This window comes from Niallia tiangongensis, from assembly GCF_044704065.1.
GTDB lineage: Bacteria > Bacillota > Bacilli > Bacillales > Cytobacillaceae > Niallia > Niallia tiangongensis.
In genome coordinates, this window is record NZ_CP162613.1 from 2,360,656 (window position 1) to 2,822,028 (window position 461,373).

463 protein-coding genes, 13 pseudogenes, 6 riboswitches and 3 other annotated features (2 of these 485 cut by a window edge) are annotated in these 461,373 nt (G+C 34.9%); of the genes and pseudogenes, 262 read left to right on the forward strand and 214 right to left on the reverse strand.

Translation table 11 applies throughout. The features are described 5' to 3' along the window. From AB3U99_RS11110 to AB3U99_RS11120, 3 genes are all read left to right on the forward strand, one after another. Positions 1-196, forward strand: partial view of a DUF2309 domain-containing protein gene (locus tag AB3U99_RS11110; protein WP_400247588.1) — the 3' end only. It extends 2,435 nt beyond the left edge of the window; the window shows 196 of its 2,631 coding nt (coding positions 2,436-2,631); its start codon lies off the left edge, out of view; its stop codon occupies positions 194-196. 32 nt (positions 197-228) lie between these two features. Beyond that, positions 229-726 carry a carbonic anhydrase gene (locus tag AB3U99_RS11115; RefSeq protein ID WP_400247591.1) on the forward strand — a complete coding sequence of 166 codons (498 nt, stop codon included), beginning with the start codon at positions 229-231 and terminating at the stop codon, positions 724-726. A 183-nt stretch (positions 727-909) separates the two neighbouring features. Beyond that, entirely contained in the window at positions 910-1,275 is a 366-nt protein-coding gene (locus AB3U99_RS11120) for a DUF2294 domain-containing protein (RefSeq protein WP_400247593.1), read from the forward strand. 312 nt (positions 1,276-1,587) lie between these two features. On the opposite strand, the pseudogene AB3U99_RS11125 reads toward AB3U99_RS11120, so the two are convergent. Continuing rightward, positions 1,588-2,458 (reverse strand): annotated as a pseudogene (locus AB3U99_RS11125) (DMT family transporter). A gap of 408 nt (positions 2,459-2,866) precedes the next feature. Between AB3U99_RS11125 and AB3U99_RS11130 the strand changes: the two are divergent. The 6 genes and pseudogenes from AB3U99_RS11130 (at position 2,867) to AB3U99_RS11155 (ending at position 6,862) form a co-directional block, all read left to right on the forward strand. Beyond that, positions 2,867-3,040: a hypothetical protein gene (locus AB3U99_RS11130; protein WP_400247595.1), complete on the forward strand. Its 174-nt coding sequence runs from the start codon at positions 2,867-2,869 to the stop codon at positions 3,038-3,040. 23 nt (positions 3,041-3,063) lie between these two features. Beyond that, positions 3,064-3,360: pseudogene (locus AB3U99_RS11135) on the forward strand (NUDIX hydrolase); the annotation flags it as partial. Positions 3,361-3,462: 102 nt separating this feature from the next. After that, positions 3,463-4,149, forward strand: coding sequence for an acyltransferase (locus AB3U99_RS11140; protein WP_400247598.1), 687 nt, complete (start codon positions 3,463-3,465; stop codon positions 4,147-4,149). 171 nt (positions 4,150-4,320) lie between these two features. Continuing rightward, a complete protein-coding gene (locus AB3U99_RS11145; RefSeq protein ID WP_400247601.1) occupies positions 4,321-4,818 on the forward strand; it encodes a GNAT family N-acetyltransferase in 498 nt (165 codons plus the stop codon). Positions 4,819-5,328: 510 nt separating this feature from the next. After that, complete coding sequence (locus AB3U99_RS11150; RefSeq protein WP_400247603.1) at positions 5,329-5,823, forward strand: RNA polymerase sigma factor; 495 nt, start codon at positions 5,329-5,331, stop codon at positions 5,821-5,823. Further along, a complete protein-coding gene (locus AB3U99_RS11155) occupies positions 5,816-6,862 on the forward strand; it encodes a DUF4179 domain-containing protein (protein ID WP_400247606.1) in 1,047 nt (348 codons plus the stop codon). Before AB3U99_RS11150 ends, AB3U99_RS11155 begins: the two co-directional genes overlap by 8 nt. Positions 6,863-7,231: 369 nt before the next feature. Here the strand turns inward: AB3U99_RS11155 and AB3U99_RS11160 are convergent, their stop codons facing one another. After that, positions 7,232-7,909 (reverse strand): lysozyme inhibitor LprI family protein, encoded by a 678-nt coding sequence (locus AB3U99_RS11160; RefSeq protein ID WP_400247608.1) that lies wholly within the window; start codon positions 7,907-7,909, stop codon positions 7,232-7,234. A 219-nt stretch (positions 7,910-8,128) separates the two neighbouring features. On the opposite strand from AB3U99_RS11160, the gene AB3U99_RS11165 reads away from it, so the two are divergent. The 4 genes from AB3U99_RS11165 to AB3U99_RS11180 are packed head-to-tail and all read left to right on the forward strand — an operon-like array spanning position 8,129 to position 9,851. Further along, positions 8,129-8,467: a DMT family transporter gene (locus AB3U99_RS11165; RefSeq protein WP_400247610.1), complete on the forward strand. Its 339-nt coding sequence runs from the start codon at positions 8,129-8,131 to the stop codon at positions 8,465-8,467. A gap of 4 nt (positions 8,468-8,471) precedes the next feature. Continuing rightward, a complete protein-coding gene (locus tag AB3U99_RS11170; RefSeq protein WP_400247612.1) occupies positions 8,472-8,783 on the forward strand; it encodes a DMT family transporter in 312 nt (103 codons plus the stop codon). A 13-nt stretch (positions 8,784-8,796) separates the two neighbouring features. Next, entirely contained in the window at positions 8,797-9,375 is a 579-nt protein-coding gene (locus AB3U99_RS11175; protein ID WP_400247615.1) for a TetR/AcrR family transcriptional regulator, read from the forward strand. Between the two features lie 20 nt (positions 9,376-9,395). Beyond that, positions 9,396-9,851: a hypothetical protein gene (locus AB3U99_RS11180; RefSeq protein ID WP_400247618.1), complete on the forward strand. Its 456-nt coding sequence runs from the start codon at positions 9,396-9,398 to the stop codon at positions 9,849-9,851. A 12-nt stretch (positions 9,852-9,863) separates the two neighbouring features. Here AB3U99_RS11180 and AB3U99_RS11185 read toward each other — a convergent pair whose 3' ends face one another. Next, on the reverse strand, positions 9,864-10,106 hold the full coding sequence (locus tag AB3U99_RS11185; RefSeq protein WP_400247620.1) for a hypothetical protein: 243 nt from the start codon (positions 10,104-10,106) through the stop codon (positions 9,864-9,866). Between the two features lie 124 nt (positions 10,107-10,230). After that, positions 10,231-10,692, reverse strand: a complete 462-nt coding sequence (locus AB3U99_RS11190; RefSeq protein ID WP_400247622.1) for a VanZ family protein — start codon at positions 10,690-10,692, stop codon at positions 10,231-10,233. A 140-nt stretch (positions 10,693-10,832) separates the two neighbouring features. On the opposite strand from AB3U99_RS11190, the gene AB3U99_RS11195 reads away from it, so the two are divergent. After that, a complete protein-coding gene (locus tag AB3U99_RS11195) occupies positions 10,833-11,555 on the forward strand; it encodes a hypothetical protein (protein WP_400247625.1) in 723 nt (240 codons plus the stop codon). Positions 11,556-12,288: 733 nt separating this feature from the next. Here AB3U99_RS11195 and AB3U99_RS11200 read toward each other — a convergent pair. The 4 genes and pseudogenes from AB3U99_RS11200 to AB3U99_RS11215 all read right to left on the reverse strand — a co-directional run bounded on the left by AB3U99_RS11200 (position 12,289) and on the right by AB3U99_RS11215 (position 13,587). Further along, positions 12,289-12,453: a hypothetical protein gene (locus AB3U99_RS11200; RefSeq protein ID WP_400247627.1), complete on the reverse strand. Its 165-nt coding sequence runs from the start codon at positions 12,451-12,453 to the stop codon at positions 12,289-12,291. Then, positions 12,453-12,698 carry a hypothetical protein gene (locus AB3U99_RS11205; RefSeq protein ID WP_400247630.1) on the reverse strand — a complete coding sequence of 82 codons (246 nt, stop codon included), beginning with the start codon at positions 12,696-12,698 and terminating at the stop codon, positions 12,453-12,455. The genes AB3U99_RS11200 and AB3U99_RS11205 overlap by 1 nt, the downstream gene beginning before the upstream one ends. Before the next feature lie 138 nt (positions 12,699-12,836). Further along, positions 12,837-13,031, reverse strand: a pseudogene (locus tag AB3U99_RS11210) (TetR/AcrR family transcriptional regulator C-terminal domain-containing protein); the annotation flags it as partial. A gap of 253 nt (positions 13,032-13,284) precedes the next feature. Continuing rightward, a complete protein-coding gene (locus tag AB3U99_RS11215; RefSeq protein ID WP_400247632.1) occupies positions 13,285-13,587 on the reverse strand; it encodes a GNAT family N-acetyltransferase in 303 nt (100 codons plus the stop codon). Positions 13,588-13,797: 210 nt separating this feature from the next. Between AB3U99_RS11215 and AB3U99_RS11220 the strand changes: the two genes are divergently transcribed. Continuing rightward, positions 13,798-14,373: a DUF6241 domain-containing protein gene (locus tag AB3U99_RS11220; protein ID WP_400247635.1), complete on the forward strand. Its 576-nt coding sequence runs from the start codon at positions 13,798-13,800 to the stop codon at positions 14,371-14,373. Positions 14,374-14,474: 101 nt separating this feature from the next. Here AB3U99_RS11220 and AB3U99_RS11225 read toward each other — a convergent pair whose 3' ends face one another. Both AB3U99_RS11225 and AB3U99_RS11230 read right to left on the reverse strand, forming a co-directional pair. Further along, entirely contained in the window at positions 14,475-14,861 is a 387-nt protein-coding gene (locus AB3U99_RS11225) for a hypothetical protein (protein WP_400247636.1), read from the reverse strand. Positions 14,862-15,434: 573 nt separating this feature from the next. Beyond that, the gene (locus AB3U99_RS11230; protein WP_400247639.1) at positions 15,435-15,656 is read right to left on the reverse strand and encodes a hypothetical protein; all 222 of its coding nucleotides are present in this window, start codon (positions 15,654-15,656) and stop codon (positions 15,435-15,437) included. A gap of 113 nt (positions 15,657-15,769) precedes the next feature. Between AB3U99_RS11230 and AB3U99_RS11235 the strand changes: the two are divergent. The 4 genes and pseudogenes from AB3U99_RS11235 to AB3U99_RS11250 all read left to right on the forward strand — a co-directional run. Then, positions 15,770-15,844: pseudogene (locus tag AB3U99_RS11235) on the forward strand (SAM-dependent methyltransferase); the annotation flags it as partial. Positions 15,845-15,941: 97 nt separating this feature from the next. Next, positions 15,942-16,172 carry a hypothetical protein gene (locus AB3U99_RS11240; protein WP_400247640.1) on the forward strand — a complete coding sequence of 77 codons (231 nt, stop codon included), beginning with the start codon at positions 15,942-15,944 and terminating at the stop codon, positions 16,170-16,172. Positions 16,173-16,174: 2 nt separating this feature from the next. After that, a complete protein-coding gene (locus tag AB3U99_RS11245) occupies positions 16,175-16,480 on the forward strand; it encodes a hypothetical protein (RefSeq protein ID WP_400247642.1) in 306 nt (101 codons plus the stop codon). Between the two features lie 651 nt (positions 16,481-17,131). Further along, on the forward strand, positions 17,132-17,266 hold the full coding sequence (locus tag AB3U99_RS11250) for a hypothetical protein (RefSeq protein ID WP_400247644.1): 135 nt from the start codon (positions 17,132-17,134) through the stop codon (positions 17,264-17,266). A 392-nt stretch (positions 17,267-17,658) separates the two neighbouring features. Here AB3U99_RS11250 and AB3U99_RS11255 read toward each other — a convergent pair whose 3' ends face one another. Beyond that, positions 17,659-18,480 carry a sugar nucleotide-binding protein gene (locus AB3U99_RS11255; protein WP_400248036.1) on the reverse strand — a complete coding sequence of 274 codons (822 nt, stop codon included), beginning with the start codon at positions 18,478-18,480 and terminating at the stop codon, positions 17,659-17,661. A gap of 130 nt (positions 18,481-18,610) precedes the next feature. On the opposite strand from AB3U99_RS11255, the gene AB3U99_RS11260 reads away from it, so the two are divergent. From AB3U99_RS11260 to AB3U99_RS11275, 4 genes are all read left to right on the forward strand, one after another. Continuing rightward, positions 18,611-19,078, forward strand: a complete 468-nt coding sequence (locus AB3U99_RS11260) for an NUDIX hydrolase (RefSeq protein ID WP_400247645.1) — start codon at positions 18,611-18,613, stop codon at positions 19,076-19,078. 115 nt (positions 19,079-19,193) lie between these two features. Continuing rightward, a complete protein-coding gene (locus AB3U99_RS11265) occupies positions 19,194-19,538 on the forward strand; it encodes a DUF6176 family protein (RefSeq protein WP_400247648.1) in 345 nt (114 codons plus the stop codon). Between the two features lie 226 nt (positions 19,539-19,764). Next, positions 19,765-20,100 (forward strand): ArsR/SmtB family transcription factor, encoded by a 336-nt coding sequence (locus AB3U99_RS11270; protein ID WP_341192988.1) that lies wholly within the window; start codon positions 19,765-19,767, stop codon positions 20,098-20,100. Positions 20,101-20,133: 33 nt separating this feature from the next. After that, positions 20,134-21,132 (forward strand): NADP-dependent oxidoreductase, encoded by a 999-nt coding sequence (locus tag AB3U99_RS11275; RefSeq protein WP_400247651.1) that lies wholly within the window; start codon positions 20,134-20,136, stop codon positions 21,130-21,132. A gap of 86 nt (positions 21,133-21,218) precedes the next feature. Here AB3U99_RS11275 and AB3U99_RS11280 read toward each other — a convergent pair whose 3' ends face one another. From AB3U99_RS11280 to AB3U99_RS11310, 7 genes are all read right to left on the reverse strand, one after another. Next, positions 21,219-21,602: a VOC family protein gene (locus tag AB3U99_RS11280; protein WP_400247654.1), complete on the reverse strand. Its 384-nt coding sequence runs from the start codon at positions 21,600-21,602 to the stop codon at positions 21,219-21,221. 126 nt (positions 21,603-21,728) lie between these two features. Beyond that, entirely contained in the window at positions 21,729-22,004 is a 276-nt protein-coding gene (locus tag AB3U99_RS11285; RefSeq protein WP_400248037.1) for an ArsR/SmtB family transcription factor, read from the reverse strand. Between the two features lie 262 nt (positions 22,005-22,266). Next, a complete protein-coding gene (locus tag AB3U99_RS11290) occupies positions 22,267-23,856 on the reverse strand; it encodes a polysaccharide biosynthesis C-terminal domain-containing protein (RefSeq protein ID WP_400248039.1) in 1,590 nt (529 codons plus the stop codon). Positions 23,857-23,979: 123 nt separating this feature from the next. After that, positions 23,980-24,237 (reverse strand): DUF5348 domain-containing protein, encoded by a 258-nt coding sequence (locus AB3U99_RS11295; RefSeq protein WP_400242245.1) that lies wholly within the window; start codon positions 24,235-24,237, stop codon positions 23,980-23,982. Next, positions 24,234-25,037: an ExeA family protein gene (locus tag AB3U99_RS11300; protein ID WP_400243044.1), complete on the reverse strand. Its 804-nt coding sequence runs from the start codon at positions 25,035-25,037 to the stop codon at positions 24,234-24,236. The genes AB3U99_RS11295 and AB3U99_RS11300 overlap by 4 nt, the downstream gene beginning before the upstream one ends. After that, positions 25,030-26,292, reverse strand: a complete 1,263-nt coding sequence (locus AB3U99_RS11305) for a DDE-type integrase/transposase/recombinase (protein ID WP_400242241.1) — start codon at positions 26,290-26,292, stop codon at positions 25,030-25,032. The genes AB3U99_RS11300 and AB3U99_RS11305 overlap by 8 nt, the downstream gene beginning before the upstream one ends. 134 nt (positions 26,293-26,426) lie before the next feature. Continuing rightward, positions 26,427-26,957, reverse strand: coding sequence for a DUF6431 domain-containing protein (locus tag AB3U99_RS11310; RefSeq protein WP_400242239.1), 531 nt, complete (start codon positions 26,955-26,957; stop codon positions 26,427-26,429). Positions 26,958-28,145: 1,188 nt separating this feature from the next. Here AB3U99_RS11310 and AB3U99_RS11315 point away from each other — a divergent pair. Beyond that, the gene (locus AB3U99_RS11315; protein WP_400247656.1) at positions 28,146-28,748 is read left to right on the forward strand and encodes a hypothetical protein; all 603 of its coding nucleotides are present in this window, start codon (positions 28,146-28,148) and stop codon (positions 28,746-28,748) included. A gap of 465 nt (positions 28,749-29,213) precedes the next feature. On the opposite strand, the gene arr is transcribed toward AB3U99_RS11315, so the two are convergent. Continuing rightward, entirely contained in the window at positions 29,214-29,630 is a 417-nt protein-coding gene (gene arr / locus AB3U99_RS11320) for an NAD(+)--rifampin ADP-ribosyltransferase (protein ID WP_400247657.1), read from the reverse strand. A gap of 402 nt (positions 29,631-30,032) precedes the next feature. On the opposite strand from arr, the gene AB3U99_RS11325 reads away from it, so the two are divergent. Beyond that, a complete protein-coding gene (locus AB3U99_RS11325; RefSeq protein WP_400247659.1) occupies positions 30,033-30,512 on the forward strand; it encodes an Lrp/AsnC family transcriptional regulator in 480 nt (159 codons plus the stop codon). Continuing rightward, positions 30,513-31,127, forward strand: coding sequence for a LysE family translocator (locus tag AB3U99_RS11330; protein WP_400247661.1), 615 nt, complete (start codon positions 30,513-30,515; stop codon positions 31,125-31,127). A gap of 214 nt (positions 31,128-31,341) precedes the next feature. Here AB3U99_RS11330 and AB3U99_RS11335 read toward each other — a convergent pair whose 3' ends face one another. After that, positions 31,342-31,653 (reverse strand): hypothetical protein, encoded by a 312-nt coding sequence (locus AB3U99_RS11335; RefSeq protein ID WP_400247663.1) that lies wholly within the window; start codon positions 31,651-31,653, stop codon positions 31,342-31,344. Between the two features lie 133 nt (positions 31,654-31,786). Between AB3U99_RS11335 and AB3U99_RS11340 the strand changes: the two genes are divergently transcribed. Further along, positions 31,787-32,446 carry an HAD family hydrolase gene (locus tag AB3U99_RS11340; protein WP_400247664.1) on the forward strand — a complete coding sequence of 220 codons (660 nt, stop codon included), beginning with the start codon at positions 31,787-31,789 and terminating at the stop codon, positions 32,444-32,446. A 73-nt stretch (positions 32,447-32,519) separates the two neighbouring features. Then, positions 32,520-32,753, forward strand: coding sequence for a hypothetical protein (locus tag AB3U99_RS11345; RefSeq protein WP_400247666.1), 234 nt, complete (start codon positions 32,520-32,522; stop codon positions 32,751-32,753). A 42-nt stretch (positions 32,754-32,795) separates the two neighbouring features. On the opposite strand, the gene AB3U99_RS11350 is transcribed toward AB3U99_RS11345, so the two are convergent. Then, entirely contained in the window at positions 32,796-33,374 is a 579-nt protein-coding gene (locus AB3U99_RS11350; RefSeq protein WP_400247668.1) for a hypothetical protein, read from the reverse strand. A gap of 332 nt (positions 33,375-33,706) precedes the next feature. Between AB3U99_RS11350 and AB3U99_RS11355 the strand changes: the two genes are divergently transcribed. From AB3U99_RS11355 to AB3U99_RS11425, 15 genes and pseudogenes are all read left to right on the forward strand, one after another. Next, entirely contained in the window at positions 33,707-34,252 is a 546-nt protein-coding gene (locus AB3U99_RS11355) for a sigma-70 family RNA polymerase sigma factor (RefSeq protein WP_400247670.1), read from the forward strand. Then, positions 34,245-35,435: a hypothetical protein gene (locus tag AB3U99_RS11360; protein ID WP_400247671.1), complete on the forward strand. Its 1,191-nt coding sequence runs from the start codon at positions 34,245-34,247 to the stop codon at positions 35,433-35,435. The genes AB3U99_RS11355 and AB3U99_RS11360 overlap by 8 nt, the downstream gene beginning before the upstream one ends. A gap of 1,113 nt (positions 35,436-36,548) precedes the next feature. Beyond that, positions 36,549-37,052, forward strand: a complete 504-nt coding sequence (locus AB3U99_RS11365) for a hypothetical protein (RefSeq protein ID WP_400247673.1) — start codon at positions 36,549-36,551, stop codon at positions 37,050-37,052. Further along, positions 37,045-37,896 carry a hypothetical protein gene (locus AB3U99_RS11370; protein ID WP_400247674.1) on the forward strand — a complete coding sequence of 284 codons (852 nt, stop codon included), beginning with the start codon at positions 37,045-37,047 and terminating at the stop codon, positions 37,894-37,896. The genes AB3U99_RS11365 and AB3U99_RS11370 overlap by 8 nt, the downstream gene beginning before the upstream one ends. After that, a pseudogene (locus AB3U99_RS11375) lies at positions 37,871-38,239 on the forward strand (GH25 family lysozyme); the annotation flags it as partial. The gene AB3U99_RS11370 and the pseudogene AB3U99_RS11375, both read left to right, overlap by 26 nt. A 46-nt stretch (positions 38,240-38,285) precedes the next feature. Next, a complete protein-coding gene (locus tag AB3U99_RS11380; protein ID WP_400247676.1) occupies positions 38,286-39,008 on the forward strand; it encodes a class I SAM-dependent methyltransferase in 723 nt (240 codons plus the stop codon). Positions 39,009-39,155: 147 nt separating this feature from the next. Next, positions 39,156-39,452 carry a hypothetical protein gene (locus tag AB3U99_RS11385; protein ID WP_400247678.1) on the forward strand — a complete coding sequence of 99 codons (297 nt, stop codon included), beginning with the start codon at positions 39,156-39,158 and terminating at the stop codon, positions 39,450-39,452. Positions 39,453-39,639: 187 nt separating this feature from the next. Next, on the forward strand, positions 39,640-39,858 hold the full coding sequence (locus AB3U99_RS11390) for a hypothetical protein (RefSeq protein ID WP_400247679.1): 219 nt from the start codon (positions 39,640-39,642) through the stop codon (positions 39,856-39,858). Positions 39,859-40,036: 178 nt separating this feature from the next. Further along, positions 40,037-40,312 (forward strand): annotated as a pseudogene (locus AB3U99_RS11395) (GNAT family N-acetyltransferase); the annotation flags it as partial. A gap of 38 nt (positions 40,313-40,350) precedes the next feature. Beyond that, on the forward strand, positions 40,351-41,199 hold the full coding sequence (locus AB3U99_RS11400; protein WP_400247680.1) for an aminoglycoside phosphotransferase family protein: 849 nt from the start codon (positions 40,351-40,353) through the stop codon (positions 41,197-41,199). 75 nt (positions 41,200-41,274) lie between these two features. Continuing rightward, a pseudogene (locus AB3U99_RS11405) lies at positions 41,275-42,304 on the forward strand (DUF2332 domain-containing protein). A 193-nt stretch (positions 42,305-42,497) separates the two neighbouring features. After that, positions 42,498-42,812: a hypothetical protein gene (locus AB3U99_RS11410; RefSeq protein WP_400247682.1), complete on the forward strand. Its 315-nt coding sequence runs from the start codon at positions 42,498-42,500 to the stop codon at positions 42,810-42,812. A 336-nt stretch (positions 42,813-43,148) separates the two neighbouring features. Continuing rightward, positions 43,149-43,611: pseudogene (locus AB3U99_RS11415) on the forward strand (N-acetyltransferase family protein). Positions 43,612-43,631: 20 nt separating this feature from the next. Next, a complete protein-coding gene (locus AB3U99_RS11420; protein ID WP_400247684.1) occupies positions 43,632-44,135 on the forward strand; it encodes a GNAT family N-acetyltransferase in 504 nt (167 codons plus the stop codon). 54 nt (positions 44,136-44,189) lie between these two features. Next, the gene (locus tag AB3U99_RS11425) at positions 44,190-44,405 is read left to right on the forward strand and encodes a hypothetical protein (protein ID WP_400247686.1); all 216 of its coding nucleotides are present in this window, start codon (positions 44,190-44,192) and stop codon (positions 44,403-44,405) included. 48 nt (positions 44,406-44,453) lie between these two features. On the opposite strand, the gene AB3U99_RS11430 is transcribed toward AB3U99_RS11425, so the two are convergent. Next, complete coding sequence (locus tag AB3U99_RS11430; RefSeq protein ID WP_400247688.1) at positions 44,454-44,912, reverse strand: hypothetical protein; 459 nt, start codon at positions 44,910-44,912, stop codon at positions 44,454-44,456. A gap of 10 nt (positions 44,913-44,922) precedes the next feature. Then, positions 44,923-45,936 (reverse strand): DUF3231 family protein, encoded by a 1,014-nt coding sequence (locus AB3U99_RS11435; protein WP_400247690.1) that lies wholly within the window; start codon positions 45,934-45,936, stop codon positions 44,923-44,925. Between the two features lie 408 nt (positions 45,937-46,344). Between AB3U99_RS11435 and AB3U99_RS11440 the strand changes: the two genes are divergently transcribed. Then, entirely contained in the window at positions 46,345-46,797 is a 453-nt protein-coding gene (locus AB3U99_RS11440; protein ID WP_400247692.1) for a MarR family winged helix-turn-helix transcriptional regulator, read from the forward strand. A 23-nt stretch (positions 46,798-46,820) separates the two neighbouring features. Beyond that, positions 46,821-47,339 carry a GNAT family N-acetyltransferase gene (locus tag AB3U99_RS11445; RefSeq protein WP_400247693.1) on the forward strand — a complete coding sequence of 173 codons (519 nt, stop codon included), beginning with the start codon at positions 46,821-46,823 and terminating at the stop codon, positions 47,337-47,339. 116 nt (positions 47,340-47,455) lie between these two features. On the opposite strand, the gene AB3U99_RS11450 is transcribed toward AB3U99_RS11445, so the two are convergent. Beyond that, complete coding sequence (locus AB3U99_RS11450) at positions 47,456-48,565, reverse strand: IscS subfamily cysteine desulfurase (RefSeq protein ID WP_400247695.1); 1,110 nt, start codon at positions 48,563-48,565, stop codon at positions 47,456-47,458. 183 nt (positions 48,566-48,748) lie between these two features. Between AB3U99_RS11450 and nadB the strand changes: the two genes are divergently transcribed. The 7 genes from nadB to hfq all read left to right on the forward strand — a co-directional run bounded on the left by nadB (position 48,749) and on the right by hfq (position 56,691). Continuing rightward, positions 48,749-50,344 (forward strand): L-aspartate oxidase, encoded by a 1,596-nt coding sequence (gene nadB / locus AB3U99_RS11455; RefSeq protein WP_400247697.1) that lies wholly within the window; start codon positions 48,749-48,751, stop codon positions 50,342-50,344. Then, positions 50,298-51,134, forward strand: coding sequence for a carboxylating nicotinate-nucleotide diphosphorylase (nadC, locus tag AB3U99_RS11460; protein ID WP_400247699.1), 837 nt, complete (start codon positions 50,298-50,300; stop codon positions 51,132-51,134). The genes nadB and nadC overlap by 47 nt, the downstream gene beginning before the upstream one ends. 21 nt (positions 51,135-51,155) lie before the next feature. Beyond that, positions 51,156-52,259, forward strand: coding sequence for a quinolinate synthase NadA (nadA, locus tag AB3U99_RS11465; RefSeq protein WP_400247700.1), 1,104 nt, complete (start codon positions 51,156-51,158; stop codon positions 52,257-52,259). A 475-nt stretch (positions 52,260-52,734) separates the two neighbouring features. Then, positions 52,735-53,952, forward strand: coding sequence for a sigma factor-like helix-turn-helix DNA-binding protein (locus AB3U99_RS11470; RefSeq protein ID WP_400247702.1), 1,218 nt, complete (start codon positions 52,735-52,737; stop codon positions 53,950-53,952). 26 nt (positions 53,953-53,978) lie between these two features. Further along, entirely contained in the window at positions 53,979-55,367 is a 1,389-nt protein-coding gene (locus AB3U99_RS11475) for a DUF4030 domain-containing protein (RefSeq protein ID WP_400247704.1), read from the forward strand. Between the two features lie 94 nt (positions 55,368-55,461). Then, positions 55,462-56,424, forward strand: coding sequence for a tRNA (adenosine(37)-N6)-dimethylallyltransferase MiaA (gene miaA, locus AB3U99_RS11480; RefSeq protein ID WP_400247706.1), 963 nt, complete (start codon positions 55,462-55,464; stop codon positions 56,422-56,424). 27 nt (positions 56,425-56,451) lie between these two features. Continuing rightward, positions 56,452-56,691 carry an RNA chaperone Hfq gene (gene hfq / locus AB3U99_RS11485; protein ID WP_341193020.1) on the forward strand — a complete coding sequence of 80 codons (240 nt, stop codon included), beginning with the start codon at positions 56,452-56,454 and terminating at the stop codon, positions 56,689-56,691. A gap of 219 nt (positions 56,692-56,910) precedes the next feature. Here hfq and AB3U99_RS11490 read toward each other — a convergent pair whose 3' ends face one another. Next, positions 56,911-57,519 carry a Type 1 glutamine amidotransferase-like domain-containing protein gene (locus tag AB3U99_RS11490; RefSeq protein ID WP_400247708.1) on the reverse strand — a complete coding sequence of 203 codons (609 nt, stop codon included), beginning with the start codon at positions 57,517-57,519 and terminating at the stop codon, positions 56,911-56,913. A gap of 346 nt (positions 57,520-57,865) precedes the next feature. Here AB3U99_RS11490 and spoVK point away from each other — a divergent pair, with 346 nt between their 5' ends. From spoVK to AB3U99_RS11520, 6 genes are all read left to right on the forward strand, one after another. After that, complete coding sequence (gene spoVK / locus AB3U99_RS11495; RefSeq protein ID WP_400247710.1) at positions 57,866-58,819, forward strand: stage V sporulation protein K; 954 nt, start codon at positions 57,866-57,868, stop codon at positions 58,817-58,819. 179 nt (positions 58,820-58,998) lie between these two features. Then, on the forward strand, positions 58,999-60,273 hold the full coding sequence (hflX, locus tag AB3U99_RS11500; RefSeq protein ID WP_400247711.1) for a GTPase HflX: 1,275 nt from the start codon (positions 58,999-59,001) through the stop codon (positions 60,271-60,273). Next, positions 60,274-61,542 (forward strand): aminotransferase class I/II-fold pyridoxal phosphate-dependent enzyme, encoded by a 1,269-nt coding sequence (locus AB3U99_RS11505; protein WP_400247713.1) that lies wholly within the window; start codon positions 60,274-60,276, stop codon positions 61,540-61,542. Between the two features lie 112 nt (positions 61,543-61,654). Next, positions 61,655-62,074, forward strand: coding sequence for a MerR family transcriptional regulator (locus AB3U99_RS11510; protein ID WP_400247714.1), 420 nt, complete (start codon positions 61,655-61,657; stop codon positions 62,072-62,074). Positions 62,075-62,107: 33 nt separating this feature from the next. After that, positions 62,108-63,445 (forward strand): type I glutamate--ammonia ligase, encoded by a 1,338-nt coding sequence (glnA, locus tag AB3U99_RS11515; protein WP_400247715.1) that lies wholly within the window; start codon positions 62,108-62,110, stop codon positions 63,443-63,445. Between the two features lie 285 nt (positions 63,446-63,730). Next, positions 63,731-63,853, forward strand: a complete 123-nt coding sequence (locus tag AB3U99_RS11520) for a hypothetical protein (RefSeq protein WP_400247717.1) — start codon at positions 63,731-63,733, stop codon at positions 63,851-63,853. A gap of 126 nt (positions 63,854-63,979) precedes the next feature. On the opposite strand, the gene AB3U99_RS11525 is transcribed toward AB3U99_RS11520, so the two are convergent. Next, positions 63,980-64,570 (reverse strand): hypothetical protein, encoded by a 591-nt coding sequence (locus tag AB3U99_RS11525; RefSeq protein ID WP_400247718.1) that lies wholly within the window; start codon positions 64,568-64,570, stop codon positions 63,980-63,982. 489 nt (positions 64,571-65,059) lie between these two features. Further along, positions 65,060-65,455 (reverse strand): ferritin-like domain-containing protein, encoded by a 396-nt coding sequence (locus AB3U99_RS11530; protein WP_400248040.1) that lies wholly within the window; start codon positions 65,453-65,455, stop codon positions 65,060-65,062. A 339-nt stretch (positions 65,456-65,794) separates the two neighbouring features. Here AB3U99_RS11530 and AB3U99_RS11535 point away from each other — a divergent pair, with 339 nt between their 5' ends. From AB3U99_RS11535 to AB3U99_RS11545, 3 genes are all read left to right on the forward strand, one after another. Continuing rightward, positions 65,795-66,064 carry a hypothetical protein gene (locus tag AB3U99_RS11535; RefSeq protein WP_400247720.1) on the forward strand — a complete coding sequence of 90 codons (270 nt, stop codon included), beginning with the start codon at positions 65,795-65,797 and terminating at the stop codon, positions 66,062-66,064. Positions 66,065-66,079: 15 nt separating this feature from the next. Next, positions 66,080-66,301, forward strand: a complete 222-nt coding sequence (locus AB3U99_RS11540; protein ID WP_400247722.1) for a WYL domain-containing protein — start codon at positions 66,080-66,082, stop codon at positions 66,299-66,301. A 163-nt stretch (positions 66,302-66,464) separates the two neighbouring features. Next, positions 66,465-66,998, forward strand: a complete 534-nt coding sequence (locus tag AB3U99_RS11545; RefSeq protein WP_400247723.1) for a hypothetical protein — start codon at positions 66,465-66,467, stop codon at positions 66,996-66,998. A gap of 305 nt (positions 66,999-67,303) precedes the next feature. Here the strand turns inward: AB3U99_RS11545 and AB3U99_RS11550 are convergent, their stop codons facing one another. Further along, positions 67,304-67,627 carry a hypothetical protein gene (locus AB3U99_RS11550; protein ID WP_400247724.1) on the reverse strand — a complete coding sequence of 108 codons (324 nt, stop codon included), beginning with the start codon at positions 67,625-67,627 and terminating at the stop codon, positions 67,304-67,306. Between the two features lie 211 nt (positions 67,628-67,838). On the opposite strand from AB3U99_RS11550, the gene AB3U99_RS11555 reads away from it, so the two are divergent. Beyond that, entirely contained in the window at positions 67,839-68,162 is a 324-nt protein-coding gene (locus AB3U99_RS11555) for a CotD family spore coat protein (RefSeq protein ID WP_400247725.1), read from the forward strand. A 538-nt stretch (positions 68,163-68,700) separates the two neighbouring features. Here the strand turns inward: AB3U99_RS11555 and AB3U99_RS11560 are convergent. The 3 genes from AB3U99_RS11560 to AB3U99_RS11570 all read right to left on the reverse strand — a co-directional run bounded on the left by AB3U99_RS11560 (position 68,701) and on the right by AB3U99_RS11570 (position 69,590). Continuing rightward, positions 68,701-68,808 (reverse strand): YjcZ family sporulation protein, encoded by a 108-nt coding sequence (locus AB3U99_RS11560; RefSeq protein WP_081836718.1) that lies wholly within the window; start codon positions 68,806-68,808, stop codon positions 68,701-68,703. A 284-nt stretch (positions 68,809-69,092) separates the two neighbouring features. Next, positions 69,093-69,194 carry a YjcZ family sporulation protein gene (locus AB3U99_RS11565; RefSeq protein ID WP_251629896.1) on the reverse strand — a complete coding sequence of 34 codons (102 nt, stop codon included), beginning with the start codon at positions 69,192-69,194 and terminating at the stop codon, positions 69,093-69,095. 240 nt (positions 69,195-69,434) lie between these two features. Then, positions 69,435-69,590 (reverse strand): hypothetical protein, encoded by a 156-nt coding sequence (locus tag AB3U99_RS11570; RefSeq protein ID WP_400247727.1) that lies wholly within the window; start codon positions 69,588-69,590, stop codon positions 69,435-69,437. Between the two features lie 337 nt (positions 69,591-69,927). On the opposite strand from AB3U99_RS11570, the gene AB3U99_RS11575 reads away from it, so the two are divergent. The 6 genes from AB3U99_RS11575 (at position 69,928) to AB3U99_RS11600 (ending at position 76,094) form a co-directional block, all read left to right on the forward strand. Further along, complete coding sequence (locus tag AB3U99_RS11575) at positions 69,928-70,509, forward strand: TIGR00730 family Rossman fold protein (protein WP_400247728.1); 582 nt, start codon at positions 69,928-69,930, stop codon at positions 70,507-70,509. A 47-nt stretch (positions 70,510-70,556) separates the two neighbouring features. Continuing rightward, positions 70,557-71,399 (forward strand): GNAT family N-acetyltransferase, encoded by an 843-nt coding sequence (locus AB3U99_RS11580; RefSeq protein WP_400247729.1) that lies wholly within the window; start codon positions 70,557-70,559, stop codon positions 71,397-71,399. Positions 71,400-71,445: 46 nt separating this feature from the next. After that, positions 71,446-71,976, forward strand: a complete 531-nt coding sequence (locus AB3U99_RS11585; protein ID WP_400247730.1) for a YfiT family bacillithiol transferase — start codon at positions 71,446-71,448, stop codon at positions 71,974-71,976. A 499-nt stretch (positions 71,977-72,475) separates the two neighbouring features. After that, positions 72,476-74,803 carry a xanthine dehydrogenase family protein molybdopterin-binding subunit gene (locus tag AB3U99_RS11590; protein ID WP_400247732.1) on the forward strand — a complete coding sequence of 776 codons (2,328 nt, stop codon included), beginning with the start codon at positions 72,476-72,478 and terminating at the stop codon, positions 74,801-74,803. Positions 74,804-74,834: 31 nt separating this feature from the next. Then, a complete protein-coding gene (locus tag AB3U99_RS11595) occupies positions 74,835-75,617 on the forward strand; it encodes an FAD binding domain-containing protein (RefSeq protein WP_400248042.1) in 783 nt (260 codons plus the stop codon). Then, the gene (locus AB3U99_RS11600) at positions 75,618-76,094 is read left to right on the forward strand and encodes a (2Fe-2S)-binding protein (protein ID WP_400247733.1); all 477 of its coding nucleotides are present in this window, start codon (positions 75,618-75,620) and stop codon (positions 76,092-76,094) included. A gap of 43 nt (positions 76,095-76,137) precedes the next feature. Here the strand turns inward: AB3U99_RS11600 and AB3U99_RS11605 are convergent, their stop codons facing one another. Together AB3U99_RS11605 and AB3U99_RS11610 are read right to left on the reverse strand one after the other, a co-directional pair. Next, positions 76,138-76,284 carry a DUF4021 domain-containing protein gene (locus tag AB3U99_RS11605; protein ID WP_400247734.1) on the reverse strand — a complete coding sequence of 49 codons (147 nt, stop codon included), beginning with the start codon at positions 76,282-76,284 and terminating at the stop codon, positions 76,138-76,140. Positions 76,285-76,363: 79 nt separating this feature from the next. Further along, a complete protein-coding gene (locus tag AB3U99_RS11610; RefSeq protein WP_400247735.1) occupies positions 76,364-76,927 on the reverse strand; it encodes a CBO0543 family protein in 564 nt (187 codons plus the stop codon). Positions 76,928-77,084: 157 nt separating this feature from the next. Here AB3U99_RS11610 and AB3U99_RS11615 point away from each other — a divergent pair, with 157 nt between their 5' ends. The 3 genes from AB3U99_RS11615 (at position 77,085) to AB3U99_RS11625 (ending at position 78,361) form a co-directional block, all read left to right on the forward strand. Next, entirely contained in the window at positions 77,085-77,213 is a 129-nt protein-coding gene (locus AB3U99_RS11615; protein WP_400247736.1) for a hypothetical protein, read from the forward strand. A gap of 83 nt (positions 77,214-77,296) precedes the next feature. After that, complete coding sequence (locus AB3U99_RS11620; protein WP_400247737.1) at positions 77,297-77,725, forward strand: cell wall hydrolase; 429 nt, start codon at positions 77,297-77,299, stop codon at positions 77,723-77,725. A gap of 165 nt (positions 77,726-77,890) precedes the next feature. Continuing rightward, positions 77,891-78,361, forward strand: coding sequence for a YbaK/EbsC family protein (locus AB3U99_RS11625; RefSeq protein WP_400247738.1), 471 nt, complete (start codon positions 77,891-77,893; stop codon positions 78,359-78,361). Between the two features lie 74 nt (positions 78,362-78,435). Here AB3U99_RS11625 and lexA read toward each other — a convergent pair whose 3' ends face one another. Then, positions 78,436-79,056, reverse strand: coding sequence for a transcriptional repressor LexA (gene lexA / locus AB3U99_RS11630; protein ID WP_312093866.1), 621 nt, complete (start codon positions 79,054-79,056; stop codon positions 78,436-78,438). 155 nt (positions 79,057-79,211) lie between these two features. Here lexA and AB3U99_RS11635 point away from each other — a divergent pair, with 155 nt between their 5' ends. From AB3U99_RS11635 to AB3U99_RS11680, 10 genes are all read left to right on the forward strand, one after another. After that, positions 79,212-79,523 (forward strand): cell division suppressor protein YneA, encoded by a 312-nt coding sequence (locus AB3U99_RS11635; protein WP_400247739.1) that lies wholly within the window; start codon positions 79,212-79,214, stop codon positions 79,521-79,523. A gap of 22 nt (positions 79,524-79,545) precedes the next feature. Further along, entirely contained in the window at positions 79,546-80,211 is a 666-nt protein-coding gene (locus AB3U99_RS11640; RefSeq protein WP_400247740.1) for a YneB family resolvase-like protein, read from the forward strand. Positions 80,212-80,417: 206 nt separating this feature from the next. Next, complete coding sequence (locus AB3U99_RS11645; protein WP_341193046.1) at positions 80,418-80,651, forward strand: DUF896 domain-containing protein; 234 nt, start codon at positions 80,418-80,420, stop codon at positions 80,649-80,651. Between the two features lie 243 nt (positions 80,652-80,894). After that, on the forward strand, positions 80,895-82,901 hold the full coding sequence (tkt, locus tag AB3U99_RS11650) for a transketolase (protein WP_400247741.1): 2,007 nt from the start codon (positions 80,895-80,897) through the stop codon (positions 82,899-82,901). Between the two features lie 153 nt (positions 82,902-83,054). Then, entirely contained in the window at positions 83,055-83,495 is a 441-nt protein-coding gene (gene sirA, locus AB3U99_RS11655) for a sporulation inhibitor of replication protein SirA (RefSeq protein ID WP_400247742.1), read from the forward strand. Between the two features lie 86 nt (positions 83,496-83,581). Continuing rightward, on the forward strand, positions 83,582-83,800 hold the full coding sequence (locus tag AB3U99_RS11660) for a YneF family protein (protein WP_016205025.1): 219 nt from the start codon (positions 83,582-83,584) through the stop codon (positions 83,798-83,800). A 257-nt stretch (positions 83,801-84,057) separates the two neighbouring features. Beyond that, positions 84,058-84,249 carry a hypothetical protein gene (locus AB3U99_RS11665; RefSeq protein ID WP_400247743.1) on the forward strand — a complete coding sequence of 64 codons (192 nt, stop codon included), beginning with the start codon at positions 84,058-84,060 and terminating at the stop codon, positions 84,247-84,249. 195 nt (positions 84,250-84,444) lie between these two features. Further along, complete coding sequence (locus tag AB3U99_RS11670) at positions 84,445-84,756, forward strand: hypothetical protein (RefSeq protein ID WP_400247744.1); 312 nt, start codon at positions 84,445-84,447, stop codon at positions 84,754-84,756. Positions 84,757-84,973: 217 nt separating this feature from the next. Continuing rightward, a complete protein-coding gene (locus tag AB3U99_RS11675) occupies positions 84,974-85,111 on the forward strand; it encodes a hypothetical protein (protein WP_400247745.1) in 138 nt (45 codons plus the stop codon). Then, positions 85,108-85,551: a putative toxin-antitoxin system toxin component, PIN family gene (locus tag AB3U99_RS11680; RefSeq protein WP_400247746.1), complete on the forward strand. Its 444-nt coding sequence runs from the start codon at positions 85,108-85,110 to the stop codon at positions 85,549-85,551. The genes AB3U99_RS11675 and AB3U99_RS11680 overlap by 4 nt, the downstream gene beginning before the upstream one ends. Positions 85,552-86,399: 848 nt before the next feature. Here AB3U99_RS11680 and AB3U99_RS11685 read toward each other — a convergent pair. Next, positions 86,400-86,852 carry a GNAT family N-acetyltransferase gene (locus AB3U99_RS11685; protein WP_400247748.1) on the reverse strand — a complete coding sequence of 151 codons (453 nt, stop codon included), beginning with the start codon at positions 86,850-86,852 and terminating at the stop codon, positions 86,400-86,402. 525 nt (positions 86,853-87,377) lie between these two features. Here AB3U99_RS11685 and AB3U99_RS11690 point away from each other — a divergent pair. Continuing rightward, positions 87,378-89,132, forward strand: a complete 1,755-nt coding sequence (locus AB3U99_RS11690) for an ABC transporter transmembrane domain-containing protein (protein WP_400247749.1) — start codon at positions 87,378-87,380, stop codon at positions 89,130-89,132. Continuing rightward, positions 89,125-90,936 carry an ABC transporter ATP-binding protein gene (locus tag AB3U99_RS11695; protein ID WP_400247750.1) on the forward strand — a complete coding sequence of 604 codons (1,812 nt, stop codon included), beginning with the start codon at positions 89,125-89,127 and terminating at the stop codon, positions 90,934-90,936. Before AB3U99_RS11690 ends, AB3U99_RS11695 begins: the two co-directional genes overlap by 8 nt. Positions 90,937-91,014: 78 nt before the next feature. Here the strand turns inward: AB3U99_RS11695 and AB3U99_RS11700 are convergent, their stop codons facing one another. Continuing rightward, on the reverse strand, positions 91,015-91,215 hold the full coding sequence (locus tag AB3U99_RS11700) for a Spo0E family sporulation regulatory protein-aspartic acid phosphatase (protein ID WP_400247751.1): 201 nt from the start codon (positions 91,213-91,215) through the stop codon (positions 91,015-91,017). Between the two features lie 208 nt (positions 91,216-91,423). Here AB3U99_RS11700 and AB3U99_RS11705 point away from each other — a divergent pair, with 208 nt between their 5' ends. The 4 genes from AB3U99_RS11705 (at position 91,424) to AB3U99_RS11720 (ending at position 95,265) form a co-directional block, all read left to right on the forward strand. After that, complete coding sequence (locus tag AB3U99_RS11705) at positions 91,424-92,128, forward strand: cytochrome c biogenesis CcdA family protein (protein ID WP_400247752.1); 705 nt, start codon at positions 91,424-91,426, stop codon at positions 92,126-92,128. Between the two features lie 210 nt (positions 92,129-92,338). Continuing rightward, entirely contained in the window at positions 92,339-92,698 is a 360-nt protein-coding gene (locus tag AB3U99_RS11710) for a response regulator (protein ID WP_400247753.1), read from the forward strand. Between the two features lie 160 nt (positions 92,699-92,858). Continuing rightward, entirely contained in the window at positions 92,859-93,332 is a 474-nt protein-coding gene (locus AB3U99_RS11715) for a CcdC family protein (protein ID WP_400247755.1), read from the forward strand. Between the two features lie 244 nt (positions 93,333-93,576). After that, complete coding sequence (locus tag AB3U99_RS11720; protein ID WP_400247756.1) at positions 93,577-95,265, forward strand: methyl-accepting chemotaxis protein; 1,689 nt, start codon at positions 93,577-93,579, stop codon at positions 95,263-95,265. 120 nt (positions 95,266-95,385) lie between these two features. Here the strand turns inward: AB3U99_RS11720 and AB3U99_RS11725 are convergent, their stop codons facing one another. Further along, on the reverse strand, positions 95,386-95,640 hold the full coding sequence (locus tag AB3U99_RS11725; RefSeq protein ID WP_400247758.1) for a phage holin family protein: 255 nt from the start codon (positions 95,638-95,640) through the stop codon (positions 95,386-95,388). Between the two features lie 175 nt (positions 95,641-95,815). On the opposite strand from AB3U99_RS11725, the gene AB3U99_RS11730 reads away from it, so the two are divergent. The 7 genes from AB3U99_RS11730 to AB3U99_RS11760 all read left to right on the forward strand — a co-directional run bounded on the left by AB3U99_RS11730 (position 95,816) and on the right by AB3U99_RS11760 (position 102,357). Further along, positions 95,816-96,037: a DUF1659 domain-containing protein gene (locus AB3U99_RS11730; protein WP_400247759.1), complete on the forward strand. Its 222-nt coding sequence runs from the start codon at positions 95,816-95,818 to the stop codon at positions 96,035-96,037. A gap of 36 nt (positions 96,038-96,073) precedes the next feature. After that, positions 96,074-96,289 carry a DUF2922 domain-containing protein gene (locus tag AB3U99_RS11735; protein ID WP_400247761.1) on the forward strand — a complete coding sequence of 72 codons (216 nt, stop codon included), beginning with the start codon at positions 96,074-96,076 and terminating at the stop codon, positions 96,287-96,289. A 101-nt stretch (positions 96,290-96,390) separates the two neighbouring features. After that, positions 96,391-96,528: a YvrJ family protein gene (locus AB3U99_RS11740; protein ID WP_400247763.1), complete on the forward strand. Its 138-nt coding sequence runs from the start codon at positions 96,391-96,393 to the stop codon at positions 96,526-96,528. A gap of 227 nt (positions 96,529-96,755) precedes the next feature. Continuing rightward, a complete protein-coding gene (locus AB3U99_RS11745) occupies positions 96,756-96,956 on the forward strand; it encodes a cold-shock protein (protein ID WP_031537602.1) in 201 nt (66 codons plus the stop codon). A 384-nt stretch (positions 96,957-97,340) separates the two neighbouring features. Beyond that, positions 97,341-98,486 carry an exonuclease SbcCD subunit D gene (locus AB3U99_RS11750; RefSeq protein ID WP_400247765.1) on the forward strand — a complete coding sequence of 382 codons (1,146 nt, stop codon included), beginning with the start codon at positions 97,341-97,343 and terminating at the stop codon, positions 98,484-98,486. After that, entirely contained in the window at positions 98,483-101,623 is a 3,141-nt protein-coding gene (locus AB3U99_RS11755) for an AAA family ATPase (RefSeq protein WP_400247766.1), read from the forward strand. Before AB3U99_RS11750 ends, AB3U99_RS11755 begins: the two co-directional genes overlap by 4 nt. A gap of 194 nt (positions 101,624-101,817) precedes the next feature. Further along, the gene (locus AB3U99_RS11760; protein WP_400247768.1) at positions 101,818-102,357 is read left to right on the forward strand and encodes a M15 family metallopeptidase; all 540 of its coding nucleotides are present in this window, start codon (positions 101,818-101,820) and stop codon (positions 102,355-102,357) included. A gap of 50 nt (positions 102,358-102,407) precedes the next feature. Here AB3U99_RS11760 and AB3U99_RS11765 read toward each other — a convergent pair whose 3' ends face one another. Next, positions 102,408-103,454 carry a M42 family metallopeptidase gene (locus tag AB3U99_RS11765; RefSeq protein ID WP_400247770.1) on the reverse strand — a complete coding sequence of 349 codons (1,047 nt, stop codon included), beginning with the start codon at positions 103,452-103,454 and terminating at the stop codon, positions 102,408-102,410. A gap of 511 nt (positions 103,455-103,965) precedes the next feature. On the opposite strand from AB3U99_RS11765, the gene AB3U99_RS11770 reads away from it, so the two are divergent. The 3 genes from AB3U99_RS11770 to helD all read left to right on the forward strand — a co-directional run bounded on the left by AB3U99_RS11770 (position 103,966) and on the right by helD (position 110,160). Further along, the gene (locus AB3U99_RS11770) at positions 103,966-105,894 is read left to right on the forward strand and encodes an LTA synthase family protein (protein WP_400248044.1); all 1,929 of its coding nucleotides are present in this window, start codon (positions 103,966-103,968) and stop codon (positions 105,892-105,894) included. Positions 105,895-106,404: 510 nt separating this feature from the next. Further along, positions 106,405-107,655 (forward strand): MFS transporter, encoded by a 1,251-nt coding sequence (locus tag AB3U99_RS11775; protein WP_400247771.1) that lies wholly within the window; start codon positions 106,405-106,407, stop codon positions 107,653-107,655. 198 nt (positions 107,656-107,853) lie between these two features. After that, positions 107,854-110,160 (forward strand): RNA polymerase recycling motor HelD, encoded by a 2,307-nt coding sequence (gene helD / locus AB3U99_RS11780; protein WP_400247773.1) that lies wholly within the window; start codon positions 107,854-107,856, stop codon positions 110,158-110,160. 180 nt (positions 110,161-110,340) lie between these two features. On the opposite strand, the gene AB3U99_RS11785 is transcribed toward helD, so the two are convergent. Continuing rightward, positions 110,341-111,711, reverse strand: a complete 1,371-nt coding sequence (locus AB3U99_RS11785) for a dipeptidase (RefSeq protein WP_400247774.1) — start codon at positions 111,709-111,711, stop codon at positions 110,341-110,343. A gap of 172 nt (positions 111,712-111,883) precedes the next feature. Between AB3U99_RS11785 and AB3U99_RS11790 the strand changes: the two genes are divergently transcribed. Then, positions 111,884-115,237, forward strand: coding sequence for a hypothetical protein (locus AB3U99_RS11790; RefSeq protein WP_400247776.1), 3,354 nt, complete (start codon positions 111,884-111,886; stop codon positions 115,235-115,237). Positions 115,238-115,269: 32 nt separating this feature from the next. On the opposite strand, the gene AB3U99_RS11795 is transcribed toward AB3U99_RS11790, so the two are convergent. The 3 genes from AB3U99_RS11795 to AB3U99_RS11805 form a co-directional block, all read right to left on the reverse strand. Beyond that, entirely contained in the window at positions 115,270-115,845 is a 576-nt protein-coding gene (locus tag AB3U99_RS11795; RefSeq protein WP_400247777.1) for a sortase, read from the reverse strand. Next, positions 115,835-116,776: a processed acidic surface protein gene (locus AB3U99_RS11800; RefSeq protein ID WP_400247778.1), complete on the reverse strand. Its 942-nt coding sequence runs from the start codon at positions 116,774-116,776 to the stop codon at positions 115,835-115,837. The genes AB3U99_RS11795 and AB3U99_RS11800 overlap by 11 nt, the downstream gene beginning before the upstream one ends. A 375-nt stretch (positions 116,777-117,151) precedes the next feature. Then, entirely contained in the window at positions 117,152-117,697 is a 546-nt protein-coding gene (locus AB3U99_RS11805; protein WP_400247780.1) for a pyridoxamine 5'-phosphate oxidase family protein, read from the reverse strand. Positions 117,698-117,823: 126 nt separating this feature from the next. Between AB3U99_RS11805 and AB3U99_RS11810 the strand changes: the two genes are divergently transcribed. Next, on the forward strand, positions 117,824-119,218 hold the full coding sequence (locus AB3U99_RS11810) for a PLP-dependent aminotransferase family protein (RefSeq protein WP_400247782.1): 1,395 nt from the start codon (positions 117,824-117,826) through the stop codon (positions 119,216-119,218). A 13-nt stretch (positions 119,219-119,231) separates the two neighbouring features. Continuing rightward, complete coding sequence (locus AB3U99_RS11815; protein ID WP_400247784.1) at positions 119,232-119,867, forward strand: hypothetical protein; 636 nt, start codon at positions 119,232-119,234, stop codon at positions 119,865-119,867. On the opposite strand, the gene AB3U99_RS11820 is transcribed toward AB3U99_RS11815, so the two are convergent. Further along, positions 119,862-120,245 carry an Hsp20/alpha crystallin family protein gene (locus AB3U99_RS11820; RefSeq protein ID WP_400247785.1) on the reverse strand — a complete coding sequence of 128 codons (384 nt, stop codon included), beginning with the start codon at positions 120,243-120,245 and terminating at the stop codon, positions 119,862-119,864. The two genes, AB3U99_RS11815 and AB3U99_RS11820, sit on opposite strands and share 6 nt — an antisense overlap. A gap of 121 nt (positions 120,246-120,366) precedes the next feature. On the opposite strand from AB3U99_RS11820, the gene AB3U99_RS11825 reads away from it, so the two are divergent. From AB3U99_RS11825 to AB3U99_RS11875, 11 genes are all read left to right on the forward strand, one after another. Further along, on the forward strand, positions 120,367-120,636 hold the full coding sequence (locus AB3U99_RS11825) for a CPCC family cysteine-rich protein (RefSeq protein WP_400247787.1): 270 nt from the start codon (positions 120,367-120,369) through the stop codon (positions 120,634-120,636). A gap of 154 nt (positions 120,637-120,790) precedes the next feature. After that, a complete protein-coding gene (locus AB3U99_RS11830) occupies positions 120,791-121,063 on the forward strand; it encodes a spore gernimation protein GerQ (protein WP_400247788.1) in 273 nt (90 codons plus the stop codon). Continuing rightward, on the forward strand, positions 121,053-121,421 hold the full coding sequence (locus tag AB3U99_RS11835; protein WP_400247789.1) for a spore coat protein: 369 nt from the start codon (positions 121,053-121,055) through the stop codon (positions 121,419-121,421). Before AB3U99_RS11830 ends, AB3U99_RS11835 begins: the two co-directional genes overlap by 11 nt. A gap of 18 nt (positions 121,422-121,439) precedes the next feature. Continuing rightward, positions 121,440-122,576, forward strand: a complete 1,137-nt coding sequence (locus AB3U99_RS11840; protein ID WP_400247790.1) for a zinc-dependent alcohol dehydrogenase — start codon at positions 121,440-121,442, stop codon at positions 122,574-122,576. A gap of 18 nt (positions 122,577-122,594) precedes the next feature. Further along, on the forward strand, positions 122,595-122,816 hold the full coding sequence (locus AB3U99_RS11845) for a hypothetical protein (protein WP_400247792.1): 222 nt from the start codon (positions 122,595-122,597) through the stop codon (positions 122,814-122,816). Then, the gene (locus AB3U99_RS11850) at positions 122,813-123,112 is read left to right on the forward strand and encodes a spore coat protein (protein WP_400247793.1); all 300 of its coding nucleotides are present in this window, start codon (positions 122,813-122,815) and stop codon (positions 123,110-123,112) included. Before AB3U99_RS11845 ends, AB3U99_RS11850 begins: the two co-directional genes overlap by 4 nt. Positions 123,113-123,438: 326 nt before the next feature. Beyond that, the gene (locus AB3U99_RS11855; RefSeq protein WP_400247795.1) at positions 123,439-124,458 is read left to right on the forward strand and encodes a LacI family DNA-binding transcriptional regulator; all 1,020 of its coding nucleotides are present in this window, start codon (positions 123,439-123,441) and stop codon (positions 124,456-124,458) included. A gap of 260 nt (positions 124,459-124,718) precedes the next feature. Then, entirely contained in the window at positions 124,719-125,984 is a 1,266-nt protein-coding gene (locus tag AB3U99_RS11860) for an ABC transporter substrate-binding protein (RefSeq protein WP_400247796.1), read from the forward strand. Positions 125,985-126,147: 163 nt separating this feature from the next. Continuing rightward, the gene (locus AB3U99_RS11865) at positions 126,148-126,987 is read left to right on the forward strand and encodes a carbohydrate ABC transporter permease (protein ID WP_400248045.1); all 840 of its coding nucleotides are present in this window, start codon (positions 126,148-126,150) and stop codon (positions 126,985-126,987) included. Beyond that, positions 126,987-127,817: a carbohydrate ABC transporter permease gene (locus AB3U99_RS11870; protein WP_400247798.1), complete on the forward strand. Its 831-nt coding sequence runs from the start codon at positions 126,987-126,989 to the stop codon at positions 127,815-127,817. The genes AB3U99_RS11865 and AB3U99_RS11870 overlap by 1 nt, the downstream gene beginning before the upstream one ends. Positions 127,818-127,844: 27 nt before the next feature. Then, positions 127,845-129,173, forward strand: coding sequence for an alpha-glucosidase/alpha-galactosidase (locus tag AB3U99_RS11875; RefSeq protein ID WP_400247799.1), 1,329 nt, complete (start codon positions 127,845-127,847; stop codon positions 129,171-129,173). 93 nt (positions 129,174-129,266) lie between these two features. Here AB3U99_RS11875 and AB3U99_RS11880 read toward each other — a convergent pair whose 3' ends face one another. Both AB3U99_RS11880 and AB3U99_RS11885 read right to left on the reverse strand, forming a co-directional pair. After that, the gene (locus AB3U99_RS11880; RefSeq protein WP_400247800.1) at positions 129,267-129,704 is read right to left on the reverse strand and encodes a hypothetical protein; all 438 of its coding nucleotides are present in this window, start codon (positions 129,702-129,704) and stop codon (positions 129,267-129,269) included. A gap of 206 nt (positions 129,705-129,910) precedes the next feature. Continuing rightward, positions 129,911-130,267, reverse strand: a complete 357-nt coding sequence (locus AB3U99_RS11885) for a FlxA-like family protein (RefSeq protein WP_400247801.1) — start codon at positions 130,265-130,267, stop codon at positions 129,911-129,913. Positions 130,268-130,472: 205 nt separating this feature from the next. Between AB3U99_RS11885 and AB3U99_RS11890 the strand changes: the two genes are divergently transcribed. Further along, complete coding sequence (locus AB3U99_RS11890) at positions 130,473-131,030, forward strand: hypothetical protein (RefSeq protein ID WP_400247803.1); 558 nt, start codon at positions 130,473-130,475, stop codon at positions 131,028-131,030. 92 nt (positions 131,031-131,122) lie between these two features. On the opposite strand, the gene AB3U99_RS11895 is transcribed toward AB3U99_RS11890, so the two are convergent. Continuing rightward, positions 131,123-131,269, reverse strand: a complete 147-nt coding sequence (locus AB3U99_RS11895) for a small acid-soluble spore protein P (protein WP_400248047.1) — start codon at positions 131,267-131,269, stop codon at positions 131,123-131,125. 152 nt (positions 131,270-131,421) lie between these two features. Between AB3U99_RS11895 and AB3U99_RS11900 the strand changes: the two genes are divergently transcribed. The 4 genes from AB3U99_RS11900 (at position 131,422) to AB3U99_RS11915 (ending at position 135,906) form a co-directional block, all read left to right on the forward strand. Next, positions 131,422-131,679 (forward strand): hypothetical protein, encoded by a 258-nt coding sequence (locus AB3U99_RS11900; protein WP_400247805.1) that lies wholly within the window; start codon positions 131,422-131,424, stop codon positions 131,677-131,679. Positions 131,680-131,899: 220 nt separating this feature from the next. Then, positions 131,900-134,605 carry an aconitate hydratase AcnA gene (gene acnA, locus AB3U99_RS11905; RefSeq protein WP_400247806.1) on the forward strand — a complete coding sequence of 902 codons (2,706 nt, stop codon included), beginning with the start codon at positions 131,900-131,902 and terminating at the stop codon, positions 134,603-134,605. A gap of 279 nt (positions 134,606-134,884) precedes the next feature. Then, the gene (locus AB3U99_RS11910; RefSeq protein WP_400247808.1) at positions 134,885-135,436 is read left to right on the forward strand and encodes a GNAT family N-acetyltransferase; all 552 of its coding nucleotides are present in this window, start codon (positions 134,885-134,887) and stop codon (positions 135,434-135,436) included. A gap of 80 nt (positions 135,437-135,516) precedes the next feature. Then, positions 135,517-135,906: a rhodanese-like domain-containing protein gene (locus tag AB3U99_RS11915; protein WP_400247809.1), complete on the forward strand. Its 390-nt coding sequence runs from the start codon at positions 135,517-135,519 to the stop codon at positions 135,904-135,906. Positions 135,907-135,963: 57 nt separating this feature from the next. Here the strand turns inward: AB3U99_RS11915 and AB3U99_RS11920 are convergent, their stop codons facing one another. Together AB3U99_RS11920 and AB3U99_RS11925 are read right to left on the reverse strand one after the other, a co-directional pair. After that, positions 135,964-136,947 carry a D-2-hydroxyacid dehydrogenase gene (locus AB3U99_RS11920; RefSeq protein ID WP_400247811.1) on the reverse strand — a complete coding sequence of 328 codons (984 nt, stop codon included), beginning with the start codon at positions 136,945-136,947 and terminating at the stop codon, positions 135,964-135,966. Further along, entirely contained in the window at positions 136,947-138,167 is a 1,221-nt protein-coding gene (locus tag AB3U99_RS11925) for a PLP-dependent aminotransferase family protein (protein ID WP_400247813.1), read from the reverse strand. Before AB3U99_RS11925 ends, AB3U99_RS11920 begins: the two co-directional genes overlap by 1 nt. Positions 138,168-138,818: 651 nt before the next feature. Here AB3U99_RS11925 and AB3U99_RS11930 point away from each other — a divergent pair. The 9 genes from AB3U99_RS11930 (at position 138,819) to AB3U99_RS11970 (ending at position 147,011) form a co-directional block, all read left to right on the forward strand. Continuing rightward, the gene (locus AB3U99_RS11930) at positions 138,819-140,153 is read left to right on the forward strand and encodes a glutamine synthetase family protein (protein WP_400247815.1); all 1,335 of its coding nucleotides are present in this window, start codon (positions 138,819-138,821) and stop codon (positions 140,151-140,153) included. Between the two features lie 298 nt (positions 140,154-140,451). Further along, complete coding sequence (locus tag AB3U99_RS11935; RefSeq protein WP_400247817.1) at positions 140,452-141,384, forward strand: manganese-dependent inorganic pyrophosphatase; 933 nt, start codon at positions 140,452-140,454, stop codon at positions 141,382-141,384. A gap of 188 nt (positions 141,385-141,572) precedes the next feature. Beyond that, positions 141,573-142,040, forward strand: a complete 468-nt coding sequence (gene tnpA, locus AB3U99_RS11940; protein WP_100525941.1) for an IS200/IS605 family transposase — start codon at positions 141,573-141,575, stop codon at positions 142,038-142,040. Between the two features lie 549 nt (positions 142,041-142,589). Next, a complete protein-coding gene (locus tag AB3U99_RS11945; protein ID WP_400247818.1) occupies positions 142,590-143,096 on the forward strand; it encodes a TlpA disulfide reductase family protein in 507 nt (168 codons plus the stop codon). Positions 143,097-143,310: 214 nt separating this feature from the next. Continuing rightward, the gene (locus AB3U99_RS11950) at positions 143,311-143,442 is read left to right on the forward strand and encodes an FbpB family small basic protein (protein WP_400247820.1); all 132 of its coding nucleotides are present in this window, start codon (positions 143,311-143,313) and stop codon (positions 143,440-143,442) included. Positions 143,443-143,515: 73 nt separating this feature from the next. After that, complete coding sequence (locus tag AB3U99_RS11955) at positions 143,516-143,659, forward strand: acid-soluble spore protein N (RefSeq protein WP_016205356.1); 144 nt, start codon at positions 143,516-143,518, stop codon at positions 143,657-143,659. Positions 143,660-143,904: 245 nt separating this feature from the next. Beyond that, positions 143,905-146,247 (forward strand): AAA family ATPase, encoded by a 2,343-nt coding sequence (locus AB3U99_RS11960; protein WP_400247822.1) that lies wholly within the window; start codon positions 143,905-143,907, stop codon positions 146,245-146,247. Between the two features lie 17 nt (positions 146,248-146,264). Continuing rightward, entirely contained in the window at positions 146,265-146,705 is a 441-nt protein-coding gene (locus tag AB3U99_RS11965) for an acyl-CoA thioesterase (protein WP_400248049.1), read from the forward strand. Positions 146,706-146,720: 15 nt separating this feature from the next. Beyond that, positions 146,721-147,011, forward strand: coding sequence for a hypothetical protein (locus AB3U99_RS11970; RefSeq protein WP_400247823.1), 291 nt, complete (start codon positions 146,721-146,723; stop codon positions 147,009-147,011). A gap of 171 nt (positions 147,012-147,182) precedes the next feature. On the opposite strand, the gene AB3U99_RS11975 is transcribed toward AB3U99_RS11970, so the two are convergent. From AB3U99_RS11975 to plsY, 4 genes are all read right to left on the reverse strand, one after another. Continuing rightward, positions 147,183-147,473, reverse strand: a complete 291-nt coding sequence (locus tag AB3U99_RS11975; RefSeq protein WP_400247825.1) for a HesB/YadR/YfhF family protein — start codon at positions 147,471-147,473, stop codon at positions 147,183-147,185. Between the two features lie 116 nt (positions 147,474-147,589). Further along, the gene (locus tag AB3U99_RS11980; protein WP_400247827.1) at positions 147,590-148,669 is read right to left on the reverse strand and encodes a CapA family protein; all 1,080 of its coding nucleotides are present in this window, start codon (positions 148,667-148,669) and stop codon (positions 147,590-147,592) included. 204 nt (positions 148,670-148,873) lie between these two features. Next, positions 148,874-149,698 (reverse strand): sensor histidine kinase, encoded by an 825-nt coding sequence (locus AB3U99_RS11985; RefSeq protein ID WP_400247828.1) that lies wholly within the window; start codon positions 149,696-149,698, stop codon positions 148,874-148,876. A 104-nt stretch (positions 149,699-149,802) separates the two neighbouring features. Further along, positions 149,803-150,405 (reverse strand): glycerol-3-phosphate 1-O-acyltransferase PlsY, encoded by a 603-nt coding sequence (plsY, locus tag AB3U99_RS11990; RefSeq protein ID WP_400247829.1) that lies wholly within the window; start codon positions 150,403-150,405, stop codon positions 149,803-149,805. A 200-nt stretch (positions 150,406-150,605) separates the two neighbouring features. On the opposite strand from plsY, the gene AB3U99_RS11995 reads away from it, so the two are divergent. Further along, positions 150,606-152,024, forward strand: a complete 1,419-nt coding sequence (locus AB3U99_RS11995) for a phospholipase D-like domain-containing protein (RefSeq protein ID WP_400247831.1) — start codon at positions 150,606-150,608, stop codon at positions 152,022-152,024. A gap of 252 nt (positions 152,025-152,276) precedes the next feature. After that, a complete protein-coding gene (locus AB3U99_RS12000; RefSeq protein ID WP_400248050.1) occupies positions 152,277-153,368 on the forward strand; it encodes an acyl-CoA dehydrogenase family protein in 1,092 nt (363 codons plus the stop codon). A 195-nt stretch (positions 153,369-153,563) separates the two neighbouring features. Here AB3U99_RS12000 and AB3U99_RS12005 read toward each other — a convergent pair whose 3' ends face one another. After that, positions 153,564-153,725 (reverse strand): hypothetical protein, encoded by a 162-nt coding sequence (locus AB3U99_RS12005; protein WP_400247833.1) that lies wholly within the window; start codon positions 153,723-153,725, stop codon positions 153,564-153,566. Between the two features lie 514 nt (positions 153,726-154,239). Here AB3U99_RS12005 and AB3U99_RS12010 point away from each other — a divergent pair. The 7 genes from AB3U99_RS12010 (at position 154,240) to ltrA (ending at position 161,515) form a co-directional block, all read left to right on the forward strand. Continuing rightward, entirely contained in the window at positions 154,240-155,109 is an 870-nt protein-coding gene (locus tag AB3U99_RS12010; protein WP_400247834.1) for a carbon-nitrogen hydrolase family protein, read from the forward strand. Positions 155,110-155,111: 2 nt separating this feature from the next. Beyond that, on the forward strand, positions 155,112-155,783 hold the full coding sequence (locus tag AB3U99_RS12015) for a GNAT family N-acetyltransferase (protein ID WP_400247836.1): 672 nt from the start codon (positions 155,112-155,114) through the stop codon (positions 155,781-155,783). Between the two features lie 308 nt (positions 155,784-156,091). Then, positions 156,092-156,511 (forward strand): MarR family winged helix-turn-helix transcriptional regulator, encoded by a 420-nt coding sequence (locus AB3U99_RS12020; protein WP_031538699.1) that lies wholly within the window; start codon positions 156,092-156,094, stop codon positions 156,509-156,511. A gap of 28 nt (positions 156,512-156,539) precedes the next feature. Then, positions 156,540-158,159 (forward strand): MDR family MFS transporter, encoded by a 1,620-nt coding sequence (locus AB3U99_RS12025; RefSeq protein WP_400247837.1) that lies wholly within the window; start codon positions 156,540-156,542, stop codon positions 158,157-158,159. A gap of 160 nt (positions 158,160-158,319) precedes the next feature. Beyond that, positions 158,320-159,027 carry an SGNH/GDSL hydrolase family protein gene (locus AB3U99_RS12030; RefSeq protein ID WP_400247838.1) on the forward strand — a complete coding sequence of 236 codons (708 nt, stop codon included), beginning with the start codon at positions 158,320-158,322 and terminating at the stop codon, positions 159,025-159,027. Positions 159,028-159,155: 128 nt separating this feature from the next. Then, positions 159,156-159,722: a hypothetical protein gene (locus AB3U99_RS12035; protein WP_400247840.1), complete on the forward strand. Its 567-nt coding sequence runs from the start codon at positions 159,156-159,158 to the stop codon at positions 159,720-159,722. Positions 159,723-160,258: 536 nt separating this feature from the next. After that, entirely contained in the window at positions 160,259-161,515 is a 1,257-nt protein-coding gene (ltrA, locus tag AB3U99_RS12040) for a group II intron reverse transcriptase/maturase (RefSeq protein ID WP_400247842.1), read from the forward strand. A 222-nt stretch (positions 161,516-161,737) separates the two neighbouring features. Here ltrA and AB3U99_RS12045 read toward each other — a convergent pair whose 3' ends face one another. The 6 genes from AB3U99_RS12045 to AB3U99_RS12070 form a co-directional block, all read right to left on the reverse strand. After that, the gene (locus tag AB3U99_RS12045; RefSeq protein ID WP_400247843.1) at positions 161,738-162,523 is read right to left on the reverse strand and encodes a GNAT family N-acetyltransferase; all 786 of its coding nucleotides are present in this window, start codon (positions 162,521-162,523) and stop codon (positions 161,738-161,740) included. A gap of 457 nt (positions 162,524-162,980) precedes the next feature. Then, positions 162,981-166,436, reverse strand: a complete 3,456-nt coding sequence (gene metH / locus AB3U99_RS12050; RefSeq protein WP_400247845.1) for a methionine synthase — start codon at positions 166,434-166,436, stop codon at positions 162,981-162,983. Beyond that, positions 166,414-168,285: a bifunctional homocysteine S-methyltransferase/methylenetetrahydrofolate reductase gene (locus AB3U99_RS12055; protein ID WP_400247847.1), complete on the reverse strand. Its 1,872-nt coding sequence runs from the start codon at positions 168,283-168,285 to the stop codon at positions 166,414-166,416. Before AB3U99_RS12055 ends, metH begins: the two co-directional genes overlap by 23 nt. A 12-nt stretch (positions 168,286-168,297) precedes the next feature. After that, positions 168,298-169,467: a cystathionine beta-lyase gene (gene metC / locus AB3U99_RS12060; RefSeq protein ID WP_400247849.1), complete on the reverse strand. Its 1,170-nt coding sequence runs from the start codon at positions 169,465-169,467 to the stop codon at positions 168,298-168,300. Beyond that, positions 169,464-170,585 (reverse strand): methionine biosynthesis PLP-dependent protein, encoded by a 1,122-nt coding sequence (locus tag AB3U99_RS12065; RefSeq protein ID WP_400247850.1) that lies wholly within the window; start codon positions 170,583-170,585, stop codon positions 169,464-169,466. The genes metC and AB3U99_RS12065 overlap by 4 nt, the downstream gene beginning before the upstream one ends. A gap of 136 nt (positions 170,586-170,721) precedes the next feature. Beyond that, positions 170,722-170,837, reverse strand: a riboswitch (SAM riboswitch). A gap of 114 nt (positions 170,838-170,951) precedes the next feature. Next, positions 170,952-171,134 carry an H-type small acid-soluble spore protein gene (locus AB3U99_RS12070; protein WP_400247851.1) on the reverse strand — a complete coding sequence of 61 codons (183 nt, stop codon included), beginning with the start codon at positions 171,132-171,134 and terminating at the stop codon, positions 170,952-170,954. A 621-nt stretch (positions 171,135-171,755) separates the two neighbouring features. Between AB3U99_RS12070 and AB3U99_RS12075 the strand changes: the two genes are divergently transcribed. From AB3U99_RS12075 to AB3U99_RS12120, 10 genes are all read left to right on the forward strand, one after another. Then, positions 171,756-171,878 (forward strand): hypothetical protein, encoded by a 123-nt coding sequence (locus AB3U99_RS12075; protein ID WP_400247852.1) that lies wholly within the window; start codon positions 171,756-171,758, stop codon positions 171,876-171,878. Positions 171,879-172,033: 155 nt separating this feature from the next. Beyond that, positions 172,034-172,717: a response regulator transcription factor gene (locus AB3U99_RS12080; protein ID WP_400247854.1), complete on the forward strand. Its 684-nt coding sequence runs from the start codon at positions 172,034-172,036 to the stop codon at positions 172,715-172,717. After that, complete coding sequence (locus AB3U99_RS12085) at positions 172,714-174,105, forward strand: ATP-binding protein (RefSeq protein ID WP_400247855.1); 1,392 nt, start codon at positions 172,714-172,716, stop codon at positions 174,103-174,105. The genes AB3U99_RS12080 and AB3U99_RS12085 overlap by 4 nt, the downstream gene beginning before the upstream one ends. A 300-nt stretch (positions 174,106-174,405) precedes the next feature. Continuing rightward, on the forward strand, positions 174,406-177,228 hold the full coding sequence (sucA, locus tag AB3U99_RS12090; RefSeq protein ID WP_400247856.1) for a 2-oxoglutarate dehydrogenase E1 component: 2,823 nt from the start codon (positions 174,406-174,408) through the stop codon (positions 177,226-177,228). Between the two features lie 19 nt (positions 177,229-177,247). Next, the gene (odhB, locus tag AB3U99_RS12095; RefSeq protein ID WP_400247857.1) at positions 177,248-178,507 is read left to right on the forward strand and encodes a 2-oxoglutarate dehydrogenase complex dihydrolipoyllysine-residue succinyltransferase; all 1,260 of its coding nucleotides are present in this window, start codon (positions 177,248-177,250) and stop codon (positions 178,505-178,507) included. Positions 178,508-178,613: 106 nt separating this feature from the next. After that, positions 178,614-179,009, forward strand: coding sequence for a gamma-glutamylcyclotransferase (locus AB3U99_RS12100; protein WP_400247859.1), 396 nt, complete (start codon positions 178,614-178,616; stop codon positions 179,007-179,009). 92 nt (positions 179,010-179,101) lie between these two features. Continuing rightward, positions 179,102-179,302 (forward strand): hypothetical protein, encoded by a 201-nt coding sequence (locus tag AB3U99_RS12105; protein WP_400247861.1) that lies wholly within the window; start codon positions 179,102-179,104, stop codon positions 179,300-179,302. A 71-nt stretch (positions 179,303-179,373) separates the two neighbouring features. After that, entirely contained in the window at positions 179,374-179,577 is a 204-nt protein-coding gene (locus AB3U99_RS12110) for a DUF6501 family protein (RefSeq protein WP_400247862.1), read from the forward strand. Positions 179,578-179,751: 174 nt separating this feature from the next. Next, on the forward strand, positions 179,752-180,132 hold the full coding sequence (locus tag AB3U99_RS12115) for a fluoride efflux transporter FluC (protein WP_400247863.1): 381 nt from the start codon (positions 179,752-179,754) through the stop codon (positions 180,130-180,132). Next, positions 180,125-180,487: a fluoride efflux transporter FluC gene (locus AB3U99_RS12120; RefSeq protein ID WP_400247864.1), complete on the forward strand. Its 363-nt coding sequence runs from the start codon at positions 180,125-180,127 to the stop codon at positions 180,485-180,487. Before AB3U99_RS12115 ends, AB3U99_RS12120 begins: the two co-directional genes overlap by 8 nt. 78 nt (positions 180,488-180,565) lie before the next feature. Here AB3U99_RS12120 and yidC read toward each other — a convergent pair whose 3' ends face one another. Beyond that, a complete protein-coding gene (gene yidC / locus AB3U99_RS12125) occupies positions 180,566-181,354 on the reverse strand; it encodes a membrane protein insertase YidC (RefSeq protein ID WP_400247866.1) in 789 nt (262 codons plus the stop codon). Between the two features lie 30 nt (positions 181,355-181,384). Next, the gene (locus tag AB3U99_RS12130; RefSeq protein WP_031538735.1) at positions 181,385-181,681 is read right to left on the reverse strand and encodes a hypothetical protein; all 297 of its coding nucleotides are present in this window, start codon (positions 181,679-181,681) and stop codon (positions 181,385-181,387) included. Positions 181,682-182,131: 450 nt separating this feature from the next. Here AB3U99_RS12130 and AB3U99_RS12135 point away from each other — a divergent pair, with 450 nt between their 5' ends. The 4 genes from AB3U99_RS12135 to AB3U99_RS12150 all read left to right on the forward strand — a co-directional run bounded on the left by AB3U99_RS12135 (position 182,132) and on the right by AB3U99_RS12150 (position 185,429). Next, a complete protein-coding gene (locus AB3U99_RS12135; protein WP_400247867.1) occupies positions 182,132-182,671 on the forward strand; it encodes a cysteine hydrolase family protein in 540 nt (179 codons plus the stop codon). Positions 182,672-182,698: 27 nt separating this feature from the next. Continuing rightward, positions 182,699-184,159 (forward strand): nicotinate phosphoribosyltransferase, encoded by a 1,461-nt coding sequence (locus tag AB3U99_RS12140; RefSeq protein WP_400247869.1) that lies wholly within the window; start codon positions 182,699-182,701, stop codon positions 184,157-184,159. Between the two features lie 37 nt (positions 184,160-184,196). Then, positions 184,197-184,997, forward strand: a complete 801-nt coding sequence (gene nadE, locus AB3U99_RS12145) for an ammonia-dependent NAD(+) synthetase (RefSeq protein WP_400248051.1) — start codon at positions 184,197-184,199, stop codon at positions 184,995-184,997. A 294-nt stretch (positions 184,998-185,291) separates the two neighbouring features. After that, positions 185,292-185,429, forward strand: a complete 138-nt coding sequence (locus AB3U99_RS12150; protein WP_400247870.1) for a hypothetical protein — start codon at positions 185,292-185,294, stop codon at positions 185,427-185,429. Between the two features lie 423 nt (positions 185,430-185,852). Here the strand turns inward: AB3U99_RS12150 and pflA are convergent, their stop codons facing one another. Then, the gene (pflA, locus tag AB3U99_RS12155; RefSeq protein WP_400247871.1) at positions 185,853-186,584 is read right to left on the reverse strand and encodes a pyruvate formate-lyase-activating protein; all 732 of its coding nucleotides are present in this window, start codon (positions 186,582-186,584) and stop codon (positions 185,853-185,855) included. 98 nt (positions 186,585-186,682) lie between these two features. Next, positions 186,683-188,926, reverse strand: coding sequence for a formate C-acetyltransferase (pflB, locus tag AB3U99_RS12160; protein ID WP_400247873.1), 2,244 nt, complete (start codon positions 188,924-188,926; stop codon positions 186,683-186,685). A 487-nt stretch (positions 188,927-189,413) separates the two neighbouring features. Here pflB and AB3U99_RS12165 point away from each other — a divergent pair, with 487 nt between their 5' ends. Continuing rightward, entirely contained in the window at positions 189,414-190,367 is a 954-nt protein-coding gene (locus tag AB3U99_RS12165) for a lysylphosphatidylglycerol synthase domain-containing protein (RefSeq protein ID WP_400247875.1), read from the forward strand. Between the two features lie 157 nt (positions 190,368-190,524). Then, positions 190,525-191,676 (forward strand): D-alanyl-D-alanine carboxypeptidase family protein, encoded by a 1,152-nt coding sequence (locus tag AB3U99_RS12170; protein ID WP_400247876.1) that lies wholly within the window; start codon positions 190,525-190,527, stop codon positions 191,674-191,676. 136 nt (positions 191,677-191,812) lie between these two features. On the opposite strand, the gene AB3U99_RS12175 is transcribed toward AB3U99_RS12170, so the two are convergent. Further along, positions 191,813-193,432 (reverse strand): ABC-F family ATP-binding cassette domain-containing protein, encoded by a 1,620-nt coding sequence (locus AB3U99_RS12175; protein WP_400247878.1) that lies wholly within the window; start codon positions 193,430-193,432, stop codon positions 191,813-191,815. Positions 193,433-193,625: 193 nt separating this feature from the next. Beyond that, positions 193,626-194,963, reverse strand: a complete 1,338-nt coding sequence (locus AB3U99_RS12180) for an ISLre2 family transposase (protein WP_400247880.1) — start codon at positions 194,961-194,963, stop codon at positions 193,626-193,628. Between the two features lie 596 nt (positions 194,964-195,559). Here AB3U99_RS12180 and AB3U99_RS12185 point away from each other — a divergent pair. Continuing rightward, on the forward strand, positions 195,560-195,694 hold the full coding sequence (locus AB3U99_RS12185; RefSeq protein ID WP_312095735.1) for a hypothetical protein: 135 nt from the start codon (positions 195,560-195,562) through the stop codon (positions 195,692-195,694). Between the two features lie 185 nt (positions 195,695-195,879). After that, complete coding sequence (locus tag AB3U99_RS12190) at positions 195,880-196,707, forward strand: formate/nitrite transporter family protein (RefSeq protein ID WP_400247882.1); 828 nt, start codon at positions 195,880-195,882, stop codon at positions 196,705-196,707. Positions 196,708-196,778: 71 nt separating this feature from the next. Here AB3U99_RS12190 and AB3U99_RS12195 read toward each other — a convergent pair whose 3' ends face one another. Beyond that, positions 196,779-197,507, reverse strand: coding sequence for a ZIP family metal transporter (locus AB3U99_RS12195; RefSeq protein ID WP_400247884.1), 729 nt, complete (start codon positions 197,505-197,507; stop codon positions 196,779-196,781). A gap of 271 nt (positions 197,508-197,778) precedes the next feature. Here AB3U99_RS12195 and AB3U99_RS12200 point away from each other — a divergent pair, with 271 nt between their 5' ends. The 4 genes and pseudogenes from AB3U99_RS12200 (at position 197,779) to recQ (ending at position 200,897) form a co-directional block, all read left to right on the forward strand. Further along, positions 197,779-198,063, forward strand: coding sequence for a hypothetical protein (locus tag AB3U99_RS12200; RefSeq protein WP_400247886.1), 285 nt, complete (start codon positions 197,779-197,781; stop codon positions 198,061-198,063). 138 nt (positions 198,064-198,201) lie between these two features. Next, positions 198,202-198,309 (forward strand): YjcZ family sporulation protein, encoded by a 108-nt coding sequence (locus AB3U99_RS12205; RefSeq protein ID WP_084668742.1) that lies wholly within the window; start codon positions 198,202-198,204, stop codon positions 198,307-198,309. Between the two features lie 112 nt (positions 198,310-198,421). After that, a pseudogene (locus tag AB3U99_RS12210) lies at positions 198,422-198,499 on the forward strand (YjcZ family sporulation protein); the annotation flags it as partial. Positions 198,500-198,743: 244 nt separating this feature from the next. Beyond that, positions 198,744-200,897, forward strand: coding sequence for a DNA helicase RecQ (recQ, locus tag AB3U99_RS12215; protein ID WP_400248053.1), 2,154 nt, complete (start codon positions 198,744-198,746; stop codon positions 200,895-200,897). Positions 200,898-200,945: 48 nt separating this feature from the next. On the opposite strand, the gene AB3U99_RS12220 is transcribed toward recQ, so the two are convergent. Further along, on the reverse strand, positions 200,946-202,124 hold the full coding sequence (locus tag AB3U99_RS12220; protein ID WP_400247887.1) for a DHHA1 domain-containing protein: 1,179 nt from the start codon (positions 202,122-202,124) through the stop codon (positions 200,946-200,948). A 407-nt stretch (positions 202,125-202,531) separates the two neighbouring features. Here AB3U99_RS12220 and AB3U99_RS12225 point away from each other — a divergent pair, with 407 nt between their 5' ends. The 3 genes from AB3U99_RS12225 to AB3U99_RS12235 all read left to right on the forward strand — a co-directional run bounded on the left by AB3U99_RS12225 (position 202,532) and on the right by AB3U99_RS12235 (position 206,265). Further along, positions 202,532-202,717 (forward strand): cold-inducible protein YdjO-related protein, encoded by a 186-nt coding sequence (locus AB3U99_RS12225; RefSeq protein ID WP_031536551.1) that lies wholly within the window; start codon positions 202,532-202,534, stop codon positions 202,715-202,717. A gap of 333 nt (positions 202,718-203,050) precedes the next feature. Further along, complete coding sequence (locus AB3U99_RS12230; protein WP_400247889.1) at positions 203,051-205,183, forward strand: PAS domain S-box protein; 2,133 nt, start codon at positions 203,051-203,053, stop codon at positions 205,181-205,183. A 317-nt stretch (positions 205,184-205,500) separates the two neighbouring features. Further along, the gene (locus AB3U99_RS12235) at positions 205,501-206,265 is read left to right on the forward strand and encodes a LysM peptidoglycan-binding domain-containing protein (protein WP_400247891.1); all 765 of its coding nucleotides are present in this window, start codon (positions 205,501-205,503) and stop codon (positions 206,263-206,265) included. Between the two features lie 450 nt (positions 206,266-206,715). On the opposite strand, the gene AB3U99_RS12240 is transcribed toward AB3U99_RS12235, so the two are convergent. Further along, positions 206,716-207,459 carry a hypothetical protein gene (locus tag AB3U99_RS12240; RefSeq protein WP_400247892.1) on the reverse strand — a complete coding sequence of 248 codons (744 nt, stop codon included), beginning with the start codon at positions 207,457-207,459 and terminating at the stop codon, positions 206,716-206,718. Between the two features lie 151 nt (positions 207,460-207,610). Then, positions 207,611-207,847: a helix-turn-helix transcriptional regulator gene (locus AB3U99_RS12245; RefSeq protein WP_016203798.1), complete on the reverse strand. Its 237-nt coding sequence runs from the start codon at positions 207,845-207,847 to the stop codon at positions 207,611-207,613. Positions 207,848-208,176: 329 nt separating this feature from the next. Here AB3U99_RS12245 and AB3U99_RS12250 point away from each other — a divergent pair, with 329 nt between their 5' ends. The 11 genes from AB3U99_RS12250 to AB3U99_RS12300 all read left to right on the forward strand — a co-directional run bounded on the left by AB3U99_RS12250 (position 208,177) and on the right by AB3U99_RS12300 (position 219,556). Continuing rightward, positions 208,177-209,169: an XdhC family protein gene (locus tag AB3U99_RS12250; RefSeq protein ID WP_400247894.1), complete on the forward strand. Its 993-nt coding sequence runs from the start codon at positions 208,177-208,179 to the stop codon at positions 209,167-209,169. Beyond that, positions 209,166-209,795 (forward strand): NTP transferase domain-containing protein, encoded by a 630-nt coding sequence (locus AB3U99_RS12255; RefSeq protein ID WP_400247896.1) that lies wholly within the window; start codon positions 209,166-209,168, stop codon positions 209,793-209,795. Before AB3U99_RS12250 ends, AB3U99_RS12255 begins: the two co-directional genes overlap by 4 nt. After that, positions 209,779-210,648 (forward strand): FAD binding domain-containing protein, encoded by an 870-nt coding sequence (locus tag AB3U99_RS12260; protein ID WP_400247897.1) that lies wholly within the window; start codon positions 209,779-209,781, stop codon positions 210,646-210,648. The genes AB3U99_RS12255 and AB3U99_RS12260 overlap by 17 nt, the downstream gene beginning before the upstream one ends. 4 nt (positions 210,649-210,652) lie before the next feature. Beyond that, positions 210,653-212,932 carry a xanthine dehydrogenase subunit D gene (pucD, locus tag AB3U99_RS12265; protein ID WP_400247899.1) on the forward strand — a complete coding sequence of 760 codons (2,280 nt, stop codon included), beginning with the start codon at positions 210,653-210,655 and terminating at the stop codon, positions 212,930-212,932. A gap of 10 nt (positions 212,933-212,942) precedes the next feature. Next, entirely contained in the window at positions 212,943-213,422 is a 480-nt protein-coding gene (locus AB3U99_RS12270) for a (2Fe-2S)-binding protein (protein ID WP_400247900.1), read from the forward strand. Between the two features lie 27 nt (positions 213,423-213,449). Next, on the forward strand, positions 213,450-213,968 hold the full coding sequence (gene uraD, locus AB3U99_RS12275) for a 2-oxo-4-hydroxy-4-carboxy-5-ureidoimidazoline decarboxylase (RefSeq protein WP_400247902.1): 519 nt from the start codon (positions 213,450-213,452) through the stop codon (positions 213,966-213,968). 1 nt (position 213,969) lies between these two features. After that, complete coding sequence (uraH, locus tag AB3U99_RS12280) at positions 213,970-214,311, forward strand: hydroxyisourate hydrolase (protein ID WP_400247904.1); 342 nt, start codon at positions 213,970-213,972, stop codon at positions 214,309-214,311. A 5-nt stretch (positions 214,312-214,316) separates the two neighbouring features. Then, positions 214,317-215,624: an allantoinase gene (locus tag AB3U99_RS12285; protein WP_400247906.1), complete on the forward strand. Its 1,308-nt coding sequence runs from the start codon at positions 214,317-214,319 to the stop codon at positions 215,622-215,624. Between the two features lie 366 nt (positions 215,625-215,990). Beyond that, the gene (gene purT / locus AB3U99_RS12290) at positions 215,991-217,172 is read left to right on the forward strand and encodes a formate-dependent phosphoribosylglycinamide formyltransferase (RefSeq protein WP_400247908.1); all 1,182 of its coding nucleotides are present in this window, start codon (positions 215,991-215,993) and stop codon (positions 217,170-217,172) included. A gap of 57 nt (positions 217,173-217,229) precedes the next feature. Beyond that, entirely contained in the window at positions 217,230-218,486 is a 1,257-nt protein-coding gene (locus AB3U99_RS12295; protein WP_400247910.1) for an OFA family MFS transporter, read from the forward strand. Between the two features lie 158 nt (positions 218,487-218,644). Continuing rightward, positions 218,645-219,556 (forward strand): AEC family transporter, encoded by a 912-nt coding sequence (locus tag AB3U99_RS12300; protein ID WP_400247912.1) that lies wholly within the window; start codon positions 218,645-218,647, stop codon positions 219,554-219,556. Between the two features lie 585 nt (positions 219,557-220,141). Here the strand turns inward: AB3U99_RS12300 and AB3U99_RS12305 are convergent. Further along, complete coding sequence (locus tag AB3U99_RS12305; protein WP_400247913.1) at positions 220,142-221,272, reverse strand: CAP domain-containing protein; 1,131 nt, start codon at positions 221,270-221,272, stop codon at positions 220,142-220,144. Positions 221,273-221,649: 377 nt separating this feature from the next. Here AB3U99_RS12305 and AB3U99_RS12310 point away from each other — a divergent pair, with 377 nt between their 5' ends. The 3 genes from AB3U99_RS12310 (at position 221,650) to AB3U99_RS12320 (ending at position 223,345) form a co-directional block, all read left to right on the forward strand. Beyond that, positions 221,650-221,781, forward strand: a complete 132-nt coding sequence (locus tag AB3U99_RS12310; protein ID WP_400247915.1) for a hypothetical protein — start codon at positions 221,650-221,652, stop codon at positions 221,779-221,781. Positions 221,782-221,999: 218 nt separating this feature from the next. Continuing rightward, on the forward strand, positions 222,000-223,073 hold the full coding sequence (locus AB3U99_RS12315) for a branched-chain amino acid aminotransferase (RefSeq protein ID WP_400247916.1): 1,074 nt from the start codon (positions 222,000-222,002) through the stop codon (positions 223,071-223,073). A 32-nt stretch (positions 223,074-223,105) separates the two neighbouring features. Further along, positions 223,106-223,345, forward strand: coding sequence for a hypothetical protein (locus AB3U99_RS12320; protein ID WP_400241399.1), 240 nt, complete (start codon positions 223,106-223,108; stop codon positions 223,343-223,345). A 433-nt stretch (positions 223,346-223,778) separates the two neighbouring features. Here AB3U99_RS12320 and AB3U99_RS12325 read toward each other — a convergent pair whose 3' ends face one another. After that, positions 223,779-224,606 carry a Cof-type HAD-IIB family hydrolase gene (locus tag AB3U99_RS12325; protein ID WP_400241401.1) on the reverse strand — a complete coding sequence of 276 codons (828 nt, stop codon included), beginning with the start codon at positions 224,604-224,606 and terminating at the stop codon, positions 223,779-223,781. A 174-nt stretch (positions 224,607-224,780) separates the two neighbouring features. Here AB3U99_RS12325 and AB3U99_RS12330 point away from each other — a divergent pair, with 174 nt between their 5' ends. Continuing rightward, a complete protein-coding gene (locus tag AB3U99_RS12330) occupies positions 224,781-224,981 on the forward strand; it encodes an IDEAL domain-containing protein (protein ID WP_400241402.1) in 201 nt (66 codons plus the stop codon). Between the two features lie 566 nt (positions 224,982-225,547). Next, a complete protein-coding gene (pepF, locus tag AB3U99_RS12335; protein ID WP_400241404.1) occupies positions 225,548-227,338 on the forward strand; it encodes an oligoendopeptidase F in 1,791 nt (596 codons plus the stop codon). Between the two features lie 62 nt (positions 227,339-227,400). On the opposite strand, the gene AB3U99_RS12340 is transcribed toward pepF, so the two are convergent. Next, positions 227,401-228,303 (reverse strand): LysR family transcriptional regulator, encoded by a 903-nt coding sequence (locus AB3U99_RS12340; protein WP_400241405.1) that lies wholly within the window; start codon positions 228,301-228,303, stop codon positions 227,401-227,403. A 139-nt stretch (positions 228,304-228,442) separates the two neighbouring features. Here AB3U99_RS12340 and gltB point away from each other — a divergent pair, with 139 nt between their 5' ends. The 8 genes from gltB to AB3U99_RS12380 all read left to right on the forward strand — a co-directional run bounded on the left by gltB (position 228,443) and on the right by AB3U99_RS12380 (position 240,902). Next, complete coding sequence (gene gltB / locus AB3U99_RS12345) at positions 228,443-232,996, forward strand: glutamate synthase large subunit (RefSeq protein ID WP_400241406.1); 4,554 nt, start codon at positions 228,443-228,445, stop codon at positions 232,994-232,996. Positions 232,997-233,011: 15 nt separating this feature from the next. Continuing rightward, positions 233,012-234,505 carry a glutamate synthase small subunit gene (gene gltD, locus AB3U99_RS12350; RefSeq protein ID WP_400241408.1) on the forward strand — a complete coding sequence of 498 codons (1,494 nt, stop codon included), beginning with the start codon at positions 233,012-233,014 and terminating at the stop codon, positions 234,503-234,505. Positions 234,506-235,088: 583 nt separating this feature from the next. Then, positions 235,089-235,619, forward strand: a complete 531-nt coding sequence (locus tag AB3U99_RS12355) for an HD domain-containing protein (protein ID WP_400241409.1) — start codon at positions 235,089-235,091, stop codon at positions 235,617-235,619. Between the two features lie 84 nt (positions 235,620-235,703). After that, positions 235,704-237,887 (forward strand): DEAD/DEAH box helicase, encoded by a 2,184-nt coding sequence (locus tag AB3U99_RS12360; protein ID WP_400241411.1) that lies wholly within the window; start codon positions 235,704-235,706, stop codon positions 237,885-237,887. A gap of 155 nt (positions 237,888-238,042) precedes the next feature. Continuing rightward, positions 238,043-238,675 carry a peptidylprolyl isomerase gene (locus tag AB3U99_RS12365; protein WP_400248054.1) on the forward strand — a complete coding sequence of 211 codons (633 nt, stop codon included), beginning with the start codon at positions 238,043-238,045 and terminating at the stop codon, positions 238,673-238,675. A gap of 83 nt (positions 238,676-238,758) precedes the next feature. Then, entirely contained in the window at positions 238,759-239,193 is a 435-nt protein-coding gene (locus AB3U99_RS12370) for a peptidylprolyl isomerase (RefSeq protein WP_312095772.1), read from the forward strand. A gap of 95 nt (positions 239,194-239,288) precedes the next feature. Further along, positions 239,289-240,032 (forward strand): SDR family NAD(P)-dependent oxidoreductase, encoded by a 744-nt coding sequence (locus AB3U99_RS12375; RefSeq protein WP_400241413.1) that lies wholly within the window; start codon positions 239,289-239,291, stop codon positions 240,030-240,032. Positions 240,033-240,128: 96 nt separating this feature from the next. Beyond that, entirely contained in the window at positions 240,129-240,902 is a 774-nt protein-coding gene (locus tag AB3U99_RS12380; RefSeq protein WP_400241414.1) for a TerC family protein, read from the forward strand. Between the two features lie 55 nt (positions 240,903-240,957). Here AB3U99_RS12380 and AB3U99_RS12385 read toward each other — a convergent pair whose 3' ends face one another. Beyond that, the gene (locus AB3U99_RS12385) at positions 240,958-241,476 is read right to left on the reverse strand and encodes a ribonuclease H-like YkuK family protein (protein ID WP_400248056.1); all 519 of its coding nucleotides are present in this window, start codon (positions 241,474-241,476) and stop codon (positions 240,958-240,960) included. A 323-nt stretch (positions 241,477-241,799) separates the two neighbouring features. Between AB3U99_RS12385 and AB3U99_RS12390 the strand changes: the two genes are divergently transcribed. The 3 genes from AB3U99_RS12390 to lepB all read left to right on the forward strand — a co-directional run bounded on the left by AB3U99_RS12390 (position 241,800) and on the right by lepB (position 243,925). Continuing rightward, positions 241,800-242,702: a DUF4349 domain-containing protein gene (locus AB3U99_RS12390; protein ID WP_400241415.1), complete on the forward strand. Its 903-nt coding sequence runs from the start codon at positions 241,800-241,802 to the stop codon at positions 242,700-242,702. 139 nt (positions 242,703-242,841) lie between these two features. Further along, positions 242,842-243,399: a GNAT family N-acetyltransferase gene (locus tag AB3U99_RS12395; protein ID WP_400241417.1), complete on the forward strand. Its 558-nt coding sequence runs from the start codon at positions 242,842-242,844 to the stop codon at positions 243,397-243,399. 43 nt (positions 243,400-243,442) lie between these two features. Continuing rightward, positions 243,443-243,925 carry a signal peptidase I gene (gene lepB, locus AB3U99_RS12400; protein WP_400248058.1) on the forward strand — a complete coding sequence of 161 codons (483 nt, stop codon included), beginning with the start codon at positions 243,443-243,445 and terminating at the stop codon, positions 243,923-243,925. Between the two features lie 459 nt (positions 243,926-244,384). Here lepB and AB3U99_RS12405 read toward each other — a convergent pair whose 3' ends face one another. Continuing rightward, positions 244,385-244,642 (reverse strand): DUF2533 family protein, encoded by a 258-nt coding sequence (locus AB3U99_RS12405; protein WP_400241419.1) that lies wholly within the window; start codon positions 244,640-244,642, stop codon positions 244,385-244,387. A 174-nt stretch (positions 244,643-244,816) separates the two neighbouring features. Next, positions 244,817-245,095, reverse strand: coding sequence for a DUF5658 family protein (locus tag AB3U99_RS12410; protein WP_400248059.1), 279 nt, complete (start codon positions 245,093-245,095; stop codon positions 244,817-244,819). Positions 245,096-245,228: 133 nt separating this feature from the next. Here AB3U99_RS12410 and AB3U99_RS12415 point away from each other — a divergent pair, with 133 nt between their 5' ends. The 3 genes from AB3U99_RS12415 (at position 245,229) to AB3U99_RS12425 (ending at position 248,173) form a co-directional block, all read left to right on the forward strand. Next, positions 245,229-246,182: a tyrosine-type recombinase/integrase gene (locus AB3U99_RS12415; protein ID WP_400241420.1), complete on the forward strand. Its 954-nt coding sequence runs from the start codon at positions 245,229-245,231 to the stop codon at positions 246,180-246,182. Between the two features lie 185 nt (positions 246,183-246,367). After that, positions 246,368-246,808 carry a CoxG family protein gene (locus AB3U99_RS12420; RefSeq protein WP_400241421.1) on the forward strand — a complete coding sequence of 147 codons (441 nt, stop codon included), beginning with the start codon at positions 246,368-246,370 and terminating at the stop codon, positions 246,806-246,808. Positions 246,809-246,970: 162 nt separating this feature from the next. Beyond that, positions 246,971-248,173, forward strand: coding sequence for a chromate transporter (locus AB3U99_RS12425; RefSeq protein WP_400241422.1), 1,203 nt, complete (start codon positions 246,971-246,973; stop codon positions 248,171-248,173). A gap of 56 nt (positions 248,174-248,229) precedes the next feature. Here AB3U99_RS12425 and ribE (AB3U99_RS12430) read toward each other — a convergent pair whose 3' ends face one another. From ribE (AB3U99_RS12430) to ribE (AB3U99_RS12440), 3 genes and pseudogenes are all read right to left on the reverse strand, one after another. After that, entirely contained in the window at positions 248,230-248,703 is a 474-nt protein-coding gene (gene ribE, locus AB3U99_RS12430; protein WP_400241424.1) for a 6,7-dimethyl-8-ribityllumazine synthase, read from the reverse strand. Positions 248,704-248,733: 30 nt separating this feature from the next. Then, positions 248,734-249,324: pseudogene (gene ribB / locus AB3U99_RS12435) on the reverse strand (3,4-dihydroxy-2-butanone-4-phosphate synthase); the annotation flags it as partial. A 177-nt stretch (positions 249,325-249,501) separates the two neighbouring features. Beyond that, the gene (gene ribE / locus AB3U99_RS12440; RefSeq protein ID WP_400241426.1) at positions 249,502-250,155 is read right to left on the reverse strand and encodes a riboflavin synthase; all 654 of its coding nucleotides are present in this window, start codon (positions 250,153-250,155) and stop codon (positions 249,502-249,504) included. A 421-nt stretch (positions 250,156-250,576) separates the two neighbouring features. Beyond that, positions 250,577-250,785, reverse strand: a riboswitch (FMN riboswitch). 181 nt (positions 250,786-250,966) lie between these two features. Here ribE (AB3U99_RS12440) and AB3U99_RS12445 point away from each other — a divergent pair. From AB3U99_RS12445 to AB3U99_RS12510, 14 genes and pseudogenes are all read left to right on the forward strand, one after another. Beyond that, positions 250,967-251,731: an MBL fold metallo-hydrolase gene (locus AB3U99_RS12445; RefSeq protein WP_400241427.1), complete on the forward strand. Its 765-nt coding sequence runs from the start codon at positions 250,967-250,969 to the stop codon at positions 251,729-251,731. 168 nt (positions 251,732-251,899) lie between these two features. Continuing rightward, positions 251,900-252,319, forward strand: a complete 420-nt coding sequence (locus tag AB3U99_RS12450) for a nucleoside 2-deoxyribosyltransferase (protein WP_400241428.1) — start codon at positions 251,900-251,902, stop codon at positions 252,317-252,319. Between the two features lie 69 nt (positions 252,320-252,388). Beyond that, positions 252,389-253,144, forward strand: coding sequence for an exodeoxyribonuclease III (locus tag AB3U99_RS12455; protein ID WP_400241429.1), 756 nt, complete (start codon positions 252,389-252,391; stop codon positions 253,142-253,144). Between the two features lie 200 nt (positions 253,145-253,344). Then, on the forward strand, positions 253,345-254,319 hold the full coding sequence (locus AB3U99_RS12460) for a ring-cleaving dioxygenase (protein WP_400241430.1): 975 nt from the start codon (positions 253,345-253,347) through the stop codon (positions 254,317-254,319). Between the two features lie 73 nt (positions 254,320-254,392). Beyond that, positions 254,393-255,193 carry an HAD family hydrolase gene (locus AB3U99_RS12465; protein ID WP_400241431.1) on the forward strand — a complete coding sequence of 267 codons (801 nt, stop codon included), beginning with the start codon at positions 254,393-254,395 and terminating at the stop codon, positions 255,191-255,193. Positions 255,194-255,290: 97 nt separating this feature from the next. Continuing rightward, complete coding sequence (locus AB3U99_RS12470; RefSeq protein ID WP_400241432.1) at positions 255,291-256,349, forward strand: undecaprenyldiphospho-muramoylpentapeptide beta-N-acetylglucosaminyltransferase; 1,059 nt, start codon at positions 255,291-255,293, stop codon at positions 256,347-256,349. Between the two features lie 160 nt (positions 256,350-256,509). Then, entirely contained in the window at positions 256,510-257,844 is a 1,335-nt protein-coding gene (locus AB3U99_RS12475; protein ID WP_400241434.1) for a DEAD/DEAH box helicase, read from the forward strand. Between the two features lie 50 nt (positions 257,845-257,894). Continuing rightward, positions 257,895-258,479: a branched-chain amino acid aminotransferase gene (locus AB3U99_RS12480; protein WP_400241435.1), complete on the forward strand. Its 585-nt coding sequence runs from the start codon at positions 257,895-257,897 to the stop codon at positions 258,477-258,479. A 64-nt stretch (positions 258,480-258,543) separates the two neighbouring features. Continuing rightward, positions 258,544-258,900 (forward strand): STAS domain-containing protein, encoded by a 357-nt coding sequence (locus AB3U99_RS12485; protein ID WP_400241437.1) that lies wholly within the window; start codon positions 258,544-258,546, stop codon positions 258,898-258,900. A gap of 165 nt (positions 258,901-259,065) precedes the next feature. Beyond that, the gene (locus tag AB3U99_RS12490; RefSeq protein WP_400241438.1) at positions 259,066-259,875 is read left to right on the forward strand and encodes an Fpg/Nei family DNA glycosylase; all 810 of its coding nucleotides are present in this window, start codon (positions 259,066-259,068) and stop codon (positions 259,873-259,875) included. A gap of 117 nt (positions 259,876-259,992) precedes the next feature. Then, a complete protein-coding gene (gene dacB / locus AB3U99_RS12495) occupies positions 259,993-261,483 on the forward strand; it encodes a D-alanyl-D-alanine carboxypeptidase/D-alanyl-D-alanine-endopeptidase (RefSeq protein WP_400241439.1) in 1,491 nt (496 codons plus the stop codon). Between the two features lie 827 nt (positions 261,484-262,310). Further along, the gene (locus tag AB3U99_RS12500) at positions 262,311-262,655 is read left to right on the forward strand and encodes a TraX family protein (protein WP_400241441.1); all 345 of its coding nucleotides are present in this window, start codon (positions 262,311-262,313) and stop codon (positions 262,653-262,655) included. Positions 262,656-262,768: 113 nt separating this feature from the next. Further along, entirely contained in the window at positions 262,769-263,893 is a 1,125-nt protein-coding gene (locus tag AB3U99_RS12505; RefSeq protein WP_400241442.1) for an IS4 family transposase, read from the forward strand. Between the two features lie 681 nt (positions 263,894-264,574). Continuing rightward, a pseudogene (locus AB3U99_RS12510) lies at positions 264,575-264,772 on the forward strand (diguanylate cyclase domain-containing protein); the annotation flags it as partial. A 66-nt stretch (positions 264,773-264,838) separates the two neighbouring features. Here AB3U99_RS12510 and AB3U99_RS12515 read toward each other — a convergent pair. The 4 genes from AB3U99_RS12515 to AB3U99_RS12530 form a co-directional block, all read right to left on the reverse strand. Then, positions 264,839-265,789, reverse strand: a complete 951-nt coding sequence (locus tag AB3U99_RS12515; RefSeq protein ID WP_400241443.1) for a nucleoside hydrolase — start codon at positions 265,787-265,789, stop codon at positions 264,839-264,841. Positions 265,790-266,071: 282 nt separating this feature from the next. Beyond that, positions 266,072-266,698 carry a viroplasmin family protein gene (locus AB3U99_RS12520; protein ID WP_400241444.1) on the reverse strand — a complete coding sequence of 209 codons (627 nt, stop codon included), beginning with the start codon at positions 266,696-266,698 and terminating at the stop codon, positions 266,072-266,074. 199 nt (positions 266,699-266,897) lie between these two features. Then, positions 266,898-267,116 carry a hypothetical protein gene (locus tag AB3U99_RS12525; protein WP_400241445.1) on the reverse strand — a complete coding sequence of 73 codons (219 nt, stop codon included), beginning with the start codon at positions 267,114-267,116 and terminating at the stop codon, positions 266,898-266,900. Beyond that, positions 267,085-268,239: an ISLre2 family transposase gene (locus AB3U99_RS12530; RefSeq protein ID WP_400241447.1), complete on the reverse strand. Its 1,155-nt coding sequence runs from the start codon at positions 268,237-268,239 to the stop codon at positions 267,085-267,087. The genes AB3U99_RS12525 and AB3U99_RS12530 overlap by 32 nt, the downstream gene beginning before the upstream one ends. A 272-nt stretch (positions 268,240-268,511) precedes the next feature. Between AB3U99_RS12530 and AB3U99_RS12535 the strand changes: the two genes are divergently transcribed. The 9 genes from AB3U99_RS12535 (at position 268,512) to AB3U99_RS12575 (ending at position 282,683) form a co-directional block, all read left to right on the forward strand. Beyond that, positions 268,512-270,272 carry a LytS/YhcK type 5TM receptor domain-containing protein gene (locus AB3U99_RS12535; protein WP_400241448.1) on the forward strand — a complete coding sequence of 587 codons (1,761 nt, stop codon included), beginning with the start codon at positions 268,512-268,514 and terminating at the stop codon, positions 270,270-270,272. After that, positions 270,265-271,005: a LytR/AlgR family response regulator transcription factor gene (locus AB3U99_RS12540; RefSeq protein WP_400241449.1), complete on the forward strand. Its 741-nt coding sequence runs from the start codon at positions 270,265-270,267 to the stop codon at positions 271,003-271,005. The genes AB3U99_RS12535 and AB3U99_RS12540 overlap by 8 nt, the downstream gene beginning before the upstream one ends. Positions 271,006-271,162: 157 nt before the next feature. Then, on the forward strand, positions 271,163-272,959 hold the full coding sequence (gene cstA / locus AB3U99_RS12545; protein ID WP_400241451.1) for a carbon starvation protein CstA: 1,797 nt from the start codon (positions 271,163-271,165) through the stop codon (positions 272,957-272,959). A 329-nt stretch (positions 272,960-273,288) separates the two neighbouring features. After that, positions 273,289-275,493, forward strand: a complete 2,205-nt coding sequence (locus tag AB3U99_RS12550) for an EAL domain-containing protein (RefSeq protein ID WP_400241452.1) — start codon at positions 273,289-273,291, stop codon at positions 275,491-275,493. A gap of 125 nt (positions 275,494-275,618) precedes the next feature. Further along, positions 275,619-276,548: a glutaminase A gene (glsA, locus tag AB3U99_RS12555; protein ID WP_400241454.1), complete on the forward strand. Its 930-nt coding sequence runs from the start codon at positions 275,619-275,621 to the stop codon at positions 276,546-276,548. 132 nt (positions 276,549-276,680) lie between these two features. Beyond that, a complete protein-coding gene (speD, locus tag AB3U99_RS12560) occupies positions 276,681-277,499 on the forward strand; it encodes an adenosylmethionine decarboxylase (protein ID WP_400241456.1) in 819 nt (272 codons plus the stop codon). A 187-nt stretch (positions 277,500-277,686) separates the two neighbouring features. Next, entirely contained in the window at positions 277,687-278,856 is a 1,170-nt protein-coding gene (locus AB3U99_RS12565) for a M20 family metallopeptidase (RefSeq protein WP_400241457.1), read from the forward strand. 173 nt (positions 278,857-279,029) lie between these two features. Further along, positions 279,030-281,003: a methyl-accepting chemotaxis protein gene (locus AB3U99_RS12570; RefSeq protein WP_400241458.1), complete on the forward strand. Its 1,974-nt coding sequence runs from the start codon at positions 279,030-279,032 to the stop codon at positions 281,001-281,003. A 231-nt stretch (positions 281,004-281,234) separates the two neighbouring features. Continuing rightward, positions 281,235-282,683 (forward strand): alpha-amylase, encoded by a 1,449-nt coding sequence (locus tag AB3U99_RS12575; RefSeq protein WP_400241459.1) that lies wholly within the window; start codon positions 281,235-281,237, stop codon positions 282,681-282,683. A gap of 131 nt (positions 282,684-282,814) precedes the next feature. Here AB3U99_RS12575 and AB3U99_RS12580 read toward each other — a convergent pair whose 3' ends face one another. Continuing rightward, the gene (locus AB3U99_RS12580; protein WP_400241460.1) at positions 282,815-283,456 is read right to left on the reverse strand and encodes a LysE family transporter; all 642 of its coding nucleotides are present in this window, start codon (positions 283,454-283,456) and stop codon (positions 282,815-282,817) included. Positions 283,457-283,591: 135 nt separating this feature from the next. Here AB3U99_RS12580 and AB3U99_RS12585 point away from each other — a divergent pair, with 135 nt between their 5' ends. The 4 genes from AB3U99_RS12585 (at position 283,592) to AB3U99_RS12600 (ending at position 287,193) form a co-directional block, all read left to right on the forward strand. Beyond that, positions 283,592-284,026 carry a DUF1801 domain-containing protein gene (locus tag AB3U99_RS12585; RefSeq protein ID WP_400241461.1) on the forward strand — a complete coding sequence of 145 codons (435 nt, stop codon included), beginning with the start codon at positions 283,592-283,594 and terminating at the stop codon, positions 284,024-284,026. 57 nt (positions 284,027-284,083) lie between these two features. Then, on the forward strand, positions 284,084-284,260 hold the full coding sequence (locus tag AB3U99_RS12590) for a hypothetical protein (protein ID WP_400241462.1): 177 nt from the start codon (positions 284,084-284,086) through the stop codon (positions 284,258-284,260). Between the two features lie 173 nt (positions 284,261-284,433). Beyond that, entirely contained in the window at positions 284,434-285,177 is a 744-nt protein-coding gene (gene map / locus AB3U99_RS12595) for a type I methionyl aminopeptidase (protein WP_400241463.1), read from the forward strand. A gap of 272 nt (positions 285,178-285,449) precedes the next feature. Next, positions 285,450-285,628, forward strand: a riboswitch (Lysine riboswitch). A 155-nt stretch (positions 285,629-285,783) separates the two neighbouring features. Further along, complete coding sequence (locus tag AB3U99_RS12600) at positions 285,784-287,193, forward strand: amino acid permease (RefSeq protein ID WP_400241464.1); 1,410 nt, start codon at positions 285,784-285,786, stop codon at positions 287,191-287,193. Between the two features lie 87 nt (positions 287,194-287,280). On the opposite strand, the gene AB3U99_RS12605 is transcribed toward AB3U99_RS12600, so the two are convergent. Beyond that, positions 287,281-287,784, reverse strand: a complete 504-nt coding sequence (locus AB3U99_RS12605) for a hypothetical protein (protein ID WP_400241465.1) — start codon at positions 287,782-287,784, stop codon at positions 287,281-287,283. A 202-nt stretch (positions 287,785-287,986) separates the two neighbouring features. Here AB3U99_RS12605 and AB3U99_RS12610 point away from each other — a divergent pair, with 202 nt between their 5' ends. The 5 genes from AB3U99_RS12610 (at position 287,987) to AB3U99_RS12630 (ending at position 294,511) form a co-directional block, all read left to right on the forward strand. After that, positions 287,987-288,322 carry a PadR family transcriptional regulator gene (locus tag AB3U99_RS12610; protein WP_400241466.1) on the forward strand — a complete coding sequence of 112 codons (336 nt, stop codon included), beginning with the start codon at positions 287,987-287,989 and terminating at the stop codon, positions 288,320-288,322. Positions 288,323-288,794: 472 nt separating this feature from the next. Beyond that, positions 288,795-289,211, forward strand: a complete 417-nt coding sequence (locus AB3U99_RS12615) for a GNAT family N-acetyltransferase (RefSeq protein WP_400241467.1) — start codon at positions 288,795-288,797, stop codon at positions 289,209-289,211. Positions 289,212-289,309: 98 nt separating this feature from the next. Then, positions 289,310-290,875: a catalase gene (locus tag AB3U99_RS12620; RefSeq protein WP_400241468.1), complete on the forward strand. Its 1,566-nt coding sequence runs from the start codon at positions 289,310-289,312 to the stop codon at positions 290,873-290,875. 331 nt (positions 290,876-291,206) lie between these two features. Beyond that, entirely contained in the window at positions 291,207-293,084 is a 1,878-nt protein-coding gene (htpG, locus tag AB3U99_RS12625; protein ID WP_400248061.1) for a molecular chaperone HtpG, read from the forward strand. A gap of 701 nt (positions 293,085-293,785) precedes the next feature. Continuing rightward, positions 293,786-294,511, forward strand: coding sequence for an MBL fold metallo-hydrolase (locus AB3U99_RS12630; RefSeq protein WP_400241469.1), 726 nt, complete (start codon positions 293,786-293,788; stop codon positions 294,509-294,511). A 66-nt stretch (positions 294,512-294,577) separates the two neighbouring features. Here the strand turns inward: AB3U99_RS12630 and AB3U99_RS12635 are convergent, their stop codons facing one another. Further along, complete coding sequence (locus tag AB3U99_RS12635) at positions 294,578-295,201, reverse strand: LysE family translocator (protein WP_400241471.1); 624 nt, start codon at positions 295,199-295,201, stop codon at positions 294,578-294,580. Between the two features lie 256 nt (positions 295,202-295,457). Here AB3U99_RS12635 and AB3U99_RS12640 point away from each other — a divergent pair, with 256 nt between their 5' ends. From AB3U99_RS12640 to AB3U99_RS12660, 5 genes are all read left to right on the forward strand, one after another. Then, positions 295,458-296,732: a diguanylate cyclase domain-containing protein gene (locus tag AB3U99_RS12640; RefSeq protein WP_400241472.1), complete on the forward strand. Its 1,275-nt coding sequence runs from the start codon at positions 295,458-295,460 to the stop codon at positions 296,730-296,732. A gap of 264 nt (positions 296,733-296,996) precedes the next feature. After that, a complete protein-coding gene (locus tag AB3U99_RS12645; RefSeq protein WP_400241473.1) occupies positions 296,997-297,371 on the forward strand; it encodes a hypothetical protein in 375 nt (124 codons plus the stop codon). Then, the gene (locus AB3U99_RS12650) at positions 297,368-297,904 is read left to right on the forward strand and encodes an aminodeoxychorismate lyase (protein ID WP_400241475.1); all 537 of its coding nucleotides are present in this window, start codon (positions 297,368-297,370) and stop codon (positions 297,902-297,904) included. The genes AB3U99_RS12645 and AB3U99_RS12650 overlap by 4 nt, the downstream gene beginning before the upstream one ends. Positions 297,905-298,059: 155 nt before the next feature. Then, positions 298,060-298,359 carry a Parvovirus coat protein VP1-like protein gene (locus AB3U99_RS12655; RefSeq protein WP_400241476.1) on the forward strand — a complete coding sequence of 100 codons (300 nt, stop codon included), beginning with the start codon at positions 298,060-298,062 and terminating at the stop codon, positions 298,357-298,359. 61 nt (positions 298,360-298,420) lie between these two features. After that, positions 298,421-299,638, forward strand: a complete 1,218-nt coding sequence (locus AB3U99_RS12660; RefSeq protein ID WP_400241478.1) for an MFS transporter — start codon at positions 298,421-298,423, stop codon at positions 299,636-299,638. A gap of 92 nt (positions 299,639-299,730) precedes the next feature. Here AB3U99_RS12660 and AB3U99_RS12665 read toward each other — a convergent pair whose 3' ends face one another. The 5 genes from AB3U99_RS12665 to tnpB form a co-directional block, all read right to left on the reverse strand. Next, the gene (locus AB3U99_RS12665) at positions 299,731-300,642 is read right to left on the reverse strand and encodes a glycoside hydrolase domain-containing protein (RefSeq protein WP_400241479.1); all 912 of its coding nucleotides are present in this window, start codon (positions 300,640-300,642) and stop codon (positions 299,731-299,733) included. Between the two features lie 5 nt (positions 300,643-300,647). After that, complete coding sequence (locus AB3U99_RS12670; RefSeq protein WP_400241481.1) at positions 300,648-300,995, reverse strand: hypothetical protein; 348 nt, start codon at positions 300,993-300,995, stop codon at positions 300,648-300,650. Positions 300,996-301,110: 115 nt separating this feature from the next. Continuing rightward, a complete protein-coding gene (locus AB3U99_RS12675) occupies positions 301,111-302,064 on the reverse strand; it encodes an L-lactate dehydrogenase (RefSeq protein WP_400241482.1) in 954 nt (317 codons plus the stop codon). A gap of 237 nt (positions 302,065-302,301) precedes the next feature. Then, positions 302,302-303,894 (reverse strand): IS66 family transposase, encoded by a 1,593-nt coding sequence (gene tnpC, locus AB3U99_RS12680; protein ID WP_400241484.1) that lies wholly within the window; start codon positions 303,892-303,894, stop codon positions 302,302-302,304. A gap of 103 nt (positions 303,895-303,997) precedes the next feature. After that, the gene (gene tnpB, locus AB3U99_RS12685) at positions 303,998-304,351 is read right to left on the reverse strand and encodes an IS66 family insertion sequence element accessory protein TnpB (protein ID WP_400241485.1); all 354 of its coding nucleotides are present in this window, start codon (positions 304,349-304,351) and stop codon (positions 303,998-304,000) included. 69 nt (positions 304,352-304,420) lie between these two features. On the opposite strand from tnpB, the gene AB3U99_RS12690 reads away from it, so the two are divergent. Beyond that, positions 304,421-304,546: a hypothetical protein gene (locus AB3U99_RS12690; RefSeq protein ID WP_400241486.1), complete on the forward strand. Its 126-nt coding sequence runs from the start codon at positions 304,421-304,423 to the stop codon at positions 304,544-304,546. Positions 304,547-304,642: 96 nt separating this feature from the next. On the opposite strand, the gene AB3U99_RS12695 is transcribed toward AB3U99_RS12690, so the two are convergent. After that, positions 304,643-304,861 (reverse strand): hypothetical protein, encoded by a 219-nt coding sequence (locus tag AB3U99_RS12695; protein WP_400241487.1) that lies wholly within the window; start codon positions 304,859-304,861, stop codon positions 304,643-304,645. A 190-nt stretch (positions 304,862-305,051) separates the two neighbouring features. Here AB3U99_RS12695 and AB3U99_RS12700 point away from each other — a divergent pair, with 190 nt between their 5' ends. Continuing rightward, complete coding sequence (locus AB3U99_RS12700) at positions 305,052-305,573, forward strand: GNAT family N-acetyltransferase (protein WP_400241488.1); 522 nt, start codon at positions 305,052-305,054, stop codon at positions 305,571-305,573. Between the two features lie 43 nt (positions 305,574-305,616). Here the strand turns inward: AB3U99_RS12700 and AB3U99_RS12705 are convergent, their stop codons facing one another. Beyond that, positions 305,617-306,324 carry a TIGR03943 family putative permease subunit gene (locus tag AB3U99_RS12705; protein ID WP_400241489.1) on the reverse strand — a complete coding sequence of 236 codons (708 nt, stop codon included), beginning with the start codon at positions 306,322-306,324 and terminating at the stop codon, positions 305,617-305,619. A gap of 171 nt (positions 306,325-306,495) precedes the next feature. On the opposite strand from AB3U99_RS12705, the gene AB3U99_RS12710 reads away from it, so the two are divergent. From AB3U99_RS12710 to AB3U99_RS12740, 7 genes are all read left to right on the forward strand, one after another. After that, a complete protein-coding gene (locus AB3U99_RS12710) occupies positions 306,496-307,743 on the forward strand; it encodes a polysaccharide deacetylase family protein (protein ID WP_400241490.1) in 1,248 nt (415 codons plus the stop codon). A gap of 127 nt (positions 307,744-307,870) precedes the next feature. Continuing rightward, positions 307,871-308,074, forward strand: a complete 204-nt coding sequence (locus tag AB3U99_RS12715; RefSeq protein ID WP_400241491.1) for a hypothetical protein — start codon at positions 307,871-307,873, stop codon at positions 308,072-308,074. Between the two features lie 51 nt (positions 308,075-308,125). Continuing rightward, positions 308,126-308,398, forward strand: coding sequence for a hypothetical protein (locus AB3U99_RS12720; RefSeq protein ID WP_400241493.1), 273 nt, complete (start codon positions 308,126-308,128; stop codon positions 308,396-308,398). A gap of 324 nt (positions 308,399-308,722) precedes the next feature. Then, complete coding sequence (locus AB3U99_RS12725; RefSeq protein WP_400241494.1) at positions 308,723-308,896, forward strand: phosphotransferase; 174 nt, start codon at positions 308,723-308,725, stop codon at positions 308,894-308,896. Positions 308,897-309,089: 193 nt separating this feature from the next. Further along, a complete protein-coding gene (locus AB3U99_RS12730; protein WP_400241495.1) occupies positions 309,090-309,443 on the forward strand; it encodes a hypothetical protein in 354 nt (117 codons plus the stop codon). A gap of 62 nt (positions 309,444-309,505) precedes the next feature. Beyond that, positions 309,506-309,808: a hypothetical protein gene (locus AB3U99_RS12735; RefSeq protein WP_400241496.1), complete on the forward strand. Its 303-nt coding sequence runs from the start codon at positions 309,506-309,508 to the stop codon at positions 309,806-309,808. Between the two features lie 302 nt (positions 309,809-310,110). Then, positions 310,111-310,488 carry an rRNA methyltransferase gene (locus AB3U99_RS12740; protein WP_400241497.1) on the forward strand — a complete coding sequence of 126 codons (378 nt, stop codon included), beginning with the start codon at positions 310,111-310,113 and terminating at the stop codon, positions 310,486-310,488. Between the two features lie 581 nt (positions 310,489-311,069). Here the strand turns inward: AB3U99_RS12740 and AB3U99_RS12745 are convergent. Further along, positions 311,070-311,726 carry a DUF975 family protein gene (locus AB3U99_RS12745; protein WP_400241499.1) on the reverse strand — a complete coding sequence of 219 codons (657 nt, stop codon included), beginning with the start codon at positions 311,724-311,726 and terminating at the stop codon, positions 311,070-311,072. A gap of 501 nt (positions 311,727-312,227) precedes the next feature. Here AB3U99_RS12745 and AB3U99_RS12750 point away from each other — a divergent pair. Both AB3U99_RS12750 and AB3U99_RS12755 read left to right on the forward strand, forming a co-directional pair. Beyond that, positions 312,228-312,464 (forward strand): indolepyruvate ferredoxin oxidoreductase subunit alpha, encoded by a 237-nt coding sequence (locus tag AB3U99_RS12750; protein WP_400241500.1) that lies wholly within the window; start codon positions 312,228-312,230, stop codon positions 312,462-312,464. Between the two features lie 110 nt (positions 312,465-312,574). Beyond that, positions 312,575-312,871, forward strand: a complete 297-nt coding sequence (locus tag AB3U99_RS12755; protein ID WP_400241502.1) for a HesB/YadR/YfhF family protein — start codon at positions 312,575-312,577, stop codon at positions 312,869-312,871. Positions 312,872-313,471: 600 nt separating this feature from the next. On the opposite strand, the gene murA is transcribed toward AB3U99_RS12755, so the two are convergent. The 3 genes from murA to AB3U99_RS12770 all read right to left on the reverse strand — a co-directional run bounded on the left by murA (position 313,472) and on the right by AB3U99_RS12770 (position 316,643). Beyond that, positions 313,472-314,782 carry a UDP-N-acetylglucosamine 1-carboxyvinyltransferase gene (murA, locus tag AB3U99_RS12760; protein ID WP_400241503.1) on the reverse strand — a complete coding sequence of 437 codons (1,311 nt, stop codon included), beginning with the start codon at positions 314,780-314,782 and terminating at the stop codon, positions 313,472-313,474. Between the two features lie 28 nt (positions 314,783-314,810). After that, entirely contained in the window at positions 314,811-315,593 is a 783-nt protein-coding gene (locus AB3U99_RS12765) for a DeoR/GlpR family DNA-binding transcription regulator (protein WP_400241504.1), read from the reverse strand. Positions 315,594-316,046: 453 nt separating this feature from the next. Continuing rightward, on the reverse strand, positions 316,047-316,643 hold the full coding sequence (locus AB3U99_RS12770) for a DJ-1/PfpI family protein (RefSeq protein WP_400241505.1): 597 nt from the start codon (positions 316,641-316,643) through the stop codon (positions 316,047-316,049). 163 nt (positions 316,644-316,806) lie between these two features. Here AB3U99_RS12770 and AB3U99_RS12775 point away from each other — a divergent pair, with 163 nt between their 5' ends. Further along, a complete protein-coding gene (locus AB3U99_RS12775) occupies positions 316,807-317,871 on the forward strand; it encodes a P1 family peptidase (protein WP_400248062.1) in 1,065 nt (354 codons plus the stop codon). A 44-nt stretch (positions 317,872-317,915) separates the two neighbouring features. Here AB3U99_RS12775 and AB3U99_RS12780 read toward each other — a convergent pair whose 3' ends face one another. The 22 genes from AB3U99_RS12780 to AB3U99_RS12885 form a co-directional block, all read right to left on the reverse strand. Next, complete coding sequence (locus tag AB3U99_RS12780) at positions 317,916-318,482, reverse strand: nitroreductase family protein (protein WP_400241506.1); 567 nt, start codon at positions 318,480-318,482, stop codon at positions 317,916-317,918. A gap of 113 nt (positions 318,483-318,595) precedes the next feature. Then, on the reverse strand, positions 318,596-319,213 hold the full coding sequence (locus tag AB3U99_RS12785; RefSeq protein ID WP_400241508.1) for an NUDIX hydrolase: 618 nt from the start codon (positions 319,211-319,213) through the stop codon (positions 318,596-318,598). Positions 319,214-319,234: 21 nt separating this feature from the next. Beyond that, positions 319,235-319,516, reverse strand: a complete 282-nt coding sequence (locus AB3U99_RS12790; protein ID WP_400241510.1) for a hypothetical protein — start codon at positions 319,514-319,516, stop codon at positions 319,235-319,237. Further along, positions 319,516-320,406 carry an ABC transporter permease gene (locus AB3U99_RS12795; RefSeq protein ID WP_400241511.1) on the reverse strand — a complete coding sequence of 297 codons (891 nt, stop codon included), beginning with the start codon at positions 320,404-320,406 and terminating at the stop codon, positions 319,516-319,518. Before AB3U99_RS12795 ends, AB3U99_RS12790 begins: the two co-directional genes overlap by 1 nt. A gap of 1 nt (position 320,407) precedes the next feature. Beyond that, entirely contained in the window at positions 320,408-321,112 is a 705-nt protein-coding gene (locus tag AB3U99_RS12800; protein WP_400241513.1) for an ABC transporter ATP-binding protein, read from the reverse strand. Between the two features lie 200 nt (positions 321,113-321,312). Continuing rightward, positions 321,313-321,975 (reverse strand): DUF975 family protein, encoded by a 663-nt coding sequence (locus AB3U99_RS12805; RefSeq protein WP_400241514.1) that lies wholly within the window; start codon positions 321,973-321,975, stop codon positions 321,313-321,315. Between the two features lie 180 nt (positions 321,976-322,155). Further along, positions 322,156-323,187, reverse strand: coding sequence for a glyceraldehyde-3-phosphate dehydrogenase (locus AB3U99_RS12810; RefSeq protein WP_400241515.1), 1,032 nt, complete (start codon positions 323,185-323,187; stop codon positions 322,156-322,158). A 153-nt stretch (positions 323,188-323,340) separates the two neighbouring features. Then, on the reverse strand, positions 323,341-324,138 hold the full coding sequence (locus tag AB3U99_RS12815) for a protein phosphatase 2C domain-containing protein (protein WP_400241516.1): 798 nt from the start codon (positions 324,136-324,138) through the stop codon (positions 323,341-323,343). 93 nt (positions 324,139-324,231) lie between these two features. After that, complete coding sequence (locus tag AB3U99_RS12820) at positions 324,232-324,756, reverse strand: DNA topology modulation protein FlaR (protein ID WP_400241518.1); 525 nt, start codon at positions 324,754-324,756, stop codon at positions 324,232-324,234. 30 nt (positions 324,757-324,786) lie between these two features. Then, positions 324,787-325,680: a GNAT family N-acetyltransferase gene (locus tag AB3U99_RS12825; RefSeq protein ID WP_400241519.1), complete on the reverse strand. Its 894-nt coding sequence runs from the start codon at positions 325,678-325,680 to the stop codon at positions 324,787-324,789. 18 nt (positions 325,681-325,698) lie between these two features. Continuing rightward, the gene (locus tag AB3U99_RS12830; protein WP_400241521.1) at positions 325,699-326,340 is read right to left on the reverse strand and encodes a histidine phosphatase family protein; all 642 of its coding nucleotides are present in this window, start codon (positions 326,338-326,340) and stop codon (positions 325,699-325,701) included. A 22-nt stretch (positions 326,341-326,362) separates the two neighbouring features. Continuing rightward, positions 326,363-327,094 carry a class I SAM-dependent DNA methyltransferase gene (locus tag AB3U99_RS12835; RefSeq protein ID WP_400241522.1) on the reverse strand — a complete coding sequence of 244 codons (732 nt, stop codon included), beginning with the start codon at positions 327,092-327,094 and terminating at the stop codon, positions 326,363-326,365. Positions 327,095-327,101: 7 nt separating this feature from the next. After that, positions 327,102-327,665, reverse strand: coding sequence for an SGNH/GDSL hydrolase family protein (locus tag AB3U99_RS12840; RefSeq protein ID WP_400241523.1), 564 nt, complete (start codon positions 327,663-327,665; stop codon positions 327,102-327,104). A 154-nt stretch (positions 327,666-327,819) separates the two neighbouring features. Next, entirely contained in the window at positions 327,820-328,521 is a 702-nt protein-coding gene (locus tag AB3U99_RS12845) for an HAD family hydrolase (RefSeq protein ID WP_400241524.1), read from the reverse strand. 144 nt (positions 328,522-328,665) lie between these two features. Further along, positions 328,666-329,010, reverse strand: a complete 345-nt coding sequence (locus AB3U99_RS12850) for a GNAT family N-acetyltransferase (RefSeq protein ID WP_400241525.1) — start codon at positions 329,008-329,010, stop codon at positions 328,666-328,668. A gap of 246 nt (positions 329,011-329,256) precedes the next feature. Beyond that, the gene (locus AB3U99_RS12855) at positions 329,257-330,321 is read right to left on the reverse strand and encodes an AbrB family transcriptional regulator (RefSeq protein ID WP_400241526.1); all 1,065 of its coding nucleotides are present in this window, start codon (positions 330,319-330,321) and stop codon (positions 329,257-329,259) included. An 89-nt stretch (positions 330,322-330,410) separates the two neighbouring features. After that, positions 330,411-331,178, reverse strand: a complete 768-nt coding sequence (locus AB3U99_RS12860; RefSeq protein WP_400241527.1) for a hypothetical protein — start codon at positions 331,176-331,178, stop codon at positions 330,411-330,413. Between the two features lie 430 nt (positions 331,179-331,608). After that, a complete protein-coding gene (gene parC, locus AB3U99_RS12865; RefSeq protein WP_400241528.1) occupies positions 331,609-334,044 on the reverse strand; it encodes a DNA topoisomerase IV subunit A in 2,436 nt (811 codons plus the stop codon). Beyond that, complete coding sequence (gene parE / locus AB3U99_RS12870) at positions 334,041-336,020, reverse strand: DNA topoisomerase IV subunit B (RefSeq protein ID WP_400241530.1); 1,980 nt, start codon at positions 336,018-336,020, stop codon at positions 334,041-334,043. Before parE ends, parC begins: the two co-directional genes overlap by 4 nt. Before the next feature lie 914 nt (positions 336,021-336,934). Beyond that, complete coding sequence (locus AB3U99_RS12875) at positions 336,935-337,348, reverse strand: CoA-binding protein (RefSeq protein ID WP_400241532.1); 414 nt, start codon at positions 337,346-337,348, stop codon at positions 336,935-336,937. 136 nt (positions 337,349-337,484) lie between these two features. Further along, positions 337,485-337,958, reverse strand: coding sequence for a DNA alkylation repair protein (locus tag AB3U99_RS12880; protein WP_400241533.1), 474 nt, complete (start codon positions 337,956-337,958; stop codon positions 337,485-337,487). Then, positions 337,897-338,175 carry a DNA alkylation repair protein gene (locus tag AB3U99_RS12885; protein ID WP_400241535.1) on the reverse strand — a complete coding sequence of 93 codons (279 nt, stop codon included), beginning with the start codon at positions 338,173-338,175 and terminating at the stop codon, positions 337,897-337,899. The genes AB3U99_RS12880 and AB3U99_RS12885 overlap by 62 nt, the downstream gene beginning before the upstream one ends. Before the next feature lie 175 nt (positions 338,176-338,350). On the opposite strand from AB3U99_RS12885, the gene AB3U99_RS12890 reads away from it, so the two are divergent. Both AB3U99_RS12890 and AB3U99_RS12895 read left to right on the forward strand, forming a co-directional pair. Further along, complete coding sequence (locus AB3U99_RS12890) at positions 338,351-338,683, forward strand: MCP four helix bundle domain-containing protein (RefSeq protein WP_400241536.1); 333 nt, start codon at positions 338,351-338,353, stop codon at positions 338,681-338,683. After that, positions 338,680-339,627: a methyl-accepting chemotaxis protein gene (locus AB3U99_RS12895; protein ID WP_400241538.1), complete on the forward strand. Its 948-nt coding sequence runs from the start codon at positions 338,680-338,682 to the stop codon at positions 339,625-339,627. The genes AB3U99_RS12890 and AB3U99_RS12895 overlap by 4 nt, the downstream gene beginning before the upstream one ends. Positions 339,628-339,674: 47 nt before the next feature. On the opposite strand, the gene AB3U99_RS12900 is transcribed toward AB3U99_RS12895, so the two are convergent. From AB3U99_RS12900 to AB3U99_RS12940, 9 genes and pseudogenes are all read right to left on the reverse strand, one after another. Further along, a complete protein-coding gene (locus AB3U99_RS12900) occupies positions 339,675-341,387 on the reverse strand; it encodes a glycosyl hydrolase family 18 protein (RefSeq protein ID WP_400241539.1) in 1,713 nt (570 codons plus the stop codon). A gap of 436 nt (positions 341,388-341,823) precedes the next feature. After that, entirely contained in the window at positions 341,824-342,246 is a 423-nt protein-coding gene (locus AB3U99_RS12905) for a GNAT family N-acetyltransferase (protein ID WP_400241541.1), read from the reverse strand. Positions 342,247-342,540: 294 nt separating this feature from the next. Beyond that, entirely contained in the window at positions 342,541-343,125 is a 585-nt protein-coding gene (gene thiT / locus AB3U99_RS12910; RefSeq protein WP_400241542.1) for an energy-coupled thiamine transporter ThiT, read from the reverse strand. Positions 343,126-343,193: 68 nt separating this feature from the next. Continuing rightward, positions 343,194-343,292, reverse strand: a riboswitch (TPP riboswitch). A 113-nt stretch (positions 343,293-343,405) separates the two neighbouring features. Further along, the gene (locus AB3U99_RS12915; RefSeq protein ID WP_400241543.1) at positions 343,406-343,921 is read right to left on the reverse strand and encodes an MFS transporter; all 516 of its coding nucleotides are present in this window, start codon (positions 343,919-343,921) and stop codon (positions 343,406-343,408) included. 32 nt (positions 343,922-343,953) lie between these two features. Then, on the reverse strand, positions 343,954-344,409 hold the full coding sequence (locus AB3U99_RS12920) for an MFS transporter (RefSeq protein WP_400248064.1): 456 nt from the start codon (positions 344,407-344,409) through the stop codon (positions 343,954-343,956). A gap of 14 nt (positions 344,410-344,423) precedes the next feature. After that, complete coding sequence (locus tag AB3U99_RS12925; RefSeq protein ID WP_400248066.1) at positions 344,424-344,522, reverse strand: hypothetical protein; 99 nt, start codon at positions 344,520-344,522, stop codon at positions 344,424-344,426. Between the two features lie 168 nt (positions 344,523-344,690). Next, entirely contained in the window at positions 344,691-345,134 is a 444-nt protein-coding gene (locus AB3U99_RS12930; protein WP_400241547.1) for a hypothetical protein, read from the reverse strand. A gap of 27 nt (positions 345,135-345,161) precedes the next feature. Further along, positions 345,162-345,206, reverse strand: a pseudogene (locus AB3U99_RS12935) (hypothetical protein); the annotation flags it as partial. Between the two features lie 253 nt (positions 345,207-345,459). Beyond that, on the reverse strand, positions 345,460-346,941 hold the full coding sequence (locus AB3U99_RS12940; RefSeq protein WP_400241549.1) for an aminotransferase class V-fold PLP-dependent enzyme: 1,482 nt from the start codon (positions 346,939-346,941) through the stop codon (positions 345,460-345,462). Between the two features lie 111 nt (positions 346,942-347,052). On the opposite strand from AB3U99_RS12940, the gene AB3U99_RS12945 reads away from it, so the two are divergent. Continuing rightward, positions 347,053-347,997 carry a tyrosine-type recombinase/integrase gene (locus AB3U99_RS12945; RefSeq protein ID WP_400241550.1) on the forward strand — a complete coding sequence of 315 codons (945 nt, stop codon included), beginning with the start codon at positions 347,053-347,055 and terminating at the stop codon, positions 347,995-347,997. Between the two features lie 56 nt (positions 347,998-348,053). Here the strand turns inward: AB3U99_RS12945 and spoIIP are convergent, their stop codons facing one another. The 6 genes from spoIIP to AB3U99_RS12975 all read right to left on the reverse strand — a co-directional run bounded on the left by spoIIP (position 348,054) and on the right by AB3U99_RS12975 (position 353,947). Then, positions 348,054-349,193: a stage II sporulation protein P gene (gene spoIIP, locus AB3U99_RS12950; RefSeq protein WP_400241552.1), complete on the reverse strand. Its 1,140-nt coding sequence runs from the start codon at positions 349,191-349,193 to the stop codon at positions 348,054-348,056. A 605-nt stretch (positions 349,194-349,798) separates the two neighbouring features. Continuing rightward, the gene (gene fabZ / locus AB3U99_RS12955; RefSeq protein WP_400241554.1) at positions 349,799-350,218 is read right to left on the reverse strand and encodes a 3-hydroxyacyl-ACP dehydratase FabZ; all 420 of its coding nucleotides are present in this window, start codon (positions 350,216-350,218) and stop codon (positions 349,799-349,801) included. Further along, entirely contained in the window at positions 350,215-350,820 is a 606-nt protein-coding gene (locus AB3U99_RS12960; protein ID WP_400241555.1) for a lysophospholipid acyltransferase family protein, read from the reverse strand. Before AB3U99_RS12960 ends, fabZ begins: the two co-directional genes overlap by 4 nt. Positions 350,821-351,389: 569 nt before the next feature. Continuing rightward, entirely contained in the window at positions 351,390-352,262 is an 873-nt protein-coding gene (locus AB3U99_RS12965; protein ID WP_400241557.1) for a Cof-type HAD-IIB family hydrolase, read from the reverse strand. Between the two features lie 14 nt (positions 352,263-352,276). Next, positions 352,277-353,032: a DeoR/GlpR family DNA-binding transcription regulator gene (locus AB3U99_RS12970; protein WP_400241558.1), complete on the reverse strand. Its 756-nt coding sequence runs from the start codon at positions 353,030-353,032 to the stop codon at positions 352,277-352,279. Between the two features lie 147 nt (positions 353,033-353,179). Then, positions 353,180-353,947 (reverse strand): alpha/beta hydrolase family protein, encoded by a 768-nt coding sequence (locus AB3U99_RS12975; protein ID WP_400241559.1) that lies wholly within the window; start codon positions 353,945-353,947, stop codon positions 353,180-353,182. A gap of 220 nt (positions 353,948-354,167) precedes the next feature. On the opposite strand from AB3U99_RS12975, the gene AB3U99_RS12980 reads away from it, so the two are divergent. Continuing rightward, positions 354,168-354,959 (forward strand): histidinol-phosphatase HisJ family protein, encoded by a 792-nt coding sequence (locus tag AB3U99_RS12980; protein ID WP_400241561.1) that lies wholly within the window; start codon positions 354,168-354,170, stop codon positions 354,957-354,959. Positions 354,960-355,569: 610 nt separating this feature from the next. On the opposite strand, the gene manA is transcribed toward AB3U99_RS12980, so the two are convergent. From manA to AB3U99_RS13005, 5 genes are all read right to left on the reverse strand, one after another. Next, positions 355,570-356,514, reverse strand: coding sequence for a mannose-6-phosphate isomerase, class I (gene manA, locus AB3U99_RS12985; protein ID WP_400241562.1), 945 nt, complete (start codon positions 356,512-356,514; stop codon positions 355,570-355,572). A gap of 213 nt (positions 356,515-356,727) precedes the next feature. Further along, a complete protein-coding gene (locus AB3U99_RS12990) occupies positions 356,728-357,951 on the reverse strand; it encodes an MFS transporter (protein ID WP_400241563.1) in 1,224 nt (407 codons plus the stop codon). Continuing rightward, the gene (locus tag AB3U99_RS12995; RefSeq protein ID WP_400241565.1) at positions 357,948-358,382 is read right to left on the reverse strand and encodes a MarR family winged helix-turn-helix transcriptional regulator; all 435 of its coding nucleotides are present in this window, start codon (positions 358,380-358,382) and stop codon (positions 357,948-357,950) included. Before AB3U99_RS12995 ends, AB3U99_RS12990 begins: the two co-directional genes overlap by 4 nt. Before the next feature lie 236 nt (positions 358,383-358,618). Then, on the reverse strand, positions 358,619-359,338 hold the full coding sequence (locus AB3U99_RS13000; protein WP_400241566.1) for an MOSC domain-containing protein: 720 nt from the start codon (positions 359,336-359,338) through the stop codon (positions 358,619-358,621). An 81-nt stretch (positions 359,339-359,419) separates the two neighbouring features. Continuing rightward, positions 359,420-359,752: a DUF3889 domain-containing protein gene (locus AB3U99_RS13005; RefSeq protein WP_400241567.1), complete on the reverse strand. Its 333-nt coding sequence runs from the start codon at positions 359,750-359,752 to the stop codon at positions 359,420-359,422. Positions 359,753-359,901: 149 nt separating this feature from the next. On the opposite strand from AB3U99_RS13005, the gene AB3U99_RS13010 reads away from it, so the two are divergent. Beyond that, complete coding sequence (locus AB3U99_RS13010) at positions 359,902-360,495, forward strand: biotin transporter BioY (protein ID WP_400241569.1); 594 nt, start codon at positions 359,902-359,904, stop codon at positions 360,493-360,495. A gap of 159 nt (positions 360,496-360,654) precedes the next feature. On the opposite strand, the gene AB3U99_RS13015 is transcribed toward AB3U99_RS13010, so the two are convergent. Then, the gene (locus tag AB3U99_RS13015; RefSeq protein WP_400241570.1) at positions 360,655-362,316 is read right to left on the reverse strand and encodes a copper resistance CopC/CopD family protein; all 1,662 of its coding nucleotides are present in this window, start codon (positions 362,314-362,316) and stop codon (positions 360,655-360,657) included. A 393-nt stretch (positions 362,317-362,709) separates the two neighbouring features. Here AB3U99_RS13015 and AB3U99_RS13020 point away from each other — a divergent pair, with 393 nt between their 5' ends. Both AB3U99_RS13020 and AB3U99_RS13025 read left to right on the forward strand, forming a co-directional pair. Then, positions 362,710-362,883: a hypothetical protein gene (locus tag AB3U99_RS13020; RefSeq protein ID WP_400241571.1), complete on the forward strand. Its 174-nt coding sequence runs from the start codon at positions 362,710-362,712 to the stop codon at positions 362,881-362,883. A 249-nt stretch (positions 362,884-363,132) separates the two neighbouring features. Continuing rightward, positions 363,133-364,152: a cation diffusion facilitator family transporter gene (locus AB3U99_RS13025; protein ID WP_400241572.1), complete on the forward strand. Its 1,020-nt coding sequence runs from the start codon at positions 363,133-363,135 to the stop codon at positions 364,150-364,152. 161 nt (positions 364,153-364,313) lie between these two features. On the opposite strand, the gene AB3U99_RS13030 is transcribed toward AB3U99_RS13025, so the two are convergent. From AB3U99_RS13030 to AB3U99_RS13040, 3 genes are all read right to left on the reverse strand, one after another. Beyond that, positions 364,314-364,721 carry a hypothetical protein gene (locus AB3U99_RS13030; RefSeq protein WP_400241574.1) on the reverse strand — a complete coding sequence of 136 codons (408 nt, stop codon included), beginning with the start codon at positions 364,719-364,721 and terminating at the stop codon, positions 364,314-364,316. A 111-nt stretch (positions 364,722-364,832) separates the two neighbouring features. Continuing rightward, entirely contained in the window at positions 364,833-365,834 is a 1,002-nt protein-coding gene (locus tag AB3U99_RS13035; RefSeq protein ID WP_400241575.1) for an LLM class flavin-dependent oxidoreductase, read from the reverse strand. A 96-nt stretch (positions 365,835-365,930) separates the two neighbouring features. Continuing rightward, the gene (locus tag AB3U99_RS13040) at positions 365,931-367,091 is read right to left on the reverse strand and encodes a metallophosphoesterase (RefSeq protein WP_400241576.1); all 1,161 of its coding nucleotides are present in this window, start codon (positions 367,089-367,091) and stop codon (positions 365,931-365,933) included. Between the two features lie 249 nt (positions 367,092-367,340). Between AB3U99_RS13040 and AB3U99_RS13045 the strand changes: the two genes are divergently transcribed. Together AB3U99_RS13045 and AB3U99_RS13050 are read left to right on the forward strand one after the other, a co-directional pair. Beyond that, positions 367,341-368,276, forward strand: coding sequence for a MerR family transcriptional regulator (locus AB3U99_RS13045; RefSeq protein WP_400241577.1), 936 nt, complete (start codon positions 367,341-367,343; stop codon positions 368,274-368,276). A gap of 164 nt (positions 368,277-368,440) precedes the next feature. Continuing rightward, positions 368,441-369,232, forward strand: a complete 792-nt coding sequence (locus AB3U99_RS13050) for a Cof-type HAD-IIB family hydrolase (RefSeq protein ID WP_400241578.1) — start codon at positions 368,441-368,443, stop codon at positions 369,230-369,232. A gap of 93 nt (positions 369,233-369,325) precedes the next feature. On the opposite strand, the gene AB3U99_RS13055 is transcribed toward AB3U99_RS13050, so the two are convergent. Continuing rightward, positions 369,326-369,763 (reverse strand): hypothetical protein, encoded by a 438-nt coding sequence (locus AB3U99_RS13055; RefSeq protein WP_400241580.1) that lies wholly within the window; start codon positions 369,761-369,763, stop codon positions 369,326-369,328. A gap of 344 nt (positions 369,764-370,107) precedes the next feature. On the opposite strand from AB3U99_RS13055, the gene AB3U99_RS13060 reads away from it, so the two are divergent. Continuing rightward, positions 370,108-370,425, forward strand: a complete 318-nt coding sequence (locus tag AB3U99_RS13060) for a thioredoxin family protein (RefSeq protein ID WP_400241581.1) — start codon at positions 370,108-370,110, stop codon at positions 370,423-370,425. 503 nt (positions 370,426-370,928) lie between these two features. On the opposite strand, the gene ppc is transcribed toward AB3U99_RS13060, so the two are convergent. From ppc to AB3U99_RS13080, 4 genes are all read right to left on the reverse strand, one after another. Then, positions 370,929-373,691 carry a phosphoenolpyruvate carboxylase gene (ppc, locus tag AB3U99_RS13065; protein WP_400241582.1) on the reverse strand — a complete coding sequence of 921 codons (2,763 nt, stop codon included), beginning with the start codon at positions 373,689-373,691 and terminating at the stop codon, positions 370,929-370,931. A 615-nt stretch (positions 373,692-374,306) separates the two neighbouring features. Continuing rightward, entirely contained in the window at positions 374,307-374,606 is a 300-nt protein-coding gene (locus AB3U99_RS13070) for an iron-sulfur cluster assembly accessory protein (protein ID WP_400241583.1), read from the reverse strand. Between the two features lie 399 nt (positions 374,607-375,005). Beyond that, positions 375,006-375,386 carry a hypothetical protein gene (locus tag AB3U99_RS13075; protein ID WP_400241584.1) on the reverse strand — a complete coding sequence of 127 codons (381 nt, stop codon included), beginning with the start codon at positions 375,384-375,386 and terminating at the stop codon, positions 375,006-375,008. A gap of 201 nt (positions 375,387-375,587) precedes the next feature. After that, positions 375,588-376,205, reverse strand: a complete 618-nt coding sequence (locus tag AB3U99_RS13080; RefSeq protein ID WP_400248067.1) for a YitT family protein — start codon at positions 376,203-376,205, stop codon at positions 375,588-375,590. Positions 376,206-376,444: 239 nt separating this feature from the next. Between AB3U99_RS13080 and AB3U99_RS13085 the strand changes: the two genes are divergently transcribed. Beyond that, the gene (locus AB3U99_RS13085) at positions 376,445-376,894 is read left to right on the forward strand and encodes an Lrp/AsnC family transcriptional regulator (RefSeq protein WP_400241586.1); all 450 of its coding nucleotides are present in this window, start codon (positions 376,445-376,447) and stop codon (positions 376,892-376,894) included. A gap of 56 nt (positions 376,895-376,950) precedes the next feature. On the opposite strand, the gene AB3U99_RS13090 is transcribed toward AB3U99_RS13085, so the two are convergent. From AB3U99_RS13090 to AB3U99_RS13120, 7 genes are all read right to left on the reverse strand, one after another. Then, complete coding sequence (locus tag AB3U99_RS13090; protein ID WP_400241587.1) at positions 376,951-377,739, reverse strand: HAD family hydrolase; 789 nt, start codon at positions 377,737-377,739, stop codon at positions 376,951-376,953. A 208-nt stretch (positions 377,740-377,947) separates the two neighbouring features. Continuing rightward, complete coding sequence (locus tag AB3U99_RS13095) at positions 377,948-379,138, reverse strand: class I SAM-dependent rRNA methyltransferase (protein WP_400241588.1); 1,191 nt, start codon at positions 379,136-379,138, stop codon at positions 377,948-377,950. A gap of 412 nt (positions 379,139-379,550) precedes the next feature. Continuing rightward, positions 379,551-380,132, reverse strand: coding sequence for an ATP-dependent Clp endopeptidase proteolytic subunit ClpP (clpP, locus tag AB3U99_RS13100; protein ID WP_400241590.1), 582 nt, complete (start codon positions 380,130-380,132; stop codon positions 379,551-379,553). A gap of 30 nt (positions 380,133-380,162) precedes the next feature. Beyond that, positions 380,163-380,777, reverse strand: coding sequence for a sigma factor (locus AB3U99_RS13105; RefSeq protein ID WP_400241592.1), 615 nt, complete (start codon positions 380,775-380,777; stop codon positions 380,163-380,165). A gap of 81 nt (positions 380,778-380,858) precedes the next feature. Further along, entirely contained in the window at positions 380,859-382,349 is a 1,491-nt protein-coding gene (locus tag AB3U99_RS13110; RefSeq protein ID WP_400241593.1) for a DUF4153 domain-containing protein, read from the reverse strand. 98 nt (positions 382,350-382,447) lie between these two features. Continuing rightward, complete coding sequence (locus AB3U99_RS13115; RefSeq protein ID WP_400241594.1) at positions 382,448-383,092, reverse strand: HAAS signaling domain-containing protein; 645 nt, start codon at positions 383,090-383,092, stop codon at positions 382,448-382,450. Continuing rightward, positions 383,089-383,421 (reverse strand): PadR family transcriptional regulator, encoded by a 333-nt coding sequence (locus tag AB3U99_RS13120; protein WP_400241596.1) that lies wholly within the window; start codon positions 383,419-383,421, stop codon positions 383,089-383,091. Before AB3U99_RS13120 ends, AB3U99_RS13115 begins: the two co-directional genes overlap by 4 nt. 176 nt (positions 383,422-383,597) lie before the next feature. Here AB3U99_RS13120 and AB3U99_RS13125 point away from each other — a divergent pair, with 176 nt between their 5' ends. The 3 genes from AB3U99_RS13125 to AB3U99_RS13135 all read left to right on the forward strand — a co-directional run bounded on the left by AB3U99_RS13125 (position 383,598) and on the right by AB3U99_RS13135 (position 386,713). After that, positions 383,598-384,464, forward strand: a complete 867-nt coding sequence (locus tag AB3U99_RS13125; protein ID WP_400241598.1) for a YitT family protein — start codon at positions 383,598-383,600, stop codon at positions 384,462-384,464. Between the two features lie 201 nt (positions 384,465-384,665). Next, positions 384,666-386,039: a sensor histidine kinase gene (locus AB3U99_RS13130; protein WP_400241599.1), complete on the forward strand. Its 1,374-nt coding sequence runs from the start codon at positions 384,666-384,668 to the stop codon at positions 386,037-386,039. Further along, positions 386,036-386,713, forward strand: a complete 678-nt coding sequence (locus AB3U99_RS13135; RefSeq protein ID WP_400241601.1) for a response regulator transcription factor — start codon at positions 386,036-386,038, stop codon at positions 386,711-386,713. The genes AB3U99_RS13130 and AB3U99_RS13135 overlap by 4 nt, the downstream gene beginning before the upstream one ends. 505 nt (positions 386,714-387,218) lie before the next feature. Here the strand turns inward: AB3U99_RS13135 and AB3U99_RS13140 are convergent. The 8 genes from AB3U99_RS13140 to AB3U99_RS13175 all read right to left on the reverse strand — a co-directional run bounded on the left by AB3U99_RS13140 (position 387,219) and on the right by AB3U99_RS13175 (position 396,961). Then, positions 387,219-387,797 (reverse strand): YdhK family protein, encoded by a 579-nt coding sequence (locus AB3U99_RS13140; protein ID WP_400241603.1) that lies wholly within the window; start codon positions 387,795-387,797, stop codon positions 387,219-387,221. 567 nt (positions 387,798-388,364) lie between these two features. After that, complete coding sequence (locus tag AB3U99_RS13145; RefSeq protein ID WP_400241604.1) at positions 388,365-388,568, reverse strand: DUF2933 domain-containing protein; 204 nt, start codon at positions 388,566-388,568, stop codon at positions 388,365-388,367. Between the two features lie 67 nt (positions 388,569-388,635). Continuing rightward, the gene (locus AB3U99_RS13150) at positions 388,636-389,535 is read right to left on the reverse strand and encodes an AEC family transporter (RefSeq protein WP_400241605.1); all 900 of its coding nucleotides are present in this window, start codon (positions 389,533-389,535) and stop codon (positions 388,636-388,638) included. 81 nt (positions 389,536-389,616) lie between these two features. After that, positions 389,617-390,864 (reverse strand): glutamate-5-semialdehyde dehydrogenase, encoded by a 1,248-nt coding sequence (locus AB3U99_RS13155; protein ID WP_400241607.1) that lies wholly within the window; start codon positions 390,862-390,864, stop codon positions 389,617-389,619. A gap of 16 nt (positions 390,865-390,880) precedes the next feature. Beyond that, positions 390,881-391,978, reverse strand: a complete 1,098-nt coding sequence (gene proB, locus AB3U99_RS13160; protein ID WP_400241609.1) for a glutamate 5-kinase — start codon at positions 391,976-391,978, stop codon at positions 390,881-390,883. A 76-nt stretch (positions 391,979-392,054) separates the two neighbouring features. Beyond that, positions 392,055-392,267 (reverse strand) — a binding site (T-box leader). Between the two features lie 102 nt (positions 392,268-392,369). Next, the gene (locus tag AB3U99_RS13165; RefSeq protein WP_400241610.1) at positions 392,370-393,146 is read right to left on the reverse strand and encodes a Cof-type HAD-IIB family hydrolase; all 777 of its coding nucleotides are present in this window, start codon (positions 393,144-393,146) and stop codon (positions 392,370-392,372) included. 383 nt (positions 393,147-393,529) lie between these two features. Beyond that, positions 393,530-394,498, reverse strand: coding sequence for a multidrug resistance efflux transporter family protein (locus AB3U99_RS13170; protein ID WP_400241611.1), 969 nt, complete (start codon positions 394,496-394,498; stop codon positions 393,530-393,532). 750 nt (positions 394,499-395,248) lie between these two features. Continuing rightward, positions 395,249-396,961: an ABC transporter ATP-binding protein gene (locus tag AB3U99_RS13175; protein ID WP_400241612.1), complete on the reverse strand. Its 1,713-nt coding sequence runs from the start codon at positions 396,959-396,961 to the stop codon at positions 395,249-395,251. Between the two features lie 641 nt (positions 396,962-397,602). Here AB3U99_RS13175 and AB3U99_RS13180 point away from each other — a divergent pair. Then, positions 397,603-398,517 carry a LysR family transcriptional regulator gene (locus AB3U99_RS13180; RefSeq protein ID WP_400241613.1) on the forward strand — a complete coding sequence of 305 codons (915 nt, stop codon included), beginning with the start codon at positions 397,603-397,605 and terminating at the stop codon, positions 398,515-398,517. Between the two features lie 352 nt (positions 398,518-398,869). Here the strand turns inward: AB3U99_RS13180 and trpA are convergent, their stop codons facing one another. The 8 genes from trpA to AB3U99_RS13220 form a co-directional block, all read right to left on the reverse strand. After that, positions 398,870-399,661 (reverse strand): tryptophan synthase subunit alpha, encoded by a 792-nt coding sequence (gene trpA, locus AB3U99_RS13185; RefSeq protein ID WP_400241614.1) that lies wholly within the window; start codon positions 399,659-399,661, stop codon positions 398,870-398,872. Positions 399,662-399,663: 2 nt separating this feature from the next. Continuing rightward, positions 399,664-400,860 (reverse strand): tryptophan synthase subunit beta, encoded by a 1,197-nt coding sequence (gene trpB / locus AB3U99_RS13190; RefSeq protein ID WP_400241615.1) that lies wholly within the window; start codon positions 400,858-400,860, stop codon positions 399,664-399,666. A 17-nt stretch (positions 400,861-400,877) separates the two neighbouring features. Next, positions 400,878-401,489: an N-(5'-phosphoribosyl)anthranilate isomerase gene (locus tag AB3U99_RS13195; protein WP_400241616.1), complete on the reverse strand. Its 612-nt coding sequence runs from the start codon at positions 401,487-401,489 to the stop codon at positions 400,878-400,880. Further along, complete coding sequence (trpC, locus tag AB3U99_RS13200; protein WP_400241617.1) at positions 401,486-402,280, reverse strand: indole-3-glycerol phosphate synthase TrpC; 795 nt, start codon at positions 402,278-402,280, stop codon at positions 401,486-401,488. Before trpC ends, AB3U99_RS13195 begins: the two co-directional genes overlap by 4 nt. A gap of 1 nt (position 402,281) precedes the next feature. Continuing rightward, complete coding sequence (trpD, locus tag AB3U99_RS13205) at positions 402,282-403,307, reverse strand: anthranilate phosphoribosyltransferase (protein ID WP_400241618.1); 1,026 nt, start codon at positions 403,305-403,307, stop codon at positions 402,282-402,284. Continuing rightward, positions 403,304-403,888, reverse strand: coding sequence for an anthranilate synthase component II (locus AB3U99_RS13210; RefSeq protein WP_400241619.1), 585 nt, complete (start codon positions 403,886-403,888; stop codon positions 403,304-403,306). The genes trpD and AB3U99_RS13210 overlap by 4 nt, the downstream gene beginning before the upstream one ends. Further along, positions 403,869-405,266: an anthranilate synthase component I gene (gene trpE / locus AB3U99_RS13215; RefSeq protein ID WP_400248068.1), complete on the reverse strand. Its 1,398-nt coding sequence runs from the start codon at positions 405,264-405,266 to the stop codon at positions 403,869-403,871. The genes AB3U99_RS13210 and trpE overlap by 20 nt, the downstream gene beginning before the upstream one ends. Positions 405,267-405,364: 98 nt before the next feature. Next, positions 405,365-405,600 (reverse strand) — a binding site (T-box leader). Positions 405,601-405,644: 44 nt separating this feature from the next. Beyond that, positions 405,645-405,895, reverse strand: a binding site (T-box leader). Between the two features lie 60 nt (positions 405,896-405,955). Then, positions 405,956-406,597: an MOSC domain-containing protein gene (locus tag AB3U99_RS13220; RefSeq protein ID WP_400241620.1), complete on the reverse strand. Its 642-nt coding sequence runs from the start codon at positions 406,595-406,597 to the stop codon at positions 405,956-405,958. Between the two features lie 170 nt (positions 406,598-406,767). Between AB3U99_RS13220 and AB3U99_RS13225 the strand changes: the two genes are divergently transcribed. Continuing rightward, positions 406,768-408,045: an MFS transporter gene (locus tag AB3U99_RS13225; protein WP_400241621.1), complete on the forward strand. Its 1,278-nt coding sequence runs from the start codon at positions 406,768-406,770 to the stop codon at positions 408,043-408,045. Between the two features lie 311 nt (positions 408,046-408,356). On the opposite strand, the gene AB3U99_RS13230 is transcribed toward AB3U99_RS13225, so the two are convergent. The 3 genes from AB3U99_RS13230 to AB3U99_RS13240 form a co-directional block, all read right to left on the reverse strand. After that, positions 408,357-410,234 carry a fructose-specific PTS transporter subunit EIIC gene (locus tag AB3U99_RS13230; protein WP_400241622.1) on the reverse strand — a complete coding sequence of 626 codons (1,878 nt, stop codon included), beginning with the start codon at positions 410,232-410,234 and terminating at the stop codon, positions 408,357-408,359. Positions 410,235-410,298: 64 nt separating this feature from the next. Next, entirely contained in the window at positions 410,299-411,207 is a 909-nt protein-coding gene (gene pfkB / locus AB3U99_RS13235; protein ID WP_400241623.1) for a 1-phosphofructokinase, read from the reverse strand. After that, complete coding sequence (locus AB3U99_RS13240) at positions 411,204-411,956, reverse strand: DeoR/GlpR family DNA-binding transcription regulator (RefSeq protein ID WP_400241624.1); 753 nt, start codon at positions 411,954-411,956, stop codon at positions 411,204-411,206. Before AB3U99_RS13240 ends, pfkB begins: the two co-directional genes overlap by 4 nt. A gap of 284 nt (positions 411,957-412,240) precedes the next feature. On the opposite strand from AB3U99_RS13240, the gene AB3U99_RS13245 reads away from it, so the two are divergent. The 3 genes from AB3U99_RS13245 to AB3U99_RS13255 all read left to right on the forward strand — a co-directional run bounded on the left by AB3U99_RS13245 (position 412,241) and on the right by AB3U99_RS13255 (position 416,539). Next, positions 412,241-412,591: a hypothetical protein gene (locus tag AB3U99_RS13245; protein ID WP_400241625.1), complete on the forward strand. Its 351-nt coding sequence runs from the start codon at positions 412,241-412,243 to the stop codon at positions 412,589-412,591. A 217-nt stretch (positions 412,592-412,808) separates the two neighbouring features. After that, a riboswitch (cobalamin riboswitch) is annotated at positions 412,809-412,992 on the forward strand. Between the two features lie 236 nt (positions 412,993-413,228). Then, entirely contained in the window at positions 413,229-415,466 is a 2,238-nt protein-coding gene (locus AB3U99_RS13250) for a ribonucleoside-diphosphate reductase subunit alpha (protein ID WP_400241626.1), read from the forward strand. A gap of 29 nt (positions 415,467-415,495) precedes the next feature. After that, entirely contained in the window at positions 415,496-416,539 is a 1,044-nt protein-coding gene (locus AB3U99_RS13255; protein WP_400241627.1) for a ribonucleotide-diphosphate reductase subunit beta, read from the forward strand. Between the two features lie 112 nt (positions 416,540-416,651). Here the strand turns inward: AB3U99_RS13255 and AB3U99_RS13260 are convergent. The 13 genes and pseudogenes from AB3U99_RS13260 to AB3U99_RS13320 form a co-directional block, all read right to left on the reverse strand. Continuing rightward, positions 416,652-418,219, reverse strand: a protein-coding gene (locus AB3U99_RS13260) for an IS3 family transposase (protein WP_400241628.1) whose coding sequence is annotated in 2 segments (ribosomal slippage) — positions 416,652-417,568 and positions 417,568-418,219 — 1,569 coding nt in all. Because the reading frame shifts where the segments join, the coding sequence is not laid out codon by codon here. Positions 418,220-418,730: 511 nt separating this feature from the next. After that, entirely contained in the window at positions 418,731-419,315 is a 585-nt protein-coding gene (locus AB3U99_RS13265) for a GNAT family N-acetyltransferase (protein ID WP_400241629.1), read from the reverse strand. A gap of 45 nt (positions 419,316-419,360) precedes the next feature. Continuing rightward, positions 419,361-420,089: an exonuclease domain-containing protein gene (locus tag AB3U99_RS13270; protein ID WP_400241630.1), complete on the reverse strand. Its 729-nt coding sequence runs from the start codon at positions 420,087-420,089 to the stop codon at positions 419,361-419,363. A 1-nt stretch (position 420,090) separates the two neighbouring features. Next, positions 420,091-421,074, reverse strand: coding sequence for a DUF294 nucleotidyltransferase-like domain-containing protein (locus tag AB3U99_RS13275; protein WP_400241631.1), 984 nt, complete (start codon positions 421,072-421,074; stop codon positions 420,091-420,093). 495 nt (positions 421,075-421,569) lie between these two features. Beyond that, the gene (locus AB3U99_RS13280; protein WP_400241632.1) at positions 421,570-422,844 is read right to left on the reverse strand and encodes an ammonium transporter; all 1,275 of its coding nucleotides are present in this window, start codon (positions 422,842-422,844) and stop codon (positions 421,570-421,572) included. A 335-nt stretch (positions 422,845-423,179) separates the two neighbouring features. Continuing rightward, positions 423,180-423,260: pseudogene (locus AB3U99_RS13285) on the reverse strand (YjcZ family sporulation protein); the annotation flags it as partial. A 256-nt stretch (positions 423,261-423,516) separates the two neighbouring features. Then, on the reverse strand, positions 423,517-424,176 hold the full coding sequence (gene thiE / locus AB3U99_RS13290) for a thiamine phosphate synthase (RefSeq protein WP_400241633.1): 660 nt from the start codon (positions 424,174-424,176) through the stop codon (positions 423,517-423,519). Between the two features lie 24 nt (positions 424,177-424,200). Further along, positions 424,201-425,001, reverse strand: coding sequence for a bifunctional hydroxymethylpyrimidine kinase/phosphomethylpyrimidine kinase (gene thiD, locus AB3U99_RS13295; protein ID WP_400241634.1), 801 nt, complete (start codon positions 424,999-425,001; stop codon positions 424,201-424,203). Continuing rightward, a complete protein-coding gene (thiM, locus tag AB3U99_RS13300; RefSeq protein ID WP_400241635.1) occupies positions 424,998-425,822 on the reverse strand; it encodes a hydroxyethylthiazole kinase in 825 nt (274 codons plus the stop codon). Before thiM ends, thiD begins: the two co-directional genes overlap by 4 nt. A gap of 196 nt (positions 425,823-426,018) precedes the next feature. Further along, positions 426,019-426,129: riboswitch (TPP riboswitch) on the reverse strand. A gap of 54 nt (positions 426,130-426,183) precedes the next feature. After that, on the reverse strand, positions 426,184-426,960 hold the full coding sequence (locus tag AB3U99_RS13305; protein ID WP_400241636.1) for a TIGR03943 family putative permease subunit: 777 nt from the start codon (positions 426,958-426,960) through the stop codon (positions 426,184-426,186). A gap of 157 nt (positions 426,961-427,117) precedes the next feature. Further along, entirely contained in the window at positions 427,118-428,131 is a 1,014-nt protein-coding gene (locus tag AB3U99_RS13310; protein WP_400241637.1) for a permease, read from the reverse strand. Between the two features lie 132 nt (positions 428,132-428,263). Continuing rightward, positions 428,264-429,190, reverse strand: a complete 927-nt coding sequence (locus tag AB3U99_RS13315) for a GTP-binding protein (RefSeq protein ID WP_400241638.1) — start codon at positions 429,188-429,190, stop codon at positions 428,264-428,266. 217 nt (positions 429,191-429,407) lie between these two features. Further along, positions 429,408-431,390, reverse strand: coding sequence for a methyl-accepting chemotaxis protein (locus tag AB3U99_RS13320; protein WP_400241639.1), 1,983 nt, complete (start codon positions 431,388-431,390; stop codon positions 429,408-429,410). 215 nt (positions 431,391-431,605) lie between these two features. Here AB3U99_RS13320 and AB3U99_RS13325 point away from each other — a divergent pair, with 215 nt between their 5' ends. Beyond that, positions 431,606-432,157 carry a class I SAM-dependent methyltransferase gene (locus AB3U99_RS13325; protein WP_400241640.1) on the forward strand — a complete coding sequence of 184 codons (552 nt, stop codon included), beginning with the start codon at positions 431,606-431,608 and terminating at the stop codon, positions 432,155-432,157. 217 nt (positions 432,158-432,374) lie between these two features. Here AB3U99_RS13325 and AB3U99_RS13330 read toward each other — a convergent pair whose 3' ends face one another. The 4 genes from AB3U99_RS13330 to AB3U99_RS13345 form a co-directional block, all read right to left on the reverse strand. Beyond that, a complete protein-coding gene (locus tag AB3U99_RS13330) occupies positions 432,375-432,554 on the reverse strand; it encodes an H-type small acid-soluble spore protein (RefSeq protein WP_400241641.1) in 180 nt (59 codons plus the stop codon). A gap of 158 nt (positions 432,555-432,712) precedes the next feature. Next, entirely contained in the window at positions 432,713-432,946 is a 234-nt protein-coding gene (locus AB3U99_RS13335) for a hypothetical protein (protein WP_400241642.1), read from the reverse strand. Positions 432,947-433,197: 251 nt separating this feature from the next. Further along, complete coding sequence (locus AB3U99_RS13340) at positions 433,198-435,012, reverse strand: YhgE/Pip domain-containing protein (RefSeq protein ID WP_400241643.1); 1,815 nt, start codon at positions 435,010-435,012, stop codon at positions 433,198-433,200. A gap of 2 nt (positions 435,013-435,014) precedes the next feature. Next, a complete protein-coding gene (locus AB3U99_RS13345; RefSeq protein WP_400241644.1) occupies positions 435,015-437,015 on the reverse strand; it encodes an RND family transporter in 2,001 nt (666 codons plus the stop codon). A 208-nt stretch (positions 437,016-437,223) separates the two neighbouring features. On the opposite strand from AB3U99_RS13345, the gene AB3U99_RS13350 reads away from it, so the two are divergent. Continuing rightward, the gene (locus AB3U99_RS13350; protein WP_400241645.1) at positions 437,224-437,790 is read left to right on the forward strand and encodes a TetR/AcrR family transcriptional regulator; all 567 of its coding nucleotides are present in this window, start codon (positions 437,224-437,226) and stop codon (positions 437,788-437,790) included. Positions 437,791-438,197: 407 nt separating this feature from the next. Here AB3U99_RS13350 and AB3U99_RS13355 read toward each other — a convergent pair whose 3' ends face one another. The 12 genes from AB3U99_RS13355 to AB3U99_RS13410 all read right to left on the reverse strand — a co-directional run bounded on the left by AB3U99_RS13355 (position 438,198) and on the right by AB3U99_RS13410 (position 447,878). Beyond that, entirely contained in the window at positions 438,198-438,614 is a 417-nt protein-coding gene (locus AB3U99_RS13355) for a DUF1284 domain-containing protein (RefSeq protein ID WP_400241646.1), read from the reverse strand. A gap of 592 nt (positions 438,615-439,206) precedes the next feature. After that, on the reverse strand, positions 439,207-439,536 hold the full coding sequence (locus AB3U99_RS13360; protein WP_400241647.1) for an alpha/beta fold hydrolase: 330 nt from the start codon (positions 439,534-439,536) through the stop codon (positions 439,207-439,209). A gap of 357 nt (positions 439,537-439,893) precedes the next feature. Beyond that, positions 439,894-440,853, reverse strand: a complete 960-nt coding sequence (locus AB3U99_RS13365; RefSeq protein ID WP_400241648.1) for a LacI family DNA-binding transcriptional regulator — start codon at positions 440,851-440,853, stop codon at positions 439,894-439,896. Positions 440,854-440,908: 55 nt separating this feature from the next. Further along, a complete protein-coding gene (locus AB3U99_RS13370) occupies positions 440,909-441,049 on the reverse strand; it encodes a hypothetical protein (RefSeq protein WP_400241649.1) in 141 nt (46 codons plus the stop codon). 604 nt (positions 441,050-441,653) lie between these two features. Beyond that, positions 441,654-442,307: a hypothetical protein gene (locus AB3U99_RS13375; RefSeq protein WP_400241650.1), complete on the reverse strand. Its 654-nt coding sequence runs from the start codon at positions 442,305-442,307 to the stop codon at positions 441,654-441,656. A 400-nt stretch (positions 442,308-442,707) separates the two neighbouring features. Then, positions 442,708-443,484 carry a DUF817 domain-containing protein gene (locus AB3U99_RS13380; protein ID WP_400248070.1) on the reverse strand — a complete coding sequence of 259 codons (777 nt, stop codon included), beginning with the start codon at positions 443,482-443,484 and terminating at the stop codon, positions 442,708-442,710. A gap of 2 nt (positions 443,485-443,486) precedes the next feature. Continuing rightward, the gene (locus AB3U99_RS13385) at positions 443,487-443,702 is read right to left on the reverse strand and encodes a helix-turn-helix domain-containing protein (RefSeq protein WP_341193340.1); all 216 of its coding nucleotides are present in this window, start codon (positions 443,700-443,702) and stop codon (positions 443,487-443,489) included. A gap of 10 nt (positions 443,703-443,712) precedes the next feature. Further along, the gene (locus tag AB3U99_RS13390) at positions 443,713-444,195 is read right to left on the reverse strand and encodes a DUF2975 domain-containing protein (RefSeq protein ID WP_400241651.1); all 483 of its coding nucleotides are present in this window, start codon (positions 444,193-444,195) and stop codon (positions 443,713-443,715) included. A gap of 187 nt (positions 444,196-444,382) precedes the next feature. Further along, complete coding sequence (locus tag AB3U99_RS13395; RefSeq protein WP_400241652.1) at positions 444,383-444,613, reverse strand: hypothetical protein; 231 nt, start codon at positions 444,611-444,613, stop codon at positions 444,383-444,385. A 575-nt stretch (positions 444,614-445,188) separates the two neighbouring features. Further along, entirely contained in the window at positions 445,189-445,851 is a 663-nt protein-coding gene (locus AB3U99_RS13400) for a DUF1801 domain-containing protein (protein WP_400241653.1), read from the reverse strand. 21 nt (positions 445,852-445,872) lie between these two features. After that, on the reverse strand, positions 445,873-446,247 hold the full coding sequence (locus AB3U99_RS13405; protein ID WP_400241654.1) for an iron chaperone: 375 nt from the start codon (positions 446,245-446,247) through the stop codon (positions 445,873-445,875). A 293-nt stretch (positions 446,248-446,540) separates the two neighbouring features. Continuing rightward, a complete protein-coding gene (locus tag AB3U99_RS13410) occupies positions 446,541-447,878 on the reverse strand; it encodes an ISLre2 family transposase (RefSeq protein ID WP_400241655.1) in 1,338 nt (445 codons plus the stop codon). Positions 447,879-448,250: 372 nt separating this feature from the next. Here AB3U99_RS13410 and AB3U99_RS13415 point away from each other — a divergent pair, with 372 nt between their 5' ends. Next, complete coding sequence (locus AB3U99_RS13415) at positions 448,251-448,457, forward strand: hypothetical protein (protein WP_400241656.1); 207 nt, start codon at positions 448,251-448,253, stop codon at positions 448,455-448,457. A 65-nt stretch (positions 448,458-448,522) separates the two neighbouring features. On the opposite strand, the gene AB3U99_RS13420 is transcribed toward AB3U99_RS13415, so the two are convergent. After that, positions 448,523-448,999, reverse strand: a complete 477-nt coding sequence (locus AB3U99_RS13420) for a tetratricopeptide repeat protein (protein WP_400241657.1) — start codon at positions 448,997-448,999, stop codon at positions 448,523-448,525. Positions 449,000-449,411: 412 nt separating this feature from the next. On the opposite strand from AB3U99_RS13420, the gene AB3U99_RS13425 reads away from it, so the two are divergent. Further along, positions 449,412-449,978: a non-canonical purine NTP pyrophosphatase gene (locus AB3U99_RS13425; RefSeq protein WP_400241658.1), complete on the forward strand. Its 567-nt coding sequence runs from the start codon at positions 449,412-449,414 to the stop codon at positions 449,976-449,978. Between the two features lie 511 nt (positions 449,979-450,489). On the opposite strand, the gene AB3U99_RS13430 is transcribed toward AB3U99_RS13425, so the two are convergent. From AB3U99_RS13430 to AB3U99_RS13465, 8 genes are all read right to left on the reverse strand, one after another. Further along, a complete protein-coding gene (locus AB3U99_RS13430; protein WP_400241659.1) occupies positions 450,490-451,845 on the reverse strand; it encodes a DUF4179 domain-containing protein in 1,356 nt (451 codons plus the stop codon). Continuing rightward, positions 451,842-452,402 carry a sigma-70 family RNA polymerase sigma factor gene (locus AB3U99_RS13435; protein WP_400241660.1) on the reverse strand — a complete coding sequence of 187 codons (561 nt, stop codon included), beginning with the start codon at positions 452,400-452,402 and terminating at the stop codon, positions 451,842-451,844. The genes AB3U99_RS13430 and AB3U99_RS13435 overlap by 4 nt, the downstream gene beginning before the upstream one ends. 443 nt (positions 452,403-452,845) lie before the next feature. After that, the gene (locus AB3U99_RS13440) at positions 452,846-453,130 is read right to left on the reverse strand and encodes a hypothetical protein (protein WP_400241661.1); all 285 of its coding nucleotides are present in this window, start codon (positions 453,128-453,130) and stop codon (positions 452,846-452,848) included. Positions 453,131-453,280: 150 nt separating this feature from the next. Next, positions 453,281-453,463: a hypothetical protein gene (locus tag AB3U99_RS13445; protein ID WP_400241662.1), complete on the reverse strand. Its 183-nt coding sequence runs from the start codon at positions 453,461-453,463 to the stop codon at positions 453,281-453,283. 210 nt (positions 453,464-453,673) lie between these two features. Then, a complete protein-coding gene (locus tag AB3U99_RS13450; RefSeq protein WP_400241664.1) occupies positions 453,674-453,859 on the reverse strand; it encodes a PspC domain-containing protein in 186 nt (61 codons plus the stop codon). 622 nt (positions 453,860-454,481) lie between these two features. Beyond that, positions 454,482-455,228, reverse strand: coding sequence for a class I SAM-dependent methyltransferase (locus tag AB3U99_RS13455; protein ID WP_400241666.1), 747 nt, complete (start codon positions 455,226-455,228; stop codon positions 454,482-454,484). Positions 455,229-455,259: 31 nt separating this feature from the next. Then, entirely contained in the window at positions 455,260-455,790 is a 531-nt protein-coding gene (locus AB3U99_RS13460) for an NUDIX pyrophosphatase (protein WP_400241668.1), read from the reverse strand. Between the two features lie 663 nt (positions 455,791-456,453). Continuing rightward, positions 456,454-457,704, reverse strand: coding sequence for a DUF445 domain-containing protein (locus AB3U99_RS13465; protein WP_400241670.1), 1,251 nt, complete (start codon positions 457,702-457,704; stop codon positions 456,454-456,456). Positions 457,705-457,975: 271 nt separating this feature from the next. Between AB3U99_RS13465 and AB3U99_RS13470 the strand changes: the two genes are divergently transcribed. Beyond that, positions 457,976-459,306 (forward strand): IS3 family transposase gene (locus AB3U99_RS13470; protein ID WP_400241672.1). Its coding sequence is split into 2 segments (ribosomal slippage): positions 457,976-458,357 and positions 458,357-459,306, totalling 1,332 coding nucleotides; the frame shifts between segments, so codons are not numbered across the junction. A gap of 69 nt (positions 459,307-459,375) precedes the next feature. Here the strand turns inward: AB3U99_RS13470 and AB3U99_RS13475 are convergent. The 3 genes from AB3U99_RS13475 to AB3U99_RS13485 form a co-directional block, all read right to left on the reverse strand. Then, entirely contained in the window at positions 459,376-460,242 is an 867-nt protein-coding gene (locus tag AB3U99_RS13475) for a proline iminopeptidase-family hydrolase (protein WP_400241674.1), read from the reverse strand. A 70-nt stretch (positions 460,243-460,312) separates the two neighbouring features. Further along, positions 460,313-460,687: a VOC family protein gene (locus tag AB3U99_RS13480; protein WP_400241676.1), complete on the reverse strand. Its 375-nt coding sequence runs from the start codon at positions 460,685-460,687 to the stop codon at positions 460,313-460,315. 343 nt (positions 460,688-461,030) lie between these two features. Further along, positions 461,031-461,373, reverse strand: the 3' portion of a protein-coding gene (locus AB3U99_RS13485; RefSeq protein ID WP_400241678.1) for a nucleotidyltransferase domain-containing protein. The gene runs 383 nt beyond the window's last position; 343 of the gene's 726 nt are visible here — the last part of the coding sequence; the start codon falls outside the window, past its right edge; its stop codon occupies positions 461,031-461,033.

Consider the following 461,373-nt stretch of genomic DNA (forward strand, 5'->3'; position numbering starts at 1 on the left):
CCTTCCTTGGCAATCTGTTATGCAATCAGACAATGAAGCATATCATTCTCCAATTCGTCTGCTGATTGTCATTCAGGCACCTAAAGAATATGTGGAGAGATTATTAAAAAATAATGCGGCATTTCAACAAAAAGTAAAAAATGGTTGGCTCCGACTAGCGAGTGTCAGTCCAGAAGGTCATTGGGAAAACTGGTAGCAGTTGGTTTTTATAACAAAGGAGTGTACGATATGAATTTAGAAAAGACGAAAAAAGTGTTATTTCTGATGGATGTTAGAGAAGGCTTGGAGTCTATTTTAAAAGAAGAAACGAATATTCAACCAGAAAATATGCTGACTATCCAATGCTTTGGACCTGTTATTTCCAATCCTTTTGGGGATATTATGAGATCGATTATTCTTGCTATTTATCAGGAAGAAGTAGAAGAGATTTTTGTTGTAGGAACAAGAGACGAAGGAAATAGTGCTATTTCTATAGAAAATCAATCTATTGCCAAAATCCAAACATTGGATTATCTTTTTCAAAATAGCATGCCTGAATTTTCCGGTGAAACAATTAATGAATGGCTAAATGGTAAACAAAATACTGGTGACAATATCAAAAATTGTGTTAATATGATTTGTCACCATCCATTAGTGCCTGCAAATGTTAAAGTCCGAGGTTTAATGATTAATAATCAGCATGGAAAGTCTTCCATTGTGGAGATTGCTGCAAATAAAACTGCTTAAAAATGATAAATCACGTTATTTGTTATTGAGTCACCAATTGGATTGGTATATATTCATATATATTACAGAGATTTTTTAAATGAAGTGCTTTTCGATGATTTGCTTCTATAAGAGGTGTATCATCTTAAAAGGAAAAACAGATAGAAAACTAGTATTTATTGTTCAATAGGGGATGCATAATAAATGAAAATATCAAAAGGCTCTTGTGAAGCCGAGATAAGTAAGGCAATTACTCAATGGGAAAAGGACTTTCTTGGTCGTGGATCTTTATCTGTCAAAACAGATATATTACGGGATATGATAATAGTGAGTTTACAAGGTATTTTAACTCCAGCTGAATATACGGTGTGTGAAACAAAAGAAGGACTATTAACCATTAAGAAAACTCGTTCCGAATTAGTGGAATCAGGAGTAGAAGAACTAAAACAATGTATTTTAACCATTACTGGTGAAGAAGTAAAAAGTTTTCATACCGATTTAAGTTCTCGTACAGGTGAACGGGTGATGGTATTTAAATTATTTAATAATGTGGAAAATCATTTTATGTAATGGGTCAGGCAAGGCATATAGAGGATTATTGTATTTTTTAGACAGATAAAAGATTTAGATGAAGAGAACAAGGTTGAGACATAAGTATTCCAGCCATAGATAATAGGCTGTTTCAGTAAAGTGGTGGTATTAGCCGCAGCCTGAATACACTTCGCTTTCCATGGGGCGAGCGGTGAGCCTCCTCAGCTTTCGCCTCCGGGGTCTCACCTTTCTCGCAGCTCCCATAGGAGTCTACGTGTATTCAGGCTGCTCCGTTTTTCTTATTAATATAGTTTGTCCCGACCTTATTTTTTGGGGTAATGGGGAACTTGTTCATTTCTCCGATATAATAAATAAAACACCAACAAGAATTAGGATGGAGCCAATCCAAAAGGTTAATCCGATATTTTCTCCAAGAATAATCCATCCAAGTACTGCTCCGACCACAGGCTGGAAGAAGAAAAAGATTCCTCCATGAGGCGTTAAGCATTTGTAGCCCACGATTCCAAAGGAGAAATCCTCCGGCTGTTGAAACAATTCCTAAATATAATAGACCTCCAAAAATAGAAGGGTGTCCCCATTCAGAAATATTGATTCCTTGTAGCCTTGGCATAACAAAAGGTGTCAACACGATTAAAGCGACCGCGATAGAATAAGTAGTGACAACAATTTGTGAATAGTCACTTGGCAAAAGCTTTACAAGTACAGACATAAACGCCCACGTTAATGCGGCGGTTAAAAGTGCTATCCCACCTAATTTGCTTGTTAAATCAAGATTACCGATTCCGACAATAAGAAAAACGCCAATTGTAGCGAGAGAAACGGAAAGACCCTTTTTCATTGTCAAACGTTCTTTAAGCAGCAATCGTGCAAAAATAACCATAAATGCAGGGGTGGATGAAGTGATAATCGCACCCATTTGAGCTGTGGACAACATGGTACCTGTTTCTTGCGCCACAATAGAAATGGCATTTCCAATAATGCCAATTCCTATGATAATAAGGAAATAACGTTTTTCCATTCGCCATTTTTGCCGAGTTACAAACCCTATGATAACTAAAGCGACAATTGCGATTAGATAACGAATCCATACAAGTTCAAGTGGAGGAATGACCGCAACAACCACTTTCACAACAACGTACATACCACCCCAAATACTGGAAGCTAAGGTTAAATAAATAGATCCTAATATACTTTTTTTCATTTTTATCCTCCGTTTTTTTAGTAGGTCTAAAAGCCCCTAACGGAGAGATGCAGTCACCTTTCTCATTAAGAGCAGAAAGATGCTACTGGTACATCATTTTCAAATAACGGAGTCCAATACATTCAATTCACCTCTTTGTTGGAAAAATATTTCTTTCATTATAGCAGATTCTGAACATTCTTTGTTTTTAAATTTCAAGATATTAGAAACTGTGTTAAATTATTCATAATTTAGAACGAACGACGATATTTAAAGAACAAAGGAGGATATTGTTGTCTAAGGAACAATGAGAAAAGCTATTATAAATGAAACCAATTTGTTCCATATACGTATGAATAAATATAGGGAAAATTAGTACCAAATGGTATTATCTACGGAAATTTTTTTTTAGATGAATGGGAGGAGAAAATGAAAAAAGTTCCAATCTTCATAGCGGTTGGCGTATTTTTATTTATGTCAGGAATATATTTATCCACGAAATGGGTTATCGTCGGAACAGCGCTTTCCATTATTGGAGGATACATGGTGGGAGGAAGCTCATACTTCTTGATTCACACAAAAAATAAGCAGACTCCTAAGTAAGTGGAAGATAAGAAACGGGAGAATCATTAGAAGAAGCCGTTATTCGGGAAGTAGAAGAGGAAACAGGCTTGATTATAAAACCAGGTAAAATAGTCGCGATTAATGAAGGGAAGTTTTTAAAAAGAAATAATCACGCTATCTTTTTTACGTTTGAAGGAGAAATTGTTGGTGGGATGGAAGGAATTAGAATGCCAGGGGAAATACTGCAGCTTCAGTGGTTCCATATAGAAGAAGCGGATAAATTGGTTTCTTATTATGCAGATGGTATTAGTGAACTTTTGCTGGGAAAGGTGCCTTATTATAATCAAGGTACGATATAAGTTTACAAGAAATACATATAGAATTAATAAAAGCTTTGCACTTTCCTCATTACACCTTTGGTAATATGGGTATATAACAATGAATAGTTCAGGAGAGTGCAAATGAGAAAAGTAATGTTATTGATCAAGCTATTATTTTCAATGCCTAAAACACTATATTTTAACTTTAAAGCGTTTCCGTTTAAACAAGCAATAAAACTACCTATCTTAATTTCTTATAATACAAAAATTGCGGATGTTAGTAAGGGTACCTGTGTGATCAATGGTAAAATAACGCGATTTATGATTAAAGTTAATTTTACAAATGGGTCAGATGGAGTCAATCAATCATTAAAGAACAGCGGATTTATTTGCGTAAAAAAAGAAGGAAAATTAATTTTCAATGGGAAAGCTAATTTTGCGAGCGGAGTTTCCATTCGAGTGGACAAGGGGACTTTAGTCTTCGGGGAAAACTTTGACTGTAATCGAAACTGCTTTTTTGCATGCCGCGAAAGGATTGAAATAGGCGATAATGTCTTATTTGGATGGAGTGTTAGTGTAAGAGATTCCAATGGACATACGATTTATAATATCTTGGATAATAGCAAAGACAAAAACACAGAGCCTGTCACAATAGGTAATCATATTTGGGTAGGAGCAAATGTAGATATCCTAAAAGGCACCGAAATAGCAGATGATTGCATCGTCGGCTATAATAGCTGTGTGACGAAAAAATTCATAGAGAAGAATTGCACAATAGCAGGGTATCCAGCTAAAATTGTGAGAGAAAATGTAGGGTGGGCTAGATAATACATATCAGGTTAGAATTATATAGTTTAAGCATAAAGAGGTGATCATCTTTGATCGCTTTTTTTGTAGATTAGTGGTGGAATAGTCTGATAATTGCGTTATTATTGGTGGGAATAGTCCACTATTGATGGGGAGTAAAGGAATAGTTAAATACCAAGGGGGATTTTAATAATGGCCGTTGGAAACAAGGAGAATAGGATTGAATTTAAGCGAATCCTTGATGATGGAATGATGGAAGAAGTGAAAAAACTTTTTTTAGAATATGCTCATTCTCTAAATATAGACCTTGATTTCCAAGGTTTTGATACAGAACTAAATACATTGCCAGGAAAGTATGCACCCCCTGAGGGAATAATAATTGTCGCAATGGTTAATGAGAAGGGTGCAGGATGTGTGGCACTTCGCAATATTAAGGACGGTATAGCTGAAATGAAAAGATTATATGTTCGTGATGAATTTAAGGGATATAGAATTGGAAAAGGTCTTATTGAAGTGATTATTGATGAAGCTAAACGGCTGAAATATGAATATATAAGATTAGATACCCTTTCAACGATGAAGAAAGCACAAAGTTTATATGAATCAATGGGATTTTATGATATTGAGCCATATGTATATATTCCGATTAAAGAGGCGAGATTTATGGAATTAGATTTAAAATCTTATTAAATTATAGGTATCATGAAATGTTGTAAAAGAAGATATATATTTTAATACTGGATAGGCTATAGGGGAAATTCAGGTAATCGATAGAAGGAAGCAAACTACCGAGGTGGCACTCGGTTTATTTATTGGAAAAGGCTTTACTATAATTGATAATTGAACTGTGTTTGAAAAATAAACGGAATAATTCCGATTAAATTGAGAAATACACATATTTTCTTAAAAATAAAGGAGGTCTTTCCGTTTATCGTAGCCATATCTTTGGATTTTGTCTTATTTTCAACAGTTAATCGGAATATCTCCGTTTATATCCGCTAGTTATGCTCATTCTTGTACATTAGCCGGATATTCTCCGCTTATTGCTTATTTGTTCTCATGCTACTAGAAAATCAACATGGAATAATAACAGAGCCATGGAAAAAATAAAAAAGCTTCGGCCAAATTACAACTTAAGTCGTCTAATAGATAGAAGTAAGAAAGTAGGTGAGTCCCATAAGTACCGAAATGGAGCAACAAATGGAAAAAGAAACAGCCTTTTTAAAGCTTTTTCAACAATATGAGCATGATATTTATCGAATGGCTTATGTTTATGTCAAAAATAAAGAAGATGCACTAGATATTGTACAAGAAACAGCCTTTCGTTCTTTTCAAAAATTTAGTAGTGTGAAGGACTTTACCTTATTTAAAACGTGGGTAATAAGAATTGCTATTAACTGTGCCATTGATTTATTAAGAAAAAACAAGAAATTGGTCTATTTACAGGTGGAAGGAATAATAGAATCTCCAAGTTCTAAAAAGGAAGATATTCCACTATCCATTTCCTTGCAAGATTTATTGGATATATTGAATGAAGAGGAAAAGACAGTAGTGTTGCTGAAGTTCTACCAAGGCTACACATTTCATCAGATTTCCGACCTTCTAAATTCGCCATTAAGCACAGTCAAGTCAGTATTATATCGAGCACTTGAGAAACTGCGGAAAAAAGTAAGGAGGGAAGATATGTATGGATAATAAAATCAGAAAAGAATTAGATAAGATTGAAATACCTGAGGATTTACATAATAGAGTCATTTTAGGGATGCAAAAAGCAAAGAAAGAAAATTCAAACCCTGGTCTAAATAACTCATCAAGTAATAAAAAAACTTGGTCAAAGCGTAAGAAAAGGATTGTGTCTTGGGGTACGGTAGCTGTTTTAATGATTATATTTTTCAGTTCTGCTCTTGTTTCCCCAACGATGGCAAAAGTAATTTCTTCTATCCCTTATTTAGGGTCTGTTTTTCAATCGAAATCGATTATGACAGTCATTTATGAGGAATTAGTAGATAAAGGGTATGAAATTGAAGGGATAGGAATTGGATATGATCCTCAAAAAAAGATTATGATAACTATTAAAGGTTCGGATTATTATAAAGAAGTGAAAAATGAAGTGAAAAAGATTGCTGTAAACAAACTGAACGAAAAAGGGTATGATGCTTATACAGTGAAGGTAGATGAATTTAAAGAACGAACAGATTATGTTCTTAATGAAGAGGAAAATGCAGAAAAGCAATTACTAGAGCAAAAAGTAGAAGAAAAAATGATGCAATTAGATTATAAATTTGATATGGTCCAGGTTGATCCTACGGAAAACGCTATTTTTATCAATATTGTCGGGGATAAAAAATATTTCCAATCTATTGAGAAAAAGGTGGAAAAGGCTGGACTAGAGGTGACAAATGCAAATCATTATAAAGATTACCGGATTATTCCGACGAATACAAGGGTTGAATTCAGAGTTGCTGATAATATGGCACCCGTCAAATCAGCCATTGCAGAAGGTCTATTATCCAAAAAAGAATACAAGGTAACAGGTGTAAGCTATAAAAGGGTACCATTGACATTCATTATTAGTACGTCGGAGTTAAGTTCCAATCCTGCCGCTAAACAACTCGGAGCTGAAATTGAAGGAGTAATAGTAGAGTTCTTGGAATCCGATGAGATAGCGGACATACTTGCTAATGAAGAGTATAGCATTATTGTAAACAGTAAAGATAATAAGAAAATAAACTAAAAATATTAGGACAAAACTAAATTGCCAATCTGTAAAGACGAACAATCTTTAATTTAGTTTTTAAATATAGTCAAGTGTAAAAACTAATATTGAAATAGAAAAAAATTAATTAATAGGAAAAACAGAGCAGCCTGAATACACGTAGACTCCTATGGGAGCTGCGAGAAAGGTGAGACCCCGGAGGCGAAGCTGAGGAGGCTCACCGCTCGCCCCATGGAAAGCGAAGTGTATTCAGGCTGCGGGCAATACCACCGAATTTACTGAAACAGCCTTTTACAAAATTAACAACAAATGCGAATAATCATATGTAACTTTCGTGTGATTATTCGTTTTTATCTATAACTGGAATACTTATGTCCCAGCCTTCCTTTAATCCGTCATATACTCATTCACTAATACATAACATCTTTCTTTTGTTGATTCGTATAAAGAGATATATAATGCGACATATTCAAAGGTGCCTCCATTATATTTTAGTCTTTCTTCCTCCGCTTTTGCTTCTTTTTGATCAATCCATTTCAGCTGTTTAGTTTGTAAATCCTGCATCGTCTCTGATGACAAGTCTTTTTTTAATGTTGCATAAATAGCATTCAGTGCTTCGTCATACTTTTCATAAGAAATCCCGTAGTAATTTTTCATTGCGTTTGTAGCACCTGAATCGGAACCCTCTTTATCTGGTAATGTATCCAGCTCTTTCTGGAGATTATCTAATCTTTCTAGAAAAACTTGTTTGTTTCCCGCAATCTTATCTGGCAATGCATCAAGCTCTTTTTGAATAGAAGCTAAGCTTTCTTGCCTTTTTTCCTCTATATTATTCTCTAGTTTCGAATCATTATTATTATTAGCGGCTTCATCTGATTCATTTTGATCACTAGGAGTGGGATCCGCAATATTCTCAGATGCATTGTCTGTACTTTCTTCTATATTCTCTGGTTCCGTTTGATTATTGCTTGAGGTAGTTTCATTAGATGAATTACTGCAAGCAGACATTCCCATTAGTAAAATAACCAATAGGATTGCTGCCATACAAGTTTTACATGTCTTCATTTTTACAACTCCGATCTCTTTTTTAAAGATATAAATAGCTTCCTATTTATTCTCCTTTTTTTCATTATTGCAATCTCCAAATTATGGTAAGTTCCTTATTTATTATTCTATCATACTTAAAAAAATGAACCAAATTAGCTTGTTTCTTGACGCAGTACTAATTATGTGACACAATAACTACCGAACGGTCGGTAGTTTATATAAAAGGAGGATTTGAGTGTGAATAAGTATTGGCTAATGGTTTTTAGTGCGGGATTTGTGGAGGTTGCTTGGGTTTCAGGCCTAAAACATGCATCCACTTTTTTAGAATGGACTGGAACCATTCTCGCAATCATTATTAGTTTTTATCTATTAATCTATACAACCAAATATTTGCCTATTGGTACGGTTTACGCAGTGTTTACTGGGTTGGGGACAGCTGGAACAGTGATTGCGGAAATCATTCTGTTTAAGGAACCAATTAATCTAGTGAAAATAGTATTGATTCTCGTTTTACTAATAGGGGTAATTGGCTTAAAAATGGTAACAGATGAAGCGACAAATAAAGAGGAGGCTTAAAACAATGGCATGGCTAGCTTTAATTGCAGCAGGGTGTTGTGAGATAATAGGTGTCATCAATATAAAACGGTTAACGATGAAAAAATGGGATGCGCTCCTTTATTTGACTATTGGTTTTATGTGTAGCTTTGCATTATTAACCTATGCAATGAAAACTATTTCAATGGGAACAGCATATGGCGTGTGGACAGGAATAGGAACAGTAGGATCCGCCATCTTAGGGATGTTTGTATACGGAGAGCCAAAGGATTGGAAAAGAATCTTATTTATTGCAATGATTCTTTGTGCTGCAGTCGGTTTGAAACTAATCTCATAAAGGAGAGACTTTCGTGAAAAAAGAAGAAATAAAAAAAGCGGCAATTAAGTTTTTTTTACAAAATGGATTTGAAGGAGCATCTCTTTCCGAAATTGCAGAAGAAGCGGGCATTAAAAAAGCGTCGATTTATTCCCATTTCAAAGGAAAAGATGACCTTTTTCTCGAAGTATTAAAAGAAGCAAAGGCAGAGGAAATCGAGCGTAAACAGCAATTCTTTGAAAAAGAAGATAGTAGCAATCCAGAAACGTTTCTCTATCATTACTTACTTTACGTAAAAGGAATGTTTCAGGAAAATGAAATGCTGAAATTTTGGCTAAGAATGGGCTTTTTCCCGCCGATGCATTTGTATGATGTCATTCAAACAGAAGTAACAGAAGCAGAGAATTTCCAGGAGCATTTAATTGGCCAAAAGTGTGTGAAATGGATAGAAAAAGGGCAGCTTTCTATAAAAGATGCAAACACTTTCAACTCCGCTTTTACAGGAATAATCATCGCAATCATGGTGGAAATTGTTTATTTTAATTCGGGAAAAAGAGTGGATGATAAATTAGAAGCATTGTGGGAGGTTTTCTGGAAGGGTGTTTCGAGATAAAAAAAGGGGGGAAGGGAATTTTGCAAAAGAATATTATTATATATATTCCGGTGTATACGGAAGAAAATTCTAGCTTCCCAAAGACTGTAATAGGAAACTATAATTATTGGCTTCATGTAGTGGATTACTTTTTACGAAAATCGGATTGTGTTGAAATTCATTGCTGGAATGAAGAAAAGAATATTATAGAAGAAATCAAATCACAGTTTTATCCTGAAATTGAAATACGGAAAGAGGATAATTTAACGATATTTCATGGGAAGACAACAGCTGCATTTTCCCATTATTTATGCAACAGCAAAACAAATAAAGATGGAGAGTTAAAGTGGTTTACGGTGAATTTACTAAAGGAAGAGAGTATTGTATTTCATTCCAGTCATTGGGGAACAGAGATCTTTGTTCCCGATGTTATTGAAAAGGAAATCTCCTTTATCAAAAGTGTAAGCCCAAAAGATGCTCAAATGGAAATATATTAATTAGAATAGTAGTTAAGCCTCACCAAATCCCATTGCAAATGCTAATAATGTAAAAATAAGACCTGATGCAACATTTAAAAGGACCCCAAGAATAATATTGCTCCATTTCTTAGACAAGATAGCACATACCATTCCATTTAAAGATAAAATACCAAATAATAAGAAGAAAATGCCTGCATTTTTGGCGCTGAGAAAAAAGGATAATAGAATACAAATACCAACCATAAGTAGGGACACCCATCCATTTTTAGTCATTTGTAGCCCTCCATTATTTTGTAGTAAGTGTATTATACAATATTTCGAAATGGAATGGAGGTTATTTCCAATTTTTTATGAAAGTATTTATAGAAAATCCCCATAGTAAGCTGGCAAATCTTCTTCAACCTCGCATGGCGTTCCGTTTAAATAATTTTTTCCAAATAGTGAAACCGATTAAAGCACCAATCGTATTAAGGATAAAATCATCGATATCGAAGCTTCCTCTTCGTATTAGTAACTGGCTGAATTCAATTAGAAATAAAATAGACAAAAATACAATTGAAAAGACACTGACTTGTTTTGTTCTTTTTATGAAATAAGGGAGATACAAACCCATTGGTAAAAACATAAATAAATTGCCGAAAAGATTTTTAATAGGAATGTCTAAGTTCATATTGCCATGAAAAATAGCTTGTATGTACATACTTATCGTTTTAAAAGGGACGATATTAGAGGAGAACATAATATAATCTATTAAAGTCATTTCTGTCCATCCCGTTCTGTTAAAGAATAATAGAATGGCTAATACGTATAAATAAATAATAAGACTGAGGCTTATGATAATCTTTAAAAATTTTTTCATTCATTTCTCCTGATACATTTTAGTTTAGATAAACTTTTTCGTAAATAAAGGAATTTTCGAAAAATGCAAGATGTCATTTATGGAAATATTATACTATAATTAGAGAGAATAGTGAAAAGTAATGGAAAAGGAGAACTCAAATGTTTAAAAACAGGTTTGTTCTATATGGATTTATTTTTATTATCCTTGTTACTGGTTTCGTTGTTTATCAAAAAGTAACGGATGACACATATAAGGGAATGACTATTATTCCTGAACAAGAGAAAGATATCCCTCTATACGCTGGACTTAAACCAACTGAACACCGTTATATTATGAATGGAAATAGATGGGAGGATATTTATGAATACTACGATCAAGAACTTCCGAAGCACGGATGGAAAGTAGAGGTTAAAGGCTCAGCGCTTGAGGATAATGATTCAGCAAATGATTGGTCTGGATTTTATTCAACTTGGAGGAAAGAAGGATTTGACGGTGAACTGTCTCTATCTGCCTCGTATAATAAGGCAGAAAAGCAAACAGAAGTAATGTTTGATAAGCGGGACATTCTAGATAGTACAGTATGGTTGAAGAAAAAACCAGAGAAGATTCGTATATATCAAAATGACTCTGAACACTATGCTGTAGAAATAACAGATAAAGCAGCCATTAGCGAAATAGTCCAGTTTATAAATAACGAAGCATATGATTCAAAAGAAACGACTATTAGTAGAAAGCATACAAAATTAATGGATTTAGAAAATTTGAAAATAACGGTATATTATGAAAAGGAGAAGACTATTTTTCTTCAATCTGCAAAAGGAATAAAGGAAGCTAAACCAGATCCTAGTTTTATGGCGTTTATATTAGCTAAAGGGAATTGAAGGTTATTTTGATAAATACGAAGGTAGAGAATAATAGCCTTGTAAAGTGAGGAGATGAAAGTTGATGGTCTTTTGGTTTGAGGCTATGGTGGAATTTTAGCGTTTGGTGCCGTTGTTTTTTATTATGCTTCTTTAGGTAGGATGATCACTGCCGAAGAAAAGATAGCTGGCAGATATTTAACGTACGAGATTAATCCATTTACAGGTTCTGCAAAAAGCATAGACGAGAGTACTAAATAAACAAATGAGAGAAGGTTGTTTCTACAGCCTTCTCTTTTATATCTATCGATACAATTCAATCATCTGATAAGCTATATATTCAGAGATAAAATGAACTCCGTTTTTCAAAACTAGGCGATATAGATTCTGAAATTATTAGAACTATTATAGTAATGAACTGAATAATCGAATAAGCAATTAAGTATGAAAGCAAGTCTTTCTCATATGTGTTCTATTTATAACATGAGTTTGAGATGAATGAGAAGTGTATATTCGTGGAAAGAGTAGATTTTTCTATTAAACTTCATTCTATTTCTTTGAGGGGGGATAATTCTAACTTGTTCATATCTATTATAAAATTGTAGGTCAATAAACTATCTAACCCTAGAAGTCCTTTATGATTTTTGGGGAGAATTCCTACATCAACTTCAATGTCCTTTACTATAAACATATCAATTTGAATTTCATCCATTATTTTAGATGAAAAGGCACTGAGCCAACTATGCCATAGGCTTCATAAATTTTCATATAATACCCCTATCTCTTCTAAAATATCTGGGCTAATAACTGTGTGAGATGAGCCTGTATCAATAATAATATCATTCACTTGTAGTATTCTTCCGCGAAAAGTAATAATGAGAGATGTTGTTAGGAGTTGTCCATCAGATGAAATTTGCATTAAATTCGTCTCGCTCTTAATAACGGGTCTTTACGAATATGGACAATACATCTCTCGTTCGATGTATGGTAAACAATGTTGCCTGGTTTTACTTTAAAGAACTCTTTGTTAGCGTTTTCACTTGAAATAGAGAGAATGGGTGCTACTTCATCGATTATTTTTTTTCCATTTTCCTCATGATAGTCGAGTACTGATAGTAATACAAATTGATTAGGAAATAATTCCCTAACTTCTTGCCACTTCATAATAAATCCCTCCTTTTTATCTTATTATAAACGATTAAACTACGAAATTAATACTCAATTATGTTCTTTAAAAACATAGATAAAAAATGAAGTAGGGGAGGTATTGTTTTACTGCCTTCCCTATTTGATTCTAAAGGTCTATCGATACAATTCAATCATTTGATCTGCAATATATTCAGAACTAAAATGAACCCCGTCTTTAAGCCACCACATAATGATTCCCAAGGTAGAGGAAGCAAGTATATCCATTGATAAAACGATTTCCTTACTGTCGGAATTTTCTCTAACACGTTGGAGGACAATCGAATCCTTTAAAATCATTTGTAATTTTTTCTTAAAGCCGTTGTGTTCGAAGAGAACAGCTCAAGTGATGCGTATTATTTCATAACCATTTTAGCTGTTGTGGCATTGATATTAACTTTCTTTGTATCATCAAAAGCAAAGACGAAAGTACAGCCTAAAGAACAAGCTCAACCATTAACTAGAAAACCAACAATGAATAAAGTATGACCATGCTATTAAGGAAATGTCCCAAGTTTATTTACCACTTGGGACAGTTTTTTTTCATCTTACAGGTACTAATCCCTTATTTTAAATCTTTAGCCATCATATTGTATACCATCGGATGTCCATAGAAATCACCGGTATTTTCCTTAACAACCTTAAATCCTTCTTTTTCATAGAATACTATATTCGGATTTCCCTTATAAACCGTTAACGAGAGAGTACTTGGATTCCTGTAATAATTAATTCCTGTGTTTAATAATTGTTTGCCAATTCCTTGTCCTTGGAAACTTGAATGAATATAGATGAACTCTAAGTAGATATCTTTCTTCGATAAGTCGCCTGAAAAAAGGCGTATCCTGTTATTTGTCCTTGTATTCTGCAACTAACGTTAAAGAGGAGTTCAATCGATTATCCATTTCCTCATTAGCAATATTCCATGCTAAACTAGTATTATCAGAATTTTCCATATGGGATTAATCGCATTAGGAATGGGAACAATTTTTAGTCAGATTTAACAAATACATAATAGAACCGGTCAAATTACAAAGAAAGAAACTCTCCATATAAAACAAATAGGGTTAGGTGAAGGTAAATGGATGAATCAAAAAGAAGTAAAAGGAAAAGCTGGACTAAATATTCTATATGGAGTATTGCTCTACTATTACTAATCGGCTTTGGTACATACGGACTATATCTTCATTTTTCCACCGATACAATTGAGGGATCCGTTGTATCGGTAGAGGGAGAGGCAATCGATAAAAGTATTGAAGCAAGTAAAAGTACAGAAAAGGAAGCAGAAGTGGACATTAGCAAAATTGATTATGAATATTGGCATGAGTATCGGGTTATATCGACCATGCACGAAATGACTCATCAAAAAGTACGAGCCGATGAAAAATGGGGAGCGGTTCAAATGACAGATGAGAGAATAGACATGCTATATAACATCGTAAAATATAGCACTTACGAAAATAAAGATACTTTATTGGAAATTTTGTTAAAATGGAAAGCAGGAGATTTTCAGACAGCAGATGAGGATCACAATACCTTGTGGAGGCTCCAAGATGGAACAATCGGGAAAGCAACTGGAATATTGAGTGAAGAAGAGGAGCGAGAGTTTATCGAGAAAACGTTCAAAAATAAAAAAGATGAAGATGAAAATGAATGATTTCAATTTTCTTATGGAGAAAAAAGATTAGTCGCTTTGATGATGGTCCTATCTTAGAAGCACTTTAAATTAAAACGATAGGTTTATAAAAAGTCTAAATACTATTTTACTTTATCAGGTAAATGATTCTTATAGGAAATGACATCATAGTAACCCGTGTTATTTTCCCTACCAGGAATACGAATGACCATTCGAATGAAATTATAAGGTTGATCATGGGCTCCTTCGAAACCGATTACATGTAATGTCACATCATACGAATCTTCTTGTTCGTTAAAAGTAATCGATTCTATTTTTTCATCCATATAAAGCTGGTTATCACCATGCTTCTCCATGATTTCAAGAATAGTTGGTCCGAGAAATCTTAAAAAGGCAGACTCTGTTAATGTAGGCTTTGCATTTGGAGGAAGGTTTTCTGTTATGGTGGTTGCAGCTGTGACAGTATGAAATGATGTGAAAAGTAGTAATAATAAAAAAAGTGTTCTCATAATAAAAATCTCCTAGGGATGTTTTATGATGATTATTATTTGTTCAAAAACGGGATATATACGGATCTGTATGAAGAATGTACGGAGCTTTGATTCCAGCGAAAAAAGCAGTGAAAATTAATTTGTATCAAGCAGTATTAGAGAATAGGAAGGGAAAAGGAGGAAATGGAGTGGATTTCTACTGGTTCGGTCTACAATTCTGGTTGTTAATTGGTATAGGATTCTTATTATTTCCTTTAGGATTATGGCGGAGATCTTGGAAAATTCTTTTAATCAGTGGGATCCTCTTTTTAGTCCCAAGCTTTATTTTATAGGGGCGGAAAATTGGCTCAGATTATTAGTGATTATACCGATACTCCCATTTTTATTTGCCTATCGTGTAAAAAAGAATATGTAACCATGAAATAAATGTCTAATTATTAGCCAAAGATGAATTGTAAATCTAATTTCAGAAGAACCAGACAAGACTAATAAACTGCTCAAAACCTTCTATGAAGCAAGATTGCTTCTGGTATAGCTTGTGTTTATTGCGATGTATGAGTGCATAAAAAGATACCTCCGATAAAGGTATCTTTAGGCAGTCTTTAACTTCTTCGCTAGATATGCAATGCCCATAGCGATTGGAGGTATAAATGCAACAAAATGCTTTAACCACGGAACAGTATAGAAAATAGGTACCATTAAAAATATTAATCCAAAGAACATGGTAAGAATAGACTTTTTATTGCAGCCGATAAGAGTCAATCCCAAGCCTATTACTACAAAAAGAATAAATACTACGATCCACAAGTTCATAACATCACCTCTTACTATATTGTAATCTAAATATTATAAAAATTCACTTCGAATGCAATTAAAGGACGAATTAATTGGAAGGATGGTTACTTGTGAACAAAACGATTTATAAGATGCTAGATTCCTTATTAAGAGAGTCTACTCAGTTTTGGAATGATTTTTATGGTAATCGGGAGAAAGGGATTCCTTTATTAATGAGACATTTTTACAAATTTGATTAAGCATTTTATTTCATTGAATAAATCATGTATAATAAAACTAAATAAATTAAAGTTGGTGATGTTAATGGAGCCTATAAGAATTGAACATGATGACATAAAAAAAGCAATTCAAACTGGTCATTCATACATCCAAGTTGGGAAGAAAAAATTTTTGTTGATGGAAGTAGAAGACGTTGGTAACGATGATTGCTATGAAGTTACTGATCCAGAAGAAGAAAAGCAATTAAGAGCGGCTTTGAATCAAGATAATCCAATACTATCAGATGAAGAAATCAATAGAATGTTAAAGAGCTAAACATGAAAATAGTTTGGAGAAGGTCAGCAATTACTTCATTATTAGCATTAGATCGTTGGAGAGGTAGTATAGAACTGCCACCAATTGCACCCTACTTAAAAGACACCATTCAAAAGTTTTTTGCAAAACAAGATTTATCAATATATATTCCTGGTCGTCATGTTCTCATTCAAAAAATGCCTGTAGACCTACGAATGGTTCTAGTTTCTGTTGGAAAATCAGATCCTTACAAAGTTTTTTACAGAATAACAACAAATGAAATTGAGATTTTTTTAATACGCCACCCTCATCAAAAGTCTTTAGCATGACACATACTTGAAAGCAATTGTTATAAGCTTTGTAAAGAAAAAGAGAAGTGAACGACCAACTTTTCCTATAGCCTCTACCGTCAGTGTGTTGTTGTCAATTAAATATTATATTCATTGAGAACCAGCCTTTTGCTTGCGACGGAATAGGTTGGTTTTCTCGTTTTCAAATGTTTAAATATTCCGTGAACCATTTCAGAGAAACAAGATTTTCCGGGGAGTCGTGTGACCTATAGTTTATATTACTTCAAAATCAAAAAACCATTGAAGAACATCAAAAGAAACACGAAGTTTAAAATTATCGCAGTAATACATTTGAGAAAAGGTTCTTTAAGTACAATAGCGCCTATACCAAGAAGTATTCCAATAAAGGAGACAATTGGAGTAGCACCGATCATTAGTAAGATTAAGATACCAAACAAATCAGCTAAGAAATGGAAAGTAGAAGCAATGTAGAAACACAGAATTCCTATAATATTTATAGCTACACAAATATAGGACAATTTATTTGCCGGCATGATAAAACCTCTTTGTGTCACATTCTATAACACTTCAATTATTATAAGTGATAATATAATTTATTAATTACTGTAATATTCTTGAAATTATCATTTTATATTTAGAATTATAAAACAATAAACAGGAGAAAGTCGATTGATTTTCCAATTAAATGAAATCGATCATAAGACGATGATAGTATTTTGCTTCAAACAAAGTAGCTTAATAGGAGGAATCATTATGGAATTGTTTTGGTTCGGATTGCTATGCTGGTTATTAGTCAGTGTCTAATGCCTATTACGCATAATTGGTTTTTGGAAGGTATCCTGGAAAGCCTTTATTCATTAGTGGGATACTTCTTTTAATCCCATCACTCTATTTTCTTGGAGCAGAAAATTGGTTGAAAATAGTGGTAGTACTGCCGTTAATTCCGTTTTTGTTTGCATATCGAATGAAAAAGAGGATTTAATGATTGTAAAATATTTGATTTAGTAATAGATAACGAGGTATGACTTTCTGTTGCATTGAGAAAAATGCCTAATAACATTAGATAAATATAATTAGGCTTGAATTATTATCTCGAGGAATTTATTAGATAGCATATCAAGTGACCCGCAAACTTTCTAAACATACTCTCGAAATCCCTTCCACATGACTTTCGTTTACTTTCATAATATGTATCATTATAATTCATCTTTTTTTATACCGTTTGGTTCATCCATATTCCGAAAGTGGGTTGACAGTAGGCTGGTAGCTTTTTGTGTGTTTAATGATGTATCAAAAGAATGATAAGGGTTTTCAAACTTGCTAATGTTAAAGGGAAAAAGATTGGTAGAATCAAATCCAATCTGCGAAAGTCTTTTTAAATAAAAAGAATAATAGCTTTCCTTCTGTTTTGGACCAACGTGTATAATTCCTGTGAAATCCATTTCTATCATTTCGATTATTGCTTTTGCCAAATCATCAATATGAACAAAGGATTTGAACGTGTCGGCAGCAGCATTCGCATATCCATTTGTGTTTATCTCATGAATGATGCGCTGTGTTCTGGTTTCAATCATGTGATTGGCATCTTCGCCATATAGGGGACCAGTACGAATAAGGACATGGTTTGCATGATTTGCAAGGATTAAGTCTTCCCCAAAGTGTTTGGCATTTACATATGTAGATAAAGGAGCTTCACTAGGAAGAAATCCTGGTTGATCTGTTTCAGCATAGTTACCTTTACCATCTACAAAAATGGCGTCTGTTGATAAATATATTAATTTAGTTTCTTTTGAAATGGCAGATAATAAATGGTTGAGACCAACTTCTATAAGATGATTTTCCTTTTCCCCATCCATTAAAGACCAGATAACTACATCTGGATCAATATGATTGACTAGTTGTGTTACCTGATGTTTGTTCCTTATATCTAGTTGTAAAATATTTGTACATGCATTATTGGAGCGAGAAGTGCTGCAAACGTAATAATTAGGATTTAAAGGACGAACCGAAAAATCCAGTGGAACCTAATATCATTATTTTCATAAAGAATACTCCTGTTTCGTATATTTAGAAAAATCTGTTAAAATGATTTTATCATAAAAAATTCATACTAGCATATAAAAGAGAAAGTTTGAGAGGATATGTAAAATGGCAAAAACAACAGGTTGCTTTACGATTGTACTGAATGAAAAAGGACAAATCTTATTGACAAAACGAAAGGATTTTCCGATTTGGGATTTGCCAGGAGGTAAATGGGAAAAGGGAGAGACCTTAGAAGACTGTGCCGTTCGTGAAACAGAAGAGGAAACTGGATACTTTATTCGAATTAAAAGGAAAATCGGGGAGTATTTTCAACCACAATTCGAAGATATGCAATATTTATTCTTGGGAGAATTGAAGGGGGGAATACCAATAGAAGAAGGACCCGAAACAGAAAAAGTCGAATGGTTTAGTCCAAATAATTTACCTTTCCATATGGTACCTAATAGAAGAAAACAAATTAAAAACTTTTTAAAGAATAAAAATCGAATAGTAAAACAATCAATAACAGTGTCTCCTATTCAAATATCCTTATTAAAAAGCTATTTGAAAGTATTTAGGCCATTATTAGAATAGGAAGCAAAGGGATGATACTAGAAAAGTGTTAGCTTTATGAGTTCAGTGGTTTTATTGTTCGTTCTAAGCTGAAATTTGTTCACATACATAAAAAGTAACAAACAGGAGGAGAAACATGAACATTGAATTAACAAGAATTAAAGTGAAAAAAGGGAAATCGGAAAGAGTGGATGAATGGTTAAGTTTCTTAAATGATAATAAGAAAGAGGTTCTTGTCACATTAGAAGGGGAAAAAATGTTTGTCGAGACTATATTTAGAGAAACGCTGAATGGGGAAGAATATCTCTATTGGTATTCGGTACAAGGCGAAGGGGGACAAGAAGTAGAACAATCGGAGCACTGGATTGATAAAAAGCATATTGAGTTTTGGAACGAATGCATAGACGCAACGTTTAAGCCGGTTGATTTAAAGACAGAAGTTGTTATGATACCTCAAAAGGTGAAAGATAGTATGAAGTAAAGGATCTCTTTTTGGAGGTCCTTTATTTCATACTCTGGAGAAAAAAGGTACTTTATGATTTTTTTATCGTATTTGTTATGGAAATAATCATTGCCGACTAGATTTTCATTCGTCTCGATTTGCTTTCTCAATATTGCAGCAAGGAAAACAATAGTATATTCTTGGATTAGGTTATATGGTTCATCAACTTAAACCATTAAACTGATTATTGGAGGTATTTTACTAAATGAATAAACAGGGCCAACTAAATATAATCAAAGAGGATTTTATAAATTGTCAAAAGGTACTATTGGCAATTGGAGATGAAACAAGGCAATCGATCTTGTTAGTGTTAATGGGGACTGATTGTCAAACAGGATTACGCGTCGGAGAAATCACGGAGCAAACACATCTTTCTCGCCCTGCTGTATCCCATCATCTTAAGGTTTTACGAGATGCTGGTGTTATTTTAATGCGTAAAGAAGGGACAAAAAACTTTTATTATATCAATGTACGTTCAGAATTAGGTTTATTACGAACGCTTGTGTCGGATATAGATACATTCATGGAGAACTTTTATTGAATTTAATATAGAGATTATTTGGAGGTATAGAAAATGAGAGCAATGGTTATTGATAGATACGGAAAAGTTCCAATGCGTCTGGCAGAAATGCCGACACCTGAAATTGGGGAATATGAGGTGCTAGCAGAGATTCATGCAGCTAGTATAAATCCTGTTGATTTTAAGATTCGTGATGGGAAAGTGAAATTATTAGTGAAATATAAAATGCCGCTTATCTTAGGAAATGATTTTTCTGGAGTAGTTGCAAAGGTCGGCGCAAAAGTGACTCGCTTTAAAGTTGGTGATGAAATATATGCACGTCCACGAAAAAGTAAAATCGGTACTTTTGCTGAATATATCGCCATTCATGAAGAGGATATCGCGTTAAAACCTAAAAATTTGAGCTTTGAAGAAGCAGCATCAATCCCGCTTGTTGGACTAACCACCTACCAAGCACTTGCAGACATTATGCAATTACAAAAAGGACAAAAAATATTAATTCAAGCAGGTGCTGGGGGTGTAGGTACTTTTGCTATTCAACTGGCAAAAATAATGGGAGCTTTTGTTGCAACGACCGCAAGTGAAGCTGGTGCGAATTTAGTGAAATCTCTTGGCGCAGATGAGATTATAAATTACAAGACAGAAAAATTTGAAGAGAAACTGAAAAACTATGATGCCGTATTTGATACACTTGGGGGCGAGACATTGGAAAAATCATTCGGGGTGTTAAAAAGCGGAGGGAAAATTGTTTCCGTTTCGGGATTACCGAATGCGCGCTTTGGGAGAGAATATGGTTCAGGATTTTTTAAAACAATGTTGTTTTCAGCAGTAAGTCATAAACTTACTGCCCTTGAAAAAAAGCATCATGTCCAATATTCGTTTTTGTTTATGAAGCCAAGTGGTGAGCAATTACGTACCATCGCAAACTATATCGAGGCTGGTAAGATCAAACCTATCATTGATAGAGTTTATCCTTTTGAAAATGCTCAAGAAGCGATGGAATACGCAGAGACAGGAAGAGCGAAAGGGAAAATAATAGTGAAAATTAGATAGTAGTCGCATAGGAATGATGTTCTTGTGATAGTAGAAAATGATGAAGTAAAGGACCTCTATTAGGAGGTCCTTTACTAATATAAACGTTACTGCTGTATGATCTGAATAAGGTTACCACAAGTATCATCAAATACAGCGATTGTGATATCACCCATTTTTGTCGGCTCCATTGTAAAATGAACGCCCTTATCCGATAATCGTTTGTATTCTTCCTGAACATCAGCAACCCCAAACATAGTAGCTGGGATACCCTGTTCAAATAATTTCTTTTGGTAATCGTTGGCGATTGGGTTCTCATTCGGTTCGAGAACAAGCTCGGTACCACCTTGATCTTCGGAAGAAACAACGGTAATCCATCGGAATTTTCCACTAGGTACGTCGTGCTTCTTTACAAAACCTAGTGTTTCAGAATAAAACTTTAGTGCTTTGTCTTGATCTACTACGAATAAACTGGTAACAATGATTTTCATCCTTTTTGGCTCCTTTGATATTTGAGTAGATTTGTACTGTGATAATAATCAAGCTGTAAGCAAATAACTTATACAGTTTCCAAAATTCTTATTCTTAACCTTTTGTCACCGAGATAGTTTCTAAAATTACTCTAACCATCCTTTCAACAAATCTTTAAGTGGTTCATTGTTAAAAAGGAGTACTCGATATTTTCCCTTTCGTTTTGATTGTACAAGTCCTGCATCTTCTAATAAGGAAAGATGTTTCGCTATTCCTTGTCGTGAAATGGTAAGATTATGCTTCATAATGAGACGAGCCGTGAGTTCATATAATGTCATCTCATTCCGTTCGGATAGTTCATCTAGTATCAGTCTCCGATTTGAATCGGCAAGTGCTTTAAATATAGCGTCTTGGTCCCACATATATTGATTATAAGCAACTATTTGGTTGCTTGTCAATAAAGGTAACTAAAAGGTTGCATTATTATACTGTATATTTTACTTAGCCAAACATCAATGATATATTAATAATCGCTTTTTTTGTTAAAACAATGTTAAATTTTTAGAATTTTGAACATAGCTTAACAATTTATTACATGGATGAATGAACTTAGACTGAATAGGAAAATACCTCAAATAAGGTAGGATTATTTATTAGATAATCCTACCTTAAAAAGGAAATTTACTAACTAGCGGAATTTTTATATCTTCCTAGCATATTTTTTACGAAATGAAGTCTTAAACCGATTCCTAAATAAACTAAAACCCCTGTTAAAATAGAGATGATAGAAGTAATTAAAGCGTGGGAATATATCCCTAAATTTTCTGTTAACCATAACTCTGTTAACCATTTTACACCCCAAACAGAAAGAGACATGATGAATACTAACAAGAAAACTTCCTGTAATTGCTTAAATAATGGCAAGAACTTATACTGTAGTGCCTTTTTAATAACGTAAATGTTAGAAAGAATAGAAATGAAAAACCCAAAATAGGTAGCTAGAATAGGGCCGAGTTCCTTTATATATGGGACTAGTACTAAGTTTAAGGCTATTTTTACAATGATCCCTATTAAGATTCCTATAATTAATTTCTTTTGTTCATTAATACCTTGTAAAATGGCTGCTGTTACGGTAAATAAGGCAAAGAATATGGCAGCAAGGGAATACCATTGTAAAATAACTCCTCCTAGTTCAGGATTTTTATTTAATCCAAAAACCATTGTATAAACTGGTTTTCCAAGAATGCATAAACCCATTGCAGCTGGAAGAGTAAAGAACATGATCGCTTGAATGGTTTGCGATATTTTATGTTGAACTTCTTCCATTTTCCCGCCAATAAAAGCAGAGGTAATCCCAGGAATTAAAGACATACTAAACGCTGTGGCTAACGACACAGGCACCAAAACAAGCACTTGAGCTAACCCGATTACGGCATTAATTAGCTCTGCATCTTTATTATTGTAGCCTATAGAATGAAATAAAGTGTTAATCGTATAAATATCAATGTTCTGATATATTGGAATCGCAAGACCGGTAATGACGAAGGGAATTGCATATCCAATCAATTCCTTGAACATAGAATTAATATTAATTTCCTTGTTATTTGGGCTACTATCTATTTCTTTTTTTATTAATTCTCTCCGCTTTAAGAAAACAATTAATAACACGATAAATCCTGCTATACCACCGATAAACGCAGCAATGGTTGCAATTCCTACAGCATTTCTAGTAGAACTGTTAAAAATATGAATTACGGTATATGCGCCAACTAAGATTACAACAATTCTGACTACCTGTTCGATTACGGTACTTAAAGCGGAAGGTCCCATCGATTTGCTTCCTTGAAAATATCCCCTGAAAATACTCATGGAAGGGATAATTAACAAAGCAAAGCTAACGAGCCTAATGACATACTCGGTATCTTCAACGGAATTTCCTCCTGAATCATCATTTCTTACCACTATTTCTGCTAAAATAGGAGCTGAAAAATATAATGCGATAAAGGAGATAAAACCAGTTAGAACCATTAAATACATTCCGTATTTTAAGAGAGTTAATCCGATTTTATAGTTGCCTAACTCATTATATTTTGAAACGAATTTAGAAACGGCAAGGGGAAGGCCTACTGTTGATAAGCTTAACAGGATTGTATACGGACCATAGGCATATCTATATAATGCATATCCTTGTTCACCAACAAGAGCCATAAAGGGAATAATATAAATGAATCCCAAAACCTTGGAGATAAGATGTAAACGAGCATAATATTCCAGATACTCTTTTCCACTTTAATCCGGGAGAAAATCTGAAATAATGTGCTATTTTTTTCACTATATTTCGGAATGTGCAAAATCTTTTTCAACTAATTTCAGCTTAAATTTGGTAAAAGAAAACCCCTAAAAAGGGGCATGAACTGGCATATAATCCTGTCTTTTTATCCGGATTTTATACACCTCGTGAGTGTGGAGAACGAACCTTACTTCACTTTCAAGAGTTATGAACCAATCAAAGTCCTTTTCCAAGGTTGCCTTTAAATATCTGGTTTGGATTCTCAGTTCAAATGACTGGCCTTGCTCTACCCAAAAGGACTGTTGTCCTAACCACGCTCTCCATTCTTGCTGATAATGGTCAAATACTAATATCCCACGCTTCATGACAAGCCATTATCCTCTATAGCTAACCTAACAATTTCCTCATCAATCTGTTCCTTATTAAGCTGAGATCCAAATAATAAACTATTAATCGTTAATGTATTAATAACACGCGGCCAACCCTGAGAACGTAAAGCAATAGCTTCTATAGCGGTTTCTGTAAAGATAGGCATTTTCGATCCTGCTAGCTTCATATGATGATGTATATAATTGGATACTTCCTCTTTCGATAATGGTTGAATCTCATATTTCATAATCATTCTCTGTGATAGTGGCCGATGATGATTTAACGCTAAGCGAGTCTTTAAGTGCGGTAGGCCAGCTAAAACCAGGATAAACGGATTAGTTGAGTCCATTTGAAAGTTAAATAATAGTGCGATATCCTGCAAAAAGGCATCTTTGGCCATATGCATTTCATCTAAAATGAAAACGGGTGTGATCTTCCGTTCCCCAGCCATTCGCTCGATTCCATGTTGAATTTGCCTAAAAAGATCAACTTTACGGAACTTCGGTTCCTCCCCTAAGCCGTATACTAACCCCCGGTAAAAATCCATGACACCACCAGTTGAAAGGGGAAAATAGATTAGATGATATAAAGAAGGGTTTAATGACTCCTTGAAGGACCGCAAGGTAAAGGTTTTGCCTGCGCCTGGATCCCCAATAAGGAGACCCATTCCCTTTGATTTTTGTAAATAATTTAATGCATTTAAAGCCCCTTGATAATCAGTGGAGGGAAACGCATCCGCTGGCCGTATATCCTTCGAAAATGGTGCTTGAGCTAAAGAGTAAAAAGATTTATACATGATCTTGTTCCCCTTTCAATTCAGCTGTTTGAGATAATGAAAATGGAGAGCGAGCCCGTTTTACATGCGCATTATCCTTCATGGATACCGGAACTGCTTCAGCCACTTTCTTATCATTCTCAAAGATATAGACACCTTTTTCGTCTAGCCTCACATCGATGGAATAACCGATAAAACGTGAAGGTACCTCGTAGAGTTGCTTATTTAAGGTTATCGTACTATCAGCCTTTACCTTCCGTTGCTCTCTTTTCAAAAAGATTGTTTCAAGAATAGACAAATCCTCCAAAAATGTTATATCCTTTAGTTGAGAGTGGAACACCTCATGAGGCGTTTTACCCTCTAAAGAGGCATGAACTCTTCGATGATAATTTTCCTCAAGCCATCGCCAAAACCTCTCATTCAGCTCTTCTAATGACTTGGCTGGCTCCGCTTGTAATAATGGATAAAACCGTGTTTGAATCGTTTTAAATAGCCTTTCTATTTTCCCTTTCGCACGGGGATCATACGGCTGCGTATGAGCTAAGGTAATCCCAAGCTGAGCACAAGCATATTGAAGCGTTTCAGATCTATAAATCTTGCCATTATCCGCATAAATGATGGTCGGCTTTCCCCTTCGAATTAAAGCTTCTTTCGTGACTTCTCTTAATCCATCAAACTTCTCTGACGAAAAGAATTGCGCGTACGGCACAAGGCGAGAACAATCGTCAATGTAGGCAATTAAAAAGGTCTTTGTCTTTTTTCCATTGATGGGCACAAATGGCCCATGAGATAAATCGGCCTGCCACAATACGTTCACCTTGTCGTGAGCGAAACGTTTTCTTTCTGGAGTCGCTAAAATTTGCTTTCCTACAAGGTTGTGTTTTTTTAATAATCGAATTATAGTAGAGTAAGATATTTGATTTTTTTGTATCTCTCCACGCTCGATTAGTTGTTCGTAGAAAACACTAACCGGCATATGGGGAGATTTTTTTCGTATTTCAAGAACAAGATCTTGGTCATCAGGGGACAGCCGTCGAGAATTCCCTCTATCCATGCGCTTTTTCGGCTTTAGTGCCTCAAACCCATTTCTTCGATAATGAAGCAGCCACTCTTTCATTGTTTTCTCTGCAATTTTCCTTTCTCCATAATGAGGGACAGAATGAACCTTACCCTCTAATCCTTTTAAATATTCTTTCGGGTCAACTTGTCCATTCAAGAGGGGGGCTATTAAGCCATACCGAAATAAGGCCACTTTTTCACGCTCTTTTTCATTCATGGAATCTTCCTCCTTTTTCATAGAAGGATGACCGGTCATCCATGGTTATTATTCTACTTTTTTCGATATTTTCTGACTATGAAAAAGGTATGTGGGACAAAGAACATTTTTAAATTCACCCAAATATGATAGAATTAATTTGCCATAAAGTATTTTGATAAGTGACCCCGTGACCTTCGTAAGAAGGGTGATTCGCCAAAATCAAGGATCATTTTCATATATTTTGTGGCTTCTCTATTTATATCCTCTGACATGCCACTTTTCTTCCCCAAGCTGATAAAGAAGCTGTGAATCCAATTAATACATTTTAAGTAACGATTAAGATGGAACCTCAATAATTGTCGGCTGCCTTTCGCTTTTTTCCTTTGAAGAATTTTCATCACTCTTTCTATAATTGTATGAATAGTATGTTGAAAATAAGGGATAAGAAAGTCTGGAAGGATAGAGATATTCACTCCACACTGTAAACATCTTAGGCGACAAATTGGGATACGTACGGTTGTCTCATCAGTTATTCCATATCGCCAGTAATAGCCGTTACGATGAAGATTCCCATGGGCATGACATTTGCAGTTTGGACATACATCAAACAAAGGAAATTCATTCTTTTTTCCTCTTTTTTCATACTCCACTAAGCTGATACCAAAATCATGAAATTTGATCATAAAAAAACTCCCCCTTCTAATATGCAAAAAATTTAGCACATTATTCTAGAGAAGTATATAAACAATTCCGGAGGAATTTGAAAATTCCAACGGTATTTGAGAGGATATAAAGTGACTGTTTACAATAAGACTTGCAGCTGTTAAAAAGAAAGTTCCTCTAATAAATTTGTTTTCCACAGAAACACCTCAATTAATGATCACGAACATATGCTATTCTTTTCACTGTTACACACAAGTAATTGTTATATAAAATTATAGAAAAATAGTAAAATGAATATAACAAACTCTTATTGCTATAACTAGCATTATAATCCAGGTGTTGGTAAAAAGGAACTAGACATCTGTAAATCTATTATGATAGGTGGTTAATTTTTGTTCACATCATAAGAAATCGTGGGAATTGTTACAGGACTAGAAAAGATGATAGCTTATTCTATGAGTTAAAAAGTTTCTAGGCTTTTGTTAATAAGTCAACAACCCATGACTGAAGTCACGAGGGTTCTCGGCTAAAGCCTAAATCATTTCATCCTTTTTGATTATAATAGAGGAATTATTGATTTGAGTATAGAAATGAAAGTGTTAGATATAGGAAGTAATGGAGCAGTAGAGTTGAAGCTAGATAGTGGTGATAGGGGGGAATTAAATGAAATATTTTTTTAAGTTAAATGTTGTTAGTACAATATACGCACTTATGGTGTTTGTTCCTCTTGAACTTATATTCAATGTATATAGGATTACCAGAATAACAAATTGGAATATTAGCACGGTAATTATTGTGACCTGTGTAACGCTTATTATTGTAATTATTGGTGTTACAATAATACTCCATTTCTTAACAAAAAAGTGGTTGGATGGACGAAAGGCAAAATTTTGGACAGTTATTCTTTGGGTCCCGTATTTTGTACTGTTTATTTATGTATTCGCATCACTATTTCCAATGACTGATGGAGGAGACTCCCCGAATCCTGTTACTGGTCTTTTGGCGCTAGTAGTTTTGATAGCGTATCCATTTTATATACTCATCCTTAATTTTGTATCTATGACAGGTGAAGACAATAGAATGTAGAGCGGTCTAAAGTAAAATATTGTGGCCAGTTTTACGGGGGAAGTTAGTGGGAGAAGGAATAACTAGAAATTCCTATATATATTATATTGGTGATAAAATACTTTAGAATTGGAGGATGAAAAATGACACATGAATCAAATATTAACGATTATGATAAACGAGTTGAGTCAATTGATGAAAAAATATGTGAATTAATAAGTCAAAGAAAATTAATCTCAAGTGATCCTGGTGACCCAACTTCGCAGCATATTGCTACATGGTCTAAAAAATATAATTTGAATGAAGACTTTTTAAATGATGTTTTTAGCCATTTACCAAGGGAGGATAGGTATAAACCAATAGAAGAACCAAAAGGATTCCTTAAAAATATACCAGTTTTAAAGTCATTTGAAGATAATAATGTATTCTATTCAGTTACATTCATTCGTCAATATGAGAATGCCAGTTTAGTTCACCTGAATATTGATAAGGACATCTCAGAAGAGAAGCCTAGTGATATGCAGCAATTTACATTTATAGAACTTTCAATCGAGGAAAGCAGAATGGAATATGACTGTCGAAACAATCAAGGTGGAGGTTCTGGTGGACATATATCATTCAATTACATTGTGACGCCTCCCTTACCTGAAGATACGGCAAGCATTAAATTAAAGTTTAAGGAATATAATGAGCCTTTCAATAGAAAGCCAACTGGTCTTGAATTTGTTTTTACTTTGGACAAATAGTATCTAGCAGCTAATGGTAGGATATTCATTTTTGAGATGAAAAGGCGAGTACTCTTTAATAGAAGGAATGCTTAATTCAAGTGATATCTCTTTTTATTGTGTTGTCATAGAAAAGTGCGCAGGCGAATTTATTGTGAAGTTACTGATTTAGAGCATGTTATATCAATTATATCTCTAGACTTTATGACCTTGAGACCTACGAATGATTCTGTTTTTTATTGGAAAATTAGATCCTTACAAAGTTCTTTCAGAATATCAATAAATGAAATTATTTGCCGCTAAAAAAGAAGATTTTCATATTCGATTTTTATATAAATGGACCATATTTTTGGAAGTTTCCCCTCAAATAATGAGAGGAAAGATTTCCAATTAATTTATCCAGATTATGAAAGCTTGACGGTTCAGACAATGTGCAAAAGTGAATTGATTCTCGTTCTTACATCATGAACTTCTAGAAATTTTGGATTAATCGTAAATTACATTTTTACCTTGTTCACTTAACTCTTTTAAAGATGTAAGCATATGATTAATTTCTTCGTCAGAATGTCTTTCCCATGAGCCTAATTCAGCTATTATTTTCAAAGGAGATTTAGATCGATAAGAACGTGTTGGGTTTCCTGGAAATCTCTTGTCCGTCACGTTCGGATCATTTTCAAAATCTCCTAATGGTTCAACAATATATATTCGTTCTTTTGAATGAGACCTTGCTAATTCAGCACCCCATTTCGCAGCATTTAATGTTGCAGTAAAATATATATAGTTCGATTTTTTATCTTGGTAATTGGATAAGTGTTGTGGTTCTAATAAATCCCCAATTTTCAGTTCTGCTTTTGTACCATGAAAAAAAGGACCGTTATCTAGGACATTTGTTTTGTTATTCATACGGATACACTCCTTATATTTTAAATTTGGCTATAACAAACAGTATAGTATGGAATTAGAAAAAGAGTAGTCTATAAATAACCTATGTGTAATGGTATAATATAACTAGAGAGAAATGATAACGAACGAAAATCACCTTTTTTTACGTTTAATTAGCAATCACCTTTTTGTGAAAAATTATATATAAATTAAGACGTGCTTTCCTAAAATAAAGGGAAGCTTTTTTTGTGATAGAGGGGAAGGCTAATTGAATAAATAATTACGAGTGGCGTTCTAATTAATATTAATTAGGGCGTTATTTATTTAACAAAAATATCTGTTATTTAATTTTTAAAAAAAGTTTGAAATTTTCCTTTGTGAATAATATAATGATAAAAACTTAATAAAGAAAGGAAGATTAGGTTGGATTCTTTCGATTATAAAATAATCAAGGCGATAATGACTAACGGAAGGGTTACTTGGGCTGAATTAGCTTCTCAAATTGGATTATCTGCTCCAGCAATCGCAGATCGTGTTAATCGTTTGTTTAACAATAATGTAATTAAAGAGCTTGGGGCAATGGTAAATGGTGAAAGCGTAGGAACAGAGTGCACTGCATTTGTAACAGTTTCATTAGAAAGACCAAGATACAGGAAAGATTTTCTACAACTTGTCACAGATTTAGAAGAAGTGCAAGAATGTCATCATATTGCAGGGGAAGACGATTATTTATTGAAAATTCGTTGCCGAAATACAAAGGATTTAGATAGAGTAATAAGTTATGAAATTAAAAGTCTTGCTGGCGTACTGAGAACAAGAACTACGATTGTAATGGATACAACGAAAGAAACTTTTCAAATCCCACTGCAAAAAGATAAATTTAATAAAACAGGTGAAAATTAAATGTTCGGGGAAATGTTAATAAAGGGACTTATTATTGGGTTCAGTATTGCTGCTCCAGTTGGACCAATTGGAATTTTATGTATTCGTCGAACAATTGAGCATGGTAGGTTCGTTGGATTTGTCTCTGGTTTAGGAGCTGCAACAGCAGATGGTTTATATGGGCTAATTGCTGGTCTCGGTTTGACACTTATTACAAATTTTTTAATTGGACAGCAGCTGTGGCTTCATTTTATTGGTAGTAGTTTCTTATGTTACTTAGGCATAAAAATATTCTTTTCAAGACCTTCTAATGAATCAGCTGAAGCAAAGGGTAATAAACCTTTCACAGCTTACATATCTACCTTTTTATTAACAATAACTAACCCAGTAACAATTTTGTCATTCATTGCCATTTTTTCAGGTCTTGGAATGACAAATAATAATACAATAGCACTCGGCTTTATTTTAGTGTTAGGAGTATTTTTAGGTTCAGCGTTATGGTGGCTATTGCTAAGTAGCATAGCAGGAATAGTTGCAAACCGAATGAAAATTTTTTCATTAATTTTTGTTAATCGTATTTCGGGATTAATATTATTATTGTTTGGGTTATATGGTTTGATTGCTGGAATTGGTTAACGAGTAAGTACTGTTCAATGAGATGTGCTTCTATTAAGTGAAACACGTTTTTTTCCTTATTCACAAGAAAGATTGTACGAACGGGTGCCTTTGCACAACAACCTTATATTTTTAACGGCAAGGAAAAGTCAGCGAACTTCCGCTATTTTTTCATTTTTACCTTTTCTTAACAGCATTATTATTTCATCAATAATAAAGAACATAATAGAAATGCTTAAGGAGTAAATAGTGAAAATCCACAGGAAAAAGAAAGGAAGAAATCCAAAGAAAACATATAAAAAAAGGCAAATGACCGTCTTCCTTCAGGTAGTTTCCTCGTTATTTTTTCTATAAGGATGGAAATTGGAAAGCCATATAGAAATAATCCTAAGCTAAAATAAAAAGAATAAGCTAAAAGATCCTCTGAAAAATCCCCTTTTCTATTTACTGCGTCGGAAAAAAATGAGTCTAGTGGAAGAAATAAAGTAAATACCAAAACAGATAAGACAAAAGTAAGGATAGCTGCAACCATTTTCCTTTTAAGCATATTATCGCCCTCCAATTCTAATATCTATTTTTACAAATTAATCGAAATAATATAGAAAAATTTGGTATAATTTGAATGCAGAGTAAGCTAAAATTTAAAAAATCTATCTAGTTAGGGGGATTGAAAACAAACCATGATTAAAGCGATTATATTTGATTTAGATGGAACGCTATTAAACAGAGATGCATCGGTAAAAGTGTTTGTTGACAGGCAACACGAAAGGCTAAATAAAAAGCTTGACCATATTCCAAAAGACACATATATGACAAGATTTATAGAATTGGATAAGCGCGGTTATGTTTGGAAAGATAAAGTGTACCAACAATTAGTAGATGAATTTGATATAAAGCAAATAACGTGGGAAGAGCTTTTACAAGATTATATTAGTCAATTTAAAGATAGTTGTGTTCCATTTCCTAACCTTATTAAGATGTTGGAAGAATTAAAGAGTAATAATTTATCATTAGGAATGATTACAAATGGATATGGGCAGTTTCAAATGGACAATATCAAGTCTTTGGGCATAGAAAAATATTTTGATGTCATTTTAGTATCTGAATGGGAGGGAATAAAAAAGCCGGATCCAACGATATTTAACAAGGCATTAGAAATACTGAATGTTCCGCCAAATGAAGCTATATTTGTAGGAGATCATCCAGAGAATGATGTACTGGCTGCTAAAAAAGTGGGGATGAAAGGCATTTGGAAGAAAGATGTTCAATGGAATAATGTCGAGGCAGATTATATTGTGGACGATTTAGGTGAATTGCCTTTCAAATTAAGAAGAAAATAGTGGCAAGACAAATGGAATTCTATTTAATGACGAGAAAATTCGTATAGATGGAAAGATTTTTTGAAGGAAGGATTTGAAAAAGGAGTGGAATAAAGGGATGAATCAAAACAAAGAAGAGAAATTACAAAAGCAAAAAATGGTTCAAGAACTCTATAGAGAAAGAGTGCAACAGAACAGAGAAGATAAAAATGATAACCGAATTGGTAAAGCATTTGTAAACCTTTGCATTGTTATATTTTTTGTTTTTACAGTAATGGGGATCTTATTTGACTGGGGAGTTCATGTGCCGCGGATTTTTGGGATTTAGAGATAAAAAGAAAGCAAACTTAAGGAATGCTTTCCCATGAAATTAATCAACACACATCCTTAATCCAGTAACTACATTTTTATAATTGATCATACACTCTTTTATAGATAAAACAGCAAAATAGGAAAAAGGGGGTAAATCTTCGACTATAGAATCATCATAAATAAAGGTAATATTCAACGGCTTTTTTGGGATGATTTTTTCTTCCAATAGTATATTTGCTACATCGTGATAGATGTTTTCTATTCGGCCGTCCATAGCCCTTTCAATGGAAAATCCTCCCGCAAGACTTGTCCACCAGGTGAAAAAGGAAGCATATATTTGATCAAATGCCGTTAAATTATCGTCATTTACAACGAACAACTCTTGATAAAAGAAGTGTTTTTCATTATAGAAAATATCCTGGTCAATTTCTCTACTTTCGGAAATACTTTTTGTTACTGTAGTCCATAAGTCTCGATATCGTAATAAAAAATCATTTCGAAACTGGCAAGTTATTGGAAGATAGGGAAATTTCCAATCATCCTTATTTTCATTCTGGTTAAGAAAGATATTTTGAACATAAACCAAAAAGTTTAATGAATAAGATGCTTCAGCTATTAATTGAAATGAGTTCTCCATCGTGTTCCCCCTAATTCCACAAACGTATTTTTGTATATTCATCTTTTTTGAAGTAAAACGGAATCAACTATCCAAAAAAGGAATGCGCACATAATAAATAGGAAATAAAATTCTGAAGAATATTTTAGCATGTAGAGGAATGTTTATAAATAGCTTTCAATTAGACAATCGGAAAATTAATGTTGGCGGATACCCACTAATGGTTAATCTGCAATGGCTAGATTTTAGCATTGTAAAAAATTCCTATTATAGAATTTTAAAAAAATCGAAACATTTTATTAAGATGAGTCGTCTATAGGCAAATCAACATGAAGGAGAGGATTAAAGTTGCCATGTCATTAGGGAAAATGGAAGTAAGTCCGCCAAGTAATGAGGACCTATTAAAAGAACTTATTGAGTTATATGCGGAGAGTATTAAAAGGTTAGCTTATACATATGTAATAAACTGGTCAGCTGCAGAAGATATCACCCAAGAAGTATTCATTAAATGCTATGAGAAAATGGAGGATTTTAGAGGAGATAGCTCCTATAAGACATGGCTTTATAAGATTACGAGAAATAAATGCAAGGATTATTTGAAAAGTAAATGGTATCGCTCATTTTATCCTACTGACTTTATGCAAGAAAGGCTAGGGAACAACGAATTTTCTATAGAGGACCATGTGATAAACAAACTAGACGACCTGGAATTATCTCAAAAGGTATTAGCGCTCCCAACTAAATATCGCGAAATTATTATTTTATTCTATTATGAACAATTAAAAATGAAAGAAATAGAAGCATTAACCCATTTGAATGTTGATACTATTAAAACTAGATTGAGACGAGGAAAGAAAATGCTTCAAAAGAAATTGGAAAGGAGCGGTGGGAATGAGTGATGATCTGAAATCTTTAAGAGAAAGTATGAATAAGACTGTTTTAAAGCATGGGAAAATGAGTGTTGCTGACAAAGAAAAACTCTATAGAGCTGTGATTCAGGATAAAAAAACGAAAAATCGTTTTTTCTTTGCACCGGCACTATCTTTTGTTGCGATTGCTTGTTTTATTGTTTTTCTCGGTGGATACGTATTCAAGCAATCAGGAAACTTTGATAATCAGCGGAATCAAATAGCGCAAGACAACGATAAAGTACAAAAAAAAGATGAAACTACTAGTATTAGCAAACAAGAAAACCAACAGGTTCCTAATTTAGCGAGTTTTTTATATGAATTAAATTTGAAGCTGAGAAATCCAGATATGTGGTATCAAAATGGAAAAGCATATGCACAAGAGGTGGGAGAATATGCTGAGAGCAATTCCACACAATTCGCTGCTATTCAACAAGAAAAAACAATTGTAGATAAATTAGAGGAAATAGGCAAACTATCGAAAAATTTACAACAAGCAGCTCAAAATGAAATAGAAGAAGACACTTTAAATTTAGAGCGAGCAGTCAATCAATTGATAATGATAGCTGAAGACTATGGAATTGTGGATGAAAGAAATGACATTATTGAAAAACTGGAATTTTCGGATATGAAAAGTTGGTTAGTTAGCACAAAAGATAGTATGCATGCTGAGACCTATGAACCCTATAGTGACCTGGGAGCATACGAAAAACATATAGGTTATGCAACAAAGGCTTATGCTAAACATTATGCTGCATTAGAAGGAGAATCGGTAATAAAAGAACAGTTAAAAGAAATAGCTGAAGTGGCTGAACAAATTGAGAATGAAAAGGAAAAAGAGAAGAGAACAGAATGGTTGAATCAGTTAGACGGAATGGTAGATATTTTGTTACAGGATGAGAAGGTTAAAAAAAAGGGAGATGCCCGAGAAATGGTTTGGAAGCAATTGTCAGTAGAACAAAAATTATGGATCAATGGTACTTGGGAAGATGGAAAAATTTCGAAAATTACTCTTACTGAGAATATGATGTCTCAAATTGATGATAAATCTTATGAAGGAAAAGAAGTATATTTACTTGATTTTCCAACGAAAAGTAAATCCATTCCAAACAATATGATTGTTTATGCAGATATAAATACATTTGCTTATATAGGCGATGGTCTTGTTGATTAGGATAGCATTAAAGCAAAAGGGCGATTTAATCCTACATTTTTGAAACTGGCATTTTTGACTATACACCGCTCAAGAAAGATTAGATAGCTAAAGTGGAGATGGCAATATAATGTTCCGTATACTTATAAGGATACTGAATCGGATGAAGAAGTATCATTCGAGATGAAACTTTGAAAAATTAATATGGGCATTTTAGAAACCATTATTCGATAATAGGACTGCTAAAAAGAATAAAATGAATTGTAAAGGATAATAAAAAATAGACAATATTAAAGAAATGATGGCTATTGTTTTATAAGTTTTTGAGTTGAATATGAACAGAAATAGAAAGGGAAATGATAGATAAACAAAAGCTTAAGATAATTAAAAAATAATATATGTATCGCTGAGTATCTGTAAATTCAGGGAAAAACATATAGTTTGTATGATTAATCTTTGCAATCACTAAAGGGAATAAAGCAACTAATATACTAATATACTAAAATACAGGATAACAAATAGGAAAAAGGAGAGAAAACTATTATCTGATTTCTTATTTTTCATACACTCGACCTCCGATGAACTTAAAAATAATTACTTTATCATTATATTATTAACTTATAAATTTAGTAAAAGTAACATCCAGAATTATAGAATCAGTTAGACGGAATGGTAGATATTTTGTTAAGAGACAAGCAAAATGGAAAAGAATAGAAGTATAATTAAATTAAACGGGAAGTAGACCTAGATTTAATCAGTATACCTATTATAGAACCAATTTGAGGAGATATGGAAAGTAGTTTTAACTTTTCTATTAGGAGAACAGATGGTAGTAATGTTGTAAGAACTTGGAATCTTTTAGAATGGTCAGGAACTTTATTATCTTTTTTTGAAAGAACCCCAACGCTAGTTTCTGATTATTCCACTTGTCTAAGGGAGATAGCGTTTTTACTATTATAATATCCTTTCTCAGTTTTCCAGATAAGTGTAGAAGCTTATTTTCTACTCGAAGTTAAAATACAGTCTAACTAGCTGTAACAGCAAGGCATTAAAGGGTAAGTGAGAAATCTTTTTAGCATTAAGTGACATAATTCCCTTTCTTACAAAAAAATTTCCTTTATTTGGAATTTCTTCTTGAAATATTTCGGAAAATTTAATAAAATTAAAAATGTTAGGAGTTGGTTAACAATTCAGAATTTAATTTTATATTTCATTTCATATATTTTAGTTACTATTATTCATGAACTTGGTCATGCTTTTTTCGTTAGAATCTATGGAGGAGAGGTTAAAGGAATTGGATTTGGAAAAGGAGATATACTGATAAAAATAGGGAAATTTTACATTAAAAGAAATTCTCTTATAATGGGAAGTATTGAATGGAAACTACCTATTATTCAAATGAAATATAAGTACATTATGATATATCTGGGTGGAATTATATTTAATCTACTTACTGGAACGCTCATATGGATATTTGGTAATGAACAATATGCTGATTATTATCGAAATGTTATTGTATTCTCATATTTAATAGCATTATTCTCGTTAATTCCATTTAAGTTCCCAGATAATAGTGAAAGTGACGGTCTTAAAGTTCTTCATATTTTAATGAATAAAGGAGAGATACAAAATGATTGATGAAAAACAACTATTAATTAGGAACGATGTGCTGATTGATTACTTAAAAGGTAAAGAAGAACTTAATATTGCAACCATAGATAGAGAATTTAGTATATCAGGTAAGTCAGCTAGGGATATCTCTATAGTAATAAACACTTGTAATGGTATAAATACTGTAGAAGATATTAGAAAAGAAACGGGATTTTCTTTAGAATATCTTGAGCAAATTATTAATTTTTTAAAAGAAAAGAACATTATAAATGGTAATTTTTTACAAAATGAAACTAAAGGCGATAATCTGGAAAATCTATTGTTAATTACAAAAAAAGGTAGTGATATAACAAAAGACATTAATAGAATTAGAAAAAGTAAAGTTGGAGTTATTGGTCAACATAGTCTAGTCTCAGAACAAAAAAATCAATTAGAGAGCATATTTGAAATAATTGATGTGGATGAATTAATTAGTTTAAATAGTGAAAAAATAGATCTCTTGATAGTATTAAACCAATATGAGAGCTTTAATCAACTAAAGTTTGTTAATGAAATAGCGCAAGAAAACAGAATAAAATACCTAAGAGTAAATTTAAACAAAGAGATATTAGAAATAGGTCCCTTATTTATACCGAAGCAAACAGCTTGCTATAACTGCTTCCTGAATAGAACTATATCCAATCTTAACTACCCCGAAATTTATTTAAATTTTATTAAAAAAATAAATAATTTAGATAGTCAAATAAAAAACTACCCTGATCTTCAATCCATGTCTGTTTATATAATTAAAAATTATCTAGTTAATTACTTTGCCTATAATTCTTATAGTGTGGTATGTCAACACAAAACAAGCATTGCCGCCAGTAATTGATGTGGAGTTCTATGGAGATAAAGATAAAAATCCACCGAAACGGAGTAAGGTACAGGAAGAGCTTCAAACAATGGTGGGAATGCTTGAGAAGCATTACGGAAAGCGTGTCATACTATATACCACAAAAGAAGTCTATGAATTGTATATGAAGAATAGCTTTGCACAATGTGATATTTGGATACGAGATGTTTTTACAAAACCAACTTTGTCAGATAATAGAAACTGGACATTTTGGCAATACACTGATCGAGAAAGATTAGAAGGCTATAGTGGCGATGAGAAGTTTATTGATGTCAATGTCTTCTATGGTGATGAAAAGGAATTTGCTGAATATGGCAATTGATTTAATACTGGGATCTTAACCTAAAAAATCTTAAAGGAGAGAAGAGATGAGTAAAGACTTAAAAATATATTTTGAAAATATGGAGAAACCGTGGGGGAATTTATTTTATCAAATAGTTTGGGAGCAGTTACCTTCTGTTAATAACGCGAAGATTCTTGATTTTGGCAGTGGATTCGGCATAACAGCCAATCATTTAGCGAAAAACAATCATGTAGTTGCAATAGAACCAAATAGCGAGATGGTAGAAATGAGCGTTCAGGAAAATACGTATCAACAGATTATCGGTAGTCTTGCTCAATTAAAACAACAAAAGGATCGGTCTTTTGATTTAATAATCTGCCATAACGTATTGGAGTATACACTCGAACGTAAAGAAATAGTGAAAGAATTCTACAGGGTTCTTAAACCAAATGAAGTTATCTCTATTGTAAAACATAATCATATTGGAAGAATCATGCAAAAGGTAGTCTTTGAAAATAATATAGACGAAGCTCTATCTTTACTCGATGGTGCAAGCATTCAAGCTTTGAATTTTGGCCAAGTACATTATTATGAGTGGAAGGACATAAATGGATGGATCAAGGACTTACATATTAAGAAGGAGAATGTATTTGGAGTTAGAACTTTTTGGGGCTTACAACAAAATAATGAAGTGAAATATGATCCGACTTGGCAAGAAAAGATGTTTCAAATGGAAATGAGAGTTTCTAATACAGAGGAATTTAAAAAGATCTCTTTTTATCATCACTATTTATTAAAGAAGGTATAAAGTTGATTTAAATCCTAAACTGAATAAGAGATTAATAGTGCTTTGATGAAACTTATCACGTAGTTAAATCGTAAAAAAATCATTACCATTTATTAGTTGATTTAAACTGGAATTAAGTCTTATTCCAATATGAAAGTAGGGTATATCTTGTCTCAAAAACAAAAAAATAAGAAAGAGTTTATATCCATTAGCCTAACCTTAGTCTTATTCTTAGCCGCAATAGCAGTCTTTCTATTCGTAAGAGGTCCTAATTTGAATCTATGGATACCAATAAGCTTGTATTTACTAATTGATATTGGCCTACTAGTTTCACTCCTTATAGGAGTACAATCTAATAATAAAAGTATAAAGTTATTTAGTATTTTATCGAATATAACTGTTATGATTCCGATATCTGTTTGGGTGTATTTTTTGCTGTTGGCAAATGGAATATCGGAAAAATAAATAGACTATTAAAACTCAATTTCTGTTCCAATTTTTATTTGGAGAAAAGAATGATTTAGTTCAAAATTGTTGTGGACAAAACTATATTAATAAATATTTTGCAGCTTTTAAATTCAGAAATATGGAATAATTAAATCAAGGGTGACAGTAATTAAAAAATCCCCTAAATATAAAAGAGACATTTACCATGTACCAATATTTTAACGGCTTCGTAATAAGAGAAGGTACGGAGGATGTTCCAGCTGACTATGTGGAAGCATTATTTGAAGATGCTGGTTGGACAAGAAATACTCCAGCTTGGCAGCAAGAGAAGTTTACACGCATATTCCCAAACTCTACTTGGGTATTTACGGTTTGGAATCAAAATAAAAGGCTGTTTTCTAAAAGATTGTTGCTTTCTCAATAGAAAAAATCAATTAATGAGGAAATCTGAGCAGCCTGAATACACGTAGACTCCTGTGGGATTAGCGAGACAGCCTGAGACCCTGCAGGCGAAGCCGAAGCGGCTCAGCGCGAGCCCCACGGAAAGCGGAGTGTATTCAGGCTGCGGGTCATAGCAACAAACTTTACGAAAACAGCCAAATAAAATGACTAGAATGGTTAGGGTTATCTCAGATAAGATCATGGCTGCAAATATAATGGATTTAGTTGTTTTATCAGAATATCACGGGAAAGGCATTGGCAAAAAGTTAGTGGAACTATGTGTTCAAAAGCTTCCCCATGGTGATTGGTTTGCGCATACATCTGCGAATAATTACAGCTTTTATGAGAAATGTGGCTTTGAAGTAAAAGACCTAAGTCAAAATGGAACATGTGCGTATTACGGGTACATTCAGGCACGAATAGATGGACATAGATAAAACTGGCTAAGAAGAAATAAGTGAAGTAGAGGGGAAGTATGAACATAGAAAAGATAATAAAAGAGCTAATACATAATAAAATAATACCTTCCAACCAAACAGATTATGAACAATTAAATGGCGGTACGGTCAGTCAAGTGTTTCTTCTGCATAATGATGGAAGAAAATATGTTGTGAAAGCAAATGATTCGCAAATTATTAAAGCGGAGTCGCATTTTCTTCATACATACAAGGAATTAAACTTACTGCCTAAACTGCTTTTCGTTGAGCATACAAATAGGTATATCCTATATTCCTACATAGATGGTTCTACTCAATATCTTAGAAAAAATAAAAAGGAAATGCTCCAAGAACTTGTGAAAGAGCTTATAAATAATTATAAGCTTACAGATCAAGAATTTGGGTGGGGCTGGGCAGATGAACCGACAGATTCTTGGAAAGTTTTTCTTAATGCTGAAATAGCAGAAGCTTATAAATTGATAGGTTCACGATTAAGCAAGGATGACTATCATTTAATACATAATCTAGTTAAAGAGATTAACAATGATCGTAAACCATTTTTAATTCATGGAGATTGTGGCGTGCATAATTTCATTTTTAACAATGGAAAGTTAACGGGTGTAATTGACCCAACGCCGATTATCGGAGATCCGATGTATGATTTAATTTACGCCTTTTGCTCGTCCCCGGAGGATTTAACTAGGGAAACATTTGATGCAGCAGCAAATCTAATGGTTGTAAATAATTATGAAAATACATATGATTTGGTGTTAATTGGTTTATACCTAAGAATAGGAATCTGTATCAAACACCATCCCGAAGATATGGGGGCATATTTAAAAGCTTGGGAATATTGGAAGAGTGTCACAATGAAATTAGAGAGATAATTTCACAAAATGAATACTTAGTGGAACGATAAAAGTTATTTAAGATATAAATTCTTTTTAATAAGTTTAAAGGAGATGATTAGTTTGATAAGTACAAATAAATCTCTGTCTCAAACCTTTTTAACCTTTGCAGAAAAGGAATGTAAGGGATCAAGCTTAATCTATGAATATTTGTCAAAACAAATTGCTATGGATAATTCTCTTCTTAAAATAGCTAGTAGGGCTAGAGAGGGGCAGCCTGTCCCTAATCTATTATTTGGCGCGGTTCACTAAGGGGACCGAACACCCATTAAAGGATTATTACCCGAGTATCGTAGAGACACCAAAGTCATTTAAAGATTCATTTTCTATTTTTAAAGATTTTTGCTTGAATTATCAAAAGGAGATCGAAGTAATTCTCCAAACGAAGCTGGTGCAAACGAATGAGGTGCGAAGATGTTCTTATCTTTATCCACCATTTTGAATGATTTATGAGCAAGCAAAGAAGCCTTTAGCACTAATTGAAATAGGCACTAGCGCAGGATTACAGCTTAACTGGGATAAGTATTCCTATTCATACGGAAAAGATGAATGGTATGGAAAGATAGATTCTGAGCTTCCTATTAAAGCAGAAATAAAAGGAGCTAATAGGCCATTCCTTCTTAAAACAGCTCCACCCGTTACAACAAGGATGGGCTTTGATTTACATACGATTGATTTACTTGATGAAGAAGAGGAATTGTGGCAAAAATCTTTAATATGGCCAGAACATAAAGAGAGGTTATTCTTATTTGAAAAAGCGGTACATTACAGCAAAGAGGCTTCCTTAAATTTAATCAATGGGGATGGAGTAAACTTGCTATCTCAGTACGTCGAAACTATTTTAGAGGATAGTGTTATTTGCATTTTTCATACCCATGTAGCTAATCAAATACCAATAACAGGGAAGCAACATCTATTACAAACGGTAGATGCTATTGGGGCACAAAGAGATGTATTTCATCTATACAATAATATTCAAGATAGATTCTTACATTTAAATTATTATTTGGCTGGTAAAAAGAGTGAAAATACAATTGCAGAAACGGACGGCCATGGTAGATGGTTTCAATGGTTAGTAAATTAATGAAGAAAAAAAGGTTATGCTAGTTTTTAAAATTCATAGTAATAAGAGTCCGTGCAGACTAGTATAAAGGGTTACAATTTTACTATGATTAATTGTTAATTTATGTTAAAATCCTATTTGGGTGATTAGGGAATATTTACCTTTCGATAAGTATTGGGAATTTGAGATTCATATAACAAAGGAGGCCCTATATATGATAGATTTACTTAATATTGGCAGCCTAGTGCTTGGATTGATTGCTTGGATTTTGCCGGCTGTTAATCTTATGCGAAATAAAAGCGAGAATCAGGGAAATCGGCTAGTGACTGCTTTTGTCAGCATGAGTGCTTGTGCGATTGCATTATTTTTTCAGATTTTCTATAACTATCATCTCGTTATGATTGAAGATTGGAGTGCACTTCTGGACACTACTGGCGGTGTGGTGGTAGCAGCAACGGTCCTTATTTTTGTTACAATCGTACTGAATGCCGTTAATTTGATTATATATCGGAAAATGTCAGCAAGATAGACCAATATGGTGTTTGGTCTATTTTTTTGCTTTTAAATAATACTTTGGATCATTTTCCGCAAGCCAAGAAGAGGGGGTAAAGGAAAAATGAATGATAGGAATCCTAATTTACTTAAAACAATGGGGATGAATCCTTGTTTTGAATTCTTCATGATCTCTCTCCTTTATCTATTGAATAATTAGTTTTAATTTACCCTTTTAGCTTGTTTTTAAATGTTGGAAAATTCAATCTGTTATTCAAAAAAAAAACTTTTTGTTTAAAAGGAGATTGGGGGATATGCACAGAATCAAGAAATGAGTAAATAAGGAATTATTTTTTTGACAGGGGAGATTTGGATGGAAGAATTACAGTTTAGAATGGCGACAGAACAAGATTTAGATCAAATTGTTGCAATGCTTGCGGACGATTTTTTAGGGAGTAAACGGGAGCGTTATGAACAACCATTGCCAGATAGCTACATCGAGGCATATAAGGCTATTTCTGCAGACCACAATAATGAATTAGTAGTAGCATGTGTCGAAGATCAAGTAGTAGGAGTGCAGCAAATTACTTTTACACCATATATCACCCATCAAGGAGGATGGAGAGCTACTATCGAAGGAGTAAGGACTGCTTCTTCTGCTAGGGGAAAAGGAGTAGGTACGGCATTAATCAAGTGGGGCGATCCAACGCGCTAATGAACGTGGCTGCCATTTAATCCAGCTTACGACAGATAAACAAAGGCAAGATACTTTGAGATTCTATGAACGATTAGGTTTTCAAATAACACATGAGGGCTTAAAAAGGAAGCTACAATAGGAAATTTGGGAGGGGATAAAGTGGTTCAGCTATTAGCAATAGATAAAAACGAAAATATCATCAATAAAAAGGAAGAATTATATAAACAAGTATGGAATAAGTCCATAAAGGAACGATTGATTAGGCATACCACTAATGAAGGATTTAGGGGCTACATAATCATTACAGCTGGAGAGGAACTCTTAGGATTTGCATATGGATATACTTCTTTACCTGGACAGTATTATCATGAATTGCTTTCCAAAGAGGTTAGTCAAAAACAGTATGAAACATGGCTAAAAGATTGTTTTGAAGTAGTTGAATTAGTAGTCCATCCGTTGTATCGAAATAAAGGCTATGGAAAAAAGCTTATTCATGAATTGTTAAAGGGCGTTGTAAACAAAACGGCTGTATTAACAACACAAGTAAACAATACAGTCGCCCGTCACTTATATAAGCAAATGGGATGGATTGTCGTAAAGGAACCGTTTATTCCTAGTGAACAGGAGGCTTCGTATGTGATTATGGGGAAGGTATTGAACTAGAAAAAGGATGGCTTAGGAAACGTAGAGAATATATAGAGATAAGGATGGATTACTGTGCTTAAATCGGATCAATGTCCATTCACCCATGATGCTATTAAGAACCTAAAGGCTGTAGCGAATGAGCTTGATTTAATTGTAAATGTGAAAGAGCTGAATCATCATCATGAAATGGCACAGCAGCAGTCTCTCACACCATTTGGAGTCTTTACAGTTATTTATGAAGGCGAAATCATTACCTATTATCAAAAAACGAAAAACAAATTTCGATAAATAATAGAAAAAATAAGAAAACAAAAAATACCTCATTTTGGTATTTTTTTAAGTGAAAGTAGATAAGATTTTTTTTAGTATAAATCCAATGCAGACACCTGGTATTACAAATAACATTGGCAGCCATACTGGTCCCAATAGCTTTCCGAATACTTTGAGATCTGGTGATAAAATCAATCCCGCTGTAACAAAATATGCAGAAAACACGAATGGAAGATAAGCAAAGACGGAGCTTTTTACTCCAGAATCCCTACACGCATCCCACATTGCAAAGAAATATAAGCAGGGATAAAACATTAACCACTGAAAATTCGTGATTTCAATTGCTTCCTGAATTCGCCCATGAAAACTAAGTAATATGACTTGATTAAAGTTTGCTTGAATATTAATCAAAAATTCAAGGCCGATAAAGAAAAATCCTTTTAGATATTTTTTGTTAAGTAATTGAGCAAAGCCTGGTAATGCTATGCTCCATAGTATATTTTCGATAACTATTCCTTTTCGCATAGGCTGCCCATTACTTCTTATTTGCTAAATTTTCTCTGTTATCAGCTAAAGGAGGCTGTTCTAACCAACCATGCTTTATTAATAACTCACATCCATCTTCTGCGTACAAACCAACTTCAGCCATAAATCTAGCGTATTCAACAGCTATATCTCTCCGTTGGGAAACGGCTAAACCAGCGCCATAATATCCAACAGCTGCGGAAACCAATGTAACAATATGATAGAGCATTAATTTATCGGAAAAAGGGGAAACAGTGGAATTCGTTACTTCCGAAACCCATGTTTTTGGAGAAGATAAGTCTTCCTTTGTCAGTATATTATTAAAAGTAGTGAAGTGATTTAAACATACTTTCTTTCCACGTTCAAAATATTTTTGTATTTCTTTTGTTTGACATACTTGAGCAAAACCTAATTCTAATACCGTTTTTGCAACGTCTTTTTTCATGTTAAAGCTCATTCCGCTTATTTCAATAACACTTAAAGGTCGTTTTTTCCCAAACCAGCCTGCTAAATAACTCTGATCATCGACAAAATCGACTTGATTTGGTCTATTGATTCTAGAAGTTTTACTATATAATCCTTTATTCAACATAACGGTAACGATTCGTTTATGTAACTGCATCGTTTCATTATTACATTTGATAAAGTAATCTAATTGGTCTTCTCTGGATGAAGTTGCAACCGCTCCTGCGTATCCCGTTAATCCAAGTAATGTCATAACGTGCATATATGCAAGGATATAGGTATCTGTAAATAGGGAAGGAGCATTTAAATTTACATCTTCCTCCAATGAAAAGCCCTTGGGAATGGGAAAGTTCTCTTGATTAAAAAAACTTGTGATTTTTACGATATGAGATTCGGCAAGCTTAAGGGCAAATTTAAGAACCTCTATCATATCTTTGTCTTTAGCATTTTCGATTGAATGGGTAAGAATACAAATTGATAAGGAATCATTTATGTATTGAGTCCAAAGGTTTGCTATTTCTGCAGTTGTTAGTTCCACACGATGGCTAATCTTTTTCATAAAATTCCCTCCAAAATTTTGAAATTGAGACACTAAATTAGAAGTGTTTTTCCCTTTGCTTAATTAATATGACATTTTTTCAAAAGTTTTATGTAAGCGTATTTGAAGGTTTTGGAGTGTTATTTGGAAATTAATCTATTGGTGAAAGTATAAGATTTCTAGTAATAAAAAGAACAAAAAACTTTAATGCATTAAGTGGATGGTGAAAGGATATGGGATTATGGGATTGAAGCGATTTAACGGTTGTTCATAAAATAATAAGAATTTTTTCCAAATAGGTTGCAAAGTAACTTAACATAAAAAAATGTTATGTCCGTATATTTTGATTGCAATTGCAACAAAAATAGGTTATCTTTAATTTTAAATATTGTTGTAAATACAACAATATAAATGGGAGTGGGTGAAAGGATGAAAGAAATTCTTCGTGAGATTGGAATGATTGGAAGAGCATTAGATTCAATCAGCAATATCGAATTTAAAGAACATAATCTCACTAAGGGGCAGTATTTATACCTTGTGAGAATATGTGAAAACCCTGGAATCATTCAAGAAAAATTATCAGAGATGATTAAAGTAGATCGAACAACGGCAGCAAGAGCTATAAAGAAATTGGAGATTAATGGATTTATTGAAAAAAAGGATGATCAACATAACAAAAAAATAAAAAAACTTTTTCCAACAGAGAAAGGGGCAGCCGTTTATCCTTTTATAAAAAAAGAAAATGAGTATTCAAATGAAGTTGCTTTAACGGGTTTTTCCAAGGCAGAGGTTGAAGTCATGTTTAACTTTCTTCAACGAGTAAGAAAAAATATTGAAAAAGACTGGGAGTACGTGAAGCAAGGGAATAAGCGAAATTATTGATAATCAAGGAGTGAAAAAGTTAAATGACTATTCATTTTAAAAAATGTACATTTTCCGATATACATAAATTGCAAGATATAAGCTATGAAACATTTGATGAGACTTTCAAAAATCAAAATTCACCAGAAAACATGAAGGACTATTTGGAAAAAGCATTTAACTTGGAACAACTAGAAAAGGAATTATCCAATATTTCTTCACAATTCTATTTTGTCTATTTAAATAGCGAACTAGCTGGATATTTAAAGGTCAATATGAAGGATGCACAATCTGAGAAAATGGGGGAAGACTCACTTGAAATAGAAAGAATCTATATAAAGAGCAATTTTCAAAAACATGGACTTGGGCAATTTCTATTAAATAAAGCTATTGAAATTGCTAAGAAGGAATCCAAAAGGAAGATCTGGCTAGGAGTATGGGAAAAAAATGAAAATGCTATAGGTTTTTATCAAAAAAATGGATTCGTTCAAACTGGTGCTCATTCTTTTTATATGGGGGATGAAGAGCAAATTGACTATATCATGATTAAGACACTCTCATAACTTCATACCAATTGAAGGTTGAAAGCCTTATTAAATCCGCAGAATAAGGCTTTCAACTTTTATTAATTATTACTAAAGATAGGTTCAGCATTTTTTGATGTCTATTCTAATAAATTTTAAACTATCTCATTGATTACATTTACCAAATCAATTACATCTTCTTCCGTGTTATCTCTTCCCATCGAAATCCGAATAAATTCTTTTGCCTCTCCATCTGGCAGAGCCAACGCCTTCATTGTTTTAGAAGGAGCCTGTTTTCCAATCTGACATGCACTTCCTGTTGAAATGGCGAATCCACGACGATTGCATTCAAGCATAAGCCATTGGCCTTCCAATCCTTTAACCCTCAATCCGATAATTCCTGGGTATTGGTCCTTGCATTCAAAAATAGTAACGGACTCTTTCGTTATCATCTCTGTAAATAACTTACGTAGCTGAGAAAGCTTAGTTTCATTATCCGAAATCGTCGAACACGCCTTTTGCGCAGCAACTGTCATACTCGCAATCCCAGCTGTGTTTATTGTGCCGGAACGAAAGCCATTTTCATGACTTCCATTCGCTAATAATGGCATCCAAGGTGTATTCGGGTTAATATAGGCTACACCGACCCCTTTTGGTCCATAAAATTTATGGCTCGAGAGTGACAAGGCATCAACAAATTGGGTTACTTCCTTAACCTCTATCTTCCCAATACTTTGCACCATATCACTATGAAAAAGGACATCATTCTTTTTACATATCGCACCAATTTCTTTAATTGGTTGGATAGCACCAATTTCAGAATTTACATGCTGGATGGAAACAAGAACGGTATCAGGTCGAATGGATTCCTCTAGCAGCTGAGTATCGATTACGCCAGTTTCCAATAAGGGCAGATACGTAATTTCATAGCCTTTGTCTGCTAAAGCATGCATCGTACTATGAACCGAAGCATGCTCTGCTGACGATGTAATGAGGTGTTTTCCTTCCTTTTTTGATGCCAATAGCAAGCTTTGCAAGATAAGAAAATTACTTTCCGTGCCGCCACTTGTAAAATAAATCCCATTTTTATCAACGTTTATTAATCTTCCCCATTCGTCGCGGCAATTCTCAATGATTTTACTAGCCGTATCTCCCATATCATGGAGACTATTCGTATTACCAAAATATTTACAAGCAACCTCCACATAGGTAGAAGCAGCATCAGGATCCAAAGAAGTAGTAGCTGCATGATCAAAATATTTCATAAGAAATTCCTCCAATAGGTTTAAGTAGTAGGAGACGAAGGATTGCATTGTTATCGCTTTTTCATTTGCTATTAAAAATAGGAACTTAAGTAACTGAAAATCTTTTAAAAAAAAACACTTGTCATAATTTTAAATCTATGTAAATATAAGTGTCAAGACACCTGTAAAACAGGAGGGTGAAAAATGGACGCAGATGTATTGATTATTGGCAGTGGAATCGCTAGTTTACAGCTAGCTAAAAAACTTTCAACTGAATTGAATGTGATTATTATCACAAAGTCTAAGGCGAAAATGAGCAATTCTTATTTAGCGCAAGGTGGAATCGCTGCAAGTATGGGGGATTCAGATGATTATAGAAAGCACGCACTTGATACGTTAGAAGCAGGACGCTTTCACAATAATCCCGAAGTAGTTGCAGAAATGACAAGAGCGGCACCTAGCCTAATAAACGAACTATGGCATGATGGATGCGCATTTGATGAGGATACAGCAGGAAATCTTGCGTTAGGAATGGAAGGGGCTCATTCTGAAAAAAGAATTGTCCATAGTGGCGGCGATACGACGGGAAGACAGGTGATGCAATACTTAACGGAAACGAAGACTAACAATATAGAAATCATCGAAAATGTTTTTGTCTATGAATTAATGGTAAATACTAATACTAATCAATGTTTTGGCGCAAAAGGAATATTAGCAGATGGCACTCGTTCGGAATTTTATAGCGCTCATACGGTTATCGCAACAGGAGGATGTGGGAAGCTATTCGCTTATTCCAGTAGTGCTTCCACCATTACTGGTGATGGTATTGCGCTTGCTTATTTAGCTGGAGCTTCGATTAGTGATATGGAATTCGTACAATTTCACCCTACACTACTCTATGTAAACGGAAAAACGGTTGGCCTTATTTCAGAAGCAGTTAGAGGAGATGGAGCAAGATTAGTTACAGCTTCTGGAGAGTATGTCATGGAAAAAGTCCATCCCTATAAAGATTTAGCACCACGCCATATCGTCTCCCAAACAATTTATCAGTATTTATCGAAAGGGGAGAAAGTCTATTTAGATATTTCAATGCTTGCTAATTTTCAAGAAAGATTTCCTTCCATCACAAAAATGTGTGTAGAGCAAGGCATTGATTTGCAAAAAGGATTACTTCCAGTTGCTCCTGGTAGCCATTTTTTAATGGGTGGAGTTGACACAGATCTGTATGGTAGAACAACGGTGCATAATCTATATACAATTGGAGAGGCAGCTTGCACTGGATTTCATGGTGCCAACCGCCTAGCAAGCAATTCTCTCTTAGAGGGATTATATATGGGGAAAAACCTGGCAAAGCTTCTTCAAGAGTCGCCAAAAATAAAAGAGCAGTGTATTAAAACGGAAAACAAAGAAAGAAATCCGAACTTCTCTCCCATTTTTCCAGAAAAAGCAGAAATTCAAAGACAAATGATGGAAAATGTGGGCATTGTCCGTAATGAAATAAATTTACGCATGCATCTGCAGTGGCTTGAAAATTTCGGAATATCGGATCAGGATAAAATCTCTTTAGAGAATAAATCAATCGAAGAGATAGAGAAATACTTTATGCTTTTGACTGCTTTACTTATTACAAAATCTGCTTTAGAAAGAAAAGAAAGTAGAGGCGGCCATTTTCGCTCCGATTATCCTGTGGAAATGGATGAATGGATAAAGAAAAAGGTCAGCTTTAAACGAGTGCGTACAAAGGAGAATCAAAATGAACCAATTAAAATTGCAGAAACAACTGGAAGCTTTTTTTATTGAAGATATTGGCGAACGTGATGTGACGACAGATGCGATTTTTCCTAAAGAGCAGCAAGGGGAAATTGTTTTTCTATCGAAAGACAATGGTGTTTTTTGCGGGGAAGAGATTATTCAGATAGGATTCAAGGTTTTAAACCGAGCAATAGAAGTAACCATGCTTGTCCAGGATGGAGATCGAATCGAAGCTGGGCAAAAATTGGCGACTGCAAGAGGAAATATTAGAGAGCTATTAAAAGGCGAGCGCGTTATTTTAAATCTTGTCCAAAGAATGAGTGGGATTGCAACAAAAACTCGTGAAGCAGTTGATACATTAAATAGCGGCTACACGAAAATCTGTGATACGAGAAAAACGACACCAGGATTACGGATGCTGGAAAAATATGCAGTAACGGTTGGTGGAGGACATAATCATCGCTTTGGACTGTATGATGCTGTGATGATTAAAGATAATCATATTGCATTTGCTGGTTCCATTGCCAATGCAGTGCAAGCAGTTAAAAAGTCGATTGGTCACATGGTAAAAGTAGAAGTGGAAACAGAAACAAAGGAACAAATGCTAGAAGCACTTGCAGCTGGCGCTGATGTAATTATGTTTGACAATCGAAAGCCAGAAGAAATCGTCGAATGGATTTCTCATGTTCCAGAAACTGTGACGACAGAAGCGTCAGGAGGAATTACTCTAGATAATCTAGCTTCTTATCGTAATTGTGGAGTGGACTATATTTCATTGGGTTTCTTAACGCATTCTGTGAAAGCTTTAGATATTAGTGTAAAAGTAAGTATTCATTAAAGGATAAAAGGGGAGAGGGAAATGAATATTTTAGAGGGGTTACAAGCATCGAATACGATACCTGAAAAATACTTAGCGATGACAAACACAGAATTAGAAGAACGAGTAGAAAGTATCAAGCAACGCTTAGGCAAAAAACTATTTATTCCAGGCCATCATTATCAAAAGGATGAAGTCATTCAATTTTCTGATGCTACAGGGGATAGCTTAAAGTTAGCACAAGTTGCTGCAGAAAATACAGAAGCAGAGTATATTGTCTTTTGCGGTGTTCATTTTATGGCAGAAACAGCGGATATTTTAACAACAGAGAAGCAGAAAGTCTATTTGCCAGATATGCGAGCAGGTTGTTCCATGGCTGATATGGCCGATATTTATCAAACAAATCGAGCTTGGACAAAGCTTCAGGAATTGTTTGGCGACACGATTATTCCGCTTACCTATGTCAATTCAACAGCAGCTATTAAAGCATTTGTCGGAGAAAATGGAGGAGCAACCGTAACCTCCTCCAATGCTGAAAAAATGGTATCCTGGGCTTTTACACAAAAGGAAAGATTACTATTTTTACCTGATCAGCATCTAGGCAGAAATACAGCCTATAATTTAGGGGTTCCTTTAGAAAAAATGGCGATTTGGGATCCAATCAAAAATGAACTTGTCTATGAAGGACCAATGGAAGAAGTGAAAGTAATCCTTTGGAAGGGGCATTGCTCTGTCCACGAGAACTTTACCGTTAAAAATGTGGAGCAAGTAAGAAAACAATATCCACATATGAAAATCATTGTCCATCCTGAGTGCAGCAGAGAAGTCGTAGCAGCATCTGATTTAGCTGGTTCAACAAACTATATTATAGATGTAATCGAAAAGGCAGAGCCAGGAAGTGCTTTTGCCATCGGTACAGAAATGAACTTAGTCAATCGGATTATAAAAGAACACCAAGATAAAGAAATCATCTCCCTCAATCCCTATATGTGTGCTTGTTTAACAATGAATCGGATTGATTTGCCTCATTTTGTATGGTGCTTAGAATCCATTGAAGAGGATTTTGAAAGTAATCGAATAATTGTCGAAGAGCCAATTGCCTCGAATGCAAAATTGGCATTGGATAGAATGTTGGAATTATCCTAATTTTTCATAGGGAAAAACTGCTTTGTAGTATCAAGGCAGTTTTTTTGTGCTTGAATTTTGTTGTTAAAAATTATTACTATTGTAAACTCGCTAAGTACAGCACGTTTGAGATTAATAGTTTAAACTGAATATTTATTCAAGAACGAATTTTCAAACAGAAGATAATGACAACCGTTCTATCTTCCTTTAAAATAAAGGTAATATATGGAGACTTACTAGAAAGGCGGAACATGCCCTGAATTTACGTCGTAAACAATGGAAAAAACAAATAAATATACAAGATAATATAGATGAATGGTATTTACTAGCATTCTTATTAACTGGAGATAGTGGACTAGCAGAACGATTGTTAGATCGAACGATAGATCAAGTGAGGGATAAGTGGTCCTTTCCGTCATCTGCACGTTTTTATCTAAAACCAATAATCAAGGAATATATAAAATATTATCGCAATAAGGAGATTATCTATAAATCCTTGGATTCTAGTATTCTATTAACTCGACTAGGTTTACTTGACGAACAAGCTCGGCTTGCTTTTTTACTAAAGTATTACTACGGTTTTTCTTATAAAAAAATAGCACAATATCTACCGATTTCAGAAAGAAAAGCGAAACAAGTTATTTATTCTTCCCTTATTATATATACCAATAATGGCAAATTAGTTCCCATTCATCATATAGAGGATGTTATAAAAAAAGAGGTTAGTTTACTAAAAAGTTCGTTACAGCTTAATCAAGTTACAGAAAAGAAAACCCTACATATAGAGACTAGTAAAAGGAGTTGGAGAAAGTCCCCAGTGATTATACTCACTTTGTTGGTTTTATTTGCTGGAGGATCTATTAATCAGGAAACACTTGGAAAGACGAGAGTTAGTTTAGGGCCAGATGTGTATAAAATTTATAAAGAGGGAGGGGTGTTACAGTTAGGAAGGGAGATTCAACAAAAAGGGTATACAGATATTTATACCTATCCTGAAATAGAAAATAATACGCTATACGTTCAATTTGTCACACCAGAGAGTCTAGAAAATAAGGAAGAGGTAACAGTGCTAATCGATTCTTATTTAAAGGAAAGAGATCTGGTTTATGAAATTAAATATGAAGAAGTTAACCAAGTGGTGGACGTAGAACTAACAGAGGAACAAAAAGCTGCGAATAAACAGATGGAAATGGAACAGGAGATATTCGAATTCGTTACATCAACCCCATATTATTATATGCAAAGCTTTGGAAGTGATCCATCTGGAGATTCAACGGAAATCATTTTGTCTGAATCGATTCCAGAAGAAGAAGAAACGAAGTTAAAGGATGGAATTAAAAATATTATAAAAAAGTATGATTTAGAGTGGAATTTTTCGATTGGTAAGGTCGGTGCAGACGTCGTACAAATGGAAAACGCTATATGGGGTATTCTCCCTGCTCTAGGAGAAGCCTATATGTTTGGTGGAAAAAAATATAAAGTGTATGATGTGTATCCAACATATGAAGACAATCAATTGAAATTCGATATCTATACAGAACTAGCCTTCACAACAGAGGAAGATATGGCAAAAAACATGGAAACGGCCAAAGAGTTAAAAAGATCCTTACAATTATTTCTAAAACATGAAGACATTCAAAGCCAGTTTAACTATGTTTCCTATGTAATAAAAATCTATGGGGATAATAGAAAAGAGGTAGAGTTCGATACTTGATATCATTTTTTAAGGGAGGGGGTTTATTGAAGGGGTCCAAGCTAGTCCAAATCAATCAAGTAAAAGATTGGCTTTTATTTACAGAATTCATTACAGGCGATAGAGAAAAATCACTTGAAATCGTGAAGGCTTTTTTAATAAAGCCTTCGACAAAGTGGTATGCCCCACATGTAAATGAAAGAGGATACCGATACATCTTAAAACAGTTGAAGGGTGAAAAGGGTAGAACAGTATTAGAATATAAATTTTCGGAATATTCATATGATTCGATAAGCAAAATGGATCAGTCAATCCTATTGCTACATTACTATTTTCAACTAGAAATAGGAAAGATTGCTAGAATCATAGGAAAATCAATAAGAGAAATCAGAAGAAGATTATTTTCCTTTCTACAGCTACTAGCAACAAATGGAATTTCGGTTGCTACATTCGAGGCTATGCTGCATGAGAAAGGGGAATCACTAGTTTATGCCTTCACACTTAATGATGGAAAGAAGGAGAACTTGATAAATGCAAAAAAGACTGTGTTGTATTCTTTCATCATATTCCATCTTCTTATCGTTGGCGGTGCAATGAATAGTGGAATTGTTGAAAAAACACAAGCGAAACAAGGTCCTGATTTATTAATGATTTATAAAGGAAATAAATTGGACGAAATGATTAAAGCAAGATTAACAGAAGTATTTCAGGAAGATGGTTTTTCTGTCTTTGTCAATTTTGGGGAAGCAGAAGTTTATATTGGCGTAGAGAAGGAAGTACTCTATCAAAAGAAGTCGGAAATCATTCGCTTTGTCTATCAACTATTGAAGGAAAAAGACATTACGTATGTTGTCCAATTGGATTATGATATAAAAGCGTTTGGCACTGACGAAGCTGCGTATCAAATAGTTTCAGAGGCAAACGAGAAAAGGTTAAAACTATGGCCAGTAGACTATTCAGATCAAGGAAAAGTAATAGGATGGATTGTATCCTTTCCAGAAGATATTGAACTAGTAACAGAGGAATCAGAACTTAGGAGGGTTAAAGAAATTTTACATAAATACCATCATAAAGCACCAGTGACGGTTTCTTATTATAATAAACAAATAGTGGATCGACGAGAAAGATGGTTAAAATTATCACCCTATTTCAATGAAGGATTCTTGTTAGGAAAGGAATATAATATTGAAAGAATAAGAACAGATACAACGGAGAAAAACGTAATCATCGATATTTATACGTTTTTTTTAACAAAAGATAAAAACAAAGAGGAGATAGCACGGGCCATTAAACGATCGCTGGATCAATTTTTGCAAAGCGAGGAAATAAAAGGGCTTGTTCAAAATGATACTTATACGATAAATATATACTCAGCAGGGAAGAAAAAAATAAATGTCGATTATTATTATATTGTATATTTTATAAAGTTTGGGTAATAATGCTTACAGGTTAAACTGCACGTAGGAATGTGATAAAATAATAATAATAGCTTAAAAAATAGCTAAATGTTTGAAAAGGCAGTTGAATCATTTGACATTAAAGGAAAAAGTTGTAGTGCTAATTGGACCTACCGCTGTAGGGAAGACAAATCTAAGCATTGAACTGGCGAAAAAATTCGACGGGGAAATCATTAGCGGAGATTCTATGCAGATTTATAAAGGAATGGATATTGCGACAGCAAAAATATCGAAAGAAGAAATGCAAGGAGTTCCCCATCATTTAATTGATATCGTAGAGCCTGATGAAAGTTTTTCCGTGGCACAATTTCAGGAGCTTGTTCGCAAAAAAATAACGGAAATAACTTCAAGAGGAAAATTGCCGTTTATCGTTGGCGGAACTGGTTTGTATATTCAAGCCGTTTTATACGATTATCATTTTCAAGAAACGACAACAGACACAGTATTCCGGATGAAATTAGAGGAAATGGCGCAAACGGAAGGAAGCTTGACCATTCACGACATGCTGAAAGAAGTAGATCCAGAAGCTGCTGATGCGATTCACCATCATAATGTCAGGCGTGTGATTAGAGCATTAGAGGTCTTTCATGTCACCGGCAGAAAAATGTCTGACATACAAAAAGAACAGAAGCAGGAATCACTTTATGATGCTGCAATAATTGGTTTAACGATGGAAAGAAGTGTTCTGTATGAGCGAATTAATAAACGAGTGGAGCAAATGCTTGCAATCGGCTTATTAGAGGAAGTTCAGCATTTCTATGAAAAGGGCATTAGAGACTGCCAATCCATTCAGGCAATTGGATATAAAGAAATCTATAAGTATTTCGATGGTCTGCAAAGCTTGGATGAATCAATTGAAGAGTTAAAGCAGAATTCAAGGAGATATGCAAAGAGGCAATTAACTTGGTTCCGCAATAAAATGAATGTACAGTGGTTTGATATGACAGATAGTGTCAAAATACATGACATAACAAAAAATTTACAGGAAATTTCGTGTTATTTAGAAGGAATGCTAAAAATAAAATCGAATACATAATAGTAGAGAGAAAAGAGGAGGATTTTCATGAAGCAATCAGTTAACATTCAAGATCAATTTTTAAATCAATTACGTAAAGATGGCACAAACGTAACGGTATTCTTATTAAACGGATTCCAAATACGTGGATTTATAAAAGGTTTCGATAATTTCACCGTATTATTTGAATCAGAAGGCAAACAGCAGCTAGTTTATAAGCATGCTATTTCCACATTTTCCCCACAAAAAAATGTACAAATTGATTTAGAGGGTACACAAGTTCAATAAATGAAATGAATTGGACATTTACGGTTACATGTAAACCCTACTGCTACATAGGAATATGCAAGGAAACGTAGTAAGCTTTAAGTATACCGCGAAAAATAGTTGGATAAATATTGGATGAAACAGACTAAATCGAATAGAGGTTTAGTCTGTTTTTAAATGGATATAGGTAGAGGAGGGGCACCAGAGAGGAAGGACAATCCCCACTGAAGGTGTACTTGATTATCCATTTAAAAGGATGTATTCGTCATCTTTTAATCTAGTTATGGAGATATTTGAATCCTTTTCAAACACCAACAAGCGATCCTCTATGCTTTTTCCATAGTTATCTTTAAATACATCTTCTCGATCAGAATGAGGAAAGATAGCGATGTCTGTTAATGATAAAGCTGTGAAGTCATTTAAGTCTACTTCATTCAACTCAGGAGAAAAATGATTTGCCACATCAATAGAAGGCCCTAAAATTACTGCCCCAGCACTTGCTCCTATAATGATACTATTCTCGGATAACTCCTTTAAGACGGCGTCAGCGCGACTTTTTTTCATGAAATACAGCAAGCGAAAGGGATTTCCACCATTAATATAAATGATATTATACTCCTTTAGTTTCTCTCCCTTTTCTACTTCTACATCGATAAAATCTACTTGGTTTATGCCCAACTCTAAAAAATCATTTTTCGTTTTAAGGGCAAATCTATTCTTTTCCTTTAGCGAGGAGGCAGTGGTGATAATAACAGCTTTCGGATTAGCAAGCATATTAAGCACAGTCATAAATTCCTCTTTGATTGTTTTTGTATAAAAACCATTCGAGGTCAAAAATATTGTAGCCATTTTTTTAGCTCCCTTGAAAAAATTTTTCTTCTAGCCTTCGATAAAATTACATACTATTCAAAATGTTCCTTTATATTTTACCATAAAAATCTTCTTTAATTTATAGTGGCTTATTGAAGATAAATGGTTAAACATAGCGATATTTTTGGCTACAGACTCGTTCTAAAAGTTGAAACGAAAAAATAATCTGAAAATAGTTTAATGAATAGAAGATGTTCTGAATATACATTAACAATGGGGAATAGTAGCAAACAGTATGAATGGATTTAAATATTGATGAACCTTATAGATGAATCATTTGACGAGTAAGATTTATAGCGTTTTGTTTTTAGAGGAGGTGTGGCTTTTGGAGCATCCAATCCGGATGAAGAATAATGGACAGATTAGCGTAGTAATCAACTCACAGAAAAAGAAGGTTCTTCCAAAGGAAAAGCCAGAAGCTGAGTCAATCCAAAGAACTGTTCCAAGTGAACACGAAGCACTTAGGGAAATCGAAGCGGAATTAGGAAGCCTTGTTGGCATGGACGAAATGAAAAAAATGATAAAAGAGATATACGCATGGATTTATGTGAATAAAAAACGGGAAGAAAATGGTCTGAAAACGGGTAAACAAGCTTTGCATATGATGTTTAAAGGGAATCCAGGTACAGGAAAAACAACGGTCGCAAGGCTAATTGGCAAGCTTTTTCAAAAAATGAATGTCTTATCAAAAGGCCATTTAATTGAGGCAGAGCGTGCTGATTTAGTTGGCGAATACATCGGACATACAGCCCAGAAAACAAGGGATCTTGTTAAAAAAGCAATGGGAGGAATTTTGTTTATTGATGAGGCCTATTCGCTCGGGCGAGGCGGAGAGAAGGATTTTGGAAAAGAGGCAATCGATACATTAGTCAAGCATATGGAAGATAAGCAGCATGACTTTATTTTAATATTGGCAGGCTATTCAAGAGAAATGGATTTTTTTCTATCATTAAATCCTGGTCTTCACTCCAGGTTCCCGCTTGTCATTGACTTTCCTGACTATTCCACCGATCAGTTAATGGAGATTGCTGAACGAATGCTAAAAGAAAGAGAATATGCGTTAAGTCATGAAGCGGAAAAAAAGCTAAAAGAACATCTATCCTTTATTCGCAATGTTCAGAATCCCAAAAGCTTTTCTAATGGTCGATATATCCGCAATATTATCGAAAAATCAATAAGAGCCCAAGCCATGCGCTTACTTATGCAAAGTAATTATGATAAATATGAACTAATGACATTAAGAAGTAATGATATAGTATTAGACTCCAAAGAAAAATAAAGGATATGAATGCTATTCTAAAAGAGAGAATTTCTTTTGGGATAGCTTTTTTAATGAACTTTTTTCAAATCTATTTTTACTACGCTACAATTTGGGTAACCTTATAAGGAGCAAATAGATGAAATGGTATTTGTTTGCTATAATAGATGAAGTTCGGCATGGAAAGAAGGTTTACATAGTTGAAAGATACCAAAGTTGATAAAGAAAAAGTAATCCTGGTTGGTTGCGAAACACAAAATGACGCTGCCAGATTTGAATATTCAATGGAAGAACTTGCAAATTTAACGAAAACAGCAAATGGACAAGTAGTTGCCACATTAACGCAAATGAGAGAAAGAATTCATCCTTCTACCTATATTGGCAAAGGGAAAGTAGAAGAATTAGAAACTCTTGCAGAAGAATTAGAAGCAGACTTAATCATTTTTAATGATGAATTATCACCAAGTCAGGTTCGTAATGTATCAAAGAATTTAGATGCAAAAATCATTGACCGCACACAGCTTATTCTAGATATATTTGCATCAAGGGCAAGATCGAAAGAAGGGAAGCTTCAAGTAGAGCTAGCCCAATTGCAATACTTATTGCCGCGTTTAGGTGGACAAGGTCTCCAATTATCCAGACTTGGAGCAGGAATTGGGACGAGAGGGCCTGGTGAAACAAAGCTTGAATCAGATAGAAGACATATTAGACGAAGAATTGATGATATTAAAAGCCAATTAAGCGTTATTGTCGAACATAGAGATCGCTATCGAGAAAGACGGAAGAAAAATCGAGCCTTCCAAATCGCATTAGTTGGTTATACGAATGCAGGAAAATCTACTTTGTTCAATCGCCTCTCTGAAGCAGATTCCTTTGAAGAAGATATCTTGTTCGCAACATTAGATCCAATGACAAGAAAAATGATTTTGCCAAGTGGCTTTTCGGCACTTATTACGGATACAGTAGGGTTTATTCAAGATTTGCCAACAACATTAGTCGCCGCATTTCGCTCTACCTTAGAAGAGGTACGAGAAGCAGACTTATTGCTCCATGTCGTTGATAGCTCAAATGAGGAATATTATCAGCATGAGGAAACAGTACATAAATTACTAGAAGATTTGGAAATACCCGCGATACCTCATTTAACTGTCTATAATAAAAAAGATTTAATGCATCCGAAATTTGTGCCTACATCGAAAACAGAAAGCATTTTAATTAGCGCTTTTGATAAAGAAGACAGGGAACAGCTAAAGCAAACGATTGAACAAATCATGATTGAAAACATGGAATATTATGAGACAACAGTTGAAAGTAATAACGGAAAATTATTGTCACAGCTAAAAAATGAGACAGTTCTACGTAGCTTAATTTTTGATGAAGAAACGCAAAACTATTTATGTAAAGGGTATGCTCTAAAAGAACATGCTATATTAAAATATAAAAAGCCTATAGAAGTAGAGGAATGGGAGAAATAAATGTATAAGCAGTTAACATATGGAACACAGCTAGAAGCGTTAGTACATGAAGTGGAAGAACAAATTAAAGAAGTGCATCAAGCAATTGATAAAAGAATTGATACCAATCAATTTCGTGTCTTATCAAGCTTTCAAAATCATCGGGTAAGTGAATCACATTTTATCCCATCAACTGGCTATGGGTATGATGATAATGGCCGTGACACGTTAGAAAGCATTTATGCAGAAGTATTCGGTGGAGAAGCTGGTTTAGTGAGACCACAGATAATTTCTGGAACACATGCCATTAGCACCGCATTATTTGGAATCCTTCGACCAGGGGATGAACTGCTGTATATTACGGGTAAACCCTATGATACGTTAGAAGAAATCGTAGGAATTAGAGGCGAAGGTATTGGATCGCTGCGTGAGTTTAATATTGGCTATAACAGTGTGGATTTGCTTCCAGACGGACAGCCTGATTATGAAAAAATTGCTGCATCCATTCATGCAAATACAAAAATGATTGGCATCCAGCGTTCGAAAGGGTATGCTACAAGACCATCTTTTCCAATTGCGGAAATCGAAAAGATGATTGCCTTTGTAAAAGAGATTAAAGAAGATGTCGTTGTTTTTGTAGATAATTGCTATGGAGAATTCGTGGAAGATCTGGAACCATGCCATGTTGGTGCAGATTTAATGGCTGGATCCTTAATTAAAAATCCAGGTGGAGGAATAGCCAAAACGGGTGGATATATTGTTGGGAAAGAGGAATTTGTAAAAGCATGTTCTTACAGAATGACATCCCCTGGAATCGGCGCAGAAGCGGGGGCTTCTCTTTATAGTCTTCAAGAAATGTACCAAGGATTTTTCCTTGCTCCCCATGTTGTTGGACAAAGCTTAAAAGGAGCTATTTTCACAGCAGCGATGCTAGAGCGATTAGGAATGAATTCCTCTCCTAGCTGGAATACTAAAAGAACAGATCTTATTCAGTCTGTTCAGTTTGATGATAAAGACAAAATGATTGCTTTTTGCCAAGCCATTCAATATGCATCGCCAATAAACTCCCATGTGACGGCATATCCAAATTACATGCCAGGTTATGAAGATGATGTTATTATGGCTGCTGGAACATTTATTCAAGGCGCAAGCATCGAATTAACAGCAGATGGTCCAATCCGACCACCGTATGTAGCTTACGTACAAGGGGGATTAACTTATTCCCATGTGAAAATTGCGATATGCATTGCTATTAATCGATTACTAGAACAAAAACTGATTACTATTTGAATATAGTAATCAGTTACATGAATTGGGAAGAAAGTGTAACATTAGTTGACATCTTTTTTCCCCAATCATATAATGAAGGTGGATTACATTAATTTAAAAGGAGCCGAATGCTATGTCTGGTAGTCAAATTCGTCGATCGATGCCTCTTTTTCCAATAAGTATTGTCATGCAATTAACAGAGCTGTCTGCTCGACAAATTCGTTACTATGAAGAACACGAATTAGTGGCTCCAGCAAGATCGGATGGCAATAGAAGACTTTTTTCATTATCGGATATTGATAAATTATTGGAGATTAAAGATCTAATTGATCAAGGAGTAAACCTTGCTGGAATTAAACAAATTTTCTCTGTTCAAGAAAAACAAGTGCTGTCAGATGAAGTAAAGAAAGAAGCAGAAAAAGCACGCAGAGAATTATCGGATGAGGATTTACGCAAATTATTGCGCAAAGAATTATTAAATGCAGGTCGCTTTAATAATACTCATCGTCCCTCTATGAGACAAGGAGACATGTCTCGTTATTTTCAAAAATAGATAAGAAGAAAAGTAGGGAGTGGAGGAATAGTCGTGGCTAAAAATTACACTAAAGATGACATTAGAAAGTTTGCAAGTGAAAGTAACGTAAAATTTATCCGCTTACAATTTACGGATATCTTAGGAACAATCAAAAACGTGGAGATTCCAATCAGTCAGTTAGATAAGGCGTTGGATAACAAAATGATGTTTGATGGTTCTTCTATCGAAGGATTTGTTCGTATTGAAGAATCAGATATGTATCTATATCCTGATTTAAATACTTGGGTTGTATTCCCATGGACTGCAGAAAAAGGAAAAGTTGCACGTTTGATTTGTGATATCTACAATCCAGATGGAACACCATTTGAAGGAGATCCTCGTAATAATTTAAGAAGAATATTAAAAGAGATGGAAGAACTAGGATTCACTCATTTTAATCTAGGACCTGAGCCAGAATTTTTCTTATTCAAATTGGATGAAAAAGGCGCACCTTCTCTAGAACTTAACGATAATGGTGGTTACTTTGATTTAGCGCCAACTGATTTAGGGGAAAACTGTCGTCGCGATATCGTTTTAGAACTAGAAGAAATGGGCTTTGAAATTGAAGCTTCTCACCATGAAGTAGCACCTGGTCAGCATGAAATTGATTTCAAATATGCGGATGCGATTACGGCATGTGACCAAATTCAAACATTTAAATTAGTAGTAAAAACAATTGCTCGTAAGCATGGTCTACATGCAACATTTATGCCAAAACCATTATTTGGTGTGAACGGATCTGGGATGCACTGCAACCTTTCTCTATTCAAAAATGGCGAGAATGCTTTCTATGATCCAAAAGGTGAGTTAGAATTAAGCGACACTGCTCTTCAATTTATTGCCGGTATCGGTAAGCATGCTACTAGCTTTACGGCTATTACCAACCCGACTGTAAACTCATATAAACGCCTAGTACCTGGTTACGAGGCACCTTGCTATGTGGCATGGTCTGCTCGAAACCGTTCACCATTAATGCGTATTCCAGCATCACGTGGCCTAAGCACTCGTGTAGAAGTACGCAGCGTGGACCCAGCAGCAAACCCATACTTAGCAATGGCAGCTTTACTTAAAGCAGGTCTTGACGGAATTGCAAACCAATTGACTCCTCCAGCTCCTGTAGATAGAAATATCTACATCATGAGCAAAGAAGAAAGAATTGCAGAAGGCATTGTTGACTTACCATCAACATTAGCACATGCATTAGAAGAGTTAAAACAAAACGAAACAATGATCGACGCACTAGGCGAGCACATCCTTGTTCATTTTGTTGAAGCAAAAGAGATTGAGTGGGACATGTTCCGCACGCAAGTCCATCCTTGGGAACGCGATCAGTATATGGAAATGTATTAAGAAAATAGCTCGTATCATCTATATGAAATTTATCATGATAGCCCCGCTCATTTGAGTGGGGTTTTTGCTAATGAAAAATAAATTAATTGGAACAATACTTGATTAAATGCATAACTTATATTATGTTCTCCACTTTAGGGTTATTTTTGCTGAATTTTTAAAAAATATATATCTGCACAATCAATAGTTTTGATTTTTCATACCCTATATTGAAAGGACAAGCAATTAGGTTTTTGTAAATAACATGATTGCTTGGATGTACCATTTAATAAAGGGGTGAACTTTATGCCATTTACAATTTTAGGTTTTGATTTAACTGTTACCATTTTAAATATTGATTTTAATGCAGATTTCAATCTATCTATTGGGGAAGAGACAGAAGCACTTTCTACAACTGTAAAAGCTTAATGCTTAATTAAAAAGCAAAAAGAGGCTGCGAATATATTCGATTGGAATTTATTTGCAGACTTTTTGTATACGTATTGTAAAACGCTAATTATAAAGACTAACTACTCAAAATAAAAAAACAGCGGTTTACTTCGCTGCTTCATTCGGTACTAAATTTAAAAATTTGGCTAATCCAAGAAGGAGATATTGTCGTTTATTATACATATCATCTATTAGTATACAGAAGTTTTTATAAGCAAATTCTTCTTTAGCGTTTTTACGAATTTCTTCAAGGTTTTGCAGGGATTTACTGAGCTTTTCCGCCTCGATTCGGTATGTCTTCTCTTTATTCTCATAATCTTCAATTTTCGCTTTCATATTCTCGGGTATATAGCTTTCTGGAATTAAAAGGGAAACCGTCGCATTAATTTTTGGTATGTCTATTTGGTTCGATAAAAAAACAAGGTGATTAGCTCCAGAAGCTACAGTATATTTTCTATTAAGAAGTCTGTACAAATGTAAATCGGCAGGGCATTCATTTTGCCAGCCTTTTAATTTAACAGAATTACGAAGCTCCTTGATGTTTTCTCCACTTTTAACTTCGCTAACTGGTATAGAAAGTCCAACTATATCACTTGGGGAAACTGGAACTATACCATATTCAACCGTTATATAGGGTTTATAGGGTTTCACCACTTGATCAAAGAGCATCCATCGTTTTTTAATTAATTTAATCAATGGAAACACCTCCTAATTAAAGCTATTATCACTAGAGGTAGTCTAATTACAAATAAATTTTTATTTATGGTACTTTCCATTACGACTATGATTAGTGTTTTGATTACAATATGGTTATGGTGTCTGATAAAGTAATCTTCTATGGAAGAGTTAGCAGAGATGAAATGACAGCTATTAGGAAAATTAGAAATGCACTTGTACCATTTTTAACTAAGTAATAATTACATACATCATTGTACCACTCATATTAGTGTAAAAGGTTAGGTCTTTTTACACTAATATGAGTGGTTTACTTTTTAGCAAAATGACTATGTCCACATCTACATGCAATAAACTTGGTTATCTTGTTTTCATTCAGTATTACAATATATTAGGATAATGTATATATATAATGTTATTTAATGGAATAATTTCACCAAAAGACAGCTAACTACCTTAAGAAGAAACAATATAGATTTTAAAGGGGTTTTTTATGGTGTCTCTTTTCTTCTATTTCATAAAATACAAAAACCAAACTGCATGATTTTGTTCATCATGGGCTGCTCTTAAAAACTCTTCTTTTATTTTTACGTTATCGGTTTGGTAGGCGATATCTAAATACATATCCACCGTTTCTTGTTCATCATTAAAAGCAAAATCGATACCTTTTCTATAGTCATCTGGGCAGTTTTCAGAAATAATTGGTATATGTTTCTTGCCCGTTAATTGTGTATATAAATTGGAAAAGGTATTGAAATGCCTGATTTCATCATTTCTAATTTCATTAATCACTGTATTTTCTTTTTTTGTAGGAGCTAGATTCTTTAGCTTTTGATAACAAGCAATAGCAGAATATTCTCCATTAATTGCTTTGGAGATTTGAGAAAGTATATCGGTCTGTCTAATGTGTAATGGTACATTCGGTCCAAGATAATGATAATAAGCATGTGGATCAGATGGCAGTTGTTTAATCGGATAGATTCCATGTCCATAATGAACATGACAGCCTTGATCCGGACAATGTAAAAGTTGATTCCATGGGCCATGGTAAAGAGCGGGGTAACCTTGATAAATTGCCCCATCTAGTCCAGTTGTAATGGAGGGTTGCATAATCAATACTCCTTTGTTTTTGATTTATCCTATTCCAATAAAACGGCATTAGATAGTTGTCTTGAGTAAAATGGGTGTTTGAAAGGCATAAGGGGCAAATAAAGAAACATAACAAGTTTATTAAGAGAGGAGAAAATGAGTAAAACTAAAAAGGAATTAATAAATCTTCATTTAAACGCTATACTGTTTATTACATCCTTGCAACATTTTAGCGAAATTGAATGGAAATCAGAAATTACAAAAGGAAAGTGGACAATCGCAGAGATAGTTGGACACTTTAAAGCCTGGGATGAGTTTGTTATGAATAGACGAATTCCATACATATATCCTTTTCTAAAAAATATAAGAACATTCGTTCGTTTATTGCTTGTTTTCGAACGAATGTTCTTATATAATATTTTTTAAAGGAGGGAGCTTAGGATGATAAAACAATTAGAAAAAGCGTGGAAAGAAAAAAGACCCATAGAGATTATATACGTGAAAAAAGATGACTCTATATCCCAGCGAACGGTTCTTGTGTATAGAGTAACAGACACATACATTAAGGCGTTTTGTTTAAGGAAGAAGCAGCCACGCATTTTTAAAGTGGATTCCATCCTAGCTGTCTCCTTTAAGTCGAAATCATTTAAATTGTATGCATAAACAGCTTTTCTCTTTGGAGAAGAGCTGTTAGTTAATTCGAAAAATTTACAAGTATTTCTTCCTTCTTGATACATATAGTCATAAAGAGATATGCTAAAATAGAAAGTGAGAAAGGTTTCGATTAAAATAAATGTAAGCGTTTTATTTGGGAAGGGGAGAAGTAATGGACCGAGCTGCGTTTAGTGAATTTGCGAAAGAGAGGATTATTCAAAGTGTGATTACGATAAAGGGGAATCGGTATCCTGCCTTTTCATTGAAGTATCCAGCGTTTTATTATTTTTATTTTGATGATTTATCTATAAAAGTTAAGCGGAATACGGCTTTTTTGTTTATCCAAAAGAAAAAATTTGTTGGAGAAATAAAATATAAGGAAATCAGTAAAGTGAAAATTGCTATCATTCAAAAACTAACAAATGTTATGCATGTTCCTACAAAAGTGCTGCAAGCAGAAATTGTGCTTTTCTTAAAAGAGGGAGAAGCTTATCACCTTGATTGTGAAAGTATCGGTGTTTTTCCTGATTTAATAAAGCAGCTTCAAAAGAAAAAGATAAAAATCGATGATCCTCTCGAAATAATAGAATTACTTAAACAGAAAGAGACAGAAGAAAAGGCCCTAGATTACGTCCGAGATAAAATCGAAGAGGTTGCAGTAAAGAAGGGCATAGAGCTGTTACGTGTAACCATTAAGCCTATTTAAAAATGGAAATAAAGATCTTTTTAATATTCGTCACAAATAAGGGAATCAATAAAAAAGACTGTCTGATTCCCTTTCGTGCCTAAAATATTATTCCTGCAATGCTTTAAATTTCGTTTTATGAGCTAAGTAATGTGCGACTAGGTATATCACATATTGAATGCAAAAAGAATAGAAATAATTCCAATGAACTGGATCATAAATTCCGATTCCTTTTACAGTGGGAAGAGCTATTATAGAAAGGATCGAGAAGAGTAGTGCTTTAAGAAAAGGGTTTATGCTCGGTTTGTATTGCAAAAGAAACATAACTACGATTGGTAAGCAAAAAAACTAAAAGGAATATAATTGGAAGTTGCAGGTAAAAACTCGTAATCATATTTCCACTTTCCAAAGAACGTACCGACATAGTCTAAAGTTGAAGATACTAGCGCGACAATTAGACCTGCATATTGTAATCTGTCTGCACTTTCCTTTTTTCTAAACTTTAACCATAGAAGGAGTGGGATGATAATAAGAAGTATTCCTATCCACCAATTAAGCGTCATAAATGAGTGCTGTTTCCACCCCTGAAAAATTTCCTTATTCACATCGATTGATTTGTGGAATGATTCTTCAATAATTTTAGATTTCATAATACCCCCTTTTAAAAAATAATTTTAACCTACTAGTAACGATTTATGCGCATTTTTGAGATTATAAAAATGGCCGCTCTTTTTCCTATAGACATTACTCTTAGTGTTTCAGCATAATTTGACAAAGAATAGTATAAAAGCTCGGACAAGCTCTTTTTCCTTTCATACTATATATCGTAAGTGAAATTCATAGAGGAAAGGAGCGAAAGTAATGGGTCGCCATAATAATGATAATGTGTTAGGTACTAGTAATAATAATCATCATCATCATGGGAAAAAATGTCGAAATTGCGTTTCTCCAGTAAGAGATGTTGTTCATCCTACTAGAACAGTTGTTAGAACAACAACTAATGAAAAAAGAATCCGTAATATTCATCCAACAGAAGTAATTAATGTAAATAGAACAGTGGTTCGTAATGAGAATTACTATCCAGTAACAGCAAGACAAGTGAACGAAACAGTAGTTGAAGACTTCGATTGTGGTTCTGATGTAAATAATCCAAATAATTGTAGACCGAGAAGAAATTTCTTCTAATCGTATGTAAGAAAGAGGTTGGGAAATAAGTATTCCAGCCATAGATTAACCCGAACAACTATACGGTAGTTCCATATGATAGTTCGGGTTTATATTGGTTTATAAAAGGAAGTTTCCGTAAAGATGGTGTTATTATCCGCAGCCTGAATACACTTCGCTTTCCATGGGGCGAGCGCCGAGCCGCTTCGTCACTTAAGTTCCTGCAGGGTCTCGGACTTTCTCGCAGCTCCCATAGGAGGGAGTCTACGTGCATTCAGGCTGCTCCGTCTTTCCAATTAATTATTTTTTTCTATTTCCATAATTGTTTATTGAAAAACAATCTTTAATAACGAATTAGTTTTTACACTGACTATATTTAAAATCATAAATAACTAGCATGAAAAAGTAGCCTTTATTTAAGAGCTAAATTAAGGATTGTTCGTCTTTACAGGTTGGCTCTTTTGTTTTGTCCCAGCCTCTTTATTTTCTATATGGATAGATAAATAGGATGATATCTTACATGAAAAAGAAAGCACAAAAGTGCCTTCTTTTTACCAGATTAATATCCTCCCCAATAGGAAGCTCCAATGATAATTAACAAGATGAATAACACAACTAATAAAGCGAAGTTATTGTTGTAACCTCCACCGCTATAACAGTCTGACATATATGCCACCTCCTTCTACAAGTTACAACATATCTTATGTATGAAAGAATGAAAAGGAATGGACAAGTAACTAACGAGGAGAATAAAAGGCTATTTGATTAGAGTGCATTTGAATATAAATGGTTACCATCTGGACTAATGATTATGATCCATTTTTATTAAATTCAATGAAAAAATGCCTCAAAAAGAGGAGTTTCAAAGGCACTACCTATTAAAATATTTAATAGATAATGTGTCTATGAATACCATCTGTTTGAGACACTTTCAATCCAAACGATAGTGTGTTAATAACCGCCTACATAAGATGCACCGATAATAACTAATAAAATAAATAATACTACGATTAATGCAAAGTTGCTTCCAAATCCGCCTCCATATTCAGACATACTAGTCACCTCCATCTATAGATTTACTATATGATATGAATGTGATTATATATGGTGTGGACAAGTTCATTATAATATGTAGAAAAAAGGTCTAAATAAGGAAATAAATATATAAAATGGTATAAACACCGAATGAAAGCATGGATGGATACCATTAAAAATAAAAAAATGAAAAACGCTTACATTTCTTTTGAAAATAAGCTGTCATTTTCAAATGACAAAAAAACTAAAAGGATATGTTTAAGGAGTGCAAATATCTTCTAACATGGTAAGTTGAGAATTATGAACAAGCTCCACCTTAAATACATTATAAATATCCCTAATTTCACAATAACCTGTATCATAGCAAAATAAAATTTTAAACACTCTGCCTTTATATAATACATTACCCGTCATTTTAAACCTCCTTGATATTAGGTGTACTTATATTGTTTATCTATCAAATACCCATTAGATACATCTCTTAAACATAATGTATCAATTTTTTTTGAAAAAATATATTTTGGAGAATAAAATGCTAGGATTCAATAAAAATTCATAAATTGCAATATCAAATAAGGCAAACACTACTTCTTTTCGTCTTTGATTCCAGTTAAAATAGACGGAGGGAGAAAAATTTTCCATTATTTTCGATTTCTCTTACTTATTTAATAGTAATCCATGCAAAATTGCACAACGAATAGGAAAAATGTAATGAAATATTCTCTAAATTTTATAAAATGGAGGAATCAATATGAAAAGAATTGCGGTGTTCTGTGGTTCAAGTACAGGAGCTTCTAATATTTATATCGAAGAAGCGATCGCATTAGGGAAAGAATTGGCGAGACGAGATTTAGAGCTTGTATATGGTGGTTCATGCATTGGTTTAATGGGAGCAATTGCTGATAGTATAGTGGAAGAGGGTGGTAAGGTAATTGGGGTACTGCCTGACTTTCTTCAAGAAAAAGAAATAGCTCATCCTCATTTAAGTGAATTAATTGTCGTAAAGTCCATGCATGAGAGAAAGGCGAAAATGACAGAGCTAGCTGATGGGTTTATTACACTTCCAGGTGGTGCGGGCACGATGGAAGAGTTTTTTGAAATCTTTACTTGGGCACAGCTTGGTTTACATAAAAAACCTTTAGGCATTCTTAACATCAACCATTATTATGATCCCCTAGTTGGATTAATTAATCATATGGCCGATGCAGAATTTTTACAAGAACAGTATCGGAACATTGCGCTTATCGATTCAAATCCAGCACGATTGCTAGATAATTTTTCGACCTATACTCCCCCTGGAATAAAATCATTTATTCAAGTGAGTCAGTCTTAACTCTTTTCGATACACATAAATTACTTGAGATTTGGAGGAGAACTGTGGTGCTACTTGTTCAAAAATTTTATGATGTAAATGATTTCAAGCGGGTGATGCTACCACTTTTGGAAAAGGAAGAAGCGGTTAATGGCCTGCCTCTAGGAATCTTAATGAATATAAATGAGATGATTAAGCCTATCGTTATGGCTGGAGTTTATAAGGATGAACAACCAATCCTTATGTTATTTCAGACCCATCCCAAACAAATAATCGTCTCTGTTTTTAAAGGGATGACTCCATTGGAAATGCCGTTAGTAAGTAAATTGATTCATGAAAGTATAGAAGTGATTCCAGGTTTCATTGGCGAAAAAGCAATTGTGCAAGAGATGGCTCAACGTATTGCTGCGTTGCGTCAATTAAATGTTGTACTCGGAATGGACCAGCGAATCTATCAACTAAAAGAAGTGAAAAAGAAACCATCTAATGTTGGTAATTTTAGATGGATAACAAGTAGAGATCAGGCGCGTATTCAACAATGGGTTTATGATTTCGCTGCGTCCGTCAATCAGCCATTAGAAATGGAACAGGCAGGAAAACGTGCAGAAGAAATCATTCAAAGTGGTAAACTTGCTGGATGGGAAGTAGATAATCAGTTAGTTAGTATGGCAAATGCAAGCAGACCTACGAAGAATAATATTACGGTTAATTTTGTGTATACGCCAGATGCGTTTAGAAAAAATGGCTATGCCACAAATTGTGTTGCAGAACTTTCAGACCGTTTGTTAAAGAGCGGTTTTTCATCTACTAGCCTCTATACAGACACTACAAACCCAACGTCCAATAAAATATACATGGACATTGGCTATGAACCAATGAAAGATTCTATTTTACTATTTTTTGAGAATTAAATGCTAATACTTTAATGATCTGTATGAATGGAAGGGGAAATGGGAAGTGGATGAAAGATATCCAATTGGTTTGTTTGAATATGAAGGGCAGATCTCCGATGAAGTTCTGCATAGCTGGATTTCAGAAATAGAGGAATATCCAGCAAAGCTTGAGAAAGCAGTAGCCTCATTGACAGAGGAGCAGTTAGATACACCCTATCGAAAAGACGGCTGGACAATTCGTCAAGTAGTACACCATGTCGCAGATAGTCATATGAACGCATATATTCGCACAAAGCTTGCTTTAACGGAGCGGAAGCCGATTATTAAACCATACGAAGAAGGGTTATGGGCACAGCTCCCCGACTATTCCATGCCTGTAAATGTGTCAATCCAATTGCTCTCCAATATTCATGCAAGATGGGTTTATCTATTTCTTGCTCTTGTTCAGACAGATGAATTAGAAAAGGAATTACAACATCCAGAAAACGGCATCCAATCAGTTCGATTATTAATCGGAAATTACGCATGGCATGGTCGTCACCACCTCGCTCATATTACGAACCTGTGTGAAAATAAAGGATGGAAAACGGAATAGTTGCTGTAAAGGAAAAAGGTTGGGACATAAGTATTCCAGCTTAAAATAAACCCGAATGATTATACGAAGAAAGGTTCGTATAATCGTTTGGGCTTTTTTATTAGTTTTATAAAAGGCTGTTTTAGTATAGTTTGTGTTATTACCCGCAGCCTGAGGAGGAACATAAATAATCAATATGAAAAAGTAGTATTTATTTAAGAGCTAAATTATAGATTGGTCGTCTTAACAGATTGGCTAATTAGTTTTGTCCCATCCCTCTCCTTATTTAATTGTGGAAGAAAGGGGCTAAGGTAAAGTATATCATTGAAATTACTTTTTCTAATTTATTTCCTTATCTCATATATTTCACTTATGTTTCTCATATACATATACATATACAGATTTGCAAGAAAAGTCTTAGTGTGCATTAATTTGTATCCGAAAAATACGAAATTAATTACTGGCCAGTATTCTTACTGCATCATACAAATATTTATCGATGAAATAGAGGAGGGAAACTGTGACATATATCGGAAAAAGTGTTTTTCGGAAAGAGTCCCTTGAAAAAGTGACAGGAAAAGCAAAGTATACAGCTGATTACCTAGCAAGTGACGCATTGCATGTGGAGATGGTAAAAAGCTCGTATGCCCATGCTACTATTCGTTCCATTGAAATCGAAGAAGCCAAAAAGGTGGAAGGTGTAAGGGCAGTCATCCTTGGCGATAATTTACCTTTGATTGGAGAAGAAGTGATTGATCGCCCTCCACTTGCTGTCAATAAAGTTCGTTATTATGGGGAAGTCATTGCATTAATTGTTGCAGAAACAATCCCAATTGCAAAGAAAGCAGCCCAACTTATTCACATCGAATATGACCCCCTGACAGTTGTAAATTCCCCATTACAAGCACTAGAGAAAGATGCGCCACTCCTCCATGACAATTTACTCGATTACACGAAAGACGAAGGGATCTATCCTGTGGAAGGAACAAATATTATCAATCACACAAAGATTAGAAAAGGAGATATTCAAGCAGGCATGAAGGAAGGGGAAGTGATGATTGAATCCCAATTTTCTATTCCTATATCCGATCATTCTGCTATGGAAACAAGAGCAGCACTTTGTGAAATTGGGGAAAGCGGAATCGTCCGAATTGTCACTAGCTCGCAGGCACCTTATATGGTGAAAAAAATCATCAGTAGAGATTTTAAGGTGGAAACAGGGAAAGTAGTCGTAGAAACGCCATTTGTAGGTGGAGGCTATGGTGGAAAAGCGTCCGTTCATTTGGAAATATTTGCATACCTTGCATCAAAAGCAGTTAGCGGGAGAAAAGTACGTGTATTTAATACGCGAGAAGAAGATTTAACGGTTTCCCCTGTACATATTGGCTTAGAGGCAACGATTCAGCTTGCATGTACGGCTGATGGCAAACTGACTGCTGCTAAATTAAAGTATGTGTTTGATGGCGGGGCATATGCAGATAAATCGCCCCATCTTAGTACAGCAGGGGCAGTAGATTGTACAGGACCTTATAAAATAGACCATGTCTGGTGTGATGCATTATGCGTGTATACGAATCATCCCTATGCAGCACCATTCCGAGGATTTAGCCATGGCGAAGTCCATTTTGCTTTTGAAAGAGCGATGGATATGCTTGCGAAGAAAATAGAAATGGATCCTCTATTTTTTCGAAAAATAAATGTCATTCATCCAGGCGATACGACTCCAACACAAGTAGTGTTAACGAGCAGTAAAATAGGAAATGTAGAAAAATGTATCGATCGCTTATGGGAATTAATGGAGTGGGAAAAGGGGCGATTTGAGGTAATCTCTCAAAATAGGGTTCGTGTAAAAGGAATTTCATGTAGTTGGAAAAACTCAACAATCGGTCCAGCTGTTAGTTCTGGCGTAGTTCTCACCTTCAATTCGGATGGAAGCATTAATCTAATGTCTGGCTTAGTCGAAATAGGCACAGGAACGAAAACGGTATTGGCGCAAATTTTAGCTGAAAAAATGAAGATGAGTGTGGATCGAATACATGTGCGAATGGCTGTTGATACACAAATAGAGCCAGAGCATTGGAAGACAGTAGCAAGTAGAGGAACGTTAATGGCAGGAAGAGCTGTGATGGCTGCAGCAGATGATGCCATTCGAAAACTGAAGAGAATGGGTGCAATTGTATTAAGAGTACCAGAAGATGATTTAGAAGTAACAAATGAAAAAGTATTCTTAAGGGATAATCCGAAACAATTCGTGCCATTTAAAGATATTGTGTATGGCTATACCTATCCAAATGGAAATTCCATTGGCGGACAAATCATTGCAAATGGTAGTTACACACTGACTGGTTTAACCAATTTAGATCCAGAAACAGGTGCAGGTAATCCTGGTCCAGAATGGGCAGTAGCAGCCCAAGGGGTTGAAATTGAAATGGAGATGAAAACATTTAGATATAAGATTTTAAAAGCGATAACCGTTGTTGATTTAGGAGAAGTGCTTAATTATAAAGCAGCACTTGGGCAAATCAAAGGCGCAATGAGTATGGGGATTGCTTGGGCAGGCCGGGAAGCTTTTTATTTTGATGAAAACGGTAAAGTACTAAACCCCCAATTACGGACATATCGACCTTTAAGATTTGGTGAACATCCGGAATATGAGGTGGATATTATAAAAACGCCACATTTAGAGGCACCATTTGGGGCAAGGGGAGCAGGGGAGCACGGATTGGTTGGCATCCCGGCAGCGTTAGGAAATGCCCTTTCTCATGCAATAAACACTGAATTGAATCGTCTCCCACTTACACCCGAAGCTATTTGGAGACAATGGAAGGAGGCAAATAATGGCATTTGAATATATAGCAGCTTCCACCATAGAACAGGCAATGCAAATATATAAAGAAACAAAGGTACAAAATAGACATCCAGCCTATTATGCAGGCGGCACAGAAATTATCACACTAAGAAGAATCAACCAATTAAATGTGGATGTCACAATTGATATAAAAAAAATAGCGGCATGCAATATTCATCAGATGGAGGAAGAATACCTTGTGATCGGTTCCTGCATCACATTGACAGATATAGAAGAACGCAATTATTTTCCATTATTAACGATGGTTTGCAAAGAAATTGCTGATCGAACAGCAAGAAATAAGATTACAGTTGGTGGAAATATTTGTGGACATATTTTTTATCGAGAAGCAGTCCTGCCATTTCTTTTAACAGATAGTGTGTTGGTGCTTGCAAGTGAAAATGGAATTAGAACAGAATATATCCATAATGTATTTGAGGAACAATTATTGCTTCAGACGGGAGAATTATTGGTGCAGGCATTTATTGAAAAAAAATATTTGTCTAAAAAATATATAGCAATAAAAGTGAGACAGCAGTGGGATACAGGATATCCATTAATTACAGTTGCAGCATTAACAATGGATGGTCAAATTAGAGTAGCCATCAGCGGATTATGTCCTTTTCCCTTTCGAGCCTTTGCAGTCGAGCGCATTATAAATAATCAAAGCATGAATAGAGAAGCACGAATCGCACTTGCCTTAAACCATCTTCCTTCCCCCATCCTTCATGATGTGGAAGGCTCAGAGGAGTACCGCTTGTTTGTACTGGCAGATCTTTTAGAAAAAATAATCAATCGATTGGAGGGAGTGTGATTGGCGGAAAGTGGACCAAATTTAGTAATCATCAAACTGCGGGTAAATGGGGAAAACCATTCAGTAGCCATTCCTCCATCGAAAACATTGCTTGCTACATTGCGTGAAGACCTTTTTTTAACTGGTGCAAAGCCAGGCTGTTTTAACGGAGATTGCGGCGCTTGCACCACTATTATAGAGGGGATGCCGATGAAATCTTGCTTAATGCTTGCAGTGGAAGCACAAGGGAAGGAGATTATTACGATAGAAGGACTGAAAAATAGTCCCCTCCAACAAACCTTTATCGAAGAATTTGCCTTTCAGTGCGGCTATTGTACACCAGGATTTATTATGAATGGGCATGCACTGCTCCAAAATGAGGCTAATCCTAGTAAAGAAAAGATAAAAGAGTGGCTGGAATCTAATATATGTCGCTGTACGAGTTATGAGGAAATCGAAGCAGCGGTTTTAAAAGTTAGCGCTAAACGAAAGGAATAAAGAGAATACCTCCTGCCTAACAAAGCTTGCAGGAGGTTTTTTTTTACAATTTTTGCTGCGTATTTTGGTTGTTTAACGCATCTTCTTCCATTGTTTCAACCATTCCATATAAACCATTCATTTCTTGTTCATCAGCATCTAATCCTAATTCGTTTTGCTGCTTTGTATCTTTAGCATTTGGATCCTTCATTGTTTTCTCTCCTTTCAAGAGCTTATTCATTGTATAGTTTGTGGAAAAATAACAATTATATGTGATAAAAAGTACATGCTTATTTTAGAACATGCTTTTTAATGTTTTCAAAAACAGCTTTTAAAAGAAGTCCTAGAAAAATAAAACCGATAAATGATTTTGCATGGGACCAATTTTCCCCTAACACGAACATTTTTCTAAGCATAAATAATGGCTCGATAATATAGGAAAATAGGGTAGACCAGCCTAAAGTTGCTAACAAAAAATATTTCCAAGTGCTGAAATATTGATATACAAGCATGGCGGTTATAGGGATTACGACCAAATTAGCAGGGATAAGCGGGGTAATGAGGGGGAGTAATTTGTCCGGATAGTTCCATAGCAACATTTCAGTCCCTATAATATCTAAGAGCATACATAGAGTGGCACAAAACATTCCATAAGAAAACACCTCGAAAAAACGATTTTTATCGACTACCCTCCACCAGATAAAATAAGGAATAATGGTTGCTAGCAAAAGAATCCACCAATTAATGGAGAATAAATCATGCTGTAGCCAATGATCAATAGATAGATGAAATAATTTTTCTTTTTCTTTATCAATTTCTACATTGCTAGGGATGTGTAATAAAAAAAAGTACATGTATCTCACCACTTTTACACCTTCTAATTGGATTATAAAAAGGAAGATTTTATTAAGTTAGTATGGATTAAAAATAGAAATTCATTAGTTATTTACATGCATACATAAATTTACCAAAAGGTGGGGAGGTTAGAAAGTATTAAAGGTGGGATTAACGATGAAGAAAAAGTGGAAAAAATACAAGATATACATCATTGGACTATTTTATATTTTGTTTATCAATGGGTTAATTGCAGCGAGCTATATTATTGGATTTAAAGAATTTAAAAAACTAATCACTTTTTAACAAAAGACAAAACCGTCATAATTTTCCTTAAAGGAATAGGATAAGGTATGGAAAAATATGATGAAAGGGTAGGGGGTGATGCAATGGCAGTCGTACGTGTAACAGATGCGGATATTGATTTACTGGCAAGACTTCTCCGGGCAGAAGCAGAGGGAGAAGGAGAATTAGGCATGCTATTAGTTGGAAATGTAGGGATTAATCGAATGAGAGCAGATTGTTCTGATTTCAAAGGCTTGCGTTCCGTAAACGATATGGTTTATCAAGCCCATGCGTTTGAAGCAACAACGAAAGGCTATTTTTATCAAAGACCGAGAGAAAGTGAACGAAGATTGGCAAGGAGAGTAGTGAACGGAGAATCCTTTTGGCCAGCAAAATATAGTTTATGGTATTTTCGTCCACCAGGTGATTGTCCTGATACCTGGTACAATCAGCCACACGTTGGGAGATATAAGCTACATTGCTTTTATGAACCAACTGCAGAAGAATGTGAAAATGTTTATAATACATTCTAAGTGGCTTACTTATTATCAAAGGAGTCCGATCCTTAAAGGGCTCCTTTTTAGTATGGCTATTTTTAAAACCTTTAAGCGATATAGTATGTAGCATTTGAGCTAGGATGGATTTAATGATATATTTTAAAATAGCGAAAAATAAGAATATTCGGGGAGTGTTTTAAATTGTCGTTAGAAAATGTTCAAATTCATTTAAGTAAATGGAATAGAGAAAAAGATATTCAAGTTTTTCAAACATCTAGCGCTACTGTATTAGAAGCGGCAGAAACATTGGGAGTAGAGCCAGAAAGAATTGCTAAAACGTTATCTTTCCGAAGAGGAAATGATGCAATCTTAATTGTAGCAGCAGGGGATGCAAAAATTGATAATAAAAAATTCAAGCAAACCTTTGCAGAAAAAGCAAGGATGCTATCTTCAGAAGAAGTATTGGATAAAACAGGTCATGCAGTTGGCGGTGTTTGTCCTTTTGGTTTAGTAGAAAACTTACCTGTGTATATGGATGAATCTTTAAAGCGATTTACCACTGTGTTTCCAGCTTGTGGAAGCAGTAATTCAGCCATCGAATTGACGAATGAAGAGCTTTATATATATGGCAATGTAGTGGAATGGGTGGATGTTTGCAAAGCGTGGGAGTAGCTTATATTATGCAGCTAAAAGGCTTGTCCGCAATGGGACAAGCCTTTTAGCTGTTTATAATTTAAAGAGAATAGTTATTGAATATGACGATACACACCGATTACTTTTCCAAGAATACTTACATTACGTAGAATAATGGGCTCCATTGTGCTGTTCTCAGGCTGGAGGCGAATAAAGTCACGTTCTTTAAAGAATCGTTTAACAGTAGCTTCGTCTTCATCTGTCATTGCGACAACAATGTCTCCGTTGTTAGCAGAATGCTGTTGTCTAACGATAACATAGTCACCATCTAATATTCCTGCTTCAATCATACTTTCTCCCATAATTTCCAGCATGAAAATTTGTTCATCGCTTGGTGCTAGTCTCTCCGGCAAAGGAAAATATTCCTCGACATTCTCGATTGCAGTGATAGGCATCCCAGCTGTAACTTTTCCGACTACAGGTACATTAATAATATTATATTTTGGTATATTGCTTTCTTCTAAATCCAATATTTCAATAGCCCTAGGTTTTGTTGGATCACGACGGATTAGCCCTTTACTCTCTAATCTTGCTAAATGGCCATGAACCGTAGAACTTGATGCTAGTCCAACAGCCTCAGCAATTTCACGGACAGAAGGTGGATATCCTTTTAGCTTAACTTCTTCTTTTATGTATTCTAGTATGTCTAATTGCCTCTTTGAAAGCTTCTGCATTATACGCACCTCGTTAAATTATTCTTGTACTAATTATAACACGTTATATAGGAGGATACAAACATAAGTTCTATTTTATCATTGACAGGAAACGTGTGTTCGTATTAAACTAAATACATAAACGAACATACATTCTAAAAAAGGTGGAATTATTTATGTCTAAATTGTGGGAAAAATATTCGTATACTATTATTCTTTTAATTTGTGGTTTTATAGCGTGTATAATGATTGTAGCGAATACTGAAGAAGCAGATTCTAGCAAATATGTGACAGTTAAAGTGGAAAATGGAGAAACTGTATGGCAATTATCTAATGAATATGCAGGTTCCTATAATATGACAAAAAAACAGTTTATCAAATGGATAGAAGAACATAACAATATATCTGCTAATAATATTACTGCTGGGGAAGAATTGGTCATTCCAGTAAGAGTAGAGGATCATCAATTGATGTTAGCTGCAGAATGATAGAAAGGGAATCTAATTAGTAATGAAGAATGAAAAGAATGCAATAATCTATTGTCGAGTAAGTACAGATAAAGAAGAACAGACAACTTCCCTTGCAAGACAAGAAGAGGAATTATTAGAATTAGCAAGTAAAATGGATTTTCATGTAAAAAGAATCATCACTGAAAGAGCAAGTGGATACGATCTAGATAGAGAAGGGCTGCTTGAGCTCTTATCGGTTATAAAAGATGAGGAAATTTCGTCGATTTTAATACAGGATGAAACAAGATTAGGTAGAGGAAATGCAAGAATTGCTATTCTTCATTGCATTTTAAAGGAGAATATTAAGCTTTATAGTATATCTTCATCAGGAGAGCTTACTCTTTCAGAAGCAGATACAATGGTTTTGCAAATTGTTAGCATAGTGGAAGAATATCAGCGGAAAATACATAATTTAAAGATAAAAAGAGGAATGAAAAGAGCAGTAGAGAACGGTTATCGGCCTGATAAGAACTTAAAAAACTTAGGAGATCATTCAGGTCGACAGAAGATAGATGTACCCATAGAGGAAATCGTAAAACTGAAGCAAAATGGGTTAACCTTCTCCGAAATTACCTCCACTTTAAAAGGGCTTGGATATGATTTTTCAAAGGCGACCATTCATCGCCGGTATCAAGAATATATGGAGATGCTAAGTGGGAAAGAATAGCTTATTCTTTAGCTAATCTTAAAAATAGGAATGTACATGTATATATGATATAATAGATTATCAATTAGCCAGTTGCTTTTTAAAGACTGAGCTTTTTATTTTTGCTATAAATAACCACTTAAGTCGATATATTTAAACATAGCAAAAATAAATGGAACAAGATAATTAAACAGAAATCATACATTATTTCTTTAAAGGAGTTTAAAATGTTTCCTAAAAATAAACTTGATCGCATAAATGAACTTGCAAAAAAGAAAAAAGAGACGGGCTTAACACAAGAAGAAGCAAAAGAACAAACAAAGCTACGTGCTGAATATTTAAAAAATTTCCGTTCCACAATGGTAAATACGATTGAAAATGTAAAGATTTTTGATCCAAAAGGTAATGATGTAACACCTCAAAAAGTGAAAGATATACAAAACAGAAAAAAGATGCATTAAGTTTTACACGCGCGTCCGTAATAAAGGGCTGTTGGTTTTGATCAAACAAAATTTACGACATAGCCTTTGTAAAAAAAACCTTAACTACGATGTTAAGGTTTTTTTTATGTTTTCTATTGCAATTTATGGGTAAAATACGAAATAAATGTCGAAAGTATATAGTGGTGCTTTTTTCAAATTTTATTGAAAAAAAAAGAATCATTTAGGCATAATCAATCATTGAAAATGAGAGGATGTTGAATAGTGAATACAAAGCTTGACCATTTATCGATTGCATCGATTAGAACACTATCCATTGATACAATAGAAAAAGCAAATTCAGGTCATCCAGGAATGCCAATGGGAGCGGCTCCGATGGCTTATACCTTATGGACATCTTATATGAATCATAATCCAAAAAATCCCGACTGGTTTAATCGTGACCGCTTCGTATTATCTGCCGGGCATGGCTCTGCTTTACTGTATAGCTTATTGCATTTATCAGGCTATGATTTAACCCTTGACGATCTAAAACAATTTAGACAATGGGGAAGCAAGACGCCTGGTCATCCTGAATATGGACATACTGCTGGGGTTGATGCAACAACGGGTCCCCTTGGACAGGGAATTGCGATGGCTGTTGGGATGGCAATAGCAGAAAAACAATTAGCAGGTGTTTATAATAAAAATAACTATCCAATTGTTGATCATTATACATATAGTATTTGTGGGGATGGTGATTTAATGGAAGGAGTATCTGCTGAGGCAGCTTCTCTTGCGGGACATCTTAAGCTAGGCAAATTAGTCGTGATGTATGATTCCAATGATATTTCTTTAGATGGTGATTTGGATAAATCCTTCTCGGAGAGTGTGGAGCAGCGATTTAAAGCATATGACTGGCAGTATATCCGTGTAGAAGATGGCAATGACACAGAACGAATCGCAAAAGCACTAGAAGAAGCGAAAAAAGATCAAACGAAACCGACCTTAATTGAAGTGAAAACGATTATTGGATTTGGCGCGCCTAATAAAGCAGGAAAATCCCTTGTGCATGGTGCCCCCCTTGGTGCGGATGAGCTTAAGTTAACAAAAGAAGCGTATAACTGGACATTTGATGAAGATTTTTATGTGCCAGATGAAGTATATAATCATTTTAAAGAGGCAGTAGCGATACATGGTGAGAACAAGGAAAAAGAATGGGATGAGCTTTTTTCAAGCTATGAAATAGAATATCCAGAACTTGCAAAACAGTTAAAGGCTGCTTTAGCAGATACCTTGCCAGAGGGCTGGAATCGAGAAATGCCAGTTTATGAAGAAGGAAGCAGCTTAGCAAGTCGTGCATCCTCAGGAGAAGTAATCAATAGTATTGCAAAAAATCTTCCATTCTTAGTTGGTGGTTCTGCAGATTTAGCAGGCAGTAATAATACGATGATAAAAGGGGAGAAAGATTTTACACCTGATTCTCCTGAAGGAAGAAATATTTGGTTTGGTGTAAGAGAATTTGCAATGGGAGCTGCTTTAAACGGGATCATGCTACATGGTGGATTAAAAATATTTGGTGGAACATTCTTTGTTTTTTCCGATTATTTAAGACCTGCCATTCGTCTTGCTGCACTTATGGGATTGCCTGTAACTTATGTATTCACCCATGATAGTATTGCAGTTGGCGAGGATGGCCCAACTCATGAGCCTGTTGAGCAATTAGCTTCATTAAGAGCGATGCCAAATCTATCTGTCATTCGGCCAGCCGATGGGAATGAGACAGCTGCTGCTTGGAAAATCGCGCTAGAGTCTACGGATAAACCAACAGCATTAGTGTTAACAAGACAAAACTTACCGACGATTAAAGGTACAAAGGATAGTGCTTGTGAAGGGGTATCAAAGGGTGGTTATATTATTTCTCCATCAAAAGCAGAAACGCCAGATGCTCTATTAATTGCCGCAGGCTCAGAGGTTGGCTTAGCAGTCAAAGCCCAGCAAGAATTAGAGAAAGAAGGAATAAATATTTCCGTCGTTAGCCTACCAGCATGGGATAGATTTGAACAGCAATCCAAAGAGTATAAACAAAAGGTATTGCCGAAAAAAGTAAAGAAAAGATTAGCAATCGAAATGGGAAGTTCTCTTGGATGGCATAAATATGCAGGGGACGAAGGAGATGTACTCTCCATTGAAACCTTTGGAGCATCTGCACCTGGAAACAAAATTTTAGAAGAATACGGATTTACCGTGTCTAATGTAGTGAAGCGATTAAAAGCACTGCTAGAAATTTAAATAAGAAAGTAGGCTGGAATCAGTATTCCATTCCATCCTACTTTCTTTGATTCGACAAAATAAGTCTGTTTTTTTTACACCTTGAGACACATCTTGAAAGAAACCTTCTTTATAATAGAAGAAAAGAAGTGGACAGGTTGGTGAAGAAGCAGTATGAGAAGATATCAATTGTATTTAATTAAAGAAAAGGTCGCCATTCATTATAACGGTAGAGAACGCTTGTTTTACAATTTATTTTCGGACCATACTAAAACAGACGATGAACAATTGAAGAGGATTCTTCAAAAACAGGTTGATTTTATAACGCTTCCCATTTCCAAGTGGATGATCGAAAATCAAATGTATTCCGCTCTACAGCAAAATAAAAGCTTTCAATATATAGATGGTGTCTTTTATATAGAAAATGGAAATTTAAGCAATGCATCGTTAACAGTTAAAGAGGATTATTTATCTATCGAAGCAGATGGCTACTATGATGCAGAATCTATTTTCTTTGAAATTATTCGCAAACACGAGCCTTCTTTTTTAGCCATAGATGTAGAAAATGGCAGATTCGGCTGGTTAAAACCGATAAAAGAAAGAAATTTTGTGTAAAATGGAGAAATTCTGTAACAGATATTGTATAATATTATCTGGTCTAGTACACTAAAGTATAGACAACATGAAGGAGGAAAAAAGATATGCCTTGGTACGCTTGGTTAAGTATTGTCGTAGCATTAATCGCCGGTATTGTTATCGGATTTTTTATTGCGCGTAAATACATGATGAACTACTTAAAGAAAAACCCACCAATTAACGAGCAAATGTTAAAAATGATGATGATGCAAATGGGAATGAAACCTTCTCAAAAGAAAATCAATCAAATGATGACAGCGATGAATAAACAACAAGGAAAATAATAGGACGAGCTCCCTTGGTAAACAAGGGGTGGCATCCTATTCTCTTGATTGATTGGAAAGCAAGCATTTATTTTTATAACGTGATTATTAGCGATAGATGAAACAATCTTAGAAGTTTTTAAGTGAAATTGGTTAATCTGTCATCAAACTTTTTAAAAACTGCCTATTCTGTTGGAAACTAAACCAATAGGAAGGTGGTTTTTTGTGTTAGATTCACTAAAAAAATAATTATTAACAAAAATCAAGAGTATCGAGCGATGAAACGTTATCTACAAGAGAAAAGAGGAATTACTGAGTTAGAATCTATAACAGTACATGATTTAAAAGCTTATATTAGAAGTAAACAATTAGATGGTTTACAAGCTCAAAGTATTGTTTCAATGTTTAAGATGACAAGAGCCTTCTTCTTTAGGTTCGAGTCTGAAAGATATGTAGAGAAGATCGCTTAAAAAGTTGAATCGCCTAAGCTATCTTGCTTGAACCATTAATACAAATATATACGAATGTTATGGTGAGATGAACTCGATTACAAAAGAATAGAATGGTATATTTGGTGTCACGTGAACAATTTGAGAGAGGTTTTAACTTATAATGATGTATCTTAACGCTTAAAGAAGGGTTATCTTTGAGCGAGGAATAACTAGGTGGATAGATCCTTATATTATAGTGATTTTGGTATATCGACTTTTAATGAAGGAGAGATAATAAATCATGTGGAACAATCTCATTTTTTTTATCTTACATATGGTGAAGGAAGTGGTTTAACAATTTTTTTAGATGCAGAAGTTATAGGATTACAAGCTACTGAGAATTTTCCAAACGTGGCTGAAGTTGTTGATTTACGTTTATGTTGTAAAGGGAGTCTTTATCCAACAGCTAGAGTATATATAACTTCGCTCGAAGAACGTATGGATGAGTTAGTAGATACAATTAAAAACATTGTTGAAAATGCTTAGGAGTAGGATTTTAACCCCAGTTTTATTTAATTCCCCAAAAACCTCAATAATTGACAAAATATTCTTTGTTTTGAATTTTTGTGTTTTGTCAATGAGAAAATATCCCAATGAATTTCTTCTTCCGAAGAGGAATATATGGTACAATATAGGCAATAAAGTATAGTAATAACTTCTTTTAAGGTGGTGTTACTATTTGGATAATAGGGAGGAAAAAGACATGGCAACATTCGTAAAAAAAGAAGACCAAGTATTAGACTTCATGGATGATCTTCAAGACATTATTCAAAAAACAATTAGTGAAAAAAATCTAACTCCTGATGAAATTAAAGAAGCATTAGATTATAAAAGAAGATGACGAAAAAGTATAAAGTTGTTATTGATACAAACATTTTCATTCAAGGGTGGTTTTATGGTAATTCAAATTGCCAAGCTATTCTTAAACTAATAAGAGATAATAAAATATATTTAGGTTTTTCACAAGATAGTATAGGCGAATTATTATATGTTACTAAAAATTTCGCTAGAAAATTTATCGATGATAAAAATGATAGATTGAAAACTTTAAATTACATTTCAAAATTATTTTATTATGGTAGTTCAGTAAATATAGCAGATATGGATGACGTTTCTGAGATTAAAGATAAAACAGATTTAATGTTTGTGCAATGTGCCATAGGTTATAACGCAGACTTCATTATTTCAAATGACTATAAAAGTGGCATGTTCGATGTATCACAATATTCATTCAATGTTCTTTCTGCCGAAGATTTTATCGAATTAATTAATGAAATATAGAGAAACCCTCTCCTTAATTTGTACTGATTCCTAAAAGTTATAATAGAATTTAACTTTTGGAGGTTAGTACAATTGGTGAGGGTCTGTTTATTTTAGATATGAGGAAAGGTGAATATGCCCCATTTTTCATATTTTTTTTCTCTTTATTCAGAACAAAAATATGAAGAATATAAATGCAACTATTTAAAAGAGGAAATGAAGGATTCCTTTTTGGATTATTTAAAAGGAATGTTAATAAATTAAAAAGAGGATGGGACAAAACTAAATAGACAAGCTGTAAAGACGAACAATTTCTAATTTAGCTCTTAAATAACGCACATTTTTAAATAATATTGATTATTTCTGTTTTTAAATATAGTTAAGTGTAAAAGCTAATTCGTTCCATTGCGCTACAGACACTCGATGCGCAGGGGAGCAAACAAAGTCGTCTCCTCGGCTTAAATCTTGTGAGGTCTAAAGCTTGCTCTACTTCCAGCAGGAGTGGAGTGTCTTCCGCTCCATTCCACTTTGTTTTTAAAGGCTATATCATAAAAAACAATGGATGTTCGAAAAAAATGAATTAGTAGGAAAAATGGAGCAACCGGAATATACGTAGACTCCAGCGGGATTAGGGAGACAGACTGAGATCCTGCAGCCCACAGGCCGAAGCGGCTCAGTGCGAGCCCCACGGAAAGCGAAGTGTATTCCGGCTGCGGGAAATAAAAACTGAAACAGCATTTTTAAAAACTAATTAAAAAACCAAACAATCATACGAACTTTGATTGTTTGGTTTTAACTTGGGCTGAAATACTTTTGTCCCAGCCTTTAAATTATAGTAGGGGATGAAAGACTCCCTTCTGATAGAATATTTATTTTATATTTTTAACAACAGCCATTTCTTTCCCAAACCTATCTCCATAATCAATAAACCCCAAACTGGAATACAAATAATGGGCTGCTTTATTTTCGGGATGATAACCAACCACAATTTTTTTGAGATCAGGTATTTTTATCATTTCCGCCATCATTAATAAAGTGGCTGCTTTTCCTATCCCTTGTCCTTGGAAATCCTTATCAACCATTATTCTATATATCCAATGTCCATCAAGTTCTTCGATTGAAGAATTGAACATTAAAAAGCCTACTACTTTCTCTTCATAATAGATAGCAAACGGATTCAAAGTTGGTTCAAACTTGGATTGAGCAATAGAAATAGCATTTGGTTCCATAAATTTTGCTTGTTCCTCTGATAAGTGTAATTCACAGCATGTATACCAATTATCAGCATTCAGTTCTACAATTTTTACCTTGGCAGTATTCATCATTTTTTCCCCTTTCAAATTTGGGGAATCCTAAATGTTTTGTTAATTAGGCGTATTCCCCTTGGAATGGATACGATTAAATTGATTGTTTGTCATTATGAACGCCTCCTTTAACAAATTTGATTTCTAAATAAACAACCTTTATATTATATCATATTTACAGAAAATTCATTTAATTATATTTTTAAAAGCCATAAAACAAAAGCTGAGTTATTCGAACGTTTGTTCCTTTTTGTATTGACAGCTAAGAATTGCGGTATTAAACTAAATTTATACACGAACGTATATTCTCTTTTGAGGTGGGGCGGTATTTAGACAAAATATTATCGAGAAATATAAAGCAACAAACATACTAGATAAAAAGATGATTACTAAAGTAATACCATCCTAAAAGAACTAATATTTTTACTCCATTAAATATTTTGAAAATATAATAAAATTCCTTTCCAGTTCCTAAATATTTTGCTAAACTAATGAAGGGTATTTTTACATAATTAGTTGCCAACAGACAAGAGGTGTATAAGTTTGAAAGTTTTTTTCGATTTAAAATGGTATTTTATGCAGGAGAAGAAGGCATATTTTGGAGGGGTTTTCCTGTTGATTTTAGTTGCAGTTCTGCAGCTTATTCCTCCTAGAGTTGTTGGGATAGTAGTTGACCATATTCAGGGTAGGACGTTGAATTGGTCCATTTTATTGCAATGGCTAGGGATTCTAGTAGCATCAGCTATAGCCATGTACGTGCTACGTTATTATTGGCGAGTCATGATATTTGGATCAGCTGTCAAGCTTGGTAAATTATTGAGGAATCAATTATATAGTCATTTTACGAAGATGTCACAATCCTTTTATCAGCGAAATCGCACAGGGGACTTAATGGCACATGCAACAAACGATATTCAAGCTATTCAGCAAACGGCTGGGCAGGGAGTGCTTACACTAGTTGATTCATTAGCAACTGGCGGATTTGTCATTATCGCGATGGCCACCACCATTAGCTGGAAACTCACGCTTATTTGTTTATTACCAATGCCGTTAATGGCAATATTAACTAGCTATTATGGTTCTTTAATACATAAATATTTTCATCAAGCGCAGGCTGCTTTTTCTTCCTTAAATGATAAGACCCAAGAAAGTATTTCTGGCATAAAGGTATTAAAAACATTTGGGCAAGAAAAAGAAGATATAGAAGATTTCCGCAAGTCATCCCTGGATGTTGTGGATAAAAATATTAAAGTGGCCCGTGTGGATGCATTATATGATCCGACCATTTCTATTATTGTAAGTATCTCTTTCTTTTTAGCCATTGTTTTTGGTTCTCGTTATGTTATTAATGGAGAACTCAGTTTAGGACAGCTTGTTTCCTTTACTACCTATCTTGGATTACTGATTTGGCCGATGCTTGCATTTGGATGGCTCTTTAATATTATGGAAAGAGGGAGAGCTTCTTATGACCGTGTTACTGCGTTGCTTGAAACAAAAGTTGATATTATCAATAATCTGGCAGTTATCAAGACACCTCCAGCAGGAGACATTGTTTATGATTTGAAAACATTCTCCTATAATAATAAAGTAGACGTCCTAAAAAATATCCAATTTCGTCTAAAGCGAGGGCAGACACTTGGAATAGTAGGGAAAACGGGAGCTGGAAAAACAACACTCCTAAAATTGTTATTTAGAGAATATGATCATTACGATGGAAAGATAATGATTAACGGGACAGAAATAAAACAAATTGATCTAGATGCATTAAGAGTTTCTATTGGATATGTCCCACAGGAGCATTTTCTATTTTCCGCTAGTGTAAGAGATAATATTGCCTTTACAAATCCGAATGCTTCAGAGATAGAAATCCATCAGGCTGCAGGGTTAGCAAATATTCATGAGGATATCCTTATGTTTACAGATGGGTATCACACAGTTGTCGGAGAAAGAGGCGTTTCTTTATCTGGTGGTCAAAAACAGCGGATTTCAATTGCAAGAGCACTTCTGATGAATCCAGAAATTCTTATTTTAGATGATTCCCTTTCAGCAGTTGACGCAAAAACCGAGGAAACCATTCTTACAGCCTTGAAGGAAAATCGGGAAGGGAAAACGACGATCATTACATCACATCGATTAAGTGCGATTGAACATGCAGACCTTATCATTGTATTAGATGAAGGGCAAATTATTCAAAGTGGGGACCATCAAAAGCTTGTGAAGGAAACAGGTTGGTATAAAGAAATGTACCATCGCCAAGCTTTAGAAGTAATGGTCAGCATGGGGGATACAAATGGATAAGACAATTAAATTGACGAGTGAACAGCAGCGAAAAGTATTGTTTCGTTTATTGCGTTATGTTAAACCACATAAAAAAGCGGTAACGATTGCATTTGCCCTTCTAATTTTATCAACATTGGGAGAATTAGCAGGACCTTATTTAATTAAAGTTTTTATTGATGATTATTTAACACCAAGAAATTTGGAAGTACAGCCATTAGCTTTATTAGGAATCACCTATATTTTCATTCAAATAATGAATGTAGTTATCATGTATTTTCAATTGTTTAAGTTTCAAGAAATTGCGTTATACATAATCCAGCAGCTTCGAGTAGATGTATTTTCGAAGATTCATACACTTGGGCTACGCTATTTTGACAAAATTCCAGCAGGAAGCATCGTTTCGAGAGTTACGAATGATACAGAAGCAATTAAAGATATGTTTGTCAGTGTGCTTGCGACCTTTATCCAGAGTGGATTTATGATATTTGGGATCGTTATCGCGATGTTTTTTTTAAATGTAAAGCTTGGTGCTATTTGTTTAATTTTACTGCCGATTCTTGGATTTATTATTTATACGTATCGAAAGTATAGTGCAAGCTTTTATCAGGATATTAGAGAACGATTAAGCCAATTAAATGCGAAGCTTAGCGAATCTTTACAGGGAATGAATATAATTCAAGTATTCAGACAGGAAAAAAGATTAAAAGCGGAGTTTGATAATATTAATTCGAAGCACTACAAGGCGGGAATGCGGAATATAAAGCTTGAAGGATTATTGCTGAGACCGGCAATCGATCTAGTCTATACTCTAGGGTTAATTCTCGTTTTAAGTTATTTTGGAATATCTTCTTTTGCGAATCCAATTGAAATCGGTGTGTTATACGCATTTGTTAGCTATTTAGACCGCTTTTTTGAACCTGTAAATAATATGATGATGCGTTTATCTCTATACCAACAAGCGATTGTATCTGCGTTTCGCGTATTTACCGTTTTGGAAGAGGAAGATATAGAGCCAACTCTAGTTCCATATAGCAAAAATAGAATTGGAAACGGAGTAATTGAATTCCAAAATGTTACATTTTCCTATGATGGCAAACAAGATGTTTTGAAAAATATCTCTTTTACGGCTCGAGAAGGGGAAACTGTTGCATTAGTAGGACATACTGGAAGTGGAAAAAGCTCGATTGTTAATTTACTTATGCGGTTTTATGATTTTGGAAAAGGGGAAATTCTTATTGATGGAAAATCGTTGAAGAGCTTCAGCAAGCATGAACTCCGCGAAAAAATGGGCTTGGTACTACAAGATCCGTTCCTCTTTTATGGAACAGTAAAGGATAATATCCACCTATATAATAAGGAGGTAAGTGACGAAGAGGTAATCGAAGCGGCAAAATTTGTGCAAGCGAGTCAGTTTATTGAAAAGCTAGAGGATCAATACGATCATAAAGTGGTGGAAAGAGGTTCTGCCTTTTCTAGCGGCCAGCGCCAGCTCATTGCTTTTGCACGCACAATCTTGACCAATCCGAAAGTATTGATTTTAGATGAAGCAACAGCAAATATTGATACAGAAACAGAAGAGGCGATTCAATTTGCCTTATCAAAAATGCGTAAAGGTCGAACAACAATCGCGATTGCCCATCGTCTTTCTACTATTCAAGATGCGGACTTAATACTTGTCCTTCATAAAGGAAATATTGTTGAAAGAGGTAATCATCAGCAATTGCTTCAGCAAAAGGGTTTATATTATAAAATGTATCTTCTCCAAAATGGAGCGGCCGATTCTATTGAAGAAACGGTGGAGCATCAAGTAGAGCTTACCTAAAAGTTGAAAATAGGGCTTTTAAGCTGATAAAAAAACCGAAGATTTCCGTAGTATTTGCGGTAAACTTCGGTTTTTTGCTTATACATTCCATTGTTCTTTTGAACTTCGAAAGTTAGGAAATTCTTTTTTTAGATTCATTTCATTATATTTATTTAGTAATACATCTAATTCTTGACTGCATATAATGGCTGAGGACGATGAAAAACCATGTTTCATAGCAATTTCAATTAGCTCTGACCGTTTTAATTCAATTTGAGTTAGTAATTGCTTTTTTAGCATGGTAAATGGTCCTTTCCGTGTAATAATTCTGTTAATCCTATTATTTGTATAAAGAGAACAAATAGTTAGGAAACATAATTTGTTTTTATTTGAAAATGATTTATTTAATTATATCTATTTTTGGAAGTAAATGCAAAAATATCGGGGGAATACATAAACGGATAAAACAAGCATATAGTTAATAAATGGGGAAAAGGAGAGATAAATAATGGTTGATATAAACTTATTTATTGCTTTAGGTGCAGGTTTTTTAAGCTTTATTTCTCCATGCTGTTTACCATTGTATCCAGCATATTTATCCTATATAACTGGAATGTCAACTGGCCAGCTAGAAGAGGGAAATATCATTAAAAATGCTAGTTTTCTGCATACGCTATTATTCCTTTTAGGTTTTTCACTTATTTTTATTGCGCTTGGTTTCGGGTCGTCTTTCATTGGGACATACTTTAAAGCATATCATGATGAAATTAGAAAGATAGGATCCATTTTTATTATCTTTTTTGGTTTTGTTATTACTGGTTTATTGAAGCCAAAATGGTTGATGAAAGAATACCGTTTATCCTTTAAGACAAGACCAACAGGATATCTTGGCTCCTTTTTAATCGGGTTAAGCTTTGCAGCAGGCTGGACTCCATGCAATGGTCCTATTCTCGCAACAGTCCTATCTTTAGCAAGCCTTCATCCAGAAACGAGCTTGCTTTATTTAGGCGGTTACATTCTTGGATTTGCCCTTCCATTTATCTTATTATCTTATTTTATCTCTCATTTGAACAAGCTAAAAATGTATAGTTATTATTGGATGAAAATTGGCGGATATTGCATGATTGCAATGGGTATATTGTTATATGTGGACGGCATGAAATGGTTAACACGAGTCATTTCACCAATTTTCGGGGATTTTCAAGGCTTTTAATAGTCCTATCTTCTTTTATATTGATAAATAATAAGTAAGGTAGAAATTTGTTTAGGATTGAAAAAGTCAGACACATATATGCCGCGGTTTGTCACATATTATGACAAAATAGATTGAAATTATCATAAAGATTCGCTATATTGAAATAAGCGTTAGTAAATATATTTTATTAATAGATTTTTTGTTTTTGGTTGTTGAGGAGGAAGCAAGATGGCTCGAATATTGATTGTGGATGATGCAAAGTTTATGAGAATGACTCTCTCAAATATTTTAACTAAATCAAATCATGAAGTAGTTGGTGAAGGGGAAAACGGGAAAGAAGCAGTAAGATTGTATCGTGAATTGGATCCGGATTTGGTCACAATGGATATTACAATGCCAGAGATGAGCGGATTAGACGCTGTTAAAGAAATAAAGCAAGAATTTCCACAGGCAAAAATAATTATGTGCTCTGCTATGGGACAACAAAAAATGGTCGTAGAAGCAATTGAAGCTGGCGCAAAGGATTTTATCGTAAAGCCTTTTGATGATACGCGTGTATTAGATGCAATAAATAGAGTTTTAAAATAATGATTATGGAAGATTTAAAGGATATGATTTATCGTATCCGTTTTTTTTTGCCTTTTAAAATACATGTTGATTTTCTATAAAAAATGGACAGGGGAGTGATCTTGATGGTAAGATAAAAATATTGTAATGTCGACAAAAGGTTTGTAAAGGGGTTTTTTCTATGGCTTCTGTCATAATTTCAACATGTATCGCAGTGTTTATGGGTGTATTTTTTATGATTATGAGAATGAAAGCGGCTACGAAGCCAGTTTCACCTAAAAAAATTATTCTTCCTCCATTTTTTATGAGTACGGGTGCACTCATGTTTGTCTTTCCTTATTTTCGTATTACCGGCCAAGAAATTTTAGAAGCAGCTATTGCGGGAATATTATTCTCGTTACTTTTAATTAAAACAACAAAGTTTGAAATTAAGGATCAGGATATATATTTAATTAATTCGAAAGCATTTGTCTATATTTTATTTGGATTATTAGCAATCAGAATTGTTGCTAAATTTATTTTAAGTAGTTCAATTGATGTGGGTCCATTAGGCGGCATGTTCTGGATGCTAGCTTTCTGTATGATAGTACCTTGGCGTATTGCTATGTATTTCAATTACAAGAAGCTGGCAAAAAATTTAAGCGCTGTTCATTAAGTTTATTATCGTAATACTAGCTGGAATTCAAGTGCGAATTCCAGCAGTTTTTTATTTTGGAGGAAATCTATACCGTAAACAACCACTCGAATGGAAATATTTAATAAACGAAAAAAATTTTTTAAAGAGAAAACCATCTAGTAAAAAAGTCTTATTTGCTAGTATAATAGAAGAAACATAAGGAAAAATAAAAAACTTATATTTCTAATAAATGGTAATTGGTTCGTATAGAAGGGGGAAGGATATGAGATTTACGATTACAAGAAAGTTGGGGTTAGGTTTTCTCTTAGTTATTATATGTATTTTATTAATTGCGACTCTCTCTATAACACAAATTGCAAAGGTAGATAAGAACTATTCAAATGTGATTGACCAGCAAGTAAATAAGGTAATCATCTTGAAAAACATGAAAATAAACATGCTTCTTCAATCAGATGGAATAAATGGATATTTACTGACAGGGGAAACTTCCTATTTAACGAATTATGATAGTAGCTCTAAACGACTGGTAAATGATTTTGACACATTAAAAAGTATGGAAATTGATACTACTAGTAAAGAGCTATTTGAAAGCATCCAAAAGCTTCAGGCAGATTTCTTAGTTCTTGGTGATAAGGCCGTGCAAGAAAAGATTTTAGAAAATGAAGAAAATTATCTTGATTTAATTAATCAGTCTAATGACATTCGTACAGAATTTAGTAATGAAACAGATCAGCTGATTAAATATGAAGAAACAAGAATGAGTGCTATAAGAGACAAGGTAGGTAGTGAAACGAAGGTTTATATTTATATAGTAATTGCAATAAGCGGCTTTGCAATGCTTTCGGCTGTCTTACTTGCTGTTTGGATTAGTAGAACAATAGCAAGAGGAATGAAAGATTCCACCGAAATTATCAAAAAGGTGAGTGAAGGGAATCTTACAAAGCAAGAAATTAAAGGAAAGAAAAATGATGAATTTGGAGAAATGGTCCGCTCATTAAGTAAAATGAACGATGAATTGGGTGTAATAATCCAAGAAGTAAGAGATACAGCTAATACCGTTACTGCTAGCAGTGCGGAAATGGAGAATAGTGCAAAACAAACGGCAATTGTTGCGGAACAGGTTTCTAGCATTTCGGAAAAATCCGTAGAACAAGTGGAAACCCAAATAAACCAATTTCAAATTGCTGTTGAAAATTATGAGCTTATGAATAAAAGCATGGAAGAAATAACCGAACGTAGTTTCAGTATGAAAGAAAAAATGACAGGATCGATGCAGAAGGCTCAAGATGGTAATCGTTCCATTGATGATGTTGTAAATAAAATGAAGGATATAAGCCATTCTGTCGAGGATTCATCCCTGATCATTAAAATGCTGGAAGAAAAGTCAGATGAAATTAAACAAATTGCCGAATTAATAACAAGTGTCGCAGAGCAAACAAATCTATTGGCACTAAATGCAGCAATTGAAGCAGCAAGAGCAGGAGAACACGGAAAAGGATTTTCTGTTGTGGCAGATGAGGTTAGAAAGCTTGCTGAAGAAAGTAGCAATTCTGCCCACTTAATTCAAAATGTAACAGAAAGTATTCAAAAGGAAATAAGCCTGGCTGTCGATGGCATGCATAACACAAACACAATTGTAAGTGAAGGTATAGTAGAAACGGAAAAAACGAGCATCGCATTTATGGAAATTTTTCAATCTGTTTCCGATGTATCAGAAAATGTCCATGAAGTAACAAAAGAAATAGAAGAGCTATCAAAAAATAGCAAGGAAATGAAAAAGATTATGGAAAGTGTTCATAAAATATCATCAGAAAGCATTTCCTATACACAAGAAACGTCTGCAGCCTCAGAGGAGCAGTTGGCTTCTATGACTGAAATGACAGATTCAGCTAAAAGGCTGTCAGAAATTGCATCAAGGCTTCAGAAAAAGGTGTCCCATTTTACCTTATAATTTGCCATAAATAGATAGAGTCGATCTTATTTTGTATAAACAAAAGGAGGATCGACTCTTTTTTTGCAACAAACATGTATTCATCCTTCTTCCATCTATCTTAAGGATATGGTTATTTTGCTAATCCTTATAAAGCGTTTGTTTTGCAAGCTGGTGTCCGAACACAGATACGCCTGCAGCTATAATGCCATTGGTAACTGCTTCAAAGCTAAATCCATATGCAAAAGTGGCTAATATAATTGAAGTTAGGAGAAGAATCCAAATGATGGACCAATCAGGGATTATTGGCGTTTGTTTAAGGGCATAGCCGATGATCCATAGAACCGGTACTAATATATAATAATGATCAAGTAAAAAAGACTGTAACCACTCCACAGTATTTTTCCCTCCTTTTATCCTATATTGTTAGCATATGTTCAAGGGAGAAATATGATTGTTTAAATAACCTATGCTTAGAAAATCCCCAAAGAAAAGCTCCATCTTATTTTTTATGAAAACTGTCCTTTTTCGTCCCTTTCCTCTATTTATTAAGTGAAAGGAGGTGATAAAGATGGCAGAAGCAATTTGGAATGAATCGAGTTTAAAGTTAATGTTTCTAAATGGCATGAAGGAAAATGGGGATCCCAATTATATTACGAAGACGTTTAAGAATGTAAAACAAACGGCAACCCCTGAACAGCTGGATGCGGTAGCAGCAGGTTTATCATCGCTAGTCACTTATACTTTGTTCTCTATTGAAAGAAATGATGTGTCAGAAATAATTCAGCCGTAATAACGCTAAAAATAATGAAAGAAAGGAGAATCACAAATGGCGAAAACGTTAGAATTAACTTTTGAGACGAGTAATGGGAAGGCAACAAAGATTTCCCTTGAAAGTCCCGTTGAACCAGTAAATTCAGAACAAGTATTAACAGTCATGCAAAGTATTATTTCATCTAATGCATTAACTAGTCCGAACGGAGAATTAGTTGCCGTGAAAGGGATACGTCTCGTTGAAAGAAATGTGACAGATTATGAGATTTAAGGATTAATAAATCTCTTTACAAAATATCGCTTTAGGGCTAGTGGTATTCATGCCAGTAGCCCTAAGTAATGAAGGAGAGATTCAATAAGGGGGAATTTATAATGGAAGAGTTGATCTCATTTATAAGCCAAGTAGGATTTCCAATTGTAATCAGCTTCTATTTGCTGAATAGAATTGAAACGAAACTGGATATAATGATCAAATCGATTCAAAGTTTACCTGAATTAATTAAAAGATAGAAGCACAGAATTTTGCCTATTAATTGCAATTGTTTGAAAAATGAAAGGGTTTTCTATTGACAATAATAGCTAAAAATGTTAAATTTACATTAACCGTTATTAACGTATTTAGTATGTCATTTATTGATCTACCTTATGTTTGAGTGATTAATAGTTTAATGCTTATGCGATGAAAATGGTAATATAAAGATGAAGCTAGCAAAGCTTATTTAGGAGGATTTTTTCACATGAAAAACGGTAAAGTTAAATGGTTTAATGCAGAAAAAGGATTTGGTTTTATTGAAGCAGAAGATGGAAATGATGTATTCGTTCACTATTCAGCGATTCAAGTGGAAGGCTTTAAATCTTTAGAAGAAGGCCAAGACGTTTCATTTGAAGTAGTTGAAGGTGCTCGTGGACCTCAAGCTGCTAACGTTACTAAAATATAAAAATAGCGATTCCTCATATAAAAAAGGTCAGATCTCTTAAAAGGATCTGACCTTTTTCTATACCATATTCTTCATTGTTTACAACCAATCTATTAGAATTAAATCATTTCTTTTATGTTAATAGAAATAATTGGTTTACGTCTTCTCTCATTCCTACTCGTATAAAATGTTTGTTATAATAATAGAATATATGCTTTTATCTCCATGAGAAGGTATCATGATTTAACTGCTTTGAATGAATAGAAGTAAAATATAAGAGGACATGCAACTTATAAATAGGGCTAAGAAATAAACGGGGCAAAAACGACTACTTTATTTGAAATTAATTATTGTAAAATAATTTAGCAAATGTATTCTTTTTTAATGAATTTAGGGGTGAAAATAGTGAAATTTATTCATACTGCCGATTGGCATTTAGGGAAATTAGTTCATGGATTATACATGACAGAAGATCAACGTTTTATGCTTAAACAATTTATGGAGCTAGTAGAAAAAGAAAAGCCAGATGCTGTCATTATTGCAGGTGACTTATATGATCGCTCCATTCCGCCAACAGATGCCGTTAACTTACTTGATGAAGTTTTATATTTTATCAATGTTGAGCTAAATACACCGATACTTGCTATTTCCGGAAACCATGATAGTGCAGAAAGATTATCTTTTGGAAGCTCATGGTACCAGAAAAATCAATTTTATTTAAATGGTAAAATCGAAAATAGCTTTTCACCTGTGTCTTTAGCTGGTGTTAACTTCTTCTTAGTACCATATTGCGAACCTGTAGTAGTCAGAAAAATGCTAGAGGATGATACGATACTAAATCATCATGATGCGATGAAGGCGATTATTGGTAACCTGGAAAATAATTTGCAGGTTAATGAACCAAATGTATTGATTGGTCATAGTTTTGTACTTGGCGGAAAAACATCTGATTCCGAGCGGATTTTATCTGTCGGAGGATCAGGATGTGTCGGTGCAGAATTGTTTGAGCCCTTTTCTTATACCGCTCTAGGCCATTTACATAGCCCTGATGCAATTAATCATCAAACGGTTAAATATTCTGGCTCCTTAATGAAATATTCTTTTTCCGAAGCGAGGCAAAAGAAATCAGTGTCGATTATTGAAATGGATGAAAAAGGGAATTTTACACAAAAATATCATGCTCTAACACCGCAGAAAGATATGAGAGAGTTAGAAGGCCATTTAGAAGAACTGCTAGATGTAAATTTTTATCAGCAACAAAAAGTAGAGGATTATTTGAAAATAACTTTGCTTGATGAAGGAGCGATACTTGATCCAATTCAAAAGCTAAGACAAGTCTACCCTAATGTTCTTCACTTAGAAAGAAAAATCGAAAACAAAGATCGAAAAGAAAAGTCTATTTTGCAAGTACAAAAGGAAATACAGCAAAATGAACTTGAATTATTTGCATCCTTTTATGAAGAAATGACTACAGCTTCCTTTTCAGAAGAGAAAAAGGATTGGATGGCGAGTGTTATTAATCAAGTTCTAAGAGAGGAGGGACAAAAATGAGACCATTAAAACTTACTATGCAGGCATTTGGTCCATATGCCCATAAAGAGGTTATTGATTTTACTATTTTAGGCAATCGTACAATGTTTGTTATCTCTGGAAAAACAGGTTCAGGTAAAACTACTATTTTTGATGGGATTAGCTATGCTATTTACGGAAAAGCAAGCGGGGAAGATCGCAATGGACCAGAATTGAGAAGTCAGTTTGCGCATGATTCCTTGTTAACAGAAGTCAGTTTTGAATTTAAATTAAAGGAAAATCGATATTTAATCACTCGATCTCCACAGCAAGAGAAGAAAAAAGAAAGAGGAGATGGATTTACGACAATTGGGGCGAAAGCGGAGCTCTTTACATTTGATGAAGATGGAAAGGAATTGCTTGTTGCCTCTTCTGTTCGTGATGTCGATGAAAAAGTGAAGGAAATTATGCAAATTGATAGCAATCAGTTTCGCCAAATACTGATGATTCCACAAGGGGAATTTCGCAAATTACTTACATCAGACAGCAAAGAAAAAGAAAATATCTTGCAACGCTTATTCCATACAGAAATGTATAAGCGTATTGAAGATAAACTAAAGGAGCAGGCACAAGGACTAAAAAAGGAAGTGGAGCAAAAGGTTTTATTGCGCAGCAATGCATTATCTAAAATAGCTGCTGTATTTAATAAGGATTTAATAGTACTAATGGAACAAGGCAGTGAGAACGACGTAGCAATTCTTCCGCTATTAGAGCAAGAAATTGAGTCCATGGAGGAAGAGGTAGGAAGATTACAAACCAAGGTTGACGAGAAAAATAAAGAACGAGATGTCATTAGACAGCATTTATTTGAAGCAGAATCGATAGTAAAGCAAATGAAGCTAAAAGAAGAGCTTTCCATACATTTAAAGGAATTGGAAAGTAAGAAAACGGAATATACAGAAACAGAAAAGAAAATCGATTTGGCCCAAAAAGCTGCCATACTTGCTCAGCAAGAGGAAATTTGTCATCACTTAAAAAGACAGATCGATGACAGCAAAGTAGAAGAAAAGGCAATTCGAACATCTTTAGAAACGCTTAAAGCACAGCTAATGGAAGCGGATCAACTATATAAGGAAGAACTAGCGAAGGAAGAAGAACGTAAACAATTAGCTAATTACCTTGTTGAATTAAAAAATATGGAAAAGGATGTTCTGCAATATGCGGAAGTAGAAGGAAAGCTCCTCCAATTAACAAAAGGAATGGAAAGCCATGCTTCTAAACAAGAAATCCTTCAAAAACAACGAAAAGAAAAAGAAACCACCATTCAAAAGTATAAAGATCGGATAAAGCAACTAGACGGAATGAAGGAATTGCTTCTAGATAATAAAGACAAAATGCGTAATCTGCAATCTATATTAGAACGAATAAATGAATATATAGAAGTGGCAGATACTGGTATGAAACGAATGGCTGATGCTAAAACGAAAAAACAAATGCTAGATAATGCGTTAAAAAGATTGCAAGATGAAAAAGCATTAGTAGAAGAACTTGAAAATAAATGGATTGCCAACCAATCGCTTATTTTAGCAACCAGCTTAAAGGTGGATGAAGCATGCCCGGTTTGTGGAAGTGTACATCACCCGAACCCTGCAACAAATCTTATTCACACCGAGGATGTCTCAGAGGAAGATCGAAAAAGCGCAAAAAAGGATCTTGAAAGAATAGAAAAAGAAAAAATAATAGCAGAAACTGCTTGGCTCGAAGCCAATGCACAATGGAAATGGTTTTCAGAAGATGCACAGAATAAGCTGAAAAAAGTTGTCGATATCTATCCTTCGTTTACGGATGAGGATAGCACGATAGCAGCAAATATAATTAAAAATCAACTGCAGGAATTGAGTCTCGAGCAAAAGAAATTAGAGGCACAAACAACAGAGATGGAAAAAATGAAGAAATCCTTATCGGATGTAGAGGATCAATTTCAGGAAGTGCAAGCACAGCTTGAACAAACAGCAGAAGTGATGAGAGAAACTACCATTAAATATACAGAACATAACACAACCTTAAAAAAAATGAAGGATACGATTCCACCTGATTTGCGGGAATTACCTAAGTATCAAAAAGTATGGAAAGAAAGCACTCTTCATTTGGAAAAACTGGAAGTTCAATTTGCATTGGCACAGGAAAAGCTGCAGAATACGAAAGAAAAATCGCAAAAGGAGTCGGTTCGTTTAGAAAGTCTGGAAAAACAAATCAAGCAGTTATCCGGCAGCTTACAGACAGAAAGAGAAATATTCTTAGAAAAAATGGCAAAGCAAGGTTTCCCAACCTATCGCTCCTATGCAGAAAGTAAATTGCAGGAACAAGAAGTAGAACAGCTAAAAACAGCTGTACAAGCATATCGAGAAGAGTGTCGTTCTGTTTCAGATCGATTAAAGGATTTAGAAGAGGCACTTAAAGATATTGCTGTTCCAAATATGGAAGAGCTCAAAACGAAGCTAACAATAATAGTGGAAGAAGCAAATAGATTTCAGCAAGAGCATACAAATATGCTAATAAAACAAAAAGAAAATAAAGAAATTCAGGATCAAGTAGTCGAAATAAATCGGAAAGTAAAAGAACTAGAAAATCAATTTAATCTTGTTGGACATTTATATGATATTTCGAGAGGGCAAAATGCACAAAGAATTACATTTGAACGCTATGTTCTTGCATCGTTTTTAGATGAAATATTACTTCAAGCGAATAGTAGACTTAAAAAAATGACGAGTGGGCGATATCAGCTTGTCCGAAAGAGCAATCGATCAAAGGGAAATGTGCAAAGTGGCTTAGAGTTACTCGTATTCGATCAATATACTGGACAAGAAAGACATGTTAAAACATTGTCAGGCGGAGAAAGTTTTAAGGCAGCACTATCCTTGGCATTAGGTCTAAGTGATGTCGTACAAAATTTTGCTGGAGGAATTTCACTGGAAACAATGTTTATAGATGAGGGCTTCGGGACATTAGATCCAGAGTCGTTAGATCAAGCAATTGAAACACTGATGGATATCCAAAACTCAGGACGATTAGTCGGAGTAATTTCCCATGTTCCTGAATTAAAAGATCGAATGGAAGTAAGACTAGAGGTTATTGCTGGACAAACTGGAAGTACCACTCGCTTTGAATATTTACATTAAATTGTAGGCGGGGAAAGGGATATGGAGATTGTTAAGCCAGTGACTGTATTGGAATTAAAAGAGTAGAGAAGGTGAAATAGATACCCTCTCTTTGACTGGGTATCTATTTCACCCTACCTAAAAAATTATCTGTCTATCCAAAAATGATGGGCAAAATGAATTAAAAAACAAGATTACAAAATGGGAGCGTTATTTTGCGAAAGAAAAGAAAGAAACATGGGAGAACATTCTTTATTTTTTTGATTTTTATCTTTATTCTTCTATTATATTGGAAATTAAATCAGCCAGATTATAGCGACGTACCAATGCCTGCTAAAATGAATCCAATTGTAAATGAAAAGAAAGCCATCCTTGTACAGAAGGCTGGAGAGATTGGCATTCGAGTAGTGATTACAGAAGATTTTAGAAGTGTAGAAGAACAAGACCGTTTATATGAGCAAGGAAGAACGACAGAAGGTTCGATTGTAACCAATGCAAAGGGCGGGGAGTCTTATCATAATTATGGACTAGCTATAGACTTCGCTCTTTTAGATATTAATGGTGTAGTCATCTGGGATATGAATTATGATGGCAATGGAAATGGCAAAAGTGATTGGATGGAGGTTGTGGAGATTGCAAAAGAATTAGGCTTTCAATGGGGAGGGGACTGGGCTAATTTTAAGGATTATCCCCATTTTCAAATGGATTTTGGCTTAACAATGAATGATTTGCAAAAGGGCAAAAGACCAGAATAACAAAAAGGAGGATGACTCATAATAATGTCATCCTCTTTTTTTCAACAACTTTAAACTAATTCACTTAGTAAATAATGATAAATTAGTTTTCCTGTTGCCTCAACAGAAGTAAAATGGGTGCGTTCATAGGCATGAGAGGAATCAATTCCAGGACCGATTAATGCATGCTTGATATCATGACCAGAACGAATCGCCGCAGAGGCGTCAGATCCATAATATGGATAAATATCTAACTGGTATGGAATCTCCTTCTTATCTGCTAATTGAACAAGATGTTTTCTTAACGCATAATGATACGGTCCGCTAGCATCCTTCACACAGATTGATACCGTGTACTCGTCAGTTGCTTGTCCGTCTCCCATTGCTCCCATGTCTACAGCCATATATTCAACTGTTTCTACAGGAATATTTGAATTTCCTCCATAACCAATTTCCTCGTTATTGGAAAGAAGGAAGTTTGTAGTATAAGGTAATTCAATGTTATTTTCTTTTATCTGTTTCATTAATAATAAAAGAATTGCAGCACTTGCTTTATCATCTAAATGTCTGGATTTAATGAATCCTGAAGGAGTAATCTCTACACGTGGGTAAAAAGAAACAAAGTCACCTACAGAAATGCCTAGATTTTTCACATCTTCTTGATTCTTCACAATTTCGTCAAGGCGAACTTCCATATTGGCTTGATTACGCTCAAGCGTTCTAGCTTCTTTATATACATGCACAGATGCTTGGTGAAGAAGGATGGTCCCTGTATATGTTTTACCAGAAGAAGTTTCAATCATACAATTTTCCCCTTCAATACTGTTGTATGTGAAACCTCCAATTAAATCTAAGCGTAGTCTGCCGTTTGGTTTAATTTCCTTTACCATCGCTCCAAGTGTATCGACATGTGCAGTAAGCATGCGTTGCTTGTCTGTAATTTTGCCAGGAAGTGTCGCAATCAATCCTCCTTTATTATTTTTATAAGTAGAAATATTGGCATCGTGTAAATATTTCTCCATTAATTGAATAATGGCTTCTGTATTCCCTGATGGACTAGTGACATTAAGCAACCGCTCTAACACAGCTAAATATTCTTTTTGATCAATATGTATCAAAAGAAACTCCTCCTTTTACTATCCATTCCATTATACTATTAAATAAATGAATATTAAATATGCTTGTTCGCTGTTTGGCTTACTTATGAACGGGGTAGATAGAGAGGACTGTGAGTATTTACCATTTTCATTTTAGAAAATATCTGCTAATATACATTCTTGTCGAAAAAACGAAAAAACTGTTCTTTTGTCCCTTTTTTTCGTATAAATATAGATATTGCTGGAAATATTCATTAATTTAATGTAAGATGTGATTAATTTGAAATCTACTTTATGTAAATTTATAGTAATAGGAAGTAAAAGGAATAACCCTTTTGAAAATGATGTGTTATAATGGATAACGTCATTTTCATCAGCTGCTACTTCTTGATAGGATGAACAAAAGGAAGGGCAGTAACATATGTAGATAAGGTAGCACTATTTAAGGGAAAATAAACAAATTACATTAGAAATTGTAAATTTTGAATTGAGGTGAACGGGATTGAAAGGTACAGCAGAATTATTTCGTAAAATGTTATCTAAACATTCTTCTTTCTTTTTAATCGCCATATTTTTATTTTGGATGAAAACGTATATTGGGTACAAGGTAGAGTTCAGCATTGGTGTAGAAGGACCTATGCAGGAATTTCTATTATTTATTAATCCATTAAGCTCTGCACTGCTCTTTATCGGACTTGCTTTATTTGTTAAAGGGAAAGCACAGCCTGTGTATATTACGATTAATACAGCGTTAATGTCAGCTTTATTATATGCAAACATTGTGTATTATCGATTCTTTACAGACTTTATAACAGTCCCGGTAGTAATGCAGGTGAAAGTTAATGGTGGACAACTAAGTGATAGTGTTTTATCACTTCTTAAACCATATGATATTCTTTATTTCCTAGATGTTATTATTTTAATCGTGTTGCTAGCAACAAAAGCGTATAAACCTAACATACAGAAAAATAGAAGAGCGGCAAAATCTGTTTTTGCATTAGCTATTTTGACATTTGTTATTAATTTAGGTTTAGCAGAGGCAGATCGCCCGCAATTATTAAGTCGATCATTTGATAGAAACTATTTAGTGAAATATTTAGGCGCATACAACTTTACTGTTTATGATATCGTGCAAAATGCTAGATCTGAAAGTCAAAGAGCTTTGGCAGACAGCAGTGATATTACAGAAGTGCAAAACTTTATTAGTGCTAATTATGCTGAGCCAAATGATAAATACTTTGGAACAGCTGAAGGTAAAAACGTTATTTACGTTTCATTGGAATCACTGCAAAGCTTTATTATTAATTACGAATTAAACGGAGAAGAAGTAACGCCGTTTTTAAACTCATTAATTAAAGACGATAATACATTCTATTTTGATAACTTCTTCCATCAAACAGGGCAAGGAAAAACATCTGATGCAGAATTCATGATGGAGAATTCCTTATATGGAATGTCTCAAGGAGCTGTTTTTGTAAATAAAGCACAAAATACATTACAATCAGCACCAGCAATTCTTAAAGGGGAAGGATATACTTCTGCTGCCTTCCATGGTAACTATAAAACTTTCTGGAATCGTAATGAAATGTATAAAACGATAGGGTACGATTATTTCTTTGATGCTGAGTATTATGATATGTCAGAAGAAAATACGAAAAACTATGGAATGAAGGATATACCGTTCTTTGAACAGAGTATCCCTTTGCTTGAAGGATTAAAGCAGCCATTCTATACGAAGTTTATTACGTTATCTAACCACCATCCATTCGAAATGGATGAAGGCGATACGGACTTCCCAGCTGGTGACTTTGGCGATAATGCTGTAAACCATTATTTCCAATCTGCTCATTATTTAGATGAGTCAATTCGTTTATTCTTTGAAGACTTAAAAGAATCCGGATTATATGATAATACGGTTATTGTTATGTACGGTGACCACTATGGTATTTCTGAAAACCATAATAAAGCAATGGCACAAGTACTTGGCGTCGATGAAGTAACACCATTTATGAACACACAGCTTCAGCGTGTGCCGTTATTTATCCATGTACCAGGAATAGAAGGAAATGTAGTAAGTAAATTCGGTGGTGAAGTAGATGTAATGCCAACATTAATGCATCTTCTAGGTATTGATACAAAGGATTATTTACAAGTTGGTTCTGATTTACTTTCTGAACAGCATCGTGAAACAGTTCCATTTAGAAATGGTGACTTTGTGTCTCCAACACTTACAAAGATTGGTGATAACTATTATAATGCTGATGGCGAGTTAGTTGATGCAGAACAAGGTGCTGAACAAGCAGAAGCAGCTGCTGCAGAATTACAAGCATCTGACAGCATTGTAATGAAAGATTTATTAAGATTCCATAAGCCGAATGGATTCACGCCAATTAATCGTGAGGATTATCATTATATAAAAGGTTCTACAACAACTGAAACTGAGGAATCAGTAGAAGAATAGAGTGCAATAAAAAAATCTCTTTCCATTTGGAAAGAGATTTTTTTGCCTTTAAAAGAGAGGCTGGAAAAACAATAATAGATAATCTGTAAAGACAAACAATTTCTATTTAGCGCTTATATAAAGGTTACTTTCTCTCAAAAAAATATTTTTTTAATAGAAAAAATTAATTGTTTGGAAAAACTGAGCAGCCTGAATACACTTAGACTCCCTATGGGATTAGCGAGAAAGGTGAGACCTCACAGGAGGCTCACCGCATGCCCCATGGAAAGCGAAGTGTATTCTGATATGCGGGTAATAACAATAAACTTTACTAAAAATGCGGTTTTAAAAAGTTAATAAAAAAACTTATATCCAGTCACTTTTTTGCTTTTTAAAGAGTTTTAAATGTTCAAAAATATTTCATTAAAATCTTTTTAAAAAGGGCTTGCAGGTTAAGAAGTATGAGAGTATGATAACTATGAATATTTCAGAAATTGAAATAATTATGAGAAGAAAAAGGATGATATAGGAATGATGGAATCAGAACAGACGAATTCAGAAAATGAAAGGCTTAGCATCAAGAATGGAGTTTACACAACGATAATTTTGAACATCTCTAATAACTATTTTCCCCTCTTTGCAATAAGTGTTTTGGGAGCAACCAATTATCAGGTTGGTTTAATTAGCTCGCTTCCTCAATTTATTGGAATGTTCGCGATGATTATTGGTTCAATGATCATTAATCGGCTTCAGGAGAAGAAGATGTTTACCGTGTATTCTTTTTTAGCTGCAAGGCTTTTTTTAGTTGGTATTGCATTAGTCGTTTTTATACCTGATAAATATCAAGTAATCGTCTTTGTTGTTTTGGTCGGACTCATGAATTTTCCTTTTTCCTTTGCGAATTTAAGCTGGCAGGCGTTCATTGGAGACATTATTCAAGAAGATAGACGAAGTGGCTTTTTTAGCACAAGAAACAAAATGATGACGTTAATTGGCATGATTTCTACTTTTTTTATTGGCATATTTCTTCAGTTTTTCGATAAAGCGGATCCGATTCCTTATGTTGGTTTATATTTATTAGCTTTTGTATTTGGCTTGCTGGAATTGCATTATTTAAAAAAGCATGTGGAGCCGAAAAAGAAAGAATTGCCTAAGGAAAAGTCTACATTTTTTGGGATTTCTGTCTTTAGAAATAAAGCTTTTTTATATTTTATCATTAGTGCCTTGTTTTTTAATTTTGCATGGCAAATGTGTTGGATCTTGTTTAGTATCTATCAAATAAAATACGCTGGAGCAACAGGATTATGGATCAGTTTATTTGCCGTTGCTAATTCGATTGGTCAAATTATTAGCTTTAAATGGTGGGCAAGAATGGCAGATAAGCATTCCAATGCAAAGATGCTAATTTTAGTGTCAATCGGAATGGCAATTGCGCCATTCATAACGATTATTTCAACTAATCTTATTTTTCTTGTGATAACAAATATTTTTGCAGGATTATTTGTATCAGGCACTGTCTTAATGCTATTTAATCAATTATTAGATGTGACAACAGCGGATAATCGCAGTTTATGTATTTCTAATTATAATATTTTACTTGCTTTTGTCGCTTTTATTGCACCACAATTTGGCGTTTTTCTTTTAGAAACAACGGATATTTATACAGCTATGAATATTTCTGGATTTTTAAGAGCTTTTAGTGGGATATTTTTCTTTCTCCAATATATATATTTAAAGAGAAGAGAGGGAGTTTCATTCAAACGCAAGATGGCAAAAATATAAATACACATAATAAATCCCATATCCGTAAAGGATATGGGATGTCTATTCTTATTATAGTGGAAAATCAATTCGAAATATGTTAAAATAAATGAATCTTTTAGTGATGTCGTTTTTGTGAAATAACTATAAATTATCTATTCTAATGATATCACATAATTGTTCTGCTTGTCAAGATAATTGATTAGGGGTGTTAGCAATATGAGTAATAAAGAAGTGGAAGAAAAGGTCCAGGAACAAAAGAGGATAGATTTTGTCCGAAAGGAAATCGATGATAAGTTGAACTTAATGGAACAAGACATTCACAATATTGGCGGTGATGTTGGTCAATTACGTGCAACCTTCTGGGAAGATGTTACTGTAAACTTAGATGAACCAGATGATGTAATTGAAACCTTTACGAGTATAAAACAGCAAGCAGAGCTGCTTGGAGAACGGGAACGAACTTATGGACAGATTCATCAGCAGCAAAAAGTCCTTCAAAAATTGAAGGATTCTCCATACTTTGGCAGAATTGATTTTGATGAGGAAGGAGAAGGAACGGAAAATATATATATTGGAATTGCTTCTTTTATGGATAAAAAAAATGAAGAGTTTTATATTTATGATTGGAGGGCTCCTATTTCAAGTGTCTATTATGATTATTCGCCAGGACCAGCTTCTTATCAAACGCCTGGTGGGATAATTGATGGTGAACTATTATTAAAAAGACAATTTATCATCCGAGATGGGAAACTAATCAGTTTATTTGATACAGGAGTAACAATTGGCGATGAGCTATTGCTTGAAGTACTTGGCAATAATGCTAATTCCATGATGAAATCAATTGTTGCGACGATTCAAAAGGAACAGAATCAAATTATTCGCAATGAAAAAAGCAGATATTTACTCGTGCAGGGTGTGGCAGGAAGTGGAAAAACCTCTGCTGCATTGCAGCGTGTAGCCTATTTGTTATACAAGCATCGTGATACATTGAAATCAGATAATATTATGCTATTTTCACCTAACCCACTATTTAATAGCTATGTGTCTACTGTACTGCCAGAGCTTGGGGAAGAAAATATGCGTCAGTCCACTTTTTATGAGTATTTACAATCACGAATTGGAAAATACTTCCTAGTAGAGGATTCATTTTCCCAATTAGAATATTTGTTAACAGAAACGGACTCAATTAAAAAGGAAAGTAGATTAAAAAGTATTCAATTTAAAAGTAGTGTAGAGTTTAAAAAGCTTATCGATGCGTATTTAGATGAATTACATAAAGATGGTGTAGTATTTAAGGATATCGTTTTTCGCAACAAAGTGTTTATATCTAGTGAAGAATTGATGAGAAAATTTTATGAAATGGAAAGCCATATCTCCATACCAAACCGAATGCAATTATTAATTGAATGGGCCCAAAAAGAAATGAAAAAGCATGCAAAAGCGGAAAGAAAACAGGGTTGGGTTGATAATGAAATGGAGCTATTGGATAAAGAGGAGTATTTGGAAGCATTTCATGCAGCTCATAAAGAAGAAGACTTCGACTATTTCGATCAAGAGGAAAAGTTCTTGCGGAAAATTATTGTTAATAAGCACTTTAAGTCTATCTATGCGGCCATTAAAAAACTTCGATTTATTGATGTTTCTGCTATGTACAGAGGGATTTTCGATTTAAGCTGTCCTACACAATTAACAATGGACGAATGGAGTAGGATTGGAGAGCAAACCATTTTAAACCTGCAAAAAAGGACACTTTCGTATGAAGATGGAACTCCTTTTGCTTATATAAAGGATAAATTGGAAGGGAAAAAATCAACATCGGGCATTCGTCAGGTATTTATTGATGAAGCACAAGATTATTCTGATTTTCAAATTAATTACTTAAAAGAGCTATTCCCATATAGCAAGATGACGCTTCTTGGCGATATTAACCAAGCAATTTATGCACACCAGCATAATGAGATTGTTGCTAATGGAGATAGGGAAGATGTCGAAAGCATTGTATTAATGAAAAGCTATCGTTCGACCAAGGAAATTGTTGAATTTACAAGAGGCCTTGCAGTAAATGGAGACAAAATCGAACCTTTTAATCGTCATGGTGAAAAACCAAATGTAGTAAGTGTTGGGGATTCGACTAAGCGAATAAACGACTTATTAACGCGAATCGAAAACTGGAAGAGAAATGGCTATAAAACAATTGCTGTTATTTGTAAAACGATTAAAGAAAGCAGCGAAGTATACGAAATGCTTAAACAGAAGTTAGAAGTCCGTTTTATTCAAAAGGGCACGACATCCTACGAAAAAGGCATTTCCGTTATACCTGCATATCTAGCTAAAGGAATCGAATTCGATGGAGTCATACTTTATAATGCATCAAGCTATCAGAGTGATTTAGAAAAGGAATTGTTTTATACAGCCTGTACAAGAGCCATGCATGCATTAGCTATGTATATAGAAGATGGAAAATGGAATCCATATTTTGAGCGGATAAAGGAAGACACTTATGAGTTGATTGAAGTAAGATAATGTTTTTCTTAAAGGAAAGTTAGTTGCATTTAGAAGTGGTTGTAACTACTAAATAAAACGGAGCAGCCTGAATACACGAACTCGTAACTAAGATTAGCTAGACAGGTGAGACCCTGTGGCGAAGTGTATTAAGGCTGCTGATTTATTAGTAAGTAATTTTATTTGATTTTTGTTGTTCTTTTACCAAACTTCTGCGAGCTCAAACCAATAATGGCAAATGGTTTGTAAGCCTTTATCGTAATTTTCTAAATGGAAATGCTCATTTGGGGCGTGGAAATTTTCATCGGGTAATCCAAATCCCATTAACACAACAGGCAGGTTTAAAATTTGGTCAAATGCTGCAACAATTGGAATAGATCCACCACCACGCGTATAGGAAGTTGGCACCTTGTACACTGTTTCATACGCTTTACCAGCTGCTTGTATCGCTTTATGATCAAATGGCGTAACAAAAGGAGTGCCTTTATCAAATAATTGAACTGTTACATCCACACCCTTTGGTTTATGAGCCTCAATATGTTTCTCTAATAATGCAACAATTTCTTCAGGATCTTGGGCAGGAACAAGTCTACACGTAATTTTTGCACTTGCTTCTGAAGGGATAACGGTTTTCACGCCTGTTCCTTGAAAGCCACCTTTTATTCCATTGATTTCAAGAGTAGGCCGCACCCAAAGTCTTTCTAAAGTAGAAAATCCTTCTTCACCGAATAGAGTAGGGGAGCCAGTTTGCTCGATGAAAGAGTCATCTGAAATTTGCAATGCTTCAAAGGCTTCCTTTTCCTCTTTCGTTAAAGGTGTCACACGATCATAAAATCCTTCTACAGCAATTACTCCATTTTGATCGTGAAAGCTTGCTAATAGCTCACTTATGGCAGCAATTGGATTTTGAATCGCTCCTCCAAATAATCCAGAATGAAGGTCACTTTTTGGACCTTTAACATGAATTTCCATGCCGCATAAACCACGAAGACCATAGCAAATTGTTGGTTTCCCTTGTTTGATCATTCCTGTATCGGAAATAACAATAACATCAGCATCTAATAGCTCCTTGTTTTCTTCTACAAAGAGAGGGAGGGCTGGACTGCCAATTTCCTCTTCTCCTTCCAAGCAAAATTTTATATTTACTGGAAGAGAACCATTTGTTTGAAGAATCCCTTCAATTGCTTTAATATGCATAAAAACCTGTCCCTTATCATCACTTGCACCTCTTGCATATAGTTTCTCATCCCGTATGTCAGGGGAGAAAGGGGGAGTTTCCCATAATTCAAGCGGATCGACAGGCTGTACATCATAATGACCATATACTAATACAGTAGGTTTTCCTTCTGCATGAAGCCAATCTGCATAAACAACGGGATTGCCATTTGTCTCATAGATGGAAGCATTTTCTAAGCCTGCATTAGTAAGAGCCAGTACTAACCATTCTGCTGCTTTCTGTATATCTTCTTTATGCTCGGGGAGGGCACTGATACTTTCCAACGATAAAAAAGAAAATAATTCCTCCAAGTGGTCATTTCGCTTCTCTTTTAAATACTCTTCAATCAATTTCATTCCTATATTCCTCCAATTATTTCGATATTAAAAATAAATTCGTTATTTAGAAAGAATATCCTCTTTTTTTAGAAAATAAAATATATTGAAAAATTATAATAAGTAATGTAAAATTACACTATTAGATGAAAAAGTAATAATTAATGTTTGTTGAGAAGAAAGGATGCATGGAATGCAGAAGAATACGATTGCCATTTTTAATCGCATTTTGGAAATATTATATGCAAAGCAATACATATCGAACGAAAGTTATATGGACATAACTGCTGGCTTTCGGCGGTACATAGCAGATGAAGAGAAAAATCAGAAGGTGGAAAAGGAAGGGGTAGAAAATAAACCTGTAAAAAAAGAAATAGAAAAGAAGCAGCCAATAAAACAAAAGAAAAAATATACTGCCGAACAGCTCCGTGAACGAAATATAGGTGTGATGCTTTATTTAGGAGTAGCGCTATTGCTAATAGGCGGATTAGTCGTTGCGACTAGTAATTGGGACTCCATGCCAGGATGGATGAAAGCAGTATCAATCTTTTTTGTTTCGATTTTATTTTTTGGTGTTGCTTTATTATCGAAAAAAGTTATCAAAATTGATCATTCTGCATTTGCTTTCTTTCTTCTTGGAAGTCTTTTCCTGCCAATAGGATTTGTTTCCATCAGTTTTTTTCAGCTAGCAGGGGACTATCTTTCGATGTATGGCGAAGGACGTTTTTTATTAGGGGTAATAGCTGGATTGATATTATTCCCAATCTATGCTGCTCTAGCTATTTATTTAAAGTCTCGTCTATATAAAATACTAACCATTGGGACGATTACTGGAACGCTTGCTTTTCTCTTTGCTTTCCTACCGTTAGCTCAAGATGGATTCTTCTTCTTTATGATAATCTATCAATTTATAACCATATATGCTTTATTAAAGTATCAACATTTGAAATGGATTCAATACTTTCAGAAGGAACTGACACCCATTGTGCAAGTACAGTTAATCTTCACTGCTTTATTTATGACATTTCTTTTTGATAGCAGTGTGATAAATGGTTTTTACTATTTGGTAATCAGCAGTCTTTTTATGATGACCATTGCGTTATCGAAACGAAAGCATGATCATTTTTTCATAACCATCGCAATTGTTTTTGGTCTTTATCGAATTTTCACCTATCCAATTCTTCAAGACTTATTGCCAATAGCTTTTGCTTGCTTTAGTATTATCCTTCTTTCCTTTGTTTTTATCTTAAAAGGGAAGATGGAATGGGGAAGAGTTTGGGAGTTTACAAGCTTTGTCATTGCACTTGCCACATTCTTTGTAACCATAGTTTTTTATTGGGAGCTTTTTCTCGACGGAAGTATGTATTTAGTGCTTGCTTATCTCTTACTGGCCTTTGAATTCCTTCTTTTAGCGAAAAAACTTGCGTATTCGTTTATTCGGTATTTGCCGGTTCTCTTTTTAAATCTAGCTTTATGGAATATTGCAGTATTGCTTCAGTTAATAAACGATGTTGACAGTATCTTCCTTGTTAGCTATGGAATAAATATAGGTCTATTATTTCTGCTGGGCTTTTTTAATAAGTGGCATTTTTTACAGGTTATTAGAAAGCCTTCTGCAATCTATAATGTTTCTTGGATGACGTTAGTAGCCTTTTTATCAACGGCGATTTTTATTGGGAAGTGGTATATTCCTTTCATGATAGGAGGAATAGCATTAAGTCTGTATACAGGAAGTCGCTTGATAAGAAATAAAACGAATAAGCAACTCCTATCCTATATAATTCCAATTACTATTTTTGGTGTTTATTTTACGACAGCAGAGACGTTCAGCTTTATAAAAGAGCAAGGACTTCCGTTATCGATTGCGATAGGAAGTATACTCACCATCATAACAGGAAGTATATATGAAAAAATGGATAAGGATATGGGGAGAATTGGGTATTTCATTGGTCAAATCATGTACGGCTTTGGCTTGCTTTTAACTTTTGAGTATTTTGCGATAAACAAATGGGTGACTACTGGAGTGTATTTAGTGTCGATACTAATTTTTTATGATTTGTATCGAAAAATAAAAAACATCCTCATTGCATGGTTAATTGGTATTGTTAGTTTGATTAGCTATTTCACTTTTATTGGTTCTATTTGGAACAGCGATACCATTCTTTTTGAAACGCTTATGAAGTATGGATGGATTAGCCTGTTTATTATTGCATTAGGATTAAAAAATACATCATTTAAGTTTCCATTCCTAACGATTTCCCATGTGTATATAATTGGAAGTATGGTCATTGATGGTTTATTTATAGGAAATGATTCCTTCCTTTCGTTTATTTATTTGTTTATTGCCTATAGCATAAGTGTCTATTTAGTCGCGAATAAATATGTGAAAATGGTATTTCGATATGGGAGCTACCTATCTAGTTATTTCTTTTTAGCGACAATTATCTCCTTTGATTTTGCAGGAGGGAATCCTTTTAGTCTCTCATTCATAGTACTGTCGATTGTTTTATTTAGTTTGTATTTCATAACACAGAATAAGGAAGAGATTATTTACTTTTTCTTGCCTTTTAGTGTTTTGGGGATTATTTCTTGGCTGTTTGCTTCACCGTTTACGATGGTCACTTATTTTGTAATCCTAATTTATATTGCGCTTGTGCTACTTGTGATTCATATGGAGAAAATGCATGTATTCTCCATTGGTGGAGTTGTTTTACTGCTTATTAATAATGAAATACTGATGTATGCGAAGGAGTTTATGCCATTTGATCGTTATCTATTTACTTGCATATGGGCAGTATTGTTTTTGTTTATAAGTACGACTGTTTACTCGACCATATTGAAGTGGATGAAAGACGGGGAAAAATGGATTGATTTTTATCTGATTGGTAGTATCCTTTCTGCTCTATCGTTATTTGAATTGGAAACAACCTTTAAGTGGGATATTGTTATACCAGGATTGTTCCTTTCCTTGCTTGCTTATTTGCAAATTAAAAGAGTCAAAAAAGAAATAGAATGGATTCCTAAGCTTGTAAGCTTGTTTTTGTTACTCGTTCCTTATTACTCGTTTCTCACGATTATACCTATTAAGGAATATATAGTGACAGAGTTAGTCGTATTACCTTGGATCATCATGGTAATTGCCACAAAGAAAATAATAGATAAGCTGATGACATTAAGCTATGTCGAATGGGGAGTTGTCACTATCGTTGCTCTTATATTAGCAATCGATGGATACCTTTCCCATACTATCTATGATGCTATAATCTTAGGTGGTCTTGCTATTTTGTCGATCCTATCTGGTTTTTGCTTTCGGTATAAATCCTATTTCTTTGTTGGCATTGGTGTAATGATTCTCAATGTTTTGTTACAAACAAGACCATATTGGGGGAATTTCCCGTGGTGGGTGTATTTATTAATTGCTGGGTCTATTCTCATTGCGATTGCAAGTATGTACGAAATGCAAAAACAAGGGAAGCAACCTTCAGCTGTTACAAAGCTTCTTGATTGGAAGAATAGATTACTGTTATTTTTAAAAACATGGAAATAAAAAAGTGGCCTGGACGGTTAGGAGTTCAGGCCTTATTTGTTTACTAGATCGATTGTATTTACTAATTCAGCAGTAACAATATATCTCTTCGGTGCATTTCCAATAAAGGAAAAAGGATAACAAGTGGTTAAGGTAAGAATTGGTCTGGATTTAGGGGTTAGAATGGTTGAATCGTTTAAAGGTACAATGGAAAATTTTGTGATTTTATATTCGTAATCTATTTCCGCTGTTTCGAGAATTAATGAATCATTCTTTTCTAAATCCTTAAGGAATCTAAAAAAAGTATCGCGATGTGCTGACAGTACTATATTATTGTTTTCGCCAGGTAAAGCGCTCTTTCGATAGTGACCGGCACCTTTTTCTAAAATCTTTGCACTTGTCCCTTCATAGACTGGAATAGTCTTGCTTTTATTTGGGACAATGATAGCTCCGATTGTTTCATCTGCTTGTACCTGTCGTAAATTGGATAATACCATTTGTCTGCTTTGGTGAAGAACTGGTTGCTCTGTAATGGTATTAATCTTCCAATAGTTAGTAAGAGCATAGAGAACCATTAACAGTCCTATCAATAGGCAGTAGATTCCAAGCTTGTTGCTCTTATTTTTCATAGGAAGCTTTCCTAAAGGTTAAAAACACCCCTACTAGTAGAAGTATATATCCAATACATAAGATGACAGGTAGCGGTGATGCTGTATTTGGAAGCTGTGCTGCATAGAGAGTAGCTAAACCTTCTGTTACTTCTGTTAATTCTACCATTTTATCCACTGCTTCGACTGAGGAAACCATGTCTGTTGAAACAATGGCATCTCCAATTAAAGTATCGTTTTTATCATATAATTCGATTGCAACGGTTGTATCCATTTGTTTATTAAAAAGATCACTTAGTGCAAGCTCTTTTCTTTTCCCATTATCATCAATACCAATTAATACTGGCTTCATAGCGGTAGTTGTAAAAAAATCTTGCCAAAAATGATTTAATGCTTCATTGTCTTTATTACTTATCCCACTTTCTTGGTCCATTTCTTGGAATTGATTTAATTGTTCTTTCCATTCCTCGACTTTTGCTGCGAGTAAGGTAGGGTTTTGTTTATTTAAGTGACCATAAAATTGCTGTTTTTCTGTGTCATCAAACCCGATATTTTCAAGAAACTCTTCTAATCGCAGCATTTTCTCCTCATGATTTTTATAAAAATCAATGGCAACCTCTAAATCTTCTAAAAACCAAAAATCCTCTACCTTTTCATGAAAACCTGCCAATAAGATATCTAATTCTTCTCTTGTCATAGAATTTTGAACAAGCAGTTCTTCAAGGTTTGTAGGAGTAATCGGGGTACCGAGCTGCTTTTCTAATAGATGTATATTATCAAAATCATCAACATTTAATCCTTTAAATGTTAAGTATTCTTCTAAATCATCTGTAGTCCAGCCGAGTTTATTAGCTAAGGTATCTATTTCCTTATCACTTGGAGAGGCGAAAACAGGTGTTGCTTGCATGCATACTCCTAAGAAGAGAAGAAGAGAAGGAAGAATTTTTTTCATTGAGACCAATCACCTCCATAATTCTATTGGTAGTGTTTGTCATTTTATGAAAATAATACGTGAATAGGAAAATAAATTTTGGGAGGAAGTGGAGGAATAAGGGTTGCGAAATAAAAGATTTCTGTTTGAGCAAAAGCCAAAGCAGAGTGGAAATAATCCGAAAATAAGATATATGATCCAAAGCAGAGTGGATATGATCTGAAAATAAAATAACGTCAACAACCCACGACTGAAGTCACGAGGGTTCTCGACTAAAACCTAAAAAATAACAGAAGGATAGCCTACATCAGAAAACCGAAGAATAAGAGTAAAATAGGGCAAACGCTTAAATCAACAATAGAGTTCCGATAGGCTCTCCATCCATTTCCAAAATCCTTACAAATCCATTTTAATCGTTCTACCAGGCGTAAATTTTGCTGCCACATTTAACTTATTTTCTTTTGCTGAAATGCTACTAGGAGTAATTTTATAAATGGCTGTTTTACTCCCAAGTGTTGACACGTATTTTTCTAAATGAGATTTAGCCAGCGGTTTCTCATAATAACCAGGGACATATTTGTTCAGCATTGCCTGCATGACATCACGGCTTTCATTGATATGCTCTAGCAGTGCGACTTCCCCAAAGATGATTACACTCATATAGGCAGTATCTACTTTCGCTGGAATCGGATTACTCATTACGCCTCTTGCTTCACTGACAGTAAAGCAAGCATGGTTGTTTTTATGGATAATCCGCGTTTTTCTTCCTTCACTGGCACCGTGAAAGTATAAGCAATCATTGAACCAAACATAATTCAATGGAATAACATATGGAACATCCTCATCTACTAATCCAAGATGACCTATATTTGTTTTAAGTAAAAAATCATTAATTCTTTCCTCATCAGTCACTTCCATAGTGGATTGTCGCATAACATTCATCTTTTCTTCCATCCCTTCCTATTATTGTTTATTCATTTTAAAATAAAAATAGTCATTTCAATAGGAACAGTTTAAGATAATTTTATAGGTACAAATATAGTAGGATTGAAAAAATGGGGGAAGAACGTGAATATTGCGATTCATTTGCATAAAGATACTAATGAGCCGGTATACATACAGTTGTATCACTATTTTAAAACAGAGATTTTGACAGGGAAGATAGAAGCGGGGGCAAAGCTACCGTCGATTCGCTATTTAGCGAGTGTTTTGCATATTAGCAAAAATACGGTGATTGATGCATACCAACAATTATGGATGGAAGGGTATGTGGAGAGCAAGGAGAAAAGCGGCTATTCGGTTGTTGCATTACCTAGCTATGAATATACAGCACCTCAAAAGAAAACGGTAGTTACAAAAAGTCCAGAGGCGCGATCAAATGCTTGTTTAGACTTTCATTATGGCGATATTGATGGGGCTAATTTCCCCATAAATGTGTGGAAGAAGACGATAAAAGCCGTAATGGAGGACAATCAGTTCAATTGGATGATGTATGGAAATAAACAAGGCGAATTAGCATTAAGAGAAGAATTGGTTGGATATCTATATAGATCTCGGGGCATTCAGACTACTGCTGAAAATCTTGTCATTACGGCAGGGTCAGAACATTTAATTCATCTAGTGCTATCTCTTATGGGGGTGAAGTCCTTATGTATTGGTATGGAAGAGCCAGGATATGATGGAGTACGAAATGTATTTACGGAGAGGGGAATCCCGATTCAATCAATACCTGTATTAGAAGAGGACGGGCATGACTTGTCGGCGCTTCTAAACAGTGCATGTAACCTCACTTATGTTACACCTTCCCATCAATTTCCGATAGGGAAGATTATGCCTATCGGAAAAAGAATAGAGCTATTAAAGTGGGCAGAAAGAAGCGATGGCTATATTTTAGAAGATGATTATGACAGTGAATTTCGGTTTCAAGGGGCGCCAATTCCAAGCATGAAAGCCATTGATCAACAGGATCGAGTCATTTATTTGGGGACATTTTCAAAGGCGTTTTTGCCATCCTTACGAATAAGCTATATGATTTTACCAGACGTGTTGCTTGAAAAATGGAAGGAACAAAGAAGACCAGACTCCCAATCAAGCTCTCCGTTATTACAGCAGGCATTGGCAAGATTTATTCAGAATGGAGATTTTGAACGCCATATTAAGCGAATGCGCAAGGTGTATGAAAGAAAATATACACTCTTAGTCCAATGCATAAAGGATTATATGGGAGAGGCGGTGCAAGTAATTGGTGAGAAGGCAGGTTTACATTTACTTATCCGTGTGCCAGCAGAACAAGAAGATAGACTTCTTGAAGAGGCAGAAAGGATAGGGATTAAAATTTATACAACGAAATCTTATTATACAGACAAAAAAGACAGGTTTCCTTTGTTACTAGGTTTTGGGGGATTGGAAGAAAAGGAAATAAAAGAGGGAATACAACGATTAGCACGTGCTTGGTTTACATAAGGGAGGAATAGTTTTGGTATCGGTAATAACTTTTATTGTAGGAATATTAGTTGCCTTTTTTACTTTCTTTATATTGGACAACTATTTTTCTTATCCTGTAACTTTGAAGATATTTATTTGCTATATACTTGTATTGATCATTATGTACTTAACAACATTGGTCGCCGTTAACACAACGAGAAATATAAACAAATTGGAAAAGCTATTTAAAAAAAATAGAAAGCATCCCTATTACAGCTTTGTCTATGCGATAAGCAATAAAGACGATAGAAGGGTGATAACAAGTTATCGGATACTGATCAAACAGAAAAAGTATCAGCCGCAATATGCTCTTTTCACGATTATATTTTCTCTTTATTTTAATAAAACATTAGGTCTTAAGGAAGAGGTAGAGAAAATAAAGCAATCAGAACGGAAGGCATACTATCAAACCTTGATTTTCATTAAAGAAAATAATTTAGAAGAAGCCAATAGAACGATCAAAGCGGTAAAGAAAAAATGGATGAAAGAAGCACTATTAGCAGAAATGGCGTTAAAAAATGGGGAAGCGGACATTGCGAAAAAGCATGCTAAAAGTGCTTTAAAGCATACAAAAGGCATCCAATATTATACATTGAAAAAAACATACGAGAGAGAACTTTCCTTATAGATATTCAATTGGTATAGAAGGTGATTGCAAATAGTTTTGCTGCTTTTCTTTCTTAATGAAAATTTCAAGAATTTGATTCGTGTACACAGCATGGATTGGATTTTGTGTAAGCGGAATCGGAAAGTCAATTGTTCTCCTCTTTTTCTCACGAGAAATCGAATCTTGAAGGATTGCCTTAATGATTAGGAGATTTTTTTCAACGGAAATATGAATATCGCAAACATTACAGTTTGGTAACAATGCTTCGACAATATACTCCTTCTCCGTTTCATACACATCAATTCGAAATTCTGTTTCATCTAGTACGGAAGTCAATGGATCAAGAAAATGATTTTTAAACCATTCATCCATTAAATGAATCCAGTTATCATCATTCATATATAGTCCTCCTTAGTATATATAGCATATTCTTGATTTATATAATGGTGACAGTAATTATCTGAAAAAATTTGGGATGAACGAAATCTAAGTTCATTTCTTATCCAAAAGTGGTGGTTAAATGTCAGAAAGTTTACATACTTGTCCGTGTTGTGGATATAAAACATTGAGCGAACGTAATTCCTGGGAGATCTTTAGGGTTTGTAAATGGGAAGATGATGAGTTGCAATTCCTTGAACCGGATTTAGGCGGTGGAGCAAATGAGGAATCCTTAAGAGAGGCGCAAAAGAATTTTAAAGAAATAGGCATATGCTCAAAAAAGTTAATCCATTGGAAAAATACTGCTGATTTAAATGATGAGAAGGATAAGAATTTCAAGCCTTTGGATTAATGACAAATGAAAGGGTGATAAACTGACAATTTATAGTTGGGTTGTCGGTTTTTTTTATACCAAAAAAGTACCGTTAAATATTGCTAGATAATTGAATGCGTAATATGGGGAAAATAGCGAGGTGAATGATCTTAATATAGGAGGTAATCTTAGCGTGGATTCAATAAAATTGGCTGCACATGAATCATTAGACTTGCATGAAGCGATTAATTTCAAAACACTTTGCATCGCCAAATCAAAGCTAATGCAGGGACTCGTTTTTGATCAAGATTTAAAAAAATTAATGCAAAAAGATGTAGAACAGTCGATTCAAGCACTTGCTGAATTACAGGACATATATAAACGAGCACCGTTTGAAACAGCTGTTCCTCAAAGTAGACCAACCCCAATTATCGGTGGAGAGGATGTGACATACATTGAACAATGACTATCTAGACCCGATCAATGCATTGAATATGCCAGAGCTTGCTGATACAACCCTTGCAACGGATTTTCTTATTCGTGCCAAAGAAGGAGTAAGAAATTTAGCAGTAGCACTAACAGAAACAGCATCACCTGATTTAAGAATTCTTTTGCGAAAACAACTTAAACAGGCAATTCAAATGCATCAAGAAATTACCGAATTGATGATTGAAAAAAAGTGGTTCCATCCCCATGACTTGAGTGAGCAATATCAATTAGATCAGCTTTCTGCAAAGAATACGATAATGATTGGAAATATGAACTTATTCACTGGTGAAACAAATCGCAAAGGAATGTTTGATCGGACACCTGATGCGCATTAAACTTGGAGGTTATATCGAATGAAAGCAGTAACATATCAAGGCATTAAAAATGTGGAAGTGAAGGAAGTCGAGGATCCGAAGATTTTAAAGGCAGATGACATGATTATTAAGGTAACGAGCACGGCCATTTGTGGATCAGATTTACATTTAATCCATGGAATGATTCCAAATTTAGAAGAAAACTACGTAATTGGCCATGAACCGATGGGGATTGTGGAAGAAGTTGGACCTGGTGTAACTAAACTTAAAAAAGGGGATCGAGTAATTATTCCTTTTAATATTGCTTGTGGAGAATGCCAGTACTGTAAAAATAATTTGGAGAGTCAGTGTGATAATTCCAATGATCATGGAGACATGGGTGCCTATTTTGGCTATTCAGGTAATACGGGTGGTTATCCAGGCGGTCAAGCTGAGTATCTACGTGTGCCGTTTGCTAATTTTACACATTTTAAAATTCCTGAAACCTGTGAGGAGCCAGATGAAAAGCTAAGTGTTATTGCGGATGCGATGACCACTGGCTTTTGGAGTGTAGATAATGCAGGTGTAAAGGAAGGCGATACAGTTATTGTGTTTGGTTGTGGACCGGTTGGACTTTTTTCACAAAAGTTTGCTTGGCTAAAAGGAGCAAAGCGTGTGATTGCAGTTGATTACATTGATTATCGCCTGCAACACGCAAAACGGACGAATAAGGTGGAAATAGTTAATTTTGAACAGCATGAAAACGTAGGAAGCTATTTAAAGGAAATCACAAAAGGTGGAGCAGATGTTGTGATAGATGCTGTTGGAATGGATGGTAAGATGAATGACCTAGAATTTCTAGCAAGCGGCATGAAGCTACAAGGTGGAACGATGAATGCTCTTGTCATGGCAGCCCAAGCTGTTCGCAAATGTGGAACCATTCAAATTTCTGGGGTTTACGGTGGCAGATATAATGGTTTTCCACTAGGGGATATTATGCAGCGCAATGTAAATATTCGTTCTGGACAAGCTCCTGTTATTCATTATATGCCATATATGTTTGAATTAGTTTCTACTGGAAAAATTGATCCAGGTGATGTAGTTAGCCACGTACTACCACTTAGTGATGCAAAGCATGGCTATGAAATTTTTGATACGAAAACAGATAATTGTATTAAAGTCGTATTAAAACCATAAGGAAAGAAGGGAAAAAAGATGGACTATTGTTTACATGAAGTGTTAGAGGTTCAAGAACTGGCTACTTTTAAAACGATTTGTTTGACAAAATCCAAAACAATGCGTGCGTTAGTATCAGACCCCTTGCTAAAAGATATGATGATGCAGGATGTAGACCTCTCAACAAGACAGCTACAAGAATTTTCCTCTATCTTATCGAAAGCGAAGGAGATGGAAGGCTTAGGAGTGAATAAGCAATGAATTCTATTATTGAATATTTGACAGGAATGGATGCTTTAACAGATCAAATGATTGCGACAGACCTATTAATATCGGTCAAAAGCGGAATCAGAAATTATTCTATGGCAATTACGGAAACAGGTCATCCAGAGATTAAAGAGATACTCGGACGTCATTTAGATGAAGCACTTGATTTGCATGAAAGGTTATCAAGCTATGTGGCTGAAAAAGGATGGTATCATGCTTTTGAACCAAACGAACAAATCAATCTTAATTTGCAAAACATTGATACTGCCTTAAATTTACCTACATTATGATAATAAAAAGGAATTGTTTGAAAGAAGCAGTTCCTTTTTATTATGTGGAAGTGGTGTTGTATTCAGGCGGTTCTGTAAATAAAGCCTAGCTCTATTTCGTGTACGAAAGATTTTTTTACTAAATTATTTACCGATTAAAAGTCGATTCAGGTTAAAAATTCCTAATTTAAAGGTATTTTCACAAGGATAAATTTTTAGAAAAAATAATTTTCTTATTGAAAGCCTTTACATTTGATGCTATTATTCGTATATACCAGGTAACTATATTAGTAATTTCAATAAAAACTTTACTGGGTTTAATAGAACAAGAAGAGGGTTTAATGACAATGGCAACGATTAAGGAAATTGCGGATAAGTCGAATGTATCCACATCAACCGTTTCACGGGTGTTAAATAATGATCAAACGCTTACCGTTCAGACGGAAACAAGAGAACGAATTCTTCGGGTTGCCAAAGAGCTAGGATATGAAACGATCTTAGAAAGAAGGTTAAAGCAAAGACAGCTTAATTCAAAGCATGTTGGGATTATCCTTACTCAATCATTGGATGAAGAAATTAGCGATCCATATTTCCTTTCCATCCGCCAAGGTATTGAAATGGAACTTGCAAGTAATGGAATCAACACAGCAACATTTCGTTTACATGAAACAGAAGGCAACCAAATGATGGAAGGACTAGATGGGCTAATTGTTGTTGGAAGAGTAAAAGAGACAACACTGAAAGCTATTAGTCAAGTGGATAATGTTGTTTACATAAACCATTCCCAAAATGAAGACCTATACGATTCAGTAGTGATTAATTTTGAACTGGCGACAGAAAAGGCGTTAAAGCACTTGGTAAGTATTGGGTACACACGTATTGGCTATATCGGGGGTAAGGAAATGGAGCATATGAAAAACCAGAGGCTGATTTCTGAAGATAAACGCCTCACCACCTTTGAACGTTTTATGAAGGAGAGAGACTTATTTGACCAAAATGCTGTCTTTGTTGGGGAGTATACAATGGCACAGGGGTATAAATTGATGAAAAAGGCCATTCAATCAGCTAAGCTTCCTGAAGCGTTTTTTATTGGCAGTGATCCAATGGCGATAGGAGCTTTAAGGGCTTTACAAGAAGCTAATCTAAACGTCCCAAGTGATGTAGCCATTATTGGCTTTGATGATATTGAAGCTGCAAAATTTGCGAGTACGCCACTTTCGACAATTAGAGTACATACGAGGGAGATGGGAAGAACAGGGGTAAAGCTTTTACTAGACCGTTTAAACGGCAGGGAACTTCCATTGACTGTTACGCTCCCAACAGAATTAGTTATCAGGGAAAGCTGTGGCGGATTGGTAACAAAATGAATCCTTTTTAGGAGGTGATGCGCAAATTAAGAAAAATGCGGATTTGGATTGTGGATAGCCCTCCTGGCATCAAAGTCATGATGCCAGGATTGAAAGTGACTGCCATCACTTATGATTGGGCAAAAACAGTAAACTCCACCAACGAAAGGGAGCCTATTTCTATTATATAGATGCTCCTAAAAACCAGCAAGAGAACAAACTCGGAATTTGGGTGAAAGTACCTAGTGTTTTCAAATTAAATTTTTAGGGGGCGTTTATTTATGAAAAAGCTTTTAAAGACTGTTGTCATTGCTATTGCTTTGACAACAATTGCAACCGGATGTAATAAAGCTTCAGGTGGAAATGGAGAAAATGGGGATAAGACTGTTGTTACCTTGTATTCAACGATGACAAATGAAGCAGATAAAATTACCCTGCAAAATGTTGTTGGAAAATTTGAAAAAGAAAATCCAGATATTGATATTAAAGAAAATTATCCTGCTGATGGTTATGAGGGCATGCTCCGTGTCAAAATGGCTGCCAATGATATGCCAGACTTATTTGATACCCATGGATGGGCGATCCATCGTTACGGGGAATATGTAGAAGATCTACAGGATATGGACTGGGTGAACGATCTAGATCCAGCACTTAATCAAATTTTACTAGATGAAAGCGGTAAAGTTTACGCTTATCCTCTTAATCAGGCAAAGGATGGACTTACATATAATGCCACTCTTTTGGAAGAGTATGGAATCACCCCTCCAAGTACATTTGATGAATTTATGTCAGCACTTGAAACAATTATGGAAAAGGGTAAAGGAGAAGTAACTCCTCTTTGGTTTGCTGGGGCTGATAAATCAGCATTTGGGCAGTATTTTGATCAATTTTCTACACCATTATTAATTACAGGGGAGAAAAACTTTCAGAAAGAGTTGCTAGACGGTACGTTTGATTGGTCCAATTATACCTATTTACCAGAGAAACTAAAGGAAATGCAAGACAAGGGATTACTTAACGAAGATGTCTTGACCGCTCAAAATCACCAAATGGTAGACTTGATGGCTCAAAATAAAATTGCATTTATTGTCGGCGGCGGTATGCTTGGACCATCTGTGGAAGAATTAAATCCAGATGTAAAGCTTGGTATCATTCCAATGCCTGTAATTGAAGAGGGTGACGAGCCAAGCTGGATTGGTGGAGAGCGACATACTTTAGCTGTGTGGAAGGATTCTAAAGTGAAAGAGGAAGCGAAGAAATTCCTAGAATTTATCTCTCAGCCAGAGATAGTCAAAGAGATTGCAGAGGGTACATCACTCCCAGCAGGCTTGACGAATACGGAATCCAAAAACTATTACTCTGACGACTACGATAAGTATAAGGACATTAAAGTTGAGCCTTATTTTGATCGTGTGTATTTACCGAGCGGCATGTGGGATCCAATGGGGGCTACTGGTCAGGAATTATTATCTGGAACAATGACACCAGAGGAAGTTTCAAAAAAGATGGAAGTAGAATATAAGAGATTGTTAGAACAAAAAAAATAGTTGCACGGTAGGAGGGAATGCGTTATCAGTCTCGCCTCTCAAACTGAAATTTTAGGAGATGGTTACTTTGATAAAAGTAGAGACAAAAAGGCAGCCGAATACCAACTCTTCTACAGAAGTGAAAAGGAATCGTAAAAAGAAGCGGAAATCTTCCCTGTGGTGGATGTATCTTCCAGCGCTTGCTGCCATCTGTTTTTTCATCTTTTATCCTTTTTTAAATGGAATCAAAATTTCTTTTACAAACTGGAATGGATTTTCTCAAACCTATGATTTTGTTGGGTTCAACCAATATACACGAATGTTAAAGGATCCCGATACATGGCTGGTTGTAAAAAACACCCTACTATATGGGATTGGTAGTACTGTATTACAGAATGTAATTGGTCTCGGTTACGCGCTTTTACTGAATCAAAGTATTCGCTTTAAGAATTTTACCAGGACAGTTGTGTATTTGCCGGTCATTATCAGTCCGTTAATCATGGGGTATATCTTTTACTTCTTCTTTGCCTTCCAAGGCGGGGCACTGAATGATCTCCTCGTCTTTCTAGGAATTGATAAAATTAATGCATTAGCAGACCCGAAAATCAATATATGGTTGATTGTTTTTGTTAACACCTTCCAGTTTGTCGGAATTGCGATGATTATTTACCTGGCTGGATTACAAAGTATATCAAAAGATTATTACGAAGCGGTACAAATGGATGGTGCATCTAGTTTTCAACAATTTAAAAATATCACTTTGCCGATGTTAATGCCATCCATCACCATTAATATGGTTATCAACATCATTGGTGGGTTGAAATTGTTTGATGTGATTGTCTCCCTTACAGGTGGAGGTCCAGGCTATGCTTCTCAATCAATGTCTACGTTTATGTATGACCTTTATTTTAACCGTCAAGATGCGGGCTATGCCGCAACACAAGGGGTATTTATGGCCATCATCATTTTGATCTTAAGCTTGGCAGCGCTTGTATACTTCAAACGAAAGGAGATTGAGGCGTAATGGACTATATGAATAGAAAGAAAAAATGGCTTCTCTCTGTAGTAGCACTTTTGGTCGCAGCCTTTCACTTAATCCCTTTCTATATTTTGATTACGACGGCGCTAAAGGAACGGGGAGATTTTAGTTCAAAATGGGTTTTTCCAAAGGTAATGAATTTCGAGAACTTTACAGAGGCCTGGGAAATGGCGAGTCTTGGTAATGCTCTTTGGAATACGATGATTATTACCTTTGTGAGTGCCTTATTATTGATTATATTTGGCTCCTTGGCAGCATATCCATTAGCCCGGAGGCAAACAAAGTTTAATAAAGTGGTTTTTATGTTTTTTATCGCAGTAATGGTGATTCCACCTTTAACTGCTTTAGTCCCATTATATAAGCTTGTGGTTGACATTGGAATGATGAATACCCTTGAAATTGCCATCTTGAATAACGTTGCTTCATTCCTACCATTAACCATTTTCTTGTATTCGGGCTTTATACGCTCGACCATTCCTAAAGAATTAGAAGAAGCAGCAAAAATCGATGGAGCTAGTACATTGGGGATCTTTTTCCGAATTGTATTCCCGCTGTTAAAGCCGGTTACTGCATCTATTTTAATCATTGCATGTGTATTTATTTGGAACGATTATCAATTCGCTATCTTCTTCCTCCAAGCAGAAGAAGTGAAGACCATTACGGTTGCGTTAGCAGGATTCTTTGGGGAAAATGCTAACCGAATGAATCTTGTTGCTGCGGCAGCAATTATGGCTGTTTTGCCAATGGTTGTATTGTTCCTATTATTGCAAAAGCACTTTGTTAAAGGATTAGCATCTGGTTCAGTTAAAGGATAAATAGAAGAAAGTTTGGGAGGAATTACTATGTCTAAAATTACATTTCTTGGTGCAGGAAGTTCGGTATTTGCGAAAAATGTTTTAGGTGATTGCATGTTTGTTGACGCATTAGATGAATTTGAATTTGCGTTATTTGATATTGATAAACAGCGGTTAGAAGATTCAGAACAAATGCTGAATAATTTGAAGGAAAGCCTAGGAAAAAACATTCATATTAAAGCATATACAGATCGGAAGGAGTCCCTACGAGGAGCAAAATATGTAATCAACGCGATTCAAGTAGGAGGCTATAAGCCGAGTACAGTGATTGATTTTGAGATTCCGAAAAAGTATGGCTTAAGACAAACCATTGCGGATACAGTTGGAATCGGGGGTATTTTTCGAAACTTAAGAACTATTCCGGTTATGCTTGATTTTGCAAAGGATATGGAAGAAGTATGTCCAGATGCCTTATTCATGAATTACACCAACCCAATGGCGGTGTTGACTGGGGTCATGAATCGGTTTACAAACATTCAAACGATTGGACTATGCCATAGTGTGCAAGTATGCACAAAAGACTTATTTGAAGCATTGGGGATGGACCGAACTGGGATAAAGGAGAAAATTGCCGGAATCAATCACATGGCTTGGCTCCTTGAAGTAAGTAAGGATGGCGTTGATTTATATCCTGAAATTAAACGGAGAGCTCGCGAATTGCAAAAAACAAAGCATGGGGATATGGTTCGTTTTGAATTGATGGATAAATTTGGATATTATATAACAGAATCCTCTGAGCACAACGCGGAATATCACCCATACTTTATCAAATCTCGCTATCCTGAGTTAATTGAGCGCTTCAATATTCCGCTAGATGAATATCCGCGACGTTGTGAAAAACAAATCAATGGTTGGGTAGCAATGAGAGAAGATTTGGTGAACAATCAATCGTTGAATCATGTGCGATCTCGTGAATATGGTTCACATATCATTGAGGCGATTGAAACGGACGTTCCGTTTAAATTTGGCGGGAATGTTTTAAATACAGGAAGACTAATCAGCAATCTACCTGAGAAAGCTTGTGTCGAGGTTCCGTGTATTGCCGATCGTAGCGGAATTACCCCAACCTATGTAGGCGATCTTCCTGAACAGCTTGCAGCATTAAACCGCACGAATATTAACACGCAATTGCTGACCATTGAAGCGGCTATGACGTTGAAAAAAGAGTATATTTATCAGGCTGCTATGCTTGATCCACATACAGCTGCTGAGTTATCGATGGACGACATTATCTCCTTATGTGATGATTTAATCGAAGCACATGGTGACTGGTTGCCGAAATTTAATAGTGAAACTAGCATTGTTGTTACAAAATAGATTAAGTTTCCAAGTTATCTATGAAAGAGACCGCATTCTTTATATATGAAATCGGTCTCTTTTCTTTTCGATTGCTTTAGAAAGAATATGGTTTTATTTTTCATGGCGAAGAATTTTTAAATGTAATGGTAAAAATAAGATGAATACTAAAATAAAGACAGGGATTGAGTACCACGTCTTCCAGCCTTTGTTATCCATGTAACCAGATAGTACAGCACCCCATTCTAATAAGAAGGATAGAAATACCCACATCCATTTATACAGGATAGATTTGTTTTGAATCAAAAAATTCAGATAAATCAAGCCGATTGCTGGAGGAATAATCGTCACAAAAAGATAGTCAATTATGTACGTTTTAGGAGAGGGACCAAGTTGAAAGGCTTTAAAAACATCTCCTACTAGTACATCTCCAAGCCATGTGCTAAAGCCAAGAATACCTAAACTAAAATACATTTCTCTTAATGTTAGTTTTTTCGGCATAAATAGGACAATAAGCAGAAAAATGATGATGAGAGTATAGGGATACCACATTTATTATCCACGCTTCTTTCGTTGAAAAATTCATAATATAGCTATACATTTCCCTTGCAAAATTGGTGTTATACAACTGTCGAAAAATTTTACAATAGATAAAAGCCCGACTCAACAGAAGTGGGCTTTATCTATTAGTATATTTATTTGTCCATAAAATGAATTGGATGCGGTCTTTACAACATCTTTATACTTGAAAATGTTGACTAGTTCTGATCGTTTTCCGTTTCTTTTTTTGAATCATGGAATAAAGAATATGCTTCCCTACTAATGAGCACATTATCTTGCTGTATTTTTGAAACTGATTTGGAACTACTTGCCTCTGATTTTTGATTCTGGAGTGCTTGAATCTGTTCTTCTATTTCAGAGATCTGCTTTTTTAGCTGTTCAATTTGTTTTTCTCTTTCTTCTTCTTGAATCGTTTCATTTTGCTCAATTTGTGTTTGTTGTGATTGTAATTGCTGTTTTTGACTTTCTAAGGCTTTCATTTGATTTGTTACATCGGAGGAACGATTGCTTGTGCTAATGGATCCTGCTGTTGTACTTGAAATAGAATTAATCATGGTATATATTTTCCTCCCTACTAAATAATGATTAATTATAGGAAAGATTCCTTAATTTTACCTTAAGTATTAAATAGCAGCTTCGATAAACGGAAAAAGCAAACTAATAATGAGGGCTTTTTTAAATTCTACAAAGTATAAAAATATGTTCCTAGGATAAATTACAGAGTGTTAGTTGTAAATAGTAATCTTGGGAGGAATTGTCATGTCGGTGGAAGAATATTGGAATAAAATAAACAATGCGAGCGCGAAAGTATCCTCTTTAATACGTTCCTATTGGCATGAGCACTCTGATTGGACTAGCTGGCAATTTTGGATTATTCTAGCATGCTTGATTTTCCCACTTATTGTCCTTTTAATAAAACTGGATAAAGAAAAGTCACTGCAAATCCTTTTCTTTGGATATACTATACATATGCTATGGACATATACAGAAATTGTGCTTATAAGACTAGGGTATATGGATCACCATTACTTTCTTTTGCCATTCTTACCCCAGGCAATTGGAATAACATCTTCATTACTTCCTGTTTCTTTTATGTTGCTCTATCAATATTGCGTGAAACATAATAAGAATTTTTTATTATGGACGATTGTCCTTTCTGCTGTCATTGCTTATGTATTTGTCCCAATCGAAAAGAATATAGGGTTTCTCGCCATCTTAAAGGGATTAAATAATTTTCATATCTTTTTAATTGATATTGTAAATTCAATGATTGCTTATGGATTAACGAAATTTTTTATCACGTTTTATAGAAAATAGCCCAACTCATCGATTGAGAAGGGCTATTTTAATAACAAGAAATAGAAATGTGAAAATACTAAATTAGGTTAAAAATGGATGTAACTTATTTTTTACATATCATGATGACTGTTATGCTTTTGTCTCGAATGGTTGCGATTTTTCACTTTTTTGCTGCCGCTAAGAGGCTCAGGTTGACCAGATTGATTGCCCTTAGGTGCATTTCTTCGCATATCTTTACTATCATTTTTATTCATAATTTTTCTCTCCTTTATTTTTTTCATGAAGAGGTATTACATCACTTACCTTTATAGAATGGTTTTTTCAGCCCTCATTTATACCGCATATTTTTATGATTCTCTGCACAACTTATTGGTAAGCAACATGAATAATAATGCAGGAGGATAATAATATGCCTTATCATAGTAATAAACAGGAAGCTTTTCAAGATGCACAACGAAATATGTATGAAACACAAAATCTATATCAAGATATAGTAAAAGATTCAGCTAGCTATGGTCATCAGCTAAAGCACTTAAAACAAGAAATAAATGAAACCTATCAACAAATCGAAAATGCTTTAGAAGTAGCGTCCGAGCATCAGAGGGAACAATTAGAAAGCTTTCAAAAGGATTTAAAAAGTATTGTTGAGGAAGTAAACGAAATTTGAAGAAGAAGACCATCTGAAAGATTATCTTTTCGATGGTCTATTTTTTCGCGAGAAAAGATTAGTCGATAAGAAAAACTTATCGTATTTGATAACTTTCTTATTATTTACTTATCATAATCCTTGTATTAAAATTATAGATGGTAAATAGATAATAGAGGGTTCAAATTATTCGACTATTTTTCTATTTTTGGTATATGATTACAATGAGGGGGTAATACATATGGCTAAAGATTTTTATAATGCCCGCCAATCGTTTGAAGTGGGTGGGAAGCGCTATCACTACTATCAATTAGCAGCTTTAGAAAAAGCTGGAATCGGTAAAGTAACGAAATTGCCGTATTCTATCAAGGTGTTACTAGAATCAGTTTTACGACAAATGGATGATTTTGTCATTAAACAAGAGCATGTAGAAAACCTCGCAAAATGGGGAACGGACGAGGTAAAGGAAATTGATGTTCCATTTAAACCTTCGAGGGTAATCCTCCAAGACTTTACAGGAGTTCCTGCAGTAGTTGACCTTGCTTCTTTACGAAAAGCAATGGCTGACTTAGGAGGAGATCCTAGTAAAATTAATCCAGAGAAACCAGTTGATCTAGTTATTGATCACAGTGTTCAGGTAGATAAATACGGCACTCCGGATGCATTAAAAGCAAATATGGAATTAGAATTTGAAAGAAATGCAGAAAGATATCAATTCTTAAGCTGGGCGCAAAAGGCATTTGATAATTATCGTGCCGTACCGCCAGCAACTGGTATCGTTCACCAAGTAAATTTAGAATATTTAGCAAATGTAGTACATGTAAATGAAACGCCAGAAGGTGAATATGAAACATTCCCAGATACATTAGTTGGTACTGATTCTCATACAACTATGATTAACGGTATCGGTGTTCTTGGCTGGGGTGTTGGTGGAATTGAAGCAGAAGCAGGTATGTTAGGACAACCTTCTTATTTTCCAGTACCAGAAGTAGTAGGGGTAAAACTTGTTGGCGAAATGCCAAACGGTTCTACTGCAACAGATCTTGCTTTAAAAGTAACACAAGTACTTCGAGCAAAAGGTGTAGTAGGAAAGTTTGTAGAATTCTACGGACCAGGTGTGCCGCAATTGCCTCTTGCAGACCGTGCAACAATTGCGAATATGGCACCAGAATATGGAGCGACATGTGGATTTTTCCCTGTGGATAAAGAGTCATTATCCTATATGCGCCTAACTGGGCGTTCAGAAGAGCAAATTAATGTAGTTGAAGCTTACTGCAAGGAAAATGGTTTATTCTTCGATCCAAACTTAGAACCGGTTTATACAGATGTTGTAGAGATAAACCTAGCTGAAATTGAGCCGAATCTATCTGGACCGAAGAGACCACAAGATTTAATTCCACTTTCTAAATTGAAAGAGGTATTCAATGAGTCTGTAACGGCACCAGAAGGAAACCAAGGTTTCGGTTTAAAAGCGGACGAATTTGATAAAGATGTAGTAGTGAACTTTGCAAACGGGGATTCTACTACAATGAAGACAGGTTCTGTTGCTATTGCTGCAATAACAAGCTGTACGAATACATCGAATCCATATGTATTAGTTGGTGCAGGCTTAGTTGCGAAAAAAGCAGTAGAAAAAGGAATGGAAGTACCTAAATTTGTTAAAACATCTTTAGCACCAGGTTCAAAAGTTGTTACTGGTTATTTAAGAGATTCTGGTCTTCTTCCTTATTTAGAGCAAATTGGTTTCAACCTTGTAGGATATGGATGTACAACATGTATCGGTAACTCTGGTCCACTTAGAGAGGAAATCGAGCAAGCTATCGCTGATTCCGATTTACTAGTAACAAGTGTGTTATCTGGTAACCGTAACTTTGAAGGTCGTATCCATCCACTTGTAAAAGCAAACTACTTAGCTTCACCGCCATTAGTTGTTGCTTATGCTCTTGCTGGTACCGTGGATATCGACTTACAAAAAGAACCGATTGGAAAAGATAAAGATGGTAATGAAGTATTCTTCAAGGATATTTGGCCATCTACTGAAGAAGTTAATGAAGTAGTTCATCGTACAGTAACACCTGAACTATTTAATAAAGAATATGAAAGAGTATTTGATGATAACGAGCGCTGGAACGAGATTCAAACAAGCAGCGATTCTTTATATAGCTTTGATGATACTTCTACTTATATTCAAAATCCGCCATTCTTTGAGGGCTTAAAGCCTGATCCAGAGCAAGTATTGCCATTGAAAGGATTAAAGGTAGTAGGGAAGTTCGGCGATTCAGTAACGACTGACCATATCTCTCCAGCCGGTGCAATTGGGGTAAATACTCCAGCAGGAAAGTACTTAAAAGATAATGGAGTACAGCCACGTGATTTCAACTCATACGGTTCTCGTCGTGGTAACCACGAAGTAATGATGAGAGGAACATTTGCGAATATCCGTATTCGTAACCAAATTGCTCCAGGTACAGAGGGTGGATTTACAACTCACTGGCCAACTGGGGAAGTTACCTCCATTTATGATGCATGTATGAAGTATAAAGAAGAAGGAACTGGCTTAATGGTTATCGCAGGGAAAGATTACGGAATGGGTTCATCTCGTGACTGGGCTGCAAAAGGAACAAACCTATTAGGCATTAAGACAGTTATCGCAGAAAGCTTTGAAAGAATTCACCGTTCTAATTTAGTGTTAATGGGAGTGCTTCCATTACAGTTTAAAGAAGGCGAAAATGCTGAAAGCTTAGGTTTATCAGGAAAAGAAACCTTTAACGTTTATGTAGACGAAACTGTTAAACCTCGTGATTTCTTAGAAGTAACAGCTACTACGGAAGATGGTAAGAAGATTACATTCGAAGCGTTAGTACGTTTTGACTCTGAAGTAGAAATTGATTACTATCGCCATGGTGGTATTCTTCCAATGGTATTACGTGATAAATTAAAAAACTAATAGATTAAGAGAAGCTCTCTCTATGGAAAGTTGACAAATTTTCTAGCTTTTGGGTAATTTAATGCTCAAAAGCTAGAATATGTCTTTTCTTAGAGGGAGTTTTTTCATTGAGAATGATTCTGGTAGAATGATGTTGTTTGATTCTAGTGACTTAGTAGGCTTAGCGTTAACCCTATAGAAATCAAATAGTATGCCACTGGAATAATCCAATATATTAGAGAGATTTCTTGTAATCTTAGAATATAATTACAATCATAAATAAAAGGAGAATACTATTTCATGAAAATAATCCCCATTCTATATCATCTAAATGGATTAAGTTATACAGTAAGATGCGCAGAAGAAATAGATGCAGATCAGCTTTCGCAGATAAGGCTGCAAATTGATGGCGAAACATCCTTCTTAGACAGGGAACCTGGAGAGGGGATGCTATCTCCATTTGATTTCAAACACTTGATTCGTACAGATTTAGAAGCAGTAAATCGACTGTTTTTACTAGCTGAAACAGAATCAGGAAAAATCATTGCTTTTTCACGGTGCGAAGGCTCTAGCTTGAAGCGCCTTAAGCATAAAGTAGAATTTGGCATTGGTGTGTTAAAAGATTATTGGGGCTATAAGATTGGACCACATTTATTACAATCATCCCTAACTTGGGCAACTGAAAATAAACTTGCGAAAATGACACTATCTGTAATCGAAACAAATGATAAAGCAATTAAATTATATAAACAATTCGGTTTTGAAGTAGAAGGCATATTAAAAAAAGACAAACTACTTGAAGACGGAGAATACTATTCTACAATTATAATGTCCCGGTTCTTGTCTGAGTAAAATAAAGGAAGCGATTTATTAGTAAATTGAAGCGAATTTTGTTACTATGGAAATGTTAGATAATAAAAGGAGTGATGTAAATGGCATTAACTTTTGGTCAACTAGTAGAAGAAGCACGAAAGAATGTACCTGGAATTTCATCTGTAGAAGCAAAAAAGAAAATCGAGGAAAATCCAAACACTTACATAATTGATGTACAAGATGCAAAAGATGCAGGTGCATGTGGCTTAATTCCAAGCTCTGTTAATATTTCTTTAGGAATGCTTCCAATTCGTGCTGATTTGGAATTGCCGGAAGAATTAAGAAATCCAGAATTAGCGGATCGTAATCGTCCTGTTCTTGTTACATGCGGTCTTGGCGGACAAGCATCACTTGGTGCGTATTTATTAAAACAAATGGGCTTTACAGATGTTGCTTTCATCGAAGGTGGAACAACTGCATGGAAAAAAGAAGGCTTTGAAACTGTATAAGTTGAAAAAAGCTCATATAAAAACTGCCGAGGTTAAATTCGGCAGTTTTTTTCTTTGTTAATAGCCTAATTGTTTATCAACCACATTTATTAGTTCTTTACCGTCTTTAAAACGCTGGATATTTTCTAGAAATACCTCCATGTAACGATCTAAAGTGTTTGGCGAAAAGAAAGCATTATGTGGGGATATAATAACATTTTCTACTTCCCATAATGGGTGTTCTTGCGGTAAAGGCTCCACCTCAAATACATCCAATGCAGCTCCAGCAATTTTTTCCTCTTTTAATAGGTGGATGAGTTCCTCTTCAGCTATCGTATTTCCTCTTCCGATATTAATTAGAAAGCTTCTTTCTTTCATTTTTGCTAACTTTTCCTTGTTAATCAGTTGGTATGTATCAGGAGTTGAAGGCAAAGCAAGGATAAGAAAATCAGCCTCTGCTATCACTTCATCTATTTGTTCCAGCCCAACAATTTTATCTGCAGGATCCTCACCAGATAATTGGGATGGTCTTTTCTTACAGCCGATTACATACATATCGAATGCTTTTGCTCGTTTAGCAATTTGTTTTCCAATTTCTCCATAGCCAATAATTCCTATAGTAGAGCCAGCAAGGTCCGTAATAGGGGTGGGTGCCCATCTATTGCTAAGCTGGTTTCGAATCATAAAAGGTATTCCTCTTGCCAAACCAGCCATCATCGCAATTGTATGTTCTGCAATTGGAACAGATGTGCAACCCTTTGTATTCGTGATTACAATATCACTGTTTCTTACTTCCTCATGTAAAAGAGCATCCAGGCCAACACTTAAAGATTGCACCCATTTTATATTTGGGGCATTTTGCAATATGGATAAGGAATCCGTTAAGCCTAAAGTTAACACAATATTGCAGTCGCTAATATCCTGGCTTATCGGCGGTTCAGGATCTCCATATTCCCAATGATCAATAATAACCTCTGCTCCTAATGAAGTTATTTGAGCAAGATACTTTTCTGGTATAGTTCTTCGAATATAAATTTTAGGCATAGTTGATGCTTTAGTCATTAATTTACTTCCTCAATCATTTGATTCCTATTTACATGTTCATAATAGGTGTTTGCAAGTCGTTTAATCGCTTCTTGGATAATATCTTCTTTACAGAAAGTAAAGCATAGACGCATATGATTGTAGCCTTCATTTTGTAAAAAGAAATGCTTGCCGGCGATATAGGAAACACCGGCTATCATTGCGGCATCAACAAATTCGCTCGTATCAATATGCTCTGGGAAAGTAAGCCAAAGAAAGAAACCGCCATGTGGTTCATGAAAGGAAACTTCTTCACCAAAGTATTGCTTTATCGCAGAAACCATTGCGTTTTTACGAGAAAGATAGATGGTATTCAAATTATTGATTTGTTCATCCATATCTATTTGCTCAAGTAAGTTTTTCGTAACTTCTTGTACATATACACTTGTAAAACCATCCGTTTTTAAAATTTGCATTTTTTCGATTACTTCTTTTAATCCAATTGCCCAGCCAAGTCGTAAGCCAGGTGCGATTATTTTTGAAAATGTACTTAAGTAAACAACTCTATCAGGTCCAAATGAATAAATTGCAGGAGTGTATGATTTATCGAAGGAAAGCTCCACATAAGCGTCATCTTCAATAATAAAGAAATTATATTCGTATGCTAATTCAGCAAGCCGTTTTCTTCTTTCAATAGATAAATTGACGCCACCTGGATTTTGATAATTTGGAATGACATACATCAATTTGGGCAAAGGAAGATTATTTATTGCTCTTTCGATTAGCTCTTGTTCGACTAGGTCAACTCTTAAGCCATTTTCGTCAATTGGAAAAGAAAATAATTTCGTTTCCGCTAAGCGAAATGTTTTGAGTGCTCCAAAAAAAGTTGGCGCTTCTACCCATAATTCATCACCAGGATCTGTGAGTGTTCTCGTGATTAAATCAATCGCTTGGGAACTTCCAGCAGTAACAATTATTTCTTTTTCTGTTGCTTCAATTTCTCTAAGCTTTGATCGTTCTTTAATCCAGTTTATGATGTTCTTAGGACCAGTTCCACCACTATATGCCAAAGCTTGTCTTCCTTGTGTGATCATTGCTGCTTCAGTCGCAGCGGTCATTTTATCAACTGGAAGAGATTCTGGTGCAGGAAAACCGAAAGATAAAGGGATAAGATGATCTTGTTTCCCTGCAAAAGCAGATCCAACAACTTCTGTTTCAGGGAATCTCTTGCTAAATGAAAATGGCTTTAATAGATGCATGTTTACCACCGTCCAATATTATTTTTTAAAGTTTAAGGAGAGCTCTGACTCTCACAATGAGCCAATTCATTGATTAAAGGATGAGTCACTCCTTTTCTTAAATAAGCTATTTCAATTAATATAAGCTATTTATTTCGTATTGGGAAATATTAAAAACCTATAAAAATAAAAGAAAACAGGAGATTAAACAGTGAAAAGGGCATAAAATAACGAAAATTCGGAATTTTATTAATTTATAATAAAATTATTTTATATCACTCTTAACGGATAGTAATACTAAAACCGATAAGCTTATGAAAATTTAGGGTGGATAGGTGGCAAATTAAGTGCCGCTAAAGATCCGGATGGTTTAACTATCCATCAGAGGGGAGGAAGGAAATGTCCACTGATGGAAGTTCCACTTTATGCTTACTAATTCTCACAAAAAGTAGCTATATCGAACGAAATCTTACAAATCTATCATTTCGACATATTCCTTCTTCATCCACCTAGCAAATGGTGTCAATAACAGGAGAAAAACAGCGAAAAGAGATGAAAGCGCTACCTAATAAAATTTTTAAAAAATTATAAAAAAACATTGTTTTAAGAGAAAATATTCCTTATAATGAAAGCAAGTTAGATAATAGAACATGAATTGTGAGGTAAGTTAACATGGCTGAATTTACATTAGAGAAAATTGAAAGTATTGTTAAAGAAAAAAGTGTAGAATTATTACATCTACAATTTGTGGATATTGAAGGTATTTTAAAAAATATTACTATTACTGCACAACAATTAGATGATGCTGTAGAAGGAAAAATCATGATTGATGGTTCATCCATTAAAGGATTTTCTCCAATTAACAAATCAGACTCTTATTTATTACCAGATTTAAACACATTTGCAGTGTTACCTTGGACAGAAACAGAAGGGTATTCAGAAGCTCGTTTCCTTTGTTCTGTGACAAACCCAGATGGTACTTTATTCGAAGGCGATACACGCAATGTTCTAAAGAAAACTGTAGAGCGCGCTGCTGAAAAAGGATATACGATTTCAGTTGGACCTGAATTAGAATTCTTCTTATTTGCTACTGATGAAAATGGATACCCAACTACTGAATTAGGTGACAGAGGCGGTTACTTTGAGCCATCACCGAAAGATTTAGGCGAAAAAGTACGAGTTGAAATTTTTAAAACTTTAAGAGCAATGGGCTTCACAATTGAAGCACTTCACCATGAAGTAGCAGAAGGGCAACATGAAATCAATTTCAAATATGCAGATGCTTTAACAGCTGCTGATTTAGCTACAACATATAAATGGGTGGTAAAAACAATCGCTGCTCAATTTGGTTTACATGCAACATTTATGCCAAAGCCAGTATTCGGAATCAACGGTTCTGGAATGCATGTTAACATGTCATTCTTTAAAGATGGGGAAAACAGTTTCTATGACGCAAACGATGATTTAGAATTATCTGAAACTTCATATTCTTTCATTGCTGGTGTATTAGAGAATGTTAAGAGTTTCGTAGCTGTGACAAATCCATTAGTAAACTCTTATAAGCGTTTAGTTCCTGGCTATGAAGCACCTTGTTACTTAGCATGGTCTGCATCCAACCGTTCAGCATTAATCCGTATTCCTGCAAAACGCGGTATGGCAACTCGTGTTGAACTTCGTTGTCCAGATCCATCTTCCAACCCATATCTAACATTTGCTGTTATTGCTTCAGCAGGATTAGATGGAGTAGAAAAAGGCTTGAAGGCTCCAGCACCAATTAACGAAGATATCTTCCATATGACAGAAGAACGCCGTGAAGAGCTTGGCATTGATAGCTTACCTGGTGGTTTAGATGCTGCAATCGCAGAACTTGAAGCTGGGGAAATCGGTCTTCAAACACTTGGAGAGCACGTATTTACTGAATATGTAGCAGCTAAAAAAGAAGAGTGGGATAATTACCGTACAACAATTCATGCTTGGGAAATCGAAAACTATCAATATAAATTTTAATCTACTAGTTAAATAGAAAAGGAGTTTTTTAATGCTCCAATGAAACTGCAAATAAACGCCTGAAAGGGTAGTTTGTTTGCAGTTTTATTTATATATTTTAAAAAGGTTATTGGTGGGAGGTCAATTGCTTGTCTAAACACATTCTATTTTCATACAAAAAGTAGCTAGTAAAGCATAGCAAATTCCCTTCTTTTTTCAGTTCTTTTCTTTAAATTTTGGCAAGTTATGATAAAATAAAGTGGGATGTATGAATTTAGTTAATACGTCATCAGATTATCGTAGTAAGGAGATTTGCTAAATGGAAAAAGTATTGATTTTTGGTCATAAAAATCCGGATACGGATACTATTTGCTCTGCTATTGCATATGCAGAATTAAAAAAAGCGCTTGGAGTAGAAGCTGAAGCTGTACGTCTAGGTGAGGTTAGCGGCGAAACAAAGTTTGCTTTAGATTACTTTAAAACGGATGCTCCTCGTTTCATCGAAAAAGCAGGTACAGAAACAAAATCTGTTATTTTAGTTGACCACAATGAATTTCAACAAAGCGTGGAAGATATTAAGGATGTAACAATTTTAGAAGTAATTGATCATCATCGTATTGCAAACTTTGAAACAAGTGATCCTTTATACTATCGTGCAGAGCCAGTAGGCTGTACAGCTACTATCTTAAATAAAATGTATAAAGAAAATAATGTGGAAATTAAGAAAGAAGTTGCTGGATTAATGCTTTCCGCAATCATTTCTGATTCTTTATTATTTAAATCGCCAACTTGCACAGAGCAAGATGTACAAGCTGCTAAAGAATTAGCAGAAATTGCAGCTGTGAATGCTGAAGAGTATGGTTTGGAAATGCTTAAAGCTGGTGCAGATTTAAGTGATAAAACAGTTGATCAACTATTAAGCATTGACGCTAAAGAATTTTCAATGGGTACATACAAAGTGGAGGTTGCTCAAGTAAATGCAGTTGACACAAATGATGTCATTTCGAAGCAAGCAGATATAGAATCTTCTATTCAAGCAATCATCGATAAAAAAGGCTTAGATTTATTCCTACTTGTTGTAACAGATATTCTAAATAATGATTCTGTTGCTGTCGCTTTAGGTAATAAAGCAGAAGCTGTAGAAAAAGCATTTAATGTACAGCTAGAAACGAACACAGCTTTATTAAAGGGTGTCGTGTCACGTAAAAAACAAATAGTTCCAGTCTTAACAGAAGCTTTTAGTGCACTATAATAGGTGCTGAAATGAGTGAAGGAAACAGTCCATATAAATGGGCTGTTTTTTTGATGGTTTCGAAAACCCCTGGCTATGCCGGGGGTTCCGGAGAGCTTATAGCGAGGTAACAAAAAAACCTCCTTTCATGGTAGGATAAAGTTGGTTTCCCGACCACTTTATCTCACGCAAGAAGGAGGTATGCCCTTATGAAGGACATGAACAGTTTAGCACATACAACATGGAATTGTAAGTACCACATAGTCTTTGCCCCAAAATACAGAAGGCAAATTATATATGGCAAATACAAAAAGAGTATTGGACAAATCATAAGAGAGCTATGTGAAAGAAAAGGTGTTATCATACATGAAGCAAATGCCTGTCCGGATCATATCCATATGTTGGTTAGTATCCCACCAAAATTAAGTGTATCGCAGTTCATGGGTTACTTAAAAGGAAAAAGTAGCCTGATGATATTTGATCGACATGCGAATTTGAAATATCGCTATGGGAATCGGAAATTTTGGTGTCGTGGTTTCTACGTTGATACCGTGGGGAGAAATAAGAAACAAATACAAGAATATATAAGAAATCAGCTGAAAGAAGATTATATGGCTGATCAGCTAACGTTGTTCGAAGAATTCGATCCGTTCACGGGTGAGAAAAATCGGAAGTAAATAAAGAAATTCTTTAGAATTGGTGAGTGAATGTGGTGCAGAAGGGAAACCTTTTCAGTGGGCCTTTAAGGCCGAGGCCGGTAAGAGAGGCTTTTAGCCGCAGAGCAAACCACCAGTTCACACTGGTGGTTTTGATTGAATAGGCTATTTTCGTAAAGTTTGTTGCTATCGCCCGCAGCCGGAATATACTTCGCTTTCCGTGGGGCTCGCGCTGAGCCGCTTCGTCGCAACGCTCCTGCAGGGTCTTAAGACTGTCTCGCTAATCCCACAGGAGTCTACGTGTATTCCGGATGCTCTATTTTTCCTACTAATTCTTTTTTTCTATTGAAAAAGCAACAATCTTTTAGAACACAGCCTTTGAATAAAATGGTGCTGTGAAAACCTAAAACGCCCAATCTAATTGGTGAATTTTTTATAAATATAATAATTTTACGCACTCAAAATAATAAAATAAAAAAAACTGGATAATCTATAAGATAAGAAAGACTTAATAAAGTAATCTTTCAGCAGAAGGTTATAAATTCAATCTATCCACAAAGGGAGGCAGCTATGTCACCTAAAAGAGTATTTTTCATTATGGTGCTAATGGCTATGTTTATCATTACTACACCAAATGATGTTATGCAAGCTAAAAATGGTTTAAACATTGGAGAAAAAGCCCCGAATTTTACGTTAGAGAATCTTAATGGAAATAAAGTCCAGCTATCTGATTTCAAAGGCAAATCTGTCATGATAAATTTTTGGACAACCTGGTGCCCGCCATGTAAAAAAGAAATGCTTGATATAGAAACATTTTCAAAGGAGAAGCGCAAAGATTGGGTCGTTCTTGCTGTAAATGTTGATGGTGGAAATGAAGCAGGCGTTAGACAATTTGTCCAGGAGAGAAAATTAACATTTCCTGTTTTAATGGACGAGAAAGAAGAGGTTGCTAATCAATACCATATACTTAGTATACCAACAACCTATTTTCTAAATAATGAAGGTATAATTATCCATAAGACTTTTACGATGCTTACACTTGAGGAAATGCGAGCATTGACACAAAGTAAAAAATAAAGTAAAAAACAAAAATTCACATGTAAGCGCTTTACAAAATGTGAGTATTATACTATAATTATAAATGTAGTAATAAGGAGTGCACACCTTGTTTTAATTATCAGAAAACAAAAACTTTTCAAAAAGATTTAAAAATTATTTCTTTTCCATGTAATAATTATCTAACTTTTTGGGAAATATGATAGTACAAATTATTGATAAAGGAGAATGAGCTATGAGAAAACCTCGCAAACGTTCATTTCAAGAATTAGTATTGGAAAATAAAATGCAATTATTAAAGGATAGAGAAGCAATAGAAAAAATTGAAGAACGATTAGAAAAAAAGCATTTGAAAAAAGCTCGTTAATATAAAAAACTAGAAATTACCATCTATTTCTGCTTGCCCTTTTGTACAAACTATAATAGAAGGAGTTGATTAGATGAGTAATCCTAAAAAAGATAGCAAACACTTTGTGCCGAGCCATATTGGGACAAAATCAAGAAGCTTTGGTGGAAACAAAGGAAAGCAAATGCAGGATAAATCAGGACAGCATGCTCAAGTAATCCAAACAAAAGGCGAATAAAAGCTTCCTCTTAAAAAACAATATAATTAGACAGCAATAACTCATTTTTGGATAAAAAGATGAGCGATTGCTGTCTTTATTTTTGACGAAAAAAATTAGAAAATGTTTATACAAATTATAATATAAGATGAATGGTGCTTTATTAAGATAAATCCTATGAGAAAGGTACATAATCATTAACGAAAATAGAGGAATATGTTAGTATTAAAAAGGTAAATCCTAAATTTATTAAGAGAAGTGAATATATGAATAACGAAAAAATAAAACCAATTATAAAACATCAAGAAATTTTCCTGCTAGAGAAAGAATTTGAAGAGCTGGGCTTTGTCGAGGATGAAAAAAGAATTTTAGATGCGATTCAAAAGCTAAATGAAGCACAGAATGGAAAAGAAATTTCCCAATTATTAACGATTGCTGCATTATCAAGAATGGATGGTAATCAGAAGGATACTATTGCGGTCGCATGGTTAAACAAAGCAATTGAGCTAAATCCAGACAATACAATGGCCCTTAAATATATTTCCCAATATGATTGGAAGAATTTCAGTCACTTGCTCGATCAGCTTGTATTTCCCCATATTCGTGAAACTGATAATCGCACAGCAAAACGGAAAATTGCGGAGCAATATATAAATAATTGTCGCGCATTTTTAGAGCAAATGGAAGATGAAGTAACCCATATTAAAAATCAGAAAAAAAATGCTGCAGTTTATGATAATGAAGAGGCAGTTGCGAAATATGAAGCCATCGAACAAACGCTAAAAATAGTGATTGAAAAAACGTCTGAGCTACTGAAATCCGCAGAAGAGTATGCGGAATCCATTAGTGGTGTATTTCATACGTCTATTTACTATGAAAGTGTAAAAAAGTTAATAGAAGAACTTCAAGAACTTAAGAAGGAATGGGCAAGCCTGTTTATTGAAGAAAAGGAAGAAGAACAGGTGACTCTTTCATCTTTAGAACAACTGGAGCAAATGGTTGGTCTCGCCACAGTAAAAAAAAGAGTACGGGACTTTTATCAGTTTTTAAGCTATCAAAAAGCAAGAAAAAAATTAGGTTATATGATTCAGGATGAATTAAGCTTAAATATGATTTTTACAGGTAATCCAGGTACTGGAAAGACTACACTGGCACGATTAATGGCCAAGGTATATCATGAACTTGGTGTATTGCCTAGTGAAGAGGTTGTAGAAACAGATCGGTCTCAATTAATAGGTGGCTATATGGGACAAACAGAAGAAAATGTACGTTCTGTTGTAAAACAAGCTGTTGGCGGAGTGTTATTTATTGATGAAGCATACAGTTTAAAACGCGAGGGACAATCTGGCAATGATTATGGGCAAACAGCAATTGATACACTGGTTTCATTAATGACAGGGTCGGAGTTCGGAGGGAAGTTTGCCGTTATTTTAGCAGGCTATCCAGAGGAAATGCGTCAATTTCTAGATGGAAACCATGGTTTAAGAAGTCGTTTTCCAGCCTCTAATTTGATTCATTTACCTGATTATGCACCTAGTGAATTATTAGCAATAGGAGAAAGAATTGCAACTAGTAACGACTATGTTATGACAGAAGATGGAAAAAGAGCGTTGTTAAAAAGACTTGAGAGGGAACAAGTGGATGAAAGCTTTGGGAACGCCCGAGCGGTTCGCAACATTGTTCTTGATGCCATATTTAGTAAGGGCTCCCGTAAATCAAATCAACAAGAAATCTTAAAATATACATTGTTGCAAGAATCGGATTTTGTTAGTGATGACAAGGAAAATCCAATCAATCCAGCGACAGAATTAAATGAATTAATCGGATTATCGAAAGTGAAAGTAGAAATAAAGAAAATAATTGCCTTTGTAAAAGTTCAGCAATTAAGACAAACAAAGGCGCAAAAGAATTTGCCCATTCAACTACATGCCGTATTTACAGGTAATCCAGGTACAGGAAAGACTACTGTTGCGAAATTATATGCTCAGTTCCTTAAAGATTGCGGAATCTTAAAGAGAGGACACTTGGTAGTAACCAGCAGGGCAGACTTTGTAGCTGGATATGTTGGCCAATCTGCTATAAAAACGAGAAAAAAAATCAGAGAAGCACTGGGTGGCGTGTTATTTATTGATGAGGCTTATTCCTTATTAGGTAGTGGTGGTCAGGATTTTGGTAAAGAGGTAGTAGATACATTAGTCATGGAAATGACAAAGCATAATGAAAATTTAGTTGTTATACTAGCTGGCTATCCAAATGAAACGACTGCATTATTACAAAGCAATCCTGGTTTAACTTCTAGGTTTAAAAAGTTTATCCATTTCGATGATTATGTGGCGGTTGAATTGATTGAAATAATGAAAATGTATGCTTCAAAATATGATTATTCCTTATCAGAAGAAGCAATCTCCGTCCTACAGAATCAACTGTCTACCGTTTCGACAGACGGAAATGGAAGATTTGCCACTAATATTATCGATGAAGCTGTTCAATTACAGGCATTACGACTGTCCGAGCAATTAGAGCAAGGCAAGGAAGCGGATATTTCTACACTGACTGCTGAAGATATAGAAAATGTTTTACAAGGATACAAACGAAAAATCGAAGAATAGGACGGTGTATGAAACAGATGGATACTTTCTTTATTTCCATAAGAGACATTGAATTATATTATGCAGACACGGATGCTATGGGTGTCGTATATCATGCGAATTACCTTAAATTTTTTGAACGAGGAAGAACGGGGCTAATTGAGGACCTTGGCTATAATTATTTGGAAATGGAAAATGAAGGGTATTTTGCGCCTGTCTATGATGTATATGCTGTTTATAAAAAACCGTTACGTTATGGAGACCAAGCAAAGGTTAAAACATGGGTGGAAACAAATGATGGGATAAAAACAGTTTACGGATATCAGATTATCAATCAGAATGAAGAAATCTGCGTGGAGGGGACTACGACACATATTATCGTATCGAAAGAAACATTTAGACCTAAACCTTTTAAGAAGATTTTTCCAGAATGGTTTAATAAATATGAAGAAATTAAAAAGCAACCGACAGACAAGTAAAAGGAGATTGCTTTCATGGCATTTGGATTAAAAAAACAAGAGCTGGCAGAATGGAAAAGAAGAATAGATAATGGAGAAATTGCTTTTTTAACCCATTACTGGTTAGATGATCGCTTCCCAGGCTGTAAGACTGTAACAAAAGTAGGCTGTTCTGATTTGAAAAAGTTAAAAAGCTGGGGGAAGAAGTATGAGTTAAAGGAAGAGTGGATTCATTATCGGAAAGATGGCTATTCACATTTTGACTTATTGGGTGATACGCAAAAGAGGATTTTGAAGGAAGAAGGGATTTCTGAGCGTTTACAATAGGTTGGAAAGGCTGCCTTCTAAGTTGACTTGTATAGAAATGTTGGCAGATGCTTTCCACAACACGAACACAGAATTCCTAATTTCGGCAATAGCCTTTAAAAAAACAGCGAAATGGTAGAATATGGCTACCATTTCGCTGTTTTTTTAGATATTTTATTAATAAAGCTAAACTTACTCTGCATGACGATATTCGGGCTCGTTTGCTACTTCGTTGAAATCTGCAAATAGATCTTTATCATCAAAATACCATAAATCTTTTTCTTCTATATAATAATGAATACCGTCTTTTACTGTTTCTACGCCCATGTTAACAGGCTGTTCATTGGAAATTCCTAAAGAAAATCCTTGCTGAACTGTACTGCATCCGCCGTAACGAGCAAAGAAACGGATAAAGTCTCCATCTTTTAACAGCATTTCATCCTTGTACCATCCGGCAGCTTTCTCACTAATCACAATTTTCATGTTTTCACACCTCTTTTGAATTTTGCCCCTAAACTTCGAAGGGAGCAATCTATTTCTACTGGTATAATTCAATTATAAAGGATTCTATTTTAATTATCGAATATTTGAATTTTGTTTTACTCTGCTTGTCCTTCTTTTAGCATATGATCCATTGTTTCTTTATAAATAGAAGCTCCATATTTATCGATGGCTTCTTCTGAAGTGAATAATGGATGCATCATATAATTGCTTTCATTCATACTTGCAACAAAGGTAGGATAGAAAGCAGGCTGCTCCAATGTGATAGTAGCAGATTTTCCTGCTTGCTTTTTATTTACGGTAATAGTTACCATTCCACCGATATCCCGATATTCTTCATCCTGTCCAGATAAGAAGTTCCCTAACGAATAAACAACTAAACCTTTTTGTCCATTTTTTCCTTCTAACCATTCAATTGGCTGAAGAACATGAGGATGACTCCCGAAAATAATATGAACACCTTCATCGATAAAAAACTGTGCCAATTCTTTTTGTTCATTAGATGGGAAACGCTGGTATTCGTTACCCCAATGAATTGCCATTACGATGACATCTGCTTCTTTTTTTGCACGTTGAATTTCCTTACTAATTTTTTCTTTATCTATTAAATTTACGATATACTCGCTCCCTTTTGGAATGGGAATTCCATTTAAACCGTAGGTATAAGCTAAATAAGCAACCTTGATATTGTTTTTTTCTAAGACAACTATTTTATCTTGATCTTCTTTATTTAAATAGGTTCCAACATGTGGAAGACCTATTTGATTTAAATAATCAATGGAAAGTTTTTGGGCTTCTACTCCGCGATCTAAGGCATGATTATTTGCAGTAGTAACAATATCAACACCTGCCTTTATTAAGCTATCGGCAATTTCGTGTGGGCTATTAAAAGTAGGATAGCCAGATAACCCAATCGCTTCTCCTGCGACAATTGTTTCTTGATTTGCAAGCAATAAATCAGGTTTCTTTAATTCACTGGTTAGATTGGTTAACATATTATCAAAATTATAATGGTCTCCTTCACGTGCATCATTATAAACACGATCATGTATTAATATGTCGCCAATAGCTGCTATTGTAATTTTCTTATTTTCTTCTTTTGATAAATCATGAATGTTTCTTCCAGAAATAGGACGTTCAACTTTGCTGGTAGAAGGAGATAAGTTTGATATCAACATACTTACTAGTATGCATCCTATAACCATTAGGAAGAACATGAAGATTATTTTCCTTTTTTTCATCATCATTAGCCTCTTTAAAACATTTTTTGAATCGCTTTACAAAGACTAGCATAACAAATAATGATCCGTTTGTATGTACAGAAGGGGGAATTGATTGAATTTTTATCGGAACCCCTTCTATTGCAATGGTAGTTATTGTTCCTATGGATAGTAGACTGGCAGCTGAATGGATATAGTTGTCCCTTTTTCTATAGCACTGTCGACATTCATTTTTCCACCATATTTCTCAATCAGCTGTTTGCAGACATAAAGTCCCATGCCGGTTCCATTTTTTTTCGTCGTTTGCAGTGGAGTATATAAATGATTTAATTGTTCCTCTGTCATGCCACAGCCATTATCTTCTACTATAACCAATAGTTGGTCCATGGAAACTTCTGTTGTAATGTTCACCTCTTTTTGAGTGGATGGATGGTTTGCTTCAGTTGCTTCAAAGGCATTTCTCACTATATTTACGAGTACCTGAGTCAGATGCTGTTTATGGATAATACATAATGGTTCGTCTGATGTTATTTTTATATTTAGGGTTATTCCTTTTAAATTAGCCTCGCTCTTAAAAACAGGATATAATTCTTTGATGAATTTGTTAATGGATAATGGGGTGCTTTCCTTTGATTGAGATTTAGAAAGGTTTAAAAAATCGGTAATTAAGTCACTTGCTTGTGTTAATTCACTTAGTGCAAAATCTGTGTATTGATGAATCGTTTCGAGATTACTGGTTTGTTTAATTAGTTGCAAAAATCCGCTTACAGAAGTAAGTGGGTTACGTACTTCATGTGTTATGCTACTAACCATCTTTGCTATATTTTCGCTATAGGTTGTAGAAAGAGATAAGGATTGCAAACACTCTCTCAATTGTTCCATATTTGCTGTTTGCTCCTGTAGTTTCGCTTCTACCAATTTCAATTTATTTTCAAAGCATTCAGCAGCCTCAGCGGCTTTTTTATTATTTACAGTTTGAATAGTCATCTTTATTCGCCCCTTTAACGATTATAGTAAAAGGTATGACGAAATAAATCACTTTATGTCAAAAATTAAATCAGCAAATAAAAAAAGACCGAAATCGGTCTTTTTTAGAGCCAGCTTACTTTTGGCTCCGTTTTATTGATGATGCGTTTTATGTTGGCACGATGTCTATAAACGACAAAAATCGTTAGAACGCCAAGAATAAAAATTAATAATTTATCGTCCCAAAGGATAAGGGAGTAGATAAGGCCAGCAAGACCAGCAACCATGGAAGATAACGAAACATATTTTGATATGTATAGTATAAGGAAAAACACCGCTAAAATGATAACGAATAAAAGCGGTTCATGACCAAGGAGAATGCCAGCTGATGTTGCAACTGCTTTTCCACCTTTAAAACCAGCAAATACTGGATACATATGACCAACTACTGCAAATAAGCCAAAAATCAGCGGGTTTATCTCTATATCTACGTTCCAAATATGCGTAGCAACTAGAGGCAGTAATGTTGCGATTGTCCCTTTTAGTATATCGGAAATTGTTACCGCAAAGCCTGCCTTTTTTCCAAGAACTCGGAATGAATTTGTACCACCTAAATTCCCGCTACCATGCTCTCGTATATCTATATTGTAAAAGGTTTTGCCTATTATTAGTCCAGAAGGAATAGATCCAATTAAATAAGCGAGTATAATTAATAGTCCAATAATCAATTTTCGTAATCTCCTTCACCTATGTAAATGCTTTTTGCTTTTATATTGTACCATGTATTTGCTAAAACTCATCATTTTTTCAAAAAAATATTCTATATTCTCTTATGATTATCCTTCCTTCTATTGCAAAAACTAAATGGATATAAGTAAGCAACTATTAAGTAGTGTTTTTTAGAAATAAGAAAATGTGGGGGTAAATGATGAAACGGATAATTATTGTTTTCTTCCTTCTATTTATCATAATTTATAGTGGTACCATTTATTATCATATGAAAAAACCTCTACCAGAAGGGATGTCAGCAGAAGGAGTAACTCATTATGTGGAAGATGTAAAGCTATTAACAGATATCACCTACAAAAATAAACAGAATAAAAGAGTGGTTCAACATGAAACTTTTGAAACGATGCTAAAGGAAATTCAGCATGCGGAGAAATTTATTGTAGTGGATATGTTTTTATTTAATAAAGATACAAATGAAGATCAAGTATATCCACCCTTAGTAGAAAAATTTACAGAAGAGCTATTAAAGAAAAAAAAGGAAAATCCATCTGTTAATATTGTTTTATTAACGGATAAAATCAATACAATCTATGATTCCTATCCATCAGAGGAATTAAATGATTTAAAGCAAAACGGCGTCAAAGTTATCGAAACAAATGTCAAGCAGCTGCGAGATTCCAATCCACTTTATTCTGCATTTTGGCGAATGTTTGGACAGTGGGGAAAAACGAAGGGAAATGGTCATTTACCTAATCTATTGGCAAAAAGTGGGGATAAGGTTTCCATTTTATCTTATTTAGAATTATTAAATGTAAAAGCAAATCATCGAAAATTATTAATTACGGAAAATGCAGCAATCATATCGAGTGGAAATATTCATAATGCAAGTGGCTATCATTCAAACGTAGCTTTTCGTGTTCGAGGAAACATTATTAATGATTTACTTGAAAGCGAAGAGAGTGCAGCTAGATTGAATGAACAGATCAATTTGCCGCGGATACCACAACAAGCTGAAACAAATACAAATATTAAAATTCAATTATTGACGGAAGGGAAAATAGGCAAACATGTAATAGAAGAAATCAGAAAGACAGATAAAAAGGATTCAATTTGGATTGGAATCCTCTACTTAGCGGATCGAAATGTAATGGATGAAATCAAAGCGGCTGCAGGGAGATGCGTGCATATTTATTTACTATTGGACCCAAATCAAAATTCATTTGGCAATAAAAAAAGTGGCTTGCCAAATATCCCAGTTGTAGCAGAGCTAAGAAAATCAAAAGAAGCAAATTATATTGATATTAAATGGTACAACACAGGAAAAGAACAATACCATCCGAAAATTATGTTAATAGAAAGAGAAACCGTGGATACCATTATTAGTGGATCCGCCAATTTTACGCGTAGAAATCTTTATGATTTTAACTTGGAAACAGACATTAAAATCACCGCCAACAAAGAAACAAAAGTAGTGAATGAAACGAAATCCTATTTTCAAAGGCTATGGACTAATGATGGTGCAGTATATACAAAAGATGCAGATGCACAAAGTGAATTACCACTCTTTCGCTATATCATCTATCGATTGCAGAGGTTATTATGGTTTACGACCTATTGATTTCTTTCATAATTTCTAGATTACGAATGAATTGGAGGGAAAATTAGGAATAAAAAGAGATACTAACAGTGTGCTTGCAACATTATGGATGACCTATCAAAAAAAATAATGCCATTGCTTATTGCTTATCAGTAAATGGAAATAATGCTATGATAGCTTTATAAATGAACTGGTAAGGGAGATGGCAGTGTAGTGGCTAAATTTTTTAATATTGAAAAAGATTTCACGAAAAGAGTAAGTAAGCTTTCAGAAATGAGCAGAAAATTTTCAGAAAGAGCACAGGAAGTCGATGAAAATGGATCGTTTCCCTTTGAAAATATGAAGGAACTGCAGCAATCTGGTTACACGAGTTTAACAATACCTAAAGAGTTTGGCGGACAAGAGATTTCTTTGTATGAATTAGTAAGATTCCAAGAGGCGATTGCCCAGGGGGATGGCTCTACTGCCTTATCTATCGGGTGGCATATGGGCGTTGTTAGGAATATGTATGAGGCAAACTGGGATAAGGTGACTCTTAAAGAAGTCTATAACCAATTGCTAAATGGTGCTTTAATAAATGGAGCAGCGACAGAACCGCAAACAGGAAGCCCAACAAGAGGTGGAAAACCGCAAACTACTGCTGAAAAGAAAGGCGAAAATTGGGTGATTAACGGACATAAATCCTTTACCACGATGTCTCCTGTATTAGATTATTTTCTTGTTACTGCATCTATTAAAGATTCAGATGATGTAGGAAATTTTTTGATACCAAAAGAATGCAACGGAATTCGCATAGAAAACACATGGGATAGCATTTCCTTAAAGGGTACAGGAAGTAATGATGTATACTTTGAAAAAGTAGATATTCCCGCTCGTTATTATGTAGAAAAATTGGAAAGACGAAAAAAAGTTAATCCATGGCTACTGCACATTCCAGCATGTTATCTAGGAATAGCTGGAGCTGCACAAAAAGAAGCAGTGACTTTTGCGAAAAATTATTCTCCAAATAGTATAAACGGCACCATTAGCGATATTCCAAGTGTTCGAGCAATAATTGGAGAACTAGAATTAAAAATGCAAACAGCTAAACACTTTTTATATTCCGTGAGTAAGAAATGGGATGAATCAATTATAGAACAGCAATCTCAACTACTCCCAGAATTGAGTGCAGTGAAATTAGTTGTAACCAATACAGCAATTGAAGTAGTCGATATCGCCATGCGCATCGTTGGCGCACGAAGCTTGTCCGCAAAAAGCCCGCTTCAACGATACTACCGAGACGTACGAGCGGGATTACATAATCCACCAATGGACGATATGACAATCGAACAGCTCACAGCAAAATCATTAAACGAAATTAATTAACCATAATAAAAAAGATTGCCGACGATAGCAATCTTTAATGATTGGAGTCAAATTACTAAAAAAGGTAGTTTGACTACTTTTAATAATTAATCATTTACGAATTCTTACAGATGTAGCTGAGAAAACTCCTCTAAACTTCGTTAAAGCCAATGCTGTAATGGAAATCAGCTTCGCTTCATTGAAAATCCAAGGTTTTCAACTCACTTTTTTCAAATCAGCTCTCACTCTATATGTTCGATAAAGATGAAGGAAATAAGTTTCAATTCTAAACGATCCATTTATGTATCTTTTTAGCCCGACAACTACTAGCTCTTCTATCAAAATCAAACCAAGAAAAGCATAAATAAAAACAGTCAAATTCATTTCCCTCCTTAAATCTCCAGATATAGTTTCTATTCCTTTTTTTGTGCAATTCAAACAATTATTGATTATAAAATAATATGAACAACTTTTCTTTTCAGAACATAAAAATAAAGTGAAACTTCCATCAGTGAGGGGGTTCCTTCTAGGTGAGAGTCTTACTGTCCGTTAAGTGTGTGAAAAAAAGAAAATTCTTACAGAAAAATAGTGCGAAACCGTTGAAAAATATAGAGAAATGACTCATAATCATATCTTGAATCATTACTTTTATTAAAATAAAAAACACTCCTAATGAATTAGAAGTGATATTACCTTACCCGTCAAAGGGATAAAGCGAAACTGTCATCAAAGTAGGATTTTCCTTTCACACCGACTGATGGTTAGTTGAAGCATTCCGCCTTTACGGAAAGTTGATTCCCTCCTATTTTTTTGAATTTTCTTAAGTTTGAGGTGGGGATTATTTGAAGTTTAGGACTAGAGACAAAATACGCTATATAAAGGGAGATGGAAAATGAAAATAAGAGTTTCTGCCGTACAGTATAAATTAGAAAACATTAAGTCTTTTGAAGAATTCGCAAAACAATGTGAGCATTACGTTCGAACAGCACATGAATTTGGTGCGGAATTTATTTTATTCCCTGAATTTTTTACAACACAGCTTTTATCAATGGGGGATGAAACGAACGCCTTAACAATTAATGAATTACCTGGATTTACAGAGCAATACCAGGATTTATTCAGATCATTTGCTGTTCAAACCGGAATGCATATAATCGGTGGAACTCATGTTATTCGCAGAGAAGAGAAATTGTATAATGTAGCTCATTTATTTTATCCAGATGGCAGAATGGAAGAGCAGGCAAAGCTTCATATTACGCCTACAGAAGTATATGAATGGAATATGGAAAAAGGGGATTCCTTCCGCATTTTTGAAACAGAGAAAGGAAAAATTGCGATTCTAACTTGTTATGATATCGAATTCCCTGAAATCGTTCGTATGGCAAAGGCAAAAGGAGCAGATGTGATTTTTTGCCCATCCTGTACAGATGATCGCCACGGTTTTCATCGTGTCCGCTATACTTGCCATGCAAGAGCAATTGAAAATCAAGTATATGTTGTAGTAACTGGAACAGTTGGCACGCTTACAAATGTTGACTTTATGCGTGCAAATTTTGGGCAGGCAGCAGTCATTACGCCAAATGATATCCCGTTTCCACCAAAAGGAATTCTTGTAGAAGGTGAGCTTAATAATGATATGGTTGTAACAGCAGATCTTGATTTGTCTTTATTGTATGAAGTAAGAGAAAAAGGTTCTGTAACAACTTGGAGAGATAGAAGAACAGATCTTTATCCTGACTGGAATTCTACCGTAGAAGGCTAATTATGACGCTCCATAGTGAATTTTATCTTTTTGACACAGGTCAACCAATTCCATGTACGGTCAGAAATTATCTGGAAAAAGATTTTCACGAATTAATTGCTATTCAATCAGAATGCTTCCCTCCACCATTTCCAGAGGAGCTATGGTGGAATGTTGAGCAATTGTCTAGTCACCTTTCTCATTTTCCTGAAGGAGCAATCTGTGTGGAAGTGGATGGGGAGCTTGCAGGTTCGATAACATGTCTTCAAGTCGCTTATAATCCAAATCAGCCTTATCATACATGGGAAGAAATAACGGACAATGGATATATTACTACAAATGATGAACATGGAAATGCCTTATATGTGGTGGATATCAGCATTCGCCCAAAATTCCGAAAACTCGGTTTAGGAAAGATACTTTTGCAACATGCTTATTACTTAACTATTGAATTAAGGTTAGACCGAATACTTGGAGGGGGAAGGATGCCTGGCTATAAAAGGTATAGAAAGGAGCTCTCCCCAGAGGAATATTTGGAGCAGGTTCTCGCAGGTCATGTAAAAGATCCTGTTATTACTTTTTTATTGCGGTGTGGAAGAACTCCTGTTACCATATTGCCACAATATTTGGAAGACGAAGATTCAATGAATCATGCAGTTTTAATGGAATGGAAAAACCCTTTTAAAACTAAATAAAATTCGTTATGTCTTATTTAATTTATTGATGGAGAGGAATAAACATCCCGCTTCTAATCGATGGTTAAATAAGACATTTTTTTGTTTTTCCCTAACGTTGAATTTCTCTGTCTATGTACTAAAAAACTTAGTTAAGGAGCAAATCAATTTAAAGAAGTCTCCTTCCTTATATAGGATAAAAAGAATTTGCCACAAACATAAAAATAATAATTGACATGTAAATAATTAAGTTATATATTATTAATTGCTTAATAATTAACTACTTAATTATTTATTTGTGAATTAATTACAGAAAGGACGGGGGATAAGTGCATAATGGCGAAGAGCTTTTTGAAGTCGCAGCAATGTTTGGCACTTTTATAAAAAATTTAACAAGTGATTTTAACAAAAATAGCAATGATTTAAATATTACACAATATAAACTTCTTTTTCATTTAGAAAAAGAAGGAGCCCAAAATGTCTCCGATCTTGCGAAAAGCGTACACATTACAAATGCTGCTGTAACAACTATTACCGATCAATTATTGGCCGATGATTATATTACTAAAGATCGATCAAAGACTGATCGAAGAGTGGTCAATATTACTATTACCGATAAGGGAAGAAAGATAGTTAATAATATGAAAAAAGAGCAGCAGAATAAGATGAAGGAACATTTCCGAAAGTTAACGGAGGAAGATATTCAACACTTAAAACGAATTTTTAAGCTATTAAACGAGAATTTCTAATAATTTCATAAAGAAAAGAGAGAATGCAATGGAACATTTAACACAAAAGAAAAAACTGTCAATTATGATTGCCATAATGGCAGCTATGTTTTTTGCAGCTATTAACCAAACAATAGTTAGTACTGCGATGCCAAAAATTATATCTATACTAGATGGTATGGATTATTATACTTGGACGATCAATATCTATATGCTTACATCCACTATTGCTACCGTTTTAGTTGGGAAGCTATCTGATATGTATGGCCGTAAACCATTCTTATTGATTGGTATATTATTATTTATGGTTGGTGCTTTTTTAACTGGTACTTCTAATGATGTATTCCAATTTATTGCATACCGTGGTATTCAAGGGATAGGTGCCGGTATAATTCAATCATCAGCCTTTACAGCAGTTGGAGATTTATTCCCTCCACGTGAGCGCGGAAAATGGATGGGCTTATTAACAGCCGTATTTGGTTTCTCCAGTGTGCTTGGACCTCTATTAGGTGGATATTTAGTCGATCACTTAGATTGGCATTGGTTATTCTGGATCTTCTTACCGATTGGTGTTATCGCATTCGGAATGATTATGGCATTATTCCCTAAAGTAGAGGGAAGTGGCAAACAAAGCATCGACTATATCGGTTCCTTCTTTATGACGATTGCCATTGTGCCATTATTGTTAGCATTTTCTTGGGCCGGTACAGAATACGCATGGGGATCTGCACGAATTCTTGGATTAATTGCTGCTAGTATTATTTTTGCGATTGTCTTTGTATTAGTGGAAAAGAAAGTAAAAAATCCGATTCTACCATTACATCTTTTCCAAAATAATATCGTTACCGTTTCAAATTTAATTGGATTTATCATGAACTTTGGAATGATGGGAGCAATGATTTATATCTCCTTCTTCGTTCAAGGAGTATTAGGTATTTCGCCAACTTACGCTGGTTATGTAACAATGCCAATGTCCATTGTAATGGTAATTTCAAGTACCATCATTGGTCAATTAATTTCGAAAACAGGGAAATATAAACGCTTTGCATTAATTGGGGTACCTACGATGATAGCAGGTATGGCAATTATGATCTTTATGAACAGTGTACCAATGGCAATTTTAAGTATGATTGTATTTGGTTTAGGTCTTGGTATTGGAATGCCAGTATTCTCGATTGCAACACAAAACGCTGTTTCTCATAAGGAATTGGGAGTAGTAACAGCTTCCACACAGCTATTCCGAAACCTAGGTGGTACAATTGGTATTGCAGTAATGGGAACAGTTATGGCAAATAATTTAAAAACAAACTTAGAGAATACGATGCAAAATTCTCCAGTAGTGAAGGATTTAGCAACAGTAGACCCTAAAATTTCAGAACAAATTATTGGTTTCGCAAATCCACAAGCTCTAATGAATAAGCCATTGCTTGAACAAACAGAAGCAAGTTTACCTGCAGATGTTCAACCTATTTTTGCGAAAATGATTGAAGGAATTAGAGACGCTTTAGGTGATACGTTATCAACTGTATTTTTAACTGGTACAATCGTATTAGTTGTTGCCTTTTTATTAGTGTTTTTCTTAAAAGAAATACCGCTACGTACAACAAATCAAGCTTCTTCTGAAGGGGAGAAAGCAGAAGATACCGTTCTTGATAGACAAAACTCTTAAGCATTAAATAGGAGTGGCTGTATTCCAAATACTAGGGATACAGTCTTTTTGTGTGAGGGAAAAGATGGAATTTTCACATAATCGGAAGTTTTTTCGCACAACCTTTTTTCTGTTATAATAAATTATAGTAACTGAATGAAAAAAAAAGTAGGGATGTTAAATGAAAATCATCTGTTTTGGAGATAGCTTAACAAGAGGTGTCTCCTTTGTAAAAGGTAGGGTAAGAATTATTAAAGACAATTATCCCGCTTTTCTTGAAAAATTATTTTCGGTAAATGATCCAGAAGAAACGATTGTCATAAATAAAGGTGTATTTAATGATAATTCTGATTTATTAATGAAGCGATTGGAGAAAGATGTCCTTTCAGAAGAACCAAATTATGTATTACTAAATGTTGGTGGGAATGATTGTAATTTCAAATGGCAGGAAGTAGCGGAAAATCCCAATATTAATCACGAGCCAATTGTCCCAATTAATCAATATATTGAAAATATCGGCCAAATGGTAGCAAAAATGAAACAATCTAATATCACGCCCATTTTGTTAACTTTACCACCACTTGATCCAGTTAGGTATTATAAGTTTATCGCTGATAGATACGGGACTACGATTAGCCATTGGATAAGTAGCTGTGGAGGCATTGAACATTGGCATAGTTTATACAATTTCCATTTGAATAAATTAATTGAACAATTAAATCTTCCTAGCATTGATGTTCGTACAGCTCTTAAAAAGGCTGGGAATATTACTGATTTTATTAGTGATGATGGTATTCACTTAAATTCAGAGGGCTATAAAAAAATGAGTGATGTGATTTTTGAGGAAATGCATCGCTTAATAGGAGGACAAAAAGAACAGTTATCTTAATGGCTATGTTCTTTTTGTTTAAAGATACCATTTAGCAAAACTAGCTATGGAAAATTTTCGGATTATGCTATAAGATAAAGTGACAAGCAGTCATCAATACTTCGGTAGAGATAGTGGAGGAAATACGGATGAGAACATTGTATGAAAAAATAATTGATGTTTTGCAAGTAAAAGGACCAACGACCCTTTCCATTATTTATAATGAATTAAATAATTTTTTAGGAGAGGAAGATACAACGATTTCGATGTCCTCCATTAAGTCTGTCCTTTCAAGGAAAAAAGACTTATTCGAGGTATGTGATGATCTCGTATCCATTCATCCGGATAAAGAAATAACGAAATTAATTGTTGAATACAAGGTAAATCAAGAACACTCTTTTAGTATTCATATCGATTTTGACCTTCACAATTATTTAATCCAAGAATGGAGCCAATTTCCAATTGTAGTTCCGCCAGTTTTTAATAAAATCGAGCCAGAAGAATATGATGCATTAAAGATGGAATTATATCGATTAAAAATTTGGAATTGGGGAGAAGAGCTTTTAGGAATTGATTCTGTTAAATGTACAGTTCGGTTAATTACTGTAAATGCCTCTTACACCGTTGATTTAGTAAATTTACAATCAAAAGAATGGAGACATTTACAGAATATTATTTCGCTTTTTACTGATTTAGAATTGCTACTTAAGTATTGAATGGAAGGCATATCAATGTGAATATTGATATGCTTTTTTGTGTGCCGGGCATGTTCACTAGCTTGGTGGTGAAAGTCCACTATGGGCGTTGGGATATGCGAACCATTAGTCGAAGGCAAGGGTGTCCGTGGTGACGCGGAATCTGAAGGAAGCCCTAGACAAATCCTCGGTCTGAGGTACACGAATCACATTTGAGGTTTCCATTTCAGGATGAGTTTGCAAAACAAAACAAAGTCCAAAATATCCACAGATGAAATGGGAATAAATGTGGCAGATATATGAGGAGAAAGCGAGTGAACTTACCCCGGGAGATCTCTTGAAAACCCTACTAGGAACCTATCTAGCGATAGATAGCTGAATCAAGAGAAGTCAGCAGAAGTCATAGTATCAAATTTTCGAATTTGAGAAGGACGGAACGAAAGGAGAGACCGTGTTAGAGTTATTTATAAGGAAACAAGGAAACAGCCAACATAATGACTATATGGGAAAGAAGGCTCGGAAAGCTGGTGAGTTCCATATAGAGTGTAGTTATCCTTATGCAATCTCCAAAACACGGAAACAATATGAAATCAAATTCAGATATAAGTTTAATGGAAAAAATAGTAGAACTAGATAATCTAAATAAAGCTTTCAAGAAGGTCAAAAGTAACAAAGGAGCAGCAGGAGTCGATGCGAAAGATGTAGAAGCTACTCACCTTCACTTGAAAGAAGAAGGTCAAAAGATTATCGGACTTATGAAGGAAGGAAAATATAAACCGCAAGCAGTAAGAAGGGTTGATATTCCCAAACCAAATGGAGGGAAACGGAAGCTAGGAATCCCTACAGTGACAGACAGAGTAATCCAACAAGCCCTTGTACAGAAGCTTACCCCTATTTTTGAAAGACAGTTTAGTCCTTATAGTTACGGATTTAGACCAAATAAAAGTGCTCATCAAGCGATAGAACAAGCAAGGCAATTTATCGAAGATGGATACAACTTCGTAGTAGACATAGACCTAGAGAAATTTTTCGACCGAGTTAACCATGATAAACTCATGTCTCTAATAGCTAAGACCATAACAGACAAACCTACCTTGAAATTAATCAGAAGATATCTTCAAGCAGGAGTTATGGAGAACGGACTAGTTAAACCGAATACAGAAGGGACACCTCAAGGAGGCCCGCTAAGTCCGTTACTAAGCAATATCATGCTTAATGAACTAGATAAAGAACTGGAAAAGCGAGGACACAAATTCGTGAGATACGCAGATGACTGCAACATCTTTGTCAAAAGTATGAAATCAGGAGAACGAGTAAAAGAAGGTATTACTCAATTCATCGAAAGAAAATTAAAACTGAAGGTGAATGAGGAGAAAAGCGCTGTGGGAAAGCCGATAGCACGGATATTTTTAGGGGTAAGTTTTTACCAGAATAGAAGCAAGACTAGAGTATTCGTGCCAAAAGAGAGAAAGAAAAGGTTTGAAGAAAAACTAAAGAAACTAACGAACCGAAACTGGGGAGTAAGTATGGAATTACGTATCGCGAAAATAAACCAACTAATACAAGGCTGGGGAAACTACTTTAAAATTGCGGACATCAAGAAATATGCCCGTGAAACAGACAGTCATATTAGGAGAAGATTAAGAGCTTGTAGATGGAAAGAGTGGAAAAAGGTCAAAACGAAATACAAAAACCTGAGAAAGCTTGGAATATCCATCGATGAAGCAAGAAGAAACGCCAACTCCCGAAAGGGATATTGGCGCCTATCATACAATCCTATCATACAATCCTATCATACATCTTGCCCTAAATAATCAATATTGGCAAGAGCGAGGTTTAAAATCCTTAATGAAGGTGATTTCATAAACTTTCGAACCGCCGTATACCGAACGGTACGTACGGTGGTGTGAGAGGTCGGCACGGTAACGTGCCTCCTACTCGATTGTATTGAAAATGATTATCCTGGAATGCAGACAAATACCGTTCGCTCAAAAGGGGAGCGAACGGTATTTTAGTTTAATCACAATTTTTAAACATTAACGATACATTGTCCAAAACCCAATATCTTCAAAGCCAACATTCTTATAGATTTTACCAGCATTTGGATTATCATAAAATAAGCAGACATATTGTTTTTCCTCCAAAACATCCTTAACAAGAGCTGTCATTAATTTACTTGCATAACCGTTATTTCTGTAGTCCTTATGTGTGCATACTCCCACAATCATCGCAGATTGAGAATTTTCAGCAGTTGTAGAAACTGTTGAGATAATTTCTTGTTTATCATTTTCAAGATAATAAGTGCGTCCAGTTTTTGATTCGATTGCTTTTTTTAATATATTTTTCGTTTGATCTGTTGTTTTAAATTCATCGATGGAATCTCGTAATCCAACAATTCTATCAATATCTGCAATAGTAGCTTTTTTTATCATTCCTGTAAGTTGTATTTCCTTTTTTGTACCACACTGCGCAAAATAGGTTACTTTTTTCTTGCCTAAGGTCAAGTTAGGAAGGTTTTCAAATTTCTCAACAAAGTCAGCTCTTCCTGATAATGTAACAGGATGTATAGTAGACTGCATAATTGATGCAAAACCTTCTACATCAAAAAGATTCTTATCTTTGCAATAAAAAATATAGCTTTCAAAGTATTTAAGTAGAACTGCCGTAATATCCCCCTGATGAAATTCTCCCCAAAGCTTTTGAAATGTTGCATGATAGCCAAAAGCCTCAATATCTCCAATAATAAATAGATTAATTGAAGGATCCTGAAGCAAAAATTCCATAACAATGGAATGGTCTTTCACTGTAAGTTCTCGAATCATTTATGTAACCTTCTTTCTGTCTATGCAATAATTATTTGTAAGTTTAACATAATATTGGGAATTTAAACAGAGTTTGGAATAGTTATATTTTTTAGCGATGATATGTATAAGATTGATTGGATTGTACAGTTTTGATGAGGGAGTGAAAGTTGAAGCTGAAGGGAGAAGAGAGATAAAAGGCGTTCGAGTAGGGATTGAAAACCAAGATTGAAGGAAGGCAAGAGAAAAGCGGCGTTCATGCAGGGGATGAACGTCATTTCAAAGAAACCCACGAGTATAACAGTGTTCATCAAAAAAATGATCACCAAAAGCAATGACATATTCTCAAAATGGAATGGGAATTTTAAAAAGCCTATATAAAAAATAAATGAAATCCAGCCGAATAACAATACCAGCTGGATTTCATTTTATTCATGTTCATCAGACAATAAATGCATGCTGCTAAAATATTACCATTTTACAGGGAACCAGCTATCACATTAAAGTATCGTGCATCTGGATGGGCAAATACCATTGCTGAAACAGATGCTTCTGGTTCCATCATACATTCCTCAGATAAAGTAATACCGATATCTTCTGGAGAAAGTAGACCAAATAGTTTTTTCTGGTCTTCTAATTCAGGACAAGCTGGGTATCCAAATGAAAACCTTTGTCCTTGATATTTCGCCGCAAAGCGGTCCTTCATCGTAAAGGTTGTTGGGTCAGGGAATCCCCATCTATCTCTAATTTGGCGATGAATTAATTCTGCGAGACCTTCTGCAGTTTCTAATGCTAGTGATTGCAAGGCATGAGATTCAAGAAATCTTCCATCACGCTTTAATTGTTCTGCTGCTTCTCGTATTCCTGTACCAGCTGTAACAGCAAAAAAGGCAACATAGTCCATAACACCGCTATCAACAGGCTTCAGATAATCTGCGAGGCAAAGATGTGGTTCTCTTTCTTGTCTTGGAAAGTCAAAGGTTTCCAATAGCTTAGACTCATTCTCTGGATCATATATATAAATCTTATTCCCATCCGATTGAGCAGGGTAGAAGCGATAAACGGCTTTAGGAAAAATCCAGTTATTTTGCTCTGCTTCCTGTAAAAGCTGTTCAATCACATTGTTTAGTTGGACTGCTTTTTCGTCTTTCGCCGAGAGTAGCACTTCAACTTTTCCTTTTAATCCTAGATGGTGTCCTAGCAGCATTTGTTTATTAATATATGGTTTAATATGCCCGAGCGTATAATTCGTTAATAAATGCTTCTTTGTATCCTGTGGTACAAAAACAGGCGCATTCGGATTAATGGTTTTTCTTTTTATTCCTGTGATAATAGGTTTTACAGCATCTATTACTGGCTTTGTTAAAAGTGCTTGTTTTTTTCTTTCATGTTCTTCTTTAAGCAAAATTAGTTCTTCTTTATTTGTAAGTTGATTTGCAAGTGATAGGCCATTCATGGCATCTTTCGCATAAAGTACCAATCCATCATATTCATTTGAAATTTTCGTATCTGTAAATTTTCTCGATAATGCAGCTCCGCCGACTAAAATGGGGATATCTATTCCAGCTTGTTTCATATCGGCAGCTGTTAAGACCATTTGTTGAGCTGATTTAACAAGAAGACCAGATAAACCAACGATGTTTGGCTTTTCCTTTTTGATAGCAGAAACTAACTTTGTTGGTGGAACTTTAATTCCTAAATCAATAACTTCATAGCCATTGTTTGACAGAATGATTTCCACAAGATTTTTCCCAATATCGTGAACGTCCCCTTTTACAGTTGCTAAGATAACTTTCCCTTTCGTTGAGGTTGAAACATTCTTGTCCATATAGCCTTCTAAAAAAGAAACAGCTGCTTTCATTACTTCTGCACTTTGTAGCACTTCTGCTACAATTAACTGATTATCATTAAACAATCGACCGACTTCTTTCATTCCATTCATTAGCGGTCCATTAATAATATCCAATGGTGCACTGTAGCTGTTAAGCGCAATTGCCAAATCATCTAGTAAACCTTCTTTTGTTCCTTCCACGACATAATAGGCTAATCGTTCATCTAATGTTAAATGTTCTAGGGAATTAATCTTTTCTTTTTTCTTATCACGATAGAAATCGGTGAAAACAGCTAATGTTTCATCTTTTGTTTCAAATAATAGTTTTTCGGCTAACTCAATTTCTTCTTTACTAATGGACGCAAATCTTTCCAGCTTTTCCGTATTGACGATGGCGTAATCTAGTCCAGCTTGTGTACAGTGGTAAAGAAAGACACTATTTAGTATTTCTCGACCGACAGGAGGGAGACCAAAGGAAACATTGCTTATTCCAAGAATCGTTTGAACATCTGGACAAGCTTCCTTAATTTGTTTGATGCCTTCAACGGTAGCTTTGGCAGAACCGATGTATTGCTCATCGCCAGTACCTACAGGGAAAACAAGTGGGTCAAAAATAATATCCTGGCCATTAATCTTATATTTGTTCGTTAATAATTCATAAGAACGTTTTGCTATTTCCAGCTTTTTTCCCACAGTAACTCCCATGCCATCTTCATCGATCGTTCCTACAACAACAGAGGCACCATATTTGTGGATAAGAGGGGCAATTGCTTGAAATCTTTCTTCCCCGTCTTCTAGGTTAATACTATTAATAATCGCCTTTCCTTGTGAATAGGAGAGGGCTTTTTCAATCACATTTTCATCAGTAGAGTCGATTACAAGAGGCACTTTAACCTTTTTAACGACCTCTTTCATAAAAAGCTCCATATCCGCAAGTTCATCTCTATCAGGATCTGCTAAGCATATATCGATAACATGTGCTCCGCCCTTAACTTGAGCTCTTGCAATTTCTGATGCTTCTTCAAATTTCCCTTCATTTATTAACCGCTTAAATTTCCGGGAACCGATGACATTGGTACGTTCCCCAACCATTATCGGTCTTAATGTAGGGTCATCATAAATGAAGGGCTCAATCCCTGAAACCATATGATAGTTTGTTTCAGCTACTTTACGAGGGATGATTTCCTTCATTTTATCGGCTATTGCTCGAATATGCTCTGGCGTTGTCCCGCAGCACCCACCGACAATGTTTAGCCAGCCTTCTTTTGCAAAACCAGACAGCTTATTAGCAAGGGAAGCAGCTGTTTCATGATAATGTCCTTCTTCGTCCGGTAAGCCGGCATTAGGATAGCAGCTAACGGCAAACTTAGAAAGACCAGAAAGGGAGCGGATATGATCCTGCATAAACTCAGGACCTGTCGCACAGTTTAATCCGATTGCAATTGGGTTCATATGTTCAACAGAAATATAAAAGGCTTCGATAGACTGGCCAGCGAGTGTTGTTCCCATTGGTTCAATCGTGCCTGAAATCATTAATGGTAGTTCTTTTCCTGTCTTTGAAAAAGCCTGCTTAATTCCGAGAAAACCTGCTTTCACATTTAACATATCCTGGCTTGTTTCAAGGAGGAGAATATCCACGCCTCCATCAATTAAACCAATAGCTTGTTCTTCATAAGAAGCGATGAGCTCCTCAAATGTAGTTCCACCAGTTACACTTAATGTTTTGGTTGTAGGTCCCATTGCACCAGCGACAAATCGCGGCCACTCAGGAGAAGAATATTTCAAAACTGCATCTTTGGCGAGTTTTGCTGCGGTTACGTTCAGTTTGTAAGCAAGATGTCCTAGATGATATTCATCTAGGACAAGTTTCGTTGCACCAAACGTATTTGTTTCAATAATATCTGCCCCAGCTTCAAGATAGGCTTCATGAATTTTGGAAATGATATCCGGTCTTGTTAAAGTAAGATGTTCATTACAACCATCTAATTCCTCGCCACCAAAATCGGCTGCTGTCAAATCCTCTCGTTGAAGCATTGTACCCATTGCTCCGTCCATAATGAGAATTTTTTGTTTAAGCTTCTCAGCTAATGATGTTTGTTGCATCGTTTTTCCTCCTAGTTGCTGCAGTGCGTAATTTCGTATAGCGAGCCAATTCGACGGAAAGCTCATAGCGCAAAAATGGTGTAATCAAGTAGATACCGTTAAAATAGGTGGATGCTGTATCGATTAATGACTTTGTAATATTTAAGCCTTCTTGCATCGCTTTTTCTGGATTGTCTTTTAATTGTGCCATTGTCTGACGAATCGAATCATCTATTTTTATACCAGGTACTTCATTGTGCAGAAATTCGGCATTATTGCTGCTTGTCAGTGGCATTAGACCTATATAAATTGGTTTATCAATATGTTTAGTAGCTTCATATAATTCAATTATTTTTTCTTCTGAATAAATTGGCTGTGTAATAATATAATCTGCTCCGCATGCAATTTTTTTCTCCAGTCTTTTGACCGCCTTATCCACTTGGCGAACATTTGGATTAAATGCAGCAGAAACAGAAAAAGCTGTCTTCTGTCCTAGATTTTTTCCAGAGAAGGAGAGACCTTCATTTAACTGCTTGATCATGGAAATTAAATCAAAGGAAGTCATATCATAAACAGATGAAGCACCTGGGAAATCTCCAACTCTAGCAGGATCACCTGTAATGGCTAATACATCATGGAGTCCCAATGTATGCAATCCCATTAAATGAGATTGCAATCCAATAATATTTCGATCGCGACAGGCAATGTGAATAAGGGGACGTAAGCCAATATTTTGCTTTACTAATGTACCGATTGCTGTATTGGATATACGAGCAGATGCTAAACTATTATCTGCAAGGGTAATGGCATCAATGCCTTCTTCTTTTAATTTTTTTGCTCCTTCAAAAAATCGTGTTGTATCTAATTTTCTTGGCGGATCTAATTCTACAATGACTGAAGCTCTTTCTTTTACAATCTCCTCCAAGGGTGTGTATTCCCGTGGGGGAGGGGAATGAAGGACAATGGAATCTACCACAGCATTATTAGATCGAACAGCTTTATCTGTAATAGGGGAAGCATTTTTCAATACTTCCGCGAAATTTTTTATATGTTCAGGCGTTGTTCCACAGCATCCTCCTAATAGGCGAACACCTTGTTTACGAAAGTCTTCTGCTGATTTTCTGAAATATTCTGCATTATCCTTATATTCGAATTTTCCGTCAATATAAGTTGGCAAACTAGCATTTGGATATGCGGATAGATAGGCATTCTTCGGCAATGGAATCTGTTCGAGTGATGCAATCATATGGTGTGGACCTAATCTGCAATTCATCCCGATAACATCTGCCCCTAAACCTTCTAATCTCTCAAAGGCATTCTTTAGAGGAGACTGATTTTGCAACACGCCGATTTCATGAATGGAAACCTGAGCAATGACTGGAAGGTCTGTTTCTTTTTTGGTTATTTGTAGTACTGTTTCTAATTCTTCCATATCATAAAATGTTTCTAAGAGAATGCCATCGACATCTTCTAATAGCAAACAATAAAGCTGTTCTCGAAAACTTCGCTTTAATTCTTCTAAACTAATGGCTTGAGGCTTCATTCCTCTGTTTCCGCCAATTGTGCCTAAAACACTCACATTCTTATCCTTTGAAGCTTGTTTGGCAATTTTAACGGCAGCACTGTTTATTTCCTTTACGCTATCCTCAAGACCGTATCTTTGTAATTTTAAATAGTTGGCAGCATATGTATTTGTTTGAATGATGTCAGCACCTGCATGGATATATGCTTGATGAACATGTTCAATTTGTTCTCGATGAGAAAGATTTAATGCTTCGAAGCAAGTATCCTTCCCGTAAGAATAGAGGAGGGTACCCATAGCACCGTCTGCTATTAAAATTTCGCTTTTTAGTCGATCAAGAAAACTCATCGTATTCCTCCATTAAATAAAATGTAGCTCCGCTGTTTTTTTTAGGGCTGCCTCAAAGTCATTGATTAAGTCTTGAGGATTTTCTAGTCCAACGGAAAGGCGAAGAAGAGCATCAGTAATTCCACGTTCTGCTCGTGCAGCAGGATCCATTGCTGCATGGGACATTTTTGCAGGATACGAAAGAATCGATTCAACTGCACCGAGACTTACAGCAAAAACAGGTAGTTTCACATTTTCAACGAATGTCCGCATTGCTTCTTCTGAATGTAACTCAAAGGAAAATACAGCACCTGGATTTGATGCTTGTTTTCTCTGGATGGCATATTGAGGATGGTCTTCAAAGCCAGGGTAATGCACTTTTTTGATTAAAGGATGATTTTGTAAATGCTCCGCAATAATTCGTGCACCATCGCTTGAATGCTTCATGCGGACATGTAAAGTCTTGATTCCTCTAAGCAGTAACCAACAATCCTGCACACCAAGAACAGCACCGAAGGAATTTTGTAAATAGCCAATTTGTTTGGCAAGGGATGGATCTTTTACAACTGCAACACCGGCAATAACATCACTATGACCTGACAGGAATTTAGTCGCACTATGGAGGACGACATCGGCACCTAGTGTCAGTGGCTTTTGTAGGGCTGGTGTTAAAAAGGTATTATCCACGAATGTCCATGCATTATACTTTTTTGCTAGTAGGCTAATGGCCTCAATGTCCGTTACCTTTAATAATGGATTAGAAGGAGTTTCTACATAGAAAACTTTTGTATTTGGTAAAACAGCTGCTTCGACTGCGTCTAAATTTGTCATATCAACAAAGGTATGGTCAATGCCAAAGCGAGTTAATACAGTTGTAACCATCCGATAAGTACCGCCATATACATCTTCAGAAATAACGACATGGTCACCTTTTGATAATAATAGGAAGGCAGTGGAGATAGCGGCCATTCCAGATGAGAAGGCAAAACCATGTGTACCATCCTCTAATTCTGCTACTACTTCTTCCAAAGCTTCTCTCGTTGGATTTAAGCTTCTGCTATAATCATATTTGCCGAATTCATCTATATCCTTTTGATGGAAGGTAGAAGCGTGCTGAATTGGCACGCTAACTGCTCCGGTTTCTGGATCAAACTTATGTTTATTATGAAGTAATTTCGTTTCAAATGTATATGGTGTGCTCATATTGTTACCTCCTTGGCAATTCCCTTTGCGATGGAAAAAGCTTTATCTAAATCTTTTATTAAGTCATTTACATTTTCTATACCTACGGAAAAACGCAATAGCTGGTTATCAACACCAGTTTCTAATCGTACTTCTAAAGGAATATCAGCATGGGTTTGGGTAGCTGGATAGGTAATAAAGCTTTCCACGCCACCTAAGCTTTCTGCAAAAGAGATAAGCGTTAAATTTTGCAAAAATGGATTTACCCAAGATTCGTTTTGGATTCTAAACGAGATCATTCCGCCTCGACCAGGATAGAGAACATCCACCACAGCATCGTGCTCTTGAAGGAAAGAAGAGAGTATTTTCGCATTTTCTTCATGTTTCTCCATTCTTAGTGCTAATGTCTTCATTCCTCTCATTAATAACCAGGAATCAAAGGGGCTTAAAACAGCACCAGCGGAATTATGGTGTAAGGCAAGCTCATTACAAAGTGCGTCTCCTTTAGCTACAATAAGACCTGCAAGGACGTCGTTATGTCCGCCTAAATACTTTGTCGCACTGTGGATGACAATATCAGCTCCTAAGCGAATCGGCTGTTGGATAATTGGAGTATAAAAAGTATTATCTACAATAAGTAGAATATCCTTTTCCTTTGCAATGGAAGCAACCTCAGAAATATCCGTTTGTTCCATTAAAGGATTAGTAGGAGTTTCAAGGAAAATCGCTTTTGTATTAGGGGTAATTGCCGCACGCAGGGCATCTGTATCTGAGGTGTTGACGTACGTACATCGCAGACCCCATTTTTTATAGCCTTGTTCTAGCAGTCGGTAAGTCCCTCCATATAAATCTTTGGAAATAATCCATTCATCACCACTTTGGAAAAGAGAAAGGATTGTCTGAATGGCAGCCATTCCCGAACTACAAGCGAATCCACGATCTCCTTCTTCTAAATCAGCAATCGCTTTTTCTAAAATTTCTCTGGTTGGATTTCCAGTACGAGTATAATCGTAACCAGTTGACTCTCCAATGCCTGCATGGCGATAAGCGGTAGAAAAATAAACAGGTGGGTTTACCGCTCCCGTTGTTGTTTCACTGCGATTTCCAATTTGCGCTAACTTAGTCTCTAAACTATACATTCTATAACTCTCCTATTCTTATAAGTGGGATTTTTTATGTAATTAGTACGTATCAAGAAGGAAAAGAAGAAAAATGCCATGAAAAAAAGTCTCCTTCGTTTATAAGAAGAAGACTTTGATAATTTAATGGTCATTCTTCTTATCTTTCAAGCCTTTATGCTTGATGGAATTAGCACCTTTTCAGTATTTTGTAGGGTACTGAAGGTTGCTGAGGTTTCTTCGGGCCGTTCCCTCTACCTCTCTTGATAAGAATTACTTATGTAATTGACTATTAATTTACTATATATTTTAAAAGTTAGCAACAATTATTTTTTATTTCTGAAAAGAATCTTTATTCTACCTATTATAAATAAGCTGAATATAAAGTTAGATTTCTTCTATAAGCTGATACACATCTACATCTAGCTCATGATCAGGATTTGCTTTCGTATAAATTCTTGCTTTCTTCGTTTTCTCATCTACATTTTGAATGATTATCTTTTCTCCCTGATAACTAACATCCACAATATCCGCAGCATTCATAATTTCAATCGCACGTCCAATATTCATTGTTAAACCTCCTAAACTTACTAATAATCTTTGATCTTAAATAATAATTATAACTTTCTCTTCGATTAATCTTGTCCAAATGAACAGTATTGTTTCTCTATGCTACAGACATTTCCTTTACGCTTGAAGGAAGCTTAAGCCTCCTCAGCTTCGCAGTAGAGACTTAAGCATTTTCACTTTTTTCCGCAGTAGCCAAATGTACTCCGCTTCATTCCACTATCGATTTTTACTGTGCCTGTTTTCTATATGGTTGTTGATTTTCAATAGGAAATAAATGTGGGTAATAGCATTAAACATACGTAATAGCCAATAAATAGAGAGTTTTTATATTCATAGCTTTTTCCAAATTAGACTATAGAACGAAATAATTCTATCTTTATAATGGCTATATTTATTGAAGTTTATGCCCAATTTTTTCTTCTCATCAAATTTTAATGTTTCTTTCATGATTTTTTACAAAAAGAGGTATACCATTTGTTTTATTCACTTAAGCACATTAAAAAAGATTTTTAGCTTATTAACTTAAGTAGAAGTAATTGCTTAAAAAATGCTTAGCAATGAGTAATGAGGAAATATCATCATTGCCTTAAGCAATAGTTCAAGATAAAGGAGAGATGAAACATGAATTTTCTTCGCATCGCAATGATCGTATTTAGTTCCATAACTGCAGCATCTTTATTCGGTTTTCAATTTGTAGAAATGGCACATGCCATTATGGATTCTATGTTTTCAAAAGAAAATTAAGTGTCGTAAACAATTTTTGTATATCAAGCTTCTAACATGATAAAATAACGATATCTTTAGGTAAGTTAAAGCTGTTTTGTTGAAATTTCTTTTCTTATCAAATTTCAACATTACGCTTGTAACGATACCTATGTACATATAGAGAGCGTGGTATAATGAAAAAAATTTTGATTATTGAAGATGAAAAAAATCTTGCGAGGTTTATTGAATTAGAATTAACGTATGAAGGGTACAAAACAGAGGTTTGTTCAGATGGTAGAAGCGGTCTTCAAAAAGCATTAGAGGAAGATTGGGATATCATTTTATTAGATCTTATGCTGCCTGAATTAAATGGAATTGAGGTATGCAGAAGGCTCCGCCAAACAAAAAACACCCCTATATTAATGATAACTGCACGTGATAGTGTTCTAGATAGAGTATCTGGATTAGATAGTGGCGCAGACGATTATTTAATTAAGCCGTTTGCTATTGAAGAGCTACTTGCAAGACTCCGTGCGTTGTTTCGTAGAATTGATCCACAAAGTAATTCTTCCAATCAAGTAATGACAAAGCTAACATACAAAGATATTACGCTTGAGGTGGAGTCGCATATTGCCAAAAAAGGCGAAGAACTTCTGTCCTTAACAAAAAGAGAGTATGATTTACTCTATATGTTTATGACCAATATTAATATCGTCTTATCTAGAGATATATTATTAGAAAAGATATGGGGTTATGAATCAGAAGTAGAAACAAATGTGATTGATGTATATGTGAGGTATTTAAGAAATAAGCTTGATCCAGCTGGACAAGAAGTATATATAGAAACGGTCAGAGGAATAGGATATGTGATGAGATGAAATTTATAAAAAAAATATCTCTTTTACCTTGGAAGTGGAAATTAACACTTGCATTATCCGTTAGCATTTTTTTAACTTATTCTATTTTTTCTTTTTTTGAATTCCATACTGTTTCTTCTTGGTTATTAAATCAGGAAGAAACAGATATGAAGCAAGCGATGGAGCAAGTAGTCCAACAATTGAATTTACAGGAAAGAAATCTTACGGAAGAAGAACTGACAGATAATGTTGCTTTATTGGAGAAATTAAATAATAACAATCAGCTTATTCGTATACTGGATGAAGACGGACATGCCATTCTTTCTGATATGAATGGTGATTTTCCGATCATTGAGCCTAATCGGTTATATAACGATGAGCAATTTCATTATATTTCTATTGGAGATCAGAACTCTTTAGTATACAGTAAGGAATTACAAATGCCAGCATTTGAAGGAAGAGTTGAAATAATTAGATCTCTGCAATCATTAGATAAAGTTCGTGAACATTTACGTTTTGCCATGACGTTGTTTACAATTGTTGCATTATTAATAAGTGGAGTTATTGGCTACTTTATTTCCTATTTATTATTAAGACCTGTTAATTCCATGACGAAAACAATGAAAAAAATTAAAAATAGTGGCTTTAAGGAAAGAATGCCAGTTTATCCTCAAAAAGATGAAATATCCGATTTAACGATTATTTTCAATGAAATGATGGATGTAATTGAACAGTCCTTTCAGCAGCAAAAACAATTTATTGAAGACGCTTCCCATGAACTGAGAACACCAGTATCTGTGCTAGAGGGACATCTTTCCATGCTAAATAGATGGGGCAAAAATAACAAGGACATTTTAGAAGAGTCGCTTCAGGCATCTACCGAGGAAGTCACTAGATTAAAAAAATTGATTATCAGCTTATTAGATTTATCTAGATTAGAACAAAATAGAGTAGAATCAGACTTAACGCCGGAAAGGGTAAAGTGGTTATTAGAACACACAATCCGTGATTTTACAATGCTCCATCAAGATTTCACCTTTCAAATGAAGCTTGATTCTATGCACCTTTATAAAGTATCGGAACAGCATTTACAGCAAATTATAACTATCTTACTGGATAATGCGGTGAAATATTCTTTGCATGAAAAAAATATTTTTCTTCATACGTACGAAACAGACCATCATTTTGTGCTCGAGATAAGCGATCAGGGCATTGGAATCCCGAAAGAAGACATAGATAAAGTATTTGATCGGTTTTATCGTGTAGATAAAGCAAGAAGCAGAGAGCAGGGCGGAACAGGGCTTGGCTTGGCTATAGCTAAGAAAATAGTTGAATTGTATAAAGGGACTATAACGATTAAAAGTAAAGTTGGGCAAGGGACAAAAGTCATCGTTCGATTTCATATATAGGAGAAAAGGAAGTTCTACCGTATTGAATAAGAGGGTGGAACTTCCTTTTTTCCTTTGTCATGTAATGATGAAAGTCGCATAAGATTTACTAGTAAGATTGTTTTTTTTGCAATGATTGGGGCGATAAAAAATATTTTTAATTTTTTTACTATAAAAATGTGTAAAACTTTTGAAGCAGCTATTAAACCATGATAGAATAGAAATGTAAACGTTTTAAAAAAGTTTTTTCAATAAAAGGTGTATGGTGCAATAACAAAGGGAAGATAAAAATGATATTAAAAGTGGTGGAGGGAAATTTTCATGGAGAAGCCATCTGATGGTACAGTCTCATACCAACCAAAGTTTTACGGGCCAAATTTAGGGCTTGCAATGGAGCTTTATGAGCAATACGTTCAAGATCCGAATTCAGTTGATGAAGAAATGAAAAAGCACTTTGATCAATGGGGACCCCCGATTGATCATCAAGAACAAACTAGCACAAATCATTTATCTTTACAATCCGAGGTTCAAGTTGAAAAAATTATTGCAGCAGTTACATTAGTAAATAAGATAAGGGCGTATGGACATTTAGCGGCAGATATCTATCCATTAAATGACCATAAACGGGAATATGATTTATTTGAACTTTCTCGCTTTAGTCTTACAAAAGATGATTTAGTAAAAATACCAGCCTCTTTAATTTGTCCAGATGCACCAAAGCATGTAGTAAATGGCTTTGAGGCTGTTCAGTATTTAAAAGATATTTATACGAAGACGATTGCGTTTGAATACTATCATGTTAATGATATTAAAGAAAAGAATTGGCTACAGGCAAAAGTAGAATCTGGAAGCCTCAAACCAGCATGTCATAAAGAATTAAAGAAAAAATTATTAAAAAGGGTAATAGAAGTAGAGGAATTTGAAAGTTTTTTACATAGAACGTATGTCGGGCAAAAGCGATTTTCTATTGAAGGTCTTGATGCAATGGTACCGTTGATTGATGAAATTATTTCAGAATCAGTTATCAATGGAGCACAAAATATCAATATAGGAATGGCACACAGAGGTAGATTGAATGTTTTAGCACATGTATTAGAAAAGCCATATGAAATGATTTTTTCTGAATTTCAGCATGCTCCTAATAAACAATTAGTTCCTTCTGAAGGATCTATTGGAATCAGCTTTGGATGGACAGGAGATGTTAAGTATCATTTAGGCTTAGATCGTCACCTTAAAGCGAATAACGTATCGAATGTCCGCTTAACACTTGCAAATAATCCGAGTCATCTAGAGTTTGTTGGTGCTATAGTAGAAGGATTTACACGAGCTTCACAGGATGATAGAACGAAACCTGGATTTCCAGAAGAGGATTCTAACAAATCTTTAGCGATCTTAATCCACGGGGATGCAGCGTTTCCAGGGCAAGGGATTGTTTCTGAGACATTAAACCTAACAGGATTAAAAGGATATCGCACTGGCGGTACCATTCATATCATTGCCAATAATACCATTGGTTTTACGACTGAATCTAGTGATTCTCGATCCACTCGCTATGCTAGTGATTTAGCGAAAGGGTTTGAAATTCCTATTATTCATGTTAATGCTGATGATCCGGAGGCTTGTATTAAAGCTGCGAAGCTCGCATGTGAATACAGAGCAACCTTTAAAAAGGATTTCTTAATCGATTTAATTGGCTATAGAAGATATGGCCATAATGAAATGGATGAACCAATGACAACTAATCCATTAATGTACAAGTTAATCCATGATCATCCTACCATTACAAAGCTATATGGCGAAAAGTTAGTTACAGAAAATGTTATTCAAGAAAATGACGTTAAAGCTATCAGAGATGAAGTGATTGGAAAATTAAAAGAAGCACATGAAAGAGTACCGAAGCAGCACGAGGATCCAATCATTACAAATCCACCTAATTCGGTGGAACGACAGCTACCGCAAATAAATACAGCTGTTCCGATTGAACAATTGAAACAAATTAATAAAGAATTGCTTTCTTATCCTCCTCAATTTCAAATTTTTGATAAATTAGGGAAAGTTTTAAAAAGAAGAAATGATGCATTAGAGGGAGATGGCAAATTTGATTGGTCTTTAGCAGAAACGTTAGCATTTGCTACGATTCTGGAGGATGGTACTCCTATTCGTTTATCTGGTCAAGATTCCGAACGCGGTACTTTTGCCCATCGTAATATCATCCTACATGACTATCAGACAGGAGAACAGTATTCACCATTGCATACCTTATCAACTGCAAAGGCTTCCTTCGCTGTTCATAACAGTCCGTTGTCAGAAGGTTCTGTCTTAGGATTTGAGTACGGTTACAATGTTCATGCGCCAGAAACACTTGTGCTATGGGAAGCGCAATTTGGCGATTTTGCAAATGCTGCTCAAGTAATGTTTGACCAATTTATTGCAGCTGGAAGAGCAAAATGGGGACAAAAATCTGGTCTAGTTATGCTTCTTCCACACGGATATGAAGGACAGGGACCAGAGCATTCAAGTGCAAGATTAGAAAGATTCTTAATTTTAGCAGCAGAAAATAACTGGACAGTGGCAAATTTATCATCATCCGCTCAATATTTTCATATTTTAAGAAGACAGGCAGCGATCCTTAAAAAAGAAGAAGTTCGTCCACTAGTTATCATGACACCAAAAAGCTTGTTGCGTAATGCAGATGTTGCTTCAAATGGTTTAGAATTCAGTGATGGAGCTTTTCAATCTATTTTAGAAGTCGAAAATGGAAAGGAAAATCCAGAAGCCGTTACTCGACTAGTTCTGTCAACAGGAAAAGTTTCGATTGATTTGTATAAAGCTTATCAAAATCTTGCAAACTTGGATGCCATTCATCTTGCAAGAGTCGAAGAAATTTATCCATTCCCAGAAGAAAGACTAGCAGAAATTATTCAGCGTTTTCCTCATTTAAAAGAGATTGTTTGGGTGCAAGAGGAGCCAAAAAATATGGGGGCATGGAGTTTTATGGAACCAAGAATTAGAAAGCTTATTCCAAATACCATTTCCTTACAATATGTGGGTAGAAGAAGAAGGTCAAGTCCTGCTGAAGGGGATCCAAATGTTCATCGTAAAGATCAAGCAAGAATTGTAAATGAAGCATTGACAATGGAATGAATTGAGGGGGAAAAATAAAATGGCAGAGATTAAAGTACCAGAATTAGCTGAATCAATTACAGAGGGAACTGTAGCCCAATGGTTGAAGAAAACAGGGGAGTACGTAGAAAAGGGCGATTATATTGTTGAACTAGAAACAGATAAGGTAAATGTGGAAATTATTTCAGAAGAAAGTGGCATTATTCAAGAATTAAAAGCAAATGAAGGAGATACTGTTCAAGTCGGCGAAACAATTGCGATTGTAAATGCGCAAGGAGCGGCAGTTGAACAGCCAAAGGCAGTGGAAGCAGCAGAAGAAAAGAGTGTTCCAAAGGAAAAAACAGAAGCTTCACAAGCAGAACAGCCTAAGGTGCAAGAAGACCCATCAGTTACGAAACAATTTCCGATTGCTTCTCCAGCAGCTCGCAAATTGGCTCGTGAACGAGGAATTGATTTAGCAGCTGTCCAAACAAATGACCCATTAGGAAGAGTAAGAGCTCAAGATGTAGCAGCATTTGAGCAAAAGAAAGCAGCTGCTCCAGCTCAGCCAGCACAAGCTCCAAAAGCAGCAACATCAACTCCTGCTGCTGAAACGGATAACCGAGTAGAAAGAGTTAGAATGACAAGAAGAAGACAAACTATCGCTAATCGATTATTAGAAGTAAAACAAAATACAGCAATGCTTACTACTTTTAATGAAGTAGATATGACAAATATTATGGAACTCAGAAATCGTAGGAAAGATGCATTCCAAAAAGAGAATGATGTGAAGCTCGGATTTATGTCTTTCTTTACAAAAGCTGTTGTAGCAGCTTTAAAGAAAGCACCGCTATTAAATTCGGAGATTCAAGGCGACCAAATCGTATTGAAAAAATATTATGATATTGGTATTGCTGTATCAACAGACGAAGGACTTGTTGTACCAGTATTAAGAGATGCGGACCGTAAAAACTTCGCTGAAATGGAAGGGGAAATTTTAGATTTTGCTAATAAAGCAAGAAATAATAAACTTTCCTTAAGCGATTTACAAGGTGGAACATTTACCATTACAAATGGTGGTGTGTTCGGCTCCTTATTATCTACTCCAATCCTTAATGGACCACAGGTTGGAATACTCGGAATGCATAAAATTCAATTGCGACCTGTTGCAATTGATGCAGAAAGAATGGAAAATCGCCCAATGATGTATCTTGCACTGTCCTATGATCATCGAATTATCGATGGGAAAGAAGCAGTTACCTTCCTTGCACGAATTAAAGCATTACTAGAGGATCCCGAATCCTTGTTGTTTGAAGCATAATAATATACAGATACAGGTGGTTTCTCACATAAGAAACCACCTGTATTCTTTTTATACTTATATAACTTTTCCATGTAATTATTTACAAAAAAGAAAGGAGTAGATCATGAAAGACATAGTACTAGTTTTTGTATATGGATCCTTGCTAAAGAATGAAGTGAATCATTATATGATGACTAATTATTCATGTACTGCTGAAGACGTTTGGATTTACGGTAAATTATATGATGCTAGCTTAGAATATCCCTTTTTAATCATGGATGATCATAAAAAAGTATATGGCGAATTATACGAAGTCCCATTAGAAGAATTACCCATACTTGATGAATTTGAATATTATGAGCCTGAAGGAAAGGATAATCTCTATGAGCGGAAAGTAGTAACGGTATATAAGGACACTGAAACTTGGCAGGCATTTGTATATGTCTGTAATCAAGAAGAAATGCTGAAAAAAGAAATAACAGAGGGCAATTGGCGAGCATATAGAAAGAAGCAGTCATAAAAAATATTTCTAATATAATAACTCTTTTGGTTTAATGGACACTCTTCCTGTGGTATAGAATACTATCGACATCACAGAAAGAAGGTCATAATATGTATATTCAAGAACATAATAATTTATATGCTATCAAGTATGAGCATACATCCTATTATGCAATGGATTTCAAACGCTTAGATTGGATAAATGGCGTTTGCTATGTGACTTTCCTACAAGCAGATACCGGAAAATGGTTTACTTTTGAAAAAATTAAGATCAAATGGATGGTAAAGGAAAAAGAGAATTTAGTTTCATAATGAGAACATGTTGCACTATGTATCGGTTTCCCTTTATACTAGGATAGTACTAGAATGAAAGGAGCACAGAAATGATACATCAAAATTGGGAAAATAAACAATCCATTAAAAGAGTAAAATGTATACATACCGATGCAAGTAAATACATTGTTAATAGAGTGTTAACTGTAGGAAAAGATTATGAAGTGAAAAACGAAACAGAGGAATTTTACTTTGTAGTTGATAATACCGGCAAAGTCGGTGGTTTTTACAAGGATTACTTTCAAACGCTATAAGAACATAAGATGTCTTAAATGAACAATTCAGTTGTGTAAGAGGGGGACAAAATGGCAAGCAGAATCCCCTCCTTAACATAACGATAATCATGCAGAGACATCTTTTTTTGTGTTTACATGCATCACCCATTTCTTAATTCTTTTTTTAATAATAGTCAAAAGGATGAATAATAAATGAGTTATTTTTATGTCGGAATTGGTGGAGTGATAGGGAGTATACTAAGATATTTAGTTGGACAATTGCCCTTTCCATATGAATTCCCATTACAGACAATGGTAATAAATATCATTGGTTCATTTGTTTTAGGCTGGTTCACCAGTGCAATTATCAAAAAACAAAGGATTAAATCAGCATACGCAACAGCAATCGGAACAGGGATGATTGGTTCTTTTACAACCTTATCAACACTTAGCATGGATACTGTTCAATTATTAGCTGCTGGGAATTATTTGCTTGCAAGTGGCTATGTAGTTGGTAGTGCTGTATTCGGATTTATTTTTGCATTAATGGGATTAAAATTGGGAGAAAGAAAGTGGAGTAGATCAAATGCTTAATAACCTACTATTTATCGGGATTGGGGCATTTCTTGGTGCCATCAGCCGATTTGCACTTATAAATGAATTGAAAAAAAGAATACAATCAAGAATCCCAATTCCAACAATGATTGTAAATATTAGTGGATCGTTCCTATTAGGATTGGTAGTCGGGTTGAAGGTATATACCAGTTTTTATTTTTTATTAGCAGTTGGGTTCTTGGGAGCCTACACAACCTTTTCAACATTAGCTGTTGAGGCTGTAACTTTAATGAAAGAAAAGAAAAATGGAGGTTTTTTCCTTTATTCTTTAGGAACCTTTTTAGGGGGGATTTTATTCTGTTTAGCTGGATGGAAACTTGCTTTAGTCTTATAAAGAAGTGTTATCTTTAGAATGAACGTAAAAAGGACAAATTTTACTGAAATATCTTCAAGTAAAATTTGTCCCTTTTCATTATTTCTCTGTAACTACTTTTGCATTATTGGCCTGTGGTGGATATAGCTTTCTTCCTAACAAGGACTGGAAGATTAGAAATATACCACCGATTGTCCAATATAGTGGTAAAGCTGCTGGTGCATTTAACGATACCATAACAATCATTACAGGAGATAGTAAGCCCATAATACGCATCTGCTTTTGTTGTTCTTGTGTCATTGTGCTTTGTGAAACTCTAAACTGCAGATAATAAACAATTCCTGCTAGTGCAGTTAAAATAAGATCAGATTGACCTAAATTAAACCATAAGAAGGAATGGCTAGCTATTTCTTGAGAACCGCGAATCGCATAATAGAAGCCCATTAAAATTGGCATTTGAATAAGCATAGGTAAACAACCAATATTTAAGGGATTAATGTTATTCTTTTTGTATAAATCCATCATTTCCATTTGCAGTTTTTGCTGTTCTTTTTGATCTTTCGTGCTTTTGATTTTTTTCTGGATGGCATCCATTTCAGGTTTAATTCGCTCCATTTTCACTTTCATTTGCTGTTGGTTTTTATATTGCTTCAGCATTAATGGCATAAGGACTAAGCGGATCACTAATGTGATAAGGATAATCGCAAGACCATAGCTTCCAGCAAAGACATCAGCAGTCCCGTGAATAATCGCAATGAAAGGTTCTACTAATATTTTATGGAAAAACCCATCATTATTTCCTGTTGTGGATGATGAACAAGCACTTAGTAAAATAGTTGATAAACTTAATAGCATGATTAATAATGTATTTCTTGATAATTTTCTCAATGTAATTCCTCCAAATTGTTAGTTAATAATTTAGATAACAATGGAGAAATTAGGTTTTTCAGGATCATCGTGAGAACTCTCTATTCTTTTGCGGATATTTTTAACAATCCAGTGCAAAATAGGAGTATTATATTTTTGAACATTCATATTTATTGTTGTGATCGAAACATCTAAAGACAATTTCTGTTCCGTAGCAAAGAATTCCTGCTGAATCGTGGTCTTTATGTTCCAATCCCATAAATACTTCAGTACTAGACCTACTAAAAATGTATAGTAAACCGTTTGATAACTAGGAAAAAACGTAAAGTCTAATAATAAATCAATCATTTATACACCTCATTATTAGTGAACAATAAAATTATATCGAAATCAGTAGTAAAAAGCAATTTGCAACTGGGACTATAGTAGAATTTTAAACGAGATTATGAAATATTTATGACAATTTTATAGTAATTTGTATAAAAATGTGATTATTTACCATCTCATAAAATGTAGACGCTCTTATTTTAATAAAATCAGAAGAATTAAGTATTTACAATAGGAAAAAATAAAATGAATGGTATAATAAAGGATAGTTTAAATATAATGGCGGATGTTTTCATAAATTTGTTTTGCGACTGAACTGGATGTATTTTTTGTATTTGGTGCAGATATGTAAGATATCTCTTAATTATTGCATTAAATATCAGCATATATAAGGTTTACTCACACTTGTTCAGATAAAAACAAACTTGGCAAATTCGTCTTATATCTTTGGTGGAAATGAAGGGGGATTTAATGAAAGCTCTAATTAATATTGATTACACTTTTGATTTTGTAGAGGGCAATTTACCATGTGGAGAACCTGGCATTGCAATAGAAAAAGAAATTGTGAAAATCACAGAGGATTTTATCGAAAATGGGGACTATACTGTGTTTGCAATTGATTTGCATACGTTAAATGATCCCTATCATCCAGAGTCTAAGCTTTTCCCACCTCATAATATAGCTGGAACAAAGGGAAGAGAGTTGTATGGAACACTTCACAAAATATATGAAGATAATAAAGATTTAACCAATGTTTATTGGATGGATAAGACTAGATATAGTGCTTTTGCTGGCACTGACTTACATATAAAATTACAAGAAAGATCGATTAAAGATATCTATCTAGTTGGCGTTTGTACAGATATATGTGTATTGCATACCGCTGTGGATGCTTATAATCATGGGTATAATATCCATATATATGAAAATGCCGTGGCAACATTTAATGAAATTGGCCATCAGTGGGCATTGGAACACTTTAAAAATGTACTAGGAGCAAGGATCCTTTAGTCGTTTAAGGGTTGCAGGAGGATTATAATGAGTTTTAATTATAAAGATGACAGTTTAATGTTACATACTGATTTATACCAAATTAATATGGCAGAAACATACTGGGAAGATGGTATTGCAGAAAAGAATGCAGTCTTTGAGGTGTATTTTAGAAAATTACCATTTCATAATGGCTATGCTGTTTTTGCAGGACTAGAGAGAGTGATCCAGTATTTAGAGAATCTCCATTTTTCAGAAGATGATATTGAGTATCTAAGACAAGAAGGATTTAAAGAGGATTTTCTTGCTCATTTAAGAGATTTACGTTTTACCGGAAGCTTGCGTTCTGTTAAAGAAGGCGAAGTTGTTTTTGCAAATGAACCATTAATGAGAATAGAAGCTCCACTTGCTCAAGCACAAATCGTAGAAACAGCTATTTTAAACATTGTGAATTACCAAACATTGATTGCGACCAAGGCATCAAGAATCAAAAATGTGATTGGCGATGAAATTGCAATGGAGTTTGGAAGCAGACGTGCCCATGAGTTAGATGCTGCCCTTTGGGGGACACGAGCAGCTTTTATCGGTGGTTTTAGTTCTACTTCGAATGTTAGAGCAGGAAAGCTATTTGGCATTCCTATTTCAGGAACACATGCCCATTCCATGATTCAGGCCTATCACGAAGAGTATATTGCTTTTCATAAATACGCAAGAAGACATAAGGACTGTGTGTTTTTAGTAGACACCTATGATACTTTGCGTTCTGGTGTGCCAACTGCAATTAAAGTGGCGAAAGAATTAGGAGACAGCATTAATTTTCGCGGTGTTCGTTTAGACAGTGGAGACCTCGCTTATTTATCGAAGGAAGCGAGGAAAATGCTCGATGAAGCAGGATTTACTGATACAAAAATTGTTGCAAGTAATGACCTTGATGAATATACGATCATTAACTTAAAAGCACAAGGTGCAAAAATTGATATATGGGGAATTGGCACGAAATTAATAACTGCTTATGATCAACCAGCTCTTGGTGGTGTTTATAAACTAGTATCCATAGAAGATGAAGATGGCAGGATGCAAGATACGATAAAAATTAGTGGCAATCCAGAAAAAGTGACTACACCTGGGCTAAAGAGGGTATATCGAATTATAAACGATATAAATGGGAAGTCAGAAGGAGATTATATTTGTTTAGAATCAGAACATCCAGAAACGGAAGAGCGTTTAAAGATGTTCCATCCAACGCATACGTATATTAGCAAATTCGTTACCAATTTTACTGCAGTAGATATTCACCAAGATGTATTTTTAAATGGGAAATTAGTATACGAAACCCCCGATATCTATACGATTCAAAAATATTCTGAGCAAAGCTTAGAAATACTTTGGGATGAATATAAGCGTTCCTTAAATCCTGAAGAATACCCTGTAGATTTAAGCCCATTATGTTGGGAAAATAAAATGAATCTTTTAGAGAAGGTAAAGGTATCCATTCAAAATCGAAAATAAGGAGGAAAAAACGGTGCGTAGCTTACAGCAAAAAATTATGAAAGATTTAAATGTCCAACCTGAAATTAATGCGAAAGAGGAAATTGAAAAAAGAGTCCAATTTTTAAAGGATTATGCAAAAAAGGCAAAAGCAAAAGGATTTATATTAGGAATCAGTGGTGGTCAAGATTCATCATTAGCTGGGAAATTAGCACAACTTGCGGTGGAACAATTACGCGAGGAAGGATATGACGCAACCTTTAATGCGGTAAGACTACCATATGGTGTTCAGGCCGATGAAGCAGATGCGAAGCGTGCATTAGAATTTATCAAAGCAGATAAAGAATATGTGTTTAATGTGAAAACTCCAGTCGATGGCGTAAAAGAAGTATTTGATGCAATGAGCGAAATGCCATTATCGGATTATCATAAAGGAAATGTAAAGGCTAGAATGCGCATGATTGCTCAATATGCAATTGGTGGACAAGAGAATTTACTTGTTATTGGTACTGACCATGCAGCGGAAGCTGTTACAGGCTTCTTTACAAAATATGGTGATGGTGGTGCAGATATTCTCCCTCTAACAGGCTTATCCAAAAGACAAGGAAAGCAACTATTAAAAGAATTAAATGCAGAAGAAGCAATTTATCAAAAAGTTCCTACAGCAGATTTATTAGACAATAAACCAGGACAAGCTGATGAAACAGAACTTGGAATATCATATGATCAACTAGATGATTATTTAGAAGGAAAAGAAGTTAGTCCAGAGGTAGCTGAAAAAATAGAAGCGCGTTATTTAGTAACAGAGCATAAGCGACAAGTTCCAGTATCCATGTTTGACGAGTGGTGGAAAGCATAATAGTTATTACTTTGTAATAGGAATGTTTGTAAAAATTGCATATTTAATCTTCAACAACTGTTGGAAAAGAGGTATCTACCTATTATCGATACCTCTTTTTGTTTTGAAATATAGATTTTAATTGAGAGAGATATTAATAGAAGGAAAAAAGATGAGGGTTATTAATATTTCTATACTAATATAATTACTATGCACAAACATGTCCTCATTTTTTGCATAGTCTATAATGCAGGGACAAAGTATGTAAATGGAATTAATTTATATACTTGTATAAAATCAAGAGGAGGGGAGTAAATGTTTAGAGTTTTTGGGTTTGATATTAAATTTGTAGTATTAAATATCCCTTTTTCATTTGAATATGAACTAGCGATTGGAAGAAATAGAAACATTATTCAGCCATCGGTATTACCGAAACCACCAATATCATCGTAGCCGCTGTCATTACCACATCCACCAATACTACCACCATATCCTTCATTTGCATCAAGAAACGCTTAAGTAGAATTGTGGAAAAAAAGAGGAGGCTGGGACATAAGTATTCCAGCCATAGATAAACCCGAACAACCATACGATAGTTCATATGATTGTTCGGGTTTATATTGGTTTATAAAAGGCTGTTTCAGTAAAGATGGTGTTATTATCCGCAGCCTGAATACACTTCTATTTCCATAATAGTTTATAGAAAAACAATCTTTAAAAACGAATTAGTTTTTACACTGACTATATTTAAAATCATAAATAACTAGCATGAAAGAGTAGCCTTTATTTAAGAGCTAAATTAAGGATTGTTCGTCTTTACAGGTTGGCTATTTAGTTTTGTCCCAGCCTCCTCCTTATTTTCAGTGTAATATAGAATTAAAAACTTCTATTCAAAATAGTAGTAGCGAAATCAACTGATTCTTGGGTAGGTGGTTCGATTCCTTGTAGCGGATATTCGAGTCCTAGTGTTTCCCATTTATACACACCTAATTTGTGGTAGGGAAGAATATCGATTTTTTCCACGTTTTCTAATGTGGCAATAAAATCACTTAGTCTTGTTAAGTCTTCTTCTGTATCGTTAATAGTTGGGACTAATACATGTCTTACCCAGATAGGGATTTTTTTATTTGATAAATAATTGGCGAAATCTAAAATATGATCATTGCCCATTCCTGTTAGTTTAATATGTTTTTTACGGTCAATATGTTTTAAATCGAGTAAAACTAAATCCGTATATTTCATTAATTCGTCTAACTGTGCTTGAAAAGAAGGGGCTTTTGAATAGCAACCGCCAGAAGAGTCAATGGTTGTATGAATGCCGAGTTTTTTACATTCTTTAAATAACTCGATTAAAAATGGAATTTGTAATAATGGTTCCCCGCCGCTTACAGTAATACCTCCGCCAGAAGGTTCGATAAAAGGAAGGTATGTTTTTAAATCATTAATAATGTCCATAACCGACATTTGTTTCCCCGTACCAATTTCCCAAGTGTCTGCGTTATGACAAAATTGGCAGCGAAGTAAGCAGCCTTGTGTAAACACTACATAGCGAATACCAGGACCATCTACCGTTCCAAACGTTTCAATTGAATGTATATTGCCGTTCATGATTATTTCCTCCTTATAATAGACCCACGGAATTTTGAAGTAATACTGTAAGAGGTAGGGAAGAGGGATTAGGAAAAATCCCTCTTCCAAACATTAAATTACATAGATTCGTGGAAAGTTCGACTAATAACGTCTTGTTGTTGCTCACGTGTTAATTTAATAAAGTTAACTGCGTATCCAGATACACGAATGGTTAATTGTGGATACAATTCTGGGTGTTCCATTGCATCTAATAATGTTTCTCTATTAAATACGTTAACATTTAAGTGGTGACCAGCTTTTGTTGCATAGCCATCTAAGATTGATACTAGATTATTTACTTGTACATCTTCTTCTTTACCAAGTGCTTTCGGTACAATAGAGAATGTGTTTGAAATACCATCTAATGAATAATCGTAAGGTAATTTAGCAACAGAAGATAGAGATGCTAAAGTTCCTTTTGTATCACGACCATGCATTGGGTTAGCTCCTGGAGCAAATGGTTCTCCTGCACGACGTCCATCTGGTGTATTACCAGTTTTCTTACCATACACAACGTTAGAAGTGATTGTTAAGATAGACATAGTGTGCATAGAATTGCGATACGTTTGATGCTTACGTAATTTTTTCATAAAGCTTTCAACAATACCAACTGCAATACTATCAACTGCATCATCATTGTTTCCGTATTTAGGGAAATCGCCTTCTGTTTCAAAATCAACAGCAAGACCACTTTCGTCTCTAATAACTTTTACTTTCGCATGTTTAATTGCGCTTAATGAGTCAGCGACAACACTTAATCCAGCAATACCTGTAGCCATTGTACGAAGGATTTCTGTGTCGTGTAGAGCCATTTCTATTCTTTCGTAGCTGTATTTGTCATGCATATAATGGATAACGTTTAATGTGTTAATATATAGTCCAGCTAACCATTCCATCATATTGTCGAATTTTTCGCTTACTTCTTTATAGTCTAGGTATTCAGAAGTGATTGGCGCGAATTTAGGACCAACTTGAATTTTAAATTTCTCGTCTTTACCACCATTGATTGCATATAATAAACATTTCGCAAGGTTAGCACGGGCACCGAAGAACTGCATTTGCTTACCGATTTCCATTGCGGAAACACAGCATGCTATACCGTAATCATCACCCCATTGAGGTTTCATGATATCATCGTTCTCATATTGGATAGCGCTTGTTTGAATAGACATTTGTGAACAGAATTTTTTAAAGTTCTCGGGTAACTGAGTAGACCAAAGAACCGTTAAGTTTGGCTCTGGAGCTGGTCCTAGATTATCTAATGTATGAAGGAAGCGGAAAGAGTTCTTTGTTACCAAAGGTCTTCCATCATTAGCCATACCACCAATGGATTCAGTTACCCATGTTGGATCTCCACTGAATAATTCATTATAGTCAGGTGTGCGAGCGAATTTTACAAGGCGAAGCTTCATAATAAAGTGATCTACAATTTCTTGAGCTTCTTTTTCTGTTAAAGTGCCGTTCTCTAAATCTCTTTCTACATAAATATCTAAGAATGTAGAGACGCGTCCTAGGCTCATCGCTGCACCGTTTTGTTCTTTAATTGCTGCAAGATAGCCAAGATATACCCATTGGAAAGCTTCTTGAGCATTTACTGCTGGTCTTGATAAATCAAATCCATAGCTTGCTCCCAATTCTTTTAATTCATTTAATGCACGAATTTGTTCGGAAATTTCTTCTCTTAATCGAATTGTTTCTTCACTCATAACGGAACTTGTAGCTCTTTTGTCTTTTTGTTTTTCGTTGATTAAGAAGTCTACTCCGTATAGTGCAACACGGCGATAGTCGCCAATAATTCTTCCGCGGCCATAAGCATCTGGAAGACCAGTAATGATAGCAGCTTTTCTTGCTAATCTCATTTCATCTGTATAGGCATCAAATACTCCAGCATTATGTGTCTTACGATGTTCAGAAAAGAATTTTTCTAATTCTTCATCTGCTTTATAGCCATAAGATTCACAAGCTTGAACTGCCATTCTAATACCACCATTAGGTTGGAATGAACGTTTGAAAGGTACATCTGTCTGAACACCGACTACTTTTTCTTTTGCTTTATCTAAGTAACCAGGACCGTGAGAAGTAATCGTTGATACGATATCTGTATCTAGATCGTAAACACCGCCTCTTTCTCTTTCTAATTTACTTAATTCCATTACCTGTTCCCATAATTGTGTAGTTTCTAATGTCGGACCTGATAAAAATGTAGAATCTCCGAAATACGGATTAAAGTTTTTTAAGATGAAGTCACGAACATTTACTTCTTTTTGCCAAGATCCATTTTTAAAGCCTTCCCAATAATTAGTTGTTTCTACTTTTTCCATTATAATCACCTCATGATTTAATAAAAATATATAACAGAAAGCTTTTTTCTTTCTGTTTTAACTATAACAGATTTTGTGTGATAACTATCACAATAATTGTGTACATCTTGCGAATATTCTGTGGCATAAATGTGAACATCAATGATATCAACGTATTCAAACGGATTTTAGGATGGGAGAAGGAGATGGAGTGAAAAAATAGTATATATATCTGTTATATATATTTTTTATAATTACGAGCAACTGTTATACAATAGTGTGTGGAAGTAAAAAATTCATACAGTAAAAATAGAAGAAGAGGAGAAGTTTTCCTTTTAATAGAATAGTGACTTACATTTTGACCATACTATTGATAAGAAAGAAACGATTTCTTATTAAGAAGGAAGTTTAAAAAAAGTTTCTTTTCTTTTTCATTATATTTAAGGTATGATTAATTTTAGGTCTCAATTACTAGAATTAATCAAACAAAATGTAAGAGGTGGTAAATATGTCAAGCAGTAAGAAAGAAATCTGGATTAATATGGCTAAGATACTCCTACCAATTGTCATATTTATCATCGTTTTACGAGAAATAAAGAATATGATTGTTTCAACAGATATGCACCTTATTTATGCTTACTTACAGATAATTCCTATTCATAGCTTGTTTTATATTGTATTAGGTGGATTCATGGCAACTTTGCCAATGTTTTTTTATGATTTTTTTCTTGTAAAGCATTTAAAGAAGGATATTCCCTTTGTAGAAGTAGGGAAATATTCATTTATAAGCAATTCTATTTCCAATTTAATTGGTTTTGGTGGACTAATAGGTATTGCTTTACGTAACTTTTTTTACAAGCAATATGAAACCGATCGAAAGAAGTTATTTAAAGGTATTGCTGTTGTAACTTTATTTTATTTAACAGGGATCAGTATTTTGGCATGGATTGCTATTTTATATAGTAGAAGATTAAATTTGATAGAAGAACATATTTGGATATTTGCTGCCATTATTATTGTGGGGTTAATATTTCCTGTTTTGCTCGTTAGTTATAAGAAAGCGAAATTACATAGCTTTGTTTTTGATCGAAAACAAATTATTGGTTTAATATGTGTGTCGCTGTTAGAATGGATTTTCTTGTTTGCATATTTATATTTTATCGCAAAACTAATTGCTCTTCCGGTCTCTGTCGGGGATTTCTTCTTGGTATTTTTAGTTGCTGCATGTACAGGCATTATCAGCATGATCCCAGGAGGAATGGGTTCCTTTGAATTAATATTCTTATGGGGGATTGAATCATTAGGTGTAGAGTCAGAGCAGATGCTTATTGTCCTATTTTTGTATCGTGTCGGCTATTATCTCCTACCATTTTTAATGGCAGTATTCCTTTTCTTGATGGAGATCGGTAAAAATATCAAGAAAAATGCAGCAGCTTTTTTTAGAGGTTTATCAAGTGAATAGCGCTTTTTTCTAATGATACGTATAGGTGAATCTATATTGTTAAAAATACAAAAGGATTTCAATTTTGTGACAAAATTCCATATGTCCTTTATTATTCTAATTTATTTGGTACAATAGTCTTGGTATTTGAACATAGAAAAATAATAGGTGGGGGAAAATGAGGGAAACGATCATTGCGATCTGTTTCGTATTACTACTATTAAGTCTTCCTACAATAAGTCAAGCCAAAGATAATAGGGAACCGGAACTAGTAAGCGAGGCAGCATTCTTATTAGATAGTGATACGGGAGCAGTATTATATGAAAAGAATGGATATGAGAGGATGTATCCTGCGAGTTTAACAAAAATAGCAACAGCGATATATGCAATGGAAAAAGGCAATATGGATGATGTCATTACAGTTAGTGAGAATGCTTATTCAACGGAAGGGACAAGAGTTTACTTAGAAAAAGGAGAACGAGTAACCTTAAGACATTTAATTGATGGAATGTTAATTAATTCTGGAAATGACGCAGCAGTGGCCATTGCAGAACATCTTGATGGTTCTATTAGTGATTTTGAAAGGAATATTAATCGGTTTTTAAAAGAAAAAGTAAATGTTCATTCCACAAACTTCAAAAATCCAAATGGTCTTTTTCATAAAGATCATTATACAACTGCTAATGATTTAGCATTAATTACCCAATATGCCATGCAAAATGAGACGTTTAGAGAAATATTTGGAACAAATGAATTAAAGTGGGATGGCCAATCTTGGGATACTACACTCGTTAGTCATCATCAAATGGTAAATGGGTCTAGACCATATGATAATGTTACTGGTGGAAAAACTGGATTTGTAAATGAGTCGAAACAAACATTGGCAACAACTGCAGATAATGGAGAGTTACATTTAATTGCTATTGTATTAAAAGGGAATTATAAGCGGGATGTATATAATGATACCAAGGAGTTATTTGATTTTGGTTTTAACCAATATGCACATAAGGTGATTCCTGCTGGAAAGTCATTTTTTGTTAATGGGACAACCTATGAAACAATGAAAGAGGAAAAGATTACAGTTGCACGGACAAAGGGAGAGGAAGAAATATCCTCGACTGGTCTATTAATGATTGAAAACGATAATGGGGATATCCTACAATCGATACAATTAGCAAAAGTGATGCCAGCAGAGGAAACATTTAAAGAAGATATTTCCGAAGAAGCGGTAACGGAAGAGAAGAAATCTTCGTTTCCAGGAATCGTATTTATTGTTCCGTTGGCTTTATTCTTTATTTATTATATGAAAAGAAGAACAATCAGACGTTAATATAAAAAAGGAGCAGAATGAAATTTTCTGGTCCTTTTTTGATAGGATTTGTCTATTTATACGCAAATATTACTAGATCATACCTCACTTTATTAGAGTGATAAGAAAAAAAACCGGGAATCCCGGTTTTTTCTTATTATTTATACATAGCTGCAATATTTTTTTGCAAATCTGCATCTTCTAAATACTCATCATAATTCATTTGTTTATCAACAAGTCCACTAGGTGTAATTTCCAAAATACGATTAGCAATCGTTGATACGAATTGGTGGTCATGAGAAGTGAAAATTAATGAACCTTTAAAATTGATTAAACCATTATTTAAAGCCGTGATGGATTCTAAATCTAAGTGGTTAGTAGGCTCATCTAAAAGAAGAACATTTGCTCCACTTAGCATCATTTTAGATAACATACAACGAACTTTTTCTCCACCGGATAAAACACTAGGCTTTTTCAATACTTCTTCTCCTGAGAATAGCATACGACCTAAAAATCCTCTTAAGAAGCTTTCTGTTTGGTCATTTGGAGAATATTGACGTAGCCAGTCAACAAGTGTAGCATCATCATTGCTAAAATACTCCGAGTTTTCAGCTGGGAAATAGCTTTGAGAAGTGGTAACTCCCCATTTATAAGTGCCGCTATCTGGCTCCAATTCGCCTGCTAAAATCCGGAAAAGAGTTGTTTTCGCAATTTCATTTGGACCAACAAGCGCAATTTTATCATCTTTATTCATAATAAAGCTTACATTATCAAGTACTTTTACACCATCAATTGTTTTTGATAAGTTTTCTACTCTTAATAAGTCATTTCCGATTTCACGCTCAGGTGTAAAGGCAACATATGGATATTTTCTTGAAGATGGTTTAATGTCATCTAACGAAATTTTATCAAGCAATTTCTTTCTAGAAGTGGCCTGTTTAGATTTAGAAGCATTTGCACTAAATCGAGCAATAAAGTTTTGAAGTTCCTTGATTTTCTCTTCTTTCTTCTTGTTTGCATCATTTGCCATTCTAGAAGCTAATTGACTGGACTCATACCAGAAATCATAGTTTCCAACATAGATTTGTATTCTGCTAAAATCTAAATCGGCAATATGTGTACAAACTTTGTTTAAGAAATGTCTGTCATGGGACACAACGATTACAGTATTTTCAAAGTTAATTAAAAATTCTTCTAACCACTTAATCGCATTTATATCAAGATGGTTAGTAGGCTCATCTAGTAGAAGAACATCTGGTTCACCGAAAAGAGCTTGTGCAAGTAAGACCTTCACTTTATCGGAACCATTTAATTCAGCCATTGTCTTATAATGAAGATCTTCGCCAATGCCTAGACCTTTTAAAAGAATTGCAGCCTCTGATTCTGCTTCCCAACCGTTTAGTTCTGCGAATTCTCCTTCAAGTTCAGCTGCTTTCATCCCATCTTCATCTGTGAAATTTTCTTTCATATAAATAGCATCTTTTTCCTGCATAACTTCATATAATCTAGCATGGCCCATAATTACTACTTTAAGCACTTCATGCTCTTCGTATTCAAAGTGGTTCTGCTTTAAAACAGCAAGTCTTTCCCCAGGCCCTAAAGAAACATTTCCAGATTGTGCTTCTAGCTCACCAGAAAGAATTTTTAGGAAAGTGGACTTTCCAGCACCATTTGCTCCAATTAATCCATAGCAATTTCCTGGTGTAAATTTAATATTAACATCTTCAAATAATTTACGATCACCATATCGAAGACCTACATTCGTAACTGTTATCATTTAAAATCCTCCAAACTACAATATCCTTCAAATTATACCATTTTTAAAATAGAATCGCGAATTATTTTCGTAAAACGATTGAGTCAAGTTTTTGTGGGAGTTTTTTATAGCTCCCTTTTTATAAAGTAAAACTTCTAATTTTGTATCCGTTTTCTAAATGTTTTCTTTCATCAACATTTCGTTATTTTCTTTTTTAAAAACCTTTTAATGCCTGTAATGCAAAGTGAATGGGTTTTCCAATCGCCTGATTTAAGTATGGAATGTTCTGACGCACGGTTTCTGTTACTAATTTTGTTGATATTTTTCTGTTCGGTCGATGCTCTTTCTTTGATTTTTCCGTGGCTTTTTCCCATTTACCAAATATCGTTTGGATGGATAGGTCATCTTTTAGTCCAATCCATAATCGTGCTATGCTCATGACCCCTTCTTTGCTCCATGCTCTTCCATTTTTTAATCGTTTGGCTAATTGATTCATCATTGCTTCTGCACTTCCCATCGGACGATAAGCTTCGGTGTTCACATCCTTCTCCTCTAACCAAATACGATAATCTTTTATTGCTTCCTGATGATGCGTCAAAAATGCAAGTAAATGCTCTAGTTTTTCTTCTTCTTCTGGTGTTTCCATTGTTCCTACTGCACTATTCAACTCTAGAAGTAATTTTTCTACCTGGTAGTTTTTTAACGCTATTTTCATGTAGCGGTATCGGGGATGGCTCTTCATTAGCTGTTTCATCGAACGAGCTACATGAAAACGATCCATGGTGAAAAAGGCGCGTTCACGAAAATACTCCCGACATGCCGTTATCCAGCCTGCTCCATCGCCATTAATAATAAGCAAGGTTTGGGTAGGATCATACGCATAATTATTCTGTAAGAACGTTTCAAAGGCTTCCCAAAAGGGTTCTTTTCCTTCATAAAGAAAATGCCTTTTATTTCGGAGCCTGACTCGCTTTCCGTTTTCTTTCCATCCCTCGTGTACAGCGGCGAATTTCAACTCCCATCCACGCTTTTTCTTTTCTTGGCTCTTCACATATAATCCATCTACTTCGACAAACAAGACCTTTTGAAAGGGACGTTTTTCCGTAACTGGATGCACGTTTGTTTGAAGAAGATGTTGCCGTAATGCTTCGTGGCTCATCGCCGAATAGCCTAAAAACTGTTCTAAGGTTTCCACAGCCTTTCGATAGGAGGAGCCATTCGTCGCTAGTTCTAACCCCCATTCTTCTAGTAGCGGACTAAATCCCTTATTCCCCTGAAACTGTAAATAGTGATCTAATAGACAAATATATTTTTTGGTCACACGATCGAAATAATAATTACGCTTCAGCTCCACTGCTCCAAAAGCTGTCTCTAATCGTATATCTCGTTTATCTCGTAAAGCAAATCTTCTTTTATCTCGTTGCTGGGCAATCTCTAGATCCCAATTTTCTAATGTTTGAACAAGGATTTCTTGAAACGTATTTTGTAGCGTTCGAAATAAAGTTTTTTCCAATTCTTTTAATGATGGTAATTTTATGTTACATTCATTCATGAGAGCCTCTCCTTTTCGTAGTGTTTTAGGCAAACTCTACTTTACAAAAGGAAGCTCTCTTTTTTAATGCTTAATTTTTTCCAGCTACCGCGCTCTCGCTTGGTGGCCTTTTTGTATAGTTGGGGGACTCGTCCCCCAACTATACAAAAAGGATATTTATTCCCCCACAAACATTTTACTCATACTCGTAAAACTTACATATCAAATATGTTCTTTCTTTATATTCTATCTACTAAATGATTGGTGAATTGCAGGAGTAAATGAATATAATCTTTTATGCAGACAGTACATCTAATTTCAATTGAGCTTAAGATGCAAGAGGCAGTATAAGAATTTGATATATAAAAATATGAAATATGTCTGATGGAAAAAAACAAACATGTTTATGATAATAGGTGGATAGGGTAAAAAATAATCAAAAAATAAAGGGTTTTCTTTTCGTGGATAGAATGTATAAAGTACAACGTATTATCTTGTTTTAGGCTTTTCTATAAAGCAACAAGAATAATGTCTAAATTTATTTATGATTTGTTCATAATTTCTTCATAAATTTCTAGTACACTAAAACTATTATGTGAAGTAAAGGAGTCGTTATTATGGCTAAAAAACAGCTAGTTGATTTGGTGAATAAAATGAAAAAATCCGGTATCAAAATTAGCTTTACAAAGCCAAGATCGCAGTTTTCTGTAGCAATTCAACAGAACAATAAATTAACAACTACGACACATTAATCAAAAATACTATGCTATGGTAGTGTGTCTAGGAAAATTACATAATATATAGCTTCATTTGCTCAAAATAGTATTGGGTGTTCTTTTTTCGGAATGAATGAATTGTTGAAAAATGTTCATAATTTCACAATGTAATTTATTTTTCCTTTTGTATAATTATTATATACAGAAAGGAAGGTATTACAATGGATATACACCCAATCGATAAAGCAATCAACTATGCGATGAAAAAGAAAGAAACAATTGATGAATCCTTTTTCCGCTATTTTGTAAAAGCGATTTTAGCAGGAATATACATCGGATTTGCTTTAATGCTATGTTATCGTTTAGCACAACCCTTTTTTGATGTTCATTCGCCTGCAACGTATATGATGACTAGTTTGTTTTTTGGAATAGCCCTTGTACTTATTTCATATGGTGGGGGAGAATTATTTACTGGGAACACCATGGCTTTTGCAATGAGTACCTTGTCTGGAGCAACTAGTTGGAAGGATACGATTTATAATTGGGTTACTACTTATTTTGGTAATTTAGTTGGTGCTTTGTTTTTTGCTTTATTAATCTATTACTCTGGATTATTTAGCTTAGCTCCCAAAACAACTTGGCTTATGGATGTAGCCAATTCAAAAATGAGTGCAACAACGCTAGAACTGTTTATTAGAGGCATCCTCTGTAACTGGTTAGTTTGTTTAGCTATTTGGATACCAATGAATATTAAAGGAGATGTTGGGAAAATAATAGCAACATTATTAATTGTTTTTTCCTTTATGATTTCAGGCTATGAGCACAGTGTGGCAAATATGGCTCTTTTCTCCATTTCTCTAATTGTTCCTCATCCTGAAACAATTACCGTTGCAAATGCATTGCACAACCTTATACCAGTTACAATTGGTAACATTGTCGGAGGAGCATTCTTTGTTGGTGCACTTAACTTATATATTTATCCTAAGAAAAAAGGAAAAGCGAAAGATCCTGCTTTACATGTAGCTGCATCAAGTTCAATTGCAAAGTAATGCTGATTTTGTTTGAAACACAACTAGTAAAACTGTCGAAAAACATTATTTAGCATGTTTTTCGACAGCTGCTATCCTATATGACTCATGCTTAATGAAAAAATTAATCCTACACACGCAACAAATCCTACGGTAGGTCCTCCTTTCTCAAATGCTTCAGGCAGCATAGTGGAGCAAACCATCGCAATTAATCCACCAGCCCCAAATGACTGTATGCTAGAGAGCATAGTAGGGGATGCATTTTCTAAAAATAAATACCCTACTGAGCTACTAATAGCTGAAATGATAATTACACTGCTCCAAAGTGTTAGAATTTTTTTGTTTGAATATTGATCTTTTTTAAACCCTACTGTTGAAGATAAAGATTCTGGAAAGTTACTGATGAAAATCGCAATTAAAAAAAGAAAATCTACTTTATGTGCATATAACAAGCTAAGACCGATAATCATGGATTCTGGAATAGCATCCATTAATGTACCAACAAAGATCGCTAAACCAGAATGCCCTTCCGGATTTTTATGTGATCTTTTCCGATTAGAACCGCCTTTTTGATAAAGAAAAATTTCAATGATGGTAAATAAACAGGCTCCTACTAAAAATGCGATAGCAGTAGTAAACATTCCACTTTTATGTACAGATTCTATTAAAAGCTCAAAGGAAGAGGCACCTATTAAAATTCCTGTTCCCAAAGCCATAAAATAGGCTATAATTCTTTTTGGAATGGAAAGAAATAATCCTGTGACAGAACCTGCAAGTAATGAAAAGCTTGCAATTGCTCCCCACATTGCTGCTTCTAGCATATTAAAAAACTCCTTTTCCCTTAAATGTTTTGAAACCCGCTACTTAAGAAATTACACTAAATTATTTGCATTTTTTTTGAGGAATATGCACACTTCTCTTTTTTAACTAACCTTTTCAAGTAACAAATATGCAACTTACAAGTGGAATTTTTTCATTTAATATATTTTCATTAAATATTGATGAAAATCCGCACCCTCATCAAGATAGCTGTCCATACTTTTTTTAGACTTGTACATAGGATATTAGGGATTAAGGTTGGAGGTGTGATAAATGTCTGGTAATAATTTTTATCATCAATGTTCTAAAGGTGTTGGAAGATGTGTTCGTATTCGTACTCATAGTGGAGAGGTTCATACTGGAATAATCGAAAGAGTTACTCCAAATAAAGTCTATGTTAGACCAATTGGGGGAAACCGTAGAAGTTATGGTGGTTTTGGATATGGGTATAGACGTGGTTATCGACCTGGCTGGGGTTGGGGTTGGGGCTGGGGTGCAGCAGCAATAGGAGTTTCGTTAGGATTAATTGCTGCATTGGCCTTTATTCCTTTCTTTTGATAAAACAAGCAGAAAGATTCCTTTAAGGAAGGAATCTTCCTACATAATAAAAACTAATTTTATCTTTTTTTGCAAGCGCCCAAACAGGACAATCTCTAGACTCATATGATGCTTATGTGTATGAGGGAGGTGGAATAAATGAGTGGTGGTCCAGCAGCTGGTTTTGGTGGAGGATTTGCTCTACTAGTAGTGCTATTCATTTTATTAATAATTGTAGGTTCTAGTTATGTTGGTTTTGCATATTAAGTAAGATTGAAAAAGGAGTGTTTTATAAATGAGTTACGGTTATGGTGGATATGGTTATAATTCTTGTGGATGCGGTTATGCTGCACCTGCAGCGGCTCCAGTAGCATCTTGTGGTGGTTTCGGTAATGGATTTGTATTAATCGTTGTATTATTCATTCTATTAATCATCGTTGGAGCTGCTTGGCTATAAGATAGAAAATATTAACTTTCTTTAGATTTTAAAAGCTAAATTAACGGTATAAATGGCAGCCTGAGTTTGGGAATCGAAGATATTCAGGCTGCCTATTAACAAAAACATCCATTTTCTTAAGAGGCATGTTTTTGTAAGTAACGCTGACCAAGCACTTGAATCCCTATTCATTCATTCAAAATTTGATCGATTAATGGTACAATGTCTTAAAGTAATGATCGGAAAAAGTGGGGAACTATATATGATGATGAACAAAGCCCGTAGTATTTTAAAAGAATACTTTGGATATGAAGATTTTAGAAAAGGACAGGCTGAAATTATTCAGCTTTTATTAAATAAGGAGAATGTTGTAGGGATAATGCCAACTGGTGGAGGAAAATCCATTTGTTATCAAGTACCTGCAATGCTTTTCCCAGGATTAACGGTTGTTATTTCACCATTGATTTCATTAATGAAGGATCAAGTAGATGCATTAACCGAAGTGGGTATTCCAGCTACTTTCATCAATAGTACGTTACATAATGAAGAAGTGCAGGAAAGAGTTTTTGATATCAAAAATGGACATTATAAATTACTTTATATTGCACCGGAACGACTAGAAGCAGATTATTTTATGGATATTTTGAAGGAAGTTACCATTTCATTTATTGCAGTGGATGAAGCTCATTGTATTTCACAATGGGGTCATGATTTTCGACCAAGCTATGCAAAAATTGGCTACATGATCAATAAATTACCTGAAATTCCACTTGTTGCAGCGTTAACAGCGACGGCAACCCCTAAAGTTCATGAGGATATATGCCAATTATTAAATATACCTTGGGAAAATACTGTTAAGACAGGATTTGCTCGTGATAATCTATCCTTTTCTATCATAAAAGGTCAGGACAAAGGAAAATTTCTTGAATCCTTTCTAAAGAAAAATAAAGAGGAGTCAGGCATTATTTATGCAGCAACAAGACAAGAGGTAGAAAAGCTCTATGATCGCCTATCGAAAAAGGGATATTCTGTTTCGAAATATCATGGAGGGATGAGTGATTTTCAAAGGGAAGCTGAGCAGCAAGCATTTATAAAAGATGATATATCGATTATGATTGCGACAAATGCTTTTGGTATGGGAATTGATAAAAGTAATATTAGATATGTTATTCATTATCAGCTTCCAAAAAACATGGAGGGCTATTATCAAGAAGCGGGAAGAGCAGGGCGTGACGGATTGCCGAGTAAGTGCATATTGTTATATTCTGCACAGGATATTCGCATTCAGCGATTCTTAATTGATCAGACGATACCTGATCCGGATAAACAAAAGCAAGACATTGATAAACTACAATCTATGATTAATTTTTGTCATACGGAAGATTGCTTGCAAGAATATATTTTACATTATTTTGGGGAAGAACATACGGAAAAGTGTGGCCAATGCTCCAACTGTACGGATGAACGAAATGTAATTGATGTAACAGTCGATGCTCAGAAGGTACTGTCTTGCATGATTAGAATGGGAGAGCGATTTGGAAAAACGATGATTGCTCAAGTATTGACTGGTTCCAAAAACAAGAAATTAATGGATTTTCATTTAGATCGTATTAAAACCTATGGCCTGATGAAAGAGCAATCAGCAAAGGAAATTAGTGATTTTATTGAATTTTTAATTTCTGAACAATATATTGATGTAAGTTCTGGTGCGATGCCAATATTAAAAGTTTCCAAAAAGGGAAAAGAAGTTCTTCTCGGTAAATTAGCAGTCGAACGAAAAGAACAAGTCGTGACGGTGAAAGTATCTGAAAATAACGCTTTATTCGAGTATCTGAGACGTATTAGAAAACAGCTGGCAGAAGCAGAAAATGTTCCTCCTTTTGTTGTTTTTTCCGATCAAACGTTAAGAAATATCTCCATTACAATGCCTGTAACACAGGATGAGTTTAGCGAAATAAAAGGAATTGGTGATCATAAACTGCAAAAATATGGAGATATCATGATAGAACATATCATCAAGTTCAAAAACGACTATCCTGATTTCTCTAATGCAGCAAAACGCGATAATACAGTGTCAACGAAAAGGGAAAAACAAACAAAAAAAAGCGTGGAAAACTCCCATTTAGTAACGTTAGATTTATGGAAAAGTGGATTATCATTAAAGGAAATTGCGAAAGAAAGAGAATTAAATCTGCAAACAGTAGAAAATCATTTACTACGATGTGGAGAAGAAGAGCTGGAGGTTGATTGGACTCAATTTCTTAAGCCAGAAGATCAAATGAAGATTGTAGATGTTATTCGAAAAATAGGCATGGAAAAACTAAAACCGATTAAAGAAGAACTCCCAGAAGAGATTAGCTATTTTATGATTAAAGTTGCCATAATGCTAGAAAATCGAAAGCGAAAGATTTTACATTAATTGAAAAAAGTCGATGACAGATTCACTATTTGTCATCGACTTTTTTTATTATAGGTTGCTTAGTAAAGTTTCTTTTATTTTTTGAAAACCTGCCTGTAATTGCTGAATGGAAGGGAAAGTAGCTTGTGCTAGTACTTCATTTCCACCGCCTTTCCCTTCGAATTCTTGGATGGTTTCCCGAAGGAGCTTCCCGCAATGAAGGGAATAGTCACCATTATGCTGTAGGAGTAGTTTTTTGTCTATTTCAGAGCTAAATAGAATAATATGGCTAGATTTTTGAAGTAAATATTTAGCTAGTGTAGATAAGTCTTTCATTGTTTTCTCTTCAAACTGAAGGAAGATAATTTTTTCGTTATGGTCTGCAAGGATTTGCTCTGCATGAAACGCATTATTCTCTGCTTTAAGTGATTCTAATTCTCGGTTCACAGCTTTTTTCTCTAATTCTAGCTTGTTGATACGATCATGAAGTTGCTGTTTGTTCGTTTTAAAATGATTGCTTAAACCGTCTAGTATCGATTGTGAAGTTTGATAGTCATAAATGGCTCTCCATCCACTGAGGAAGAACACTCTCGTCTGCCCACGATGTTTTTCCGTCTTTATTATTTTAAAGCTGCTTAATTCACCTGTTCTTTGTACATGTGTTCCAGCACATGCAGAAAAATCAATTCCATCAATTTCAACGATTCGTATAGCCCCTGTTACTTTTGGAAGTTTTCTTAATGGGAATTTGTTCACTTCTTCATGTGTAGTAAAATACGTTTTGATTTCTAAATTGGTCATAATATATGTATTACAAATATGTTCAATCTTATCGATTTGCTCTGTAGTTAATTCGGATGTATCCACATCAATCGTAGTGTAATCCTTTCCTAAATGAAAGCTCACTGTCGGAATACTGTATTGTTCCTCTAACACAGCAGATATAAGATGCTGAGCCGTATGCTGTTGCATATGATCAAATCTTCTATTCCAATTTAATTCACATTCCACATGCTTGCTTTTTGGTTTTCTTTCAACGCGGTGATAAATTTTATTGCCTTTAATCTGTACATCTAATACATCAATCCCATCTATTGTACCAGTGTCTGCGGGCTGTCCTCCTCCTTCTGGATAAAAGGCAGTTTCTTGTAAAGTCACATAGATTTTATTATCTGTTTCGATAATATCTTCTATATTGGTAGACCATTTTGTTTCATATGGTGTGGAATAATATAATTTTGTAGACATTTGCGACTCCTTTTACAATCATTTCCCTACATTTTATCATAGTTTTTAGCTTTAAAAATAGAGTTGATAGAAATTTGTACTTCATAGTGTTAGGGGCAATATTATTTTTATTTGTGAATAATGAAGAAAGGGGAGAGTTTGGCTAATAAACTCAAATTTTGGCTAATTATAACAAGCTTTGGGTGATATATTTAGATTTTGGTTAATAAGCAAGCTGGATTGGCTCATTTATTCATACTTCAGCTGTCTAGTATAATAAAAGTTTTACTAATAGTTATCTGAGAACTTGCTTTAACCAATAAGATTGGTAATAACCATAAATAAGTGCTATTAATACAAGAAAAAACCCTCCTATTACATAAATATTGGATGCACTGGCAATAATAAAGAAAAAAGGGGGCATTCACATGTTTTTTAATCGGAAAGGTGCAGAAGAAAAACCAGAAGAAGTCTTGATGAGTATGGAAGTATACGCATGTAATTCATGCAATGGCTGGATGAGAAAGGATTTTGCTACAGATGATCTACTTTGTCCATTGTGTGGCGATCAAACATCGGTGGAAATGAGAGAACTTCCCCAAATCAGTAATTAATCTCTAAAAATTTCGCTTGATGTACCTTGCAATCAGTGTGGGGAATTCTCCGCTGATTGCATTTTTTTAACCCCATAGTTTCTAATCAAAGACCTATACTAGATTTCTTAATTCTTACTCCCTCGTTACTAATCTGACCTTCATCAATCATGTAGCCTATTACTTAATGGATAACTTTGGCCGTTATTGTGACTAATTTGTGAATGATTTGCAGAAAAATACTTTCTTATCTGCTTTATTTGATTTACAATCAAATAGAATACAATCCTGAAGTAGCCTTTGTTCATACTTTAGGGGTGTATTATTTTTTGGTATAGATTAGGAGGATTTTTGTTGTATAACTCCATATTGATTTTTATTAGCATCCTAATCGTCTATATGGCTTGCTATTCTTCCTTTGACTTATTTCAACTAGTGAAAAATGGGGAGAAAAATAGTAGATTTTTATTTTTAGCAAGCACGTTTACGATGGGGTTTGGATTTTGGATATTAAGTTTTATTGACATGATGATTACGAACGTTTATGCTACCGCAAACTATAATATCCCTATTACTATCTTATCGATGGTAGTCGGTATTTGTTATAGTGGAATGGCATTTTATGCGTTATTAGATAAGGAGAAAAAGAAAAGAAGAATCTACGTATCTGCATTCTTTTTAAGCTTATCTATAATATCGGTTTCCATTATTGGCTTTTATTCAATTGGCAGTAAAGTGTATTATCAAATTCCACAATTACTAGTAAGTTTTATTTTGTTGTATTTTGGATTTTTTATTTCGATTTGGCTTTCTTTTTACCCAGTTCATGTTCCTGCCTACTTAAAAAAATGGATACGGGCAATATGCAGCTTATTAATGACAGCTTGTTGTTTAATCAGCCACTTTATCTTGTTAACCAATATTAGTGCGCCAGAAGTTGCCATTGCAAAAGATTCCTATGAAAGCAGTTTTATCATATACATAGTATTATTTGTATCTGTGTTAGTTTTAGGAGGATTAATCGGAACCAGTACATTGATTGGTGAACGGACAGAGGTAGGGGCAATTAATGTACGAGATATGCAGCATGCACTGGATGAATCGGCAATTGTAGCATTTACTGATAATAACGGCATTATTACATATGTAAACGATAAATTTATCGAAGTATCGAAATTTAGCCGCGAAGAATTGCTTGGTCAAAACCATCGCATTGTCAATTCAGGTCAACATTCCCCTGAATTTTTCCGTGAATTATGGAAAACAATCAAGCAAGGTCAAATCTGGAAAGGGGAAATTCTAAATAAGGCAAAGGACGGTACCCTTTACTGGGTGGATACGGTTATCGTTCCTTTTTTAAATAAAGAGGGAGCCCCTTATCAATATGTTGCCATTCGACGGGATATAACAGAGCAAAAGAAGGTTCAGCACCAATTGGAAGAGTCTGTTCGTGAAGTAAGTGATATTACTTATGCTTTAGAGCAATCGAGCATTATCGCTTTTACGGACAAAAGAGGGATTATTACAAATGTCAATTCAAAATTCTGTGAGATATCTGGCTATAGCAGACAGGAATTGATTGGAAAAACACACCGTATCGTAAATTCAGGTTACCATTCTAAAGAGTTTTTCCGAAATGTTTGGCAAACAATTGCTAAGGGGAATATCTGGAAAGGGGAAATTCGAAATAAAAGAAAAGATGGTTCCTATTATTGGGTAGATACTACCATTGTCCCTTTTTTAGATAAAAATAATAAACCTTATCAATATTTAGCGATTAGAAATGATATTACGGAAAAGAAGAGAACGGAAGATGTTCTTCACCGACAAGATAAATTAGCAGCTGTCGGTCAATTAGCAGCTGGAGTTGCTCATGAAATTAGAAATCCACTAACATCTATTAAAGGCTATGCTGAGTTTTTAAGCATGGATGAAAGGGAAATGGATAGACAAGAATACTTTGATATTATTTTAGATGAGATCGAAAGAGTGAACTCGATCGTGGAAGAGTTTATGCTTTTATCGAAGCCAACTGTTTCTGTTTTAGAAAAGAAGCCAATACGGCCGATCATGGATAATGTCGCTTCTATTTTAGATTATCAACTTCGGAAAAATAAAATTCAATTACATCGCTCCTATGAAAATCCAAATCTTTTTGTAGAATGTGATGAGAATAAATTAAAACAGGTTTTCTTGAATTTTATTAAAAACGCTGTAGAAGCAATGCCAAACGGTGGTTCCATTGATATAACCGTAAAAAAAGAGAATGAGAACATCAGCATTATCATTAAAGATAGCGGGATTGGTATGTCAAAAGAACAATTAAAGAAATTGGGCGAGCCATTTTTCACGACCAAAAAAGACGGAAACGGGCTAGGCTTAATGGTAAGCTTTAAAATCATTGAAAATCTAAATGGCAAAGTATATATAGAAAGCGACCCTGGAAAAGGAACAAGCTTCCATATCACTTTACCAGCAGTGGATTAAGCTAATTAAGAAAAAATAGTGGTTTGAAGAGGCGTCTGATTAACTCCTACACGAAAGCAAGAGTCAATCAGACGAAGCGCCACGGTGCTCGCTCCAGTGACTGGTAAAGTAAGCCTTGAAAGCCCAAAGCATTATCCAAATATATATTATATTAAAACAGGGGTTGGTTCATTCATTATTCTGACGATTTGTATTGTGATTGTTAATTGATTGTCATATAAGTAATCGAATTAACAACTCCCTGTTCTTTTTTTTGAGCTTTTTCATGTTAAGATTATACCGTTAGCTTAACTGGAGCTATTCGAGGAGGTATAAAAATGAAAAAGATCTTTTCTATTCTAACTTGTGCATCATTACTTACAACAGCTACTCCGTTTGTAGGTGCGGAAGAAATCAAAGTAGAAAAAGGAGATACCCTTTGGTCCATTTCCCAGAAGAAAAATGTTAGTGTAACGGATATAAAAAAATGGAATAACTTAAAAAGTGATCTCATCAAAGTAAATGATACATTAATACTTCAAAAAGTGAAGAATTATAAAGTTAAAACAGGAGATAATCTTTGGAAGATATCTCGAAAATATAATACGACTGTTGAACAAATAAAGAGCTGGAATAAACTTAAAAGCGATACAATACATAAAGGTGACGTATTGATTGTTTCAAAAAGTAAAGTTTCAAAGGAAAGCCAAACAAAAACAGCCGCAACAACAGTAAATAATACAGTAAAGGCAAATAATACGGTAAATACTGTAAAGGCCGAAAAGACAAAAAAAACAAATTCTGATGCAAGCTCAAAAGAAATTACTGTAACAGCTACCGCATATACAGCAGATTGTAATGGTTGTTCTGGGATTACAGCTACAGGTATAAATTTAAAAGATAATCCCAATAAAAAGGTTATCTCCGTTGACCCTAACGTAATTCCACTTGGTTCTAAAGTATATGTAGAAGGGTACGGTACAGCAATTGCTGGAGATACTGGCGGCGCGATTAAAGGAAATAAAATCGATGTTCATGTCGCAACCACATCAGAAGCATTAAATTGGGGAAGAAAACAAGTATCTGTGAAAATTCTTGACTAACAAAAGAGGCTGTAACAAAACTAAATAGCCAATCTGTAAAGACGAACAATCTCTAATTTAGTTCTTAAATAAAGGCTACTTTTTCATCCTGAATATTTATGATTTTAAATATAGTCAAGTGTAAAAACTAATTCGTTCCATTGCGCTACAGACACTCCATTCGCCGGGGAGGAAGGCTGCGGGTAATAAAATCACACCAACTTTACTGAAACAGCCTTTTATAAACTAATAAAAAACCCGAACAACCATATGTCGTGTGATTGTTCGGGTTTTTCTGCGGCTGGAATACTTATGTCCCAGCCCCTATTCTCTTATTTTGCTGCAAAAGCATTAGGATTTCTTCTAAAATCAATCCGTTATTTCCCTGGGATCACCATGAATCTAACCGGAGAGTCCACCTCTAAACGCTCAGTAAGTCGTATGAATACGAAAACACATCTATATAGTATTTTATTTATTAATTGTTTCATCCTTCTCTGAATGTAGAAAGAAGCGTTGGATTGGTTGTGCGATGCTTTTAACATTATTTTCGATTTTTTCGGCTAAAAAATGAACTCTTTCAAACAGAATTTCCTTCATATGCTCTATTTGTCGACTCAGCTTATTTACATTACCATTCGTTTCTTCCATGCTTTCAAGAATCGTTTGGTGAAAAATTTCTTGGATATCTAGTTTTTCAGATATGTTATGATAGCTGGACTCTGTTTCATCCATTTTCGTTTTCATCTCAGTAGCAAGATCATTAAATTCATCCATTTTCTTTGCAATTAAGGAAATGTCCTGTTCCTGAAATGTTAATTGGTCAAATAACGCTGTGTTGCGAAGTGTTTCTTCGTTCATTATTTCTTTTTGTTCTTTTGATAGTGTTACAAGGAAATCTAATTGTTCCTCTATTTTAGATGTTTCTTCATCTAATACAGCAAGATTTGCTAATAGCTCCTTAGTTACCGAATCATTTAGCTGCAATTTGGAATCAATTGCATTGATTTGCTTAAAATACTTCTCCTGCTTTTTCATAGACTCTTCCTGAAATTTCGTTACTAAAGTGGCTAAATATTCATTTTGAAGTTTTTGAGTTAATAAGTAATCTTGTAAATAATTGTGTTGAAAGTGTGATTGGTTATTTAATGATTCTGCAGGAAGTTTTGGAAGATAAACCTTAGAGGCCGGGGCAATTTGGTCATTTATGGGCATTTTACTCCTCCTTTCATCCTTCTTTATCCTATTTAAATGAAGGTGAAAGGGTGCAGACTAAAATTGGATATAAAATAGAAGAAAATAGAAAATATCTACATCGAAGAAACATTTTGGGTCTGTAAGTACTTTCTATTTTCTTCTACTATCATTACATAAAAGGAGGAATCCCTTTACTTATTTCGGTTAATATTGATGTAATCGAGGCGATATCTTGATCGTCAATATTAAACGTTTGCCGAATCTTATTTTCTAAATCTTTACTAACTCTTCGTTTTCCGACTTCCACCAAGGCAATTAGTGCAAAGCTACAATTTAAAACACGGGCAAAGTCTCTTTGTGTCATTTCATAATTTTTTCTGATAAATTTAATGATTTCTTTATTCATAGTCCACCTCATTTAATTAAATAAAAAGAATAAATAAGAAAGACGAAAAGAAGAATATATTAATGCAAGATACGTGCATTATAGATGATAATGATGAAAATGTAAATATATTAAGCTAGTAAAATAGATCGGTTATAAAGAAAGGCGAGTAAAAACATATTAATTATGAACAATTTAGAAAATTTGTTCAAATTGACTAAATTGATTTGTTTTTATTATATAATTAATCCAATGACATATAAAAATATAGCAATTAATATGATGTAATAACATGATATGTGATAAAAAGTAACAACGAGTTAAAAAAACTTATTATTGGAGGAATGTCGATGTCTTCCGATCATTATACTGTTATTGATTCTGTCATTAATCAGCAGAATCAAGGTTATTTGGCTACAATCGTAAAGGTAGAAGGTTCAGCCTATCGTAAAGAAGGCACAATGATGTTTATTTCTGATAAAGGAATGGAAAAAGGCTTACTAAGTGGTGGCTGTGTCGAGCAGGATTTACTTGCAAGGATTGATATGCAGGAACATGCAGAACCATTCCTGATGGAATACGATTTACGTTCTGAAGATGATTTATCCTGGGGGCAAGGAATCGGCTGTGACGGGAATATTTATATTATGGCTGAGCCGATTACGGTTGAAACTAGACTCGTTTTTCAAAAAATACAAATCCATTTAAATAATGGCAAAGATGTAAAACTTGTTAAAAAATTTAATCAATCAAATAAACATATTGAAAATAGGATAATAGTTGATGCAGAAAATGAAAATTCGAATGAATCAACCTTTATCTCACATGCCACAAGCTTCAACAGTGAAATGGTTTCATTCACTCAATCATTCGAACCTCAGCCAAAATTAATCCTATATGGAGCAGGACCAGATGCAAAGCCTGTCGTGCATTTTGCTAGTAAAGCAGGATTTTATGTCATTTTATCTGATTGGCGACAAGCCTATTGTAAGAAAGAAAATATTCCATATGCCAAGGAATATATCATTGGCTCACCAAAGGAAGTAATGGAAGTAATAAATCCCACGGAAAATGATTACGTCATTACGATGACTCACAGCTTTATGAAGGATCAAGAAATAGTCGATTACTTCCAGACTAGAAAGACAAAGTACTTAGGCCTTCTTGGAGCCAAAAAAAGGTCTGAAAGATTATTAGCTGGAAAAAAGAAAGCTGACTGGATTCGTTATCCAGTTGGTTTGCCTATCCATTCGGAAAGTCCGGAAGAAATTGCGATTAGTATTGTGGCGGAATTAATCCAGCTGAAAAATGCGAAAAAGTCTGAAAAAAAGGTGACGCTATGATTACAGCTATCTATTTGGCTGCGGGAAAAAGCAGCAGAATGGGAGTACATAAATTATCGCTAACCCTCGGGCAGGATACCGTTGGCAATGCAGCTTTATCCGAATTATTAACCTCTCCTTATATTGATTATTCGCTAGTCATTGTTCAACCAGATGACCCTTTAGATTGGATTTCATTAGAAAATGAAAACGTACTAAGTGGAAAGAAAGGGGAAATTATTAGATGCAAGGAGGCAAATCTAGGGCAATCCTACTCTTTAAAGGCTGGATTTGCGGCTGCAGTAGAAAGAAAGTCTGATAAAATCCTTGTATGCTTAGCAGATCAGCCCTTTGTGACGGCAAATATGCTTAGCAAACTAGTAAAAGTGCCTTTACATCCACCAGAAGAATATGTGGCAAGCATGCATAATGGGGTGCTAATGCCACCAATTCTATTTCATCAAGATGTATATGAAAAAATAAAGCAATTAAAAGGGGATTGGGGAGCTAGAAAACTATTAAAAAAGGGGATTTTGCAAGGTAAAAAGATTGAATTTTCAGAAGAAACCTATTTTGTCGATATAGATACAAAAAGCGATTATGAAAAAGCGCTAGCAAGGAGGAAGCAAGATGAAAATGACCGCTGAAACGAATCCAACTTCAGTCGAGATACCTAGTAAATTATCGGCCATTCAGAATTTAAAAAATCAACATAGTAGGATTATTTCGGGTGGAACGATTCTCCAAATTAATTGGGAAGCTGGTTTAGAAAAACCGGAACATCTTATAAGCACAGAGAAATTGCCGGAATTAATAGGAATAGCAGAAGTCCAATTGGATGGAAAGTTATACTTGAAAATGGGAGCAGCTATGACCATTTCTGACTGCTTGAACAACTCATTCGTTCGAAAGAATGCTTCTATCCTTGCAGAAGCTTGTGAAAAAATAGCTGCTCCTGCCGTTCGCAACAGAGGGACGATTGGTGGCAATATTTGCAGCAAAATTGGTGATACTATACCAGCTTTATTGGTTTTAGAGGCACAGTTATCCTTTTACAACGGAGAACAAGAATATATGATTTCTTTAAGAAAGTGGCTCGCAAAACCAACTCCTCCATCTGCTGAATTATTAACAAGTATATTCATTCCAATCATACATAGACAAAACTACTCTTTCTTTAGAAAAATTGGCAGGCGAGAAAGCTTTACTGCAGCTATTATCTCTATCGCAGGGTATTTAGAGTATGAAGAAAACACTATTAAAGCAGCAAGGCTGTCAATAGGCGGAGGCGCTCATCTCCCTTGTCGACTTACTTCAGCTGAAAACGAGCTTAATAAAGCAGTTAAAGAGATTGATTGGTCATGCTTATATAAAGAGATTCAAGATGATTTTTCATCCTATACCGATCCCTTTGTAACAGCAGAATATCGTAAAAAAGTTGCTGCAAACCTGTTTGTTTCAAGGGTAAAAGATTTTCTTAAGGAACAAAGAAAGGAGTAATTTTATGGTTCTTGATATAACTAGCGCAGGCACCAGATGGAAAATACGAAGAGACGGCGAACCTAAAGTAACAGGGAAACTAAAATATTTAACGGATTTGACTTTTCCGCAAATGCTTTATGGAATGGTACTTAGAAGTGAGCATTCCCATGCAAAAATTGAATCAATTGATACAAGAGAAGCTGAATTACTTCCTGGCGTTGCTGCTGTTGTTACACATAAGGATGTCCAAGGATTAAATGGCTTTGGAATTGTCATACAGGACCAACCAGTCCTATGTGAGGATAGAGTGAGGTATGTTGGTGATGCTATCGCTGCGGTAGCCGCTGAAACAAAAGAAATTGCACAAAAAGCAATCTCCTTAATTAAAGTCGAGTACAGTCCATTACAAACGGTCACAGATCCGGAAGTTGCTTTAACGGAATCTTCCATCAAGTTACATAAAGATGGCAATCTCCTTCACCAGGCTGCTTTTAGGAAGGGAGAAACGAAGATAGAGGACATCTTTAACGACTGTGCGATCATTGTAGAAGAAACATATCATACACCAAGGCAAATGCATGCATATATGGAAACAGAAGGAGGGGTAGCAGTTCCCGATGACAATGGCGGAATTACTGTATATGCTCCAACACAGCACGGCTTTAAAGATCAATTACAGCTATCTAGAATTCTAGGGATTGCTCCTGAAAAAATCCGCATTATTTCAAGTCCGATTGGAGGATCATTTGGAGGGAAGGATGAACTGAACATTCAGCCGTATATTAGTATCTTAGCATTAATAACAAGGCGACCAGTAAAGATTCATCAATCGAGAAGAACTTCTATTAAAGCTGGCTTAAAAAGACATCCAATGAAAATTCATATGAAGACAGGAACCGATAAAGCAGGAAAACTACTTGCACATCAAGTGAAAATCATTGCGGATACGGGGGCTTATGCTACATTAGGTCCTGCTGTTTTAGACTTTGCAGTAGAGCATAGCGCTGGCCCGTACCGTATCGAGAATATGGATGTAAAGGGTTATTCTGTTTATACAAACAACGGTGTGGCAGGTGAATTTAGAGGGTTTGGTGGAAATCAAATCACCTTTGCTCTAGAAACACAGATAGAGCGTATTGCGGAAAAAATTGGAATATCCTCAACGGAATTGCGCTTGAAAAACTTGCGGCAAACAGATGATCTCGGACCAGTTGAACAGCCGATTGTTCCTACAGACGGAGCATATGCTGTTCTTACAGAAATCGTAAAATCTCCTATCCTTCAAAAGAATGGAGATGTGAATTCTCCGAGTGATTGGAAGCTTAAAGGGAAGGGATACAGTATTACAATGCATGGCGGAGGACTTGGCTACGGAAGACCTGATCCATCTGGTGCATGCATATCCCTAAATAAAGAAGGGAAATTAGAGGTTTCCTTTGGTTTTGAGGAATGTGGGCAAGGATTGATTCCAACGATTGATATGATTATGACAGAAACGTTTAACTGTAACACAAATGATGTAGAAATAATTATTGGAGATACCGCAAAAGTGCCCCATTCCGGATCATCGACAGCATCTAGAGCGACAAATATGGTGTGGTTAGGTATAAATAAATTAAAAACTCCTTTTATAGAAAAAATACTTGCTGCTGTTGTAAAACAAACAAATGCACCGATTGAGAATCTTTCCCTTGGCAAAAGAGGAATTTGGCTGAACGAAGAAGAGAAGGAAGCCCAGCTTTTGCTAACCTATAAAGAATTGGCAACATCTCTCAAAGAACTTCCATCTGTTACTACTAGCTATCATTTTCCAACTACTCCCCATTCCATTGATGGAGGACATTTTTTATACACTTTTGCAGGTGTAGCAGCAGAAGTAGAAGTAGAAGTTTTAACAGGGAGAGTAACGGTAACGAAAATGGACCATGTCATTTCAGCAGGACCGGTTGTAAATCCGATGGGCTATTTAGGCCAGATTGAAGGTGGAGCTAATATGGGATTAGGCTTTACGCTTATGGAAGATGCTGTTATGGAAAATGGCCGGTATATGACAGAAAACCTTGATACTTATTTGATTCCGACTATATTAGATATCCCAAAAGAAACCAATGTTTTTGCGATGGAAAACTTAGTAAGTGGTGACATATATGGACCAAGAGGAGTAGGAGAAATTGGCACCGTTGCAGTTGCGCCAGCGATTGTTTCTGCCATCCATGATGCTGCTGGAATTTGGCTGAATAAGCTTCCTGTTCAATCAGATATGATATTGAAAGCAATAGAACATAGAATTTTAATCGGGTAGGAGGGATGTAATGGAGAGCAAGAAAATAATAGAAAAAACAACACGCTTTAAAGTCAACGGAAAACAACAAGAATTAACACTTTCTCAAACTTCTCGCCTTGTCGATATTGTTCGAGATTCTTTATCACTTACAGGAACGAAAATCGCTTGTGAGGTAGGAAGATGTGGAGCGTGTTCTGTCATTATGAATGGGAAATTGGTTAACTCCTGTTTAATAATGGCTTATCAAATCGAAGATGCGGAGATTATTACGATCGAAAGCTTATCAGAAGAGATGCTTCATCCAATCCAAGAGGCATTTTTGCAGGCGGGAGCACTTCAATGTGGATATTGTACACCAGGTATGGTCATAGCCTTAAAAGCCTTGCTTGATGAGAAGGATCAACCAACAAAAGAAGAAGTGTTGACAGCATTATCTGGAAATCTTTGTCGGTGCACTGGGTATGAAGGGATATTGCGAGCAGTCGACCTTTTAATACAAAAAGATTAATCAAGCGAAAATGGAAGGAATGAGCATATGTATTCGATAGAAGAAATTAATGAAATGAATCGGCAGGAGTTTATAGAAAAAATCGGCTGGATATTTGAGCATAGTCCTTGGATTGCCAATAAGACTTGGGATTATCATCCCTTTCCCAGTCTACAAGTGCTCTACCAATTGATGGTACAGGCAGTAACAGAGGCTCCTATCGGAGATCAATTGGACTTAATTCGAGCACATCCTGATTTAGGAGGCAAGCTGAAAATGACGGATTCGTCTGTAAAAGAGCAAAAAGGGGCAGGACTTGACGCACTCTCAGTGAAAGAATATCAGGAATTTGCAGCATTAAATAAAGCATATTCCGAAAAATTCGGCTTTCCATTTATATTAGCAGTAAAGGGACATACAAAGGAAAGCATTTATAAAGCGATGAAGGAAAGATTAAACCATTCAAAAGAGCTAGAATTTCAAACTGCCTTAACACAAATATTTTCAATATCAAAATTCCGATTAGACGATATTGTCAAACTAGAAACAAAAGGACAAGGTGCATAGCATGAAAACAGGAATTACAACCCATGTATTGGATTTAACGAAGGGAAAACCAGGAGCTTCAATAAAAGTGGAATTATGGAAATTAACAGATTCAGCTAGAAGCTTTATAGCAAAGGGAGTAACGAATGAGGATGGCAGAGTAGATACCATATTATTAGAGAATGTGGACAACGGAGAATATGAATTGGTATTTTTTGTAAAAGAATATTTTCAAAGATTAGAAGTGGAAAACAACTTTTTAACTACGATCCCTATTCGTTTTTATACAGTCGAAACACAAAGGCATTATCACATTCCTTTATTATTATCTGGTTGGGGATATCAGACCTATCGAGGGAGTTGAAGCATTTGAGTGAATTTGATTTAGTAATCAAAAATGGAATAATTGTAAGTGAGGAAAAATTATCAAAAGCAGACGTAAGTATAAAAGATGGGAAAATCGTAGAAATAGGGTTACATATCAAGGAAAATCAAGCAAGACAAATCATTGATGCAGATGGCTTATATTTGTTTCCAGGTATTATTGATTCCCATGTGCACTTCAATGAGCCAGGAAGAAGTGAGTGGGAAGGATTGGAAACTGGAAGTAAAAGTTTAGCTGCAGGCGGTGCTACGTTATTCTTTGATATGCCGTTAAATAGTCATCCGCCTACAACGTCAGAACAAGCTTTTTATCAAAAAGATAGAATAGCCAAAGAGAAATCAATTATTGATTATCGCTTATGGGGCGGAGTTGTGCCTGGAAATATAGACGAATTAGAAAAGCTGATGCAATGTGGAGTAATTGGTTTTAAAGCATTTATGTCTAATAGTGGAATCGATGATTTTCAAAGTGCAGATGATCGAACTCTTTTACAGGCCATGAAAAAAATAGCAGAACTACATAGCATTTTAGCTGTCCATGCTGAAAGTGATACGATTACAGAGTTTTTGGCTAATGAGATTAATAGTCAAAGGGACGATATAGCAATAGCTTTTTCGAATGCTAGACCGATTTTTTCAGAAATAGAAGCAGTCCAACGCATCATCGCCTATGCAGAGGCAACAAAATGCAAGGTGCATATCGTTCATATCAGCAGCTCAGACGTACTAGAGCCGATTTTAGCAGCAAAGCGAAGAGGGCTTGATATAAGTGTGGAAACCTGTCCGCACTACTTATCTTTAACAATTGATGACTTAGAGAAGCTCGGAGCAGTTGCAAAATGTGCACCACCATTACGTTCAAAGCAGGAAGTGGATAATCTTTGGGAGGCAATAAGAAAGGGGGAAATTGATGTAATCGGGTCTGACCATTCCCCATCTTTGCCCTCAATGAAAAAGGGAAATCTACTCGAGAGCTGGGGAGGTATTTCAGGATGTCAGACAACTCTATCTGTGTTACTAGAAGAAGGCTATTGGCAAAGAGGAATTCCGTTAGAAACCATTTCGAAAATTACAAGCACTAATCCCGCAAAAAGATTTGGCCTCTATCCACATAAAGGGAGCATTTTGAAAGGAAATGATGCCGATATAGCGATAGTTGACGTAAAGGAAAAGTTTATCCTAAAAAAGGAAGATTTATTTTACAAAAATAAAATTAGTCCTTATATCGGAAAGACATATAGAGGCAGAGTAAAAGCAACCATAAGTCGCGGAGAAGTAATTTATTCTAATTAGTCTGATAGTGAGACAATTACCACTTAATTATGTTTGCTTTTAACTCAATCACGTAAACTAAAGCTCGTCTAAATTACTTTATTCAGAGAATAAAACAGTTTGATAAAATCAAATGCACACTAAAAATTTAATAAGTGTAAAATGGAAAAAGCATTGGAAATGTTCCAGTGCTTTTTTGTAATTTCCATAAAGAGAATGGATTAAATACACGAATATAGCGATTTCATCGTTATATAAAATACGAATTATTTATACTATTGAACTATGATTGTTCGGAATTTAAGAAAAAAACCCTTGAATAGGCGATGAATTTACGTTATTATGCAGAATAAAGGAATAATTATTTTGTTTAGGGGGATTGGCATCGTGGTAGGAGCACCAAATACTTCACAAGCAAGAAAAATCATGTTATTAGGTTCTGGGGAATTAGGGAAAGAGGTAATCATTGAAGCACAGCGTTTAGGAGTGGAAACCATTGCTGTTGATCGTTATGGCAACGCGCCAGCGAGTCAAGTTGCACATCGCTCATATACAGTAGATATGCTGGATGGTGAGCAATTAAAACAGCTTATTGAAAAAGAAAAGCCTGATTACATTGTGCCTGAAATTGAGGCCATTGCGACTAGTACTCTACTAGATTTAGAAAATGAGGGCTTTACGGTAGTTCCGACCGCAAATGCTACTTATTTAACAATGGATCGTGAAGGAATTAGAAGATTGGCTAGCGAAACGCTAAAATTACCGACAGCAAAGTATGCCTTCGCAAATAACATTGAAGAATTGGAAGAAGCAGTACATAAGATTGGCTTTCCTTGCGTAATTAAGCCAGTCATGAGCTCCTCAGGTAAAGGTCAAAGCATTTGCCGCAGTGCAGAAGATATCGAATCCTCGTGGAAAGAAGCGGTAGATGGCGGAAGAGGAAAGAAAACACGCGTCATTGTTGAGGAATTTATTGCATTTGATTCTGAAATAACTCTTTTGACAGTCCGTTCTGTTAGCGGTACAACCTACTGCCCTCCGATTGGTCACACACAAAAGGATGGGGATTATGTTGAATCATGGCAGCCTCATTTTATGTCAGCTGACCAACTAGCAGAGGCAGAGGAAATAGCAAAGAAAATAACAGATAGCCTCGGTGGTTATGGACTATTTGGGGTTGAATTATTTTTAACAGCAAATGGAGTATATTTCAGTGAAGTTTCACCAAGGCCTCATGATACAGGGATGGTTACCATGATTACTCAAGACCTATCCGAATTTGCTTTACACGTGAGAGCTATTCTTGGTTATCCCATTACTGGTGTGAGATTATATGCACCTGGTGCAAGCAAGACTTTAAAAGCAACAAAGGAAAGTGAAACATACTTGATAACTGGTTTGAAAGAAGCATTATCAGTTGAAAATACACAGGTTCGTGTGTTTGGTAAGCCGAGAACAACTATTGGAAGAAGAATGGCAGTAGTATTGCATACGAATGAAACGGTTGAATTAGCGTTAGATGGGGTAAGAAAGGCAGCAGAACCGCTTGCTATTTCTTATCATGAATAAAGCTATAATTTATTAATAGTTAAGATCGGCAAATAACATATTAGGGGTATGGCATATATGAAAACAAAAAATCGTTGGTTAATTGCATTATCTGCAGTTGGTATTCATATTTCAATCGGATCTGTATATGCTTGGAGTGTTTTTACAAAGCCGCTTGAAGCTCAGTTTAACTGGAGTTTAACAAGTATTTCATGGACGTTTAGTATCGCTATCTTATTTTTAGGCTTATCAGCAGCTTTTCTTGGTCATTTTGTAGAAAAATATGGTCCTCGTGCTGCCGGCAGACTTTCCGCCTTCATGTTTGGTTTTGGGATGGCTGGCGCTGGTTTTGCAACAAGCATTGAATCTTTACCATTACTCTATATAACTTACGGTATGTTTGGAGGAATAGGTTTAGGTGTTGGCTATATTACTCCTGTATCGACATTGGTTAAATGGTTTCCAGATCGTAGAGGTTTAGCAACAGGCTTAGCTATAATGGGATTTGGCTTTGCTTCGATGATAAGTAGTCCAGTTATGAATCATTTGATTAATACGGTTGGTATATCTAATACGTTTTATATTCTTGCAGCAGTATATTTTGTTGTTATTCTTTGTTCCGCACAATATTTAGAAGCACCACCTAGAGGATATATGCCAAAAGGGTTTAAACAATCGGTGGAAGCTGGTCACATGAAGGTAGATTTGTCTCAGTTAACAGCAAATGAAGCAGTAAAAACGAAACGGTTTTGGGCATTATGGATTATGCTATTTATCAATATTACATGTGGGATTGCTATTCTCGCAGTTGCCTCTCCAATGGGACAAGAGTTAGCAGGAATGTCTGTAGCAGGAGCTGCAACACTTGTTGGTATTATGGGCGTATTCAATGGTGCTGGAAGAATTGCTTGGGCTGCTATTTCTGATTATATTGGAAGACCAAATGTATACACATTATTTTTTGCTATCCAGGTAGTAGCATTCTTTGCGCTTCCTCATTTGCATCATTACATTGCTTTTTCTATCATTATATTTATTATTATGTCCTGTTACGGTGGAGGATTTGCTTCCATACCAGCCTATATTGGCGATTTATTTGGCACAAAACAACTAGGCGCTATTCATGGTTACATTCTTACGGCTTGGTCAGCTGCCGGTGTTGCTGGTCCTAGCATTGTATCATGGATTCGTGATACGACAGGTAGCTATCAAGGAACGCTACTTGTATTCTCCTGTCTGTTTATTGTATCACTGGCAGTGTCACTGTTAATTCGCCTAGATATTCGCAGATTGAAAGAAATAAATAAAACAATAACAGAAAGCAATAGCTTTTAAATAGAACTTTTTAAAAAGGATTGGATTTGTTTGATAAGATAATTTTCTTGTCACGCATCCAATCCTTTTTTTCTAAACTAACCCTTTAAAAGCAATCCGAATAGTAGTATAGTAGGTTCATTAGTAGTTGTAACTTAATAGTTAGGGGAAATTAGAGAATGGAAAATTTTAATACCCAATTTTTGTATTCGGTTATTATCATTGCAATCGGCTATTTCTTTAAACAGAAAAATATTATTAAAGAAAAGGATGGAGAAGGCTTAGCTCGGATAATCTTTAATATCACTTTACCTTGTTTGATTATCTCTACATTACATAATGTGATTATTGAGAAGTCACTGCTTTTGTTAGTTTTTCTTGGTCTATTTTATGGAGTAGTCATTAGCATTATAGGACTTTTTCTATTTCGAAAGGAAGAAAACAAGGAAAAAGGGATGTTAGGAATGCTCATCCCTGGATTTAATATCGGCATTTTTGCTTATCCTTTAGTTCAAGGAATTTGGGGAACGGAAGGAATTAAGTATTTCGGCATGTTTGATATTGGAAATGCCATCGTTACTTTTGGTATTAGCTATTTAATCGGTAGTTATTATTCGAAAGAAGGAACTGTACTTAGCGCCAAGCAGGTAGCAGGTCAGCTAGGTAAATCGATTCCTTTGATGACATATGTTTTTATTTTCTTCATTAATATTACAGGTATCCACTTGCCCCATCAAATAATAGATGTAACAGCTACCATTTCAAAAGCAAATATGCCACTTTCATTATTATTGCTCGGTATCTATTTGAATTTTTCGATTGAAAAAAAGCATTGGAAAGGGATTGGAAGAGTGCTTGGGATAAGGTATGGTACCGGTCTCTTGTTAGGATTTCTCGCTTTTTTTCTGTGGCCAGCTGAAGAAATGTTCCGCTACACGATATTAATCTGTTTAATCTTACCAATGGCATCCTGTGTGCTTCCATATAGTATAGAGTTTAAATATAACCAACGATTCGTCGGCACTGCTGCGAATTTATCGATTGTGATTAGCTTTTTCTTAATATGGATGATTGGTAATTTAATAATTTAGTAGAAGATAAATTGTAAATGGCTAGTTGATTAATTTCCGCGTCAGAAAACAGAAATCTAAAAACTGTGCAAAATGAGGATGGGACATAAGTATTCCAGCAGGTGATAAATGCGAACGATTATACTAAATAAAGTATAGTTGTTCGCATTTTTTTAGGGTTTAAAAAGGACGGTCACAGTAAAGTTTGTTGTTAATTCCCACAGCCTGAATACACTTCGCTTTCCGTGGGGCTCGCGCTGAGCCGCGGTCTGCTTCCGTCTGCAGGGTCTCAGGCAGCCTCGCTAATCCCACAGGGAGTCTACGTGTATTCAGGCTTCTACATTTTTCCTACTAATTGATTTTTCTTGGAAAAACAATATTTTTAGGAAATAGCCTTTAAAAATGAAGTGGAATGGAGAGGAAGACACTCGACTCCTGCGAGAAGTAGAGGAAAGTGAGTGTCTGTAGCACAATGGAACGAAATAGTTTTTACATATGACTATATTTAAAACCATAAATAGCCAATATAAGAAAGTAACCTTTATTTAAGAACTAAATTAGAGATTGTTCGTCTTTTCAGATTATCTATATAGTTTTGTACCATCCTCATTTTGTTAGGAAGTTCTCTGTATAGTATGGCTGAGCATCGTTGTTAAAGGCTACTCCGATGCCTAAGGATGCAAAATCTTTTTGAAGGATATTCTCCCGATGCCCCATTGAATTCATTAAGCCTTCATGTGCAAAAACACTGCTGTTTTGGCCATAAGCTAAATTCTCCCCTGCCATACTGTAGCGAATTCCATCGTTAAGCATCCGATCAAATGGTGATTCCCCTTCAAGATTGGTATGGCTGAAATAATTATTTTCTGCCATGTCTAAACTATGCTTGCGGGCTGTTGCCCTTACTGCTTCGTCCCATGTTAAAGGTTTCAAATTATTATTTACGCGACTTGCATTTGTTAAATCAAATAATTGATATTCAAAGCCTTCTTTGAGATTCTCTGTACCATGCACATAAAAATCTTTTCGGTTTTCTTCTAAGGAAGAACTGACGATTTGCAGGGCGGTAACAGTGTTATTTTCATGTTTATCAAAAAAAACAGTGACATAGGAATCATTGAGAGCAAACATTTCATAATCTCTATCCTCGGCCATTTTATAAAAAACCATTCCTTTTCTTAACTCGGTTAAAGGTGCTCCTAATGTTTCTAACACTTGCTCTTTCTTCGTCCCCTTTTTAATGCCGTTTGTGGAAGCAATTAAATCCTGATTTGTATATAAGGCTGCTACTTTATTATTATCGTCATAACCTACCATTACAAAGTTGTGATAATTGTTATGATAAGTATACCAGGAGATTCCGTATTCATTTGCCGTTACCCTTTGCGGTGTGCCAAGTGTCTTTTCTACTGTTTGCAGCTCATCTCCAAGGGAAATATTATAGATAGAGAAAGGGGAGTCCTTTGGGATTGCCAGTTCAGGTTTAGGGACATCTTCGGATTTTTCTTCCACATTCCAGTCAGGGAGAAAATCCTGTGCATCCTGAAAAAGAGTCTTTAGACTTTCTAACTCCCGTGTAAGTGTCTGAATAAAGGAAGTAATCGATTCTTGATTGATACTATTTTCTAGTGCCACAGAATGAGTATTTATGCCATTATTTTCGCTATCTTTAAAAAAGAAATTATATGCCGCATATATGATAAGAAGGGTGAGAACCCATTTTAATAGTTTTGTCATTTGTTTAACCTCCAGTTGTCTAACCAGTATAACCAAATAAAAGCCCCTGCATAACGAATGAAGCAAGAGAATATGGATAATCTAAAGTAAGACAGCTATTTTCTGAGATAACACAATAGAGAAACAGTGATATCTCATTTTCTCTTAAAATCTTATCTATTGTAATAGATAATAATGTTTATTATAACATGTTCTAATAATTTCACGTTGTCATAAAGAATTTCATCATATTGTCTATAAGGTGTAATCAATTTGTAAAGTAGGTTTATTATATGTAAAAGGTATAACTGCTATAATAAATATAACCGTTTCCAGCTTGGAAATTATTTTAGGCGTAATCCCTAGACAGTTTTAAGACGGTTTTAAAGGAGGCAATCATGCATTTAATTAGAACCGACATTGATGAAATTTTAAGAAACACAACTGATTTAGCGCAGGAAATATCCTCATGGAATTTAATCGATATAGAAATTGATGAACTTTTAGAAGATACAAAGCATTGGAATTAATAACCGCAGCCAAATGTACATAATGTAGATTTGGTTGTTTTTTTGTTATGCTGTTTTCATACAGCTACAGATTGATAGGTGCAATTTTTTTTGAAAAGTTACTTATCATTTCCTTAGTTACGCAAAATATTTTATAACTTTTTATCAAAATCACTTTCTCTATAGAAACTTTGCGTTATAATAAATAGAAATAATATTTATGATAAGGAGAATGGAACGTGACAGAACAAACAATCACTGTAACATTAGCAAAAGAAAAGAAACCAAAACCGGATCCTTCTACATTAGTATTTGGTAAAGTGTTTACTGACCATATGTTTATGATGGATTATTCAGTCGACAAAGGATGGCATGATGCACAAATTCTTCCATACCAACCGATTACTTTAGATCCTGCTTCTGTTATTTTCCACTACGGACAAGCAGTTTTTGAAGGATTAAAAGCTTATTTAACGAAGGAAGGCAAAGTCCTTTTATTTAGACCAGAAAAAAATATGGAGCGTTTAAATAAATCAAATGACAGACTTTGTATCCCTGAAATAGATGAAGAGTTTGCGTTAAATGCTTTAAAACAACTAATTAATATCGACAGAGAATGGATTCCGAATGGAGATGGAACATCTTTATACATAAGACCATTTATTATTTCTACTCAACCTTATTTAGGTGTAGCAGCATCAGTTAGCTATAAATTTATGATCATTTTATCCCCAGTAGGGTCGTACTATAAAGAAGGCGTTAAACCAGTAAAAATCTTCGTTGAAAATGAATATGTACGTGCAGTTGCTGGTGGGACTGGTTCTGCAAAAACAGCTGGTAACTATGCAGCAAGTTTAAAAGCACAACAAATTGCAACCGAAAAAGGCTACTCTCAAGTTCTTTGGTTAGATGGAGTAGAAAAGAAATATATTGAAGAAGTTGGCGCGATGAACGTATTCTTCAAAATTAATGGAGAAGTAGTGACACCTCAGTTAAATGGAAGCATTTTAGAAGGGGTTACAAGAAGAAGCATTATGGAGCTTCTACAACATTGGAATATTCCTATCACAGAAAGAAAAATTTCGATTGCAGAAATTTTTGAAGCACATAAAAATGGTCAATTAGAAGAAGCGTTTGGTACAGGAACAGCTGCTGTTATCTCTCCAATTGGTGAATTTTTCTGGAACGAAGAAAAAATCGTCTTAAATAATGGAGAAACAGGAGAATTGGCATCGAAATTATATAAGACTATCACAGATATCCAAAATGGAGGACAAGAAGATCCGTTTGGCTGGACTGTTGAAGTGAAATAATTCCTTTACAAGGAAAATAAAGGAGCATCTTAATGGCGAATAAAAGCCACACGCTAAATTTTGGCTGGAATTTAATAGCACATAAAGACTATAAATTATTCTCTAACCAAAATGAATATGTATTAATGGATTGGGATGGAGATGTTGTTTTGTGTGTTTCTGTTCAAGACCATGAGATAGAGGTCCTTCGTAGTAATTGGAATCTTCATTTTAAAGTGAACTTGGCTTTTAAAACGATAAAAGTTTTTAATGATCCAGAAGAGGAAGAGTGAGTAACGGAATTAGTGGATATAGGAGTAATTGCTATGTTAAAAGAGGCTGGGACATAAGCATTTCAACCAAAAACAAACACGAACTATAATGTAATTAAATTACATAAAAGTTCGTGTTTGTTTTTTAGAAAAAGGTTTAAAAACGAAGTGAAATGGAGCGGAGGACGCTCGACTCCTGCGGGAAATAGAGACGCTTTAGACCCCGCAGCGCAGCGAGGAGACTCAGCTTCCTCCCCGGCGCATCGAGAGTCTGTAGCGCAATGGAACTACTTAGTTTTTACACTTAACTATATTTAAAAACAAGATAACCATCTTGAGAAAGTAGCTTTATTTAAGAGCTAAATTAGAGATTGTTCGTCTTTAAAGATTAGTTAATTAGTTTTGTCCCAGCCTTTTTTTTTACTGAAAGATAAAATTATATCAAACAATATAATTACACTAACTTGGTAGTAACAGGGTCTAGAATAAAAGTATGGATAACTTTGGCAACACCATCGTTATTATTAGTATCTGTCACGTAATCAGCAAGTTCCTTTACATCACCAGGGGCATTTCCCATTGCAACTCCAAGGCCAGCAAATTCAATCATAGCAACATCATTATAGCTATCGCCAATGGCAATAACTTCTTCTCTTGTAATGCCCAGTTTTTCAATGAGGATCGCTAAGCTTGTCCCTTTTGTAACTCCTAATTCCGTAAATTCAAGGAAGAATGGTTTAGAGCGCATTACACTTAAATGTTCCGCTAACTCTTCTTGCAGCTTTGCTTCAACTTCTTTTAGGTGTTCTTCATCTTTCACCATTAATACCTTTACGACAGGCGTTGTAACAGTCTGTTTAAAATCGGTAACGGTTTTGATAGGTAAGCCGGTAATTTGTGCTTCGATTTCTGTGAAAGGATTATTTTGTTGTGTAATGATTTCGTCCTCCATATACGTATGAATCCACACATTTTCCCTTTGACTTAAATCAAAAAGATTATGAACTGTTTCTGGAGATAGTGTACTGCTAAATAGTTCTTCATTTGTTTTACAATTGGTTATTTTTGCGCCGTTAAAGGAAAGAATGTAACTGCCATATTCAGCAAGCTTTAACTCTTTTGCCGCATCCTGCATTGCATATGTTGGTCTTCCAGATGCAAGGACCACCTTAACGCCATTTTCTTGTGCTAGCATTAAAGCTTTCTTTGTCGCATCTGAAATAGTATGGTCATCTGATAATAAAGTATCATCCATATCTAATACAATCATTTTATAACTCATTTTTAATTTCCCCTTTCCTAATCTCTATAAAGAATACATGAAAAACAAACAATCGCCTATACATAAATCCATTTTTTAATAAAAGTTTTAAAAGGAATAAATTTCCTTGAAAAAGTATTTGAATTATCAGAAAATTACTGCTATAATGTAAAAAAGAACAAGGGGTTGATTCAAATGGAAAAGTATTTATTAAATGCACCAAAACAGTCTGTAGGAAATGTAGTTGATTCTTTATTTGCTGAAATGGTATTAGAAAAGGCCCTTGACGACTTTCGAAAAGCTGAGTTAAAAAAACAAATTGACAAAACATTAATTGCTGGTGACAAGGAACAATTTTATCGCTTAACAGAAGAGTTAAAACAGTTAACCGCATAATGATCGTAATAATTTATACTAGTAGTAACATAACAGCTGTCCTTAAGGGAAACCTCACTGAATTTTCAATCAGAAAATTTAGTGAGGTTTTTCCCTGCAAAAAAAGATAGTATTTTATATTGATAGGATAATAGAAAATAAAAACTGCCGATAAACAGAAGTTTATCGGCAGTTAGGGGACACTAAAATGTGTCCTACGTATTGAGGCAATAAACTACGCTCCACATAGCGCAATAATGTTCATTGACTTATTCAATATAGCTCATCGCTTGATTAATATAACATAGTTACTAGAAGTTTAGCAAGCTTTTTCTTAGTGGCTCTCAATTAAAGTTGATCCTTTAATAGATGAAGTCCGTTTAATTCTCCTCCTATCAACTCAGAATATATACCAAATAGTATTATTTAACGATAATTATATTTTCGGAAATTCCAATATATATTCGATAGAAGTGTTTGTACTTTACATGAAAGGATAATGCTAGGTATGATTTAAGCATATACATATATTTTAATTTCATGATAACAAGTGAAATATCGAAAACCAACTGAATAGGAGGAAGTTTATGAATACATATAAAACAAGGGAAGAAGTCGCTGAGTGGGAAAAATGGAATTTGGCGGATATTTATAAAACAGAAGAAGATTGGGAAAACGATCTCCAATTAGTTGAGATGAAAATCAAGGAGCTTGCCATATTTAATAGCAATATTTCCGATGGGGCAAGTTTATTAGCCTATCTTACTTTATCAGAGGAAGTTAGCTTTATCTATCGAAAAGTATATGCTTATGGAATGCTTCTGTTAGATTTAGATACACGTAATACACATGCCCAAAGTCTAATTGAAAAAGCACGCTATGTTGGTCAGAAATATAGTAGTGCCACTTCTTTTTTCATGCCTTTTTTATTATCATTAGAAGAAAGCAAATTACAAGCGTACATAAAAGCAGAGACAGGGTTAGCTTATTTTGAAAAAGATTTATTAGAATCTTTTCGCTATAAGAAGCATGTATTAAGCAAAGAAAAAGAAGAGATTTTGTCAGAATTAGGTGAAGCATTAGGAGTACCGAGTAATGTATTCGGAATGATAAATAACGCAGATATAACATTTGGAGAAGTAACAAATGAAGATGGAGAAAAGGTTGAGTTAACAAGAGGAATGTATGCCAAAAAAATCGAAAGTGAAGATCGAGATGTAAGGAAAGAAGCTTACCTAGCGTATTATAAACCATATATAGGAATGAAAAATACCATCGCAACAACCTTTAGTGCAGCAGTGAAAAATAATGTAAAAACAGCAAAACTTAGAAATTATCCTTCTGCTTTAGAAAAAAGTTTGTTTGGAGACCAAATTCCAGTAAGTGTATACAATAACTTAATTCAGACAACAAGAAAGAATTTGCCTTATATGGATGACTATATGGAGTTTCGCAAAAAGCGACTTCAGCTTAAAGAGCTTCATGCCTATGATTTAAGTGTTCCATTAGTCGGAGAAGCAGCCAAGGAAGAGATTAGCTATGAGAAAGCATTTCAAATAATGCTGGATGCATTAAAACCACTTGGTGAAGAATATCTCGCTGTACTAAAAAGCTTTAAGAATAAGCGTTACTTAGATGTACGGGAAACACCAGGTAAACGTTCCGGCGCTTATAATTTAGGATTATATGGTGTACATCCATACATTCTGCTAAACCATCGGGACGATTTAGATAGCTTATTTACACTAGCTCATGAATGCGGACATGGGATGCATTCCTATTTTAGTAGCAAACATCAGCCGCAAATAAGTGCAGGCTATAGCATTTTCGTTGCGGAAGTCGCTTCTACTGTGAATGAAGTATTGCTAATTAGACATTTATTAAAAATAGAGAAGGATCCATTGAAAAGAGAGCATTTATTACACCATTTTATTGATAGCTTTAAAGGTACGTTCTTTACACAGGTGATGTTCAGCGAATTTGAAAAAACAGTGCATGAGCAGGCGGAAAAAGGGCTTCCGCTCTCATTGGATTTTTTTAATTCTACCTATGAGGAATTGTTTAAAGCATATAATGGCAGCGATTTAGTAGTAGATGAGCAAGTGAAGTATGGATGGTCGAGAATCCCCCATTTTTATCGTCCATTTTATGTTTATAAGTATGCAACTGGATTTGCTTCCGCCATAAATATAGCTGATAAACTAATAGAGGGAGAGGCAAGGGACGTAGAAAACTACTTAGACTTTTTAAAGAGTGGAAGTTCTGACTATCCACTCGAGCTTCTCAAAAAAACTGGTGTCGATTTGACTACTCCAGAGCCTATTAATCATGCCTTAACTATTTTTCATTCCTTAGTGAAGGAAGTTTTAGTAAAATAAGATATGGGTAGGAAAATAAGGGTCAAACTTTAAATAAAGTTTTAGACCCTTATTCTATCCTGTTATTGATATTTTTCTAAAATAGTGAAAAAGTCGATGACAAATCGACGAAAGGTTTGAACAGATGGAGGAGATTCCCGATTGCTTGGAACGATAATTCCGACAGTCCGGCTAATAATCGGATCTTCAATTGGTATTTTCACCGTAAACTTTGGAACAGTATCATAAAAAGTGCTTTCTGGCAGAAGTGTCACACCCATTCCGGCAGAAACCAATCCTTTAATCGCATCTAAATCCTCGCCTTCCGCATTTATATTTGGTAAAAATCCTTCTTGTTTGCAAGCGTCAATGGCGATTTTTTGCAAAATATAGCCTTTAGGAAATAAAACAAATTCATCATTGCGTAAATCCCGTAATCGAAGGGATCTCCTTTCGCTTAACAAATGATTACTCGGTAATAATGCAAAGATTTTTTCAGTGAACAATATGTTTCCCGTTAATAAAAATTCGTCTGTTGGTACAGGACCCAAGAAGGCTAAATCTAAATCTCTATTTTTTACTCCTTCTATTAAAAAATGATAAGATCCTTGCCGCAATTGGAATTTCACATTTGGATGTTTTTCTTTGAAGGCAGAAATAACCGTTGGTAGTAAGTGGCTTGCAAGACTTGTTGGAAAGCCGATTTTTATCGAACCTCTTTCTGGATCCAAATAAGCATTTACCTGTTCAATAGCACGGTCAACCGATTTGACGATGGCAAGAGAATGGGTTAAAAATATCTTTCCAATCGAAGTCAGCTTCACATTTCTACCCTCACGTTCAAATAATTGAACGCCTAGCTCATCTTCTAAGTTAGCAATTTGACGACTAACAGCAGATTGGGCAACATGTAGATGTTCAGCAGCGGCTGATACATGTTCCCTTTCCGCTACTTCAATAAAATATTTTAGTTGTCTCAGTTCCATTTTTATCGACCTTCTTTATTATTATCTCATTTTTAGATTATTTCTATCTAAATGATATATTGTACATATGAATTTGTATAGTATAATTGAATTATCTGAATAAAAAAATTTGTTAGAAAATCTGACAGGGGTGGTTGAAATGACGTACAACCAAATGGAAAAAGCGCAGGGCTTATATAGACCGGAATTTGAACATGATGCATGTGGAATCGGACTGTACGCTCATATAAAAGGGGAAGCGACGCATGACATCGTTACAAAAGGCTTAAGCATGCTTTGTAAATTAGATCACCGTGGTGGGCAAGGCAGTGACCCATTAACAGGAGATGGTGCTGGATTAATGGTACAAATTCCAGATGCTTTCTTTCGGAAAGAATTAAAAGATATTAACCTACCAGAGAGTGGACAATATGCAGTTGGAATGGTCTTTTTCTCAAAGGATGACCCAAATAGAGACAAAATCGAGACAAAAATCAATGAATATATTGCAGAGGTCGGAGAAGTACTTCTAGGTTGGAGAACTGTACCGACTGAATTCAGAAAAATCGGAAAAGTTGCACAAGAAAGCTGTCCAGTAATTCGCCAAGTATTCATTCAGTCCAACCAAACAAATAAAGGTAAATTAGCATTTGAACGCAAATTATATATTATCAGAAAATTAGCGGAAAAATGGGGAAGAGTGGAAGAGAAAGAGTTTTACTTTGCAAGTCTTTCATCAAGCACAATCGTCTATAAAGGATTATTAACATCTGATCAAGTGGAAAGCTTTTATTTAGATGTGCAAGACCCAGCATTTGTTTCAGCTTTCGCCATTGTGCATTCTCGTTTCAGCACCAACACATTTCCTAGCTGGGAAAGAGCGCATCCAAATCGATACCTAATCCATAATGGAGAAATAAATACATTAAAAGGCAACTTTAATTGGATGAAAGCAAGGGAGCAGCAATTTGCATCAGAGGTTTTTGGAGCTGATTTAGAAAAAGTGTTGCCAATCTTAGATTCCCATGGAAGCGACTCATCCGTATTTGATAATGCATTAGAATTTTTCATCCTATCTGGCCGCACTCCAGCTCATGCGGCAATGATGATGATTCCAGAGCCATGGACAGAGAACCCGCATATATCAAAACAAAAAAGAGATTTTTACGAATATCATAGTAGCTTAATGGAACCATGGGATGGCCCAATGGCGATTACCTTTACAGATGGAAAACAAATTGGAGCAATTCTTGATCGCAATGGCTTACGTCCAGCAAGATATTATGTCACAAAAGATGATTACATCATTTTTTCTTCAGAAGTTGGGGTTGTTCCAGTGGAAGAAGAAAATGTCCTTTATAAAGAGCGTCTAAGTCCTGGCAAAATGCTGTTGATTGATTTAGAAGAAGGACGCATTGTTTCGGATGAAGAGCTTAAAAATTCGATTGCTTCTGAGCATCCATATACAGAGTGGTTAGAGGAAGTTGTGCACTTAGAGGAAAACAAAGAAGAAAAAGCAGAGACATTTGCTGATTTACTCGCAAGGCAGAAAGCTTTCGGCTATACGTATGAAGATGTGCAAAAAAATCTAATTCCCGTTGTATTAGAGGGAAAAGACCCGATCGGATCAATGGGAAATGATACGCCGCTTGCTGTATTATCTAATAAGCCTCAATCATTATTTAATTATTTTAAACAATTATTTGCACAAGTAACAAATCCGCCAATTGATGCAATTCGCGAGCAACTAGTAACCTCGACTCTTTCTTGGTTAGGAGCAGAGGGGGATTTATTACATCCAGATGCAAGTAATTGTTATAGAATACAACTGAAAACACCTATTCTATCTAATAGTGATGTGGAACAATTACGAACTAATGCTAGACTTGAGTTTACAGCTAGAACAATAGATGCTTTATTTACAAATAATTTAGAAGAAAGCTTAAATAACCTTGTCCAAAAGGCAGAAGAAGCTATCACACAAGGTGTATCATTGCTTATTCTATCGGATCGTGCAATGAATAGAGAAGAGAAAGCTATTCCTGTTCTACTTGCTGTAAGTGCATTGCATCAAGATTTAATTAAAAAAGGGCTTCGCACGAAAGCAAGTATTATTGTAGAGTCAGGGGAAGTACGAGAAGTACACCATTTTGCGAGTTTAATTGGTTTCGGTGCCGATGCTATTAATCCTTATTTGGTATATGCGACATACAACCAAGCAAGAGAAGATGGAATCCTGTCCCTTTCCTATGAAGAAACTGTAGCTCGATACAATACAGTAATTACAGAAGGTGTAGTAAAAGTAATGTCTAAAATGGGCATTTCCACTGTACAAAGCTACCGAGGGGCACAAATTTTTGAAGCAGTCGGTATTGGCAAGGAAGTAATCGATCAATACTTTACTGGCACTGTTTCTCAGCTAGGTGGAATTGGATTAGATATTATTGCGGAAGAAGCAACAAAAAGACATTTATTAGGATATCAAGAATCAATCGATGAAACATTAGATTCTGGAAGTGATTTTCAATGGAGAAAAGGCGGAGAACACCATGCTTTTAATCCAAAAACAATCCATACTTTACAATGGGCATGTCGAAAAGGTGATTACGGATTATTTAAACAATTTACTGAAGCGGCTAATGAAGAAAGCATGAGCTTCTTGCGTAATTTATTTGCTTTTGATGCATCAAGACAGCCGATTGATATCAATGAAGTGGAATCTGTCGAATCAATCGTAAAACGATTTAAGACAGGAGCTATGTCATTTGGTTCGCTAAGTAAGGAAGCCCATGAAACATTAGCAATCGCGATGAATAGATTAGGCGCAAGCAGCAATAGTGGAGAAGGTGGAGAAGATCCATCCCGTTATACAATTGATGAACATGGCGATAATCGAAGAAGCAATATTAAACAAATTGCTTCTGGTCGTTTCGGAGTTAAAAGTCATTATTTAATCAATGCGAAAGAATTGCAGATTAAAATGGCACAAGGTGCAAAGCCTGGTGAAGGTGGGCAATTACCTGGAAATAAAGTATATCCATGGGTTGCAGAAGTACGTGGCTCAACGCCAGGTGTAGGATTAATTTCTCCACCACCACACCATGATATCTATTCGATTGAAGATTTATCACAGCTTATCCACGATTTGAAAAATGCGAATAGAGATGCACGTATATCCGTTAAATTAGTTTCAAAAGGCGGAATTGGCACTATTGCAGCAGGTGTTGCAAAAGGTGCTGCAGATGTTATTGTGGTGAGTGGTTATGATGGGGGAACTGGAGCATCGCCTAAAACAAGTATTAAACATACTGGTCTTCCATGGGAGCTAGGCTTAGCAGAAGCGCATCAAACATTAATGTTGAATGGTTTACGAAGTCGTGTTGTGCTTGAAACAGATGGCAAGCTAATGACAGGGAAAGATGTTGTTCTTGCAGCCCTTATGGGAGCAGAAGAATTTGGGTTTGCAACAGCTCCGCTAATTGTTATGGGATGTGTGATGATGCGTGCGTGTCATTTAGATACTTGTCCAGTTGGAATTGCAACCCAAAACCCAGAATTGCGTTATAAATTTGCTGGAGACCCTAACCATATCGTAAACTTCATGCGTTTTGTTGCGGAAGAGGTACGTGAATTAATGGCACAATTAGGTTTCCGCACAGTGGAAGAAATGGTTGGGAGAACAGATGTGCTAACCGTTAGCAAAGAAGCGAAAACACATTGGAAAGCGAAGGACTTAGATTTATCTAAACTTTTATATAAAGTGGATGGTCCAAGAACGTTCCAAACGCCGCAAAATCATAAGATTGAGGAAAGCTTAGATATTCAAAAGATTCTTCCAGCCGTTAACAAAGCAATAAAAAACAAAGAAACACTAGATTTACATTATACTATCCGAAATACAAACCGTGTAACAGGCACGATTGTTGGTAGCGAAATTTCGAAGCTATACGGAGAAGCAGGTCTTCCAGAAAATACGATTAATCTTCATTTCACAGGATCAGCTGGTCAAAGCTTCGGCGCGTTTATTCCAAAAGGCATGAGTCTTTATTTAACAGGTGATGCGAATGATTATATCGGCAAAGGGCTATCAGGTGGGAGAATTGTCGCTAAAGCACCAGCAGTAAATTCTTACACAGCAAAAGATAATGTTATCATTGGGAATGTAGCATTTTACGGTGCGACAGGCGGAGAAGCATTTATAAATGGAAAAGCAGGCGAACGATTTGCAGTACGAAACAGTGGTGCAAGTATTGTCGTAGAAGGCATTGGTGACCATGGTTTAGAATATATGACTGGTGGGGAAGTTGTTATTCTAGGAGATGTGGGTAAAAACTTTGCAGCTGGTATGTCTGGTGGAATTGCCTATGTATTATCAAAAGATGCAGACCAATTCAAAACATTATGCAATAAAGAGATGATTATTTTTGAAACACTAGAAGAACGAGCAGAAATAGAGAGAATAAAAGGACTAATTGAAAAACATGTGGCAGCAACAGATAGTTTAGTAGGTCAACAAGTACTTGCAAATTGGGATAATTATGTACGCCAGTTTGTTAAAGTAATTCCAAAAGACTATAAACGAATGATCGCAAACATTCAAAAAGGGCTAGAAAGCGGCTTATCAGAAGAAGCAGCTTCAATGGAAGCATTTGAGAATAATTCCAAACAAGACAAAAAAAAACAAACAAATAAAATAACCGTATTAGTGCAGTAGAAAGGAGAGAACAGAATGGGTAAAGCAACTGGATTCATCGAATTTAATCGGGAGGAAGCGGAAGAAAGAAATCCGCTTTCCCGTCTAAAAGATTATAAAAAGTATTCTGCTCCTTTCGCTGATGAGGTACTTCAAAGACAGGGGGCAAGATGTATGGACTGCGCAACACCATTTTGCCATATCGGAATGGAAATTTCCGGAAGTACATCTGGCTGTCCTATCCATAACTTAATCCCTGAATGGAATGACCTTGTATATAAAGGGAGATGGAAAGAAGCGTTAGACAGATTATTAAAAACAAATAACTTTCCAGAATTCACTGGAAGTGCATGTCCTGCTCCTTGTGAAGGTTCTTGTACGGTCGCAATCTCTGATCCAGCAGTTGCGATTAAAAATATCGAACGAACTATCATTGATAAGGGGTTCGCAAACGGTTGGATTCAACCACGAATTCCTCAAAAGAGAACAGGAAAAAAAGTCGCGATCATTGGATCTGGTCCCGCAGGACTTGCTAGTGCAGATCAATTAAATCAAGCTGGCCATTCTGTAACTGTTTATGAAAGAGCAGATAGACCAGGTGGATTATTAATGTATGGCATTCCAAATATGAAAATTGAGAAAAAAGACGTGGAGCGCAGAATTAAGCTTCTTACCCAAGAAGGTATTGATTTTATTACCAATACAGAGGTAGGAAAAGATATAACGGCACAAGAATTAAGAGAAAACTATGATGCAGTGATTCTTTGTACAGGTGCTCAAAAGCAAAGAGATTTAGTGATGGAAGGTAGAGATGCAAAAGGTGTGCACTTTGCTATGGACTATTTATCAGGTGTAACCAAAAGCTTGCTAGATTCTAATTTTAAAGATGGAAATTACATTAACGCAGAGGGGAAGGATGTTATCGTTATTGGTGGTGGAGATACAGGAGCCGATTGTGTCGCAACTGCTCTTCGCCAAAATTGTAAAAGTGTTGTCCAATTTGGTAAACATCCAAAGCTTGGGCTAATGCGCACAAGTGATAATATGTGGCCAGCTGAGCCAAATGTTTTTACATTAGAATACGCCTACGAGGAAGCAGAACAGAAGTTTGGCGAAGATCCTAGACAGTATGGAATTCAGACGAAGAAGATGGTAAAAGATGAAAATGGCAAATTAAAAGAATTACACACTGTTTCAATGGAAAAAATAAAGCAAGAAGATGGGTCGTTTATTTTTAAAGAAATTCCAGGAACAGAAAAAGTATGGCCAGCGCAATTAGTTTTTATCGCAATTGGCTTTGAAGGTCCTGAACAGCCTGTATTAAAGCATTTTGGTCTCGAAACAATGAACCGCAAAGTTGCTGCAGCATACGGTGATTTTGAAACAAATCTAGAAGGTGTTTTCGCAGCAGGTGATGCACGCAGAGGACAAAGCTTAATTGTTTGGGCAATTAATGAAGGAAGAGAAGCTGCTAGAAAAGTAGATGAATACTTGATGGGTGCTTCGATTCTACCAACTGTTAATGCTTAAAAAAAGGATGTGATAGGAAGCTCTATCACATCCTTTTTTTCATATGATAAAAAAAGATAATATTATACATATAATCTCTCTTCTTCTTAACTAGACATGTAATTTTTAATGATTGAATTCTATTGTTGTTAAATTTATATACTTTTAGCAAAATATATAAATTGAGTGGAAAATAGCCTTCTATAAAAAAACTTTCCCAGCTAGTAATTTTTTACGAGTATATCTCAATAAATTTTACGCATTCAAAATATTATAAAAATTTTAAAAATATCATTAAGTCAAATATAAATAAAAAACTTGTTTTCAAATTTCCATTCTTATTTAGGTGTTTTTTATTATCATTTTATTAAAAATATAATATAATAGGAAAAATACTTTTTTAAAGGTGCGAGAAAAGAATTAAACATTAACCCATTTTGGGTGTTTTTTTATAAATGCTAAACAATGGACGCTAGATGGAATAGTAAATAGCTTAAGTCCATGTATCATAGTAAGGAAAAAGGTGAATAGGTTTAATTAATAGCAACAGACCTGCAAAAACACTTTAAGTTAAGTGTTCAAATAAAGAAAGGAAGTGTCGGAGATGAGAGATGTTAAACTTATCGATATTTATAACCACCATATAGCGCAAAAATATATTACACGTTCAGGTTTAGCTCATGCTCTGGCAGTTGCTTATCATGCTTTTGAAATGGCAAAAGAATCAAATGTCGATGTCGATAATGCAGCTAAAGCCGGATTTTTACATGACATGGGTCATTACACCTGGTATAAAGATGGGAAATGGGATTATAAATTATATAGACAAAATGACATTCATCCAATTAAGGGAGCGGAAAGAGCTCATAAATTATTAATTCGTTTAGGAGAAAATCCTGTAAAGGCCAAAGAAATCGCATTAGCTGTCCTTTTTCATACTGACAGTTTTATTCCAGGAGGTTCCGTAATACTCTCACCATTACAAAAAATCGTAAAATTGGCTGATGAAAAAGATGAGGAGCCTGGAGGACATCATCACTATCGCACGATAACGAAGGAAAGAGCATTGAAAAGCTTAGAACGATTAGATGCAAAAATTGATGCGTATTTAGAACAGCTAAAAAAAGAAGGATAGAAATGGATAGAGCCATTTCTATCCTTCTTTTTTTATAAGTGTTATAATAGTAAAATCGATTTTTTAAAAAAGGAATTATAAGAAATGACAAATATTATCAAGACCATTAAAGAATGGCAGCAAGCACTTCAAATGGAAATAAATTATTTAAAAAAATACGGACAATCTAAAGTGGCTTTATCTAATGGGATACGATTAAATACAGAAAATGATTATACGTATTACTTTGAAAGTATTGGTAATCTGAAGGTTCCGATTGGCTCAAATGTAATCATTCACTGGGGAAATCAGGCAGTTAACGGACGAGTATTATCGGCAGATGGCAAGAGCCTTCTAGTCATTTTGGAAAAGATGATTGGCGAGGATATTTCTGAAGCCTATTTGTCACATGATCCCTGGGAACTTTTAGAACAGCTGCAAATTCGCTTTGATTCGATAAAAAAGAATAAACGGAAGCTTAGTAGAATAGTAAAATTAATGCGTCCAAGTGAAGCAACAAAGCATCCTACTGAAGAGCTGAAAAATAATGTTCATGAGCTTTCGTTAAGATGTAAGTATAATCCAGTCTCTTTTGTTTGGGGACCACCAGGAACAGGAAAGACGTACACGCTAGCAAGAGTAGCTTTACAACGTTATTGGAAAGGGAAAAGAATTCTTGTTTTAGCGCAAAGTAATCAGGCAGTTGATGTACTACTGACAGAAATTACCACGACCGTAAAAGAAAAAGACCGTTTTAAACTGGGCGATATTCTGCGATACGGCGGTAATAGCAGTAATGGCCATCTGGAACAAGAGCAAATTACATCTAGCTCTTTGCTTGATAAAAAGGATATGGATCTTGCTAATCAAAGGCAACGGTTTATCGAAGAAAAGCAAAAGCTTAAATCTGATCTTGCGAGTGCATTTACGATTAGAGATTCTTCCCAACTCTTGGAAATGGAAGAGAAGCTGGCAAGTGTAATGGAAAAAATCCGCAAAAGAGAATTACAATTTGTTCAAAAAGCGAAAATTGTTGGGACAACCTTAGCAAAGGCCGCGACAGACCCAGCAATTTATGAAGATGAGTATGATTTAGTTATCGTAGATGAAGCAAGTATGGCTTATATACCACAGGTTGCATTTGCTGCATCTCTTGCAAAGCGAATCATCATATGCGGTGACTTTAAACAATTACCGCCTATTGCGACGAGCCGTCATGCATTAGTGGATAGATGGTTAAAAGAAGATGTTTTCCATGCAACAGGTGTAGCAGATATGGTGCATACTTCCTCCCTGCATCCCCAGCTTTTGTTATTAAATGAGCAAAGACGTATGCATCCATCGATATCCGAATTTACGAATAAATATATCTATCATTCATTAGTAGGAGATTACAAGAATGTCGAAAAAAGCAGAAAATCGATTGCAGATCAATCACCCTTTAAGGGTAACGCCAGCGTATTATTAGACTCCAGTTATTTTGGAGCATTCGCCACTTTTGAAAAAGCATCTAAATCTCGCATGAATTATATCCATCTTCTCCTTGCCTTACAAGTTATCCATGAGGCATTAAGTGACAAAGGGACAAGTATTGGCTATGTCACTCCATATCGGGCACAGGCTGATATAATGGAAGCAATGGCACACGAATTTTTTCCTGAATCAATGGCTGATAAGCGCTTAATTATAGCAACCGTCCATCGTTTTCAAGGAAGTGAAAGAGATATTATCGTCTTTGACAGTGTAGAAGCTGCCCCCTTTTCACGACCTGGCATGCTTTTAACAGGAAAAGAGAGCGAACGCTTAATTAATGTTGCGATTAGTAGAGCAAAAGGAAAATTTATTCATATTGCCAATAGAAGCTTTATCCAAACAATGATTGATCATCGAAAAACGATTCGTCAACTAGTCAGTCACCAAGAAAGGGTCAATAAGGTTGTTACTAATCAACAGATTGGCGAATGGATTCAACAAAAGAATCCCAAACTTTTTTGGACACATGGTCAGAGAATCGATTTATTAAAGAAAGATATGAATCGTTCACAAAAAGCGGTATTCGTGTCGATCCCACAATCGAAAGGTACCCTTAGTCAAGAATGGAAGCAATTTTTTGCTAAATCAAATGTTGTTAGTTCTCCTGATATTCCTTTTCCTATGATTATTATCGACGAGAAGGTAGTTTGGCTTGGCTTTCCATTAGAATTGGTCAACGGCAGTAGGCCTCCATCTCTAGCAGTACGTATTCATTCCCCCTATCTAGCTGCATATCTTTTAAAATATATTACGTAAAGAAAAGGAATAACCACATTGCTTAGGTGGTTATTCTTTTTGCTTTCAACAAATAAGGTTATTCATTGAATAGAAGTGAAGATTTCGCTAAAATGAGGAGGAAACTGTGTATAGGAGGAGTAGTCATTTTGAGAAAAAAACAGTCTAGATGGATCATGGCCATATTTAGTGTATCCATGCTTTTATTAATTACAGGATGTGGAACACAGAATACCGCACCATCAAATGAAGTGGATAAAAAAGAAAGTAAAGCAATATCTTCCGATGATTATCCAATCGTAACCATTACAATGGAGGATGATTCTAAAATTGAAGTGGAGCTATATCCAGATAAAGCGCCTAATACAGTGAATAACTTCATTTCATTAGTCAATAAGGGCTTTTATGATGGATTAATTTTTCATCGAGTGATTCCTGATTTTATGATTCAAGGGGGAGATCCGAATGGGAATGGAACAGGTGGTCCCGGTTACTCTATTAAAGGTGAATTTTCGGATAATGGATTCGAAAACAATATAGAGCATGAAAGAGGCGTTATTAGTATGGCAAGGTCTCAAATGCTAGATTCAGGTGGCTCTCAATTCTTTATTATGGTAGCAGATATTGATGATTTAGATGGCCATTATGCACCATTTGGTAAGGTAATAGAAGGAATGGATGTAGTTGATAAGATTGTAGCAGCTGATAGAGATGAACTGGACAAGCCTCTAAAAGAGATAAAAATGAAAAAAGTCACAGTTGATACAAAAGGAATAAATTACGAGGAACCTGAAAAAGTAATAGAATGACTCAGGAAATAAACGTTTTATTTTCTTTCTTTAGCAAAAGATGTTATGATAAAAGCTGATTTTGAATTAAGGAGATGGTAAACATGGCAACAAAAGGATACATATTAATGCAAAATGGCGAAAAAATCGAATTTGAATTATATCCAAATGAAGCTCCTGGAACAGTAGCTAACTTTGTAGAACTAATTAATAAAGGGTTCTATAACGGTCTAACTTTCCACCGTGTCATTCCTGGTTTCGTAAGCCAAGGTGGAGATCCAAACGGTAATGGAACAGGTGGTCCTGGTTACACAATTAAGTGTGAAACTGTTGGAAATCCTCATAAACACGTAGAAGGCTCTCTTTCCATGGCACACGCAGGTCGTGACACAGGCGGCAGCCAATTCTTCATCGTTCATGAGCCACAGCCACATTTAAATGGTGTTCACACTGTATTTGGACAAGTTACATCTGGAATGTCTACTGTTAAAGCGATGAAAAATGGCGATGTAATGGAAAAAGTAGAAATCACTGAATAATAAAGCAAACAAGGCAGGCTGAGAAATTAGCTTGCTTTTTTTATAATGTATTACTTAAATACTTACTTCATTGGTATATAGGGAGGTAGATTAGTTTGTTTAAAGAAAAAGTTGTGATTGTTACAGGTGCTAGCAATGGAATCGGAAGAGCGATTGCAACAGCCTATTTACAAGAAGGGGCATATGTTATTCTGGCAGATATTGATGAAAATCAGGGAAAGCAATATCTTGAACAGCTTGATCAAAAAGAGAAAGCATTATTTATCAAAACCGATGTACGAAATGAAGCTGAAATTATTCATTTGGTTCACACGACAAAAGATAAATATGGAAAAATTGATATTCTTATCAATAATGTAGGCAAAGGGATATTTAAACCGTTTTATGATTTATCAATCGAGGAATGGGATGACGTACTAAATACGAATCTTAGAAGTGTATTTCTTTGTTCAAGAGAAGTGGCCAAAATCATGCGTGAACAAAAGAATGGTGGCTCCATTATCAACATGTCATCTAGTAGAGCCTATATGTCTGAGCCAAATACAGAAAGCTATAGCGCAAGCAAAGGTGGCATTATGGCCATTACCCATGCATTAGCAAATAGTCTTTCAGGTGCACATATAACAGTAAATAGTATTTCACCAGGCTGGATTGAAACGAAAGATTATGAAAATCTACGTGACATCGATCATGACCAGCATTTATCAAAAAGAGTCGGCAAACCAGAGGATATAGCAAGAGCCTGTCTGTTTTTAACAAACCCACAAAATAACTTTATAACGGGTACGAACCTAATGGTAGATGGCGGAATGACTGTAAAAATGATTTATGAAGAATAACGGATTTCACTTTCCTATTAATAGTTGCTATCTGAAATTGATAGGAGTATAATATCTTCCATATCATTACATTTGTATCATAATGGAGGCTTTTTAGTGGACGTTTTACAGCAGATATTATCAACCTATGCTTCATTTTTTGATTGGAAGATGTGGGGAGAAGTATTAACAGATCCTGTTTCTTGGGGATTAATTGGATCATTAGTTATTTTAGAAGGCTTATTATCAGCAGATAACGCACTTGTTTTAGCGGTTATGGTAAAACATTTACCGCCAGACAAACAAAAAAAGGCATTAACGTATGGTTTATTCGGGGCCTATTTTTTTCGTTTCTTTTTTATTGGAATAGGAGTTTATTTAATCCACTTTACATGGATCAAAGTAGTTGGTGCAGCATACTTAGCTTGGATTGTTATCAAGCATTTCTGGCTTGGTGAGGATGACGAGGATGCATCAGCGATGAAAAAGGATAGTTGGACAATAAGACTATTCGGTGTATTCTGGGCTACTGTTATTTCCGTAGAGTTAATGGATTTAGCTTTCTCTGTAGACAGTATACTAGCTTCTCTTGCTGTATCAAATGAAATCTGGATTCTCTTAATAGGTGGTATGCTTGGGATCTTGATGATGAGAACTGTAGCAAAATTATTTCTTGTTCTTATTGAAAAAGTACCAGAACTAGAGAATACTGCGTTTGTCTTAATCGGGATTATCGCGGCGAAAATGTTTGCAAGTATTTTCGGCTTTGAATTAGATCACTATGTATTTTTTGCCATTCTGATTGCTGCGTTTATTATCACCTTTATCATTCATTTTATTAATAAAAACAAAAAAGTTTCTGAAGAAATAGCTTCTTCAAAAGAAGAATAATTACTTAAACCTGTTCTGCTATGGGACAGGTTTTTTAACGCAGAAAAAGGGCGAATTACTTCGTATACTTATTAGCATAAGAAGAGGCGACAAAAGAATCTGGCTTTATTTTAGGTTCAATGCCAATTGACTCAATTCTTGCTACCATTTCATTTACAAAATCGCGTGTTTTATTTCTTCGACCTGCTCCTATATCAATATGTCCTTCAATAGAGAAAGTGGCTCCCTGGTATACAAATGGTAATACAACGTCTATTAACTGGTTTTTCTTATCCTCTGTAAAGAGACTAACAACTTCTTCAGTCAGCGTCGTCTCATAGGAAATCTTCTCATGCAATCGTAAAACCTTCCTCGGTAAGACTACTTTTCTAATGCACGCCCATGCTCCTTTCCCCTTATTCATTATAACAAGGCCCGTAATAAAAGTCGTATGCTTTGCGTGAACTTGTGAATCTGTGCCAATCATCAATTGATAATTACCAGCCGGATTTCGAGACATAAAGGAAAGAATGCGTTGAAATACCATATCAAACGTCATCTTCTTTTCTTGTAGGTTTTGAAAGGTTATTTCCATATGCCTGTCTAACTCCACAAATATCCCTCCATATAAGCGTAATTTCCAACTCATTTTATACCATTGTATGTTCATCAAATGGAATTATCACTGAAAGTAAACTTGTATTATCATATACACAGAATAGAGAATTGGTGTAAATGATTATCCTTATAATTGTAAAAATTTACATATACCGTCTTTTCTGTATAGGATTAGGCAATAAATCTTTGATTATATAGATAGCACCTTTACAAAATTATTGTAATAAATCTGTAATAAATCTGAAACTAATTCATTTATTATCCGTCTAACTGAGTAACTGAACTTAGGAGGAAATATAAATGAAGAATTATCGTGTTATCTCTCATTTATTTTTATTGCTTTTATTCTTTTTAACAGCTTGCAGCAGCCAAAATTCAGAACAAAAAAGTGCTGACACCGAAAGTAGTTCTGAGTATGAAATTGCTAATTTAGACTCTAGTAACGTAAATGATGACCAATTAGCGAAAACTAGTAAAGAGAATAGGGGTAGCGACGTAACCAAAAATGCAGAGGATGACCGCATGGTTATTTATAATGCAAGTCTGTCCTTACAAGTGAAGAATTATCATCAAGTAGAAGCAACGATTCAAAGTAAAGCAACGGAGCTTGGCGGTTATGTAGTAGAATCATCTATTTACGATAGCGGGACTGAGTATATAAATGGCACGATTATTGTGAAAATTCCACAGTCCCATTTCCAATCCTATATAATGGAAGTGGAAAAACACAGTATAAAGGTTAAAGAGAAAAGTGTGACAGGAAATGATGTCACAGAAGAATTTGTTGATCTTGAATCTCGATTAAAGGCAAAAGAAGCGGTTGAAAAACGGCTGTTAACCTTGATGGATCAAGCCGACAAAACAGAAGATCTTCTAAAAATATCAAATGACCTAGCAACCGTACAAGAAGAAAAGGAGCAAATTTTTGGGCGAATGAACTATTTACAAAATAATGTGGACTATTCGACTGTCACCATCCAATTAGAAGAGGAGTTAGTGAAGGTAGACGCTATCAAAGACAAAGAATCCCTAAATACATGGCAAAAAGCAAAAAGTCAATTTGTTAGTACGATTAATGGCATGATTTCCTTTTTATCGGGTGTAGCCGTATTTGTTATTGGTTTATCACCAATTATCATCCCAATTGTGATCGTAATAGTTCTATGGATTATTTATAGAAAAAAGAGAAAGCCCCAGGAATAGGTTGACCAGATAATATGGTATAATGATAGTAATAACTAGCTTGGATATATATGCCAGTAGAAATTCAAAAATAATATTAGGCACCATTACTAGAGTATAAAAATATAATGGGTTCCCATGATTAATTCGGAGGGATAAAATGGGGATGATTGTAATAGAAAAAGAATACCTCATTCGACATGGTGAATGGATAGACGCAGAAGCAATATTAAAAATACAGCGTACTGTTATTGCTGAAGGCGATTACTTAATAACTTTAGCCGAAGAGTTTAATCATACCTTAGCAGAACAGCAGCATTGGATCAATAAAATTTTACGTAACGAAAGAGAAACATTATTAGTTGCAGAAATAGACGGTGAATTGATTGGATTTCTTGTGTTTCAATCTCCTAAAAGAAAGAGATTACATCATACTGGATCGTTTAGTATCATGATAACCAATGAATATAGAAATAAAGGGATAGGGAAAAAACTATTAGAGGTACTACTCGAATGGGCAGAAAGAAACCCTGTTATTGAAAAAGTAAATTTAGGCGTTTTCTCAACAAATCATCAAGCAATTTCGTTGTACAAAAGGATGGGCTTTGTGGAAGAAGGTCGTAAGATAAATGAATTTAAAATTGCCGAAAATGAATACGTAGACGACATTCTCATGTATAAAGTAGTGAAAGGAAAACAACTAGGAAGGAGGAGCTAATATAAATAATGCTGAGTTTAAGAAAGAGCTAAAATCATGGGTTATCGCTCTAGTATGTGCATTAGTTTTTGTCTTTTTATGCAGGAACTTTATATTTACTCCTGTTAAAGTAGTTGGTCAGTCTATGCAGCCTACATACGAAAATCAAGATCGAGTTATTGTCTCAAAAATAGGTCATATAAAGCATTTTGATACAATTGTTTTTCATTCTCCGATTGAGAAAGAAGATTATATTAAGAGAGTTATCGGCTTACCAGCTGATACGATTGAAATTCAAGATGACACTCTTTATATAAACGGACAAAAATACGAGGAACCCTATTTACAGCAATATAAGAGTCAATTGCTTCCTAATCAAAAATTAACAGAAAATATCAAAATCAAAGTACCAAAAGATCATATATTTGTACTAGGTGATAACCGGCAAAATAGTATGGACAGTAGGCAGATTGGATGTATCTCAGAAAAAGCTGTTATTGGAAAGGCAATTTTCAGATTTTATCCATTCATGGAAAATTACGAATAAGGATAACAAAAGAGGCTGGGACAAAACTAAATAGCCAGTCTGTAAAGACGAACCATCCTTAATTTAGCTCTTAAATAAAGGCTCCTTTTTCATGCTAGTTATTATGATTTTAAATATAGTCAGTGTAAAAACTAATTCGTTTTTAAAGATTGTTTTTCTATAAACTATTATGGAAATAGAAAAAATTAATTAATTAATTGGAAAGACGGAGAAGCCTGAATACACGTAGACTCTTATGGGAGCTGCGAGAAAGTCCGAGACCCCGCAGGAGCATGAGCTGTGAAGCGGATCGGCGCTCGCCCCATGGAAAGGGAAGTGTATTCAGGCTGCGGATAATAACACCATCTTTACTGAAACAGCCTTTTATAAACCGAAATAAACCCGAACAATCATATGGAATCGTATGGTTGTTCGGGTTTATTTATGGCTGGAATACTTATGTCCATGCCTCTTTTTCTTTTATTTGGAACGATTAACAAATTCAACAACCATTTCTTCACTCACTTTTTTTCTTGTTGGAACAACACCAAGCCGAGCTAACTCATTCATTTGTTCCGTTACTTCATTTATTTTATCAACAGAAAAATTCTCCCCAACTTTACAAAGCAAAATTGCTTCTTCAATGAAGGATTCACGCAGTTGATCTAATTGCTTATAATGATTGACACGAGAATTGACTTGTTCTACATGTTTGGTAATTTCTTTATGTACACTCATATTCTAGCTCCTTACTTATTGTATATAATTATTTTAATATTTAATCGATTAAAAAGAAAGAATTTATTTTGTTTACATAATATAATTATGATTAACTGATTGTTTTTGTAATCCAAATTATGTGTAATGGGGGACGGAGGAATATATCATTATTGAAATAGACAGCAGAAAAATCTAAAGGTGAATATTTTTACTATTAACATAGACAGCTAAGTATACAAGGAAAAATAATAAACCTAATTTTAGGATAATAAATAAAGTAGGGGGAATTTCCCATAGATAATTCATCAGTGGATTAGCTTCAACTATTTGGTTTGATTTGATTTCAAGAAAGGTAAGAATGGCTTCAAAAAAGTTGAATAGGCTAAGCAGGAGAAAGAGAAGCTTCAAACAATCACCCCTAATCTTTATTCCTAATAATCCTAATTTTAACGATAGAATGATATAGGTCATTGCATACAAATTAATAATTCATTTCTTTATAGGATTTTTAACAACATTACCGCGCATAATATCTCTTATGTGCGGTTTTTTAAGAAATATAGTATACTAAAATTACTACTTAATAGATTGGGTGGCTATACATATGATCACAAAGGAAACATTATTTTCTTGGTATGAAGAAGAGTTAAGCCTATTTCGAACAGAAATGGATAATAAAGATTACAGTAAATTTACGATCGAAAATTATTTGCGAGATATTTATTTCTTTTTAGAATTCATTACCCGCAAAAAAGAAGCATATACGGATTTAAGTACGGTGAAGAAATTACAGATTACCCTATTTATGAACGAGCTAAAAACGAAGCGCGCAAATTCTTCTAGTTCGAGAAATAGAAGGTTAACGGCCATCCGTTCCTTTTATAAATGTTTAGTAGATTATGAGCTTGTCCCAAAAAACCCCGCGATCGATTTGGAGAGCGCGAAAGAACAGAAGGGGAAACTACCAAGCTATTTAGAAAAAGACGAATTAAAATCCTTTTTTAACATGATTGGAAGGGTATCGCAAAAGCAGCATCAAAGACGAAATAAAGTTATCCTTGGCCTAATGGCATTTGCAGGGTTGCGGGTAATGGAAATCCATTCCCTAAATCTTTCTTCCATTAATCAAAAAAGAGGAATTCATGTACTCGGAAAGGGAAATAAGACTCGCTATATTCCGTTACCAAAAAAACTAATAGAAGAATTACATTTATATATAGAAGAAAACAGGATTTTCCCAATGAGGGGGCAGGAAGATGCTCTCTTTATTTCACGGAGAGGGAAGCGAATTTCTCGAAGAAGAATTCAAGAAATTACAGAACGGATCATTGATCAAATGGGAAAAGAATATCCAGATTTAAAATGGAAGGAAAAAGGAATCTCCAGCCATAAGTTAAGACATAGTTTTGCGACACATTTAGTCCGGGATGGTCGCGATATCAGAACGGTACAAGAGCTGCTTGGACATACCAATTTAAATACAACGCAAAAATATACGCATGTTTCCGATTCGCAAAAAGAAAAAGCAATGGATTTAGAAATTTCAGATTATCTATAAGGATACCATAATAACATTATGTAAACAAGAAGGGGTTCTTACTCATAATCTAACATTTGACAGAATATATATATAATCCAAGATGTAAACACAATCCCTTTTCTTCACAGTGAAGCTATATCCCATGAGCTTACAATAAGAGGAGGGATTAGTCTGTCAATGAAAGATAAGGGAAGTGTTATTCGATGCCAAGTAAAAAGCATTCAATTATCGTCCATGCAAACGCAATAAAGGTTTGGGATTTCGTTCGCTCCATGAATAACTGGGCTCCACTAGTACCCGGCTATATCAATCATCAAATCATCAATGAAACGGTTTCAACTTGGGAATTTAAAATTGATATGGGACTTTTTAAGAAAAAAGTGGAAATGAAAGTAATGATATTAGAATGGAAAGAACCATCAAAGGTAACCTTTGATTTAGTAGGGCTTAATGAGCATTTTGAAGGAAATGGCTATTTTATGGTAGAAGTGAAGGATGCAAATTATACAAAAATGACGGGCTATTTAGAAATACATTCTACAGGCACTTTTCCTAATGTAACAAATAGTATCATGCAGCCAAAATTAGAGGAAATCGCAGAAGAATTGACGGTTGCCGTGAGTAAAGCAATCGAAAGTTTGTAATAATAACATTATGTTAACTAAAGCGTCAAACGATGAATAGAGAACATCCTATTTCATCGTTTGACGCTTTATTAATTTTTTGTAAATTTTTCATTCATTAACTTGGTTAAATAGATATCGTCCTTTATGATAAAGATTACTAATTAATTTGGAGGTTTTTTATTGGAAAAAGCAAAACAATCGAAGAAAAGGAAAACTTTTTTAGAAATTTTACTTATTTCCACAAAGCTAGGATTCACATCATTTGGTGGGCCTGTTGCTCATTTAGGCTATTTTCACGATGAATATGTACGTCGAAGGAAATGGTTGGATGAGAAAAGCTATGCTGATTTAGTTGCCCTTTGTCAATTTCTACCTGGTCCAGCGAGCAGTCAGGTTGGGATTGGGATAGGAATTTTACGGGGAGGACTCCTCGGCGGGATCCTTTCTTTTTTAGGGTTTACACTACCTTCTGTTATTGCTCTGATGATCTTTGCTAGTGTAATAGAGGGCTTAGACTTAGGGAACGCAGGTTGGATACATGGTCTTAAAATTGTTGCGGTTGCCATTGTTGCACATGCGATACTTGGTATGGCAAAGAATTTAACACCAGACCTAAAAAGAAAGACAATTGCACTTTTTGCATTAGTACTTACACTCTTATGGCAAAGTGTCTTTTCTCAAGTAGGAGTTATTATATTATCAGCTATAATCGGCTATTTTCTCTATAAACAGCAATCGATGCAACACAATCATGGAGATGTTTCTTTTCCACTTTCGAAACGAGTAGCAAGTATTTCGTTAATGCTATTTTTTGCGTTACTTTTCTTTTTACCTATCATTCGCGAGGTATTTACATACCAATGGATTGCCATGTTTGATAGCTTTTATCGTTCTGGTTCTCTTGTTTTTGGAGGAGGCCATGTAGTGCTGCCTCTTTTAGAACGTGAATTTGTTCCTGGTGGATGGTTGAGTGAAGAAGCATTTCTTGTTGGATACGGTGCAACACAGGCAGTTCCTGGTCCTTTGTTTACATTTGCTGCATATATTGGAACGGTCTTGAATGGATGGGGAGGGGGACTTCTTGCGACATTCGCCATATTTCTGCCAGCCTTTTTATTAATTGTTGGAACACTCCCATTCTGGAATTCCTTAAGAAAGAATCCGAAAATTCAAGGTGCGTTAATGGGCGTAAATGCTGCGGTTGTTGGCATTCTAATATCTGCATTTTATCATCCTATTTGGAGTAGTAGCATCTTACAGGCAAGCGATTTTGCTTTTGCAGCCATTTTATTTTCGATGTTAGTTTATTGGAAGCTGCCACCATGGATTATTGTTATTACTGGTGCAGCTGGTGGAATACTGCTTTCCTATTTACCAATATAATATTCTAAAAAACCTATAAACGAGTGATTGTATCTCGCTTATAGGTTTTTGCTTTTTTAAGCTTGTGTTAACTGGTTATATAAATTACCCATTTCAATCGCATTAACCGCAGCTTCCCAGCCTTTATTTCCAGCTTTTGTGCCTGCTCGTTCAATTGCTTGCTCAATGTTTTCCGTAGTAAGAACCCCAAATATAACAGGGATTTCCGTACTTAACGAAACATTTGCTACACCTTTTGCGACTTCATTACTTACATAGTCAAAATGAGGTGTTGCCCCGCGAATAACAGTTCCAAGCGTGATAATTGCATCATATTTACTAGACGCAGCCAGTTTTTTGGCAGCTAAAGGAATTTCATATACGCCAGGAACCCACATGACAGAAATATCTTTCTCGTTTACGCCATGGCGATTTAACGCATCTTCTGCTCCAGATAAAAGTCTAGTTGTAATAAATTCATTAAAACGGGACACAATAATTCCAATTTTTAAGCCAGTTCCAATTAAATTTCCTTCAAATACTTGTTTCATTTTCTATTCCACCTTTTGTAATAAATTTTGTCGGTATTGAATTAAATCTTGAATCGTAATCATTTTTAAAGCAAATTTTTCAGCAATTAGCTTTAAATCATTCACTCTTGCCATTGTTCCGTCTTCTTTTAAAATTTCACAAATAATTCCAACAGGTTTTGCTCCTGCGAGCATCGCTAAATCAACTGCAGCCTCGGTATGTCCATTGCGATTTAGCACGCCGCCATCCTTTGCAATAAGAGGAAAAATGTGACCTGGTCTTGTAAAATCATCAGCAATGGTATCTGAATCAACCATTTTGCTTATTGTATAGGCGCGTTCATACGCACTAATTCCTGTTGATGTTTCTTTATGATCAATACTGATTGTAAATGCAGTGCTTCTCGGATCACTACTATTAGTAACCATAGGAGGGAGGTGTAGTTTATCTGCTAAAGCTTGTTGAATAGGAACACAGATTAGGCCACGACCCTCTTTTGCCATGAAATTGATCATTTCGGGAGTGACTTGATCTGCCAATCCAATGAAATCTCCTTCATTTTCCCGATCTTCATCATCACAAACAATGATTACTTTGCCTTTTTTTAAATCAATTAAAGCATTTTCAATGGAATCAAACATCGTTATCTTCCTTTCGTTGTATAAAGTGAAACTTCCATCAGTGGTGGTCTTCCTTCATCCCACACTGATGGTTAGTTGAACCATGCGGACCTTTACGGACAGTTGATCTCCCGCCTATCTTTCTCGAATTCTCATAATGGAGTCTTACTGTCCGTTAAGAGTGGGAAAAATTCATGATTAAAAACCATTTTCTCTTAAAAATGAAGCAGTTAGTTTTGATTCTCTTTTTATGAATGGATCTTTGTCTCTATTCATAAAGGAATAAAAATATTTGGCCAAAAGATCAAATTCGATATTAACAAGCTCACCTTTTCGCTTATTCCCAATCATGCTGACTTTAGAAGTATGTGGGATGAGCGATACATTAATAGAGGTAGGAGTCGTTTTAAAAATAGTTAAACTCGTTCCGTCAATTGTGATAGAACCTTTATCCATTGTTAGGTGTATTTGATCCTCTGGAATCTGAATTTCTACTAATGTGCTATTTTCGACCTTTTTTGTCGAGATAATCGTACCTGTACAGTCAACATGGCCAGACACAAAGTGCCCGCCAAACCTTCCGTTGGCAGCCATCGCTCTTTCTAAATTAACGCTTGTGCCACTATTTAGAAGTCTAAGGGTTGTATCATTAAAAGTGTTTGGCATAACATCAACTGTAAATAAATTGTGTTCAAAGGAAGTGACCGTTAAGCACACACCATTTACTGCAATGCTGTCACCGATTTTTATATCCTCTATAATTTGTTCTGCTTGGATCACTATGGAAATCGTATGACCCGTTTTTTTACTATGCTTCACAACACCTAATTCTTCGACTAGTCCAGTAAACAAAGGAAATTCCTCCTTTCTGCAGAGTGTATTTTAAAGCTCTTAAATAGCTCAAGGGGTCCAAACATTTTTTAATGGATAGAAAAAATATTCTAAAAGTCCATGAAAAAATACAAAATAAAACCCCGTATAAAAAACTCATACGGGGTCAAAAACATACTTAAATAAACGTATCGTACGAAAGAACAGCTGTTTTTTCATTGATTGTTTTTTGTAAATAACGCTGTCAATGGATCATTCAATCCTTTTTCGAAAAAGAAAGAACGGTTCTTAGCTTCAGTATATTTAGAAACCATACCTTATACTTGAGCACACCTTATTACAGCATCACCAAATACAACAAAACAATTCTATAGAAAAAACAGGAAAAAGAAATTCAAATAATCCTTTTCGTTCTATAAATCATACCATTTTGTTTATTGTTATTTGCCTTCTCCCATCCAGACTTTACTGTCGGCTTTGGTTTCTCACCAAATCCACCGTTTTATAAATTGGCCATATGTATGCAGATACACTGAAAAATAGCTACTGTAATTAACCAATAATCAATCTTATAAAACGGGTCACGGGCTTAGAGTTTTACGTACACTCATCACCGTCGGTTGGGAATTTCACCCGACCCCGAAGGCGATCACACATATTGTGTAATCATAACTATTTAATTAACTGTATCGTACACCTTTTCATTTCAATTATCAATTATTTTCTCTTACACACTATATTTACACTACAAGGAAAGTAATAATTCAACTTGATAAGATGTGTTTCTTTTATTGATTTGGTCACACTAAAAGTAAAAAGTGGAGGCACGAGAATGAAAATTGCAGAAAATGTATTTGGCTATCGAACAGCAATTGCTAATATAGCATATATAGCAGGATTAGGATCTATGAAGGAGGATTGGGTACTTATCGATACAGGTGTTCCCTATTCAGCGCCGTTTATTTTGAAAAATATAAAACCACTGTTCCATGAAAAGAAACCACTAGCAATCATTTTAACTCATGCACATTTTGATCATATTGGAGCATTACAGACACTCGTTAATGAGTGGAATGTCCCTGTATATATTCATGAAAAAGAGATTCCCTATTTAGAAAGCAAGAAGAAATATCCCGCACCTACACCATTCAAAGAAAAAGGGATGATGTCATTTCTTTCTCCGTTTTATCCGCGAGATGGGATTGATTTTCATTCCATAATAAAACCTATTTCAAGTGAAGATTCCTTACCATTTTTAATGGGATGGAAATGGATCCATACGCCCGGACACACGGTCGGACATATTTCCTTATTTAGAGAAAAAGATCAGTTACTTCTTGCAGGGGATGCACTTATTACAGTCAAACAAGAATCACTTTTTGCAGTCTTAACACAGAAAAAAGAGATTCATGGCCCACCAGCATACTTTACACCAGATGTAGAAACAAGCTTCAGATCGATAGAAAAGCTGCAATCGCTAGACCCAAAAATTTTATATACAGGGCATGGAGTACCAATGTATGGAAAAGAGATAAGGGAAGGAATTAATGAACTTCTTTCTCAGCATAGTACAGGGAGTTTAGTAAAAGGAATCTAGTTTATTATAATAAAATTATGTTAACTAAAGAGGCAATTATAATTTCACAGCTACATTTAATTGATAGTTGAGAAAAATTACGATTTGCCTTTTTATTATTTCATCATTCCTTACCAATGTGATTTGCCGTATAGTAAGGATAGAGAAATTACATAGCAGGAGGAAATCGTGAATTTTTATATTGCATCTAGTTTTAATAATAGCGATATGGTAAGAAAACTTTCCCAAGCTTTAGAGTTAGAAGGACAGAAACAATTATACGATTGGACACAGAACAACAGAGCACACACAATGGAATTATTAGCAAGCATTGGAAAACAAGAAAAGGAAGCAGTTTCAAATTCCGATTTTTTCATTCTGATTCTCCCAGGTGGAAAAGGAAGTCATACCGAATTCGGAATCGCTCTTGCTCTTCATAAAAGAATTTATATTTACTCGTCAACAAACGATTTATACGATTTTGATAAAACAACTACTTTTTATCATTTAGATCATGTTAACAAGTTTGTTGGAACCTTTGAAGCATTTACTGAGTACATAATTAAACAAGAAATCAAAAGTAAAACAACTATTTCTTCCAAGATATAATCCTTTAACGAATACCCATTTCATGATACTCTTATTTATTAGAAGATTGATATAGTTAGGAGTATTTTTATGAAATTAGTAACTTGGAATGTTAATGGAATCAGAGCCTGTGTTAAAAAAGGCTTTGTGGATTTTTTTCAGCAAATAGATGCAGATATCTTTTGTCTTCAAGAAACAAAGCTCCAAGAAGGACAAATTAAATTAGAATTAGAAGGCTACCATCAGTTTTGGAATTATGCTGAAAGAAAGGGCTATTCAGGAACAGCCGTTTTTACAAAGGAAAAGCCTCTTTCAGTCCATTATGGCATTGGGGAAGACTTTGAAGAATTAGAAGGGAGAGCCATTACTTTAGAGTTTGAAGACTTTTTCCTACTAAATGTGTATACACCAAATTCAAAGCGAGATTTAAGCAGATTGTCCTATCGAGTAGAATGGGAAAAACAACTAAAGCAATATATTTTATCACTTGAAGCAGTGAAGCCGGTGATTTATTGTGGTGATTTAAATGTAGCGCATCAAGAAATCGACTTGAAAAATCCGAAGCCGAATATTGGAAATTCAGGCTTTACTACGGAAGAAAGAGGGGAAATGACTAGCTTACTACAATTAGGTTTTGTAGATAGCTTTAGATATTTATACCCAGAACGAACAGATGTCTACACATGGTGGAGCTATATGGCAAAGGTAAGAGAAAGAAATATTGGATGGAGAATTGACTATTTTATCGTCTCCAATCAATTAAAAGACAATATTTCTGATGTAAATATCCATTGTGATGTAATGGGAAGCGACCATTGTCCTGTGCAACTTGAAATCCAAATATAATATAAATAAAGGGCATCATTTTAGCGAACATTCTAAAGATGTAATCATATCTTTAGAATAAAAGGCAGATGCCCTTTTTACACTTTGTGCTAATTACCTTACCTATATTGAAAACTATTTCTTGGTTACAAACGCTGAATAATGGAAGGATATATATTATCATCGATTCATCCATACATAATTAGAAGGAGGAATTTTATATGAATTTAAAAGGAATTCATCATGTTTCTGCCATGACAGCGAAGGCGAAAGAAAATTATGCCTTTTACACAAATGTACTAGGACTTCGACTAATAAAGAAAACAGTTAATCAGGATAATCCTTCTGTCTACCATCTATTTTACGGAGACGAACAAGGAAATCCTGGGACAGAGCTCACGTTTTTTGAAATTCCTCATATGGCACCTAACAGAGAAGGGGTAAGCAGTATTTCAGCAACCTCGCTTCGGGTGCCCAGTGATAAAGCGTTAGAATACTGGATAAAACGCTTTGATGACTTTGGCGTCACACATGAGGAAATCACAGAAAGAGCTGGGCGGTTGACAGTAGAATTTAGAGACTTTGAAACACAGCGCTTTTTCCTAGTGTCAGATGAGCATGATCCCTTCGTCAAATCAGGCATTCCATGGGATAAAAGCCCGGTTCCGACTGAATTTGCAATCACAGGTCTTGGTCCAGTCCAATTAACGGTACGTCGTTCAGAGTCCACTATTCGTGTATTAACCGATTTACTTGGATTTCGCTTAAAAGATACCTATCCATCCACTATCGAAAATCAACCACCTATACAAGTTTTTGAGACTGGCGAGGGAGGTTCTGGCACAGAAATCCATCTAGAGGAACGAACAGATATAAAGGTACAGCGACTTGGCAGAGGGGGCGTACACCATGTAGCCTTTCGCGCCGATAATGAGGAAGAACTACACACTTGGATCGAAAAAATGAATGATTCACGCTTTCAACATTCAGGTTTCGTTGATCGATTCTATTTTAAGTCCCTTTATTTTAGAGAACCGAACGGAATCTTATTTGAAATTGCTACAGATGGACCTGGATTTGCTACAGATGAAGCATTAGAACATTTGGGAGAATCACTCGCACTTCCACCATTTTTAGAGCCAAAACGAGCAGACATAGAAGCTATATTAGAACCTTTAGATACAAGCAGCAAATAATCTCAAAGAAAGCGATAATATATGCTAAAATAAAGAAAGTATTATTGTTGGAATTGCTAGGGGGAAAAAGAAAATGAAATGTGTATCCATTGATTTAGATGGCACTTTACTAGATGACCATCATCAAATTTCAGAAGCAAATCGAAATGTTATCCAAAAATTAAAGGATCATCATATTGATGTGATTTTAAATACAGGACGCCAATACGCAGATGTTATCAAAGTAGATGGTGTTAAAGAATTAGAGCTTCCGATTTTTTGCTTAAATGGCAGCATGATGTATGATGAAACAGGAAACCTGCTTTATGAAACACAAATTTCGATTGACTTATATCAAACCTTGCTAAAAGCATTGCAACAGCTTGAGGTAGGGATTCTTGTTTATACGAATCAAGGAGGATTTCCAGTAACCTTGCCAATGCTCCGAGGGAAATCTTGGGATGAGATTCAAGCACTATTCGATCAACAAGATTATGAAGCGATCCTCCATTTAAAAGATGTTAAAATCTACAAATTAATCGCTGTCGTCGATGAAACACAATTGGAGAAAATTGATAGAGTGAAAGAAGCTTTAAAAAAGCATGATACGATTTCTTTCTCTTCTTCTTTTCCAAATAACTGTGAAATCACTTCAAGTGAAGCACAAAAAGGAAAAGCGATTAGACGCTATGAAAACCTGCGAAAGCTTACCTTTGATGAGGTATATTCTTTTGGGGATGGCGGTAATGACGTAACCCAATTTGAAGTATCTACAAGATCTTTTGCGATGGAAAATGCTCCAGAGGAAATTAAAAAAAGAGCAAGCGATATTACGAAGAGCAACAACGAAGATGGCGTAGCATTTGCGATTGAAGAGATTCTGAAATTAGTGTAATCATCATATACTAGAATAGTTTAAAGCCAGATTCCTTATGGTAACATCTGGCTTTTTCGCTGCGAATATGGAAAAAAGAATAGGAGTTTGATATATTTTGAAAAAAATTGTGTTTACTGGTGGGGGATCAGCTGGGCATGTTACCCCTAATATCGCCATCATGAATGAGTTAAATAAACATGAATGGGATATTTCGTATATTGGAAGCAAAGCAGGAATTGAAAAGGATTTAATTGAAAAAATGGAAATTCCTTATTATTCGATTTCTAGCGGGAAGTTAAGAAGATATCTATCAAAAGAAAATATCAAGGACATTTTTAAAGTAATAAAGGGCTGTTATGATGCAAGAAAAGTGCTGAAAAAGATAAAACCAAACGTTGTATTTTCGAAAGGGGGATTTGTTTCTGTACCTGTTGTCATTGCAGCCCGTCAATTAAAGATCCCTGTCATTCTTCATGAGAGTGATTTAACACCTGGCTTGGCAAATAAATTATCTGTGCGATTTGCATCGAAAATCTTCACATCGTTTGAAGAAACATTACAATATCTTCCTACGGAAAAAAGTAAAGCGATAGGATCTCCGATTCGAAAAGAAATACTCTCTGGCTCGGCAGCTAAAGGCAAGCTTTTTCTAGGGCATACTAGTCAAAAGTCGATTCTTACCGTTATGGGCGGCAGCCTAGGCGCAAAAAAAATTAATGAAGTCGTTCGTGATAATTTAGATACACTATTACAAACCTATCAAATCGTCCATCTATGTGGCAAAGGCAATCTTTCAGAAGAGCATGCAGGGATAAAAGGCTATAGACAATTTGAGTATGTGTACGAGGAATTAGCCGATATTTTAGCAGCAACGGAAGTAGTCGTTACAAGAGGGGGATCGAATTCTATCTTTGAATTTCTAGCATTACGCATTCCAATGGTGATTATTCCCTTAACGAAGCAGCAAAGTAGAGGCGATCAGATATTAAATGGGAAAGTCTTTACGGAAAATGGTTACTCCTATATGATAGAAGAAGAATCGTTAACAAAAGACCATTTCCTTCATACGCTCAAAGAAATTCAAAGAAATAGGGAGTTAATGATGGAAAAAATGCAACAAAACAAAAGCAAAAATGCATTAGAGGAAATTATAAAAGAATTAAATCGTTATTAATATAAGCATATGTCAGGCTACAAGTAGAGTTTGCATGTTCATCTCTATCTGTAGTCTTTTATTTATCTATGGAATAAGGTTACTTGATAATTTCTTCAGAAAAAGACAAAATATAAAAAATGGTAATCGCTATATAAGCGAAGGAAAGTAGGTAGGAATAATGCAATCATTTACAGAAATCGGTTTATCTACAGCAATCATCGACAAGCTCAATAAACAAGGAATTAAACAGCCAACCCCTATTCAAACAAAGGTCATTCCACCACTCCTTAAAGGAGGCGATATAATTGCCCAAGCACAAACAGGGACAGGAAAAACATTTGCTTTTGTATTGCCGATTTTAGAAAAAATGGATACAGATACAAATCACGTTCAAACGCTAATCTTAACGCCAACAAGAGAACTTGCCATTCAAATAACCGATGAAATCATGAAAATGAAACAAGCGGCAGTAAAGGTTCTAGCTGTTTACGGAGGGCAGGATGTGGATAAGCAATTGAAAGTCTTACAAAGAGACGTATCAATTGTAGTAGCTACACCAGGCAGATTAATTGATCATATCAAACGAGGAACAATTGATTTAAGTAAAATCTCTTATTTTGTATTAGATGAAGCAGATCAAATGCTTCATATTGGATTTTTAGATGAGATTAGCTATATTATGAGACATATCCCTAAGTCGAGACAAACAATGTTATTTTCTGCGACCATTTCAAAGGAAGTGGAAAAGCTTGCGAAAAAATATACAAAAAATGGAGAATATTTTACAGTGGAAGCAAAACAAGGCCCTGCAAAAACTGTTAAGCAAGTAAGTATACATACAACCGATCGTGCCAAGCAAGGTACGTTAATGACCTTAGTTAAGGAAGCAAATCCTTATATGGCCGTCATTTTTTGCCGAACAAAGCGTCGCGTGACAAAATTATATGAAGTATTGCTCGCAAATAAATTTAGCTGTGGCCAATTGCATGGTGATTTGTCGCAAACAAAAAGAGAGCAAGTAATGAAAGCATTTCGGGATGGGAAATTTCAATTATTGATTGCTACAGATGTTGCGGCAAGAGGATTGGACATTGATGGAATTACCCATGTTTATAATTATGATATTCCACAGGATGCAGAAAGCTATGTGCATCGAATCGGCAGAACGGGAAGAGCTGGATCAGAAGGATATGCAGTAACCTTTTATTCCTCTGATGATAGACCCCTGTTAGATACCATTGAGGAACAATTGGATATTAAAATTGAAAAAATACAGCAGCCAAAAAAGACCGAAAAAAATAAAAAAGATATAGAAACGAAACCATCTGTAAAGAATGACAAAAAACAAGCTTCTCCTAGAAATAATAGAGAGACGCACCGTTCATCTACATCTGATAAACAAAGTAATGAAAGCAAGCGCAAACGTTTTTCAGACAGCAGTAAGAAGTCAAGTACATTCCAATCACCTGCAAAAAAACGGACAAAACCAAAGAAGAGAACAGGAAAAAGATAAATACTTTAGTCAAAAGATCAGTAATTTAACGTTGAAAGGAGCTCATTCCATTGTTAAAAACGGAAATGAAAAATTATCTAGAAAAATCACAAAAAGAAGGAAAAGTTGTTCTTTTTGAAGAAGAATTGAATTATGTTAGAAAAGAAGAGCTTTCAGAAGATAATATAGTTGTCGGAAACACAGCAGAGCGTTTTTCTGATCTATATATGGAGCTTGCGAACAAAGAAACGGACGAAGTCGTACAAGAAACCATAGAGGTTACTCTCTTAAAGGAAGAGGTTCAATACTTAGAAAAAAATATAGATGTATATCTCTATGTGGAAACAAAAGCGTTCGAGGTTATTGCTATTGATTCTATGTCATTAGAAGTAGATTCAGTCTTTGGAACATATGAAATATTATGTGGATTAAAATCTCCCAAAAAGAAGGAAAAAGAAATCCGTGCGTTTATGGTAGAGCATTTAGTAGGAGAAAATAGTAATTACCATCTCATGTTTAATGGGAATGACGGTGTATGGGATATTAATTTCTCTTTAGAGAAAGTCAATGGTTTCCATAAAGATATGGAAATCGGCGAAGCATTAAAACTAGCTTATGTATTTTTGTTTGCTTTACAAGACAGATTATCCGCTTAAGGCGTATTTTTAAAAGAGAAACACAATCGATTTCGTAAGTGAGGGAGAGAAACGCACAAAAGAATTGTCTACTTTAATAAAACATCTATCGACACCAGTAATGCCTGTTATGCAAGGAATAATAGCAATAATTTCCCTAATTGTAAAATTTAATGATGAGCGTTTTGAAGATTTACTGCAAAAAGGATTGAAAGAATTTTCCGAGCGTCGTGCAAGCTTCCTGTTGCTTTATTTAACTGGGATTAGTGAATTCGATTCCTTTATCATTTTTCGACTTCAAGGCTTAGTGAAAGCAATCGAATTAATTGGAGGAGAATGTGTACTTGTTGGCATTAAGCATGCAAATTATCTATTCTGGTGTAGATTTAAAACATATTCAAACATTTGCGACATTGGAACAAGGCATCCAATACGCCATTGAAGAGCTTGAATATCGTATTGAGAAACAAGTTATGCATAAAATATAAGATATGAAAGCCATAGATTAGTAGAATTTTATTTCTACTGACTATGGCTTTTTTTATTTTACTTATACTTTTCTTTTATCTGGAAAAAATAAGGATGAAAAGTCAAAGGAGCAGATACAATGCCTGAATTACCAGAAATGGAAAACTACAGAATCCTTTTAAGTAAGTTCATTGTCAACCGACCAATTACTTCTGTGGCAATAAATCGAGAAAAATCAATCAATATGCCTGTTCCGGCCATCTTAAATCAAATGCAAAACGCAACCATCATTCGAATCGAAAGACGAGCAAAACATCTACTTTTTCATCTATCCAATCAAAAGATTTTGTTACTTCATTTAATGCTTGGTGGATGGATGTTTTACGGTTCAGAGGAAGAAAAGCCAAAACGAACGATTCAAGTTCAATTATCGTTTGGAAATAACCATCTATGTTTTATTGGATTACGCTTAGGGTATCTTCATTTGCTAACGCAAGCAGAGTGTGAGGAAAGACTAAAGGAGCTTGGTCCTGAACCTTTGGATACTCGTTTTAAAGAGGAAATCTTTATAAACATAATAAAAACAAGGAGAGGGGCTTTAAAGCTTAAATTAGTCGATCAACATTTTATCTCTGGAATCGGGAATTGCTATTCAGATGAAATATGTTACGAGGCACAGCTTTTGCCAACAAGAAAACTAGAAGACTTAAAGGATCTAGAGGTAAAAAATCTTTATCATTCTATGCAGAAAACACTAGCTGCGGCAACGAATATAGGTGGATATATGGATCATCCCCTCTATGTAGACGATACAAAAACAGGTAGCTACAATGACCTTTGCAAAGTATATGATAGAGAAGGGGAAGCATGCCAACGTTGCCAGAATAAAATCATGATGATCAAAATTTCTTCTAAAAAAAGTTTTTATTGTCCTGGCTGTCAGTTTTAATTATTTTTCTGCATATAATAGGAGTAATTTTAAAAAAAATGGACAGACTATTCCTTTAGCCCGCTTTACGCGCAACTTATCCTTGGTGAAAAGAATGATATGATAAGGAGTGAGAAAATGGCTTTATTGAAAAAGGGGATATTACTAATATTGATATTCTCCATTTTCCTATCTGGCAGCAGACCAAATACTTTCTCTCCAAAGGCTTTAGCAGCTGAAAATCATAAAAAAGCAACGCTATCCACTGAACTTGAATCTCTCTTAAATTCAGAACCTGAACTGGAAGGGAGCCTGGCAAGCATTAGCATACGCGATCAGGAATCTGGCACCATCCTTTTTGAACATATGAGTGATTTACGATTAACACCAGCCTCCAATATGAAGTTATTGACATCCGCCGTTGCCTTAAAAGTATTGGGGGAGGACTATCAATTTATTACGGAAATCTATGGAGATGGAAGAGTGGTAGATGGGCATTTGAAAGGAAATTTGTACATAAAGGGGAATGGAGACACGAGTCTACTCGCAGCTGATTTAGAAAAAATGGCAAAAGAACTGAAGCATAAAGGAATCCGTTACATTGATGGTAACGTCATTGGTGATGATTCTTGGTATGATGATACACCATATTCCGTTGATTTAGCCTGGAGTGATGAATCAACCTATTATGGAGCGCCAATCTCTGCTTTAACCTTGTCACCAAATAAAGAATATGACGCAGGCACAGTACTGCTCGAAATAAAGCCTGGAAAAAATATTGGCGAGCCTGTCGTAATCAACAGTATTCCTAGAACATCGGAAATAAAAATAAAAAAGAAGGCGAAAACAGGGGATAAAGAGTCTGGAACTAGCTTGAAAGTGGAGAGAAAACATAATAGTAAAGTGGTCACTGTTACTGGGAGACTACCTATTACTACTTCTCTAAAAAAAGAGTGGGTTTCAGTAGATAATCCTACGAAGTATACATTAGACGTATTCCAGCAAGCATTAAAGAAAGAAGGAATACAATCGAATGGGGCAGTCAAAAAAGGAAAAACTCCACAAATAGCCTCCCTTATTACCACCCATGCTTCGATTCCTCTCTCTGAATTACTCATTCCATTTATGAAATTGAGTAATAATACGATTGCAGAAACTTTAATCAAAGAAATGGGCGTTGTTAAAAAAGGGAAAGGAAGTTTTGAAAAAGGATTAGCGGTTGTAAAAGAAGAATTAATTGCTTTCCAATTGAATCCAAACAATATGCTTATCCGCGATGGAGCTGGCATATCTCCTATAGACTATATTTCGGCAAATGATTTGAGTCTATTTCTATATGAAGTTCAAGCAGAACCTTGGTTTGCAACATTCAGTCAAGCATTACCTGTTTCAGGTATGGAGGAACGAATGGTAGGAGGTACGCTTAGAAATAGATTAAACGGAGAAAACACCAAAGGGAAGGTTTTAGCAAAAACAGGAACCCTCACCTCTGTCAGCACATTATCTGGATATCTGGAAAGTACAAACGGAAAAAAATACATCTTTTCCATCTTATTAAATCATCTCGTGGATGAAGAAAAAGGAAAAGAAATAGAAGATCGGATCATCGAAACATTGGCAGAATATTAATTTTTTACTCTAGACCATATTTTTGATTCTTTTTGAAACAGGATTAGAAATATGGTCTTTTTTCTATTTGACTTTGAGAGGAAAGTCTTTCTCTAAGTGTTTCATTTCTTCCCTTCCAATCATTGAGATAAGTGCCATACTTATACTATAGTTTGAAGAATATACCACAGGGATATGATTATTAATTGCCATTTTTTTCAGAATTTTAATAATATTAATCGACATATTCTACCTAATATTATACTCTATCTATATATTATATTAGGAGATAATAGGAAATGAAAAACGTTAAAAACATTTACAATATTATCTTTATTCAGTTTTATTCTAACTTTTGGGATATCATCCTTTGCTGAAGAAGATTACTTTATTGAGGGAACACCAGATGAAAATATTATCATTCGAAATATAGGAATAACTACTAATCTTACAAAGCCTGATTCGGAAATTAGTTTATTTGGTACAAGTTCTCTCATTACGACTTACAATGTTGCAACTAATGGAAGAATGACATTTTCTGGTTCTGCTAATGTATCCAAATTATACACGAATAATTTGTTCTATGGTAAAACCTTTTATAGAATTGAAGTGAAAAACCAGCATAGTAGTACATTAAAGGTGAAATTAGTAAAGTACAATGCATGGGGCAATGTAAATTCTTGGACTGTGAAATCAGGTAATACATTAGTTACTTTTTATACCCTGCTGTAGCTAACGATAAATACTTTTTAGAATTTGACGCACCAAGTTGCTTTAGTGGATTTGTACAATAATATTATAAAAGGCATCCATTATTTCGGATGCTTTTTTTTAAAAGGATCTTTACGATGTCTACGTCTATATTGAAAATCATAGCCTTAATAGCTATGATAATAGATCATTATGGAGAATTTTTTCCGAACACTCCTGAATACTTAAGATGGATAGGGAGAATATCTATACCAATATTTATTTATTGTGTCTTTATAGGAATCCAGCACACCTCGAATAAAAAGTTGTATTTTTTCCGCCTATACATGGCAGGAGTAATAATGTTTTGTATAAATTTAACGATAAATCATAATTTTGAAATAGAAATGAACTTTGAATTAACTAATAACTTTTTTTCAACATTGTTTTTATCTGCTATTATTATTTATTTATTTCAGGCCACTAGTGTCGCTCTAAAATAATTCAACACAAATTTTAAAACTGAATTTTCTGCAACTTGATTTTTCCATAAAAAAATCCTTTATAATGGTTTGGTGGTAGTAACCTATCCAAATCCACAATAAAGGACATACGCATGGATAAGTTTACACGAAAAACATCATTTGAACAATGGTTTTCACCGCTTAATCAGACATTATTAGAAGAACAGGTGAAAACACATCAATTAAATTACTATACAAAGAAGCTTTATACGGCTTCCTTTTTGAAATTACTTTTGTATGCGCAGCTCCATGAAACCGAGAGTTTACGGGCTTTGAGTGACGCTGTATTTTCAGACGATTTGCAATGTGCTACAGGGTTGAACTCGATTAGCTTCTCCCAATTAGGAAGACGAATCAATACAATTCCAACTGAGTTCTTTCAAACGATTTTTTTAGATTTGGTCGCCCAAATCCATAAGAAAACAGATTTTGAAAAACGAAGAAAGATTTCGACACCACTGAAAATCATTGATTCGAGTACACTCCCACTTAATTTAACCAATCATACGTGGGCAGAGTTTCGAAAGACAAAATCGGGTGTAAAGCTTCCCTTACGCCTCGTGTTCATGGAAAAGGGTTTCTCTTATCCAGATAAAGGAGTGCTTACGAATGCCATCGAACACGATCGAGGTCAGCTAGAAATATTCATTGACGACAAAGAATGCATGTACGTATTCGACCGTGGTTATTTAGACTACGAACGTTTTGATCGCATGACGGATGATGGCTATTTCTTTGTCACAAGACTTCGCAAAAATGCCGTAGTACGAGTACTTGAATCATTTACACTGCCTACACATTCCACGGTTTTATCGGATGAAATGGTGGTGATTGGTACAACTCAAAATCGCTCAGAAAACGTGTTTCGTCGACTGAAATTACTTGATACAAAAGGCAAAGAGCTAACCTTACTAACGAATCGATTTGATTTAAGTGCAGATGAAATCGCCGAAATCTATAAATCACGTTGGGCGATTGAACTCTTTTTCAAATGGATGAAACAACATTTGAATATCAAAAAGTTCTATGGTCATAGTGAGCAAGCTGTACACAATCAAGTGTATATAGCGATGATTGTGTATTGTTTGAACGTATTGGCCCAGCTGAACTCGAATAGCGACCGAAGTTATTTACAAATTAGTCGCTATTTAAAAGCAGCTCTCTGGAAATCCGCAAACATTTGGTTACGCAAAATCAAAGGAAAGTGCGTGCCATAAGGACTGTAACAGTCGTTGTTGGATAAGTCACAGGTTATAGTAAAAAAATGGATGTTTACTACCTTAGTTTTGGTGTTTTCATTTTTTCTTAAAAATATGGAAAATTCAAAACTGAAAATTCAGAACTTATTTATGCGACACTAGTGATTTCAGGCAAAAAATATTAAATTGGTCTGTCTATTTTTATTTTGGCAGATATTAAGTACTTTCTTATGTTTTTACTTATCTGAATTCTTAGTAATAATACCAAGTGCTTCTTATCTATTTTATGGTTCTATCTTTGGAAATATATTTTTTGTTGAAGGTGGTATTTTTATCGTACTAATAGGTGCAATATTTGCTGGATTTCAAAAAAAGAAGACACTTAGTATTTGTTATACCAGCTATTGTCTGTTCCTCTTTCTTTTATTTGAAAAACGTGGAGGGATTCCATCGTACTTTCCGTCTCACTTAATCCCATTTTTCGGCTATCAATGGATGATGATAACTGCTTTACCATTAATACTGCTTTATATTGGGAAAAAAGGAATTGGATTAAAGTATCTTTTTTATTTCATTTATCCTATCCATATTATTATTTTTTATTTTGTTGGTACAAGGAGTTAAAGTACTCAACTAATTATAAATAAAGACTCTTCTCAAGCAGTCAAAGTAGCAAATGAATGAAAGAGCAAACTCGCTGCAAAGCAAATAGAGCATAACTTCTCGAAAGTTGGTCCATACCTTACTGCAAGTATCGGTATTGCAACAGTGATTCCTAAAGAAGAGCTTTCTCCTTCCTTATTGATTTTAAAAGCGGATGAAGGACTATATGAATCAAAAGAAAAAGGAAGAAATACCTATACAGCCATTGATGTAGATAAGGTTTATAGCCATTAATATAGTAAAATATAAAAGACCATTTCCATTCCTATTAAAGTAATAGGAGGGAAAATGGTCTTTTTTTTAATCGTTTTTCGCAAGTTTCGCTAAACCTGTAATGTAATCAAAAAAAGCATCGCGATTTACATCATATACAACTGAAACAGGGCGACCTTGTTCACTTAGTAAGGTTCTACCTTGGGAAGGTGCTTCTGTTAAAGCGATTGATTTCACTTCTTTCATTTTAACCAATTCTTTTTTTCCAATCGTTGCAGTGGTTAAAACATCCCATAAATAATAGGTAGAGTTTGTTTCCACATGAACAAGAGGGGGACAAGCCGCATAACATTGCCCAACGAAATCGACACCTGTAAATCTTCTTAATGATGCCCATTGATTTCGTACGGAAAGGGTTAGCGGCACTTGGTTTGTACTTTCTAATGCCACCATTTCAATCGTTAAATCGCTAGCCCACACTGTTGATACAGCCCACGGATCCCAGAACGCATTCCATTCCGCAGTTCCATCATGCTCCGGCTCTTGCACATTACCAACCTCTAAGAATGTTCCCCCCATCCAAACTAATTTCTCAATTTTCGCTTGAATATCTGGGGCAATTTCTAATGCTCTTGCCAAATCTGTTAGCGGTCCTGTAAATAAAAGCGTCGTTTTATCCGGATTTTCTCTGACAGCTTTAATTAAATGTTCATGTGCAGGAAGATCGCTTTCAGGTGCAGTTACTACGCCACTTTCATTTAAAATCGGCAGTGCATCTACATAAAAAGTATGCATTCTCCACTCTTTCGGAAAAGGGTTTACTCCACGAGAATTGGATCTAGCAACTTCAACTGCTCCATTACCAAATCGATCAATAATCTTTCTACTTGCACTAATACCAGGCTCTAAATAGCCATCTGCCGGAATGACGGATACACCAATTAATTCCACTTCATCCATTTGTAGTAGAAGAAATAGGGAAACTAAATCATCGATTCCTGCATCATGGTTAAAATAAACTTTCTTCGTCAAAGACATTCACTCCTATGTATTACAATCTTTTATAAAGCTCATTCTATTATACTATCAGATTCATGCGAATAATTAGTTAAAAAACACTAGATATTTGTTATTTTTCTAGTTCTCTTCTAAATTACTTAGAATAACTCATTTATGTAGACAATTAAATTTATTGGAGAAACTTTACCTACACAAAGAAAAAGATCTTAGCATAATCTCCAAGTTCTTTTTCTTTATATACCTAGATGCGTATTGTTTCTATTATCGATTAATAGATTTGTTATTTACATAATCGTGAAGTTATTTTCGTCCAAAATCAGCCTTAATCTCTCCATATTTATTCGTATCCCATTTTAAAATCTTATTCGAGTAGCTGTTTTCCTTGAGCCACTTTTCTGCGCGTTCGATTAATTGCCATAATTCTTCTGTTCGCTTGTCTCGCACTAAGGTAGTGTTTGCTTTTTTATTTCGAACCCAAGAAAGAGCGGTTATACTGTCACTGTAGATGGTCGTATTCTTTCCTTGTTTTTGCAAAAGGCTTAGCGCATGTACGATGCCTAAAAATTCACCAATATTATTCGTTCCAAATACTGGCCCATAGTGGAAGAGAACTTCTCCCGTTTTCGTATGTACTCCACGATATTCCATCAACCCAGGATTGCCGCTGCAAGCAGCATCTACAGATATGCTGTTTTCATCAATCGCTTCAAATGATGTGCCAGCCTGTTTTTTTGAGGAAGAGCCTTTCGTCGAAGTTTGACCAAAATTCCCTCCTTGATTAAAGGCTTTTTCTGCTTCCTCCAATGTTGGAAAGGATTTAAAAGCTGCTCCTTTAAATCCTTTTGTCTGTTTTTCGCATTCAGCCCAAGTACGATAAATCCCTGGTTTTCTTCCACTCCATACAACATAATATTTTTTCCCTGCCATTCACTAAAACCAACCTTTCACATCCTATTTATTAATCATATCATACAATGAAATCGAAGCACAAAATAGGCATTTAGCCACGATTGAGTCAAGTTTTTGTGGGAGTTTTTTTAGCTCCCTTTTTTATAAAGTAAAACCTCTAAGTTTGTATCCGCTTTCCAATTGGTTTTGTTCTTCCAACTGTTGATTCTCTCATTTTTTAAAAACCTTTTAATCCCTGTAAGGCAAAGTGAATGGGTTTTCCAATCGCCTGATTTAAGTATGGAATGTTCTGACGCACGGTTTCTGTCACTAATTTTGTGGATATTTTTCTTTTCGGTCGATGCTCTTTCTTTGATTTTTCCGTGGCTTTTTCCCATTTTCCATATATCGTTTGGATAGATAGATCATCCTTCAACCCAATCCACAAACGTGCCATGCTCATGACGCCTTTTTTGCTCCATGCTCTTCCATTTTTTAATCGTTTGGCTAATTGATTGATTCATCATTGCTTCTGCACTTCCCATTGGTCGATACGCTGTCGTGTCCACGCCTTTCTCCTGTAACCAACTACGATAATCTTTTATGGTTTCCTGATGATGCGTTAAAAAGGCGAGGAAATGCGCTAGTTTTTCTTCTTCTTCTGGTGTATCCATTGTTCCTACTGCACTATTCAACTCTAGAAGTAATGTTTCTACCTGGTAGTTTTTTAATGCTCTTCTCATGTAGCGGAATCGGGGATGGCTCTTCATTAGCTGTTTCATCGAACGAGCGACATGAAAACGATCCATAGTGAAAAAGGCCCGTTCCCGAAAATACTCCCGACATGCCGTTATCCAGCCTGCTCCATCGCCATTAATAATAAGCAAGGTTTGGGTTGGATCATACGCATAATGATTCTGTAAGAATGTTTCAAAAGCTTCCCAAAAGGGTTCTTTTCCTTCATAGAGAAAATGCCTTTTATTTCGGAGCCTGACTCGCTTTCCGTTTTCTTTCCATCCCTCATGTACAGCGGCGAATTTCAACTCCCATCCACGCTTTTTCTTTTCTTGACTCTTCACATATAATCCATCTACTTCGACAAACAACACCTTTTGAAAAGGGCGTTTTTCCTTAGCGGGAAGTACGCTTGTATGAAGAAGATGTTGCCGTAATGCTTCGTGGCTCATCGCCGAATAGCCTAAAAATTGTTCGAACGTTTCCACCGCCTTTCGATAGGAGGAACCATTTGTCGCTAATTCTAGCCCCCATTCTTCTAATAGTGGACTAAACCCCTTATTCCCTTGAAACTGTAAGTAGTGATCTAACAGACATATATATTTTTTGGTCACACGATCGAAATAATAATTACGCTTCAGCTCCACTGCTCCAAACGCTGTATCTACTCGTATTTCTCGTTTATCTCGTAAAGCAAATCTTCTTTTGTCTCGTTGCTGGGCAATCTCTAGATCCCAATTTTCTAATGTTTGAACAAGGATTTCTTGAAAGGTCATTTGTAGTGTTCGAAATAAAGTTTTTTCCAATTCTTTTAATGATGGTAATTTTATGTTACATTCATTCATGAGAGCCTCTCCTTTTCGTAGTGTTCTAGTCAAACTCTACTTTACAAAAGGAAGCTCTCTTTTTTAATGCTTAATTTTTTCCAGCTACCGCGCTTTCGCTTGGTGGCCTTTTTGTCTAGTTGGGGGACTCGTCCCCCAACTAGACAAAAAGGATATTTATTCTCCCACAAACATTTTACTCATACTTTAGCCACAAACTTTTGAAAAGGCTTTCTATAATTCTTGTAATTTACTATAATGATGGTGAGTAAAATAGGAGGGTGGGGAATTCATTGTTACAGCTACTTCCACTAATGATTGAAAGAGTCGGTATTTTAGTTATCTTTGCCTTCTTATTATCAAGAATCAAAATTTTTCGTTCGATTATCCATAAGGATTCACAATGGCAGGATAAGCTCTATTTAATTCTTATCTTTGGTTTGTTCGGTATTATCAGCAACTATACCGGGGTAGAAATTTTAAAAGGAAGCATCAGTACACATACATGGCAGCATGAGCTGGATGTTTCAAGCGCGATTGCAAATACGCGCATTATGGGAGTTGCAATTGGTGGCATGATCGGAGGTCCTTTAGTAGGTCTAGGGGTGGGATTAATAGCTGGTATTCACCGCTTAACACTAGGCGGATTCACCGCGCTAGCCTGTGGATTATCTACAATCATGGCAGGAGTAGTTACAGGTTTCCTTGGAAGGAAGTATTCTATCCAGCAAGATTCGGCCAGCAAGGCTGTAATTATCGGAATAACAATGGAAGTTATTCAAATGGTATTCATCCTTTTATTCGCATCACCATTAAATCTTGCACTCGAACTAGTCAAAATTATCGTTTTTCCGATGATTGTCATTAATGGGTTTGGGATGTTAATTTTCATTTATATCATTCAAAACATTCTTTTAGAAGAGGCAAAAACGAAAGCAATCCAAACAAATATTGCTTTAAATATTGCACAATCTACATTAGCTTACTTTAGGCAAGGCCTAAATCCTGAATCAAGTAAACAGGTTGCTAAAATTATGCTTAAAGCAACAAATGCTGATGCCGTTTCTATTACAAATAGATCGATTGTTTTAGCACATGAGGGTCTAGGGAGGGATCATCACATTCCCCTTGATAAAACATCTACAAAACTTACAGAAAAAGTGTTAAGAGAAGGAAATATATTAGTAGCAAAAAATAAAGACGAAATTCAATGCAACAACCAAGATTGCCCTCTGCATGCCGCTATTTTATTACCCTTAAAAGCAAATAATAAAATAGTTGGTTCATTGAAGCTTTATTTCGCTAATCCAAAAAACATTCAGTTAGTAGAATACACAATGGCTGAAGGCTTAAGTAAATTATTTTCTTTACAGCTGGAATTAGCAGAGGCAGAGCTTCAGCAAAGGCTGCTAAAAGATGCTGAGATTAAAGCATTGCAATCACAGGTTCATCCCCATTTTCTTTTTAACAGCATGAATACTATTTCAGCACTTATTCGCACGGATGGAGAGAAGGCACGGGAAATGATTCGAAAATTGAGTATTTATTTTCGCAGCAACATTCAAGGTTCCAAAAATATGTTAATCCCCTTAACACAGGAATTAGAACATGTGCATGCTTTTTTAGCATTAGAAGAAGCAAGATTTCCAGATAAGTTCATCTTGAAAGCGTCAGTTGATCCTGAATTTAAAAAAGTGCTTATTCCCCCTTTTACGCTACAGCCTTTAGTAGAAAATTCGATACGCCACGCTTTTTCAAAAGGAACAGTTGGAAATATTACGATATGTGCTTACAAAGAAAAAGATAGAATGGTGCTGATTGCAGAAGATGACGGCAAAGGAATGAGCGAGGATACGCTCTATATGATTGGGCAAAAAACAATTGCATCTAGTACTGGTACAGGAACTGCGCTTTGGAATATACAAGAGCGAATTAAAAAAATTTATGGGGAAAAAGGGATGTTCAACATCGAAAGTGAGTGGAATAGAGGTACAAAAGTAATGATCAAAATACCATTTAAGGAGCCAGCAATCTGGAGGGGAGCAGATGATTAAAGCATTAATTATAGAAGATGAACCATTGGCTAGAGATGAATTAAGCTATCTGTTAAAAAGAAGTAATAAGATTGAGATAATGGGAGAATGCGATTGCTTAGAAACAGCTTTAGATTTAATCGACAAGCTTGAAATCGATGTAATATTTTTAGATATTGAGCTTGGGGAAGAGAACGGTATGAGCTTAGCCGAACGATTGAAACTTAAGGGAAATACCCCTGAAATTGTCTTTGCTACCGCTTATGATGAATATGCTTTGCAAGCGTTTAATGTCAATGCACTTGATTATCTCCTAAAACCATTTGAAGAAGAGCGAATTAATCAAACGATTATAAAACTAGTAAGTATAAGAGAAAGAAAGAGGAACGAACGGCAAGGAAATAAGCTTACTAACTCTCCGATACATATAAATAAGCTCGCGATTTCAACAAACGAAAAAATTAAAATCATCGATGTAGATAGGATTATTTATATTAGTGCACAAAATGGAAAAACATTACTTGTTACCGATGAAGAGGAATTGATCGTTACCTTCACCTTAAGTCAATTAGAACAAAAGCTAATAAACAGTCCGATTATGAGAGTCCATCGTTCTTATTTAATAAATAAAGAAAGAATTTGTGAAATAGAACCCTGGTTTAACTCTACGTATTTATTATGTATGAATAATGGCGAAAAGGTGCCATTGAGTAGAAATTATACGAAAGAGATTAAGCAGTTATTCGGTTTTTAACAAAGGAGATTTTTTAGTTGAACCTAACGGATAAGATCATTGTATTTTATCCGTTATTTTTTGCATCTCATATATATTTCCCTGCATTTTGTCATGAAAATGACTTATCTTCCTTTTTCATTTTTTATAATAAAAGCATTAAAGGAGGTAGATAATTATGAATGCGGTTACAATTGTAATAGCATCTGCGTGTATCTTGATGATTGCTTATCGTCTATATGGTACCTTTATGACTGTAAAGGTATTAAAGCTAAACGATAAAGAAAAAACTCCCGCTCATGAATTAAATGATGGAAAAGACTATGTACCGACAAACAAGTGGGTCACATTTGGTCATCATTTCGCAGCTATTGCTGCAGCAGGACCGCTCGTAGGACCAATTCTTGCAGCACAATTCGGCTATTTACCTGGGCTAATTTGGCTATTGATTGGAGCTGTAATCGGTGGTGCAGTCCATGATGCAGTTGTGCTATTTGCTAGTATGAGAAAAAAAGGAAAATCTTTATCCGAAGTAGCGAAGGAAGAACTTGGACCTGTTGCTGGTTTTTGCACAGGGCTTGCTATGCTGTTTATTATTACCATTACTATGGCTGGTCTATCCATGGTAGTATTACACGCTCTGGAAAGAAATCCATGGGGCACATTCTCTGTGGGGATTACTATTACTATTGCAATGGGCGTAGGAATATTTTATAAAAAGACAGGAAATCTGAAATTATGTACAACAATTGGATTTATTCTATTAATGATCGGTGTATTTGTTGGACCAATGATTCAGGAAACAGTAGTTGGAGATTGGCTAACCCTTGATACAAAAACACTTGCTATTATTCTTCCTATCTATGCATTTTTTGCAGCGGCACTTCCTGTATGGCTGCTCTTGGCACCTAGAGATTATTTAAGTAGTTTTATGAAAATAGGTGTGTTTATTGCCCTTATCATTGGTGTATTTATTATTAATCCCGCCATTGAATTTCCAGCGTTTACGGAATTCGTAAATGGAGGGGGACCAGTAATTGCAGGTCCAGTATGGCCATTTATTTCGATTACCATTGCCTGTGGCGCTATTTCAGGCTTCCACGCATTTGTCGGATCTGGTACTACTCCAAAAATGCTCGATAAATGGAGCGATATTAAAGTCGTTGGTTTTGGAGCCATGCTTGTTGAATGTTTAGTTGGAATTATGGCACTTATTGCTGCAACCGCTCTACATCCTGGAGATTATTTCGCGATAAATTCAGTTCCAGAGGTTTTTCAGACGCTAGGAATGAGTGTGTCAAACTTACCAGAATTAAGTCGTGAAATTGGGATTGATTTAGAAGGAAGAACTGGTGGGGCTGTTACATTAGCTGTTGGAATGTCCTATATATTTACGGAAATCTCTTGGTTTTCTCATCTTGCTTCTTATTTTTTCCAGTTTGTGATCATGTTTGAGGCAGTGTTTATTTTGACAGCGATTGACGCAGGTACAAGAACGGCACGTTACTTAATTCAAGACTTTTTAGGGGAGTTTTACAAACCACTAAAGAGAGTCGATTGGTTGCCTGGCTCTATTTTTGCCAGTGCACTAGCATGTGTCATGTGGGGATATCTGTTATTCTCTGGTGATATCAGCTCTGTCTGGGCACTATTTGGGGTATCCAACCAGCTAATGGCAACAATCGGTCTTATAATTGGTGCAACCGTGATTTTAAAAATGGCTGATAAACGAAGATATATGCTTACTTGCCTTATTCCGATGGCATATTTATTTATTACAGTAAATTACGCAGGGTATTGGATGGTGAAAAATGTATATTTAAATCCAGAGGCAGCTGGCTATAATGTGTTAAATGCAGTACTTTCCATTATTATGCTAATCTTAGGAATAATTATCATCATAACAGCAACAAAGAAATGGTTTGACACGTGGAATACTCCGCGTGTACAAGTAGAAACTCCGAACCTTACTTAGAATTTTATCCATGTAATGGGTTATAAAGTAGGAATGCTTGACTATGTTCTTACTTTATAACCTTACTTCGTTTTTATTAACAATTAAATTCCCACATTCACTTCCATAAAAAATAAATTTCCCGCCGAAAAGAACTTTTCAACTTATAAACAAATTAGAATAAGTGTATTCTAAGTGTACATGCAAGAACAAATAGGTTATGAGGTTTCCTATCATAGAAAACCGGGTATTTAATATAAATGTTTTGCCAAAATACTTATTTTGGCAAAACTTAATACATATCACACGATTCTCACTATCATCTATGCCGAAGTGTAAGGAGTTTTTATATGGATTATAAACACAGTGAAACAAAATGGATCGTAGCAATTGGCTTTTTTGTTCTGTTCTCTGTGATGCTTAATGTATTTGTTACAGGTATCAATAAAGGATTATTTATTCTGTTACAGCTTATCATTACAAGTGGGTTACTTTATGTTTTTTATCAATTAATTAAGAAAATCACCTATGTGCTTGGAGAATATGCACAAAGCAATAAGAAATTGCAATCGATTTTTGAAACATTAGATATTGCCATTTGGTTTCATGATTTAAAAACAAATAAATTAATGATTACTGCTGGGATTGAGACAATTTATGGATATTCAGTTGAGGATTTTTACAAAAACCATAATCTTTGGAAAGAGGTAATTCATCCTGAGGATATAAAGGTTTTAGAGGAGCGAGCAAACCTTCTCACTAAACAAGATGTAGTCGTTAGCAACTACCGTATCATAAAACCAAATGGAAAAATTCGTTGGATTAAAGATAGAGGCATTGCCATATTTGATAAAATAACTGGGGAAATGAAAGAATTTACAAGTGTATTGATCGATATAACCGATAGTAAAGAAAATGAAGATAAATTTAGTAAATTAGTCGATATGTCTCCAGATATTATCGCGGTAGTTATGGACTATAAATTACATTATATTAATAAAGCTGGTATAAAAATATTTGAAAGAGATCCCTGTACATTAGTCGGACTATCTGTTAATGATCTTTTTCCAGATGAAACTTTTCAATATATTGTTCAAGAATTTAATAAAGGAATAGAACAAAAGAAACAAGTAATCGAGATGGAAATAGGTTTCATGAAAGGAAACGGTGAAAAGCTATTACTAGAAATCAACTGTATGCGCATTCTTTTTGGTGGACAGGAAGCTGTATTAATTCTAGGAAGAGATATTACTTTACGAAAGCAAACAGAATTACAAATAAAACAATTGGCATTCACCGATGTATTAACAGAATTACCTAACCGAAATAGTTGTATAAGCTTTTTAAACGATCGTTTACTAAACTGTGATGAAGTCCAAACAATGGCTGTATTATTTCTAGATTTAGATCAATTTAAAAGGATTAATGACACGAAAGGACATGGTACTGGGGATATCATTTTAAAAGAAGTTGCCTGCAGGCTTAAATCGGCAACAAAAGGAAATGATTTTGTTGCCCGTTTAGGGGGAGATGAATTTTTAATCTTATTAGAAAATAAAACAAAAAGGGAGACATCAGAAGTAGCACAAAAAATAATTAGTCAATTTTCCGTTCCGTTTGTTGTAAAACAGGATGAATTCTTTGTCACACCAAGCATCGGTATTAGTATGTATCCAACAGATGGAAAAGAACAAGAATCATTAATTAAAAACGCCGATGCAGCTATGTATGTAGCAAAAGAACAAGGAAAAAATAATTATCAGTTTTATTCTTCCTCAATTGCAGAAAAAGGAGCAAGAAAAATGGAATTGGAGATGGCCCTTAGAAAAGCAATTTCTAACAATGAACTGGAGCTATATTACCAACCACAAATTAATATAATTACAGGAGGTATATATGGTGCAGAAGCACTTTTACGCTGGAAACACCCAATATACGGCTATTTATCTCCAGATGAATTTATTCCCATTGCCGAAGAATCAAACTTAATGCTTTCTATTGGAGAATGGGTAATAACTCAAGCTTTTATGCAAATGAAGAAATGGGAAAGAAACGGTAAAAAAGACATAAAGCTCGCCATTAATATTTCAGCGCGCCAATTTCAATATATTGATTTCTTTTCTTTTCTTCAAAAAGAAGTCCAAAGACTGCAAATTAACACAGCTAAACTGGAGTTGGAAATTACAGAAAGCATTATGCAGAATATTGAAAAAGCCAAAATTGAATTAAATAATATAAAACGACTCGGTTTTCAAATATCAATTGATGATTTTGGAAAAGGATATTCGTCATTAAGTTATTTAAAATCACTGCCAATTGATACAATTAAAATCGATAAAAGCTTTATCGATGATATCAGTCATCCAAAACATAAGGGCTCATTAGCAAAAGTAATTATTGATATGGGGCATAATATGAATTTTGTAGTAATCGCAGAAGGTGTTGAAACGAAAGAACAATTTGACTTTCTTAAAAATCATGCATGCGATATTGTCCAAGGCTATTACTACAGCAAGCCTTTGCCACCTAAAGAACTGGAAAAATTATATCTTTAGTGTTGTAATAAAATATGTACAACTTTTCTTCTCTCCTTTCTAACGTTATACTTTAATTTTAAAGAGTAGACTTATTTAGGCTGATTAGAAAAGCATAAAAAATCCTTTACAAAGTTGGTGATCAAATGCCTTGTCAATCAAATGAAGAATTAGAAAGCATTCTTTTGGAAGCGAAGCAGTATACAAGCGAAGGGAAAGTAGCCGATTATATCCCTGCTCTTAGTAAAGCAAATCCAGATGATTTATCTGTGGCAATCTTTCATCCAGATGGCACTTGCTATTCTGCTGGATGTATTCAAGAAAAAATCACGTTACAAAGTATCTCTAAAGTAATTACATTAGCTCTAGCTTTAATGGAATCAGGGGAAGAATATGTTTTTAGCAAAGTAGGATATGAGCCTACTGGTGATCCGTTTAATTCCATCGTTAAACTAGAAATGAGCAATCCATCTAAACCATTGAACCCAATGATAAATGCTGGTGCACTGGCAGTTACTCATATGATTAAGGGGAATTCGGTTGAAGAGCGGTTTCGAAAAATAATTGATTTTGTAAAAAGGCTGTCTGGAAATGAGGAAATTAGCTATTCAGCGGAGGTTGCAAAATCAGAATTTGAAACATCTCATTTAAATAGAGCACTTTGTTTTTTTATGAAACAACATGGCATTATTAATGAAGATGTAGAAGAATTATTGGACTTATATACAAAACAATGCTCTATAGAAGTGAATTGCTTAGATTTAGCAAGAATTGGGATTGTCTTTGCTTTAAATGGCAAGGAACCAATTACAAATAAGCAATTAATGCCCGCTCAAGTTGCGCGCATTTGCAAAACCTTTATGGTAACATGTGGAATGTATAATGCTTCTGGCGAATTTGCCGTACGGGTTGGAATTCCTGCAAAAAGTGGGGTAGCCGGCGGAATATTAGGGGCAGTACCAAATCGCTTTGGAATTGGCATTTCCGGACCTGCCCTCGATGACAAAGGAAATAGTGTTGCCGGATTAAAACTATTAGAAATACTTGCAAGCAAATATGAATTAAGTATGTTTTAAAGGATAATTAAATCGCTAATCTTTTGTTATTTCCGATTGAAAGGAATACAAGAGATTAGTGATTTTTTGGTTAATCTACCATCTGTTCGGGTAAAATAACTATACTTACATGTTAGGAAAAGGGGGATAAACATGAGTTTAACACCTCAGCAGCGCATAGAGCTACATGGATTTAATAATTTAACAAAGTCGTTAAGCTTTAATATGTATGATATATGTTATACACGGACTAGGAGTGAACGTGAAGCCTATTTAAAATATATTGACGAACAATATAATGCAGATCGTTTAACGAAGATATTAAAAAATGTTTCAGATATCATTGGAGCCCATGTGTTGAATGTAGCCAAGCAAGATTATGAACCACAAGGGGCAAGCGTTACATTACTCGTCTCAGAAGGACCAGTATCCCAAGCACCAAAGGAAGTATTTGAAGAATCGCCAGGACCACTACCAGGAGGATTTCCAGGCTCTGTTGTGATGCATCTCGACAAAAGTCATATTACGGTTCATACATATCCTGAATATCATCCAGATGAAGGTATCAGTACCTTTCGCGCCGATATCGATGTCTCTACTTGTGGAGAAATCTCTCCCTTAAAGGCATTAAATTATTTAATCTACTCTTTCGATACAGATATTATGATTATGGATTACCGTGTTAGAGGGTTTACCCGCGATATTCATGGCCATAAATTATTTATCGACCATGACATAAATTCCATCCAAAACTATATACCTGATGATGTTAAAGCACAATTTGATATGATTGATGTCAATATCTATCAAGAGAATATCTTTCATACTAAATGTAAGCTAAAACAATTTGATTTAAATAATTATTTATTTGGTTATAAAGAAGAAGAACTTAAACTAGAAGATCGCATTTTTATTACAGAAAAGCTAACTCAAGAAATGAATGAAATATTTTATGGGAAAAATATTAAGTGAATGTAGACTGGCTAAAACTCTATAATTAAGAGATTAGCCAGTTTTTTTATCGTCATTAGCTACGAAAAAACACTCTACTTGTATGCATAAATATACTCCGATTATTATTTTTACGCATTTTTTACTAGCTTTTTTATAGAAAATTGATAAACTAGTAATGTATAAAAGAGAGAAAGGTGCGAAAATAATGAAACAAGTCATTTTAGATGCAATGAACGAAAATGAAGCTAAATTTAAAAATATAAGTATTTATATCGGCGAAAATCCTGAACTAGGACATGAAGAAATTAAAGCTTGCAAAATATTGACAGATACATTAAAAGAGCATGACTTCCATGTCGAAATCGGGATATGCGATTTACCGACTGCATTTAAAGCCACATACGATAGCGGAAAAGAAGGACCCACTATCGGTTATATGGCAGAATACGATGCATTGCCAGAATTAGGTCACGCTTGTGGGCATAATTTAATAGCTGTAATGGGGATTGCAGCAGGAATTGGTCTTAGTAAGGTTTTAGAAGAAACAGGCGGAAAGGTTATTGTGTATGGTACACCTGCTGAAGAAACAAAAGGCGGAAAAGTGACTATGGCTGAAGCCGGTATTTTTGAAGAATTGGATGTAGCTATGATGGTTCATCCTTTAGATAACTATATGAAGAGTGGCGACTCGCTTGCAATGGATGCCATTCAATTTGAGTTCTTTGGAAAATCTGCCCACGCTGCTGCAAGTCCGCATCTAGGAATTAATGCACTAGATGCAGTATTACATACTTTTAATAGTATTAATGCATTAAGACAGCACATAAAACCAGATGCACGAATTCACGGTGTAATCACAGAGGGAGGAAAAGCTGCAAATATCGTCCCTGATTATGCAGTGGCTCAATTCTATGTAAGAGCAGGAAAAAGAGAAGATGTAAATATATTAGTTGAAAAAGTGAAAAAATGCGCTGAAGGAGCAGCACTCCAAACAGGTGCTACCGTGAAATCTAGCTTTTATGAATTTTCCTATGATGACATGATTACAAATAAAACATTATCTGATGTCTTTACTAAGCAACTAGTTTCTTTAGGAGTAGAAGAAGTTGAAATTCACGAGCAAAGAGATGGTTCTGGATCGCTGGATATGGGAAATGTCAGTCAAGTGGTTCCAGCCATTCATCCCTATGTGAAAATCTGTAACGAAGCCTATGCTTGTCATACACATGAGTTTAGAGAAGCAGCCATGTCGGAGCAAGGAAGAGATGCAATGTTATTAGGTGCAAAATCGATGGCACTAACAGGTTTAGAAATCTTAACGAATAAAGAGTTATTAGCAGCAATCAAAAAAGAGTTTGCTAAAAATAAACAATAAGGAAGAAGAAACTACCCTTATCTTTTTACATCACTATCTGTAGAAAATAAGGGGTTTTTTTGTTCAATTAAGGCGTATTTATGACAATTTTACCACTTTTTGCAATAGAAAGTAGTGTTTCATTTATAATGAATAAGTCCTATATTTATTCATAAAGGGGTTATAAATACAAAATGAAAAAAATATTACAAAACAGCATGACAGTTAAAAAGAGATTATACGCAAGCTTTTTCATTTTATTAATTATTCCTACCATATTTATTGGTGTATTCTCTTATGTCAATTCTAAGAAACAATTAGAACAAGAAATGATGGACAATGCATACCAACAGATTCAGCAGCTAAACGGAAATATTACAAGCGAATTATCTACTAAAATTGAGCACGTGAACAAGCTTCTAAAGGAATGGGGGGAACCAAATAAACCTTTATCAGATGATGCTATTAAGAATACACTAGAAAACTACTTCTATTTCTATGATGATATTGACAGTATATTTTTTGCTACGAAACAAGGACAATATATACAGCAGCCAGCAGGCAAGGTTACGGAAAATTATGATCCAACTGCAAGTGAATGGTTTATTGCAGCAGAGGAAAATCCAGATAAAATTTATATATCAGATCCCTATATATCTGCAAGTACCAATGAAATGGTAGTTACGATTGCTGGCAGTACCGAAGATGGCCAGAAGGTAGTCGGTTTAAAGATTAAACTAAGTGCCATGCAAACTTTTGTGAATAATATTACAATTGGAAATAAAGGTTATGCTTTTCTATTAGATAATAATTATGCTTATATGGCTCATCCAACAGAAAAAATTGGCGAAGTAGGGACGGAAAACTACATCGAAAGGATGAAATTGAAAAAAACGGGTGATTTTTCTTACAGTCTAGATAATAAAGAGAAAAAGCTTACCTATCTCACCAATAAGCTAACTGGTTGGAAGATTGCCGGCTCTATGTATGTAAAAGAAGTTTCCGATGCTTCCTTTCCTATACTAAAAGCATCATTCTTTGCTATTATCGGATTTATTATTATAGGTTCAGTTCTTATTTATAGAAATATACAATCCATTATTAAGCCCTTAAATCAAATAAAAGAAAAAGCAGCTCTTGTTGGAAAGGGAGATTTAACACAAGAGTTAGAAGTAAGACGGAGAGATGAAATTGGGCATTTAACAATATCCTTTCAGCAAATGCAAGAAAATTTAAAACGATTAATCAAACATTTAGAAAAAAGCATTACACAGGTTGCTGCATCTAGTGATAACCTTACCGCGAGCTCCTCTTCGTCGACAAAGATAGTAGAAGATTTAGTATCTGTCATACAAGAAATAGCTTCAGGTGCCGAGCATCAAAAGCAAGAAGTCGAAACAAGCACTAAAAAAATAAAAAATATTACAGAGAGAACAGGATTAATACGCGAGAATTCTCTCTATATGTCCAAATTGGGCAATAGCACCTTAGAGAAAGCAAAAGAAGGGGAAGTTGCAATTAATCAGGCAGAATCTCAAATGCAATTAATTGTTGATTCTGTAATTAAATCAGATAGGCAAATAGAAACATTACATAAACGTTCCAAGGAAGTCGAATCTATTATTCAATTAATAAGTTCTATTGCTAACCAAACGAATCTTTTAGCATTAAATGCAGCGATTGAAGCAGCTAGAGCAGGAGAAAATGGGAAAGGTTTTTCTGTTGTGGCAGAAGAAATTAGAAAATTAGCAGAGACAACCCATAATTCCGCAGGGGAAATTGAACATTTAGTGAAAGAAATACAGACAGATACCCATTCAACCATAGATATGATGACACTTGTCCACAAGCAAGTTGATGGTGGCCTTTCTGTCATGTCTTCGGTAAAAAAGAAATTTCATGCTATCTCTTCTAGTATGAATGAAACTGCACCGATTATTGATGAAGTAACACTTTCTTCTGAAGAAGTTTATAAGCATATTAGAACGCTTGTCGAAACATTTGAATCCTTATATGAATTTAGTAAACAAAACGCAGCATTATCAGAAGAACTATCTGCATCCACAGAAGAGCAACTAGCATCATTTGAAGAAGTCCATGCTACTGCTACGACTCTCGCAAAGACTGCTGATCATTTAAAATCGTTCATTGGTCACTTTCATTATTAAATTAAGCTTCTTTTTTGGTTTATAGGTTTTTACTAAAAATGATGAAAAATGAATACGGAAAGCCATCATACATTAAGTAACAGTGTTGTTTAGATATCCCCAAATATCCTACTTATTTCTAAATAGGCTTGAAAATCCATCATTCTGGGTAGAATTACTTCATAAGAAAGCTTAACTAATATTTCTTAGTAAGAGGTAAGCTACATTTTATTTGAGTAGGAGAATGGATAAATGGAAAATAAAACAATGATGCAGTTTTTTGAATGGCATTTAGTTGCTGATGGACAACATTGGAATCGTTTGAAAGAGCAAGCAGGAAAATTAAAAGAAGCAGGTATTGATTCCGTCTGGATTCCCCCAGTTACAAAAGCAGCCTCCAAAGATGACAATGGATATGGCGTTTACGATGTCTATGATTTAGGGGAATTTGACCAAAAGGGTACCATCCGAACTAAATATGGCACAAAAGAGGAATTACACGACGCAATAGAAGCATGTCATAATGTTGGCATTCAAGTTTATGTTGATGTAGTCATGAATCATAAGGCTGCAGCAGATGAAAAAGAAACAATTAAGGCTATTGAAGTGAACCCTGAAAACAGAGAAGAAGAGATATCTGAACCACATGACATAGAAGCATGGACCAAATTTACCTTTCCAGGAAGAGGGGATACATACTCTCCTTTCAAGTGGAACTTTCAGCATTTTAATGGAACGGATTATGATAACAAAGCTAAAAAAGCTGGTGTCTTTAGAATAGTCGGCGAAAATAAAATGTGGAATACTAACGTCGATGATGAATTTGGAAATTATGATTATCTCATGTTCGCCAATATTGATTATAATAATGAACTTGTTCAAAATGAGATGATTTCATGGGGGAAATGGCTTAACAAGACACTAAATTGTGATGGATATCGATTAGATGCAATCAAACATATTAATCATTCCTTTATTAAAAAATTTGCTAATTCCATATTAGACGAACAAGAAGATTTTTATTATGTAGGAGAATTTTGGAAAGCTGATATTAACGAATGTCAGGAATTTCTAGAGCAAACAGACTATACAATCGATTTATTTGATGTCCCCCTTCATTATAAATTGCATACTGCTTCGGTGGAGGGCAGTAATTTTGACCTCTCTACAATTTTCGAAGGAACATTAGTGAAAGAGAATCCCCTTAATGGTGTTACCTTTGTCGATAACCACGATACGCAACCAGATGAATCCCTTGAATCTTGGGTAGAGGATTGGTTTAAGCAGATAGCTTATAGCCTAATATTGCTGCGAAAGGACGGCTATCCAACCATTTTCTATGGTGATTACTTTGGAATCGGCGGAGAACATCCAATTGAAGGAAAAAAGGCTGCAATTGATCCATTATTATATGTACGCAAGAAAAAAGCATATGGTAAGCAAGATGATTATTTTGATAATCCTCATGTAATTGGCTGGGTACGCCATGGGGAAACAGAAATAGAAAGATCCGGTTGCGCTGTCGTCATTTCCAATAAAGAAGAAGGAAGCAAAAAAATGTTTGTTGGCGAAGCGCGAAGTGGCGAAGAGTGGATTGATTTTACGAATACACGAAAAGATCGAGTGAAAATTGGGAAAGATGGTTTTGGGAATTTTCCTGTAAATGCACAAAGTGTTTCTGTTTGGGGATTAGCTGTTTAAAGGGAATCAAACAAACACCAAAAAAGACGCTGTAATGGATAGCGTCTTTTCTGCGTAAAATAATCATTCCTTTTAAAATCGCTTTAATTAAAATTGTTGGTCTTTTTTTAATGATGACCGGAATTAATTTGCTAGGAAGAAAAGAATAATTTCACGATCCCTTGATAGCCAAAATATGCACCAAATAAAACTAAAGAAAGTCCAGAAATGACAGAAATTCCTCTTAATGTTCCAAGCGTTAGAAAACGCCTAAATCCATTTGTTAAGGCTGCAACAATTAAATCCCATAAAGTAAGCCCTAGGAAAATCATACTACTATAAACCAACAAGGAACTAGTCCCATTTTCTTGAGCGGTTTTAGCTAAAACAGATCCATATATTCCTAACCAAAAGAGAATGGATAAAGGGCTAGTAATAGACATAATAAATCCTGTTAGAAAGCATTTAAACAGGGAATCTTTGCCCCTAAGGGAATCAAGCTTGAGATTTTGAGCACCTATCACACTTTCAAATCCCGTATAGATTAATACAAATCCGCCAAAAAGCCAAAGGAATATTTGCACGATATCTATCTCAAGAAAATGAACCATTCCGATATATACCATTATCATAAAAATACCATCGGCAAGCATCGAACCAAACCCCACAATCCATGCATGCCAAAAACCATTTTTTATTCCTTTATCAATTCTCGCAGAATTTACTGGACCAATTGGTGCAGCTAATGTAAACCCTAACAAGATATAGCTAAGTAAAATAGTTACACTGAACATCCGCCTCACTACACATCCTTTCTTGTACATGCTATGAATGCGGGAAAGAGGATATGTGAATTTATTTAAAAAGTTAAAAAACTTATTAAGGAAATTTTGAAGACACGCTATAATAAAGAGAAAAGGAGACTTTTCATGTATCAATTAAAAACAAAGGAAACAGATCAGGATGTCGTTGAATTTATTGAATCTTCCTTACCGAGCAAATCAAAAAAAGAGGATGCCTATAAACTAATAGACCTTTTTTCTGAAATTACAGGCTTACCACCAAAGATGTGGGGGACAAGTATCATTGGCTTTGGTACCTACCACTACAGGTACGAAACTGGCCACGAGGGAGATGCACCTATTGTTGGTTTCTCTCCTAGAAAAGCAAGAATTAGCCTCTATTTAACGACAGAGGAAGAAACAAGAGCCTTTTATTTAGCTCAAATTGGCAAGCACAAGGCGGGAGTTAGCTGTGTGTATATTAATAAGCTTGCTGATATTAAGGAAGAAATCCTAAAAGAATTTATCGCGAAATCGGTTGAATTAATTAGCGAAAAATATCCTGTACATGACGAGAAATAAACGCATATTTTCTCCCTTCCTTCTTCATAATAAAAGAGGAAAAAAGGAGGGTTAATAATGGCAAAGAAAAACAAAAAAATGGATCCACAACAAAAAAATAAAAAAGGTTTTGATTCTGCTGTCCTAAACGAAGAATTTGCACACGAAATGGGAAGCGCCGCTACAAATAAAATTCACAAAGAGAAAGCAAAAAAAGAAAAAGCTTCTAAAAACAATGGCGAATTTAAAGGCTAAAAAGAAAAAGTGCGAGTAGTGTAGCTGCTCGTGCTTTTTTTCTTTCGCTTATTCCTTAAACAACGATAGAACTCCTTATCGATTAATTCCTTTTACTTACCGCTCATATTAGCATATAATAATATACGCGAAAAAGATTCGAGAATAGATATAGACGAACAAGGAGAATTAACATGATAGTAAAGAATGAACAAGACATTAATGGTCTTAAAGAAATTGGTAAAATTGTAAGTATTATCAGAGAGGAATTAATTAAAAAAACAGTACCAGGAGTGACAACGAAAGTACTAGATGATTTAGCTGGCAAGCTTTTTGCTGAACATGGTGCCGTTTCAGCTCCACAAGATATGTACGACTTTCCAGGATATACTTGTATTTCCGTAAATGATGAGGTAGCCCACGGCATTCCCGGCGACCGTGTTATTCAAGAGGGAGATTTAGTAAATATTGATGTATCAGCTAGTAAAAATGGTTATTTCGCTGACACTGGTAAATCATTCGTTGTCGGAAATGGTGATCCGAAACTAATTAAGCTTTGTGAAGTGGCGCAAGAAGCATTTGAAGAAGGACTTAAATGCTTTAAGCCTGGAGCGAAGAAGAATCGAATCGGTAAATTTGTTTATAACACAGCTAAAAAACATGGATTTACAGTAATAAAAAATTTAACTGGCCACGGAATAGGAACTTCCCTACACGAAAAACCTGATCACATCTTAAACTATTTCGACTCATGGGATACAGACCTTCTTCGCGATGGAATGGTTATCGCGTTTGAACCGTTTATTTCTACTGGTTCAGAGGAAGTGTACGAAAAAAACGATGGCTGGACATTCTCTACTAAAGAAAAAAGCTTTGTCGCTCAATACGAGCATACGGTTATCATTACAAAAGATAAACCGATTATTACTACATTATAAGTTTTATAACCAAGCTCTGTTTATCTAACAGAGCTTGTTTTTTATATAATTTCTCTATTTATAAGTAAGCCAATCTCTAACCATTATATAATAACTCCTATTAAATTTAGCAATGTTTGGTAATCACATTTTCTAACAAAGCATTATACTAGCATTTACGATAATTGTGAATTTATCGATAGTTCCATCTATTTGTTTTTCCATTGACATCAATAAACATATCTAATAACCTAGTACATATATTTTCATATTCAAAAATCCTTATCAGCTCAAGATGAGGTAGAGGTCGCGATTTTTAATAGTAAAAAGAGGAAGAGCCAGAGAGCTTATTGATTGCTTTTGAAAGGAAAAATCGCCGAAGCGCTAGTATTCTCTGATACTAGTAGCTGGGACTGCATTCGAATAGGTGCAGGACTGTCATAGGATCTTACTATGGTGAACTATCCTTTTTATCTGAAGGTGTTTTCTACCTTCACACCATTTTAGAGGTGTGTTTTTTTATGCCTTGGAAATAATAAAAATACATTTTGATGTATACAGATATAAGGCTTCAAAGTAAATCTCCTATGTCATTCGTTTAGCAAATACTTCCTAAAGGAGAAAAACATGAATTCAAAAGGAACATTAGGGTTAGGGATTTTAATATCCTTAGTCGTCGGTAATATGGTAGGATCAGGAATCTTTATGCTTCCTCGATCATTATCGGAAGTAGCTAGCCCTGCTGGGGTTATCTTAGCATGGCTATTAACGGGGTTCGGAGTGCTAGTAACAGCTTTAGTGTTTGGGAATTTAGCCATTCGAAAGCCTAATTTAACGGGCGGTCCGCAAATCTATGCGAAAGAATTATTTAAACCAGATTCGAAAAAATCTACTCTTTCTGGCTTTATGTCTACATGGGGGTATTGGATAGGTAACCTAACTGGGAATGTTGCCATTATCACTACTTTTGCTGGTTATTTATCCACCTTTTTCCCGATTTTGACAAGTCAAGCCGTTTTATTGCATATAGGTTCTTTCACCCTGTATGTAGGAAATGCGTTAACATTCCTTGTCTGCACCATTTTATTATGGGGAACACATTACATTATTTTAAACGGATTAGAAAACGCTGGTAAATTAAATGTTATTGCTACAGCTTCAAAGGTAATTGGTTTTATGCTATTTATCATTATTGCGTTATTTGCCTTTGAATCAAGTAATATCCTTCCCTTTGCAGAACCAAAAATAAATACAGCTGGCAATTCAGTTGGATTATTTGGACAAATCAATAGTGCTGCGATTACAACATTATGGGCATTTATCGGCGTGGAATCAGCAGTTGTTTTTGCTTCTAGAGCGAAGAAGCAATCCGATGTAAAAAAAGCAACTATCTATGGTCTTTTAATTGCTTTAACTATCTATATTGGAATCAGCACCCTTGTAATGGGCATTCTTACCCAGGATCAATTAGTTGCTTCACAAAAACCTTTAATAGATGCAATTGAAGCTGTACTTGGTCCCATCGCAGGAAAAGTGCTCGCAGCTATTGGATTAATTAGTTTGTTCGGCTCTACGATTGGTTGGATTATGTTGAGTGCAGAAGTGCCTTATGCAGCTGCCAAACAAGGAATTTTCATTCCCGCTTTCTTAAAAGAAAATAAAAAGGGAATTCCTACATTTTCTTTAATCGTTACAAATGTTTTAGGACAATTATTCATTTTCTCGACGGTGTCAAAAAGCATATCACAAGCATTTGATTTTATTATTTATATTGCTACATTAAGCTATCTGGTTCCTTATTTAATTTCAACCATCTTTCAATTGAAATTAGTTATAACTGGTGAAACATATAACTCACTGAAGGAAAGAAGAGGGGACTTTGTTATTGGATTACTTGCAACCATCTACTCCGTTTGGGTAATTATCGCAGGAACTGCAGATATTAAAACATTTAGCTTCGGGGTTTTATTGCTATTGAGTGGAATTCTTTTCTATAATCAAGTTAATAAAGGAGAAGGAAAGAAGAAATCTGTCTAGTAATTAATTTTTTAATAGCTCGCTATATCCTGATAAAGTAAACAGTCGTTGTTTACTTTATCGGGATTTTTTTATGAAGGGAACATGCTAAGTGGATTCACTAACAGTGCTGTCATCCCACTCTACTTCATGCTCCTTTGCAAGCTTATCTAATTCATTCATATATTGACGTATGAGCGTGCGAGCTTCCTCCAGCATAGCATTCGCTTCTTCAACAAGCGTAATATCCTGTGTTTCTAACGCTGTAAGTATTTTTACAAACGCATTATACTGTATATCGGCGCCCTTAATATATATTTCATGGATTTCTCTTACCTCGTCTGTTTCCACTTTTACCATATTTAATTCTTTAATAAATTCATTATAATTCGGAATTACTGTTGTTTGGATTGTATCATACATCGTCCAATCATCCGTATAATTGAGTCCAGATACAGAATCATACGCGGATACTGCCTTAGCCTCTAATTCAAAGGCTGTTGTCATATCCTCATTAACGTATTGAAGCAGATCCTCTTGAACTGGATCTGTAGCGCAAGCAGTAATCAGAAATAGAAAGGGAAGTAAGATAATTTTAATAACTTTTTTCACTCCTTCACCTCCTTTTCCTTACTGTATGAAGGAGTGGAAGTCCACTATGAAGGAGAAATCGAAAAGGATGAGCCTAAATTTAATCAACTATCTTGTAATGCAAAATACTCAATGCTAAAATTAAAGAAAAGAGGGAATCTTGTTATACAATATAGCTTATATCTTGTATAACAAGATAGTTGGAAAGAAAGGATATATTTCGATGTCAAAAAGTCAGATGTTAAAGGGAATTTTGGAAGGCTGTTTACTCGCAATTATTTCAAAAGGAGAGATTTATGGATATGAAATGATTGAAAAATTACAAGCTTATGGATTTACGATGATCAGTGAGGGAAGTATCTATCCCGTACTTTTACGGATGAAAAAGGAAGAACTTGTTACGGTTGTTGAAACAAAAGCATCTCCATCTGGTCCAAAGCGAAAATATTATTCACTTACCGCTAAAGGACATAACGTATTAGATGAATTTGCTGATACATGGACAGAACTAGCAACAAGTGTGCATTGTTTATTAAAAGATATAAAGGAGGAGATGTAAGTGAAATTATCTAAAAAAGCAGAAGTATTTATTGAAAATTTGCATCTATATTTATTAACCTCTGGCAAAAAAGATATAGAAATAAAAGAAATAGTTGAATTAATACTTTAGCCAATCAAACGCTTTTCTTTATTACCCCATATGCGTATTTATGCTGGTTTGCATGGTGGAGTAAATCATGGGTTGTTTTTGTCCCAGTCATTATTTATTTACCAAGTGTCATAGCAAAACCTCTTTCTATTTCAGAAAATTGAAGTCCATTACATCCTCCGTTATTCTAATGGTAACCATGTTAGGATATTTCATCTGGATAATTTGGAAAGGGAAAAAAGAGCAAAAAACACCATAATAAACCTTTAAAGCATATCCGAAAAAAAGATATGCTTTTTTTTTAAAAAATAATTGAATATTAATTCATATTATTGTATAAATATTATTATGAAGATACGGATATTAAAGGGGAAAAATAATCATGAACTATTTTATTACGGAAGTGTTGCCATCATTCTCTCAGTTTGCTCAATTACATGAGGACAGCGGACTATTAAGAAGCAAAAAGGGGAACTATACACGAGAACAATTATATGAAGCAGCTAAGAATAGCTGGTACGCTGTTTCCATCTATCATCACGAAAAGCTAATCGCATTCGGGAGAATGATTTCAGATGGAGTATACCAATCATTAATCTGTGATGTTATGGTCCATCCAGACGAGCAAGGAAACGGATTAGGAAAAAAAGTAATTGAAAAACTAGTTTTTAAATGCAAAGAATCAGGTATACAATCTGTTCAACTATTTTCTGCAAAAGGAAAGCACCCTTTTTATAAAAAATTAGGATTCGAAGAAAGAGAGCAAGACGCACCTGGCATGTCTCTCCTTCTTCTTTAAGTAACCACATTTGTTTGTGGTTTTTTGTATTTTGATATGCATAACCATCCTTTATCTGGCAAAACTAGTTTAGTACATAAAAGGAGGTATGCTAAGGAATGAAAGATGAGCAAAGTAAGAATCAACATCAAGAGGATGAATTAACAAATCGTCAAGGTCATCCTGTCACAAACAATCAGAATGTTAGAACAGTTGGGAATCGTGGTCCAACCACATTAGAAAATTATGATTTTCTCGAAAAAATAAGTCATTTTGATAGAGAAAAAATTCCAGAAAGAATTGTGCATGCTAGAGGAGCTGGTGCCCATGGCTATTTTGAAAGCTATGGTACAGTTGGAGACGAACCAATTTCAAAGTATACTCGCGCTAAAATTTTCCAAGAAAAAGGAAAGAAAACTCCTCTGTTTGTTCGTTTTTCCACAGTAGTGCATGGATTGCATTCTCCAGAGACTTTAAGAGATCCTCGTGGATTTGCAATTAAGTTCTACACAGAAGATGGGAACTGGGACTTAGTTGGAAATAACCTAAAAATTTTCTTTATTCGTGATCCATTAAAGTTCCCTGATATGGTCCATTCGTTTAAACCAGATCCCGTCACAAATCTTTCCGATCCAGAAAGAATGTTCGATTTTCTATCCCAATCTCCTGAATCCATGCATATGATTACCTTTTTATTCTCCCCATGGGGCATTCCTGCAAGCTATCGCCACATGCAAGGTTCTGGTGTGCATGCCTATAAATGGGTTAATGAAGAAGGAAAAGGAGTATTAGTGAAATATCATTGGGAACCAAAACAAGGCATCAAAAATTTAACACAAAAAGAAGCAGATCAAATTCAATCCATGAATTATAGCCATGCGACTCAAGATTTATATGAAGCTATAGAAAATGGAGACTATCCAGAATGGGAATTATTTGTGCAAATCATGGAGGATGACGAACATCCGGAACTGGATTATGATCCACTTGATCCAACCAAATTATGGTATAAAGAAGATTACCCATGGTTGCCAGTAGGAAAAATGGTGCTTAATAAAAATCCTGAAAACTATTTTGCGGAGGTAGAACAGGTCGCATTTGGTACTGGAGTCCTTGTAGATGGATTAGATTTCTCTGATGATAAACTATTACAAGGTAGAACTTTCTCTTATTCAGATACACAAAGATACCGTGTCGGATCCAACTATCTACAATTGCCTATCAACAGACCAAAGAAACATGTTGCGACAAATCAAGAAGGTGGTCAAATGGACTTCCGAACTGAATTTAGCAAACATCAAAATCCTCATATTAATTATGAGCCGTCAACAATTGGTGGTTTAAAAGAAGCGAAAAACCCAGGAAAAGAACATGAGCCTTATGTAGAAGGAAAACTCAAGCGAGAAACCATTTCAAGAGAAAACAATTTTGGCCAAGCTGGTGAAACATATCGAAGATTTACTGATTTTGAAAGAGACGAATTAATTTCTAATCTTTCTAATGCTTTGGCAAGCTGCCGAAAAGAAATCCAAGATATTATGATTGAGAATTGCACAAAAAGTGACCCGGATTACGGAAAAAGAATTGCAGAAGGAATTAAAAAAGTAACAGAATCAAATCAAGAAAAAATGGATAAAGCAGTAGGTGAAGCAGAAAGCATATCTCACCCATCTGATCCATATTGATGATTAAGGAATAGGCTGCCCGGTTGGGTGGTCTTTTTTCTTATAGCAAAGAAGTGGTTTGGACAATATATTCATATTTTAGACAATAGCAATACTGGATTGGATTTATATAATCTAATTTTGGATCATATTCATGTTCATTTGCATCATAAATTCAATTTTTCGCTCATATCTGACCCATGCTAGTATTAACTAACCTATCCACTGAAAAATATCCTAATAATTGACATACCTCTTGAAATATGATATTAAATTAATAGATTAGCACTCACGAACTTTAAGTGCTAATATTATTACATAAGAATGAAGAGAAAGGATGTATAAAAAGATGATCGAAACGAAAGAATTCAAAGCGGAATCGAAACGATTATTAGAAATGATGATTAACTCCATTTATTCTCAACGAGAAGTTTTTCTACGAGAGTTAATCTCTAATGCAAGTGATGCGATTGACAAGATTTATTATAAAGCCTTAACAGATGATTCTATCAATTTTGAAAAAGACAATTATTTTATTCAAATATCAGCTGATAAAGAAAACCGGACATTAACTATTTCCGATACTGGAATTGGGATGACAAAGGAAGAGTTGGAATCGAATTTAGGTACAATCGCTAAAAGTGGTTCTCTTGCTTTCAAAATGGAAAACGATTCGAAAGATGGCCATGACATAATTGGACAGTTCGGAGTTGGATTCTATGCTGCATTTATGGTTGCAGATGAAGTAACAGTGATTACTAAATCATTAAACAGTGATACCGCATATAAATGGATTTCAAAAGGCGCAGATGGCTATACCATTGAAGAAACGGAGAAATCGACAATTGGTACAGATATTATCCTCACAATAAAGGAAAATACGGAAGAAGATCAGTACGATGAATTTTTAGAGGAATATCGCTTAAAATCGATTATTAAAAAATACTCTGATTTTATCCGTTATCCTATTAAAATGGAAGTGACTTCAAGCAAATTAAAAGAAGGAACAGAAAACGAATACGAGGAAGTTACAGAAGAGCAGATCCTCAATAGCATGGTTCCTATCTGGAGAAAAAATAAAAATGAATTAACTGATGAAGACTATCAAAATTTCTATGAAGAAAAACGCTATGGATATGATAAACCACTTAAGCATATTCATGTTAGTGTAGATGGTGCTATTCGATATAACGCGATCCTTTATATTCCGGAAAAAACACCGTTCGATTATTATTCTAAAGAATATGAAAAAGGTTTAGAGCTTTATTCAAATGGCGTCTTAATCATGGAGAAATGCGGGGACTTGCTGCCGGAATACTTTAGCTTTGTAAAAGGCATGGTCGATTCAGAAGATTTATCCCTAAATATTTCAAGAGAAATGCTACAGCATGATCGCCAATTAAAGCGTATTGAAAAGAACTTAACCAAGAAAATTAAAAGTCAGCTCCTTAGCCTTCTAAAGGACGAAAGAGACCAATACGAATCCTTCTATGAATCATTTGGAAGACAAATAAAATTCGGTGTCTACAATGATTTCGGGATGAATAAAGAAATGCTACAAGACCTTCTATTATTCTATTCATCTAAAGAGAAAAAATTAGTATCATTAGAAGAATACGTAGAAAGAATGCCAGAAGATCAAAAATTCATTTATTATGCATCTGGTGATTCTATTGAACGTATTGATAAACTTCCACAAACAGAATTAGTTACCGATAAAGGCTATGAAATCCTGTATTTAACAGATGATATTGATGAATTCGCGATAAAAATGATTGCCAATTATAAGGAAAAGGAATTCAAGTCAGTATCTAGCGGTGGTTTAGGTCTTAACCAAGAAGAGGAACAAGACGAAAAAGAAGCAACAGAGGAAAACAAAGCATTATTTGATTATATGAAGGAAATTCTTTCCGATAAGGTGAAAAGCGTAAAAGTATCTACTCGTTTAAAATCACATCCTGTTTGCTTAACTGCTGATGGAGAAGTTTCTATTGAAATGGAAAAAGTTCTAAGCATGATGCCAGATAATCAAAACATTAAAGCAGATAAAGTGTTAGAAATTAATAAACACCATGAAATTTTCCAAGCATTAAGAGAAGCTTTTGAGAACGATAAGGATAAAGTTGCTCTCTATACAAATCTTCTTTATAACCAAGCATTGTTAATTGAAGGTCTATCCATTGAGGACCCTATTGAATTCACAAATAATATTTGTAAACTAATGAAATAACTAACTAAAAAGAGGCTGGGACATAAGAATTCCAGCCAAAGTTAAAGCCAAACAATTACACGAATTTGTATGATTGTTTGGCTTTTTAATCGGCTTGTAAAAAAAGCTGTTTCAGTTGTTATCACCCGCAGACTGAATACACTTCGCTTTCCGTGGGGCTCGCGCTAAAGCCGCGGTCTGCCTTTAGCCTGCAGGGTCTCAGGCTGTCTCTCTAATCCCCGTGGCGTCTACGTGTATTCAGGCTGCTCCATATTTCCTACTAATTTATTTTTTCTTGAAAAACACTATTTTTTAGGGGATTGCCTTAAAAAACGGAGTGGAATGGAGCGGAGGACACTTGACTCCTGCGGGAAGTAGAGCAAAGCCTAAGACCCCACAGGCTTTAGCCGAGGAGGCTTAGGTTGCTCCCCTGCGCATCGTGTGTCTGTAGCGCAATGGAAAGAATTAGTTTTTACACTTGACTATCTTTAAAAACATAAATAATCAGTATATGAAAGTAACCTTTATTTAAGAGCTAAATTAGAGCTTGTTCGTCTTTACAGATTAACTATTTAGTTTTGTCCCATCCTCTTTTCCCTCTATATACTTCCCAATTTTCCCAAACATAAAAAACATCTTCCTTCCTTCTTAATTAATGTTTTACTATTTAAAACGAAACCGCTATACTTATTACAAAACAATCAGAGATGGGGAACAATACTATGACAGAATTAAAAGGAATAGAGATTTTGACGATTGAAAAAGATTCCTTTGTCATTCACCCAACCATTATATGGGATGATAAACAAACTTTATTAATAGATACAGGTATGCCTGGTTATATGGAAGACATAAATCTAATTATGGCCAAAGCTAATAAATCATTGGAAGATTTAACTGCAATTTTGTTGACACACCAAGATATAGATCATATTGGGAGTTTACCAGATATATTAACAGCATGTACACAGCATTTAACTATTTATGCACATAAGGAGGACATCCCTTATATAGAAGGAAATCTACCGTTATTAAAAGCAAATCCCGCTAAATTCACTGAAAAGCAATGGGAAGCATTACCAGACTCATTAAAGTTTATTTATCTACACCCACCAAAGGCGCAGGTTACCGATTCACTAGAAGATGGTCAATTATTAGCTATTAATGAGGGACTAGAGATTATTCATACACCTGGGCATACACCGGGACATATAAGCATATTCCATAAAAAATCGAATACATTAATTGCTGGTGACGCATTAGTTGCTGTAAATGGAAAGCTTCAACTACCTAACCCAGTACATACCCCAGATATGGACCTTGCGATTCAATCGATTAAAAAGTTCCTTAAGTATCCAATTAAACAAGTTGTTTGCTATCACGGTGGTATCGTATCCGACAATGTAATAGAGCAATTACAAGATCTAGCAAAATCAAAAACTGTTTAAAAAAGATGCCCTATTAAAAGTAGAGGCGATTTACTTCTACTAAGGATCTTTTCAACTGTAAAATCATTATAAGAAGAATTGAATTCCACGAATTCCAAAATATCCTCCAAACAGAAGCAATATAAGCCCTGAAATCTTGCTGATGATGGTAATTAACTGTTCGGAGACAACTGTCCGGAAAAAACTCGATAAAATGGATACGGTAAGATCCCAGATGGCAACTCCAAACAACATGCATCCAGTATACAAAAATAAGGTACTTGTACTAAAAGTATGTATGGTTGAAGCTAATATAGAACCATATATGCCTAACCAGAAAATAATCGACAGCGGATTCATTATACTCATAAGCACCCCAGTGATAAATGATCGAAACATAGAGTTAGTATCCTTACTGCTTCTTGAGATTGTACTTGTTTTCGTCATGACCCCTTCTATACCTGTGTAAATGAGGACAAATGCTCCAAATAGCCATAGAAAGGTTTGCACAATGGGGATATTAGCTAATTTTGCCACTCCAAAGTATACGAGAATTATGAAGAATACGTCACCCAATAGAGATCCTAACGATAGAACCCAAGCATGACGAAACCCATATCTAAGACCTCTGTTTATAACAGCAGCATTCACAGGGCCAATCGGTGCTGCCAATGATAAACCTAAGGCAATATAATATAAAATACTATCCATCAACGATCCTCCTAATATAAACGTCTATATTAAACGTATTCAAAAGAGCAAGCCTGTACCACTTATTTAGAAACTTTTTTCATTATTGATTGAGGTTTTCTTATGCATGGATTAACAAAATTAAATAGCACGCAAGTATCTTGACTTCAAAGTAATCTTTTAAAAATAGACTAATAATGATATAATAGTTAAAAAATAGAAAATACAGAAAATATCCATTTCCCTATATTAATACTTTTTAGTAGGAGACATAACTATGAATGGTATGAATGATAACGATTCACCCTCTCTTGATTTTTTTCGTATGTTAGTGGAGCATGTGAGTGACTGGATTTGGCAAATAAATGAACAGTGGGAATTTACTTATTCCAATTCAATCGTAGAAGAAATATTAGGATATTCAGCTCGTGAAATACTCGGAAAATCAATGTTTTCTTTTATTCAAACAGAAGACATTGAAGCACTAGAAGCAATCGCTTCTAGTGCTTCAATTAACAATAAAAGGTTACAAAATATTGATTTCACAATGATCCACCGTAATGGGCATGAGGTTTTTATTGAAACGAATGCGAAACCCGTGATAGATGACAAAAACAAAACCATCGGATATAGAGGCATAAATCGGGATATCACCTTATGGAAGAAAAACCGAGAGCGTCAACAGCAATTACTAGATATTATCGAAGCTTCTCCAGATTTTATTGCAACAGCTGATATCTTTGGGAATACGACCTATTTAAATCCATCTGCAAGAACATTTCTTGGCATTCCTAATGCAGAGGAAGATCTACAACCCGTTAATGCACAATTATGGACTAATAAATTTGTAGAATTAAAAGAGCATGAGCTTTCTAACGAGAAAAGCATATGGAAGGGAGAAAATATTCTTACTAACTCATTAGGAAAACAAATTCCTGTATCGCAAACAATCGTGAACCATAAAGCTAGCCATAAAAATGTCCATTTCCTTTCGACGATTGCAAGAGATATTTCGGAAAGAAAGGCATATGAAACGATTATAAAACGACAAGCTTTATATGATACGTTGACAGAACTACCTAATCGACGCTACTTATATAAAACTATTTCTAAATTAATAGAGAGAATGGACGAGACCAATACATTTGCCTTATTATTCATCGATATTGATGACTTTAAACAAATAAATGATACGTTAGGACACAAGTACGGCGATCGAGCACTGAAACTTATCGCATCAAGAATGAAGGGGTCAGTAAGAGAGCATGATTTTCTATGCCGGTTAGGAGGAGATGAATTTATTCTCCTAGTAGAAGGTATGAAAACAGAACAGGAACTAGAAAATTATGCAAAGAGACTGCTTTCCATTTTCAACCATCCACTTCGAATGGATAATTTGTTTCATTCGATTACATGCAGTATAGGAATAAGTATATATCCAACCCATGGAAAAGATGCAGAAACATTAATGCAAAACGCAGATAAAATTATGTATCACATGAAGAAGACTGGGAAAAATGGATATCAAATCACACATCCAAATAAAAAATGATTCACAGGCAAATGCTTATGAATCATTTTTTATGAGTATATTTACCTATATCCGGAATTTCTTTACAAAAAATGAGCATTTTCACATGAAAAATCTATTGTTTTGAAGGATGCTTGCAACTATATTCTTATAATATTAGGTGCAAAATTATCCCAACTTGTCTAACTATTGAAGGATTTTGTAGAATATGATCGAAAAATAATAAAAAAGAATGTATAATAGGTACTTAGGATAATAGATTCTGAAAGAGGGAGGATCTTTAAAATGGAATGGACTCTAGCCATTTTGTTTATTGCAGCAGCCATTTTGCTCATTACTTCCGTTATTAAAGCAAAACAAACGTCAAAATCAGAGCAACGTGAAATAGATGTAATTCACCTTTCTGTGATGGAAGAAATAGCACAGTTGCAAAAACAAATTCGTCATCTTGAGTTGGACTTAGAAATAATGGAAAAAGAATCAGGCGTTCAACTAGCTTCTAAGGACCGTACGGTTTTAAGAGATGTACTTGACTTGCATAGACGTAAGTATTCAGTTGAAAGTATTGCAGCTCAAAAAAAGCTTACTCAAACTGAAGTAGAAGAGATGTTAGCTCCTTACTTACTTGGAAAAGAAGAAAGGAGAAGTGTTTTACAATGAAACCTACTGTAATCACAAGTTTCGCAGCAGGACTACTTTTAGCAACTTCTGTTAGTGGAATCGTCTATTTTTCTACAAAAGATGATTCCGTAAAGGCAGAAGAAAACAAAGTCGAAAAAGTTGATAAAGTTGAAGGTGATGTAGCAAATACGCCGACTGTAGAAGAAATGAAAGAAATTTTAACTAGCAGCGGGTATGTTGTTCAAACTTCTGAAGAAGCTAAGCAAAAGGAAGAAGAGCAAAAACAAGCATCTGAATCCAATACTTCTGAAGAAAAGAAAGATGACAAACAAGAAGAAGAGAAAAAAGAGGAAGTTAAAACAGTCACTGTTACTGTTTCAAGCGGTATGACAAGCTATGATGTAGGAAGCATTTTACATGATGAAAAGATCATTAAAGAAACTGCCTTGGAATTCTCACTAAAAGTAGATAAAAAAGGCGTAGCAGAATACTTAAAGCTAGGATCATTTAAAATTAAAAGCGATATGTCAACCGATGAAATCATTTCCAAGATTTTCAAGAAACAAAGCTAATATATAAAGGTTTGTTCATAAAGGGTACGCTCTTTTGAACAAGCCTTTATTTTTTTATGCGATAAAAGGTTCAAATTATCATTCTCTTTATGGATAGATTTCCTAATCCATTTTATACAAGCTTCATAATCTAAAAGGGAAGGGAGAATCAAACAATGCAAAAGAAAAGAAGGAAAAAAAATCAGATTAGAATTTGTCTTCCAGGTGGCTATCGCTATTGTGGCCCAGGCTGCAGCGGTCCTGGTGTGCCAATTAATTATGTCGATTCCTGTTGCCAAAAACATGATCAATGTGTTGAAACATACGGTTCCTGCCGATATTGTGATGAAAAATTACTTCGCTGTGTCCAATCAAAATTAAGAAATCCTAATCAGGAAGGCAAAACAGCCAGACTTATTTCTGATTTCATGCGATTTCGACTTGAAATTAACGGTGGGTGGAGAGGGAATCGTTAATATCTTCTTATTAACGATAATATACTGAAGATAAACTACCTCAAAATAAAGGAGTAAGGAAATGAATTCATCCCATCTTCCGGAAGAAAAAACAGAATCACAAGAACATCGGATACAAAGAAATGCAATAATTATTCTTTTTTTTGGTGGTTTACTTGTCGTTTCCAGCTTGTATGTAACCATTCCTTTATTCAATCATTTGGTCGAAACATACAACATTCAGCCTCTTGAAAGTGGATGGAGCAGCAGTATATTTTCCATTTGCTATGCAGTAGGACTGATTTTCTTTGGGCTGTTGTCCGTTGAAGGAAAGAGACATCATCTTTTTTTATTATGCTTTATTGGGATGACCGTCATTACACCGTTAATATCTCTAACTCCAAATTATATATTTTTTCTTATCTTTAGAGGCATGCAAGGCTTTCTGGCGGCTTCTTTTGCCCCAAATGCCCTTGGTTTTGCCTTAGATTGGTTTCCAACTGAAAAAAAAGTGCTTGCAGTCGCATGGGTTAATACAGGCTTTTTGCTGGCAGGGATTATTGGTCCATTTATTAGCAGCTCTGTACTTTTTTTGTGGAATTGGCAAACAGTATTTCTCGTTTTTGGGATACTATATTTCATCATGCTAATTCACGTTTTTTATTTTTTACCAAAGGGAAGCAGACCAATACAGAAAGAACGCCAGCATTATTTGCTGCAAATGAAAGCACTATTTATGAGAAAGCATATTTACTTCTGCTATTGGATTACTATTACATTACTCTTTTCTTATGTGGCTATATTTACTTTTATCGATCCTTTTCTTCAGGAACGAGCATTTACCGCAAAAACTATTTTCAATCTAAAATTAGTTGGAATGATTGGCGTCTTTTTTACGATTGCCTCAAAATTTTTGATTACACTATATGGTAATCAAATGGTGTTACGGGCAGGGCTATTTGTTGCAATTATCTCTGTCTTTGGTTTAGCCTTTGTATCTTCTAATTGGTTAATAGGGGTTTCCATTCTTCTATTTATTGGAGGGATTTCTCTATCTATTCCTGCTAATATCGATATAATTCATCAATTAGGAAGCGAACAAAGGAACGTAGCTATTACATGCTATACCGTTATTTTATTTATAGGGGCATCCATTGCTCCTGTGTTTTCTATTTACTTAATCGAGAAAGCAATGATCAATATTGGAATGATAGCATTAAGCGTTATCCTTTTCAGTTCATTTATTTGTTCTTTTTTTATCCGTCAAAAAAATCTTGTTCAACCATTAAATAAAGAGTGATAATGTATTTTCATACGAAACTGCCTGAAATTTTTCACCAAACAAAAAAGCCATCTTACTTTCCGATGACTCGTTAGTAAGATGAAGCTTTTTTAATGTTTCCATAATACATCTGTTAGTTTACCATCAAATAGATTTGTATCTATATTACACGTTTCATCATCAATGCCATATTGCCAGCCATATGCAAGGGAACCTTCTGGAGCATCCACTTTAAATTCTGGCGCATCCTGTTCGGTAGTAATTCCAATGTTTGGAGAAGCAGACCATAGGTACGTGTTTTCCTTTATTTCTCCCTTATTTTCTACGGCTTCATTAAATGCATTTGTAAGTGCCTCTCCTGAATCAAAGATACCATAAATTGCAGGTTCATAAGAGGATTTGCTTACTTCGTCATACCAACCCTCAATAAAGGCTGTATCGACAGGATAGTTTGGCTCTATGTCAGCAAAAATTGCAACGCCATCAGGAGCGCTAAGGTCATTAGCTAATGCTATTGCTTTTTTTGCTTCACTAACGCCATTATTATAGCCAGTTGCATCGGTGAACCCATTATAGATAAGAAGGATATCTGCTTCATTGGAGTGAATTAAATCAACTTGTTCCCCTGTTAGACCATGTGAAACACCATCATTTGTACCTAAATAGCGTGCTAGAATTTTTGGGGTTCCGAAGTTATCTCTCACACAAGCATAGAAATCCTCCGTTGTTTCACTAGCGGAATCAATTCCCCATAAATAGGAAGTTTCATCATTATTATCCGTACCGTTAGAACTATCTTCGTTATTTCCGTTACTATTTTCATCGTTATTACTATCGTCATTACCGTTTGAATTTCCATTATCATTATTTGTAGTTTCTTGTTTTCCATTTGTATTAAGCTCATTTGTAACATCCACATCAACTGTTAGATCTAAGTCATTTAATATTTTATTTGCTAATTCCGCTTTGTTATTAGCAAAAATATTGTTGGTAATCGTATTATTTGTTGTACCATTTACCATGCCTTTTAACAGATTCTCAATGGCATTATTAATGTAACAGATGCTTCATTTTCTGCCTTATTATCAATAATATTATCAATGGATGCACCCTTGTCCTCTATATCATTCGTTACTTTATTATCAATCGTCACTTTCGATTCACCACTTACAATATTTTGAATATTATTTGTTACAGATATATTGACATTTCCTTGGCCGCTTTCCGTTGTAGCAGTGCCTTGTGAAACAACTGAATTGCTTGGTTCCTTGTCTGCTTCCACACTATTTGTATGAAAAAGCAATACAGTTACAATTCCGGAAAATAGAATCAAGAAAGTAGCAGCTGCTATGAGAAGATATTTCTTCCAGTCCATTCTGTCACACCTTTCCTAATTTACTTACCATATAAAGTATGTAAACTAGACTGTTTGGGTGTGGGCTATTCTAGATTAAGAAATGACCTTCCTTAGCAGCTCAAGAGAGAAAGCTTTATTTATAAAAATGAGGTTTTAGAATATCTTTTAAGATAGTCGCACTTTGATGAAATTTTTCTTGCTCGTCTTCAGCTAGCTCTAATTCAACGACTTCACGTATTCCTTCTCTATTTATTACAGCTGGAACACCTATATAGACATCCTTCTCTCCATATTGGCCATCTAGGTATGCAGAAACGGTTAACACACTATTTTCATTACTTAAGATTGCCTTTGTAATCCGCACAAGTCCCATAGCAATCCCGTAATAAGTAGCACCTTTACCTTCAATAATTTTGTAGGCCGCATCCCGCACATTCACAAAAATTTCGTCTAAATCCTCCATTTTATATTTTGCAGCTCTTTTCATTAGCTTATAAACAGGAATACCGGCAACATCTGCTGAACTATAGGCTGGCAGTTCACTGTCTCCATGTTCCCCAATGATATAGGCATGCACACTAGTTGGAGCAACTTTAAAGTAATCTCCAAGTAAAAAGCGGAACCGAGCAGTATCCAAAATCGTCCCAGAGCCAACAACCTGATTTTTCGGTAGTCCACTATATCGCCAAGTAGCATAGGTTAAAATGTCTACTGGATTTGTTGCAACTAAGAATATTCCATGAAATCCACTTGCCATTACTTGGTCAACAATTGATTTAAATATTTTCAAATTCTTTTCTACTAGATCAAGACGTGTTTCCCCGGGCTTTTGATTCGCTCCAGCACATATAACAACTAAATCCATCTCAGCGCAATCCTTATACTCGCCATATTTAATACTTATGGGGTTAGGGGCAAATACCTTACCATGATTCAAATCCATTACGTCTCCAAAAGCTTTATCCTTATTAAGATCAATCAATAATAATTCATCCACAATCCCTTGATTCATTAACGCAAACGCATAACTTGAGCCTACAAAGCCAGTGCCAATTAAGGCTACACGACTAACTTTATTACTAAGCATGATTTACTCTCCTTTTGAACATATTTTAACCATATCGTTTGTTTTTTTATAGGGAATTATGTATCTAACAATAAAGAAAAGGAGGGTGGAAGGTAAATTATCTGAACGAAAAAAAGAAGCCACTAAAAGATAGCTTCTCTACTGTAAGCCCGAATTATAAAAATAGCGCACCTTTTCGGTACGCATTACAAATAGCCGTGAATTCTGATTTTTTTAATCGAATTACGGCTATTTCATTTATTTGCTACATTCTCCCTGAATTATTTTTGACCAGGGCATGTATTGATCTAATATCTCAGGGTTTTGTTGGATGCTGAGATTTGGCAGATCCGTAAAAAGTTTTTTTATATATTTATAGAAATCAACGCCGTTACTTTTGCTAGTTTCAGCGATACTCAAACAGACGGCATTCGCTTTTGCACCTGCTTCACTTACACTAAAAAGCCAATTTTTTCTTCCTATAACGTTGGGACGAATGGCGTTCTCGGCCGGATTATTATCTATTTCAATTCGCCCATCATTCAGGAATGCTTTAAGTCCATTTGCCCTGTTCAATGTGTATTCAGCTGCTTTAGCCAAGGCATTTTTTCCGTAGAATGGTGACGTTTCAACCCACTTAAAAAATTTATCTACAATTGGCTTTGAGTATTTTTGGCGTTTTTTCCTTCGTTTACTCGGAGACAAATGTTTAAATTTCCTTTCGAGTCGATATAATTCGTCGCAATAGCTCACTCCGATTCGGCCATTTTTGCTGTCTGCTTTAAGCCAGTAACGCCTAACGTGCGCCCAACAATTTGCGAAGGTAACGCCTTCCAACTTATCATAGGCGGAATAACCATCGCAAATGATCGTACCAGAAAAGCCTTTAATGAAACTTTCAAGGACAGATCGAGCTCGAGATAATGCACTTTGAAAGAGAGTCATTGTTGGCCCTTGGCTTGGCACACTTCGAAACACCCAATTATAGGCATTGGCTTGGCCTGATTTCCCATCCGATCGGTTGATAATTTGTCCATATGTTTCATCGACATGCAAAACTGATTTAGACATCATCAACTCTTTCATTCGTTCGTAAACAGGTATGAGCCAATCGTGTGCTGCACGGATAACCCAATTCGAGAGATTTTTATCATTGGTATCCAATCCATAGCGATCCCATTCTTTTACCTGACGGTAAAGAGGTAAGTATTGTACAAATTTATCATAGATAACTTTGGCAAGTACGCTAGGACTTGCCATGCTACGCTGAATCGCTGGTTGAGGTGCTTTCCCGCGTTTAATTTGTGCTGGCTGTGATGAATCCACTTTACAGCCTTTACATTCATACGCATGTTCAACGTGCTGTACTTTCATCATTTTGGCAGGAATAAATGTTGCTTCTTCACGTACGATTGTACTGCCAATTTCAATCATTTGCTCTTGGCAACAGTCACAGATTGTATTTTCCGGATAATGGTGAATAGCTTCTACTTCAATACCATCATGCAAGGAATCATTTCGTTTTTTTGATGTAACTTTTCGTACAACAGTATAAGAAATTGTCTGCTGGCTTTGTTCTTCTGTGTGCTCAGGTTCGCTAAAATCCGGGTCATCATCAAATAATGAGCCTTGCCCATCTGGTAGGTTATATTTCGATTTTTCGGTTTTTGATCCATATAAAAGCTTAGTTAAATGGCGTACTTGATCGGTTAACACTTCAATCTGTTTAGTTGATCGATCTAGCTTTTTCGATAAATCTTTGTTTTGTTGATTTGAATGAGCCAATTGTTCTTCGAGAAGTCGAATTAATTTCTCATATGGATTATTGTTATTGGAAGAAGCATTAACCATTTATTTCACCACTTTTCGTTCACATAAGTTATAGGTATATTATAACATTTTTAACATGAAAAATAAACTTGAGAATGGCTTTAAATCAACATTTCCAGCAGGTTTAGAATACTCCTTTTTGTGATTTTTGAATGGCGTTTGGTTGCTGAATCGATAACCCCTCAAGCAGCCACCTAACCTCCTGTTGGGAAAGTTTTCGCACCTCATCTTCGTCTTTTGGCCATTGAAGTTTGCCTTTATCCAAACGTTTATAAAGCATGGCGAAGCCATCACCATCGAAATACAAACATTTATACCGATCCTTACTCCATCCTGAAAATAAGAAAATGGAATCACCATATGGGTCCAGTTCAAAAGAATCTTGAATCAGTGTCGCTAATCCATCAATCCCTTTACGCATGTCAGTTTTTCCACAAATGATATATATATTTTTAACACTTGTATAGTCGTGTTTCACAGATGTTTCAGCTCCCTCATAACCGTTTGAATGATGTGCTGATCCACGCCGTTGTTGAAGGAGATTTCTATGCTTGCCGTTTTGATCGTGCAAGCGTTACTGGAAGAGGCTGCTGATGACGTGGATGAATATGAAACCTTATTTTCGGAATGTAATGTAACGGGGACGATTGTTAGTTTTTGTTTTGGCATATGAAAAGCACCTCCTTAAATTGATACATTCATCGTACCAGGAGGCACTGCGTGTTTATATGCGTTGTTTGATTGGGGGCTTACTCTCTACTTGCATTTTCTAGCGTTTTCTTTTTTTAGAGTCTGTTGCAAGAGCTGCTTTTTTAACAATCTTCTCAAATTCTACATTTGCTTGAAATACATCCTCTTTTAATTGATTAACTGATAAAACCTTTCCTTTGCGCCCTTTAATTTTTATTTCTTGATCCACATTCGGGATTTCTTGCCGGAGTTGAGTTAATACATTCGTACTATTTTCAAAAAAGTGAACAGTTACCATCTGTTATTCCACTCCTTTAATCGAATTTTTCTCATAATAAAATAAATATGATGTTCGAAATAAATTAGAACGTAAAACATTATAGAACCAATGGGACAAGTTTTCCTTCCAAATGAAAAAGATTAGGAACCAACTTCTGATGTCTTCGCTTATAATAAAAGAAGAATATACAAAGGTGAGGGAACCGCACATGAAAATTTCCTTTAAAAAAACAGGAAATCCAACAGACTGTCTGATTACAAGGTTAAATAAATGGGAGAATGATCCAATGCTAATCCCATTAATCCATCCTTGTCGGAATAAAATGGATTTAGAAAGCTATGTACTGATAACAAAAGAAGAAATGAAAAAACGATTAACGAAGTATCATATGTATGAAATATATCTAGACAATATACTGGTAGGAGAAATGAATTACACCGTTGATCCAGTCCATTTGTATAAAAAAGAACGAGGGACTGCATGGATTGCCATCACAATTGGGGAAGAAATGGCAAGAGGGAGAGGAGTAGGCTCCATTTCACTCAAATATTTGGAAGAACAGATTAAAAAGCAGGGTTTAAAAAGAATCGAATTAGGCGTATTCGAATTTAATAAAAGTGCTCAAAAATTATACAACAAACTCGGCTACCGAGAAATCGGCAAAAATAAACAATTTACCTATTACCAGGATAGAATGTGGGACGACATCCGTATGGAAAAATACGTATAAAAAAAGAGGGAATGTTATGCAAAAGCTAACATTCCCTCTTTTTTTAGTATTGACGATATACATAAGGATCATGGGGCTCGTTTATTGATTTCCACTCTGTAACTTTAAGAATCGGAATGGTTTTCTTAAATGGTTGATAATAAATGGTTTCAAGCTTTCCTGTTACCTGTAACCACTGATCATTGTCTTTTTTCATATCGTCTGGAATATCTAGGAGCATCCCAAATACTCCAGCATCCGCAATACAATGTATGATGCCAAATCGCAGCAGGAACAGCTGATTATTCATTAAATCCTCTTCCTTATACGAAAAACCAGTGATGGTAATTTCTCGATCCATAAATTGTCCTGGATAATTATAAATCGTTTCTAAATCATTTAAGAAATTATCTTCTCCCAAAGTAATTTCCTTTAGATTCTTTATTTTATCTAAACCCTTATCCATTACTTCTGCATATCCTTCTTTTCCATAATAGCTGCTTGTATTCGGCTGCAAGAATTGATGCTGACTATATTCATCATCTTCGTCATATGCAGGGAAATACAAGCCTTTTTTCTCCACTATATTGGAGTCAAGGGTTGCTACTGGAAGCATTAACCCAGTTAGGATTGGAAGAATCAATGTTACAATCGTTAATCCACGTTTCCACCAGCTATTTTCTTCATGGGAATGATCGTGTCCGCAATGGTCACAAGAATCATGGCTATGTTTATTTTTAAAAAAACACCTACTTTTTTGGTAAGAATACATGAGTCCATTATTATAAGGAGCAATTATTAAAATCAGATGAAAACAAAATACACATACTAACGATGCTAATTTGTTATTGCAAACGAATACATTTGCCCTTACAGTAAATAGTAGATAGGATAATAACAGGAGGGAAGGTGAACGGAACTGAAGACAAAGCTTTTACTCTATTTGATTGTATTATTTCAGATGTTTATCAGCGTTGCATGTAGTTCTCAGCAACCAAAAAAAGCAGAAAATCTTACGCAGAGTGAAACAAATCTTGAACAAAAAAATATGGATATACATTCTGACTATTTAGCTGTTCTAGTAGAAGCGGCAAAAAAAGGGATGACAGATACAAGTCCCTTTAACGTATTTTCCAATACAATGGAACAAGTAGAAAAGCAATGGGAAGATCCGGTTAAAACAGACCGAGTAGGAAATGGTTATTACGCTACTTATGATGAAAAGGATACCGTGTTTGGATTTACTGCAAAAGGAGATATTTACGATATTCGTTCCTATAAAAAGCAGTTAAATGTGCTCTCCTTGTCTGATTTAAAAGAAGAATTAGGGGAACCAACAGAAATTAGAGCAGGAGAAGGAGAACAAATAATTGTTTATAACCTTACAAAAGATATTCAGCTCAAGTTTATCATCCTAAATGAAACAGAAAGAGTGGACCATTTATCTGTTTATAATGAAGATAGAATCGAGCAAGCAGACTATGTATTAGATATAAAAGGGAACTCTAATCAGCTTACAAACAAGCAATGGGAAACAATGCAAAACTGGAGGAGTGAAATCGTGAAATTCAAAGAAAATCAGCCTAATTTATATATAAATGGACAAAATGAAAAGAAGATTTCTTTAACCTTTGATGATGGTCCTGACGAAATCGTTACACCACAAATTATAGAAATATTACATAACTATAAAGTGACGGGGAATTTTTTCTTTATTGGCAGTGAAGCAGAAAAGTACCCACAAGTTGTAAAGAATGCCTATGAAAATGGAAATTTAGTATTAAGTCATAGCTATCATCATGTTGATTTGACTACGTTAAGCAATGCAGCACAAGTAGATGAAATCAATAAAGCAGGGCTTGCTATTCAAACAATTATCGGGAAAGAGCCGGCAATGATTCGACCACCGTATGGGGAAACAAATGAACTATTAATAGAAAATGCTAAAGAAAAAGGCTATTCCGTTATTATCTGGTCGATCGATACACTTGATTGGTCACAAAAGGATGCTGAAAACATTATCAAGAATGTCACAGATAATTTGCGAAATGGCGATATTATTTTAATGCATTCGGATTCAGAAAAAACAGAAACAGCTAAAGCGTTACCTACCATAATTGAAGCTGTGCAGGAACGTGGATTTGAAATTGTAGGACTGAATGAACTGCTGGGGATAGAGGCATATCAGTAATTAGAAATGCTGTATAGTTGTAAAGGAAAGGAAGAGCTCTAAAGGGAGATTATTTATACATGTTCCTTTTAAACAGTTCTATTAATCTTTCTTGTAATAAATGCTAGAAGAGGAGTAATCATCTTATATGGAATTATCTATTCATCGTTTGCAAGAAAAACATCAACATAGCGGACAAATGTATATATTTAAAGGGAGCGAAGAGATATTTCATGCACAAAACAGTGATACTTTAAATTTAGTAGATATTCGTTCCATGACCAAAAGTATTCTTTCCCTATTAATCGGAATTGCTCTAAAAGAAAAAAGCTTTCAATCAATTAGAAGGTGACAGTATGGTTACTGAAATCCTTGATTTAATAACATTAGAAAGGCTAACGAAATGAGAGAGAAGGAAGTGGTTGCATTTGTAAAAAGATATTTTCCCCATTTAGTGATGGAGGAAATAACAACAAATAACAGCGGGTGGGATAACGATCTATTTATTAATAATAAATTAGTCTTTAGGTTTCCTAAATCAGAAGAAGTGGCAGCAAAAGTAACATCAGAAGGCGAAATCTTAACAGCGGTAAAAGCGAGAAATCCTTTGTTGCTAATACCTGAATATGAGTATATGCATGAAGGTGACAAGGTTAAAGGCGTAAATATCCACTGATTGAAGGGAAATCTTTATCTGAATATGCTCCTAATATCATTACTTGTCATTTTGATAATGCAAGATTGCTTGGCGATTTTCTAACAAAATTACATAGCATTGGAGCAGCAGAATTAAACAGGAGTAAGCTAACAAGCCTTCACAGCCATTCTTATTGGGAGTCCTTATACAAAAAAGTAGAAGAACAAGTATTTCCGTTTTTAAAGATCAAACAGCAAGAACAGATTGCTCATGTATTTGAACACTTTCTATAGAGTTATGAAGTCATATCTGCTAATAAAGTTATCATTCATGGAGACTTAACGACCTCAAATATTATTTTTAATGAACAGAGAGAGGATTAGTGGCATTATTGATTTTACTGATGCACAAATAGGAGACCCTGCTTTTGATTTTGCTGGAATTTATTGGTCATATGGCCCAGACTTCACAAAAAATGTATTAGCCTGCTATCAATCTTTCGGAAAAAGCAGAAGCCATCCTGCAAAGAGTGAGTAAATTTTATGGGCTTCAGCCAGTATTTCATGAGTTACTTTATGCACTCAAGAATCAGCGTATTATAAACTGGGAAAAAGCTTTGGAGAGGTTTACTTTTCTCTATCGATATACTGATTGATAGACGAAGTAAGATTTTTCTACACAGAAGCTAGATGAATTAGAGCAACTAGATTTAACTGAAGAACAATTAAAGATGGTAGAATTGACACAGGAACATATAAAGGCTAGCATTGAATCAAATGGCACTGTTAAGCTAGATGTTATTAACAGCGAAGAATTTGAACAAAAGGTAAAAGAATTTGGCTATCCAATAAGCATAAGCGAAATCCAAAATGTCATGGATTGCTACACGGAATCCTTAACATTATCAAGTGAAACCACAACTGAGGGGGCATTTGCAACTTATGCTAATCTAGACGTAGGTTTGGGTATAGTTGGTGGAACAATTGACACTTCTGGAAGGTCATGTGGTGACGCCCTATCCATTATAGCTCTCTTACATGCAGGCTTATATTCTACTGCTGCTAACCTATTGAGATTCCCTTGATAATAGGTGCTGCATATACTGTAGCAGGGATTCTCTATGATTAATACTGGAGGTGTAAGTTTTTGATTAATACAGAAAGCATCTACATGTCAGCAAAAAAATTCAGATTTTCTTTCACTCATTTAATTTTGACCCTATTACTTTTTTCAACGTCGTTTACTTCATTCGAAAATGCATTTTCAAAAACATTAGCGCTCCTTATAATAGTCAATGTTACTTCTTTTACAAACGAATATTTAGTTATTCAATACTTGGATAAAAACAGTAAAAAGAAAAGCAATAAAATTTATGCGAATTTTGTTGCTGGCCAAGTACTTCTCACTGTAATCATGTTTGTTGTTTATAAATTTATGATTCTTGCATAATTTTTAAAAAATACTACCTAAACCTTGCATAATGAACAGGGGGCTATAAAAAAAGAGAACCTCAAAAATGGAATAATTTTATCCATTTTTGAGGTTCTTTCATTTATGAAGGCACAACATGACGAGAGTTCTTAACAGCAAATAACACCATATATAGAGTGTGGGTTAAAGAGAAACATAAACTCCCTAAATTAGCAAATATAATATATAATAATATGGAAAATGAAGAATATATAATTTATAAAAAGATGCGCATGACTATTCATACCAAAAATACCCTTTTATAGGAGGTTTACAAAAAATTGTGGAGATTAGTAAACGGTAAATTAATTCAAGAAACGGATCAATCTAGGGTCAAATTTAGAACAAATATTAGTAAAGAAATCATCGATAAATTAAACCAAATGGCTGAAGAAAATGATACACATATTAATTATTTAATTGAAAATGGACTTAGAAATTTACTAGCAAATAAAATGATTCAATTCTCAAAAGAATCCAGACCTAAGGATCGAGTTCAATACAAAACAACTTACGACAAACAATTATTGGAGGATGCGAAACAGTTTGCAAAATCAAATCAATTGTATATGAACGATATTTTAGAATATAGTACGAAATTTATCGATTTAAATGATATTAAAGATAAACAGTATAAGAATAGAGTAGAGAGAATGTAGTCTTACTATATTCTTATATTTATCATAACGCCCCGAACATAATATATATTATACACAGCAATTGGAATATATATAAATCTCATCTCAAAATAAAGTATACTTTAGATAGTGAGACAAAATGCGAAATTTATCATTTGGCATTTAATCATTAATTTGACATTAGTTTTTATTGATTACTTACAATCTTGCAAAATGAAATATTTTTTTAGAGTTGATTTGGATTACACTATTGTTTTAACAAAATTCAATTCATTTATAAAATAGCTATTTTTAGACTTATCTTTAATGATTTTAGATAATTTTTACCATTATTTCACGAAAAATCCATACGTTAACTGATTTATTAACTATCCAAAGATTTGTGCATTTAGTATCCAATTCCAAATTAATATTTTATAAATACATTAACATTCTTTCAGTAATTCCTTTACATTATTTTCAAAATTATTGATGGTTAATTTTATCTACTTACTAAGCTTATTCTTTCTCCTCCTCTTCATATTTACATTTATATATCAAATTAACCTGTAAACAGTAAAAAACCCAGAAACAAGCTTACTTCCTGGGTTCTGAGTTTTTAATCAAAGTGTTTCTTTATCTGCGATTAAGTTATGATAAAAAGTTGCATTAGACGTATAGATATATGGAGTTAACCATAAGAAACCAATCCCTAAAGACAATAGGCATAAAAAGCCCCAACCAATAAAGCTTAAGTTTAACAGGAAGAACTTCCATTTGTATCCATCCATTCTTCTTCTGCTTTCTGTAATTGCTTCAAAAACCGATAACTCTGGATGATCTTTTAAAATCATAAATGTCTGTGAATATGCTAGCCCTTTGATAATTCCCGGAATTAATAATAATAAAGACCATAGGAATGTAAATATACCAATCATGATAGTAGTACCAATCGCCTTTAGAGCTAACCTTGCATCCGTGTATATCGTGAAAACCTGCGGAATTTCAGGACTTTTTTCTCTAACGATATCTAGATAAAACCAACTGATTGCTACAGTTAATGGGATTAAAATAACACTAATAATGGCATTTAATATGGTTGCAAGTGGTGGTGTGTAATCTTGATTAAACCAATTTATGATTCCTCCACTAGCGTACACTTCAATCGAGAAATTTATAACCGTACTTAAAATGAAATATAGGAAAGTAAGTCCTACTACTTTTCCCCATTCCCCTTTTAATGATTGTCTTGCTTCATACTTAATTGCTGAAATTTTCAATTCATATCCTCCTTTATGTATGGTAAAACAACAGCCGATCTAATTTGCTGCTCATTTCATTATAGCGAATTTTTTGTAATATTAAAGAATTATTTGATAAATATTACAAAAATGCATAATGTAGTGATTGGTTTGTTGTATTTTCCATTATACCCTGCTTTACTTTTTCCTTTATTCCCTCTTATTTCTCTTGAATTTTATCTATATTCCGTATATTAAATTCTATTCATTGAAAGAATTCTTCTCCCCACTAAACTGTCTCTCCACCTTTTTATCCAATCCCTACTACTTATTCGATATTTTTATAGAAAGGTTTCACTATTTTAGATTGCATAAAAAAACAAAAGGATTTTTAATAAATTGCTATAAGTTGATGACTATAGTAATATTTTCTTAAACACTTATTATACTTATTTATATAAAAAGTATAATACAATGTAAAGTATAAACATTGTTTAAATCTTTACATAAGGTGTAAAATTTAAATTAGGAGTGGAGAAAATGGCGTTTGTTATTACATCACCTTGCATTACAGAAAAAGCAGCAGATTGTGTAGAAGTTTGCCCAGTAGATTGTATAGAGCTTGGCAAAAATCAATATTTTATTGATCCGTCTTTATGTATTGATTGTGGGGCCTGCGAAGCAGTTTGCCCAGTTGAAGCAATTCATCATGAAGATGAACTAAAAGATAAAGATCAAATTTTCTTGGAACAAGCTAAGAAATATTTTGGAGTATAACGGGTGATTGAGATATTGCACATATTATTTCAAATGGAAAATTACTGTTAGGTCATGATAGTGATTGGAAATGGGTATAAAATACAGCATTTATTTAGGAGGATCATACTTTGAAAATACACATTAGCAATGCTGCTTTAACATGGTTTAAGAATGAAGTTGGTTTAAAACTTGGAAGTTATGTGCGCTTTTATCCGATGATATATGGAAATAGTCCGGTCCAAGAGAACTTTTCATTAGGATTTTCTATTGAGGGTCCAGTTGATGCGATATCCAGTATCACAGTAGATGATATTCAGTTCTATGTCGAAGAAACAGATGTTTGGTTTTTTAATGGCCATGACTTATATGTGGAGTATAACGAAGCAATGGATGAAGTTGAGTATTATTATAAATTGCCACAGTAAAAAGGAAGAAAACTCAATAAATAACCGCCGGTAAAAATCGGCGGTTATAACTAATCCATTACTGCAAGTATTACACCTGTCTTTCTAGCAATAGTTTATCATTCTATAAATTCCCTAGACTTTATAATTGGTATATTTGATAGTTCTGCCATTTTTGGTTACTTTATCCATGTGTCAGTATTTAAACAAACGACGACTCCCTCTCCCTTATCCACTCTTCTTTTCTTATTTCCCCGCTGGCGGCAATGGTTCCGCACCTTCTGGACATATAAAATTCCCTTCTAGCTCTACGACTAATTTCTGCGCAGCAAGCAGTTCTTCCTCTGATATAGTAAGCAAACATCCATTTTTTCACATTAACTATCTAGCACGAGAAAATCACCTTTGTAACCTCTACTGTCCCCTGACATTTTGGACATTCTAAATGTGATACTTAGCGATAAGTCATTATTTTACTCCTATATAAGATTATTTACATGTTTGTGAGATACATAGACTCTCTAACTAACAAAAAAACCAAAGACGTCCATTAAAAAGGACACCTTTGGATTTCCAATTAGCTAGGGTTATCTTAAAAAAATTCAGATTATACACTTTCGTTTATCTAATTAATTTTTGAAATTCTTCCATCATTAATGTATCATTCGTAATTTCATCAGAATGATGTAATGAGATTTTCGCTCCGAGACTATTAAAAGCTGCAACTGCTTCATCATATCCACGTTCTATATGTTCAATTCCGGTAATCGTTGTCGTTCCTTCCGCAATTACTCCTGCAAGAATAAGGCATATTCCTGCACGGACATCGGAAGCATTAACTAATGCACCGTGTAAAGGCGACTTCCCTTTTATATTAGCAACTCCATTTGTTACCTCTATACTAGCTCCCATTTTATTCAACTGATATACATGATTAAATCGGTTAGGATAAACCGTATCTCGGAGTATGCTTTTCCCATTCGCTTGTGTTAACAACACTGTTAAAGGCTGTTGCAAATCCGTAGGAAATCCTGGAAACATAGCGGTTCTCACTCTAGTCGCTTTCATTCTTCCGTCTAAAAAGGATGTAATATTATTTTCTTTTATTTCAATGCCTACACCGATTTCTTTCAATTTCGTAATACAGGATGTCAGATGCTCTGGAATTATATCTTTTACTGTGATGGTGCCACCTGTGATTCCGGAAGAAATGAGAAAAGCTCCTGCAATAAGCCGATCCGGAATAATACTGTAACTACAGCCACCTAATTGTTTAACACCTTTAACCTTGATTGTATCAGTTCCAGCACCAATAATTTTTGCGCCCATTTGATTTAAAAATAATGCAGTATCTGTAACCTCTGGATCTCTCGCCGCGTTTAATAAAATTGTTTCCCCTTCTGCTAATACCGCTGCTAGCATACTATTAATGGTTGCTCCTGAAGTTTTTGTATCAAAATAAATGGTTGCTCCTTTTAATCTAGAAGCCTCCACAACATAATAATCTTTATGAAAAGTAAATGTAGCTCCCATTTTCTCGAATGCTTTTATATGTTGATCAATTGGTCTGCTTACAAAATCATCTCCACCTGGATAGCCAAGTGATACTTTTCCAAATTTAGCGAGTAATGCTCCAATAAAATAATAGGCTGTTCTAAATTTACCAGACTTTTCAGGTTCAATAATGGGGTTATTTATCTTAGTCGGGTCAATATGAACATCTCCTAGAAGATCTCGATTCATCACACATCCAATTTCCTCCCCAATTTGACGCAGTACAAGAAAATCTGCGATGTTTGGTATATTCTTTAAAGTTACTGGCTCACTAGCCAAGCATGCTGCTGCAAGAATTGCCAGGGAACTGTTTTTCGAACCTGGTACTGCTATGGAGCCTTCTAGCTTTGAAGGTCCTTCTATGTTCATCCATCTCATTTTGAATCTCCTATTCCATTCTTTCTAATCAATGTAAATCGGCAAATATTACTTTTAGTCTTTTCTCTTTCATTTCTTGAATTGTTTTTTCCGGAGCACCTAGATCTGTGATAAGGATATCTATATCTTCCATTGGTATGGATTGCATAAACATCTCAAGCCCTATTTTTTCATGCGGGGCAAGGCATACCACTTTTTGTGCAACACTGGAAACTGTCTGAGCAAATGCTGCAGCTTCGGGAGTAGAAGTACTAATGCCCTTCGCATTAATTCCTCCTCCTGTTAAAAAACAAATATCTAAAGAAAATTTACGCATCATTTCCATAGCAAGGCAATCTATCATACTACCAGATGAAACTTCCCTTAATTTTCCTCCGATTAGATAAGAACTAATATTTTCTTGTGTTCTAATATGTTCAGCAATCTTTAAGGAATTGGTGACGATTGTATAAGGGATATCCTTTGGCAAATACTTTATCATTCCATAATGAATACCTGCTCCTCCAAGAAAAACAGTATCATTTTTTTTAATAAAAGAAGCTGCTAATTTTGATATAGCATTTTCATGTGGAGCACCTACTCCATATCTGAGTGATTCTTTCTGTGGCATTGTTCGTACTTTAGGTGTTGGTCCATGAAGAATGGCACCACCATATGTTTTTTGAAGCAAGCCTTGTTCTTCCATAATTGTTAAGTCTCTTCTTATCGAATCAAGAGACATTTCAAATTTTCTTGCTAAATCTTTGGCTATTACTTTGCCATCTCTTTCTATGAGTTCTAAAATTCTTTTTCTTCTTTCCTCCGCTAACATACTCTTCCCTTTCACATTAAGATATAAATTTATATTATTCCGTTTCATTAAGCATTGTCAATCTTATTATTCATTTTTCTTCTTTTTCATTCCGTATTGTTCATTTTTTCCACATAGAGAACATATGTTCCTATTGTTATTTAACAATCATGTGTATGTATTGCTGATATAAAAAAATTGCTGCATAAAAGCAGCAATCCAGACTGTAGACAAACTCCGATATTTTAGAAACAGACGTTTTTATATAGTATTTTTATTAATCTCTTCGAATAAGATGTTGCTTTCCGCTACAGGGGTTCGCTTTCCGTGGGGCTCGCTAATCCCACAGGAGTCTCACCCCTTTCGCTCCAAGCAACGCATAAAAATTAAATTTAACTTATTAAAAATCTTTTTGTCGACAAACTGAATTGCTGCATAAAAGCAGCAATCTCAATCTGTAATGTTTCCCTATTATTAAAGCTCTATATCATATTCCATTCGCTTCGCAGTTTCCTTCATCAATTTAGTACCTACTAAACGCTTTCCAAGATGAAAAGACATATTAATACCTGCAGAAATCCCACCTGAAGTAATAACATTTCCTTCATCCACAAACTTAACATTTTTTACTACATTTACTTCGGGATACTCGTTTTCTAGTCTATCTAGGCTGGCCCAGTGCGTTGTGGCTTTCTTCCCATCTAACAAACCTGCTTTTGCTAGCAATAATGCACCAGTACAAACAGAAGTCATAAATTGCACTTCTTCCATTTGCTGTGATATCCAATGAATGACGCTGTCTTTCTTTATTTCGCTCTCTCTTGCCCCAAGACCCCCTGGAATGATTAAAATATCAAAGGATGGCATCGTATCAAAGCTATAATCAGGGTGTACCTTTAAGCCATTTCTCGCATAGATCATTTGTCCGTTTTCTGAAATGGTATTCACAGAAAATGGTTTCGTCCCATCTTCTCTTGTAGTGACAGAGAATACTTCGAATGGACCTGCGAAGTCTAGAACCTCTACATCATTAAATAGAAAAATACCTACTTTCCACTGTTTATTTTCCATTCTTCCCCTCCAAGTTTTTTGCTTACAATCCTTTAAAGATAAGCTTTTCTTCCATCATTATATCGAATAATCACATTAAGAGGAGTTAAATCAAATAATAAACTTGATAAACTTCTAAATTTTTGAAAAAATAAAACTATATAATAGGAAGGCGGGCTATATGATGAATCCACAAAAAAGACTGAGAGATTACGGGATAACAATCGGTAGACTAGAAACAGGCAGTAAAAATGCGATTACGGATGTCGAGGGCGTTACTGTTGGTCATGTTACATTAAGCAATGGTGATATACAGACAGGTGTTACGGCCATTTTGCCTCATCACGGAAATATTTTTAAAGAAAAAGTAATCGCTGCAAGCCATGTAATTAATGGTTTTGGCAAAACGATGGGCACCATACAAATCAATGAATTAGGGACAATCGAAACTCCTATCCTTTTAACAAACACATTAAGCATTGGTACAGCTGCTGATGCACTAATTGAATATATGCTCCAACAAAACGAGGAAATTGGCCGATCGACTGGAACCGTTAATCCGATTGTCTGTGAATGTAATGATATGTTCTTAAATGATGTAAGAGCACGAAACATTACGAAAGAACATGTTTTCGAGGCAATCGCTAATGCCTCTTCTGAATTTGAAGAAGGCTCTGTAGGTGCTGGAAGAGGAATGCTTTGTTATTCGTTAAAAGGTGGGATTGGAACTTCTTCTCGAATAATGACAATGGAGCATGGGACATATATAATGGGTGTGTTCGCCCTTACTAATTTCGGGATATTAAGTGATTTAACAATAGCCGGGAATCCAATCGGACAAGAACTAAAAGAACATCTTCTTCAGGCAAAAAAAGATAAAGATCAGGGTTCTGTTATTATTATCGTTGCAACAGATCTTCCGGTGTCAGAGAGACAATTAAGTCGAATAATTAAGAGGGCAGTTTCAGGTCTTTCCCGTACTGGCTCCATCATTACAACTGGTAGCGGTGAAATTGTCATTGGTTTTTCAACAGCAACAAAAATTCCTCACGAAAAGCCAACTTCTAGCGTTCCAGTTTCGACAATCCATGAAGAGGATATTGATTTAGCTTTCAGAGCCGTTGGAGAGGCAACAGAAGAAGCTGTACTAAATTCCTTAATCACTGCAACCCATGTAGTTGGTAGAGAGGGAAATGAGCGCCCCGCCCTTAAGGATTTAATCGATAAATATGCTATTAGTCTTAAATAGTAAAAAAACAGACGCCTGTATTCATACATAGCGTCTGTTTTTTACTATTTATATTTTCCTTCAAAGATTGTTTCAACTAATGGACGACGATTGGACGGCAGTTCACGTGCTTGAAAATCTTCTGGTAATGCATCCTTCTCTCCTTGATATCCAATGGCAATTGCTACTTGAATATTAAATTCTTCTGGAATATTTAATACTTCACGTGCTTTTTCCTTATCAAAACCACCAATAGCATGTGTTTTCAATCCTTCTTTGATCGCCTGCAAGGATAAGAAGCCCCAGGCAGTCCCGCTATCAAATGCATCCATACGGTTTTGTTTATCCGATATAAGCACCGCTAACACAGGCGCATTTTTACACCATTCTAAATTTCTTTCGAAAATAAAAGAATGAAATAGCGCTCGTTCTTCTTTTGTACGGGCTAGAATAAACCGCCAAGGTTGCGAATTATTGGCGGAAGGCGCCCAACGAGCTGCTTCGAAAACGCGCATTAACACTTCTTCTGGCACTTCTTTTTCTATAAAAGAACGGGGCGACCAACGATTGATAAAAAGGGGATCAATCTCATGGTCTGGTTGACGAAATTGTTGTATTTCTTTTTCCTTCATAAATAATCATCCTTAAATTTTTTTTCATTTCCCTTCCCATTTTAATTATTTCAAAATTACAAATCAACTAATTGATTTCCCTATAAAAAACAAATATCGATCTTAGAGGGTAATTAGTCAAAATAAGCCGGCTCCTCTGGATTATGTAAATATTTAAAAGCTAGCTGAATTTGTGATTCTGTGTTTCTTGGTATCGATAGTGGCGGAAGTTCATTTTTCGCAAAAAAATCGACGGAGCTTGTTTCTATACCTTCTTTCGCCTCTCCTCCAACTATCTCACATTGAATAAACATCTTATACACATGGTAGGGTGAAGGTGGATGAGGATGACATTTCTTATCCATTACTCCAATTAATTTCACAGCTTTCACATCAAAACCAGATTCCTCTTGGACCTCTTTTACTGCGACTTCTGCAGGTGTCAAGCCAATATCTCCCCAGCCTCCTGGCAACGCCCATGACTGATCCGTTTTTTCTTTCACCATTAATATCTTCCCATCCTTAAAAACAACTGCTCTAATATCTACTTTTGGAGTAGCATAACCGGTTTCATTTGCAAAAAGTTCACGAATGATGGTTGTATCAACCTTTGTAAATTCCGACATAATTTCCAAACTAATATTTCGAATGGATTCGAATCTTTCCAAGTCATATATATCTTTTGAATACGTTAAGCCTGCTTGAGCGATCGCTTGAAGCTGCTTTGCCCATTGTAACCATTGTTGTTCCATGCTATGCCTCCCATATTATTTTTAGACAAAACCAATCATTACCTTTAACAGCCAAACTAGAGTGTAAAATGAAATAATGACTAATACAGCTAGAATTAGCATTATCCAAGCGCCTTTTTTCCTTGCTGAAAAATAAAAATCACGATCCATATATTTGCTCATTAATGGATTATACTGACAAACCTTATTCCATAGAGATATAAGCCACCCATACATCATGAAGCAAAAGGCGATAAAAATAGCTATTTTAAGCCATATAGGCGGAATAAGAGTAATCGCCCATGTAGTACTATTGATTAACATTAAATAGCCATATAAATAACTTGAATTCCGAACCACAATTTTAATAAATAGTTGATCAAGCCATTAATCGGACTACGCTTTTTAAAAATTCGTTTGGAATTACGGAAAAGTAATGGTTTCTTTCTTCTCATCACCACTGGCTTTTCTATTTGCGGTGAAGCCATAAAGATATATTGAGTAACACTCGATTTTCGTTCTTGCTCCATTTCAATATGTATGTCAAGAGAACCTATTTTACTTATCACTTTCAAACTTAAGATAATCGACAAAATGAGCATCGCAAAAGAAATGGCATAAACCGGAAGATGATAACCGTTATCTACTATACTATACAGCCATTGACTACACCAATTAAATACCAGAAACAAGCTAAGCATGATGATACTTTTTCGAAAAGTAGAAACAACTTTTCGAATTTGATATTTCAAAAATAGGAGACACGCTTGTAAAGAACTAAAGTAGACAAATAAGACGATAATCTCTTGCCAGCTTAACAAATAATAATAGAGCAGAAAAGGTAGGAGACAACTAACCCCTGCACATATGACAAGAATTTGCTGAAGAAGAAAATAAAGATAAGCCCTTCTTTTTAATCCCCTTAACAAATCAGGCTTCTTCACCAAAAATACTTTGTCCGCTTCCACCATAAAGGTGCGTATATTTCCAGTCCATGAAAGGAGATAAAGGACGAAAAACGGGATGATAAAAGGAATGTTATCAAGCCATTCAGGTAATTTCTTCCACCATGAAAGATATATTGCTGCACAAAAAATAATAGCAGGGATAAGAATATATAAGACTACCGTCCAATCTGCCACAGAATGAAAAACCTGACTATGAAACTTCCAATTTCTTATGACGCGATGATAAAACAGCTGTCTACTTTTCATTTTAAGTACCTTCCGCTAGCATATGAAAACATTCATACAAGGAGCCATCTGGCAATTGGCACTGTCTTCGTATATCCTCTAACGTTCCTTTTGCAACAAGATGACCATCATGAATCATAAGAAATCGATCGCATATTTTTTCTGCTGTATCTAATACATGTGTAGACATCAGGATTCCAGCCCCGCGCTTTCGTTCCGTTTCAATCGATTCTAGGAAAAGCTTCATCGCATTTGGATCAAGTCCCATAAATGGTTCATCAATCATATATAATAAAGGATTCGTTATCATCGCAAGAACGAGCATTGCTTTTTGCTGCATACCTTTTGAATATTTCGTTGGGTTTTCATGTGCATGTTCGGATAGCTTGTACTTATCCAATAACGTATTTGCCTTTTCTTTATAAGCTTTTTCTTCTAAACCTTCCACTGCCGCAACAAAATCAAGATGTTCCCATAAAGTTAATTCATCATAAAAAATGGGCCTTTCTGGTAAATAAGAATAAGTGATATCATTGATGTATGAAATCTCTCCATCTAAATGTTCCATTAGACCTAGCAAACTTTTAATCGTTGTACTTTTGCCAGCTCCGTTTGGCCCTATTAAGCCAACCAACTCCCCTTTTTCAATTGCGAAATGAATGTCCTGAATAATTTCCTTCTTTTTCTCATAGCCAGCTTTTTCTATCTCTACACGTAAAAGAGACATATCAAAATCCTCCCTCTCTTATTACTAGTACATACGTGTGAAGATAGGAGAAAGTTTCTGTATTGAATAAAAATAGTCTAATTTTTTCCAAATAGATAAACTTACAAATAAAAATAGGACTACACAGCATAGTCCCATTCCCAAATTTTATAAAAATCCATTTAAAATTGATTCGTGAAGCTGTTGAAGGGAAAAACACTTTAAAGTTCTATTACCTCTTTTTCGGCAATATGATTTTGGTAAAAAGTAGCGTTTGCAGTATAAACATAAGGAACTAACCAAAGAAAGCCAATTCCGATGGAAAGGATACAAAGTATACCCCAGCCAATAAAGCTTAGACCTAACAAAAAGTACTTCCACTTGTATCCATCCATTCTTCTTCTACTTTCAGTAATTGCTTCAAAGATTCCAAACTCTGGATTATCCTTTAATAAAAACATCGTTTGTGAATAAGCTAATCCTTTAATAATCCCAGGAATAAGTAACAATAAAGACCATAAAAATGTAAAAATACCAATCATGATATTTGTGCCAATAAGCTTCACAGATAGTACAGCATCTGTATATATTCTAAAAACTTGAGAAACTTGTGGACTTTCAGAACGTAGCAGGCTTAGATAAAACCAAAGAATTCCTATAGTCAACGGAATATACAGGAGATTGATGATAAAGTTAACCAACTCAGCCCCAGCAGAAGAAGATTGCTGATAAAGCCAATTATGTATCCCACCACTAAATAGAATATTAATTAGTGTCGTGGGAACCATACTAAGAAGAAAATAAATGAGGCTTAATAAGACACCTTTTCCCCATGATCCTTTTAAAGCTTGCCTTGCTTCTGATTTAATTTGTTTAATTTTCATTTTCATTCCTCCTCTTATCTATTTAAATGAACACCGTCCTCCTTTCATTCCTAAATATAAATATGCGTCATATTCTCATTTATGAGGAAGAATTATCATGAAAATACGATAAAAAGGATAGATACAGTTAGGTAAATTACCTTTCTACATCTATCCCTTTATTATTATACTAGCTTTCTTTTAAACAGCTTGACTATCTATTTTCACACGCATTTTACTGCCGACAAGTTTTACCAAATCAACCACTCGATTTGAATATCCCCATTCATTGTCATACCATGCCAGTATTTTCACTTTATTCTGTCCGATGACCATTGTAGATAAAGCATCAATGGTTGCGGATTGGGTCGTTGTATTAAAGTCAACTGAAACTAAGGGTTCATCTGTAATACCAAGAATACCTTTTAGTTTTCCCTGTGAAGCCTCCTTAAAGGCTTGATTAACGGCTTCACTCGTTACATTTTTTTCTAGATCAACGACTAAATCCACTAAAGAAACATTCTGTGTTGGCACTCTTAACGCCATTCCATGGAGTTTTCCTTCTAAGTGTGGAAGAATTTGTTTTAAAGCCTTAGCAGCACCAGTCGAAGTTGGAATAATATTTTGCCCACAAGATCTTGCCCGACGTAAATCATTATGTGGATTATCTATATTGTTTTGATCATTTGTATAGGAGTGAATGGTTGTCATTAATCCATTCTTTATCGTAAAATGTTCATCTATAACCTTAGCAACAGGTCCTAGGCAATTGGTTGTACATGATGCGTTCGAAATAATATGATGCTTATCCATATTTAATACATCATCATTCACACCCATTACGATGGTTGCATCAGCATTTACGCCAGGAGCGGTAAGTACTACTTTTTTCGCGCCGGCTCTTAAATGTAATGCTGCTTTGTCTCTATTATTAAATTTCCCAGTAGCTTCTACCACGATATCTATATCAAGTTCACTCCACGGTAATTTTTCCGGATTGCGGTTATTCACTAATAGAATCTCTTGACCATCTATAAGAATCGATTGACCCTTAGCCACAACTTTACCAGGAAATTTCCCGTGAATTGTGTCATACTTTATTAAATGTGCTATCGTTTCAGAAGGATAACTGGCATTAATAGCAGTAATATGTATATTTTGCTCATTAATAGCATTCCTAAGTACCATTCTTCCGATTCTCCCAAAGCCATTAATTGCAACTGATATTGTCATATAATCCGCTCCTTTTTAATTGTGTTATACTATTTAACAATTATCTATAATAAGTATAACATAATTAAAATAAAATACATCTTATTTATAGAAATAAGATGTATGATTCTTACTAATTCGGTTTTAGAAGGGATTAACATTACTATCTCATTTCTAAAAATCACTTGGCGTTGTAACTTCTTTGTTATTTCGAACAAACCAAGATAGAATAGTTGTGCTATCACGAACATTTTTATTTTTTATATCTTTTAACAAATAATAGACGCTCTCTTGATTAGTTAACGTTTCAAATCCATGAAAAATAGATTCCATCCTATGATAATCCGTATTGGGGCATTCGGTTAGTCCATCTGTGGTGAGGAAGATATGTGTTTTTCCCTGTCTTAATTCTTTCACACCTAGATTATAAGAGGGTACTTCTTGATGGAAGGTACTATTTTGACCGATCCATTCATAGAAGCTTCGATGATTTTGCTGGTATTCTCCTAATCTTGAAAGCTCTGGATGATTTAATGCGAGTATACAGTCGCCAATCGATAACCACCATAAATAGTTTTCTTTTCGTACAACGATTAAGCATGCAGTTTCTCCTTGAATCATTTTGCATTGCTCTAGAAATTCTTTGCTTGCGAAATAGTTCAAGAAAAAGGAAGTAATTTGTGGGAATACATTATTTAACGGTAATTGTAAAATTGTTTTTATCTCCTCTTTTTTTTCATCTAAACTTTTTATAACTAAATCTGCGCTTTGTGCTGTATCATGCGCATCTAAAAGGGTCGCTAGTTCCCAATCCTCTTGTTCATTTATCCAGATTAAGCAACCGTCTTCATTTTTATATTGACCTTCAGAAGAATTCCCTCCGAATCGGCCTAGTACTAGATTATTTTTCAGCTGAAGAATGTTAATTTCATCAACAAAATGCTTGTCACTACCTACCCATTTATATTCCATAATTTTCTTCCTCAAATATAAAGCAGCATTTAGCCATTTTCCATTCCCCCTATGATAAAAATGGATAATAAACCTATTGTCTCCCTGAAAGCTTCAATAACCGTTTCGAAACAATTTCTGATGAACAACCTTTATATCTTTAACCATGAAAACTTTTTCCTGGTACTTTTGATATTTTTTAAAAAAATTAGGTTTGCCTACCTCTTCAAAGTGTTTATTCCATTGAAACATTTTAAAGAAAATCTTAAAGGTAGGCTGATAATGTGCTTTTTCAAGACCTACCTTTTGCTTGATAAATCTTTTTATAATGCGAAGGGTTCGAATAAAATAGTTAGTATCCAAAAATATAATTATATCTGCTTCTAGATAACTACTACTTACCCAATCTTCACTATGTACTCCTTCGATTATCCATTTATCCGTTTGTACAATCGCATATAAAAACTTCTCTCGCTCCTTTTCGCTTCTTCTGATATCCCCATTATCCTTTCGTAACCAAACGACATTGTCGAGTTCATAATACGGTAGTTGTAGTTTAATTGATAATTCCTTCGCTAATGTTGTCTTTCCACTGCCAACGGAACCGATAATATGAATTTTAGTTGGAGCAGCTTTCACGTTCAACACCTCAATATAGTAGCCCAATTATTATGCATGAGAAGTAATTGGAAAAAGGATTGGTTGAAGGATTTCACTCTTTCTTGCATGTCGAATAAATAAAACATCTGTACTCTCAGCAAATTTACAATTTCTTTTGTTTTTTAACACATCTGGTATAAAATGAAATACCACTTTATTCATCTCATCCGTAGAAAGGGACGGCAGAAGAACTTCTATGTCTACTTTATATGTGCTAATCACATCATATACATGTAGTTCATACTCTATTTCTTCATATATAACAATCACATCTTCTTTCTCAAAATAATAAGTCCTTTCATTAAATATTTCGATTAAATAAAAGAAGAGCAAATGGTTATTCTGTTTTATTCCACAAATAGTCGAAACTGGAATTCGATTTTCAGCAAGTCTTTTCATTAGAGAAAAGTCCTCGCTGTTATTTACCTCTAACTTTCGAATATTAGAGGGATTTTCACCTTTTACATGGAAATCAGCAGACAAGTCCATATAAAAGCTACTTTCCTGCATCCTGTCAAATCCAAATTTCGGATAAAAATCAAGAACGGATGTATTCGCAAATAAATAGATAAAATTATACTGGTGTTCATATTTCGAAATAATATGATTGATTAATTTAGCAGATAACCCTCTATTTCGGTAGTCTGGATGTGTCATGACAGTACCAAGCTGAAGCGCTTTATACGCTTTTTTATGAAAGATGATATCCATTTTATTAATCGAAACATTGGCTATCACTTTGTCACCATCTAAAAAAGAATAACAAATATAGTCATTACTCCAGCAACCGAGTTGATCCCATTTTGAAAAGTCGATTTGAAAAACTTGTTTAGCTAATTCTATAAAAGTCTTTTTATATCGGATGTTTTCTTTATAATCGAATATTAATGGATAAGAGCTCATATCATTACTCTCTTCTTATTAGTTTTCTATGCTTAAAGATAATTTTCCATTATCTCGGTAAGACGCATCTGCTACTTTTTCTACCATTATTTCACCACCATTCACAAGTAGAACAGATACACAGCAATTGTCATGATGAGGAAATCCTTCACTATTTAAAAGAGATTTCATCAAAAAGCCAATAGTGACACCATGGGAAAAGACTGCAATATTTCCGCCAGTATCTTTATGTGCAGCTATGATATCAGCAACAGCAGCGTTTGTTCGATTTAATAATTCAGTAAAAGATTCTCCATCCTGCACTTTACTTTCCACATCTTTAAAGGAAAAGAGTCTATCAAGAATATCTCCATGCTCCGCAATAATGTCTGCCTGTAGCATCGCTTCAAACATACCAAAATTCATTTCCTTTAATCGTGTATCTTTTGTTAATTGGATATTTCGAGTGCCTAAGGAAAATTTTGCAGTATCTAAAACTCGCTGACTATCACTCGCATAAGCAGCGACAAAGGGAATATCTACTAAACCAGCACCAACAGATTTCGCTTGCAGAACCCCATTTTCCGTTAATGGGGAATCACAAAATCCTTGCATCCGCTTCTCAATATTATATTGGGTCTCCCCATGTCTAATAAAATATAGTCTTAATTCCTTTTCCATTTCAAACATCCTTTCTTTCTTTTTATTTTTCACAGGATAAAATCAAAAAAAGTGGAATTCTCATACGTCTTTCAAACTCTTCTTCCTGCTGAAAGTTCTCTTGTTTTGGCATTCCTTCCCGTAAATCGGTTACTTTAAAGCCTACTTCTTTTAATAGCCGAAAATACTCTTCGATTGTCCGATGATATTTCACTACATCCTTGCCTATCCAAGGCTCTGTTCTTTCCCCCATTGAAAAATAATCATCCACGATCCAATTTGTTCTTTTTTCCGAGGAAGCGGCACTCTCAAGTGTAGAAAGCAATAGTGGGTGTTGAACACTAAACACGAATTTCCCATCATCCTTTAACTGATCATATACACCTTGAAAAATTGTTTGTAAATCTTTAATATAGTGAAATACTAAACGTGAAACAACCATATCGATCTTACTATTAGTAAAATTCCAATCTTCCAGGTTAGAATGATAAACCGAAGCAGTTGTTCCATTTACATGCTGGGAAGCTTCGTCAAACATTCTCTTGGAACCTTCCACTCCAATATAGCTTTCTGCACCTTTTCCTAAAAGCTCGAGCCCAAAGTTTGCATCTCCACATCCTAAATCCAGAATTGACTTCCCTTTGATTTCCCCTAATAGTTCAAAGAAAATCGGCCTTTCTATCCTATTATTTGGACTTGAATCACGATTTCTTCTAGCTCGATAATTTTCAAAAAATTGTGCATTATCGTATACAGAGGAACCTTTATATGCCATATTCCACCTACCAAATTTCTCGTAATTTTTTAACAATCAAATCTACTAAAATATCATAACCTTCTTCACCGAAATGAAGTCCATCATTATGTATGCCTTTTAATTTATTCTGATAATCTTTCAAAGAAAGCATTTCAGAATAAAAATCAATAAAGTATGCTCCTGTCTCCGTGGCAACATCTTTAACCGCATTTGCATAACTCGCTAAAATCTCATTTGTTCTAGCAAACTGCACCGTCTCATCAATTGGAGCTGGACTGATAAGAATAGTCTTATCTGGACCAATTAATTGGACAATTCTTCTTATATTGTTTTGATAGATGGGTAATTCAATCATCTTATGAAAGGCTGCATCATTTGCGCCGAATAAAACCGTTACCAAATCAGGTTGTTTATTAATCACATCTTCTTGTATTCTTTTTAATGCATTGATGGTGGTATTCCCATTCACTCCTGCGTTGATTATTTCATAGTAATCGATTTTATCTGCTAACTTTGCTGTCAAAACGGCTTCGTTTCTATTTTCCACTCCTGCAGTTATACTATCTCCGAAGCATATTAAAAGTGACATTTATTCACCACCTTACTATAAGAATATTCAAGCTACATGTTTCTATCCTATTTTATACCAATTGAATTGATTCGTCTTATTCTTTTAAAATAAAATAGTATCCTTGCTCAGTTTGAATTAATTATGGAAAAGGGAAATATATATTGCTATGATTTTATAATAATAACAATAAGTCGGATAACTTATTGACACTAGGATATCTTGAACTTTCTTGGAAGTTTGGTTTTGAAAGAATTAATATCGACTGTATCCCAAGATTTGCAGCACTATCCAAGTTTTTTTCATAATCATCAATAAATAAGGTTTCTTTTGCGGGTAGATTCATTCCTTGAAGTGCATTCTCAAATATCAATGAACTTGGTTTGTTTACGCCAAGTTCAAAATTAAATGTCAGTTGATCAAAATAATCATATAAACCTGCGTTTTTTAAGACTCTCACAATAGATGGATCTGAATCTGATATAACTCCAATTTTATACTTTTTTTTCAATCCTTGAATTGTCTTTTTTGCATCGTCATAAAAAACATAATTGGAATCGTTATATACTCTATCATAAGCAATTATTTCTGCTTGTTGATCAGATAATTTAATTTCAGGCAGCATTTTACCAAATGTTTTATAAAAATTTATATATCTTTCAAGTTCCTCTACTTCCTTCTTGTATACTTCTGTTTTTAAGCATTCATTTGCTTTTATAAATACTGTATGAAGTCTTTCCTTTGGTATCGTATGAATTAATTCTAAATTAATAAATTCTAAAGCTTTTGCAGTTATTTTCCAATCTCCAGTATAAGGACGGAAAATTGTCCAGCCAAGGTCAAAAAATATCCCGCGTATCGGTTTTTTTATTATCATAAACATGCTCCTTGATAGAATAATAGGATACTAACTTCCCAAAACCACTACTAGTATTCTATTTTCTTCAAATGCCATAATCTATTGTTTTATTTAGAAAAATAATAACTTTAAATATTGCAAATATTAAACAAGGTAAAGTCCTTATCTCAAAGACTTTGAAAATCCTGTGCTTACAGCTTTATACCCCATTTTTTTATAAAATTGGTGTGCATTTGCTCGTTCTGGACAATTTCCGCTAATTAAACCGATTCCATCGACACCGATATTCTTTACAGTACTTTCCACTTCGTTCAATAAAAGGGTTCCAATCCCTCTGTTTCTATAGTTAGAGTCTACTACAAAGGCAATGATTCTAGCATAAATACCATCTTTATTATATAGAACATCTATATGAAATCCGCTCATTCCAACCACCTTCTTCTCATAGCAAGTCACTAAAGTATTATGATTGGGACTTACTTCAATAGCATTTAATCGAATCCGCATTTACTCTACGGAAGTTTGATAACCAAGTTGTTCCATTAATACAGCTAATTCTTTTACATCATTTGAAGTTGCTTTTCTTATCTCCATTCCCCTTCACTCCTCATGAGACATTTACACATAATAGTAGCTGTTTCTTTCAATAAAATAGGAATATAACCATTAATAACTTGATTTATATATATAATTTGCAGACTCATTTCCCTAACAAATTGTTTGATATACAAAAGAAAATAACGCTTCTTCAAATTACCCTTTTCGTTCCTCTAATCGTTTTTCCACGCGTTGAAATCCCCATTTCATAATAATTGGCACACAAAACAAGATAAATAATAAGCGAAATAACTGATAGGTGGTGATAATCGGCAAGTTGGCCTGAACAGATTGTCCCAGTACTGCCATTTCTGCCATTCCACCTGGTGCTAACCCAATAAATGCAGTCAATAAGGAAATATCAGTGTCTAAGCTTATTAAAATATAACCAAGTAATAAAGAAAAAAGAACGAGTAATGAGGAAGTTACAGTTACAACACTTAAAAACTTTGCCTTATTTTCGATATTTCCGAATTTAATTTGCAACCCAAGATGAATGCCTATTAATGTTTGCGCAACACAGGTTAAAGTAGTCGGAATTGCTGGGATGGATATGCCAGCAATAGATATGGTCGCAATAAGGAGCATCGGACCAATCATAAACGGTGCTGGAAACTTCCACTTTTTCACTAAGCTTGCGATAAGATAGCAACAGAAGAGGAGCAGAAAAATCATCCAATGATAGCTTGCACTGCCAACAGTAGTAGTTACCGTTGCCGTTGCTTGATTTCCATATAGAATCGGACTATAAACAAGGAGTGGGACGAGAATGATGACTGATAAGATACGGCTTATTTGTATAACCGTAACAACTGTAAGATCAATTCCTTTAATTTCAGAACTGATGGCAATCATTTGAGATAGACCACCTGGAATGCTGCCTGCAACAGTTGATTTTAAATTACTATGTGTTAATTTCGAAGTGATAAATGCAAGAATTAGACTAAAAGCAATCATGATAACAGTCATTAAGAGCATCGAGGGCAAGTGGCTCCCCATTTCTACTAATGTCTGTTTGGTGAATTGCTTACCGATGAGGTATCCAATGACAAGGAGTCCGATATCTCGAAAAGAGAAAGGTAATTTCGGAGAATATTTTGCAACACGAACATACAGAATTGTACCGAACATGGGGCCAAGTAGCCAAGAAAGGGGAAGTTGGCATACTTGAAACACCCATCCTCCAAGTATAGCGGTTATACATAAGAATAGTAATGACATGATTTCGATCCCTTCTAAAAAAATAAGTACTCTCATTATACTACTTATTTTCCTTTAAAATGAAGGATCTTTTTCTTTTTTGATAATCTTTAGCTTCTTTTATAGCTAATTTCCTTCACTTTTACTTTTTGCAGAACCCATTCTTGCTTATTCCAGGTCCACCAAGTTTCTAAGTAAGCAATAGTATCCACTGTAGCTAATCCACTTATCTTTTGTTTTCCCTTAAGAGCAGTTTGATTATTTAATCTGGTTATCTTTATCTCGGAAAAAGGGGAGAGAATTAATTCTGTTGGTTCATTTAATCTTCCTTTATGATAAAGCCCCAGTTTTTCATAATGCTGTCTGCGATCATATAAATCAAAGATATATGTTTTTTCTTTATTTATTTTTAATTCTGCTTTATATGCATCCTTAAACTGACTTTCAACTGATGCTAACTCTGGTTTTTGTAATTCTAGTAATTTACTTTCCTGCAGTTGAAAGAAATAAAAATTTTTTTCAGATCCTCTCTCATTTGCAGAAACAGTAAGCATTAATTCTTTATGGTGATCATCATTAATATCCATAATATGTAATTTAGGATCAAAGCCACCTTCAACCGCTAAAGTAGCAGTCTTATCTTTTTGAATAGAAACATCAAGAAATAATTCCTTAAAGAAATTACTATTTTCAGGTTGATCGGAAGCATCTCCCTTTAATTGAATCATTTCTTCTTGCCCATCATTTGTAATATCCGTTTTTTGTTCCATGATTAATTTGTTTGTTTTCTCATCCTTCTCCATTGCATATACACCAGTAATAGCAGTTAAAGTCATTAAAAAGAAAGCACTTAAAGCAACAAGTAATTCCCTTCTCATGCTAAAACCTCCTTACATCATAATAATGTTAGCATGTCCCTTTTTGGAAAAATCATGTAAGTAAGGAAAAGAAATTTATAAATATCGGGGATATTTGTTATTTAGAGGATGTATAAGGTATAGTGGCTTTTGGTGAAGGAGGAATGAACTCCCTTTTTCCTGATATTCTTAGTAAAAATGGTTTTCATTCACCTGATGAACGCTATTTTTCTTTCCCTCTTATCAAAAATGGTTATCATTCGCTTGATGAACTCCTTTTTTTTCGATTTTCTACAAATTGTGGCTTTCATTCACTTACCATATATCTCATAATCGCTACCGCTCTAAAATACGAGCTTTCTCTACAAATCAAAGCATAGACTCTCAATAAAAAAGATTCTCGATTTGCAAAGACACTTTGCAAATCGAGAATCTCTTAAATTAATACTAGTTATGCTAAGTCATTGCTTAATTTTTCTTCCCATAATTCTACAATCTTGCCTGCCTCTGTTTCATCGATAACAAAGGAGCCATTCGAATAGCGATCGTTAAAGCGGAGCTCTGCAACTTTCACAGATTCTATCTCCCCTTTTTCTGTTTGTATGTAAACTGAATCCTGTGCTTCCACAACAGCCATACCAACAATTCGATGCGGGTTCGCTTTTAATTCGCGAAGCATAATTAACCCTCGTTTTGCTCTTCCAGAGAATTCAAATTCAGAAAGCTTCATTTTCTTGATAGAACCACGCTGTGTAATGATAACGATACTTTCCGCTTGCGGATTCGTAATTACTTTTCCAGCTACAACATAATCGTTATCTTTTAAATTAATGCCTTTGACACCAGCCGCTCTTGCACCAACTATATTGATTTCTTCTTCATGGAATCGTAAAGAATAACCTATATGTGTGGCAATTAACACTTCTTGTTTGCCATTTGTAAGGTGGATATCTACTACTTTATCATCACCTTTAAGATTAATTGCTACTAATGGTTTTGAATAGCGTTGTGCTTTATAATTAATCAATTCTGTTTTCTTTGCCATTCCATTTTTCGTAAAGAAAAGCAGATATTGAGATTGTTCAAAGTCCTTAATTGGCATAGCATTTATAATCGATTCATCTCGGTCAATTGGAATAATATTTGAAATATGCTGACCTAAATCCTTCCAGCGTATATCCGGTAATTCATGAACAGGCAAATATAAATAGTTCCCTTTATCCGTGAATAATAATACTACTTCTGTGGTGTTTACATCGATTTTAGAAAGAATTCTATCAGTATCCTTCATTCCGAAATCTTGGCCATTGCTTGCTGCGTAAGAACGTTGACTTGTACGTTTAATATACCCATCCTTTGTGACAGTTACAATCACATCTTCACTTGCCACTAAAACTTCAAGATTAATTTTGATTTCTTCAATTTCATCCTGAATCAATGTACGTCTTTCACTAATAAAGCGTTTTTTTACGTCTTTTAATTCTTTTTTGATAACAGAAAGCAATTTCTTCTCATTTGCAAGGATTGCTGTCCACTCTTCAATTTTTTCAGCTAACTCCGAAGCCTCTGCTTCTAATGCTGTTATATCTGTATTCGTTAAGCGATATAACTGTAACGAAACGATAGCTTCTGCTTGTGGCTCCGTGAATTGAAAAGCAGCGATTAAGTTATTTTTCGCATCTCGTTTATCTTTAGACGCACGAATTGTTGCAATTACCTCATCCAATATGGAAAGTGCTTTAATTAAACCGTCTACAATATGCTCTCGATCCTTTGCTTTTTGCAGGTCAAATTCAGTCCGACGTTTAATGGTGTCTTTTTGATGATCGATATAGGCATCAAGTAAAGCAATAATGCCCATTAGCTTCGGACGTTTATTATGAATGGCAACCATATTAAAGCTATAAGTAATCTGCAGATCCGTGTTTTTAAATAAGTAATTTAAAATCCCGTTTGCATCTACTTCTTTCTTCAGCTCAATAACAATACGTAAGCCTGTTCGATCTGTTTCATCTCTAACCTCGGCTATTCCTTCTACTTTTCGGTCTAATCGCAATTCATCAATTTTTTTAACGAGATTACTCTTATTTAACTCATATGGAACTTCCGTAATAACGATTTGCTGTTTGCCGCCTCGTAATGTTTCAATTTCCGTTTTCCCGCGAACAATGATTTTCCCTTTTCCTGTTTCATACGCTTTTTTAATGCCTTCTACCCCTTGGATAATACCGCCTGTTGGGAAATCCGGTCCTTTAATATGCTTCATGATGTCTTCAACCGTACAATTTGGCGAATCCATTCGCTCAATTACACCATCGATAACTTCCCCTAAATGATGGGGAGGAATATCTGTTGCATATCCAGCTGAGATACCTGTTGAACCATTCACTAGAAGGTTCGGGAATTTTGCTGGCAGAACAGTTGGTTCGTTGGATGTATCATCAAAGTTTGGAATGAAATCAACGGTTCTTTTTTCAATATCACGTAGTAATTCAGCAGAAATAGTGGATAGCCTCGCCTCTGTATAACGCATTGCTGCTGGTGGATCACCGTCAATACTACCATTATTTCCATGCATCTCAATTAATACATTTCGAACCTTCCACTCCTGACTCATGCGCACCATCGCTTCATAGACAGAAGAATCTCCATGTGGATGATAATTACCGATTACGTTACCAACTGTTTTAGCTGATTTTCGGAAATGTTTATCATGTGTATTACCTTCTACATGCATGGCATAAAGGATACGGCGCTGAACAGGCTTTAACCCATCCCTTGCATCAGGAAGTGCACGCTCTTGAATGATGTATTTACTATATCGTCCAAAACGGTCACCGATAACATCCTCTAAGGGTAAATCACGAAATTGTTCTAATGAACTCATGATGGACTTCCCTCCTCTGCGACCGTAATATTTTCATTTTCTAGAATATTCCCTTCGTCTTCTAATCCGAATGCAACATTTGATTCAATCCATTTTCTGCGTGGTTCTACTTTATCTCCCATTAATGTCGTTACACGACGCTCAGCACGTGCAAGATCATCAATTTTCACGCGGATTAACGTTCTCGTTTCTGGATTCATTGTTGTTTCCCATAGTTGATCCGCATTCATCTCACCAAGACCTTTATATCGTTGCAAGATATAGCCTTTTCCGACTTTTTTAATCGCATCTTGTAGGTCATCGTCACTCCAAGAATATTCGATAATTTCTTTTTTTCCAGAGCCTTTGCTTACTTTGTAAAGAGGTGGTAAAGCGATATAAACTTTACCAGCTTCTACAAGTGGTTTCATATAGCGATAGAAAAACGTTAATAGAAGCACTTGAATATGTGCTCCATCGGTATCAGCATCTGTCATGATAATGACTTTGTCGTAGTTAGCATCCTCTACCTTAAAGTCCGCTCCAACGCCTGCACCGATAGCATGGATAATCGTATTAATCTCTTCATTTTTAAAAATATCTGCAAGCTTTGCTTTTTCCGTATTAATAACTTTCCCGCGAAGAGGCAGTACTGCTTGGAAACGACGATCTCTTCCTTGCTTGGCAGATCCACCGGCTGAATCCCCTTCCACTAAATAAAGTTCATTTTTCTGTGGATTTTTTGATTGGGCAGGTGTGAGCTTACCAGAAAGAACGACTTCTCCACGCTTACGCTTTTTGCCACTTCTTGCTTCTTCTCTCGCTTTTCGAGCTGCTTCTCTTGCTTGGGCTGCTTTAATTGACTTTTTAATCAAAAGCGAACTAACTTCTGGATTTTCTTCAAAGAAATAGGCTAAATGCTCCGATACAACAGCATCTACAGCTGACCTTGCTTCGCTTGTACCTAATTTCCCTTTTGTTTGTCCCTCGAATTGTAGTAAGTCTTCTGGTACACGCACAGATATTATCGCAGATAGCCCTTCACGAATATCCGAACCATCTAGGTTTTTATCTTTTTCTTTTAGGAGACTGACTTTACGAGCATATTCATTAAACATACGAGTCATCGCAGTCTTCGCACCAGCTTCATGGGTACCACCATCTTTTGTGCGGACATTATTAACAAAGGACAATACATTTTCTGAATATCCATCGTTGAATTGAAAGGCATATTCCACCTCAATTCCATTGCTCTCTCCCTCAAGGCTAACAACTGGGTGAAGAGAATCCTTCTCTTCATTTAAATATTCTACAAATGCTTCTATCCCATTTTCATAATGGAAATCACTTTGCTCATTATTTCTTTCATCAATAATTTCAATTCGCAACCCTTTTAATAAAAAGGCAGATTCTCTTAACCGCTCACAAAGCGTTTCATAATTATACGTTGTTGTGGAAAAAATCGCTGGATCTGGCTTAAAGTGAATCGTTGTTCCAGTTTGATTTGTTTTCCCGATTTTTTCTAGTGTGGTAACAGGTTTACCGCCGTTTTCAAAACGCTGTTCATAAACAAAACCATCACGCTTAATATTAACAACAACCCATTCTGATAACGCGTTAACAACTGATGCACCTACACCATGCAAGCCACCACTTGTTTTATAGCCACCTTGTCCAAATTTTCCTCCAGCATGAAGAATGGTAAAGATAACTTCAGGTGTTGGCTTTCCAATCTTATGCATTCCAGTTGGCATTCCACGTCCTCTATCCTTGACACTTATGGAATTGTCCCGATGGATTTTTACAATGATAGTATCTCCAAATCCAGCCAGTGCTTCATCGACTGCGTTATCTACAATTTCATATACAAGATGATGCAAACCTCTAGAATCTGTACTCCCAATATACATTCCAGGACGCTTCCTTACAGCTTCTAATCCTTCTAACACTTGAATGGCATCATCATTATATTCGAATGCTTGCTGATTCTTTGCCACTGACATACCCCTTTCACTTCTACAAATCCGACATATTATCTTTCTATGTATCATGTCGAACAATTGTTTATGTATTCGTCTAAAAAATGAATTATCCTCTTAAATAAAAAAAATTAATGGAAGAACTACTTTTTATTAGACGACTTTAAAAGAAGGCTTTTCTTCCAACCTTCTTTTTTCACTTTCAAATTTATTGAATTTTTTATAAACAGTTGTTGATACTAATTTCAAAACAGAACAATTGTTCTTACATCGTATTGTAGCACATAATCTCATTTTTCACGTTCATTTTTCCATTTTATCTTTCGATTTTTTCCCGGCAAAACCAATATTATACCAATCACCGCAAAATCAAAAGGATTTTTTTATGAGGTTTCCCTCTTTTTATCTATATTATGTTAACACAGATTCTTAGGAAAAACGAATAAGTTTATTAAAACAGTTGGCATTTTTAGCGAATGGCAGCGTTTTATTCTATCAAATTACAGGATTGTAATGCGTGTTCTTTGCATGTTGTTACGAAAAAAAGAGGCTGGGACAAAACTAAATAACTAGTCTTTAAAGACGAACAATCTTTAATTTAGCTCTTAAATATAGCTACTTTCTCATGATGGTTATCTATGTTTTTTAATATAGTTAAGTGTAAAAACTAAGTCGTTCCATTGCGCTACAGACGCACGATGCGCAGGGGAGGAAGCTGAGCCTCCTCACTGCGCTGCGGGGTCTCAGCCTTTCCTCTATTTCCCGCAGGAGTCGAGCGTCCTCCGCTCCATTTCACTTCGTTTTTAAACCTTATTCTAAAAAACAAACACGAACTATAGTGTAATTTAATTACATTATAGTTCGTGTTTGTTGTTAGTTGAAATGCTTATGTCCCAGCCTCTTTTCATCCATATCTTTATGAATAAAATATCCTATTTCGTCATTGCATGTTCTACTTTAATACAGCGATCCATGATCACTGTGTAGCCTTTTTCTTTTAGATGATCAAATGTTTCTTCATGAACTAGTCCTAATTGTGCCCAAAAAACATCTGCATCTATTTTTTCAAACGCTTCTGCAACCTCTGGCAGATACTCAGATCTTCTAAATACATTGACAATATCAATATGTCCTTCAATATCTGTTAATTTTTTAACGGCTTTAACGCCAAACACTTCATCTACCGTAGGATTAACGGGAATGATTTCATACCCTGCATTTTTCATTGCTTCTGAAACCATGTAAGAGGTTCGAGAAGGGTTATCACTTAAACCGACTACTGCAATTCTCTTTGCCTTTTTTAAAATAGCACCAATTTCTTCTCGACTTGGATTATTAATTGCCATTATATTCGCTCCTTTTCCAATCATTTTTTATACGTTTCCCCAAAAGAAGGAAGAAAAAACAATAGAATGCAATTTAAGCTTTCTTCCTTATACAATAGCAAATTTTACTATTTTTCGAAAGATTGATGCATGGAATTTAAATATATTTACTGCCTTCACGGACACTCAAGCTTGGTAGTTCATGTACCTCAATAAACTGTCTAACTGATTCAGGATTTGTTTTCGAATATTCCCTTAAAGCCCATCCAATCCCCTTTTGTATAAAGAATTCCCTACTGCTTGCATTGTGCACAATATATCGATACAAACGGCATTCTTCCGTCATTCCTTTATACTTAATTTGGAATAAAATCGAAGAGCGACGCAACCATAAATGATCTCCCAATGCCCAGTTCTCGATTACCTCGTCTTTCACTTCAGGATAAACTTTTGCTATCTGTCCTACAGCATTCGGAGCAAGGCTATCCACCGTATCCCACGAAGATTTTGAAGTAATCAGCTTTTCAACGAAAGGAAGATGATCTTTCGTTAATAGTGACAATGATTTGTTAATATAGTCTAGTGCTGCATATTGATATTCCCGCTCTTCCTTTTTCCATAAATTTTTCAACAAAAGACTGTTGATAATCCAATTTTAAAAGGGTAGTTTCTGAAAAAAACTGCTTCATTAGCGCTCTTCTTTCGGGTGTTTTAATGCCTAAAAACGTGAAATTATTCTTCAAATACTTTTCCATCGGAATTGCCTTTTCTAAATCCCGTTTTTTCTCAAATAAAAATGTAAGATGTTCTACTAAATTACTTGTTAAATTCGTGTTTGATTGATTCATAACGTTCATCCTTTATGAAACTTTTTTAATCTACATAACCTAAGATTTAGATTTTAAGTAAATTAGAGTATAAGTATATAATTCTTACTATCCCAACTTTTAACAATCAACATTTCACTTTTCTGAGCCGTTACATAAGTGTAAATATACAATCTATTATAAAGGAGAAATCTACTTGAGGTTGCTTAAGAATTTAACTATCACCAAAAAACTTTTAGTCATCATTTTAATAAGCATCATTGCACTTGGTACAATCGGTTTTACAGGTTTAAATTACATTCAAATTATGGCTCAAAATACTAAAGAAATGTACGAAAAAAGCCTAGTTCCTATTACAAACATGATGCAAATAAGAGTAAATAATAGAGCAAGTGATGCTTATACACTAGAACTATTACTAACTACGGATCAAGCAAAAAATAAAGAACTGAATGAACAGTTGACATCTGTTTGGGAAGAAGTAGATAACTTGCTTTCTGCGAACTTACTTCTTCCTTCAATCATATGACAGAAAAGCTCCAGTCTGTATTTAGTACTGTTCAAGATTCTGCTCAACAGGTTGCCTCTGCATCGGAGGAGCTTAGTGCAAGCGCAGAACAAAATAGTCGTGCAAGTGAGCATATAAGCTTAACAATCCAGGAGCTAGCAACAGGCTCAGACACACAAGTAGCAAAAGTAAAAGAAAGTAATAAAGTCATTACTACCATTTCAGAACATACAAAATTAATCGCATCCCATACAGAAAAGATGTCTGAAAACGTAAAACGTGCTTCTGACATGTCAACAGAAGGGAATGACGCGATTCAGCAAGTAAATAAACAAATGAACTCTATTCATTTAAATGTAAATAGTCTATCAGAAGCAATAAGTAATTTAAATCAACGCTCAACCGAAATTGGGCAAATTACTGATGTAATTACCAATATATCTGCCCAAACAAACCTACTGGCATTAAATGCTGCTATTGAAGCCGCAAGAGCTGGAGAACATGGAAAAGGATTTGCAGTCGTCGCAGATGAGGTAAGAAAGCTTGCAGAAGAATCTACTTCTTCAACAGAAAATATCGCTAAGCTAATCCAAATTATTCAAAAAGATACGGAAACGACCATCGATACCATGCAAAAAGCTTCCGAAGAAGTTCAATCAGGATTAGATATTGTACAAATTGCTGGAAACTCTTTTGAAAAAATCGAAGTTGCCGTTAATGATGTTGTTACCCAAATTGAAGAGATTTCGAATGCATTAATTAAATTCACCGAAGGCACAGATACAATAAATGCATCTATCTATGAAGTAAGTGATGTTGCGATCGAATCTGCTAATAGGACACAGAATATTTCCGCCGCAACGCAACAACAGCTTGCTTCAATGGAAGAAATTTCAGCTTCCTCTTTAGCGCTTGCGCAATTAGCCGATGAACTACAAAATATAGTGAAATTATTTAAAATTTAAGTAGTCATGAAAAAACCACTTTCCTAATTAAGAAAGTGGTTTTTCTGTTATTGCTCCTGCTTCTCTAACGTTAATGCTGTCCACGCTGTTTCATTGGCAAAGGTACGCGACCAACTTGCAAGACCAGCTAAGCTATACTTTTCTACTAATTCGGCTCTTTTCGCCAAGGATAATTCATCCTCTAGCCAAATTTTATACGTTGATTTTGTTTCTTTATCAAAATATTCCCCGTAGTTTTGACCGCTAACTTCATCATAGGTTGGAGTAACCTTATGCTCTTTTAACCACTCCTCGACACTTGCCATTGATAGGGACTTAGATGATATTTCTCCGTTTTCTTTCTCTTCCCATAATCTGGCATATAATGGTACCCCTAAAACGAGCTTATCACTTGGTACAACATCAAGTAAGGTTTCTAAATTTGCCTCCACCCATGGGAAACTCGCTACACTTCCAGCAATCGGACTTGTTGCCCAATGCTCATCATATGCCATCACGACAAGATAATCGACAATTTCTGCCAAATGATCTCGTTGTAAGAATGCTGAATAATTTCCGCCAGCTATAAATGTAATATCCATCGAAACCGTAATGCCCGCTTCATGTAAATATGGCGTTGCTTCTCTTACAAATTGTGTTACATACTTCCCATCTTCCTCGCGAACATTCTCAATATCGATGTTAATACCATCTAATTTATACATTTCACTGTAGACTAAAAGCTGCCTGATAACGGTTTGTCTTTTTTGATAATCCTTTAATACTTCATGTGTTTTATCCGGATCAAAATCATTGGAGAATAATCCCCATACTTGATATCCCTGTTTATTGGCCCAATCCACATATGCTGTTGACCCTAAATTTGTTACATTCCCATCATTTCCAGATAGCTTAAACCAAGTTGGAGATACAACATTTACTCCACTCATTTTTGGAATGCTTGAAGTATCTGGATTTCTTGAATATACTGCTTCCCAGGTTAATTGAATAGATCCATCGATTTTGTTCAACTTAGGTTCCTTCTGTTCCAATTTAACCTGAACAACCTCTGATTTGCCTTTTTCCACGTATTTCTTTTTTATGAAACCTGCGATTCCATTCTCTTTTCTTACAAAATAAAAATCTTCTATTTCTTTTTCAATCGTTACATGCTCACCTGGAGCTAAATCTTCCGTATAAGGGGAAAATAATGTAGCTTCAGAACGCAATTTTGTGAAATCCTGTCTGACTTTTTTTGAAGTAAATGTTCCATCCGCTCTCTCTTGTCCATTCTCTTCCAAAAGCACAACCTGGTCCTCTTCTAAAAGAGTAAATTTAATCGGATAAAACTGCGCTAATGGATCTAGCGCTACATAAATCGTACCATCCTCATCTTTTAAGGGATGAAAGGAAAGCTCCATATTTTTATCATTTACGTAATACGAAACAGAATCAGTTGGAAATTGTATGACTTTATCCTTTGTCGTAACAATAACGGAATTGCTGTTCGTATCATACGTAATGCTTTCATCTATTTTTTCCTGCCAAATACTTAATGGTAAATACACAGTATCTTGGTCAAAAATGGCATTTCCTATTTGTTCTCCATTTAATAAAACAGGATTTTCTCCTTGAAAGTAAGCCACTTTCTCCTTATTACCAAAAGGATAGAGAATAAGTAGAATAGTAGATATAAGTACTACTAATACTGCTATAATAAGACCAACAACTACTTTTCTATTTGTTGGTTTTTTCTGAAACGAATAATTTATTTCTGTCATTTGTTCCTCCTTGAAGTAGTTCATGTGAAGTGGAGCTACTAGAATATTAAACGTAATGTAAACATCATTAGTTTCATATTAACATATATTTCGACAGAAAAAGAACCATCAAACAGATGGACACTGAAAAAGGATAGTTATCCAAATTAAATGAAGATTTAGGATTTTGAAAGCGAATAATAAGTTGGTTTGGAGAGGCGACCGCTCTACTCCTATGGGAGCTGCGAGAAAGTCCGAGACCCTGCAGGAGCGTGAACTGTGAAGCGGCTCGGCGTTCGCTTTCGATGGGGCGAGAGCCGAGCCTCGGAAAACAATTTCCTCATCTAACTTTAAATAGTCGTTACTATCAATCATCATTAACTAGCAATTTTTCAGCGATCTGTCCAACAGATGGCTCCTTTTACCAAATAATCAAATCTATATATATTACACTAAATCATCTATCCCATTCAGCAAACGTTTTTCTAAATCCATAAAAAGGACGAAAACCTATGTTTTCATAATAGGTTTGAGAAGTACTAGAAGCAAGCATTTCTACTCTAGTGGTTGGATATAAGCTATGTACATAGTATAGAAGCTCCTGCCCAATGCCAATTCCCCTGTATGCTTGATCAATTAGTAATTCGCAAATAAATAAAGTTATCGATTGATCGGTGATTCCTCTAATATAGCCTATTATTCCATCATCAGCAGTTGCAACATAAGCAATGTTCGAATGATTCCAAGCGGCTTTTGTATCATCCTTTTTCTCCTCTAAGTTGCTCCATTTTTCTTGTTTATTTAAAGTGTGAATCGATGAATAATCAGCTTCTATATAGGAACGTATTTGAATTTCCATCCCATTTTTTAACGTAATCATATTGTCTTAACCTTCTTTCCGTTATTTAATAGTCATTTTTAAAAGGTGATGGGAAGTGATGCAGAAAGCTGGAAAATGGGAAACTTCCATCAGTGAGGTTTCCTTCATCTCCCACCTATCTTCCTTGTATTCTCCTAAGCAAGAGGTGAGAGTCTTACTGAAATATAAGAGTGGGATAAGTATTAAACTATCGTTATATCGTTGCATTTCCTAATCTAAAGATTTAATTATTGGAATATTATACCACAAAAAAGGCGCTCCCGAAGGAACACCTTTTTATACTTTTTAATGACCTTATTTTTTAGATATACCATTTGACGGTCTATCAAGAACAATGCGTGGTGCTGAAATTAATAAAAGAACTAGGATAATAGAACATAGTATTGTTGCTCCTAAATAGGAACCACCGTTTACAATCAAGGAATTGATAAATGGTGACATTCCTTCTGGTGCATAGCTCGCCCAAATAGTCACACCTGCAATAAAATGCCAAATATAGCGTGTAAACCCACCAACAACCACTGCCAAAATAATTAAGCCAGTCGCTAATCCTTTTTGTTCCGTTTTTAAAGCATTTTGGATAGATGAAGCAAATAATCCAGCAAATCCAATACATGCAAAAGCAAATAAATACTCTAAAATTACTTGCCAAAAGCTTAATGCCTGCAGGTCACCGACAACTATCTGTAAAACGCCCCATAAGAAACCTGCGATAGTGCTAGCTTTAAATCCCCAGCGAAAAGCTACGATAAAAATAGGTACCATTGCAAAAGAAATTGATGTGTTAAAAACAGGAATGGATGGCAATAAATCTAGAATAAGTGCAATTGCAGCCATGATTGCCACTTCTATCATGACAACTAATCTCATATTTTTCATAAAAAAATCTCCTTTTTCTGCAGACCAAAAAGAGAACTAACGCGCGAATTGAATTATATAGCTTACTATATGAACTCTTCCCACATTCCTACGTTAGAATTAACTAACAGGTTCGAAGGGTCAGATCTATTGATCACTCTCAGCATTACGCTCCCCTTGTGGCTTGCTTTTTATCAAATTAAAGTCATTATAACATAAATCCTAATTTAAATAGATGTTTTCCTTAAATAAAGAATATTCAAACTTTTAATTTTGCTAAATCAATAATAATGGGCATTTTTCAGACTGTTTGTGTTACATTCAGTTGCTCTTTTGGACTAGTTTGTATTTTAACAACATATCCCATTAATAATAATCCTATTGCTCCCAATAGGAAGAAACTTAAACTCATCGATAAAGAAGACAGCTTGTTGCTTATTATAATCGCAAGCCCCGCTAGTATCATCTGACCTTGTCCTATTAATCCATTAACCGCTAAATAGGAACTTCGCTGATTTTTATTTACTAAATCAGCAAGTAGGCTTTGATTAATTGGTACATACATAAGTTCACCAATAGAAATAAACAACATCATAATAATAAGCCATACTGGCGAAGAAACATAAGATAGGACGCAATAACTAAATACAAATAAGCACATACCAATAAAATATTGCTTATAATCTGACAACTTTTCCATCATCCAGGTAACTATTCCCACACAAAAAACAACGAGAAGTGTATTTTCCGCATGAAGAATTCCCACCATATTTACCCCATTTATAGAGAGTATACCGAAAAGAGAGGTTTGTTCCATCGTATCTCTTAAGTGAATGGCAATGTAATTGGTTAAATGACTTTCAAACGAAAAGATAAGAAACAGGAAAACAAGTATATCATATAAATTCGGTCCTTTAATACATGATAATAGCTTGACCAAATGGACGTTGATGCTACTTTGGTATCAGAAACATTCCTTTTTACAAGAGATTCTTTAATAAACAAATAGGTAACGAGACTAGATAAGAGAGACACAGTTCCAACTAGCAAGAAGAAATAATACTGATACTCTAAAAAGTAAAACGCCCCTGTAATTGTTCCAAGTGCTGTTGCCAGATTTCCAAGCCAATACATGGCAGTAAAGACAGATTTCCGTTGTTCCATCTTTACTAAGTCATGAATCATTGCTGTGGAAGCAGGGAAAAACATGCCGTTAAATAACAAATTAATCATAAATAATCCAGCACTTACATAAGGGAGATTGATCCATGGGGAATTAACAAAGGCAATAAAAAGGTAGGTGATTCCTACACTTAATTCTACATTATCATCATTTTTCTTCTACCGACTTTATCCGCTAAATAACCTCCAATAAAGGCTCCGATAACGCCAGATAGTATAACAAAAATAACAAGCACTCCCGTAATGGTATTACCAAGTAGCGAAGTCAACAACCCACGACTGAAGTCACGAGGGTTCTCGGCTAAAGCCTAAAATAAACCGCTATATAGGGAATAATGGCACTAGATGAAAGTGCGGTCACAAATTGTATGTACATGCGGATACGAAAGAAAGAATGTAATTGGTTAAATGTGTTCATCAACATATTCTCCTTCCATTCCAAATAGTCGGTACGCTTGATTTGTAAACGCCTTTGTAAACATGGCGCTAGCATGATCGGAATAAGTTAACCGAGCTCCCATCATAAATGCTAAATACCCATAGCCAACTTCCCTTGGGCTACTTTTTGGCAAAAATCCTTTTTCCATGCCAATTTGAACAATTTCATGAATGTAACTTAGAAAAAAATTAACAAACTCATCTAAAGCATCAATCTCTGAGAATCTTTCTTGCTGTCCAATCACATATTGAACGATACGAAGCTCCTGTTCCATTTTCATAAATAAATCTAAATGATTTCGGGTAATACTTTTTAATTTTTCCTCTGTTAATTCAGTAAGGTCTGTTTTGGTTTCATCAATATAATTTTTGAATAGTTGAAGAGGTCTATTTACACATTCTGTAAACAACGCTGCCTTATTATCATAATACGTAAATACCGTTCCAAAGCTTACTCCAGCTTCAACAGCTATGTCTTTAATTGTCGTTTACTAAAACCATTTTGTGAAAATAACTTTAAAGCTGCTTTCAATATCTCTTCTTTCTTCTCTTCTGATCGTGGTTTCGCCATTCATATTATCCTCCCTTTTTAATTGATTGATTAATCAATCATATTTCATTAAAGATATTATGGAAAGTCAATCTATATTTTGAAATTTTCTAATAATTAGATGTTCGTTCAAACTAAAAACTCCCCGTTTAAAGGGAGTTATCTATATAGCAATTAGGAGATTTTCAATTAAGTGTAAATAAATCTTTAAAATCCAACTCTTCTTTTCTTAATGAATAATATGCACAGCTAGGCGGCTTAGTAACATAATCTCTCTTCCATTCCTCATGATTCAATATAATCTTTTTTATCGCTGCTACCATATAATAAACATCCTCATTGCTCATCGTTGGATGAAGGGAAATTCGAACCCATCCTGGCTTGTGGGAAAAATCTCCCTCTTGGATTTCCTTGCTTAATTCTTTGGATTGGGCCTTCGTAATTGGTAGTAAATAATGTCCATAAGGCCCAGCACATGAACAGCCACCTCTTACTTGAATACCAAAGCGATCATTCAGTAATTGCACGACTAAATCATAATGAATATCTTCGCAAATAATCGAAATAATTCCTAACCTATCTTCGTTTTCCGCTTCAAGAATTCGAACCTTATTTAATTTTTTCAGTTCAGTCATTGCTAGATGTACTAATTCCTTCTCCCTCTGCTCTATTTTTTCTATTCCCATTTCTTCTTTTAATTGAATACAAAGTGCTGTTTTAATTGCTTGTAGAAATCCTGGTGTTCCTCCATCCTCCCGTTCTTCGTCCTCTTTTTTATATAGAATATCTCCCCATTGATTTGTAAAATCTACTGTTCCTCCACCTGGATGATCTGGTATATTCGAATAAATGAGATCCTTTGACATTACTAGCACTCCACTCGTTCCAGGACCTCCCAGAAATTTATGTGGAGAGAAATAAACAGCATCCACTCGTTCCTCTTTATTATCAGGATGCATATTTATTGCTACATAAGGTGCAGATGCGGCAAAATCTACAAAGCAATAACCTTTATGCTGATGCATAATTTTCGCAAGCTCATGGTAATTTGTTTTCCTTCCAGTAACATTGGAACACGCTGTAAATGCCCCAATTTTTAATGGGATGTCCCTATATTGCTCTAGCAAGGATTCTAAATGTTCAATATTTACATCTCCATTTTCATCTGGCTTAATCATAATGACATCTGCATTCGTCTCAAGCCAGGATAAATAATTAGAATGATGCTCCATATGAGTGACAAAAACTACAGCTATATTTTCCTTAGTAGAACAAGTATTCTTTAAACCTATTATTCTTTGTAATTTATTGACAACTCCTGTCATGCCAAAACCATCAAATAATATAATGTCGTTATCATCTGCATGAACATGTTTTTTGATGATTCGCTTTGCTTCCTTATATGCTTTTGTCATATAAGTTCCTGTTATATTTGACTCTGTATGTGTATTGGCAACATACGGACCTAATTTATCTGTAATCTTTTCTTCAATAGTCTTATATAATCTGCCACTTGCCGTCCAATCCGCATAAAGCAGCTTTTGGTTTCCATAAGGTGTAGAAAAGGTTAAATTATTTCCAATGATATTATGCTTAATTTTTGAAAAATAGTGCTCCAATTTAGTATTATAATGGTATACAGACTCACCAACTTTAATTCTGATCAATTTAAAAATCCCCTTTCTCTCTCCTTCTTTAACCTATGTCAAAATAAGAAGAGAGGTTATTGCATTTCGGATAGTTTGAAAAAAATTCATAAGAAGGATGGAACATAACTGATGATTACCTTGCCTGATTATGCCCTTGATTATATGGAGAATTTAAACCAGTCAGGACGAAGCAAGCTTACATTAAAACAGTATGAATCTGACTTAAAGAAATTCTTTACCTGGCTCGATACATACAAAGAAAATACTAAATTCGAAACAATCAAAGCATTACGTGCCGATGATATTCGCGCCTACTTTCACTATTTAAAGGATAAACAATTGTCACAAGCTACTATCCGCCGCCTTGCATCTGTTCTAAGCCGATTAATGATTTATCATCAATGTGTTTGTGCACATGAAATTCATAAATTAGCTGAAGCGTCTCCACTACGCTCCCTAACCATAAAAGATTTTATTACAAGCGAAGAATATAAAAAATTATTGCAGCACTTACTAATAAAGGATATAGAAATCACCAAAAAATCAGCTCGGAATTATCTGCTGACAAGAAATTGGACAATCGTGGCTTTATTAAAAACCTTTGGTCTATCACCTATTGATGTACATAGCATCAAGATGAAGGATTTAAACCTAGCACAAAGAGAGCTTAGCCTATGTCGTGAGGAAGCTCCGTTAATCCTTCCACTTCCTGATGATGTAATGACAAAATTACGAGATTACTATTTTTCCATTCCTGAAGCGTTTCGCCCAAAATATTATTCCAATGATCCTGTTTTTATAGCTTTCAACAATATTTCTTATTCCTTCCAATATGATTATGATCGTCAAAAACCAAAAGCGCTTTCTGTCCGTGCGATTCAAGAAATGATTAAAGATGAAGTAAGAAGAGCAGGATTACGTAAAATTTCAGCTGTGAATTTTCGAAATGCAGCTATATTAGAGGCACTAGCTACAGGAGCAAGTGATGAGGAAGTAATGCAACAATTTTATTTAACGAGCGAAGCAGCATTACGCAGGTATAAACAGTATTTACAGGCTGAAAGCATTGGGTAAATGTATTAAAAAAAGAGATGGACCTCAAATTTAAGTGTGGTCCATCACTTCCTGTTTTATTGCTGTGTCGCGTCGTTTTCTTCCCAATATACTTTGCTGAAAATTTCTGCAAATGCCTCGATGCTACGATTTAATTCAGCTTGTGTATTATCTATACCCCCTACTTCTAATAGAATAGCACGGTCTGAAAAGTTTTGGTTATAAATACCATTACCTTCATCTTGTCCTTTTAAGCCTACCCCACGCGTTATACCTGGATACTTCTTTTTCAGTTCATCATTAAGCTTTTTAGCGAATTCCAGATTCTTTTCGTACCCTTTATGTTCTTTACCAATGATAAAGAACAATCTTGCATAGCTCTTTCCATCAATTGTAGCCGTCGTTGTCTTTTTCCTTGCAGCATCACGATGTATATCAATTAAGTAGTTTAATTGTTTATTTTCACTGACCGCTGCTTCGACTACTTCTTTTGAAACCGTATAGGACGAAGCATAGGTCCAACTTCTGTCTAATAGCTTTTGATTAATATTTGTCTTATCTAATTGAACGCCTATGCCTTCAGATTGTAAAAGATTACTTAGTTTATTACTCAATCCAACTACATTTGCCCGTTCATCTGAGCTTACTGCTTCATTTTCGTTCGCATTCTTTAAAAGTGGTAAATAGGCTTCTAGATTATGTGTATTATAAACCAATACTGTTTTATTTTTAGGAGTTGTCACTGGCGCCTTATTCTCTGACGGCTTTTCTTCTTTCTCTACTTTTTCCTCATCCACTTCTTTGGGATTTTTCATTAGTTCTTCAGAGGGAGTAGATTCAAAAGGGAGAGTAGCAATGGTTGTCCCTTCTTCTGCGACAACAATTTCGGTATGGAAAAAAGTTAAGGCCGGTAGTTCTCTACCTAAAAGTGTTCGCGTGTCATCTAAACGAATATTGGTGGCAATTTGGAACAGAATATTGCCTAATGAAAGGCCCTTTCCATCTGATTTTGGAAATAGGTGATTTTCACTATGAAATATTTCCGTGTAAATTTCCGTAGTATTTACAGACTTTAAAATACTGGCAACATTATCAGAAGTCAATTTGAAAGAAAAAATAGAGGTCGTGATTCCTGCAATAAGGATAAACATTAGGATGATTCCTAATATTGTTGTATTCAAATATTGGATTAATGTACGTGTTTTGGAGGTTTGCATAATAGGTACATCCCCTTTCTCCATACAGATATATGCGTTTTTACTAGAAAATAGTCTTGTAATCTATGAAATATTTGATAGGGAAATGTAATTATTTTAATGAATGATTGAAAGGTTAATAAATACTTTGGATGCGTAAAATTATTTTAAGGAGATTTTCAAATGATAAGTAAAGAGGCTGGGACATAAGTATTCCAGTCATAGATAAACACGAACAAATATACGGTATTTCCATATAATTGTTCGGGTTTATATTGGTTTATAAAAGGCTGTTTCAGTAAAGATGGTGTTATTATCCGCAGCCTAAAATACACTTCGCTTTCCATGGGGCGAGCGCCGAGCCGCTTCGTCACTTAAGTTCCTGCAGGGTCTCGGACTTTCTCGCAGCTCCTATAAGAGGAAGTCTACGTGTATTCAGGCTACTCCGTCTTTCCAATTAATTAATTTTTTCTATTTCCATAATAGTTTTTACACTGACTATATTTAAAATCATAAATAACTAGCATGAAAAAGTAGCCTTTATTTAAGAGCTAAATTAAGGATTGTTCGTCTTTACAGGTTGGCTATTTTGTTTTGTCCCAGCCTCTTCTTTACTTTCTTCTATTTTATTGAAATGAAAAAAGAAACTCTGCCTCACAAATCAATTCTCCAGCTACTGTAGCTTTACCCTTTGCTTTAGCAAAGCTGTTTTTCACCTTTTCTACTACGACTTCCATACACAGCTCATCCCCTGGAAAAACAGGCTTTCGAATTCTCGAATGTTTAATACCTGCTAACAGGGCGAATTTATTACTATGCTTTTCTTCACTATGAATGGCTACTGCTGAAACTTGAGCAATAGCTTCAATAATTAGGACTCCTGGCATGATTGGATTTTTTGGATTTTGTCCAGTTGCAAATGTGTCTTCCTTGTTAATTTGCTTTACACCTACAGCCAATTTCCCTTCTTTTAACTCTAATATTTCATCTACTAGAGGCAGAGGATACCGACTTAGTATATCCTTCACTTTCTGTAGATTCATCATTTCTTACCGCCTCTTTTATCTAATTCATTTTGTAGTTCAGCCATGACATTACTTAATTCCGTTGTTATGTCAGCAGGATCTTTTTTTGTTCCATCCTCATTTTTCAACATAATGGGATCTCCAAATATGACATGAATTTTCTTACCGCTTAATAATCCTTTTAAATCCGTTGGTCCACTATATGCCGCTGGTACAAGGGGAACTCTTGCCAAATTAGCAATGGTAGCAGCACCTTTTTTTAAAGGCACATCCTCTGATGACCTTGTGCCACTTGGAAAAATTCCAACTATCTTCTTTTCCTTTAATAGTTTAACTGGCGTTTTAATACTGCTCGGACCAGGATTTTCTCTATCAACTGGAAAGGCATTAATGCTATGGAGGAATTTAGCTGCTTGCGGTTTAGCAAATAACTCTTTCTTCGCCATAAAATGAATCTCATTTGGTAGCAATGATGTACCAAGAGCCACCACGTCAATCCATCCAGTATGCGAACATGAAACGACATATCCTGTATCCTTTGGTAATTTATCCTTATTAATCACCTTCGTTCGTCCAAAAATTTTTAATACCACATTGGCAAATCTACTCGTAAATGCATACATTTTTTCTTTCTCCTTTATGTGCAAAATAACTTAATTTATCCCGTCCGAATGATTCAACTAACCATCTGTGGGTGATTAAGGCTCCCACTGATGGAAGAGTTTCACTTTATGTGAAGTTTCCGTATATGTAAGAATTTTAAAAAGGTGTAATGCTTATTAAAAAAAACCACTGTTAAATTCCATTATTTTCACCATCTACTATTAGTAGTAGATACTATATTTTTTACTACCAACTTATTATATCTCATTATTGCTAAAAAAAATAGTGTCTAAACACGACAAATAGACCCTATCAATATAGTAATAATCATTAATTGAGTTTGATATAACCCTTTTATAGGATGTCACTAAAAAGAGAGTAAAAAAAGAAGGGAAACCCCTACTCAGGCTGTCGAGAAAGTCTCGACAGCTTCCTTCTACAATATAGTAGTTTCATTAACACCATAGCACGTATATATTGTGTTAATTGGTAATTAAAACACCAAAAACCCCCTTTTTCAAAATCATATTTCAAAAAAAGGGGGTTTTTCTACAAGCCGAGAAGGGAGCCCCCTTCTTTTTTTATATAATTATACAGTAATGGAAGATAAAATAAGACGTTTAATGGTATTTGCTACACCATGTTGATCATTTGTTTCTGCAATTTCAATCGCCGTATTTTTCACATCTTGTCTTGCATTTCCCATTGCAACTGGATATCCTACTTTTTCTAGCATCGACAGATCATTCATACTGTCACCCATTGCTAATATATCTTTTAATGCAATCCCTAAATGATTGGCTAATTTTACGAGTGCATTGCCTTTAGAAGCCTCTTTATGTTCAAATTCAAAATTATAGGTCCCAGATGTAACAAGTGTGATGGACTGATCGTTTCTAAATGTTTCCCAGCCCACATCTAACTTCTGTTTATCGAAAGAAAAAGCTAATATATTATACACATTAATAGCTGGATTTTCTATTTCCTTGTAACTGTCAATAAAAGAAAAACCCGTTTGCGAAAATTGAATAACTGCATGCTTCTCTAGTTCCGCTCTACTAATATCGGGGTTAGCAGTACACAGTCGGTCAAGCTCTATTTCAATTAACTGTCTCCCTCGCTGTGGGGAGTATAAATAATCATCACTGAAAATCTCATAATAATAATCTCTTTCTTCTAACCACTGAAGAAGCTTCATCGCTTTTGGTTTTTCCATTGGAAGATGATCAAATCGATTACCAGCTGGATCATGAATCGTTGCTCCGTTCGCTGCAATCACCCATGTTTTTAAACCAGTATCTTTAAAAATTTCCATAACATCAGGATAGTTTCGTCCCGTTGCCACAATAACTTCTATGCCTTTTTCTTGCGATATCTTTAAACTTTCAAGGTTTTCTGGGCTAATTTTGCTTTCATGGTTTAAAAGCGTCCCATCTAAATCCGTTACAATACATGTAATCATACTTCTCCATCCCTTCAATTTGCCACAAGTAATTCCACACCATTTTCTTTTAATAATTGAATAAACGAATCTTCAGGCTCTTTATCTGTAATAAAGAGGTCAATATCAGAAAGCTTTGCAAATTGATAAAAGTCGGTGATGCCAATTTTGCTATTGTCGCCTACTACAATGACTTGCTTTGCTTGCTGCATCATTTTCCTTTTTACGGCACCATCTTCTTCCTCTACAATTGTCAAACCTTTTTCCGAAATGCCAACAATGCCGATAAAAACTTTGTCTACATAATATTTATCCAATCTTTGAATGACAGAATTCCCGTATAAATATCGATGTTCCTTTTGCATTACTCCACCCAATAAATGGATTTTTGGCAATTGCTTATCAGATAAAATATCTGCCAAATTAATAGAGTTTGTAATTACCGTACATTCTTGATTAATATAATTTCCCATGGCCTGAACAGTAGTTGATGCATCCAAAATAATATGGTCATTCTCTCGCACAAAAGAGGCAGCTAGTTTCCCAATCGCTTTCTTTTCTTCCGAAACAGCTTTTAATCGATTATGGTAATTATCAACTTTGCGATGCGTTTTCGGTAGTAATGCACCACCTCTTGTTCGAATAATTGCCTGTTCCTCTTCAAGCTTTACTAAATCTCGTCTAGCTGTATCACGAGAAACGTGAAAAAGCGTACAGATTTCATCCACTGTTATTTTTTCATGCTTATTTAAGTAATTGATAATCTCTAATAATCTTTGTTCTTGTGCCATATTATCCCCTCAAGTTTATTCACTCTTTCTATCATAAGTCATTTGCTTATTAATTTCCATAAATTTAAGCGAAATTAAGCATAATAATTATTTTTACTTAAAAAAATACGCAAATGGATGCAGATACTATCCATTTGCGTATTTTACTTATTTCCTTTCTAACCATTGTATCGTCCCATTTATTAATTCGTTAAACGGACTAGCTGATGAAAAAGTATGTTTTCCATTTTCGATAAGTAACGCTTCAACCGATCCCTTTTCTCGCTTTAAATAATTATTTTTGTACTCATTCATATAGTGACAGGGTATATCCTGATCTCCTGAACCATGCACTAATAGGACATCACCAGAAAAAATATGGGCGGCTTCTAACGGACGATAATCTGCTAATGACTCAAAATAGGGTTGATAAAAGGAATAACCATTAAAATCAACCACTTCTTTTTCTGCTAATTCGCTCAACCTTTCCGTACCAAATATTCTTCTTATATCAAAGTCTGGTTTTCCGACAGCTGCCCACTGAATTAAACGGCTAACTCGTGAATCATTAATAGCAGTAAATAATGCAACAGCTCCACCGAGACTATGACCAAGCAAAATAAGTTCCTTTATCGAAAGCTCTGCATATGCAAATTGAATAATCGCTTCTGTTTGTTCTATTAAATCGGATAATCGATTACTACCATATTCACCACTCGATTCACCACAACCTTTATAATCAAACCGAATCACTAAATACCCTTTTTCTGTAAGCAAATTACTAGTCTTTACAAATAGCCGATCTACACCTATTCTACTGCCAATTAATCCATGACAAATAATCACTGTTTTATAGTCATTATATTTTTCTTTAGGATAATCGATAGAAAGTACGATGTTGTCATCCTTCCATTTGATCGTCTTCACCTCAGTCATTTCCTGTTCCCCCTAATTACCATTTATAATTACTTATTATATATTATTCCTACCTGTTTAGTAAGTTTAAAACAAAAATATTCTGAATTCTTTTTTCTCCACCCCAAATATTCGCCTTTTTTCACCATTTAGTCTATTAAAATATAATTATGATAAAATAGCTTTAGTGAAAAAAATATCTACTGACCAAAATAGAAGGTCATCATAAAAGGAGATTTCTATGTATTATATTGATTATCATCATCATTCCAATCATTCATTTGATTCGAAAGCAATAATGATGGAAATTTGCACCAATGCAATAAGTAAAGGAATAAATGAAATTTGTTTTACCGAACACTTTTCAGTTAATCCAAATGCTCCAACCTTTGGCCATATGAATTGGACATACTATCTAGCTGATATAAAAAAATGCCAAGCTGCTTGTAAAGATCAACTTACAATAAAGCTAGGTATTGAATTATGTGAACCTCATTTAATGCGAGAGCAATATAAAGCCGCATTATCCACTATTCCATTTGATTATATTCTCGGTTCTGTTCACAATCTTAATGGACTAACTCTTCGAAAATATATGAATTCACACCCTGATGAGGATATTTATCTAACATATTTTAAAGAAATGCTAGAATTAGTTACCTATGCAGATATCGATGTCCTTGCACATTTTGATTTAATGAAGCGCTATGCCCATACGACTAGAGGGCTTTATGTCTTTTCAGACTATGAAGATATCATTGCTTCCATATTAAAAACAGCTATTAAAAGAGGCATTGGTTTAGAAATCAATACTTCAGGCTGGAGAACAAGCTTAAATGAATCTTTGCCATTTATCGAAGTATTAAAACTTTATCGAGAACTAGGTGGAGAAATTTTAACGATTGGATCAGATTCCCATAGAATAGAAGATGTTGGAGCAGGATTCATCCAAGCGCTTAATCTAGCAAAAAATGCAGGGTTTAGTGCTTATTATCTATTTGAAAAAAGAAACCCCGTTCGAATAGATATGTAAAATAAGTGCAGAGAGATTATTCCGATTCAGTGAAACTAACCATTAATGCGAGTTTTCCTTCATCCCTCACGGATGGTTAGTTGAACCATTCAGACCTTTACCGACAGTATGAGTGGGACAAATTATATCCATCCTGTGTATAGATTCTACACTCAATAGAAAAGAAGAGGTTCGGACAAAACTAAATAGCCAATCTGTAAAGACGAACAATCTCTAATTTAGTTCTTAAATAAAGGCTACTTTTTCATACTGATTATTTAGGATTTGAATTATAGTCAAGTGTAAAAACTAAATCGTTCCATTGCGCTACAGACACTCCATTCGCCGGGAGGCAACTGAAAAATTGTTCGCTCTTGATGATTGAAAGTAACCTCTTTCTAAACTTAGATGTGGGAATTGTTTTCCGAGGTGACCGCTCGCTTTCCATGGGGCGAGCACCAAGCCTCCTCGTCACTGCGGATAATAACACCAACTTTACTAAAACAGCCTTTTATAAACCAATAAAAAACCCGAATAACAACACATCATCTCCGCATGATTGTTCGGGTTTGTCTTCGGCTGGAATACTTATGTTCCAGCCTCTTTCTGTTTAAATATTTTTGACTTATGATTAAATATAGGAAACAATAAGCTCTGCTTTCCCCTTTAATTCAAATGCACCAAATTTATTTGGAAGCAAGAAATGATCCCCTTTTTGGAATGCAAATTCTTCTCCATTCTTCCGAAGGGAACCCTCTCCCTCGATTACACTGCATAATAAGAAAGCTTGTTCTTGCTCTCTAGTTACCTTTCCATCTAGTGCCCATTTTTCAACCGTAAAATAGTCACACTCAACAAAGCTTGTAATCTCTATATCCCCTTGTTGTTCGACAGATGGAGAAGTCGCTGCTAATTGATGAGGAACGGTCGTAACATTGATCGATTGCTCAATATGTAATTCCCGAGTATTACCTTCAGCATCACGGCGATCATAATCATACACACGATAAGTTGTATCCGAATTTTGTTGCGTTTCAAGAATGATAATACCTTCTCCAATTGCATGAATTGTTCCACTTGGCACAAAGAAGAAATCACCTTTTTTTACAGGAACTTTATTTAATAACTCATCCCATCTATTTTCAGCGATCATTGATGCTAATTCTTCTTTCGTCCTAGCGTGATGGCCAAAAATAATTTCTGCTCCATCCTTACAATCAATAATATACCAGCACTCTGTTTTTCCGAGTTCCCCATTTTCATGAACTTTAGCATAGTCATCATTTGGATGAACCTGTACAGATAAGTCCTGATTTGCATCTAGTATTTTTGTTAATAAAGGAAAACGATCGCCTTCCATATTTCCAAAAAGCTCGCGATGATTTTCCCATAATTCTTCTAAATTTTTTCCTGTTAATGCTCCGTTCTTAACCATGCTTTGTCCATGTGGATGTGCGGAAAATGCCCAACACTCGCCTGTTGTTTCACTTGGTATTTCATAACCAAAGCTACGCAATGCTGTACCGCCCCAAATTCTATCTTTAAATACTGGTTTAAAAAATAATGGCTCATTCATTCTATTATGGAACTCCTTCTTTACAATATTTACAAGACTATTCTACCATATTATTTGGAAGAACGGCTTTGATTTTCAAAAATAGAAAATGAAAGAAAATTAATAGATTTTGCCTCGGTAGTTTATTGAATAATTAGAAAATTACTTTTTCTTCAAACGCAAAAAACAGATTCTCCTCTGAAACAGTAGTTTCTATAAGGAGAATCTGTTTTATTAAGCACCAGTATTTAATTGTTCTTTATTGGTTACTATCGTTTCTTTTCTAATCGTTTTACCATGCAAATAGTAATAAACAGCAATACCAATTAAAATATAGATACTACTAAAAGCATAAAAGGCATTTAGGCCAATTGCATCTCCAATAATCCCAACTATATACGAACCGAAGCCAATCCCTATATCAAAAATAGATAAGAACGTTGCCGTTGCAAGCCCTCTTCTATGTGGTGCTGCTTTTTGAATGGCAATTGTTTGAAGACAGGGGAACATAGATCCATACCCTAAACCAATTAATGCAGCTGAAAGTAAAAACATCCATTCAGATTCAGCCATCCCAAGCAAAATCATTCCAGCGGAGAATAATACAATACAAGGATAAACAATTTTATTTGCTCCATAGCGGTCAAACCATTTTCCAGCAAAAGGTCTTGCCATTAGCATAAAGATTGCATATACAACAAAGAAATAACCAGAAACACTAATAAACCCTCTATTCTCTGCATAAACAGAAACAAAGGAAAGAATCGACGAATATACAATTCCAAACATTGCCGCAATTATACTAATTTTCACTGCAGTATTTTCAATAATTTGATTGAATCGGAATCCTTTCTTCTCAGTACCCTCTATTTCTACCTTTTCCATTTCTGCTGCATGTTCAATTTTCATAAATCCGCCTGTTAAAATTGCTAAGAACGCAAAAATAATTGCTAGAATAAATAGAGTGGAAGTTCCCCATGAATTAATAGCCTGAAGGCCAATAAATGGGCCGATAACCATTGCTAAATTCATACTCATTGAATAATACCCCATGCCTTCTCCTCTTCTAGAGCTCGGCAGTATGTCAGCAACAATTGTTCCTGTTGCAGTTGTTGCCATCCCAAATCCAATCCCGTGTAATGCACGAACAATAAGTAAACCACTTAGAGAATCAGTAAATATATAAAAAATGGAGGCAACTAAGAAGATAAGTAAAGATGTAAGGAAAATTGCCTTTTTCCCAACCTTTTGCATTAAATTACCGGCTACTGGTCGTATGAGAATAGCTGTTATAATGAAAACAGTAACAACTAAACCTGCTGAAGATTGCTTTTCATTTAATTCGCGAATTATATAAATTGGTAATGAAACTAATAAAAAATAAAATGTCATAAATAAAAAAAAGTTACTTACCCATATTTGGATAAATCCCCTTGTCCATAATGGTTCTTTATTCACTTATTTTCCTCCTTGATTGCTAATGAATGGGACCAGCCAGAAATGATTTGTTGTAAATATTCCCATGATTCAGCTGGTAATTGTGCAAGCAACCCCTTGTTTGCTTGTAAAACAGCCTCTTCCCATTTTGCGTATTCTTGTAATGCTAAATCTGTTAGAAACACTTTATTTGTGCGTCTGTCTTCTCCTTTTACTTGGAGAACATAATTTTTTTCCACGAGCTTTTTAACTGTACGAGTAACAGGAGGAGCTTCAATCGATAAATATTCAGCAATTTCTTTTTGGGCTAGTGGGCCGTTCTCTTTTAAAACAAATAAAATTGCCCATTCTGAACTATAAATATCAAATGGCTCTAGCGCTATATTTAATTCCTTCGTAAATTGTCGAGCGAGCTGTTGGATAGAATGGAATAAGTCATGAGTCTTGTTCATATCTTTCTCCGATCTAAAATTAATTACCTAGGTAACTATATCACAGTATATTGGTTGTAGGCAATACTATTTTTTAACATTGGTGTTAATCAAACGTTTGATTAATACAGATATCGCTTTCAAAAAGAGATACCTTCTATCCATATTATTCCTATCAAAAAAACTCCTAAATAGTTGATTTAACCATTTAGGAGCAATTCACATTTGGGAACAGTTTGTTTCAAATGCTTTTTGTTTTATAAAATTGTCATTTGATCTCCAGCATGGATGGTTCCCGTCTTAATAACACGAGCATAAACGCCAAAATGATTTTTCCTTTCTTTTACTATCTGCTTTAATAGATTGGGTTGCCTTGTTCCTGTTTTAGGATCGACAGTTATTATCATACATCTTTCACAGTATTGATTTATTTCGAGAATTACCTCTGATCCAATTTTAATTTGCTTCCCAATTATATCTTGTTCTTTTATGCCCATCTCTTGCAAATCATAAATAATATTGCCTCTAAATCTTCTCTCATCGATTGGTTCACCGTATGATGAAGATAATTCTGCAAGTGCCTCTGTTGAGATAAGAAGAATATTGTCTACTTCAATAGCTGGGAATGGAACATGGATTGGGGAATATGTAATTGCTTCTAATGCTCGATTTGTTTCTTTTTCCAGTCTTTCTAGTAATGCTTTTTCATTCCATTCATACTCTGCTCCATCTCTTGCTGTCACTTTTAGTTTAGGAAACTGCTCTAACGACTCTTCTCCTAAAAATTGTGCTTTGTACGTAACCATTTCAGGAAATTGAGTAATTGTTAAATGCTTATCCCTATTTGTCCTATCAATAAATGCATGACTTCTATCTCCATAGATGCCGTATGACATGATTCGTGCCTTTGAAAGATATTCACCTGTAAAGGATTTTACAGGATACCGCATAATATTTTGGATCGTTCCAATAATCATACCCTTCCCCTCCCTTTCTCCTTCTTTCATTAAAACAAAAAAACTCCCTAAAACCAATTACTTTAGAGAGTTTTTTGAATATTATGGTTGGGTCTCTTCCATATCAACAGATAACAAACGTTCGGTTCTTGTATCAAAGGTTAAGTTTACAAATACACCGATTTCCTTTTGATCTTTTTTTACAATAAGCTTAAACTTTTCAACAGATGTACCCTTTTTATCTTCCTTGCCAACATGCAGATAATCAGTAACTTCACTATTAGGATATTTTTCTTGTGCCTTTGTCATGGCAATTCTGCCCCATTTAACATAGGAAGGTAGTCCTTCTGCTTCCGCGTGTATAGGAATGTTTATCTGCACAAGGAATAAACCAACTAACAAGATATTTATGAATGGAAACTTTAATATTTTCATGTATACATCTCCTTTCATTCTACATTTAGTATCAACATTCTATAAAAAAATATGTATTATTAATTTGTTAACCTTTTTTTATATAGGTTGACATATTAAAAATAGAGAAGTATAGTTGTTTTAGGAAATTATAAAAAGGAGTGACAGCTTTGAAACAGTGGAGAGCTCTAGATATTACGATGATTGCATTATTTGTTGCTTTTATGGCAGTTGGCGCAAATGTAACCAGTTTCCTTGTTATTGGTGGTGTTCCTGTAACGCTTCAAACATTTTTTGCAATCCTTGCAGGTCTACTGCTAGGCAAAAGACTAGGAAGTTTTGCCATGGTAGTTTATATGCTCGTTGGTCTTATCGGGATCCCTGTATTTGCGGGAGTTTCTGGAGGACTAATCATCATGACCAAACCATCGTTTGGATTTATTTTATCTTTTATCATAACTGCCTTTATTGTTGGTTTATTTGCCGAAAAAAAACCATCTATTCCAACCTTTGTTTTTAGTGCATTTATTGGGTTATTAATCAATTACATAATCGGAACAAGCTGGATGTATATGGCATATAAATTATGGTATTTGGCACCTGCTGGCTTTACCTACCAATTACTATGGAGCTGGATGGCTTTCCCGCTTATAAAAGATGTTATTCTTACTTTTATCGCAGGGGTAGTCGGTTATCGATTATATAATTCGGTAATAAAGAAAAGCTCTCTCCAAGTACATTGGCATTCAAATTCTACGCAGTAAAAAAAGTCTCCTTTAAAGGAGACTTTTTTTTACTATAAATGATAATTTTCTATTGATTTCGCCAATTTACGATTCTACACTCGAAAATCCTGTCTATTTCTGCGGTTTCCCGAGAAATATTCCTTTATGTCCATTCCCTAATCTACCTTAAATAAAACATTATCTAACTTGAATTTTATAGGAATAATCAAGTGATTCTAATTCATCTGTTAAAACATGTATTTCTACTTCCCAATTTCCTGGCTGATTCAATTGAAGATTTCCAGCTAGATAATGACCATCTTTCTCTTTCGTTAAAGGAAAGGACGTTTCTTTCTCTCCATTGATTAAACTTATCGTAATTTGTTCGATTGGATCAATCGGGTTGCGACTATTATCAAACACAAACACTTCATATTGATTTTGAACACCTGTTTTTTTAGGCGTAATGGATAAGCTAATATTTTCATTATATCCTAGTTCTGCTTCTTCATAAAATGGCAAATCAATTGGCAAGGTTGGTGTTTGGATTTGCGTAAAAGCACTAGTTACCAGTAATACCAAAATTCCAAGCCCTATTTCTATTTTTATTGATAATTTGTAGAAATTTTTCTTTTTTAAAAGAAGTCTGCTAACTAAGTGATAGGCTCCAAAAATTAGCATAAGCACTAGTAAAGCAACTTTAATAAGCAAAACTTTCCCGTATGCCGTACTAACTAGCGAATGAAAATCTGGTACTAATAATGAAGCGTTTATTGTCCCAGAAATAGCAAGGGCAGCAACAGAGAAAAGGGCCCATAGCGAATATTTTTCCATACTAGACCAATATAAATCATGTCCTTCTCCTTCTCTCGCAAATATCCCTTCCCTTAAAAACAAAATTATCACAAGCATACCGCCAAGCCAAATGGAAGCTGCGACCATATGAGTAAAATTAAACAAAATCGCCACTGTTTCATATGGTGAACTAGACGGATGACCAAGAAATGCTTTTGAAAGCATTATGCCCAAAAACGCTAATCCAGGGATAACCCAAAGCTTTCCTATTAAATATGCTTCCTTTTTCCAAATGGAAAGATGGCTCACATAGAGAATAACCAACAGGATTATTTGCAAAATCCATATGGTCCCTTCTTTCGTATTTTTCAAAGTTTCCAACAAATTACTTATGCTTATGGATGCTAGTAACCCTCCACCAGCATAGCTTTGTGTTTGTATGAAGATGGTGCTGATAATACTTATGGCAAGAAATACTATTGCTGTAATCGAAACGGTTTTGGTCCTTTTTATTAAGCTATTGGATAATTTTTTGCTTTTATACCATATCAAATAAAATAATAAAAGTCCCATATATAAAGAAAAGCCGATATAAAGGAAGCTTTTATTTATCATTGTACTTATAAATGTAAGCATATTTCCATTTTCCTGTTGAGTTGGAAAAGTTGCACCCTCAGGTAATTCCCCGATACTAAAAGGAATCATTCCAGAAATAGAATGTCCATCTGCTGATACTATTCTCCATTCGACTGTATAAATATCGTTAGGTAAATCCGGCTCTAAATCTACTGTTATCGACTTCTCCGTGTTTGTGTCTATCTTTACATTCTTTTGATCTACCCTCTCTCCAGAAGAGTTTAAGACATTTAATATAGTAAAACCAGTTTGGATTTTTTCATTAAATTCTATGTAAACATTATTCGGTGCTGTTTCTAATATTTCATTTTCAGTAGGAGTGGAATTAGTAATATATGCATGGGCAGATACTGTATTAACTCCGATAAAATAAAATATAAGTGCAGCTAATTGTAGCAATAGTAGTTTTTTCCATTTCACTTTTTTCATCACGTCCTTCTATGTTCATCCTGTACCTCTCAATTATAGCGAATGAACTTCAATTCGTACAAGGAAGAGAATGATCAAGGAATAATTCGTTTTATTCTGACAAAGTGAAACTTCCATCAGTGGGGATTTTCTATTCTCCCCCACTGATGGTTAGTTGAACCATTCAGACCTTTACGGACAGTTAATCTCCCACCTATCTTTCCTCGAATTCTCATAAGCTTACGGTTGAGTCTTACTGAAGTTAAAGAGGGGGATAAATATAGTCGTTATTTGTCTAAAGCAAGTGTATTTTGCGCTTTCCCAAGAAATATATATTAATTTTTTTATATAAACATCGTATATTTTCCTACATGCCGGTAAACAATAGGAACAAAATAAAAAGGAGGTAAGTCAATGGATATTAGCATGACTGCTGATGAAGTAATGTTGGCTATTCAACAATTACGTTCAAATGGCATGAATATGAATAAAAAGAAGGTAAAACAAAGCCATCCAGAATTAATGCGCAATGCACTACATTATTTCCCTGATTGGAACAGTGCGGTTGAAAAAAGCGAATTAGCTTAAATCTTAACCGAACGATTGCTTCTTAGACAATACATATTCAAGCTTCATGTAAATAACACCATAGACTTACGAAAAGGGACTTCTGTTACCCAGGATAAAGTTCTTAGAAGAAGAATACAGAAGCTCATAGAGGCTTCCCATAAACATGAAACCCATCTCTAAAAGCTAAAGATGGCCATTTATTGGGGAGCTCTCTTTTTATTTGCATCCAATAGCATTATTAGTAAGGAAGAAGGGTACTACATTACGATGAAGGAATTCATAATTTTACTTAAGAATGGGAATCGATCTGCTCTCCTTGCTGCGCTCGTAAATACTATTATCTCAATCTTAAAAGGAGTTGCATTTTTCCTATCTGGCAACGTCGCTATGTTTGCAGAAACCATGCATTCCCTAGGAGATGCAGCAAATCAATTCTTTGTATTTATTGGCTCTGCTTTAAGCAAAAAAACTCCTACCAAGCGGTTTCCTGGTGGATTTGGCAGACTTGTTAATGTAGTTTTATTATTTGCCGTTCTTATCGTCGGAATAATGGCATATGAAACAGTCAGAGAAGGCATCGACCATGTCATTAAACCGCAGGAATCAACTAGTTTTTTGCTTATTATCATCGTTCTTTCTATATCTGTTTCCCTTGAGTTTTTTGTGTTAACAAAGGCAATGAAAGAAATTGTCACAAATGCTGGTTTAAAAACAAGTGGTTTGAAACTATTTTCTTCTAGTTTCGTCTATTTAAAATCGGCAAAACCAGCAACAAAATTGGTTTTTTTAGAAGATTCTGTAGCAACAGCTGGGGGAATATTAGCAATCCTTGCTGTAGTTGTCTCTGAATACACAAACTTTAAGCAAGCAGAAGGAATCGTATCCATTATTATTGGAATCTTTATGTTTATTGTGGTCGGAAGAGTGTTCTTAGATAATGCAGCAGGTGCGATTGGCGAAGCTGATTTAGAAATGCAGGGAGTAATTGGAAACATCGCTATGAAAGATCCTGATGTAAGAGATATTCAAGGCCTTGCTGTTTATAAAGAAGGCGAAGATTTTCATGTAGAATTAAGCATTGAAATCGATAGCAACTTAACAGTAGAACAAGTCGATAAAATAAGACAGCGAATTGAAAAACAAATTTTAACAGAAAAAGGAGTATCTGATATCATCATCGAGTTCGATAAAGACGACGGCATTTTAAATTGGCCCCATTCTATTCATAAATATGAAAAAAGAAGGAAAATGTTAGAAAAAAATGCAAACTGGAAAAATGTTGATTGAATTAATTGCCGAGGAAGTTTTTATTCCTCGCGGGAAATCTGGCGGGAAAAGCAACGCCTTCATTAAATGTGATAACAATAATCTTCATTAAACAGCCTACTTTCTTTAAACGTAAACTGGTCAGGAAATCCTGCATCAGACGCCCTGACCCAAAAATAAGCCTAGTCAATTATCGCCTCTTCAAATGGAGCATAAAAAACGCCTTTTGGGGCGAGGATATTTGATTCTGATTCCTCTTCCCTTCCATTTACTTTATAAATACCTGCTGGGAAGTAATCATAATAGCCGGACTTCACATGTAGATCGACGTAATATTCATCCAGTTCCCTCATTAATAAATGGTATGCTTCTCTATCAGCAATTTCTCCTAAGTCGTCGAGTTCAAAATTTTCTTTTATTGCTTCTATGAAAGGTTCATAAGAGTCTGCAGCAACATATAAATCTACATCACAGCATTCCATACAAAGCAGGACCTCTTCTCCTTTTATATTTTCATATGCATGATCGACCATATCTTTTAAAATCTGTTGTATCTTTTCTTTATTAACCAAATTCATGGTTGTTTTCACTGCAATTCCCTCCAACTTTTTACATGAGCTACACAATATACCGTATAGCTTTATCATACACAAAAACAAGTACAAAATGAAATGATATCCTTTTGTACTTGTCGGCATCGCTCACATCACTATTTTTTTTACTATCTCATAGGAACGTAGTCGATCAGATTGGGAATAGACTTGGGTATTTATAATCATTTCATCTGCTTGTGTTTCATCTAAGAACGCTTGTAATTTTCTAGCAACCGTTTCCTCACAACCAATAATGGACGCTTTTAGTTGCTGCTGTACAATCGATTTCTCATAAGTGGTCCACAGTGCTTCCATATTTGGAACCGGTGGCTTTAATTGTGTCGGTTTGTTTCGAATAAGACTTAAAAATTGCTGTTGAGAAGAAGTTGCAAGAAATTCTGCTTTCTCATCTGTGTCTGCCGCAATAATATTTACACCTACCATTGCATAAGGTTGATCCAATTGATCCGATGGTGTAAACGAATTATAATAGGTGTTAAGAGCCGGCACTGTATAATCTGGTGAAAAATGGCTTGCAAAAGCAAATGGAAGTCCAAGACGCCCTGCTAATCTCGCACTAAAATCACTGGAACCTAACAACCAAATCGGAATTGCTAATCCTTCTCCTGGAATTGCCCTTACAGACAATTTAGTTTCCTCATGTGACTTTAAGTACGTGCTTAATTCCTCTACTAATTCAGGAAAATCATTTCCATCACTTGGATAACGACGTAATGCTCTTGCAGTCAATTGATCACTTCCTGGTGCCCTTCCTAAACCTAAATCAATTCGATAAGGATACATCGATTCTAACGTTCCAAATTGTTCGGCAATGACTAACGGTGAATGATTTGGAAGCATAATACCACCAGAACCAACTCTAATTTTGCTTGTTCCTCCAGCTATATAGCCAATCAAAACAGATGTTGCGCTGCTAGCTATTCCAGGCATACTATGATGTTCTGCGACCCAATAACGGTGATATCCCCATTGTTCAACATGTCGTGCAAGCTCTAGGCTATTTTTAAAGCTTTCTGTTGCATTACTGCCTTCTTTTATTGGTGCTAAATCAAGTACAGAAAATTTTATGTCTTTCAGCGTTTTTCCCATAACCCCTCATCCCTTCTTATATCTCTTTACATACTATATATCTGATTCTTTTTAGTCTTCAAGTATATTGCTTGTACAACGAACTTTTTTAGCATCTCACTCTAAATGATTCAAAAGTTGCTTGCTGTTCATATATTCCAATGTTTCCTTCTGATACTTTGAAAGTATATATTCAATTTGTGGCAGCGGAGACACAATCGGTATTTTTTTCTTTTTAATAATCCGGATAATCGGCTTTGCTGTTGATTTGGAATCCTTTATCAACCATTTCTCTTTTTTCTTCTGAAGTGTTAAATCGATAATACCAAGATGATTTCCCCAATTTCCTGCTTGTACTGTTGGTTTTCCATTAATTAATCCTTTATCATGATTCACACCTTTCGGCCCCTTTACTCCCTTTACCGGAAAAATGCCATGTGTATGGCCGTATAGAATAACATCAATTCCTTCCACCTTACTAATATCTCTAACATTATTACCTAATTTCGGCCTATAATCCTGATCTGCATACAAACCTGCATGTACTAAAGCAATAATTATATCAGCACCTTCTTTTTTCATTTGAGGTACAATTTCTTCTGCTGTTTTGCGCATATTTTTTATGATTAATCTATTTTCAAAATGTTCCTTATCCCATACCTGTGTTATTGGAGTAATAAGCCCGATTACCCCCACCTTCAACCTTTCCATTTTTCCATTTTCATTTACTACTTCTTTATCCAGTAATATATATGGTTGAAAAAAATGGATGTCGTCCTGTTCATACTCATTTCGATCATCCACATATATATTCGCATTTGTATAAGGGAAATCTGCCCCCCTTAATGTATTTAAAAGAAAATCCAAACCATAATTAAACTCATGATTACCAACTGTTGCTGCATCATATCCCAATAAATTCATACTTTTATATGCAGGATGAATGTCGTTTGAATAAAACATCGGCGAACTTGCAACAAACTCCGCTAATGGACTTCCCTTTATAACATCTCCTACGTCAAATAATAATGTATTTCTTTGTTCTTTTTTTGCCTGATTAATCAAGCTTGCAACTCGATTATATCCATATTCAATCGTTTTCTTTTTTTTCTCGTAATTATAATCCAGTAAATAAGAATGAATATCGGTTGTTTCTAATATTCGAAGTTTAACGGTGGATTCATCCAAAATTTCGCTAGTTGCTTTTATTTCTTTAACATTTGTTTGCGTAAAAAGGATAAGTGCGATGGAAAGAATATATAGTAATTTCTTTTTCATGTGGCTATCTCCCCTTTTTCCCCAGCTTTCCTTTCATTTCTCTTAGTTTATACAGATAAGGATAGTACTACACAGGAATCATGATAGGATTTTACAAAATGATTCCCTGTATTAGAAAAATCGGGAAAATTGTCAACAAATTAGAAGTTTTGATAGCTTTTGTCTTGTTGCAGGAAATTTCTTAACAGTTCTATAAATAATAGGTTAAAGATGTTCTATTACGGTGATAATTACAAAGGAGAGAGAGAAATGAAGGCATATACGATAAGGGAAGCATCAAAAAAACTTACGACAACCCCAACTATGTTAAAACAATGGGAAAAGGACTTACAAGGAATTATCATGATACCTAGAACAAAAACTGGTGCACGTATTTATACAGAAAAAGAAATTACTTTACTCCATGAAGTAAAAAATTTATATAAAGAAAAACGGAAAACAAAAGAAGTAAAGGAAACATTAACGATGCTCATTAATCTACCTAAAAAAGAAGAAAGTAAAGATGAAAAAATAGTGGAACAAAACGAAAATACTCCAATTGAAGTACATGAAAAAAACACTAACGACTCACTAGTATCGAGTTATCCGTATTCAGTGGAACAAAACTTCCGATTACTGCTATCCTCATTGGAAAATTATAAACAGGATTTTCTAGAAGAAGTCAAAGGTGAAATCAGAAATGGTATTAAAAAAGAAGTTTTAGAAACGATTACAAAGGAAATGAAAGCAGGCAATGAAGAAACCATTCATCACATTACAGATACAGTGAACAAAACACAAGATAAAACGACTGAACATTTAGAAGAGTTTTCAGAACTATTACATACAAATACAGAAAAAACAGCGATTGAATATGAAGAAATTCGCACTAAAATCAAAAAACTTTCACAAATATCGAAAGCAGAAAGAAAAACATATTCAAAACAATGGACGTCAAATGATTCTTCCGCCAAGGAAATGAAATCAATGATTGAGAACCTTTCGAAATCCAATGAAGAATTAAATAAAACAGTAGCACAATTAAATGAAAATGATCAATATTTAATAGAGACGCTTCGTTTAGAAAGAGAACAATTAAATAAAGAAATCAAACAAAGAGAAAGAAATTTTCAAGAGTTAGTACAAACCTTTCGTCATACAGCTGCCTCTCATGAAAAAAAGAGACAGTGGTGGAAAATATGGTAAACTCTATTTTTAGACTATTTTAAATTTCGATTGTTAATTCAATAAAGCTATGTAAAATTTACTTAAAGAGTAAGCAAACTTTTTTTCAATTTTGCTTACTCTTTTTCTTTTAATCTTTTTATATGATAGTATGGTATTGAGAAATGTATAAATTGGAGGTAAAGATGTCTACAAATTATAAAATTTTATTCCTTGATATTGATGGGACCATCCTCACACCGGATGATACGATTCAAGACTCAACCAAAAAAGCAGTACAATTAATGAATGAAAAAGGATTAGAAGTCTTTTTAGCAACTGGAAGACCATTACATGAAATTTCACATATCGGGGAAACACTTGCTATAAAATCGTTTATCGGCTACAATGGCGCTTACGCTATACATAATGGTAAAGACGTATTTAAACAACCAATGAATCCTGATTTAGTAACTAAATACTTAGCAATTGCAAATGAAAAAGGCAATGAACTAATTTTATATACAAATACACATAACCTTCTATCCCATCCCGACGGGGAGATGACCAAGCAATTTAGCCAGAAGTTCCATCTAAAACAAAATAGAGCTTTTACAATTGATGAAAAAGAAAATATCCTTGGAATAACGGTTGTGAACTTAAAAGAAGAGGATATAGCCTTATACGAAGAATTTCCTGATATTCATTTATCTCAAGTAAATATCGATGGATTTAGACATTCCTACGATGTCATAAGTGATAAAGTCAATAAAGGGTTTGCTGTATCACTGATTCTAAAAAATTTGGGTATTGAGAAGGAATCATCCATCGCCTTTGGAGATGGACTCAACGATAAAGAAATGCTGCAAGTAGTTGGGGAAGGTTTTGCAATGGGAAATGCCCATGAAATGTTATTTTCTTATGCAAAACATAAAACTACTTCTGTAACAGACTCAGGAATTTATAACGGTTTAAAATGGTTAGGATTGATTAAATAATAAATTTTAAATAAGACGGCTGTCTAAAGAACCTTGCAAAACAGTCTAAATCAAAAAGGGTCAGCCTCCTTATTCACTGGAGGCTGACCTTTTTTACACTTCAGTACTCTTTTCGCTCACATCCTCGCCATTTAGATGCTGCAATATTTTCTTATCGTAATATTCTTCATTCATTTTATAGGAAATTTCAAACGCAGGAGTTGTTGCAAACTCTCTTTTAATCCAATAATAATTATCTTCTTTTATTGGCTCTGTTAGATCAAGCATGATTGTAATTTCAAGTGAAATAAAATTTTTGTTTTTTGTAATCGTTACAGTTGGATTTGTACTTCTTCCAACTTTATTAATTAGCTTTTTATTAAAAAGCATAGAAAAATAAAGCTCATTGCCACTTTTATTTTTTTTATTCAGTTTCAGTAAATAGGAATCACCTAGATCTACTAATTTTTCTTTATCCATATTTTCAATTGCCAATATTAATCGTATGTACGTACTTTCTACTGGTGAAATGTTTATTTTTGTTGAACTCATTTGTAACCTCCTCTTACTTGAAACCGCAAAATTGACCCTTTTTATCATATGACAACATACTCTTTATTATAACGAAAAAAACGTACAAAAAAAGAGAACAGGATGAACTAATAATATTATTTTAAAATATTTTTTCTATAGCTATACGTTTCCTACGCTACCTTATTCTTCTACCTTTTATATTCTTCACTTTCTTAAGTTATAATGCAAATAAAATGCTTATAAGCTTTTTTCAAACGGAAAGATTATACTTTTAAAAGACAAAAAATAATTCTTAAGTGTATAATAAAGGATATTACCTTATTAATAGTTAAAAGGAAAATTTAGATGAAGGAGTTTTAAATATGAAGGAAATTAAAACAGTAGAAGCATTTGAAAAAATCATTAACAATGGCGAAACGAATATCGTGAAGTTTTTTACAACTTGGTGTCCAGATTGCACAAGAATGGATATGTTCATAGGTGAAATTATGGAAGCTAATAACGATAAAACTTGGTATAGCCTTAATAAGGATGAATTACCAGAAATAGCTGAAAAGTATGATGTAATGGGAATTCCGAGTCTGTTAATTTATAAAGACGGCAAAAAAACAGGCCACTTACATAGTGCAAATGCAAAAACACCTGAACAAGTAGAAGAATTTTTGACAGCACAAAAATAAATTTTTTGATAGAAAGAGGCTGGGACAAAACTAAATAACCAATCTGCAAAGACGGACAATCTCTAATTTTGCTCTTAAATAAAGCTACTTTCTCATGATGGTTATCTATGTTTTTAAATATAGTCAAGTGTAAAACTAAGTCGTTCCATTTCGCTACAGACGCTCCATCTCACTTAGCTTCTTAAAGTTTTTTCTATATATTTTTTGGGAAATCTGATTATTTGGAAGAACTGAGCAGTCGGAATACACGTAGACTGCTCCTATGGGAGCTGCGAGAAAGGGGAGATCCCACAGGCGAAGCCGAGGAGGCTCACCGCTCGCCCCATGGAAAGCGAAGTGTATTCAGACTGCCGGTAATAACAAAAGACTTTTTTTAAAAAACCGTCTTTCTATAAATAAAAACGAACATTAATGCGTATTAACCGCGCATAAATGTTCGTTTTTACTATTAGTTGAAATACTTACGTCCCAACCTCTTTCTTATTGCCTTTTCTACTCTATAATCAACCAGTGTTGCGTAAACCTGCAGCAATACCGTTAATCGTTAGAAGCACTTGATTCATTAATTCCTTATCTGGTATTTCCTGTTCACGAAGCTGCTTAATTAACTCCACTTGGAAGAAATTCAATGGATCGACATATGGATTCCTTCTATAAACAGACTCTTGAATCGTCGGAGTATGATCAAGTAATTCTTCAATTCCCGTAATTTCAAGTAAAATCGCCCTTGTTTTATCATATTCTTCTTTAATATTTTGATAGATGCGATTACCAATGGCTTCATTTTCAACAAGTGAAGAATATTCTCTAGCAGTTGTTAAGTCTGCTTTCATTAAAGCCATTTGTAAATTATCAATCGTTGAACGGAAGAATGGCCATTTTGCATACATTTGCTTCAAAATATCAATATTGCCTTGCTTTTGATTTGCAAATTCAGAAAGACCAGTACCAGATGCATACCAAGCAGGTAGCAATTGTCTACTTTGAGTCCATGCAAATACCCATGGAATGGCACGTAAATTCTCAAATGTTGTCTTATTTTTTCTACTCATAGGTCTAGAACCAATTTTTAAATTACCTATTTCATTTAAAGGTGTCGCTTCTTTAAAATAGGTCATAAAATCTGGATCATTAAATACTAATGATTGATATTTTGCAAGAGAAATAGCAGATATTTCTTCCATACAACTTTCCCACAGGTTTCTTTCCTCTTTATGTTCACTAATATCCTTCGAAATATGAGCGATAGCCATTAGCAATGTTGACGTTGCTTGTTCTAAGCTTCGATACGCGATATCCTCCAATAAATAACGGGAGGATAATACTTCCCCTTGTTCCGTAATCTTTACTCCATCCCCTAAAGTTTCAGCTGGTTGAGAAAGAATGCTTTTATTTAAAGGACCGCCACCACGACCAAGGGAACCACCTCGGCCATGGAAAAACTTTAAGCCGATTTGATAATTGCTTGCCATTTGGTGAATTTCTCGTTGCGCTTTAAATAACTTCCAGTTCGCCGTTAACGTACCGCCATCCTTACTGCCATCGGAGTATCCTAGCATAATTTCCTGTTGGTCATTATGCTGTCTTAAATGCTCACGGTAAACAGGCATACGGAATAAAGTTTCCACAATTTCCGGACCTGCAATTAAATCTTCTATCGTTTCTAATAATGGTGCAACATTTAAATGACTTTCAACTGTTCCATCAGCATGCAAGCGATAGATCCCAGCTTCTTTTGCCAATAAAAGCACTTCAAGAATATCACTTGGTGACCGTGTCATACTTATTAAATAAACGTTAATTGCACGTTCTCCAAATTTCTTATGAGCTTCTCTAATCATCGTAAAAGTACTAATCATTTCCTGTGTTTCTTTGGAATAATCCTCGTTTAATAAAAGAATTGGCCGAGGATCATTTAAAACAGACTCAAGTATACCTAATTTTTCATTTTCTGGTAGGTTTTTATAATCATCTGTTATGCCGACTTTGCGCAAAATCTCATCAATTGCAGATTCATGTTCTCCGCTATGATTTCGAATATCCAACGTTGCTAAATGGAAGCCAAACAATTGCACCTGACGAATTAATTTTTGTAAATCTTTTTGTTGATGTGCTTTCGGCTGATGTAACCCAAAGCTTTCTTGTATTAAAAATAGGTCTTCTAATAATTCTTCTACCTTAACATAGCCTTTTTCAGATTTTCCATATTCTTTTAATCTTTCTAAAATAATTGAAAATTTTCTGCGATACACTTCTTTTTCTACCGGCCATTTCTTTTCAGGAGTCAAATATAGCTGTTCTTCCTCCATGATTGTTTGAATTAACTTCGAGCTAACTTTTACTCGATTAGTAGAATGACTAAATTTCTTCATCAATTCATCAACAGCATCGATATATTTCTGAATGACCAATTCATTTTGCTTATGAAGTGTTTGCCATGTAACATCTGGTGTTACATTCGGATTACCATCTCGGTCTCCCCCGATCCAAGAACCGAACCATAGGAAATTAGGTACTTTCCATTCAAAGTTAGGATAGTTTTCATGAAGTGCATCCTGAACTTCTTGGTGGATTTCTGGTAGAACATCAAACAATGTTTGCTCAAAATAATACAGCCCATTTCTTACTTCATCCATTACAGAAGGACGTTCTTGACGAAGCTCATCCGTTTGCCACATGATGGTGATTTCTTCAAATAAATCATCGTTTAAATGTTGTCGCTCTTTCTTTGTCAACATCGGATTATCAAGTTGTTTTAAGATATTCGCAATTCTCTTTTGGCTTTCTAGAATCGTCCGTTTCGTTGATTCAGTCGGATGCGCTGTTATAATCAATTCTAATGAAAGTGTATTTAACACTTCTTGAATTGTTTCTTCCGATAAATTCTTTTGTTTAAATGCCATAATTGCACGATCAATGGAATATGGCTGGACGCCTTTTTCCTGACTTAATTGATATTCTCTTTTACGACGAATACGGTGATTTAATTCAGCAACATTCACCAAATGGAAATATTTAGAGAACGCTCGGATAACTTGTCGACGTACAGGCTTTTCTAATTTTTCCATTTCTATCTTTAATTGATTATATGTATGTTCATTATTCGTTTCGCGCAGTTCCTTTGATAACTTACGTATAGTCTCTACCTTTTCTAATAACTCTTGGCCACCATGGTGGATAAGTACCTCTCCAAGAATATTACCAAGGTGTTTAACATCTTTTCGCAAAGGCAAACTGCTCTCATTTCCTTTTATCGTTGTTGTCATTAGATTACCATCCCTTAATCTAAATTTTTTACATAAATACTCTATTACCATTAATCGTATCATTATTCTTTTAAAAATTCATTAACTAAAATCAATTATTAATAGATAGAAAAGATAGATTACGAATAATTTATCTAATTTTTATATCATTCATTCGAAAACAAGAAAAAATTGGAATTTCATTCTAGTTTTTTAGTGGATTTACTGGGAATGAATTGATTTATTATTATTTTTTCTAGAGTCTCATAATTTATGTTACATAATGTATATAACCGAAATAATTAAATGTGTAAACCCACTTTCGATAATTTACTGAAATTTGACGGATATTTTTTAGTACAGGTTCCATTTAGTAGAAAATTATATCACATTTCCAACAGGATGAAAACAAGCAGTAGGACTATTTACTTTATAATTTATACACTTCTCTTTCCATGGGGCGAGCGGCGAGCCTCCGGGGTCTCGCCTTTCTCGCTAATCCCATAGGGAGTCTATGTATATTCAAGCTGCTCCGTATTCCTAATTAATTTATTTTCCCTATTGAAAATGCAACAATCTTATAGAAAACAGCCTTATAATTATAGAAAAAGAGGAAGTGTTTCCACTTCCTCTTTTTTAATGATGGTGATGCTCTTTAGCTGGGTTATAAATTGTAAAACCTGGTTGTGGAACATGAAAATATTGAATCCATACGCCATCTAAGAAATCAACATCTCTCGTATCTAATAATATTGGAATGTCTTTATCAGACTGAACAACTTCATCGTGTTCTGTCTTTTGGTCCAATTTCAAATCATAATGAGCATGGTTTCCATGATTCTCTGTTATGTATACACGAATCATTTCCCCTTCTTCTGCCTTTTCTAGCATTTGATTGAGTACTTTTACTGCGTGTTTGTTTATTTTAACTTTCATCTAAATATTCCTCCTAAGCAAAACCTTTTGCCTTCTTCTAAATACTATTCCATTGTAATCTCCTAAAGAGATGTTTGCAAATATTCAAGACTTTTTGAGGAATTTTCCGAAAATACTTCTTATTTGTTTTTAAAATGCTTCTTATATTTCAATAGGAAAGTTAGAATTGTCTTAAGTTCATTTACAAAAACAACAAAAAAGCAACCCAGCACGAAACTGAATCACTTATTGAAATTTATCCCCCTTTTAAACTTTAGCAAGACTCTCACCTGCAAGCTTTAGGAGAATTCGAGGCAGATAGGTAAGAAATCGACTGTCCTTAACTGTCCGAATGGTTCAACTAACCATCAGTGAGGGATGAAGGAACCTCCCCATAGATGGAAGTTTCACTTTATCTAGTTAAATCATCGCAAGCTCTTTTTGAACAGACTTTAATTCATTAAGTTCACTTGCAAATAAATCAAATTGCTCTTTATTTAAACCATCTAAAGATTCGTTTACTTTATATTCTAAATAATTCAATCTCAATTCCATATCTAGTAAAGAGGTAATCTTTTTATTGGCGATAAATTCTTCTATTTCATCAACAAACATAAAGAAGCTATAATCATTTATCATAACGAGTAGAAGCCAACCAAGGGAATCCACATACTTTTTCTCCTCTGTAACGGTAATAATATCCCCTTTATGTAAATCAAGTATGAATGTATGGTCAGGTCTAGGACAGGTACATTCGATCATATATTGAAATGGAGTTAAAACAATGAAATCATTTTTCATTATATCTTACACCTTCCTATTCTTTATTTGTTTTTATTTTAAATGAAAATGATTATCACTGTCAATTATTTTCCCCTATAATTATACTGAAAATACAAATATATTTTTTTAACTATTATTAATTAGAAAAACCCTCTCATATAAGTCCTTTGATTTTCTAATCGCAGGAAATTTATGAAAGGGTTTCTATATTTCTGATTCTTAAACAGACTGTGTTTCTACAACGGGCGAAACTTTTTCTACGCTACTTTTGCCTGTATTTCGACGCGCTATTTTTTCCTTAAAAGTACTCATCATAAAGGAAATAATAAACACAGACACAATACTATATAAGCCTCTTACTAAACCTACACTGTATAGACCGATTAAAATAACGATTGTATCAAAGATAAAATTGGTTTTCCCCATATTCCAATTAAATTGTTTTTGAAGAGTAAGAGACAAAATCTGTGCTCCTCCTAAAGAAGAGCCATTCATAAATAAAATAATGGTTCCTATCCCAATAATGAATCCTCCAATAATCGAACCTAATAAAGGATAAAACTCTATTGATGGAAGAATAATTGGGAGTAAATAGGAAAACAAGGTAACTAAAGATACGGCTAATATCGTTGAAAATGTGAATTTCTTTCCCATTTTAAAGTAAGCCAGTATATAAAACGGGATGTTTATTAAGGTAAATAAAATGGAAAAAGAGATTGGTAGCAAATAAGATACACTTAATGCAAGCCCTGCTGTTCCTCCCGTAACGATGGACGAGCCTTTTAATAAATACAAACCGAATGACGTAATAAAGCATCCAAACATCATAACTATCATTTTTTTCAAATACAAACACTCCTAATGTAATGTAAAGTAAGTGGAATAGTAATGGAGGATTCATGGGTGAAATCCTATAAAAACATGTGGTTTTTTTGTGGAATTATTACATATATAATGATAGAATATATCGAAGCAATTTTACATACCAATCTGAATGTATTTACCCTGTACATCCTCAAATTCGCACAAATATTAATACTAATACATTCAATTTGCAAAAAGGAGTATTTATTAAAATGGATAAAGTTGACATACAATTACTAAAAATTTTACAGGAAGATGCCAGAATTACTGTTAGTGATTTATCCAAAAAATTAGCTTTAAGTCGTCCAAGTGTATCTGAAAGGCTATTGCGACTGCAAGAAAAAGGAATTATTCTAGAGTTCAGTGCAAGAATATCACCTGCAAAACTAGGCAGAGAAACCCTCTTATTCATTCAAATTAGCGAGCTTAAAGAAGAACCACATGTGTTTGAGGAATTTATCAAAACGGAAACAGATATTATTGAATGTCATCGAGTGACCGGACCTGTAAGCTATACAATAAAAGCAGCTGTATCAGGAATAGATGGGATGAGAAACTTAGTTGATCGTCTTATCCCGTATGGAGCGATTAATACATCCGTCATTTTAGCATCCCCAGTTCCTTATAGACATATCTTACCAAACGAACAACCAGAAGATTAAAGTTAAAAAAGTCTGGTAACCATAAGCGCATTAGATCTCTTATGATTACCAGACTTTTATTCTTTCTTATTCAATATAGGTAATAAATCATGAAGATGATGAATTTCATAAGTAGGCTGGACTTCCTTTTTTTCTACATGCTCACGATTAATCCAAACTGACTTGATTCCCGTTTCATTCGCACCTATAATATCCGTCATTAAATTATCTCCTACCATTAAACATTCCGACTTTTCTACTCCTAGCAAAGAAACTGCATGTTCAAAGATGGACGGATCAGGCTTTCCTTTTCCAAAATCTCCAGAAATGACAATATGATCAAAATAAGGAGAAATTTCTGGGGTAATGGATAGTTTTGTATTTTGCAAATGAGGGGAACCGTTTGTTAGTAATAATAAGGAGTATTTCCCCTTTAATTGATCTAGAATAGAAAATGTTTCTTCATAGACATAAGGAGATTGCTTTCTGTTTTCTGGAAAGGCTTCTGCTAATGTCTCGCCAAATAATGAATCATCAATTCCTAATACTAGCAATCCTTTTGTCCATGCCTCTTTTCGATAAATAGGAATAATCTCTCTCATTTTCGGGAATAAAGCATGCTCTTCTAGAAATTCTCCCCACAACCCTTCAAATGGATTAATGCCAATCATTTTCGTAAAAGCATATGTATCATATCCTTCATATAGAGCCCTTGCCTCTTTTCGAACCGCTTCTTCCAAATGTTCTGCAGAAATATTAAATTTTTCTTCTGCAAGCTTGCATGTCTTTAAAAAAGCGTCTTGCACACTTTTTTTATCCCATAACAACGTGTCATCTAAATCAAATAGAATTGCTTTAATTGTCATTCTCCACGTTCTCCTTTTTCCATATGTAAGGTTTGATTTTTTGGAAAATTACTTTTTCAAATAGACTATAAGGAAAAGTAACCTTCTTTAATAGATTACAAACGTTTTTCCATTCCGTAAACCCTCTATTTAAATAAAAAGGGATTCTGCAATGAATATGCAAAATCCCTTTTTCAGTAACTATCCAGCAAATTAATATTCTAAAATATCATTTGAGCTTTTTTATAAAAACGACTTTTAAGTAATTACTCTCTTTTACTTCTTTTATATTGGCAAAATCATTTGGTAAGCCAAATTGTTCTAAAATTTGAAAGCTGTCTTTTTGATGGGAAAAAGCTGCTTCAATAAAGCTTTTGAATTTTTTCATATCAAAAGTAGCACAATTAGTGGAAGCCACAATGATTCCACCATTATTTGTAATCGCGATAGCTTCCTTTAGTAAATTCGTATAGTCCTTCGCTGCTCGAAAGGTATGTTTTTTGGAACGTGCAAAGCTTGGTGGATCCAGAATGACCATGTCAAAGGAAAACTGTTTCTTTACTGCATATTTGAAATAATGAAATACATCTTCTACTATAATTTTTTGACTCGTTACATCTATTTCATTTAGTAAGAAGTTATCCGCTGTTTTTTGCTTGGAGCGATTCGCTAAATCAACACTTGTTGTTGATAAGCTGCCGCCAACTGCTGCCGCTACGGAAAATGCACCAGTATAAGAAAAGGTATTTAGAACGTTTTTCCCTTTCGCATATTTGTCGCGAATCGTTTTACGTACATCTCGTTGATCTAAAAAGATCCCTGTCATTGCTCCTTCGTTTAAGTTTACCGCATATTTAACACCATTTTCTAAAATGGTAATGGGAAACTCCCCTCTTTTGCCGCTGACAAAATCATCATCTTCTAAATAAGTTCCATTTTGATCAAATCTTTTTTTCTCGTATATCCCGTCCACATCTAATAATTGCTGTAAGGATTCTACAATCCAGCGTTTGTATTTATAAATTCCAATACTGTACCATTGTATTAATAGATACTTATTATAAAAATCAACAGAGAAGCCACCAATTCCATCACCTTCCCCATTAAAAATACGAAAAGCTGTTGTTTTAGTATCTTTAAAATAGGAATCTCTTTTATCAATCGCTTTCTTCAATTTCCTCTCAAAAAATGAAACATCAATAGGAACATTTTGCTCTCTTATTAAAATCCAGCCGATTCCTTTATTTTGAATGGCGTAATATCCTCTGCCAATAAACTTATTCTTTTTTGTTACGACATCGATTATTTGCCCTTCTTCTAGACTGTAGCTAGTTGCGATAGCGTCTTTATATATTAAGGGGTTGCCATTTAGTAGGTTTTTTTCATATGGTGTTTCAATTTGTACTGTCACAATATCCATTTTGTCACCTTTTACTTTCAGAGCTAATATTTTATTTCTTTTTCTATTATACATGAAATGCAGATAGACGCTAGTACACTGGGTATCCCAAAGAGACTGGGACATACGTATTACAGTTAGCAATAAACACGAACATTTATACCGAAAATAAGGTATAATCGTTCGTGTTTTTAGTTTTAACAAGAAGATTTCAATAAATTCTGTTGTTATTACCTGCAGCCTTATATGCCTAACTTCCTCCCCGGCGTATAGAGTGTCCGTAGCGCAATGGAACGAATTGGTTTTTACACTTGACTTTATTTAAAATCATAAATATCTAGTATGAAAAAGCAGCCTTTATTTAAGAGCTAATTTAGAGATTATTCGTCTTTACAGATTGGCTATTTAGTTTTGTCCCAGCCTCTTTTTTCTTTTATTTTGCGGTAATAATCTCATCCACAATCCCATAGCTTTTTGCTTCCTCTGCACTCATAAAGTAATCTCTTTCTGTGTCATGTGCTATTTTTTCAATAGACTGACCTGTTTTATCTGCAATAATGTGATTAATATGACTTTTAAGCTTTAATATTCTTCTTGCAGATATTTCAATTTCTGTCGCCTGCCCCTTTGTACCTCCTAGTGGCTGATGAATCATAATTTCACTATTTGGCAAGGCATATCTTTTTCCTTTCGCACCTGCGAGAAGCAATAACGCACCAAAGGAGGCAGCCATTCCTGTACAAATTGTGCGAACATCTGGTTTGATATAGTGCATCGTATCATAAATAGCAAAACCCGCTGAAGTCGATCCTCCTGGACTATTAATGTATAAGGAGATATCTTTTTCTGGATCTTCCGCTGCCAGAAATAATAGTTGGGCGACAATATTATTGGCAACTTGATCATTAATTTCATCCCCAAGCATGATAATTCTGTCCTTTAATAATCGTGAATATATATCATAGGATCTTTCCCCGCTTGCTGACTGTTCAATAACATATGGTATCGTACTCATTTTCTTTTCCCTCCCATTCAAATTAAGTTACTAAGCTGCCATCAACATGGCATTGCATGTTGGATATTTTTCCACTTGTTTTGCTAATACCATTTCTTTATAGATGGACTCAATTAGAATAGCTGGATCTTCCATTTTTAACACTTCATAATATAGGTAACGAATAACATCTCTATTTTCTTCAGGGTGAGCTTTCACAGTAGAGCCTTCTTTTTTTAATTTGGTCCTTGCTCGAAATAAAACAGATTTAGCGGCGGTCTCACTCAGATTTAATAGCTCGCCAACCTCTTTCAACTGAAATTGAAATCCTTCCACAAGCATATATACGATGCCTTGTTTAAATGTCAGCTTTTCAGCAAGATATTCAGCAAGTATCATGGATGTTAAGCTATTTATTTCCATTCCTTTTTCTTTCACTTCTATTCCAATGAGTTCTTTCTTTTTCCTAAGCTTATCAATCCTCTGATTATTGGCTATTTTTTTAAGTAATGCAGGTGTAATATCTTGCTCTTTATAATTTTCCATCGCTTTCAAAAGGGAATCTTGGATTAAATCTTCCCGCTCCCATTTGTCTAACGATAGGTACTGACAATAATGATCAAGTTTTCGATACAGTTCGTTTATATCTGGTAATTCCCCCCTCATCCTTCCATCCCTCCTTTAGCTATTTATATATAAAACGTATGAAAAAGCAAAAAAGATACGGGGATAATAAAATAATTTCTTTTAATTATCACTGTTTTCTAATCGATACTTTTTTCCAATCTGATTTTTTGATGTACCATCATCCAAGTCCATTGTTGCAAGCAATTTTCTTGCCCGGTCTTCTATCAGGTTATAGCTTTGCCACTTTACATCTCTTTCCTCAAGAAGCTCTTTTTTTGCGAGCAACAAATGTTTTATGCTATTCATTTCCTGATTCCTTTCGTAATATTCGGTTAGAACTGGAACGGTGGAAAGAGACAGTGATTCAATATACTGTAAATCGATTAAATTCGTCTCTTCAAATCGTTCCAAATTTTTACTAACAATGAATCGGTCAATATCGATTACATTTAGCCCACAGTAATATAATAAGGAAACCAATAAAAAGAGGCGCATAAGTTGAATTTTCTCGATCCAAATTTTAATAAGCGTAAACGCAAAGAACACCGCTAACAAGAAAATATAGGAATGAGAAAACAATCGTAAATACGTATAGCCGTAAGCCTGTTCATATAAGCATAAGCGTAAATGTGCAGATAAAAGAATAATAAAACTGAATATAATTAATAAGGATAGACCTATTTTTATAAAGCTGGTTCTTTTTTTAGTAAATAGATTGACTAATAAAGTTATCGATATATTAATAACCGTTACGATAATTAGTTCAAAGAACCCTCTTTTTGCATAAGTAGCATAGGTAAAGCCATTCATTAATACATCATTAAAAAAATATTGAAACTGAACAATTGTATAAAATAGATACAATCCATTTATGGACACTAAAATCGTTAATATTGTCGCTTGCTCCCATCTCCCTTCTGGTTCTTTTCTTACTTGAGGAATAATAATCGACTTCTTACTAATTGTTTTTAACCATAGTAATAGAAAGACAAATAATAAGATGATACGTAGGAAAATACTTATTTCTTCTATATTTAAAGAAACAAGATGTGAAATCATTTTTTCAATCATGATGCGAAAATACTGGTCCGATAAACTTAATAGAAAGATTAATACAAATAATATTGGTAATACAATGAGGATTCCTAATAGTATTCTTTTTGTTATGGAATAATTCCTTTCATTCCCATATTCCTTTATCCATTTTCGTACGAGAAAAGTAAGATATTTACCGAATTTAAAAAAGTACAAAAATTTCTTTTGCATATAACGGAGGATATCGACATTACTCCAACTAAGAAAAGAAGGACTTGTGACTAGGATTGTATGTACACCTATTAACAGAAAAATTACTAATAGATTAACAGAATAAAAATAAGGATTTGCAATGAAAATGAAAGACAAGGTTAAACTCCAAATACATACAAATATAAAAATTCCGATTATTCGATGTGTATGATTCACCTTTTTCGTGATGTAAAAATAAAAAACGTAAAATGCAACAACAAAAATGCTAAGAGAAATTCCAATTTTCTCTGTGAATAATGTTACTTCTGCAATAATAGCAAGCAATAAACATCCGATAAAATAAATACTATTTTTCTTATTCATTTCACTCTTCCCCTTTACATAGAAATTCTATATAGAACATTAAAAAATAGCAGAAATACAATACATAGTAATTCTTGGTAGTAAACCATAAGAACAACTTAAATGGATTTCGTTGTTCCAAAGCGAAATGCGAGAAAACATATTGGATACAAAATAATTGTAAAAGCGATACAGATTAAAATAAATTCAGGTGTAAGTAATGGATCAAATAAAGATAAAGGAATAATGTTGAAAACGACTGAGCACATTAACATAAGATTCGGAATCAACGAGATGGAAAACGTTTTCACTAATAATTTTTTACCCCCAAGGCCAAATTCCTTGCCGACTTCATAACCTAGCAAGAGCCAAAAAAATAAATAAAGCAAAATTAAAAAAAATGGAATACTAGTAAGGAATAGCCATAATTTACTGATGGCTGGATTCGACAAGTGATGATAAATAACCGTTAAACCAATCCCGCCAGCAAAGAAAAACAAATTAGCGAAAAAGAAATTCCATTGCGTATTCTTTGCTGTCATGGTTAGTTCTTCTTGATATAATGCCGCAATTTCCTCAGGGGTGCCTAGCTTTTCCAGCGCGATAAGCATTGCTTTTTTTTCCGTACACTGCTCTTCTAGTAGAATATCTTCTAACAAGTCGGTGAGATGGAGTTCATATTCCCTGCATATTTCCTCTGATTGATCATGGACCTTTAATAACTCTCGAAGCTGTTTCATAAAGGATGCTTTTGAATAAATCATAGTCCTTTTCTCCCGATTACTTTATCAATGGTTTGCACAAAATTTTTCCATTCTGTTGTTTTTTGTTCCAAGATTTGAAGACCTGTCTCTGTTATTCGATAGTATTTTCTCGCAGGTCCTTTCTCTGAATCCTTCCAAAAGGATTCTACATATTCCTGTCTCTCTAATTTATGTAGTGCAGGATATAAGGTCCCTTCTTTTACCTGTAAGGAATAGTCGCTTCTCTTTTCCATCTCTTTAACAAGTTCATATCCATACATTTCTTTTTCTGCTAAAAGCTGGAGCAAAATTAAGGAAGTACTTCCTTTTACTAATTCTCTGTTAAACATATTTTCACCTACCTAGAATTAAAATGTACTATATGTAGTATTTTATCTTCCGAATCCCCATAATGCAATATTTTGCTACGATTCCTTTCTCTAATTTTTTCCTGCAATCTTATTGTGGTACTATATAATCCAGGCAAGTTCTTTATTATACATAAGGGTGAAAGGTGTTTTAATTCATGGTAAAAACGCATAAAAAAGAAAGTACCTCACATTTAATAATGCGATACTTAATGCTCACAATCGGTGCTGGTTTTGCAGCAATCGCTATTGATTTATTCTTAGCTCCAAATACGATTATTGATGGTGGAGTAATTGGGATTTCCTTGATACTTAAATATAGTTATGGCTTAAGCTTTGGAGTCCTTGTGTTTATTCTCAATCTTCCATTTTTATTTGCGGGCTATAAATACATTGGGAAGAACTTCTGTATTTCCTCCCTTTATTCCATTATAATGCTCGCTATTATTGAATTTTTGCTCGAACATTTTGAGCCAATAACCACACAGCCACTGCTTGCCACAGTCTTTGGTGGTTTATTGCTTGGAGCTGGTGTAGGGATTGTCATTAGAAATTCAGGTGCCTTAGATGGTACAGAAATACTAGGAATCCTCCTTACAAAAAGAATTCCTTTTTCCGTTGGAGAATTTGTGATGTTTATCAATGTCTTTATTTTCTCTTGGGCAGGGTTTGTATTAGGCTGGGAACAAGCGATGTTCTCCATCCTTACCTATTATATTGCTAGTAAAGCAATTGACTCCGTTATTCAGGGCTTTGATGATACAAAAGCTGCGATGGTTATTTCTGATGAATATGAAGAAATTGCACAAGCGCTTTCTGATCGTTTAGGCAGAGGCGTCACAAAGCTTAAAGGAAAAGGGGGCTATTTGGATCAAGAGAAGGAAGTATTATATGTAGTATTTACACGATTAGAAATAGCGAAATTCCGAAGTATAGTCCAAGAAATCGACCCGAAAGCATTTATTACCATTATGGATACGCAAGAAGCTCATGGAGGAAAATTCTCTAAGTCTGCGATTCATTAATTCTGTTTATAGGTACACCTGTTCATCCTGACAAAGACTCACATAATTTAATAAGGCATGTGAGTCTTTGTCTTCCACCAAAATTTTTTTGCTTCTCTCTCCTATTTATAATATCTATAAAAAATTCATATTTCTCCACAAAATCTTGAAATTTATCCTTTATACTAAGAGATAATACCACTGATTACTAGGAGATACACAATGAATAAACTTTCATTAAAAATTGGCATCCTGTTTTTTTGCATTATTTTTGGACTTATCACCTTGATGCTCTTCCTATTACATGAAGCTGTTGTTGAAAATAGAGTACAGGAGGAATTGGACGCCCTTCAATCAAGAGGAAATTCTCATCGGACTGTACTAGAAAAGCATTTTAATAAGGAAATAATCGACCATGTTATATTAATGGAATCTGAATCAAACACAGATGTAGTAATTACGGATGAAGCAAAATATATTTTAGGCTCCTCTTCAAAGTTAAATTCGTTTGAAAAGTATATAAAAAAAGACATAGGCACAATTCCATATAGCGGGGAAATCGTTGAAGAAAATTGGAAAAGAGAACCTGTTATCTCAACGTTAAGTCCCGTTAAGATTAATGGACAGACACAAGGCTATGTATATATGTTTCAAAACACAGAATCTGTTCATAACCTCATTCAAAGTTTAAATAAACATTTTCTTTTAGTTGGCTTTATCTCTATTTTTGTAACGATCATTATCATTATTTTTTTATCCCGTGGAATTACAAAACCTCTGATTCAAATGAAAAAAGCAACTTCTCAAATAAACAAAGGGAATTTTGCTGTTACGATTACTCGAAAATCGGACGATGAATTAGGTGAGTTAGCTAAATCCATTGAAACCCTTGCAACTGACTTAAACTATTTAAAAAGAGAGCGCAATGAATTTTTAGCAAGTATTTCTCATGAGCTTAGAACGCCATTAACCTATATCAAAGGCTATGCAGATATACTCCTTAAACGGAATCCTCCTCAAGAAGAAAGGGAGAAATACTTAACGATTATTGTTACGGAAATAAATCGTTTGAATCTTTTAATAAAAGACTTATTCGAACTAGCTAAAATAGATAAAAATTCGTTTGTGATAAATAAAGAAAAAATTGATTTAAGTATTTTTCTAAAAGAAATTGAACGGAAGCTCACGCCTGCTATTAATGAAAAAAACATGAATTTTAATGTTCACTTTCAAAATAACTTAAATCTTTTTGCAGACCCGATTCGACTAGAGCAAATTCTCCTGAACTTATTGGATAATGCGATAAAGTACTCAAAAACTGGTAGTTTAGTGGCATTAGATGTTTGGAAAGAAAAGAAATCGATACATTTCTTAATAAAAGATAACGGAAAAGGAATTCCTGAAAAAGATATTCCCTACATCTTTAACAGGTTTTATCGGGTGGAAAAATCACGTAAAAGATCCCTTGGTGGTACTGGCTTAGGACTTTCAATCGTTCAAGAGCTTGTACATGCTCATGGAGCAGAAATCACCCTAAATAGTAAAGAACAGATGGGTTCAGAATTTGAAATAATTTTTAAGGAGAATGAAAAATGAAAACTTTATTACTGGTGGATGATGAGCCTATTATGCTAGATTTATTATCTTTATACTTGTCTCCACTAGACTTTAAATGCATCAAATCTACTTCAGGGATGGAGGCAATTAAGTTAATAGATTCTAATCATGTGGACTTAATTTTATTAGATGTAATGATGCCAAATATGGATGGCTGGGAAACTTGTAGGGAAATAAGAAAAAACTGGAATACTCCTATTATTATGCTGACAGCTAGAACCGAAAAAGCAGACATAGTAAAAGGACTAGAGAATGGAGCTGATGATTATATTGCAAAACCATTTGATGAAGAAGAATTGGTTGCAAGAATTAATGCTGTTTTACGACGATTGAAAAGTGATTCAAAAAAAATCTTCTTTAAAGGACTTAAATTAGATAAAAGTTCCTTCCAAGTTACTTATAATGGACAAGAAATTGTCCTTACGCCAAAGGAATTTTCCTTATTATCTTTATTTTTATCCAATCAAAATATGGTGTTCACAAGAGAACATTTAATCACGACAATTTGGGGCTATAATGTATCAACTGAAGACCGAACCATTGACTCACATATCCGCAACTTAAGGGACAAGCTGAGAAAAACGGATTTTCCTGCTGATACTTATTTACAAACTGTTTGGGGTGTTGGCTATAAATGGACTCTAGAAATCTAAAATCAAACGAACCACTACTTTTTTATTTGCTCCGCGAAAACGATTTTAAAAAGAGGCTGGGACATAAGTATTCCAGCCATAGATAAACCCGAACAACTATACGGTAGTTCCATATGATTTTTCGAGTTTATATTAGTTTATAATAGGCTGTTTCAGTAAAGATGGTGTTATTATCCGCAGCCTGAATACACTTCGCTTTCCATGGGGCGAGCGCCGATCCGCTTCACAGCTCATGCTCATGCAGGGTCTCGGACTTTCTCGCAGCTCCAGGAGTCTACGTGTATTCAGGCTGCTCCGTCTTTCCAAGCAATTAATTTTTTCTATTTCCATAATAGTTTATAGAAAAACAATCTTTAAAAATGAATTAGTTTTTACACTGACTATATTTAAAATCATAAATAACTAGCATGAAAAAGTAGCCTTTATTTAAGAGCTAAATTAAGGATGGTTCGTCTTTACTTTACAGATTGGCTATTTAGTTTTGTCCCAGCCTCTTTTTTATGAGTTACTCTACAGGAGACAATTCACTTTCTGTTACCCATTTATGATAAGTAACATCCTCCCCTGTTTCCGTATCTTGATAATCTACCATATATACTGTTGTTTGTTCTGCTGAATCAATAATTGCTGTTACACCATCCATTCCTTCCATATGTTCAGCAATTAATACGACTTCATCCCCTGGTTGATAAGGTTGCTCCGTTGCATTCTCAATTTCCTCATGAATGACCCATTTATGATTTTCCACTTTCTCTCCACCGTTTAATGGCGTATAAGTAATCGTATAAACGATAGTGTCGAAAGCACCAGAAATTGTAGCTTCAGCTCCGTCCATCCCAGGCATATGATCTGCATGGATAATAGTACTTGAACCAACAGGATAAGTAGGGTTAATCGATTCCTTTAATCCTTCTGGTACATCACTTGATCCTGTATGATTCATACCTGCATGTCCCTCCATCACATTGGAACCTGAATCACCTTTTGGCGCCGTCTCCTGTTTTCCGCTACATGCAGCCAAGGTAAATATTATTACCAAAGAAACTATACTTAATATAATTTTTCTACTTATCAAAATTTTCATCCTTTCTAGCTTGGATATATCCACAATTAGAATACTGTATATTTGTGCAATTATCGTGCAGATTTCATGGGAATTAATAAGAAAAATGAAGAAAAAAATTGCCTTTGACATATTAACTGGTTCGATACTAATGGGAGGGGTTGGAGCTATAGTTTAGCAGATTTAAACAAAATAACAATAAAAGGTTATCCATATGAACAATTAATGGAAAATACGGAAAAGAAGCAACCTGATTTATCTGGAAAAGAATTAAAACAAATAGCTATTGCGAAAATGCGAAAATACTTAAATATATTACAAGTAATTACTGCTTAATCGAGAACGATATTTTTTGAATAGTATTACTTAAAACCTAAAAAAATGACATGCAGTACAATCTGAACACACTAAGATTTCTTTGATTCTAGCGAAAAAGGTGAGACTCCACAGGAATAGTTGAGAAGACTCACCTTTCACAGAACCACGAAAAGCGAAGTGTATTCAAGCTACGAGAGAGTAGTTTTGTAGCACAGTACTCTCTCTTTTGTACATGCTAACAATTATTAATATAAAATCAATTTTTCTTTTCTACGATTCTTTTCTCTCCACCGATGCTAGGGTATCAAGTTCACTTCTCAGTTTGCCGTTTTCCAACTCAAGGCTTTTTAATCTAGCATCCAAATCTTTTGTTCCATGTGATTGATGGTGCTTGTGGTGACCAAACATACCTTTCATGCAAAAGAGCATCATCAATGGACAAATCAGTAAAATCAATAATTGTAACCATTCCATTTTATCACCCCTCCATTTATAACTAGATCTTATCAATAAAATATCGAGATTTTATGGAGAAACATAGTTAAATAAGGGATAAAATAATAGGTAAAGTTATCAAACTAGCTAATGTACTAAATAAAGTCGCACTGGAAACAAAGTCTGGTTCTGTTCCATATTGAACAGCGTAAAGAGTCGTGTTTGCTGCTGCTGGCATTCCTGCAAGTAGGATCATTATTTGCTTTAACATCTCATCCACTGGCAAAATGAATGTCAGAAGCCATGCAATAACTGGTGAGACAATCAACTTTAGAAACAAAGAAATAGATAAAGGTCGATAAGCAATTTTTCTTACACTTACATTAGCGAGTTGGATTCCTAAGACAAGCATAACAGTTGGTATTGCCGCATTACCAACTAGTTTAATAGCTTCTAACATTGTCTCGCCAATCGGAATTTGAAAGGAATGAAATATAGCACCTAATATCGCACCATACATAACAGGAACTTTAAGCACTTTTTTTAATGTATCTTTTCCGTTTCCATTATCAACAGAACCTTTCGCTGCATAGTAGACACCTATTGTTACCATAATTAATTGTTGAATAACCATCAATATAACCGCATAATGTAAGCCAGGCTCACCGAATACAAATAAAACAAGTGGTGTGCCGTAATTGCCATTGTTCATAAAGGCGGAAGATAAAATCATTCCGCATGTCTTCCTGACCGAATATCCTCTAAAATAGCCAATGACATAAACAATGGCAACAATACCTAATACTAAAGTTAAAGCATAAAACATCATATACAAATAGTCCATTGTAAAAGTTGTTTCATAAAATACACTAAAAGACAATAATGGTGTCATTAAATAAACAGATACTGCTGAAACGGATTTAATGTCAATATGAAGCTTCTTTTGCCCAATAAATCCAACCGAGAAAATAAAGAAAATCGGTAATAAAATACTTAAATACTCCAATATCATCATCCAATCTACTTAAAGTATGGCTTCCCATCTAAAAGTGTAGTTTACACTTTCTAGAAATTTCCCATACTACTGTTAGTTTCTGACTTGCCCATCTCCATAAATGAAGTATTTAACAGATGTTAATGCATTTAGTCCCATTGGTCCTCTCGCATGAAGTTTTTGTGTACTAATGCCAATTTCTGCGCCATAGCCGAATTCAAATCCATCTGTAAATCTAGTACTAGCATTATGATAAACTGCTGCTGCATCCACTCCTGCTAAAAAAGCAGTTGCATTTTCTTTATTTTCGGAAATGATTGCTTCGGAGTGCTTTGTACCATATTTATTAATATGATTGATTGCATCCATTACTCCCTTTACAATCTTTACACTAATCTTTAAAGCAGAGTATTCTGTATACCAATCATCTTCCGTCGCTTCTTTTGCTGTTGCATAAGCAGAGCATACTGTTTGATCACCGTAAATTTCGACCCCTCTGTTATGTAATGCTTCTAGTAGCGTAAGCCCATATTGCTCAAACCAATTTTCCTCTATTAAAATAGTTTCTAAAGCATTACAAACAGATGGACGCTGTGTTTTCCCGTTTAAGCTGATTTTTATCGCCATTTCCATATCCGCTGTTTCATCGATAAATAAGTGACAATTCCCAGCTCCTGTTTCGATAACCGGTACAGATGCTTCCCTTACTACAGTTTCAATTAACCCTTTTCCACCACGAGGGATTAATACATCTAAGAATTCTTTTAAGTGGAATAGGTCTTTTGCTGTTTCCCTGCTCGTATCCTCAATTAATTGAACAGCTTCTTTTGGCAAGGCTGATTTTTCAAGGGCCGTATGGATGGAGTTAACAAGAGCTATATTTGATTGCTTCGCTGAAGAACTTCCTCTTAAGACAATACTATTTCCTGTTTTCAAGGCAAGGCTAGCCGCATCTATTGTTACATTGGGCCTTGCCTCATAAATCATCCCCATTACCCCAATCGGCACAGTTTTCTTCACTATTTTCAAACCATTTTCTTTTTCTATTTGTTCGACTACTACACCAACTGGATCCATCAGCTTAACTAGCGCCTTTAATGCTGAAGCCATATCATTAATCCTTTTTTCATCAAGCATAATTCGATCTAAAATAGAAGTCGAAAGACCATTTTCTTTTCCCTTTTCAAGATCGACCTTATTCGCTTCCATAATCAAGTCTTTATCTTCTAATAATTGATTGCTAATAAGTAATAATGCATCATTCTTTTCATCTGTTGATTTATTTAATAATTGATAGCTTGCCTTCTTTGCCAATTCACCTTTTTGATAAACCTCTCCCATTTTCATCTCTCCCTAGTTAAATTTTCACCCATCTATCACGGTGAATTACTTCCAATTTCGGATGTTTTTCTATTCTTTTTTCTTCCGCTCTTTGTGTGATGATATTTTTTAACTCTTCAGAAGAGTAAAGCACTTCTCCTTTTCCAATAATACCATTTATACCAAACACCTCTACTACATTCCCTTTTTCAAAAATACCTTCTACTTTATAAATTCCTGCTGGCAATAAACTACTCCCATTATTAACCAAAGCCATTTCTGCCCCTTCATCGACATAGAGACTACCTTGTACGGTGGAATGCAGTGCGATCCATTGACGATTACTATTTATAGAAGTTAAAGCATCGGAACCAATATAAGTTCCATCACCTTTACCTTCGATAATATCGATTAGCTTATTTTCACCAGTCCCTTTTCCAATAAATACTTTTACACCTAATGATAGTGCAGTTTCTGCTGCAATGAGTTTTGATTTCATGCCACCTGTTCCAACCTTTGATCCAGTACCTTTTGCTGCATTTTTCCATTCTTCCGTAATTTCTGGCAAATAATCAATTCGTTTTGCTGATTGGTCTTCTTTTGGATTCTTGTCATATACCCCATTAATATCTGTAAGAATAATCAATTGATCTGCATGAATAAGACCACTAACAAGAGATGATAACATATCATTGTCTCCAAATGTTAATTCTTCTACAGATACCGTGTCATTCTCATTAATAATGGGCAAAATATTTCTTTCTAATAATTCTGTAAGCGTGGAATAGGCATTACGATATCGATCCCGCTTCGAAAAATCATTTCTCGTTATTAACACTTGTGCTGGCACCATCCCATACTTACTTAATTGTTCATTATAGCTTTGAATTAATAAGCTCTGGCCAACAGCAGCAGCCGCTTGCTTTCCTTTAAGTGTAACCGGTCTTGTCGGATAGCCTAATTTTGCAAAACCAGCCGCCACTGCTCCAGAAGAAACTAATAGTACTTCATGGCCACTATTTCTTAAATTGGCAATGCTTGCAATATGGTCACTTAATTTTGATTGGTCGATTGCTCCTTTTGAATCTGTGAGAGAGCTGCTTCCGATTTTTACGACAATTCTTTTTTTCTCCATGATATTTCCTCCGAACTTTAGTAAATCTGTGCCTATTTTCACAAAGGAATAGAAAAAAGCCCTTTTCTTTTCCTTAAAAAAGGACGAAAAAGGGCTTTCCGTGGTACCACCTTTATTGAATCAATCAAAACAATTGATTCCACTCTGTCTGATAACGCAAGAAATGCGCCTACTGTAATAGGACTTGAAAGGTAGGTTCTGTGAACTTTTATGATGAAGTCTTTCAGCTTATAAACTTCACTCTCTTTTATAAAAGCCTCTCACATACTAGTCCTTTCGCTTCGTTCAATTTTCTTTTTACTAATTATAAGCAGTTTTTTCTACCGTTTCAATTGTTTTTTAAAATTTATTGAATAGAAAAAATATTTTTCAGCTCAAGTTAAAGGAAAAACTATTTTTTTATTTCTGCAACTTCTTTGTTTAGTGCCCATTTTCTTATTGCGTAGGCTACACCATTTTCGTTATTTGTTAAGGTTACAACATCTGCTGTCTCTTTTACAATGTCCTGAGCATTTCCCATTGCAACACCTATTCCCGCTTCTTTTATCATGCTAATATCGTTCAGACTGTCTCCAGCTGCCAACACTTGATCCATAGAGATATGCAATAGCTCACATACTTTTTTGAGCCCTCTTGCTTTATTAATCCCTAATGCATTTACCTCAATATTTACTGGGGATGAATTACTGATTTCAAAACATTTTTTCTCTTGTAAGCTGTTCAATACCTTTTCTCTAATTTGATTGTCTTCAATATGAAACCCAAACTTAAGCCACTCTAATTCACTTACATTTTCCGGCATCTCATCGAACCATAATTGATCACAGCTAGTTGCCCACATTTTTGCTTTATGTTGCTGTGCTAAACCCCACATCCATTGGATATGGTCAGCATCCACAAGATTTCTTTCAATTAAATTACCCTTTGTATCCCAAATTTCACTACCGTTTACTGTAACTAAATATGATTTTAATAAAAGACTTTTTGCGTGATCCTTACACGTTGCAAGAGAACGACCTGTACTTAATACAACGTGTAGTCCGTTATCATGGGCCTCTTTAATTGCTTTTCGGTTTTCTTCCGGTATTTCTCCTTTTTCGTTCAATAATGTCCCATCCATATCAAGTGCAATTAGCTTAATGTCTTTTTCTTCCAGTTTTTTCATCATTTTGCTTTTCCTCCTAATTTTTTATGTTTAGAAGTGATAGCCAAAAAATACGACTTACAGAATACCACATACTTAAGGCTGTATATCCTTAAGATTCATTTGCTTGCTTAAACAAAGCAGTCTTTTTCCTTAAAACTTGCTATGTAAGATAATTACTTTTTAACCTTTATTCATTTTTTGACAAAGCAGGTTTCACCTAACATGCCATTCATTTCTAACAACTTCTTCATTTGTGGGCAATGATTCCTGCATATTAACATAGTATAACGATTTCTTTTAAAAAAGTAAAAAATTCCGATAACTCCAAACAAACTTCATATAGTGATAAAATTCTTAACAAAACTTTAACGATTTAATCAAAAGACAATCACGAAAAACCATGGTTATGCTTCAATGCTACTATTTATGTGTATTTTCTTACTCGAATATACACTATGCAAAATCATTCCAATCATTACAAAGCAAATCCCGAGAAGACTCATAGGGGTTGGTAAATGAGCTGATAAAAAAATTATTTCTCCAAACAAAGCAAATAATACTTCCAATGATTGTGTCGCTTCTACAGCACCTAATTTAATCATATTGTCTTTGACTATGTCAGTTGCTGAAAAAAATAAGATTGTTGCTATAATACCTGAAAATACTGCTACTATTGCTGATTGACCAACTTGCTGCTTTCCAGGAAGCCCGACAGTTAATACACCAATAATAGATAATAGTATCCAAAATGGAAGACTGGCAATTGTCATCCCTAATACACGTTGAAAAACATCTAATCTATCATTACAAAGCTCCATCATTTTCCGATTTCCTAACGGATACGCAAATGATGCAATAATAATAGGAATAAGACAAAATAAAGCATCCTTTAAAGAAATAGATACAGCGAATTCTAACTGCATAATGCTAACTCCAACAACAATTAAAATAGAAAAAGTTAAACTTTTAAATGGAATTTTTCTTCGAGCTAATTGAATACCCCCATCTCTTCCAATCTTTTTTTCATAAAATAAAGGTGCTAGGAATGTACCAGAAATGATTGTAATCTGCCAAGTACCTGCTACAAGCCAGCCTGGTCCAAATGCACCCGCAAAACAAATCCCATCGTAAAAAAAACCAAAGCCAACAGTACTCCATATTATCCAAGAAACAGGATTTGCTTTTAGCTCCTGCCAAACAGCCGTTAAGTTTTTTCTACACACTACAATCAAAACTAATAATGGCACCATAAAGAAATAACGTAGCGAAGCGCTCCACAACCAGCTTCCTCCACCTATTTCCATCGACTGATTCAATACAAATGTAAACGCAAAAAATAGCGCAGCAAATATCCCTAAAATAATCGGTCTCAAATATTTACCCCTCTCTCTTATTGAATAATCAAAAAAACTTATATCCAATATATCGCATATTGAATATTTATCATAGTATTTTTGTGAATAGATCCTTCTTTTTGTTGTCATGAAAGAGATTATTAACAAGCAGGGTTCTTACGATGATAGGAACTAAATAAGAGGCTGGGACAAAACGAAATAGCTAATCTGTAAAGACGAACAATCTCTAATTTAGCTCTTAAATAAAGGCTACTTTTTCATATTAGTTATTTATGGTTTTAAATATAGTCAAGTGTAAAAACCAATTCGTTCCATTGCGCTACGGACACTCTATGGCGCCGGGGAGGAAGCCTGAGCCTCGGTCGGCGCGCCTGCGGGGTCTAAAGCGTCCTCTACTTCCCGCAGGAGTCGAGTGTCTTCCGCTCCATTCCACTTTGTTTTTAAAGGCTATTTCCTAAAAAATATTGTTTTTCCAAGAAAAAATAAATTAGTTGGAAGAATGGAGCAGCCTGAATACACGTAGACGCCACGGGGATTAGCGAGACAGTCTGAGACCCTGCAGGCGGAAGCAGACCGCGGCTTTAGCGCGAGCCCCACGGAAAGTGAAGTGTCATTCTGGCTGCGGGTAATAGGAACAAACTTCATGGAACATCCTTTTTATAAACGAATAAAAAAGCCCAAATGATTATACGAACCTTTCATTGGCATCTTCGTATAATCATTCGGGTTTATTTTAAGCTGGAATACTTATGTCTCAGCCTCTTAAAATTAACGCTGATATTGCACTCGATGAAGGTTAGCAAAAATCCCGTTCTGTGCTAATAATTCATCATGCTTTCCTTCTTCTTCTATCCCATTTTCTGTTACTACAACAATCCGATCAGCGTTGCGGATAGTTGCAAGGCGATGTGCAATAACTAGTGTAGTTCGGTTTTTAGCTAGCTCATTTAAAGAATTTTGGATAATTAATTCCGTTTCTGTATCAAGTGCAGAAGTCGCTTCATCTAGTATGAGAATTGGCGGGTTTTTTAGGAACATCCGAGCAATTGCAATTCTTTGCTTCTGTCCACCTGATAGCTTCAATCCTCTTTCACCGATTTGTGTTTCATACCCATTTGGCAATTTAAGCACTAACTCTTCCAGATGTGCTCTTCTAACCGCTTCATGAATTTCTTCATCTGTAGCATTCAAATTACCGTAAGCAATATTTTCTTTTAATGTGCCAGTAAATAAAAATACATCCTGCTGTACAATTCCAATTTGTGCTCTTAATGATTTCATTGTCATATCGCGAATATCGATTCCGTCAATTTTGATACTCCCGTTATTCACATCATAAAAACGAGGAATTAACGAACAAATCGTAGTTTTCCCTGCACCAGAAGGTCCAACAAAAGCGATTGTTTCACCAGCATTAATGGAAAGATTAATGTTTTTTAAGACAGGATTACTGTCATAGCTAAAAGTTACATCTTTTAAAGTGATATCTCCCTTTAATGAATTTACTTCTACTGCATCTTTGCGATCTAGAATATTGGGAGCTGAATCTAACAATTCCAAGAAACGCTTAAAGCCGGCCATTCCCTTCGGATATAGTTCTAATATTGCACTAATTTTATCGATTGGTTTTTGCAATATATTTACAAACAAGATGAAGGAAACTAATTCCCCTATTTTCATTTGACCATTAAATGTAAGCCAAGCACCAAAGACTAAAACTACTAAAGTAAAGAATCTCATTAACATATATACAGAAGAAGATGTAATGGACATTACTTTATAAGCACCTATTTTTGCCTTGCGGAATCTTTTATTATTTACTGTAAATCTAGAAATTTCAAAGTCTTCATTTGTAAAAGATTGAACTACACGTACACCAGAAACACTATCTTCCACTCTAGCATTTACGTCTGCAATATCCCCATACATTTGTCCCCATGCTTTATTCATGCTTCGGTTACAGTATGTAATCAGCCAAACTAGTATTGGAACTATAAAGATAACGATTAATGCTAGTTTTATATTAATCGTAAGCATAATCCAAAACGCACCAACAAAAGTCATAATAGCAATAAATAAATCCTCTGGTCCATGATGGGCAAGTTCTCCAATATCAAATAAATCATTGGTAATACGGCTCATGATATGTCCTGTTTTTGTATTATCAAAAAAAGAAAAAGATTGTCTTTGCACATGAGTAAATAATTGACCTCGCATGTCAGTTTCAATATTTATCCCAAGCTTATGACCCCAATAATTGACAATGTATTGAAGAAAGGTACTTGTTACATATAATAGCAGTAATCCCACACCTACGGATAAAATCGTGCCCCAATTTCCTTCTGGAAGTAAATCATCAATATACCAAGAGACCGCAAGTGGAAAAGCGAGCTCTAATAGTGCAACAACTATCGCACTTGAGAAGTCGAGCGTAAATAATTTTTTATGTGGTTTATAATATGAAAAAAAACGTTTCATCATAATTTTTCTCCTTCACACCTAACCTTTCTAATTTATCTTCCTCTTTTATCGTTCGTTCCAATTACTTCATAAACAAAATACTATCTTAATCATTTATGTAGTTTCTGTCTGCATCGAACGATTTTTTTCCTTTTTTAAACAATCATACACATTGAGAATCATTATTGATTATAGTGGTTATTTGCGATTACCACAAGAAAAATATTTATCCCACTCTTAAACTTCAGTAAGACTTTCACCTTTTGCTAATTTAGAATTTGAGGAAGAAAGATGGAGAGATCAACTGTCCGTAAAGGCCCGAATGGTTCAGCTAACTATCAGTGGGGAGGAAGGAAAACCCCACTGACGAAAGTTTCACTTTATATATTCAAAGTAAATCAGGAGAAACACTCTTCAAAATAGGAGTATGGTCTGATTGCTTATTTATCCAAAAAAAACGCATAAAAACTTATTTAGTAAATATTCATTATTTTTTAATTATTCTATCAACTTATATTTTTATCCACACTCTTTTTTAGTATACTAATAGAAAGAAATAATTTTCTATTATATTAGGAGTGCCTTTCACCCATTTTGGTCTATAAGCTTAGACAAGTGTGTCTTATCATGGATTCTATCGTTTAAGAAAGGAGTGTGTTTTTTTGGATTATCATTTATTGACCTTTGTGACAGTTGCTGAAAAACTAAATTTTACTAGAGCAGCAGAAAGCTTACATATTACTCAATCTGCTGTAACACTTTCCATTAAAGCACTTGAAAAAAAGTATAACGTTACCTTTTTAGACAGAACGAATAAATATGTAAGACTTACGAAAGCAGGAGAATTATTTTATTTTCATGCAAAGAAAATTTTATCTGAGTACAAAGAAGTGAATAATTTAATTGATCACCTTTCAGAAACAAAAAGTCGCTCTCTTTCCATTGGCTCCAGCTTTACATTCGGAGAGTATTTACTTCCTAAAGTAATTGCCGACTATATAAAAATGGACAAGAAACATGATAATCCAATGATAAGTATAAGAAACTCCAATCGAATAATCGATCAATTACTACACGGAGAAATTGATCTAGGAATCATTGATAGTCATTTGAAAAATCATCCACATTTAACAATAACACCGTTTAAAGAGGATGAACTGGTCGTTATCGTAAGTAAAAATCATCGGTTTGCCGGTCTTGCATCCATAGAATTAAAATATTTGTATGATGAAACTTGGATACTTAGAGAAGATGGTTCAGGAACAAGAGAAGTGGTAAATCAGTTTTTTCAAAAACAAAGCTTTGATCCACCGATTATTCGCTCATTTGGAAGTACACAAATTATTAAAGAGTCGGTAGAAGCAGATTTAGGGATATCCATTGTTTCTAAATATGCAATCCAGAAAGAAATCTTAATGGAGACTCTTAGTATATTACGTATTAAAAATGAACCAATCACAAGATACTTTTCCTATATAATTCCTGAATTTTCCTTTAAACAGCATGCTGTAGCTCCTCTTATCAACGAGCTAACAAAGGAAAATAAGCTATATCGAAATCTTTCTTTTGGTGAATAATAATTTTTTGTTAGGGCTGAGCTTAGGGCAGCCCTAATAGAGTGAACAAAGAGAAAGATATGATATTTCGAATAAATTTCCACAACTAATCCTGCCTTTCCCTTTATCTTTCCAAATTATATACTCAAATTTATCTGGCAGTTTAAGCTTTTCTCCCTCCAATAAAAAATGAGGTTGGGACATAAAAATTCCAGCCATAGACAAACCCGAACAACCATTCAACTTCGTATGGTTGTTCGGGTTTTTTATTAGTTTTATAAAAGGCTGTTTCTGTAAAGTTTGAGTGATTACCCGCAGCATATCAGAATGCACTTTGCTTTCCATGGGGCTACGCCTAAGCCTCCTTCGTCTTTTAAATAGCAGACAATGTATTTCCTTTTTTGCTTGCTGCAATAAGTTCCTTTATTTCCTCTAACTTGTTCTCTGAAAATAGTTCAACGATTCTACTTCCTACGATTACGCCATCACAATATTCTGTCATACTGGTAACATGCTCTGGAGAAGAAATGCCGAATCCCGCTAGGACAGGGATTGGACTAACTTCCTTAACCTTAAGTAAATGTGCACCTAAATGAGCTTGGAAGCTAGTTCTCGAACCCGTTATACCGTTAACCGTTACGGCATATAAGAATCCTTTACCTTTCTTTGCAATATTTTCAATTCTATCTATTGGACTTGTTAATGTCACTAATCGGATAATTTCAACATGATGCTTTGCCGCTAGTTTCTCTACGATTACTTCCTCTTCCACCGGTAAATCAGGCACAATCAATCCATTTACTGCTGCTTTTTCACAGGCCTGGAAAAATGACTCTACTCCATATGCTAATATAGGATTTAAATAGGTCATCATGACGAGTGGAATAGTAGTTAACTCTCTAAAAGATTGAATAGCTTCAAAAACGCCTTTAAGGGTTGTTCCTGCTTTAAGTGAACGGATGCCAGCCGCTTGGATAATCGGTCCATCTGCTACTGGATCAGAGAATGGAATGCCGAGTTCAATGGCAGTTGCTCCTGCTTCTTCAAGAAAGAGCACTCTATCCTTTAGCGTATCAAGCCCACCATCTCCAGCCATAATATATGGAACAAATGCTTTATCTCCTTTTTCAAGTACCTCATGAAAGGCTTCTCGGATTGTCTTCATTATTATTCCCCCATTCTTTCCATCACTGTATTTACGTCCTTATCTCCTCTACCCGACAAGCAGACAATAATCCCTTCTTCCTTATCCATCTTAGCAGCGAGCTTTACTGCATAGCTAATTGCATGAGCACTCTCTAATGCAGGAATAATTCCTTCTACTTTACAAAGGAGCTGAAGTGCTTCAAAGGCTTCATCATCTGTTATCGATTCATAGGTCGCCCGTCCGATATCATGAAGATAGCTATGCTCAGGTCCAATACCTGGATAATCTAAGCCTGCAGAAATAGAATGTGCTTCTTGAATTTGCCCATCTTCATTTTGCAGCAAGTACATATAAGAGCCATGTAACACACCTGGTTTCCCTTTTGATAAGGAAGCTGCATGCTTTTCCGTATGGAGACCATGCCCTGAAGCCTCTACTCCATATAAAGCAACAGTTTCATCCTCGATAAACGGATAAAAAATACCCATTGCATTACTGCCGCCGCCAATACAGGCCACGATCGCTTCTGGCAGATTTCCAACTTTTTCAACGTATTGTTTTTTTGCTTCTTTGCCAATGACACTTTGAAAATCACGGACCATCATTGGAAATGGATGTGGACCCATTACAGACCCTAAAATATAGTGAGTATCAACTACATTTGTTACCCAATAGCGTAAGGCTTCATTACAAGCATCCTTAAGCGTTGCACTCCCAGAAGTAACTCCAACTACTTTTGCTCCCAGTAATTCCATTCGGAACACATTCAGCTTCTGCCTTCTAATATCTTCTTCGCCCATAAAAATCGTACATTCTAAGTCTAAGAGTGCACACGCTGTTGCTGTGGCTACACCATGCTGTCCAGCCCCTGTTTCCGCAACAACTTTCTTTTTGCCCATTCTTTTCGCCAGTAAAGCCTGGCCTAAGGAGTTATTAATTTTATGAGCACCTGTATGATTTAAATCTTCTCTCTTTAAATAAATTTTTGCTCCACCAGCGAATTTTGTTAGATTTTTCGCAAAATAAAGGGGTGTTTCTCTCCCCACATAATCCTTTAGCAAATTATTTAATTCCTCATAAAAAGCTGGATCCTGTTGTGCTTTCTTATATTCTGTTTCAAGCTCTGTAACTGCCTGCATCAATGTTTCTGGAACGTATCTTCCTCCATACATCCCGAAATGTCCTCTTTTATCTGGAAACGCATATGTTTCTGCCATGATAGCTCCCTCTTTTCTCAAATATGAACTGTCTTTCCGATTTGTAAAAAATTCTTTATTTTCACCAAGTCCTTCTTTCCATCTGTTTCCACTCCACTGCTAACATCAACCATAAAAGGGTTTGTTGTTTGGATGGCTTCGGCTAGGTTTGATTCATTTAACCCACCAGCGAGGACTATTTTCTTTTGACCGAAGTCATAATTTTTAATGATGCTCCAGTTGAATGCTATTCCATTTCCTCCGTGATACTTTCCTCTCGGACTATCTAGTAACGCATATTCACATGGAAAAGCAATTACTTGTTGAAGATCTTCCTGGGATGAAATACTAAATGCCTTAATGATTGGCAAAGAAAAGCTTGAAGCAAATTCTTGGGTTTCATCTCCGTGAAGCTGGATAATATTTATACCTGATAATTTCACAATTTTCTCTATATTTTCTTTAGTCTCATTGACAAAGACTCCTACCTTCATTACATCTTTAGGTAGAGTATCAATAATTTCCTTCGCCTTTTCTGCATTTATTTTTCGTTTACTATTCGCAAATACAAAGCCTAATGCATTTGCTCCATATTGAACTGCACATGCTGCTGCATCATTCGTTGTAATGCCACAAATTTTCACATTCACTTTATCTCCGCCCTTAAAGATACTTTCATTTCTTTGATTTTACTTTCTAGGTCCGTTGCTTTCATAAAGGTCTCCCCAACTAAAACGGCATTTGCCCCACAAGATGTAACCTTTAAAATATCCTCGAATGTGGAAATCCCGCTTTCACTAACCATATATCTGCCACTTTCCTTAATTTTCGCAGCCAATTTTTCAGTTGTCTCCAACGTTACCTCAAATGTTTTTAAGTTTCTGTTATTCACTCCAATTAACGGAGCATCAGTCTTTAAGGCTCTATCCAATTCCTCTTCATTATGAACCTCAAGCAGTACTTCAAGCCCTAATTTCGTTGCATGCGTATATAATTCATGTAGCTTTTCGTCCTCTAATGCAGCCGCGATTAGTAATACGAGGTCTGCGCCATAAGCTTTAGCGAAATCGATTTGAATCTTATCGACAATAAAATCCTTGCATAGAATTGGCAAATTGACCGCTTCTCTCACCTTAGCCAAATCCTCGTATGATCCTTTAAAAAAAGGGGTATCTGTTAACACAGAAATGGCATCTGCACCATATAATTCATACATTTTAGCTTGTTCCGTTGGATCCTTCTCCACATTTATATCTCCCTTTGATGGAGACGCCCGTTTAAACTCAGCAATTACGGATAATACATCGGCCTGCTTCATTTTATTTAATAACGATCTTTTTTCATTGCTTTGAACGATTGTCTTCAGCTCATCTTTTCTTTTATATAACGCCTCAATCGTTTCGCTTTTTTTGGCAATAATTTTATCCAAGATGGTTTCCACTTTATATCCCTGCCCCTTCGAATTCTTTACTTGTCTCGACTAATTGATTTAATTTATGAAGTGCTGCTCCAGAATCAATACTTTCCTTCGCTACATTTACTCCTTCGACAATACTGTCAGCTCTTCCTGCCGTATAAATGCCGATGCCTGCATTTAAAAGTACCGTATCACGATAAGCACCCTTTTTCCCCTTTAAGACATTCAATAATATAGCGGCATTTTCTTTAGCATTTCCTCCTCGTATTTGTTCATTTGTAAAATAAGGGAGGTTTACATCTTCTGGAGTAAGAATCGTTTCCTCTATCTTTCCATTTTGCAAAATCACCAGTTGATTTTCCCCTTGTAAAGAGGCTTCATCCATTCCGCCTGCACCATTTAAAACAACAGCTCGCTTTCTGCCTAACTTTCGTAAGCTTTCAGCAAATGTTACAAGTAAATCCCTTCTGTATATTCCTAATACTTGTGTTTCAAGGGATATTGGGTTTGTTAATGGTCCAATTAAATTAAAAATCGTTGGAAGCTTTAATTCTCTGCGAACCTTCATAATTCTGCCCATTTTCGGTTGAACATGCTGAGCAAATAGAAATGTAATTCCTACTTCTTCTAATTGACGAATATTTTGCTCTGGAGTCACATTTAGTTTAATTCCTAGTTCTTCTAGGACATCTGCACTTCCTGTTTTACTAGAAATACTGCGATTTCCATGCTTAGCTACAGGTATTCCTGCTCCCGCTAAAACAAATGCTGAAGTGCTGCTTATATTAAAGCTTTGAGATCTGTCTCCACCAGTACCACAGTTATCAATACAGCCCATTATTGTATCGGAAAAAGGGAGAGTCTGTTTTCGTACAGCATTTACGATACCGACTATTTCCTCTACTGTTTCTCCCTTCATTTTTAAGCTTGTAATAAAAGCAGCAATCTCAGTATCAGTTATTTCATCTGAAAAAAGGAGACTTGCCGCATTTTCCATTTCAGCTTCAGTTAATGATTGATTCGCCATTAATTTTTCTACGTATTCTTTCATCGTTGAACTTCCTTTCCAGTTTCCATAATAAAATTTTTCAACAACTGTTTTCCGCAGTCAGTCCCTATTGACTCTGGATGAAACTGATAGCCATATAAAGGATATTGCTTATGCTTTATCGCCATAATCTCGTTGTCGTCTGTTGAGTTAGCCAAGACTTCGAATTCCTCATTTAATGTATCCTTCTTGATTACAAGAGAGTGGTATCGCATCACTTCCGGGTCTTCTATATTTCGAAAAACGGAGTTATTTGTTACCTTTAATTTCGATGTTTTCCCGTGCATTACATTAGAGGCTTTTACCACTTCTGATCCAAATGCATATCCTATTGCCTGATGTCCAAGACAAATGCCAAGAATCGGAAACTCCTGATAAAGAGTTTGAATAAGCTCAATTAAAATGCCTGCATTTTCCGGTCTTCCTGGTCCAGGTGATAGAACAATCCGTTCTGGATTTAAATGACGAATAGCATCAATCGAAATTTCATCATTTCGAACAACCTTAATTTCTTCCCCTAATTCCCCTAAATATTGAAATAAGTTATACGTAAAAGAGTCATAATTATCGATTAATAAAATCATGCTGTTCCTCCAAAAATAATTTTAGTTTATGAATCGTTTCCTCGTATTCCTTTTCTGGAACAGAATCATGAACAATTCCTGCACCAGCCTGGATATATGCCTTTTTGTCTTTAATAACCATTGTGCGAATAGCTAGGGCAAAGTCCATGTTTCCATTTTTTGAAAAATAACCAACAGCCCCTGAATAGATCCCCCTTTTTGTTCCTTCTAATTCATTTATAATCTGCATAGCGCGTATCTTAGGTGCTCCTGAAACAGTTCCAGCTGGTAAACAAGAAACGAGTGCATCTACACATTTGAAGTCTTTTTTTAAATCGCCACTTACTTCTGAAACAAGATGCATAACATGCTTATACTTTTCTACTTTTATATACTTATCAACGGAGATGCTGCCAAAATCACTAACTTTTCCAACATCATTTCTTGCCAAATCAACAAGCATTTTATGCTCTGCTAGTTCCTTTTCATCTAACTGTAGTTCTTTCTCTAAATTTATATCCTCTTCCAATGTCGCCCCTCTTGGCCTAGTTCCAGCAATAGGATTGGTTATCACTTTTCCATCAACTGCTTTAATTAAGCTTTCAGGTGAGCTTCCAAGCACTGCATATTCGTCAAAATCGAAAAAATACATATATGGTGACTGATTTTTAATCCGAAGTTTTCGATAATAAGAAAAAGCAGATCCCTCTATTTCAGCAGTCATCCTTTGGGATGGAACTACTTGGAAGATATCCCCTTCCAAAATATAATCCTTCGCTATGTTGACCTTCTCTATAAATTGCTCTTTCGAAATACTTGCCTGAAATGGAGTGAGCTTCACCTCAGGTAATGCCTCTTTATATGGAGCAGTGACCTCGAGCTTTCTAATCTGCAGTCGAAATCTTAGCTCTTGTTCTGTTGTCGTTTCCTTTAATGGACTTGCAACCAAATAAACTTTTTGTTCTAAATGGTCAAAAATTACTAAATCTTCAAAAAACATAAGATGCACATCGGGTATTCCTATTTCATCCTTTGCTTCTGGACCTATGTTTTCATATTGTCTTATATTATCATAGCCTACATAACCGAATGCCCCTGCGTTTACTGGTAAGAAATGAGGAAGTGCCGCTTTATTTTCAGGTAATAATTCTTTAACTAAATCAAGCGCCCGTTCGTTTCTTACTTCTCGTTTATCTCCTTCAAGAATCACTGTTTCAAAACCATTTCCAATAAGTTCAAATGTTGGATCACATCCAATGATGGAATATCGCCCTGAATCTTCGTGTTTTAAAGAGCTTTCGAGCAGGAATTTCTTTTTTCCAGATAGTCGTTGATAAATACCTATAGGTGTCAATGTATCTCCTTGAATTTCATCGATTAATAAAATATTAGTTTCCATCATTAAATCCTCCTAGTTAGAACGCATTAAATTAAATGTTGCTTATTTCGAATAAAATTCTATAAAAAAAGTCCCCTATCTGCATGTTTCTTTTGCAGATAGAGGACGATTTGTTAACCGCGGTACCACCTCAGGTTAGAGTGATTATTCACTCTCTCTTTTCGAGTACATTTTATACTCTATCCCGATAACGGAGGATACCGTTAAACCCTACTATTATTTTCAGGTCTACACTCAGAAGTCCATTCAGTATAAGGAATGTATCGGTTCACACCAGCCACCGACTCTCTTTAACATCGTTATTATACTTACTACTCTTCTTCTATGCTTTCGCTATATTATTTACTTTTAGAAAATAAAAAAGGGTCTCTCTCCTATAAAAAGGACGAGAAACCCGTGGTGCCACCTTCATTAGCTTAATAAATTAAGCTCACTTTAAGAAATCCGTCGTTAAAAGACCAAATTTCTGTCTCTTGTAACGATGAGACGTTCGCTAAAGCCTACTACAAAAAGTTGGTTCGGTTTAGAAGCTCAGAAGTCCATTCCCTTTATCGTCCACACTGGTTTGCACCAACCACCAGCTCTCTGAGGTATTCAATAAAGGTACTACTCTTCTTCATTGCCGTTCGATATGTTACTTATATGATATTGAACTATATACTAAAAGTCAACTATTTTCCTCAAAAAAATCAATTGATTTTTTTGAGCGCTTTTTTATAGCGGTTTTTCCAATCCTCCGCTAATTGCTCGATTTGTAATATCGTTAACATCGCCTCTTTATTCTTGCGATCTAGAAGCATCACTTTAGTTGCATCCCAAACGGACACTTTATCTTGGGGACGCTCTATCAATTGCAAGCTAGAATTCGCATTTACCATTCCTTCTTCTACTACTTTTAGAAAATAGCCCGTATAACAGGTTTCCACTATTCTACTTAAAAATGTATCCACTTCATTATATTTTGAAATAGTAGAACAAGGAACCCTTCCTTGTGTTACTTGTACAACGGCTTCCCCTAAAGAAAAGATATCACCAATATATGTATTTTTCTCCGTAAACTCTGTTCCGCAAATATTTTCTCCAAAAGCAGGAGGATTAATCTTTATTTTAAATTCCTCTTCCCATTTTTTGTAATGTTCAAAAGGATAATAGCATACAGCTCGTTCTTTCCCACCATGAAAAGCTTTATTTGCCACACCATCGCCAACAAAGCCATCAAATGCTAAAAATACTTCTTCTACTTTCTCTTTTCCTATTGCTGAATGAACCATTTTATCTTTCCATGTAAATGTTTTTTCCTTTCCAATGCTTAAAGCAATGACTTCCCCCACTTTAAAACACCACCATCATTTTTTTATTTCATCATATCATATTAATTAAAGAAAGGAAGGAATAAGCAAAAGTTCAAAAACCATTTTTTGGATGATGGAAATTGCGTTATTTTTTATCTCGCCTGTACATATTAACTATAGTTAACTATTTGAAAGCAGGGAGAATGAAAATGGATCATGTAAATGATGATAAAAGAATAGGTAACCTTACAAACAAAATGCACAAGACAGCGAAGAAACAAAATGTAAAGGTTTCTAAAATGTCGATATTCTCACTTTCTTCCATCCCGTTAGTTATGACCCTTGGAAATAGCATGCTGATACCAGTATTACCATCGATTGAACAAAAGCTGAATATATCCTCTTTTAAAGTAAGCATGATTATTACTGTATATTCTATTTTAGCGATATTACTGATACCAGTGGCAGGATATTTATCCGATCATATTGGTCGTAAACGGGTGATTATCCCAAGTTTAATTATCGCTGGTATTGGCGGGGTGATTTCAGGGGTTGCTGCATGGTTGATGGATAATAGCTATTGGGTCATTCTTATCGGACGAGCACTGCAAGGGGTTGGAGCATCCGGAGCATTCCCTATTGTATTACCATTAGTTGGTGATTTATTTAAAGGTGAAGAGGAAGTTAGTAGTACTTTAGGGATCATTGAAACAGCCAATACATTTGGAAAAGTACTTAGTCCAATCTTGGGAGCATTTTTAGCAGGATTTATATGGTTTATCCCTTTTATGTCTATTCCTGTCTTTTGTTTGATTTCCATCGTTTTAATAATGATCTTTGTCAAATCGCCAAAAAGTAAAGACAAACCTTTGCCATTCAAAGAATTTATTCAGCATACGAAAGAAATATTGCACCAAGACAAAAAATGGCTGTATGCCATTTTCTTTATTGGAGCGATTGTTATGTTCGTTTTATTTGCGGAGATGTTTTATTTATCTGATATATTGGAAAAGCATTATCATATTAAAAATGTTAAAAAAGGGCTATACCTCGCCATTCCACTCGGAGCATTATGTCTTACTTCCTACATTACAGGAAAAAAAATAAAAAAAGACAAAAATTTAATGCGCTGGATTACATTTATTGGCTTACTAGCAATAATTATCGGAACAGTTGCCCTTAATTTTTCAGAAAAGATGTGGTTCATCATTATATTCCTTACGATTGCAGGCATCGGCATTGGAGGAAGCTTACCACCTCTAGATGCCCTAATAACAGAAGGAATTGAAAAGGAAGAAAGAGGAACAATCACAAGTATTTACAGTAGTATGCGCTTTATTGGCGTAGCAGCTGGTCCACCTATTATGGCGATTTTAATGAAGCATATGGAGCACTTTCAATTTTATTTGCTTTGTGCAATTACTTTAATAGCTGCGGTTGCTGCTTTCTTTCGGTTAAAGCATATTGATGAAACAAAACCAAGCTAGAATGGTTACGTAATGACCTAACCAATGGAGGAACATATATAATTGTACTTCATTGGTTTTATTATGATAGCGACAAACTTTATGTACACATCCTAAAAAAGAGACTTTAAACAGCACTACATTCAGTAATGTTTAAAGTCTCAAATAACTTATAATGTTAACTAATTTATCCCACATTCAAAACTTCAGTAAGACTCTCACCTGCAAGCTTTTTGAGAATTTAGGAAGATAGATGGGAAATCAACTGTCCGTATCGATTGGTTCAACTAACCATCAGTGGGGGATGGAACCTCCACTGATGGAAATTTCCTTTATTTTTGTTCAATCGGTTTCTTTAATAATCCTAACAATAACGCAGCTACAACAGCACCGATTACAATAGCTAGTAGGTATAGCAACGGATTTCCATCTACTAAACCAACTACGAAGATGCCGCCATGAGGAGCTCTTAATCCAATATTAAATAGCATGGATAGCCCTCCTGTTACTGCTGCTCCAATTGCGACAGATGGAATAACCCGCAATGGATCTGCTGCAGCAAATGGAATTGCACCTTCTGTGATAAACGATAATCCCATAATAAAGTTTGTTAAGCCCGCATCTTTTTCTTGTTTCGTAAATTTCTTTTTAAATAAAACAGTTGCTAATGCGATTGCAAGCGGAGGTACCATTCCTCCAGCCATAATTGCTGCCATTGGTTCAAAAACACCATTCGCAATAAGGCCTGTACCAAAAACATATGCTGATTTATTGATTGGCCCACCCATATCAAAAGCCATCATTGCACCTAATATAATTCCAAGAAGAACTGCATTTCCTGTACCAAGATTAGATAACCAGTTAGTCATACCTGTATTTATTGCTGCAACTGGCTCCATGATAACATAATGCATGATAAGCCCGGTAAAGAATATTCCTAATAATGGATAAAGCAGAATTGTTTTAATTCCTTCTAAGGATCTTGGAAGAACTTCTAACAATTTTTTTAGACCAATTACTAAATAACCCGCTAAGAAACCTCCGATTAAGCCTCCAAGGAAACCTGCACCACCTTGAGCTGCCATAAAGCCGGCGACCATACCTGGAGCAAAGCCTGGTCGATCAGCAATACTCATTGCAATAAAGCCGGCAAGAACTGGGACTAATAGCGCAAAAGCATTATCGCCGCCGATGTACTTAATAACTGCTGCAAATGCATTATAGCTTGGATCATTCGGATCAGCTGAGTTATAACCAAACATGAAGGATATCGCAATTAGAATCCCACCACCTACAACGAATGGCAACATATTTGAAACACCATTCATTAGATGTTTATAGATTTGGCTACCAATCCCTTTTTTGCCTTCCTCTTTTCCTTCACTAGAACTACTTGATCCACCATGATATACAGGAGCTTGCTGCTTCAAAGCTCGATTAATTAATTCTTCTGGCTTACGGATACCATCTGCAACAGGTGTTTCAAGCACATGTTTTCCATTAAAACGATCCATTTGTACTTTCGTATCAGCAGCAACGATTACTGCTGTCGCATTTTCGATTTCTTCTGTTGTCAGAACGTTTTTCGCTCCACCTGATCCATTCGTTTCAACCTTAATGTCTACACCCATTTCAGCAGCTTTCGCTTTCAATGAATCCGCTGCCATATAAGTATGAGCAATACCGGTAGGACAAGCAGTCACAGCAACAATAAAATTCTTTTTATCTGCGATATTTTCCTCTTGTGTTTCTTCTTCGACATCATAGCTATCAATAATAGCAATAACATCTTGTTTGGATGCAGCCTTTAAAAGCTTTGAACGAACTTCTTCCTTCAGCAATAACGTAGATAATCTTGATAATGCCTCCAAATGTGTATTATTAGCCCCATCTGGTGCTGCAATCATAAAGAATAGATTGGCAGGCTGTCCATCAAGAGATTCATAATCCACCCCACTAACAGATCGCCCAAATGCAATTGCCGGTGATTTCACTGCAACTGTTTTTGCATGGGGAATGGCAATTCCTTCGCCAATCCCTGTTGTACTTTGTTCTTCTCTTTTTAAAATTGCCTGTTTATATGTTTCTTTATCTGTTAATTTTCCTGCTGAATAAAGAATATCAACAAGTTGATTGATTGCATCAAGCTTCCCATTTCCTTCAATATTTAAAAGGATAGTCTCTTGCGTTAATAATTCGGTAATTTTCATCCTATAACGCTCCCTTTTCATTATTTTTTTACTTTACTATTTTTTCTTGTAAAATAAGTTCCGTTTATGATTGTAGCTGGACTTGCGGAAGTAGGCTCTCTACCTTCTCCTTTGTACATAATCCAATCGAAAATGCTGTAGCACTTCCTGCAGCAATACTGTAGCGGAAGGATTCTTTCATATCCTGCGTCTCCTCATATTTAGCAAGAAAGCCCGCTACCATACTATCGCCTGCACCAACAGAGCTTTTCATTTCCCCTTTTGGTACTGTACTAATTAGTTCTTCATGTTGGCTAATTAATATTGCGCCTTCTCCAGCTAAGGAAACAATTACATTTTGTGCACCCATTTCTAATAATTTTTTCCCATATGGAATTGCATCTTGTGCATTTGTAATAGTTGTCCCAAACAAATCACCTAACTCATGATGATTGGGCTTTATTAAAAATGGATTATACGGCAAGACTGCTTTTAATAACTCACCTTCTGCATCGACAACAAATGAAACATTGTTTTCATGACAGATTTTCACAAGCTCCTCATATGTTGTTTTTGGCAAGGTTGATGGAACACTTCCTGCTAACACGAGTAAATCATCCGAAGTTAAGGAAGAAATCTTATCCTTTAATTCTTGGAATTTTTCAGCAGAGATAGTTGGTCCACTTGCATTTAATTCTGTTTCCTTATCAGCTTTTAACTTCACATTGATACGTGTATCTTCTTCGACTTTAACGAAATCCGTGTCGATCTTTTCTGCAAGTAATTGACTTTCAATGAAGCTTCCAGTAAAACCACCAACAAAACCTAACGCTTTACTTTGCACTCCCATTCTTTTCAACACTTTAGAAACATTTATTCCTTTTCCACCAGCAAATTTACTTGTTTTTTCTAATCGATTCAGCTCTCCTAAATGCACTTCTGGTACTTCGATAATATAATCGACAGAAGGATTTAAGGTAAGTGTATAAATCATTCTTTCACAACCTTTATACTAGTTTTCCTTGAATATAAATCATTTACTTCCTCATCAAGGGAGTTTGTAATAATTGAAGCATCATGCAAATCAGCTATTTTAGAAAAATAGACTTCCGAAAACTTACTGTCATCTGCGAGAAAGAATGCTTCTCTTGATAATGCTAGTGCCTTGCTTTTCACCATTGCTTCCTCTTGGTCAGGTGTAGTATACCCATATTCAGGATGAATACCATTAACACCCATGAAGCACTTGTCAAAACGGTAGTTATCAAGACTAAGTATGGCGCCACGCCCTACCAATGCGTTTGTCTTTTCTTTTACATATCCCCCTGTTAGGAAGGTTTGAATGCGAGCTTCTAGCAAGCTGGGCAAATGCATAAGACCATTCGTCACAACTACAATATCGCGATTTTTTAATAATGGTAGCATTTCTGTAATTGTCGAACCTGCATCCAAATAAATACTATCGCCATCCTCTACTAGATTTGCTGCAAAAGCTGCAATCATTTTCTTCTCTTGAAGGTTTTTGAACGCTTTTTCACTCATGCTTGGCTCCTTTATTTTGCCTTGGAGCCTTGCAGCACCACCATGAACTCTTTTCAAGAAACCTTCTTGCTCTAATTGAGTTAAATCACGTCTAATTGTTGACTCAGATGTATTCGTAATATCTATTAACTCTTGTATTTTCACAACACTATGCTGTTTAAGTAATTGTAAAATAAGTTCATGCCTTTCTGGTGTTAACAAAATTATCACACTCCCTTATCTAGGGTTGCCTTTCATCTAACATCATCATAATGTAAACGATTTCGTTTTTCAAGCATTTTCTTTCAAAAACAATCAAATATTATCATATTTTGACGTTTTGTGAACGTTTTTAGTATAATCCGAATTTTCTTTTTTTAGAATTCCTTTATAATTACCTGTATATTACCCGAAACTAGTAAATATATTTAACAATTATTGATTGTTTATGGTATCCTTTGTTCTGGTACTTTAAAAATATATTATTGATGAAAAGGAATGAATGTATGAAGAAAATCCCTTATTTCTATTTAGAATTTGTTAAAATTCTATTTTCAGCAGTACTCTTATTTGCGATATTTGGAACGGTTAATGATATTATCATAAAGCTTATTACCGGCTATTCTTTTCCTAATGTTCAATTTTTAGAGAACAAGCAGTCGCTTACAGGATTGTTTATCTTACAATACATCGGATTTGCGCTTATTTATTTTGTTATTTATCAAAATAGCCTATCCCATATCAGTTTTAATAAAGCGCAAAATCGAAAAAAGCTTCCACCTATATGGTCTAAATATTTAGTGATTTTCGGAACGGCCTTTATCCTATTATTTTATATCGTACTTCTCCTATCCTAAATTATTTTAATAGAAAGTAATTGCGTAAAAATGGATTGTATGATACCATCAAATCAATATATAGTTGATGTGTATTAAAAACCCACTATATATAGTTATTGAAACAATTCTCAATATCCAATGTCTCTATTTTTCGCTTCTTAGAAGCGACTTTTTTTTGAGAGACTTTTACGTTTGTCATAGCCAATGGCTTAACATAAATGGTTACGAAAAAATTTAATATGCCACAAGTTTTGGTGTCCTTTTACGGACTTAATAGGGAATTCGGTGCAAAGCCGAAGCTGTACCCGCAACTGTATGTGATACGAACTAAGAATGCCACTGAGATATTATTTCTCGGGAAGGTCTTAGTATAGGATTATTCACAAGCCAGGAGACCTGCCATTCACTTGTGTTTCATTTACTCCGGGACTTTGAGATGATGAAACGATGGTATAAACATTCCTTATTTAGCTAGGGAAACTTTTATACTATCGTTTGATCCACTCAAAATGTTGAGTGGTTTTTTTATTGGCTTTTTCTACCCATTGTTGAGAAATACGCGATAATCCTTGCATTTTTAGCATTTCTTACTGCTCCCCATGCAATGAAATATGTAGAAAGTAGCTTTTAAAATTTAATTACCGGGAGGTTCACTATGAAAACATTAGAAAACGACACACTTTTCCTTTTTGATGAACTAGAAAAAGACTATTACCACTTAGATTTCCAACCGCTTAAAAACCGAGCAAAACAATATGTGGAGAATAAGCATGCAATAAAAGAAGAAGAATTTATTCATCAACTCATTCTCGAAGCTTTAAGCTATTTGGATGAAAATTCCCCAGATTGGTCCTATGTAGCAGCTCGTTTACTTTTAAATGACCTATATAGACAAGGGAAGGAAAATCGCCATTCTACCAATCAAAACGCATACACGAATTTTTACAATTTAATAGATACATTAACAAAAAAGGGAATCTATCATCCATCTATCCTTGATACATATACAAAAGAGGATATCACAGAGCTTGAAAGGGTTATTCAACAGAAAAACGATTATTTATTTACGTACATCGGACTACGAATGCTCTCTGATCGCTATCTAGCTCGTGATCACCAAAAACGCGTTTTCGAATTACCACAAGAGCGCTTTATGATTATTAGTATGCACTTAATGAAAAATGAACCAAAAGCATGCCGTTTAACACTTGTTAAGGAAGCATATTGGGCCCTAAGCAATCTATATATGACTGTAGCTACTCCTACCCTGTCTAACGCTGGAAAAAACTGGGGTCAATTATCAAGCTGCTTTATCGATACAATTGATGACTCTTTACAATCTATCTATGATAGCAATACAGATATCGCAAATTTATCTAAGAACGGTGGAGGGATTGGTGTTTATCTTGGAAAAATTAGAAGTCGTGGCAGTGCCATAAAAGGATTTAAAGGCGCATCATCTGGTGTTATTCCATGGATGAAGCAGCTAAACAATACAGCTGTCAGTGTAGATCAGCTCGGTCAACGAAAAGGTGCCATAAGTGTCTATCTTGATGTTTGGCATAAAGATATCTTTTCCTTCCTAGATAGTAAACTAAATAATGGAGATGAACGATACCGTACACATGACCTATTTACAGGAATCTGCATCCCAGATTTATTTATGGAAAAAGTAGAGAACCGGGAAGACTGGTATTTATTTGATCCTCATGAAGTAAGAAGAGTGATGGGATTTAATTTGGAGGATTTCTTTGATGAAGAAATGGGAAAAGGTTCATTCCGCATGAAATATGAGGAATGTGTAAATCATCCTGATTTATCAAAGGAAATAGTACCAGCAATCAATATTATGAAAAGCATTTTAAGAAGTCAGTTAGAAACTGGTACTCCTTTTATGTTTTATCGAGATGAAGTAAATCGCAAAAATCCAAATAGCCATTTAGGAATGGTGTATTGTACAAATCTTTGCACGGAAATTGTTCAGAATCAGAGTCCTACAATATTATCCGAGCAAAAATATGAAGATGGCAGAATAATTATTGAAAAAATCCCAGGAGATTTTGTTGTCTGCAATCTTTCTTCTATTAATCTAGCAAAATCTGTTACTGATAATGTTCTTGAACGATTAATTCCTATTCAAGTACGTATGCTTGACAATGTCATTGATTTAAACACCATTCCTGTTATTCAAGGACAAGTAACAAATCAGAAATATCGTGCCATCGGTCTTGGAACCTTTGGGTGGCATCATTTACTCGCATTAAAGCAAATCAAGTGGGAATCCGATGAAGCAGTATCTTATGCTGACGCTTTATATGAAAAAATAAGCTATTTAACCATTGCAGCAAGCGCTGAATTAGCAAAGGAAAAAGGTGCATATCCTGTATTTCAAGGTTCTGATTGGGAAACAGGAGCCTATTTTACAAAAAGAGGATATAATTCAGCAGAAAGTTCATGTGATTGGGGCGCATTAAAAAAGACTGTCCACAATAACGGATTACGCAACGGATATTTATTAGCAGTAGCCCCAAACGCATCAACTGCTTTAATCGCTGGAAGCACACCTAGCATTGACCCAATATTCAAAAAACTATATTCAGAAGAGAAAAAAGATTATAAAATTCCTGTTACAGCACCAGATTTAAATAAGGATACAACATGGTTTTATAAATCTGCTTATTTAATCGATCAACATTGGAGTATTAAACAAACAGCTAAGCGCCAAAAACATATTGATCAGGGAATTTCATTTAATTTATATGTCCAAAACACCATTAAAGCAAAAGAGTTGCTAGATTTACATGTAGCAGCCTGGAAAAACGGTTTAAAAACAACCTATTATTTAAGATCCACTTCCTCAGAAGTGGAAGATTGCGATTCTTGCTCTAGCTGATTTTTCTGTATGATAAGGAGGAATATAAAATGGAAGAAGTCGTTAAAAAAAGACCAATTATGAATAAACAAGCACCAAATAAATCAACTGCAATTATTAATGGAGAATGCTCCAATATATTAAATTGGGACGATGTACGCTATCAATGGGCATTCCCAAAATACAAAAAAATGCTCGCAAATTTTTGGACCCCTTTTGAAATTAATATGAGCCAAGATATGAAACAATTCCCTGAATTATCCGACGATGAACAGGATGCATTTTTAAAGATTATCGGCTTATTAGCTTTATTAGACAGCATTCAAACAGACTATGCAGGGAAAGTAGCAGATTATTTAACGGATTCAAGTCTTTCTGCTTTAATGATTATTTTGGCACAACAGGAAGTTATTCATAATCATTCTTATTCGTATGTCTTATCTAGTTTGGTTCCAATGGAAAAGCAAGAGGAAGTGTTTGAATTTTGGCGAACAGAGCCTATCCTTGAAAAAAGAAATGAGTTTGTAACAAATGGATATGCTTTTTTCGCAGAAAATCCTACTCCTAATAACCTATTAAAATCGATTGTATATGACGTTGTTTTAGAAGGTTTGTTTTTCTATTCCGGATTTGCTTTTTTCTACCACCTAGCCAGAAATCAAAAGATGGTAGCAACTAGTACGATGATCAACTATATTAATCGCGATGAACAAATTCATGTTGATTTATTTGTAAAGATTTTTAGAGAGGTCCTACACCAATACCCTGAATATAACAACAAAGAACTCGCTATTTTCGTGGAGGATACGATGAAGGAAGCTGCCCAGTTAGAAATAGAATGGGCAAGATATATTATCGGCAATAAAATCGACGGAATTCTACTGCAAGATGTGGAAGATTATATTAAATTTTATGCGAACGTAAGAGCAAATCAGCTTGGATTCAATCGCCCATTTGACGGGTATCGCAAAAACCCATTGCGCTGGATAAAGGCTTATGAGGAAGTAGATTTAGGGAAATCAGATTTCTTCGAACAAAAATCACGTCAGTATGTAAAAGTAAACCATGTAGATAACGGATTTGACGAATTATAATCAAACTTAAAGAGGCTGGGACATAAGTATTCCAGCCACAAACAAACCCGAACAACCATACGATAATTGAACTGCCCCCCGTCAAGTAGACAGCGGAAATAAATAAAATATTCTAAGCGGCTTTAGCCCTGTATTCTAAGGGGCTAAGGCCGTTTAGTCTTTTTTGTAATCGTTCATGATTATAAAATCGTATGTACTCTTCAATGTCTTGCTTCAACTCTTCAAAAGTACTGTACTTGTTCAGATAATACTTTTCACTTTTCAATGTTCCCCAAAAAGCCTCCATCGGTCCATTATCGATACACCTTCCTACCCTTGACATACTTTGGACCATTTCTGCTTTATCAATTTTCCTTTTAAAAGCTCGGGAGGTGTATTGAAATCCTCGATCACTATGGAAGAGGGGTTTTGCTCCTGGGTTAACTTCTAACGCTAAATCGAATGTTTTAAATACCAGCGGATTATTATTAAAATTGCCTAACATATAGCTTACAATGGAGCCATCGTACAAATCTAAAATCGCACTCAAATAAGCCTTTTGTGAGGCTCCATACTTCATTTCAGTCACATCTGTTAGCCATTTTTCATTTGGCTCATCTGCGTTGAATTCTCTGTTCAAAATGTTCTCAACCATATGTTGTGGTGTGCTTGGCTTATACTTTTTACCTTTACGTCGAATTACCGAGTGAATTCCAGCGATTCCCATCAATCGGTATACACGTTTATGATTTATAGGCTTTGATAAGGTACGGTTTAGGTTCATCGTAATGCGGCGATATCCATATATACCGTCCACCTTCGCATAAAGATTCTTTATCTCCTCTAGAATTTGCTCATTCAACTTTTCATTCTCGGAAGGGGTACGATTAAGCCATTTATAATAGGAAGAACGTTGAATTTTCCCAATTTCGCATAATAGCACAATGGAGAATTTCTCTTTCTCATGAAGTTCCTGAATGACTACATATTTATCGGTCAATCGAATTTGGCTTAAGGACGTTTCTTTAAACGCCTCCTTTCGAGTTCCTCCAACTTTTTTAAGAATGCATTCTCAGCCCGAAGGCGCTCATTCTCTCTCTCCAACCGTTTCATTTCACGCTGGATCTTCTCTTCTGGAGTTAACTCTGGTTCTGACTTACGTTGGCCTCTCTTATCTATTAGACCTTCTTCTCCGTGTTCCTCATACTTTCTCACCCATTGATAAACCTGTTGATAGGAAACATTGAACTGTGTCGATGTCTGTTGATAATTTTTGCCGTTCTGTAAGCTGTACATAACGATTTCCAAACGCTCTTCTTGTGTGGTAGACCGACCTTTAATCATAGAGTTGTTCATCCTTTTCGTCTCTTTTAATTCTCTATGATCATTATACTTCTTTATCCAATCTTTCAACACCGAACGACTGGATATTTCATATTTATGTGTAATCTCAATCAGAGAATAGCCCCCTGAAAGATAATCAAGTACTGCAGCAGTTTTTACCTCTTTGGTATACCGTTTCCATCCACTAGAAGCTTGAAGTCCAGACGTTCCATAGGTCTGAAATAGATAAAGCCAATCGTGTAGAGCTCTTGTTGAAATGCCATATTGTTGACAGAAGTCTGAAATTGAAGTTTGTCTGTCCACATAAGCCATAATTATTTCAAATTTCTCTTGCGCTGAATATGCATTTTTCGCCATGAAAAAGCCCCCAATAAAGTTAAACAGATTTTTTACTATTTCATCTGTCTACTTTATTGGGAGCATATCAAATTCCATATGATTGTTCGGGTTTGTTTCGGTTATAAAAGGCTGTTTCAGTAAAGATGGTGTTATTATCCGCAGCCTAAAATACACTTCGCTTTCCATGGGGCGAGCGCCGAGCCGCTTCGTCACTTAAGTTCCTGCAGGGTCTCGGACTTTCTCGCGGCTCCCATAGGAGTCTACATGTATTCAGCCTGCTCCGTCTTTCCAATTAATTAATTAATTTTTTCTATTTCCATAATAGTTTATAGAAAAACAATCTTTAAAAACGAATTAGTTTTTACACTGACTATATTTAAAATCATAAATAACTAGCATGAAAAAGTAGCCTTTATTTAAGAGCTAAATTAAGGATGGTTCGTCTTTACAGGTTGGCTATTTAGTTTTGTCCCAGCCTCTTTTAATATTTATTTATTCTCTTTCTTTTATTATTCGGATAATACTAATATTATAAATTAGTATTAGATAAATCTCTTTTAGTTCCCTGCTGTTTTTTTTCGAAATAATCATCTTTTGTCATACAATAATAGACGCTCGTAATGATCTGATTATTAAAAAGCTTATAACGATCTTTTTTCTGAAACTTATACCGAAAACCACATTTTTCATTTACTCGTTTCGACTTTGCATTAAAATCAAAATGTCCACACCAGATTAAATCCAATTGCAATTGCTCAAACCCAAATACTAAAAGATGATTAACTGCCTCTGGCACAATCCCTCGACCCCAATAAGCTGGATTTAGAGCAAAGCCAACTTCACGCTGGGATAGATGAGAAAGCTTAACATCTGGAGTGCGCTTATGAAAACCGATACTGCCAATCACTTTGTTTTCCTCTTTCCATACGATGGCATAAGAATTATTATTTTGTAAAAAATAGCGGATTACTTCTTTACTTTCTTGTTCGCTTTTATGTGGTGGCCAACCTGCAAATGGACCAACGTCTTCCCTTTTTGCATATTCATATAAATCTTTATAATCCGATTCCTCCCACCTTCTTAGCAGCAGTCTTTCTGTCTCCAACATGTCCATCGAAAATTCACCACCAGTTAATGTTAAAATCTTCTCATGAATATTTTATCGTAAAGCTAATCTTTCGTAGATATCTTGTAAAGTGCGACACCCTAATTGTTGTGCCCTTTCTAAATAATGACACCATAGAATAGCTGTTAATTTAGCATCACCTAAAGCATGATGACGATCGATTACTGGAATATCACTAAATTCACACCAGTCCTCCAATGTAAATATCCTTATGTTTGGTTCAACAATTTTAAATAAAAAGGCAGTATCTACGATTCGATGCTTAAATGGAGTTTTGAAACTTTTCCAGCATGCAGATTGCATAAAGCTTTTCTCATGGGAGGAGTGATGGGCAACAAGGGTATCCTCGTCAATGAATTCAAAAAATTGCACAAGTGCATCGGATAAGGACGGGGCATCCTGTAAATCTTTTGTTTGAATTCCTGTTAAACGACTAATTTCCTCTGGTATTTCAACTCCAGCATTCACTAATGAATAAAATTGGTCCTCTAAGATTTGACACCCCTGCACCTTAACTGCACCAATTGAAATTATTTGATCTCCTTTATCAGGTAAGAACCCCGTTGTTTCTATGTCAAAAACAACAGCTTTTAAATTATTTAATGGCAATCTAGAAGCAACTTCAACTTTTAGATCTTTTTGAAGCTGGCGCATAAAAGCGATTTGCTGTGAATTACTTCCACTCGAGGTAGCGTGCAATACACTCGAATTGACTTTTCCGTATAAATCTCTCATGTATTGAAGAAATGATTCTACTCCCATGTTAACACCCTTTTTCAATTATCCTTTGCACTTGTTGATATAATTTGATACCATTGCGCATCAATGCTTTTATTTCTTGCCTTTGTTCTTTCGTTAACTGTTTGATATTCAAGTAGTGAACATCTTCATATGTTTTTGCTTCCTTAAATAAAATGATCCGATAATCTAATATTCTATTAAAAGAATATTCATATATTTTTAACCATTCGTCATATTTCTTCATCTCTCGCAAAGTCTGCATTCGTTCTACTGTGGCTGTTTGTTGGATTCTTTCTTTAATAGAAAGGAGTCGAATCGAATTTACATATGGTAAATACATGGTATGCTTTAAATGAATCGAGCCTCTATGGCTTCCAGATCTTTCAACAAAAAATTGGCCAAATATTCCGACCCCTTTTTTTATCCGCATCACATTATTCATAAATCTTTTTAAGAGCGTTGGATGCATGACACAATACTGATGGATATAGTTTCTTAATTCCTGTACATATTCTTGGTCTCCAAAAATTTTTCTGCTATCATAAAAAATTTGCAAAAATCTAATCGATTCCCAGTTTTCTTTTATCAACCATTGATGTAATTGTTGTTTCCACTCTTCTAAAGATTTGCACCATATTGAATTACTGCTCATGACATTTCCTTCACAGTATGGATATCCTATATCATCTAAGGCATCACTTATACATTTTCCGAGATTCATAAAATATTGGTTGCACGTTACGTCTGTTTTTTCATAAATAATCCCATGATCCTGATCACTTAAAATCCCCTGTTCCTTTCTGCCAGCACTTCCCGTTACAAACCATACAAAAGAACACGGAGGCTTTCCATATGTTTTAGTATATTCAGAGAGGATATATTGAAATAAACGTTTAAATATTCCATCATGAAAATTGTTTAATTCCACGCTATTATACGTATTTGTTTTTAAAAAAAGTTCCTTTTCCATTTTTAGCTCATTTAATCCTATATTTTCAGAGCACATCCATGCACTTCCTTCGGTAAAAGTAAGTAATAGTATATTTACATTCTATTTATGTTTTTATTTATATCTATCATATCATGTTCTCTTTATAATTGTCTCTTTTCCATCATCTCTCACAGATGGTTAGTTAAACCAATTGCCCTTTTACGCACAGTTGATTTGCTATCGGTCTTTCTCGATTTCTCCTAAACAAGAGGTGAGAGTTTTTTATGGTTTAAGAGTGGGATAAAATGTCTTCCGATTCCCACAAACTTAGCTCCTTTGCTTTCCATTTAACCGATTGGTAATGACAGCAGTCTCTTCTCATCTGTCATGCAAATCACCTTAACCTTTATATGTATTGCTGCGAACCATTTTTACACGAAGACCATGCAACTTTTCAAAAAAACCTTCCCTATAAACCATTGAAAAAAGATAAAAGTCCCACTTTTCAGCGAGACTCCTATCCTAATAGATTCAGTAGCATATTCCTTAATAAGGGCTACTAACCGTTATTTATAGGCTTTTTGTTTCTTCTTTCGATAAGAAAGCTTCAGGGTAACCATATGAACCATGTTCACTGATATCTAACCCCATGATTTCTTCCTCTTCTGTTACGCGTAGACCGCTGACTTTCTTGATAACAAATAGGATGACATAGCTTACTGCAAAAGCAAAAAGTCCAGATGTTATTACACCAAGTGCTTGAACACCTAATTGTCCAAATCCTCCACCGTAGAAGAGACCAGCTTTACCTACACCAGTATACTCAGCTAATTCTGCTGTTGCAAATAAACCATTTGATAACGTACCCCAAATCCCTGCTGCTCCGTGTACGGATAACGCAAAGATTGGATCGTCAATTTTTCTACTTTCAAAGAAACGAACACTGTAAAATACAAGTACTCCAGCTATTAGACCAATAACAACTGCTGCCCATGGTTCAACGAATGCACAAGATGCTGTAATGGCAACTAGACCCGCTAATGCACCATTTAGCATTGTTGTAATATCAGATTTTCCTAATACAATCCAAGAAATTAGTAATGCTGCAACTGCACCAGCTGCTGCTGCTAAGTTTGTGTTTAAAGCAACATATCCGAAGAAACCATCTGCAACGGAAACCGTGCTACCAGCGTTAAATCCAAACCAGCCTACCCAAAGAATCAATACGCTAAGCGCTGTATAAACTTGGTTATGCCCGAATATTGGGTTAGATGAACCATCTGCATTATATTTACCAATACGTGGTTTTAATAGCAATGTTGCAGCAAGTGCCGCCGCCGCACCCGTTAAGTGTACAACAGTTGATCCAGCAAAGTCTTGTTTGCCATGCTCTGCTAACCAGCCGCCGCCCCAAATCCAATGTGCAATGATTGGATAAACCAAAACGCCGAATAATACAGAGAAAATTAGATATACAGATAGTTTCGCACGCTCTGCAAATCCACCAAGAGCAATCGTTAAGGAAATTCCTGCAAATGCTAGTTGAAAGACAAAGAATACAGTTGTTTGTAACCCAGCATCTTCAACTTGCCCTCCACCATAGAAAAAGTCGCTCATACCTACAAAGAAATTTGCATTATCTCCAAAAATGAATCCGTACCCTACAGCCCAGAAAACTAATGATGCGATACCAAATGTAAAAATTGTTTTCCCCGCGATATGTCCAGCATTTTTCATTCTTGTGGAACCTGCTTCTAATAATATGAATCCACCAAGCATTAAAATAACTAAAATTGCAGCAACCATCGTCCACAAGCTGTTCATCAAAAACTCTAAATTTTCCATTAAGATTCCTTCCCCCTTTATGTATATAAACTTACCATCGAGTGTCACATAATCTAACACTCTAATAACTTTATTTTACCTATATTAAATTTTCTGTCAATAAGATTTTGAAAATTAATTTTCTCAAAAATTAAAATATTATAACTAATTTCATTTTATTCTTACAATTTTGATTTTCCGCAATAATTTTATGTGTTTTTTATTGATATTAAGTAAGCGTTGTCATTGCGTTGAGTTAAAACAAGAAACTATAAATCCTAATATTTTCAAGTAATTATCTTCATCCTCTATAAATGTAAAAAAAGCTGACACGAAGTCAGCTTTTCATTATTTTATTAGCAAATAAAAGTTGCACCAACGATAATTAACAAGATAAACAATACAACGATTAGCGCGAATCCACCGCCGTAACCACCACCAGCTCCAGCACCAGCACCATATCCGCATCCATAACCATATCCACCATAACCGTACATATATACATCTCCCTTTCTCATTTTTGTAGTATATTAACCAGGTCTTTTTCTGGTTAACGAGGAAGAGCCTCTATATTTTTTCTTAACTAGCTCCTCTTACAAAATTATTGTATGCAAGGATAATATATTTGGGTTGGGTGAATGTCTATTTTTTGCAAAAAACCTAAATTTGCAAGAAAGTATTCACATAGAACGATTACTCTTGACCAAGAACCACTTTTTTTAGTCGCTTTGTTTGCTCATATGGATTTTCTGCCATACTAATTTCAGAGATTATTGCTACTCCATCTGCTCCTGCTTTGATTATAGGAAATGCATTATCAATAGTAATCCCGCCAATTCCTACTATTGGTATAGTAAGATTTTGTTCTTTAACTTTTTCGATAAGGGATATTCCTTGAACTGACTTCGCATCTTTTTTTGTGCTTGTTGGATAGATGGGACCAATGCCGATATAATCAGCTCCTGCCTCCATTGCCAGTTTTATTTCCTGTATAGAATGAGCAGATACACCTAATACTTTATTACCGATCCATTCTCGAACCTTTATTGCTTTCTCATCCTCTTGGCCAATATGCACACCATCTGCATCCAATGCTATCGCTAGTTCAATATCGTCATTCACTATAAATGGAACATTGTAATGGTTACATAACTTCTGCATCCTTTTTGCAAGTTGAAACTTTGCTTTTCCTTCTAATGCACCTTTCCCTTTTTCTCTAAATTGGAACACTGAAATGCCGCCTTTTAATGCTTCTTCTAGAACATAATCAGGAGCTATGCTACTATTATTGCTTCCCATAATAAAATACAATTTTAGCAATTCTTTTATTCTTTCTCTTGTATAAGTTGTCATAATTCCTCCGAATAGCTTTTTTGCCTATCTTTTACTTTCTTGATAAGCCCAATGATTGGTCGGACCATGTCCGCTTCCTATATGAAGATCCATTTTAATTGCTTGATGAATAAAATTCTTTCCTAATTGAAAGGCATCATTAATGGAATAACCATTAGCAAGAGCTGCTGTTATTGCAGCAGAAAAAGTACATCCTGTTCCATGCGTGTTTTTGGTTGGAATTCTTTCAGCCAACAAACTAGAATAGCTGCTGCCATCATAAAGTAAATCAACAGACTCCTCTTCCTCTCCATGCCCCCCTTTAATAATGACAAAGGAAGCTCCCATCGCAGATAATCTTTTAGCTGCTTCTTTTCTTTCCTCCATATTTTGAATATTCATCCCAGTTAATTCCTCGGCTTCTGGTATATTCGGTGTCAACACGGTGGCTAGTGGCAGCAGCTTTTTTTTCATGGATTCTGCTGCTTCTTTTTGAAGTAAATTAGCACCACCTTTAGCAATCATCACCGGATCTACCACCAAATTGCCCCACTTGTATTGCTTTATTTTATCAGCGACTAATTCAATAATTTCACTATTGAACAGCATACCTGTTTTTAAAGCATCTGGCTTTAAATCAACGGCAATGCATTCTAATTGTTTCTCAATTGCCTCAAGTGACATTGGATATACTCCATCTACACCTAGTGTATTTTGTGCTGTTACAGCTGTAATGGCGCTCATCCCATACACTTTAAGCTCTTGAAAAGTTTTTAAATCCGCCTGAATTCCAGCTCCGCCTCCACTATCTGATCCTGCGATTGTTAATGCTTTTGCTGTAGTCATTGAAGTGCCCCCTTCTCTATTTCCACTTTCATCCATTTCTTTATATCTGCTTCGTTAATTTTTGCTAATCGATTTAATAATTCAATTTGAAAACTTCCTGGGCCTTCCTCTTTCGTTTTTTCAAAGGCAAGTTCAGCAGCAATCCCATATGTAACTAATGCAGCTGTAGAAGCGAGTAATATATCATCTTCAACAGCAATAAAAGCTCCAAGAATGGCTGAAAGTAAGCAGCCAGTTCCTGTAACTTTTGTCAACATCTCATGACCGTTACGAATGAGAGTGAGTTTCCCGTTAGCTAAAGCGACATCTTGTTCACCCGTAATGACAACTGGTACTTGTAAAAGTTGGGACGCTTCTATTGCAATTCCGCGATTATTATGTACATTTACAGAGTCTACACCTCTCACCTCCGCTTTTATCCCAGCAACATTAGCTATCTCCGCTGCATTGCCTCGAAGTAATGTAATTTCTACTTCCTTCATAATACGATGGACAGATTCTGTGCGATAGCTAGTTGCACCTGCTCCAACTGGATCTAGAATAACAGGTGTATTGGCGACATTTGCAGCCTTTCCAGCAATAATCATACTCTCCACATTTTCAGCAGTTAATGTACCGATATTAAGAACGAGTGCATCTGCTATTGTTGCCATATCTGCAACCTCTTCCTTTGCATATGCCATTACTGGAGAAGCACCTAATGCTAATAACCCATTTGCTGTAAAATTTGTAACTACTACATTCGTAATATTATGAATAAGTGGTACTCTTTTTCTTAATTTTGTTATTACATTTGGAATCATTTCATAGGTTTCATTCATCTATTGACTCATTTCCTTTCTGTAATCCTTTATTATCAGTTTTATTTACTTCCATCCTATTATCACTATGTAAACTTATTCATAGTAAAAAAGCCATAACTGACTGTAATGTTAAGCACGCGATAAATACAGGAAGCTATGTGCTAATTTCAGCAATTATGACAAAAATAAAAACACTACGCCTAAGCAAAGTGTTCTTCTATTCCATACACCTCCCTACGCTGGCATTATCCAACAGGTTCATTCGGTCAACGGCAGAATAGCCATACTCTCAGCCTGTTTCAAACAAGCTCCCGATATATATTCAATTGATTTCATTTAAATTTTAGCGAAAAAATTCAAATAATGCAAGAATTGTAGGCTAATAGCCTAAAGCATATAAATAATCTTCCTCAGGTGCTGCCATTTTTTTAGCTTCCTCCACTTTAATCACTGGAATCACTTGACCTTCATATTCCTTCTTATCCAATATTCCTGTTAATGAAAACCATTGATCGCTTTGTAAATCACTAACGTCTCCTTCTATCATATAACCATATATTCCAAGGTCAGCAATGCAATGTGTCATTACGTATCTTGCAATGACTGCCTCGTTATCCGTAAATGATTCCTCTCGATGAATAAAGCCGGTAATCGTGATTTCTTTTCCATTCATATTGTCCAAATTGCTGTTAATCATATCCATCGTTTGCAGATAATTATCATCCTCTATTGTAATCATAGTTTCCTCATTAGTAACGGATGAAATAGCTTGACTTGCAGAAGACGTTTGTCCGTGTTCGTATTGAACATTTGGAAGAATACTTTTGTTAATCGACATATCTTGTAAGGTGAAAAACAAAAATAACGGACTAAAAAATAAGAAATATGACAGGGCTAGATTCATTAATGAAGCATTTTCATCGCACACATCACAGTCACAATCTGCTCCCTTTAAATTGCTGTTTAGCAAGCGGAAAAAACCAAGGAAAAATAACAAGATCATAGTGATATATAAAAATGGAACCATATTAGGGGCAACAAGTCGCGACACATCCCCTGTTACCAATAATTTAAAAATAAGGAGACTGAAGCCAATCAGCACAATCCCTTGCAACTCATTTGCCAATTGCCATGTTGGACTCCATTTGATTTTCACCGATTTTCCTCCTTGTATTGAATAATCTAGAATAAAGTGAACCTTCCATCACTAGGGGTTTTCCATGGTTAGTTGAACCAATCGGACCTTTTCAGACAGCGGACCCACCTATCTTCCTCGAATTCTCCAAAGCTTGAGGTAAGAGTCTTGCTGAAGTTTATGAGGGTGATAAAAAGAACCCCGATAATAAAGATAGGACATAAACGACAATCGTCACAATCAATATAAACAATAGGACAAACTTAATTCGAAAGGAAGCCATCATAACGAATGTATTTTTAAAATCGAGAATGGGTCCAAACACTAAAAAGCCAATGATTGCTTCAGGGCTAAACATACTAGAAAAGGAAGCTGCCACAAAAGCATCTGCTTCGGAACATAAGGATAATACATAGGCTAGTCCCATCATAACAGCCGTGCCTTCAATCGACGATTCTCCTGTCTGCATGAAATAGCTATCCTTTAAATAGACTTGAGCAACACTTGCAAATACCGCTCCGATAATAAAGTATTTACCAATTGTAAAGAATTCATGGCAAGTATGGTGTAGAATTCCTTTCCATTTCGACTCTCCTTTATTCACATTAACAGGAACCGATGCCATTAAATCCTCTCGGTGCGTTTTTAATACCTTTTGTTTAGAAAAAAGCATATAAATAATAATACTTACTATGATGCTTGCCAAAACACAAATAATAAAACGCCCATATGCAATGGATATATTATTTTGGAAAGCATAGTACGTACTTCCAAAAACAATAAAGTTTAGAATCGGCGCACCCATTAATAAAACCACACCAATATGAACAGGCATTCCTTTTTGAATAAGCCTGCGAACAACTGGGATAATAGCACATTCACATACAGGTGTAATTAATGCAGCAATCAATGCTACTATAATTGCTACAAATGGATTTTTAGGCATAATTCTTGTAATCGTTTCTTCCGAAATATATAGGTTGATGATAGATGAAGCAATTGCTCCTAACAATAAAAACGGTAAAGCCTCAAGAAAAATGCCTAAAAATAATACAAAAATAGTTTTTATCTGATCTGGCATCTCAAAATTGAATTTATCTGCAACATATATATCCCCGAAAAAAAACAAATACATTAAAGCCATAAACAAGCCAAATATAAAGAGATCCTTTAAACGTGTTGGGATGGACATAGCATACTCCTTTTCTTACATCGGTCTACTATTACTTAATACATGTCTATGCTTGTCCTATTCAAACTATACATAAAAAGCATAAAAAGAGTGTAGTCTTATGTTTGGTTCCATAAGATACACTCAATAGAATTAAATGCTAACTTCTTTTGGCAATTTTTCTCCAATTAATATAATTTCTCCTTTTCTATTTGGAAGATATTCAGTTACTTTTTGCCATTCTAACAATCCAGATGCATATTGAAAGTGATACCATAATTGATCGTCACTATTTTTAATAGTGCCTTTAGCTCGAAGTAGATTATCCTGATTATTTTTTAAAAAATCTCTTAATTCCCTTTTTGTCATGGCAGTCGTTTGCCCTAATTTCAGCGCTTTAATATGATGGTGATGATGGTGGTGGTTAGTTGAAACGGAAAGCTCTTTTTTGTTGCTATATTGTTGCTGTTTTTCTAAATACTCTGTTACGCCATTCCCATATTTACTATATATCAATGGGGCATCAGCGTTTATTTTTCTAATTCTTTTTTCCACTTTTTCTACAGACTGCTTACTTGAGAGTTGATCTATTTTATTTAATACAAGCAATGTTCCATTTTCAATTTGTTCTTTCTGCAATTGTCTCACTTCTTTACTACTCGAAAAAACGCTCGTATATTCTGTAAAATGCAAACTATCAATCAAGCAAATACTTTCAGCAATATGAAATACTTCTTTATACACCTTTTCATTAAACGTCTCCATTATTTCAGAAGGGTTTGCTACTCCTGTTCCTTCTAATAAAACGACTTCAATATTTTCCTTATGTAGCGTCTCTGCTAAATCATCTAGGGTAGTTCTTAAATCTTCTTTAATCGAGCAGCATACACACCCATTCAAAAGTTCATAGAGAGATTCATCTTTAAAAAGATGCTTTTCTATATTCGTTTCACCCAGTTCATTCAGGATAATAGCATACTTCTTATTTTTCCCCTTAAAATACTCCATACATTTTAAGAGAGTTGTTGTTTTCCCACTGCCAAGAAATCCATTTATTAAATAAACGTTAATTTTTTTCATAAAATAACCTCCTGCTTTTAAAGTGAAACTAACCATCAGTGAGGTTTCCTTTCTACCCCACTGATGCTTAGTTGAACCAATCAGACCTATACGGACAGTTGATCTTCCGCCTAACTTCCTCGCAATCTCCAAAGCTCAAAGTTAGAGTCTTACTGAAGTTTAAGAGTGGGATAATGCTATCGCTACTTTATGCAAGTGGATATTTTATTATGACTGATTAATAGGTAAATTGATGAAGATTCCTTTTAAGCTGATCGGCCATTTGTGATAAATTCTTTGCCGAACTAGAAATTCCTTCCATTGCAGCTAATTGTTCTTCGGTTAATGATACGACTTCTTCAGATGAAGCGGAATTGTCATATGCAATTTGCGCTAATTCGCCAGCGGTTATACTTACTTCATTAAGCGTTATAGCCATTTCGTTTGACGTTGATGTAACATTTTGAATATGAGGTGTCATTTCATTCATACTATAAACTATTTCTTGAAACTTTGTATTTGATTCATCGGTTACTTTCAACCCTGTTTGTACAGCCCTAGACACCTCTGCCATTCTATGTACCGTATTTTCAGTCGTTTTTTGAACATCATTAATCAGCTGAGAAATATTACTTGCAAATTCACCGGACTGCACGGCAAGTTTTCGAACTTCATTTGCAACAACTGCAAATCCTTTCCCTTTTTCCCCTGCTCTTGCTGCTTCTATTGCCGCATTTAAGGCTAACAGATTTGTTTGTTCTGAAATTGTCGTAATACTTTCCGTAATTTTCCCAATATGCTTTGATTGTTCAACTAATTCCTTAATCATTTTATTGGATTCCGCTACTGTCTTACTTATCACATACATTTGTTCCAGTGTTGCCTCAATGGCATTTCCACCTGTATGAGCTTTCGTTAATGTTCCAGTGGATAGCTCTGAAACCTTCTTACTATATTCAACGATTTTGTTAGTACCATTTAATACGGATATGATATCATCTGCATTATTATCTATCCCTTTTGTCTGTATTTCTGCCCCACTAGCAACTTGCTGGATGGTATTCGTTACATGTTCTGATGCAATCTTTACTTCATTGGCGCTTGCTGTTAGCTGTTCTGCACTTGCTGCAACATTCTCAGAACTATGCTCGATGTTTCTGATAAGTTTTTGTAAGTTATCCTGCATATATTGAAAAGCAGTCGATAATTCGCCAATTTCATCTTTTGTCTCAATATGAATTGTTTTTGTTAGATCGCCATTGCTTACCGTTGTAGCGTGACCCTTTAATTTTTTTATTGGTTTAATAATAGAGCGAACGATTATGACCATCATTATTCCACCAATTATAAGGGAAACAACTAATATAGCTGTAATCGCATACAAAAGGCCTTTTGTATGATTTGCAATTTCTGATTTTTCCAGTGTCCCAGCTAACTTCCAGCCTGTAAGCTTATTTGTTTGATAGACCATTTTTCTACTAACCTTTGCTACTGTATAATCCAATGTTCCAGATTCTTTTTTGTAAAGGGTTTCATAAAAAGATTCCTTTACAATGTCTCCTTGCTTTTCTTCAGGGTGAACGATGAAACGTTTTTTCTGGTCAAGAAGAATAACATAACCTTCTTTGCCAAATTTTATATCACTTGCTAGTTCCGCTAAATAATCTAGATTCATCGTAACTGCTATAACCCCTGCGTTGTCCGCAATTGTTTTGCCAATTGTAATCACCATTTTTTTGGAAACGGGAGATAAATATGGATCCATAATAACCACTTGTCCCTCTTGATTTACAGCGGATTTATACCAATCTCTTAATCTCGGATCCATCTGATCGTCCAATTCTTCTGTAGACTTCTGAATAAGTTTTCCATCATTTGTTGCAATATAAATGCTCGAAACCTCTGGATGAACTTTAATGTATTGCTCTATAGTGGCCTGTAGACTAGCTGGGTTTTTCTCCATTGCTTCTTTTGTTATCGTTTCTGACAGTGCAGAAACATCATATACTTTTTGTGACATTAAATTGGTTATAGATGTATCTAACACATTTAAATTAGTGCTTGCATTGTTTATAAAATCCTTTTCCATTTGATTATTTGCATATAGAAACGAAAATGCACCAATTAGAATACTTGGGATTAACAGCATTGCTAAAAAGGATAAAACCAGCTTTTTCTTTATTGGTAATCCGATATTTTTTCGAAATTGAAATTTTCTCATACTAACCGCCCTCTCTTTGTATAAGCATACATATAAACAAGAAAAAATAGGTAAATCATCCTTGGTTCCCTTATTTTACAATAGATAGGACACGCTTCCTATGCCATAAGTCATATTTTCTATTTGTTACTCGTTAACAGTTTTTTATTGCACAAATGTCAGGCTTATATTACAGTATAATTAAAATTTTCAAAATAAAGAGCAAGGAGAGATTGATGGAGAAACAGCCGATAAAAGTTGTGATAGGTTCAGGGGAATTTAGAAATAACCCTGGATGGATTCATACCCAAGAAGAAGAACTAAACCTTTTAGACGAATCAACCTGGCAACGTTTTGAAAATTCATCCATTACGGCCATTTTAGCAGAACATGTATGGGAGCACTTAACCTTTGAACAAGGTGTTCAAGCTGCCTCCATTTGCTACCATTACTTAAAGCATTCTGGCTATGTTCGATGTGCAGTTCCAGATGGATTCTTCCCGGACGAGTCGTATCAGCAAATCGTGCAAATTGGTGGGCCAGGACCAAAGGAACATCCAGCAGCGAGCCACCAAATTGTCCATACATATCATACATTACAAAAAATGTTTGAACTAGCAGGCTTTGAGGTTTACTTATTGGAGTATTGTGATGAGGATGGGATATTTCACGAAAATGACTGGAATGGAGAAGCTGGTGTTATTTTCCGGTCTAAGAAGTTTGATCCAAGGAATCAAGGAGAAAAATTAGTATTTCCATCTCTCATAATAGATGCCGTTAAAAGATAAGGGAAATGCCAAAATTCTATGATAAATTCTTTTCTGTCTAACCTATTATTCTAATTACACGAGCAAAAAATAATATATTCATTCCTCACATCTCTCTTTTGTTTAGTTGCTCATTTTTTAGTTATTAGGTATACAGGAATAAGATTTCGTGAAAAAGCGATTATCAAAGACAACCACTATTAAATTAGTGGTTGTCTTTGATAATCGCTTCATAAAATTAAACTTCTTTTAAGCTCTCTATATCTACTTCCGTCTGTTCTTCAATACCACCTACGAGATGAACAATTGCAGTCGCATCATCTTCTTTTATATCATCAATCCACACAGACACTCCATTATACTGTACCTCTATTTCAGCTGGTGATGATAGTATTTGCTTCACTCTGTTTATATCCATAATATCACCTACTTTCTTTGAAAGAACCTTTTTACATTCATATGTAATGAAGAAGATAGCGGTTCCGATTTTAAAATTAAACCCTTTTTCATTATGTGATAGTCGTTGAATTTCTATTCTTTTATTTTTAAATGGAGTTAGTTGATTTTTGAGATGTGCTATTTATAATGATTACTACCATCCATTTTCACAATAACAATAGAACAAGTCCTATCAGGAAGGCTTACTATCTTCTTCTCGATATCCGTCACTTTCACATATGGCAAAAAATGATCCTCATAGCCATCTTGCAAGTAATGGTGAAACAAAAGGATATCTCCCTTATTTCCGAACACATTTTGTATAACCTCTTTATATTCACTTGGGGTAAAATAGCCGAACTGCTCTTGCACTTCGTGAGGATAAGCCTCTTCTCCCCATGTATAATGGGCCCTGAAAAGCTGCTAGCTCTTGATGATTGATAGTAGGCACTTTTTAAACTTTAGAAATTGGATTTGTTTTCATGGCATCTGCCGCTCGCTTTCCATGGGGAGAGCGCCATGGAAAGCGAATTGTATTCAGGCTGCGGGTCATCGCAACAAACTTTACGAAAACAGCCTTAATTTAAAAAAGGCACTAACCTAATAAGGCTAGCACCATACATTTATTTAAAAAGCTCCAATAATCGATTCCAGAAGCCTGTAACTTCTTTTTCCATTTCTTCAACTGTTTCTGGCTCTTCAGATTTAATGCTTTCTGTTTTGAAAACAAATTGTACAGCATGAACATGTTTATTTTCCTTTGAAACAAATGATATCGGCTCAAAATCTGATTTATCAAACTCACTTATCATTTTATCTACTTCTTTTCTCATCTCTTCAGGTAAATTAGTAGTAGAATTTTTCAATTCAGAAGTGCCCTCATGCAATTGATTTACTCCAGTTGCTAATTCACCAGTACCATTGGAAAGCTCATCCATTCCGCTATCAAGTTTCCCATAAGAATTGGATAACTTCTTCACTCCACCAGTATAGCTTTCTAATCCAGAATGAAATGCTTGATAATTAGAAGATAATTGGCTTATTCCTTCTTGCAATTGAACGAATGATTTAACTATATCCGTACTTTCTAACGAAGAAGCGATACCACTTGCCATTGCATCTAAGCTGTTCGCCATTTCTAATAGCACATCACTAACTTGCTTTAATGTGGTATCTACTGCAATAAATGCTTCTTTTACAGCATTATACGTTCCTTTTGCTGTACGAGCTGCTTTATATGTCTCAAGTAATTGATTAAGAACTTTCTGATCTGCATTACTTCTGTATAGCTCCTGAATCTCTTCTTCTGAAATCTCATATTCTGGAATCGATTCGATCGCCTTATTTAAAGCATCATAGCTTTTAGCATAATTTTCTTTTAACGTTACTAATCCTTTCGATGTTTCCTTTAGTCCAGCTGAGATTTGACCAAGTCCTTCTGGAAGTTTATTTAAATCACCAAGACTAATATCTTCTGGATTGTTTTTTAAAGAATGGGAGATTGTTTCTAGTGCTTGCTCGATTTGTTTAGAGGCGCTAACTAAATCACCAGAGGAGCTTGCTAATTTCTGTACTCCATCCTTATAGGCACTAGAACCATTTCGCATACTCTTTACTCCATCATTTAATGCCGTAACTCCGCTTTCTAATTCCCCTACGCCTTGATCCACTTTTGAAATTGCATCCGTTAATGAGTTCATATCTCCCATCATCTCATCAATGTCAGGTGCGTCAATAGCCATAGAGGAAGGAACAGCCGAGATATCAATCCCTTCTAATTCGAATCCTTTTGCATCTGCTTCAATTACCAGCTTTTCTTCTTTTTCTGGCATAACAGTGAATGTCACTTGCTTATTTTTCCCTGCATTGGCAAGCATGCCATTAGGTGCTGTAATATTACTATAAATTTCTTCACTTAGAGGTACGGAAATTTGTAATAAGTAGTTTTGAAAAAAAATCTGGTCTACTTCATCATTTGCAGTTGTTGCAATTTGTATTTGAACATGACCCTCTTTTCCAGCAATCTCTTGTGGAGTCATTTCTTTTCCATCCAGTAAATAGGTGATGGAAATATTCCAAGGTAAATCTGCCTCATTCATATTCCCTTGATAATAAAATTTTCCTTTTATCGCTTCCAATTGTACTTCATTATCATTTTGTTCAATTGGAGATAGATTAGTAAGATTTTTTATATTTGTATACTCACCATAATCAACAACATCTCCAGCCTGTTCTACATCTAAAATATTGACAACATAAATTTCTTGTCTTTGGCCAGTTGCACTTAAGTTTGCATAGACTACTTCATCCTTTGAGGAGATTTCCCCTAATTTGGCACCCTCTCCTTTGCTTTCATTTGTAGCTGCCATCATAACATGTGACGGCATAAACAAAATGAGAGCAACAAAGGCAAGTAGACTTTTTCTCATTCTCCTCATAATCACTTCTCCTTGTAAAAATTTGCTTTCCATGTTGTTTTCCTAATCACTTTATCAAAGATTAATAACATTGCAGGCAGGAAGAATATTACTAGAATAAACGCAAGAAATGCTCCTCTTCCAAGCAACAGTCCAATTGATGATACGATTGGGTTAGAGGATGTTAGCCATAAAATAAACCCGACGCTTGATAAAATCGATGCAGAAATTGCGATGGAAAAGATTTTTTCATCCACTGTTTTCTTTACTGCTTCCCATACTGTCATTTCTGAACGATATTCTTTATATGCGTCTGTTAAAAGAATCGCATAATCTACCGTTGCTGCAAGCTGAATGATGCTAATTAATAAATATCCTACGTAAACCAAGGTTGAGTCTGTAAAATATGGGACTGATAGATTGATCCAAACTGCTGACTGTATCGTTAGAAGCAGTATGATTGGAATGGCTATAGATTTAAATGTAAGTAATAATACAAATGCTACAGTGATAATCGTAAGGAAATTAACTAATTTATTGTCTTCCTGCACTGTATTTTTAATATCATACAATGTCACACTTTCTCCTACTGCATAAACTTCTTTGCCATAGTACTTTTCAGCAGTCTGTTCAACCTTTTCTATTAACTGAAATGCCTCTTCCCCTTCATTCTTTGTTTCTGTTTGCAGAATGATTCTACTAAAATTTTTCGAATAAAATTGTTCCGTAATAGATGTATCTAAATATTCAGGAGGTATCGCAGCACTTACTTTATTTACATATGCCACCACACTAGAAATGAGGTCTGTACGCTCTAACTCTTGTACAAGCTCCTCTTCTTTAGCAATATCTCCCTTTGGTACGAGCAATACAATTGGGGTGCTTTCTCCAAATTGTTCTTTTATTTTACTAACGTCACTTCCCGTTCTAGTTGATTCAGGCTGATCGCCAACGCCATAAGTAAAATCAGTTTGGCTTTGAGCAAGAAAGGCTGGTATGAGAAGAAGAAATACTAGAATTAAACTAATTAACCTTACCTTTAATACCGCATTTCCTACTTTTTTAAAGCTAGGAAGCAATGGTTTATGGGCAGTTTTATCAATCCATTTATGGAAGATAAGTGTGAGTGCAGGTAAGAAGACCATCACACTTATAAAACTCAATACTATCCCTTTAACTAAATTGATTCCTAAATCAGCACCAATTTCAAAATTCATAAAGGATAATGCGATGAATCCAAAAAATGTTGTTGAGGCACTTGCTGCAATGGCTGAAAAAGATTTCTTCATTGCAAGCCCCATTGCTTCTTTTGGATCTGCAACTTTCTTCCGATAATCTGAAAAACTATGAAGCAAGAAAATGGCATAATCAAGGGATACTGCTAACTGCAAAATAGGAGCAACTGATTGTGTTACAAAAGATACTTCCCCAAGGAAGAAGTTTGTTCCCATATTTATTAACACAGAAACACCTATTGCTGTTAAGAAAAACAGTGGTTCTACCCAAGAGGTAGTCGATATTACTAAAATGAGAATAATGATTGGCACTAGCATTGCAGCTGCATACATGGATTCTGTACCAGCCATCTTTTGCTGTGTGGCTGTATTAACTGATTCTCCAGCTAACGCATTTTCTTCTCCAATCAAATCATATATAGCATCTGTAATCGATACTTCTTCACCTGCGCGAATACTAAACAAAAATAGAGCTGTCTCATCCTTATAATAAGTATCAACTTCCTCTTTATTCGCCATTTCAAGAGGAGCTTTTATATCAATGACATCATCTAGCCAGGTAACATCTGATACTCCCTCAATAGCAGAAAGCCTTTCTTTAAATGCCAACGCTTCCTGAATAGTCACATTATTCATCATTACTCTATTAGTTGGAACACTTCCTTCAAACTCTTGTTCCATAATCTCCATGGAGATAGTAGATTTGGCATCCTCAGGCAAATAATCTTTCATATCATAATTGACAGATACAGTGAGGGACGCAATTGCGCATATGATTGTAACAATCATAAATACAATCGCAATGGTCTTTCGATGTTTAATAATTTTTTCTGCAATGTTAATCAGAAGTCACCCTCTCTTGCTATTTTTTCCTATACATCCTATCATTATAGAGACACCGTGTTGGCTAATCAACAAACAGTTTAACAGGATACGTGTTTTAGCCAACATATTCTTAATTACTGTTGGAGAATAACAAAAAATTAAGGAGAGCCATATGACTAATTCCAAATTAGATAGACGAAAAAAATACACAAGGATGGTGTTAAAGGATAGTCTTATTAAGCTTTTAAAAGAAAAACAAATTTCTGCCATTACCGTTAAGGAAATCTGTGAACTAGCGGATATTAATCGTTCTACCTTTTACGCTCATTTTTTAGATCAATATGACCTATTAGAAAAGATTGAAGAAGAAATCATTGAGGATATGGGCGGCTACTTAAATCAAAATAATTATGAGAAAGAAGAGGATGATCTTCAACTTCTTGAACGGATATTAGAATATTTTGTTTCCAATCATGATGTTTGCCAAACACTATTAAACGAAAAAATAGATACCTCCTTTGAAAAGAAAGTAATGGCATTTGCTCATCAATCTTTTATGCAAAAATGGAAAACGATTAACCGCTTTGAAAATGATCTTTCCAAGTATGTAAGCACCTTTACTATTAGTGGTAGTATTCATGTCATAAAAGTCTGGTCAAATAATGGCATGGACAAAACCCCAAAAGAAATGGCTGAAATAATCAATAATCTTATTAAAAATGGACTTTCAGGAGTTTAATGGATGATTTACTCCGAAAGTCCATTGAGTTTTTAGACTGTTTAAGTGCGGCTTGATGAACACCATTTTTCTCCTTGCTCCTCGTTCTTTTGGTTTTCATTCCCTTGATGAACACCATTTACTATCTTGCACCTCGTTCTTTTGGCTTTCATCGCCATAAAAAATAGCATTTTTCAATCTTCCTTTTCATCATTCTCTAGAATTATCCTATCTATTAATCTTCTATCTATTTTCTAATTCTTACAGAAATAGTATATTGTCATCTGCAAAATAGAATAGTGCAACCTCTTAAATTTCGCATTTAATGTTCTTGTAAAATATACACTATAAAATTCCAATATAAAGCAATTCTAATTATAAGATTTTGTAAAAATCAACGATAGAAATAACTGGCATTTTTGCCAGTTTCATTTCACTTCTCTTAAGCCTTTTCCTTGGTGAATTTCTTGAATGCCTTCCTCGCAAACACCGTATGAGCGCCAAGTACATGTTTCGCAAATATTGACAAGATCAGCAGGAATTATATGTTTACGAATTGAGTTTTCTATCTCTTTCCATTGTATTTTCTTATCAACTTTTAAATGTAAATTTTCCAAAATCAATGCATCTCTTTTATAAATATGGATGTCTTGACAGTGATATTTTCCTGAATTAGGGTATTTCTCACATAGATGATCAGGTCCATTTATTAGATGAATAATTGTGTCGGGATTCAATCTTAAAGTGTGGTGTAACCGGGTCATATTTTCGATATAATCAGCCGAATATCCCATCCCCCTATATCCTAATAGACATAGTAAATGATGACCTCGTAATTTATACATAAGCATCTCCCCTTTAAGCATGTTCGGATTATATGTTAACATAATAATCGAATTAGTTAACATATTGATTATATCTGATTTGGGATTCTTATGACATTATTAAGTCAAATGGAGTTTTATTCCAGTATCATATTTTGAAGCATAACGATTAACTTTCAAGAATACTTATATCAATTTCTGGTTAATTTATCCACCATGTTTTTTATTGTATTAATAACTACATCCGGCCTATCGATATAAATGGAATGACCAGAATTAGCGGCTGTAATCAATTCACTGTTGTTATTAAGATTCACTTGTTCCGTAACAAGCTGATTCCATTTTTCTTCTAATAATCTTAGTTCTTCTTCTGGTAACCCCTTAAGAACCCATTATTAATACAATACTCTTTATCTCTAACAATAACCACCAAAGGGATATTAGGAACAGGGTTTAATGTTTTCATCTTCTGAGCATCTAATTTCCAATTATTCATTACCAAATACATTGCTTTATACAAAGAGGGATTAAGTTGAAATTCTATTATTCTTTGTTGAATTTCTAATGGGAATTTCTTTTGATTTTCCGAAAGAGTTGGCTTTACTATTTTCTTTCATTCAGATGGTTCCATTAAGGAATAAACACGATAAGCTTCTAACCAATATTCATCAGAACCTACTTCATCTAATATGGGCAACTCCAAATCGTCTAATTCCTCTAAATCAACAGATGTTGAGTCTACTAAAATTATTCCGGCTACCCTATCTGGAAGAAGTCTTACGAAATGCTGGACACATAAACCACCATAGGAATGTCCTGCTAAAATTACTTTTTCCGTAATTTCAAGTTGAGTAAGTAAATCCACTAATTCATTTACTACCCTTTCTGTATTACGAGTTTCAGCTCCAATATCGCTTTCACCTAGTCCTGGTCTATGAAACATAATTACTTAATTCGTTTTACTTATAGGAAATATTACCTCGCTCCAATCGTAAAAAGAACATCCTAATCCTGTAAGTATCACAATAGGTATACGTTTATTTCCGATATGCAGCGTTTCTATTTTGTTTCCTAATACGTTTACATAGCGGATATTTTCGATTAACACTCGGTTTTCACAGCTTTAATGTCCTTTCATTATTAAATTGATTATCTATTTTCATATGTTACCATTCCAACAGAGTATTTCCTTATTTTTCTATAAAACTGTTTTAAATAATTTTTTGTATTTACTTGGATGCGTAAAATTCAATTACACTTTTAAAAAAAGAAGCTACACGAATATAGCTCTTTTTTCCACTTAAACCGTTCCTCTTTCAATAAAATGAAAAAACATTTCCTTATTGGTAATATCCTTACTAATGGCTTGGTGAAACAAATGTTTCCCCATATCCAACAGTGGAATTTCAATCGAGGAGATTTCCATCATTTTTGCAATTGGTTCATTGTGAAAACCAATGATCGCAAGTTCCTCCGGTATTTTAATCCCCTGTTTTTGGCAGCAGGTTACGATTCCCGCTGCCACTTGATCACTTGTCACGATCAAAGCTGTCGGTGGTGTATCCATATATAGGATCATATCCATAACTTTTTCTGCGTCCTCAAAATAATTACACTGATCGATTATATATTTTTCCTGGAAAGGCAGATTATTTTTTTCAAGGAACTCCTGATATGCTCTAGCCCGTAACTTACTGCTTGGACCTGTTTTTCTCCCAATACAATAGCCAATTTTTTCATGGCCTTTTTGAAATAAAAATTCCAATGTTCTCAAAAAAATCGTATATTGATTAACAAATGTGGAGGAAAATTCTTTTCCATTGACATTTTCGCATAATACAATCGTTCCATACTGCAAATATTCTTCTAAAACAGACCATTCGCACGTTCTCGAACAAATAATAAGAGAATCAATTTGCTTTTGCTTTAGCATTTGCAACGCTTCCAATTCTCTACTTTCCATATAATCTGTCTGAAATAGAACAAGCTTATAATTATTTTCCAACGCTTCTTTAGCTATTCCTTTTAATAGCAATGCAAAATATGGATGATCTGAGAAAGGAAGAACGACACCAATCATTTGCGTTTTCCCTTTACTCAAATGAACTGCATTGATATTTTGTTCATAATTACTTTCACTTATTGCCTCTAAAACAGCCGTCCGCTTTTCTTTACTTACATATGGATGATTATTAAGAACACGAGAAACAGTCGTTACAGATACTCCTGCCATCCTTGCTAAATCTTTAATATTTGTCATGCTTTCACCTTTTCAAAACCAAAATATCATCTTTACCTATACCATAAGCATACAATTACTTCTCTTCCCTGTATATACCAATGAAATAATCTTCAAAGGATTGAATCGGTGTGACGTCCATTGATTGTCCAGAGGCTTTTAAGCAAAAATAAGCTAAAAAATAAATAATAGCACAAAGTATAATTAGACTTAGCATAATTTATTTCCCCTCTTCCTAATATTTTCCTAAAGTGTAATGGATGAAACGCGTACCATGTCAATATGAAATGCTATATGGTATGGTAAAAATATATTAATATATATATGTGACCTTTATTCGTAAGTATGATATTTTTAAAAATTATGTAATTAATAGTTTTGTCATAAAATTAAAAAAAGTGCTACTCTTGATTGGAGTAACACAAATTGTCTTCCATTACTTCACGTATTTGTTGCAGACTGGGATTGTTAATTTAATTTGTAAAATCTTTTTTCTCATTTATGGCATTTTTCTCTAGCGCTACTTCTTTACTCTCTATGTACTGGTAAAGTGTAACTTCCATCAGTGGGGATTTTCTTCATGCCCCTCTAGTTAGTTAAACCATTCGAACCTTTTCGGACAGTTAACCTCCCACCTATCTTCCTCGAATTCTCACTAAGCTTGTAGGTGAGAGACTTACTGAAGTTTAAGATAAGAAAAAAAGAAATGATTATGATTTGCAAGTGTTTATAAAGTTCTTTTTCAAAATTATTTTTATAAAGATGGAAATTTAGTTACTTAAGAGAAATTAAACTTTAACCTAATAATTCCCCTTCTTCTTCTAACATTCTATTAATTTCTCTGCTATCTTTATACAATTATTCTCTGTATCAAAAATTCTAGTTCGAATATCATTTTTTGAAAGCAATACATCATTTCCCTCTTGATCGAAACAGTAAGCAATCGGGATGGAAAAACCACAATTTCTGTAAGACCCATCAGTATGACTTGTGCCAATAACTAATGCTTTTTCCCTAATGGCTATTTTTCTTGCTTCTCCTGTCCATTCTTCATATTGTTCTTCACTAAACATGCCAACACCTATTGGATTAAAAATAATCTCAACCTTTCCACTCTCTAAACCTTCTAATCCTTGAAAAATCTCTCTGCATAGTAAAAAACCGAATGATAATGTGTCATCTCTGATTTTAGATGATTTATATAACATTTCATTCTCTGGAGTTTTAGCTCTATCTAACATTATCTTTCCATAACGATTGGCAATAAATGCTCTATCCTTATTATTCTCATCTTTATAACCAGTGACAATGTATGTATGATTTTTTTTCGCTAAATTACGGACTTCCTCTAAATAATCAGCAGTAAAATAGCCCTCTGGAAATAGAATTAAATCCACTTCAGGAAAACTTTCTAATTCCACTATTAATTGTTGTAAGTTCTTTTCCATTTTTGGCTGGCTAATTAATATTTTCATTTTTTCCTCCTGATAAATTAATTGTATTCTTTTAAATTACTAATTTTTATTGCTTTAAAAACATATTACTTCTGTTCTTTAGTAAAATAAAGAATAATTTGAATATTATTAAAAGGAATGATTTTTGTAATAAATGTAATGAAAAGTTTTATCGCTAGCTTTGTTTGCTATATATTTCTTTACTCTATCATATTTTTAATAAAACATAATGTGAATGAACTTTTTGCAGCCCTTATTTTTCAAACTATTATTGGATTTTTCATTATTTTAGTCCCAACTATCATTATGGAGATTTGAAGAATTTATTCATCATCTCATTTACATCAAGGAGATTTCAGTAAAACGGACTTTTTCATCTACTATTTTATAAAATTATCATGTTACACTATTTAATAACGAATTATAAGTAACTGCTAGGCATTTTCCCCTTAACCTGCTTCAAAGTTGCCACAATAAGAAAGCTAACAATAACTAACAACAACCAGGAGCTAACCTTTCCTAAATGGACAAGGCTCCATGCATCTCTTTGGTTTGGATATTCCCATGCACTAAAATACGTAGCAATATTTTCTGCTATCCAAATAAAAAATCCAATCAATACAAAGGAAAGTGCTAGTGGCATCCGATATCTAATACCATTTACTTTGTATAATACCCAGGACTTCCAAAACACGATTATTACTAATCCTGATAAATACCATCGAAGATCAATCCAATAATGATGGGTGAAAAAATTCAAATAAATCGCAGTAGCTAGCGGGACTACAACTAAAAACGGCGGCCACTTAACTAATTCAACCTTTAATCTCCTCCAAGCCTGACATAGAAAGCTCGCAACACTTGCGTACATAAACCCACTGTACAATGGTACTCCAAAGATTTTTGTATAACCTTCTTCCGGATAAGACCAGGAGCCCATATGTACCTTAAAAAGCTCAAGTGCAAGTCCGATTAAATGGAACACTGTTATAACCTTTAACTCATCCATCGTTTCAAGACCGGTACGGACCATTGCCCACTGCATCAAGAGGCAGATAAGCAGCAGCCAGTCATATCTTGGTAACAAGGGAAGATCTATCATTTTTGTAATTGCCAAAGAAGCAAAAATAACTACAGGAAATACACAAGATAAGGCTTGTTCCCATCCAAAATAGATAAACTGCTTTAGTGCTCGCATCATTAGATTTCTCCGTCACTTCTATATTCCAATATATCGCCTGGTTGGCAATCCAACGCTTCACAAATTGCATCTAATGTTGAAATACGTATTGCTTTTGCCTTGCCATTTTTCAAGATAGAAAGATTAGCCATTGTAATTCCAACCTTTTCCGATAGTTCTGTAACACTCATTTTCCTTTTTGCTAACATCACATCAATATTTATTATAATTGCCATTTATATCACCTCAGACGATTAAGTCATTTTCTGATTTTATATCAATTGCCTCTTTTAATAGCTTTTGAAGTACTGCAGCAAAAACGGCAATCACCATCGAAGCAAAAATCAGAACCAGTCCAATTAAAATGATACCAGGAGCATCATCCACTTCTGCTATAAGGTAAAATAACGGCAAACCTAACACAAAAATGGCACTAATGGAAATGGCACAGTTTTTTATTTTCTTTAATGCTTTTACCGATAGCTCCGAGAATGCTTCATTCTTATCAATATAGTTTAACAGTTTAAATGCTTGATACAATGCAAAGTAGAAAGGAATAGCTGCTGCATAAAAATCAAGCATTATTAGATATTTTATATAAGCATTATTTGGATACAACTCAGCAGCAAATTTTCCGATTTCCGGTACTAAAAAAATGCATAATGCAAGAATGGGTACTCCAATAAGAATAACAGCAATCTTTAAAAAGAGCGTTGACACTTGTTTCATCAAAAACACCTCACTTATTTATTTCTATTTGAATTTAACACATCATTTATCGTTATACAATAAATTTTTATTAATTTATACACTTTTTTTATTGTTTTTTAACAAAAAAAAGCAAAATAAAAAGCATTTCTTATCGAAAGAAATACTTAAAAATTAGATTTATCTATATTACTTTTCAATGTGTAAGCTATCCTGTTACAAACATAAAGTCTTGGACAAATGTTGAAACTGCTCTTAAATCTACCTGATGACTTTTATACAATGCTTCTGCCTTCTTTAGTTGCTTTTTCACTTGAGGTGATATTCTTTCTGCTTCTTTTAACGAAATATCTCCAATTAACAGATCAATCGCTATTTTTCTTATGTTTTCTTCATGAGATTGATGCAAAATATAGGAAATACAACTAATTTGGTCCATCCTTACACCTCTCTAAACATATTTTTATCTATTATTCTACGTTTAGACAGAATATTCCTTCTTTTCAAGACAAAAGAATCACTTATAGGAAGGTTATTCTATTTGCATAAAAAATTCCCCTGCGGACTTTAATTATTGAAAAGCAAACACTCTATCTTTCCATTTTTATCGTCAACTACAATCGTTATATGTTTATAAATGGATGACAGTAATTTTATCCCATAATTATTTGCAATTTGATTATCTAACTCGATATTAGTAGGAAATGGAATATTGAACTCTTTTGGGTAATTTGTTTACAGAAAGTCTACTAAATCATTAACATAGAGAATAATTTGTGGTGATTTAAAGTTCATCCTATTCCCCTCCTAATTTTCGAATAGTATTGTCCTCCTGTTTATTTACCTACTATGATAAAAGAAAGATTCAACACAAATAAGCTGATATCCTCTAAAATGGGACTTTAACTATCATTTAATAGCTCTGTATATCGCATTTTCTTTGGTTCAAAGTGCAAAAAAGGAAGGTTGTACTTCTTCCGTGCGGAAACAGTACCCCCCTCCCCTTGAAGCCAATTATTGCTTGCCTACAAACTTATGTGACCCATCACAATTGGGCATTTTTTGAGATAATCCACAAATACAATCGTTTAATCCCTTCCCATTCAGCATTCTCTCCATCGCTTTTTCAATCCTTGTTACTCTAGTTTTGGATTGCTTCGGTTGAGAAAAATGTAGAATGTATGCTCTCTGTCGTCCTGGCGTCAATGTTTCAAAGGCATTTTTTAATTCAGGTATTTCTTCAAATTTCGTTTCAAGTTCTTCCGGAATGATGTATTCTTTGTGCTCTTTTATCGTTACTTCCAAACCAGATTTTTCCACTTCAATTGCTTGAAGAATATATTCTTTTATGACAGATTCCAATTTCACTATTTCCTGCAAGCTAGTAAATCGAATTTGCCTTGCTGCTTGTACATTCTCCGTTTGTTGGATTAGAATTCCTTGAGGATCTTTTAACAGAACACCTTTATGAAATAAAAGGGCACAATATTCTTTGAATCCATGTATTAACACAATGTTTTTATTGTAAAATGTGTAGCAAGGATGCATCCATTTAAATTCTTCCGTAAGCTCTTCACACTCAAGAACAATCTGTCTTAACTTCACATATTCTTCCTTCCACGGACTATCTTCACTTAAAAATTCCTCTACTGTAGGATTTATTTTCCTATTTGCCATCCAATAACACCCTTCTACATTTTACTCTTTTCTCCAAAATGTCATGTAATCTGCTTTATCAGTAATATTAAACTCGATCATTTTCTCAAGTAAGGAGAAATCAACCGGACTTTCCCACTTAATTCGTACCAACTGCTTGGTATGATCATAACCAGCTTGTACAATTGCATCAGAAAATTGGATGATTCCAGCTCTTTCAGGTGCAACTGCCAAATGATGTTTTGCAACGCTAAAGCCAATTATGTATGTATCATGATCCGTGAACATCGGCTGATTCCAGGCAATTCTCGGTACTAAATTAGGGAATTTCTCCGTTACCCACCCCAAAACTTCTTCTGTACGAGCACGATGCTCTGGATTATCAATGCCTGCTAAGTATTCTGCAAAAACTTCCATATTCATCCTCCCAAAAAATCAATTCTATTTCGATTTAGAGAAAATGGCTAAACTATACTATTTTTATCATTAATCTTACTAATTGGATATTAATTATTCAGCCATTTCAACTAACCTTATTTTTGATTCTAAGTCTATCATATCTTTCATTCATTTGGTATTCTAGTTACGAGAAGGATTGAGTCAAGTTTTTGTGGGAGTTTTTTATAGCTCCCTTTTTATAAAGTAAAACTTCTAATTTTGTATCCGTTTTCTAAATGTTTTCTTTCATCAACATTTCGTTTTTTTCTTTTTTAAAAACCTTTTAATGCCTGTAATGCAAAGTGAATGGGTTTTCCAATCGCCTGATTTAAGTATGGAATGTTCTGACGCACGGTTTCTGTTACTAATTTTGTTGATATTTTTCTGTTCGGTCGATGCTCTTTCTTTGATTTTTCCGTGGCTTTTTCCCATTTACCGAATATCGTTTGGATGGATAGGTCATCTTTTAGTCCAATCCGTAATCGCGCTATGCTCATGACCCCTTCTTTGCTCCATGCTCTTCCATTTTTTAATCGTTTGGCTAATTGATTCATCATTGCTTCTGCACTTCCCATCGGACGATAAGCTTCGGTGTTCACATCCTTCTCCTCTAACCAAATACGATAATCTTTTATTGCTTCCTGATGATGCGTCAAAAATGCAAGTAAATGCTCTAGTTTTTCTTCTTCTTCTGGTGTTTCCATTGTTCCTACTGCACTATTCAACTCTAGAAGTAATTTTTCTACCTGGTAGTTTTTTAACGCTATTTTCATGTAGCGGTATCGGGGATGGCTCTTCATTAGCTGTTTCATCGAACGAGCTACATGAAAACGATCCATGGTGAAAAAGGCGCGTTCACGAAAATACTCCCGACATGCCGTTATCCATCCTGCTCCATCGCCATTAATAATAAGCAAGGTTTGGGTAGGATCATACGCATAATTATTCTGTAAGAACGTTTCAAACGCTTCCCAAAATGCTTCTTTTCCTTCATAGAGAAAATGCCTTTTATTTCGGAGCCTGACTCGCTTTCCGTTTCCTTTCCATCCCTCGTGTACAGCGGCGAATTTCAACTCAAATCCACGCTTTTTCTTTTCTTGGCTCTTCACATATAATCCATCTACTTCGACAAACAAGACCTTTTGAAAGGGACGTTTTTCCGTAACTGGAAGCACGTTTGTTTGAAGAAGATGTTGCCGTAATGCTTCGTGGCTCATCGCCGAATAGCCTAAAAACTGTTCTAAGGTTTCCACAGCCTTTCGATAGGAGGAACCATTCGTCGCTAATTCTAACCCCCATTCTTCTAGTAGAGGACTAAATCCTTTATTCCCTTGAAATTGTAAATATTGATCTAATAAACAAACATATTTTTTTGTCACACGATCGAAATAATAATTACGCTTCAGCTCCACTGCTCCAAAGGCTGTCTCTAATCGTATATCTCGTTTATCTCGTAAAGCAAATCTTCTTTTATCTCGTTGCTGGGCAATCTCTAAATCCCAATTTTCTAATGTTTGAACAAGGATTTCTTGAAACGTATTTTGTAGCGTTCGAAATAAAGTTTTTTCCAATTCTTTTAATGATGGTAATTTTATGTTACATTCATTCATGAGAGCCGCTCCTTTTCGTAGTGTTTTAGGCAAACTCTACTTTACAAAAGGAAGCTCTCTTTTTTAATGCTTAATTTTTTCCAGCTACCGCGCTCTCGCTTGGTGGCCTTTTTGTATAGTTGGGGGACTCGTCCCCCAACTATACAAAAAGGATATTTATTCCCCCACAAACATTTTACTCATACTACGAGAAGATAAGATTCACCATTCTAATATATTTTTGAGTAAATATTAAATGGAGAGCATCCTAACTTTTCTCCCAAAAATCCAATAAAAATAATATCTGGAGGTACACATGCACACTAAAAAAATTGTGACTTCATATACTCTAATGGCGTAAAGGAAAAGAAATTAGATATAGTAGATGATTATATGATAAAGTACCATGCTAATGGGAAAACGATTTGGTCTAAAGGAAAGGTTATAGATGATACACCTGATGGCTATTGGGAATGGTATCGTTTAGATGGGACTATAAAGCGTTCAGGCTACTTTAACATGGACGATCCTGTTGGGGAATGGGTCACTTATGACAGCAAAGGTCAAAAATACAAAACCACCAATCGGGATAAAAAATAGGCTTAACATTAAAACTCGTTAAACCAAACTTCCCTATTTTATATCAAGATAACTATATTTAGCGTTTATAATTTGTTAATATAGTTATCCAATGCAAAGCTATATCTTTCTAAATCAGTAGTTTTCACTTGGCGCATAATTGCTCTTAATACCGTCTTCATACCCTCTGACTCCTTATTTGCGTTATGTAAGGTTATTCCAAGGAACATGGAGATGGAGAGTAGGTGAGGAAAACGTGTTTCAGCTTCAGTTAGAACACTGAGTGCATCCTGTAATTTCCCTACATTATTTAAGGAGCTCCCTAATTGTAATAATGCATAAGCTTCCCATTCAGCTTTTAATCCCATTCGGAGAGCTTCTTCATATAGAGGTATCGCTTTAATCTCTTGTCCTAAATAATCATAGACATTCCCAAGTTCAAATTTAGCTCTTGCCGAATTTGGATACTTTTTAACGATGTCTGAAAAATAATGAAGAAGTTGGTTCTCGTCATTTTTAAATAACCAACCATTTTCTACAAGCATATCAAAATTCCCATCCATTTTTACACTCCTTTCCAAGCATACTGTAACCTTTAAACTTAGAAATATACAGCACATATACCGAAGTAAAGTAATACCGAAACAATGATAAACGCTGAAAAAAATATCCCTTTACTCAAGCTAGTACAGTTTTTCATCCATCCCCATCTCTTTTTATTAACATCAAGCCAAAAACAATCTATGAGAACAGCCAAACCTATAATTTATAATCACGATAATCGGATTCATTCTTCTCCCCTCCTTCATTACCATTATATGAAAAGTCACTCCTTTTTAATCTGATCCAAAAGTTATTTGGTCATTTAGTTGAAATCTCCTCTTTTTCCCTCCTAATTTTGTTATATTAAATAATAAGAATAGAAATAAGATTTAATATGACGATTATTATTGAGCATAAGGAGAAACTTTTCAAATGAAGGAAATTGTATTTGTAACGACCAACAAAGGCAAAATTGCATCGGCAGAGAAGGAATTAAAAAATATTAAAGTAACGCCGATACAGGAAGAGTTAAGTGAGCCACGAACAGATGATATTAAAGAAATTGCTAGACAAAAAGTCTTGCAAGCATATGAAATCGTTAAGCAACCATGCATCGCTTTAGATTCCGGCTTTTTCATCGAAGAATTAAATGGTTTTCCAAGAGCTTATGTAAATCATATGCTAGATACAATCGGTATTAATGGGGTATTGAAATTATTAAAGGACGAAGCGAATCGTGCTTGTGAATTTAGGTCTTGTTTAGCCTACTATGATGGAGAACAAATAACGTTCTTTGAGAGTAAATCACAAGGAACTATTTCTGAAAAAATAAGAGGATTAGATAATGATAAAAAATGGTCTGATCTTTGGTACATATTCATTCCAAAAAATTTTGATAAAACACTTGCCGAATTTACGGAAGATGATTTTCATAGTTATCAAGAAAGGAAAGAAGAATCATGTATTAGTAAATTTGGTAAATGGTTTGAAGGATTATGATGAAAATTTCCAACCTATTTTTTAAGAGGCTGGGACAAAACTAAATAGCCAACCTGTAAAGACGAACAATCCTTAATTTAGCTCTTAAATAAAGGCTACTTTTTTCATGCTAGTTATTTATGATTTTAAATATAGTCAGTGTAAAAACTAATTCGTATTTAAAGATTGTTTTTCTATAAACTATTATGGAAATAGAAAAAATTTATTAATTGGAAAGACGGAGCAGCCTGAATACACGTAGACTCCTATGGGAGCTGCGAGAAAGTCCGAGACCCTGCAGGAGCGTGAGCGACGAAGCGGCTCGGCGCTCGCCCCATGGAAAGCGAAGTGTATTTTAGGCTGCGGATAATAACACCATCTTTACTGAAACAGTCTATTATAAACTAATATAAACCCGAACAATCATATGGAAATATCGTATAGTTGTTCGGGTTTAACTATGGCTGGAATACTTATGTCCCAGCCTCTTTTCTTTTCTAAATAACATATCGTAAAGTATTTACATATTGGATTATTTTAATGGAACTTCAATTTCTAAATCTTTCAATATTTCAGGAGCTTCTTCTTTCGTATATTCAATCGTTAGTCCTTTTTGGGGAATATTCATAAATTCTTCTTCGACAATATAATGATCCTTCTCTTTAAAGGTTATGGATGTATTAGCCCCATAATATACTTTGCCCAAATGATCCTTTAATGTAAAATAGTTCGAATGTAGAACAGGAAATTGGCTATTTAATTCATAGGTTAACTTCATTACATTGCCCGTATATTTAACTCCAATAATATTGATTTTTCCCAATTCCCCTAAATCTAGTTTAGTATCCTTCCCTCTAAATGGTTTTTCTATTGGATTATAAGTCAAATTAATATTGGCGATCATTGGTTGAATAGTCACGTAATCTGTATTTTTTTCATCTAACCCTTCAAATGATTCCTGAATAGAATCCATCACTTCCATATTATCCTTTTTTGTGCTTCCTATAAAACCGTCAAGTGAAGGTACTACTTCTCCCTCATTTGTGATTAATTGGAACATTAAAATTTTATCGTCGTTTTCCGTCAGCGGACGTTTAAAGCTCATATTTACTACTGTAGTGATTGGCGTTCTTTTTAGTTCCTTTACTGTAAATTCGCTCTCCTTGCTTTGTCTAGTAATCATCGGAGCAATCGTTTCTACCTTTTCCGTTTTGATAAGTTTAAATTCAAATTGAAAGATTTCATACTTTCCATTTATTACTACTGCATAATAGGGATGAACTTCAATTTCCTTTGGTAAATCCTTATGTTTAAAGAAATTTACTGTTCCAATCCCTGCTACTTTATTGGCAGACACCATTTCATAATTGCCAGCCTCTGTTAACTTTCCCATAGGTGCTCTTGCTTCTTCCTTAAAAGAAACATTAAAATTATCAATCTGATAATCTCTAATTGGTTCCTTTGATTCCACTATATAACTAAAGGAGATTCGTTCCCCATCATATATTGCTTCTTCTATCGTCATTTCTACCTCATTACTTTTTGAAGTAGCAATAATAGTTGATACTAATTGGCTGTCCTTCCCTTTCTTTAATCCTCCATCACCGTATGCTTTGAAAATAGATTCAATAAAAGGGATAGATGAGAGTGTGTTTGCAAGAGTTGGTGATAATTTTGCAAAAGTTAGCAGCATGGAAATAAATAAACAAAAAATAATAGCAGCTACGATATGCTTTTTATATAAAACGATTATGTTAGGACGACTAGATTTCTCTTCCTTCAGATTTTTCACTTCTAACAAAACTTTTTGTCTGTCCCTTTCAGAAAAGTGAACATCCTTCATAACATTTCCTAGTGTCTCTTTAATGAATTTGGAATCATTCTTCATCTGAACTCCTCCTTATTTAGAACTGGTAATAGATTTTTTCTGCCTCTCCTCAATCTCGTTTTAGCAGTATTCTTTGAGATTTGTAGAATATCTGCAATTTCATTAATATCTAGCTCCTCATAGTAATATAAGAGGATTATTTCTGCATATTTTGGTGGAAGACTTAAAATTATATTTTTCAGTTCCGCCTGCATCGTTTGATACATTACTTCCTCTTCTGGTGACGGCATAGTATCACTCTTATGATTGATATCTTTCTTAAATAAGATAAACCGCCTAGAATAGGCACTTTTTACATGATCCTTACATTTATTGATTGTAATACGGTAAAGCCATGTTTTTAATTTAGCTTCTCCTTTAAACGTCTTTAAATGGGTATAACACTTAATAAAAACAGTTTGCACAATGTCTTTTGCCGTTTCACTATCTTTAACATATGTATAGGCTAATCTTGTCAGTTCATCTCCATACAAAATCATAATTTCTTCTAACAGTTCATCTAATTCATTCTCCTCTAGCTCTCTTAATAAGGAATGTTCTAGTCTTTTAGATATCACTACTTCCCCCCCCCTTTTCAGATTCGCTAGTTAGACGATATGGATTTACTATAAGATTCACTTTTTATCGTTATTATTTTCCTCCATAATTATAGCACCCTAAATCTATCTTCATTTGAAATAATTTGAAAAATAAAAAAACTGAATTCCTAAATGAATTCAGCCAATTATTTAGAACCTACATTTTGATATCTATAAACATATCTTGTTTGAGATAGAAAATTGGTCTTGTTATGAATGACTAATCGTTAAAACAAAAAATAGGTAAAATAAAATCTTCACTAATGTTGGAAGCGCTTCGAATATCATATACATTCTCCTATCCTATTCGATTATCTAATATATAATATGAAGCGACCAAAATTATGTAAACGCTTTCTAAGTGTAACTAAAATAAAATCAAATACTTATGTACAAAAAAAACTCTCAATTTGAGAGTCATCTTAACTTACCTTATAAAATTGGTCGATTTTACCAGCTATAATTCTTAAAAAGTTATTAATTGTCATATTTTCTATCTTCTTAGAATACCATGACAATTTATTCCCCATGTCTTCCCCATCGTAATTAACATTTAATGGGACATATCCTTTTGATTTGGACGATAACGTATGATCGAAGGCAATAATTAATACTTTCCCCTCAGGTGTTTCTAATTTAACCTTGTACCTTGGAAATTTGTATTCTGAACTATACTTAACACCTTTAATCTTAGCCTTAGTTTTCATACATTCTCCTTTTCGAATTGTGTCTATTTACTATTATAGCTTAAATGAAGATAATTAGACATCTTTAACTCCGAAAATCGAAATAATATAAATTGTATACACAATTAACCAAATAATAGTTGTCTTGGCATTTCTCAAAATCTTCTTACATTACTCTGCATTTGCTATTACCTCCACAGATCCATCTTCTGCATAGTGCATAATATTTACAATTTTGTAGTAAGCTTTTTCTATTATAATTGTTTCTCCAATGGATGGCGGGATTTGATAAATAATTTGTTTTGATTGCCAGCCTTTCACTTTATGCTGATATAAGGTATTTAGTCTCACCATGCGCAAGCTCCTCTTTCTATTCATAGTTAAGAAACTAGTTCCTACACATAATTTATGCGCCACTAAATTTGTCCTTTCCTTTTCAATAAAAAAAACTGAAATCGGTTAATGACTTCAGCTAAGGAATATATTTAATCAACCAGTTATACAATTTTTGCAATCTTTCTGACTTTAACGCATTAATCATTTTCAAAAACTCCATGATATTATTTACAAGCTTCTCGGCGAATCAGACATACTATTTACTAAAATAATATAAATAAGAATAGAAATTGGCATAGTTAAAAGAAAAATTAATCGAATACCTAAAGGGGAAATCCCAAAATAGTCGCCAATCCCACCACAAACGCCATAAATCGCTTTATAATTTTTTGATTTCATCATTTTACGATTCATCCTGTCTCTCCTCTTAATCTAATAAGCTATTTGAAATTTCTTTGCTTATTAGAAAATTATTTAGTTTTATTCAGATTCATTTATATACTCCATCAGCCAACAATCTTGATACACCCCTTCATGTGATTCTCGTTTGGGAAGAATGTTAACTTTTTTCAATCCACATTTTTCATAGCTTTTAATTGCTCTTATATTCCTTGTTTGTGGATCCATAACTACTCGATCTGCTTTTTCATCCTCAATTTAGTAATGAATCATCGAAGTTACAAGCTTTTTCCCAATCCCTTTATTCCAATACGCAACCTCTCCATTAAATTGGTCTGTTCCGTATATTAATTCCGTACTATATCCATATAATTTTTTCGTCTCACTATCTAATGTTATACCCTATTGCTCTATTAGTATATTCTACAATGCATCTTACTTCTTCCTTATCATTAGACGGATAGAACACCCTATTCACTTTATCTAAGTCGAACGAATTATCTCTTCCCTCATACTATTCAAGGACAGATGGGTTAGAAAGCCATTTAGCTAATAGAATAATATCCTTTTTTTCCAATTTACGAACTTTTAAAAGACCGCTTTCATATAGATTCATTTACTAATCTCCATTTTTCTATCATTTCCTTGCAATAATCGTAAATTCCCATGGGATATTTTCCTTTTTCCATCCACGATGTTCGTCAAAACGCTCTAGTTTAAACCCAGCAGTTATCAATGAATTAATAATTTCGCTAAGTGTATATAAGCGGATAGAAACATCGGGAAAATCATCCTGTTCTTCTTCAGGAAAAAACTGTTTATAGGCGATATCTCCTGTTTGTAATTCTGTATCAAAATAGGCTAGCTTCACAGTGAAATCTTCATTCAAACATTTTAGCAAAGGATGGTAATCACTTAAAATCATCGTTCCATCCTTTTTTAAAAGGGAAGATAAAAGCGACATGAAATGATCAATATCATGAAAATAATGCAAAACACCACCTTCTAAATAGAGAATATCAAATGCCTCTCCATAGGTTTGTAAATCAATTTCACAAACATCTCCTACAATATAATTTATGGATGTATTAGCATAATAAGCTAATGCCTTAGCATATCGTTCATTTTCCTTGGATATATCAAAGATTGTAACATCAGCTCCTAACAGTGCTAATGGAACTGCTTTTCTTCCATTCGATCCACATAGATTGGCAATCTTTTTCCCTTTTACCATCTCCAAAAAAGCTTGATGCTTTTTTAAACTTGTTCGAGGATTTTTCATTATTTTTTTCGCCTTTTCCTTTGGGTGGCCATCACGCTTCACCCAAAATTCATAAGCACGGTATTCCCAAGCCACTTTATTAGTCGCACTTTGCTCATTCATAAGGAAATCCTCTCCTTTACAATTTTTTAACTCACTCCCACAATCTTTTCACTTCCACTAATTCATTTCTCAAAAATTTCATTCGGTAAATATCCGGCTTTGTTGTATGGAGTAAAAAATCCAAATCAACAAAATGCTTTTCTATAAAGGTAAGAACTTCGTCGTTTCCCGGCAATGTGACTAATTCCCTTGCTTCTTCAAAAGACAGCCATTTATACTCACTATGCTCATCATTTAATACTACATCTTCGTTTTCCTCTACAAAACCAACAAAAACTGGGGCAATATATATGTAGTTTTCTACCGGTGAATATATTTGATCAAATGTATTCGAGCTATAGAGTGTTACGTTTGTAATTCCTGTTTCTTCTTTTACTTCTCTCAAAGCTGCTTCCCAAGCTTGTTCCCCTTGTTCTAAGCTTCCCCCTATATAACACCATATATCTTTCAAGATCTGGGTTGCTCGTTTCATTAACAAAACGTTGTATATTCCATTTATTTTTTTCAGCAAAACAACAGCAATCCCATTACTATGAATGGGAGTTTCTATTTTGATGTTCACCAATGATCCTTCACTCCATTCCATCATTCGCTAATATTTTAAAAAATTAAGATAATATTTATTATAAGCTTCCCCCCCTTAATCTGGTAATATTTCTTCATTTTTACTTTTAGTGAAGTGATAACTGGACTATGAATAATTCACACCATTATAGGAGTAAAGGAAACTATACTAATAATCTATAACAGAGGCTGGGACGTAAGTATTCCAACCAAATTAAACCCGAACAATTACACGGAGATGCTATTTGAAATTCCGTATAATTGTTCGGGTTTTTTATTCATTTTAGAAAGAAGGTTAGTGGTAATCACCCGCAGACTGAATACACTCCGCTTTCCATGGGGCGAGCGCCGAGCCGCTTCGGCACGCCTGCAGGGTCTCGGACTTTCTCGCAGCTCCCATAGGAGTCTACGTGTATTCAGTCTGCTCTATTTTTCCTAATAATTATAGTTTCTTTTAAAAAAATGATAGAACTAAATAACCTTTAAAAACGGAGTGAAATGGAGCGGAGGACACTCAACTCCTGCGGGAAGTCGAGCAATCTTTAGACCCCACAGGCTTTAGCCGAGGAGGCTTAGGTTGCTCCCCGGCGAATAGAGTGTCTGTAGCGCAACGGAACGAATTGGTTTCACTACTAAATTAGAGATTGTTCGTCTTTATGCCTTACATAATATTAGCCAATAACTGAAGCGCACTTAAGAACAGACCGATAATAAAACCACATACTGCACCGTTTACACGAATCCATTGCAGATCTTTGCCGACATTATTCTCAATCATATCAACTAATGTTTCATTATCTAGCTTATCAAGATTTTCTTTTACTAAATTGCCAATTTGATCATGGTTTTTCTCGATAAAATTAGAAATTTGCTGAATAATCCATGGATCGATCTTTTCGCCATTTTCTTCGATTTTTTCCATTAGTTGAAGAATAAATGGAATTGCTTTTGTTGCCATGAACTCCTCATTTTCAAGAAGCTCGATTGCTTTTTCTTGTGCTTGTTGAAGGCTAGCTAAAATCGTTTGATTGGATTCTAGGGAGTCTAGCACCTTATCCTTCCATGTATTGATTCCTTCTAATACTTTATCATTTTCTGGAAGGCTTTCAATTTCCTTGCGAATATAGAGAATAAGTGCTTCGCGGTTTTGCTCCCCATCTCTTTGAAGACTTCGCATTCCACTCAAGCAAAGATTTTGGACAATTTGCCCTAACTTATCTTCCGTTAAAATATTCTGCAATGTTTTTAAAGCAAATTGAAGCATGCCATTTGCCTCTACATTATTTAACACATTCATGGAAACAGAGCCAAGTTTGCGAGCTGTCTCTTCTTTTCTGAGCCACGTTTCTGTTTTTACAAGAACATGATCTAATGCTTTCTTATCTACTTCTTCTGAAATTAATTGATTTGTGAGCAGATTTAAAATATTACTAATTTGCACATCAGATAAAGCCGCCGACATTTGCTTACGCACAAATGGAGTGATTTTTTCTACGTCAATATTGCTAATTGCTTGCTGTGTAGCTTTTATCATTGCTTTCTTTACTGGTTCTGTTTCTATTCTTGTTTTAATGGTTGCTGTAATCTTTTCGGTAAAAGGAATGTTCTTCACTTTATCCTGAATGCTTTCCTTTGATAACCAATCCTTTTTCAAAACATTCACTAATCCATTTACCATTCTATCCCTATTTTTAGGTAATAAAGCGGTATGTGGTATTGGTAAACCTAAAGGATGTCTAAAGAGTGCTGTTACGGCAAACCAGTCTGCTAGTCCCCCGACAAGTCCAGCTTCAAAGCCGCCATGAACTAAATGTATCCAAATATTATCTTGAAAAGGGAATGTCAGAATAAATCCTAATCCCATGATAAGAAGTGAATACCTTGCAAGTTTTCTTGATGATTTTTTTTCCACGCAATGTCCCTCATTTTACTTTTAAAATCGTTTTTACATCTTTTTAGGATGTAGAACCTCTATTCTGTAGTATACCAATAATCTCCTGAAAACAGAAAGATAAAGTAGATATTTACCGAATTTTTTCTTATTGCACAGCAAAAGCCAAAAGGTCTGTTTAAAATGTACCCTATAGAGTAGACGCATAAAAAAAGTCTACCTATAGGGTACTTTTTTGTATAATAAAGAAACACGACTAGAGAAATTACAACAGGGACTGGAGAAATATTTTATGAGTAAAAAGACATTTACAGAAAAAGAGATCAAACAGCTGTCTACTATTAAATACGTTAAATCTGTTAGTTCTAAAGGGATCACTTATACGGATGAGTTTAAACATATCTTTATAGCGGAGAAAGAAAAAGGTAAGTTTGCCAGAGATATATTTGAAGAATATGGATTTGATGTAGATGTTTTGGGGAAACAACGAATCCATTCAGCTAGTAAAAGATGGAAAGCAGCCTACATTAAGAATGGAATAAGCGGTTTACGTGATACTAGAGCTGGTAACTCAGGGCGTCCCCGAGAAAAAGAACTATCTTTTGAGGAGAAGAATGCTCGTTTAGAAGCGCAAATCAACTTACTTAAGGCTGAAAACGAACTGTTAAAAAAGATACGATTCGCGGAAAGGGGGATGAAGAAATAGTCCTTCCTCCCTCTCAAAAGTATCTTTTAATTCGTTCAGTAATTGAAAAATATCAATTAAAAAATATGGTGAGCTATCTTTGTGAGCTAGCTGGCGTCTCAAGAAGTGGTTATTATAATTATTTCACTGAGAAATCATTTGGACGAAGAATGCAAAAGGATAAAAAAGAGGAAGTTGTAAAGGAGATTATTTTAAAAGCTTTCAACTTTAAAAACCGCAAGAAAGGGGCACGTCAAATCAAAATGACATTGGCGGGTCAATTTAATATTGTCTACAATTTGAAACGTATACGACGAATTATGAAAAAATACGGTATAATCTGCCCCATTAGAAAAGCAAATCCTTATAAAAGAATGATGAAAGCCACACAGGAGCATAGCGTTGTACCAAACCTTTTAAATAGACAATTCAAGCAAGGAATTCCAGGGAAAGTGCTATTAACTGATATCACTTATCTTCATTTTGGAAAAGGAATGAGGGCTTATTTATCAGCAATTAAGGATGGTTCAACTGGTGAAATCCTGGCCTATCACGTATTAGATCGAATGACCTTAAATTTAGCTACAGATACGCTCAAGAAGTTAAAGAAGAATAAAAAATTCAAGAAAGTAAAAGATGCACTAATCCATTCAGATCAAGGAGTCCATTATACACATCCTGACTTTCAAAAGGCAGTAAAGAAGTTAGGATTACACCAATCTATGTCAAGACGAGGAAACTGTTGGGATAACGCCCCCCAAGAATCTTTCTTTGGCCATCTTAAAGATGAAGCCTCTATTAAAGCATGTACAACACTAGAAGAATTGAAAAAAGAAATTAAGCAATATATGATTTATTACAATTACTATAGATATCAGTGGAATTTAAAAAAGATGACCCCTGTTCAATACAGAGATCATCTTCTTAACGCAGCCTAGGCTTTTTTAATTTGTCCTTTACAAAGGGTACATTTTAGTTCCCCCTTTCGGCTTTCTTTCATCGCTTTATTACTTGTCTAATTGGGATAAGAATTCATTCATGACCTGTCTATATTGTTCTGGTTCTTCTATATAGGCCATATGGGCACTTTCTTCAAATACATGAAAAGATGAATTTGGTGTTTTGTTACTAAAATATTCCGTTGATGCTGGTGTTGCTTCATCATATCGCCCACAAGTATACAATGTTGGTATGGAGATTTCTGATAGCTGCTCCGTGCAATCAAATGATTTTAAGTTCCCTTGTACAGTAAATTCGGAAGGTCCCCACATTATTTGATAAACATGTGGATTTCTAAAATGCTTTCCTTGTTTTAAATGTTCTGGGTAAGGCTTTAATCTACATACAAAATGGTCATTAAACACTTCAATTGCTTTTTGAAAGGCAGGTGTATCTGTCGTTCCATTTTCTTCACAGTTTTTGATTGTTTCTTGAACCTCTAGTGGCAATAAGGTTAAATTTTTCTTTTGATCTTTTTCCCATAATGGTGCGCTTAAACAAGGGCTTGAGAAAATAATACTGCTAATCCCTTCTGGATCACTAAAATAATAAGCGGCAGCAAGAGTAGTACCCCATGAATGGCCAAGAATATGCACTTTATTCAACCCTAATCCTTTCCGAACTTGCCCGACTTCTTCTACAAATCTGTCTAAAGTCCACAGGGAATCATCATCTGGCCGATCCGACTTTCCGCAGCCTAACTGATCATATAATATGACTGGTCGATCGATTGCCAAATCTTTTAATCCTTGTAAAGAGTATGAGCTAGAACCTGGTCCTCCATGTAAAACAAGTAGCGGGATTTTATCTGCTGTCTCATTATGTATCACATACGATACTTTTCCACCTGTTACTTCGATAAATCCTTCTTTCATCCGTTTTCTCCTTTACGTATTTTACATACTAGTTTAGCACATTACCGTATATCTCTCGTAAGTATATAGACTATTCCTGAAGCTTTTTTTCGATAATCTCAACACGATTGCCGAATGGATCACGAAATTCAAATCGTTCATAGCCTTCAATCGGAATGGAATCTGCTATTTCTACTCCAAGGTTGCTAAGTTTATTTTTCCAATCACTCATACTATCTACTTGATAAGCTAGATGAGCTTTCGTTGAAAAACGATCAAAGCCATCCTCTGTGCCAACATGTACATCCATGTTTCCAAGTGACAGCCAAAATCCACCTCGCCCTTGCAAAAAAACCGGCTTCTTCATTTCGTTTAAACCTAATACTCCACAGTAAAAATCCTTCGCTTGTTGTTCCAAGCCTTTTGGAATCGTTATTTGAGCATGATGCACGCCAATAATAGTCATCTAATCTATTCCTCCTCAAAAATCATTCTATATTTATCGTACAATATGGACGCCTAAAGAAACATATTATCATTCGAATCACTTATGATAAGAAAGAATAACGAAGGATAAATTGATGATAAGTCATTCGTTTCTTTGCAAATCAATCTACTTTTCGATATAATAAAATCAAGATAGTGAATATTGAATCTTTTTCTCTAAGGAGGAAACATGGAAGTTCTATTTGGTTTATTAATTGCTTCTGCTCCATTATTAGCTTCCCTTTCGTTTGCAAATATGGCCAAAAATAAACAATAAGCGAAATCATCAATCTAACGGATGCCCCACACATTTTGGACATCCGTCAATTTCTTTTATTCTTTTCCTTACCAAGCGAAAATCCAGCAAATAACTTTCCACCATATGGCTTTAATACTTTTTCCGTAATTACAATAATTTTTTCCTTTTCCCCAGTCCGATAAAAGATTTCAAACGCTTCAATAAATTCATCCGCAAATTTTGGGTCATATTGCCGTAAAGACCGAACCATCCATTTCGATGTGCCAATCCACTGTTTATTTACTCTTAATACAAATTCATGGAGAAGAAAGCTTAGCGTGCTAGCGATAAAAATTCCTTCTTGTTTATTGTCAGATCCGATAAAATCATTAAGGATGTCCGTTATAAAGTAACGCTTTGTACGGATT

Bases quoted from the DNA above. Each gene is read 5' to 3' on its own strand.
- AB3U99_RS11115 (WP_400247591.1), top strand. From the start codon at position 229: ATGAATTTAGAAAAGACGAAAAAAGTGTTATTTCTGATGGATGTTAGA.
- AB3U99_RS11120 (WP_400247593.1), top strand. From the start codon at position 910: ATGAAAATATCAAAAGGCTCTTGTGAAGCCGAGATAAGTAAGGCAATT.
- AB3U99_RS11130 (WP_400247595.1), top strand. From the start codon at position 2,867: ATGAAAAAAGTTCCAATCTTCATAGCGGTTGGCGTATTTTTATTTATG.
- AB3U99_RS11140 (WP_400247598.1), top strand. From the start codon at position 3,463: ATGAGAAAAGTAATGTTATTGATCAAGCTATTATTTTCAATGCCTAAA.
- AB3U99_RS11145 (WP_400247601.1), top strand. From the start codon at position 4,321: ATGGCCGTTGGAAACAAGGAGAATAGGATTGAATTTAAGCGAATCCTT.
- AB3U99_RS11150 (WP_400247603.1), top strand. From the start codon at position 5,329: ATGGAAAAAGAAACAGCCTTTTTAAAGCTTTTTCAACAATATGAGCAT.
- AB3U99_RS11155 (WP_400247606.1), top strand. From the start codon at position 5,816: ATGGATAATAAAATCAGAAAAGAATTAGATAAGATTGAAATACCTGAG.
- AB3U99_RS11160 (WP_400247608.1), bottom strand. From the start codon at position 7,909: ATGAAGACATGTAAAACTTGTATGGCAGCAATCCTATTGGTTATTTTA.
- AB3U99_RS11170 (WP_400247612.1), top strand. From the start codon at position 8,472: ATGGCATGGCTAGCTTTAATTGCAGCAGGGTGTTGTGAGATAATAGGT.
- AB3U99_RS11185 (WP_400247620.1), bottom strand. From the start codon at position 10,106: ATGACTAAAAATGGATGGGTGTCCCTACTTATGGTTGGTATTTGTATT.
- AB3U99_RS11190 (WP_400247622.1), bottom strand. From the start codon at position 10,692: ATGAAAAAATTTTTAAAGATTATCATAAGCCTCAGTCTTATTATTTAT.
- AB3U99_RS11195 (WP_400247625.1), top strand. From the start codon at position 10,833: ATGTTTAAAAACAGGTTTGTTCTATATGGATTTATTTTTATTATCCTT.
- AB3U99_RS11200 (WP_400247627.1), bottom strand. From the start codon at position 12,453: ATGCAAATTTCATCTGATGGACAACTCCTAACAACATCTCTCATTATT.
- AB3U99_RS11205 (WP_400247630.1), bottom strand. From the start codon at position 12,698: ATGAAGTGGCAAGAAGTTAGGGAATTATTTCCTAATCAATTTGTATTA.
- AB3U99_RS11220 (WP_400247635.1), top strand. From the start codon at position 13,798: ATGGATGAATCAAAAAGAAGTAAAAGGAAAAGCTGGACTAAATATTCT.
- AB3U99_RS11225 (WP_400247636.1), bottom strand. From the start codon at position 14,861: ATGAGAACACTTTTTTTATTATTACTACTTTTCACATCATTTCATACT.
- AB3U99_RS11230 (WP_400247639.1), bottom strand. From the start codon at position 15,656: ATGAACTTGTGGATCGTAGTATTTATTCTTTTTGTAGTAATAGGCTTG.
- AB3U99_RS11240 (WP_400247640.1), top strand. From the start codon at position 15,942: ATGGAGCCTATAAGAATTGAACATGATGACATAAAAAAAGCAATTCAA.
- AB3U99_RS11245 (WP_400247642.1), top strand. From the start codon at position 16,175: ATGAAAATAGTTTGGAGAAGGTCAGCAATTACTTCATTATTAGCATTA.
- AB3U99_RS11260 (WP_400247645.1), top strand. From the start codon at position 18,611: ATGGCAAAAACAACAGGTTGCTTTACGATTGTACTGAATGAAAAAGGA.
- AB3U99_RS11265 (WP_400247648.1), top strand. From the start codon at position 19,194: ATGAACATTGAATTAACAAGAATTAAAGTGAAAAAAGGGAAATCGGAA.
- AB3U99_RS11270 (WP_341192988.1), top strand. From the start codon at position 19,765: ATGAATAAACAGGGCCAACTAAATATAATCAAAGAGGATTTTATAAAT.
- AB3U99_RS11275 (WP_400247651.1), top strand. From the start codon at position 20,134: ATGAGAGCAATGGTTATTGATAGATACGGAAAAGTTCCAATGCGTCTG.
- AB3U99_RS11280 (WP_400247654.1), bottom strand. From the start codon at position 21,602: ATGAAAATCATTGTTACCAGTTTATTCGTAGTAGATCAAGACAAAGCA.
- AB3U99_RS11285 (WP_400248037.1), bottom strand. From the start codon at position 22,004: ATGTGGGACCAAGACGCTATATTTAAAGCACTTGCCGATTCAAATCGG.
- AB3U99_RS11295 (WP_400242245.1), bottom strand. From the start codon at position 24,237: ATGAAGCGTGGGATATTAGTATTTGACCATTATCAGCAAGAATGGAGA.
- AB3U99_RS11300 (WP_400243044.1), bottom strand. From the start codon at position 25,037: ATGTATAAATCTTTTTACTCTTTAGCTCAAGCACCATTTTCGAAGGAT.
- AB3U99_RS11305 (WP_400242241.1), bottom strand. From the start codon at position 26,292: ATGAATGAAAAAGAGCGTGAAAAAGTGGCCTTATTTCGGTATGGCTTA.
- AB3U99_RS11310 (WP_400242239.1), bottom strand. From the start codon at position 26,957: ATGATCAAATTTCATGATTTTGGTATCAGCTTAGTGGAGTATGAAAAA.
- AB3U99_RS11315 (WP_400247656.1), top strand. From the start codon at position 28,146: ATGACACATGAATCAAATATTAACGATTATGATAAACGAGTTGAGTCA.
- arr (WP_400247657.1), bottom strand. From the start codon at position 29,630: ATGAATAACAAAACAAATGTCCTAGATAACGGTCCTTTTTTTCATGGT.
- AB3U99_RS11330 (WP_400247661.1), top strand. From the start codon at position 30,513: ATGTTCGGGGAAATGTTAATAAAGGGACTTATTATTGGGTTCAGTATT.
- AB3U99_RS11335 (WP_400247663.1), bottom strand. From the start codon at position 31,653: ATGCTTAAAAGGAAAATGGTTGCAGCTATCCTTACTTTTGTCTTATCT.
- AB3U99_RS11340 (WP_400247664.1), top strand. From the start codon at position 31,787: ATGATTAAAGCGATTATATTTGATTTAGATGGAACGCTATTAAACAGA.
- AB3U99_RS11350 (WP_400247668.1), bottom strand. From the start codon at position 33,374: ATGGAGAACTCATTTCAATTAATAGCTGAAGCATCTTATTCATTAAAC.
- AB3U99_RS11355 (WP_400247670.1), top strand. From the start codon at position 33,707: ATGTCATTAGGGAAAATGGAAGTAAGTCCGCCAAGTAATGAGGACCTA.
- AB3U99_RS11360 (WP_400247671.1), top strand. From the start codon at position 34,245: ATGAGTGATGATCTGAAATCTTTAAGAGAAAGTATGAATAAGACTGTT.
- AB3U99_RS11370 (WP_400247674.1), top strand. From the start codon at position 37,045: ATGATTGATGAAAAACAACTATTAATTAGGAACGATGTGCTGATTGAT.
- AB3U99_RS11380 (WP_400247676.1), top strand. From the start codon at position 38,286: ATGAGTAAAGACTTAAAAATATATTTTGAAAATATGGAGAAACCGTGG.
- AB3U99_RS11390 (WP_400247679.1), top strand. From the start codon at position 39,640: ATGTACCAATATTTTAACGGCTTCGTAATAAGAGAAGGTACGGAGGAT.
- AB3U99_RS11400 (WP_400247680.1), top strand. From the start codon at position 40,351: ATGAACATAGAAAAGATAATAAAAGAGCTAATACATAATAAAATAATA.
- AB3U99_RS11410 (WP_400247682.1), top strand. From the start codon at position 42,498: ATGATAGATTTACTTAATATTGGCAGCCTAGTGCTTGGATTGATTGCT.
- AB3U99_RS11430 (WP_400247688.1), bottom strand. From the start codon at position 44,912: ATGCGAAAAGGAATAGTTATCGAAAATATACTATGGAGCATAGCATTA.
- AB3U99_RS11435 (WP_400247690.1), bottom strand. From the start codon at position 45,936: ATGAAAAAGATTAGCCATCGTGTGGAACTAACAACTGCAGAAATAGCA.
- AB3U99_RS11440 (WP_400247692.1), top strand. From the start codon at position 46,345: ATGAAAGAAATTCTTCGTGAGATTGGAATGATTGGAAGAGCATTAGAT.
- AB3U99_RS11445 (WP_400247693.1), top strand. From the start codon at position 46,821: ATGACTATTCATTTTAAAAAATGTACATTTTCCGATATACATAAATTG.
- AB3U99_RS11450 (WP_400247695.1), bottom strand. From the start codon at position 48,565: ATGAAATATTTTGATCATGCAGCTACTACTTCTTTGGATCCTGATGCT.
- nadB (WP_400247697.1), top strand. From the start codon at position 48,749: ATGGACGCAGATGTATTGATTATTGGCAGTGGAATCGCTAGTTTACAG.
- nadC (WP_400247699.1), top strand. From the start codon at position 50,298: ATGAACCAATTAAAATTGCAGAAACAACTGGAAGCTTTTTTTATTGAA.
- nadA (WP_400247700.1), top strand. From the start codon at position 51,156: ATGAATATTTTAGAGGGGTTACAAGCATCGAATACGATACCTGAAAAA.
- hfq (WP_341193020.1), top strand. From the start codon at position 56,452: ATGAAGCAATCAGTTAACATTCAAGATCAATTTTTAAATCAATTACGT.
- AB3U99_RS11490 (WP_400247708.1), bottom strand. From the start codon at position 57,519: ATGGCTACAATATTTTTGACCTCGAATGGTTTTTATACAAAAACAATC.
- AB3U99_RS11505 (WP_400247713.1), top strand. From the start codon at position 60,274: ATGTATAAGCAGTTAACATATGGAACACAGCTAGAAGCGTTAGTACAT.
- AB3U99_RS11510 (WP_400247714.1), top strand. From the start codon at position 61,655: ATGTCTGGTAGTCAAATTCGTCGATCGATGCCTCTTTTTCCAATAAGT.
- AB3U99_RS11520 (WP_400247717.1), top strand. From the start codon at position 63,731: ATGCCATTTACAATTTTAGGTTTTGATTTAACTGTTACCATTTTAAAT.
- AB3U99_RS11535 (WP_400247720.1), top strand. From the start codon at position 65,795: ATGAGTAAAACTAAAAAGGAATTAATAAATCTTCATTTAAACGCTATA.
- AB3U99_RS11540 (WP_400247722.1), top strand. From the start codon at position 66,080: ATGATAAAACAATTAGAAAAAGCGTGGAAAGAAAAAAGACCCATAGAG.
- AB3U99_RS11545 (WP_400247723.1), top strand. From the start codon at position 66,465: ATGGACCGAGCTGCGTTTAGTGAATTTGCGAAAGAGAGGATTATTCAA.
- AB3U99_RS11550 (WP_400247724.1), bottom strand. From the start codon at position 67,627: ATGAAATCTAAAATTATTGAAGAATCATTCCACAAATCAATCGATGTG.
- AB3U99_RS11555 (WP_400247725.1), top strand. From the start codon at position 67,839: ATGGGTCGCCATAATAATGATAATGTGTTAGGTACTAGTAATAATAAT.
- AB3U99_RS11560 (WP_081836718.1), bottom strand. From the start codon at position 68,808: ATGTCAGACTGTTATAGCGGTGGAGGTTACAACAATAACTTCGCTTTA.
- AB3U99_RS11565 (WP_251629896.1), bottom strand. From the start codon at position 69,194: ATGTCTGAATATGGAGGCGGATTTGGAAGCAACTTTGCATTAATCGTA.
- AB3U99_RS11570 (WP_400247727.1), bottom strand. From the start codon at position 69,590: ATGACGGGTAATGTATTATATAAAGGCAGAGTGTTTAAAATTTTATTT.
- AB3U99_RS11575 (WP_400247728.1), top strand. From the start codon at position 69,928: ATGAAAAGAATTGCGGTGTTCTGTGGTTCAAGTACAGGAGCTTCTAAT.
- AB3U99_RS11595 (WP_400248042.1), top strand. From the start codon at position 74,835: ATGCAAATATATAAAGAAACAAAGGTACAAAATAGACATCCAGCCTAT.
- AB3U99_RS11605 (WP_400247734.1), bottom strand. From the start codon at position 76,284: ATGAAGGATCCAAATGCTAAAGATACAAAGCAGCAAAACGAATTAGGA.
- AB3U99_RS11610 (WP_400247735.1), bottom strand. From the start codon at position 76,927: ATGTACTTTTTTTTATTACACATCCCTAGCAATGTAGAAATTGATAAA.
- AB3U99_RS11615 (WP_400247736.1), top strand. From the start codon at position 77,085: ATGAAGAAAAAGTGGAAAAAATACAAGATATACATCATTGGACTATTT.
- AB3U99_RS11620 (WP_400247737.1), top strand. From the start codon at position 77,297: ATGGCAGTCGTACGTGTAACAGATGCGGATATTGATTTACTGGCAAGA.
- lexA (WP_312093866.1), bottom strand. From the start codon at position 79,056: ATGCAGAAGCTTTCAAAGAGGCAATTAGACATACTAGAATACATAAAA.
- AB3U99_RS11635 (WP_400247739.1), top strand. From the start codon at position 79,212: ATGTCTAAATTGTGGGAAAAATATTCGTATACTATTATTCTTTTAATT.
- AB3U99_RS11640 (WP_400247740.1), top strand. From the start codon at position 79,546: ATGAAGAATGAAAAGAATGCAATAATCTATTGTCGAGTAAGTACAGAT.
- AB3U99_RS11645 (WP_341193046.1), top strand. From the start codon at position 80,418: ATGTTTCCTAAAAATAAACTTGATCGCATAAATGAACTTGCAAAAAAG.
- sirA (WP_400247742.1), top strand. From the start codon at position 83,055: ATGAGAAGATATCAATTGTATTTAATTAAAGAAAAGGTCGCCATTCAT.
- AB3U99_RS11660 (WP_016205025.1), top strand. From the start codon at position 83,582: ATGCCTTGGTACGCTTGGTTAAGTATTGTCGTAGCATTAATCGCCGGT.
- AB3U99_RS11665 (WP_400247743.1), top strand. From the start codon at position 84,058: ATGAAACGTTATCTACAAGAGAAAAGAGGAATTACTGAGTTAGAATCT.
- AB3U99_RS11675 (WP_400247745.1), top strand. From the start codon at position 84,974: ATGGCAACATTCGTAAAAAAAGAAGACCAAGTATTAGACTTCATGGAT.
- AB3U99_RS11680 (WP_400247746.1), top strand. From the start codon at position 85,108: ATGACGAAAAAGTATAAAGTTGTTATTGATACAAACATTTTCATTCAA.
- AB3U99_RS11685 (WP_400247748.1), bottom strand. From the start codon at position 86,852: ATGAATACTGCCAAGGTAAAAATTGTAGAACTGAATGCTGATAATTGG.
- AB3U99_RS11695 (WP_400247750.1), top strand. From the start codon at position 89,125: ATGGATAAGACAATTAAATTGACGAGTGAACAGCAGCGAAAAGTATTG.
- AB3U99_RS11700 (WP_400247751.1), bottom strand. From the start codon at position 91,215: ATGCTAAAAAAGCAATTACTAACTCAAATTGAATTAAAACGGTCAGAG.
- AB3U99_RS11705 (WP_400247752.1), top strand. From the start codon at position 91,424: ATGGTTGATATAAACTTATTTATTGCTTTAGGTGCAGGTTTTTTAAGC.
- AB3U99_RS11710 (WP_400247753.1), top strand. From the start codon at position 92,339: ATGGCTCGAATATTGATTGTGGATGATGCAAAGTTTATGAGAATGACT.
- AB3U99_RS11715 (WP_400247755.1), top strand. From the start codon at position 92,859: ATGGCTTCTGTCATAATTTCAACATGTATCGCAGTGTTTATGGGTGTA.
- AB3U99_RS11720 (WP_400247756.1), top strand. From the start codon at position 93,577: ATGAGATTTACGATTACAAGAAAGTTGGGGTTAGGTTTTCTCTTAGTT.
- AB3U99_RS11730 (WP_400247759.1), top strand. From the start codon at position 95,816: ATGGCAGAAGCAATTTGGAATGAATCGAGTTTAAAGTTAATGTTTCTA.
- AB3U99_RS11735 (WP_400247761.1), top strand. From the start codon at position 96,074: ATGGCGAAAACGTTAGAATTAACTTTTGAGACGAGTAATGGGAAGGCA.
- AB3U99_RS11740 (WP_400247763.1), top strand. From the start codon at position 96,391: ATGGAAGAGTTGATCTCATTTATAAGCCAAGTAGGATTTCCAATTGTA.
- AB3U99_RS11745 (WP_031537602.1), top strand. From the start codon at position 96,756: ATGAAAAACGGTAAAGTTAAATGGTTTAATGCAGAAAAAGGATTTGGT.
- AB3U99_RS11755 (WP_400247766.1), top strand. From the start codon at position 98,483: ATGAGACCATTAAAACTTACTATGCAGGCATTTGGTCCATATGCCCAT.
- AB3U99_RS11770 (WP_400248044.1), top strand. From the start codon at position 103,966: ATGTTATCTAAACATTCTTCTTTCTTTTTAATCGCCATATTTTTATTT.
- AB3U99_RS11775 (WP_400247771.1), top strand. From the start codon at position 106,405: ATGATGGAATCAGAACAGACGAATTCAGAAAATGAAAGGCTTAGCATC.
- helD (WP_400247773.1), top strand. From the start codon at position 107,854: ATGAGTAATAAAGAAGTGGAAGAAAAGGTCCAGGAACAAAAGAGGATA.
- AB3U99_RS11785 (WP_400247774.1), bottom strand. From the start codon at position 111,711: ATGAAATTGATTGAAGAGTATTTAAAAGAGAAGCGAAATGACCACTTG.
- AB3U99_RS11790 (WP_400247776.1), top strand. From the start codon at position 111,884: ATGCAGAAGAATACGATTGCCATTTTTAATCGCATTTTGGAAATATTA.
- AB3U99_RS11795 (WP_400247777.1), bottom strand. From the start codon at position 115,845: ATGAAAAATAAGAGCAACAAGCTTGGAATCTACTGCCTATTGATAGGA.
- AB3U99_RS11800 (WP_400247778.1), bottom strand. From the start codon at position 116,776: ATGAAAAAAATTCTTCCTTCTCTTCTTCTCTTCTTAGGAGTATGCATG.
- AB3U99_RS11805 (WP_400247780.1), bottom strand. From the start codon at position 117,697: ATGAATGTTATGCGACAATCCACTATGGAAGTGACTGATGAGGAAAGA.
- AB3U99_RS11820 (WP_400247785.1), bottom strand. From the start codon at position 120,245: ATGAATGATGATAACTGGATTCATTTAATGGATGAATGGTTTAAAAAT.
- AB3U99_RS11825 (WP_400247787.1), top strand. From the start codon at position 120,367: ATGTCAGAAAGTTTACATACTTGTCCGTGTTGTGGATATAAAACATTG.
- AB3U99_RS11840 (WP_400247790.1), top strand. From the start codon at position 121,440: ATGAAAGCAGTAACATATCAAGGCATTAAAAATGTGGAAGTGAAGGAA.
- AB3U99_RS11845 (WP_400247792.1), top strand. From the start codon at position 122,595: ATGGACTATTGTTTACATGAAGTGTTAGAGGTTCAAGAACTGGCTACT.
- AB3U99_RS11850 (WP_400247793.1), top strand. From the start codon at position 122,813: ATGAATTCTATTATTGAATATTTGACAGGAATGGATGCTTTAACAGAT.
- AB3U99_RS11855 (WP_400247795.1), top strand. From the start codon at position 123,439: ATGGCAACGATTAAGGAAATTGCGGATAAGTCGAATGTATCCACATCA.
- AB3U99_RS11860 (WP_400247796.1), top strand. From the start codon at position 124,719: ATGAAAAAGCTTTTAAAGACTGTTGTCATTGCTATTGCTTTGACAACA.
- AB3U99_RS11865 (WP_400248045.1), top strand. From the start codon at position 126,148: ATGTATCTTCCAGCGCTTGCTGCCATCTGTTTTTTCATCTTTTATCCT.
- AB3U99_RS11870 (WP_400247798.1), top strand. From the start codon at position 126,987: ATGGACTATATGAATAGAAAGAAAAAATGGCTTCTCTCTGTAGTAGCA.
- AB3U99_RS11875 (WP_400247799.1), top strand. From the start codon at position 127,845: ATGTCTAAAATTACATTTCTTGGTGCAGGAAGTTCGGTATTTGCGAAA.
- AB3U99_RS11880 (WP_400247800.1), bottom strand. From the start codon at position 129,704: ATGTGGTATCCCTATACTCTCATCATCATTTTTCTGCTTATTGTCCTA.
- AB3U99_RS11885 (WP_400247801.1), bottom strand. From the start codon at position 130,267: ATGATTAATTCTATTTCAAGTACAACAGCAGGATCCATTAGCACAAGC.
- AB3U99_RS11890 (WP_400247803.1), top strand. From the start codon at position 130,473: ATGTCGGTGGAAGAATATTGGAATAAAATAAACAATGCGAGCGCGAAA.
- AB3U99_RS11900 (WP_400247805.1), top strand. From the start codon at position 131,422: ATGCCTTATCATAGTAATAAACAGGAAGCTTTTCAAGATGCACAACGA.
- acnA (WP_400247806.1), top strand. From the start codon at position 131,900: ATGGCTAAAGATTTTTATAATGCCCGCCAATCGTTTGAAGTGGGTGGG.
- AB3U99_RS11910 (WP_400247808.1), top strand. From the start codon at position 134,885: ATGAAAATAATCCCCATTCTATATCATCTAAATGGATTAAGTTATACA.
- AB3U99_RS11915 (WP_400247809.1), top strand. From the start codon at position 135,517: ATGGCATTAACTTTTGGTCAACTAGTAGAAGAAGCACGAAAGAATGTA.
- AB3U99_RS11920 (WP_400247811.1), bottom strand. From the start codon at position 136,947: ATGACTAAAGCATCAACTATGCCTAAAATTTATATTCGAAGAACTATA.
- AB3U99_RS11925 (WP_400247813.1), bottom strand. From the start codon at position 138,167: ATGCATCTATTAAAGCCATTTTCATTTAGCAAGAGATTCCCTGAAACA.
- AB3U99_RS11930 (WP_400247815.1), top strand. From the start codon at position 138,819: ATGGCTGAATTTACATTAGAGAAAATTGAAAGTATTGTTAAAGAAAAA.
- AB3U99_RS11935 (WP_400247817.1), top strand. From the start codon at position 140,452: ATGGAAAAAGTATTGATTTTTGGTCATAAAAATCCGGATACGGATACT.
- tnpA (WP_100525941.1), top strand. From the start codon at position 141,573: ATGAAGGACATGAACAGTTTAGCACATACAACATGGAATTGTAAGTAC.
- AB3U99_RS11945 (WP_400247818.1), top strand. From the start codon at position 142,590: ATGTCACCTAAAAGAGTATTTTTCATTATGGTGCTAATGGCTATGTTT.
- AB3U99_RS11950 (WP_400247820.1), top strand. From the start codon at position 143,311: ATGAGAAAACCTCGCAAACGTTCATTTCAAGAATTAGTATTGGAAAAT.
- AB3U99_RS11955 (WP_016205356.1), top strand. From the start codon at position 143,516: ATGAGTAATCCTAAAAAAGATAGCAAACACTTTGTGCCGAGCCATATT.
- AB3U99_RS11960 (WP_400247822.1), top strand. From the start codon at position 143,905: ATGAATAACGAAAAAATAAAACCAATTATAAAACATCAAGAAATTTTC.
- AB3U99_RS11965 (WP_400248049.1), top strand. From the start codon at position 146,265: ATGGATACTTTCTTTATTTCCATAAGAGACATTGAATTATATTATGCA.
- AB3U99_RS11970 (WP_400247823.1), top strand. From the start codon at position 146,721: ATGGCATTTGGATTAAAAAAACAAGAGCTGGCAGAATGGAAAAGAAGA.
- AB3U99_RS11975 (WP_400247825.1), bottom strand. From the start codon at position 147,473: ATGAAAATTGTGATTAGTGAGAAAGCTGCCGGATGGTACAAGGATGAA.
- AB3U99_RS11980 (WP_400247827.1), bottom strand. From the start codon at position 148,669: ATGTTGATATCAAACTTATCTCCTTCTACCAGCAAAGTTGAACGTCCT.
- AB3U99_RS11985 (WP_400247828.1), bottom strand. From the start codon at position 149,698: ATGACTATTCAAACTGTAAATAATAAAAAAGCCGCTGAGGCTGCTGAA.
- AB3U99_RS11995 (WP_400247831.1), top strand. From the start codon at position 150,606: ATGAAACGGATAATTATTGTTTTCTTCCTTCTATTTATCATAATTTAT.
- AB3U99_RS12000 (WP_400248050.1), top strand. From the start codon at position 152,277: ATGAGCAGAAAATTTTCAGAAAGAGCACAGGAAGTCGATGAAAATGGA.
- AB3U99_RS12010 (WP_400247834.1), top strand. From the start codon at position 154,240: ATGAAAATAAGAGTTTCTGCCGTACAGTATAAATTAGAAAACATTAAG.
- AB3U99_RS12015 (WP_400247836.1), top strand. From the start codon at position 155,112: ATGACGCTCCATAGTGAATTTTATCTTTTTGACACAGGTCAACCAATT.
- AB3U99_RS12025 (WP_400247837.1), top strand. From the start codon at position 156,540: ATGGAACATTTAACACAAAAGAAAAAACTGTCAATTATGATTGCCATA.
- AB3U99_RS12030 (WP_400247838.1), top strand. From the start codon at position 158,320: ATGAAAATCATCTGTTTTGGAGATAGCTTAACAAGAGGTGTCTCCTTT.
- AB3U99_RS12035 (WP_400247840.1), top strand. From the start codon at position 159,156: ATGAGAACATTGTATGAAAAAATAATTGATGTTTTGCAAGTAAAAGGA.
- ltrA (WP_400247842.1), top strand. From the start codon at position 160,259: ATGCAATCTCCAAAACACGGAAACAATATGAAATCAAATTCAGATATA.
- AB3U99_RS12045 (WP_400247843.1), bottom strand. From the start codon at position 162,523: ATGATTCGAGAACTTACAGTGAAAGACCATTCCATTGTTATGGAATTT.
- metH (WP_400247845.1), bottom strand. From the start codon at position 166,436: ATGCAACAAACATCATTAGCTGAGAAGCTTAAACAAAAAATTCTCATT.
- AB3U99_RS12055 (WP_400247847.1), bottom strand. From the start codon at position 168,285: ATGAGTTTTCTTGATCGACTAAAAAGCGAAATTTTAATAGCAGACGGT.
- metC (WP_400247849.1), bottom strand. From the start codon at position 169,467: ATGAGCACACCATATACATTTGAAACGAAATTACTTCATAATAAACAT.
- AB3U99_RS12065 (WP_400247850.1), bottom strand. From the start codon at position 170,585: ATGTATAGTTTAGAGACTAAGTTAGCGCAAATTGGAAATCGCAGTGAA.
- AB3U99_RS12070 (WP_400247851.1), bottom strand. From the start codon at position 171,134: ATGAATATTGGACGTGCGATTGAAATTATGAATGCTGCGGATATTGTG.
- AB3U99_RS12075 (WP_400247852.1), top strand. From the start codon at position 171,756: ATGAATTTTCTTCGCATCGCAATGATCGTATTTAGTTCCATAACTGCA.
- AB3U99_RS12080 (WP_400247854.1), top strand. From the start codon at position 172,034: ATGAAAAAAATTTTGATTATTGAAGATGAAAAAAATCTTGCGAGGTTT.
- AB3U99_RS12085 (WP_400247855.1), top strand. From the start codon at position 172,714: ATGAAATTTATAAAAAAAATATCTCTTTTACCTTGGAAGTGGAAATTA.
- sucA (WP_400247856.1), top strand. From the start codon at position 174,406: ATGGAGAAGCCATCTGATGGTACAGTCTCATACCAACCAAAGTTTTAC.
- odhB (WP_400247857.1), top strand. From the start codon at position 177,248: ATGGCAGAGATTAAAGTACCAGAATTAGCTGAATCAATTACAGAGGGA.
- AB3U99_RS12100 (WP_400247859.1), top strand. From the start codon at position 178,614: ATGAAAGACATAGTACTAGTTTTTGTATATGGATCCTTGCTAAAGAAT.
- AB3U99_RS12105 (WP_400247861.1), top strand. From the start codon at position 179,102: ATGTATATTCAAGAACATAATAATTTATATGCTATCAAGTATGAGCAT.
- AB3U99_RS12110 (WP_400247862.1), top strand. From the start codon at position 179,374: ATGATACATCAAAATTGGGAAAATAAACAATCCATTAAAAGAGTAAAA.
- AB3U99_RS12115 (WP_400247863.1), top strand. From the start codon at position 179,752: ATGAGTTATTTTTATGTCGGAATTGGTGGAGTGATAGGGAGTATACTA.
- AB3U99_RS12120 (WP_400247864.1), top strand. From the start codon at position 180,125: ATGCTTAATAACCTACTATTTATCGGGATTGGGGCATTTCTTGGTGCC.
- AB3U99_RS12130 (WP_031538735.1), bottom strand. From the start codon at position 181,681: ATGATTGATTTATTATTAGACTTTACGTTTTTTCCTAGTTATCAAACG.
- AB3U99_RS12135 (WP_400247867.1), top strand. From the start codon at position 182,132: ATGAAAGCTCTAATTAATATTGATTACACTTTTGATTTTGTAGAGGGC.
- AB3U99_RS12140 (WP_400247869.1), top strand. From the start codon at position 182,699: ATGAGTTTTAATTATAAAGATGACAGTTTAATGTTACATACTGATTTA.
- nadE (WP_400248051.1), top strand. From the start codon at position 184,197: ATGAAAGATTTAAATGTCCAACCTGAAATTAATGCGAAAGAGGAAATT.
- AB3U99_RS12150 (WP_400247870.1), top strand. From the start codon at position 185,292: ATGTTTAGAGTTTTTGGGTTTGATATTAAATTTGTAGTATTAAATATC.
- pflA (WP_400247871.1), bottom strand. From the start codon at position 186,584: ATGAACGGCAATATACATTCAATTGAAACGTTTGGAACGGTAGATGGT.
- pflB (WP_400247873.1), bottom strand. From the start codon at position 188,926: ATGGAAAAAGTAGAAACAACTAATTATTGGGAAGGCTTTAAAAATGGA.
- AB3U99_RS12165 (WP_400247875.1), top strand. From the start codon at position 189,414: ATGTCAAGCAGTAAGAAAGAAATCTGGATTAATATGGCTAAGATACTC.
- AB3U99_RS12170 (WP_400247876.1), top strand. From the start codon at position 190,525: ATGAGGGAAACGATCATTGCGATCTGTTTCGTATTACTACTATTAAGT.
- AB3U99_RS12175 (WP_400247878.1), bottom strand. From the start codon at position 193,432: ATGATAACAGTTACGAATGTAGGTCTTCGATATGGTGATCGTAAATTA.
- AB3U99_RS12180 (WP_400247880.1), bottom strand. From the start codon at position 194,963: ATGAATGAATGTAACATAAAATTACCATCATTAAAAGAATTGGAAAAA.
- AB3U99_RS12185 (WP_312095735.1), top strand. From the start codon at position 195,560: ATGGCTAAAAAACAGCTAGTTGATTTGGTGAATAAAATGAAAAAATCC.
- AB3U99_RS12190 (WP_400247882.1), top strand. From the start codon at position 195,880: ATGGATATACACCCAATCGATAAAGCAATCAACTATGCGATGAAAAAG.
- AB3U99_RS12195 (WP_400247884.1), bottom strand. From the start codon at position 197,507: ATGCTAGAAGCAGCAATGTGGGGAGCAATTGCAAGCTTTTCATTACTT.
- AB3U99_RS12200 (WP_400247886.1), top strand. From the start codon at position 197,779: ATGTCTGGTAATAATTTTTATCATCAATGTTCTAAAGGTGTTGGAAGA.
- AB3U99_RS12205 (WP_084668742.1), top strand. From the start codon at position 198,202: ATGAGTGGTGGTCCAGCAGCTGGTTTTGGTGGAGGATTTGCTCTACTA.
- recQ (WP_400248053.1), top strand. From the start codon at position 198,744: ATGATGAACAAAGCCCGTAGTATTTTAAAAGAATACTTTGGATATGAA.
- AB3U99_RS12220 (WP_400247887.1), bottom strand. From the start codon at position 202,124: ATGTCTACAAAATTATATTATTCCACACCATATGAAACAAAATGGTCT.
- AB3U99_RS12225 (WP_031536551.1), top strand. From the start codon at position 202,532: ATGTTTTTTAATCGGAAAGGTGCAGAAGAAAAACCAGAAGAAGTCTTG.
- AB3U99_RS12235 (WP_400247891.1), top strand. From the start codon at position 205,501: ATGAAAAAGATCTTTTCTATTCTAACTTGTGCATCATTACTTACAACA.
- AB3U99_RS12240 (WP_400247892.1), bottom strand. From the start codon at position 207,459: ATGCCCATAAATGACCAAATTGCCCCGGCCTCTAAGGTTTATCTTCCA.
- AB3U99_RS12245 (WP_016203798.1), bottom strand. From the start codon at position 207,847: ATGAATAAAGAAATCATTAAATTTATCAGAAAAAATTATGAAATGACA.
- AB3U99_RS12250 (WP_400247894.1), top strand. From the start codon at position 208,177: ATGTCTTCCGATCATTATACTGTTATTGATTCTGTCATTAATCAGCAG.
- AB3U99_RS12255 (WP_400247896.1), top strand. From the start codon at position 209,166: ATGATTACAGCTATCTATTTGGCTGCGGGAAAAAGCAGCAGAATGGGA.
- AB3U99_RS12260 (WP_400247897.1), top strand. From the start codon at position 209,779: ATGAAAATGACCGCTGAAACGAATCCAACTTCAGTCGAGATACCTAGT.
- pucD (WP_400247899.1), top strand. From the start codon at position 210,653: ATGGTTCTTGATATAACTAGCGCAGGCACCAGATGGAAAATACGAAGA.
- AB3U99_RS12270 (WP_400247900.1), top strand. From the start codon at position 212,943: ATGGAGAGCAAGAAAATAATAGAAAAAACAACACGCTTTAAAGTCAAC.
- uraD (WP_400247902.1), top strand. From the start codon at position 213,450: ATGTATTCGATAGAAGAAATTAATGAAATGAATCGGCAGGAGTTTATA.
- uraH (WP_400247904.1), top strand. From the start codon at position 213,970: ATGAAAACAGGAATTACAACCCATGTATTGGATTTAACGAAGGGAAAA.
- AB3U99_RS12295 (WP_400247910.1), top strand. From the start codon at position 217,230: ATGAAAACAAAAAATCGTTGGTTAATTGCATTATCTGCAGTTGGTATT.
- AB3U99_RS12300 (WP_400247912.1), top strand. From the start codon at position 218,645: ATGGAAAATTTTAATACCCAATTTTTGTATTCGGTTATTATCATTGCA.
- AB3U99_RS12305 (WP_400247913.1), bottom strand. From the start codon at position 221,272: ATGACAAAACTATTAAAATGGGTTCTCACCCTTCTTATCATATATGCG.
- AB3U99_RS12310 (WP_400247915.1), top strand. From the start codon at position 221,650: ATGCATTTAATTAGAACCGACATTGATGAAATTTTAAGAAACACAACT.
- AB3U99_RS12320 (WP_400241399.1), top strand. From the start codon at position 223,106: ATGGCGAATAAAAGCCACACGCTAAATTTTGGCTGGAATTTAATAGCA.
- AB3U99_RS12325 (WP_400241401.1), bottom strand. From the start codon at position 224,606: ATGAGTTATAAAATGATTGTATTAGATATGGATGATACTTTATTATCA.
- AB3U99_RS12330 (WP_400241402.1), top strand. From the start codon at position 224,781: ATGGAAAAGTATTTATTAAATGCACCAAAACAGTCTGTAGGAAATGTA.
- pepF (WP_400241404.1), top strand. From the start codon at position 225,548: ATGAATACATATAAAACAAGGGAAGAAGTCGCTGAGTGGGAAAAATGG.
- AB3U99_RS12340 (WP_400241405.1), bottom strand. From the start codon at position 228,303: ATGGAACTGAGACAACTAAAATATTTTATTGAAGTAGCGGAAAGGGAA.
- gltB (WP_400241406.1), top strand. From the start codon at position 228,443: ATGACGTACAACCAAATGGAAAAAGCGCAGGGCTTATATAGACCGGAA.
- gltD (WP_400241408.1), top strand. From the start codon at position 233,012: ATGGGTAAAGCAACTGGATTCATCGAATTTAATCGGGAGGAAGCGGAA.
- AB3U99_RS12355 (WP_400241409.1), top strand. From the start codon at position 235,089: ATGAGAGATGTTAAACTTATCGATATTTATAACCACCATATAGCGCAA.
- AB3U99_RS12360 (WP_400241411.1), top strand. From the start codon at position 235,704: ATGACAAATATTATCAAGACCATTAAAGAATGGCAGCAAGCACTTCAA.
- AB3U99_RS12365 (WP_400248054.1), top strand. From the start codon at position 238,043: ATGGCCATATTTAGTGTATCCATGCTTTTATTAATTACAGGATGTGGA.
- AB3U99_RS12370 (WP_312095772.1), top strand. From the start codon at position 238,759: ATGGCAACAAAAGGATACATATTAATGCAAAATGGCGAAAAAATCGAA.
- AB3U99_RS12385 (WP_400248056.1), bottom strand. From the start codon at position 241,476: ATGGAAATAACCTTTCAAAACCTACAAGAAAAGAAGATGACGTTTGAT.
- AB3U99_RS12390 (WP_400241415.1), top strand. From the start codon at position 241,800: ATGAAGAATTATCGTGTTATCTCTCATTTATTTTTATTGCTTTTATTC.
- AB3U99_RS12395 (WP_400241417.1), top strand. From the start codon at position 242,842: ATGGGGATGATTGTAATAGAAAAAGAATACCTCATTCGACATGGTGAA.
- AB3U99_RS12405 (WP_400241419.1), bottom strand. From the start codon at position 244,642: ATGAGTGTACATAAAGAAATTACCAAACATGTAGAACAAGTCAATTCT.
- AB3U99_RS12410 (WP_400248059.1), bottom strand. From the start codon at position 245,095: ATGACCTATATCATTCTATCGTTAAAATTAGGATTATTAGGAATAAAG.
- AB3U99_RS12415 (WP_400241420.1), top strand. From the start codon at position 245,229: ATGATCACAAAGGAAACATTATTTTCTTGGTATGAAGAAGAGTTAAGC.
- AB3U99_RS12420 (WP_400241421.1), top strand. From the start codon at position 246,368: ATGCCAAGTAAAAAGCATTCAATTATCGTCCATGCAAACGCAATAAAG.
- ribE (WP_400241424.1), bottom strand. From the start codon at position 248,703: ATGAAACAAGTATTTGAAGGAAATTTAATTGGAACTGGCTTAAAAATT.
- AB3U99_RS12445 (WP_400241427.1), top strand. From the start codon at position 250,967: ATGAAAATTGCAGAAAATGTATTTGGCTATCGAACAGCAATTGCTAAT.
- AB3U99_RS12455 (WP_400241429.1), top strand. From the start codon at position 252,389: ATGAAATTAGTAACTTGGAATGTTAATGGAATCAGAGCCTGTGTTAAA.
- AB3U99_RS12460 (WP_400241430.1), top strand. From the start codon at position 253,345: ATGAATTTAAAAGGAATTCATCATGTTTCTGCCATGACAGCGAAGGCG.
- AB3U99_RS12465 (WP_400241431.1), top strand. From the start codon at position 254,393: ATGAAATGTGTATCCATTGATTTAGATGGCACTTTACTAGATGACCAT.
- AB3U99_RS12475 (WP_400241434.1), top strand. From the start codon at position 256,510: ATGCAATCATTTACAGAAATCGGTTTATCTACAGCAATCATCGACAAG.
- AB3U99_RS12490 (WP_400241438.1), top strand. From the start codon at position 259,066: ATGCCTGAATTACCAGAAATGGAAAACTACAGAATCCTTTTAAGTAAG.
- dacB (WP_400241439.1), top strand. From the start codon at position 259,993: ATGGCTTTATTGAAAAAGGGGATATTACTAATATTGATATTCTCCATT.
- AB3U99_RS12500 (WP_400241441.1), top strand. From the start codon at position 262,311: ATGTCTACGTCTATATTGAAAATCATAGCCTTAATAGCTATGATAATA.
- AB3U99_RS12505 (WP_400241442.1), top strand. From the start codon at position 262,769: ATGGATAAGTTTACACGAAAAACATCATTTGAACAATGGTTTTCACCG.
- AB3U99_RS12515 (WP_400241443.1), bottom strand. From the start codon at position 265,789: ATGTCTTTGACGAAGAAAGTTTATTTTAACCATGATGCAGGAATCGAT.
- AB3U99_RS12520 (WP_400241444.1), bottom strand. From the start codon at position 266,698: ATGGCAGGGAAAAAATATTATGTTGTATGGAGTGGAAGAAAACCAGGG.
- AB3U99_RS12525 (WP_400241445.1), bottom strand. From the start codon at position 267,116: ATGGCACGTTTGTGGATTGGGTTGAAGGATGATCTATCTATCCAAACG.
- AB3U99_RS12530 (WP_400241447.1), bottom strand. From the start codon at position 268,239: ATGAATGAATGTAACATAAAATTACCATCATTAAAAGAATTGGAAAAA.
- AB3U99_RS12540 (WP_400241449.1), top strand. From the start codon at position 270,265: ATGATTAAAGCATTAATTATAGAAGATGAACCATTGGCTAGAGATGAA.
- cstA (WP_400241451.1), top strand. From the start codon at position 271,163: ATGAATGCGGTTACAATTGTAATAGCATCTGCGTGTATCTTGATGATT.
- AB3U99_RS12550 (WP_400241452.1), top strand. From the start codon at position 273,289: ATGGATTATAAACACAGTGAAACAAAATGGATCGTAGCAATTGGCTTT.
- glsA (WP_400241454.1), top strand. From the start codon at position 275,619: ATGCCTTGTCAATCAAATGAAGAATTAGAAAGCATTCTTTTGGAAGCG.
- speD (WP_400241456.1), top strand. From the start codon at position 276,681: ATGAGTTTAACACCTCAGCAGCGCATAGAGCTACATGGATTTAATAAT.
- AB3U99_RS12565 (WP_400241457.1), top strand. From the start codon at position 277,687: ATGAAACAAGTCATTTTAGATGCAATGAACGAAAATGAAGCTAAATTT.
- AB3U99_RS12570 (WP_400241458.1), top strand. From the start codon at position 279,030: ATGAAAAAAATATTACAAAACAGCATGACAGTTAAAAAGAGATTATAC.
- AB3U99_RS12575 (WP_400241459.1), top strand. From the start codon at position 281,235: ATGGAAAATAAAACAATGATGCAGTTTTTTGAATGGCATTTAGTTGCT.
- AB3U99_RS12580 (WP_400241460.1), bottom strand. From the start codon at position 283,456: ATGTTCAGTGTAACTATTTTACTTAGCTATATCTTGTTAGGGTTTACA.
- AB3U99_RS12585 (WP_400241461.1), top strand. From the start codon at position 283,592: ATGTATCAATTAAAAACAAAGGAAACAGATCAGGATGTCGTTGAATTT.
- AB3U99_RS12590 (WP_400241462.1), top strand. From the start codon at position 284,084: ATGGCAAAGAAAAACAAAAAAATGGATCCACAACAAAAAAATAAAAAA.
- map (WP_400241463.1), top strand. From the start codon at position 284,434: ATGATAGTAAAGAATGAACAAGACATTAATGGTCTTAAAGAAATTGGT.
- AB3U99_RS12600 (WP_400241464.1), top strand. From the start codon at position 285,784: ATGAATTCAAAAGGAACATTAGGGTTAGGGATTTTAATATCCTTAGTC.
- AB3U99_RS12610 (WP_400241466.1), top strand. From the start codon at position 287,987: ATGTCAAAAAGTCAGATGTTAAAGGGAATTTTGGAAGGCTGTTTACTC.
- AB3U99_RS12615 (WP_400241467.1), top strand. From the start codon at position 288,795: ATGAACTATTTTATTACGGAAGTGTTGCCATCATTCTCTCAGTTTGCT.
- AB3U99_RS12620 (WP_400241468.1), top strand. From the start codon at position 289,310: ATGAAAGATGAGCAAAGTAAGAATCAACATCAAGAGGATGAATTAACA.
- AB3U99_RS12630 (WP_400241469.1), top strand. From the start codon at position 293,786: ATGACAGAATTAAAAGGAATAGAGATTTTGACGATTGAAAAAGATTCC.
- AB3U99_RS12635 (WP_400241471.1), bottom strand. From the start codon at position 295,201: ATGGATAGTATTTTATATTATATTGCCTTAGGTTTATCATTGGCAGCA.
- AB3U99_RS12640 (WP_400241472.1), top strand. From the start codon at position 295,458: ATGAATGGTATGAATGATAACGATTCACCCTCTCTTGATTTTTTTCGT.
- AB3U99_RS12645 (WP_400241473.1), top strand. From the start codon at position 296,997: ATGGAATGGACTCTAGCCATTTTGTTTATTGCAGCAGCCATTTTGCTC.
- AB3U99_RS12650 (WP_400241475.1), top strand. From the start codon at position 297,368: ATGAAACCTACTGTAATCACAAGTTTCGCAGCAGGACTACTTTTAGCA.
- AB3U99_RS12655 (WP_400241476.1), top strand. From the start codon at position 298,060: ATGCAAAAGAAAAGAAGGAAAAAAAATCAGATTAGAATTTGTCTTCCA.
- AB3U99_RS12660 (WP_400241478.1), top strand. From the start codon at position 298,421: ATGAATTCATCCCATCTTCCGGAAGAAAAAACAGAATCACAAGAACAT.
- AB3U99_RS12665 (WP_400241479.1), bottom strand. From the start codon at position 300,642: ATGGTAAATGGTACAACAAATAATACGATTACCAACAATATTTTTGCT.
- AB3U99_RS12670 (WP_400241481.1), bottom strand. From the start codon at position 300,995: ATGGACTGGAAGAAATATCTTCTCATAGCAGCTGCTACTTTCTTGATT.
- AB3U99_RS12675 (WP_400241482.1), bottom strand. From the start codon at position 302,064: ATGCTTAGTAATAAAGTTAGTCGTGTAGCCTTAATTGGCACTGGCTTT.
- tnpC (WP_400241484.1), bottom strand. From the start codon at position 303,894: ATGGTTAATGCTTCTTCCAATAACAATAATCCATATGAGAAATTAATT.
- AB3U99_RS12690 (WP_400241486.1), top strand. From the start codon at position 304,421: ATGCTTGCCGTTTTGATCGTGCAAGCGTTACTGGAAGAGGCTGCTGAT.
- AB3U99_RS12695 (WP_400241487.1), bottom strand. From the start codon at position 304,861: ATGGTAACTGTTCACTTTTTTGAAAATAGTACGAATGTATTAACTCAA.
- AB3U99_RS12700 (WP_400241488.1), top strand. From the start codon at position 305,052: ATGAAAATTTCCTTTAAAAAAACAGGAAATCCAACAGACTGTCTGATT.
- AB3U99_RS12705 (WP_400241489.1), bottom strand. From the start codon at position 306,324: ATGTATTCTTACCAAAAAAGTAGGTGTTTTTTTAAAAATAAACATAGC.
- AB3U99_RS12715 (WP_400241491.1), top strand. From the start codon at position 307,871: ATGGAATTATCTATTCATCGTTTGCAAGAAAAACATCAACATAGCGGA.
- AB3U99_RS12720 (WP_400241493.1), top strand. From the start codon at position 308,126: ATGAGAGAGAAGGAAGTGGTTGCATTTGTAAAAAGATATTTTCCCCAT.
- AB3U99_RS12725 (WP_400241494.1), top strand. From the start codon at position 308,723: ATGAACAGAGAGAGGATTAGTGGCATTATTGATTTTACTGATGCACAA.
- AB3U99_RS12730 (WP_400241495.1), top strand. From the start codon at position 309,090: ATGGTAGAATTGACACAGGAACATATAAAGGCTAGCATTGAATCAAAT.
- AB3U99_RS12750 (WP_400241500.1), top strand. From the start codon at position 312,228: ATGGCGTTTGTTATTACATCACCTTGCATTACAGAAAAAGCAGCAGAT.
- murA (WP_400241503.1), bottom strand. From the start codon at position 314,782: ATGAGATGGATGAACATAGAAGGACCTTCAAAGCTAGAAGGCTCCATA.
- AB3U99_RS12765 (WP_400241504.1), bottom strand. From the start codon at position 315,593: ATGTTAGCGGAGGAAAGAAGAAAAAGAATTTTAGAACTCATAGAAAGA.
- AB3U99_RS12770 (WP_400241505.1), bottom strand. From the start codon at position 316,643: ATGGAAAATAAACAGTGGAAAGTAGGTATTTTTCTATTTAATGATGTA.
- AB3U99_RS12775 (WP_400248062.1), top strand. From the start codon at position 316,807: ATGAATCCACAAAAAAGACTGAGAGATTACGGGATAACAATCGGTAGA.
- AB3U99_RS12780 (WP_400241506.1), bottom strand. From the start codon at position 318,482: ATGAAGGAAAAAGAAATACAACAATTTCGTCAACCAGACCATGAGATT.
- AB3U99_RS12785 (WP_400241508.1), bottom strand. From the start codon at position 319,213: ATGGAACAACAATGGTTACAATGGGCAAAGCAGCTTCAAGCGATCGCT.
- AB3U99_RS12790 (WP_400241510.1), bottom strand. From the start codon at position 319,516: ATGTTAATCAATAGTACTACATGGGCGATTACTCTTATTCCGCCTATA.
- AB3U99_RS12795 (WP_400241511.1), bottom strand. From the start codon at position 320,406: ATGAAAAGTAGACAGCTGTTTTATCATCGCGTCATAAGAAATTGGAAG.
- AB3U99_RS12800 (WP_400241513.1), bottom strand. From the start codon at position 321,112: ATGTCTCTTTTACGTGTAGAGATAGAAAAAGCTGGCTATGAGAAAAAG.
- AB3U99_RS12805 (WP_400241514.1), bottom strand. From the start codon at position 321,975: ATGAAAATTAAACAAATTAAATCAGAAGCAAGGCAAGCTTTAAAAGGA.
- AB3U99_RS12810 (WP_400241515.1), bottom strand. From the start codon at position 323,187: ATGACAATATCAGTTGCAATTAATGGCTTTGGGAGAATCGGAAGAATG.
- AB3U99_RS12815 (WP_400241516.1), bottom strand. From the start codon at position 324,138: ATGGAATATAAATGGGTAGGTAGTGACAAGCATTTTGTTGATGAAATT.
- AB3U99_RS12825 (WP_400241519.1), bottom strand. From the start codon at position 325,680: ATGAGCTCTTATCCATTAATATTCGATTATAAAGAAAACATCCGATAT.
- AB3U99_RS12830 (WP_400241521.1), bottom strand. From the start codon at position 326,340: ATGGAAAAGGAATTAAGACTATATTTTATTAGACATGGGGAGACCCAA.
- AB3U99_RS12835 (WP_400241522.1), bottom strand. From the start codon at position 327,094: ATGGCATATAAAGGTTCCTCTGTATACGATAATGCACAATTTTTTGAA.
- AB3U99_RS12840 (WP_400241523.1), bottom strand. From the start codon at position 327,665: ATGTCACTTTTAATATGCTTCGGAGATAGTATAACTGCAGGAGTGGAA.
- AB3U99_RS12845 (WP_400241524.1), bottom strand. From the start codon at position 328,521: ATGATAATAAAAAAACCGATACGCGGGATATTTTTTGACCTTGGCTGG.
- AB3U99_RS12850 (WP_400241525.1), bottom strand. From the start codon at position 329,010: ATGCGGATTCGATTAAATGCTATTGAAGTAAGTCCCAATCATAATACT.
- AB3U99_RS12855 (WP_400241526.1), bottom strand. From the start codon at position 330,321: ATGTCATTACTATTCTTATGTATAACCGCTATACTTGGAGGATGGGTG.
- AB3U99_RS12860 (WP_400241527.1), bottom strand. From the start codon at position 331,178: ATGAGAAGGGAATTACTTGTTGCTTTAAGTGCTTTCTTTTTAATGACT.
- parC (WP_400241528.1), bottom strand. From the start codon at position 334,044: ATGAGTTCATTAGAACAATTTCGTGATTTACCCTTAGAGGATGTTATC.
- AB3U99_RS12875 (WP_400241532.1), bottom strand. From the start codon at position 337,348: ATGGCAATTAATAATCCAAGTCGAGAAGAAATTGGTGCTATTTTAAAA.
- AB3U99_RS12885 (WP_400241535.1), bottom strand. From the start codon at position 338,175: ATGAATCAATCAAACACGAATTTAACAAGTAATTTAGTAGAACATCTT.
- AB3U99_RS12895 (WP_400241538.1), top strand. From the start codon at position 338,680: ATGACAGAAAAGCTCCAGTCTGTATTTAGTACTGTTCAAGATTCTGCT.
- AB3U99_RS12900 (WP_400241539.1), bottom strand. From the start codon at position 341,387: ATGACAGAAATAAATTATTCGTTTCAGAAAAAACCAACAAATAGAAAA.
- AB3U99_RS12905 (WP_400241541.1), bottom strand. From the start codon at position 342,246: ATGATTACGTTAAAAAATGGGATGGAAATTCAAATACGTTCCTATATA.
- thiT (WP_400241542.1), bottom strand. From the start codon at position 343,125: ATGAAAAATATGAGATTAGTTGTCATGATAGAAGTGGCAATCATGGCT.
- AB3U99_RS12915 (WP_400241543.1), bottom strand. From the start codon at position 343,921: ATGGAACAAACCTCTCTTTTCGGTATACTCTCTATAAATGGGGTAAAT.
- AB3U99_RS12945 (WP_400241550.1), top strand. From the start codon at position 347,053: ATGATTACCTTGCCTGATTATGCCCTTGATTATATGGAGAATTTAAAC.
- spoIIP (WP_400241552.1), bottom strand. From the start codon at position 349,193: ATGCAAACCTCCAAAACACGTACATTAATCCAATATTTGAATACAACA.
- fabZ (WP_400241554.1), bottom strand. From the start codon at position 350,218: ATGATGAATCTACAGAAAGTGAAGGATATACTAAGTCGGTATCCTCTG.
- AB3U99_RS12960 (WP_400241555.1), bottom strand. From the start codon at position 350,820: ATGTATGCATTTACGAGTAGATTTGCCAATGTGGTATTAAAAATTTTT.
- AB3U99_RS12965 (WP_400241557.1), bottom strand. From the start codon at position 352,262: ATGATTACATGTATTGTAACGGATTTAGATGGGACGCTTTTAAACCAT.
- AB3U99_RS12970 (WP_400241558.1), bottom strand. From the start codon at position 353,032: ATGGCACAAGAACAAAGATTATTAGAGATTATCAATTACTTAAATAAG.
- AB3U99_RS12975 (WP_400241559.1), bottom strand. From the start codon at position 353,947: ATGACTGAGGTGAAGACGATCAAATGGAAGGATGACAACATCGTACTT.
- AB3U99_RS12980 (WP_400241561.1), top strand. From the start codon at position 354,168: ATGTATTATATTGATTATCATCATCATTCCAATCATTCATTTGATTCG.
- manA (WP_400241562.1), bottom strand. From the start codon at position 356,514: ATGAATGAGCCATTATTTTTTAAACCAGTATTTAAAGATAGAATTTGG.
- AB3U99_RS12995 (WP_400241565.1), bottom strand. From the start codon at position 358,382: ATGAACAAGACTCATGACTTATTCCATTCTATCCAACAGCTCGCTCGA.
- AB3U99_RS13000 (WP_400241566.1), bottom strand. From the start codon at position 359,338: ATGATTATTGGAACGATCCAAAATATTATGCGGTATCCTGTAAAATCC.
- AB3U99_RS13005 (WP_400241567.1), bottom strand. From the start codon at position 359,752: ATGAAAATATTAAAGTTTCCATTCATAAATATCTTGTTAGTTGGTTTA.
- AB3U99_RS13015 (WP_400241570.1), bottom strand. From the start codon at position 362,316: ATGAAAAAAGTGAAATGGAAAAAACTACTATTGCTACAATTAGCTGCA.
- AB3U99_RS13020 (WP_400241571.1), top strand. From the start codon at position 362,710: ATGGATATTAGCATGACTGCTGATGAAGTAATGTTGGCTATTCAACAA.
- AB3U99_RS13025 (WP_400241572.1), top strand. From the start codon at position 363,133: ATGAAGGAATTCATAATTTTACTTAAGAATGGGAATCGATCTGCTCTC.
- AB3U99_RS13035 (WP_400241575.1), bottom strand. From the start codon at position 365,834: ATGGGAAAAACGCTGAAAGACATAAAATTTTCTGTACTTGATTTAGCA.
- AB3U99_RS13040 (WP_400241576.1), bottom strand. From the start codon at position 367,091: ATGAAAAAGAAATTACTATATATTCTTTCCATCGCACTTATCCTTTTT.
- AB3U99_RS13045 (WP_400241577.1), top strand. From the start codon at position 367,341: ATGAAGGCATATACGATAAGGGAAGCATCAAAAAAACTTACGACAACC.
- AB3U99_RS13050 (WP_400241578.1), top strand. From the start codon at position 368,441: ATGTCTACAAATTATAAAATTTTATTCCTTGATATTGATGGGACCATC.
- AB3U99_RS13055 (WP_400241580.1), bottom strand. From the start codon at position 369,763: ATGAGTTCAACAAAAATAAACATTTCACCAGTAGAAAGTACGTACATA.
- AB3U99_RS13060 (WP_400241581.1), top strand. From the start codon at position 370,108: ATGAAGGAAATTAAAACAGTAGAAGCATTTGAAAAAATCATTAACAAT.
- ppc (WP_400241582.1), bottom strand. From the start codon at position 373,691: ATGACAACAACGATAAAAGGAAATGAGAGCAGTTTGCCTTTGCGAAAA.
- AB3U99_RS13070 (WP_400241583.1), bottom strand. From the start codon at position 374,606: ATGAAAGTTAAAATAAACAAACACGCAGTAAAAGTACTCAATCAAATG.
- AB3U99_RS13075 (WP_400241584.1), bottom strand. From the start codon at position 375,386: ATGAAAAATGATTTCATTGTTTTAACTCCATTTCAATATATGATCGAA.
- AB3U99_RS13080 (WP_400248067.1), bottom strand. From the start codon at position 376,205: ATGATAGTTATGATGTTTGGATGCTTTATTACGTCATTCGGTTTGTAT.
- AB3U99_RS13085 (WP_400241586.1), top strand. From the start codon at position 376,445: ATGGATAAAGTTGACATACAATTACTAAAAATTTTACAGGAAGATGCC.
- AB3U99_RS13090 (WP_400241587.1), bottom strand. From the start codon at position 377,739: ATGACAATTAAAGCAATTCTATTTGATTTAGATGACACGTTGTTATGG.
- AB3U99_RS13095 (WP_400241588.1), bottom strand. From the start codon at position 379,138: ATGGATATTGTGACAGTACAAATTGAAACACCATATGAAAAAAACCTA.
- clpP (WP_400241590.1), bottom strand. From the start codon at position 380,132: ATGAGTACGATACCATATGTTATTGAACAGTCAGCAAGCGGGGAAAGA.
- AB3U99_RS13105 (WP_400241592.1), bottom strand. From the start codon at position 380,777: ATGAGGGGGGAATTACCAGATATAAACGAACTGTATCGAAAACTTGAT.
- AB3U99_RS13110 (WP_400241593.1), bottom strand. From the start codon at position 382,349: ATGAATAAGAAAAATAGTATTTATTTTATCGGATGTTTATTGCTTGCT.
- AB3U99_RS13115 (WP_400241594.1), bottom strand. From the start codon at position 383,092: ATGATTTATTCAAAAGCATCCTTTATGAAACAGCTTCGAGAGTTATTA.
- AB3U99_RS13120 (WP_400241596.1), bottom strand. From the start codon at position 383,421: ATGTTTAACAGAGAATTAGTAAAAGGAAGTACTTCCTTAATTTTGCTC.
- AB3U99_RS13125 (WP_400241598.1), top strand. From the start codon at position 383,598: ATGGTAAAAACGCATAAAAAAGAAAGTACCTCACATTTAATAATGCGA.
- AB3U99_RS13130 (WP_400241599.1), top strand. From the start codon at position 384,666: ATGAATAAACTTTCATTAAAAATTGGCATCCTGTTTTTTTGCATTATT.
- AB3U99_RS13135 (WP_400241601.1), top strand. From the start codon at position 386,036: ATGAAAACTTTATTACTGGTGGATGATGAGCCTATTATGCTAGATTTA.
- AB3U99_RS13140 (WP_400241603.1), bottom strand. From the start codon at position 387,797: ATGAAAATTTTGATAAGTAGAAAAATTATATTAAGTATAGTTTCTTTG.
- AB3U99_RS13145 (WP_400241604.1), bottom strand. From the start codon at position 388,568: ATGGAATGGTTACAATTATTGATTTTACTGATTTGTCCATTGATGATG.
- AB3U99_RS13155 (WP_400241607.1), bottom strand. From the start codon at position 390,864: ATGGGAGAGGTTTATCAAAAAGGTGAATTGGCAAAGAAGGCAAGCTAT.
- proB (WP_400241609.1), bottom strand. From the start codon at position 391,978: ATGGAGAAAAAAAGAATTGTCGTAAAAATCGGAAGCAGCTCTCTCACA.
- AB3U99_RS13165 (WP_400241610.1), bottom strand. From the start codon at position 393,146: ATGATGAAAAAACTGGAAGAAAAAGACATTAAGCTAATTGCACTTGAT.
- AB3U99_RS13175 (WP_400241612.1), bottom strand. From the start codon at position 396,961: ATGATGAAACGTTTTTTTTCATATTATAAACCACATAAAAAATTATTT.
- trpA (WP_400241614.1), bottom strand. From the start codon at position 399,661: ATGAAGACAATCCGAGAAGCCTTTCATGAGGTACTTGAAAAAGGAGAT.
- trpB (WP_400241615.1), bottom strand. From the start codon at position 400,860: ATGGCAGAAACATATGCGTTTCCAGATAAAAGAGGACATTTCGGGATG.
- trpD (WP_400241618.1), bottom strand. From the start codon at position 403,307: ATGAAAGAATACGTAGAAAAATTAATGGCGAATCAATCATTAACTGAA.
- AB3U99_RS13210 (WP_400241619.1), bottom strand. From the start codon at position 403,888: ATGATTTTATTAATCGATAATTATGACTCTTTTACGTATAACTTATTT.
- trpE (WP_400248068.1), bottom strand. From the start codon at position 405,266: ATGGAAACTAATATTTTATTAATCGATGAAATTCAAGGAGATACATTG.
- AB3U99_RS13225 (WP_400241621.1), top strand. From the start codon at position 406,768: ATGGATCATGTAAATGATGATAAAAGAATAGGTAACCTTACAAACAAA.
- AB3U99_RS13230 (WP_400241622.1), bottom strand. From the start codon at position 410,234: ATGAAAATTACCGAATTATTAACGCAAGAGACTATCCTTTTAAATATT.
- pfkB (WP_400241623.1), bottom strand. From the start codon at position 411,207: ATGATTTATACACTTACCTTAAATCCTTCTGTCGATTATATTATCGAA.
- AB3U99_RS13245 (WP_400241625.1), top strand. From the start codon at position 412,241: ATGAAGAAAATCCCTTATTTCTATTTAGAATTTGTTAAAATTCTATTT.
- AB3U99_RS13250 (WP_400241626.1), top strand. From the start codon at position 413,229: ATGAAAACATTAGAAAACGACACACTTTTCCTTTTTGATGAACTAGAA.
- AB3U99_RS13255 (WP_400241627.1), top strand. From the start codon at position 415,496: ATGGAAGAAGTCGTTAAAAAAAGACCAATTATGAATAAACAAGCACCA.
- AB3U99_RS13265 (WP_400241629.1), bottom strand. From the start codon at position 419,315: ATGGACATGTTGGAGACAGAAAGACTGCTGCTAAGAAGGTGGGAGGAA.
- AB3U99_RS13270 (WP_400241630.1), bottom strand. From the start codon at position 420,089: ATGGGAGTAGAATCATTTCTTCAATACATGAGAGATTTATACGGAAAA.
- AB3U99_RS13275 (WP_400241631.1), bottom strand. From the start codon at position 421,074: ATGTGCTCTGAAAATATAGGATTAAATGAGCTAAAAATGGAAAAGGAA.
- AB3U99_RS13280 (WP_400241632.1), bottom strand. From the start codon at position 422,844: ATGGAAAATTTAGAGTTTTTGATGAACAGCTTGTGGACGATGGTTGCT.
- thiE (WP_400241633.1), bottom strand. From the start codon at position 424,176: ATGACAACTTATACAAGAGAAAGAATAAAAGAATTGCTAAAATTGTAT.
- thiD (WP_400241634.1), bottom strand. From the start codon at position 425,001: ATGACTACAGCAAAAGCATTAACAATCGCAGGATCAGATAGTGGAGGC.
- thiM (WP_400241635.1), bottom strand. From the start codon at position 425,822: ATGAATGAAACCTATGAAATGATTCCAAATGTAATAACAAAATTAAGA.
- AB3U99_RS13310 (WP_400241637.1), bottom strand. From the start codon at position 428,131: ATGTCCATCCCAACACGTTTAAAGGATCTCTTTATATTTGGCTTGTTT.
- AB3U99_RS13315 (WP_400241638.1), bottom strand. From the start codon at position 429,190: ATGAAAAAAATTAACGTTTATTTAATAAATGGATTTCTTGGCAGTGGG.
- AB3U99_RS13320 (WP_400241639.1), bottom strand. From the start codon at position 431,390: ATGAGAAAATTTCAATTTCGAAAAAATATCGGATTACCAATAAAGAAA.
- AB3U99_RS13325 (WP_400241640.1), top strand. From the start codon at position 431,606: ATGGAGAAACAGCCGATAAAAGTTGTGATAGGTTCAGGGGAATTTAGA.
- AB3U99_RS13330 (WP_400241641.1), bottom strand. From the start codon at position 432,554: ATGGATATAAACAGAGTGAAGCAAATACTATCATCACCAGCTGAAATA.
- AB3U99_RS13340 (WP_400241643.1), bottom strand. From the start codon at position 435,012: ATGAGGAGAATGAGAAAAAGTCTACTTGCCTTTGTTGCTCTCATTTTG.
- AB3U99_RS13345 (WP_400241644.1), bottom strand. From the start codon at position 437,015: ATGATTGTTACAATCATATGCGCAATTGCGTCCCTCACTGTATCTGTC.
- AB3U99_RS13350 (WP_400241645.1), top strand. From the start codon at position 437,224: ATGACTAATTCCAAATTAGATAGACGAAAAAAATACACAAGGATGGTG.
- AB3U99_RS13355 (WP_400241646.1), bottom strand. From the start codon at position 438,614: ATGTATAAATTACGAGGTCATCATTTACTATGTCTATTAGGATATAGG.
- AB3U99_RS13360 (WP_400241647.1), bottom strand. From the start codon at position 439,536: ATGTTTCATAGACCAGGACTAGGTGAAAGCGATATTGGAGCTGAAACT.
- AB3U99_RS13365 (WP_400241648.1), bottom strand. From the start codon at position 440,853: ATGACAAATATTAAAGATTTAGCAAGGATGGCAGGAGTATCTGTAACG.
- AB3U99_RS13370 (WP_400241649.1), bottom strand. From the start codon at position 441,049: ATGCTAAGTCTAATTATACTTTGTGCTATTATTTATTTTTTAGCTTAT.
- AB3U99_RS13375 (WP_400241650.1), bottom strand. From the start codon at position 442,307: ATGAAAATATTAATTAGCCAGCCAAAAATGGAAAAGAACTTACAACAA.
- AB3U99_RS13380 (WP_400248070.1), bottom strand. From the start codon at position 443,484: ATGCGAGCACTAAAGCAGTTTATCTATTTTGGATGGGAACAAGCCTTA.
- AB3U99_RS13385 (WP_341193340.1), bottom strand. From the start codon at position 443,702: ATGGCAATTATAATAAATATTGATGTGATGTTAGCAAAAAGGAAAATG.
- AB3U99_RS13390 (WP_400241651.1), bottom strand. From the start codon at position 444,195: ATGAAACAAGTGTCAACGCTCTTTTTAAAGATTGCTGTTATTCTTATT.
- AB3U99_RS13395 (WP_400241652.1), bottom strand. From the start codon at position 444,613: ATGGACCAAATTAGTTGTATTTCCTATATTTTGCATCAATCTCATGAA.
- AB3U99_RS13400 (WP_400241653.1), bottom strand. From the start codon at position 445,851: ATGGCAAATAGGAAAATAAATCCTACAGTAGAGGAATTTTTAAGTGAA.
- AB3U99_RS13405 (WP_400241654.1), bottom strand. From the start codon at position 446,247: ATGGAAGTTTTTGCAGAATACTTAGCAGGCATTGATAATCCAGAGCAT.
- AB3U99_RS13410 (WP_400241655.1), bottom strand. From the start codon at position 447,878: ATGAATGAATGTAACATAAAATTACCATCATTAAAAGAATTGGAAAAA.
- AB3U99_RS13415 (WP_400241656.1), top strand. From the start codon at position 448,251: ATGATAAAGTACCATGCTAATGGGAAAACGATTTGGTCTAAAGGAAAG.
- AB3U99_RS13420 (WP_400241657.1), bottom strand. From the start codon at position 448,999: ATGGATGGGAATTTTGATATGCTTGTAGAAAATGGTTGGTTATTTAAA.
- AB3U99_RS13425 (WP_400241658.1), top strand. From the start codon at position 449,412: ATGAAGGAAATTGTATTTGTAACGACCAACAAAGGCAAAATTGCATCG.
- AB3U99_RS13430 (WP_400241659.1), bottom strand. From the start codon at position 451,845: ATGAAGAATGATTCCAAATTCATTAAAGAGACACTAGGAAATGTTATG.
- AB3U99_RS13440 (WP_400241661.1), bottom strand. From the start codon at position 453,130: ATGAAAACTAAGGCTAAGATTAAAGGTGTTAAGTATAGTTCAGAATAC.
- AB3U99_RS13445 (WP_400241662.1), bottom strand. From the start codon at position 453,463: ATGGTGAGACTAAATACCTTATATCAGCATAAAGTGAAAGGCTGGCAA.
- AB3U99_RS13450 (WP_400241664.1), bottom strand. From the start codon at position 453,859: ATGAATCGTAAAATGATGAAATCAAAAAATTATAAAGCGATTTATGGC.
- AB3U99_RS13455 (WP_400241666.1), bottom strand. From the start codon at position 455,228: ATGAATGAGCAAAGTGCGACTAATAAAGTGGCTTGGGAATACCGTGCT.
- AB3U99_RS13475 (WP_400241674.1), bottom strand. From the start codon at position 460,242: ATGAAAGAAGGATTTATCGAAGTAACAGGTGGAAAAGTATCGTATGTG.
- AB3U99_RS13480 (WP_400241676.1), bottom strand. From the start codon at position 460,687: ATGACTATTATTGGCGTGCATCATGCTCAAATAACGATTCCAAAAGGC.